Source organism: Brevibacterium oceani (assembly GCF_017948325.1).
GTDB classification, from domain to species: Bacteria; Actinomycetota; Actinomycetes; order Actinomycetales; family Brevibacteriaceae; genus Brevibacterium; species Brevibacterium oceani.
This window is the reverse complement of the sequence record NZ_CP072846.1, coordinates 690390-1151762: the sequence shown is the minus strand read 5'-3', so window position 1 is coordinate 1151762 and position 461373 is coordinate 690390. Positions and strand designations below refer to the sequence as shown.

The 461373-nt window shown below is 64.9% G+C and carries 358 protein-coding genes, 4 tRNA genes, 6 rRNA genes, 5 pseudogenes and 1 other annotated feature (2 of these 374 running past the window's edge); of the genes and pseudogenes, 158 read left to right on the top strand and 215 right to left on the bottom strand.

Annotated elements, in window-relative coordinates; all coding sequences use genetic code 11:
- A protein-coding gene (locus tag J9314_RS04900) for a YidC/Oxa1 family membrane protein insertase (RefSeq protein WP_210604803.1) crosses the window boundary here: on the top strand, positions 1 to 707 show its 3' portion. The gene continues 112 nt to the left of window position 1, outside the view; the window shows 707 of its 819 coding nt (coding positions 113-819); its start codon lies beyond the left edge, outside the window; it ends in the stop codon at positions 705 to 707.
- Positions 708 to 828: 121 nt separating this feature from the next.
- Here J9314_RS04900 and J9314_RS04895 read toward each other — a convergent pair whose 3' ends face one another.
- Positions 829 to 3378, bottom strand: a complete 2550-nt coding sequence (locus tag J9314_RS04895; protein ID WP_210604802.1) for an ATP-dependent Clp protease ATP-binding subunit — start codon at positions 3376 to 3378, stop codon at positions 829 to 831.
- 95 nt (positions 3379 to 3473) lie between these two features.
- Here J9314_RS04895 and J9314_RS04890 point away from each other — a divergent pair, with 95 nt between their 5' ends.
- Positions 3474 to 4205, top strand: a complete 732-nt coding sequence (locus J9314_RS04890) for a TetR/AcrR family transcriptional regulator (protein WP_210604801.1) — start codon at positions 3474 to 3476, stop codon at positions 4203 to 4205.
- The gene (locus tag J9314_RS04885; protein WP_181274605.1) at positions 4202 to 5950 is read left to right on the top strand and encodes a DHA2 family efflux MFS transporter permease subunit; all 1749 of its coding nucleotides are present in this window, start codon (positions 4202 to 4204) and stop codon (positions 5948 to 5950) included. Before J9314_RS04890 ends, J9314_RS04885 begins: the two co-directional genes overlap by 4 nt.
- A gap of 106 nt (positions 5951 to 6056) precedes the next feature.
- Here the strand turns inward: J9314_RS04885 and J9314_RS04880 are convergent, their stop codons facing one another.
- Genes J9314_RS04880 through J9314_RS04870 form a run of 3 tightly spaced genes read right to left on the bottom strand, consistent with a single transcriptional unit; the run spans position 6057 to position 8021 of the window.
- The gene (locus J9314_RS04880; RefSeq protein WP_246490617.1) at positions 6057 to 6827 is read right to left on the bottom strand and encodes a DUF3152 domain-containing protein; all 771 of its coding nucleotides are present in this window, start codon (positions 6825 to 6827) and stop codon (positions 6057 to 6059) included.
- A gap of 22 nt (positions 6828 to 6849) precedes the next feature.
- Positions 6850 to 7515: a VOC family protein gene (locus J9314_RS04875; RefSeq protein WP_210604800.1), complete on the bottom strand. Its 666-nt coding sequence runs from the start codon at positions 7513 to 7515 to the stop codon at positions 6850 to 6852.
- Entirely contained in the window at positions 7503 to 8021 is a 519-nt protein-coding gene (locus J9314_RS04870; RefSeq protein ID WP_210604799.1) for a VOC family protein, read from the bottom strand. The genes J9314_RS04875 and J9314_RS04870 overlap by 13 nt, the downstream gene beginning before the upstream one ends.
- Positions 8022 to 8130: 109 nt before the next feature.
- Here J9314_RS04870 and J9314_RS04865 point away from each other — a divergent pair, with 109 nt between their 5' ends.
- From J9314_RS04865 to J9314_RS04840, 6 genes are read left to right on the top strand one after another with little or no spacing between them, the layout of a single operon-like run.
- Positions 8131 to 9777, top strand: a complete 1647-nt coding sequence (locus tag J9314_RS04865) for a TIGR04028 family ABC transporter substrate-binding protein (protein ID WP_210605531.1) — start codon at positions 8131 to 8133, stop codon at positions 9775 to 9777.
- Entirely contained in the window at positions 9774 to 10868 is a 1095-nt protein-coding gene (locus tag J9314_RS04860; RefSeq protein ID WP_210604798.1) for an ABC transporter permease, read from the top strand. Before J9314_RS04865 ends, J9314_RS04860 begins: the two co-directional genes overlap by 4 nt.
- Positions 10865 to 11731 carry an ABC transporter permease gene (locus J9314_RS04855; protein ID WP_210604797.1) on the top strand — a complete coding sequence of 289 codons (867 nt, stop codon included), beginning with the start codon at positions 10865 to 10867 and terminating at the stop codon, positions 11729 to 11731. The genes J9314_RS04860 and J9314_RS04855 overlap by 4 nt, the downstream gene beginning before the upstream one ends.
- Entirely contained in the window at positions 11728 to 13425 is a 1698-nt protein-coding gene (locus J9314_RS04850) for a dipeptide ABC transporter ATP-binding protein (protein ID WP_210604796.1), read from the top strand. The genes J9314_RS04855 and J9314_RS04850 overlap by 4 nt, the downstream gene beginning before the upstream one ends.
- Positions 13426 to 13430: 5 nt before the next feature.
- Entirely contained in the window at positions 13431 to 14504 is a 1074-nt protein-coding gene (locus tag J9314_RS04845) for a putative FMN-dependent luciferase-like monooxygenase (RefSeq protein WP_210604795.1), read from the top strand.
- 1 nt (position 14505) lies between these two features.
- Entirely contained in the window at positions 14506 to 15831 is a 1326-nt protein-coding gene (locus J9314_RS04840) for an alkylhydroperoxidase domain protein (RefSeq protein ID WP_210604794.1), read from the top strand.
- Positions 15832 to 15869: 38 nt separating this feature from the next.
- Here J9314_RS04840 and J9314_RS04835 read toward each other — a convergent pair whose 3' ends face one another.
- The 4 genes from J9314_RS04835 to J9314_RS04820 form a co-directional block, all read right to left on the bottom strand.
- Positions 15870 to 16289 carry a DUF779 domain-containing protein gene (locus J9314_RS04835; protein ID WP_210604793.1) on the bottom strand — a complete coding sequence of 140 codons (420 nt, stop codon included), beginning with the start codon at positions 16287 to 16289 and terminating at the stop codon, positions 15870 to 15872.
- Positions 16289 to 17812, bottom strand: a complete 1524-nt coding sequence (gene exaC, locus J9314_RS04830) for an acetaldehyde dehydrogenase ExaC (protein ID WP_210604792.1) — start codon at positions 17810 to 17812, stop codon at positions 16289 to 16291. Before exaC ends, J9314_RS04835 begins: the two co-directional genes overlap by 1 nt.
- Positions 17813 to 17992: 180 nt before the next feature.
- On the bottom strand, positions 17993 to 18448 hold the full coding sequence (locus J9314_RS04825; RefSeq protein WP_210604791.1) for an SRPBCC family protein: 456 nt from the start codon (positions 18446 to 18448) through the stop codon (positions 17993 to 17995).
- A 54-nt stretch (positions 18449 to 18502) separates the two neighbouring features.
- A complete protein-coding gene (locus J9314_RS04820) occupies positions 18503 to 18973 on the bottom strand; it encodes a GNAT family N-acetyltransferase (RefSeq protein WP_210604790.1) in 471 nt (156 codons plus the stop codon).
- A 58-nt stretch (positions 18974 to 19031) separates the two neighbouring features.
- Here J9314_RS04820 and J9314_RS04815 point away from each other — a divergent pair, with 58 nt between their 5' ends.
- Positions 19032 to 19250, top strand: coding sequence for a hypothetical protein (locus J9314_RS04815; RefSeq protein ID WP_210604789.1), 219 nt, complete (start codon positions 19032 to 19034; stop codon positions 19248 to 19250).
- Positions 19251 to 19257: 7 nt separating this feature from the next.
- Here the strand turns inward: J9314_RS04815 and J9314_RS04810 are convergent, their stop codons facing one another.
- Positions 19258 to 20328: an AI-2E family transporter gene (locus J9314_RS04810; RefSeq protein WP_210604788.1), complete on the bottom strand. Its 1071-nt coding sequence runs from the start codon at positions 20326 to 20328 to the stop codon at positions 19258 to 19260.
- A 94-nt stretch (positions 20329 to 20422) separates the two neighbouring features.
- Here J9314_RS04810 and J9314_RS04805 point away from each other — a divergent pair, with 94 nt between their 5' ends.
- Positions 20423 to 23038 carry a M3 family metallopeptidase gene (locus J9314_RS04805; RefSeq protein WP_210604787.1) on the top strand — a complete coding sequence of 872 codons (2616 nt, stop codon included), beginning with the start codon at positions 20423 to 20425 and terminating at the stop codon, positions 23036 to 23038.
- Positions 23019 to 23768 (top strand): queuosine precursor transporter, encoded by a 750-nt coding sequence (locus J9314_RS04800; RefSeq protein WP_425514174.1) that lies wholly within the window; start codon positions 23019 to 23021, stop codon positions 23766 to 23768. The genes J9314_RS04805 and J9314_RS04800 overlap by 20 nt, the downstream gene beginning before the upstream one ends.
- A 107-nt stretch (positions 23769 to 23875) precedes the next feature.
- On the opposite strand, the gene tgt is transcribed toward J9314_RS04800, so the two are convergent.
- Positions 23876 to 25156, bottom strand: coding sequence for a tRNA guanosine(34) transglycosylase Tgt (tgt, locus tag J9314_RS04795; protein ID WP_210604786.1), 1281 nt, complete (start codon positions 25154 to 25156; stop codon positions 23876 to 23878).
- Between the two features lie 21 nt (positions 25157 to 25177).
- Here tgt and mmuM point away from each other — a divergent pair, with 21 nt between their 5' ends.
- The gene (gene mmuM / locus J9314_RS04790; protein ID WP_210604785.1) at positions 25178 to 26134 is read left to right on the top strand and encodes a homocysteine S-methyltransferase; all 957 of its coding nucleotides are present in this window, start codon (positions 25178 to 25180) and stop codon (positions 26132 to 26134) included.
- An 8-nt stretch (positions 26135 to 26142) separates the two neighbouring features.
- Here the strand turns inward: mmuM and J9314_RS04785 are convergent, their stop codons facing one another.
- Positions 26143 to 27150 (bottom strand): isopenicillin N synthase family dioxygenase, encoded by a 1008-nt coding sequence (locus J9314_RS04785; protein WP_210604784.1) that lies wholly within the window; start codon positions 27148 to 27150, stop codon positions 26143 to 26145.
- A 145-nt stretch (positions 27151 to 27295) separates the two neighbouring features.
- On the opposite strand from J9314_RS04785, the gene J9314_RS04780 reads away from it, so the two are divergent.
- Entirely contained in the window at positions 27296 to 27901 is a 606-nt protein-coding gene (locus tag J9314_RS04780) for a flavin reductase family protein (RefSeq protein WP_246490615.1), read from the top strand.
- Positions 27902 to 27919: 18 nt separating this feature from the next.
- Here J9314_RS04780 and J9314_RS04775 read toward each other — a convergent pair whose 3' ends face one another.
- Positions 27920 to 29344, bottom strand: coding sequence for an FAD-binding oxidoreductase (locus J9314_RS04775; protein WP_210604783.1), 1425 nt, complete (start codon positions 29342 to 29344; stop codon positions 27920 to 27922).
- On the bottom strand, positions 29341 to 30408 hold the full coding sequence (locus J9314_RS04770) for an aminotransferase class I/II-fold pyridoxal phosphate-dependent enzyme (protein ID WP_210604782.1): 1068 nt from the start codon (positions 30406 to 30408) through the stop codon (positions 29341 to 29343). Before J9314_RS04770 ends, J9314_RS04775 begins: the two co-directional genes overlap by 4 nt.
- 214 nt (positions 30409 to 30622) lie before the next feature.
- On the opposite strand from J9314_RS04770, the gene J9314_RS04765 reads away from it, so the two are divergent.
- Positions 30623 to 32098 carry a malate:quinone oxidoreductase gene (locus tag J9314_RS04765; RefSeq protein ID WP_181274577.1) on the top strand — a complete coding sequence of 492 codons (1476 nt, stop codon included), beginning with the start codon at positions 30623 to 30625 and terminating at the stop codon, positions 32096 to 32098.
- A gap of 140 nt (positions 32099 to 32238) precedes the next feature.
- Here the strand turns inward: J9314_RS04765 and J9314_RS04760 are convergent, their stop codons facing one another.
- The 3 genes from J9314_RS04760 to J9314_RS04750 all read right to left on the bottom strand — a co-directional run bounded on the left by J9314_RS04760 (position 32239) and on the right by J9314_RS04750 (position 35900).
- Positions 32239 to 33063 (bottom strand): bifunctional allantoicase/(S)-ureidoglycine aminohydrolase, encoded by an 825-nt coding sequence (locus tag J9314_RS04760; protein ID WP_210604781.1) that lies wholly within the window; start codon positions 33061 to 33063, stop codon positions 32239 to 32241.
- Positions 33064 to 33088: 25 nt separating this feature from the next.
- Positions 33089 to 34381, bottom strand: a complete 1293-nt coding sequence (locus tag J9314_RS04755; RefSeq protein ID WP_246490614.1) for a DUF6986 family protein — start codon at positions 34379 to 34381, stop codon at positions 33089 to 33091.
- 139 nt (positions 34382 to 34520) lie between these two features.
- Positions 34521 to 35900: an NAD-dependent malic enzyme gene (locus J9314_RS04750; RefSeq protein ID WP_210604780.1), complete on the bottom strand. Its 1380-nt coding sequence runs from the start codon at positions 35898 to 35900 to the stop codon at positions 34521 to 34523.
- 160 nt (positions 35901 to 36060) lie between these two features.
- Between J9314_RS04750 and J9314_RS04745 the strand changes: the two genes are divergently transcribed.
- Positions 36061 to 36840, top strand: coding sequence for an IclR family transcriptional regulator (locus J9314_RS04745; protein ID WP_210604779.1), 780 nt, complete (start codon positions 36061 to 36063; stop codon positions 36838 to 36840).
- A gap of 6 nt (positions 36841 to 36846) precedes the next feature.
- On the opposite strand, the gene aceE is transcribed toward J9314_RS04745, so the two are convergent.
- From aceE to uraD, 4 genes are all read right to left on the bottom strand, one after another.
- Positions 36847 to 39603 carry a pyruvate dehydrogenase (acetyl-transferring), homodimeric type gene (gene aceE / locus J9314_RS04740; RefSeq protein ID WP_210604778.1) on the bottom strand — a complete coding sequence of 919 codons (2757 nt, stop codon included), beginning with the start codon at positions 39601 to 39603 and terminating at the stop codon, positions 36847 to 36849.
- A gap of 96 nt (positions 39604 to 39699) precedes the next feature.
- Positions 39700 to 40584 (bottom strand): factor-independent urate hydroxylase, encoded by an 885-nt coding sequence (gene pucL, locus J9314_RS04735; protein WP_210604777.1) that lies wholly within the window; start codon positions 40582 to 40584, stop codon positions 39700 to 39702.
- A gap of 161 nt (positions 40585 to 40745) precedes the next feature.
- On the bottom strand, positions 40746 to 41069 hold the full coding sequence (uraH, locus tag J9314_RS04730; protein ID WP_210604776.1) for a hydroxyisourate hydrolase: 324 nt from the start codon (positions 41067 to 41069) through the stop codon (positions 40746 to 40748).
- Positions 41066 to 41560, bottom strand: a complete 495-nt coding sequence (gene uraD, locus J9314_RS04725) for a 2-oxo-4-hydroxy-4-carboxy-5-ureidoimidazoline decarboxylase (protein WP_210604775.1) — start codon at positions 41558 to 41560, stop codon at positions 41066 to 41068. Before uraD ends, uraH begins: the two co-directional genes overlap by 4 nt.
- Positions 41561 to 41762: 202 nt before the next feature.
- On the opposite strand from uraD, the gene J9314_RS04720 reads away from it, so the two are divergent.
- Both J9314_RS04720 and bcp read left to right on the top strand, forming a co-directional pair.
- Positions 41763 to 42974, top strand: coding sequence for a glycerate kinase (locus tag J9314_RS04720; RefSeq protein WP_210604774.1), 1212 nt, complete (start codon positions 41763 to 41765; stop codon positions 42972 to 42974).
- A gap of 11 nt (positions 42975 to 42985) precedes the next feature.
- Positions 42986 to 43465 carry a thioredoxin-dependent thiol peroxidase gene (bcp, locus tag J9314_RS04715; protein ID WP_181274567.1) on the top strand — a complete coding sequence of 160 codons (480 nt, stop codon included), beginning with the start codon at positions 42986 to 42988 and terminating at the stop codon, positions 43463 to 43465.
- A 70-nt stretch (positions 43466 to 43535) separates the two neighbouring features.
- Here the strand turns inward: bcp and J9314_RS04710 are convergent, their stop codons facing one another.
- The 14 genes and pseudogenes from J9314_RS04710 to J9314_RS04645 form a co-directional block, all read right to left on the bottom strand.
- Entirely contained in the window at positions 43536 to 44525 is a 990-nt protein-coding gene (locus J9314_RS04710) for a DUF559 domain-containing protein (RefSeq protein WP_210604773.1), read from the bottom strand.
- Positions 44526 to 44669: 144 nt separating this feature from the next.
- A complete protein-coding gene (allB, locus tag J9314_RS04705; RefSeq protein WP_210604772.1) occupies positions 44670 to 46025 on the bottom strand; it encodes an allantoinase AllB in 1356 nt (451 codons plus the stop codon).
- A 101-nt stretch (positions 46026 to 46126) separates the two neighbouring features.
- Complete coding sequence (gcl, locus tag J9314_RS04700) at positions 46127 to 47920, bottom strand: glyoxylate carboligase (protein WP_210604771.1); 1794 nt, start codon at positions 47918 to 47920, stop codon at positions 46127 to 46129.
- A 115-nt stretch (positions 47921 to 48035) separates the two neighbouring features.
- A pseudogene (locus J9314_RS04695) lies at positions 48036 to 48929 on the bottom strand (2-hydroxy-3-oxopropionate reductase); the annotation flags it as partial.
- A gap of 22 nt (positions 48930 to 48951) precedes the next feature.
- Entirely contained in the window at positions 48952 to 49782 is an 831-nt protein-coding gene (locus J9314_RS04690; protein WP_210604769.1) for a hydroxypyruvate isomerase family protein, read from the bottom strand.
- 167 nt (positions 49783 to 49949) lie between these two features.
- Positions 49950 to 51236 carry a guanine deaminase gene (gene guaD / locus J9314_RS04685; RefSeq protein WP_210604768.1) on the bottom strand — a complete coding sequence of 429 codons (1287 nt, stop codon included), beginning with the start codon at positions 51234 to 51236 and terminating at the stop codon, positions 49950 to 49952.
- A 60-nt stretch (positions 51237 to 51296) separates the two neighbouring features.
- A complete protein-coding gene (gene xdhC, locus J9314_RS04680; protein ID WP_181274560.1) occupies positions 51297 to 52082 on the bottom strand; it encodes a xanthine dehydrogenase accessory protein XdhC in 786 nt (261 codons plus the stop codon).
- Positions 52079 to 54457: a xanthine dehydrogenase molybdopterin binding subunit gene (gene xdhB, locus J9314_RS04675; protein WP_210604767.1), complete on the bottom strand. Its 2379-nt coding sequence runs from the start codon at positions 54455 to 54457 to the stop codon at positions 52079 to 52081. Before xdhB ends, xdhC begins: the two co-directional genes overlap by 4 nt.
- On the bottom strand, positions 54457 to 55962 hold the full coding sequence (locus J9314_RS04670; protein WP_210604766.1) for a xanthine dehydrogenase small subunit: 1506 nt from the start codon (positions 55960 to 55962) through the stop codon (positions 54457 to 54459). The genes xdhB and J9314_RS04670 overlap by 1 nt, the downstream gene beginning before the upstream one ends.
- A 194-nt stretch (positions 55963 to 56156) precedes the next feature.
- Positions 56157 to 57617: an NCS2 family permease gene (locus tag J9314_RS04665; RefSeq protein ID WP_210604765.1), complete on the bottom strand. Its 1461-nt coding sequence runs from the start codon at positions 57615 to 57617 to the stop codon at positions 56157 to 56159.
- Entirely contained in the window at positions 57604 to 57798 is a 195-nt protein-coding gene (locus J9314_RS04660; RefSeq protein ID WP_210604764.1) for a hypothetical protein, read from the bottom strand. The genes J9314_RS04665 and J9314_RS04660 overlap by 14 nt, the downstream gene beginning before the upstream one ends.
- Before the next feature lie 127 nt (positions 57799 to 57925).
- A tRNA-Ser gene (locus tag J9314_RS04655) sits at positions 57926 to 58016 on the bottom strand.
- A 63-nt stretch (positions 58017 to 58079) separates the two neighbouring features.
- Positions 58080 to 58511, bottom strand: coding sequence for a nucleoside deaminase (locus J9314_RS04650; RefSeq protein ID WP_210604763.1), 432 nt, complete (start codon positions 58509 to 58511; stop codon positions 58080 to 58082).
- 53 nt (positions 58512 to 58564) lie between these two features.
- Entirely contained in the window at positions 58565 to 59116 is a 552-nt protein-coding gene (locus J9314_RS04645) for a tRNA adenosine deaminase-associated protein (RefSeq protein WP_210604762.1), read from the bottom strand.
- Positions 59117 to 59188: 72 nt separating this feature from the next.
- On the opposite strand from J9314_RS04645, the gene upp reads away from it, so the two are divergent.
- From upp to J9314_RS04630, 3 genes are all read left to right on the top strand, one after another.
- Complete coding sequence (upp, locus tag J9314_RS04640; protein WP_181274554.1) at positions 59189 to 59827, top strand: uracil phosphoribosyltransferase; 639 nt, start codon at positions 59189 to 59191, stop codon at positions 59825 to 59827.
- 342 nt (positions 59828 to 60169) lie between these two features.
- Complete coding sequence (locus tag J9314_RS04635; protein WP_210604761.1) at positions 60170 to 60991, top strand: winged helix-turn-helix domain-containing protein; 822 nt, start codon at positions 60170 to 60172, stop codon at positions 60989 to 60991.
- Positions 60992 to 61123: 132 nt separating this feature from the next.
- The gene (locus J9314_RS04630; protein ID WP_210604760.1) at positions 61124 to 62065 is read left to right on the top strand and encodes an endonuclease/exonuclease/phosphatase family protein; all 942 of its coding nucleotides are present in this window, start codon (positions 61124 to 61126) and stop codon (positions 62063 to 62065) included.
- A 55-nt stretch (positions 62066 to 62120) separates the two neighbouring features.
- Here J9314_RS04630 and J9314_RS04625 read toward each other — a convergent pair whose 3' ends face one another.
- Both J9314_RS04625 and J9314_RS04620 read right to left on the bottom strand, forming a co-directional pair.
- Entirely contained in the window at positions 62121 to 63311 is a 1191-nt protein-coding gene (locus tag J9314_RS04625) for a MarP family serine protease (RefSeq protein ID WP_210604759.1), read from the bottom strand.
- Positions 63312 to 63320: 9 nt separating this feature from the next.
- Positions 63321 to 64994 (bottom strand): PrsW family intramembrane metalloprotease, encoded by a 1674-nt coding sequence (locus J9314_RS04620; RefSeq protein WP_246490613.1) that lies wholly within the window; start codon positions 64992 to 64994, stop codon positions 63321 to 63323.
- A gap of 404 nt (positions 64995 to 65398) precedes the next feature.
- On the opposite strand from J9314_RS04620, the gene J9314_RS04615 reads away from it, so the two are divergent.
- Positions 65399 to 67414: an Ig-like domain-containing protein gene (locus tag J9314_RS04615; protein ID WP_210604758.1), complete on the top strand. Its 2016-nt coding sequence runs from the start codon at positions 65399 to 65401 to the stop codon at positions 67412 to 67414.
- A 60-nt stretch (positions 67415 to 67474) separates the two neighbouring features.
- Here the strand turns inward: J9314_RS04615 and J9314_RS04610 are convergent, their stop codons facing one another.
- From J9314_RS04610 to J9314_RS04585, 6 genes are read right to left on the bottom strand one after another with little or no spacing between them, the layout of a single operon-like run.
- Positions 67475 to 68263 (bottom strand): HpcH/HpaI aldolase family protein, encoded by a 789-nt coding sequence (locus J9314_RS04610; protein ID WP_210604757.1) that lies wholly within the window; start codon positions 68261 to 68263, stop codon positions 67475 to 67477.
- A complete protein-coding gene (locus tag J9314_RS04605; protein ID WP_210604756.1) occupies positions 68248 to 69033 on the bottom strand; it encodes a fumarylacetoacetate hydrolase family protein in 786 nt (261 codons plus the stop codon). The genes J9314_RS04610 and J9314_RS04605 overlap by 16 nt, the downstream gene beginning before the upstream one ends.
- Positions 69034 to 69067: 34 nt before the next feature.
- Entirely contained in the window at positions 69068 to 70204 is a 1137-nt protein-coding gene (gene hpaD / locus J9314_RS04600; protein WP_210604755.1) for a 3,4-dihydroxyphenylacetate 2,3-dioxygenase, read from the bottom strand.
- A gap of 11 nt (positions 70205 to 70215) precedes the next feature.
- Positions 70216 to 71718 carry an aldehyde dehydrogenase gene (locus J9314_RS04595; protein ID WP_210604754.1) on the bottom strand — a complete coding sequence of 501 codons (1503 nt, stop codon included), beginning with the start codon at positions 71716 to 71718 and terminating at the stop codon, positions 70216 to 70218.
- Positions 71715 to 72446, bottom strand: coding sequence for a GntR family transcriptional regulator (locus J9314_RS04590; protein WP_246490612.1), 732 nt, complete (start codon positions 72444 to 72446; stop codon positions 71715 to 71717). Before J9314_RS04590 ends, J9314_RS04595 begins: the two co-directional genes overlap by 4 nt.
- Complete coding sequence (locus J9314_RS04585; protein ID WP_210604752.1) at positions 72443 to 73933, bottom strand: fumarylacetoacetate hydrolase family protein; 1491 nt, start codon at positions 73931 to 73933, stop codon at positions 72443 to 72445. The genes J9314_RS04590 and J9314_RS04585 overlap by 4 nt, the downstream gene beginning before the upstream one ends.
- A 139-nt stretch (positions 73934 to 74072) precedes the next feature.
- Between J9314_RS04585 and J9314_RS04580 the strand changes: the two genes are divergently transcribed.
- Positions 74073 to 75464 carry an MFS transporter gene (locus tag J9314_RS04580; RefSeq protein WP_210604751.1) on the top strand — a complete coding sequence of 464 codons (1392 nt, stop codon included), beginning with the start codon at positions 74073 to 74075 and terminating at the stop codon, positions 75462 to 75464.
- Positions 75465 to 75565: 101 nt separating this feature from the next.
- Complete coding sequence (locus tag J9314_RS04575; protein ID WP_210604750.1) at positions 75566 to 77488, top strand: FAD-dependent monooxygenase; 1923 nt, start codon at positions 75566 to 75568, stop codon at positions 77486 to 77488.
- 9 nt (positions 77489 to 77497) lie between these two features.
- Here J9314_RS04575 and J9314_RS04570 read toward each other — a convergent pair whose 3' ends face one another.
- The 4 genes from J9314_RS04570 to J9314_RS04555 all read right to left on the bottom strand — a co-directional run bounded on the left by J9314_RS04570 (position 77498) and on the right by J9314_RS04555 (position 82188).
- On the bottom strand, positions 77498 to 78067 hold the full coding sequence (locus J9314_RS04570; RefSeq protein ID WP_210604749.1) for a hypothetical protein: 570 nt from the start codon (positions 78065 to 78067) through the stop codon (positions 77498 to 77500).
- A 94-nt stretch (positions 78068 to 78161) separates the two neighbouring features.
- A complete protein-coding gene (locus J9314_RS04565; protein WP_210604748.1) occupies positions 78162 to 79856 on the bottom strand; it encodes an HNH endonuclease in 1695 nt (564 codons plus the stop codon).
- A gap of 127 nt (positions 79857 to 79983) precedes the next feature.
- The gene (gene udk, locus J9314_RS04560) at positions 79984 to 80595 is read right to left on the bottom strand and encodes a uridine kinase (RefSeq protein WP_246490611.1); all 612 of its coding nucleotides are present in this window, start codon (positions 80593 to 80595) and stop codon (positions 79984 to 79986) included.
- 51 nt (positions 80596 to 80646) lie between these two features.
- Positions 80647 to 82188, bottom strand: a complete 1542-nt coding sequence (locus J9314_RS04555; protein ID WP_210604747.1) for an FCD domain-containing protein — start codon at positions 82186 to 82188, stop codon at positions 80647 to 80649.
- A gap of 113 nt (positions 82189 to 82301) precedes the next feature.
- On the opposite strand from J9314_RS04555, the gene J9314_RS04550 reads away from it, so the two are divergent.
- Together J9314_RS04550 and J9314_RS04545 are read left to right on the top strand one after the other, a co-directional pair.
- On the top strand, positions 82302 to 85811 hold the full coding sequence (locus J9314_RS04550) for a bifunctional proline dehydrogenase/L-glutamate gamma-semialdehyde dehydrogenase (RefSeq protein WP_210604746.1): 3510 nt from the start codon (positions 82302 to 82304) through the stop codon (positions 85809 to 85811).
- Between the two features lie 257 nt (positions 85812 to 86068).
- On the top strand, positions 86069 to 88978 hold the full coding sequence (locus J9314_RS04545; protein WP_210604745.1) for an ExeM/NucH family extracellular endonuclease: 2910 nt from the start codon (positions 86069 to 86071) through the stop codon (positions 88976 to 88978).
- 21 nt (positions 88979 to 88999) lie between these two features.
- Here J9314_RS04545 and J9314_RS04540 read toward each other — a convergent pair whose 3' ends face one another.
- From J9314_RS04540 to mdlC, 4 genes are read right to left on the bottom strand one after another with little or no spacing between them, the layout of a single operon-like run.
- The gene (locus J9314_RS04540) at positions 89000 to 90154 is read right to left on the bottom strand and encodes a PrpF domain-containing protein (protein ID WP_210604744.1); all 1155 of its coding nucleotides are present in this window, start codon (positions 90152 to 90154) and stop codon (positions 89000 to 89002) included.
- Positions 90155 to 90193: 39 nt separating this feature from the next.
- The gene (locus tag J9314_RS04535) at positions 90194 to 91480 is read right to left on the bottom strand and encodes an MFS transporter (protein WP_210604743.1); all 1287 of its coding nucleotides are present in this window, start codon (positions 91478 to 91480) and stop codon (positions 90194 to 90196) included.
- Between the two features lie 32 nt (positions 91481 to 91512).
- Positions 91513 to 92976 carry a benzaldehyde dehydrogenase gene (locus J9314_RS04530; RefSeq protein ID WP_210604742.1) on the bottom strand — a complete coding sequence of 488 codons (1464 nt, stop codon included), beginning with the start codon at positions 92974 to 92976 and terminating at the stop codon, positions 91513 to 91515.
- A gap of 8 nt (positions 92977 to 92984) precedes the next feature.
- On the bottom strand, positions 92985 to 94601 hold the full coding sequence (mdlC, locus tag J9314_RS04525) for a benzoylformate decarboxylase (RefSeq protein WP_210604741.1): 1617 nt from the start codon (positions 94599 to 94601) through the stop codon (positions 92985 to 92987).
- Positions 94602 to 94752: 151 nt separating this feature from the next.
- Here mdlC and J9314_RS04520 point away from each other — a divergent pair, with 151 nt between their 5' ends.
- Positions 94753 to 95526 carry an IclR family transcriptional regulator gene (locus J9314_RS04520; RefSeq protein ID WP_210604740.1) on the top strand — a complete coding sequence of 258 codons (774 nt, stop codon included), beginning with the start codon at positions 94753 to 94755 and terminating at the stop codon, positions 95524 to 95526.
- Between the two features lie 31 nt (positions 95527 to 95557).
- On the opposite strand, the gene J9314_RS04515 is transcribed toward J9314_RS04520, so the two are convergent.
- Together J9314_RS04515 and J9314_RS04510 are read right to left on the bottom strand one after the other, a co-directional pair.
- Positions 95558 to 95944 carry a DUF1304 domain-containing protein gene (locus tag J9314_RS04515; protein ID WP_210604739.1) on the bottom strand — a complete coding sequence of 129 codons (387 nt, stop codon included), beginning with the start codon at positions 95942 to 95944 and terminating at the stop codon, positions 95558 to 95560.
- Complete coding sequence (locus J9314_RS04510; protein WP_210604738.1) at positions 95941 to 96204, bottom strand: DUF2277 domain-containing protein; 264 nt, start codon at positions 96202 to 96204, stop codon at positions 95941 to 95943. Before J9314_RS04510 ends, J9314_RS04515 begins: the two co-directional genes overlap by 4 nt.
- Positions 96205 to 96304: 100 nt before the next feature.
- Here J9314_RS04510 and J9314_RS04505 point away from each other — a divergent pair, with 100 nt between their 5' ends.
- Positions 96305 to 97036, top strand: a complete 732-nt coding sequence (locus tag J9314_RS04505) for a GTP pyrophosphokinase (RefSeq protein ID WP_246490610.1) — start codon at positions 96305 to 96307, stop codon at positions 97034 to 97036.
- A gap of 4 nt (positions 97037 to 97040) precedes the next feature.
- Here J9314_RS04505 and J9314_RS04500 read toward each other — a convergent pair whose 3' ends face one another.
- A complete protein-coding gene (locus J9314_RS04500) occupies positions 97041 to 97604 on the bottom strand; it encodes a dihydrofolate reductase family protein (RefSeq protein WP_210604737.1) in 564 nt (187 codons plus the stop codon).
- 209 nt (positions 97605 to 97813) lie between these two features.
- On the opposite strand from J9314_RS04500, the gene J9314_RS04495 reads away from it, so the two are divergent.
- The gene (locus tag J9314_RS04495) at positions 97814 to 98572 is read left to right on the top strand and encodes an SDR family NAD(P)-dependent oxidoreductase (protein WP_210604736.1); all 759 of its coding nucleotides are present in this window, start codon (positions 97814 to 97816) and stop codon (positions 98570 to 98572) included.
- 59 nt (positions 98573 to 98631) lie between these two features.
- On the opposite strand, the gene J9314_RS04490 is transcribed toward J9314_RS04495, so the two are convergent.
- Both J9314_RS04490 and J9314_RS04485 read right to left on the bottom strand, forming a co-directional pair.
- Positions 98632 to 99369: a nucleotidyl transferase AbiEii/AbiGii toxin family protein gene (locus J9314_RS04490; RefSeq protein WP_210604735.1), complete on the bottom strand. Its 738-nt coding sequence runs from the start codon at positions 99367 to 99369 to the stop codon at positions 98632 to 98634.
- 43 nt (positions 99370 to 99412) lie between these two features.
- On the bottom strand, positions 99413 to 100054 hold the full coding sequence (locus tag J9314_RS04485) for a type IV toxin-antitoxin system AbiEi family antitoxin domain-containing protein (protein ID WP_210604734.1): 642 nt from the start codon (positions 100052 to 100054) through the stop codon (positions 99413 to 99415).
- 235 nt (positions 100055 to 100289) lie between these two features.
- On the opposite strand from J9314_RS04485, the gene J9314_RS04480 reads away from it, so the two are divergent.
- Positions 100290 to 100541, top strand: a complete 252-nt coding sequence (locus tag J9314_RS04480) for a hypothetical protein (RefSeq protein ID WP_181274524.1) — start codon at positions 100290 to 100292, stop codon at positions 100539 to 100541.
- A gap of 12 nt (positions 100542 to 100553) precedes the next feature.
- On the opposite strand, the gene J9314_RS04475 is transcribed toward J9314_RS04480, so the two are convergent.
- Complete coding sequence (locus J9314_RS04475) at positions 100554 to 101087, bottom strand: O-acetyl-ADP-ribose deacetylase (RefSeq protein ID WP_210604733.1); 534 nt, start codon at positions 101085 to 101087, stop codon at positions 100554 to 100556.
- A 74-nt stretch (positions 101088 to 101161) separates the two neighbouring features.
- Between J9314_RS04475 and J9314_RS04470 the strand changes: the two genes are divergently transcribed.
- Positions 101162 to 101932 (top strand): class II glutamine amidotransferase, encoded by a 771-nt coding sequence (locus J9314_RS04470; RefSeq protein WP_210604732.1) that lies wholly within the window; start codon positions 101162 to 101164, stop codon positions 101930 to 101932.
- Between the two features lie 19 nt (positions 101933 to 101951).
- Here J9314_RS04470 and J9314_RS04465 read toward each other — a convergent pair whose 3' ends face one another.
- Positions 101952 to 102176 (bottom strand): sulfurtransferase TusA family protein, encoded by a 225-nt coding sequence (locus J9314_RS04465; RefSeq protein WP_210604731.1) that lies wholly within the window; start codon positions 102174 to 102176, stop codon positions 101952 to 101954.
- Positions 102173 to 103228: a YeeE/YedE family protein gene (locus J9314_RS04460; RefSeq protein WP_210605523.1), complete on the bottom strand. Its 1056-nt coding sequence runs from the start codon at positions 103226 to 103228 to the stop codon at positions 102173 to 102175. Before J9314_RS04460 ends, J9314_RS04465 begins: the two co-directional genes overlap by 4 nt.
- A 205-nt stretch (positions 103229 to 103433) precedes the next feature.
- Here J9314_RS04460 and J9314_RS04455 point away from each other — a divergent pair, with 205 nt between their 5' ends.
- Both J9314_RS04455 and J9314_RS04450 read left to right on the top strand, forming a co-directional pair.
- Complete coding sequence (locus J9314_RS04455; RefSeq protein WP_210604730.1) at positions 103434 to 104858, top strand: MmgE/PrpD family protein; 1425 nt, start codon at positions 103434 to 103436, stop codon at positions 104856 to 104858.
- A 49-nt stretch (positions 104859 to 104907) separates the two neighbouring features.
- Complete coding sequence (locus J9314_RS04450; RefSeq protein WP_210604729.1) at positions 104908 to 105744, top strand: phosphosulfolactate synthase; 837 nt, start codon at positions 104908 to 104910, stop codon at positions 105742 to 105744.
- Between the two features lie 77 nt (positions 105745 to 105821).
- Here J9314_RS04450 and J9314_RS04445 read toward each other — a convergent pair whose 3' ends face one another.
- The 5 genes and pseudogenes from J9314_RS04445 to J9314_RS04430 all read right to left on the bottom strand — a co-directional run bounded on the left by J9314_RS04445 (position 105822) and on the right by J9314_RS04430 (position 109067).
- The gene (locus J9314_RS04445) at positions 105822 to 106253 is read right to left on the bottom strand and encodes a hypothetical protein (protein ID WP_210604728.1); all 432 of its coding nucleotides are present in this window, start codon (positions 106251 to 106253) and stop codon (positions 105822 to 105824) included.
- Between the two features lie 53 nt (positions 106254 to 106306).
- Positions 106307 to 107728, bottom strand: coding sequence for a signal peptidase I (locus J9314_RS04440; RefSeq protein WP_210604727.1), 1422 nt, complete (start codon positions 107726 to 107728; stop codon positions 106307 to 106309).
- A gap of 2 nt (positions 107729 to 107730) precedes the next feature.
- Entirely contained in the window at positions 107731 to 108165 is a 435-nt protein-coding gene (locus J9314_RS04435) for a hypothetical protein (protein ID WP_246490609.1), read from the bottom strand.
- Between the two features lie 96 nt (positions 108166 to 108261).
- A pseudogene (locus J9314_RS19440) lies at positions 108262 to 108441 on the bottom strand (hypothetical protein); the annotation flags it as partial.
- Positions 108442 to 108455: 14 nt separating this feature from the next.
- Positions 108456 to 109067, bottom strand: a complete 612-nt coding sequence (locus tag J9314_RS04430) for a SipW-dependent-type signal peptide-containing protein (protein ID WP_210604725.1) — start codon at positions 109065 to 109067, stop codon at positions 108456 to 108458.
- Positions 109068 to 109321: 254 nt separating this feature from the next.
- On the opposite strand from J9314_RS04430, the gene J9314_RS04425 reads away from it, so the two are divergent.
- From J9314_RS04425 to J9314_RS04375, 11 genes are all read left to right on the top strand, one after another.
- A complete protein-coding gene (locus J9314_RS04425) occupies positions 109322 to 110506 on the top strand; it encodes a 4-hydroxybenzoate 3-monooxygenase (protein WP_210604724.1) in 1185 nt (394 codons plus the stop codon).
- 70 nt (positions 110507 to 110576) lie between these two features.
- Positions 110577 to 111437, top strand: coding sequence for a protocatechuate 3,4-dioxygenase subunit beta (gene pcaH / locus J9314_RS04420; RefSeq protein ID WP_210604723.1), 861 nt, complete (start codon positions 110577 to 110579; stop codon positions 111435 to 111437).
- Positions 111430 to 112014 (top strand): protocatechuate 3,4-dioxygenase subunit alpha, encoded by a 585-nt coding sequence (gene pcaG / locus J9314_RS04415; RefSeq protein WP_210604722.1) that lies wholly within the window; start codon positions 111430 to 111432, stop codon positions 112012 to 112014. The genes pcaH and pcaG overlap by 8 nt, the downstream gene beginning before the upstream one ends.
- A gap of 4 nt (positions 112015 to 112018) precedes the next feature.
- The gene (locus tag J9314_RS04410; protein ID WP_210604721.1) at positions 112019 to 113389 is read left to right on the top strand and encodes a lyase family protein; all 1371 of its coding nucleotides are present in this window, start codon (positions 112019 to 112021) and stop codon (positions 113387 to 113389) included.
- Between the two features lie 41 nt (positions 113390 to 113430).
- A complete protein-coding gene (pcaDC, locus tag J9314_RS19505) occupies positions 113431 to 114762 on the top strand; it encodes a bifunctional 3-oxoadipate enol-lactonase/4-carboxymuconolactone decarboxylase PcaDC (RefSeq protein WP_210604720.1) in 1332 nt (443 codons plus the stop codon).
- Positions 114763 to 114903: 141 nt separating this feature from the next.
- Positions 114904 to 116121 (top strand): MFS transporter, encoded by a 1218-nt coding sequence (locus J9314_RS04400; RefSeq protein ID WP_210604719.1) that lies wholly within the window; start codon positions 114904 to 114906, stop codon positions 116119 to 116121.
- Positions 116122 to 116212: 91 nt separating this feature from the next.
- Positions 116213 to 116962: a peptidylprolyl isomerase gene (locus tag J9314_RS04395; protein ID WP_210604718.1), complete on the top strand. Its 750-nt coding sequence runs from the start codon at positions 116213 to 116215 to the stop codon at positions 116960 to 116962.
- A gap of 252 nt (positions 116963 to 117214) precedes the next feature.
- Positions 117215 to 118657 carry an MFS transporter gene (locus tag J9314_RS04390; RefSeq protein WP_210604717.1) on the top strand — a complete coding sequence of 481 codons (1443 nt, stop codon included), beginning with the start codon at positions 117215 to 117217 and terminating at the stop codon, positions 118655 to 118657.
- A 276-nt stretch (positions 118658 to 118933) separates the two neighbouring features.
- Positions 118934 to 119728, top strand: coding sequence for a transporter substrate-binding domain-containing protein (locus tag J9314_RS04385; protein ID WP_246490608.1), 795 nt, complete (start codon positions 118934 to 118936; stop codon positions 119726 to 119728).
- A 227-nt stretch (positions 119729 to 119955) separates the two neighbouring features.
- Positions 119956 to 120750, top strand: coding sequence for an amino acid ABC transporter permease (locus J9314_RS04380; RefSeq protein WP_210605521.1), 795 nt, complete (start codon positions 119956 to 119958; stop codon positions 120748 to 120750).
- The gene (locus J9314_RS04375) at positions 120747 to 121535 is read left to right on the top strand and encodes an amino acid ABC transporter ATP-binding protein (protein ID WP_281412367.1); all 789 of its coding nucleotides are present in this window, start codon (positions 120747 to 120749) and stop codon (positions 121533 to 121535) included. The genes J9314_RS04380 and J9314_RS04375 overlap by 4 nt, the downstream gene beginning before the upstream one ends.
- Before the next feature lie 104 nt (positions 121536 to 121639).
- On the opposite strand, the gene J9314_RS04370 is transcribed toward J9314_RS04375, so the two are convergent.
- Together J9314_RS04370 and J9314_RS04365 are read right to left on the bottom strand one after the other, a co-directional pair.
- Entirely contained in the window at positions 121640 to 122668 is a 1029-nt protein-coding gene (locus tag J9314_RS04370; protein WP_210604716.1) for a proline racemase family protein, read from the bottom strand.
- Positions 122669 to 122692: 24 nt separating this feature from the next.
- A complete protein-coding gene (locus J9314_RS04365; protein WP_210604715.1) occupies positions 122693 to 125515 on the bottom strand; it encodes an aminotransferase class I/II-fold pyridoxal phosphate-dependent enzyme in 2823 nt (940 codons plus the stop codon).
- A 174-nt stretch (positions 125516 to 125689) separates the two neighbouring features.
- Here J9314_RS04365 and J9314_RS04360 point away from each other — a divergent pair, with 174 nt between their 5' ends.
- Together J9314_RS04360 and J9314_RS04355 are read left to right on the top strand one after the other, a co-directional pair.
- The gene (locus J9314_RS04360; protein WP_210604714.1) at positions 125690 to 127417 is read left to right on the top strand and encodes a thiamine pyrophosphate-dependent enzyme; all 1728 of its coding nucleotides are present in this window, start codon (positions 125690 to 125692) and stop codon (positions 127415 to 127417) included.
- 76 nt (positions 127418 to 127493) lie between these two features.
- A complete protein-coding gene (locus J9314_RS04355) occupies positions 127494 to 129125 on the top strand; it encodes an amidohydrolase (protein WP_210604713.1) in 1632 nt (543 codons plus the stop codon).
- Between the two features lie 62 nt (positions 129126 to 129187).
- Here J9314_RS04355 and J9314_RS04350 read toward each other — a convergent pair whose 3' ends face one another.
- Entirely contained in the window at positions 129188 to 130552 is a 1365-nt protein-coding gene (locus J9314_RS04350; protein WP_210604712.1) for an aspartate aminotransferase family protein, read from the bottom strand.
- Positions 130553 to 130655: 103 nt separating this feature from the next.
- Here J9314_RS04350 and J9314_RS04345 point away from each other — a divergent pair, with 103 nt between their 5' ends.
- Positions 130656 to 131267, top strand: a complete 612-nt coding sequence (locus J9314_RS04345; protein WP_210604711.1) for a YigZ family protein — start codon at positions 130656 to 130658, stop codon at positions 131265 to 131267.
- Between the two features lie 6 nt (positions 131268 to 131273).
- Here J9314_RS04345 and ybaK read toward each other — a convergent pair whose 3' ends face one another.
- Positions 131274 to 131774, bottom strand: coding sequence for a Cys-tRNA(Pro) deacylase (ybaK, locus tag J9314_RS04340; RefSeq protein WP_210604710.1), 501 nt, complete (start codon positions 131772 to 131774; stop codon positions 131274 to 131276).
- Between the two features lie 208 nt (positions 131775 to 131982).
- Entirely contained in the window at positions 131983 to 132330 is a 348-nt protein-coding gene (locus J9314_RS04335) for a metallopeptidase family protein (protein ID WP_210604709.1), read from the bottom strand.
- Between the two features lie 178 nt (positions 132331 to 132508).
- On the opposite strand from J9314_RS04335, the gene J9314_RS04330 reads away from it, so the two are divergent.
- The 11 genes from J9314_RS04330 to J9314_RS04280 all read left to right on the top strand — a co-directional run bounded on the left by J9314_RS04330 (position 132509) and on the right by J9314_RS04280 (position 140325).
- Positions 132509 to 132581 (top strand) — tRNA-Glu (locus J9314_RS04330).
- Between the two features lie 55 nt (positions 132582 to 132636).
- Positions 132637 to 132710 (top strand) — tRNA-Asp (locus J9314_RS04325).
- Between the two features lie 68 nt (positions 132711 to 132778).
- A tRNA-Phe gene (locus J9314_RS04320) sits at positions 132779 to 132851 on the top strand.
- A gap of 177 nt (positions 132852 to 133028) precedes the next feature.
- Positions 133029 to 133802 carry a class I SAM-dependent methyltransferase gene (locus tag J9314_RS04315; protein ID WP_210604708.1) on the top strand — a complete coding sequence of 258 codons (774 nt, stop codon included), beginning with the start codon at positions 133029 to 133031 and terminating at the stop codon, positions 133800 to 133802.
- A 57-nt stretch (positions 133803 to 133859) separates the two neighbouring features.
- Positions 133860 to 134168 (top strand): ArsR/SmtB family transcription factor, encoded by a 309-nt coding sequence (locus J9314_RS04310; RefSeq protein ID WP_210604707.1) that lies wholly within the window; start codon positions 133860 to 133862, stop codon positions 134166 to 134168.
- A 20-nt stretch (positions 134169 to 134188) separates the two neighbouring features.
- Positions 134189 to 134344 (top strand): zinc transporter permease, encoded by a 156-nt coding sequence (locus J9314_RS04305; protein WP_210604706.1) that lies wholly within the window; start codon positions 134189 to 134191, stop codon positions 134342 to 134344.
- Between the two features lie 176 nt (positions 134345 to 134520).
- The gene (locus tag J9314_RS04300) at positions 134521 to 135612 is read left to right on the top strand and encodes a DUF418 domain-containing protein (RefSeq protein WP_210604705.1); all 1092 of its coding nucleotides are present in this window, start codon (positions 134521 to 134523) and stop codon (positions 135610 to 135612) included.
- 108 nt (positions 135613 to 135720) lie between these two features.
- Positions 135721 to 137670, top strand: coding sequence for an acetate--CoA ligase (gene acs / locus J9314_RS04295; protein WP_210604704.1), 1950 nt, complete (start codon positions 135721 to 135723; stop codon positions 137668 to 137670).
- A gap of 153 nt (positions 137671 to 137823) precedes the next feature.
- On the top strand, positions 137824 to 138699 hold the full coding sequence (locus J9314_RS04290) for an SDR family oxidoreductase (RefSeq protein WP_210604703.1): 876 nt from the start codon (positions 137824 to 137826) through the stop codon (positions 138697 to 138699).
- 75 nt (positions 138700 to 138774) lie between these two features.
- A complete protein-coding gene (locus tag J9314_RS04285; RefSeq protein ID WP_210604702.1) occupies positions 138775 to 139758 on the top strand; it encodes a patatin-like phospholipase family protein in 984 nt (327 codons plus the stop codon).
- A gap of 81 nt (positions 139759 to 139839) precedes the next feature.
- Positions 139840 to 140325 (top strand): hypothetical protein, encoded by a 486-nt coding sequence (locus J9314_RS04280; protein WP_210604701.1) that lies wholly within the window; start codon positions 139840 to 139842, stop codon positions 140323 to 140325.
- Between the two features lie 97 nt (positions 140326 to 140422).
- On the opposite strand, the gene J9314_RS04275 is transcribed toward J9314_RS04280, so the two are convergent.
- Positions 140423 to 140956, bottom strand: a complete 534-nt coding sequence (locus J9314_RS04275) for an isocitrate lyase/phosphoenolpyruvate mutase family protein (protein ID WP_281412363.1) — start codon at positions 140954 to 140956, stop codon at positions 140423 to 140425.
- Between the two features lie 42 nt (positions 140957 to 140998).
- On the opposite strand from J9314_RS04275, the gene J9314_RS04270 reads away from it, so the two are divergent.
- The 3 genes from J9314_RS04270 to mgtE all read left to right on the top strand — a co-directional run bounded on the left by J9314_RS04270 (position 140999) and on the right by mgtE (position 144254).
- Positions 140999 to 142444, top strand: a complete 1446-nt coding sequence (locus J9314_RS04270) for a sugar porter family MFS transporter (RefSeq protein ID WP_210604699.1) — start codon at positions 140999 to 141001, stop codon at positions 142442 to 142444.
- 9 nt (positions 142445 to 142453) lie between these two features.
- A complete protein-coding gene (locus tag J9314_RS04265) occupies positions 142454 to 142822 on the top strand; it encodes a universal stress protein (RefSeq protein WP_210604698.1) in 369 nt (122 codons plus the stop codon).
- Between the two features lie 73 nt (positions 142823 to 142895).
- Positions 142896 to 144254: a magnesium transporter gene (gene mgtE, locus J9314_RS04260; protein ID WP_210604697.1), complete on the top strand. Its 1359-nt coding sequence runs from the start codon at positions 142896 to 142898 to the stop codon at positions 144252 to 144254.
- A 36-nt stretch (positions 144255 to 144290) separates the two neighbouring features.
- On the opposite strand, the gene J9314_RS04255 is transcribed toward mgtE, so the two are convergent.
- Complete coding sequence (locus tag J9314_RS04255; RefSeq protein WP_210604696.1) at positions 144291 to 146081, bottom strand: ABC transporter ATP-binding protein; 1791 nt, start codon at positions 146079 to 146081, stop codon at positions 144291 to 144293.
- Positions 146078 to 147814: an ABC transporter transmembrane domain-containing protein gene (locus J9314_RS04250; protein ID WP_246490607.1), complete on the bottom strand. Its 1737-nt coding sequence runs from the start codon at positions 147812 to 147814 to the stop codon at positions 146078 to 146080. The genes J9314_RS04255 and J9314_RS04250 overlap by 4 nt, the downstream gene beginning before the upstream one ends.
- 49 nt (positions 147815 to 147863) lie before the next feature.
- Between J9314_RS04250 and J9314_RS04245 the strand changes: the two genes are divergently transcribed.
- Positions 147864 to 148763, top strand: a complete 900-nt coding sequence (locus tag J9314_RS04245) for an oxidoreductase (protein WP_210604694.1) — start codon at positions 147864 to 147866, stop codon at positions 148761 to 148763.
- Between the two features lie 40 nt (positions 148764 to 148803).
- Entirely contained in the window at positions 148804 to 149877 is a 1074-nt protein-coding gene (locus J9314_RS04240; protein WP_210604693.1) for an amidohydrolase family protein, read from the top strand.
- A gap of 37 nt (positions 149878 to 149914) precedes the next feature.
- Here J9314_RS04240 and J9314_RS04235 read toward each other — a convergent pair whose 3' ends face one another.
- From J9314_RS04235 to J9314_RS04220, 4 genes are all read right to left on the bottom strand, one after another.
- Positions 149915 to 151114, bottom strand: a complete 1200-nt coding sequence (locus tag J9314_RS04235; protein ID WP_210604692.1) for an acyl-CoA dehydrogenase family protein — start codon at positions 151112 to 151114, stop codon at positions 149915 to 149917.
- Between the two features lies 1 nt (position 151115).
- Positions 151116 to 152342 (bottom strand): CaiB/BaiF CoA transferase family protein, encoded by a 1227-nt coding sequence (locus J9314_RS04230; protein WP_210604691.1) that lies wholly within the window; start codon positions 152340 to 152342, stop codon positions 151116 to 151118.
- A gap of 41 nt (positions 152343 to 152383) precedes the next feature.
- Positions 152384 to 154084 (bottom strand): acyl-CoA dehydrogenase family protein, encoded by a 1701-nt coding sequence (locus J9314_RS04225; RefSeq protein WP_210604690.1) that lies wholly within the window; start codon positions 154082 to 154084, stop codon positions 152384 to 152386.
- An 83-nt stretch (positions 154085 to 154167) separates the two neighbouring features.
- Positions 154168 to 155613, bottom strand: coding sequence for an MFS transporter (locus J9314_RS04220; protein ID WP_210604689.1), 1446 nt, complete (start codon positions 155611 to 155613; stop codon positions 154168 to 154170).
- Positions 155614 to 155744: 131 nt separating this feature from the next.
- On the opposite strand from J9314_RS04220, the gene J9314_RS04215 reads away from it, so the two are divergent.
- A complete protein-coding gene (locus J9314_RS04215) occupies positions 155745 to 156638 on the top strand; it encodes a LysR family transcriptional regulator (RefSeq protein WP_210604688.1) in 894 nt (297 codons plus the stop codon).
- 119 nt (positions 156639 to 156757) lie between these two features.
- Positions 156758 to 157273, top strand: a pseudogene (locus J9314_RS19120) (class I SAM-dependent methyltransferase); the annotation flags it as partial.
- 188 nt (positions 157274 to 157461) lie between these two features.
- Here J9314_RS19120 and J9314_RS04205 read toward each other — a convergent pair.
- From J9314_RS04205 to J9314_RS04195, 3 genes are all read right to left on the bottom strand, one after another.
- Positions 157462 to 158529, bottom strand: coding sequence for an IS110 family RNA-guided transposase (locus tag J9314_RS04205; protein ID WP_210604687.1), 1068 nt, complete (start codon positions 158527 to 158529; stop codon positions 157462 to 157464).
- A gap of 308 nt (positions 158530 to 158837) precedes the next feature.
- Positions 158838 to 160061, bottom strand: coding sequence for an aldo/keto reductase (locus J9314_RS04200; protein ID WP_246490606.1), 1224 nt, complete (start codon positions 160059 to 160061; stop codon positions 158838 to 158840).
- A gap of 55 nt (positions 160062 to 160116) precedes the next feature.
- Positions 160117 to 161853 carry a CocE/NonD family hydrolase gene (locus J9314_RS04195; protein ID WP_210604686.1) on the bottom strand — a complete coding sequence of 579 codons (1737 nt, stop codon included), beginning with the start codon at positions 161851 to 161853 and terminating at the stop codon, positions 160117 to 160119.
- Between the two features lie 123 nt (positions 161854 to 161976).
- On the opposite strand from J9314_RS04195, the gene J9314_RS04190 reads away from it, so the two are divergent.
- The gene (locus J9314_RS04190; RefSeq protein WP_210604685.1) at positions 161977 to 162603 is read left to right on the top strand and encodes a TetR/AcrR family transcriptional regulator; all 627 of its coding nucleotides are present in this window, start codon (positions 161977 to 161979) and stop codon (positions 162601 to 162603) included.
- 56 nt (positions 162604 to 162659) lie between these two features.
- Here the strand turns inward: J9314_RS04190 and J9314_RS04185 are convergent, their stop codons facing one another.
- From J9314_RS04185 to J9314_RS04170, 4 genes are all read right to left on the bottom strand, one after another.
- Positions 162660 to 164090, bottom strand: a complete 1431-nt coding sequence (locus J9314_RS04185) for an aldehyde dehydrogenase family protein (protein WP_210604684.1) — start codon at positions 164088 to 164090, stop codon at positions 162660 to 162662.
- 63 nt (positions 164091 to 164153) lie between these two features.
- Positions 164154 to 165686 carry an APC family permease gene (locus tag J9314_RS04180; protein ID WP_210604683.1) on the bottom strand — a complete coding sequence of 511 codons (1533 nt, stop codon included), beginning with the start codon at positions 165684 to 165686 and terminating at the stop codon, positions 164154 to 164156.
- 156 nt (positions 165687 to 165842) lie between these two features.
- Positions 165843 to 166790, bottom strand: a complete 948-nt coding sequence (locus J9314_RS04175) for an AraC-like ligand-binding domain-containing protein (RefSeq protein ID WP_210604682.1) — start codon at positions 166788 to 166790, stop codon at positions 165843 to 165845.
- Positions 166791 to 166941: 151 nt separating this feature from the next.
- Positions 166942 to 167547: a TetR/AcrR family transcriptional regulator gene (locus tag J9314_RS04170; RefSeq protein WP_210604681.1), complete on the bottom strand. Its 606-nt coding sequence runs from the start codon at positions 167545 to 167547 to the stop codon at positions 166942 to 166944.
- Between the two features lie 184 nt (positions 167548 to 167731).
- Between J9314_RS04170 and J9314_RS04165 the strand changes: the two genes are divergently transcribed.
- From J9314_RS04165 to J9314_RS04150, 4 genes are all read left to right on the top strand, one after another.
- Complete coding sequence (locus J9314_RS04165; protein WP_210604680.1) at positions 167732 to 169675, top strand: primary-amine oxidase; 1944 nt, start codon at positions 167732 to 167734, stop codon at positions 169673 to 169675.
- Between the two features lie 7 nt (positions 169676 to 169682).
- A complete protein-coding gene (locus J9314_RS04160) occupies positions 169683 to 171338 on the top strand; it encodes an amidohydrolase (RefSeq protein ID WP_210604679.1) in 1656 nt (551 codons plus the stop codon).
- Positions 171339 to 171504: 166 nt separating this feature from the next.
- The gene (locus J9314_RS04155) at positions 171505 to 173142 is read left to right on the top strand and encodes a GMC family oxidoreductase (protein WP_210604678.1); all 1638 of its coding nucleotides are present in this window, start codon (positions 171505 to 171507) and stop codon (positions 173140 to 173142) included.
- A gap of 122 nt (positions 173143 to 173264) precedes the next feature.
- Positions 173265 to 174500: a threonine/serine exporter family protein gene (locus tag J9314_RS04150; protein ID WP_210604677.1), complete on the top strand. Its 1236-nt coding sequence runs from the start codon at positions 173265 to 173267 to the stop codon at positions 174498 to 174500.
- A 90-nt stretch (positions 174501 to 174590) separates the two neighbouring features.
- Here the strand turns inward: J9314_RS04150 and J9314_RS04145 are convergent, their stop codons facing one another.
- The 3 genes from J9314_RS04145 to J9314_RS04135 form a co-directional block, all read right to left on the bottom strand.
- On the bottom strand, positions 174591 to 175556 hold the full coding sequence (locus tag J9314_RS04145; protein WP_210604676.1) for an aldo/keto reductase: 966 nt from the start codon (positions 175554 to 175556) through the stop codon (positions 174591 to 174593).
- 71 nt (positions 175557 to 175627) lie between these two features.
- Positions 175628 to 176491: an SDR family oxidoreductase gene (locus J9314_RS04140; protein WP_210604675.1), complete on the bottom strand. Its 864-nt coding sequence runs from the start codon at positions 176489 to 176491 to the stop codon at positions 175628 to 175630.
- Positions 176488 to 177852 (bottom strand): flavin-containing monooxygenase, encoded by a 1365-nt coding sequence (locus J9314_RS04135; RefSeq protein ID WP_210604674.1) that lies wholly within the window; start codon positions 177850 to 177852, stop codon positions 176488 to 176490. The genes J9314_RS04140 and J9314_RS04135 overlap by 4 nt, the downstream gene beginning before the upstream one ends.
- A 48-nt stretch (positions 177853 to 177900) precedes the next feature.
- Between J9314_RS04135 and J9314_RS04130 the strand changes: the two genes are divergently transcribed.
- Entirely contained in the window at positions 177901 to 178581 is a 681-nt protein-coding gene (locus J9314_RS04130) for a TetR/AcrR family transcriptional regulator (protein ID WP_210604673.1), read from the top strand.
- A gap of 60 nt (positions 178582 to 178641) precedes the next feature.
- Here the strand turns inward: J9314_RS04130 and J9314_RS04125 are convergent, their stop codons facing one another.
- Positions 178642 to 179487, bottom strand: coding sequence for a DNA-formamidopyrimidine glycosylase family protein (locus J9314_RS04125; RefSeq protein WP_210604672.1), 846 nt, complete (start codon positions 179485 to 179487; stop codon positions 178642 to 178644).
- 231 nt (positions 179488 to 179718) lie between these two features.
- Between J9314_RS04125 and J9314_RS04120 the strand changes: the two genes are divergently transcribed.
- Positions 179719 to 181653: an aconitate hydratase gene (locus tag J9314_RS04120; protein WP_210605518.1), complete on the top strand. Its 1935-nt coding sequence runs from the start codon at positions 179719 to 179721 to the stop codon at positions 181651 to 181653.
- A 75-nt stretch (positions 181654 to 181728) separates the two neighbouring features.
- Here the strand turns inward: J9314_RS04120 and J9314_RS04115 are convergent, their stop codons facing one another.
- The 3 genes from J9314_RS04115 to J9314_RS04105 form a co-directional block, all read right to left on the bottom strand.
- On the bottom strand, positions 181729 to 183207 hold the full coding sequence (locus J9314_RS04115; protein WP_210604671.1) for a catalase: 1479 nt from the start codon (positions 183205 to 183207) through the stop codon (positions 181729 to 181731).
- Positions 183208 to 183443: 236 nt separating this feature from the next.
- A complete protein-coding gene (locus tag J9314_RS04110) occupies positions 183444 to 184892 on the bottom strand; it encodes a hypothetical protein (protein ID WP_210604670.1) in 1449 nt (482 codons plus the stop codon).
- 213 nt (positions 184893 to 185105) lie between these two features.
- Positions 185106 to 185696 carry a HutD family protein gene (locus tag J9314_RS04105; protein WP_210604669.1) on the bottom strand — a complete coding sequence of 197 codons (591 nt, stop codon included), beginning with the start codon at positions 185694 to 185696 and terminating at the stop codon, positions 185106 to 185108.
- A gap of 236 nt (positions 185697 to 185932) precedes the next feature.
- On the opposite strand from J9314_RS04105, the gene J9314_RS04100 reads away from it, so the two are divergent.
- Entirely contained in the window at positions 185933 to 187369 is a 1437-nt protein-coding gene (locus J9314_RS04100) for an MFS transporter (RefSeq protein WP_210604668.1), read from the top strand.
- 74 nt (positions 187370 to 187443) lie between these two features.
- Here J9314_RS04100 and J9314_RS04095 read toward each other — a convergent pair whose 3' ends face one another.
- Positions 187444 to 187806 (bottom strand): VOC family protein, encoded by a 363-nt coding sequence (locus J9314_RS04095; RefSeq protein ID WP_210604667.1) that lies wholly within the window; start codon positions 187804 to 187806, stop codon positions 187444 to 187446.
- 158 nt (positions 187807 to 187964) lie between these two features.
- On the opposite strand from J9314_RS04095, the gene J9314_RS04090 reads away from it, so the two are divergent.
- The 4 genes from J9314_RS04090 to J9314_RS04075 are packed head-to-tail and all read left to right on the top strand — an operon-like array spanning position 187965 to position 191435.
- Positions 187965 to 189020: an ATP-grasp domain-containing protein gene (locus J9314_RS04090; RefSeq protein ID WP_210604666.1), complete on the top strand. Its 1056-nt coding sequence runs from the start codon at positions 187965 to 187967 to the stop codon at positions 189018 to 189020.
- Between the two features lie 52 nt (positions 189021 to 189072).
- The gene (locus J9314_RS04085; RefSeq protein WP_210604665.1) at positions 189073 to 189726 is read left to right on the top strand and encodes a nucleoside/nucleotide kinase family protein; all 654 of its coding nucleotides are present in this window, start codon (positions 189073 to 189075) and stop codon (positions 189724 to 189726) included.
- A 27-nt stretch (positions 189727 to 189753) separates the two neighbouring features.
- Positions 189754 to 189963 carry a hypothetical protein gene (locus J9314_RS04080; protein ID WP_210604664.1) on the top strand — a complete coding sequence of 70 codons (210 nt, stop codon included), beginning with the start codon at positions 189754 to 189756 and terminating at the stop codon, positions 189961 to 189963.
- Positions 189960 to 191435 (top strand): phytoene desaturase family protein, encoded by a 1476-nt coding sequence (locus J9314_RS04075; protein WP_210604663.1) that lies wholly within the window; start codon positions 189960 to 189962, stop codon positions 191433 to 191435. Before J9314_RS04080 ends, J9314_RS04075 begins: the two co-directional genes overlap by 4 nt.
- Before the next feature lie 46 nt (positions 191436 to 191481).
- Here the strand turns inward: J9314_RS04075 and J9314_RS04070 are convergent, their stop codons facing one another.
- Together J9314_RS04070 and J9314_RS04065 are read right to left on the bottom strand one after the other, a co-directional pair.
- Positions 191482 to 192792 (bottom strand): hypothetical protein, encoded by a 1311-nt coding sequence (locus J9314_RS04070; protein ID WP_210604662.1) that lies wholly within the window; start codon positions 192790 to 192792, stop codon positions 191482 to 191484.
- 58 nt (positions 192793 to 192850) lie between these two features.
- Positions 192851 to 193816, bottom strand: a complete 966-nt coding sequence (locus tag J9314_RS04065; protein ID WP_210604661.1) for an EamA family transporter — start codon at positions 193814 to 193816, stop codon at positions 192851 to 192853.
- Between the two features lie 72 nt (positions 193817 to 193888).
- Between J9314_RS04065 and J9314_RS04060 the strand changes: the two genes are divergently transcribed.
- Positions 193889 to 194830 carry a LysR family transcriptional regulator gene (locus J9314_RS04060; protein WP_246490605.1) on the top strand — a complete coding sequence of 314 codons (942 nt, stop codon included), beginning with the start codon at positions 193889 to 193891 and terminating at the stop codon, positions 194828 to 194830.
- On the opposite strand, the gene J9314_RS04055 is transcribed toward J9314_RS04060, so the two are convergent.
- The 3 genes from J9314_RS04055 to J9314_RS04045 all read right to left on the bottom strand — a co-directional run bounded on the left by J9314_RS04055 (position 194827) and on the right by J9314_RS04045 (position 197307).
- A complete protein-coding gene (locus J9314_RS04055; RefSeq protein WP_246490604.1) occupies positions 194827 to 195711 on the bottom strand; it encodes a hypothetical protein in 885 nt (294 codons plus the stop codon). The two genes, J9314_RS04060 and J9314_RS04055, sit on opposite strands and share 4 nt — an antisense overlap.
- Positions 195708 to 196361 carry a hypothetical protein gene (locus tag J9314_RS04050; protein ID WP_210604660.1) on the bottom strand — a complete coding sequence of 218 codons (654 nt, stop codon included), beginning with the start codon at positions 196359 to 196361 and terminating at the stop codon, positions 195708 to 195710. Before J9314_RS04050 ends, J9314_RS04055 begins: the two co-directional genes overlap by 4 nt.
- Before the next feature lie 130 nt (positions 196362 to 196491).
- Positions 196492 to 197307 (bottom strand): DUF8083 family protein, encoded by an 816-nt coding sequence (locus tag J9314_RS04045; protein WP_210604659.1) that lies wholly within the window; start codon positions 197305 to 197307, stop codon positions 196492 to 196494.
- 128 nt (positions 197308 to 197435) lie between these two features.
- Between J9314_RS04045 and J9314_RS04040 the strand changes: the two genes are divergently transcribed.
- Positions 197436 to 197648: a DUF3073 domain-containing protein gene (locus J9314_RS04040; RefSeq protein WP_181274451.1), complete on the top strand. Its 213-nt coding sequence runs from the start codon at positions 197436 to 197438 to the stop codon at positions 197646 to 197648.
- Between the two features lie 186 nt (positions 197649 to 197834).
- Here J9314_RS04040 and purM read toward each other — a convergent pair whose 3' ends face one another.
- The 3 genes from purM to J9314_RS04025 are packed head-to-tail and all read right to left on the bottom strand — an operon-like array spanning position 197835 to position 200952.
- Positions 197835 to 198932, bottom strand: a complete 1098-nt coding sequence (gene purM / locus J9314_RS04035; protein ID WP_210604658.1) for a phosphoribosylformylglycinamidine cyclo-ligase — start codon at positions 198930 to 198932, stop codon at positions 197835 to 197837.
- A gap of 1 nt (position 198933) precedes the next feature.
- Positions 198934 to 200418 (bottom strand): amidophosphoribosyltransferase, encoded by a 1485-nt coding sequence (gene purF / locus J9314_RS04030; RefSeq protein WP_246490728.1) that lies wholly within the window; start codon positions 200416 to 200418, stop codon positions 198934 to 198936.
- Positions 200419 to 200478: 60 nt separating this feature from the next.
- Positions 200479 to 200952 carry a hypothetical protein gene (locus J9314_RS04025; protein WP_210604657.1) on the bottom strand — a complete coding sequence of 158 codons (474 nt, stop codon included), beginning with the start codon at positions 200950 to 200952 and terminating at the stop codon, positions 200479 to 200481.
- A 175-nt stretch (positions 200953 to 201127) separates the two neighbouring features.
- Between J9314_RS04025 and J9314_RS04020 the strand changes: the two genes are divergently transcribed.
- Complete coding sequence (locus J9314_RS04020) at positions 201128 to 202105, top strand: universal stress protein (RefSeq protein WP_210604656.1); 978 nt, start codon at positions 201128 to 201130, stop codon at positions 202103 to 202105.
- An 87-nt stretch (positions 202106 to 202192) separates the two neighbouring features.
- Here J9314_RS04020 and J9314_RS04015 read toward each other — a convergent pair whose 3' ends face one another.
- The 4 genes from J9314_RS04015 to J9314_RS03995 form a co-directional block, all read right to left on the bottom strand.
- Positions 202193 to 203089, bottom strand: a complete 897-nt coding sequence (locus tag J9314_RS04015) for an EamA family transporter (RefSeq protein ID WP_210604655.1) — start codon at positions 203087 to 203089, stop codon at positions 202193 to 202195.
- A 323-nt stretch (positions 203090 to 203412) separates the two neighbouring features.
- A complete protein-coding gene (locus J9314_RS19115) occupies positions 203413 to 204993 on the bottom strand; it encodes an aldehyde dehydrogenase family protein (protein WP_246490603.1) in 1581 nt (526 codons plus the stop codon).
- The gene (locus J9314_RS04000; protein WP_166969885.1) at positions 204990 to 205391 is read right to left on the bottom strand and encodes a sterol carrier family protein; all 402 of its coding nucleotides are present in this window, start codon (positions 205389 to 205391) and stop codon (positions 204990 to 204992) included. Before J9314_RS04000 ends, J9314_RS19115 begins: the two co-directional genes overlap by 4 nt.
- The gene (locus J9314_RS03995) at positions 205391 to 206521 is read right to left on the bottom strand and encodes an asparaginase (RefSeq protein ID WP_210604654.1); all 1131 of its coding nucleotides are present in this window, start codon (positions 206519 to 206521) and stop codon (positions 205391 to 205393) included. The genes J9314_RS04000 and J9314_RS03995 overlap by 1 nt, the downstream gene beginning before the upstream one ends.
- A 33-nt stretch (positions 206522 to 206554) precedes the next feature.
- Here J9314_RS03995 and purD point away from each other — a divergent pair, with 33 nt between their 5' ends.
- The 9 genes from purD to purQ all read left to right on the top strand — a co-directional run bounded on the left by purD (position 206555) and on the right by purQ (position 218079).
- Positions 206555 to 208885 (top strand): phosphoribosylamine--glycine ligase, encoded by a 2331-nt coding sequence (gene purD / locus J9314_RS03990; RefSeq protein ID WP_210604653.1) that lies wholly within the window; start codon positions 206555 to 206557, stop codon positions 208883 to 208885.
- A 513-nt stretch (positions 208886 to 209398) separates the two neighbouring features.
- Positions 209399 to 211198 carry an amidohydrolase gene (locus J9314_RS03985; RefSeq protein ID WP_210604652.1) on the top strand — a complete coding sequence of 600 codons (1800 nt, stop codon included), beginning with the start codon at positions 209399 to 209401 and terminating at the stop codon, positions 211196 to 211198.
- Complete coding sequence (locus J9314_RS03980) at positions 211195 to 212382, top strand: ABC transporter ATP-binding protein (protein WP_210604651.1); 1188 nt, start codon at positions 211195 to 211197, stop codon at positions 212380 to 212382. The genes J9314_RS03985 and J9314_RS03980 overlap by 4 nt, the downstream gene beginning before the upstream one ends.
- Before the next feature lies 1 nt (position 212383).
- Positions 212384 to 213547: a polyamine ABC transporter substrate-binding protein gene (locus J9314_RS03975; protein WP_210604650.1), complete on the top strand. Its 1164-nt coding sequence runs from the start codon at positions 212384 to 212386 to the stop codon at positions 213545 to 213547.
- Positions 213544 to 214503 carry an ABC transporter permease gene (locus J9314_RS03970; RefSeq protein WP_246490602.1) on the top strand — a complete coding sequence of 320 codons (960 nt, stop codon included), beginning with the start codon at positions 213544 to 213546 and terminating at the stop codon, positions 214501 to 214503. The genes J9314_RS03975 and J9314_RS03970 overlap by 4 nt, the downstream gene beginning before the upstream one ends.
- Before the next feature lies 1 nt (position 214504).
- A complete protein-coding gene (locus J9314_RS03965; protein WP_210604649.1) occupies positions 214505 to 215368 on the top strand; it encodes an ABC transporter permease in 864 nt (287 codons plus the stop codon).
- A 140-nt stretch (positions 215369 to 215508) separates the two neighbouring features.
- Positions 215509 to 216909: an NAD(P)/FAD-dependent oxidoreductase gene (locus J9314_RS03960; protein WP_210604648.1), complete on the top strand. Its 1401-nt coding sequence runs from the start codon at positions 215509 to 215511 to the stop codon at positions 216907 to 216909.
- Between the two features lie 175 nt (positions 216910 to 217084).
- Positions 217085 to 217342, top strand: coding sequence for a phosphoribosylformylglycinamidine synthase subunit PurS (gene purS, locus J9314_RS03955; RefSeq protein WP_181274437.1), 258 nt, complete (start codon positions 217085 to 217087; stop codon positions 217340 to 217342).
- On the top strand, positions 217339 to 218079 hold the full coding sequence (purQ, locus tag J9314_RS03950; RefSeq protein ID WP_210604647.1) for a phosphoribosylformylglycinamidine synthase subunit PurQ: 741 nt from the start codon (positions 217339 to 217341) through the stop codon (positions 218077 to 218079). The genes purS and purQ overlap by 4 nt, the downstream gene beginning before the upstream one ends.
- A gap of 97 nt (positions 218080 to 218176) precedes the next feature.
- Here purQ and J9314_RS03945 read toward each other — a convergent pair whose 3' ends face one another.
- The 4 genes from J9314_RS03945 to J9314_RS03930 all read right to left on the bottom strand — a co-directional run bounded on the left by J9314_RS03945 (position 218177) and on the right by J9314_RS03930 (position 224981).
- Complete coding sequence (locus tag J9314_RS03945) at positions 218177 to 218896, bottom strand: hypothetical protein (RefSeq protein WP_210604646.1); 720 nt, start codon at positions 218894 to 218896, stop codon at positions 218177 to 218179.
- Between the two features lie 174 nt (positions 218897 to 219070).
- Positions 219071 to 220765 carry an LPXTG cell wall anchor domain-containing protein gene (locus J9314_RS03940; protein WP_210604645.1) on the bottom strand — a complete coding sequence of 565 codons (1695 nt, stop codon included), beginning with the start codon at positions 220763 to 220765 and terminating at the stop codon, positions 219071 to 219073.
- A gap of 399 nt (positions 220766 to 221164) precedes the next feature.
- Positions 221165 to 223246, bottom strand: a complete 2082-nt coding sequence (locus tag J9314_RS03935; RefSeq protein WP_210604644.1) for an ABC transporter ATP-binding protein — start codon at positions 223244 to 223246, stop codon at positions 221165 to 221167.
- Position 223247: 1 nt separating this feature from the next.
- Positions 223248 to 224981, bottom strand: a complete 1734-nt coding sequence (locus tag J9314_RS03930) for an ABC transporter ATP-binding protein (protein ID WP_210604643.1) — start codon at positions 224979 to 224981, stop codon at positions 223248 to 223250.
- Between the two features lie 246 nt (positions 224982 to 225227).
- Between J9314_RS03930 and J9314_RS03925 the strand changes: the two genes are divergently transcribed.
- Positions 225228 to 226427: a DUF6882 domain-containing protein gene (locus J9314_RS03925; RefSeq protein ID WP_210604642.1), complete on the top strand. Its 1200-nt coding sequence runs from the start codon at positions 225228 to 225230 to the stop codon at positions 226425 to 226427.
- A gap of 16 nt (positions 226428 to 226443) precedes the next feature.
- Here the strand turns inward: J9314_RS03925 and J9314_RS03920 are convergent, their stop codons facing one another.
- From J9314_RS03920 to J9314_RS03880, 9 genes are all read right to left on the bottom strand, one after another.
- Positions 226444 to 227403, bottom strand: a complete 960-nt coding sequence (locus tag J9314_RS03920) for a DoxX family protein (RefSeq protein WP_210604641.1) — start codon at positions 227401 to 227403, stop codon at positions 226444 to 226446.
- Positions 227404 to 227994: 591 nt separating this feature from the next.
- Positions 227995 to 228113 (bottom strand): 5S ribosomal RNA (rrf, locus tag J9314_RS03915).
- Positions 228114 to 228298: 185 nt separating this feature from the next.
- A 23S ribosomal RNA gene (locus J9314_RS03910) occupies positions 228299 to 231420 on the bottom strand.
- 423 nt (positions 231421 to 231843) lie between these two features.
- Positions 231844 to 233368 (bottom strand): 16S ribosomal RNA (locus J9314_RS03905).
- Together the 16S, 23S and 5S rRNA genes form the textbook arrangement of a ribosomal RNA operon.
- A gap of 543 nt (positions 233369 to 233911) precedes the next feature.
- Positions 233912 to 235153 (bottom strand): type II toxin-antitoxin system HipA family toxin, encoded by a 1242-nt coding sequence (locus tag J9314_RS03900; protein WP_210604640.1) that lies wholly within the window; start codon positions 235151 to 235153, stop codon positions 233912 to 233914.
- Positions 235150 to 235443, bottom strand: a complete 294-nt coding sequence (locus J9314_RS03895) for a helix-turn-helix domain-containing protein (RefSeq protein WP_246490601.1) — start codon at positions 235441 to 235443, stop codon at positions 235150 to 235152. Before J9314_RS03895 ends, J9314_RS03900 begins: the two co-directional genes overlap by 4 nt.
- Before the next feature lie 240 nt (positions 235444 to 235683).
- Positions 235684 to 235802 (bottom strand): 5S ribosomal RNA (gene rrf, locus J9314_RS03890).
- A 186-nt stretch (positions 235803 to 235988) separates the two neighbouring features.
- Positions 235989 to 239106, bottom strand: a 23S ribosomal RNA gene (locus J9314_RS03885).
- A 420-nt stretch (positions 239107 to 239526) separates the two neighbouring features.
- Positions 239527 to 241051 (bottom strand): 16S ribosomal RNA (locus J9314_RS03880).
- A gap of 597 nt (positions 241052 to 241648) precedes the next feature.
- On the opposite strand from J9314_RS03880, the gene J9314_RS03875 reads away from it, so the two are divergent.
- The gene (locus J9314_RS03875) at positions 241649 to 242680 is read left to right on the top strand and encodes an epimerase (protein WP_210604639.1); all 1032 of its coding nucleotides are present in this window, start codon (positions 241649 to 241651) and stop codon (positions 242678 to 242680) included.
- A 183-nt stretch (positions 242681 to 242863) separates the two neighbouring features.
- Here the strand turns inward: J9314_RS03875 and trhO are convergent, their stop codons facing one another.
- Positions 242864 to 243775, bottom strand: a complete 912-nt coding sequence (gene trhO / locus J9314_RS03870; protein WP_210604638.1) for an oxygen-dependent tRNA uridine(34) hydroxylase TrhO — start codon at positions 243773 to 243775, stop codon at positions 242864 to 242866.
- A gap of 137 nt (positions 243776 to 243912) precedes the next feature.
- On the opposite strand from trhO, the gene purL reads away from it, so the two are divergent.
- Positions 243913 to 246297 (top strand): phosphoribosylformylglycinamidine synthase subunit PurL, encoded by a 2385-nt coding sequence (gene purL / locus J9314_RS03865; protein ID WP_210604637.1) that lies wholly within the window; start codon positions 243913 to 243915, stop codon positions 246295 to 246297.
- A 98-nt stretch (positions 246298 to 246395) separates the two neighbouring features.
- Here the strand turns inward: purL and J9314_RS03860 are convergent, their stop codons facing one another.
- Complete coding sequence (locus J9314_RS03860) at positions 246396 to 247139, bottom strand: hypothetical protein (RefSeq protein WP_210604636.1); 744 nt, start codon at positions 247137 to 247139, stop codon at positions 246396 to 246398.
- A 147-nt stretch (positions 247140 to 247286) separates the two neighbouring features.
- Here J9314_RS03860 and J9314_RS03855 point away from each other — a divergent pair, with 147 nt between their 5' ends.
- A complete protein-coding gene (locus J9314_RS03855; RefSeq protein ID WP_210604635.1) occupies positions 247287 to 248516 on the top strand; it encodes a cobalamin-independent methionine synthase II family protein in 1230 nt (409 codons plus the stop codon).
- A gap of 171 nt (positions 248517 to 248687) precedes the next feature.
- Here the strand turns inward: J9314_RS03855 and J9314_RS03850 are convergent, their stop codons facing one another.
- From J9314_RS03850 to J9314_RS03805, 10 genes are all read right to left on the bottom strand, one after another.
- Positions 248688 to 250088, bottom strand: a complete 1401-nt coding sequence (locus J9314_RS03850; RefSeq protein WP_210604634.1) for a TIGR01777 family oxidoreductase — start codon at positions 250086 to 250088, stop codon at positions 248688 to 248690.
- Between the two features lie 334 nt (positions 250089 to 250422).
- Positions 250423 to 252018 carry a choline-sulfatase gene (gene betC / locus J9314_RS03845; protein WP_210604633.1) on the bottom strand — a complete coding sequence of 532 codons (1596 nt, stop codon included), beginning with the start codon at positions 252016 to 252018 and terminating at the stop codon, positions 250423 to 250425.
- 17 nt (positions 252019 to 252035) lie between these two features.
- Positions 252036 to 254375, bottom strand: a complete 2340-nt coding sequence (locus J9314_RS03840; RefSeq protein ID WP_246490600.1) for a BCCT family transporter — start codon at positions 254373 to 254375, stop codon at positions 252036 to 252038.
- A gap of 410 nt (positions 254376 to 254785) precedes the next feature.
- Positions 254786 to 255100 carry a DMT family transporter gene (locus J9314_RS03835; protein ID WP_210604632.1) on the bottom strand — a complete coding sequence of 105 codons (315 nt, stop codon included), beginning with the start codon at positions 255098 to 255100 and terminating at the stop codon, positions 254786 to 254788.
- A complete protein-coding gene (locus J9314_RS03830) occupies positions 255097 to 255501 on the bottom strand; it encodes an SMR family transporter (RefSeq protein WP_210604631.1) in 405 nt (134 codons plus the stop codon). The genes J9314_RS03835 and J9314_RS03830 overlap by 4 nt, the downstream gene beginning before the upstream one ends.
- Complete coding sequence (locus J9314_RS03825; RefSeq protein WP_210604630.1) at positions 255498 to 256055, bottom strand: TetR/AcrR family transcriptional regulator; 558 nt, start codon at positions 256053 to 256055, stop codon at positions 255498 to 255500. The genes J9314_RS03830 and J9314_RS03825 overlap by 4 nt, the downstream gene beginning before the upstream one ends.
- A 101-nt stretch (positions 256056 to 256156) precedes the next feature.
- A complete protein-coding gene (locus J9314_RS03820) occupies positions 256157 to 256948 on the bottom strand; it encodes an ABC transporter ATP-binding protein (protein WP_210604629.1) in 792 nt (263 codons plus the stop codon).
- Between the two features lie 5 nt (positions 256949 to 256953).
- Positions 256954 to 257934 carry an ABC transporter permease gene (locus J9314_RS03815; protein WP_246490599.1) on the bottom strand — a complete coding sequence of 327 codons (981 nt, stop codon included), beginning with the start codon at positions 257932 to 257934 and terminating at the stop codon, positions 256954 to 256956.
- A 96-nt stretch (positions 257935 to 258030) separates the two neighbouring features.
- Positions 258031 to 259008: an ABC transporter substrate-binding protein gene (locus J9314_RS03810; protein ID WP_210604628.1), complete on the bottom strand. Its 978-nt coding sequence runs from the start codon at positions 259006 to 259008 to the stop codon at positions 258031 to 258033.
- Positions 259009 to 259336: 328 nt separating this feature from the next.
- A complete protein-coding gene (locus J9314_RS03805; RefSeq protein WP_210604627.1) occupies positions 259337 to 261622 on the bottom strand; it encodes a S9 family peptidase in 2286 nt (761 codons plus the stop codon).
- Positions 261623 to 261810: 188 nt separating this feature from the next.
- Between J9314_RS03805 and J9314_RS03800 the strand changes: the two genes are divergently transcribed.
- Genes J9314_RS03800 through J9314_RS03790 form a run of 3 tightly spaced genes read left to right on the top strand, consistent with a single transcriptional unit; the run spans position 261811 to position 265092 of the window.
- Positions 261811 to 262872 carry a Bug family tripartite tricarboxylate transporter substrate binding protein gene (locus J9314_RS03800; protein WP_246490598.1) on the top strand — a complete coding sequence of 354 codons (1062 nt, stop codon included), beginning with the start codon at positions 261811 to 261813 and terminating at the stop codon, positions 262870 to 262872.
- Positions 262869 to 263543: a tripartite tricarboxylate transporter TctB family protein gene (locus J9314_RS03795; protein ID WP_246490597.1), complete on the top strand. Its 675-nt coding sequence runs from the start codon at positions 262869 to 262871 to the stop codon at positions 263541 to 263543. The genes J9314_RS03800 and J9314_RS03795 overlap by 4 nt, the downstream gene beginning before the upstream one ends.
- Before the next feature lies 1 nt (position 263544).
- Positions 263545 to 265092, top strand: coding sequence for a tripartite tricarboxylate transporter permease (locus tag J9314_RS03790; RefSeq protein ID WP_210604625.1), 1548 nt, complete (start codon positions 263545 to 263547; stop codon positions 265090 to 265092).
- Positions 265093 to 265298: 206 nt separating this feature from the next.
- Here J9314_RS03790 and J9314_RS03785 read toward each other — a convergent pair whose 3' ends face one another.
- The 4 genes from J9314_RS03785 to J9314_RS03770 form a co-directional block, all read right to left on the bottom strand.
- Positions 265299 to 266876 (bottom strand): MFS transporter, encoded by a 1578-nt coding sequence (locus J9314_RS03785; RefSeq protein WP_210604624.1) that lies wholly within the window; start codon positions 266874 to 266876, stop codon positions 265299 to 265301.
- A gap of 108 nt (positions 266877 to 266984) precedes the next feature.
- Positions 266985 to 270317 (bottom strand): acetyl-CoA carboxylase family protein, encoded by a 3333-nt coding sequence (locus J9314_RS03780; protein ID WP_210604623.1) that lies wholly within the window; start codon positions 270315 to 270317, stop codon positions 266985 to 266987.
- A complete protein-coding gene (locus tag J9314_RS03775) occupies positions 270314 to 272092 on the bottom strand; it encodes an AMP-binding protein (RefSeq protein ID WP_210604622.1) in 1779 nt (592 codons plus the stop codon). The genes J9314_RS03780 and J9314_RS03775 overlap by 4 nt, the downstream gene beginning before the upstream one ends.
- 162 nt (positions 272093 to 272254) lie before the next feature.
- Positions 272255 to 272932 carry a TetR/AcrR family transcriptional regulator gene (locus tag J9314_RS03770; RefSeq protein WP_210604621.1) on the bottom strand — a complete coding sequence of 226 codons (678 nt, stop codon included), beginning with the start codon at positions 272930 to 272932 and terminating at the stop codon, positions 272255 to 272257.
- Between the two features lie 116 nt (positions 272933 to 273048).
- Here J9314_RS03770 and J9314_RS03765 point away from each other — a divergent pair, with 116 nt between their 5' ends.
- From J9314_RS03765 to J9314_RS03735, 9 genes and pseudogenes are all read left to right on the top strand, one after another.
- Positions 273049 to 273570 carry a TetR/AcrR family transcriptional regulator gene (locus tag J9314_RS03765; RefSeq protein ID WP_210604620.1) on the top strand — a complete coding sequence of 174 codons (522 nt, stop codon included), beginning with the start codon at positions 273049 to 273051 and terminating at the stop codon, positions 273568 to 273570.
- Between the two features lie 122 nt (positions 273571 to 273692).
- A complete protein-coding gene (locus J9314_RS03760) occupies positions 273693 to 274463 on the top strand; it encodes an SDR family NAD(P)-dependent oxidoreductase (protein ID WP_246490596.1) in 771 nt (256 codons plus the stop codon).
- Between the two features lie 86 nt (positions 274464 to 274549).
- Positions 274550 to 275260 carry a FadR/GntR family transcriptional regulator gene (locus J9314_RS03755; protein ID WP_210604619.1) on the top strand — a complete coding sequence of 237 codons (711 nt, stop codon included), beginning with the start codon at positions 274550 to 274552 and terminating at the stop codon, positions 275258 to 275260.
- Positions 275261 to 275484: 224 nt separating this feature from the next.
- Positions 275485 to 275718: a hypothetical protein gene (locus J9314_RS19435; RefSeq protein WP_425514182.1), complete on the top strand. Its 234-nt coding sequence runs from the start codon at positions 275485 to 275487 to the stop codon at positions 275716 to 275718.
- Positions 275613 to 275849, top strand: a pseudogene (locus tag J9314_RS19430) (NAD(P)-binding domain-containing protein); the annotation flags it as partial. The gene J9314_RS19435 and the pseudogene J9314_RS19430, both read left to right, overlap by 106 nt.
- Before the next feature lie 33 nt (positions 275850 to 275882).
- Positions 275883 to 276308, top strand: coding sequence for an NAD-binding protein (locus J9314_RS19425; protein WP_425514181.1), 426 nt, complete (start codon positions 275883 to 275885; stop codon positions 276306 to 276308).
- Between the two features lie 3 nt (positions 276309 to 276311).
- A complete protein-coding gene (locus tag J9314_RS03745; RefSeq protein ID WP_210604618.1) occupies positions 276312 to 277730 on the top strand; it encodes a GntT/GntP/DsdX family permease in 1419 nt (472 codons plus the stop codon).
- Positions 277731 to 277773: 43 nt separating this feature from the next.
- Positions 277774 to 278637 carry a transketolase gene (locus J9314_RS03740; RefSeq protein WP_210604617.1) on the top strand — a complete coding sequence of 288 codons (864 nt, stop codon included), beginning with the start codon at positions 277774 to 277776 and terminating at the stop codon, positions 278635 to 278637.
- On the top strand, positions 278634 to 279617 hold the full coding sequence (locus J9314_RS03735) for a transketolase family protein (protein ID WP_210604616.1): 984 nt from the start codon (positions 278634 to 278636) through the stop codon (positions 279615 to 279617). Before J9314_RS03740 ends, J9314_RS03735 begins: the two co-directional genes overlap by 4 nt.
- A gap of 94 nt (positions 279618 to 279711) precedes the next feature.
- Here J9314_RS03735 and J9314_RS03730 read toward each other — a convergent pair whose 3' ends face one another.
- Complete coding sequence (locus J9314_RS03730) at positions 279712 to 281532, bottom strand: flavin-containing monooxygenase (protein WP_210604615.1); 1821 nt, start codon at positions 281530 to 281532, stop codon at positions 279712 to 279714.
- Positions 281533 to 281695: 163 nt separating this feature from the next.
- On the opposite strand from J9314_RS03730, the gene J9314_RS03725 reads away from it, so the two are divergent.
- Positions 281696 to 282856 carry a GAF domain-containing protein gene (locus J9314_RS03725; RefSeq protein ID WP_246490595.1) on the top strand — a complete coding sequence of 387 codons (1161 nt, stop codon included), beginning with the start codon at positions 281696 to 281698 and terminating at the stop codon, positions 282854 to 282856.
- A gap of 3 nt (positions 282857 to 282859) precedes the next feature.
- Here J9314_RS03725 and J9314_RS03720 read toward each other — a convergent pair whose 3' ends face one another.
- The 6 genes from J9314_RS03720 to J9314_RS03695 all read right to left on the bottom strand — a co-directional run bounded on the left by J9314_RS03720 (position 282860) and on the right by J9314_RS03695 (position 291611).
- Entirely contained in the window at positions 282860 to 286189 is a 3330-nt protein-coding gene (locus J9314_RS03720) for a DEAD/DEAH box helicase (RefSeq protein ID WP_210604613.1), read from the bottom strand.
- Positions 286186 to 288111, bottom strand: a complete 1926-nt coding sequence (locus J9314_RS03715; RefSeq protein ID WP_210604612.1) for a phospholipase D family protein — start codon at positions 288109 to 288111, stop codon at positions 286186 to 286188. The genes J9314_RS03720 and J9314_RS03715 overlap by 4 nt, the downstream gene beginning before the upstream one ends.
- Positions 288098 to 289348, bottom strand: a complete 1251-nt coding sequence (locus tag J9314_RS03710; protein WP_210604611.1) for a DUF6361 family protein — start codon at positions 289346 to 289348, stop codon at positions 288098 to 288100. The genes J9314_RS03715 and J9314_RS03710 overlap by 14 nt, the downstream gene beginning before the upstream one ends.
- 113 nt (positions 289349 to 289461) lie before the next feature.
- Positions 289462 to 289875, bottom strand: coding sequence for a VOC family protein (locus tag J9314_RS03705; RefSeq protein ID WP_210604610.1), 414 nt, complete (start codon positions 289873 to 289875; stop codon positions 289462 to 289464).
- 127 nt (positions 289876 to 290002) lie between these two features.
- Entirely contained in the window at positions 290003 to 290863 is an 861-nt protein-coding gene (locus J9314_RS03700; protein ID WP_210604609.1) for a helix-turn-helix transcriptional regulator, read from the bottom strand.
- A 142-nt stretch (positions 290864 to 291005) separates the two neighbouring features.
- Positions 291006 to 291611: a TetR family transcriptional regulator gene (locus tag J9314_RS03695; RefSeq protein ID WP_210604608.1), complete on the bottom strand. Its 606-nt coding sequence runs from the start codon at positions 291609 to 291611 to the stop codon at positions 291006 to 291008.
- A gap of 230 nt (positions 291612 to 291841) precedes the next feature.
- Between J9314_RS03695 and J9314_RS03690 the strand changes: the two genes are divergently transcribed.
- The 3 genes from J9314_RS03690 to J9314_RS03680 all read left to right on the top strand — a co-directional run bounded on the left by J9314_RS03690 (position 291842) and on the right by J9314_RS03680 (position 294725).
- On the top strand, positions 291842 to 292717 hold the full coding sequence (locus J9314_RS03690) for a CPBP family intramembrane glutamic endopeptidase (protein WP_246490594.1): 876 nt from the start codon (positions 291842 to 291844) through the stop codon (positions 292715 to 292717).
- Positions 292714 to 293391 (top strand): hypothetical protein, encoded by a 678-nt coding sequence (locus J9314_RS03685; protein WP_246490593.1) that lies wholly within the window; start codon positions 292714 to 292716, stop codon positions 293389 to 293391. The genes J9314_RS03690 and J9314_RS03685 overlap by 4 nt, the downstream gene beginning before the upstream one ends.
- A 701-nt stretch (positions 293392 to 294092) precedes the next feature.
- Entirely contained in the window at positions 294093 to 294725 is a 633-nt protein-coding gene (locus J9314_RS03680) for a GntR family transcriptional regulator (protein ID WP_210604606.1), read from the top strand.
- 137 nt (positions 294726 to 294862) lie between these two features.
- Here the strand turns inward: J9314_RS03680 and J9314_RS03675 are convergent, their stop codons facing one another.
- The 3 genes from J9314_RS03675 to J9314_RS03665 all read right to left on the bottom strand — a co-directional run bounded on the left by J9314_RS03675 (position 294863) and on the right by J9314_RS03665 (position 298610).
- A complete protein-coding gene (locus J9314_RS03675; RefSeq protein ID WP_210604605.1) occupies positions 294863 to 295519 on the bottom strand; it encodes a flavin reductase family protein in 657 nt (218 codons plus the stop codon).
- Positions 295520 to 295614: 95 nt separating this feature from the next.
- Positions 295615 to 297012: a purine-cytosine permease family protein gene (locus tag J9314_RS03670; protein WP_210604604.1), complete on the bottom strand. Its 1398-nt coding sequence runs from the start codon at positions 297010 to 297012 to the stop codon at positions 295615 to 295617.
- Between the two features lie 311 nt (positions 297013 to 297323).
- Positions 297324 to 298610 (bottom strand): adenylosuccinate synthase, encoded by a 1287-nt coding sequence (locus J9314_RS03665; protein WP_210604603.1) that lies wholly within the window; start codon positions 298608 to 298610, stop codon positions 297324 to 297326.
- A 293-nt stretch (positions 298611 to 298903) separates the two neighbouring features.
- Between J9314_RS03665 and J9314_RS03660 the strand changes: the two genes are divergently transcribed.
- Positions 298904 to 300154 (top strand): aminotransferase-like domain-containing protein, encoded by a 1251-nt coding sequence (locus J9314_RS03660; protein ID WP_210604602.1) that lies wholly within the window; start codon positions 298904 to 298906, stop codon positions 300152 to 300154.
- A gap of 213 nt (positions 300155 to 300367) precedes the next feature.
- On the opposite strand, the gene J9314_RS03655 is transcribed toward J9314_RS03660, so the two are convergent.
- The 4 genes from J9314_RS03655 to J9314_RS03640 all read right to left on the bottom strand — a co-directional run bounded on the left by J9314_RS03655 (position 300368) and on the right by J9314_RS03640 (position 306347).
- Positions 300368 to 302950, bottom strand: coding sequence for an ABC transporter permease (locus tag J9314_RS03655; protein WP_210604601.1), 2583 nt, complete (start codon positions 302948 to 302950; stop codon positions 300368 to 300370).
- On the bottom strand, positions 302947 to 303786 hold the full coding sequence (locus J9314_RS03650; protein ID WP_425514173.1) for an ABC transporter ATP-binding protein: 840 nt from the start codon (positions 303784 to 303786) through the stop codon (positions 302947 to 302949). Before J9314_RS03650 ends, J9314_RS03655 begins: the two co-directional genes overlap by 4 nt.
- 156 nt (positions 303787 to 303942) lie before the next feature.
- On the bottom strand, positions 303943 to 304773 hold the full coding sequence (locus J9314_RS03645) for a response regulator transcription factor (RefSeq protein ID WP_210604600.1): 831 nt from the start codon (positions 304771 to 304773) through the stop codon (positions 303943 to 303945).
- Positions 304773 to 306347, bottom strand: a complete 1575-nt coding sequence (locus J9314_RS03640) for a sensor histidine kinase (RefSeq protein ID WP_210604599.1) — start codon at positions 306345 to 306347, stop codon at positions 304773 to 304775. The genes J9314_RS03645 and J9314_RS03640 overlap by 1 nt, the downstream gene beginning before the upstream one ends.
- A 302-nt stretch (positions 306348 to 306649) precedes the next feature.
- Between J9314_RS03640 and J9314_RS03635 the strand changes: the two genes are divergently transcribed.
- The 3 genes from J9314_RS03635 to crcB are packed head-to-tail and all read left to right on the top strand — an operon-like array spanning position 306650 to position 308084.
- Complete coding sequence (locus J9314_RS03635) at positions 306650 to 307243, top strand: universal stress protein (protein ID WP_210604598.1); 594 nt, start codon at positions 306650 to 306652, stop codon at positions 307241 to 307243.
- Entirely contained in the window at positions 307240 to 307707 is a 468-nt protein-coding gene (locus J9314_RS03630; RefSeq protein WP_210604597.1) for a fluoride efflux transporter FluC, read from the top strand. Before J9314_RS03635 ends, J9314_RS03630 begins: the two co-directional genes overlap by 4 nt.
- Positions 307704 to 308084, top strand: coding sequence for a fluoride efflux transporter CrcB (gene crcB / locus J9314_RS03625; RefSeq protein ID WP_210604596.1), 381 nt, complete (start codon positions 307704 to 307706; stop codon positions 308082 to 308084). The genes J9314_RS03630 and crcB overlap by 4 nt, the downstream gene beginning before the upstream one ends.
- Positions 308085 to 308150: 66 nt before the next feature.
- On the opposite strand, the gene J9314_RS03620 is transcribed toward crcB, so the two are convergent.
- Together J9314_RS03620 and J9314_RS03615 are read right to left on the bottom strand one after the other, a co-directional pair.
- The gene (locus J9314_RS03620; RefSeq protein ID WP_246490592.1) at positions 308151 to 309281 is read right to left on the bottom strand and encodes an aromatic acid exporter family protein; all 1131 of its coding nucleotides are present in this window, start codon (positions 309279 to 309281) and stop codon (positions 308151 to 308153) included.
- Positions 309282 to 309310: 29 nt separating this feature from the next.
- Positions 309311 to 310771: an alpha,alpha-trehalose-phosphate synthase (UDP-forming) gene (locus tag J9314_RS03615; RefSeq protein WP_246490726.1), complete on the bottom strand. Its 1461-nt coding sequence runs from the start codon at positions 310769 to 310771 to the stop codon at positions 309311 to 309313.
- Positions 310772 to 310976: 205 nt separating this feature from the next.
- Here J9314_RS03615 and J9314_RS03610 point away from each other — a divergent pair, with 205 nt between their 5' ends.
- Both J9314_RS03610 and J9314_RS03605 read left to right on the top strand, forming a co-directional pair.
- A complete protein-coding gene (locus J9314_RS03610) occupies positions 310977 to 311249 on the top strand; it encodes a GlsB/YeaQ/YmgE family stress response membrane protein (protein WP_210604594.1) in 273 nt (90 codons plus the stop codon).
- A 240-nt stretch (positions 311250 to 311489) separates the two neighbouring features.
- On the top strand, positions 311490 to 312146 hold the full coding sequence (locus tag J9314_RS03605; RefSeq protein WP_210604593.1) for a TetR/AcrR family transcriptional regulator: 657 nt from the start codon (positions 311490 to 311492) through the stop codon (positions 312144 to 312146).
- A 21-nt stretch (positions 312147 to 312167) separates the two neighbouring features.
- Here J9314_RS03605 and J9314_RS03600 read toward each other — a convergent pair whose 3' ends face one another.
- Positions 312168 to 313730, bottom strand: coding sequence for an MFS transporter (locus tag J9314_RS03600; RefSeq protein ID WP_210604592.1), 1563 nt, complete (start codon positions 313728 to 313730; stop codon positions 312168 to 312170).
- A gap of 110 nt (positions 313731 to 313840) precedes the next feature.
- A complete protein-coding gene (locus J9314_RS03595) occupies positions 313841 to 314917 on the bottom strand; it encodes an NADH:flavin oxidoreductase/NADH oxidase (protein WP_210604591.1) in 1077 nt (358 codons plus the stop codon).
- A 236-nt stretch (positions 314918 to 315153) separates the two neighbouring features.
- On the opposite strand from J9314_RS03595, the gene J9314_RS03590 reads away from it, so the two are divergent.
- On the top strand, positions 315154 to 315477 hold the full coding sequence (locus J9314_RS03590; protein WP_181276436.1) for an ArsR/SmtB family transcription factor: 324 nt from the start codon (positions 315154 to 315156) through the stop codon (positions 315475 to 315477).
- Between the two features lie 154 nt (positions 315478 to 315631).
- Here J9314_RS03590 and J9314_RS03585 read toward each other — a convergent pair whose 3' ends face one another.
- From J9314_RS03585 to J9314_RS03565, 5 genes are all read right to left on the bottom strand, one after another.
- A complete protein-coding gene (locus J9314_RS03585) occupies positions 315632 to 316093 on the bottom strand; it encodes a DUF3151 domain-containing protein (protein ID WP_210604590.1) in 462 nt (153 codons plus the stop codon).
- Between the two features lie 81 nt (positions 316094 to 316174).
- On the bottom strand, positions 316175 to 317089 hold the full coding sequence (locus tag J9314_RS03580; protein ID WP_210604589.1) for a hypothetical protein: 915 nt from the start codon (positions 317087 to 317089) through the stop codon (positions 316175 to 316177).
- A complete protein-coding gene (locus J9314_RS03575) occupies positions 317086 to 318165 on the bottom strand; it encodes a glycosyltransferase family 2 protein (protein WP_210604588.1) in 1080 nt (359 codons plus the stop codon). Before J9314_RS03575 ends, J9314_RS03580 begins: the two co-directional genes overlap by 4 nt.
- A gap of 119 nt (positions 318166 to 318284) precedes the next feature.
- Entirely contained in the window at positions 318285 to 319214 is a 930-nt protein-coding gene (locus J9314_RS03570) for a CoA transferase (protein WP_210604587.1), read from the bottom strand.
- Entirely contained in the window at positions 319211 to 320224 is a 1014-nt protein-coding gene (locus J9314_RS03565; RefSeq protein WP_210604586.1) for an alpha/beta fold hydrolase, read from the bottom strand. Before J9314_RS03565 ends, J9314_RS03570 begins: the two co-directional genes overlap by 4 nt.
- 372 nt (positions 320225 to 320596) lie before the next feature.
- Here J9314_RS03565 and J9314_RS03560 point away from each other — a divergent pair, with 372 nt between their 5' ends.
- From J9314_RS03560 to J9314_RS03545, 4 genes are read left to right on the top strand one after another with little or no spacing between them, the layout of a single operon-like run.
- Positions 320597 to 322228, top strand: a complete 1632-nt coding sequence (locus J9314_RS03560; RefSeq protein ID WP_210604585.1) for a sodium:solute symporter family protein — start codon at positions 320597 to 320599, stop codon at positions 322226 to 322228.
- A complete protein-coding gene (locus tag J9314_RS03555) occupies positions 322221 to 323138 on the top strand; it encodes a dihydrodipicolinate synthase family protein (RefSeq protein ID WP_210604584.1) in 918 nt (305 codons plus the stop codon). The genes J9314_RS03560 and J9314_RS03555 overlap by 8 nt, the downstream gene beginning before the upstream one ends.
- Positions 323135 to 324187: an ROK family protein gene (locus J9314_RS03550; RefSeq protein WP_246490591.1), complete on the top strand. Its 1053-nt coding sequence runs from the start codon at positions 323135 to 323137 to the stop codon at positions 324185 to 324187. Before J9314_RS03555 ends, J9314_RS03550 begins: the two co-directional genes overlap by 4 nt.
- On the top strand, positions 324187 to 324873 hold the full coding sequence (locus J9314_RS03545) for an N-acetylmannosamine-6-phosphate 2-epimerase (RefSeq protein ID WP_210604583.1): 687 nt from the start codon (positions 324187 to 324189) through the stop codon (positions 324871 to 324873). Before J9314_RS03550 ends, J9314_RS03545 begins: the two co-directional genes overlap by 1 nt.
- An 11-nt stretch (positions 324874 to 324884) precedes the next feature.
- On the opposite strand, the gene nagB is transcribed toward J9314_RS03545, so the two are convergent.
- Both nagB and J9314_RS03535 read right to left on the bottom strand, forming a co-directional pair.
- A complete protein-coding gene (nagB, locus tag J9314_RS03540; protein ID WP_210604582.1) occupies positions 324885 to 325667 on the bottom strand; it encodes a glucosamine-6-phosphate deaminase in 783 nt (260 codons plus the stop codon).
- Positions 325667 to 326401 (bottom strand): FadR/GntR family transcriptional regulator, encoded by a 735-nt coding sequence (locus tag J9314_RS03535; protein ID WP_210604581.1) that lies wholly within the window; start codon positions 326399 to 326401, stop codon positions 325667 to 325669. Before J9314_RS03535 ends, nagB begins: the two co-directional genes overlap by 1 nt.
- Positions 326402 to 326647: 246 nt before the next feature.
- Between J9314_RS03535 and J9314_RS03530 the strand changes: the two genes are divergently transcribed.
- From J9314_RS03530 to J9314_RS03520, 3 genes are all read left to right on the top strand, one after another.
- Positions 326648 to 327850: an SPFH domain-containing protein gene (locus J9314_RS03530; RefSeq protein ID WP_246490590.1), complete on the top strand. Its 1203-nt coding sequence runs from the start codon at positions 326648 to 326650 to the stop codon at positions 327848 to 327850.
- 212 nt (positions 327851 to 328062) lie between these two features.
- The gene (locus J9314_RS03525; protein ID WP_210604580.1) at positions 328063 to 328539 is read left to right on the top strand and encodes a MarR family winged helix-turn-helix transcriptional regulator; all 477 of its coding nucleotides are present in this window, start codon (positions 328063 to 328065) and stop codon (positions 328537 to 328539) included.
- 11 nt (positions 328540 to 328550) lie between these two features.
- The gene (locus tag J9314_RS03520) at positions 328551 to 328973 is read left to right on the top strand and encodes an organic hydroperoxide resistance protein (RefSeq protein WP_210604579.1); all 423 of its coding nucleotides are present in this window, start codon (positions 328551 to 328553) and stop codon (positions 328971 to 328973) included.
- 354 nt (positions 328974 to 329327) lie between these two features.
- Here J9314_RS03520 and J9314_RS03515 read toward each other — a convergent pair whose 3' ends face one another.
- Positions 329328 to 330533, bottom strand: coding sequence for an NAD(P)-dependent malic enzyme (locus J9314_RS03515; RefSeq protein ID WP_210604578.1), 1206 nt, complete (start codon positions 330531 to 330533; stop codon positions 329328 to 329330).
- A gap of 855 nt (positions 330534 to 331388) precedes the next feature.
- On the opposite strand from J9314_RS03515, the gene J9314_RS03510 reads away from it, so the two are divergent.
- Entirely contained in the window at positions 331389 to 333872 is a 2484-nt protein-coding gene (locus tag J9314_RS03510) for an HNH endonuclease signature motif containing protein (RefSeq protein ID WP_210604577.1), read from the top strand.
- Positions 333873 to 333955: 83 nt separating this feature from the next.
- Here J9314_RS03510 and J9314_RS03505 read toward each other — a convergent pair whose 3' ends face one another.
- The 3 genes from J9314_RS03505 to J9314_RS03495 all read right to left on the bottom strand — a co-directional run bounded on the left by J9314_RS03505 (position 333956) and on the right by J9314_RS03495 (position 337225).
- On the bottom strand, positions 333956 to 335359 hold the full coding sequence (locus tag J9314_RS03505) for an MFS transporter (RefSeq protein WP_246490589.1): 1404 nt from the start codon (positions 335357 to 335359) through the stop codon (positions 333956 to 333958).
- A gap of 94 nt (positions 335360 to 335453) precedes the next feature.
- Positions 335454 to 336314, bottom strand: coding sequence for a CoA-transferase subunit beta (locus J9314_RS03500; RefSeq protein WP_210604576.1), 861 nt, complete (start codon positions 336312 to 336314; stop codon positions 335454 to 335456).
- Positions 336311 to 337225, bottom strand: coding sequence for a CoA transferase subunit A (locus tag J9314_RS03495; protein WP_210604575.1), 915 nt, complete (start codon positions 337223 to 337225; stop codon positions 336311 to 336313). The genes J9314_RS03500 and J9314_RS03495 overlap by 4 nt, the downstream gene beginning before the upstream one ends.
- 214 nt (positions 337226 to 337439) lie before the next feature.
- On the opposite strand from J9314_RS03495, the gene J9314_RS03490 reads away from it, so the two are divergent.
- Positions 337440 to 338345, top strand: a complete 906-nt coding sequence (locus tag J9314_RS03490; RefSeq protein ID WP_210604574.1) for a LysR family transcriptional regulator — start codon at positions 337440 to 337442, stop codon at positions 338343 to 338345.
- Between the two features lie 165 nt (positions 338346 to 338510).
- Complete coding sequence (locus J9314_RS03485) at positions 338511 to 339176, top strand: histidine phosphatase family protein (RefSeq protein WP_210604573.1); 666 nt, start codon at positions 338511 to 338513, stop codon at positions 339174 to 339176.
- 468 nt (positions 339177 to 339644) lie between these two features.
- Here J9314_RS03485 and J9314_RS03480 read toward each other — a convergent pair whose 3' ends face one another.
- From J9314_RS03480 to J9314_RS03420, 13 genes are all read right to left on the bottom strand, one after another.
- Entirely contained in the window at positions 339645 to 341771 is a 2127-nt protein-coding gene (locus J9314_RS03480; protein ID WP_210604572.1) for a helix-turn-helix transcriptional regulator, read from the bottom strand.
- A 446-nt stretch (positions 341772 to 342217) separates the two neighbouring features.
- Positions 342218 to 343789, bottom strand: a complete 1572-nt coding sequence (locus J9314_RS03475; RefSeq protein ID WP_210604571.1) for a hypothetical protein — start codon at positions 343787 to 343789, stop codon at positions 342218 to 342220.
- A 535-nt stretch (positions 343790 to 344324) separates the two neighbouring features.
- A complete protein-coding gene (locus J9314_RS03470) occupies positions 344325 to 345707 on the bottom strand; it encodes a copper amine oxidase (RefSeq protein ID WP_246490588.1) in 1383 nt (460 codons plus the stop codon).
- 92 nt (positions 345708 to 345799) lie between these two features.
- Positions 345800 to 349342 carry a choice-of-anchor G family protein gene (locus J9314_RS19300; protein WP_210604570.1) on the bottom strand — a complete coding sequence of 1181 codons (3543 nt, stop codon included), beginning with the start codon at positions 349340 to 349342 and terminating at the stop codon, positions 345800 to 345802.
- A gap of 552 nt (positions 349343 to 349894) precedes the next feature.
- Positions 349895 to 351127 carry an HTTM domain-containing protein gene (locus J9314_RS03460; RefSeq protein ID WP_210604569.1) on the bottom strand — a complete coding sequence of 411 codons (1233 nt, stop codon included), beginning with the start codon at positions 351125 to 351127 and terminating at the stop codon, positions 349895 to 349897.
- Positions 351117 to 351905 carry a DUF5819 family protein gene (locus J9314_RS03455; protein ID WP_210604568.1) on the bottom strand — a complete coding sequence of 263 codons (789 nt, stop codon included), beginning with the start codon at positions 351903 to 351905 and terminating at the stop codon, positions 351117 to 351119. Before J9314_RS03455 ends, J9314_RS03460 begins: the two co-directional genes overlap by 11 nt.
- A gap of 141 nt (positions 351906 to 352046) precedes the next feature.
- Positions 352047 to 354539 (bottom strand): choice-of-anchor G family protein, encoded by a 2493-nt coding sequence (locus tag J9314_RS03450; RefSeq protein WP_210604567.1) that lies wholly within the window; start codon positions 354537 to 354539, stop codon positions 352047 to 352049.
- A gap of 520 nt (positions 354540 to 355059) precedes the next feature.
- Entirely contained in the window at positions 355060 to 355767 is a 708-nt protein-coding gene (locus J9314_RS03445; RefSeq protein ID WP_281412361.1) for a response regulator, read from the bottom strand.
- A complete protein-coding gene (locus J9314_RS03440; RefSeq protein ID WP_246490587.1) occupies positions 355751 to 357577 on the bottom strand; it encodes an ATP-binding protein in 1827 nt (608 codons plus the stop codon). Before J9314_RS03440 ends, J9314_RS03445 begins: the two co-directional genes overlap by 17 nt.
- A gap of 10 nt (positions 357578 to 357587) precedes the next feature.
- Complete coding sequence (locus tag J9314_RS03435; RefSeq protein WP_210604565.1) at positions 357588 to 358271, bottom strand: hypothetical protein; 684 nt, start codon at positions 358269 to 358271, stop codon at positions 357588 to 357590.
- 6 nt (positions 358272 to 358277) lie between these two features.
- Positions 358278 to 358793 (bottom strand): helix-turn-helix domain-containing protein, encoded by a 516-nt coding sequence (locus tag J9314_RS03430; protein ID WP_210604564.1) that lies wholly within the window; start codon positions 358791 to 358793, stop codon positions 358278 to 358280.
- Positions 358790 to 359575 (bottom strand): TIGR04255 family protein, encoded by a 786-nt coding sequence (locus J9314_RS03425; protein ID WP_210604563.1) that lies wholly within the window; start codon positions 359573 to 359575, stop codon positions 358790 to 358792. The genes J9314_RS03430 and J9314_RS03425 overlap by 4 nt, the downstream gene beginning before the upstream one ends.
- Before the next feature lie 100 nt (positions 359576 to 359675).
- Positions 359676 to 360083 carry a hypothetical protein gene (locus J9314_RS03420; RefSeq protein WP_210604562.1) on the bottom strand — a complete coding sequence of 136 codons (408 nt, stop codon included), beginning with the start codon at positions 360081 to 360083 and terminating at the stop codon, positions 359676 to 359678.
- A 322-nt stretch (positions 360084 to 360405) separates the two neighbouring features.
- On the opposite strand from J9314_RS03420, the gene J9314_RS03415 reads away from it, so the two are divergent.
- From J9314_RS03415 to J9314_RS03385, 7 genes are all read left to right on the top strand, one after another.
- Entirely contained in the window at positions 360406 to 361677 is a 1272-nt protein-coding gene (locus J9314_RS03415) for a cation:dicarboxylate symporter family transporter (RefSeq protein WP_246490725.1), read from the top strand.
- 250 nt (positions 361678 to 361927) lie between these two features.
- Positions 361928 to 362143, top strand: coding sequence for a hypothetical protein (locus tag J9314_RS03410; protein WP_181276372.1), 216 nt, complete (start codon positions 361928 to 361930; stop codon positions 362141 to 362143).
- A 121-nt stretch (positions 362144 to 362264) separates the two neighbouring features.
- Complete coding sequence (locus tag J9314_RS03405) at positions 362265 to 372866, top strand: non-ribosomal peptide synthetase (RefSeq protein ID WP_210604560.1); 10602 nt, start codon at positions 362265 to 362267, stop codon at positions 372864 to 372866.
- Between the two features lie 6 nt (positions 372867 to 372872).
- Positions 372873 to 373079, top strand: coding sequence for an MbtH family protein (locus J9314_RS03400; RefSeq protein ID WP_210604559.1), 207 nt, complete (start codon positions 372873 to 372875; stop codon positions 373077 to 373079).
- Positions 373079 to 374062, top strand: a complete 984-nt coding sequence (locus J9314_RS03395) for an ATP-binding cassette domain-containing protein (RefSeq protein ID WP_210604558.1) — start codon at positions 373079 to 373081, stop codon at positions 374060 to 374062. The genes J9314_RS03400 and J9314_RS03395 overlap by 1 nt, the downstream gene beginning before the upstream one ends.
- Complete coding sequence (locus tag J9314_RS03390; RefSeq protein ID WP_210604557.1) at positions 374059 to 374859, top strand: ABC transporter permease; 801 nt, start codon at positions 374059 to 374061, stop codon at positions 374857 to 374859. The genes J9314_RS03395 and J9314_RS03390 overlap by 4 nt, the downstream gene beginning before the upstream one ends.
- Entirely contained in the window at positions 374856 to 375596 is a 741-nt protein-coding gene (locus J9314_RS03385; protein ID WP_210604556.1) for a 4'-phosphopantetheinyl transferase family protein, read from the top strand. Before J9314_RS03390 ends, J9314_RS03385 begins: the two co-directional genes overlap by 4 nt.
- Positions 375597 to 375648: 52 nt before the next feature.
- Here J9314_RS03385 and J9314_RS03380 read toward each other — a convergent pair whose 3' ends face one another.
- From J9314_RS03380 to J9314_RS03370, 3 genes are all read right to left on the bottom strand, one after another.
- Positions 375649 to 377349, bottom strand: coding sequence for an FAD-binding oxidoreductase (locus tag J9314_RS03380; RefSeq protein WP_425514180.1), 1701 nt, complete (start codon positions 377347 to 377349; stop codon positions 375649 to 375651).
- A 14-nt stretch (positions 377350 to 377363) separates the two neighbouring features.
- A complete protein-coding gene (locus J9314_RS03375; protein ID WP_210604554.1) occupies positions 377364 to 378098 on the bottom strand; it encodes a lysophospholipid acyltransferase family protein in 735 nt (244 codons plus the stop codon).
- Between the two features lie 77 nt (positions 378099 to 378175).
- Entirely contained in the window at positions 378176 to 378958 is a 783-nt protein-coding gene (locus tag J9314_RS03370; protein WP_210604553.1) for an SDR family NAD(P)-dependent oxidoreductase, read from the bottom strand.
- A 104-nt stretch (positions 378959 to 379062) separates the two neighbouring features.
- On the opposite strand from J9314_RS03370, the gene J9314_RS03365 reads away from it, so the two are divergent.
- The 7 genes from J9314_RS03365 (at position 379063) to J9314_RS03335 (ending at position 386678) form a co-directional block, all read left to right on the top strand.
- Complete coding sequence (locus J9314_RS03365; protein ID WP_210604552.1) at positions 379063 to 381309, top strand: HAD-IB family hydrolase; 2247 nt, start codon at positions 379063 to 379065, stop codon at positions 381307 to 381309.
- Positions 381303 to 382226: a hypothetical protein gene (locus J9314_RS03360; protein WP_210604544.1), complete on the top strand. Its 924-nt coding sequence runs from the start codon at positions 381303 to 381305 to the stop codon at positions 382224 to 382226. The genes J9314_RS03365 and J9314_RS03360 overlap by 7 nt, the downstream gene beginning before the upstream one ends.
- Positions 382216 to 383001, top strand: a complete 786-nt coding sequence (locus J9314_RS03355) for a ferritin-like domain-containing protein (protein WP_210604543.1) — start codon at positions 382216 to 382218, stop codon at positions 382999 to 383001. The genes J9314_RS03360 and J9314_RS03355 overlap by 11 nt, the downstream gene beginning before the upstream one ends.
- Before the next feature lie 153 nt (positions 383002 to 383154).
- The gene (locus J9314_RS03350) at positions 383155 to 383847 is read left to right on the top strand and encodes a fasciclin domain-containing protein (RefSeq protein WP_246490586.1); all 693 of its coding nucleotides are present in this window, start codon (positions 383155 to 383157) and stop codon (positions 383845 to 383847) included.
- Positions 383848 to 383969: 122 nt separating this feature from the next.
- Positions 383970 to 384620 carry a sigma-70 family RNA polymerase sigma factor gene (locus tag J9314_RS03345; RefSeq protein ID WP_210604541.1) on the top strand — a complete coding sequence of 217 codons (651 nt, stop codon included), beginning with the start codon at positions 383970 to 383972 and terminating at the stop codon, positions 384618 to 384620.
- Positions 384617 to 385423, top strand: coding sequence for an anti-sigma factor (locus J9314_RS03340; protein WP_210604539.1), 807 nt, complete (start codon positions 384617 to 384619; stop codon positions 385421 to 385423). Before J9314_RS03345 ends, J9314_RS03340 begins: the two co-directional genes overlap by 4 nt.
- A gap of 505 nt (positions 385424 to 385928) precedes the next feature.
- Positions 385929 to 386678, top strand: coding sequence for an alpha/beta hydrolase (locus J9314_RS03335; protein WP_281412380.1), 750 nt, complete (start codon positions 385929 to 385931; stop codon positions 386676 to 386678).
- A gap of 58 nt (positions 386679 to 386736) precedes the next feature.
- On the opposite strand, the gene J9314_RS03330 is transcribed toward J9314_RS03335, so the two are convergent.
- The 3 genes from J9314_RS03330 to J9314_RS03320 form a co-directional block, all read right to left on the bottom strand.
- Entirely contained in the window at positions 386737 to 387612 is an 876-nt protein-coding gene (locus J9314_RS03330; protein WP_210604532.1) for an SDR family NAD(P)-dependent oxidoreductase, read from the bottom strand.
- A 131-nt stretch (positions 387613 to 387743) separates the two neighbouring features.
- Positions 387744 to 388736 (bottom strand): hypothetical protein, encoded by a 993-nt coding sequence (locus J9314_RS03325; protein ID WP_210604529.1) that lies wholly within the window; start codon positions 388734 to 388736, stop codon positions 387744 to 387746.
- 54 nt (positions 388737 to 388790) lie between these two features.
- Positions 388791 to 389750 carry an alpha/beta hydrolase gene (locus J9314_RS03320; RefSeq protein ID WP_210604527.1) on the bottom strand — a complete coding sequence of 320 codons (960 nt, stop codon included), beginning with the start codon at positions 389748 to 389750 and terminating at the stop codon, positions 388791 to 388793.
- Between the two features lie 329 nt (positions 389751 to 390079).
- Here J9314_RS03320 and J9314_RS03315 point away from each other — a divergent pair, with 329 nt between their 5' ends.
- Positions 390080 to 391138, top strand: a complete 1059-nt coding sequence (locus tag J9314_RS03315) for an alcohol dehydrogenase catalytic domain-containing protein (protein ID WP_210604526.1) — start codon at positions 390080 to 390082, stop codon at positions 391136 to 391138.
- Positions 391139 to 391243: 105 nt separating this feature from the next.
- Here J9314_RS03315 and purU read toward each other — a convergent pair whose 3' ends face one another.
- Genes purU through J9314_RS03300 form a run of 3 tightly spaced genes read right to left on the bottom strand, consistent with a single transcriptional unit; the run spans position 391244 to position 394428 of the window.
- Positions 391244 to 392176, bottom strand: a complete 933-nt coding sequence (gene purU / locus J9314_RS03310; protein WP_246490585.1) for a formyltetrahydrofolate deformylase — start codon at positions 392174 to 392176, stop codon at positions 391244 to 391246.
- Positions 392160 to 393068, bottom strand: coding sequence for a methylenetetrahydrofolate reductase (locus J9314_RS03305; protein ID WP_210604525.1), 909 nt, complete (start codon positions 393066 to 393068; stop codon positions 392160 to 392162). The genes purU and J9314_RS03305 overlap by 17 nt, the downstream gene beginning before the upstream one ends.
- 4 nt (positions 393069 to 393072) lie before the next feature.
- Complete coding sequence (locus J9314_RS03300; RefSeq protein ID WP_210604524.1) at positions 393073 to 394428, bottom strand: aminomethyltransferase family protein; 1356 nt, start codon at positions 394426 to 394428, stop codon at positions 393073 to 393075.
- Positions 394429 to 394542: 114 nt separating this feature from the next.
- Between J9314_RS03300 and J9314_RS03295 the strand changes: the two genes are divergently transcribed.
- A complete protein-coding gene (locus J9314_RS03295) occupies positions 394543 to 395475 on the top strand; it encodes a LysR family transcriptional regulator (protein ID WP_210604523.1) in 933 nt (310 codons plus the stop codon).
- Positions 395476 to 395515: 40 nt separating this feature from the next.
- Here J9314_RS03295 and J9314_RS03290 read toward each other — a convergent pair whose 3' ends face one another.
- From J9314_RS03290 to J9314_RS03275, 4 genes are all read right to left on the bottom strand, one after another.
- Positions 395516 to 396526: a VOC family protein gene (locus tag J9314_RS03290; RefSeq protein ID WP_210604522.1), complete on the bottom strand. Its 1011-nt coding sequence runs from the start codon at positions 396524 to 396526 to the stop codon at positions 395516 to 395518.
- An 18-nt stretch (positions 396527 to 396544) separates the two neighbouring features.
- Positions 396545 to 397228 (bottom strand): 4-carboxy-4-hydroxy-2-oxoadipate aldolase/oxaloacetate decarboxylase, encoded by a 684-nt coding sequence (gene ligK / locus J9314_RS03285; protein WP_210604521.1) that lies wholly within the window; start codon positions 397226 to 397228, stop codon positions 396545 to 396547.
- A gap of 72 nt (positions 397229 to 397300) precedes the next feature.
- The gene (locus tag J9314_RS03280; RefSeq protein ID WP_210604520.1) at positions 397301 to 398323 is read right to left on the bottom strand and encodes an amidohydrolase family protein; all 1023 of its coding nucleotides are present in this window, start codon (positions 398321 to 398323) and stop codon (positions 397301 to 397303) included.
- A complete protein-coding gene (locus J9314_RS03275) occupies positions 398320 to 399495 on the bottom strand; it encodes a 4-oxalomesaconate tautomerase (RefSeq protein WP_246490584.1) in 1176 nt (391 codons plus the stop codon). The genes J9314_RS03280 and J9314_RS03275 overlap by 4 nt, the downstream gene beginning before the upstream one ends.
- A 193-nt stretch (positions 399496 to 399688) precedes the next feature.
- On the opposite strand from J9314_RS03275, the gene J9314_RS03270 reads away from it, so the two are divergent.
- The 3 genes from J9314_RS03270 to J9314_RS03260 all read left to right on the top strand — a co-directional run bounded on the left by J9314_RS03270 (position 399689) and on the right by J9314_RS03260 (position 403265).
- Positions 399689 to 400396: a GntR family transcriptional regulator gene (locus J9314_RS03270; RefSeq protein ID WP_343207044.1), complete on the top strand. Its 708-nt coding sequence runs from the start codon at positions 399689 to 399691 to the stop codon at positions 400394 to 400396.
- A gap of 180 nt (positions 400397 to 400576) precedes the next feature.
- The gene (locus J9314_RS03265) at positions 400577 to 401926 is read left to right on the top strand and encodes an MFS transporter (protein ID WP_210604515.1); all 1350 of its coding nucleotides are present in this window, start codon (positions 400577 to 400579) and stop codon (positions 401924 to 401926) included.
- A 97-nt stretch (positions 401927 to 402023) separates the two neighbouring features.
- Positions 402024 to 403265 carry an MFS transporter gene (locus tag J9314_RS03260; protein ID WP_246490583.1) on the top strand — a complete coding sequence of 414 codons (1242 nt, stop codon included), beginning with the start codon at positions 402024 to 402026 and terminating at the stop codon, positions 403263 to 403265.
- Here the strand turns inward: J9314_RS03260 and J9314_RS03255 are convergent.
- The 9 genes from J9314_RS03255 to J9314_RS03215 all read right to left on the bottom strand — a co-directional run bounded on the left by J9314_RS03255 (position 403262) and on the right by J9314_RS03215 (position 416506).
- The gene (locus J9314_RS03255) at positions 403262 to 404884 is read right to left on the bottom strand and encodes a beta/alpha barrel domain-containing protein (protein ID WP_246490582.1); all 1623 of its coding nucleotides are present in this window, start codon (positions 404882 to 404884) and stop codon (positions 403262 to 403264) included. The two genes, J9314_RS03260 and J9314_RS03255, sit on opposite strands and share 4 nt — an antisense overlap.
- Positions 404885 to 404982: 98 nt before the next feature.
- Complete coding sequence (locus tag J9314_RS03250; protein ID WP_210604513.1) at positions 404983 to 406236, bottom strand: glycoside hydrolase family 1 protein; 1254 nt, start codon at positions 406234 to 406236, stop codon at positions 404983 to 404985.
- 59 nt (positions 406237 to 406295) lie between these two features.
- Positions 406296 to 407591 carry an MFS transporter gene (locus J9314_RS03245; RefSeq protein ID WP_210604512.1) on the bottom strand — a complete coding sequence of 432 codons (1296 nt, stop codon included), beginning with the start codon at positions 407589 to 407591 and terminating at the stop codon, positions 406296 to 406298.
- Between the two features lie 33 nt (positions 407592 to 407624).
- Positions 407625 to 410348 (bottom strand): alpha-L-rhamnosidase, encoded by a 2724-nt coding sequence (locus J9314_RS03240; protein WP_210604511.1) that lies wholly within the window; start codon positions 410346 to 410348, stop codon positions 407625 to 407627.
- A gap of 82 nt (positions 410349 to 410430) precedes the next feature.
- Positions 410431 to 411528, bottom strand: a complete 1098-nt coding sequence (locus J9314_RS03235; RefSeq protein WP_210604510.1) for a cupin domain-containing protein — start codon at positions 411526 to 411528, stop codon at positions 410431 to 410433.
- Positions 411529 to 411576: 48 nt separating this feature from the next.
- Positions 411577 to 412569, bottom strand: a complete 993-nt coding sequence (locus tag J9314_RS03230) for an alpha/beta hydrolase (RefSeq protein ID WP_210604509.1) — start codon at positions 412567 to 412569, stop codon at positions 411577 to 411579.
- Positions 412566 to 414350, bottom strand: a complete 1785-nt coding sequence (locus J9314_RS03225) for an FAD-dependent monooxygenase (protein ID WP_210604508.1) — start codon at positions 414348 to 414350, stop codon at positions 412566 to 412568. Before J9314_RS03225 ends, J9314_RS03230 begins: the two co-directional genes overlap by 4 nt.
- Positions 414347 to 415594 (bottom strand): MFS transporter, encoded by a 1248-nt coding sequence (locus tag J9314_RS03220; protein ID WP_210604507.1) that lies wholly within the window; start codon positions 415592 to 415594, stop codon positions 414347 to 414349. The genes J9314_RS03225 and J9314_RS03220 overlap by 4 nt, the downstream gene beginning before the upstream one ends.
- 57 nt (positions 415595 to 415651) lie before the next feature.
- Positions 415652 to 416506, bottom strand: coding sequence for a fumarylacetoacetate hydrolase family protein (locus J9314_RS03215; RefSeq protein WP_210604505.1), 855 nt, complete (start codon positions 416504 to 416506; stop codon positions 415652 to 415654).
- 62 nt (positions 416507 to 416568) lie between these two features.
- Here J9314_RS03215 and J9314_RS03210 point away from each other — a divergent pair, with 62 nt between their 5' ends.
- The gene (locus J9314_RS03210) at positions 416569 to 417300 is read left to right on the top strand and encodes a FadR/GntR family transcriptional regulator (RefSeq protein ID WP_210604502.1); all 732 of its coding nucleotides are present in this window, start codon (positions 416569 to 416571) and stop codon (positions 417298 to 417300) included.
- A 20-nt stretch (positions 417301 to 417320) separates the two neighbouring features.
- Complete coding sequence (locus J9314_RS03205) at positions 417321 to 418577, top strand: DUF3500 domain-containing protein (protein ID WP_210604501.1); 1257 nt, start codon at positions 417321 to 417323, stop codon at positions 418575 to 418577.
- A gap of 223 nt (positions 418578 to 418800) precedes the next feature.
- Here J9314_RS03205 and J9314_RS03200 read toward each other — a convergent pair whose 3' ends face one another.
- The 7 genes from J9314_RS03200 to J9314_RS03170 all read right to left on the bottom strand — a co-directional run bounded on the left by J9314_RS03200 (position 418801) and on the right by J9314_RS03170 (position 426320).
- Positions 418801 to 419502, bottom strand: coding sequence for an IclR family transcriptional regulator (locus J9314_RS03200; RefSeq protein ID WP_181276308.1), 702 nt, complete (start codon positions 419500 to 419502; stop codon positions 418801 to 418803).
- A 73-nt stretch (positions 419503 to 419575) separates the two neighbouring features.
- Positions 419576 to 420430: a substrate-binding periplasmic protein gene (locus tag J9314_RS03195; RefSeq protein ID WP_210604500.1), complete on the bottom strand. Its 855-nt coding sequence runs from the start codon at positions 420428 to 420430 to the stop codon at positions 419576 to 419578.
- A 48-nt stretch (positions 420431 to 420478) separates the two neighbouring features.
- Positions 420479 to 421207 carry an amino acid ABC transporter permease gene (locus J9314_RS03190; RefSeq protein ID WP_210604498.1) on the bottom strand — a complete coding sequence of 243 codons (729 nt, stop codon included), beginning with the start codon at positions 421205 to 421207 and terminating at the stop codon, positions 420479 to 420481.
- Positions 421204 to 421821, bottom strand: coding sequence for an amino acid ABC transporter permease (locus J9314_RS03185; protein WP_210604496.1), 618 nt, complete (start codon positions 421819 to 421821; stop codon positions 421204 to 421206). Before J9314_RS03185 ends, J9314_RS03190 begins: the two co-directional genes overlap by 4 nt.
- A 28-nt stretch (positions 421822 to 421849) precedes the next feature.
- Positions 421850 to 422662 carry an amino acid ABC transporter ATP-binding protein gene (locus J9314_RS03180; protein WP_281412358.1) on the bottom strand — a complete coding sequence of 271 codons (813 nt, stop codon included), beginning with the start codon at positions 422660 to 422662 and terminating at the stop codon, positions 421850 to 421852.
- A gap of 12 nt (positions 422663 to 422674) precedes the next feature.
- Entirely contained in the window at positions 422675 to 423706 is a 1032-nt protein-coding gene (locus J9314_RS03175; protein ID WP_210604494.1) for a dipeptidase, read from the bottom strand.
- A 4-nt stretch (positions 423707 to 423710) separates the two neighbouring features.
- Entirely contained in the window at positions 423711 to 426320 is a 2610-nt protein-coding gene (locus J9314_RS03170) for a hypothetical protein (protein WP_210604492.1), read from the bottom strand.
- A 989-nt stretch (positions 426321 to 427309) separates the two neighbouring features.
- On the opposite strand from J9314_RS03170, the gene J9314_RS03165 reads away from it, so the two are divergent.
- Positions 427310 to 427882, top strand: coding sequence for a hypothetical protein (locus J9314_RS03165; RefSeq protein WP_210604491.1), 573 nt, complete (start codon positions 427310 to 427312; stop codon positions 427880 to 427882).
- A 6-nt stretch (positions 427883 to 427888) separates the two neighbouring features.
- Here J9314_RS03165 and J9314_RS03160 read toward each other — a convergent pair whose 3' ends face one another.
- The 4 genes from J9314_RS03160 to J9314_RS03145 are packed head-to-tail and all read right to left on the bottom strand — an operon-like array spanning position 427889 to position 432526.
- Positions 427889 to 428545, bottom strand: coding sequence for an aspartate/glutamate racemase family protein (locus tag J9314_RS03160; RefSeq protein ID WP_210604489.1), 657 nt, complete (start codon positions 428543 to 428545; stop codon positions 427889 to 427891).
- Positions 428546 to 428592: 47 nt separating this feature from the next.
- Positions 428593 to 429909, bottom strand: a complete 1317-nt coding sequence (locus J9314_RS03155; protein ID WP_210604487.1) for a four-carbon acid sugar kinase family protein — start codon at positions 429907 to 429909, stop codon at positions 428593 to 428595.
- Positions 429906 to 431168 carry a RuBisCO large subunit C-terminal-like domain-containing protein gene (locus tag J9314_RS03150; protein WP_210604485.1) on the bottom strand — a complete coding sequence of 421 codons (1263 nt, stop codon included), beginning with the start codon at positions 431166 to 431168 and terminating at the stop codon, positions 429906 to 429908. The genes J9314_RS03155 and J9314_RS03150 overlap by 4 nt, the downstream gene beginning before the upstream one ends.
- A complete protein-coding gene (locus J9314_RS03145; protein WP_210604481.1) occupies positions 431165 to 432526 on the bottom strand; it encodes an MFS transporter in 1362 nt (453 codons plus the stop codon). The genes J9314_RS03150 and J9314_RS03145 overlap by 4 nt, the downstream gene beginning before the upstream one ends.
- 283 nt (positions 432527 to 432809) lie before the next feature.
- Between J9314_RS03145 and J9314_RS03140 the strand changes: the two genes are divergently transcribed.
- The 10 genes and pseudogenes from J9314_RS03140 (at position 432810) to J9314_RS19420 (ending at position 446795) form a co-directional block, all read left to right on the top strand.
- On the top strand, positions 432810 to 433697 hold the full coding sequence (locus tag J9314_RS03140; protein WP_210605499.1) for a sugar-binding transcriptional regulator: 888 nt from the start codon (positions 432810 to 432812) through the stop codon (positions 433695 to 433697).
- A gap of 479 nt (positions 433698 to 434176) precedes the next feature.
- Positions 434177 to 435379, top strand: coding sequence for a YbfB/YjiJ family MFS transporter (locus J9314_RS03135; RefSeq protein ID WP_246490581.1), 1203 nt, complete (start codon positions 434177 to 434179; stop codon positions 435377 to 435379).
- 102 nt (positions 435380 to 435481) lie between these two features.
- Positions 435482 to 437470: an oxidoreductase gene (locus J9314_RS03130; protein ID WP_210604480.1), complete on the top strand. Its 1989-nt coding sequence runs from the start codon at positions 435482 to 435484 to the stop codon at positions 437468 to 437470.
- Complete coding sequence (locus J9314_RS03125; RefSeq protein WP_210604478.1) at positions 437470 to 438120, top strand: TetR/AcrR family transcriptional regulator; 651 nt, start codon at positions 437470 to 437472, stop codon at positions 438118 to 438120. Before J9314_RS03130 ends, J9314_RS03125 begins: the two co-directional genes overlap by 1 nt.
- A gap of 265 nt (positions 438121 to 438385) precedes the next feature.
- On the top strand, positions 438386 to 440143 hold the full coding sequence (locus tag J9314_RS03120; protein WP_210604477.1) for a sodium:solute symporter family protein: 1758 nt from the start codon (positions 438386 to 438388) through the stop codon (positions 440141 to 440143).
- Positions 440144 to 440343: 200 nt separating this feature from the next.
- Entirely contained in the window at positions 440344 to 441297 is a 954-nt protein-coding gene (locus tag J9314_RS19370; RefSeq protein ID WP_343207042.1) for a YceI family protein, read from the top strand.
- A gap of 113 nt (positions 441298 to 441410) precedes the next feature.
- The gene (locus J9314_RS03110; protein ID WP_210604475.1) at positions 441411 to 442340 is read left to right on the top strand and encodes an LCP family protein; all 930 of its coding nucleotides are present in this window, start codon (positions 441411 to 441413) and stop codon (positions 442338 to 442340) included.
- A gap of 565 nt (positions 442341 to 442905) precedes the next feature.
- Positions 442906 to 443985 carry a hypothetical protein gene (locus J9314_RS03105; protein WP_210604473.1) on the top strand — a complete coding sequence of 360 codons (1080 nt, stop codon included), beginning with the start codon at positions 442906 to 442908 and terminating at the stop codon, positions 443983 to 443985.
- 141 nt (positions 443986 to 444126) lie between these two features.
- On the top strand, positions 444127 to 445407 hold the full coding sequence (locus tag J9314_RS03100; protein WP_210604470.1) for a polysaccharide pyruvyl transferase family protein: 1281 nt from the start codon (positions 444127 to 444129) through the stop codon (positions 445405 to 445407).
- A gap of 151 nt (positions 445408 to 445558) precedes the next feature.
- Positions 445559 to 446795, top strand: a pseudogene (locus tag J9314_RS19420) (IS3 family transposase).
- Positions 445837 to 445965 (top strand) — a sequence feature (AL1L pseudoknot). It overlaps the preceding pseudogene by 129 nt.
- Positions 446796 to 447639: 844 nt before the next feature.
- Here J9314_RS19420 and J9314_RS03085 read toward each other — a convergent pair.
- The 9 genes from J9314_RS03085 to J9314_RS03045 form a co-directional block, all read right to left on the bottom strand.
- On the bottom strand, positions 447640 to 449499 hold the full coding sequence (locus J9314_RS03085; protein WP_210604467.1) for a glycosyltransferase: 1860 nt from the start codon (positions 449497 to 449499) through the stop codon (positions 447640 to 447642).
- A gap of 66 nt (positions 449500 to 449565) precedes the next feature.
- Complete coding sequence (locus J9314_RS03080) at positions 449566 to 452937, bottom strand: CDP-glycerol glycerophosphotransferase family protein (protein ID WP_210604466.1); 3372 nt, start codon at positions 452935 to 452937, stop codon at positions 449566 to 449568.
- Positions 452938 to 453594: 657 nt separating this feature from the next.
- A complete protein-coding gene (locus tag J9314_RS03075; protein WP_210604464.1) occupies positions 453595 to 454464 on the bottom strand; it encodes a DUF6270 domain-containing protein in 870 nt (289 codons plus the stop codon).
- A complete protein-coding gene (locus tag J9314_RS03070; protein WP_210604462.1) occupies positions 454461 to 455768 on the bottom strand; it encodes an ABC transporter ATP-binding protein in 1308 nt (435 codons plus the stop codon). Before J9314_RS03070 ends, J9314_RS03075 begins: the two co-directional genes overlap by 4 nt.
- Positions 455755 to 456654 carry an ABC transporter permease gene (locus J9314_RS03065; protein WP_210604461.1) on the bottom strand — a complete coding sequence of 300 codons (900 nt, stop codon included), beginning with the start codon at positions 456652 to 456654 and terminating at the stop codon, positions 455755 to 455757. Before J9314_RS03065 ends, J9314_RS03070 begins: the two co-directional genes overlap by 14 nt.
- Positions 456651 to 458387 carry a glycosyltransferase family 4 protein gene (locus tag J9314_RS03060; protein ID WP_210604460.1) on the bottom strand — a complete coding sequence of 579 codons (1737 nt, stop codon included), beginning with the start codon at positions 458385 to 458387 and terminating at the stop codon, positions 456651 to 456653. The genes J9314_RS03065 and J9314_RS03060 overlap by 4 nt, the downstream gene beginning before the upstream one ends.
- Positions 458384 to 459742: a glycosyltransferase family 4 protein gene (locus J9314_RS03055; protein ID WP_210604459.1), complete on the bottom strand. Its 1359-nt coding sequence runs from the start codon at positions 459740 to 459742 to the stop codon at positions 458384 to 458386. The genes J9314_RS03060 and J9314_RS03055 overlap by 4 nt, the downstream gene beginning before the upstream one ends.
- On the bottom strand, positions 459739 to 460776 hold the full coding sequence (locus tag J9314_RS03050; protein ID WP_210604458.1) for an MraY family glycosyltransferase: 1038 nt from the start codon (positions 460774 to 460776) through the stop codon (positions 459739 to 459741). Before J9314_RS03050 ends, J9314_RS03055 begins: the two co-directional genes overlap by 4 nt.
- Positions 460776 to 461373, bottom strand: partial view of a nucleoside-diphosphate sugar epimerase/dehydratase gene (locus tag J9314_RS03045; protein WP_210604457.1) — the final stretch only. Its footprint extends 1280 nt past the window's final position; the window shows 598 of its 1878 coding nt (coding positions 1281-1878); its start codon lies beyond the right edge, outside the window; the stop codon is at positions 460776 to 460778. The genes J9314_RS03050 and J9314_RS03045 overlap by 1 nt, the downstream gene beginning before the upstream one ends.

The window sequence follows — 461373 nt, the reverse complement described above, 5'->3', positions numbered from 1 at the left end:
TGGCCGTCATCGTGCTCACGATCCTCGTCCGGGCCGTTCTCATCCCCGTCGGAGTCTCCCAAGTCAAGGCCGGAATCACCCGCAAACGACTGGCCCCGAAGATCAGCGCGCTGCAGACGAAGTACAAGAAGCAGCCCGAACTCATGCAGCAGAAGCTCATGGAGCTGTACAAGGAGGAGAACGCCTCCCCCTTCGCCGGATGCCTGCCGGTGCTCGCTCAGACACCCGTGCTCATGGCCGTCTACGGTCTGTTCATCCACTCGACGATCAGCGGTCACGCCAACGAGCTTCTCGGACACACGCTCTTCGGACTGCCCCTGAACACGAGCTTTTTCAAACTGCTCGGCGCCGGGGACCTGACCGGGACCGCGATCACGGTCTACCTCGCCCTCGTCGTGTTCATCGCCGTCGTCGCCGGATTCTCCCGCCGCCTGCTCACCCCGGCCGCGCCGGAGACGCCAGCCGCGACTCCGTCTGCCACACGGTCAGGGTCGGACGCACCGACCATGCCCGATCTCTCGGGAGTGATGAAGACTCTGAGCTTCATGCCCTTCCTCACTGCGATCTTCGCTCTCTTCGTGCCCTTGGCCGCCGCGCTCTACCTGGCGACGACGACCACGTGGACACTCTGCGAACGACTTGCCCTCAACCGGGTTCTGGGCGCGAACGAGCCGCAGCCGGCGACGAACACCCGCGTCGCCGGCTGAGCCAGGCGAAAGACGTCTGAGTCATGAATATGAACGAGCCCGGGGCGAAGGATCGGAATCCTTCACCCCCGGGCTCTGATTCAGTGACCGATGCGTGACCGGTGCACGACCGCCTCGGCGATCAGGCGATGACGACCTCCGGTCGGGCCACGGCCTCGACCGAGAGTTCCCCGTCGACGACGGCGGCGCGGATGCGTCCGCCTTCATCGACCGCCTCGGTGACGAGGAGATCGGCGATCCGGTCATCGAGCTCACGCTGGATCACCCGACGCAGCGGACGGGCACCGAACTCGGGTTCGTAGCCCTTCTCGGCGAGCCAGTCGAGGGCATCGGAGTCGACGTCGAGGGAGATCCCCTGCGCCTCGACCCGGGCCCGGCTGGCGGCCAGCTGCTGCTCCACGATGGACCGCAGCTGCTCACGGTCGAGCCGGGAGAACATCACGGTGTCATCGATGCGGTTGATGAATTCGGGGCGCATGAACTCCTTGAGTCGGCCCATGACCTTCGCCTTGAGGTCCTTCTCCGCATCCACAGCGGCACCGGAGCTGAAGCCCAGCGGGTTGCCGGACATGAACTCCGAACCGAGGTTCGACGTCATGATGATGACGGTGTTGCGGAAATCGACCGTGTGGCCCTGACCATCGGTCAGGCGTCCGTCGTCGAGGACCTGCAGCAGCAGGTTGAACGCATCCGGGTGGGCCTTCTCGACCTCGTCGAGGAGGATGACCGAATACGGGCGCCGACGGACCTGCTCGGTCAGCTGCCCGGCCTCGTCATAGCCGACGTAGCCGGGAGGAGCACCGACGAGGCGCGAGACCGTGTGGCGTTCGCCGAATTCGCTCATATCGAAGCGGATCATGGCGGACTCGTCGTCGAACAGGGTCTGTGCCAGCGCCTTGGCCAGTTCGGTCTTGCCGACGCCGGTCGGTCCGAGGAAGAGGAAGCTTCCGATCGGCCGGTCGGGGTCGGCCATTCCGGTCTGGCTGCGGCGGATGGCACGCGAGACCGCTGTCACGGCCTCGTCCTGGCCGACTACCCGGTCGTGGAGGACGTCTTCCATCGTCGCCAGACGAGCCTTCTGGCTCTGCGTCATCCGCGCCGCCGGGATTCCGGTGGCCCGGGAGACGACCTGAGCGATCTCCTGTTCGCCGATGACCGCCTCCGCGGCGGTTGTCGCCGACGCGACCGTCTCCGGGTTCTCGGCGGATTCGATCCGGGTGCTCAGCTCGGTGATCTCGTCGCGCAGACCGCCCGCACGCTCGTAGTCCTCGACCTCGATGGCCGACTTCTTCTCGGCTTCGAGCTCGGAGAGCTTGAGCTTGAGGGCCTCGACGTCGACGCCGGGTCCGCGCGAGAGCGACATCCGAGCACCGGCCTGGTCGACGAGGTCGATGGCCTTGTCCGGCAGGAACCGGTCGGTGATGTAGCGGTTCGACAGTTCCACCGCGGCCCGGATCGCCTCGGGCGTGTAGGTGACCCCGTGGAATTCGGCGTAGCGGTCCGACAGCCCTTCGAGGATCGTCACGGCATCCTCGACGCCGGGCTCACCGACGGTCACCGGCTGGAACCGACGTTCGAGGGCGGAGTCCTTCTCGATCGTCCGGTACTCCTTGAGGGTGGTCGCGCCGATCATGTGCAGATCGCCGCGCGCGAGCCTCGGCTTGAGGATGTTGCCGGCATCCATCGAGTTCGACTCGCCGTTGCCTCCCGCGCCGACGAGGGTGTGGAGTTCGTCGACGAAGACGATCATGTTCCCGTCCTCGGCGATCTCATTGAGCGCCCCGGTCAGCCTCTCCTCGAAGTCACCGCGGTAGCGGGTTCCTGCGAGCATGCCCGGCATGTCGAGGGAGACGATGCGCTTGCCCTGCAGCTGCTTGGGCACCTCGCCGGTGTCGATGGCCTGGGCCAGACCTTCGGCGATCGCGGTCTTGCCGACACCGGCCTCGCCGAGGAGGACGGGATTGTTCTTCGTGCGGCGGGCGAGGATCTCGATGGTCTGTTCGATCTCGTCTGCGCGTCCGATGACGGGGTCGAGGCGCCCCTCGGCAGCGAGCGCGGTGAGATCGGTGCCGTATTTCTGCAGCACCGTTTCCTGGCCCTCGTCACCGTCGGCGCCCTGCCCGGGCTGCACGCCCTGGGCTTCGGCGGCTTCGGCTCCCGCCTGCAGGGCGGCCTGGGTGACACCGGCCTGGGCGAGGATGCGCCCGGCAGGCATCTCCTGGTTGAGCACGAAGGCGAAGAAGATGTGCTCGGGGTCGATGTAGGTCGAGCCGAAGGCACGCGCGACCTGGTAGGAATCGAGCAGCGCCCGCTGGGCCGAACCGGTCAGCGACGGAGAGGACTCCGCCTCGGCGTCGGTGGTCGCCGGCAGGCGCTCCTCGATGCTGTGAGCGATCACCTCGGGATCGGCACTCGCCTGACGCACGGCCGAGATACCAGGTTCGGATTCGACCATGACGCGCAGGATGTGGAGGGCATCGACCTCGGACTGACCGTGCCGACCGGCGAACTCCGCGGCGGCCTCGATGACCTCGTGGCTGCGCTTGCTCAGCAGCCGATTGATGTCGACGGAGCGTCCTCGACGGGCTCCGTGCTGACCCTGGAGGAAGCGCGCGAGGAACTCGTCGAACGAGTCGCCGCCCGACCCTGCGGGTCCATAGAACGTGGCCAAAGCTGACCTCCTCTTTCAAAGTTGAGCGTATACGACTCAATCAACAGGGGGTGGGGCACGGATATTCCCGCGCACTTCCCGCCATCCAGTGACGTGTGAACAACATCACGGCCGATAAATGCATCGAATGCACTTCTGCACTTGATGCAATTTTGCAAGAGGTGCATAATCTTCAGGTGACTTCCGAACCGACCGAATCCCTGCGTGAGCGTCAGACTCGTGAACGCCGTGCGTCCATCCACGCCGCGGCCGTCGAGCTCGTCTTCGAGCATGGGCTCGACGAGGTGACCGTGGCTCGGATCGCAGAAGCCGCGGAGGTCTCCGCCCGCACGTTCTTCAACTATTTCCCCACCAAGGAGATGGCGATCGTCGGACTGACGATCTCCGACGACGTCGCCGCCGATCTGCAGCGGTTCATCGAGGAATTCGAGCCCAGGCGCGAGCGTCTGGTGGAGGATCTCTCCTTCACCATCCGCGCCGCCTTCGAGTTCCTGTTGCCGCGCTCGGCGAACAAGCAGAAGCTGCGTGCGATCCAGGCTCGGCATCCGCAGCTCGGCATGCTCAGCATGGAGACGAAGCGGCATTACTCCGAGCAGATCATCACCGGCATCCGCCGGCGGGTCGAGCGTCGCGGAGTCGCCTTTCCCGACGACGAGACTGCGGCTCGAGGCACGCGGATGCTCGCGCAGCTGTGCAGCATCCCGCTCGAGCATGCTTTCGCTTCCGCGAGATTCGACTCCGAACACGAATTGGACGACGAGCGTGTGGACCAGGCGTTCACCTCCTCGGTCGAGCTGTTCCTGACCCTCTTAGAAAGGTTGAAATGACCACCACCACCGAATCCGCTGCCGCGAAGCAGCACGGCGCTGAGGAGGAGGCCGAGATCGAGACCCCCTCGGTGATCCTGCTGTTCGTCGGCCTGATGCTGGCAATGTTCATGTTCTCGCTCAACCAGACCATGCTGGCCACCGCCCTGCCGACCATCGTCGGCGACCTCGACGGCGTCGACCAGATGCTCTGGGTCTCGACGGCCTTCATGCTGGCGTCGACGATCATGATGCCGATCTACGGCAAACTGGGAGACTCGTTCAACCGCAAGAAGATCTTCATCTTCGCCATCTGCATGTTCATCCTCGGATCGATCGTCGGATTCCTCGCCCACAACATGGCCGTCCTCATCACCGCACGCGTCATTCAGGGGCTCGGCGGCGGCGGCCTCATCATCCTCGCTCAATCCCTCATCGCAGCGGTCGTCCCTGCCCGCAAGCGCGGCCCGTACATGGGCATCATGGGGGCGAACTTCGCGGTCACCTCGGTGGCGGGACCACTGATCGGCGGCTGGATCACCGAGGGTCCCGGCTGGCGCTGGACGTTCGCGCTCAACCTGCCCTTCGGCGTGCTCGCACTCATCGCCGCGGCACTCTTCCTCAAGGTCCCGAAGTCGGACCGGTCGGTCAAGCGCCATGTCGATGTCGCCGGCATGATCCTCATCGCCGAATTCACCTCGGCGCTCATCCTCACCACCTCGTGGGGCGGACATCAGTACGACTGGGACGATCCGATCATCATCGGCCTCATCGCCATCGCGTTCATCAGTGCCGTCGTCTTCGTCTTCGTCGAGAAGGCCGTGGCCGAACCCGTCATCCCGATGTTCGTCTTCCAGGACAAGAACTTCGTCCTCTGTACGATCGCGGGCATGTGCATCGCCATCGGCATGTTCGGCGTCCTGTCCTACATGCCCACGTTCCTGCAGATGGCCCACGGCATCGAGGCGACGAAGGCCGGACTGCTCATGGTGCCCATGATGGCCGTGATGCTCCCGAGCTCCGTCATCGTCGGCTTCATCGTCTCGAAGACGGGACGTTACAAGTGGTACCCGGTGCTCGGCAGCGCGATCGTCGGCGTCGCCCTCTTCCTCATGGGCACCTTCGTCACAGCCGATCAGAACGTGCTCGTCGTCATCGGCTGCCTGTGTGTGCTCGGACTCGGTCTGGGGCTGTCGATGCAGATGCTCGTGCTCATCGTCCAGAACTCGTTCCCGGTGGCGATGGTCGGCACGGCGACGGCGTCGAACAACTTCTTCCGCCAGATCGGCGGCACGCTGGGTATGTCACTGATCGGTTCGCTCTTCACCTCGCGGCTGGCGTCCAACCTCGAGGACGGCATCAAGTCGCTGGGCCCCCAGGGTGCCCAGGCGATGAAGGGCACGGGGTCGAATTCGCTCACCCCCGAGGTGGTCAAGTCACTGCCGGACCCGATCCACTCGATCATCGTCAATGCCTACAGCGATGCGCTGGTGCCGATCTTCCTGTGGGTCTGCCCGCTGGGAATCATCGCCGCCGTCATCCTCATGTTCGTGCGTGAGAAGGCTCTGGCGACGAAGGTCGATGCCGGCGCCCCGGCCGACCACAACCGTGAGGTCGTGGCCACCGACAGCATCGCGATCGTCGAGCAGCCGGGTTCGCTGACTCCCTCGGGCACGAGCTCGGTCACCGATGAGGTCGAGTACGAGCATGCGACGCAGGGGGCCGGAGAATACTCCTTGAAGCCCTCTCGCTCACCCAAGCACTGATCGGCATATCTCAACGCTGATCCGCACATCCCAGTAGAGACAGCGCAGGCCCCGCAACCGCGGGGCCTGCGCTGTCTCTGCGGAGAACTGTCCACGACCGCCGAAACTAGCCCTTCGAGGGCCAGCCGTTGGGCTTGCAGCCCTGCAGACCCTTCGTCTGCTGCTGCATGAGCGGAGCGGTCTTGCCCTGACCGGGGCAGGATTCGTGGCCGTGGCCGAGCGCGTGGCCGACCTCGTGGTTGATCAGATACTGCCGGTACTGGACGATGTCGTCGAACTCATCGGTCGCCGAGACCCAGCGTTTGGCATTGAGGATGACGTTGTTCCCGTTGCGGCAGGACAATTTGCCCAGGGTCCGCAGGGGCAGGCACATCTCGTCGACGGTGTCGGGACTGGCGATCGAGATCATCGCATCCTGGCCCTCGTCGACGAGTTCGATGGACACATCGTCGAGGTCCTGCCAGCCGCGTTCGTCCTGCAGGGTGCTGATGATGAAGTCCCCCGCCTCGTCGACGTCGATGGGCAGATTGCCTTCGACGCGCAGGGCGACCTTGAATGTCTTACCCTCATCGCGATTGGGGCCCGTCTCCTCCTTCGGGCGGTCCCACTTGCCGCTGCCGTGCATGTCGATGTCGTCTTCGCTGACCCCGGCGGCTCCCGCATCGTCGATGTTCGCAGTCTCCGTCGGCGAGGGCGATTCCGTCGGTTCGTCCGACGAGGCGGGGGCGGTGGAAGCGTCGCCGATCGTCTCCGCCGCATGCGGCGTCGGCCGGGTCTCCTCATCGCCGGCGGGTGCGCAGGCGCTCAGCCCGAGAAGCAGGGTCGCCGCAGCGATCGTGGGGACGAGACGGGAGCGAAGACGGAGATGAGTGACCACGTCTGCGAGTCTAGCCGCATTGTCAGAACTCGAGGAGACCTCCGGGTCCGCGCAGCTTCGCGCGCAGCCGGCATTCGCTGCCTTCGACGACCTCAGTGTCGCCCGCACCGAGCACCTCGAGGACTTCCCTCGCCGCGTCGGGCTGCGGGGTTTCCACGCGGAATTCGAGCAGTTCGAGGGTGGGCAGGGCCGCCTCGGCGGGGTGCGTCGATTCTCCCCAGTCGATGAGGAACGGCTGCGCTCCCTCGTGCGGCAGCGGGGAGCGGGAGGTCAGCCGCCATTCGAGCAGCTCCCCCTCGGCGGTTTCCCGGGACATGTCCCTGACCTCGCCGAAGTCGATGCCGGCGGTGTTCGCGGCCGCGATCTTCGCGAGGAACGCCGCCGGATGGATGGCCCAGGTCTGCAGTGTCAGACCCTCGGCGAGGTGGGCGTCGAGCGGCAGCGTCCCGTCGGCCGGCACTTCCTGCTGCGGATCAGGGCCGAGGATCTCGAGGTAGGTGTGCGCGCCGTCGGCCCAACCGGTCGGTGCCAGCCCGAGCAGCGCATTCGCGGTCCCCAGGCCGGGGTGGCGACCGCCGGGGACGGCGCGGACGCCGGTGACGGCTTCGACGGCGGCGATGCCCTCCTCGAGGTCGGGCACGGTGATGATGAGATGGTCGAGTTCGGCGGGAATGTTCAGAGCGTCCATGATCCACCCGGACCTTTCAGTATGGCGTGCAGGGAATCGGTGGCCCCTGCCTCGACTTCGAGGGTAGCGTCCAAGAATCGCAGAACACTGCGAGTCCTGTCGACCTCCGGGGTTTCGGACCCGCCGTCGCGCTCGCCCCTGGTGTCACCCTCGGGCCCGCCTGCGCACTCGGGCCCGAGCGTCCGTGCGGCGTGCGCGACGAGCCCGTCGAAATCGCGGGGACGGATCGCCCACCGCTGCACTGTCGGTGTGGTGGTGCCGCTCAGCCGCGCGGCGGCGAGCGCTGGGTCCTGATCCGGATCGGGGCCGAGGATCTCGAGATAGGTGAGAGCATCGCGGCCGAGCTCCGAGACCCTAAGTCCGAGCAGCGCATTGGCCGTCCCGAGCCTGGGATGTGCTCCACCGGGAATGGGTCGCGCTCCAAGAGCGTTGTGGCATTGCTCAACAGAATCGGCAAGATTCGGTACGGCGACGACCAGATGATCGAAATCGGCAGATGGCGACATGTCTCAATATTAAGCCGAAATTGACGCTCACCGCACCGATCGGCTTAACTCGACTCATGCGCACGAACGGAGCAGATTGTTGAACCATACGACCACGACTCGCCGTGGCATGCTCGGCCTCGGACTCGGGATCGGATCGATCGCTCTCTTCAGTGCCTGCACTCCCACGGACACCGCTCCCCTGGCCGACGGCAGCCCGGAACAGGGTGGAGTGCTCACGTACTTCGAACCGCAGACCTGGACTCTGCTCTACCCGCCGTCGGTCGGCTTCTACCCCAACGGCGGGATCATGAACAACATCTCCGCCCGTCTGCTGTGGCAGGACCCGAAGACCCTGGAGCTTCATCCATGGCTGGCGACCGAGCTGCCCGAGACCAACGCCGATGCCACGAGCTACACGTTCACCCTCCGTCACGGAGTCACCTACTCCGACGGGACCCCGTTGACGCCTGCGAACGTGGCGAAGAACTTCGACCTATACGGCAAGGGCGACGAAGCCCGCACCCTGCCGGTGTCCGAGCAGATCTCGAACTACGAGCGCAGCGAAGTCCTCGATGACCGCCGTGTGCGCTTTCACTTCTCCGCACCCTCCCCCGGGTTCGCGCAGGCGACCTCGACGATGAACGCCGGTCTCCTCTCCGATTCGACCCTCGACCTCGATGCCGAGGGCTTCGGTCCCGGCGGAGCAAAGCAGATCCACACCTGCGGGCCCTTCCACATCACGGACGAGACCATCGGCACGAAGCTCTCGGTCCGCGCCCGCGAGGACTACGACTGGGCTCCCCCGCACCTGAAGCATCAGGGCCGGGCCCACCTCGACGGCATCGACTATCTGACGAACAACGAATACTCGGTGCGCATCGGAGCCGTGCTCTCAGGCCAGGCCGACGGTGTCCGCGACGTCCAGGCCCCCGACGAATCCCGCGTGACCGAACAGGGTCTGCGCCTCTACGCGAAGGCGACGAACGGGATCAACAACAGCATCAACTTCCGGTTCCGCCACGATCTGCTGGCCGACCTCGACGTCCGCCGGGCGCTCATCGCCGCCGTCGACCGGCAGGAGATCGTCGACAAGCTCTTTACCCCGAACTATCCGCTGGCCACGGGCCTGCTCGCCAAGGGGGCGATGGGGTACAAGGATCAGTCGGGTTCGTGGGTCTATGATCCGGCGACCGCGAACCGACTCCTCGACAAGGCGGGCTGGTCGGAACGCAACTCGGCGGGCTATCGCGTCAAGGACGGGCAGCAGCTCTCCCTGACCGTCAACATCGCCCTCCCCCAGCCCCGCTCGAACGAGGTCCAGACCCTCATCCAGCAGCAGCTGCGCCGCGTCGGCGTGCGCCTGTCGATCAACCCCGGCGACCAGTCGAAGCAGACGCTCGACGCCCTCGAACTCGACACCGTGCAGATCTACCATTCGATGGTCGCCCGCGCCGATTTCGACAATCTGCGCTCGAACTACTCCTCGGTCAACCGCGACGTCTTCCTCAACGGCCCCGACCGCACCGATGCCGACGACGACTCCGTCGATCCGAAGGTCGACGAACTCCTCGACACCCTCGCGGCCGAACCCGATGCGAAGAAGCGCCAGACAGCCGCGGAGAGAGTCCAGGACTACCTCGTCGACCAGGCCTACGTGCTGCCGTTCTTCGAAGAGCCGCAGGTCTTCGCCTTCCGCCGCCGCGTCCACGGCTTCACCACCGAACCCGTCGGTCGTCCCGACTTCTACAGCACCTGGCTGGCAGGAGAGAAATGATCCTCGACATCCGCTACCTCGCCCTCCGCCTCGGCCAGGCGATCCTCGTGCTGCTCCTGGCTTTCACTGCGGCGTTCATCCTGCTCAGCCTCATTCCCGGAGACGGCGTCACCGCCCGCTTCGCCGATCCCGCGCTGGGCCTCTCCCCCGACCAGATCGCGCAGATCCGGGAGGCGACCGGCGCCGACGACTCGTGGATCACCCGCTACCTCCTCAGCCTCTCAGGCTTCCTCACCGGAGACTTCGGGTACTCGGTGCAGACCGGTGCCGCCGTGTCGACGATCATCGCCGCGGCCCTGCCCTCAACCGCGGTGCTCGCGGCCTCGGGATTCGTCACCGCCGTCGTGCTCGCCGTCATCATCGCCGTCCTCGCCACCTCCGGCCCGGCCGCCGGTCCGCTGTCATGGATCCGCCGGATCCTCGATTCGGTGCCGAGCCTGTTCATCTCGATCCCCGTGTTCTGGCTCGGGATCCTCCTCATCCAGGTCTTCTCCTTCCAGCTCGGATTCGTCTCCGTCGTCGATCCCGGCCCCGCCGAGGCGCTCGTCCTGCCGACACTGACCGTGGCGGTGCCGCTCTCGGCCCCGATCGCGCAGGTCCTCATCCGCTCGATCACCGAGGTGCAGGCGTCCGGGTTCGTCAAGGTCACCGCCGCGAAGGGCGCCTCCCAGGCGTGGCTGCTCGTCCACACCGTCGCCCGCAACGCGGTGCTGCCGGGACTGACGATCATCGGATTGGTGTTCGGCGAACTCGTCGCCGGCGCCGTGGTCACCGAGACCGTATTCGGCCGCAACGGCATCGGCCTCATCACCGCTCAGGCCGTGACGCACCGGGACAATCCGACCCTGCTCGCCGTCGTCGTGATCGCGACCTTCGGCTACGTCATCATCAACCTCGTCGTCGACCTCCTCTACCCCGTCATCGACGTCCGTCTGCGGACGAAACGCAGCGCCGCCTCGGCGAACAAGGCCCTGCGCACCCACGACGAGGCCACCCGGCGGGCGCTGACGGCATCCGCGGCCAGCGTCGGGGTCGACCTCGACTGGGCCCAGACGCCTGGGGACACCGAAGCGAAGGGCCGCGAATCATGAGACTGACCGACGTCTTCTCCCGCTCCCGGAGCCCACGCCCACAGGGCCGGCGACCCAGGCTGAGCGACTCCGCGATCACCCCGGCCACCGTCGTCTCCGCCCTGATCCTGCTCATCGCCGTCGCATGGGCCCTGTTCCCCGGCCTCTTCACACATTTCGATCCGAACGACGGCGGGGACACCCCGGCCCTGCTGTCGCCGAGCCTCGAGCACTGGTTCGGCACCGATCAGACCGGCCGTGATGCGTTCACCCGAGTCGTCTACGGCGCCTCCCAATCACTGTTGGCTGCGCTCGTGGCCGTCGGGGTCGGGCTCGTCGTCGGCACCGCGATCGGGCTCATCGCCGGCACCCGGAAGGGGTGGCTCGACGATGTGCTCATGCGGCTCATCGATGTGCTCCTCTCGATCCCCGCGATCCTGCTCAGCCTCTCGATCGTCGTCGTCCTCGGCTTCGGCACGATCAACGCGGCCATCGCCGTCGGCGTCACAGCCATCGCCCAGTTCGCCCGCCTCGCCCGCTCGCAGGCCGTACAGATCAACACGAGCGACTTCGTGGCCGCGGCCTACGGTTCCGGAGGCACGTTCGGCTCCGTGCTCGTCCGCCACATCCTCCCGAACTCGATCTCGCCCGTGCTCTCACTGGCGGTGCTGCAGATCGGGTCCGCGATCCTCCAGATCTCCACGCTCGGGTTCCTCGGCTACGGCACCCCGCCGCCGACCCCCGAATGGGGCCTCATCATCGCCGAGGGCCGCAACTTCGTCGCCACCGCATGGTGGCTGACCGTGTTCCCCGGCATCGTGGTCATGGCGATCGTGCTCGCCACCCACCAGATCGGCAACACCCTGCGAAAGGTGACATCATGACCGAGTCCCCGCTGCTGCGCATCGACGGGCTCACCGTCGACTACTCCCGCCGAGGCGGCCCCTCGACTCCGGCCGTGAGCGAGCTCGATCTCGTGGTCCGTCCCGGTTCGATGACCGCCGTGGTCGGCGAATCCGGGTCGGGGAAGTCGACGACGGCCAACGCCGTCATCGGCCTCCTCCCCTCCTCCGCGCAGGTCACGGCCGGGCGGATCCACCTCGGCGATGTCGACCTCTCGCGCCTCGGCGTCGCCGGCTGGCGCGGGGTCCGCGGAGCCCAGATCGGGTACGCCCCGCAGGACCCGGGAGCCTCGCTCAATCCGCTGCAGACCGTCGGGAAGTCCGTGGCCGAAGCGCTGCGCATCCACCGCCGGGCCGGGCGGGCCGAGGCGCGCAGGCAGGTCATCGAACTGCTCGAACGGGTCGGCATCGACCAGGCGGAGAAGCGGGCCGACCAGTTCCCGCACGAACTCGCCGGAGGCATGCGCCAACGTGTGCTCATCGCCGCCGCCATCGCGCTGCGCCCGCGCCTGCTCATCGCCGACGAACCGACCTCGGCCCTCGATGTGACCGTGCAGAAGCAGGTGCTCGACCTCCTCGACGAACTGCGCGCGGAGACCGGGATGGGCATCCTCTTCATCACCCACGATCTCGCCGTCGCCGGCGAACGCGCCGACGAACTGCTGGTCATGCAGGCAGGCCGCGTCGTCGAATCGGGACGGGCCGACCGCATCTTCTCCCACCCGGAGACCGAGTACACCTCGCGGCTGCTCGCCGACGCTCCGGCGCTGCGGACGAAGGTGCGCAGGCAGACCCTCGCCGAGGCGGCCGACACTTCCGTGCGCCCGTTCGTGTCCGTCGACTCGCTCACCCAGGTCTTCGACCGCACCGGCGACCAGGTCATCGGCGTCGAGGACGTCTCCTTCACCGTCGACCGCGGCACCACGCACGGCATCGTCGGCGAATCGGGGTCGGGCAAGACGACGACGGGGAAGGCGCTGGCCGGTTTCCTCAGCCCCCAGTCGGGTCAGCTGCGCATCGGCGACGTCGATGCCGCCGACTTCGGTCGCTCGGGACGGGAGCGGGCGCGGCTGCGTCAGTTCCGCCGCACCGTCCAGCTCGTGCACCAGAACCCGTTCTCGGCGCTCGACCCGAAGCATTCGATCCGCTCGACCCTGACCGAACCGCTGCGCAACTTCCGCATCGGCGACCGCTCGAGCAGGCCCCGCCTCGTCGCCGAGATCATGGACCGGGTGGCGCTGCCGCAGGACTTCCTCGAGCGGCGACCGGCCGAACTCTCCGGCGGACAGCTGCAGCGGGTGGCGATCGCCCGTGCCCTCATCGTCGAACCCGAACTCGTCGTCTTCGACGAGGCGGTGTCGGCCCTCGACGTCACGGTGCAGGCACAGATCCTCACCCTCCTGGACCAGCTCCAGCGGGAGTCCGACCTGACGTATGTGTTCATCACCCACGATCTCGCCGTGGTCCGGCAGATCGCTGATACGGTGTCCGTGATGTCGCGCGGACACCTCGTCGAGTCCGGTGGGACCGAGCAGATCTTCGCTCACCCCGCCACCGAGTACACGCGTGCCCTCCTCGATGCGATACCGACCCCGGTCGCGCTCTCGGCCGGCGCACAAGAGACCGGTTCGCGACCCTCATCCCCGACACTGCTGACCACAGCAGCAGAAAGCTGAGACACATGACAGGCTCCACCAGCGACCAGAGAACGACCGGACCGAAGCTCGGGTTCTTCACCCGCCTGCTCGAGGACGCATCGGCTGCCCAGCGCTACCGCTTCGCCCTCGAACAGATCGAGGCGGCCGAACGCGTCGGCTTCCATTCCGCGTGGATCGCCCAGCACCACTTCTCTGCGGCCGAGGGCGGCCTGCCCTCACCCTTGGTCTTCCTCTCCCATGCCGCTGCCCGCACCTCCCGGATCCGATTGGGCACGGCGATCATCACCCTGCCGATGGAGAACGCGGTGCGCGTGGCCGAGGATGCCGCGGTCACCGATATCCTCTCCGATGGTCGCCTCGAGATCGGTCTCGGTTCGGGCGGGAACCCGAAGTCGTTCCCCGCGTTCGGCACGGCCTTCGAGGACCGCCGCGAGGTCTTCGCCGACAATCTCGACACTCTGCGCACCCTCCTGTCAGGTCAGGAGCTGCCGACCGAGCATCTCCTCTACCCCGGACCGGACTCCGCCCCCGGCGATGGCACCGCCGCGGCGACGGGCCTGGCCGACCGGCTGTGGCAGGCGACGTTCTCCTCACGTGGGGCCGGAGCGGCCGGCGCCGCAGGCGACGGGCTCATGCTCTCGCGCACCCAGCCCAGGCCGGAAGAGAACACGGGTGCCAGCCTCGACGAGGTGCAGCTGCCCGTCATCGACACCTACCTCTCCCAGCTGCCCGCGGGCACCACACCGCGGATCCTCGCCTCCCGCACCGCGGTGGTCGCCGATGCTGAGGATCTGCCCAGACTGCGTGAGATCACCGAACCAGCTCTGCGTGCCGAGGCCGACCGTCTCGTCGGCTATGACACCTCGGGGCTGAGCCTCGACGAACTCCTCATCGCCACCGACACATATCTCGGCACCCCCGAACAGGTCATCGACCGACTGTCAGGTGATCGCGTCCTCGACCGCGTCACCGATGTCAGCTTCCAGGTCCATTCGGTGCCCGCGACGAACGAGACCGCCCTGCGTTCGATCGAACTGCTGGCCACCGAGGTCGCCCCCGCACTCGGTCTGAGTGTGGACGCGGAGCGGGTGGTCTGAGATGCCTGACATCATCAATGCCCTGGCCGGGATCACGGCGGGAGATCCCCTCGATCAGCTCCGCGATCACCGCGCGCAGGCCAAGGAGAATGCCCAGCTGAGCTTCGAAGCTCTTCTCGAACCCGAGGATCCGCGGGGTGTGTCCTACCGGGAGCGTTATGCGGTGGCCGCGTTCACCGCCGGGCTGCTCGGTTCGGACAGCGCCGAGGAGTTCTACCGTGATCTGCTCCGGGATGAGGATGAGGCCGCCTCTTGGTCGGTCGCGGAACTCCTCGACGAGGCGGTGCTCGCGCTCGATTCGCGTGCCGAGGTGCGCGGACCCTATGGGATCTTCGAATCCGCGGCGCTGTCGGCGGAGAATGTGCCCGGTCCGTGGTTCACCGCCGACGCACAGTCACAAGAGACGTTGGGGGCCCGGCTCATCGCGGGACTCGAGTTCGCTCATCTCCTCGCGCTCCATCCGCGGGATTCGCGGCCGGCGCACCTCGCCCTGCTGCTCGAGGCCGGATGGGACGAGGACGGCATCGTCACCCTCGCCCAGCTCGTGTCCTTCCTCAACTTCCAGATCCGCATCAGCACCGGACTGGCGGCACTCGCCCACGCGCCGACGGCGACCGGTGCCCCGGTCCCGGACTCCCCGCCACGGGAACCCGACGATGGGGGCACGGACGGTGCGGCCGCCTCGGCGCGGGAAGCCGACGCCCTGACCGCTGTCGGGGATCGGGTGAACACATACCCCGAACTCAAGCGCCCCGAACTCTTCCAGCAGTCCGGGCTCGGGTGGGTGCCGTGGATCGCCCCGGACGCCGAGGCGGATCTCACGGAAGTTCAGCGGGAGGCGTTCATCGAGGCGGGGCGGGCGAAGAACCCGTACTTCCGGCTGCTGGCCCGGGATCCGGCGGCCCTGCGGGCGCGGACGCTGACGGATCTCGACATCTTCTTCAACACCACCGACGGTCTCGGACGGGCCGAACGCGAACTCGCGGCGACGGCGGCCTCACGGCTCAACGGGTGCCTGTTCTGCGCCTCGATCCACTCGGATCGGGCCACGGAAGAATCGGGTCGGCGCGACACCGTGCAGGTCCTCCTCGATGAGGGAGTCGCCGGTCGCCTCGGCGATCCTGTGTGGGATGCCGTCGTCGAGGCCTCGGTCGCGCTGACGCTGACTCCGCACGCGTTCGGACCCGCGCATGTGAGCTCACTGCGGGAGGCCGGTCTCGAGGACGGCGATATCGTCGATGCTCTCAACTGTGCGGCGTTCTTCAACTGGGCGAACCGGCTGATGCTCTCGCTCGGGGAACCGGAACAGCTGGCGCCGGGGAAGTGACTTCCCCGGCGCCGGCGGTCCCACGGACGTGCCTCGTTTCAGGCGACGTCCATGAGTGCTGAGCGGATGATGAAGCGGTTGCCCGTCGGCGATTCGACGCTGAAGCCGCTGCCGCGTCCGGGCACCACATCGATGGTCAGATGCGTGTGCTTCCAGTACTCGAACTGCTCGGTCGACATCCAGAAGTCCAGACCGGCCTTCTCGGTGTCGTCGATGGGCAGTTCGAAGTGGCCCAGCAGAACATCGGCCTCCGAGGTGAGGAAGTCGCCCTCGGGGAAGCACATCGGCGACGACCCGTCACAGCAGCCGCCGGACTGGTGGAACATCAGCTGTCCGTGCTTGTCGACGAGGTTGGTCAGCAGGTCGACGGTGGCCTGAGTCATCGCCACCCGCGATTTCTCTTCGCCCTCGATCGTCGGGGTCGACTCGAGTGCGGCTGTTTCGGTGGTATCGCTCATCAGAAGAATCCTTGTGCATTTTCGGAGTAGCTGACCAGCAGGTTCTTCGTCTGCTGGTAGTGGTCGAGCATCATCAGGTGGTTCTCCCGTCCGATGCCCGAGGACTTGTAGCCGCCGAACGCCGCGTGTGCGGGGTAGGCGTGGTAGTTGTTCACCCAGACGCGACCGGCTTGGATGTCGCGGCCGGCGCGGTAGGCGGTGTTGCCGTTGCGGGCCCAGACTCCGGCGCCGAGGCCGTAGAGGGTGTCGTTGGCCGTGGAGATCGCATCGTCGTAGTCGGTGAACGAGGTGAGTGCGACGACGGGTCCGAAGATCTCCTCTTGGAAGATGCGCATCGTGTTCGTGCCCTTGAAGATCGTGGGCTGGATGTAATATCCGCCGGCGAGGTCGCCGTCGAGTTCGGCTTTGTCGCCGCCGATGAGCACTTCGGCGCCTTCGTCCTTGCCGATCTTGAGGTAGGACATGATCTTCTCGTACTGGTCGTTCGAGGCCTGCGCACCGACCTGGGTGTCGGTGTCGAGCGGGTTGCCCTGTTTGACGGCGCGGACGCGTTCGATGCCGGCGGCGACGAAGTCATCGAAGATCGATTCCTGGACGAGTGCACGGGACGGGCAGGTGCAGACCTCACCCTGGTTGAGGGCGAACATCGCGAAGCCTTCGAGTGCTTTGTCGCGGTAGCTGTCGTCGGCGGCGAGGACGTCGTCGAAGAAGATGTTCGGTGACTTGCCGCCGAGTTCGAGGGTCACGGGGATGATGTTCTGCGAGGCGTACTGCATGATCAGGCGCCCGGTCGTGGTCTCACCGGTGAACGCGATCTTGCGGATGCGCTTGTTCGAGGCCAGCGGTTTGCCCGCTTCGACGCCGAAGCCGTTGATGATGTTGAGGACTCCGGGCGGCAGCAGGTCGCCGATGAGTTCGGCGAGGACGAGGATCGATGCCGGGGTCTGTTCGGCGGGTTTGAGGACGACGCAGTTGCCGGCGGCGAGCGCCGGGGCGAGTTTCCACGTGGCCATGAGCAGGGGGAAGTTCCAGGGAATGATCTGTCCGACGACGCCGAGGGGTTCGTGGAAGTGGTAGGCGACGGTGTCGTCGTCGATCTGCGAGATGCCGCCTTCCTGCGCCCGGATCGCGGAGGCGAAGTAGCGGAAGTGATCGACGGCCAGCGGCAGGTCGGCAGCCAGGGGTTCGCGGATGCCCTTGCCGTTGTCCCAGGTCTCGGCGACGGCGAGCATCTCGAGGTTGGATTCGATGCGGTCGGCGATCTTGAGCAGAATGTTCGCGCGTTCCGTTGCCGACGTCTTCCCCCAAGTCGGCGCGGCGGCCCAGGCGGCGTCGAGGGCGGTTTCGACATCGTCGGCTGTAGAGCTGGGGATCTCGGTGAAGACCTGCCCGGTCACGGGAGTGATGTTCTCGAAGTAGTTGCCGTCTTTCGGAGGCACCCACTCCCCGCCGATAAAGTTCTCGTAGCGGGGCTTGAACGTGACGAGCGAACCGTCGGTACCGGGTGCTGAGTAGACTGCCATGACACTCCTTCGTGTGAGTCCATCCACTCCGTCTCACGTGCGGTTTCGCACGCTGCGCCGGGTCTCTGACATCGGCGCGAAGCGGATGAGTCCGTGTCCTCTCACCATAGGCCGGAGTGTCGTTGCGGACAATAGTTGTCATCGCTTCGTCACCAAGTTCGCCGGTCCCGTTCGGGTCGGTCATTGGTTTCGAAGCGAGCGTGTTACCTCGGCGCTGAGCAGGCTGAGGCTGAAGTCCCATCCATCGGCGTAGAAGTCATAGGCTTCGCCTCGCCGACGAGCAGGGAGATCCGGGAACGAATGGCGCAGACGGATGAGGGTCCGTGAGTCTCGTTCGCCGAGGTTGATGCTGACCTGGTCGCTGTCACCGAACCGACCGTTTGTCGTCCGCCGGATCGTCAATCGCCGAGGAGGGTCGAACTCGAGAATGTCACCGTCGATCGCATACGAGTGAGTTCCATCGTCGTACCGCTCCGAGTAGACGGCACCGGGATGGGGATCGAAGGTGATCTGGACAGTCGGCGGCGGACACCACCACCGGCTCAGCAGTCTCGCTTCCCGGATATGAGGCCACACCTCGGCGACCGGTGCATTGATCAGCACCGATCGCTCAATCGCCCAGCTACCGTCGATCATGGACTCAGCCTGCGATGTCGACTCGCGGCCCACAACCCCCACATGGCGGAAGTTTCATGTCAAAGGTTTGGCCATGATGAGGCAGGGGGTATCGGCACCCCACAGGTCGGTCTCCTCGAGCGGAATGAATCCCATCGTCTCGTAGAAGTTCCGAGTGCGCGCGTAATTCGGATCAGGGCTCGAGGCTCCGAGAGTCTTCACCATCAGCATGTCGACTCCGCGACGGCGCAGATCATCGACGATCGCGCGGATCATCTCCGAACCGACGCCCTGACCGTGCGCGCTGCAGTCGACGACCGTGAAGTGGATTTCGCTCGTCTGTGGGAAATGATGAACCACAAGAGTGACTCCGACGACGCGACCGTCATCGTCACGCACCGTCCACGTCTCCACGGTCCGAGCGTCGTCAATGTACTCGGCATTGGATTCGGGACGACCGAACCATTCGGGCACGGTGGCGAGCAGCCGTTCCACATCCTCGGGTACCGCCTCGTCGCGGTTGGCCACCCAGTCAGCCTCGGTCATGATCTCCACCATAGACTCCGTACCAGTCCGCCGATACCCCATTGCTAGACTCGCCACCATGAGCGAGACCGACACACCCGTACTGCGGTTGATCCCTTATCTTGCGGCGATCTCTGCGGCGATCTTCGCGGGGCTGGCGATGGCCGGAACCGGGGAGAGCAACCTGCTCGTCACTGTGGTCGCAGCAGGGGTCGGGTATTTCGGCGCCTACTACCTCGCGAAGCTCATCATCCACGTCATCGTCACCCGCATCGACGACGACCCCGACCGGAGCTGAACGACCCCTACCTCTTCGCCTGCGCGGGCACGACGACCTTGCGGATGATGATCATCACCGAGGCGGCCACCGGCACCGCGACCACGGCACCAAGCACCCCACCCAAGGTGCCGCCGGCGATCGCGGCGATGATCACCAGGGCACCGGGCACATCGACCGCGGCCTTCATGATGCGCGGGCTGAGCAGGTACGCCTCGACCTGCATGTACACGAGGTAGTAGATGCCGGCGGCGATGCCCAGGCCCGGGGAGACCATGAGGCACGAAGCGGTGATGATGACCGCGCCGGTGATCGGGCCGATGAGCGGGATGAGCGAGGCGAGAAAGGCGATGAACGCCAGCAGCGCCGGCAGGGGTGCACCGATGATGCTGAGGAAGATCGCCGAGCACACGCCGTTGACGATGCCCAAGGACAGCTGACCGAGGACGTAGCGTCCGATGGATCGGGTGACCTCCTCGGTGACGGATTCGACCGTCGGCCGCGACGAGGCCGCGACCAGGGAGAACATCGCGGATTTGATCGTCGGCATGGTCACGGCGAAGTAGATGGTGAGGATGACGACGATGATGACGCCGGTGAGGAAGCTCAGGATCCCCGCCCCGATGGACACGACTCCCCCGCCGAGCGAGAGCACGTTCTTCGGATCCGAGACCCATTCGCCGATGTTCGCGAAGATCTCATCGACGTCGATGGCGCCGGTGAACTGGCGTTCGAGCTCCATCACCCATCCGGTCGTCGCCAGGTTCGCCACGATCTCGGGCAGGTCGCCGATGAACGTCTGGATCTGGATGATCACCGCCGGCGCGATGAGCAGCCCGGCACCCGCGACGATGAGGATGAACGCGAGGACCACGAGGATCACCGCCACCGACCGCGGGATCCTCCGTGCGACCAGCCACCGCACGATCGGGTCGAGACCGAGAGCGAGGAACAGTGCCAACCCGATGTAGATGAGCACCGTCGCCACGGACTGCAGCGCCGTCATCAGTGCGATCGCCAGCCCCACACCCAGCGTGCCGGTGAACCCGACCCTGAATGCGCTGTTGAGTGTGAGGGACTTGCCCTGCCCAGTGCCCATGCACTCCAGTGTAATCAGCGATCATGCGCGGGTCGGCCGACTCACGTTAGGATCGGTGGGAGATCCCAATCATGAAGAAAGTGGTACGTCGAGAATGAACGCAGAACCGAACGACATCGATGTCTGGGAGGCGTTCCTCGACCCGCAGGGCGACTATTCCCTGCCCGACTTCTCCGCGGTGACCCCCGAATCCCTGCTGACCGCGGTGCGCACGGCCACCGATTACGCCCGCGCCGAGGTGGCCGGAATCGTCGCCGACGACGCTGAGTCGACGTTCTTCACCACCACCGTCAGGTTCGAATCGGCGTCCGTGCCGATGACCCGCATCGCCTCCGTGGCCGCAGCCATCGAGTCGAACCATCTGCGCCCGGAACTCACCGACGCCATCGCCGAGGTGTGGGAGGTCCTGTCCGCGACCCGCACCGAGATCCTCCTCGACGTCGACCTCTTCCACCGCATCGAGCAGGTCTCCGTCACCGACCTCAACCCCGAGGACAAGCGCCAGCAGGAGCTCACGATCGAACTCTTCGTCCGCGCGGGAGCCCGCCTCGGCGAGGAGGAGCGGGAGCAGATGGCCACGATCGCGGCCGAGCTGACGACGCTGGAGAACTCCTTCTCCCGCGCCCTGCAGCTCGATACCCGGGAACTGGCCGTCCACCTCGGCGATGCCGAGTCCCTGGCCGGAATGAACGACGATCAGATCGCCGCCGCGCAGAACCGGGCGAGCGAACGCGGCATCGACGGGTACCTGCTGTCGCTGAACAACTTCACCCAGCAGCTCGTGCTCGAGTCCCTCGACACCGCGCAGACCCGCCGACATGTGCTGAATAATTCGATGGCCCGCGGATCCCGCGGCGGCGACGGCGACACCCGCACCCAGGTCGCCGACACCACGGCGCTGCGGGCCCTGCAGGCGAACCTGCTCGGTTATCCCTCCTTCTCCTCCTACGCCATCGACAACCAGACCGCCGGCAACCCCGACGCCGCCGCCGACATCGTGTCCTCCCTGATCAACCCCGCCAAGGCTCAGCTCGACGAAGAACTCGGCCTGGTCCGGGACCGCTACGGGCTCGACGATGTCGCTGCCGAGGACGTCAAGCACTATCTCGCGAAGTACCGGGCCGACGAATTCGGGATCGACCCCGACGAGGTGGCCCAGTACTTCGAGTTCGACACCGTCCTGACCGAGGGCGTCTTCCGCGCAGCCACCGGACTCTACGGCATCACCTTCGCCCCCTATGACGGCGTCACCGCCTGGCATGAGGACGTGCGCGCATTTGAGGTCACCGACGTCACCGAACGCCCCCTGGGCCTCGTCCTCATCGACCCCTACGCCCGGGATACGAAACGCGGCGGGGCCTGGATGGACCAGCTCGTCCCGGCCTCACGACTGACCGGCCTGCACCCGGTCGTCACGCTCTCACTCAACCTCGCCAAGCCCGGATCCGGACGGCCGACTCTGCTCAACCCGACCGAACTGACGACCCTGTTCCACGAATTCGGACACGTGCTGCACGGCCTGTTCGCGAACTCGACGTACCCGTCGACCGCGGGCACAGCGGTTCCCCGCGACTACGTCGAATTCCCCTCCCAGCTCAACGAGATGTGGCGCTTCCACCCGCAGGTCCTCCCCCACTTCGCCAAACACGTCGACACGGGTGAGCCGATGCCGACCGAACTCGTCGACGCCCTCATCGCCAGCGAGAAGTTCGGGCAGGGCTTCGACACCATCGAATACCTCGCCGCGGCAATGCTCGACCTGTCCTGGCATTCGCTCGAGGCCGGGGAGCACATCACCGACGTGCTGTCCTTCGAATCCGAGGTCCTCGCCGCCGCCGGCTTCTCACCGCTCGTCCCGCCGCGCTACCGGTCGACCTACTTCGGGCACATCTTCGCCTCCGGCTATGCCGCCGGCTACTATTCCTACCTCTACTCCGAGGTCATCGCCGCCTGGGTGAGCGAATGGTTCGACGCCCAGGGCGGACTCAACCGGGAGGCCGGAGACGCCTTCCGCGAAGCCATCCTCGCCCCCGGCTACTCGCTCGACCCGATGTCGGCGATCGAACGCTTCTTCGGCACCAGCCCCGATGTCGCACCCCTGCTGCGTCGCCGCGGACTCGCCGAACCGGTGACCGAGGATCCCGGCATCGACGATGAGCCCACCGCCGACGACGAAAAGTCCGCAGTCGAGGCGGACCCGACGGCCGCCTCGGCGAGCGATGAGGCACCCGCTCAGCACCCCAACCATGCGAAGGTCGAAGAGCAGCTGCGGGAGCACGGAATCGACCCGGAGGTCCGCGTGTTCGCCGAGGCCACCCCGACCGCGGCCGCAGCGGCGGAGAAGATCGGAGTCGACGTCGGCGCCATCGCCAACAGCCTCATCTTCTCCTCCGGCGGCGACCCCGTGCTCATCATGACCTCGGGAGCCCACCGCGTCGACACCGACTATGTCGCCGACCAGCTGGGCATCGACGGCCTCGACCGGGCCGACAAAGACCTCGTCCGCGAGGCCACCGGCCAGGTCATCGGCGGAGTCGCCCCGTGCGGGCACCCGGTGCCGATCCCCACCTACGTCGATGTCGCGCTGAAGAGCCACCCGGTCATGTGGGCCGCGGCCGGCACCCCGAACTCGATGATGCCGCTGAGCTACGAGCAGCTGCTGACGATCACAAACGGCAAGGAGATCACCGTTGCCCGCGACGACACCTGACAGCGATCCCGGACGACCGGAAAGCGAGTCTGGACAGCCGGATCGCACCAGCGATTCGGCGCCCTCGAACACCGCAACCCGACTGGCTGCCTTCGCGTCCTCGCGAGGCCGTTACTATGCGGTCTTCCTCGCCGTGTTCTGCGCGGTGCTCATCATCTCGAACATCTCGGCCACGAAGGTCATCGGCTTCGGACCCGTCGTCACCGACGGCGGTGCGTTCCTCTTCCCCATCGCCTACATCCTCGGCGACGTGATCAGCGAGGTGTACGGCTTCAAGGCCGCCCGCAAGGCCGTGATCACCGGGTTCGGCCTGCAGATACTCGCGACCTTCGTCTTCTGGCTCGTGCTCATCTCCCCTCCGGGACCCGGGTATGAGAACCAGGACGCCTTCGCCGCGGTCCTCGGCTTCTATCCGCGCATCGTCGCGGCCTCACTGGCCGGGTACTTCGTCGGCCAGCTGCTCAACTCGTGGGTGCTCGTGGCCGTGAAGAAGCGGATGGGCGAATCGAAGCTGTGGGTCCGGCTGCTCACCTCGACCGGCGTCGGCGAATTCGTCGACACCCTGCTCTTCTGCATCATCGCCTTCGCCGGGGTCATTCCGGGACTCGACTTCCTCAACTACATCGTCGTCGGCTTCGTCTACAAGGTCGCCGTCGAGGTCATCCTCATGCCCGTGACCTACCGGGTGATCACGATCGTCAAACGCCACGAACCGAGCTACGCTCGCTGAGCCCGCCACTCAGGTCACGCGAATGTCGAAAAAGTCGTCGCCGGCGGCGGGTCTTTCGAGTTTCGCGTGACCTGAAGCGCTGGCTGCGGCGGCACACCGCAGCTGGGCTAGCGCTGTTTGGCGTAGTAGCGGCCGAGCACCTCGACCTCGAGTTCGGAGAAGCGACCGTCGATCATGGCCTGCCGGATCTCGGCGACCATTGAAACGACGAAGTGTTCGTTGTGGATCGTGCACAGGGTCGAGAAGAGCATCTCCTTGGCCTTGTACAGGTGCCGCAGGTAGGCCCGTGAGTAGTTCTGGCACGTGTAGCAGTCGCAGTCCGGGTCGAGTGGGCCGAAGTCGCGGCGGTACTTCGCTCCCGTGAGGTTGTACCGGCCGTCGCGGGTGTAGATCGCGGCGTTGCGGGCCACGCGGGAGGGTGAGACGCAGTCGAAGGTGTCGGCACCGGTCTTGATCGCCTCGAAGAGGTCGTCGGGTTCGGAGATGCCGAGGAGGTGCCGCGGCTTGTCCTCGGGCAGCTCTTCGCACACCCAGCGGATGATGATGCCGAGGTTCTCCTTCTCCAGCGCGCCGCCGATGCCGTACCCGTCGAAGTCCATGGCGCCGAGGTCACGGGCGGCCGTGCGCCTCAGGTCCTCGTACTGCGCACCCTGGAGGACACCGAAGAGCGCCTGATAGGGCCGGTGGGAGCGGGCCTCGGTGAGGCGGAAGTGCTCTTCGATGCAGCGGATCGCCCACAGTCGAGTCCGCTCAACCGATTCCTCCTGGTAGCCGCGGGTGTTGACCAGCGTGGTGAGCTCGTCGAAGGCGAACATGATGTCGGCGCCGAGTTCGTGCTGGACGCGCATCGAGATCTCCGGGGTGAACCGGTGCATCGATCCGTCGAGGTGGGACTTGAACGTCACCCCGTCGTCGTCGACGTTCGACAGCCGTTCCTTGCCGACGGCGACGAGTTCGTCGTTCTGCTCGCCCGTCGACTCCATCGAGATGACCTTCTTGAACCCGGAGCCGAGGCTCATCACCTGGAAGCCGCCCGAGTCGGTGAACGTGGGGCCGGGCCAGTTCATGAAGGCACCGAGTCCGCCGGCCTCGTCGATGAGGTCCGATCCGGGCTGCAGGTAGAGGTGGTAGGCGTTGGCGAGCACGGCCTGTCCGCCGAGTGCGGCGACCTCGTCGGGGCGGACGGCCTTGACCGTGGCTTTCGTGCCGACAGGAATGAACGCAGGGGTCTGGATGTCCCCGTGCGGGGTGTGGATGACGCCGGTGCGTCCGCCCGTGTCCAGGCGGGTGCCGACCTCGAAGCCGAACTGTGTTCGGTCGTTGATGGCGTCGCCCGTCGGCGCAGGGGTCGACGTCTCAGATGATGCGGGGGATTCGGTTGAGCTCACCGGTCAAGCTTAACTGGGACTATGACGTTCACGCAGATGCTCGCCTCCGCCGAGGCGGCCCATCCCCTCGTCCTCGACGGCGGGCTGGGCACAGCGCTCGAGACCCGCGGCGTCGACCTCGACCACGGGCTGTGGTCGGCCGACCTCATCCGCGAAGACGCAGAGACGCTGGCCGAAGTCCACGCGGAGTTCATCACCGCCGGTGCCCGGATCCTGACGACCGCGAGCTATCAGGCGACCCCGCTCGGGTTCGCACGAGCCGGCCTGTCCCCCGCCGAGGGACGCGAGGTCATCACCCGCAGCGTGGAGATCGCCCGCTCCGCCGCGGCGACTGCCCCGTCGTCCGGCACCGGTCCTGGCGCCGGCGATGGTCGCGTCCTCGTCGCGGGCTCCGTCGGCCCGTACGGTGCCGCCCTGGGCGGAGGCGAGGAGTACACCGGTGACTATCGATTGACGTCCGAGGAGTACACCGCCTTCCAGCGACCCCGCATCGCCGCCCTCGCCGAGGCGGGAGCGGATCTGCTCGCCGTCGAGACCCAGCCGCGTCTCGACGAGATCCACGCGGTCCTCCTCCTCGCCGAGGAGGTCGGTCTGCCTGCGTGGATAAGTGTGACCCTACGCGAGGGCACTGACACGACGGTCACTCTGCCCGACTGCAGCTCCCTGGCCGAACTCGCCGAGGTGGCGTCCACCTCGGCGACGGTGCAGGCGGTCGGGGTCAACTGTGTCCGGCCCTCCCTCGTCACCCCGGCCCTCGAGGAGCTGTCCAGGCACACCGACCTGCCGCTCATCGCCTACCCGAACTCGGGTGAGACCTACGACGCGGACACCATGGAATGGCGGGACACCGGTGCGGAAGCCGGGGTCGGGTCGTGGCCGGTGGAGACGTGGACCCGCCTCGGTGCGCGGATCATCGGCGGCTGCTGCCGGGTGCGCCCCGACGATATCGCGGTGCTGTCGGAGCGGACTCGTCGCTGACGTGTGGCTCAGACCTCGGCGCCGATGAGGTCCGGATAGTACTTCTCGGCGACGTTCGGGTGCGAGCGCAGCCGGGAGGCGAACGCGTTCTCACCGTAGACGGCGTGGAGGGCGTCGCGTTCGTCCTGAGTGACCCCGCGGGCTTCGGCGGCGAGCTCGGCGGGCAGTAAGACCTCGGGCAGGCGGGCGTCGAGGGCAGGATTGTAGAAGAACGGGATCGAGATGCGGTCCTCGCCGGGGCCCGTCGGCAGGACGCGGTGGACGGTGGCCTTGAGGTAGCCGTTCGTGGCGACCTCGAGGAGTTTGCCGATGTTGACGACGAAGGCGTTCTCGATCGGGGCGGCGTCGATCCAGCCGTCATCGGTGCGCACCTGCAGGCCGGTCGTCCCCGGCTGCGGGTAGAGCAGGGTGAGGGTGCCGCCGTCGCGGTGCTCGCCCACACCCTGAGTGACGGATTCGGATTCGGCTTCGGGATAGCGGACGATCTTGATGAACGAGGCGGGGTCCTCGGCGAACGCGGACGCGAAGTGGTCGCCGGACTGCCCGAGGCTGAGTGCCCATTCGCTCAGCAGCCGGTCGCCGACCTCGCTCAGTCGTGCGTGCCAGGATTCTGTGGCCTCCCGCAGTTCGGGCAGACCTTCCGGGTACTGGTTGGGGCCGGTGAGGTGGTCGAAGTCGTGGACGGGTTCGGCCACGGGTGCGCGTTCGGGGCCGATGTCGATCTGCTCCCGCCAATCCACTCGGCCCTGCGTGCGTTCGCCGCCGGTGCGGGTGTAGCCGCGGAAGTGCGGGGAGTTCGTGTTCTCGATCGCGAGTTTGTCGGCCTCGGGCAGGGCGAAGAAGCGCTGGGCGACGTCGATGATGCGGGAGAACTCGCTGTCGGGGATGCCGTGTCCGACGAGGTAGAAGAAGCCGATCTCGTGCGTGACGCGACGCAGTTCGGCACGGAAGTCTTCGGCAGTCGCAGGATCGTCGGCCCGGCCGAGGTCGAGGATGGGCAGCTGGGTGAGAGTCATGTCCTCACGGTAGGCCGCATCGGACGATCACCGTGTGAGCGATGTCACGGAATGCCACACTCCGTCATCGTCCTGTCACGAACGCAACCCGCCAGACACTGTCCTGCACAGTGCACTCTCCCGGCACACCTGCTTGAATGACCGGGTGACCCATTTCTATCGCCCGTCCGAGGGCCACCGCCTGCCGCATGACCCCTTCAACGCCATCGTCGCGCCGCGGCCCATCGGCTGGATCGGCACAGTCGATTCCGAGGGCCGCCGCAATCTCGCCCCCTACTCGTTCTTCAATGCGCTGAACTACTCTCCACCGCTCGTGGGCTTCTCCAGCAACTCCTGGAAGGACACCGTCGCCAACTGCCGGGAGACCGGAGAGTTCACCTGGAACCTCGTCACTCGCACCCTCGCCGAGGCGATGAACGCCTCCTCGACCACCGCGGAAGTCGACGAGTTCTCCGCCGCAGAGTTAGAGGCGGCCGAGTCCGTGGAGATCTCTGCGCCCCGCGTGGCAGCATCACCGGCGACCTTCGAATGCCGAGTCACCCAGATCATCGACCTCCGCACCTCGGAGGGTGAGAACTCCGGCTCGTGGTTCACCGTGGGCGAAGTGGTCGGTGTCCATCTCGACGAATCCCTCCTCGTCGACGGGATCGTCGACACAGTCGCCGCCGAGCCGGTGCTGCGCGGCGGAGGACCGACCGCATACTTCGGGATCAGCTCGGATCAGCGCTTCGACATGCGCCGACCGGGCTGATTTCGGTCGCCCGAGATCTCAGCCGAGCATCTTGCCGGGGTTGAGGATCCCCAAGGGATCGACCGCTGATTTGATCGACGCCTGCAGCGCCTGAGCCCCGGCATCGAGCTCACGGCCCAGCCAGTCCTTCTTCAGATACCCGACCCCGTGCTCACCGGTGATCGTCCCGCCCAGGTCGAGACCCAACTGCATGATCTCCGCGAACGTCACCTTCGCCTCGGCGACACTCGCCTCATCCGAAGCGTCGAAGAGCACACTCGGATGCATGTTCCCATCCCCGGCATGACCGGCAGTGGCCACTTCCACGGTGTGCGCGGCGGCGATGTCGGCCAATCGAGCGAAGAACTCGCCGAGGCGGGAGCGCGGAACGCACACATCATCGATGAGCTCTCCCCCACCGAGACCGGCGACGTACTGCTCCATCGCCGGTGACACCGCCCGTCGGGCGGCAACGAACATCTCCGAATCCGCCGGATCGTCGGAGAAGAACACCTCGGCCGCGCCCTGAGCTTCGGCGATCGCCTGGAACGACTCGAGTTCGGCAACACCGGCCTGACCGGGCCCGTCCGATTGCACCAGCAACAGCGCCCCGACCTCGTCGGGCAGACCGAAGTCCCCATACGCGTTGATCATTCCCACCGTCGCCCCATCCATGAGCTCCAACAACGAGGGCGCCGCCCCCGAGGACATGAACTCCGTGACCGTGCGCCCGGCCGATTCCATGTCCGAAAACACCGCGACACCGGTCACCGGGGCCGCCAGCAGCGACTTCAGCCCCAACGTGACCTCCACGATGACACCCAGAGTTCCCTCGGACCCGACGAACAGACCTGCCAGATCGAGTCCGGCCACACCCTTGGCCGTCTGCCGGCCGAGCTTCGTCACTGTCCCGTCGGGAAGGACGACGGTCATGCCCCGCACATAGTCCTTCGTCACCCCGTACTTCACACAGCACATGCCCCCGGCATTCGTTGCGACGTTGCCGCCGATCGTCGAGATCGCCACTGACCCCGGATCCGGCGGATACGACAGGCCGTGCCCGGCCAGTGCCGTCTTGAGGTCCTGGTTGATGACTCCGGGCTGGACCCGGCACGTCTGATTCACCTCATCGATGTCGATGATCGCGTTGAGCTTGGCGACATTGAGCAGGATCGCCCCGTCCACGGCGTTCGCCGCCCCTGACAGCCCGGTCCGTGCACCTTGGGTGACCACAGGGATCCGATGCTTCGTGGCAAACCGCATCACCGCGGCCACATCATCGACACTGCCGGCCCGAACCAGAGCCGCGGCCTGCCCGGCGGGGCAGAACAGGGCCTTGTCCGACGAGAACGCGTCGATGACGTCGCGGTCGGTGACCAGCGCCTCTGCGCTGAGCTCGGCAGCGAGCTCGCCGAGCAGAGAGTCCGTCACAGCCGCATCCGTCTCAGGCGCGTCCACACTCATGGTCGGGCAGCAGCCGCGACCTTGAGCACGCGGTCGAGAGCCTCGTCAGGTCCGATGCTCACACGCACACCGCCCTGCAGCCGGCGCACCGCCACGGCCTGCTGGGTGCAGGCACCCTCGAAGGCGACAGCCGCTTCGGGGTCAAGCGCGATCCAGACATAGTTGCCCTGCGCATCGGGCACGTCGAATCCGAGCTCCCGCAGATCATGAGCGAACCGGTCGCGCACGGCGGCGACCTCCTTGGCCCGCACGGCCACCTCGTCGATCCGGGCCAGGGACTCCCGAGCCGCGGCCTGCGCGGGCGCGGTCACGGAGAAGGGGGCGATGACCTGACGCAGGGCCGTGGCGATCTCGACATCGGCGACGCCGTAACCCACCCGCAGACCTGCTAGCCCGTAGGCCTTGGAGAAGGTGCGGGCGAGCACGAGGTTCGCATGCTTCTTCCGCGCGGCCAGACCGTCGGCGGCCTCGGAGGCGAATTCGAGGTAGGCCTCGTCGAGGACGACGATGACGTTGCCGGGCACCTCGGCGAGGAACCCCTCGAGCTCGGCATCGGCGATCGTCGGACCGGTCGGATTGTTCGGCGAGCACAGCAGCACCAGCCGGGTCGTGTCATCGATCGCGGCGGCCAGCCCGGCGAAATCGTGACGGCCGTCGGGCAGGAGATCGACGGGTCGCTTCTCCGCCCCGCGGGCGGAAGCGAGGATCGGATACATCTCGAACGACGGCCACGGATAGACCACGGAGGTGCCGGATTCGAGAGTGATGTTCGTCAGTGCGGACAGGATCTCCGAGGCACCCGCACCGGGGACCACCTCGGCGGCATCGACATCGAGACGATCGGCGATGTCGGCCACGAGGGCGGCAGCGGTCGGATCGGGATAGTTCGCGGGAACCGCCGCGGCGGCGGTGAGCGCGTCGAGGACACCCGGCAGCGGCGGCAGGTGATTCTCGTTCGAGGACAGCTTGTACGGGGTCAGGCCGGGGGAACTGACGGGAGGCTTGCCGGGAACGTAGGGAGGGAACTCGGCCAGTGCGTCACGGAGGAGGAAACGATTGGACATGTGCCCATGTTTGCACACCTTGTGGCAGGCGACACAGAGTGTCCGCGGAAAGTGACCGAACGGTCGGAAACGGGCGGGCGGGGCGGACGCCCATCCGCTGTGAGAATGCTCCCACGCACGGGTGTTCACCCTGCCCGGGTTACAGGTGAGCCGATGCCGAAGAGTAGTCTGAGTAGCGAATAGAAGCAGTCAGTGACGAGGAATGAGAGTCCAAATGCCCTCACCGCAGGAAAAGGTCGACGTCGTCTTGATCGGCGGCGGCATCATGAGCGCCACCCTCGGTGCCATGTTGACCGAACTTCAGCCCGACTGGGACATCCGTGTCTACGAGAAGCTCGACTATGTGGCCTCCGAGAGTTCGGACCCCTGGAACAATGCGGGCACCGGCCACGCCGCACTCTGCGAACTCAACTACACTCCCGAGGACTCCAACGGTGACATCGACCTGAAGAAGGCCTCGACGATCAACCAGCAGTTCCACCACTCGCGCCAGTACTGGTCGCACCTCGTCGACACCGGCGTGCTCACCGATCCGAAGTCGTTCATCAACCCGATCCCCCACGTCAGCTACGGCCGTGGCGAGAAGGGCCGCGACTACATCAAGCGCCGCTACGAGACGATGGTGCGCAACCCGCTGTTCTCGCAGATGGAGTACTCCGACGACCCGGCGACACAGGCCGAATGGCTGCCGCTGATGTTCGAAGGCCGCGGACCCGGACAGGTCAACGGCATCTCGCGGACCGAGCTGGGCACCGACGTCGACTTCGGTTCCCTGTCTCACCAGCTGCTCAGCTACATCGCCGACAAGGGCGCGACCGTGCGCACCAGCCACCAGGTCAGCGACCTCGAACGCGCCTCCGACGGATGGACGCTGACGGTCAAGGACCTGCTCTCGCACGAGACCCACCGGATCGGCGCGAAGTTCGTCTTCGTCGGCGCCGGCGGCGGGGCCCTGCCCCTGCTCCAGAAGTCCGGGATCCCCGAAGGCCGCGGCTACGGCGGCTTCCCCGTGTCCGGAATCTTCCTGCGCACCTCGAACCCCGATGTCGTCGCCGGCCACCAGGCCAAGGTCTACGGCCAGGCCGCCCAGGGCGCCCCTCCGATGTCGGTGCCGCACCTCGACACGCGTGTCGTCGACGGCAAGGACTACCTGATGTTCGGCCCCTACGCCGGCTTCTCGCCGAAGTTCCTCAAGAAGGGCCGCTTCACCGACCTGCCGTTCTCCGTGCGCGGGAACAACCTCGCCACGATGCTCAACGTCGCCAAGGACAACACCGACCTCGTCACCTACCTGCTCGGTGAGCTGGCGGCGACGAAGAAGGCCCGCTTCGAGGCGATGCACCAGTTCATCCCGAACATCGACCCCTCCGACTGGGAGTTCATCCAGGCCGGTCAGCGTGTGCAGGTGATGAAGAAGGATCCGAAGAAGGGCGGCGTCCTCCAGTTCGGCACAGAACTCATCTCCTCGGCCGACGGGTCGATCGCGGCTCTGCTCGGCGCCTCACCGGGTGCGTCGACGGCCGTGCCGATCATGGTCAACCTGCTCAAGACCTGCTTCCCCCGCCAGTACGCGTCCTGGGAGTCCGACGTCAAGGACATGATCCCCTCGCTCGGCCGCGACCTCGTCGAGGACGAGACGCTGCTCAAGGAACTCTCCGAGTACACCGCGCGGACCCTGCAGCTCATCTGAGCCCGCCACGCTCGAGCGCAGAGACAACCGCGCCGCGAGCGTGACAACAAAGAACGGCGGACCGAATGGTCCGCCGTTCTTGTCATGTCGCCCCAGAGTCCGAGAAGGTCAGAGCCCGAGCGTCTCAGAGCCCGAGCGTCTCAGAGCTCGACCTGACGGTTGACGTCCTTGTACAGCAGGTAGCGGAAGCGTCCGGGGCCACCCGCATAGCAGGCCTGCGGGCAGAAGGCGCGCATCGAGATGAAGTCGCCCTCCTGCACCTCGACCCAGTCGCCGTTGAGCCGGTAGACGGCCTTGCCTTCGAGCACGTAGAGCCCGTGCTCCATCTCATGCGTCTCCGCGAACGGGATGACCGCACCGGCTTCGAAGGTGACGATATTGACGTGCATGTCATACGCCAGGTTCTCCGGATCGAGCGGCCGAGTGGTCCGCCAGCGTCCGTCGGTGCCGGGCATCGGCGAGGGGTCGACGTCGGTCTCGTTGCCGAACTTCGCCTCGGGCGTCAGCCCCGCCACCGGCTGGTAGCGCTTGCGCACCCAATGGAATCGGGCCGCCTCGGTGCCGGTGGATTTCGCACTCCACGCCTCACCGGCAGGAAGGAACGCGAACCCGCCGGGGGTGAGTTCGTGCGCGGTGCCCTCATGGGTGACCTCGAGGGTGCCGGCCATGACGAAGAGGAATCCCTCGACCTCGGGCTGCGGCTCGGGCTTGTCCGACCCGCCGCCGGGGGCGACCTCGAGGATGGTCTGGGAGAACGTCACCGCTCCCCCGGCCACGGGCTTGCTGAGCACCCAGGACCGGGTTCCTGTCCATTCGGGCAGGTTCGAGGTGACGATGTCGCGCAGCACCCCGCGCGGGATGACCGTGTAGGCCTCGGTCACCAGCGCCCGGTCGGTGAGCAGGTCCGACTGCGGCGGATGCCCGCCGGTCGGGGCCCAGTAGGTGTAGGGATCGGTCGTCGTCATGGGTGGGATCTCCTTCGTCAGGTGTTCAGTTGAGGTGTCCGGTGCGGGCCAGCTGTGCCAGCTCGCCGAGGCTGAGCTTCGTATGCGTGGTGACGAACTCTTCCGTATGGGCCCCGCACACGAGTCCGCGCTGCAGGTACCGGGCGAGTGCCTTCGCCGTGGCCGGTTCGTCGAGGACCGTCGAGTCCGCCTTGTAGACGTAGCTGCGCAGACGATGGGCCGCCGGGGCCCCGCCCTCACGGAAGAACGCGAAGGTCGCTAAGAACCGCGTCGGCAGCTGGTGCGGATGGAGGTCCCAGCCCTGGTAGATGCCGCGTTTGAGGTGACGGCGGATGAGTCCGGCGTGCAGGGCCCACGCGTGGTGGACCTCCTCGGGTTCGCCGAGCGGGAGGATGTTCGTCGATCCGTCGGAGAGGTGGACGCCGGTGCCGGCGACGGCGAGCATCATCTGGTTCTTCGCGAAGTCCGCGACCGGATGGTCCATCGCCTGGTAGGCCGCGGCCACGCCCATCGACGCCGAGTAGTCGTAGGTGCCGTAGTGCAGGGAGGTCACGCGTCCTTCGCCGGCGTGGATCGCCGGAGCCAGGGGCATCGTCCCGTCGGCGCCGAGGACGAGCTGCGGAGTCTCGACCTGGATCTCGAAGGTCAGGGTCCCCTCGCCGAGGTTGTGCTCCCTCTCCAGCGCCCGGCACGCGAGCACCATCGCCCTCACCTGGTCCACGGTGCTCACCTTGGGCAGGGTGAGCACGAGGTTGTCCGGGACCTCACCGCCTGCGGCGATGAGCTCGGCGAGGAACAGATCGAGGGTGCGCAGTCCCCGTTCCCGGGTGGCCGCCTCGAGGCACTTGAATCGGATGCCTGCGAAGGCCGGTGCCCCGGTCTCCGAGCGTCCGGTCACCACATCGCGGGCGGCCTTGATCGCCCATTCGTCCTCGACTTCGTCGCCGCGGTCGCCGAAGCCGTCCTCGAAGTCCAGGCGCAGGTCCTCGATGGGCTCGGTCTCGAGCTTCGTCGTGACCGCCTCGGCGAGGAGTTCGGCCTCGCGGGCGACCTGGTGGAGGCTGGGCATCTGCGAAGTCGGAAGGGGGCCGGCCTCCTTGCGGGTGGCCGTGATGACCTTCCCGGCGAGCTGGAGCATACCTCCGTGCTCGTCGACGAAATCGAGGGCCTGCCGACCCCAGCGGCGCGGCAGATCCGGTGTCGTCCGGTCACCGGGCACATAGACGGTGTGGACCGGCTGGCGGACGTCACGCTCGCCGGGGTAGCTTCCTGCCAGGAGCTCATCAGTGTCCCCCAGCAGTGAATCGATGTCGGCCAACGTTGCTTTCTCCACTTTCACATTCACTTTCTCTGCACGGGATTCGACGGCGAGGCGACTGTGCCGAGCCTGGCCTCATTGTCTCTCATTGCACTGCCCTGGGCACGGTGACTCACAGGGCACACGACGATTGCGTCGCCTACGACGAGACGGCGGTGACCGCCTCGGCGACCTTCTTCGCGACCTCGGGATCGAAGACCGAGGGGATGACGTAGCCGGGATGGAGTTCGTCCTCGGGGATGCACGAGGCGATGGCGTCGGCGGCGGCGACCATGATGTTCTCGTCGACGTCGCGGGCCTCGGCGTCGAGCAGGCCGCGGAAGATGCCGGGGAAGGCGAGCACATTGTTGATCTGGTTCGGGTAGTCGCTGCGTCCGGTGGCGACCACGGCCGCGTACTTGATCGCCTCGGCGGGGTCCACCTCGGGGTCGGGATTGGCCATCGCGAAGACGAGTGCGTCGTCGTTCATCGCCTTGATGTCGTCACCGTCGAGGACATTGGGAGCCGAGACGCCGATGAACACGTCGGCCCCGACGACGGCCTCCTTGAGGGTGCCCTCGAAGCCGTCGGGGTTCGTGTTCGCCTGCAGCCAGCGCTTGTGCTCGGTATCGACGGTCGAGTTCGGTCCGATGGCACCGGACCGCCCGCACGCGATGATGTTCGTCGCGCCCGCGACCTGGAGGAGGCGGATGATCGCATTGCCCGCGGCACCGACGCCGGAGACGACGATGCGCAGGTCCTCGATCCGCTTGCCCACGACCTTGAGCGAGTTCTTCAGCGCGGCCAGGGTGACGACGCCGGTGCCGTGCTGATCGTCGTGGAAGACGGGGATATCGAGTTCGGCGCGCAGGCGGGCCTCGATCTCGAAGCAGCGCGGGGCGGCGATGTCCTCGAGGTTGATGCCGCCGTAGGCCGGAGCGATGGCCTTGCAGATCGCGATGATCTCCTCGGTGTCCTTCGTGTCCAGGGCCACCGGCCAGGCGTCGACGCCTGCGAACTGCTTGAACAGCACCGCCTTGCCCTCCATCACAGGCATGGCCGCTTCGGGGCCGATGTCGCCGAGGCCGAGGACCGCGGTGCCGTCGGTGACCACGGCGACGGTGTTGCGCTTGATCGTCAGCCGCCTGGCGTCTTCCTTGTTCTCCGCGATCGCCATGCACACTCGGGCGACACCGGGGGTGTAGGCGCGGGAGAGGTCGTCGCGGTTGCGCAGGGGCACCTTCGGAGCGGATTCGAGCTTGCCGCCGAGGTGGAGGAGGAAGGTCCGGTCGGAGACCTTGCGGACGTCGACGCCGGGCAGCGCCTCGAGTGCGTCGGAGACCTCCTGAGCGTGGGCGGTGTCGCGGGTGTCGGCGCTGACGTCGATGGTCACCGAGTTCGGAGTGGATTCGACGACGTCGAGGGCGGTCACTCCCGCACCGGTGGACGCGGCGGCGGCGACGAGATCGGACGTCGACGCCTCACCGACGGTGGTGTCGACGCGCAGGGTGATGGAGTATCCGGGGCTTGTTGCGGCCATGGCAATATCCTCTCTGATATTGGGTTTCCGTATTGCGGATATTTAATTCTGCTTTATGGAAATTATAGTGCCTATTGCCGGATTCGGAAAGTTTCTTCCATTTCGGTCTAGACTGAGCTGAGTTTCACTGCCGAAGCTCCCCACTGAAGAAGGATGATCGATGAGCAGCAAGGACACACCTGCGATCCGCCAGACGAAGGGCGGCGTGCAGTCCGTCGAGCGCGCCTTCGGCCTGCTCGAATGCATCGCGAACTCCTCGGGGTCGGCGACGCTGAGCCACATCGCCGCCGACGTCAGCCTGCCCCTGCCGACGATCCACCGGCTGTTGAATACGCTGGTCAACCTCGGCGTGGTCCGGCAGCTGCCCGACCGCGGCTATGCCCTCGGACCGGGGCTCGTCCGGCTGGGCAACCTCGCCGGCTCCCAGCTCGGCCAGTTCGCTCGCCCGTATCTGCGGGATCTCGTCAGCGAACTCGGTGAGTCGGCGAATGTGGCGACGATGGACGGCGACATGGTCGTCTATGTCGATCAGGTCGCCTCTCAGCGTCAGATGCGCATGTTCACCGAGGTGGGGCGGCGTGCGCACATGCACGACACCGGCGTCGGCAAGGCGATGCTCGCCGGGCTCGACGCCGAGCAGGTGCGCCACATTGTCACGACCGCGGGCATGCCGACGCCCACGGAGTTCAGCATCGGGTCGATCTCCGCACTCGAGGCGGAGCTCGAGCGCATCCGTGAGCGCGGCTATGCCATCGACGAACAGGAGCAGGAGCTCGGTGTGCGCTGCTTCGCCATGGCGATCCCCGATGCCCCCGCTCCCCTGGCGATCTCGGTGTCCGGGCCGGTCAGCCGCGTCGATCAGGCCTTCGCCGACCGTGCGATCCCGCTGCTGCGCTCGGCCGCCGCGCAGATCTCGGTCGATATGCGCGGCGGTGCCTGAGCGACCTCAGGAATCGCCGCCGGCCATTCCCGAGGTCCCCGCGTTGACGTCGTTGAGTTCGTAACGGCGGGCCGCCTCGGCGGGGGTGCCGGGGTCGATCTCACCGCGTCGGGCCAACAGCTGCAGGGTCCGCACGACCATCGAGTGGGCATCGATCTTGAAGTGCCTGCGGGCTGCGGCACGGGTGTCGGAGAACCCGAACCCGTCGGCGCCGAGGGTCGCGAACGTCTGGTCGAGGAACGGCCGGACGAGGTCGGGCTGGGTCGAGTCGAAGTCGCTCGTGGCCACGATCGGCCCCGGCTCCTCGCCGAGTCGCTGCCGGACGTAGGGCACACGCGGTTCGGCCTCGACGTCGCTCAGCAGCTCCGCCTCGCACTCGAGGGCATCCCGGCGCAGCTCCGCCCAGGAGGTCACCGACCACACGGCCGCTTCGACCCCCCAGTCCGCGGCGAGCAGCTCGCGGGCCTCCAGCGCCCAGGGCACGGCGACGCCGGAGGCGAGCAGCTGGGCCTGCGGACGCGAGCCCTGCCCAGCCTCGGCGGGGGTCCCCGCCTCGGCGACGCGATGGATGCCTTTGAGGATCCCCTCGACGTCGACGTTGTCGGGTTCGGCCGGCTGGACCATCGGCTCGTTGTAGACGGTGAGGTAGTACATGACGTTGCGCTCGTCCTCGCCGAGGTCGTGCTCGCCGTACATGCGGTGCAGGCCGTCGCGGACGATGTGGCCGATCTCGTAGCCGTAGGCCGGATCGTACACGCGCACGGCCGGGTTCGTAGCCGCGAGCACCGGGGAATGACCGTCGGCATGCTGCAGGCCCTCACCCGTCAGCGTCGTCCGCCCGGCGGTCGCGCCGATGATGAACCCGCGGGTCATCTGGTCACCGGCGGCCCAGAAGGCATCGCCTGTGCGCTGGAAGCCGAACATCGAGTAGAAGACGTAGATAGGGATCATCGGCTCGCCGTGCGTGGAGTACGCGGTGCCGGCGGCGGTGAACCCGGCCGCGGCTCCGGCCTCGTTGATGCCGACATGGAGCAGCTGACCGGACACAGCCTCCTTGTAGGAGAGGAAGAGCTCGCGGTCGACGGCGAGGTAGTTCTGCCCGTTCGGGTTGTAGATCTTCGCGGTCGGGAAGAACGCGTCGATGCCGAAGGTGCGAGCCTCATCGGGGATGATGGGCACGATCCGCTCCCCCAGCCCCTTCTCACGCATGAGGTCCTTGAGCAGGCGGACGAAGGCCATGGTGGTGGCGGCGAGCTGCTTGCCCGAGCCCTTCTTCGACTGCGAGAAGGCCTTGTCGCTGGGTGCCGGCAGAGTCTTCTGATTGTTCTCCGGCTTGCGAGCAGGCAGGAATCCGCCGAGCTGGCGGCGACGATCGAGCATGTACTGGATCGCGTCGTCGTCGGCGCCCGGATGATAGTAGGGCACCGCGTAGGGATCGTCGTCGATGACCTTGTCCGAGATCGGGATGTCCATCCGATCGCGGAAGGCCTTGACGTCGTCGGCGGTGAACTTCTTCATCTGGTGGGTGGCGTTGCGCGATTCGAAGCTCGTGCCCAACCCGTAGCCCTTGACCGTCTGGACGAGGATGACGGTGGGCTTGCCCTTGGTGTTCACGGCCTTCTGATAGGCGGCGAAGACCTTGTGGTAATCGTGGCCGCCGCGCTTGAGGTTCCAGATGTCGTCATCGGACAGATGCTCGACGAGGCCCTTGGTCGTCGGTGATCGACCGAAGAAGTTGTCGCGGATGAATCCGCCGGATTCGGCCTTGAACGTCTGATAGTCCCCGTCGAGGGTCTCGTTCATGATCCGCACGAGCTCGCCGGTGTGGTCGGCCTCGAGCAGGGAGTCCCATTCGCGGCCCCACAGCACCTTGATGACGTCCCAGCCGGCGCCGGTGAAGGTCGCCTCGAGTTCCTGGACGATCTTTCCGTTGCCGCGGACCGGTCCGTCGAGGCGCTGGAGGTTGCAGTTGATGACGAACGTCAGGTTGTCGAGTCCCTCGTTCGCGGCCAGCTGCAGGGCGCCGCGCGATTCGGGTTCGTCCATCTCGCCGTCGCCGAGGAACGCCCATACCCGCTGGTCGCTCGTGTCCTTGACGCCGCGGTTGTGCAGATAGCGGTTCATCTGCGCCTGATAGATCGCGTTGATCGGGCCGAGCCCCATCGACACGGTCGGGAACTGCCAGAACTCGGGCATCAGCCGCGGGTGCGGATAGGAGCTCAGACCGTGCGGTGCCTTCGAGGCTTCCTGCCGGAATCCGTCGAGGTCGGCCTCGGACAGGCGACCTTCGAGGAACGCGCGGGCGTACATTCCCGGTGAGGCGTGGCCCTGGAAGAACACCTGGTCGCCGCCGCCGGGATGGTCCTGGCCGCGGAAGAAGTTGTTGAAGCCGATCTCATAGAGAGTGGCGGCTCCGGCGTAGGTGGAGATGTGTCCGCCCACGGAGATCTCGGGGCGCTGCGCTCGGTGGACGAGCATGGCCGCGTTCCAGCGCAGCCACCTGCGGTAGCGGCGCTCGACGTTCTCCTCGCCCGGATAGATCGGCTCCTGATCGGCGGGGATCGTGTTGACGTAGTCGGTGGTGGTGACCTTGGGCTGGGCGATGGAGTTCGTGGCCGCGCGGCGGCGCAGCGCCTCCATGATCTCGCCGGCGCGCTGGGTGCCGCGCGCGCCTACGAGTCCCTCCCAGGACTCGAGCCATTCATCGACCTCTTCGTCGGTGGTGGTGCTCCTCAGGTTCGCCGAGGTGGTGTCCTGTGTCATTGCGGGGTTTCCTTCTCACGGGGTCCGGACTCCCGGAATCGTATCGCGACCGGGAGTCCGGTGTCGGAACTGTCCGAACTCAGCAGCTGTGCCGGCTCAGCAGAAACCGGCGATCTGTGCCCAGGCGTCCTTGTTCTCGGCGACGCCGTCGCGGGTGAAGGTGGCCTCGATGAGGCCGTAGGGGCGGTCGGCGACGATGAAGACCTCGTTCGGGTTCTCGAGCCCGAAGCGCTCGATGTCGTAGAGGAAGTGGTGCTTGTTCGGGCAGGAGAAGCGGATCTCGTCGATCTGCGGCACGGCCTCGATGACCTTCTCCCCCATCTGGTAGAGCGTGTGCTGCAGCGCGTGGGAGAAGTGGTCGGTGAAGGAATCGAGGATGATCTCCTTGACCTGGGCGTACACGGCCTCGAAGTCGAGGTCGGTGGTGTTGTAGATCCACCGGGTGGCGATGTCGGTGGCGAGGATGCGGTCCTCGGTCTCCGGCAGCGTCGTGTACTTGTCCTTCGGGTAGCCGACGAAGCCCGATTCGGTGGTCTTGAGCACGGTGAGGCCGTTGAAGCCGGAGATCAGCGTGTCCTTGTCTCCGTCGCGGGTGAACACGACGGTGCGGACCTCGGGTGCGGACTTGAAGAACGAGTGGTTGTGGTCGTTGATCCGGTCCCAGCCGTATTCCTCGGCCTCCCACCGGCCGCCGGTGACCCAGTCGAAGCTCGAGGTGAAGTGATCGGCAAGGCCGATGAGGAACTGTTCGGGCGAGCTCACGCCGAGTTCCTTGGCCTTCGCGAAGACCGTGTTCTTCTGCGTATCGGTGGCGACGACGTGGGCGTTGTCGCCTTCGGTGTGGGCGGTCTCGAAGTCGCCCCACAGCTGCGAGGTGACGTTGAGGTCGCGGATCTCGTGACGTTCGGCGTCACGGTAGACCCGCATGAGTCGGTTCTCTGCCTTGCCGTACTGGTTCGATGTCAGTCGGACTGTGCTCATTGCGGTATTCCTCCAGTTCGTCGGCGTGCGCACCTGCGCGCGCCGTGTCCATTCGATTGGCGAGGCCCGCCGGTGGTGAGCACCGGTCGGCTTCGGCGGTTTGTTGAGGACCTGGATCCTGCAGGGGGCCTGCTTCCCCTGATGGTGATTGAGGGTGCGGCTCAGCTGCCGCGGTAGGTGCTGTAGGCGAAGGGGCTGAGCAGCAGTGGGATGTGATAGTGCGCCTGCCCGGCCTGGACGCTGAAGTCGATCGTGACCACCGGGTGGAAATGATCCATGTTCCGGGCGGCGAAGTAGTCGCCGGTGCCGAACACGATCCGGTAGTCGCCGGGTTCGAGGTGGTCGGGTCCGAAGTCCGAGACCCTCCCGTTGTCGTCGGTGCGGGCGGAGATGATGACCTCGGCGCCGTCATAGAGAGTGACCTCGAGGCCTGCGGCCGGTGTGCCGACGGTCGAGTCGAGTGCGTGGGCGGTGATGAAGCTCATGCGAGGATTCCTTCGAGTCGGAGGGCGGCGATCTGAATCAGCTGGTCTCCGACTTCGGCTTCCTCGTCGGCGGCGGAGTTGTCCATGCGACGGTCGAGTTCGGAGAGGATCTCTTCGGGGCTGCGACCGGCGGCGCGGATGAGGAAGACGCGGTCGAAGCGCTCTTCGTAGGCGGCGTTGCCGGCGGCCAGCCGCGACTGCACATCGGCCTCAAGGGTGCCGAGCCCGGCCTGTTCGCGGCTCGAGTGGGCAGCCTCGGCGCTCTCACCCTTCGCCTTCTCACCGATCCTCGGATGGTGGGACATTGCGGCTGCGATCTCGTCGCTGCTCAGCGGGGCGGCATCCTCGCGCGCCGAGTTGAGGGCGGAGTCGAGGTCGGTGAACGGCCGTGCGGCGACGACGGCATCGATCCAGCGGTCGACGTCGAGGCAGGGGCGCAGCAGCGTGCGTGCGTCGTCGGCTGGGAGTCGGTTGAACTCGGCCAGGTCCACGATGACCTCCTTGGCTGGCTGTTAAGGCCGTCTCTGATCAGACTGTCACGGTTCGGGATACCATTTCCGAACGATTGGTTCGAGTCTGCTGGCCGCCCCCACCGATGTCAAATTGCTCACACATTTTTGTGGAAACTTTCTTCCGGATCGTGGATAATGGACCACAGACCACCCCGGACAGACGATGAGGTTGAATGAGGCCATGAGTCACGACACAGTGCCACAGTCCACCCCAGTGCCCCAGAGCGCCCCGACGATCGTCTGCGCCCCCGACTCCTTCAAGGGTTCGGCCTCCGCACCCGCCGCCGCGGCCGCCATGGCCCGCGGCGCACGTACCGCCTTCCCCGCAGCCGACGTGATCGAGCTGCCCTTCGCCGACGGCGGAGAGGGCACGCTCGAGACCCTGCTCGCCGTCTGGGGCACCCAGCCGCGCACCGTGGACACGGTCGATGCGCTCGGTCGGGCCACCTCGGCGGCCTTCGGGATCTCCCCCGCCGGCACCACCGCCGTCATCGAGGCGGCCCAGGCCAACGGACTGCCGCAGGTCTCGGACGTGCCGCTGCGCCCCGAGCGAGCCGACACCTTCGGGGTCGGACTGATCGCCCGCGCCGTGCTCGAGACCGGCGTCGAGGAGATCCTGCTGTGCATCGGCGGTTCGGCGAGCACCGACGGCGGCGTCGGCATCGCCACGGCCCTCGGCGCGCGATTCACCGATGCCGAGGGCGAACCGATCGCCCCCGGCGGCGGTGGGCTGGTCTCTGTCGCTGCCGTCGATGTCTCAGAGCTCGATCCGCGGGCACGGGAAGTGCGCTGGCGCATCGCCGTCGATGTCGACAATCCGCTCACCGGCCCCCGCGGGGCGGCGGCGGTCTTCGGTCCGCAGAAGGGTGCGGACGGGGACTCCGTGACCGTGCTCGACACCGGTCTGGGCCACCTCGCCGAGGTGCTCACCTCCTCAGCGGAGGAGGCCGAGGCGCTGTCCGCGACCCCCGGCTTCGGTGCCGCCGGCGGGATTCCGCTGGCATTGACGACGCTGCTCGGCGCCGAGGTGGTGCCGGGATCGCAGATGGTCGCCGAGGCCGTCGGGCTGAGCGCGGCACTCGCCGGGGCCGATCTCGTGCTCACCGGCGAGGGTTCCTTCGACTCGCAGTCCCTGGGCGGGAAGGTCGTCGCGGCCGTGCGGCACCACGCCCCCGCCTCGGCGCGGGTGATCGTCATCGCCGGACGGGTCGGGCTGAGCCCGGCCGAGTGTCGGGAGGCGGGAATCACCGCGGCTCTGTCGATCGCGCCGGGCCCCGCGGACCTGGGCACGCTGTCCGAGCGCGCCGCAGCGCTCATCGAGGACTCGGCCGCGCATGCGTGTGCACTCGTGGCCGCTGGAAGCACCATTCCTGGAAGCACCATTCAACGATGAAAGGACCCACCATGACCGTGACAACGACTCAGCTCCGAGCCGGAGACATCGCACCGGACTTCACGCTCACCGACTCAGAGGAACGGACCGTCTCGAAGTCCGACTTCGCCGGCCGGAAGGTCATCCTCTACTTCTACCCCAAGGCGTCGACGCCCGGCTGCACCACCGAGGCCTGCGACTTCCGCGACAACCTCTCCGCGCTGGCGGCAGCCGGCTTCGAGGTCCTCGGCGTCTCGCCCGATGATCCGGAGTCGCTGCGGGCCTTCGCCGCTGACGAGGGCCTGACGTTCTCGCTCCTGTCCGACTACGGCGGAGTCGTCGCCCGGGCCTACGGCAGCTACGGGCAGAAGACGGACGGGGAGCACACCTTCCAGGGCACCCTGCGCTCGACGTTCGTCATCGCCGAGGACGGCACGCTCACCCACGCGGAATACAACGTCGATGCCCAGGGCCACGTAGCCCGCCTGAGAACCCACCTCCTCCACCCCTAATTTCTACCCGACGGCGGCCCAGCAACCTGGCGCGAGGTTGCTGGGCCGCCGTCAGGTTCTTTGGGGGCGTTCATCCGGTGCGCAGCCGCGTGGCGAGCACACCGAGGATCCGCTCGAACGGTGCGGCGCGGAAGAGCTCCCCGAAGGTCAAGCGGATGACCTTGTAGCCTCGGGCTTCGAGAGCCGCTTCGCGTGCCTTCTCTGCCGCGATGCTCTCACGAGGAGTCCGCCCGTTCATCGTGTACTTCTCGAGCCCGTCGATCTCGATGATCAGCCGGGCGTCGCGGTGGCAGAAGTCGACGCGGGCGATCACCTCGCCGTGGTCGCCGAAGAATTCGACCTGCGGTTCGAACCCTGCGATCCCGTGCTCGAAGAAGCGGACCGCGGCGATCGACTCCGATGGCGCTTCTCGCCTCCCATCGGTCAGGTGCAGCGCACGGAGCACGGCTGCGTCGCCGCGGGATTCGGGACATTCCTCGAGGACCGCCTCGAGCCGGAGCCGACTCGTCCGGCCGCGGCCGATCGCCTCGTCGAGCATCGGCACGGCGATGTCCGGGCTGTAGTCGCGGGCGACGTCGATGAGGGTGCGCTCGAGCGTGGTCACCGCGTAGATGCCGACCATCTTCCGGTGCGCCGAGGGGATCTCCCGGTTGCGGACGTAGAGGTGTCGGTACCTGCGGCTGACGTTGGGACGGAACACCTCGACTCGAGTCTGCGCCGAATAGGCGATCGGCAGTCCGTGGACGAGGGCGGCCGAGAGGTGCGAGAAGACCTCTCGTCCCTTCGTCACCCGCCAGCGCCCCGAGGCGGTGTGGATGCGTTCGGCGCGAGTGCGGATGAGCACGCGCAGAGGTTCGATCTCGTCGCGCATGTCCCCGCGGTGAGCGAACTCCTCGAAGTCCTGCTCGCTCAGCGCCGCCCAGATGGCTTCATGGCGGGCGTCCTCGCAGGATCCGGTCGCGACGTACCGGCCGCGGGCGATGCGCGAGAGGCAGCACTTCTCGCCGCGCCGGACCTCGTCCTTGGAAAAACCCAGCCGGTAGAGCTTCTCGGTCGTCATACACAGATACATGACACCAAAGTGCACTACTCACTATAAAACGGCAATCGAAAACAGCAATCTGTGGATAACTTCTTCCTCAAACAACCTGACGGCGGCCCAGCAACCCAGCGCAAGGTTGCTGGGCCGCCGTCAGGTAGTAATTCAGCGGGCGGTGAGGAGGCGACCGGTCGGGGTCTCGAAGTCCACTGAGGCGCCGCGCAGCACTGTGCGGGACACGCGGCCGCGGACGGTGCGTGCATCGTACGCGCTGATCTGATTGCGGTGATAGAGGTCCGTGGCGCGCACGGTCCACTCCTCATCGGGGGCGAACACGGCGAAGTCCGCGTCGTTGCCCACCGCGATCGCACCCTTGTTCTCCACCCGCGCCACCGCCGCCGGTGCCGCGGACATCCAGCGGACGACCTCGGCGAGTTCGATGCCGCGCTTGGCCGCCTCGGTCCAGACGAGCGACAGTCCCAGCTGCAGCGATGAGATCCCGCCCCATGCGGCACCGAAGTCCCCGGTGTCGAGCAGCTTGAGTTCGGCCGTCGACGGCGAATGGTCGGAGACGATGCAGTCGATGGTGCCGTCGATGAGTCCCTGCCACAGTGCCTCGCGGTTGGACTCCTCACGGATCGGCGGGCAGCACTTGTGTGTCGTCGCCCCGTCCGGGATCTCCTCGGCGGTGAAGACGAGATAGTGCGGGCAGGTCTCGACGGTGAGCTTGACGCCCTCCGCCTTGGCCGCGCCGATCTGTTCGAGCGAATCGGCCGAGGACAGATGCAGGATGTGGGCACGGGCACCGGTGGCGCGGGCGGCGTCGATGACCCGCGCGATGGCGACGTTCTCGGCCTCACGGGGGCGTGTGGCGAGGAAGTCGGCGAATTTCGGACCCGAGCTCTTCGGCGCCCCGGTCATCACCTCGTGATCCTCGGCATGGACGATGAGCATCGAGTCGAAGGACGCGATCTCGGCCATGTCGGTCTGCATCTCGGCCGGTTCCAGGGGTGGGAACTCGTCGACCCCTGAGTCCTCGAGGAAGCACTTGAACCCAAAGACTCCGGCCTCGTGCAGGGGGCGCAGCTCGGCGGTATTGCCGGGGATCGCTCCGCCCCAGAAGCCGACGTCGACGAATGCCTTCGGTGCGGCCACCTCGCGTTTGGTCTCGAGCGCGGCGACGTCGACGGTCGGCGGCAGGGAGTTCAGCGGCATGTCGACGATCGTCGTCACTCCCCCGGCCGCGGCCGCGCGGGTGGCGCTGGCGAAGCCCTCCCACTCGGCCCGGCCGGGGTCGTTGACGTGGACATGGGAGTCGACGAGTCCGGGCAGCAGCACCTGATCGGCGCCGACCTCGACGACCTCCGCCCCCGCCGAGGCGGCCGGATCCAGGCCGTTGTCACCGCGGGCGATCTCGGCGATCCTTCCGTCCCTGACGCCGACCGTTGCCGGCTCGATTCCCTCGGGCAGCAGGGCCGCCTCGGCGCGGATGATCAGATCGAAGTTGGCGTCATTGCTCAATGTTCCTCCTCAGTCGTCCGGCCCGGCAGGCCGGCGGCACGTTTTCGGTATACCGTTCTAGCCTACTCGGCCCGGACGATTCGGCACAGGCCTTACCCGGCCTATTTCGCGGCGGCCAGCTCACTCATCGGCGTCAGTGCCGTCGGGGCGTCCGCCGGGGTCTGGGCGAGGGTCTCGAACTCGTTGATCGCATCGAGTGCGGTGCCCATCGAGATGTTCGTGACACGCTCGAGGATGACCTCGACGACCACGGGCACCTGGTGTTCGTCCATGAGCTCCTTGGCCACGCGCAGTCCCTCGCCGATGAGTTCGGGGTCCTCGACTCGCAGGGCCTTGCAGCCGAGCCCCTGGGCCACGGCCACATGGTCGACCCCGTATCCCGACGATGCGGATCCGGCCGAGTTGATGTTCTCGAACGCCAGCGACACCTCGTAGTCCATCTCGAATCCGCGCTGTGACTGCCGGATGAGCCCCAGGTAGGAGTTGTTGACGACGACATGGACGTAGGGGATCTTGTGCTGCGCGCCGACGGCGAGCTCTTCGATCATGAACTGGAAGTCGTAGTCGCCGGAGAGCGCGACGACGGTCTCGCCCGGCTTGCCCTTGGCCACGCCGAGCGCTGCGGGTCCGGTCCAGCCCAGCGGTCCGGCCTGCCCGGCGTTGATCCAGTGCCGGGGCCGGTAGACGTGGAGCATCTGGGCACCCGCGATCTGGCTCAGACCGATCGTCGAGACGTAGGTGACGTCCTGCCCGAAGGCCTGGTTCATCTCCTGATAGACGCGCTGCGGCTTGATCGGCATCTCGGTGAAGTTCGTCTTCCGATGCTCGGTCGACTTCCGTGCCGTGCACTCATCGGCCCAGGCGGTGAAGTCCGGGAGGGCGCCCGACCGCGATCGCGCGGCGGCGAGCAGTGCGTCGAGGGCTGCGCCGGCATCCGAGGCGACCCCGAAGTCGGGGGCGAAGACGCGGCCGATCTGCGTGGGTTCGATGTCGATGTGGACGAACTTCCGTCCCTTGCGATACACGTCGAGGTTGCCGGTGTGGCGGTTGGCCCAGCGGTTGCCGATGCCGATGACGAGGTCGGATTCGAGGAAGGAGGCGTTGCCGTAGCGCACGTGGGTCTGGATGCCGACCATGCCGGCGGCCAGCGGGTGGTCGTCGGGGATCGCACCCCACCCCATCAGCGTCGGTGAGACCGGGATCGAGGTGAGTTCGGCGAATTCGACGAGGCGGTCGGCGGCATCGGCGTTGATGATTCCCCCGCCGGCGATGATGATCGGATGGGCCGCCTCGGCGATGAGGTCGAGGATCTTCTCCGCCTGCGCCGAGGTGGCCGCGGGCTTCGCGGGGACGAGCGGTTCGTAGGCGTCGATGTCGAAGTCGATCTCAGTCTGCTGCACGTCGATGGGCAGGTCGATGAGCACGGGGCCGGGGCGGGCCGAGCGCATGAGTTGGAAGGCGGTCTGGAAGACTCCGGGCACCTGCCCGGCCTCGAGGACGGTCTTGGCCATCTTCGTCACCGGCGCCGCGATCGAGGCGATGTCCACGGCCTGGAAGTCTTCCTTGTCGAGCACGGCGACGGGTGCTTGGCCGGTGATGCACAGGATCGGCTGGGAGTCGGCGGCGGCGGCGTAGAGACCGGTGATCATGTCGGTGCCAGCCGGGCCCGAGGTGCCCAGGCACACTCCGATGTTGCCCGGGGCCGAACGAGTGTAGCCGTCGGCCATGTGCGAGGCCCCCTCGACGTGGCGGGCCAGCGTGTGGCGGATTCCGCCGTGGGCCCTCATCGCCGAGTACAGCGGGTTGATCGCCGCCCCGGGCAGGCCGAAGGTCTCGGTGGCGCCTTCCTTTTCGAGGATGAGCACTGCGGCGTCGACTGCGCGCATACGTGTCATGGTTCGTCCTTTGTTCGTGAGCCGGCGACGACGCTGTCGCCGGCTCGGTTCGTGGTGGGCGGGGCCGTCGGTGTCGTTGGGCCGACGGCCCCGCCCGGCTGGTGGGGCGGTCGTGTCAGTTCTCGTTCTTACCGGAGAGGGCTTCGATGACGGTGAAGAGACCCGAATGGTCGAGTCCTCCGTTGCCCTGCTGCACTGTTGCAGCGACGAGCTGGGCGACGGTGGCCCCGAGCGGGATGGCCACTCCTGCTTCGCGTGCGGCGGCGGCGACGATGCCCATGTCCTTGTGGTGGAGTTCGAGCCGGAATCCGGGGCCGAACTCACGGTCGAGCATCTTCTGCCCCTTCTGGTCGAGCACCTTGGATCCGGCCAGTCCTCCGCCGAGGACCTGCAGCGCCGCACCTGTTTCGACTCCGTAGGCTTCGAGGAAGACGACGGCCTCGGCGAGCAGTCCGATATTGCCGGCGACCATGAGCTGGTTCGCGGCCTTGACGGTCTGGCCGGCTCCTGAGGGGCCGACGAGGACGATGGTCTTGCCGACGGCGTCGAAGACGTCGGCCACGGCATCGAAGTCGGCCTTATTGCCGCCGACCATGATCGACAGGACACCGTCGATGGCGCCGGGCTCTCCGCCGGAGACGGGTGCGTCGAGGGGTTTGAGTCCGGCCTCGGCGGCCTTGCCGGCCAGCTCCTTGGCCACATCGGGACGGATCGTGGAGAAGTCGATCCAGGTGGCGCCGGCCGAGGCGGAGGCGAGGATGCCGTCGTCGCCGGTGAGCACGGCCTCGACGTCGGGCGAGTCCGGGACCATGGTGATGATGACGTCGGCCCCGGTCACCGCCTCGGCGATGGTGGCGGCGGCACTTCCTCCCGCCTCGGCGAGCGTGTCGGCCTTGGCCGGTGTGCGGTTGAATCCGCGGACGTCGAATCCGGCATTGACGAGGTTTGTGGCCATGGGCAGGCCCATGATTCCGAGTCCGATGAATGCGATTGTCTTGCTCATGGGGTTTCCTCCGTGAAGGTGAGGGTGGTCAGGCGGTCTGGGTGACGTGGCTCAGCCAGTCGAAAGCGGTGGCGCGGTCCTGTTTGTATTCGAGGGCGACCTGCCCGGTGTAGCCGAGCGCGTAGGCGCTGTCGATCCAGTCGCGCAGCGGCAGCGAGCCGGTGCCCGGTGCTCCGCGGCCCTCGGCGTCGGCGATCTGGATGTGGCCGAAGTTCGCGGCGTCGGCCTCGATGACGGCGGCGACGTCGTCGCCGTTGACGGACATATGGAAGAAGTCGGCGAGGACGGCGATGTTCGCGGGGCCTTCCGATCGGACCTTCGCGACCACCTCGGCGGCGTCGGCGTAGCGCTTGAGCGGGTAGCCCTCGGCACCGGAGACGGGTTCGACGAGGACGGTTCCGTCGATCTCGGCGACGGCGCGGGCAGCGAAGTCGAGGTTCGCCGCGGCCGTCGAATCCTGACCGGAGGGGTCCTGGCCTTCGGTGCGCAGGCCGTAGAGGGCGTTGAAGGCGCGGCAGCCGGTGCGGCGGCCGATCTCGACGACGATGGCGACGTTCGCGGCGAAGTCGTCCTCGGCGCCGATGACGGAGACCATTCCGCGGTCGCCGGCGGCCATGTTCCCGGCCCAGAAGTTCAGTCCTTTGAGTTCGACTCCGGCGTTTTCGAGTGAGGTGATGAACTCATCGACCTCCGCCGAGGTGGGGGTCGGGTTGCCGTCGAAGGGCCACCAGAACTCGACCTGGTCGAAGCCGGCGTCCTTCGCGGCCTGGGCACGTTCGAGGACGGGCAGTTCGGTGAGCAGCGTCGAGCAGTTGAGGATATAGCTGTCGGGAGCGGTGAAATCGAATGCGTGGACCATGGGCTCTCCTTTGAGTTTCTCGCTGTTTTCGTATCGTGGAAGTTTATTTCCGTTTCACGAAATAAGCATAGACAGCCCGCGACCCGAGAGTCAAGACCCTCCCAATTGCTACATGACGGCGGCCCAGCAACCTGGCGCGAGGTTGCTGGGCCGCCGTCGGGTAGTAATTAGGGTTTGACGGGGGTGCCGTCGATCCAGACTTGTGTGATGTCGGCGGGGGTTCCGAGGGCGAAGATCTTCGCCAGCGCGGCCTCGTCGTCTTCGGCATGCCTGATGCCCACGTCCAGCGGCTGCCCCGCGGTGGGAGAGACGTATGCGGCGTCGAAGCGCTTGCCCACGGACAGGTCCCCGACCTCCTCGGCCAGTCCGAGCGCATCGGCACCCGCGGCGGTCGCAAGGTGGAGCAGGTGGGCCGCGGACAGGGGCAGTCCCCCGGCCGGGTCCAGCTGCTGCATGAAGTACGCCTGCACGCCCTCCTTGAGCAGCGAGAATCCGTTGCCCGCACCGACGTCCGAGCCCAACGCCACCCGGACACCGTTCTCGAGGTGTCGGCGCAGCGGGAAGAATCCGCTGGCCAGCGCCGAATTCGAGGTCGGGCAGTGCGCCGAGGCGGCCCCGACCTCGGCCATCCGCGCCAGCTCCCGATCGCTCGGGTGGACGTTGTGCGCGAGGATCGTCCGCCGCCCGAGCAGTCCCGCCCGGTCGTAGGTGTCGAGGTAGTCGATCGCCTCGGGAAACATCTCCGCGACCCCGGCGATCTCGTCGCGGTTCTCGTTCAGATGCGAGGTCACCCACACGTCCGGGTTGGCCTCGAGGAGTTCCCCGCCGGCGGCCATGAGCTCCTGCGAGGCCGAGAACGAGAACCGCGGGGTGACGGCGAACCGCAGTCGACCGTGCCCGTGCCACCGGTCGATGAGCTCCTGGCTCTCGGCGTTCGCCCGCTCGGCGGTCGTGAGCAGCGGTTCGGGCAGGTTCCGATCGCTCGTGACGAGGCCCGTGGTCATCCGCAGCCCCACCTCGGCGGCCCTGGCGAAGAGGATGTCCACCGCGCTCGCGAAATGCGAACCGAAGACCATCGCCGAGGTTGTCCCCGCCGAGGTCAGGCCGGTGAGGAATTCCCCGGCCACCGCCCCGGCGTAGGCCTCGTCGTGAAGCTTCGCCTCTTCGGGCAGGGCACAGTCGTCGAGCCATTCGAGCAGCGGTTTGCCGAGGTAGCCGATGGCGCGCACCTGCGGAAAGTGGACGTGGGTGTCGACGAGGCCGGGGATGAGCACGCCGGCCCGCAGGTCGACCACCTCGGCGTCGGGGTGCGATGCGCGGGCGGAGGCGAAGTCGGTGCGGGCGGTGATGAGCCCGTCCTCGACGACGAGGGCTGTGTCGGAGTCGGCGCGCAGCCGCCCTCCGTCGAAGGGGTTGGCCGGCGTATCGAAGACGCGGGCACGATAGATGACCACAGTGGTTCTCCTTGAGTCAGTGGTGAAAGCAGTAGTGAAAGGCAGTGGTGCGAAAAAGCTTCAGGCGAAGCGGGAGAGCAGGTCCGCGGCGACGCTGACGGCGATCGTCGCCGGCGCCTTTCCCGGCAGGTCGGGCAGTCCGATCGGGCAGCGGATGGTGTCGACGACCTCGGGTTCGAAGCCTTCGGCGGTGAGGTTCTTGCGGAAGCGCTGCCATTTGGCGCTCGAGCCGATGAGCCCGATGGACCCGAGGTCGCCGCGGGTCAGCGCCGCGGAGCACAGGTGCAGGTCCTCGGCATGATCGTGGGTCATGATGAGCACGTGGCTGCCGGCCGGAAGTGCGGTGAGCACTTCCTCCCCCACGACGGCGAATTCGCGGCTGATCTGCGCCACGGGGGCGCCGATTCCGTCGATGGCCTCGAGCTGTTCGGGCCGCGAATCGGAGACGACGAGGTCGATGTCGTGCCGGGACAGGATCCGGGTGAGTTCGAGTCCGATGTTGCCGATGCCGAAGATCGCCACCGAGGCGGGCACGGGCAGGGGTTCGAGCAGCACCGCGACCTCCCCGCCGCAGCACTGCCTGCCGTACTTCGCCGGCGCCTTGTCGTTGAGTCGCAGGGTGAGCATCTCCGGGGCGCGCACGCCCTCGGCGAGCAGCTCCCGGGCACGGGTGACGGCCGTCATCTCGAGATTGCCCCCGCCGATGGTCCCGAACAGGTCATCGACGGTGGCGATCATCTTCGCTCCGGCTTCGCGCGGGGCGTGCCCGCGCACCGAGGCGAGAGTGACGAGGACGGCCGGCACCCGAGCCCTGCGGAGCTCGGATGCGGTGTCCATCCAGGTCATGACGGAACTCGTTGTCCTTCTGTCGCCGAGGTGGCCGCTCCCGGCTCTGCCCGGCGGACGTCCTCGATCGCCCAGAACACCGCCTCGGGGGTGGCCGGTGAGGCGAGTTCGACCGAGGTTCCGGCCGGCCCGAAGGCGCTCACGGCCTCCCGCAGGGCCTCTCGGACGGAGAAGGCGAGCATGAGCGGGGGTTCGCCCACGGCCTTCGACCCGTACACGGCCCCTTCCTCGTGTGCCTTGTCCAGCAGGGAGACGTTGAAGACGTCCGGGGTCTCGGAGAAGCTCGGGATCTTGTACGTGCTCGCCGCCTGGGTGGCCAGGCGGCCCCGGCTGGGTCGATCGGATTCGTCCCAGCGCAGGTCCTCCAGGGTCAGCCAGCCGGCGCCTTGGACGAAGCCGCCTTCGATCTGGCCGACGTCGATGAGCGGGGACAGGGAGTCCCCGACGTCGTGGACGATGTCGACCCGGCGCAGCCGGTAGGAGCCGTCGAAGCGGTTGACCTCGACCTCGGCGGCGGCTGTTCCGTACGCGAAGTACTTGAATGGTTCGCCGCGCATCTGCGCGAGGTTCCAGTGCAGCCCTTCGGTCCGGTAGAACCCGGAGGCCGAGAGTTGGATGCGCTGGAAGTACGCGGTGTTGATCAGCTCCTCCCAGGTCACGGTCTTCGGCGAGGACAGGGCGGAGACGATGCCGCGGCTGATGCTCACCTCGTGCGCCGGGGCTCCGAGCAGACCGGCGGCGACCTGCCGCAGCCGGTCGAGGATCTGATCGCAGGCGTTCTTCACCGCCCCGCCGTTGAGGTCGGAGCCGGAGCTCGCCGCCGTCGCCGAGGTGTTCGGGACCTTGTCCGTGCGCGTGGGCGCCAGGCGCACCGTCGACAGCGGCACCCCGAGGGTCGTGGCCGCGACCTGCAGCATCTTCTGGTGCAGGCCCTGCCCCATCTCGGTGCCGCCGTGGGTGACGAGGACGGATCCGTCCTTGTACACGAGCACGAGTGCCCCGCCCTGGTTGAAGGCGGTGAGGTTGAACGAGATCCCGAACTTCACCGGGGTGATCGCCAGGCCGCGTTTGATGTGCTCGTGACCGGCGTTGAAGGCCTCGATCTCGAGTTCGCGTGCCTCGAGGTCGGATTCGGAGATGAGCTGGTCCCAGCAGGCATCGATCCGATCGGGGTGGCGCACCGGCTGGTAGTAGGGAGTGTCCTGGCCTTCGGTGTAGAAGTTCAGACGTCGCAGCTCTCGGGCGCTCAGGCCCAGCTGAGGTGCGACGCGGCCGAGGATGTCCTCCATCACGAGCATGCCCTGGGGCCCGCCGAAGCCGCGGAAGGCCGTCTGCGAGGTCTTGTTGCACTTCGCGATGCGACCGGTGACGCGGATGTTCGGCACCCAGTACGCGTTGTCGATGTGGCACATGGCTCGGGTGAGCACCGGTTCGGACAGGTCGAGGCTCCACCCTCCGTCGGCGGTGAGCGTCGCGTCGAGGGCGAGGATCCTCCCGTCCTCGGTGAAGCCGATCTTCCATGACGAATGGAAGCCGTGGCGCTTACCGGTCATCGTGATGTCGAGGGTGCGGCTCAGCCGCAGGCGCACGGGTCGGCCGGTCAGCTTGGCTCCGAGGGCGGCGAGCGCGGCATAGCCGTGGGGCTGCATCTCCTTGCCGCCGAAGCCGCCGCCCATGCGCAGGCACTGCACGGTGACCTCGTGGGCGGGGACCCCGAGGACGTGGGAGACGATGTCCTGCGTCTCGGTCGGATGCTGGGTGGAGGACTGGATGAAGATCTGCTCGTTCTCGTCGACGTGGGCCAGGCAGGCCTGCGTCTCGAGGTAGAAGTGCTCCTGGCCGGCGAACTCGAATTCGCCTTCGAAGACGTGGGCGGCATCGGCGAACGCGGCGTCCGCTTCGCCCTTGTCGATCGTCAGCTCCTGACCGTGGTAGCTGTTCGCGGCGATCGCGTCGCGCACGCTCACGAGCGAGGGCAGCTCGTCGACGTCGGCGACCACGGCGGCGGCGCCTTCCTTCGCGGCCTCGAGGTCCTCGGCGAGCACCCAGGCCAGGGGCTGGCCGAAGAACATGATCTCGTCGGTCGGCAGCATCGGTTCGTCGTGTTTGACGCCCTGGTCGTTGACCCCGGGGATGTCGGAGGCGGTGATGACGCGCACGACACCGGGCACTTCGTAGGCCGGAGCCACATCGAGGGAGTTCAGCCGCGCGTGCGCCGTCGTCGACTGCACGGGGTGGGCGTGGAGGACTCCGGTGAGACGTCCGACGAGGTCGTCGGTGTAGAGCGCGGACCCGGTGACGTGGCCGAAGGCGCTTTCGTGGTGGTGGCGTTCACCGACGATCGGGTCGGCGGGGCGCTGGGAGAGAGTGCTCATCACTTGACCTCCTGTCCGGTCACGGCCGGCTGGCCGAGCTGTTCGGCGAAGAAGCGTTCGAGGGAGGAGCGCAGCATCGCGGTGCGGTACTTCGCGCTCGCGCGGTGATCATCCATCGGGGTGCCTTCGCCTGCGAGCGTCTCGGCAGCGGCGTGCACGGTCTCGAGACTCCACGGCCGGCCCTCGAGAAGGGCCTCGGTGGCGGTGGCCCGCAGCGGGGTGGCGGCCACACCGCCGAGGCCGATCCGGGCCTTCCTCACCACGCCGTCGGTGACGTCGACGGCGTAGCCGATGGCCACCGATGAGATGTCGTCGAAGCGTCGCTTCGCGATCTTCTGGAACGAGGTCAGCGGCGACAGGGGCAGCGGAATCCGGATGGCGGTGATGAGCTCATCGGTCTCCCGCACGGTCTGCCGGTAGCCGGTGAAGTAGTCGGCGAGTGCGACGACGCGATCTCCGCGCACCGAGCTGAGCACGAGTTCGGCCTCGAGCGCGAGCAGCGCCGGCGGGGTGTCGCCGATGGGTGAGCCGGTGCCGAGGTTGCCGCCGATCGTGGCTCCGTTGCGGATCAGCCGGGAGGCGAACTGCGGGAAGAGCTTGCCCAGCAGCGGGATGTCGCCGGCGAGTTCGCGTTCGAGTTCCGACAGCGTGTGTGCGGCGCCGAGTTCGATGTGGTCTGCGGTGCGGCGGATGCCGCGCATCTCGGGCAGGCGGTCGACGGCGAGGAGGTTCTTCGCGCGTGCGCCCTTGATGTTGACCTCGACTCCCCAGTCGGTGGCCCCGGCCACGACGGTGACGTCGGGGTCGGCGGCGAGGATCTCGACCGCCTCGGCGAGTGTGGCGGGCCGGCGATAGTGGCCGACCTTGCCCGTTGCGGTATCGGCGCGGCGGTAGTCGGTGGCGACGGGGGCAGGGGCCGAGCGGTCGCGGCGGGCGGCCAGAGCATCCTCGGCGCTCGGCTGTCCGAGGGCGAAGGCGGCATCGCGGATGGGGCGGTAGCCGGTGCAGCGGCAGAGGTTGCCGGACAGGGAGTGGAGGTCGAAGCCGTTGGGTCCGCAGTGGTGGTCACCGTCATCGCCCGGCTCGCAGGCGGCGTCGGCCGCGCGTTCGGGACGGTAGTATTCGGCGGCCATCGAGGAGATGAAGCCGGGGGTGCAGTATCCGCACTGGGATCCGCCGCGCACGGCCATCTCTTCCTGGACTGGATGGGCGGTTCCGCCGTCGGCGAGTCCTTCGGCGGTGACGATCTCTCCGCCGTCGAGGGCTGCGGCCGGCAGCAGGCAGGAGTTGATCGAGGTCCAGCGGGTTCCGCCGGACGCATCGGGGCGGGCGACGAGAATCGCACAGGCCCCGCACTCACCTTCGGCGCAGCCTTCCTTCGCTGCGGTCAGTCCCTGACCGCGCAGGAAGTCCAGCGCATTCGTATGGGGCGGACCGTCGAATCGAGTGACGGTCCCGTTGATCGTCACTTCGGCAGTGGCGAGATCCGTTGCTGCGGTCGACATTGCACTTCATACCTCCCACGTCTCATCACTGAGACGCACAGTGCATGGTTGGAACAGTGGCATCGTTCTTCGGAACTTCTGGTTATCCATGCGAACAGCAGCGAAGAACGTCAGGTGATGAGGTCGTCACCTCGAGGTTCATACCCCGTGCGCGATCTGGCCCTTCTGCCAGGCTGTGCTTCCGATCACAACTGTCATCCTCCCAAGATAGCCGAAATCGGTCCGCGAACGAAGTACAGGAGGAATCCGGCCGAAACGACCCACAGGAGCCAGTGGACCTGGCGTGCGCGGCTGCTCATGGCGTGGATGAGCGCCCAGGAGATGAAGCCGACGCCGATGCCGTTGGCGATCGAGTAGGTCAGCGGCATCGTGACCATGGTGAGGAAGACGGGCAGCGAGACGCGGAAGTCGCTCATCTCGATCTCGCGGATCTGCGTGACCATCATCGCGCCGACGACGACGAGCGCGGCGGCACCGGCCTCCATCGGAATGACGGCGATGAGTGGGGAGAAGAAGATCGAGAGCAGGAACAGCACACCGGTGATGCAGGCGGCCAGACCGGTCCTCGCACCTTCGGCGATGCCGGCGGCGGAGTCGACGAAGACGGTGTTCGACGACGCCGAGGCGCCTCCGCCGACGACAGCTCCGAGACCCTCGACGACGAAGGCTCCGCGGATGCGCGGGAACATGCCGTCAGAGGTCTGGACACCGGCCTGGCGGGCCAGTCCTGTCATCGATCCCATCGCGTCGAAGAAGTTCGTGAACACGAGGGTGAACACGAGCATCGTGGCCGCGAGGACCCCGATCTGCTGGAAGGCGGCGACGGGGTCGAATGCTCCGATGAGCGAGAAGTCCGGCAGCGCCAGGATCTGCTTGGGGATCTCCGGTGCGGAGAGGTTCCAGCCCTTCGGATCCGGGCTGACCGGGTCGCCGACGGTGCCGAGCTTGGCGAAGGCCTGGATGATGATGGCCGCGATGGTGGCCACGATCATCCCGATGAGGATGCCGCCGGGAACCTTCCTGGCCACGAGGATGCCGATGAGCACGAGCGCGAAGACGAACACGAGCGTCGGCAGGGAAGAGATCGATCCGTCCTGGCCCAGCTGCACCGGCGGGCCCGAGGGGGTGCGGGTGACGAAGCCGGAGTTGACGAAGCCGATGAAGGCGATGAAGAGTCCGATGCCCACGGTGATCGCGATCTTCAGCGCGTGCGGGACGGCGTTGAAGATCGCCGTCCGGATGCCCGTGGCACCGAGGAGGACGATGATGATGCCGTTGATGACCACCAGGCCCATCGCCGCGGCCCAGGTGACCTCCTGCACGACGGACACGGCGAGGAAGCTGTTCATGCCCAGACCCGCGGCGAGTCCGAACGGGAGCCGGGCGACGACGCCGAAGAGGATCGTGATGAGCCCGGCGGTGAGCCCGGTGACCGCGGTCAGCTGGGCGAAGTCGAGGGCGCCTCCGGCGATGTCCTCGCTGCCGCCGAGGATGAGCGGGTTGAGCACGACGATATAGGCCATCGCGACGAAGGCGACGATGCCGCCGCGGATCTCCTGCTTGACCGTCGAGCCGCGATGGGTGATTTCGAAGAATCTGTCGAGAAGCCCCGGTCTCTCGGTTGCGGTCTGCACCGCTTGATCATTGTCTGCCATTTTCATGGACCACCTCAGGTTGTTCGATTTGGTCAGCCGCCGACATCATCGTCGCCGGCCCTGCGCCTTGAACGTGCGCAATGAAACAGACAAGCCATCGGTGCGACACCGACACCAGAACTTTCACATCCCGGAAAACTTTTTCTATTTCACCGGCCCAGTCTCGCCGCTCGACCAACATGTGTCAATCATCACACTTCTTCACGCGCGCACGCGAACCGCAGTCGAACCCGGACTCAGACCGCCACCGAACCCGGAGTCAGACAGAGAGAACCCCTGGCCGGACGGAGCCGGTCAGGGGTTTTCCTTGGCGGTGGCGGTGGGATTTGAACCCACGGTACGGGGTTACCGTACACAACATTTCGAGTGTTGCACCTTCGGCCGCTCGGACACGCCACCGCCGACAACTGTACAGCGGCGTGGATTCGACCGCCAAATCGGAATCGAGTGAGCTGAGCCACGTCACCGCCGGCTCGCGAAGAACTCGCGCAGCAGCGCCTTCCCCTCGTCAGCCCGAACCCCCGAGACCACCTCGGGGTGATGCAGCGCAGCACGGTCGCGCAGCAGATCCCACATCGACCCCACTGCCCCGGCCTTGTCGTCGAAGGCCCCGTACACGACGCGGGCGATGCGGGAGCCCACCAGCGCCCCGGCGCACATCGCGCAGGGTTCGAGGGTGACCACAAGGGTGCAGTCGTCCAACCGCCACCGGCCGACAGCCTCCGCGGCGGCCGACAGCGCCATCAGCTCGGCGTGGCCGAGCGGATCGGCATCGACTTCCCGACGATTGTGACCGCGGCCGACCACGGCACCTCCGGAATCGATGACGACGGCCCCGACGGGAACGTCGTCATGACCGGGGGCCAGGGCAGCCTCGGCGAGGGCGAGACCCATCCAGTCATCGAACCGCGCCGCCTCCGCAGAGGAACGGGTGCCGGCACCAGCGCTCAGCGGGCGGCCTCGAGCTGGTCGGCGAATCCGACGGTCTCCCCGATGTGGGCGACGACGCGGGCCGGGTCGGAGCGGTGCGCCTCGACCTGCTCGATGAGCGTGGCGGCGGGCACTCCCCGGTCGGCATAGATGTCGGCGTCCCCGCCCCATTCGGCGTCGGGGTCGAATTCGAGCATCTCGACCTCCTCGTCATCCTCATCGTCGGTGTCATCGGCCTCGACCTCCTCGGCTCCGAAGTCCTCCTCGGGCTCGGCCTCGTAGGCGTCGGGACGGGCGTCGAGGAAGTCGGCGAAGATCTCCGCGAAAGGGCTCGCCTCGACCGCGGCGAGATCGGAGAGGAAGACCTTGACCTCGTTGTTCTCGGACAGGCGCACGAGGCCGAACCATTCGTCCTCGTGTTCGATGACGGCGATCGCCTCGCCGTCCTCCCCCGCGGCCGAACGCATCGTATCGACCAGATCGTCGAGGTCGGATGCGTCGCGGACGTCGACGTCGAGGGCGCGGAAGCCGTCGCCGGAATCGGCCAGGATCTCAGTGAAGTACGACATGCCTCCATTGTGTACGCTCGGACCCGCGTTGACCACTGCCGGATCGGGGAAGTTCTCCCGTACCATTTGGGTATGGATCTTCACGTCGCCGATCACCCGCTCATCGACCACAAACTCACTGCTCTGCGCGATCGGACCACGGATTCCGCTCGATTCCGACAGCTCACGGAAGAGCTCGTCATGCTGCTGGCCTACGAGGCCACACGGTCGGTCGCCGTCGAAGCCAAGGAGATCGAGACCCCGGTCTCGACGTTCACCGGCACCCGCATCGCCGAACCCCGCCCGATCGTCGTCCCGATCCTCCGCGCGGGGCTGGGCATGCTCGACGGGATGCTGCGCATCCTTCCCACCGCCGAGGTGGGCTTCCTCGGCATGGTCCGCGACGAGACGACGTTCGAGCCCAGCGCGTACGCCGACCGTCTGCCCGATGACCTCACCGGCCGGCAGATCTTCATCGTCGATCCGATGCTCGCGACCGGCGGCACCCTGGCGATGGCGATCGACTTCCTGCTCGCCCGCGGAGCCCGCGACGTCACTGCGATCTGCCTCGTCTCCGCACCCGAGGGAGTCAAGCGCATCGAGCGCGACTACAGCGAATCCGCCGAGGTGAAGATCTGCACTGCGGCCCTTGACGAGCGGCTCAACGAGAAGGGCTACATCGTCCCGGGCCTCGGCGACGCCGGGGATCGGATGTACGGAATCGTCGACTGACGGAGCGCGACCGGCGCGGGCGGCGCGGTAATCGGCTCCAGCCGAGAATCGAAGCCCGCAGATGACGAAATCGGTCGGCCGCCTCGGCGAGGATGTCGTCATATTTCGTCACAGTCGTCTCATTTTCGGCTTTTCCTTTGCACCGCCGAAGTTTTGTGACAAATAATGAAGCCATGACTTCAGCCACTCACCTGATGCGAATGCCCGCAGCAGCCATGTGTATGCGCTGCGTTCGCGGTCGGTGATCGCCCTTCCGCTGTCCGGCCTCGAACGAGAACACGCACACTCAAGCAGCGGACTCATTCAGTCATATCGACCCGATGGTCGGAGCAAAGGACAGTCATGTCGAACCCAGAACCCGCCTACGTCCACCCACGCAGTGCCGTGGCCACCCGACGCGCAGGAGCCAGGTTGAGCGCAGTGGACCCGCAGAACGCCCCGCACACCTTCGGTCCCGCCGGAGTCGTGCCCTCACCGAAGGCCGCTCGCGGCATCATCGTCTACATCGGACTCGACGAGTCCAAGGCCGCCGCCGACGGCACGAACCTCTCCGCCATCGCCGGCGAGCTTCAGGCCTACGCGAAGGAACTGGCCAGCCAGGCCGAGACCCAAGCCGTCATCGCCCTGGCCCCCGAGGGCCGCGGCAGCGACATCGACGCCGTCAGAGCCGTGGCCACCGGCTCCCCCGCTGCGACCGGAGCACCGGCGGCGACGCATGGACCGGTGCGCTCGAGGATCCCCAACCGCATCCACCCGCCGACACTGCGCGACGAGGACCAGGCGCCTGCCGCACCGGCACCGCGCGGATTCGGCGGTCGCGCCGGCAGCACCTACACCGATGCCGCCGCCGAGCGGCTGCGCATCGACATTCCGCGCCGCGAGGTCCGCATCGACGGTGAGCTCGTCGACGTCACGACCAAGGAGTTCGATCTCCTCGCCACGCTCGTCACCCACGCCGATGAGACCCTGCCCCGCGAAGACCTCATCAGCGCCGTATGGTCCGGCGGCGAGGTTCCCGATGAGCGCACCGTCGACGTGCACATCCGCCGACTGCGCCGCCGTCTCGGCGAATACTCCTCCGTGGTGCGCACGATGAGGGGTTCGGGCTACCGCTACGACACGCATCCCGACGTCACCGTCTGGAGCGCGACAGCGCGTCGCTGACCTGAACGCGACAGCCCAGACCCGAGCACACGACTTCGTACAGGACGCCTTGTCCTGCACCCGGAGGCTGTGAGCCGCATCGCATCGCCCACCCAGCGTGGAGCCAGACTTCGCGGTTAAGATTCTTAATCGATGAACCAGGCATATTCTCCAGCGCGCAGACGGCACAGCCCCGCGAAGGGCATCACCGCATTGATCTTCGGGATCCTCTATGCGGCGTTCCTGCTTCTCCACGAACTGCTTCCGACGAGGATGGGCTTCGCGCTCGTCGTCGAGACGATCCTGCCGTGGACGGGGATCGTCCTCGCCCTCGTGCTGCTGATGACCCTCATCCGCTTCTCGTGGCTCTCGGCCATCGGGTTCCTCGTTCCTGCTCTCGTGTGGGCGGGCATGTTCGGGCCCGCACTGCTGCCGAACGACGACTCCGGAGAACCCGACATCACGGTGGCCACCCACAACGTCGGTGCGCGGATGCCGCAGCCCACGGCCGCGGCGCAGAACCTCATCGACCGCGACCCCGACATCGTCACGATCCAGGAGCTCGAGTCGCTGTCGGGCAAGATCATCCACAAGGAGCTCGACTCCTCGTTCGCCCATTCCCGGGTCCTCGACACCGTCGGGGTATGGTCGAAGTGGCCGATGACCGAGCCCGAAGAGGTCGACCTCGGCCTGCAGTGGCCGCGCGCCTTCGCCACGACGGTTTCGACCGACCACGGCGACATCCGGTTCTATGCCGTGCACATGCCCTCGGTCCGTCCGGGGCATGAGTCCATGCGCAACGCCGCACTGCGTCGACTGGCCACGACAGTGGAGACCGATGGGGCCGACCACGTCATCGTCGCCGGCGACTTCAACACCGCATCGACCGACAACAATATGTCCACGCTGGTTCCCCCGCTCACCGATTCGCGCGAGCAGGCCCGAGGCGGCTTCGGCTTCACCTGGCCCGCACAGTTCCCCGTGACCCGGCTCGACCACATCCTCTACCGCGGCTTCGACGCCACCAGCGACGAGGTGCTCGACAAGGGATCGAGCGACCACCGTGCCGTGCTCGCAGGGCTGGACCTCAAGTAGGCCTTCAGCTGGTGCACCGGTTCAGCTGGTGCGCCGGTTCAGCTGGTGCACTGCTTCAATTCGTGCACTGTCCCGTCGGCTGCGGGGTGCGGTTGTTCGCCCCGGCCTCGAGTTCATCGGCGATCTCGGCGCGGGTGAGGGCGTAGCCGGTCTCGTCGTCGGTGGCCGAGCGTGCGAACACCATGCCGACGACCCTGCCCTGAGCTTCGATGAGCGGGCCGCCCGAGTTGCCTTCGCGGACGATGCCGCGCACCGAATACACCTCACGGACGACCGAGCTCTCGTCGTAGATGTCGAGGCCGCGGGCGTTGATCTTCTCACGCACCCGCGTCGGTGAGATCGTGTAGGGGCCGTTGGCGGGGAACCCGACGACCACGGAGTCATCCCCCGGTCCGAGCCCGTTGCCGAAGTCGAGCGCGGGAGCCTCGAGTTCGGGAACCCGGAGGACGGCCACGTCGGCTTCGGCGTCGAATTCGACCACCTCGGCGGGATAGGGCCGCCCCTTGCCGCCGACCTGGACCGCCAGGTCCGAAGAGCCGGCCACGACGTGGGCGTTGGTGGCGACGAGGCCGTCGCGGTAGACGAAGCCCGAGCCTTCGGAGCCGGTCGGGCAGGTGGTGGCCGTGGTCGTGATCTTGACGACGGAGTCTTCGACGCTGCGGCCGACGTCGACCATGGCTTCGTCGGGTTCGCCGACACCGCGGATCTGTTCGGGCTGGCCCGAGAAGACCTGCGGGAATCCGGTGGCGCTGAGTCCCTTCGCCAGACCGCCGAGGGCCATCTGGGAGGAGTAGGGGATCGTACGGTCGATGGAGGCGATGACGGCGGAGTCCGCGACCCACCGGTTCGGTTCGACCAGCGGGGTGGTGCGGACGAAACCGGCGGCGAGCCACACGACCAGGACGTAGACGATGCCCGCGGTGATGGTGCCCCCGACGGCATCGATGCCCTGCCCGAGATCGGAGTCCATCGAGCGTTTGATCCACGCGCCCACGCCGCTGCCCGCGAAGGCGAAGAGGACGCTGAGGACCAGCGGCATCGAGGCGAGCAGCATGAGGATGCCGGGGTTCTCCATCGCGGTCGTGCCCTCGCTCAGCGTTTCGACCAGCGGCGAGAGCAGGCGTCCGAGGATCCATCCGACGACGAATCCTGCGGCGGTGCCGAGCCCGGTGATGAAGCCCTGGCGGAAACCGGCGAAGAGCGCACCGATCCCGAGGACGATGAGGAGGATGTCGAGGACGGTCACTGCTGGTGCTTACCCGGCCGTTCTTCTCGAAGCCGCCAGCAGACGCTCGCGGGCATCGGAGAACTGCTTGAGTTCGGCACGTTCGATCTTGCGCTCCTGGTCACCGCCGATGCCGGCGAGGACGCGCATCCGTGTCGTCGAGAGTTTCCCGGAGGTGCGGATCATGGTGCGCATCTCCTCTTTTCCGCCGGGGAACGATTTGGCCCAGTCGCGGCCGTTCTTCCGTCCCTTCCAGGTGCCGAGCATGTCGACCTCGGCGTGGGTGAGCCATCCCGAGTTCGCATAATCGCCGAGCATGTTCTGCGTGTGCATCCGTTCGCTGCGGCGCAGCATGAGTCCGAGTGTCACCCACGCTCCGGAGAGGATGATGCTGAGGAGGATGAGGCCGATGATCTGTGGGAGCATACCGCCCATGACGTCACGGGTCAGCTGTCCCAAGACCCCGAGGAGCGTCATCGATCCGTTCCAGAAACCGTGGAGGAGGATGCCGACGATGAGGCCCGGCAGCCACATGAGGGCCGTCGCCCACCAGGGCCATTTGCGAGCCGCGAAGCCGATGGACACACCGGCGCAGGTCGAGAAGGCGATGTGCAGCAGCGGCGAGCCCAGGCAGCGCATGGCGAACGTCACGGCCAATCCCCCGAGCTCACCGTCGTTCCATGACTGGCCGAGATAGAGGATGTTCTCTGTGAAGGCGAAGCCCGCACCGATGAGTGAACCGTAGACGAGTCCGTCGAGAGGTCCCTCGAAGTAGCGACGGGCGGCGAGGACGATGACGACGAGGAGGACGGTCTTCGTCGACTCCTCGACGGGTGGAGCTTGGAAGATGGCGCCGAGAACGTTGGGCACCCCATTGATGCCGACCATGTAGAGCGCGAGATCGGTGAAGAAGGAGAACACAAGGGTGAGGATGACCGCGGCGACAGCACCCCAGAGCAGGCAGATGCCGAGGAGGAGCTTCGGCTGAGGTTTCCACCGATCCAGCCAGAGCACATAGGCGACGATGCCGACGAGCGGAATGGCCGAGAGACCGATGAGCGCGAAGAGGCGGACGCCGAAGCTGAGTCCTCCGGCGATGGCGAGGAGGATCAGCCCGACGACGAGTACAAAGAGCACAAGGATGGCGGCGACGAGCCGGACGATGTTGCCGGTCGAGTCAGGCTCGGTCGGCGGCTGGTTCTGTCGGACCGCACCGGTCCATGGGGTCTCGGTGACCACCTGTTGGGGTGCCTGCATCCCCGCGCGGATCCGCATCTCCTGGGTCACGGTCGGGGCGAACCTGGGCTGGGCGTAGACGCGCGCCTGTGCCGGCGGCGGTTGCATCGGCGGCTGCATCTGCATCGGGGGCTGGGTCGGCATCGGCTGGCCCGGCATGGGTTGCTGAACGTACGCCTGCGGCTGGCCCTGCATCGGTGGCTGCTGGAACGGCGGCTGTCCCGGTGCTGGCTGCGGCTGCCGCGCCTGCTGGGTGCCCTGAGGCTGCGGCTGCTGGGTACCCTGCGGGCGCGGACGAAACCGATCATTGTTCTGCTGTGGCGGCACCTGCTGCGGCGGCGCCTGCTGCGGCACCCCGTGGGCCGGCGGAGCGCCCTGAGTCCCGGGGCCCTGTACCTGGGGCGGCTGCGGGCGCCGCGGCCCTGGCTGGTTCGGGTCCTGAGGACCGGGACCGTTCTGTGCCGACATAGATCGTCCTTCTCACGTTGGGGGAATGCACCGCTCTCTTCCAAGTTTAGAGTCGAACACCGACATCACGTTGCCGAAGTTGTATCCGTCCAGTAACACTTCAGCGGACTGTCACCGCACGCGAATGCGCGCAGTGGGCCTGATCAGCCCCGCTCCGCGATCACCATCAGCTCCCACTCCGACGTACTCGACTGTGGATGGAAGGGAACCGGAGCGGCCGCCTCGGCGGGGTCCGGCGTCGTCGAAATCATCAGATCCCCCGTTTCCCGCGGGTGACTCGCCACCTCGGGCCACGCCCACATCGGCGCCACTCGAGCGTGAAATCCTGTGGATGCAGAATCGTGTTTCCACAGGCTCACATTCGACCCTGGTCACCGTCTGTGTCCGCCGTGTCGAATCAGGTCATGACTACTTTCAGACTCGCATCGCTGCGCACCTTCCTGCTTCTCACCATCCTCACCGTGGCCTCCCTCATCGGGCTGGTACCGGCCATGGCCGCGGGTCCGCCGGTCAACCTCGGCGAGGTGCCCGTGCAGACCGCTCCGAACGCATACGGTCCCGGAATCTGGCATCACGCGAAACAGGGGAAGACCTGGTACGGCTCGTATCGGACCTTCCCCGACACTTCGTCTTACTGCATCGACGCCGGGAAGAAGTCCCCGCTGCCGAAGTACTTCGACGATGCGAAGTCCGAGCAGGTCACCACCGCGCAGACCGCGTGGGCACTGCACGAATACGCCGGCTCGACATCGAAGGATGTGCAGGCCGCGCTCAGCGCCATCGCCCGACTCGACACGGCGCTCCCCCACGACCACAAGGTGCCGCCGCAGAAGCCTGCCGACTTGGGCAAGAAGTTCGCCGGTGCCGCGAAGAAGCACTCGTCGATCCTCGCGAAGGCGAAGAAGTACGCCGGTCCGTACACCCTCGAAGTCAGCCTCGAACCGGTCCTGCGAATGCCTGTGCTCGAACCCCACACCGCCCCGGAGTCCGCCTCTTCTCCTGACTCCTGGGCATCGGATTCGACCGACTCGGATTCGAATGGCACAGATGCGAAGGAGCTCGGTTCCGAGGAAAACGGCCCCGGCGACGACAAGGACGACCAGGGCGACGACACAGGCAGGATCCTCGGCACTCCCACCGACGAGGCGACCCTGACGCTCTCCCTGCTCAGCGCCTCCGGGGCACACGTCCCCGACGTCCCAGTCACCCTCAAGGCGAGCGGCGCGAAGAACGCCCCGACGACCCTGACCACGGGGGATGAGGCAGTGACCGCGACGCTGCAGGCGAGCGCACCCGGCACACTCGCCGTGACTGCGAAGGCGAAGGTCGCCCCGCAGACCGTGCGGGTGTTCGAACCGACGTCGGGCACCCGGGTCCAGCGAGTCGTCACCCCGGACACGCCCGCCTCGGTCGCTGGAAAGGCTTCCGTGGACCTGAGCTCTCAGCCGAAGGTGACCACGGAGATCTCGGACCAGACGCCGACGCCCGGTCAGACCGTCACCGACGAGTTCACCGTCTCCGGACTCATCGGCGACCACACCGTCACCGTCGAACACACCCTGTGGCAGACGGCGACGGAGCCGAAGCAGGGCACGAAGAACGACGACGCCCGCGAAATCGGGTCGGTGACCTCGAAGGACATCGGCAACGGCACTCATACCTCCGGTGAGGTCACGGTGCCCGAGGACTTCCGCGGCTGGCTGTACTTCACCGAGACGATCGCCGGGGACAAGGCGACGAAGGAATGGAAGGGCATCCACGGCCAACCTCGAGAGACGGGGTTCGTCCCGTGGACGCCGACCGCCGACACCGAGGCGGTGCTCGAAGGAAAGCAGACCCACGCCGAGGTGGCCGTGGCCGGGCTGCGGCCCGATTCCGAGGCTGTGGTCACCGTCACCGCCTACCACGTGGAGAGCGAACCCGAGCAGTCGGAGGAGCCCGAGGGCAAGGAGATCTCCACTCAGGACTTCACTGTCGTCGCCGATGCCGACGGTCGGGCCGAGATCAGCACCGAGGCCATCGACATGCCCGTCGGCTGGGTCACCTACGTCACGGCGATCGAGGGCAGCGACGTCAATGCGGAATGGACGAGCGACTGGGGCGTTCCCGCCGAGACAGTGCACCGACCACCCGAGGAGAAGCCGAGCACTCCCCCGGCACCACCAGAGGAACCGAGCAGTCCGCCGGAGGAACCGAGCACGCCGTCGGCGCCGCCCGAGCAGCCAACCTCGCCACCCGAGCAGCCGGAGACCCCGCCGGTCGCACCGGTCGCCGAGACTCCCGCGGCCCCGGCCCCACCGGCCGAGCTGCCTCGCACCGGCACCACGGGCAACGGCATGCTCATCGGATTGGGCATCGTCCTCGTCGGCCTCGGGTCCACAATCCTGCTGATCTCCGGCAGCCGCCGCGGAAAGGGCTGAGCCCGGAATGAACACACTTCACCCCCGATCGCACTCAGGCGGACCGGGGGTGAAGCGTTGTCAGTCCTGCACCCATTCCTTCGCCCAGGCGCGAGCACCATTCATCATCAGGCCGACGTCGGCGCCGACGAGGACGAACGAGGCACCGGCCTCCAGATACTTACGAGCCTGCTCGGGGTCGAAGGCATTGACGCCGACCGGTTTGCCGGCCGCGCGCACCGCCTCGAACGTCCGAGTCACCGCTGCGGTGACGTCCGGATGCGTCTGCTGACCGAGCAGGCCCATCGACGCCGCGAGGTCCGAGGGTCCGACGAAGACGCCGTCGATGCCGTCGACCGCGGCGATCTCGCCGGCATTGGCGACCGCGGTCGCCGATTCGATCTGCACGGTCAGCGACACGAGTTCCTCGGCTCGGCCGAGATACCCGTCCACGGCGTTCCACCGGGAGGCCCTGGCCAGGGCGGATCCGACTCCGCGCACACCTTTCGGCGGGTAGCGGACGGCGGCCACGGCCGCCTCGGCGTCGGTCTTCGTGTCGACCATCGGCACGAGCAGATTCTGAGCACCGAGGTCGAGGAACTGCTTGATGAGCACCCGATCGTTCACCGGCACGCGCACCACGGGAGTGGTCGGATAGCCATTCATCGCGCGCAGCAGACTCGTCGTCGTCTCGAGACCGATCGGGGAATGCTCGGCGTCGATGAGCACCCACTGCATCCCGGAGGCCGCGGCGATCTCGGCGGCCACGGGCGAACCCGAGCACACCCACATCCCGGCAAGGTACTCTCCCTTGCCGAGGCCGGCCACCCGGTCGGCGAAGGTCTGCGGAAGTTCTAGGCGAAACGGCATGTGATGGCTCCCAGCTCTCCGTAGTCGGCGTGGACGGTGTCACCCGGATGGACCCACATGGGGCGGGTGAACGAACCGGCCAGTACGGTCTCTCCGGCACGGAGCACATCACCGTGTTCGGCGAGTTTGTTCGCCAACCACACGATGCCGCGGGCCGGATGGTCGAGCACGGCGGCCGCGACTCCCGAGTCCTCGATCGTCTCGTTGCGGTAGAGCAGCGCGCTCACCCGGCGCAGGTCCACGGCGTCGACGGTGATCGGACGACCGCCGAGGACCATCGCACCCAGCGCCGCGTTGTCGGAGATGGTGTCGACGATCGTGCGGCCCTCCATCTCGATGCGCGAGGACAGCACCTCGAGCGCGGGGACGACGTATTCGGTGGCGCGGAGGACGTCGATGAGGCTGACGTCGGGTCCGGCCAGCTCCTCGCGCAGCACGAAGGCGAGTTCGACCTCGATGCGCACGCCCGAATACTGCGCATGATCGATCACGGACCCGGTGTCGTAGACCTGGTCGGCGAAGATCGCCCCGTAGTCGGGTTCGGTGATGCCCGTGGCCTGCTGCATCGGCTTCGAGGTCAGGCCGATCTTGTGGCCGAACAGCCGACGGCCGGCAGCCTCACCGCGACGGCGCCATTCGTTCTGCACCGCATAGGAGTCCTCGACGGTCATATCCGGGAACTGCGAGGTCAGCCGCGGGACCTTCGTGCGGGTCCGCTCCGCCTCGGCGAGGTCGTCAGCGATCCTGGCGATCGTTTCCTCATCGAGCATATGGATTCCTTTCAGAGGTCAGTGCCTTCGAAGGTCAGAGCTGGTTGCCCAGCTTGCCCTCGTTCTCATCCGCGCGGGTGTAGGAGAAGCCGTCCGCACCGATCGTCACTGCCATCTCCGAATCGTCCGTGCGTGCATGCACCGGCTGTGGGTTGCCGTCGAGATCGAGGACGAGGGAGGCATCCGTGTACCAGGAGGGCACGACGGGGTTGCCCCACCAGTCGCGGCGCTGATTGTCATGCACGTCCCAGGTGACGACCGGATTGTCCGGGTCGCCGGTGTAGTAGTCCTGCGTGTACACCTCGACGCGGTGACCGTCGGGGTCACGCAGGTAGAGGTAGAACGCGTTCGAGACGCCGTGGCGGCCGGGACCGCGCTCGATCGAATCGGATCGGCGCAGCGCACCGAGCTTGTCGCAGATGGCGAGGATGTTGTGCTTCTCGTGGGTGGCGAAGCAGACATGGTGCATGCGCGGTCCGTAGCCGCCGGTCATCGCCGTGTCATGGACGGAGGGTTTGCGGCGCATCCACGCGGCGTAGACCGTGCCTTCCTCGTCCTGGATGTCCTCCGTGACGCGGAAGCCGAGGTCCTGCATGTACTTCACCGCCCGCGGCACATCCGGGGTGACCTGGTTGAAGTGGTCGAGGCGGACGAGTTCTCCGGGGATGTGCAGGTCATAGCGCCACGACATGCGCTCGACGTGGTCGGACTGGTAGAAGAACTCGTACGGGAAGCCGAGCGGATCGACCACCCGCACGGAGTCGCCCACACCCTTGACGAAGCCGTCCGGGTTGCGGCGGACATCGCAGCCGAGTTCGGTGTAGAAGGCCACGGCCTTGTCGAGCTCTTCCGGGCTGCGGACCCGGTAGGAGAACGCGGCCACAGCTGCGACCTCGCCCTTGCGCAGGACGAGATTGTGGTGGATGAACTCCTCCGTCGAACGCAGGTAGAGCGTGTTCTCGTCCTCCTCGGTGACATAGAGTCCGAGCACGTCGACATAGAACTCCCGCGAGGCGGCGAGGTCGGTGACGACGAGTTCCATATAGGCGCAGCGGAGGATATCGGGCGGACTCGCCTGGGGTGTGGCGATGGGATTGTCCGTGACGATCGGCGCCTCCTGGCTGACGAAGTAGCCGGCCGAGGTCAGTGTCATATCTTCGCGATTGGTCATCTCCGCCTCCCTTACTTCCCGAAGACCGGGTTGTGGACCTCGCCGAGGTTGATGTGCACGGACTGCTGTTCAGTGTAGAAGTCGATCGACCGGTACCCGCCCTCGTGGCCGAGGCCCGAGGCCTTGACCCCGCCGAAGGGGGTGCGCAGGTCGCGGACGTTGTTCGAGTTCAGCCACACCATGCCCGACTCGACGGCCTGCGAGAAGTTATGCGCCCGCTTGAGGTCCGAGGTCCAGATGTAGGCGGCGAGACCGTACTTCGTGTTGTTCGCCAGCTCCAGGGCCTCCTCGTCGGAGGAGAACGGGGTGATCGCGACGACGGGGCCGAAGATCTCCTCCTGGAAGATCCGGGCGTCGGGGGCGACGTCGGCGAAGACGGTGGGCTGGACGAAGTTGCCGGTCTCGAATCCCTCGGGACGTCCGCCGCCGGCGACGAGGCGGGCCTCGGTCTTGCCGATCTCGACGTAGGACATGACCTTCTCGAAGTGTTCGGGGTGGACGAGGGCGGCCACCTCGGTGTCGGGATCCGAGGGCAGACCGACCTTCACGCGCTCGGCCTGGGCGGCGTAGCGTTCGACGAACTCGTCGTAGACCGAGTCCTCGACGAGGATGCGCGAACCGGCGGTGCAGCGTTCCCCGTTGAGGGAGAAGACGCCGAAGATCGTGGCGTTGACGGCGGCTTCGAGGTCTGCGTCGGCGAAGACGACGGCCGGGGACTTGCCGCCGAGCTCCATCGACAGGCCCTTGAGCCAGGGTGCGGCGTTGGCGAAGATCGTCTGTCCCGTGCTCGATTCGCCGGTGAAGGAGATGAGCGGAACGTCCGGGTGCTTGACGAGCGAGTCGCCGGCGAAGCCCTCCTCACCGAAGCCGTTGACCATGTTGAACACGCCCTTCGGCAGTCCCGCCTCTTCGAAGATGCCCGGCCACAGGGAGGCCGAGAGTGGGGTGAACTCGGCGGGTTTGAGCACGACGGTGTTGCCGGTCGCGATCGCCGGTCCGAGCTTCCACGACTCGAGCATGAACGGGGTGTTCCACGGGGTGATGAGTCCGGCCACACCGATGGGCTTGCGGTTGACGTAGTTCGCCTGGCGGCCCGGAACCTTGAAGGCATCGTCGACCTGGGCGACGATGAGGTCGGCGAAGAAGCGGAAGTTCTCCGCGGCACGGGACGCCTGGCCCTTGGCCTGGGTGATCGGCAGACCCGAGTCGAAGGACTCCATCGCGGCGAGTTCGTCCTTGCGGGATTCGACGATGTCGGCGATGCGGTAGAGGATCCGGGCGCGCTCGCGTGGCAGCATCGTCGGCCACGGGCCCTCGTCGAAGGCCGTCTTCGCCGCGGTCACAGCCGCTTCGATATCGGCTTTCTTCCCCGAGGCGGCGGTGATGTAGGGCTCGTTCGTCACGGGGTTGAGGACGTCGAACTCCTCCCCGTCGATCGAGTCGACGAACTGCCCGCCGATGTAGTGGCGGATCTTCTCCGGCAGTCCGGCCGGGGGTGTGATGGACTCTGTCATGGCTTGTCCTTTCGTGAGTCAGTGTGCAGATCCGTGGCTGATTCTGCGGTCGTCTGGGAGTTCTGGAAGCTGTGCAGTGTGGCCGAGCGGTGCTCGCGCACGGCCCGTTCGACCTCCTGCGCCGAGGCACGGGCACGGATGAGGGCGACGATGCGAGAGTGCTCCTCCACCGACTCCAGTGCCCGTTCGGGGACGAAGGAGAACGTCGAATCCCGCAGGTGGTTGAGTCGGTCCCATTCGAGTTCGACGAGGGTGCACAGCCGCTCGTTCGGGCAGCGCCGGTAGAGCATTTCGTGGAACTCGTGATTGAGCCGGGTGAACTCGGCCGGTTCGAAATCGTCGAGCAGTGCGCGCATCCGATCGTTGATCTGCTCCGCGGCATCGAGATCACCGGCACCGAGGTGGCCCTGCGCTTGGGCGACGGCCGCGGCTTCGAGGATCGCGACCGTTTCCATCGACTGGGTGTAGGACCCCTGGTCGACCATGGCCACGCGGGCTCCGACATTGCGCTCGAAGGTCACAAGACCGTCGGCTTCCAACCGGCGGATGGCCTCCCGCACCGGCACGACCGAGGTGTCGAGTTCGAGCGCGATCTGCGCGAGCACGAGCTTGTGACCGGGCTGGTAGGTCTGATCGGCGACGCGTTCGCGGATCCACCGGTAGGCGGTTTCGGCCTTGCTCAGTGACGGCGGACCGGCCCCGGCAGCGGCTGCTGGTTCGGTCTTCACCGGGAGGCCTTCCAGTCTTCGAATTTCGTCTTCCATTCGCCCTTGGGCGGGAAGAGTCCTTCGATCGGGTTGCCGGCGGCGACCTGTTCGGCCACCCAGCCGTCCTCGGCCTCCTTCGCCAGGGCCGCGTCGAGGACTTCCTCGACGAGATCACGGGGGATGACGATGGCTCCGTCATCATCGGCGACGATGACGTCGCCGGGCAGGACTGTGGCGTTTCCGCAGGCCACGGCCACGTCGGACTCCCACGGCACGTGGCGGCGGCCGAGCACGGCGGGGTTCCTCGCGGTCGCGAACACGGGCAGGAATCCGGCCACCTCGGCGGAGTCACGGACTCCTCCGTCGGTGATGACTCCGGCGGCGCCGAGGGACTTCGCGCGCAGTGCGAGGATGTCGCCGAGTGTGCCGGAGCCCGATTCGCCCCTGGCCTCGATGACGATGACCTCGCCGGGTCGGATCGAATCGAAGGCTTGCTTCTGCGCGTTGTATCCGCCGCCGTGGGACTTGAACAGGTCCTCGCGGTTGGGTACGAAGCGCAGTGTCTTCGCGGTGCCGACGATCTTCGTTCCCGGCTGCAGCGGGGCGACCCCTTCGATGACGACGTTGTTCAGTCCCCGAGCGCGCAGCTGTGCCGACAGGCCCGCGGTCGGGGCGTCGGTGAGCTTGGCGACGAGGTCGGCATCGAGTCCCGACGCCGCGACGGCATCGGCGTCGCCCTCCGGTGCGAGCCCGGCGGCCTCGCGCGATCCCCAGGCGTCGACGGTCAGGGCCTCATTTACGGCGGGTGTGCTGCCGAGTGACGCGTCGAAATCACCGGGGCCTTCGACCACGGTCGTGGTCAGTCGCCCGGAGCTCAGTTCCTCCCCGTTCGCCGAGGTAGCTGTGACCTCGACCTCGACCGTGTCCCCGGGGGCGACGACGGAGGAACCGGCGGGGGTGCCGGTGAGGATGACGTCTCCGGGTTCGAGGGTGAGGTGCTGACTGAGGTCGGCGACGATGCGCGGCAGGCTGAAGATCAGCTGCGCGGCACTCGTTCCGTCGTCCTGGACGATCTCGCCGTTGACCCAGGTGCGCATGCGCAGGGACTCAGGGTCCGCCTCGGCGGCGGGGATGAGTTCGGGACCGAGCGGGGTGTAGCCGTCACGGGACTTCGAGCGCAGGTTCGACCCCTTATCGGGGGTCTTGATGTCGTAGAGGCCGAAGTCATTGGCTGCGGTCACTCCGGCCACGTGGGACCAGGCGTCGGCCTCGGTGACGTTGCGGGCGGCAGTGCCGATGACGACGGCGATCTCGCCTTCGAAGGCCAAAAGCGAGGTGCCGGCCGGGCGGGCGATCGTCTCCCCTGATCCGGCCACGGAGCTCGCGGCCTTGAGGAAGTAGGACGGCTGGGCGGGCCGCTTTCCGCGCTGCGCGGCCCGGGACTCATACGCCACATGAACGGCGATGATCTTGCCCGGTCGGGCGGGAACACCGGCTGGAGTCGACATCGATCTCACACCTCTTTTCGATTGGCTTCATCACAGATCGTATATGATACGGTTCCTGCAGACAAGTAATCCGGGACACAGCTTCACCGCTGAAACAGCTGTCCCGGATGCAGCATTCGCACGTGAGGACACCGGAGTCATGACAGCACAGCACACCCAGACGAGGGTGGCGTTCGCGACGATCGTCGGCACGAGCATCGAGTGGTACGACTACTTCCTCTATGCGGCGGCCTCGGGACTGATCTTCAATCAGCTCTTCTTCGGCCCGCTCGGTTCGACCATGTCGACCATGGTCGCCTTCGCGACGGTCGGCATCAGCTTCCTCTTCCGCCCCCTGGGAGCCTTCCTCGCCGGTCACTACGGCGACAGGCTCGGCCGGCGGGTCGTCCTCATCATCACCCTCATCGCGATGGGTGCGGCCACAGCCCTCATCGGCTTCCTGCCGACCTATGAGTCCGCAGGCGCACTGGCCCCGATCCTGCTCATCGCCCTGCGCATCGTCCAGGGCGTCTCCGCCGGCGGCGAATGGGGCGGGGCGGTGCTGCTGGCCGTCGAGCACGCGGACGAGAAGTCCCGCGGCCTCCGCGGCTCCTTCCCGCAGATCGGCGTCTCGATCGGCCTGCTGCTCTCCTCCGGAGTGCTCGCGCTGATGACGTCGATCGCCCCGGGTGACGCCTTCCTCGAATGGGGCTGGAGGGTGCCCTTCTACCTCTCCGTCGTCCTCGTGGTCGTCGGGTACTGGATCCGCCGCGGCGTCGAGGAGTCCCCGGTCTTCCACGAGATCGCCGAACGCAAGGAGCGGGTGTCGAATCCCCTGGGCCGCCTGTTCAAGAGCCACTGGCTGCTCGTCATCCTCGCCTCCCTGGTGTTCATGGGCAACAATGCCGCCGGGTACATGACCACGGGCGGATACATCCAGAACTTCGCCACGGACCCGGCGGGGCCCATCGGCCTCGAGCGCGGTCCGGTACTGTGGGCGGTGGCCGCCTCGGCGGTGTCCTGGCTGGTGTTCACGATCATCGCCGGTGCGGTCTCGGACCGGATCGGGCGGCGGACCACCTACATCCTCGGCTGGATCCTGCTGCTGGTCGGCATCGCCTCGCTGTTCCCCCTCGTCAGCACCGGCAGCATCCGGATGCTGCTGCTCGGCCTCGTCATCCTCACCGTCGGCCTGGGCTTCACCTACGGTCAGCAGCCGGCGATGTATGCCGAACTCTTCCCCTCCAGCGTCCGCTTCTCCGGGGTCTCGGTCTCCTATGCGATCGGGTCGATCCTCGGCGGGGCCTTCGCCCCGACGATCGCAAAGGCCCTCGTCTCCGCGACGGGCACGACCACCTCGGTGGCGGTGTATCTGGGCGTCGTCGCCCTGCTCGCGCTCATCGCCACGCTCTTGCTCCGCGATCGCACCGGGATCCCGCTGGGCCCCGACCACGAGGCCGAGCAGTCCGTGAGTCCGATCATCGGATTCGGGCGGTCCTCGACGTCGATATCCACAGAGGCCCCCGACGCCGCGGAGAACTCACGCGGATGACCAGCGACGACGGTGACCGGCACCACCCTGCCGACACCAGATCGTATATGAACTGATAGCATCCAAGTATCACGACGACGTGTCACGAACCGGAGGTTGACATGCATTTCCATCAGAACGGCTACGTCTCTGCTGACCCGCGGATCGAGCAGGCCGCAGGCTTCGGAGTCGATCGCAGCGAGGACCTGCCCGATGAGGTCGATGTCCTCATCGTCGGCAGCGGACCTGCGGGCATGATTGCGGCTGCGCAGCTCTCGCAGTACCCCGACGTCAACGCTCGGATGATCGAGAAGCGTGATTCGCGTCTGGTCATCGGTCAGGCCGACGGCATCCAGGCGCGCTCGGTCGAGACGTTCCAGGCGTTCGGATTCGCCGAGGAGATCATGCGCGAGGGCTACCACATCACGGAGATGTCGTTCTGGAACCCGGATCCGGAGAATCCCGAGCACATCATCCGCACCGGCCGCCCCAAGGACGATGAGCACGGTATCAGCGAGTTCCCGCACCTCATCGTCAACCAGGCGCGCGTGCTCGACTACTTCGCCCAGTTCGCCGCTCAGTCGCCGGGTCGGATCACACCCGACTACGGCATCGAGTTCGTCGATCTCAGCGTCGACACCGGCGTCGACGGGGAAGCCGCGTCGTCGGCGAAAGAACATTCGGTCTCCGTCACCGTCCGCTACACCGCCGGCGAGCGCGCGGGTCAAGAGCGGACCATCCGCGCCGGCTACGTCGTCGGCTGCGATGGGGCCAGGTCGAAGGTGCGGTCGGCAATCGGCCGGACCATGACCGGCGACCAGGCCAATCACGCATGGGGAGTGATGGACGTCCTCGCGAACTCCGACTTCCCCGACATCCGCACCAAATGCGCGATCTCGTCGAAGCACGGCAACATCCTCCACATCCCCCGCGAGGGCGGTCATCTCTTCCGCATGTACGTCGACCTCGGCGAGGTGCCGGAGGACGATGCGCGCAAGGTGCGGTCGACGAGCATCGACGAGATCATCCGTCGGGCGAACGCGATCATCGCCCCGTACAGCATCGATGTGAAGAACGTGGCGTGGCACAGCGTCTACGAGGTCGGGCACCGTCTCACGGATGCCTTCGACGATTCCGATGCGTCGGATCCCGGCTCGCCCTGCCCGCGCGTGTTCATCACCGGCGATGCCTGCCATACGCACTCGGCGAAGGCCGGTCAGGGCATGAACGTATCGATGCAGGACGGGTTCAACATCGCGTGGAAGCTCGGGCAGGTCATTTCGGGTCGGTCGTCGACGGAGCTGCTGCGGACCTATTCGGCGGAGCGTCAGGTGGCGGCGAAGAACCTCATCGACTTCGACAAGGAGTGGTCGACGCTCATGGCGACGCCGCAGGAGGAGCTGCCCGACAAGACCTACCTCGAGGAGTTCTACGTCAAGACCGCAGAGTTCCCGGCCGGATTCATGACCGAGTACACCGAGTCGATGATCACGACGCCGACGAGGCATCAGGAGCTGGCGGCCGGCTTCCCGATCGGCAAGCGGTTCAAGTCGGCGAGGGTCAAGCGCAGCTGTGATGCGAACTTCGTCCACCTCGGCCACGAGGCCCGCGCCGACGGTCGCTGGCGCGTCTACGTCTTCGCCGATCGTGCCGCCCCGACGGTGAGTGACGGGTCGACGGTGAACGGATTGGCCTCCTGGCTGGAGTCTGATCCGGCCTCTCCCCTGGTCGCTTATCGGCGGAAAGGTGAGGACATCGATGCCCTGGTCGAGCTCAGTGTGATCTACCAGCAGGAGCACAAGGAGTTCGCGTTCCCCGATGTGCCGCAGGTCTTCCGTCCGCATGTGGGCGCCTTCGACCTCGAATACGTCGAGAGGATCTATGCGACGCTGCCCGACGAGGACATCTTCGACATCCGCGAGATCAGTCGCGACGGTGCCGTCGTCGTGGTCCGCCCCGACCAGTACGTCTCAGGAATCTTCCCCATCGACGCTCATGAGGAGATCGGCGAGTTCTTCGCGGGGGTCTTTGCCCCGGTGCAGTGAGGTCGCCGCTCACACGGCCGAGCCATGGTTCTTCTTCATGCAGCGTCTGATCCGATCGCGGCGTTCGCGTGTCCGTCGCGCCTGCGCGATGAGTCCGCAGATTCCGGCTGCGAGGAAGCACAGGCTGCCGGCGATCCAGAAGACGAAGCCCGCTGCCGGGTAAGCGATCTCCATGCCGCCGGTGGGCATGCCGTTCGCGGTCTGTCCGTCCCAGAGCAGGTAGGGCGGATCGACGACCATCTGCAGCATGCGCAGGCCCAGCCCTGTCCCGAGGACGATCGCGGCCACCGACCACCACTTCGAGGCCCGCATGAGCCACGCTGTGACGGCACCGACGATAATGACGACCCACAGCAGAAGATAGACCTCGTCGAGGTCGTTCATGTCGATCGGTGAGAACCCGAGGGACGTGACCCGGATCCGCAGGGAATCGGGTTCACCGCTGTCGAGCACGGGCACGAAGATCGTGATCACCCAGCAGGCGACAGCACCCCACGGCAGTGCCTGGGCCACGAGACCGAGACCCCGCCCGATGCCGTCACTCGATCCTGCGTCCGTGGTGCTGTGCTCCCTGCCCATAGGAACGATCCTCGTCTGCGGGGGTGTTCCAGGTGTTCCCGTGATGTTGCAGATCCGCCACGGTCGGGCTGACAGACCGGTCGCGTCCGTCGGATCAGCCGCGGTCGATGATCTGCGCGACCAGCTGCCGCTCGATCTGGCTGTCGCTGCGCACCGGCTCCGACCGCATCTGTCTGATGACGGTGCGCCTCCGGGCGTCCCTCTCGGCGCGGGTGCAGTGCCTGCGGGGAAGGCGCTCGGCGAATTCGGCAGGCGGGTCGATGCTCCACCACTCGCCCGAGACCCCGGCGAGCTTCTCGGCCTCTGCCGAGGTGATCGGCAGGAAGGGAAGACCCACATCGACCTCGCGCGGGTCCGCATCGTCGGCAGGCTCGGGCGGATCTGTCCCGTCCGCAGGCACGGGCTCGCCTTCCGCGCCATTCCCACCGGGCTTCTCCGGTTCGAGGAATCGGGAGAAGGCGAGGCGCCAATCGGCTTCGTCCGGTGGGGAGTTCCCCGACCGGGGCACCGCCTCGGCGCGGGGGAACCTCATTCGGCGCACCAACGCCGGGGTCGTCACCTCGTAGGTGCGGCCGCTCGGGGTGGTGACCTTGAGTCCCTCAGCGGTGGCTTCGTGGAGCCAACCCGGATGCTCCTTGGCGTAATTGCAGGCCGCGCACAGTCCCGAGCCGTTCTCCCAGCTCGTCTGCCCGCCGTCGGCGTAGGACTCGGCATGGTCGGCGTGCCGGATGGGCGCATCGCACCACGGAGTCCGGCACACGTCGTCGCGGAAGACGAGCATCTGGCGCAGGCGACCGGTGAATTCGCGGCCCCGCGCCTCCATACCCACCAGTTGCCCGTCCTCTGGGCGGGTGAAGATCCGGTTGATGAACATCTGAGCCTCGTTCGCGGACACGAACTCGCGCGCCGTCTTCGCCGGCAGCGGGCCGAAGCCCGGCAGCCAGGCCGGCACCATTCCGTCCGAGAACAGCGATTCGGCCTCGACCAGCAGATGGATCTCCGCCGGAACCGCGGCCGCCTCCGCCTGTCCGCTCAGTCGTTCGACGAACAGGTCGGCCATCACCTGCTGACGGCCCCGGCCGTCCGCGCCGCCTCCGGCGGTGATCGTCTCGGCCCCGTCACGGAGGCTCTCGAAGGCGGCGACCGCCTGAGGCAGCGGCAGGATCGCCGAGATCCTGCCCATGCCGTCCTCGATCGGGGTCAGGCTCACCCGACGGTTCGCCGCCGCCTTCGCCGCACGCATCGCGGCCGCTTCGGCGTCCATCTCCGCGCTCAGCGCTCGCGCTTCGGCGCGCAGGCTGCGCACTCCCGCCGGCCCCAGACTGCGCTTCATGCGTGTATCGACTCGGCGACGGTCGGCATCGCCGAGCACGGCAGTCTCCTCGACCATGATCCGCGCCTTGTCCTCGGAGATCTCCCCTGCCGCCAGGGCCTTGAAGGTATTGGGCATGCCGGTCACGACGGTGCGGGAGGTGCTGAGGAACTTCCGTCCCGAACCGGGCGAAACCTTCTTCGCCAGCCCCACCTCGTCGCCGGCCCGGACTCCGCAGTCACGGGCGGGCACACGATTGGCCCGGTCGCGCTCGACGCGCAGTGTCTCGAACGCCACGGCCTCTTCTGCCTGCACGGAGACGACGGTGGCCTTGAGCTCCTCGAGCGCGGTGATCCGCGCGAGCGTCTCCGCCTCGGTGTCGCCGACGTCGAAACCGCGCAGGAGGGCACCGAACCGAGCGATCTCGGTCAGGGCTGCGGAATCCTCCATCGGATCCCGGGCGGGGCCGGTGTCCATAGAACTACGGTACGACGCGGCACTGACACGACTTTCGCGATCACCTCGTCAGCGACCATCATTCCCGGTCAGTATGGGCGTTGCGCCTCAGTCGGCCAGTGGGCAGGCGGCCGGGAAAGGCTCTGCCTCAGCCGACCCCGCGCTGGATCCGGTTGAGGATCATGTCCATCGCGACGATGTTGTGACCGCCCTCGGGGATGATGAGGTCGGCATTGCGCTTCGAGGGCTCGACGTAGAGCTCGTGCATCGGCTTGACCGTGCCCAGATACTGATCCTCCACCGACTGCAGGGTCCGACCGCGATCGACGACGTCGCGTTTGATCCGCCGCAGCAGCCTCACATCGGCGTCGGTGTCGACGAAGAGTTTGATGTCGAGCAGACCGCAGATGCGCGGTTCGGCGAAAATGAGGATGCCCTCGACGATGATCACCGGGGCGGGTTCGACCAGGGTCGTGTCATCGCTGCGGTTGTGGTTCGAGAAGTCATAGACGGGGCTGTCGACCGCCTGCGAGGCCCGCAGCGCGGTGAGGTGGTCGACGAAGAGGTCGTTGTCGAAGGCGTCGAGGTCGTCGTAGTTGACCTGCTCCCGCTCCTCGTACGTCAGCTCGTCGCGCCGCTTGTAGTAGTTGTCGTGGTAGAGCACGGAGGGCGGTCCCGCGCACTTGTCCAACAGCGCCTGAGTCAGCGTCGTCTTTCCGCTGCCGGTGCCGCCGGCCACGCCTACAACCAAAGTCTCCACGCCCCAAATCTATACCACCACCCCCGCCGAGGCGGCTCCCGCCTCCCGTACTCACGCGAGGCTGCGGGTCAGCTGAGTCCACAGCTCCTGGTCGAAGCGGCGCCGCCCGAGCAGGCCCGCCATGTGCCTGACCGCATTGTCGACCTTTCCCCTCCAGACCTCGATCGCGGTCTTCGCGTCCCCGCGGCTCAGGCCCGCGAACATCGCCCGGTCGTCGCTGACGATGCGGTCACTGGCCGGCGAATAGTCGAGCTGGAGCACGGAGATGAACAGCCTCAGCCGCAGCGTCAGGGCCTCGAACGCCCGGGCCGACTCGCGCAGCCCCGAGGCCCTGGCCAACTCCTGCTGGAAGTGCAGATCGGCGTCCTCGACGTCGATCCCGCTGCGTGTCGGCGCCGACGCTTCGACCTGCCGCAGAGCCAGCTGCACGGGCACGAGGTAGCGCTGCGGGCGCAGGGCGAGGGATCTGAGCACCACCTCGCCGATGGCCATCCGGGCCGCATAGAGATCGAGCACATCGACGGTCGTGATCAGCGGGATCCGCGCACCGCCGCGAGATCCGTCGAGCAGCTTGTCATCGACCATCCTCCGCAGGGCCGCGTCGACCGAAGCCCGGGGCACGCGCATGCGTCGGGAGAGCAGGCGAGGATTGATCCGATCCCCGGGCTCATACGCGGAGTCGATGATCTCCTCCCGCAGGGCGATCGCGAGGTGTTCGGTGATCGACCGCGTCTCCTTCGGCAGCCACGAGGAGATCTCCATTGAGTCAGAACTATTGAAACTTCTCGCAGGCTCGGCGCTGCCCGAATCGCTCCAGAACACACCTTCGAGTCCGTTCCTCACCCGGCCGGAGAGCAGGTCGAGCAGCGAGCCGGGTATGTCCTGACATCCGGCGAGGCCGCTCTTGAGGACCTCGAGGAACTCAGCGAAGTCCCGATGCACCTCCACCCGGGAGCCGGGTCCCGCAGGAACGCCGCCGGCGACCTCACCCAGGGGGTCGAAGACGAGGACGTGATCGCTGCCGGCAGAGTCGATGAGTTCGAGCAGTTCCTTCGTCGGCACCTGCCGATGCTCGCTGTCGAAGCGCTGCGCCCATCGCCCCACTCCCGCCGAACGCAGCGCGGCCGCGACCCCTGCGATGCGCCGCTGAATCCGCCGAGGCGGCACCGCAGGTCCACCGGCACCGGCCTCGCCACCGTGGTCGACGGTGCGCACACCGAGGATGAGAAGGGGGAAACCGGCGGCGAAGAGGGTGAGTTCGCGTCCTCCTCCGACCTCGGCGAGGGGGACGGTGAGTCCGCGCACGGAGCGCGAGACGATGCTCTGGCTCAGCCCCGTCGCCTCGGCCAGCGCCCGTGTGGAATAGTCCCTCCCCGAGATCCGAGCCCCGGCAGTGGCGACGAGCGCCTCGACGACCTGATCGGCCGTCTCCTGAATCGGCGGGCGCCCGCTGCGGGGACGATCGGAGAGATCGGAGCGACCGACCCAGCGACGCAGACTCGACGGTGACACACCCGTGCGCGCGGCCACCTCGGCGAGGGTGGAAGTCCTCAGCGCCGCCACGGCTTCACGGCGGAAATCCGGGGAATACATGCCTCAATACTACGACTTCTGACTCAACCACTTCTCATGGTGTATCCAACCTCTTCACCGCCGGATTTCCGCGGCGCATACTGAAGCCGACGACAGCTCCACGGTCAGCGCCGATGCGTGAGAGCACCGCGAAAGACAGAACACCAGGAAAGACAGAGAGGGAAGCACCGTTGCTGCACACCGACACCGATCTCGAAGCGCTCACCGCCCGATCCATCGACACCGTCCGCCGATGGCTGCGGGTGGCGACGTCGAAGACCGCCGCGAAGAACCCTGCGGCCGAACGGCTCTCCGCGGTCCTCTCCGATCCCAACGGCCTCGACTTCACGGTCGGATTCGTCGACCGCGTGGTGCGCACCGATGACGTCCACGCGGCCGCCGATGCGCTGACCGAAGTCGGCAAGCTCGCCCCCGAGACCATGTCCGCACTCGACCGCGCACAGATCAAGGCCGGCGCCGCGCTCGGCCGGATCGCCCCGCAGGTCGTCGTGCCCGCCGCCCGCACCCGCCTGCGCCAGATGGTCGGTCACATGGTCGTCGACGCCCGCGACAAGCAGTTCGGCAAGACCGTGGCCACGCTCACCGGAGACGGGCACCGGCTCAACATCAACCTCCTCGGCGAGGCCGTGCTCGGCGACGGCGAGGCCGACCACCATCTCGAGGAGACCCACCGACTGCTCGCCCGTGAGGACGTCGACTACGTCTCGGTCAAGGTCTCCTCGGTGGCCTCGCAGATCTCGATGTGGGCCTTCGACGAGACCGTCGACTACGTCGTCGACCGCCTCCGCCCCCTCTACCAACAGGCCGCGAAGGCCCCGACGGGGGCGAAGTTCGTCAACCTCGACATGGAGGAGTACCAGGACCTCGAGCTGACGATCGCCGTGTTCACCCGACTGCTCTCCGAACCGGAGTTCAAGGAGCTCGAGGCCGGCATCGTCATCCAGGCCTACCAGCCCGACGCCCTCGGCGCGGTGCAGCGGCTGAGCGAATTCGCCGCGAACCGCGTCGAGAACGGCGGGGTCGGGGTCAAGGTCCGCCTCGTCAAGGGCGCGAACCTCGCAATGGAGACCGTGCACGCCGAGATCGCCGGCTGGCCGGCGACGACGTGCGATTCGAAGCAGTCCACGGACGCGAACTACAAGCGGGTCCTGCACTGGCTGTTCACGCCTGAGCGGATGAAGGGTCTGCGCATCGGCGTGGCCGGGCACAACCTCTTCGACATCGCCTTCGCCCACCACCTCGCCGATGACCGCGAGGTCACCCACCGGGTGGAATTCGAGATGCTCCAGGGCATGGCCAGCGAACAGGCCGCGGCCGTGACCGAGGACGTCGGCGACCTCCTCCTCTACGTTCCGGCCGTGCACCCGAAGGAGTTCGACGTCGCGATCTCCTACCTCGTGCGCCGCCTCGAGGAGAACTCCGCATCGGAGAACTTCATGTCCGGCATCTTCGACCTCGCCAACGGCAACGAGGTGTTCAAGCGCGAGGCCGACCGATTCACCGCCGCCGTCAACCAGCTCGAGGGCATCCTCGAGACCGAGGGAGAGACCGCACCGAAGCCGAACCGGACCCAGGATCGCGCCGCCGAGGCGGATTCCACGGCCGCCGCGGCCACCTCGGTGGTCCCCGGGCAGTTCGTCAACGAACCCGACACCGATCCGTCCCTCCCGGCGAACCAGGCCTGGGTGCGAAAGATCATCGCCGAGGCGACCGCACCGGGCTACCTCGACGACCGTCCTCATGCGCCGAGCGTCGAATCGACGGACGAGCTCGACGAGATGATCGCCCGCGGTCGCGCCGCGGCGAAGGAATGGCGCGGACTCGGGGCTGCCGGTCGCGCGGAGATCCTCCACAAGGCGGCGGATATCTTCGCTGCCCGACGCGGTGAGTTCATCGCCGTCGAGGCCGCCGAGGTCGGCAAGATGCCCTCCCAGTCGGACCCCGAGGTCTCCGAAGCCATCGACTTCATCCGCTACTACGCGCTGAATTCCCTCGAACTCGAGAACCTCGAGGGTGCGACGTTCACCCCGGATGAGATGGTCGTCATCACTCCCCCGTGGAACTTCCCCATCGCGATCCCCACCGGCGGCACGGTCGCTGCCCTGGCGGCCGGGTCCGCGGTGATCCACAAACCGTCGAAGCCGACGCCGCACTGCTCGGCGCTCATCATCGACTGTCTGTGGGAGGCCGGCGTGCCGAAGGACGTCCTCCAGCTGTGCGCCCCCGTCGAACGCGAGCTCGGCCAGCACCTCGTCTCGCACCCCGATGTCGACCGGGTCATCCTCACCGGTGCCTCGGAGACCGCGGCCCTGTTCAAGTCCTTCCGCCCCGAACTCCACGTCAATGCGGAGACCTCGGGCAAGAATGCCCTGGTCATCACACCGGCGGCGGACCGGGACCTGGCGATGGCCGATCTCATGTATTCGGCGTTCGGCCACGCCGGGCAGAAGTGCTCGGCCGCCTCGTTGGGCATCATGGTCGGTTCGACCTACGATTCCGAGCGCTACCGTCGCCAGCTCGTCGATGCCGCCTCGTCGATGGTCGTCGACTGGCCGGCGAACCTCTCGGCCACGATGGGCCCGCTGACCGAGGATCCCTCCGACAAGCTGCGCCGGGCGCTGACCTCGCTCGAGCCGGGCGAGTCCTGGCTGCTCGAGCCCAAACAGCTCGACGACACCGGTCGGCTGTGGAGCCCCGGCATCAAGGACGGGGTCAAGCCGGGGTCGTTCTTCCACCTCACCGAGGTCTTCGGGCCGGTGCTCGGACTCATGCATGCCCGTGATCTCGACGAGGCGATCGAGTTCCAGAACGCCGTGGACTTCGGGCTCACCGGCGGCATCCACTCCCTCGATCCCGAAGAGGTCGCCACCTGGCTCGACCGCGTCGAGGTCGGCAACGCCTACGTCAATCGCGGCATCACCGGGGCCATCGTGCGCCGGCAGTCCTTCGGCGGCTGGAAGCAGTCCTCCGTGGGGCTGGGGTCGAAGGCCGGCGGACCGAACTACCTCATGCTCTTCGGACACTTCGCCAATGACCCGGCCTCGCTGCCCGGCGCCGGCGAGGACGACAGCCAGCGCCTCGAAGCGGCGAAGGCCGACGATCGCCGCTGGTTCGACCGCGAATTCGGGGCGGCCAAGGACCTCACGGGGCTCAACGCCGAGGCGAACATCTTCCGCTACCGTCCTCGCCCGGTGACCCTGCGTGTGACCGCCGAGGCCAGTCTGTTCGACTTCGAGCGGTCGCTGCATGCGGCCGAGACCGTGAGGTCGACGGTGCAGGTCTCCGTCGCCGAGGATGTGTCCGCCGAGGTGAAGCTGGCCATCACGAACGCCAAGATCGCGGCCCGCTCGGAGTCGGCGGCAACCTTCGCCGAGATGGTGGGCGAAGGCAAGTACGACGACACGGTGGGTGCGCGCATCCGCGTCCTCGGCCGTTTCGAGGACGAGCTGCTGGCTGCTGCCGCAGTCCGTCCGGAGGTCGCGGTCATCGATGAGCCGGTGACCACCTCGGGGCGGGTGGAGCTGAGGTACTACGTGCAGGAGCAGGCGGTGTCGATGACGCTGCACCGCTTCGGCAACCCCAGCCGCGACTTTCACACCCTCGCCACCACCCTGAAATCCTGAATTACTACCCGACGGCGGCCCAGCAACCTTGCGCGAGGTTGCTGGGCCGCCGTCACGTAGTTTTGGGGAGGGAAGGTGGGTTGGCAGTCAGCGTGTAGGATCGGTCACATCCGTGACGTTCAGTGGACTGCCCGAGTGTTCACAAGCTGTTCACATCTTCGTCGTCGTCGTCGAAGTGTGGGCCGGTAGGGTGCAAGAGTCTGCGCGCGTGGAGCGTCACGTTGTGCACCGCTTCTCAGCCTTGACGAAAGGGCCCCATGAAAGTCACGACCACCTTCTCCACCGCCGCAGCGATCAGTCTCGTCGCGGGACTGACGCTCCCGCCTGCTTCCGCCGGAGCTGCCACCGTCGCGGACGCCGATGCTTCGGTCGGCGACACCCACATCTCCGAGATCGCCTACACCCTCGACACGGACTTCATCGAGATCGCCGCCGACCCCGGCACCGACGTCTCTGGCTGGACCGTCGGTTCGGTCACTCGCGGCGGCAGCGTGCAGGCGCAGGAGAACACGACCACGGTGCCGGAGGACACGACGGTCGGCGACTCCGGTGCGCTGGCGCTCGAGGTGCCGATCACGAACTCCGTCAAGGCCGGCTCGGTCGCTGACGGCGAATACGGTTCGAGCGCGTACGTCATCGACGAATCCGGCGCGCTCCTCGACTTCCAGCAGATCGGCGGCACCGTCGGCGGCAAGGGAGTCACCGGCACGAAGAACACCTACACCCCCGCCCCCGTCATCGGCCAGGAGGCCGAACCGACCGGCGCGACCGCCTCGGGCGGAGACTCGATCCAACTCGTCGGCGACACCTGGACCTCCGCCGCCCCGACCCCCAACGCCCTGCCCGACGGCGACGACGGCGATGACACCACTCCCGGTGAGGTCACTCCGATCGCCGACATTCAAGGCACGGGCGAGGCCAGTCCCCTTCAGGGCAAGACGGTGACCACCCGCGGCCTCGTCACCGCCGCGTATTCCGACGGCGGCCTCGACGGCTACTACATTCAGACGCCGGGCTCCGGCGGCTCCGACGATGCGACCCCGGGAGCCTCCGACGGCGTCTTCGTCTACTCCCCCGACACCGTCGCGGACGTGAACATCGACGACCACGTCGAGGTCACCGGCAAAGTGTCCGAACGCTACGGCCAGACCCAGATCTCCGTGTCCACCAGCGGGCTGACCACGCTCGATGAGCCCGCCGAGGCGGTCAAGCCGGTCGAGGACGCCTTCCCCTCCGACGATGCCGAGCGCGAAGCCCTCGAAGGTATGCTCCTCCAGCCCGACGAGGAGCTGACCGTGGCCGACAACTACAACACGAACACCTACGGTGAGGTCGTGCTGGCCACCGGCGAGGGCACGCTGCCGCAGGCCACCGACGTCGAACGCCCCGGCACCCCGGAGGCGACGGCACTCGAGGAGGAGAATCTCGACCGCGAGGTGGTCCTCGACGACGGTGCCACCGTGAACTTCCTCAAGTCCGACACGGACGTGCCGCTGCCTTACCTGAGCAAGGACGCCCCGGTCCGCGTCGGCGCGAAGGCGTCGTTCACCTCGCCGGTGGTGCTCGGTTTTGATCACGAGAAGTGGCGGTTCCAGCCGACCACCCGCCTGACCGGGGACAACGCCGAGGCGGTGCAGCCGACCACGTTCACCGACACTCGCAGCGACGCACCCGAATCCGTGGGCGGGCAGGTCAGCCTCGCAAGCTTCAACGTCCTCAACTACTTCACCACGACCGGCGATCAGCTCGACGGGTGCGAATACTACGACGACCGCGAGGGCAATCACATCACCGTTCGCGGCGGCTGCGATGCCCGCGGCGCTGCGAATGCCGAGAGTCTCAAACGGCAGGAGACGAAGATCGTCACCGCGATCAACAAGCTCGACGCTTCGGTGGTCTCGCTCATGGAGATCGAGAACTCCGCTGCGTTCGGCGATGACCGCGACGATGCCCTGCAGACTCTCGTCGATCGCCTCAACGAGGCGGCCGGGTCCGAGAAGTGGGCGTTCGTCCCCTCCCCCGCCGAGGTTCCCGCCGATGAGGACGTCATCCGGACCGCGCTGATCTATCAGCCCGCCGAGGTGGCTCCGCAGAGCGAATCGACGATCCTTGAGGACGAAGATGCGTTCTCCAACGCCCGCGAACCCTTGTCCCAGGCGTTCGCCCCGAAGGATTCGTCCGGCGCAGTCGAGAAGGACAAGACCTTCGTGACGATCTCGAATCACTTCAAGTCCAAGGGCTCGGGCTCCGGCCCGGGCAATGAGGACAGCGGTGACGGTCAGGGAGCGTCGAACGCCGACCGCGTCAAGCAGGCGAAGTCGCTCGTCGACTTCGCCGGAGACCGGCAGAAGGCCGCGGGCAGCGATTACGTCTACCTCCTCGGCGACTTCAACTCGTACACGCAGGAGGATCCGATGCAGGTCTTCTACGAGGCCGGCTTCAAGGACGTCGCCTCCGAGAAGACTGCCAAGTCGACCTACGTCTACGGTTCGCGCACCGGCAGCCTCGACCATGTGCTCGCCCTCGATTCCTCGAGTGCGAACGGACAGAGCACCGGCACCGAGGCGGCCCTGCCTTCCAGCGGATTCGACGCGATCACCGGGGCCGATGTCTGGAACATCAACTCGGTTGAGGCGCTGGCGCTGGAATACAGTCGCTTCAACTACAACGCGGCCGATCTGTTCGCACCCGACCAGTTCCGCGCCTCTGACCACGATCCGGTGGTCGTCGGACTCTTCGACGAGGACTCGGATGACGGGGATGACTCGGATGGTGGCTCGGATAGCGGGGATTCCGCTGATTCGGACGGTGCCGACGAAGGTTCCGAAGACACAGACGGTTCGAATGAAGCCGATGGCGGAAGCTCTTCTGCCGAAGGTAGCGACTCCGCCGGCGGCGACTCGGACGGAACCGACGCCGCAGGTGCGACCGCTGGCTCCGACGGCGCCAGCAACGGCGGCTCGTCCGCTGGCTCCGACGGCGCGAGCGGTACCGCGTCAGCCTCGAGCAACGCCAACGAGAGCGATAGCGGCAGCACTGGCAGCGACGCGGGTGGCCATCTGCCCCGGACGGGTACCGATCCGACGGTGATGATGGCGATCGCGGCGGGCCTCATCGTGATCGGCGCGAGCGTCGTCCTCCTTGTCCGCCGACGCCGCCTGAGCTGAGACGAGCAGCCGGGGTACGGCTCAATCGCTGACGGCGACCTTCCCGATCATGAGCACCCGTGCGGTGCGGAAGAGGGAGGTCGCCGTCACCGTCTGCGCGTCGTCGTCCCACACCGCCGAGGCGGTTACCACTCCCGAGGGTGTGCCCAGTCGCACCTCGGGCCCGGTCCAGTCGGGATTGTTGCGATCGATGATTCCGCGGACGAACGAATCACGTTCGGGCAGCAGCGCGGCCGCAGCCAAGCACATCGCAGCGGTTCCTGGGACAGCCTTGTGCGCCTGTCCCATTGATATGACACGGACGAGGATGTCGACATCGGCGGCGGGAAGCTCGGTGCCGTCGAGGAGTGTTGTCGACTGCGGATTGCTGACGATCGCGACCTTCGGCACGACCTCCGGTGCGGACTCCGGCGTCGAACATAGGCCCATGCGCACGGCTGCCGTCCGCCTCAGTTCGCCGATCAGCCGCATCGTCGGAGCGCTGGCGTCGATGGCTCCCGGAGCCTCCGTGCCGCGCAGCATCACCAGCGATGACGGCACGACGACCAAAGGCAGAGTGGCGTCGACGAGAGTCGCCTCGAACCGGCGCCCGTCCACGTCGAACTCCTCGCGCGCGACTCCGGTCGGCAGCAGCTCACCGGTCCGGCTGCCGGCAGGGTCGGGGTAGATGAGTTCGATCGGGGCGCCCGTGCCGCTGACACCCGGCAGAACGAGCTCTCCGTCGACAGCAGCCTGCCCGTCGACCACGCCCAGCCCGACGTCGACGAACTTCTGCGTGTTCGTATTGAACAGGCGGAAGACGTGCCACCCGTCGGAGGCCGTGACCAACCCGGCCGACAGGGCGAAGGGCACGACCCCGGACGACAGATTTCCGCAGTTGCCGGAGTAGTCGACGGCCGCCTCGGCGATGGCGACCTGCCCGAACGTGTAGTCGAGGTCGACGCCCTCCCGCGCCGAGGCGGACACGACCATCACCTTCGACAGGGAGGAGATGCCTCCGCCCATCCCGTCGAGCTGGCGACCGAAGGAATCCGGAGATCCCATCGCCGAGGTGAACACGGCGTCCCACGCAGAAGTGTCACCGCCGTCCCCCAGCACGGGCAGCGCATCTTCGCGGAAGAACAGGCCCTTGCTCGTGCCGCCGCGCACAAAGGCGGCCTCGATCCATCGCGTCATGGAGCTAGGCTAGCCGACGGCACCGACGTCACCACCCGCTCACTTCACCGACTTCGGCACAATGGCCATCGCGGCGAATCCGAACACGGCGACGACGGCGAAGAGGTAGAAGCCCCACGGATAGGCGATGCCCGCGGTGACCAGGGCACCGGTGATGAAGGGTCCGACGATCGCGCCGATGCGCCCGATGCCCGACGCCATGCCGAGCGCCGTGCCCCGCGCCTGCGCGGGATAGATCGCGGAGACGAACGCATAGACGAGCACCTGGGCGGAGAAGACGAAGACTCCGGTGATGAACACGGCGATGTTGAGCAGCACCTGGCTGGTCATCGGGATCGACAGGGCAGCGAGGAAGATCGCGGCGAGGATGAACCACATCAGCACGATCTTCTTCGTCCCGTGCTTATCGGCCAGCCAGCCGGCCAGGACGAGTCCGACGACGGCGCCGATGTTCATCACGAAGAGCATGACGAGCGAGTCCGAGACCTCGTAGCCGGCGTCGGCCATGATCTTCGGCAGCCACGTGTTGAGTCCGTAGACGAGGAGGAGACCCATGAAGCTCGCCGCCCACACGCCGATCGTCACGAGCGCCAGCTTGCCTTCGAAGAGTCCGGCCAGGCCCGTCTTCGCGTTCGCATCGACGGCGCCGGTCGGGTCGTTCGTTTCCGCTTCGCGCACCGTCGCCGAGGCGGCCGCCGGGTCCCGTTTCGCCTGCGCGGCGATGAGGAACGCCTGGGATTCGGGCAGCTTCCACCACAGCAGGGGAACCATGAGCAGTCCCGCGATGCCGCCGGCAAGGAAGAGCAGGTGCCAGTTGTGCGAGTAGGCCACGGCGAGCAGGGAGATCGCGACGGCGCCGGCGTGGTAGCCGGTCATCGTCAGCGTCGTGGCCTTGCCGGTGTTGCCGGCCTTCGTGTATTCGCCGATGTAGGCCAGGCAGCTGGGCATCACGGCGCCGAGGAAGAGTCCGGCGATGAAGCGGAACGTCGTGAACAGGGCGACGTTCGGGGCGAAGGCGACGAAGAGGGTGAAGACGCTGAAGCCGATGACGCAGGCGATGATCGCCCACCGGCGTCCGATCCGGTCGACGACCGGCCCGACGGCCACGGCGCCGAGGCCGACTCCCACCAGGCTGAGCGTGGCCACGACGGTGGCCGCCTCGGGGGTGAAGCCGAGCGCCCCGGTGGCGAGCAGCTCGGGGATGACCGCGCCGAGGACGACGAGGTCGAAGCCCTCGAGGGCGACGGCGAGCCAGCAGAGGACGGCAGGCCAGCGCCCGGCCGAGGCGGCAGGGGCGGTAGGCAGAGAAGGAGCAGGTGAGGACATCGGTGTCTCCGGAAGGTCAGATATTCGGCTGGTCAGAACGGGTAGGGTGCGATGGATGAGCGCATCGTCACCCATTGGGTTTCGGTGAAGGCTTCGATATTGGCCTCGGCGCCGCCGAAGCGGGAGCCGTTGCCGGAGTCCTTCATTCCGCCGAAGGGGACATTGGCCTCATCGGAGACGGTCTGTTCGTTGATGTGGACCTTGCCCGTGTCGACGAGGTCGGCCAGCTCCATGGCCATGCCCACATCCCCGAGGATGCCCAGCGACAGGCCGTATTCGCTGGCGTTGACCATCTCAGCGGCCTCCTCGAGGGTCGAGAACGTGGCCACGGGAGCGACGGGTCCGAAGATTTCCTGCGTCCACGCCGGGTTCGACGGGCTGAGATCCGTGAGCACCGTGGGCGGGACGAACGCCCCTTCGCCGGGTCCCCCGGCGACGAGGCGGGCACCGTCGGCGGTGGCCTTGTCGAGGATGTCGCGGACGTGGGTGCGCTGCTTGTCGTCGATGATCGGCCCGATCGCGACCTCCTCGGTGGCGGGATCGCCCACCGGCAGGTTCCGGGCACGCTCGGCCAGCTGCTCGACATAGTCGTCGACGATCGATTCGTGGACGAGGTGGCGACCGGTGGTCATGCAGATCTGCCCCTGATGCATCCACGACCCGAAGGCCCCCGCCGAGGTGGCCGGACCGACCTCGGCGCCGGGCAGGACGACGAGCGCATTGTTGCCCCCGAGCTCGAGGTGGCAGCGCTTGAGGAGGCGACCGGCGGCTTCGCCGACCTTCCGTCCCGCCGCGGTCGAGCCGGTGAAGGAGATGACCGAGACCTCGGGGGCTGCGACGACGGCTTCCCCGGCGTCTAGCCCGCCGGGCAGGACCTGCAGGAGCCCCTCGGGCAGTCCCGCCTCGGCGAAGATCCGCGCAATCGACACTCCTGCGCACACGGCGGTGCGCGGGTCGGGTTTGAGCAGAACCGCGTTGCCCAGGGCGAGCGCGGGGGCGACCGAACGGATGCCGAGGATGAGCGGGAAGTTGAACGGGGCGATGACGGACACGACCCCGGCAGGCACGCGGCGGGCGAAGGACCAGCGGGGTTCGTTCGAGGTCAGCACCTGCCCCTTCGGGTGGCTGGGCAGGGCGGAGGATTCAAAGCAGATCTGCTCGGCGGAGCTGAGCTCGAGCGCGGCCTTGGCCGGGATCGAGCCGGCCTCGCGGACGATCCACCCGGAGATCTCCTCGGCGTGTTCGGCCCACAGTGCGCCGGCTCGGCGGAGCACGGCGGCGCGTTCGGCCGGGGTCGTGCGCGCCCATTCCTTCTGTGCAGCCGCGGCACGGGTGGCCGCAGCGCTGACGTCATCGGCGCTGGCGGCGCCGAGGCGGCCCAACGTCTGCCCCGTCGCGGGTTCGACGACGTCGTAGGTCTGACCCGCACCCTCGGTCCAGGTGCCGGTGAAGATCTTTTCGTGCCAGTCGGTTCCTAGGAACGTGGTCTCACTCATCGTCTGCCTCACTTCTTCTCGGGACGGGTCTTCTCGGTGGAAACTTCGATGAGGGTGGGCACTCCGCGGCCGGCACGGTCGGCCGCCTCGGCGAGCAGTCGGTCGAGGTCAGCGGCAGTGTCCGCGTGTTCGGCGCTCATACCGTAGCCGCGCGCGATGGACACGAAGTCGACCTCGCCGAGGTCGATCCCGGGTGCTTTATCGACGCCGAGCATGTCCGCGAACCAGTCGAGTGCCCCGTAGGTGCCGTTGCGCAGCAGGACGATGATGACGCCGATGTTCTCTTCCACGGCGGTGCGCAGCGCGGAGATCGAGTAGTGCGCGGAGCCGTCGCCGATGATCGCGACGACCGGGCGATCCGGGTCGGCCAGGGCGACACCCATGGACGCGGGCAGTCCCCACCCGAGGCCGCCCGAGGCGGGAAAGAAGTAGGAGCCGGGCAGATTGAGGTCCATCTGCGTCCAGAAGGCGGCGTTCGTCGACGTCGATTCGACGACGAAGCGGGTCTCAACCGGCATCGATTCGCGCAGGCTCGCGAAGACCTCCTCCGGGTGGAGGACCCCATCGATCGCCGAGGTGGCCGGACCGGGAATGGCCCGTGCGGGTTTCGTGCGGGTTGAGTCTGTCTCCGAGGTCGGGGTGACGTCGAGGGCCTCCCCCAATGCGAGGATCGTGTCGACGGGGTCGGCGATGAGGGCATCGCCGAAGGGGGCGCGGGCGGCGGCCGCGGAGTCGTCGTCGATCTGGATGAGTTCGGTGGTCTCGGGCAGATACCGTCCCGGCTGCCACTGGTGGTAGCGGAAGACGGGGGCGCCGATGACGAGTGCGAGGTCGTGGGCGCCGAGAATCTCACCGATCGGGGCGATGCCGGCGGGCAGGACTCCGCGGAAGTTCGGATGCTGGTTGGGAAACGGCAGGCGCGGCAGCGAGGGCGCGGCCCAGACGGGGAGGTCGAGGGCCTCGGCCAGCGCGATGCTGGTGTCCCAGGCACGGTCGTCGTCGACGTCCGGGCCGAGCACGAGCACCGGTGAGGATGCGTCGCGCAGCTTGTCGGCAAGGGTGGTGATGGCGGCAGGGTCGACGGTGCGGGCGGAGGACACGTTCCGGCTCAGTTGGGCGACGACCTCGGCGGGCACCTCGGCGTCCCAGTCGTCGTAGGGCACGGAGAGGTAGACGGGACCGTCTTCGGCGGCGAAGACGGATTGGGAGAAGGCGCGGGGAACATCGGCTGCGCTCAGCGGTTCGAGCGATTGGTGGACGAGGGGTTCGGCGAGTTTCGTCGCCTGGACGTTGGCGAGCATGACCTCGGGCCCGACCATGTCACGGACCTGCTGGCCGGCGGTGATGACGAGCTTCGACTTCGAGATCGCCGAGTTCGTCAGGGCCCCGAGCCCGTTGCCGGTGCCCGACGCGGCATGGAGGTTGACCAGGGTGGGCCGATTCGTGATCTGGGAGTAGCCGTCGGCCATCGCCACGACTGTGGCTTCGTGGAGGCCGAGGATGTAGCGAGCGGGCAGATCCTTGAGGAAGGGCAGCTCATTGGAGCCGGGATTGCCGAACATCGTGGTCATCCCGTGGAAGGCCATGAGTTCGTGGACGGCTTGGCGAACCGTGACTGTCGTCATCGACGTGATGCTCCTTGTGATGGTGGATCTGCGGGCACAGTCGATTGCGGACTGTGGTGCACATCTCGCCACATTAGTGACACGGACCACGGGGAGCCATAGTGGTCCCATTGATCGAGAATTCTGGGCGAGAACCGCTAGACTCCGGGGTATGGCGAACTCCCCGTCCGGCGACTCGATGATCGATCGACTCGTCCGCGTGCTTGCGTCCTTCGACCCGGATCATCAGAGCCTGGGCGCCGAGGAGATCGCCGATCGCGCCGACCTGCCGAAGTCGACGGCCTACCGGCTGATCACCGACATGATGCGCCATGATCTGCTGCAGCGCGACCCGACCGGGCGAATTCGCATCGGCGTGGGCATGTGGGAGCTGTCGAATCGGGCCTCGGATGCCGTCGATCTCGCATCGGTGGCCCGCCCGCACATGATGGCCGTGCACGAGTTCGTCGGTGAGAACACCCAGCTGGGCATTCTGCGGGAGCGTGAGGTGCTCATCATCGAGCGGATGTCGGCGCCGAACGCTGTCATCCACCGGTCGAAGACGGCCGGGCGCCTGCCGGCGCATGCCTCTTCGTGCGGGCTGGTGCTGCTGGCCTATGCACCGAAGCATGTGCGGGAGGCGTATCTGCGCGGACCGTTGGCGGCGATCACGGAGAAGACGACGACGGATCCCGCAGAGCTGCGCAGGATGTTCGCGTCGATCCGTTCGCACCATTTCGCTGAGCTCTCCGGTCATATCGACGAGGGCACGACGGGCATCACGGTCCCGGTCTTCGACGCCGGCGGCCTGGCCATCGCCGGGCTCGGCGTCGTCATCGATTCGGAGCACCGCAAAGGAGTGCCCGCGATCATGCGGGCCTTGCGGACAGCCTCGGCGAGGATCACTCAGGACCTGGCGGCCGAGGATAAGGTCTCCACGGGCTGAACCGTCATCGACCGCAGGTGCATCTCATCGATCAGATGGCGAGTCCCAGGACGAGCATCACCACCGCAAGGAAGGGAAAGATGCCCTGTTTGATCGCCGAGGCGACGAGATCGGCGTTCGAGAACAGCAGTACGAAGGCGGCCGCGAGCATCGATCCGACTCCGGTGAGGACGAGGGTATAGCCGACCTCGGCGGCACCGCCGGAGACGCAGAGGATTCCGATGATCACGGCCACTGCGAGGAAGAGGTTGTAGAAGCCCTGGTTGTAGGCCAGGGACTTCGTCGCCTCGGCCTCGTCGGGGGTGGTGCCGAAGGTCGCGCGAGCGCGCGGACTCGTCCAGGCGATGGATTCCATATAGAAGATGAAGACGTGCAGGGCCGCGGCGAGGCCGGCGAGCACGAGGCCGATGATGGTCATGCGCGGGCTTCGTATCTGGCTCGGCGCTTCTCGGCTTCGACTTCACGATTCTTCGGCGGCGCCTTCGTCACGAGCGCATCGAGAAGATGCTGGGTGATGTGGGCGATCTGCTCGACCGCCTCGTCGAAGGCTTCGGCATTGGCTTGGGAGGGCTTCGTCGTGCCGGCGATCTTGCGCACATACTGCAGCGCCGCTGCATGGACCTCTTCCGAGGTCGCCTCCGGTTCGAAGTTATGGAGTGTCCTGATGTTCCTGCACATGATCCAACGGTACGCGGTGGCACTGACGCAGACCAGAGGTCAGGGGCGGGACATCGCATCGGCTCGATAGACTGAGCCCACGATGGAGACAGGAAGAGAGATGAAGACAGTGGTTTCGGCGCTTTCGCCGCAGCAGATCGAAAGCCTCCGCACGCTGCGCCAGGACTTCTCCCAGATGATCATGCAGCACCGATTCGTCGTCGAAGAGCTCCTCACGAAGATCTCGATCCTGCGCGAGGAATCCGCGTCTACGCACAGCTACAACCCGATCGAGCACATCTCCTCACGCGTGAAGTCTCCGCGCAGCCTGCTGGAGAAGGTCCACCGCCGCGGCCTGCCGCTCGACATCGAGACCATCCGAGAGAAGATCACGGACATCGCGGGCATCCGCATCACCTGCAGCTTCGTCGCCGACACCTATCATGTGCTCGAGCTGCTGACGGCGCAGGACGATATCCGGGTTGTGGAGATCAAGGACTACATCGCGAGCCCGAAGCCGAACGGATACCGCAGCCTCCACGCGATCCTCGAGGTGCCCGTGTTCCTCAGCGGCGGTCCGGTGCCGGTCATCTGCGAGGTGCAGATCCGCACGATCGCGATGGACTTCTGGGCCAGCCTCGAACACAAGATCCACTACAAGTTCGCCGGAGATGTCCCCGACCGACTCATCGATGAGCTCACCGAGGCGGCCGCCGCGTCCGATCAGCTCGACCGACAGATGGAACAACTCCACTCCGAGGTCCGCAACGGTGATCCCGATGTCGACTCCGGGGAGGACTTCGACGAGGAGGCTCTGCGGATCCTGTGGGAGCTGAGTCGGCGCGAGGGCTGAGCTCTCAACGGCGCTTCGGACGATAGGTGCGGCCGAAGCTGCGCCGGTTGGCCTCGTCGATCTCGACGAGCTCCCAGTCGACTCGTCTGCCGCCGGGAACGTCGAAGATCCGGGTTCCGTCGCCGAGGAAGACCGAGGCGACGTAGACCTGGAGTTCGTCGATGAGGTCGGCCTCGAGAGCCTGCCGGGCGATATCGGCGCTGATGATCTGGATGTCGCGATCGCCGGCGATGGCCTGGGCCCGGTCGACCGCCTCGGCGATGGGGCAGTTGAGCGCCGTCACCGAGGCATCCCCCGCGAGCTCCTCGGGACGATGGGTGAGGATGAACTCCGTCCCCGACCACGCTCCTCCGTACGCTTCCGAAGTCAGCTCGTCCCGTTCGTCGGCCTGCGCCGCAGCAGCGTCATAGCCGCGACGTCCGGAGATGATGACGGCGACCTTTCCGGCCATGTCTTCGGTGGACCCCTCCACCATCGGCTCCGAGGCCGAGAGCCACGACATGTCGTGGTCGGGTCCGGCGATGAACCCGTCGATCGAGCAGGTGAAACCCCATGCCACTGTTCCCATTGCTCCCCCTCGAGCATCAGTGATTGCAGAATGCAACTGCGGACAGTCAATCACGCCGGCCCCGCTGGATCAATGGCTACGAGCTCGATCATTGCCTGGGTGAGCGACGAGACTCACGCACAAGGAATGTCACCTGCGCATCCCTGGTTGCACTGAATACGGGCCGGATGATCCCGCCCTGTCACAGCAGATGAAAGAAGGCAATGACAATGGCAGACTTCACAGGCAAGGTCGCACTCGTCACCGGTGGAGGCTCCGGACTCGGCGAAGCTATCAGCAAGGACCTCGCGTCCAAGGGCGCGAAGGTCGTCATCACCGACATCAACCTCGACGCCGCACAACGAGTCGCTGGTGAGATCGCCGAAGCCGGCGGAACCGCCTCGGCGATCCAGCAGGACACGAGCGTTCGCGAGGACTCCGAGAAGGTCGTCAGGTTCGCCGTCGACACCTACGGCGGCCTCAACTATGCGGTGAACAACGCCGGCATCGGCGGTGTCCAGGCTCCTGCAGGAGAGACCGACCTCGACTCGTGGGACAAGGTCATCAACGTCAACCTCAACGGCGTGCTCTACGGAATGCGCCACCAGATTCCGGCCATGCTCAAGGCGGGCGCGAAGGACTCTGCGATCGTCAATATGGCTTCGATCCACGGAACGGTCGCGGCGATCAACAACGGCGCCTACACGGCCGCCAAGCACGGCGTTGTCGGCATCACGAAGAACGCCGCCGCAGAATACGGCGCCGAGGGTCTGCGCATCAACGCGGTCGGACCGGGCTACATCACGACGCCCCTGCTGGAGAACAGCCTCGACGCCGAGACTCTCGAAGGCCTCAAAGCCAAGCACCCGCTCGGACGTCTGGGCACCGCCGAGGAGGTCGCCAAGGTCGTGAGCTTCCTGCTCTCCGACGACGCTTCCTTCGTCACCGGCGCCTACTACCTCATCGACGGCGGCTACACCGCGGTGTGAGCCGTTGCGGCGGCAAGTCCGGGACCTCCGATTCGGCGACGTCACTTCATGGCAATATGTCAGGTCGTCGACCATGCTTGCTGGACTATTGCCGCCGCCTCTGAGGCGCTGACCTTCGGTCGGCATTGGTGAGCCAGCGCGCTTGCCCATTGCTTCTCGGAGGGAACGTCGTCGAACGAAACTGCCTCAGGACTCGTAAATGGGCCATGCCGTGAGAACAGCCTGACAGCGTCAGCATCGATCATGTCGTGAGTCGCCATCGCCCACATATCGTAGAGATCTCGAGCGGCTCTCCGGTCGTTCCAGGCCGAGAGCTTCGCAGCAGCGAAAGCCGGAGGGGTGAGGACTCTGAGCTGAGCTGGAGGAGCATCGCTGTACCGCTGTTCGATGCGCCGCGTCTCCGATGGCCAGGCCGGGTATCCAGTCTGTGACAGAAGCTGTATCTGGATGCGCGTCTCGTCGATTGCCATCACCGAGGGTGCTGGATGACGCGTTTTTACCAGCGCCGGGGTGAACTCGGGGACGCCCACTGTTCGACGCAGGTTCCTGACGATGGCCCGCTCAACGGCAGCTGCCGTCGCACCGCGGTCACCTTTCGCGATCAGATCGATGTCTTCGGACAATCTCAGGTCAGGAAGGTACGTCCGAGTCAACGCCGTACCTCCGAAGAAGACAACGTCGTCCGCTACGGATGCCGCGAGTGCGGCCGAGCACATGTGAGATGACATAGTCACGACGGACTTGCGATTCAGCGACCCCGAACTTGTTCGCGAAAAGAACTGCTTCGTCCTCGTCAAGCATGACCATGAGGTCCTTCCTGCGATGTGTATTCCACAGGGTTCATGAGACTCCCCGCCTCGAATCCAAGATACTCCGTACTCGGTCATTCAATCGCGGAGCGGTCGCGACAAGATCTCTGAACTCGGTGACATCTATCTGCGGAAGCAGGTTTCGAGCACCTTCTGCCGCAGCCTCGGTGTCGCCGCCCTGTGCCGGACGCATCAGGAGATCGTAGAGGGTCTGTTCTCGTGTTGCGATCAGTCCAGAACCGAGCTCAGTCCGCTCCAGCACTGCCTCAACCCGCTCCAACTCCCGATGAGCGAAATGCACTGTGCCAGTACCGACTTCCAATGGGCGCCTTCCAGCGACCGGGACCGCCACTACTGTGGCCCCCACAGCGCGTGGAATCGCACCCCAGAATCTCGCAGCCCCAAGCCCCATGAGGATGGCATTGCGGCTGCCGTGACGCGCCGTTGCTACGGCGAGTCCGGCGATCTCCAGACTCGGCGACCAGGTCCTGGCGTCTCGGCCATCGGGAGGTGCTGTGTAGATTCCGCGAGCTAAGCGCTTGAGTGCGCCCTGGTCGACGAGTTCATCGAGCACCCGCCATGAGTTGGAGCCGAGGCCGCGAGCATCCTGATAGCGCATCGTGCGCATAGGTGAGCGCGCGACGGCTCTCAAGAAGCTGATTGCTTCAGCCATGACATCACCTCCAACTATGCACGAATATACTCTATCGGTATATATGTGCATAGTTCGCTGGCCTCGATCGCACTGCAACGTTCAACCCCACGCCATTCCGATTTATTGTCAGTCAACCTCCGCCTAATCCCACCCAGCATCCTCCCGATTCCCAGGACCCCCTCTGCTTTGAGGAGTAGCGTCGAGGCAGAGCCCAAACGGTTTGGACCATGATCGAGATCGAAGGTGATCGGTGATGAGCCGGTACAACGTCAATGGCACTCTGAAGAGTCTGCCGGTCCGCCTCGGGAAGTCAGCAGCGTTCTTCTTCCTCCTCGGAGTCCTCGGCTTCCTCCTCGTCAAGATCGTCGGGCCGATCCTGCAGACCGGGCCCGAGTACGTCGTGGAATCCGTCATCTCCGGCGTCCCGCTGCTCCTCGCGGCCGGCTGCGCGATCGCCGCGCTCAGCGTGAAGGCAGTCGCCGGTCTTCGCCACCGACCGGCGTGAGCGGTCGTCCCCTCACCACTGATCGTGGTCGAAGACCTGGCAGAACACACTCGTCATCTGCTCGCTGAAGAGGACGAACTGGATCTCACCGATCGATTTCCAACGCCCACGCGACCGTCCCTCGACGATGACCGAATGAGCCGCCTCGGCGACCTCCCTGGGCGACCATCCATAGACGCCGCCACCGATGGCGGGGAACGCGATCGAGGTGGCACCGACCTCCTCGGCGAGGTTGAGGCTCGACTCGAAGCACGACTCGAGCACCTCGGGATCGGCCTCACCGGCGTTCCGATTCGGCCCGACCGTGTGGATCACCCAGCGGGCGGGCAGGTCACCGGCAACCGTGGCCACCGCCTGCCCCGGCGGCAGACCGCGCACATGAGACGTCCGCCTGACCTCGCGGCAGGCCTCGAGCAGCGCGGGCCCGGCCGCACGATGGATGGCCCCGTCGACCCCGCCGCCTCCGAGCAGGCCCGAATTCGCCGCGTTGACGATCGCATCGACGGCCACCTCGGTGATATCGCCTTCGAGAACCGTGATCTTCATGCCTCGAGTCTAGACAGCCCTCCGGACGTTGCCCACCGTTGGGCGTAGCCTGGAATCACTGTGAAGGAGGCTTCATGTGCAGGCTGCTCGGTTTCATCTCCCCTACCCCGACGACCGCCGCGGATCTCATCGGTGCCGATGAGTGCCGCCAGTGGCAGTCCATGGGCAACCTCCACGACGACGGGTGGGGCACGGCGTGGATCGACACCGGCACCGAGGCGGTCGCGCGGTTCCGCACGCCCACCGAGGGTGCCGACGATCCGCGACTGACCCGTGTACTGGACACGGAGGCCACAGACGGTCGTATCTGCCATCTGCGGATGGCGACGACGGGGCTGGCCGATCTCGAGGAGAACACGCACCCGTTCCTCGCCGATGGCGTGGCGATGGCGCACAACGGTTCGGTCCACCCGATCGAGAGGCTGCGTGAATATGTCAGCCTTGACGAGATCGACGAGGTCGGAGGCACGACGGATTCGGCGATCGTCTTCGCCCTCGTCCTTCGTCGCCTGCGCCAGGGAGAGTCACTGCTCGACGCGGTGACCGGGACCGTGCGGATGCTGCGGGCCGACTTCGATCATCCGGGCATCAATCTTCTCCTGCTCACTCGTGAAGAGATGATCGTCGTCCACGCCACCGCCGGCACCGAGGTGCCCTATCTGCAGGGGCCGCTGCCGCCGGACCATCACGACCACTACTACCGGATGAGCTGGCGACGCTCGGCCGAAAACGCAATGATCGTGTCCTCCTCGGGACTCGAACATCACGGTTGGAGCCTCATCGAGCAGAACACGATCATGCGGCTGACCGTCGTCGACGGCGCAGAGACGATCGTTCGGCTGTAGCTGGGCTACGGGACCTGGGTCAGGCCTTCTGGACGGTGATGGTCCAGCTGGCGTCGGTGACGCGGTCGAAGTGAGTGACGGGGTAGCCGTTCTCGGCTGCCCATTGCGGGATCGCCTCGGTGGCCTGCGTGCAGTCGAAATTGATGACGAGTTCGTCACCCGCGTCGAGACCGGTCATGGCTTCCTTCGCTTCGACGAGGGGGAAGGGGCAGACCTGGCCATCTGTTTCGAGTACTTGCTTCATACCGTCCTGCTTTCCGCCGCGGGCGCTGCGGCCTGCGACTGCTTGGGTTTGATGGTGGCTTTGGCCGCGATTCCGGCTCCCACGATCATGAAGACCACGGACGCCCAGCCCTGGTACTGGAACTGTGCGGTCGAGACCATCGCGTTGCCGACGGTGCAGCCGCCGGCGATGGCCGCGCCGACACCCATGCCCATGCCGCCGATGATCGACTTGATGATTGTGGCCTGATCGGGGACGCGGATCCGGAACTCTCCGGAGGCCTTGGCGGCGATGAACGACCCGATGAGGATGCCGATGACGAGCATGACACCCCAGTCGATGAGTTCGGAGTCGCCGGTGCTGAGGTAGCCGACGAGGTTCGCCGAGGGGGTCGTGATGCCCAGCCCGGAGTTGCGTCCCGTCGCTGCCGAGAGCGGCCAGGCGATCGTGGCGATGATGCCGATGACCACGGCGGTGGCGAAGGGATTCCAGCGCTTCTCCGTGAGCAGGTGGGCCAGGCCGGTCTTGCGCGGAGGCAGGGTGGCCATCGGCGCCTTGAGCTTGCGCGCGTGGCGAACGGTCAGCCAGATCGCGATCGCCGAGACGACGATGACGAAGACCCAGGGACTCAGTCCGGTGCTCGCCTGCAGGCTTCCGTTGTCCAGAGTGATCGCGCGGATGCCGTCGGTGAATCCGGCGGCGGGTCCGAGCTTCATGATCGCGGAGAACAGCGCATAGAAGATCAGCGCGAACCAGCTGCCGATGAGCCCTTCACCGGCTCGGTAGTAGGTGCCTGTCGCACAGCCGCCGGCGAAGACCATCGAGAAGCCGAAGATGAGGCCGCCGACGATCGAAGCGAGCCACGGGAACGGTTCCGCTTCGAGGGTGATGACACCGAAGGTGTTGAGCAGGAACAGTCCGAGGGAGTGGACGGCGATGAGCACGATGAGCGCCGAGAACCAGCGCGTGTTACCCGTCAGGGTGAGGTCGCGGAACGCCCCGGTGACACAGAAGCGTCCGCGCTGGAAGACGAAGCCGAGAACCAGCCCGACGACGAGTCCGGTGATGATCATAGAACCGCTTTCTCTGTGAGACATGGCCGCAGGCGACCACAACAACGCCCCATTTTGCTCAACAATCCAGATTTCGTCAACCGCAACCGCAAGTACCTCCACGCAGTGGTCTCGGTGTGACATGGATCTTACCAAAAGTATCTTGACGTCAAGATACTTTTGAGCGCATGCTTAGGGATACCTAACCTAACTAGGAGAGGTCACAATGACAACGACATTCACGCCCCGCACAGCTCAGACAGCGACAGCGGAGGCAACACAGACAGAAGTCCAGTCACTCGCAGAATTCGTCGACCGGGCCTCGCTGGACATGCTCAGCGAGCAGGCTCTCGGACAGCTGAAGATCCGCGTCCTCGATACGATCGGCGTCGCCATCGGCGCCCTCGACGCTCCCCCGCTGCAGGAGATCAGAGCCCTCATCGAGGACCTCGATGCCGGGCACGGAGCCACACTCATCGGCGGCGGCCACGCCAGTCCGGACCATGCCGCGTTCTTCAACTCGGCTCTGAGCAGGTATCTCGATTTCATGGATGCCTACCTCGCGAAGGGCGAGACGAATCACCCCTCGGACAATATGGGCGCGGTCCTCGCCGCTGCCGAGCACGCCGATGCCAGCGGTGAGGACTTCCTCACGGCCTTCGCGGTGGCCTACCAGATCCACGCGCGTCTCTCGGATGTCGCTCCGGTCCGTGACCTGGGCTTCGACCATACGACGCAGGGCGCGTTCGCCGCCGGCGCCGCCTCGGCGAAGGCCCTGGGTCTGAACGCGGAGCAGATCGCGAACGCCGCAGCTATGGCCGGCACCGCCAATGTTGCGCTGCGCGTGACCCGGACCGGGGACCTCAGCCACTGGAAGGGGCTGGCGTATCCGCACGTGTCGAAGGAGGGCGTCTTCGACGCTCTGCTCGCCGCACACGGGATCACCGGCCCGGCTGAGGTCTTCGAGGGCAACAAGGGCTTCAAGGCCCTGGCCGGGGACTTCGACCTCGACTGGTCGAGAGAGGACCTCGAGAAGGTCACGGGCACGATCATCAAGAAGCACAATGCGGAGATCCACTCGCAGTCGGCCCTCGACGCCGCGCAGGAGATCCGACGCCAGGAGGGATTCCGCGCCGATGCCATCGCCAGCGTGGAGCTGAAGACCTTCGACGTCGCCTATTCGATCATCGGCGGAGGTGAGGAGGGCGACAAGCGCACGATCCGGACGAAGGAGGAGGCGGATCATTCGCTGCCGTGGATGGTCGCGGTCGTCCTCCTCGACGGGGAGCTCAACCCTGCTCAGTACGAGCCGGAGCGCATCGTCGACGACGATGTGCAAGACCTCATGCACAAGGTGACGATCACACCCTCGCAGGAGTTCAGCGACCGCTTCCCCGAGCACATGTGTGCCGACCTCGTCGTCACCCTCGGCGACGGGACGACGTTCCGGGCGAGCACCGATGACTACGAGGGCTTCACCACGAATCCCCTCGACTGGGAAGGCGCGCGTCGGAAGTTCGACGCCCTGACCTCCCCCTTCGCCGAGGCGGCGCTGCGTGATGAGATCGCGGACCTCGTCCATGACCTCGAGAATCATCCGATCCGTGAACTGACCCGGCTCCTCGCCCAGGTTCCCCAGACTCGCAGCTGAGACTGCGTCACCCGCCGGAGATCCCGGCACCCCGAAGAAAGGAATCACCATGTCGAACGCCATCGATTTCGATGTGTCCATGAACTTCGTTCCCCGCGCCTACCGCCCGGCCAAGCCCCGCACCATCGGGATGACCGAGATCCGCGCACCTTACTATTCGACCTTCGGCACCCGGCATCTGCAGGACGTCTTCGACGTCGCTGGTCAGTGGGTCGACGGCATCAAGTGGGCGGGCGGATCGTTCTCGCTCGTCCCGGCCGACCAGGTCAAGGCCTTCAGCGACATCGCCCATGAGAACGGCGCGTATGTGTCCTCGGGCGGCTGGATCGAAACGGTCCTGCGCTATGGCGACGACGCGGTCGACCAGTACCTCAAGGAGGCCAAGGAGGTCGGCTTCGACGTCATCGAGATCTCGACCGGCTTCATCATGCTGCCGACCTCAGGACTCGAGCGCTTGGTGGAGAAGGTCGTCAAGGCAGGGCTGAAGGCGAAGCCGGAGCTGGGCATCCAGATCGGCTCCGGCGGAGACTCCGGCGAGGCCGAGCTGGCAGCTGAGTCCGCAAAGGACATCGGCGACCTCGTCGACCGCGGCAAGCGGGCCCTGGATGCCGGAGCCTCGATCATCATGATCGAGTCGGAAGGCATTACCGAGAACGTCGACGAGTGGAACACCGCCGCGGCCGCCTCGATCATCAACGGGCTGGGACTCGAGAACGTCATGTTCGAAGCCGCCGACGGCCCGGTCTTCGAGTGGTACATCAAGAACTACGGAAACGAATGCAACCTGTTCGTCGACCACTCGCAGATCCTCCAGCTCGAGGGCCTGCGCCAGAACATCTGGGGCAACAAGTCCACCTGGGGACGGGTGATCAGCCCGGCTCCGTGATCGCCTCTTTCTGAGTCACAACGAAGGCACCGACGAAATTCGTCGGTGCCTTCAAGGTGGAGATCGGGCTTCTGTTGTCAGTTGCCCGACCCACAAACCATCGTCAGGCCGAGTACAACCGAAATTCCGGTAGCCGTGGCCGTACGGGCGGGCCCCGCCCATTCGCCGGTAGTGGTCACCTGCTGCACGGTCAGTTCGTAGCTCGATATTTTGACTAGTCGACTGTCCGTATACAGATAGTTGAGCTGGCTGGTGGTGTTGACGGTATCTACCGAGCCGTTCTTCTTCACAGTGATCCGGTAGATGTGCGCTACAGGGGGCTGTGAGGCAGGTGGAGCCCATTCGAGTCTGACGGAGCTCGTCAGGAGACCGCCTACACCCTGATTGATGCATTTGAGATTCTGTACCGCTTCCACCGATCCTGCGGTGAACTCCCCGGCACCCTTCTCAGTGTCTTTCCACCCCGCGACGGTTCCATTGACCACAGAGGGCACGAGGACGATCGCCAACAGTGCGACTACAGCGAGAACGACTCGGAGTCGGTTCCAAGAGAACGTTCGAGTCATGACTGCTTCGCCCTCCGCGTCCGCGAGACGACAGCCGATCCCACGACAATGAGCACGAACGCGGTTAGCAGGAACCACTGCCATCCGTCGATGCCGGTCCACGGCAGGTCTCCCGACCCGCCGGGCCCTTCCGCACTAGGATCGTCCGTGCCTGACCCGTCGGAATCGGCGTCGGCTTCGCCCGGATCGTCTGGCCCAGGGTCGCCTGGGCCCACGGAGAGTTCCTCCCCCTGACCCAGCGCGGTGATCCGGACGCTGCTCGTCTCTCCTGCGACCTCTTGCGCATCGGCACCGGGCAGCAGCGAGACAGTCACATCGATACGTCGTTCGTCCTCACTCGGCATTTCGTCGAGCACTCGGTTACCGTCTGGCGCACGTCCCAAATCGGTCAGTGGCACCCCGCTCAGCAAGCTGCGTGAGCCCTCCGGGCATCCTTCGTCGGCCGAGGTCCGATCGCAGCTGTGCACATCGACGACCAGCGCTGAGGCGAGCGGCTCCGTCACCTGTCCTGCACCGATCTCGAGGTCGACCGTACCGGGATCGGCATCCTCGACCCACACGTCGACGATCCAATTCGCTGATGAACCCGGGCTGAGACCGAGCATCTTCTCGTCGTCGCCGAACGCCTTCAATCGCAGATACTGACCGTGAACCTCCGACGAGGACTGGGCTGAGACAGCGCCTGTGCTTCCGCTTGCAGTCGCGTCGACTCCGAAGCCGTCCGCTGCGGCTCCTCCGCCGAAGAGCATCGCAACGATGATCGGAGCTGCCACGGCGTGCTTGGGCGAGCGAGCGGGGGCTCGCAACTCGTCGACCTTGCCCCGTACAGCGCTTGCCGATGGCTCTCCGCCATCGGCGGATCCGTCACTCTCGCCCGGATTGTCGGTCTCGTCCGGTTCGTCGCCACGCCGCGGCCAGAAAGCCCAGACGACGAGGAGGCTCGCTGCGATCGTGATACCGCCGAGCAGGAACGGGTTGCGCCACTGTTGGAGAATCGGAGCGACCCCGGGAATCGAGAACATCACCGTGCGCACAGTCGTCGCTGTGTAGGGCTCCGGGTCCTTCTCTTCGTTGGCGTCACCGCGCAGTTCGAACGTGACACGTCCTGACTGGGCGTCCTTGTCGAGGATGGAGACCACTCGGTGTGTGACCGGCAGGATCTTCTCCCCACGGTCGACGGTGACCACATCGCCGATCTCCATCTGCGCGGCTGGGGTCTCCCGGACGAGGGCGATCGAACCGGCCGGAATCGTCGGGCTCATCGAACCGGTCTTGAACATCATGATCGAGATGTTGAAGACGACGCTGAGGATGACGAGGACGATGCACACCACTCCGAGAACGGCGAGGATGTTGAGCAGGGCCGCGCCGAACCACGCGCCCACCCTGCCTCGCTTGACCTCACGATGCTCCGACATCGTCATCCCGCCACTGATTCGGCGCTCCACGTCCAAGTGTGGGTCGCCGAGGTGTTCTGCGCCGCATTGGGAGTCGTGTCCGGAAGAACGACCTCGAAGCAATAAGCCTGAACCGACGTCGCCTGCTTACTCAGGGACTGGGTACTGCCTGAGGTGATTGCGGTCTTCAGCGGAATTCGGCTCGCGGTTCCGAGGGCGTATGTGGGACTTCCCGTGAATGAGTTCTCGGTACAGGTCACGCTTCCCATGCCACTGGTCGTCGTCGATTGAGTGACAGCCCGATATGCGAGGCTGGCACCGATCGTGGTTCCCGGATTGGTGATTCCACCCCCGGAGACCTTCACGGTCCCGTTCATCGTCGTCGTCGAGCTTGTTCGGACGAATACTTTCGCATACGACTTTGCCCCGGGAAACATATTGCCTGCGTCGAAGGTCATGGTCGGATTGCTCGTCCAGTTCTTCCCATCGACCGAGACCTCGATGTCGAATCGGCCTGCCGTGAACGAGCCCTCAGCGTTTTCGCTGTCCGTCCACGCGGCCACCGTCGCCGTCGCGCCCACACCGAAGACGAGCCCACCGGCGAGAATCGCTTTGATGCGTCGGTTGCGCAGCCGGCGCCGCTGTCGAACTTGCCGTCGACTCAGCAGGAGGGCACTTGACGGTGCCCTCCTGCCAGAGAAGAGATGGCGCAATCGCGACAATGAAAAGCGCATCGATCAGATCAGCGTCATTCGGCCGAGGTCGCGGTGAACTGCCATTGGGCGGTCGCTTTATCGCCCTCAGAGAGATCGTCACCCGCGGTGACGGTGAAGCACAGTGTCACCTGTGCTCCGGCTTCACCGTCGGCACCGGCAGTGAGGTTGAAGCCCTGTTTACCCGTCGTTGAGCTCAGTGCGGTGTCGGAGGGAACGATCTGTGTGCCTGTCGCGCCGACGGTGCAGGCACCGGCATTGGCGACCTGAACGATCCCGTAGGTCAGGTTGGCAGCGTTGGCTCCCGTTCCGGCCGCGCTGGTGAGGTCGACTGTCGCGTCGTATGTGGTGGCTTCATCGAGACGAAGCACGAACGGAGCAGCCACAGCGTCTCCGGGAGACAGATTGTCACTGGCGGGGAGCTCAAAGTCCAGTGATGCCGCGCCGTCCGCGCTCTCGTGATCGGTGAAGCTGTCGGCCGCTCCCGTCGTGCTGCCCTCAACGTTGAACGAACCGGCACCAAAGACACCTTCGGCCCATTCGTCGTCGGTCCAGGCGGCCAGGGTTACGGCTGCGCCGACGCCGAGGACGATACCTCCGGCGAGGATGGCTTTGAACTTGCGGGAGCGGGTCTTGGAAGCGGTCACGGAGACTCCTTGTCCAGGGGTGCATGAGCACCGATCACAGTGAAGAGTGGTGGGGAATGATTTCATGATGACTGATGAATTACTTTCAAAGCGCCTTTTTCCATCACTTTTGTGATCTGTTATAGAAAAGAGACTTTCAACAGAATCCGTCCCGAACTCCCCCAAGCCTCCTCTCCCATTCATTGAGAACGGCGTCGCCTTGTGTCAGTGACCGGGCGCACACTGAATGGACGAGAGAAGGCAAGGAGGCCACGGTGCCAGAACTTCAGACAGACGTCGCAATCGTCGGCGCAGGTCCCGCGGGACTCATGCTCGCGCACCTGCTGCACAACGCAGGCATCGAATCCGTCGTCATCGACAACCGCAGCCACGACGACATCGCGCACACCCACCGCGCCGGAATCCTCGAAGCAGGATCCGTGCGCATGCTCGAATCCGCCGGCGTCGAATCCCGCGTCCACACCTCAGGCCACCGCCACGACGGCATCGACATCCGCGTCAACGGCGTCTCCCACTCCTTCGACTTCCCCGAACTCGTCGGCGAATCCGTCTGGCTCTACCCGCAGAACGAGATCTTCGTCGACCTCGCCGCCGCCCGCGAACGCACCGGCGAACCGATCTTCTACTCGGTTACGGACACCCGCCTCGGCGATATCGAAACCGAGACCCCCTGGGTCACGGCCACCACCGCCGACGGCGAAGAGCTGCGCATCACCGCCCGCTACATCGTCGGCTCCGACGGCTCCCGCGGCCCCTGCCGCGCGATGATCCCCGAGGGCACCCGACAGCGGTTCTTCCACGAATACCCCTTCGCCTGGTTCGGCATCCTCTGCGAAGCCCCACCCAGCCACGAAGTCCTCATCTACTCCCGCTCCGATCGCGGGTTCGCCCTCATCTCCCAGCGCAGCGACGCCGTCCAGCGCATGTACTTCCAGACCTCCCCGGACACCGATGTCACAGACTGGTCCGATGACCGCATCTGGGCCGAACTCCAAGCCCGCGTCGACGGCCCTGACGGCTTCGAACTCAAGACCGGGACGATCATCGACAAGACTGTCCTCCCGTTCCGCTCGGCCGTGACCGAGCCGATGCAGCACGGTTCGATGTTTCTTGCCGGCGACAGCGCCCACACGGTCCCTCCGACCGGGGCGAAAGGTCTCAACCTCGCCTTCGCCGACGTCTCCGTGCTCGCTCCGGCCCTGATCACAGCCTTCAGAGAATCCGACGCCGAGGCGCTTGCCGCCTACTCGCAGACCGCGACCAAGCGGGTCTGGAAGGCACAGAACTTCTCGTACCAGATGACCCGGATGCTCCACACCGACCCCAGTCAGGACGCGTTCGAAACGAAGCGCAGCCTCGGCGAGCTCCATTCCATCCTCGAGTCCGAACACGGTCGCCGCTACCTCGCCGAGTGCTACACCGGCTGGCCCCACGGCTGACCCGCTCCCCCACTCCTCCCCACACGCACTCCGCACAGATATCAGCACCACAAGAGAGAAAGGTTCGACGATGAGTCAGCATCAGACCTCGGACACCGATGAGGCCTCCGAGGCCTTCGATTCCCCGACCGTCATCAACGAGGCCGTGAAGGGCCCCGATGACGCCGCAGAATCCCAGGCGACCCTGTCGGCGGAGATCGCCGACATCGAATCGCAGTACAAGCAGAACCTCGCCGCCGGGCAGAAGCCCGAGACTCAGCCGCGCCTGGACTACCGGCCCTACCGGTCCTCGATCCTGCGCCACCCGACGAAGGATCCCCGCCACACCGACCCGGAGACGATCGAGCTCTTCTCCCCCGCCTTCGGCCACCGCGACATCGGCACCCTCGAATCGGACCTGACGATCCAGGCCGACGGCGAACCCATCGGCGAGCGCATCCGCGTCACCGGGCGCGTCCTCGACGGTGACGGCCGACCCGTACGCAACCAGCTCGTCGAGATCTGGCAGGCGAACTCGGCCGGCCGCTACATCCACAAACGCGACCAGCACCCGGCCCCGATCGACCCGAACTTCACCGGTGTCGGGCGCACCCTGACCGGGCCGAACGGCGAGTATTCGTTCACCACGATCAAGCCGGGCCCCTACCCGTGGAAGAACCACCACAACGCGTGGCGGCCCGCCCACATCCACTTCTCGCTGTTCGGATCCGAATTCACCCAGCGCATGATCACCCAGATGTACTTCCCCGGCGACCCGCTCTTCGCCCTCGACCCGATCTACCAGTCGATCACCGACCAGAAGGCCCGCGACCGCCTGGTCGCAACCTACGACCACAACATCACCGAGCACGAATTCCTCATGGGCTACAACTGGGACATCGTGCTCACCGGAGCCAACCGGACCTGGATGGAAGAAGAGGACGATGACTGATCTCACCGCAACCCCGGACCTCACCCCCACCCCGGGCCAGACCGTCGGACCGTTCTACGGCTACGCTCTGCCGTACGAGTACGACAACGAACTCGTGCCCCCCGGCTCCGCACGCGCCGTGCAGCTGACCGGCGCCGTCTACGACGGGGCGGGCGAACGCGTCCCGGACGCCATCCTCGAGATCTGGCAGCCCGACGAGAACGGCGACGTGCCCCGCGCGACCGGATCGCTGCGCCGCAACGGCTTCTCCTTCACCGGCTTCGGCCGCGTCGCCGTCGACCCCGAGGGCGAGTTCAGCTTCTCGACCGTCAACCCCGGCCCCACCGAGGTGGGCAAGGCCCCGTTCATCAGCGTCGTCATCTTCGCCCGCGGTCTGCTCAACCGCCTCTTCACCAGGATCTACCTGCCCGAGGACACCGAGGCGCTGGCTGCCGACCCTCTCCTGTCCTCCCTCGACGAGGCCGACCGCCGACGCCTCATCGCCACCCGAGGGGCTGACGGATCGCTGCGGTTCGACATACGGTTGCAGGGTGAGGAGGAAACCCCCTTCCTCCGATTCCCCGGCCACGAGGACTGACGCAATGACCGACACCGCCCACACCCGCTTCCTCTTCGCCCCCGGCGATCTGAGGGGCGCCGAAGCCATCGACGACGCCGCGCTCATCTCCGCGATCGGGCAGGTCGAAACCGCGTGGATCGTCGCCCAGGGACGGGTGGGGCTGGTGTCGTCGGAGACCCGCGCCGAGGTGGCCGCCGCCATCGATGCCACCGTCCGGACGCTGACCGACGATCACACCGAGCTCGAGTCCTTGGGTGAGGCCGCCGAATCCGGCGGCAATCCCGTCATCCCGTTCCTCGGCCTCGTCCGCGCGAGGCTGAGCCCGGAGGCCTCACGGTGTCTGCACCGGGGGCTGACCAGCCAGGACGTAATCGACACGGCCATCGGTCTGCTCGTCTCCCGCGTGGTGCGCCAGCTCCAGGCCCGACTCGAAGTCATCGGCGCCTCCCTGGTCGAGCTCTCGAACACTCATACCGAGACGCTGTGTCTGGCACGGACGCTGACCCAACCGGCACTGCCGACGACATTCGGCCTCAAGGCAGCCACGTGGGCCGCCGAGGTCAACGAAGTCCAAGCTCAGGCCCCCTACGTCGACTACGTGCAGGTCGGCGGCGCCGCGGGCACACGCGCCGCCATACGCTGGTTCGCCGAGGAGTCCACCGACTCGTTGCTGCGCGAATTCCACGTCCAGATGGTCGGCCCCGATGCGGCACTCACCCAGACCCCCGTCCCCTGGCACACGGACCGAGTGCGCATCCTCTCGTGGGGATCCCACCTTGCCCAATGCGTGACCGTGGGTGCCTCGATCGCCCGCGACGTCCTCATCGGCGTCCGCCCGGAGATCGGCGAGCTGTCGCTGTCAGCCACCGGCGGATCATCGGCGATGCCGCACAAATCGAACCCCACCTCGGCGGTGCTCCTCCACCGCAACGGCATACGCGTGCCCGGCGCGCTGTCCACCCTGACCACGGCCGCCGCCGAAGCGGTCGAAGAACGCTCCGACGGTGCCTGGCATGCCGAATGGCCGGCCCTGTCCGAGCTCATGACCTTGGCGATCTCATCCCTGACCATCCTCGATGACATGATCGCGGGCCTGCACGTCCGCCCCGAGGCCATGCGGGCGAACCTCGATGCCGCCAGTCCCGGGATCTTCGGGGAGAAACTCACCATCGTCTTCGGCGACCGCCTGGCCAAGGACCAGGTCGCTGACATCATCGCCCCCGGCTCGGACCCCGTGGCCGCGCTGCGCGAAGCGGTCGGCGATGAGGACGGAATCTCCGAGTTCTTCACCCCCGAGTCCTACCTCGGAGAGGCCGAGGACATCCGCCGGACCATCCTTGCCACCATCGACGAATCCGGACCGCAGGAGATCGACCTGCCGTCCTTCGACTGAGACACCCCGACTGAGAAAACACACTCGAGAAAGTGACATCCATGGAGCTCACCGCATCCGTTCTCACCGCCCCCACGACCCCGGCCGACGAGGCTCGGGTCCTCGTCGTCCTCCCCTCGCTGGGCACCTCGGTGGCCGCGCTGTGGCAGCAGGCGGCGACCGCATTCGCGGCGGTGAGTCCGGAGACGACGGTCATCGGCATCGATCTGCCCGGGCACGGCCGTTCGACCCCGATCACCGTTCCCCCGGAGACATCGGTGGCTCCGCGGATCACGATGTCCGACCTCGCCGAGGCGGTCCTGTCCACTCTCGATCGCGTCCTTCCCGATGTGGTCGCCCCCGGCACGCCCGTCGATCTCGCCGGCGATTCGATCGGCGGGGCCACCGCCCTGCAGCTGGCCCTGGACCACGCCGACCGCTTCGGTCGCATCGCGGTGTTCTGCACCGGCGCGAAGATCGGTGAGGCCACTGCCTGGGAGGAGCGCGCCCAGACCGTGGCCACCTCGGGCACACCGACTCAGATCATCGGTTCGGCACAGCGCTGGTTCGGTGAGGGCTTCATGGACCGCGAGCCGGAAGCCTCGGCCGCGCTGCTGCACTCACTTCAGGATGCCGACCGATTCTCCTACGCCTCCCTCTGCTATGCACTGGCCGACTTCGATGTCCGCGAACGCCTGCCCGAGATCACCCGCCCGGTTCTCGCCGTCGCCGGCTCCGAGGACCAGCCGACCCCGGCGAGGAAGCTCGCCGAGATCGCGAACGCCGTCCCTGGTGCCCTCCTCGAGGTCATCGAAGGGGCCGCCCATCTGGTGCCCGCCGAGGCGCCCGCCGTGACCGCAGGACTGCTCCATGACTTCTTCGGCGGCAAGGGCCTCGGCGCCGGGGCGGGAGGAACCGCCGCGGCTGGAGGATCCGCCGGCGCCGATGGTGGTGCTGGCGCGGCCGCTCTGCCCACCGCCTCGGGACCGCGCGAAGCCAGCCGCGACGAGGTCCGCGAGGCCGGGATGACCGTGCGCCGCGAAGTACTGTCCGACGCCCACGTCGATCGGGCGAATGCGAAGGTCGACGACTTCACGAGCGACTTCCAGGACCTCATCACCCGCTATGCGTGGGGTGAGATCTGGACCCGGCCCGGTCTGGACCGTCGCATGCGCTCGGCAATCACACTCACGGCCATGATCGCCGGCGGCCACGAGGCCGAACTCGCGATGCACGTCAAGGCGGCGCTGCGCAACGGCCTGACCCGGGACGAGATCAAGGAAGTCCTCCTCCAGTCGGCCATCTACTGCTCGGTGCCGAGCGCGAACACGGCCTTCTCCGTCGCCTCACAGGCCCTGGCCGAGGTCGATGCGGAGGAATCCTCCGACTTCTGAGCCACCTCGGCGGGGGTGTCCGAAGTCGGGCCGAGGCCTGTTCGAATCGTCACATTGCGTCGTTCTGCACTTCCGAGGATCCGCGATGGGCAATAGGCTGGTGCGGTCGTCCCCCACACCCCACGTCTCCGAAGGAGTCCCATGAGCGATGCCCCGGTCTCTCGCGGAGTCTACAAATTCGCCGTCTTCGCCCTGGCGATCGGCGCCTTCGCCATCGGCGTGACCGAATTCGCGACGATGGGTCTGCTGCCGATGATCGCCGACGAACTCGGCATCACGGTCCCCCAGGCCGGCCACGCGGTGTCGTTCTACGCGATCGGCGTCGTCGTCGGCGCACCCCTGATCACGACCATCGCGGCGCACATGGACCGCAAGATCCTGCTCCTGTGCATGATGGGACTCTTCGCCCTGGGCAATCTCGCCTCGATGCTCGCACCGACAGCGGCCCTGTTCAACCTCGCCCGCTTCGTCTCGGGCCTGCCCCACGGCGCGTACCTCGGCATCGGAGCGGTCGTCGCCGCCTCCCTCGTCCCCGTCAACCGCCGCGGACGCGCCATGTCGCGGGTGATGCTGGGACTGACCATCGCGAACATCTTCGGCGTCCCCTTCGCCGCGGCCCTGGGCAATATGCTCGGCTGGCGCAGCGCCTACGCCCTCGTCGCCGCCCTCGGCGTCCTCACCGTCATCATGGTCGCCATCGCCGTCCCGCGTGTGAGCGTCGGCGCCGGTGAGGTGCCATCGGCGCGCGGGGAGATCAAGGCGCTCGGTCGCGTGCAGATCATCCTCACGCTCGTGGCCGGGTCCGTCGGCTTCGGCGGCATGTTCGCCGTCTACACCTACATCACCCCGACCATGACCGACGTCGCCGGCGTCCCCGAGGTCGCGATCCCGTGGGTGCTCGCCGTCTACGGACTCGGCATGACCGCGGGCTCCCTCATCGCCGGGCCGCTGGTCGACAAGTCCATCGAACGTTCGGCCACCGGCGGCATGATCCTCTCCGCCCTCGTGCTCGCCGCCTTCGGCGCCTTCACCCACATCCCGGCGATCGCGATCATCGCGCTCTTCCTCATCGGCATCTCCGGATCGATGATCACCACGGCCCTGCAGATGCGCCTGTTCCGCGAATCCCATGACGCCCCGAGCCTGTCCGCGGCCATGAATCATGCCGCGTTCAACCTCGCCAATGCACTGGGCGCGTGGCTCGGCGGCATCGTCATCACCGCAGGACTCGGCTACCGTGCACCCGCCTGGGTGGGCGTCGGCCTGTGCCTGGCTGGACTCATCGTCATCTCCGTCGCGATCTTCCTCCGCCGAGGCGGCTCTCCCGACAAGAGCACCCGCACCCCGGTCGAAACCTGAGTTCCGAGCAGATCTAGGTCGCTATCGGATACTTTCCAGCGCTGAAAGTATCCGATGGTGACCTATATTTGAGTGCCGCTACGATGAAGGCATGGATCACCCCGCGCCCAGTCGCTCTCATGCCCTGACCCGCCGACCGAAGCCAGCCGTTCTGTTGGCCCTGGCCGCGTTCGCGGTCCTCGCGCTTCTGCTCCTGACCGGGTGCGGATCGTCCGATTCCGAGGGCGACTCCGGCGGCTCCGCTGACAGTTCGACCAGCGCGGAGACCTCGACCGAAGCCGCGCCCGGCACCTGCTCGTACCCGAAGGATTCGCAGTCCGGTGCCAAGGACGTCGACACCCCTGATGAGAAGCCGCAGGCGAAGGGCAAGGTCAAAGCCGCCATCGCCACGAGCGCCGGCGATCTGGCCGTGACCCTCGACGCCGACGGTGCCCCCTGCACCGTCAACAGCTTCCTGTCCCTGGCGAAGCAGAAATACTTCGCCGACACCGACTGCCACCGCCTGACCACCGAGGGCATCTTCGTCCTCCAGTGCGGCGACCCCACCGGCACCGGTTCGGGCGGACCCGGCTACTCGTTCGCCGATGAGGTCGACGGCTCCGAGACCTACCCGGCAGGCACCCTCGCCATGGCCAACGCCGGGCCCGACACCAACGGCTCCCAGTTCTTCGTCGTCTACGACGACAGCTCGCTGCCTCCGGACTACACCGTCTTCGGCTCCCTCGACAAGGACAGCACGAAGACCGTGTCCGACATCGCAGCCAAGGGCACGGACTCCGGTGCCGGCGACGGCGCGCCGAAGGAGAAGGTCACCATCACCGGAGTCTCCGTCGACGCCTGAGTCGTGACCGCAGGAGCCGTGCCCGCCGGCGGGCTGCGACCACATCTCTGCTGGTCACCAGCCCGCGAAAATACTCGGATGACCGAGCAATCTCGTCTTCCGAGACGCGGAAAACGCATTTCGTGAGACGGGCGTAGTGTCTATCCGTCGCCGTCGACGCTGTGCTCGCACAGTATCGGCGGCCCTTTTCCATTGACACGAGCACCACCCGCCCGTGCCTGCACTCACGAAACAGCGGAGCACAACGACACCATGTCCACCGAAACACAACCGGGGAATCCGAACCCCTCACCCGACGCCGACGTCGAGTCCGACGCCATCGCAGCGACTCGGAAGAACAACACCCGCGGCAAGGTCCTGACCGCCTCGATGGTCGGCACCACGATCGAGTTCTTCGACTTCTACGCCTACGCGACCGCCTCGTCGCTGGTCTTCCCGGCGCTCTTCTTCCCCAATCAGACCTCGACGACGCAGCTGCTGAGCTCGTTCGCGATCTTCGGCGTCGCCTTCGTCGCGCGCCCCCTGGGCTCGATCATCTTCGGTCATTTCGGTGACCGGATCGGCCGGAAGAAGACACTCATCGCCTCCCTGCTCATCATGGGCATCGGCACCTTCCTCATCGGACTGCTCCCGACCGCCTCGGCGCCGGGCTGGGCCGTCCTCGCCCCCGCGATGCTCGTCCTCCTGCGCTTCTGCCAGGGCGTCGGCCTCGGCGGCGAATGGTCGGGTGCTGCCCTGCTGGCGACCGAGAACGCCCCGAAGGGCAAGCGCGCCATCTGGGGCACCTTCCCACAGCTCGGCGCCCCGGTCGGCTTCATCATCGCCAACCTGCTCTTCGTCGGCCTGAACTCGTGGACCTCCCCCGAGGCATTCCTTGCGTGGGGCTGGCGCATCCCGTTCCTGCTCTCGGCGATCCTCGTCGCCGTCGGCCTGTGGGTCCGCCTCTCCCTCATGGAGACCCCGGCCTTCCAGCTCGTCGCGCAGAAGCAGCAGATCTCGAAGGCCCCGATCGGCCGCGTCTTCGCCACGAGCTGGAAGCCGCTCATCCTCGGCACCTTCATCATGCTCGCGACCTACGTGATCTTCTACTTCATGACCGCGTTCACCCTGACCTACGGCACCTCACCGGCCACCGTGGAACAGGCACGGACCGTCGCCGAGGCGGCCGGAACGTCCTTCGATCCCGCCGGGTTCGTCGCGGGGCTCGGTTATACGAAGAGCGAGTTCCTCACCTACCTCATCATCGGCGTCGTCTTCTTCGGCATCTTCACCGTCGTCTCCGGACCCCTTGCCGAGAAGCTGGGGCGACGGAAGATGCTGCTCGGCGTGACGGTGGCCATCGCCGCCTACGGCCTCGTCGTCAATGCGCTGTTCAACGCGGGCACGGCTGGCGTCGTCATCGCCCTCATCGTCGGGTTCATCCTCATGGGGCTGACGTTCGGGCCGATGGCCGCCTATCTGCCGGAGCTCTTCCCGGCCAATGTCCGCTACACCGGTTCGGCCGTGTCCTACAACATGGCCAGCGTCATCGGCGCCGGCCCGGCTCCCTTCGCGATGGTCGCGCTGTGGCAGGCCGAGAGTGGCACGATCTTCTACTGCGGCCTCTACATCATCGGCGCCGCGATCCTCACCTTCGCAGCCCTGTGGCTGGCCAAGGACACCAGCGACCTCGACATGGAGGATCAGCTGAGCTGAGCGGCTTCGGCCGAACCGAGCTCAGGCAGGGCCCGATCATCGTTCGCGATGGTCGGGCCCTGCGCCGTGCCCGCACGGCTCCCGCTCGCGAAGCTCGGCCGGCCGCCCTCACAAGGGGGCAAAACTACGATTTCGTCACAACCGCCTCGGCGGTCATCGGTTGCACCGAAGTGTGACCCAGTTCACGGTAGGATTCCTCTCAGACGTTGCTCAGGTACGACCACCTGGCAATCCGCGATTGCGTGACACACCCGTCACCGACTCACTGGAGGAACCATGAAACGACGCTTGACCCTGGCCACTGTCGCCGTCGGCGCCATGCTCGCCCTGTCCGCCTGCGGCGGAGGCGATTCGGAACCCGCGGCGACGGCAGAAGGCGGTGTCCCCCTCGTCAAGGAGGGCAAGCTGACGACCTGCACGCACCTGTCCTACCAGCCGTTCCAGTTCGAGAAGGACGGTGAGGTCGTCGGATTCGACGTCGACATCGTCGATGCCGTGGCGAAGAAGCTCGGCGTCGAACAGGAGATCATCAACACCTCCTTCGAGACGATCACCTCGGGCGCGGAATTCAACCAGAACAAGTGCGACGTGGCCGCTGCGGCCACGACGATCCAGCCGAAGCGCGAAGAGGCTGCGGACTTCTCCGAGCCGTACTTCGACGCGAACCAGGCGATCCTCACGAAGGCCGACAAGACCGCGAAGGACGAAGCCGCTCTCAAGGGCTTCAAGGTCGCCGCACAGGCGGGCACCACCGGACTCGACTACGCCAACGAACACTTCAAGGATTCCGAGGTCGTCACCTATGAGGACCTGCCGCTCTCGCTCGAAGCGCTCAAGACCGGCCAGGTCGACGCCGTCATCAACGACAACGGAGTCCTCTATAACTACAACACCGAGAACAAGGGCTTCGCGATCGGCTTCGACATCAAGACCGATGAGCATTACGGCATCTCGATGAAGAAGGGCAATTCGGAGATGAAGAAGGCCGTGGACGACACTCTCGCCGAGATCAAGGACAACGGCGAGTACGACAAGATCTACGAAAAGTGGTTCGGCGACGCTCCCAAGTGATCGCACCTGTTTGGGCGGTCGCCCGCGACGACGAGGTCGCGGGCGACCGTCCGTTCGGCTGAGATCGACCGACCTGCCTGAGTCCCATCCGATCTTCACGGCACGTACCCGGCGGGCACCCCCGCCACAGTTTTCGAAGGACAACCATGTCAGTTCCCACAGCGAGAGAGGACGGCCGCCAGACCGGCCCGGCCGTCCCCACCGCCACCGCCACTCCAAAGGCCACGATGAGCAAACGCCAGAAGGCGAAGCTCTCCCGCGGCATCCAGTACGCGATCCTCATCGTCATCGCGGCCCTCATCGCGATCTTCGCCGACTGGCCGACGCTCATCGACACGTTCGGCCGCGTCGACATCGCCGCGGGCATGTTTCCCGAAGTTGTCACGGGTGCGCTGAAGAACACCATCGTGTTCACCGTCCTCGGCTTCGCTCTCGGCCTGGCGATCGCGCTCGTCGTCGCCCTCATGCGACTGTCCTCCGTCGGCGTCTATCGGTGGCTCGCGACGATCTACATCGAGTTCTTCCGCGGACTGCCCGCGCTCGTCGTCTTCCTTGTCATGGGGTTCGGCCTGCCCGTCGCCTTTCCCGGGTTCATTCTCCCGCAGCTGGTCATCATCATGATCGCCCTCGGACTCGTCTCCTCGGCGTATATGGCCGAGACGATCCGCGCCGGCATCCAGGCGGTGCCGAAGGGTCAGATCGAGGCCGCCCGATCGCTGGGCATGTCTTCCTCGCGCGCGATGTTCACAATCGTCCTGCCGCAGGCGATGCGGATTATCCTGCCGCCGCTGACGAACGAGCTCATCCTGCTGACGAAGGACTCGTCGCTGGCCTACATCCTCGGATCCTCGGTCGACGGCCGTGAGCTCGCGGCGCTCGGCCGTGCCGAGATCGTCAACACCGCGAACCTCACGCCCTTCATCGTCATCGCGCTGTGCTACCTCATCATCACAATCCCGCTGTCCTATCTCTCACGGGTCCTCGAGCGCAAGTACGGTTCCGCAGATTCTGGAGTGAAATGATGAACGTTCCCACCACCTCGCACGCGGCGAGAACTGCGACCCCGATCATCGCGATTCGGAACCTGCAGAAGAGCTTCGGGACGAACAAGGTCCTCACCGATATCAGCCTCGATGTCGACAAGGGTGAGGTCGTCTGCGTCATCGGTCCCTCGGGCTCGGGCAAGTCGACGATGCTGCGTTGCATCAACACTCTCGAGACGCCGAGCGGCGGCTCGATCGTCGTCGACGGCATGGACATGACCGATCTGGATCTCGATATCGACGCTGCCCGCACCCGCATCGGCATGGTCTTCCAGTCCTTCAACCTCTTCGGCCACCTCACGGTCCGCGAGAACCTCACGATCGCCCAGACCAAGGTGCTGAAGCGGTCGAAGGCCGAGGCGAACAAGATCGCCGAGGCGAACCTCGCGAAGGTCGGCCTGTCCGAGAAGATGGAGGCCAAGCCGGGATCGCTCTCGGGAGGTCAGCAGCAGAGGGTGGCGATCGCCCGGGCGCTGAGCATGGACCCCGATGTCATGCTCTTCGACGAACCCACCTCGGCGCTCGATCCCGAGACCGTTGGCGACGTCCTCCAGGTCATGCGCAACCTCGCCGAGGCGGGGATGACGATGGTCGTGGTCACCCACGAGATGGAGTTCGCCCGCCAGGTCGCCGACCGTGTGGTCTTCATGGACGGCGGAGTCGTCGTCGAAGCAGGACCGGCGAAGGACGTCATCGGCAATCCGCAGGAGCAGCGGACGAAGGACTTCCTCTCCCGCGTCCTCCACCCCGGGCAGCTGGGGTAGGGCGCCGTCCGCCGACCGCTCACGTTACCGACACTGTATTGCGCTATGCGGCGAGCGGTGGGCGGTAAGTCGCGCGGTCGGCGAGGCGCGCCGCCCAAGTTGTGTCAGAGGGTGAACCCGGTGGGGAACGGGTCACTCGGGTCGAGCATGAATTGCGAGGTCGCCGTCAGCCACGCGCTCCCGGTGATCGTCGGCACCACGGCCACGTGATCGCCGACTGTGGTCTCCTCGGTCAGCCGGCCGGTGAACGAGGTGCCGATGAAGGACTCATTGACGAAGTCCGTGTCGAGCGCCAGCTGCCCGCGGGCATGCCGGACGGCCATGAGCGCGCTCGTGCCGGTGCCTCCGGGCGAACGGTCGAGCCATCCGGGATGGTTGATGAGCACATGGCGGGTGTCCGGTGCGGGCTCGTCTACATTCACACCCGTCTCCACGCCCGACTCGGGCGCCAGGAACACGACATGTTCGCACCCGCGATAGCCGGTCTCCGGGTGCACCGGTGACAGCTGCTCGTTCACCGCTGCCATGATCTCACGACCGGCGGCGATGAACTCTTCGGAACGGTCCCTCTCGAACGGAATCCCCACCTCGGCGGCGGAGACGAAGGCGTAGAAGTTCCCACCGAAGCCGATGTCACACGTCAGCCTCCCGCGCCCCGGCACCTCGACGACCTGGTCAAGGGCGTGCGCATAGGAGGCGACGTTTGTGATGGTGACCGCCTCGGCGCGACCATCACGGACAGCCACCTCGGCGGTGATGAGCCCGATCGGGGCCTCCAACCGCACCGTCGTCACGGGTTCGACGACCGGCACTATTCCGGTCTCCACGAGCACCGTGGCCACGGCGATGGTTCCGGCACCGCACATCGGCAGCACCCCGGTGACCTCGATGAAGAGCACTCCCCAGTCGGCATCGGGCCGGGTCGGCAGCTGCAGGATCGCTCCCGAGAGCCAGCCGTGGCCGCGCGGTTCGCACATGAGGAAGGTGCGCAGATCATCGGAATGTTCGATGAACCACTCCCGCCGCTCGGCCATCGACGAACCGGGGAACGCACCCACTCCCCCGGTGACGACGCGGACGGGCAGCCCCTCGGTGTGGGCCTCGACGGTCTGGATAAGTCGATTCGTGCGCATGTGTGATCAGCCCTGCCGTCTCGCTCAGCTCTCGATGGCTTCCGGCAGGATCACCCGGTAGCCCAACCTGGCCTCGTAGCCGTGGATCTCACGGGTGTCGAGCGCGGACATGAAGTCGAGCACCTCGGCGGTGATGACCTGCCCGGGTACGAGCACTGGGAACCCCGGCGGATAGGGGGTGACGAACCCGGCCGAGACCGGCTTCTCCCCTCCATCGATGCGGCGGCGCAGCTCGTGCGGGAGCACATGCTCGATGTTCTGTCGGCGCAGACCCGCATAGTAGGCGGTGCGCAGGTCACCGTCGGGCAGCTGCTTCGACGGATCCTCGGCCGGCACCTCGGCGGCGTAGTCGGGAGCGAAGGCGGAGAAGTCCGGCAGCGGAGGCATCACCGCGGCCGGCTCGGTCAACGCGTCCTGGGCCTGCAGCTCATGCGGGTCAGTGAACTTCCCGGCGAGCTTGACGAGGACCTCGATGAGGTAGGCCACGGCCGACCGAGAGGTGCCGATATTCGTCATGAACAGCACCGTGTTCCGGCTCGTCTTGTTCACCTGGATGCCGTAGCGGTCCATGAGGTGTTCGTGCTTGAACGTGTCCCCGTCGACGCCGGTGCCCGAGATCTCGACGGTGATGCGGCTGGGATCGACGACGAATTCGTCCTTCACCCACGCGTCCCACATCGTCGCCAGACCGTCGCGCAGCGGCATCGTCCGCTCGGTGACCCGGTACTCGGCCGGGATGAGGTCGGCGGCGGTGAGGACCTTGAACGTCTTCTTCAGCAGCGGGTGCCGCGCGATCGCCGAGGACAGGCTCATCGCCAGGTCGAGCTGCTTCTGCACGAGTGCGAAGCCCTCCATCTCCACCTGCCGACGACCCAGGTCGAGGGAGGCGAGGATCTGATAGTTCGGCGAGGTCGAGGTGTGCGTCATGTACGCCTCGTGGAAGGCCTCCTCGGCGCCGGTGGCGAACTCCTGATCGTAGACGTGGATCATCGATCCCTGGCGCAGCGCGGTCAGCGTCTTGTGCGTCGACTGCGTCGCATACACGCGGATCGTCGCATCCGGAGGCGGCAGCAGATCCTCCTCCAGCCACACCTCGTCCGAGGCCGGCTGCCCGGTCTCGGGATCGAACAGGCGCTCGCGCTGCTCCCGATACGCCGCGGCGTGGGCATCGGTGGACAGGGTCTCCTCGAGGCGTTCGGCCGCGACCATCGCGGTGCGCTTGCGGGTGACCGGGTGGAATCGGGCGAAGGCGAACCAGGCCTCGTCCCAGAGGAAGACGAGGTCGGGCTTGATCGCCAGACATTCGGACATCACCTTGTACGGGTCGTAGACGATGCCGTCGAAGGTGCAGTTGGTCAGGGTGATCATCCGCACCTCGTCGAGGCGGCCGGCTGCGCGGTAGTCGAGCAGCAGCTGCTTGATCCGGCTCAGCGGCACCGCCCCGTAGAACGCGAAGTCGTTGAGCGGGTAGGCCTCGAGGTACGCGGTCCTGGCACCCGTGAGCATGAGCGCATGGTGGTGGGACTTGTGACAGTTGCGGTCGACCATGACGACCTCGTCGGGTGAGACCACGGCCTGGTGGACGATCTTGTTCGCCGTCGACGTCCCGTTCGTCACGAAGTAGGTGCGCTTGGCTCCGAAGGCGCGGGCAGCCAGCAGCTGCGCCTTCTTCAGCGTGTTCACCGGAGCCAGCAGCGAGTCCAATTCCCCCGAGGTGGCGCTGGACTCCGCGAGCAGCAGGTTGAGTCCGTAGAAGTCGACGAAGTCCCCGATCCACTTCGAACCGACGACCGATCCGCCGCGGGAGACGGGCAGTGCGTGGAAGACTCCGGCCGGTCGGCGCGCGTGTTCACGGATCGCGGTGAAGAAGGGAGTGTCGTAGAGATGCTGCAGCCGACGCAGCAGCGAGAGGTGGAGCTCGAACTGGTCCTCCCGGCGGAAGACCCGGCGGAACCGGTGGGTCAGGGCCCCGGCGAGGCTTTCGATGTGCGCACCGGCCATGAGGTAGAGATCGAGTTCGGGGCGCAGGTTCGCCAGCGTATCGGCCAGCCGCAGCACCCGTCGCACCGAGTTCAGCGGACTCATCGGGCCGGTGGGCAGGGCCTTGGTCGTCTGGTGGGCGAAGGCCACTGCGTCGCGGAGGTCGCGGCTGAGGACCTCACGGGTCTCATCGGTGAAGCCGGGGCGGATGACGCAGGCGAGCAGGTTCGGGTTCGTCAGGGCCGCGGCGACGGCATCGTCGGCGGTCGGGACGATGACGTAGTCGTAGATGAACTGGTCGGTGGGGTTGCGCAGCTTGAGCAGATCGGAGTGGAGCTCATCGCGTCCGCCCTCGGTCGTCTCGTCGACGATGAGGACTTCGAATCGGGGGCGGGAGTCCTGCCGGTCCTTGAGTTCGGCACGTTCCTCCTCGGTGAGGTCGTCTTCGCCGACATCGGGCACGGTGGTGCCGCGCAGCCGGTTGACCGCACGGGTGATCATGTCGTGGGCCCGATCGAATTCGCCGTCCGAGAGCAGGTCCGTGATGTCCTCGACGTAGCGCTGCCCGAATCCGCCCCAGTAGAGTTCGATGGTCTTGAGCGAGCGCAGCGATCGCCAGACCTCCCCGTCCTCGGCGATCATCGAGAAGTCCCCGCCGCTGGCGGCCAGACGCTTGATCGCGAACTTCAGGTACTCCCAGGCGTCCGAGCGCAGGCGCCAGGTGCTCGCCGGCATCCCCGGGTCCCGTTCGAGCTTGGCCTTGCGCGGCTTCGACTGGAATCCTGTCCGCCCGCGCCGACCTGCCGCACCGTCGCCGGTGGTGGAGATCGCCGAAGCCGATGGATGGTCGGAGTCGATGCCGGTCATGCGTGAGCCTCCTGGCTGTCAATCGTCAGTCGCCGCCTGATCGGCGACGATTCCCTGCCCACGGGCTCAGGCGGCGGGCCGCACTGATTCCGTTGTTGCCCGATCTTACGGCCTTGCACGAGCGAATGCGCCGGGTGGGGACCACATGAGACAAAAGAATGATAAGCATGGAGTATGGACACCTCAGCGTCGCCTTCCGCCGGCCACCTCATCGTCGAGGAGCTCGAAGCGCACGGGGTCCGCCGTGCCTATCTCGTTCCCGGCGAATCCTATCTCGACGTCATCGACGGCCTCCACGACTCCTCCATCGTGCCCGTCGTCTGCCGCCAGGAGGGCGGGGCGTCCTATATGGCCGTGGCCGAGGGGCGGATGACCGGGATCCCCGGCATCGCCATGGTCACCCGCGGACCCGGTGCCGCCAATGTCAAGGTCGGCATCCACACCGCCCATCAGGACGCGACCCCGCTCGTCGTCTTCGTCGGGCTCATCCCCACCGATCATCGCGACCGGGAGGCCTTCCAGGAGTTCGACCTCCACGGCTGGTTCGCCACCACCGCGAAGAAGGTGCTCACCCTCGATGATCCCGACAAGGCCGCCGAGGTGGTCGCCGACGCCATGCACACCGCCGTGACCGGCCGGCCGGGTCCCGTCGTCATCGGCCTGCCCGAGGACGTGCTGGTGCGTCCCAGTGCAGGGACCGTGCTGCCGCCCCGGGTGCACGGTTCGGCCTCCCCATACGCCGGGGACGTCACCGAGCTGCGGGCCCGCATCACCGCCGCCGACCGTCCCGTGCTCATCATCGGCGGCGAGGACTGGTCGGCCGCGACCTCCCGGCGCATCGCCCAGTGGTCCCGCGACCGTGGGCTCGGCGTGCTCGGGACCTTCCGCGCCTACGACGGCATCGACCACGACTGCCCGAACTTCCTCGGCATCCTCGGCTTCGGTGCCGCACCGGTGGCCAAGCAGACCCTCGCCGAGGCGGACCTGCACATCTTCTTAGGCTGTGTGCGCACCGATGTGGCCACGAACGGATTCAGCATCGGCACCGATCAGCGCACCGTCGTCATCGGCCCCGACCCCGATGCGCATGGCCACTTCGGGCGCCTCGACCAGCACATCGTCACCTCGGTGTCCCGCTTCGCCCAGGCCCTGTTCACCGAGGACGGGACCCGGACCTATTCGGTGTCCTCGGACGGTTCGATCGACGAACCGCCGCTCGGCGACGCATTGTCCGAGGCGGCACCGGATGCGGTGCCCCTGCCGGACTGGGTCGTCAAGGCCCGAGCTGAACTCGATGACTGGCGGCAGCCGCAGGTCGACGCGCCCACGGACTGGTCGGCCGCCTCGGCGGGGTATGTCGACATGGACGAAGCATTCGTCCATGTCAGGGACCTGCTGCCGGATGATGCGATCGTCACCTACGGGGCGGGGAACTTCTCCGGCTGGGCGACGCGGTTCCTGCCCACGCACGCATTCCCCTCGGCGTTGGGACCGCGGAACGGATCGATGGGTTTCGGGCTGCCGGCCGCGGTCGCCGCTGGGCTCGTCCACCCCGAGCGGGCCGTGTTCTGCATCGCCGGGGACGGGGACTTCCTCATGAACGGCCAGGAGATGGCCACCGCCGTCCAATACGGCGCGAACATCACCATCGTGGTCAACGACAATGCGGTCTACGGCACCATCCGCGGCCACCAGGACCGCGAGTATCCGGGCCGGGCCACGGCCACGGCACTGGTCAACCCGGACTTCGCCGCCATGGCCACCGCTTTCGGCGGGTTGGGGATCCGGGTCGAGCGGACCGAGGACTTCCGCGACGCGTTCGCTCGCGCTGTTGAGCACGAGGGGCTCTCGCTCGTCCACTGCCTGACCGATCCAGACGTCCGCGGCGCCCGCCTGCCGTGAGCGTGGACGCTCCGGTGGTGAACGCCGGCGGTGGACGCCGGGCCTGCACGCGAGCGTTCCTGACTATGGTAGAGCCATGAGAATCGACGCGATCTTCACCGACCTCGACGCCCACACCCTCGACCCGGCCAGGCCGCGGGCGAGGAAGATCGGGGTGCTGAACTCCCGGATCGTCGGCTTCGACGAGGAACTCGACGGCATCAGTGCCGACCGGGTCGAATCACTCGGCGGGGCGAGCGTGCTTCCGGGCTTCCACGACGCCCACTGCCACACCGCATGGTTCGGACTCACGCTCGCATCGGTCGACGTCACGGCGCTGCCGGGCGGACTGGCCGACGTCTACGCCGCACTCGAGCAGGCTGCAGCGACGACGCCGGCCGGGGAATGGATCAACGCGACAGGGTATGCCCACCGCGACTACGACGGTCAGTACCCGGACCTGGCCCGGCTCGACGAGATCACCGGGGACCGGCCGCTGTTCATGCGGCAGACCTCGGGGCATGCCGCCATCGTCAACACCGAGGCGATGCGCCGGGCGGGCATCCTCGCCGAAGGATTCGCCGAGCCCGTCGGCGGCAAGGTCGTCCGTGATGCGGCCGGGCATCCCACCGGGCTGCTCGAGGAGACGGCGCAGGCGCTGGTGCAGGATCTCATCCGCCCGTATTCGCTCGACACCCTCGTCGAGGCGATCGATCTGGCCACCGCGTACTACGCGAAGGAAGGCATCACCTCGTTCGGTGAGTGCGGCATCGCCTATGGCTGGATCGGGCACTCCCCCATCGAGATCTCCGCATACCTGCGGGCGCGGGAAGAGGGGAAGCTGCGGGCCCGTGCCCAGCTGATGCCGCAGGCCGACGGTCTCCATCCGATCGCGGCGAACTCGGCCGACGGATTCGGCATCGGTCTCGATGCGGGACTGCGCACCGGCCTCGGCGACGATCTGCTCTCGATCGGACCGGTCAAGTTCTTCATGGACGGGGCGATGTCCGGGGAGACCGCGGCGATGCGGGAGAACTATGCGGGCAAGGATCATCCCGGGTACCTGCAGGACGATCCCGAGGTGCTGCGTCAGCAGATTCTTCACACCTACGCCTCCGGCTGGTCGGTCGCGGTACATGCGATCGGCGATGCCGCCGTGGATGCGGCGATTGAGAACATCGTCGACGCGCAGAACCGGTACGGTCGGCGGGCCGTGCCCAACCGGATCGAACATGCCGCGATGGTCCACGATGAGCATCTGGCCACCCTGGCCGAGCACGGGATCGTCGTCACCCCGCAGGCCGCGTTCGCCGACGGCATCGGAGACGGAATGAACAGGTCGCTCGGGCCGCAGCGTCGGCGGCTGCTCTATCGCGCGAAGTCGTTCGTCGATGCCGGTGTGCTGCTGGCCGGCAGCTCGGACCGGCCGTGCGCGGACGGGAACGTGCTGCGCGGGATCGAAGCCTTCGTCACCCGCGCCACTCGTGAGGGCGATGTCATGGGATCGGCCGCGGAGTCCTTGAGCGTCGACGAGGCGATCGCAGCCTACACGGTGAACGCCGCTGCCGGTTCGGGCCAGGGTGCGGACAAGGGAACGCTGAGCCGCGGCAAGCTCGCTGACTTCGTCGCCTTGGAGACACACCCAGGCAACGTCGCCCCGGAGGAGATCTCAAAGATCCCGATCCGGGCCACGGTCCTAGGCGGCACCTACACCCACCAACTCCCCTAATTGCTACCCGACGGCGGCCCAGATACCTCGCGCGAGGGTGCTGGGCCGCCGTCAGGTAGTAACTAGCGGGAGAAGTCGAGGTCGGTGAGGACCTTCTCGAAGACGCCGAGGCCGCGTTCGAGGTCCTCTTCGCTGATGTTGATCGGCGGCACCACGTGCAGCCGGTGGTAGTTGTTGAACGGCACGACTCCGTGCTCCTTGAGTGCGCCCACCACCGAGGCGACCTCAGGTGACCCGCCGCCATAGGGGGCCAGCGGTTCCTTGGACTCCTTGTCCCAGACGAGTTCGATCGCCCAGAACGCGCCGGTTCCGCGAACCTCGCCGACGTGTTTCGAGTTCTCCGCGATCTGGGCCAGACGCGGTCCGATGATGGTCTCGCCGATATGCGCGGCATGCTCGATCATTCCTTCATCGGCCATCGCATTCATGGTCGCCACGGCCGCCGCGCAGGCCAGCGGATGGCCCGAATAGGTCAGCCCGCCGGGGTAGACGCGTTCGGCGAAGGTCTCGAAGATGTCGTCGCTGATGACGACCCCGCCCAGCGGCACATACCCGGAGTTCACACCCTTGGCGAAGGTGATGAGGTCGGGGACGATGTCGAAGTGTTCGAAGGCGAACCACTTGCCCGAGCGACCGAACCCGGCCATCACCTCGTCGGCAATGAGCACGATCCCGAACTCATCGCACAGCGCCCGGACTCCCTGCATGTACTCGGGGCTGGGAATCATGATGCCCGCGGTGCCGGGAATGGATTCGAGGATGATCGCGGCAACGGTTGACGGACCTTCCAGTTCGATGGTCCGCCGCAGGTGGTGCAGCGCCCGCTCGGTCTCCTCCGCCTCGGTGGTCGCGTGGAATTCCGAGCGGTAGAGGAAGGGGCCGAAGAAGTGGACGATTCCCGATTCGCCGGTCTCGTTCTCCCAGCGGCGCGGGTCGCCGGTGACGTTGACCGCGGTCTGCGTGCCACCGTGGTAGGACCGGTACCGGGAGAGGACCTTGCGCCGCCCGGTGTGCAGGCGGGCCATGCGGATGGCGTGTTCGTTCGCATCGGCTCCGCCGTTGGTGAAGAACACGCGGTCGAGTCCGGCCGGGGTGCGCTCGGTGATCAGCCGTGCGGCCTCCGACCGGGCGGCGTTGACGGCGGCCGGGCTGATCGTGCACAGCAGGTCCGCCTGCTCCTTGATCGCGGCGACGACCTTCGGGTGCTGGTGGCCGATGTTCGTGTTCACCAGCTGCGAGGAGAAGTCGAGGAGTTCGTTGCCCTCACCGTCGACGATCGTCGACCCGTATGCGCGGGACACGACAGGTGGGTCGATGAGACGCTGCGCCGACCACGAATGGAAGACGTGCGCACGGTCGAGCTCGCGGGCTCGGGCGGATTCGTTCCTGATCGCTGCGAGTTCGTCGTCGCCTGCCTGGTGCACCATTGTCACCCTTTCGCCGGGGAGGGGATTGAGCGCATGATCCGCGCCCGTGGGCACATCGTAGAACACATTCGACTGCGGTGAACATTCGACTACAGTGACGACCATGTCGTATCGGACGATCGCCCGCAGCGCCGAGGCCGAGATCGAGATCAAGAAGTCCCGATTCCTGGCTTACCTCTCCCCCGCAGCCGATGAATCAGAGGCCCGGGAAACCATCGCCGAGGTGCGCGCCGCCCATCCGAAGGCCCGCCACCACTGCACGGCGTTCGTCCTCGACCCGGACTCGCGGACGCAGCGCTTCAGCGACGACGGGGAGCCGGCCGGGACCGCGGGGGCGCCGATCCTCGATGTCCTCACCGGGCACGATCTCACGTATGTCGTCGCGATCGTCACCCGGTATTTCGGTGGGACCTTACTCGGTGCGGGCGGGCTCGTGCGCGCGTACGGTCAGGCCACCTCGGAGGCGGTGGGTGATGCATCGATCATCACCCGACATGAGCTGGTCCCGGTGCGCGCGGTTGTCGACTATGCCCAGGCAAATGCCCTCGACCGTGCGGCCGGGAACCGGGGGTGGACGACGCGGGCTGATTACGGCGGTCAGGTGGGGCTCGATATTCTCGTCCCCGTCGCCGAGGTGGAGCTGGCGTTGGCGATGTACGCCGACCTCACCGCCGGTCGGGCAGAGCCGTCCGTCGGTGAGGTCGAATGGGTGTGAAGGGCCTCAGTCGAGAGCGGCGATCTTCGCGACCTGCGCATTGGTGAGCATGACGAGATCCTCAGGGCGGATCTCGATCTCGAGGCCGCGGCGGCCGGCGGAGACGAACACGGCGGAGTGGTCGAGTGCGGTGCGATCGATGACGACCGGCACGGCGTGGCGCTGCCCGAACGGGGAGACGCCTCCGACGGGGTAGCCGGTGCGACGTTCGGTCTCGGCGACGCCGGCGAGCTGGGCCTTCTTCGCTCCCCGGGCCGAGGCGAGGCCCTTGAGGTCGAGCTGCCCGGAGACCGGGACGAGCGCGGTCACGGGGGTGCCGTCGACCTGGATCATCAGGGTCTTGAACACCTGGTCGGAGCTGACACCGAGCTTATCGGCGGCTTCCGAACCGTACCGGCGAGTGGCGGGATCGTGATCGAAGCTGCGCAGGCTGTAGTCGATGCCTGCCAGGTTGAGCACTCGTACGGCCGGGGTAGCCGCGCCTGTCGATTTTGATGCAACTGTCATAAGGGGGTAGTGCCTCCTGCCCGCAGAAACGCGGAACACTCGGGCGCTGCCCCGGGTCGGTTCGACCCTGCGTCCACGCGTCGATACGGACGGAAATCGTTGTATCTGTGCTGATGGGTTACCCGCCCACAATAGGCGAAGTGGAGTCGCGAGCGCCAATTCCCGTCATCGGTTGTAACCGATCGGTAGTGTTGTCGCAGGCGGAGCCTCAGCCCCAGCCGAGCTCGTGGAGCCGGTCGTCGTCGATGCCGTAGAAGTGGGCGATCTCGTGGACGATGGTGATGACGATCTCCTCGCGCAGGTGATCGATGTCCTCGGCGAAGTCGATGAGGTTGTCGCGATAGATGAAGATGGTGTCCGGCATCTCCAGCCCCTGGATCCCGCGCTCGCCGATCGGCGTTCCGTCATAGAGGCCGAGCAGGTGCCGGTCCCCGTTCTCCGGCCGGTCCTCGACGAAGAGGGCGACATTGTCGAGCTGTTCAGTCACCCCGGCCGGCAGCAGGCCGAGGGCCTCGTCGAGGGTCGTCTCGAATTCATCGTCGGTCAGGGGCTCCATACCCTCCACTCTAGTCGTCGGGAGGAGGTCGAATCCCCTCGCCGAGGCGGCCCTCCCAAAGGCTGGAAAACACCGCCTCGATTCTGTGACCGAGGACACTCGATTTCGTTTTGCATTCCGCGAATCGGGTGGGATAAGCTTAACGTCGTTGCCCACGGGGAATCCGAGAGCAAACTAGGCCCCCATCGTCTAGAGGCCTAGGACACCGCCCTTTCACGGCGGCGACACGGGTTCGAATCCCGTTGGGGGTACGGTGTAGGATTGGAAAGTCCGACACCACAACGGATACACTAGTTACACCAGTTAGGCCCTGTAGCGCAGTTGGTTAGCGCGCCGCCCTGTCACGGCGGAGGTCGCCGGTTCGAGTCCGGTCAGGGTCGCGGAGCACAAGGTTCTTCTTCGGAAGGACCTTTGTTTCTCTCAGTGCACTTCGGTTCACTGACGGCTTGGCTCTGTAGCTCAGTTGGTAGAGCGTTCGACTGAAAATCGAAAGGTCACCGGATCGACGCCGGTCGGAGCCACAAAACCCCCGGGAAACCGGGGGTTTTCTTTTTCTCACAGGCGGCCTCGCCGCCCCAACCCCGCCAACCCCAGCCGGCCTCGCCCACGCACTCCGCAGAAACGACGCCACAGGCACACCACAGACACAAACACCTGGTATTACTGATAACGATTGTCATTCCGTATAAAATGCCGCTATGGACATCAACGACGACCAACCGAAGAGCCCGGCACACTCCTTCCACGCCGGCGATCCCTACGCCGCAACCGCCGGCGCCTACGACCTTTACATGGCGGAGTACAGAGACAGCCAGATTGCAGCCCTGCAGGAACTTCGCCCACGACTGAGGCCCTCGGCCGGCCCGATCCTCGATGTGGGCGCCGGCTCCGGACTGAATTGCGCCTGGGTGCTCTCTCAAATCCCGGACTCGAAAGTCATCGCAATCGAGCCGAGCCCGGCCATGCGCGCCCTCACGCTCCAGCGGATCGCGGCACACCCCAACTGGTTTCATCGGATCACCGTCCGGCCAGAGGACTTCTTCTCGGCACCCTTGCCGACAACCCTGGGCGGTGGAATCCTCCTCGGGGTTCTGGGTCACTTCGATGCCGGTGAGCGGGCGGCTGTCTTTGCGGAACTTGCGGCACGAATGACGGCCGGGGCCGCAGCACTCATCGACCTGCAGGAACCGGAGGCACCGACGCGGGTGGAGCCGTTCGAATTCACGGCCGCCCGAATCGGGCAGCTGCACTACAAGGGCATCGCCGAAGGATGGACGGCCGGAGGCGAGACGATGCGATGGCGCATGACCCACCTCGCCCTCGAAGGCGAGCGAACCCTCACCAAGGAGACCGTCGACCACCTGTACCACCACCCCTCCGCCTCCACTGTCGCCAACGAGGCGGCCCGGGTCGGCCTCGAGCTCGAGCGCCTCGGCCAGACGACCTATTGGCTTCTGCGCAGCAGGCAGTAGACCAATCCTTCGCTTAATCATATTGCAATTTGTTTATATGTATGATTTGCTGAGGTTGTGCACGCAAAGGAGAGCGGACTGAGCCGAGCCGCTGAACTATTCAAGGTCCTCGGCAATGAGTCACGACTGTGGCTGGTCCGGCTCCTCGGCGGCGAACCGATGACCGTGAGCACCCTCACCGAGGCAACCGGCATGTCTCAGCCCTTGGTGTCCCAGCACCTGAGATCGTTGCGCCAAGCCGGCCTGGTGACCGCTGACCGACGCGGCAAGGAGATGACTTACTCCCTTGCGGATGAGCACGTTGCTCATGTTGTCGCTGACGCTCTCGTGCACGTACAGGAACCGGTCTCGGACGACGAGACCTGACCAGCGAAGAAGGAAACACCATGACTGACACTCACACATCTGCCGAGCACACAGCGACCGAGCACGAACACGGCGAGGGCTGCGGACACGAAGCCGTCTCCCACGGCGATCACGTCGACTACCTCCACGACGGTCACCGCCACGCGGTCCACGGAGATCACTACGACGAACACTGAGTGTCGATCAGACTGAACGCCGAGTACCCGCACCGATTCCTTTCGGCGCGGGTACTCGGCGCTTGAGGCTCAACAGGCAGACGAGGCTCTCCGCCCGAGGACCACTCCCTCACGCGGAATTCCGAAATGAGCTCACCGTATACGACAAGCAACCTGGCCTGATAGCGTGGCGCGGCGTGACCCATGAACAGACGCCCCAGTCCCCAGATGCTCCTACCGATCGGACACAGCCGTCGAACCCGGCCGACCGCATCGTCTCGATCGACGTCATCCGCGGCATCGCCATCGCCGGCATTCTGCTCATCAACATCAGCTATTTTCTCCACCAGGCCGGGCAGACAGAGGATCCAGTCGGCACGGACGCGGTGATCTGGCAGATCGTCGACGATGTCGCCCTGGGAAAGTTCCACTTCGTCTTCGCCTTCCTCTTCGGCACCGGCGTCCACATCTTCCTCACGCGACTGCGCGCGAAGGGCAGATCGACGTGGGTCTACGTCCGCCGCATGATCATCCTTATCATCGCTGGCCTCATCAACTCGGCCCTCGGCGGCATCGACGTACTCGCCTCCTACGGGGTCCTCGCTCTCCTGCTTCTGCCCCTGAGCCTGCTGCCGAGGTGGTCATTCGTCAGTCTCGGTGTCCTGGCCGCGGTCGTCCCGGACGTGCTGCAGCTGCTCACCAGCGTCGGCGGCGTCGACCTCCACCTTCCGTCCCTGCTGTTCCCACTGCTGTCGTTCGCCAGGACCCTCGGCCACATGGTGCTCGGATTCTGGCTGGCGGGCCTCGGCCTGTATTCCGCGACGACGCGTGTGCCCGTCATCGGCCTGTTCATCCTCAGCCTCGTCGGCTCGATTCCCCTCTGGATCTGGACCGGCGCTGCCGGGATCGGGACGACCGATGCACACGAAATCGCCTTCCGCACCGCACTCGTTCCTGGTTTCATGTACGTCGCCGGCCTGATCCTCCTGCTGCGCACCGCAGTCGGGAGCGCCTGCCTGTCATTCCTGCGCCTCTACGGGCGGATGGCGTTCTCGAACTATCTGGGCCAGACCGTCATCTGTGTGCTCGTCCTCCCGCTGCTGACCGCCCTCGGATACATCTCTGCCCCGCTGGGACTCGGCATCTGGGCCGTCATCGTCGTCGTCCAATGTGCCTTCTCGACGTTCTGGCTGCGGCACTTCCGCTACGGCCCACTCGAATGGGTGTGGCGCTGCGGCACCTATTGGCAGCTCACCCCGCTGCGCATCGCCGAGACCTCTCGGTCGTGACCCTCCTTCCAGGCTGCCCCCTTGATTTCACCGACAACTGGAGTACGTTGAAATCACGTTCGCATCCGCGGATCACAATGCAGTGAGGCTTCGCGAAAGGAGCAGCCGATGGCCACCAATCCGAGCATCGAAGAGCTGAGCTACGAGGAGCGGACCTTCGATCCGCCTGCCGAATTCGCAGCACAGGCCAATGCCAAGGCCGACGAATACGACAAGGCAGCCGCTGACCGCCTCGGCTACTGGGAGGAACAGGCGAAGCGGATCACCTGGGACACTCCCTTCGACACGGTCCTCGACTGGTCGAACGAGCCCGTGGCCCAGTGGTTCGTCGGCGGCAAGCTCAATGCCGCCTACAACTGCGTCGACCGCCATGTCGAAAACGGTCTTGGCGACCGTGTGGCCTACTACTTCGAAGGCGAACCCGGCGACACCCGCACCATCACCTACTCCGATCTGCTCCGCGAGGTCTCCAAGGCGGCCAACGCACTGACCGAACTGGGAGTCAAGACCGGCGATCGGGTCGCCATCTACATGCCGATGATCCCCGAGACGGTGTTCGCGATGCTCGCCTGCGCCCGCCTCGGAGCCCCGCACACCGTCATCTTCGGCGGCTTCTCGGCCTCGGCGATCGCCGACCGCGTCAAGGACTGCGGCGTCGAATTCGTCATCACCGCCGACGGCGGCTATCGCAAGGGCAAGCCATCAGGCCTGAAATCCGTCGTCGATGAGGCCATGGCCGACTGCCCCGAGGTGCGCAACGTCCTCGTCGTCCGCCGCACCGGCCAGGACGTCGACTGGAACGACGAACGCGATCTGTGGTGGCACGAGGTCGTCGATCGGCAGTCGGAGACCCACACGCCGGAGGCCTTCGACTCCGAGCATCCGCTCTACATCATGTACTCCTCGGGAACGACGGGAAAACCCAAGGGCATCATGCACACCACCGGCGGCTACCTCGTCGGCACCTCGTTCACGCATTGGGCGGTCTTCGACATCAAACCCGACACCGACGTCTATTGGACCGCCGCGGACATCGGCTGGGTGACCGGGCATTCGTACATCGTCTACGGTCCGCTGGCCAACGGGGCCACCTCGGTGCTCTACGAAGGCACTCCCGACACTCCGCATCGCGGCCGCTGGTGGGAGATCGTCGAGAAGTACAAGGTCTCCATCCTCTACTGCGCACCGACGGCGATCCGCTCGTTCATGAAGTGGGGCCGGGACATTCCAGCCGAGCACGACCTGAGCAGTCTGCGGCTGCTCGGCAGCGTGGGCGAACCGATCAACCCCGAGGCCTGGATGTGGTACCGCGAGCACATCGGCGGCGACAGGTGCCCCGTGGTCGACACCTGGTGGCAGACGGAGAACGGCAGCATCCTCATCAGCCCGCTGCCGGGCGTGACCGCGACGAAACCGGGCTCTGCCATGCGGCCCCTGCCGGGGATCGTCGCCGACGTCTTCGACGACGAGGGCAACTCGGTCGAACCGGGCACCGGCGGTTACCTCGTCATCAAGGAACCGTGGCCGTCGATGCTGCGGACCCTGTGGGGAGACGAGGAGCGGTTCAAAAAGACCTATTGGTCGCAGTACCCCGGGGTCTACTTCGCCGGGGACGGAGCGAAGATCGACCGCGACGGGGACTTCTGGGTCCTCGGTCGCGTCGACGACGTCCTCAACGTCTCCGGCCACCGGATGTCGACCGCGGAGATCGAATCCGCGCTCGTCGCGCATCCGAAGGTCGCCGAGGCGGCTGTGGTCGGGGCGCGCGATGAGCTGACCGGGCAGGCGATCGAGGCCTTCGTCATCCTCCGGGAGAGCGCCGCAGACGGCGGTGACGACATCGTGGCCGAACTGCGGGGCCATGTGCGGTCCTCGATCGGTGCGATCGCCACCCCGAGATCGATCATGCTCGTGCCCGATCTGCCGAAGACCCGGTCGGGCAAGATCATGCGCCGACTCCTCAAGGATGTGGCGGAGAACCGCGAGGTCGGCGACGTCACGACGCTCGCGGACTCCTCGGTGATGGACCTCATCCAGAAGGGCATCTCCGAGAGCTGACCACCCCTGGTGGGATGCCGGAACGAGCGCCCACCCCCTTGCGGTGACCCACGTCATACTGATGTACTGTTGAGTAACTTCTGAGTGGGTCACCGTTTCGGTGTCCGCGTCCGGAAGCCTCTGAACCGACATCGACTGCAAGGATGCACAAGAATGAAGCGTGGAACCGATATCTCCGGCGCACGGGTGCTCATCACCGGAGCCGGCAGCGGAATCGGCCGACTCATGGCCCTCGATGCTGCAGCCCGCGGAGCCGCCGAGATCATCATCTGGGATCTCTCAGCAGACAGCGAAGAGGCCGTGCAGGCCGAGCTCACCGCTCGCGGCACGGCCGCTCGGGCCTTCGCCCTCAACGTCGGCGACGCCGACCAGGTCGAAGCCGCAGCTGCCCAGGTGGGTCCGATCGACGTCCTCATCAACTGCGCAGGGATCGTCACCGGCAAGAAGCTCCTTGAGAACGACGAAGAGGCGATCAGGCGCGTCTTCGAGGTGAACACCTTCGCCCTCTACTGGACGACGAAGGCTTTTCTGCCGGGCATGATCGAACGCGACCGCGGCTCCGTGGTCACCATCGCCAGCGCCGCGGGCCTGACCGGAGTGGCTCGGCAGACCGACTACTCGGCAAGCAAGTGGGCGGCTGTCGGCTTCACCGAATCGCTGCGCGGAGAACTCCGCGCCGATGGCAGCCACGTCAACACTCTCGCCGTATGTCCCTTCTACATCAACACCGGCATGTTCGCGGGCGTGCAGACGAAGTTCCCGCGACTGCTGCCGATCCTCGAAGAGACCGATGTGAGCACACGCGTCCTCGACGCCGTCGAATCCGGACGTGAACAGCTCGTCATGCCTTCGCTCGTCCGCTGGGTTCCCGGCGCACGACTGCTGCCGACCCGAGCATTTGACAAGGTCATGGACTTCCTCGGCGTCAATCAGACCATGGATCACTTCACCGGCAGGACCGGTCGCGGGCAGCAGAGGCGTGCGCGCGGATCGGCGGCACGGGCCCGGCAGGTGGCCGGAACTCGCTGACCTGTCCCCGGCTCCCCGCAGCTGCGTCGTCCCGGGTCCACAATGGGTTCAGGGACGATGCACGAGGAGGGGGACATGGCCACGACCGATCTTGTCTTGGAAGGCGGAGGGGCGAAGCTGCCCGGCCTCGTCGGGGCAGTCGATGCCCTGGCCGAGGTCGGCTATGCCTTCCATCGCATCGCCGGAACCTCGGCCGGAGCGATCGTCGGCTCGCTCACCGCGGCGGGGATCGCACCGGCGGAGCTGCGGCAGACGGTGCTCGAGAAGGACTTCTCCGACTTCGAGGACCTCTCCCCCGCGCTCCGTCTCGTTCCGTGGCTCGGCAGGGTCCAAGGGCTGCTCTTCCACAAAGGCATGTACCTCGGTGACGCCCTCCACGACTTCCTCGCCGAGGCTCTGGCGAAACAAGGGGTGCGCACGTGGGGTGACCTGCGACTCCACGATCCCGAGGGAGATCTGCCGCCGGAGCGCAGCTTTCGGCTCGTCGTCATCGTCTCCGATGTCTCCCGCGGTCGCATGCTCCGCCTGCCCTGGGACTATGAGGAGGCCCTCGGCGTCGATGCGGACAGTCAGTCCGTCGCCGAGGCGGTGTGCGCCTCGGCCGCGAGTCCGTTCTTCTTCCGTCCCCGCAGTCTGACTGCGCGGGCGAGCGTGGCGGGCGGATCGTCGGTGCTCGGTGCCGACGGCGGTCTGCTCTCGAACTTCCCCGTCGACGTCTTCGACCGCAAGGATGCGCGCCCGGCCCGCTGGCCGACCTTCGGCGTCATGCTCTCGGCACGGCGCACCGCCGCGACCGAGTGGCGGCCCAACGCCACCACCTTCCAATTCGCCCGCTCGCTCGTCTCGACGATGCTCAACGCCCACGACCGTCGGCACATCGACGAGCCTTCGGTGACCGAGCGGACGATCTTCGTCGACACCGCCGATCACAGCAGCACGGACTTCGCTCTGACGACTGCCGACAAGCTCGACCTCATCGACTCCGGCACCGAGGCGGCTCTGAATTTCCTCGAAACCTGGGACTGGCAGGAGTGGAAGGACCGCTTCGATCGGCAGTGACCCATGGCCGGGGCAGCGGACTCCGTGTAAGAATGAGGGCCCGAGAAGTTCTCTCAGCCGATGTCGTCGCAAGGAGTGACCATGAGCGAATTCGATACTGACCCGACACAGTGGCAGGATGACGACCTCCCCCTCCATGAGCCGACCGCCGACGAACTGGACGACCCGGAGCTCGACGCGGTCGAGGCCGACGCCGAGGATCTCGACTCCGACCTCGAGACCGATCCCGACGGACAGGATGGGCCCTTCGTCGAGCCCGGTGCCGACGGCCCCGAAGGAACCGGTGTCGAAGGTGCCGACGATGTGCTCGTCGACGACGCAGGCTGGGAGGACGAGAACGAGGCGCCCGACCTCTCGGACGAGTTCAACACCGATCAGTCTCCGGCAGCGGAGCAGGGAAATCGCGTCGGCGACGAGATGGTCTCCGAAGGCGATGACGACTTCGAGGTCGCCGAACTCGACGGCGATGACCTCGACGTCGACGCGCTGGCCGATGACGGAACCGAAGAGGTCTCGGTCATCGACGGGATGCCCGAAGTCATTGACGATTCCTATGAGGAGGACTGAGCTCGCTTCGGGTTCGCGACGTCCTGATAGCTCAGCACGCGCTGTGTCTCCGCGGGTCGCCCACTGTCCAAAACAGCCAGCGACCGCAGTCCTGCACTCAGGGCCGTGCGGTAGAGGAGTGAGCCGGTGCTGATCCGCGCCACGCCCGCCTCGGCGAGCGCGGACAACGGGAGATCAGGACTCGCCAGAACGTGAGCACATCGCCGAGGTCGTCGCCGCCGAGCCAGAACGTGTCGATCCTGGCGTTGACGAACAGGTCCGAGAAGGCCGCTTTGATCGCGGCGATGGTCGCGGCCAGCGTTGCTGGTTCGGTCAGGCGGCCGAAGGCGGAGTCCTCGATGTTGATTCCTTCGACGGCCAGGCCCGGCGGCGCCCCCTCCGGTATGGCAAGGCTGTTGCCGAGCGTTTCGACCACGGATTCCGGTCCGTCACCGTACCCGTCTTCGAAATCGCATGTCAGCAGCCCCTCCGGCAGCACTTCCCGCATCGCCCTGATCAGTCCGGACATCGCTGTGAGCGTCTCGCGATCCTCGTCGGCGGCGCCGATTCCGGGAATGTCCTCGTCATGGCTCCATCGTAGGTCGCTGTCACTTCGGACGGTGCCGAAGCGACTCCACCCCTCTCCCAGCACCAGGTCGCCGTGTGCTAGGACTGGAGAGGAGAGGAGTTGTCCATGTCAACGGGATATCCGCGTCGCCAGTCGACATCCGCTGCAAGCACGAAGTTCGACCTGCCGCACATGGGATCGGGCCGCCCGGTCCACCGCCTCGGCGTCATCGCCACCGTCGCGACCTTCGGCGGTCTGCTCTTCGGCTATGACACCGGGGTCGTCAACGGGGCTCTCGAACCGCTCAGTGAGGACTTCGGACTGACGTCGTTCTCCGAAGGCCTCGTCGTCGCCTCACTCATGGTCGGGGCGGCCTTCGGCGCCGTCTTCGGCGGTCGCGTCGCCGATGCCCAGGGCCGGAAGAAGACGATCCTGCTGCTGGCCTGCGTCTTCATCGCCGGCACTCTCGGCTGCGTCCTCGCCCCCGGCGCCGCGTTCCTCATCGGGGCCCGCTTCGTCCTCGGGATCGCCGTCGGAGGCGCCTCGGCGACGGTGCCCGTCTACCTCGGCGAGGTCGCTCCGTCGGAGAAGCGCGGCAGCTTCGTCACCCGCAACGAGCTGATGATCGTCGGCGGTCAGCTCGCGGCCTTCATCATCAACGCGGTGATCTTCAACTTCTTCGGCCACGTCGATTCGATCTGGCGGTGGATGCTGGTCGTCGCTCTGGCTCCGGCGATCGCCCTGCTCGTGGGCATGCTCTTCCAACCCGAGAGCCCTCGCTGGCTGATCTCGCAGGGCCGCACCGAGGAGGCTCTCGCCGTTCTCAAACAGGTCCGCTCCCCCGAACGCGCCGAGGCAGAAGTCGCCGAGGTCACCCACCTGGCCGCCGAGGATGCGAAGGAATCCACCGGCGGTCTGTCCGACCTCGGCACCCGGTGGGTGATGCGTTTGGTCATCATCGGCGTCGGCATCGGCTTCTTCCAACAGCTCACCGGCATCAACTCCGTGATGTACTACGGCACTCAGCTGCTGATGAACGCCGGCCTCGACTCCGGTGTGGCGATCATCGGCAACATCGCCAACGGTGTGTTCTCCTTAGCCGGGATCTCGCTGGGCATGTACCTGCTCAACAAGCTGCCTCGGCGGGTCATGTTCCTCACCGGATACGCACTCATCGCACTCTTCCACACCCTCGTCGCGCTCACCGCGGTCTTCGTCCCGGCCGGTCCCGGCCAGGCCTGGACGGTGCTCGCCGTCCTCGTCCTCTTCGTCTTCTCCATGCAGGGCACCGTCGGCCCACTGACCTGGCTGATGCTCTCGGAGATCTTTCCGATGAAGATCCGCAGCTTCGCGATGGGCATCTGCGTGTTCGTCCTGTGGATGATGAACGCCGTCGTCGCCCAGTTCTTCCCGCCCCTCATCCAGGGCATGGGCATGACTGCGACCTTCGGCATGTTCGCCGGCATCGCCGTGATCGCCTTCGTCTTCCTCGCCTGCCTGCTGCCGGAGACGAAGGACAAGGACCTCGCGCAGTTCGAACGGGATTTCAAAGCGAAGTACGGCAGGAAGTAAGGAGTCTCCATGTCAGTCGCCGTCGCCGTCACCGACAGTCCCGAGGGCAGGTTGGCCCTCGAGTCCGCCGTCGCCGAAGCGCAGTCACGCAGCACCGGACTGCTGCTCATCAACCTCACCCTGCACGACTTCGACACCGAGGAGGTTCCTCCCGGCCTCGAGGTCACCGTCATCAACCGGTCCGGTCGCGGCGACCGTGACCCCGTGACCGCGGTCATCGACGAGATCGACGAGCACCCCGAGGTGGATCGGCTCGTCCTCGGCGTCCGCGGACGCTCCCGGGTGGGCAAGGCCGTCCTCGGCTCCGTCGCCCAGCGGCTCATCCTCCGCTCCCCCGTCCCGGTGCTGGCCGTGCGCACCGACCGCACCAGGCGCTGAGAGCCGAGCACCCATGGCATAGGGTGGGTCTCGACCAGCGGACTATCGAGGTGGAGGAGCGCCCGTGGAGGAGATGACGACTGATCCGGCGGCGGCCGATCGACTCGAATCCGCTCTCACCGGCAGGATCGATCCGACCGCCCTCGACGAGATCGCCAACCTGGCCCGGCAGGTGCCGCAGGCGGAGATCGCCCGCCTCGTCCACACGTCGACGCCGCTGCAGTCGGCGATGCTCTTTAAGGTGCTGACGAAGGCCGAAGCCCTCGACGTCTTCGAGGACCTTCCGCCGGCCTATCAGGCCGAACTCATCGGCAACCTCCGCGAACCCGAGGTCGCCGACATCGTCGAGGGCCTCGACCCCGACGACCGTGCCGAACTCTTCGGCGAACTGCCCGCGAGCGTGGCCAGCCGCCTGATGAAGGGGCTCACCGCCGAGGAGCGGGAGATGACCTCGGCGGTCCTCGGCTATCCGAAGTCCGCGATCGGTCGCTACATGTCCCCCGAGGTGCTCGGCCTGCACGAGGACTGGACCGCCGCCGAGGCGATGGACGTCGTCCACGCCCGCATCGACGGACCCGAGACCGTCTACCTTCTGCCCGTCGTCGGCCCCGGTCGGGTGCTCCGCGGGGTGGTGTCCCTGCGCAACCTCCTCGCCGCCGACGGCGACATGGTCATCGGGGACATGGTCCGCGATTCCATCAGCACGCATGCGCTGACCGACCGTGAGCAGGCTGCCCGTGAGTTCCTCTCCCACCGGCTCATCGCGATGCCGGTGACCGACCAGGAGGACCGCCTCGTCGGGATCCTCACCATGGACGACGTCCTCGACATCATCGACGAGGAGGACGCGGAGGACTTCGCCCGCGGTTCCGGCACCGAGCCGCTCGACCGGTCCTACCTGTCCTCGACGATCCTGCGCCTCGTTCGCAGCCGCATCGTCTGGCTGCTCGTCCTCGCCGTCTCCGCGATCCTCACCGTCCAGGTCCTCGAGGTCTACGAGGACCGGCTGGATCAGGTCGTCGTCCTCGCGCTCTTCATCCCGCTCCTCACCGGCACCGGCGGCAACACCGGCAACCAGGCGGCGACCACGGTCACCCGGGCCCTGGCCGTCGGGGAAGTGCGCATCCGCGACCTCGGCAAGGTGATCTGGCGGGAGCTGCGTGTCGGCGCGGTGCTCGGTGCCGTGCTCGGGACCTTGGGCTTCATCATCGCCGGTCTCGTCTACGGATGGTCGATCGGCTTGGTCATCGGGCTGACGCTGCTGTCGGTGTGCATGATGGCCGCGACGGTGGGCGGGCTGATGCCGATCATCGCGAAGAAGGTCGGCGCGGATCCGGCCGTGTTCTCCAACCCGTTCATCTCCACATTCTGCGACGCGACCGGGCTGATCCTCTACTTCACGATCGCGACCACGGTGCTCAGCCTGCGGTGAGGACTGTCGGCCTGCGGTGAGGGTCAGCCTGCCGGCTCAGGCCGACCAGGCCTCCCACAGCTCGGCGTAGCGTCCGCCGGCGGCGACGAGTTCGGCATGGGTGCCGGCTTCGACGACGCGGCCGTGATCCATGACGAGCACCCGATCGGCGGTCTCGGCCTGACTGAGACGGTGGGCGACGACGAGCGCACCGCGTCCGGCCAGGGCAGCACGCGCGGAGCCTTCGAGGACATGCGCTCCGGCCGATCCCGCCTCGGCGGTGGCCTCGTCGAGGATCGCGAAATCAGGATCGGCGAGCACCAACCGGGCCAGGGCGATCGTCTGCTCCTGCACCGGACTCAGCCGCTGTCCGCCGTCCCCGACCGCCGTGTCGAGACCCTGTGGAAGGGTCCGGGCCCAGTCTGCGCCGACCGTGTCGAGGGCCGCGAGAATCGCCTCATCGGATGCCTCGTCGACGGGCAGGGCGATGTTCTCCCGCAGGGTTCCGACGAAGGTGTGGACCTCCTGCGCGACCATGGCGACGTGTCCGCGGAGCACGGATTCCGGAAGCGCGGTCAGCTCCTCCCCCGCCGAGGCGGTCCCACCGTCCGCCAGCATCGCGCGGCCTCGGCTGGGTGCGGAGAGTCCCGCGGCGATCCGGGCCAGCGTCGACTTGCCCGCGCCCGTAGTGCCGACGACGGCGACGACCTCACCCGGTTTGATGCGCAGATCGACGCCGGTGAGCACATGATTGTCCGAGTTCGGATCCTCGTCGTAGGTGAACCAGACGTCGTCGATCACGAGGGCCGGCGCCGCGGTCACAGCACGGTCGACGGAAGCCTGCGACCGCCTCGGCGAGGTCGTGGCTTCGTCGATGACGCCGACCATGCGGGTCAGCGAGGCACCAGCGGATTGGACCTGGTCGAAGAGTCCGACGAGCGCGCCGATGGGGTTGAACAGGCGGTGGAAGACCAGCGCTGCAGTGGTCACGGCTCCGGCCGTGGATTCGCCGAACCAGACGAGCGCGAACCCGGCGATGAGCAGCAGGGACAGCACGACCGCCTCGGCGCGGTTGTTGCGGCCGAAGGCGCGGGTGAGGAACCGGAACACGTGGATCGAGAGGTCTCGTGCCTCGCCTGAGGCCGCGTCGATGCGGGTCATCTCCCCGCCCTCGGCGCGGTAGGCGCGCAGGGTCTGCGCCCCTGTCAGTCCGCCGAGGAGGCGGCCGGCACGACGGCCGAACGCGGCGCGCTCTTCCTTGTAGATGGGTTCCGACCTGGGCAGATACCAGCGCAGGGTGAACCAGTACATCGGCAGGGCGACGAGGCCGACGAGGCCCAGTCGCCAGTCGATCGCCACCAGCCCGGCTGCGGAGACGAGGACGACGAGGAGGGATTCGACGACGAGCGGCAGCACCTGGGCTGCGGCCTCGCTGATCTTCCGGGAGTCATCGGCGACGCGGGAGACGAGGTCGCCGGTCCCCGTCGATTCGATCCGCTGGGACTCCAGCGACATCGCGGCGTCGACGACCTCGGTGCGCAGTTCGGCGACGACCGGCATGGCGATGTGGGCGAGCGCCCACGCCCCGATCCACGTGCCCAGGGCCATGACGATTCCGGCCACGGCCACGGCGATCGCGCAGAACCAGACGACGTCATCACCGGCCCTGGCGGGAAGCTCGTCGACGAGGCGGCCGATCGCCCAGGGTCCGACGAGTCCGGCTCCCGCGTTGGCGAGTCCGGCGATGACGAGGAGGACGACCCATCCGGCCCTCGCGCGCAGGAGCGGGGCGAGGTGAGAGAAGGATCGACGGCGTGAGGCGATCGTCAGAGTGGTGTGTGCGCTCACCGGGTCACCGCCTGTCGGTAGGCCTCGGCGGTGCCGTCCGCGGCGGCGAGCAGCTCATGGTGGGTGCCGATGAGCGCGGGCCCGGTGGAGGGCACGAAGACGACGGTGTCGGCGGCGGCGAGGAAGGCCGGTGAGCTCGTGAGGATGAGGGTGGCGGTCGCCTCGGCGCCGCGTCGCAGCCGGGTCACGCCCTCGGCGATGCGGGCCTCGGTGACGGCGTCGACGGCGGTCGTGGGTTCGTGGAGGACGAGGACGGACGGGTCGGCGTCGAGCGCGCGGGCGAGCGCGACGCGCTGGCGCTGCCCGCCGGAGAGGTTGCCGCCGAGTTCCTGGATCCGGTGATCGAGTCCGCCGTCGACGAGGCCGAGGAGCTCATCGGTGCCCGACGCGGTGAGCACGTCCTCGGTGACGGGGTGGTCGGTGGTGCCGACGATCATCGTGATGTTCGACCGGATCGTGCCTTCGAAGAGGTCGACGGTGTGCGGGGAGACGATCATCCGGTCCGGTCCCGTCCCGCGGGCGTGGCCGCCCAGGGCACCGAGGAGGTTCGCCGCGGGATCGGCCCCCTCCGTGACGATGCAGGTGAGCTCCCCGAAGGCGGTGGTGAAGTCGATGCGGCGATCGTCGCCGACGTCCCAGCTTCTGACGGAGAGGCCTGAGTCGTCGAGGGTGATGGTCGGCGGTGCCGCGCGGCCCGGGCGTTCTGGACGGTCCGTCGCCGAGGTGGTGCCTGCACTGTCAGCGGCATCGGCAGTGTCAGCGGCATCGGCTGTGTCGATGTCGTGAAGGAGGGTGGCGATCCGGGAGGCGGCACCGTGGGATTGGGCGAACTGTCCGACGATGTCGGCCAGTGCCCGCATGGGTTCGGTGAGGAACGCGGTCATTCCGAGGATGCCGATGAGCGCGCCGACACTCATCTCGCCTTCGATGAGGCGCAGGCCGGCGACGATGAGGACCGCGGCGAGGACGATCGACATGACGAGGGCGCCGAGGCCGGCGAGGCGACCCGTGCGCTCACCGGTGGCGATGCCGGCGACGGCCGCCTCGTCGGAGGTGGTCCGGTATCTCCGGACGGCCCAGGGTTCGCCGCCCATCGCCTTGATCACCCGCAGACCGTGCATGAGGTCGGAGGCCGATCGTCCGGCACGGGCGACGGCCTCGAGCTGGGCGCCGGCCTTGGCCGAGACCGAGCGGCCGGGCAGGGCGACGATGATCAGTCCGATGGGCACAGCGATGAGGACGACGAGTCCGGTGACCGGGTCGGCGATGAGGAGGAAGACGGCGGCGGTGAGCATGCCGAGCACCGACGCGATGCCGCGTCCGGCCTGCTGGAAGGACATGGCTGCGGTGTCGGCATCGGCCGAGGCGATCGAGAGGACCTCGCCCGAGGCGCGGTCGGCGGGCAGGTTCGCCGAGGTGAGCGCGGCGTGGGTGATCTCGACGCGCAGTGCGTGTGCTTCGTGTTCGCGGGCGGCGTTGCAGAAGCGGGAGCCAAAGCGGTAGCCGAGGCTGAGCACGGTGAATAGGAGGCCGACGCCGATGATCGAGACGATGAGCATCGGCCACGACAGCGGGATGATCGCCTGGTCGACGACGATGCCGATGGCCACGGGCACGAGCGCTTCACAGACCTGCCACAACGAGAGTGTGACGGCACCCGGGATGAGGAGGGGCAGGCGCCGACGGGCGGCTCTGGACAGAAGGGTCGAACCTGACGAAGGAATGGTCGGCACGAAGGATACCCTAACATCACCAGCATCTTCGAGGACTACACTGCCCACTATGCTGCCCATCACTGCCGACCTCGAGCACGGTTTTCCCTCCCTCGACGGTCAGACCTTCGTCGTCACCGGCGCCAACAGCGGCCTCGGGCGGGTGAGCGCAAGCGCTCTCGCCGCACATGGGGCCCACGTGATCCTCGCGGTGCGCAACTCGGAGAAGGGAGAAGCGGCCGCAAAGGCGATGCGCGGGTCGGCCGAGGTCCGCGAACTCGACCTCGCGGACCTCGCCTCGGTCCGAGCGTTCGCCGCAGACCTCGACGGCCCGATCGACGTGCTCATCAACAACGCCGGCATCATGATCCCGCCCCTGGGGTATACCGTCGACGGTTTCGAGTCCCAGTTCGGAACCAACCACCTCGGGCACTTCGCGCTGACCAACCTGCTTCTGCCGCAGATCCGGTCTCGAGTGGTCACCGTCTCCTCGCTCGCCCATAAGCAGGGTGCCATCGATTTCTCCGATCTCAATTGGCAACGCCGTCGGTACCGGGCGATGAGCGCCTATGCCCAGTCGAAGCTTGCGAACCTGCTCTTCACCACCGAGCTCGACCGTCGGCTGGCCGAGGCGGGCACCGAGGTGATGGCGACAGCAGCCCATCCCGGACTGGCGGCGACGAACCTCTTCCACTCCAGCGAAGGTTCGCCGCTGCGGCGGGGACTGGGCAGGGCGTTCACGCGACTGGTCGCGCAGCGAGACACCGCTGGTGCCGCACCGACGCTCAACGCAGCGGTGGCCGACGTGCCGGGCAACTCCTACCTCGGTCCGGGCAGAGCATTCGAGACCCGCGGCGAACCCGTCTTCGCCAGCCGGACGCCGGCCTCGCTCGATCAGGACGTCGCGCGGCGGCTGTGGGAGACATCGGAGGAGCTGACGGGAGTCAGGTTCCCCGAATCGCTTCGCTGATGCTCGACCCATTCGCAGTCGCGGTGAGTATCGTGACGCTATGACAGTTCTGCACAATGTCCGCATCCTCGACCTCAAGTCCTCTGCATCTGCTGGCGAGCTGGTCGATATCGAATTCTCCGACACGATCACCGCGATCCGGCCGTCCGCGGAGCCGGATCCGTCCTCGGCGGCGACCGTGCTTCCGGGTCTCATCGACACTCACGTGCACCTCAAGTCTCGGAATGCTCTGCTGGCCGCCGTGCGGTCGGGGCTGACGACCGTGATCGACCTGGGCACCCACCCCGACTCCGTCGTCGACGGGTACCGGGCCGACGCCGAAGTCCCGGCGATTCTCAGTGCCGGATCGGCCGCCTCGGCGCCGGGGAGCACACAGATTGCGGTGATGGGATTCCCCTCCGAATCCGGTGTCACCGGCCCCGAAGATGCCGAGCGGTTCCTCGACTGGCGCGTCGCGAACGGCGTCGATCTCATCAAGATCATCATCGAGGACCCGGATGCGACGGAGACGCCCGCGCTCGACATCCCGACCCTGCAGGCGATCGTCGGCGGGGCGCGGAAGCGGGGCCTGCTCACCGTCGCACACGCGGTGACGGCCGCGTCCTTCGACCGCGGGCTCGACGCCGGGGTCGACGTCCTCACTCACATCCCCTTCGATCGGCCGCTGTCGAAGGCGACGTTCTCAAGGATCGTCGAGTCCGGAACCCTCGTCTCCCCCACCCTGGTGATGGTGCGCGCGATCACTGATGCCCGCCTCGGCGAGCACGCCGATGCCGCGATGGAGCTGGCCATCGGCAATGTCTCGGCTCTGCTCGATGGAGGGGCGACCGTCATCGCGGGCACCGACGCGAACGAGACTCCGTTCGCGCCGGTGCCGCACGGTCCCTCGCTGCACTCCGAACTCGGATACCTTGTGCAGGCGGGCATGACCGGCGCCGAGGCGATCCGCGCGGCGACCTCGGCAGCGGCGGACGCGTTCGGGCTGAGCGATCGCGGTCGCATCGTCGAAGGGGCCCGCGCGGACCTCATCGTCGTCGACGGTGATCCGCTCACCGAACTTTCAGTGCTGAGCTCACCCGCCGAGGTGGTCGTCGGCGGACGTCGGCTCGTCTGAGACCGCAGATCACCGCCGTCGGAGCACGATTGTCAGATCACCGGAACGCCTGCTGTCCGGTGATGTGCCGGCCGAGGATGAGGGTGTGGACCTCGTCGGTGCCTTCGTAGGTGCGCACGGATTCGAGGTTGTTGGCATGCCGCAGCGGTGAGTATTCGAGCGTGATGCCGTTGCCGCCGAGCATCGCGCGGGCGTCGCGGCATATCTGGATCGCCTCCCGGCAGTTGTTGAGCTTGCCGACGGAGATCTGCACGGGATCGAGCGTGCCGGCGTCCTTCAGCCGCCCGGTCTGGATGGCAAGCAGGGTGCCCTTCTGGATCTCGAGGGCCATGTTCACCAGCTTCTCCTGGGTGATCTGGTACGCGGTGAGGGGCTTGTCGAACTGCAGACGGTTCTGGGCGTAGTTCAGCGCCACTTCGAAGGAGTCGCGGGCTGCACCCATCGCGCCCCACATGATTCCGTAGCGTGCCTCGTTGAGGCAGGAGAACGGCCCCTTCAGTCCCGTGACCTCGGGCAGGACCGCCTCGGAGGGGAGATGGACATCATCGAGGGTGATGTCGCACTGGATGGAGGCGCGCATCGAAAGCTTCTGCGCGATCGGGGTGGCGGTGAATCCCTCGGTGTCGGTGGGGACGAGGAATCCGCGGATGCCGTCCTCGGTGGCGGCCCAGATGACGGCGATCTGTGCGATCGAGGCGAGCCCGATCCAGCGCTTGGCTCCGTTGAGGGTCCAGCTCCCATCGGCATTGCGGCTCGCTGTCGTCGCCATCGAGCCGGGGTCGGAACCGGCAGTGGGTTCGGTCAGTCCGAAGCAGCCGATGATCTCGCCGGCGGCCATTCCGGGCAGGTATCGGTTCTTCTGCTCCTCGGAGCCGAACTTGTGGATCGCCGACATCGCCAGTGACCCCTGCACGGAGACGAACGTGCGCAGGCCGGAGTCACCGGCTTCGAGTTCGAGGGCGGCGAGGCCGTATTCGACGGCGGAGCGTCCGGGGCAGCCGTAGCCCTTCAGGTGCATGCCGAGCAGACCCTGGGCGCCCATCTCGGGCACGATTTCGGTCGGGAAGACCGCATTCTCATACCAGTCGGCGATGTTCGGGCGAATCCGGTCATCGACGAAGGACCTGACCCGGTCGCGAAGTTCGAGTTCGGTGTCGGTGAAGAGTCCCGCGAGGTCGAGGAGGTCGGAGGGGTCGGCGGTGGTCGTGGGGGTCGTGGGTTTGCCGGTGGTGGTCATGTCAGGCTCCAGTCGTGGTTGCGGTCAGAGGGGCTGAGTCGCCGAGGATGTCGTGCGTATCGGCACCGAGTTCCGGTGGCGCCGAGCGCACCGGTGGGCGGGTACCGTTGAAGTTGACGGGGAAGGCGACCTGGCGCATCGGCCCGGCGCTGGGGTGGTCGACGGTCTGGACCATCCCGAGCGCCTCGGTCTGCGGGTCGGCGTAGACCTCGTCGAGGTGCTTGATCGGCGCTGCCGGGACCCCGGCCGCCGAGAAAAGAGTGCACCAGTGGTCGACGGTCTGCATGCGCAGGCTCCGGCTGAGTTCGGCGTTGACGTACTCGCGATGCTCGAGCCGTCCGGCATTGGCGGAGATGCGTTCGTCTCCCCCGAGGTCGGGCCGGTCGAGGACGGTGCAGAGCTTCTGCCACAGGGAGTCGTTGCCGATGGCGATGACGAAGTAATCGTCGGCCGCCGGGTATGCCTGGTAGGGCACGAGGTTGGGGTGCCCGGAGCCGAGCGCTTGCGGGCGCTTGCCGTCGGCGAAGTAGTTCGTCGCCCAGTTCACGTGCAGCGCGAGCTGGCCCTCGTAGAGCGAGGTCGTCAGGTACTGCCCCTTGCCGGTGCGGCTGCGTTCGAAGAGCGCGGAGACGATGCCGATGATCCCGAACAGGCCGGCGCCTAGGTCGCCCATCGCGAATCCGGCCTTCATCGGCGGTCCGCCTGGCTCACCGGTCAGGGACATCAGGCCCCCGCGCGCCTGGGCGACCATGTCATATCCGGGTTCGTCGCGCATCGGGCCGTGATCCCCATAGGCGGAGATGTGGAGGATGACGAGGTGCGGGAATTTCGCCGACAGCTCCTGATAGTCGAAGATCGTCTGCAGCGAGCTGCCGGGACGGAAGTTCTCGACGAGCACATCGGCGTCGGCGAGGAGGTCGAAGACCTGGGCCTGACCGCGATCGGACTTGAGGTCGATGGTCACGGACTTCTTGCCGTGATTGGCGGCGTGGAAGTACGTGGCATCGGCCCCGACCATCGGTGGGCCCCAAGCCCGTGTCGGGTCGCCCCCATCGGGATGTTCGACCTTGATGACCTCGGCGCCGAGGTCGCCCAGCGACATGGTCGCGTAGGGTCCGGCGAGGATCTTCGACAGGTCGATCACTCGCACCCCCTCGAGCGGACCGTGGAAGGCTGCCGCAGCCGTGCCGTACGTTTCGGTTGTGGGTTCGGGGTCTATGGTTCTCACTGCATGCTCCGGTGTCTCAGCGGTCTTAAGTGTCAGTGGTCTCAGGCCACGGGTGCAGGGGTCGAGGCGAGTGCGTCGCGGGGCACGGTCTTGCCATCGACGATGTCTTCGAAGTGGGCGAGCGCCGCCACCACGGCGGCCTCGTCGTTAAGGATGTTTCCCCCGATGAAGGTACGGGCGACGAGCAGTTTGCGCCAGTTTCCGTCACGGGAGGCTTCGACATCGGCCTGCTCGAGCAGGAGGGTGGCCATGATGATCTGGGCCAGGCTGTCGGCGTAGCCGCCGATGAGCGCCTCGGCTGCATCAGGATCAGCGGCGAGGATCGCGTCTCCGCGGTCGACGATGGCCTCCCATCGGCTCAGCAGCTCACGGATCTCAGCCCCCGCCTCGGCGCCGGTGATGTCATTGAGCTTGCCGGTCATCGACTGCGCCAGAAGGTGGTGGGTGTTCTGTTTGCGCATGCAGCGCAGAACGTCGAGGGCGATGACATTGCTCGAACCCTCCCAGATGGACCCGAGGTGGGAGTCGCGGACGAGGCGGGCGTCGGGCCATTCCTCGATGTATCCGCGGCCGCCGCGCACCTCCATCGCCTCACCGGTGACGAAGCGGGCGCGTTTGCAGATGTAATGCTTGGCCAGCGGGGTGAGGACGCGGATCTGAGCGGCTGCGGACTCGTCGCCGGCATCGGCGCGTTGGAGCGTGTCGCCTGCGTGGAAGACCAGACTCAGTGCCGCTTCTGCCTCGGCCTGCAGCGGCAGCAAGGTCATGCGCATCAGTGGTGCGTCGACGAGCGGCTTACCGAAGACGACGCGTTTCCGGGCATGGGCGAGCGCTTCGTTGATCGATCGGCGCATGAGCGCGGTGGAGCGCATGGCGTTGGACAGGCGGGAGGTGTTGACCATCTCCGCCATCTGCCGGAATCCGCGGTCGAGGTCGCCGATCTGGATGGCGTGGGCGCGGTTGAGCGTGATCTCGCCACTGGGCATCGACCGGGTACCGAGCTTGTCCTTGAGCCGGTCGATGACATAAGAGTTCTTCGATCCGTCGGCGAGCTGCTTGGGCAGCATGAACAGGCCGACGCCGCGAGTCGTGTCGTCCCCGCCCGGGTAGCGGGCGAGGGTGAGGATGATGTCGGCGTCGGGGTTCGAGGCGAACCATTTGCGGCCCGAGAGCACCCAGTCCTCTCCCTCGCGTTCGGCAACGGTCTCGGTCCGGGCGATGTCGGTGCCGGCCTGGATCTCGGTCATGAACATCGCACCGGTCCACCGCGAATCGGGATCGGTCGAGATGAGACGGTCGACCGCCTCGGCGACCTGCGGACCCTCACCGAACTTGCGCAGGGTCCGGGCGGCGGCATCTGTCATGGATACGGGGCAGGCGAGCCCGAACTCGGCCTGGACGAAGACGTAGGAGAGGATGTACTTGATCAGGTGCGGGGGCACATCCTCCCAGCCGTGCAGTCTGCGATGAGACAGCGCCGAGAGTCCGTACTCTTCGTAGGCGGCCTTCTGCAGCTCCTGGTAGCTCGCGTGGTAGTCGATGGTGTCGACGCGGTCGCCTTCCCGGTCGTACTGTGCCAGGGTCGGCGGATTCTTGTCCGCGACATCGGCCAAGGGCGCCAGCCGCGCGGCGGCATCGGTGCCGAGAGCGCTGAGCACTGGGTTGAGCAGCTCACGATCGGCCGGGTCGAGGTAGGACTCGATGAGGGGACGCAGTGCCGGGTCGAGGTCGACGAAATTCATTGTTCCTTCTTCTCTCTCAGGTGGCGGGGCCAGGTGGTCGGTTGAGGCGGTCGGGGCGGTTCTCGGCCCCGAACGGCCCCAGGTCAGGTGGTCGTGGTGGGGGTCGCCGAGGTGGCTGTCGCCTCGGTGGGGAGCCCCACCTCGGCGGTGTGGCCGGGTTCGCCCTCCCTGTTCGTCCAGGAGGTCCCGCGCAGCAGGAGGGACATGCACACCGCGGAGATGAGGACGTAGCCGAGGCCGAGGGCGACGACGATCCAGATCGATCCGGTGGCGCTGAGCAGGGCCTGGCTGAGCAACGGTGCGGTGCCGGCGAACAGTGCCGTAGAGACCTGGTAGGCCACGGAGATCCCGGTGTAGCGGATGGTGGTCGGGAACAGTTGGGCGAGCACCCCGGCCAGCGCGGCATAGTACATGGCGTGCGGGGCGGTGGCGAGGACCATGCCGAGCATCGCGAGCCCGTAGCTGCCGGTCTGGATGAGGACGAACATCAGCGGTAACAGCACGAGTTCGGGCAGCAGCATGATGAGGATGGCCTTGCGGGCGTCGATCTTCGAGGCCAGGATCGCGCCGAAGGGTTGGACGATCACCTGGGCGATGAGTGCGACGGTGACGATTTGGAGGAATTCAGTGCGGCCGAAGTCGAGGTCGGTCGTGGCCCAGGACAGGGCGAAGGTGGTCTTGACGTAGGTGATCGCGACACCGGTGACGACGGCGCCGATGGCCAGGCAGACGACCTTCCAGTGGTCGCGGAGCAGCTCGACCAGAGGCGTGCGCTTCTGGGGTTCCTTCTGGGTCGCGGCCACCATCTCCGGGGATTCGGTGATCTTCAGGCGGATGTAGAGGCCGACGATGATGAGCAGCGCCGAGGCGAGGAACGGGATCCGCCAGCCCCAGGTTCCGAAGTTCTCTGCGCTGAGATAGGTCAGGCCGAGGAAGGCGACCGTGGCAAGGAGGTTTCCGACCGGGGAGCCTTGCTGGGCGAAGGCCCCGAAGAGGATCTTCTTGCCCGGGGGTGCGAACTCGGTGGCGATGAGCACCGCGCCGCCCCATTCGCCGCCCATGGCCACGCCTTGGATGACACGCAGCGCCACGAGCAGGATCGGGGCCATGAAGCCGATCTGTTCATAGGTCGGCAGCAGGCCGACGCCGACTGTGGCCAGGCCCATGAGCATGAGGGTGGTGATGACGGTGTTCTTGCGGCCGAATTTGTCCCCGAAGTGACCGAAGATGACGCCGCCGAGAGGGCGGGCGATAAAGCCGACGGCGAAGGTCGCGAAGGCCGCCAGCGTGCCCATCGCCGGGCTGACGTCGGGGAAGAAGAGATGTCCGAGGACGAGCGCCGAGGCGGTGCCGTAGATGTAGAAGTCGAACCATTCGATGGTGGTGCCGATGAAGGCGGCGACTCCGGCTCGGCGGCCCTGCTTGGGATCGATGGCCGTAGTCGGCGAGGCGGGGTTCGGGGAGGAGGTCGCGGCGGTCGTCGAAGTGGTCGTCGGCGATTGGATCGACGCTGATCCGTTCGTGCTCATGTCTGTTCTCCTGCGAAAGACGGTCTGTGTCAGCAGTCACTTTTCCACCTGGATTCAAGCAAGTCCAATAGGTAATCTTTAGTGCATTGAGAACGAATCATTATCAATTGAGTTTCAGGAGGGGAACGCTCATGGAGCTGCGGCATTTCACGGCATTCCTCGCCGTGGCCGAGGAGTTGCACTTCGGGCGTGCGGCGGAGGGGCTGCACATCGCCCAGCCGGCGCTGAGTCAGATGATCCGGTCGCTGGAGCGCGAACTCGGGGTCCCGCTGTTCGAACGTACGACGAGACGAGTGAGACTCACCGCTTCCGGGGAGGCCCTGCTCGAACCCGCGCGGTCGATCATCAATCAGGTCGAGGGAGCCAAGCGGATCGCGCGAGCCGCACAGGAGGGCATCGTCGGCCGCGTCCAGGTCGGCTTCGGCGGGACCAGCGGCTATTCGATCCTCTCTCTGCTCGCCCGCGAGGTCGCGGAGAGACAGCCGGGCATCGAACTCGCGCTGCGACCCCAGACCTATTCGGGCGAGGCCGCGCTGGCCATCCGTGACGGGCACCTGGATCTGGCGATCATCAGTCCGCCCGCACCGGCCGGCATCGACGTCCATGTCATCCGACAGGAGCGGGTTATGGTCGCGGTCCCCACCGACCACGAGCTCGCGGGCAGGGACGAGATCAGCATGGGCGAACTCCGCGACCAGCCGTTCATCTCCTATGCCCCGTCCCACGGCTCGCAGGTGAGGGAAGCGATGATGCGCCTGTCCGACGAGGCCGGGTTCCTTCCCCGCATCGTCCAGGAGGCCCCCGATCCGTACAGTCTCTTGGCTCTCGTCGGCGCGCAGGTGGGGATCTCGATCGTCGTCGAGTCCTCCGAACACATCCGCATCGACGGGGTCAGCTATGTGCGACTGGCCGAGGGCGCGGATGCCTTCACCCTCGCGCTCGGCTGGCGGCGGAACAACCCGTCGGAGGCTCTGGCCCGGGTCATCGACATCGTCCGCGACATCCTCCCCTCCCCTGCTACCTGACGGTGGCCCAGATACCTCGCGCCAGGGTGCTGGACCGCCGTCAGGTAGTAATTAGGGGCAACCACCGAACGATTCGCTCCACATGCGGACGCGGAATCGAACTATGCCAGACTGATTCCATGGTTGAGGCAGAGAGCCTTCGCGAATATGCCCAGAAGATGCGCAGCCATCACGATTCCGGGACCGACCTCGGTGTCGATGCTCGCTTCGTCGATATGCTCGTCCCACGACGATCACGGATTCTCGATATCGGCTGCGGCATCGGCAGTGCGGTGAACCATCTGCGCAGGAGCGGTCACGAGGCATTCGGAATCGATCCGACTCCAGCGGTCCTCGACATCGCTGCCGACCTCTTCGAGTCACAGTGGTTCCGTCTCATGAGCGCTGGTGACCTGTCGACCGAGGCCCTGCGTGCCCGAGGTCTTCCAGAGAATTACGATGCCGCCCTCATGTCAGGGAACACTCCTGCATTCCTCGACAAGTCGGAGCTGAAGGGGACCTTCTCAGCGGTCGAACGCCTTCTCGACCCTGGTGGGCTGCTCATCGTGGGGACGACGACCCGAGCCCGAGGGGGACCTCAGGATCAAGGCTCCTGCGCGACCTCCTCGGCGCTGTCGTTGCAGCACCGGTTCGGCGATTGGCACCTCGGTGAATATGCGCCGGACTCCCCCTGGTCGGTGAGCGTCTTCCGCGCTCCCGGACATAGAAATGAGCCGGACGGTCCGAACGGCATCTTCGTTCTGCGCTCTCCCAAAGCACCTGACGGCGGCCCTGATACCTCGCGCCAGGGTGCTGGGCCGCCGTCGGGATCCTTCTATGCTTGTCAAGCGGCCTGCCCAACCACGTTCGTCGCCTCGAGAAGCCGATACACTCTCCGAGCCACAAACCGCTTGATACACCGGATAGCTTCCTTCTTCGACAGCCCTTCCCTGAGCCGTTTGGCCATGTACGCTCGAGTCTCCTCATCGAAGGACAACTTAGTGATGGCCACCATGTACAACGCGGAGTTCAACCGGCGATCCCCACTGCGGTTGAGCCGGAACCTCACCACATTGCCCGACGACGCTGGAATCGGACTCACCCCCGCCAGCTTCGCGAAAGCAGCCTCAGAACACACCCGCCCCGGATGCGACCACGCCAGATAGAACACGGCGGCAGTGATCGGCCCGATCCCCGGCTGAGCCAGCAACACAGCAGCCGGACTGTCCTTGACCAGAGCCAGAATCCGTGTGGCGTAATCCTTGATGTCCGCATCGAGTTCGATGACACGTTTGGCCAACCGGATCGCTTCCCGACGTGCCTCCAAACGTGCCACAGGCTCGTTCCTGACCCGCCACTTCGACACCGTTCGGATCTTGGCGACTGACAGTTTCCGTCGCGCATCGAGACCGAGATCGTTCGCGCGCAACAACGCGGTCAGCGCGTTGATGGTGCGGGTCTTCTCCCGCGTCATGGACTCACGGGCACCCACCAGGATCCGCAGTCCCTGGCGCGGCCCATCGGCCTGCCTGGGCACACGCAGTTGTGACTGCTCCAAGGGCAGAACGGTGGCCGCGATTCTGCGGGCATCGATCTGGTCATCCTTGCCCGTGCTGTGACGGTCGCGAACATTCATGCTCGCTGCTTCGGCGACCATGTACCCAGCCTCAGCGACGTTCTCGGCCAGGACTGCTCCGTAGGTGCCGATACCCTCGACCACCCACAAGGTGTCCAAGTGCCCGCCGGTGCGACGACCGACCCAGGCCAACGCTCGTGCCAGTCCAGCATTCGTCGTTGGGAATTCGCGGGTATCGATGTGCTCGCCGGTGTTGGTGAGCACGGCGTAGACGTGGTTCTTCGCATGCGTGTCGACGCCTACGACAAACGCATATAAATGCGAGATGATAGTCACGACGGTTCGTGATTCTCCCGTGTTAGAGCGGATGATGTCCGACCGTCGAACGGTCGGCTCCGGTCCGGGAGATAGTCACGTCGGAACACTACTGTGATGAGTCACGTTCGGTCAGGAACGGACAACCTTCTGATCAAGTTACCGATATGGGCCGAGCCGGGGCCGGCCGCCCACCGATCACCAGACAGATCCTGACGATGACATCGTCTGAGTCAGTAGCAATTTGAGTCATGATGATCGATGGGACGGTCGGTTCCTACTCTGCCAGCCAGTCCCAGACCAGCCACTATCAATCCTCACAGTAGCAATTAGGGGCGGATTGTGCCGGGGTCTCGGGTCGGGATCGCGTTGAGTGCGGCCAGCTGATCCTGGCTGAACTCGATGTCGCCGACAGCCGAGTTCTCCTCGAGGTGGCTGATCGTCGCCGTGCCCGGGATGAGCAGCGTGCCCGGATCGTGGTGGAGCAGCCAAGCGAGACCGACCTGGGAGGCCGTGACGTCGAGCTCGTCGGCGATCCGGGTGACGACCTCCTCGTCGGTGACCTTCGGCATCCCCTCGAACCCGCTGCCCAGCGGGAAGAACGGAACCCAGGCAACACCCTCGGACACACACAGCTCGAGCATGTCTTCGTCGCCGCGGGCGATGAGGCTGTAGGAGTTCTGCACACAGTCGATCCCGGCCGGCAGCGCCGTCTTCAGCCCATCGATGGTCGTGTTGCTCATCCCGATCCCGCCGATGAGGCCCTCGTCGCGCATTGCGATCATCTCTGCGAGCTGATCCTCGATGCTGACCACCTGGTCATCGGGCAGGGGAATCGTCACGCCTGTGTCCATGCGACGCAGATTGACCACGGCCAGCTGTTCGACGCCGAGGGTGCGCAGGTTCGCCTCGACCTCGGCGCGCAGCTCGTCGGGCCGCTGAGCTGCACGCATCGGAAACGGTCCGCCTGGATCCGGGGCCGCGCCGACCTTGCTGACGATTGCGACATCGTCGCCCGGTGTGAGCGTTTCGCGGATGAGTTCATTGGACAGACCGTTGCCGTAGAACTGGGCTGTGTCGATGTGGTCGATGCCGAGCTCGATGGCCCGGCGCAGCAGCGCGATACCTGTGGACCGGTCGTCTCGCAGTCGTTCGAGCTGCATCGCGCCGTAGCCGATGCGGGCCACGCTACGCGCTCCCAACCGCGCTTCACCGCCGGGCCGCGGGGCGACGGCGGGAGACCGGCGAGTGCCGAAGTCATGACGCGGGGCCTCCCGCAGAGTGAACCATCCTTGAGCTTTGCGGCGGTTGTCCTCGGTGAGGATGGTGAACGGCATGGGTTCTCCCCCGGCATCGGTGACGGCCTGTTCGAGGTAATCGCGCAGCTGCCACACTGCGGCAGGATCGACACCGTCGGCGGTGAGCAGAGCCCGCAGCTCAACCTCGGTGATGGCAAGGTCAGCGGCCGCCTCGGCGAGGGTCAGGGTCGAACGGTCGAAGTTCTCCTGCAGTTCGGCGGCTGTGCGGGCGATTTCGGCGTTATTCAGTGACATGCGAATCTCCTGGATCGGTGGAGGTGTGTTCTCGGAGGGCAATTGGGACAGCTGGTCAGCCGAGCACCGGCAGCTGGAGGTAGGAAGCATACTCGCCGCCGGTGTGGATGACGTGCGCGCCTGAGTTGTCGCCGACGTATTCGCGGATGCCCGGCATCATCGTACCGAGCAGATTGCGCGAGCTGACGACGAAGCGCAGCTGCTCGCCCGGGTGGAAGGTCAACCCGACCGGCAGCAGGTCGAGGTCGACCTCGACGATCTCACCGGGGCTGAGCTTCTCCACCCGGTCGAAGGTGTGTGCGGGCACCTCCTCGGTGCTCAATGCCTCGTCGAGGTGGCGCATCGACACACGGAGCCGGCCGTCGGAGCCCTTGTAGCGCAGGATCGTCGCACCATGGTCGGTGACGTCGTGGATGCGCGCGTTGTGATTGGGCACGGTGAAGGCCTGCAGGGGTGTGCCGTGGGCGTCGAGCTTCTGGACGAGGACGAAGAGATCCATGTCCGCCGCCCCTCTGGCTTCGACCCACAGGTGCGCCTTCGGGTACCCGACGAGGGTGGTCTCGCTATCGAAAGAGGCGATGAAGGACACCGCATCGGGGTTGGCGTCAACGTCGTAGACCGCCTCGGCACCGGATTCGGGAGCCTGCGTCGTCAGGGTCCGGGAGTGCGCCTCGAGGTAGTACTTCGTGTTCACCGAGGCGGCCGGAGGGAATTCGGCGGCGGGGATCTGTGTGCGGTCGCCTCCTGCAAGGTCGAGCGTCGAATACCGCACGCGCGGGGTTTCGAGCCAGTCGTTGTCGACGCCGTGGAGGTAGTGGTCGAAGAAGCGGCGCAGGTCCTCGACGTTGGCCTCGTCGTAGTAGTCGGGCCATTCCTGGCTGTTGTGGATGCGCAGCCATTTCTCTTCCGAGGCGATGCGTCGCCAGCCGCGGAAGGTCCCGGCCGTGTGGAGGGTGTTCGAGTAGCTGGCCACGATGTATGCGGGCACGGTGATCGCATCGAAGTCGGGGATCTTGTCCTCCCACAGTGCGTCCATGAGTGGGCGGGCGGCCGCCTCGGCGAGGATGTCTTCCTTCTGATTGCGACCGAAGAAGCTGCCTTCCTGCAGGTGCCGGGCGAAGCCGGTGTCGGGCATTCCGCCGCGCCTCACGAGGTCGCGGTAGACGTCTGAGACGCCCTCCCACGGGTTGATCGCGGCCAGATGGGCGGGCGCCTCGGCGGCGGTGAACCACTGCGAGACGGCGAGGTACGAGGTCCCGGACATCCCGATCCTGCCGGTGCACCATTCCTGGTCGGCCAGCGATTCGATGACGTCGGCGCAGTCGCGGCCTTCCTGCCGGTCCCAGAGGACGCTGTCGCCCTCGGAGTCGACGACGCCGCGGATATCGGGGTTGACGATGGCGTAGCCGTGGGCGCACCAGTAGGCGGGATCGGGTCCTTCGAACTTCTCGAGTCCGGAGACGATGCCGTTGTCGAGTCCGACGAGCCCGAATACGCCCATCACGCTCGCCGAGGTGCCCTGCGCCTTCCCGTAGGGACTCCACGCAACAATGGCGGGGACTTTGTCCGCGTCCGCGGGGCGGAAGATGTCGACGTGGACGGTGGTCCCATCGCGCAGCGTCACGGGAGTGTCCTTTTCGAAGACGATGTCGACGGGCAGCTCACGGAACTGCGGTGCGATGCGGAATCCGGCCTCGAGGACACGAGTACCGGGATCATACGGGGTGAGCATTCCGGTGCGGGCCTCTGGCAGCGGGGTGGAGGGGATGTAGGTCTTCCGGTCATCGGTCATGACGGGCTCCTCGGGGATCGGCGAATCCACGGTGTGTTCCGTGCTTCGTCGTCAGCCTACGCTCGGCACGACCGAAACTCAACAGGTGTTGAGTTGTGTTCTTCGGCACGCTAGATTGGGGTCATGAGTGATTCTGATCCATCTGCTGCGAAGACCAAGCGAGGTCGCCGCCCCGGTCGCCCGTCTGGGAGCGGGAGTACCCGTGAGACCGTGCTTTCTGCTGCTCGTGCGCAGTTCGCGGTCAAGGGCTTCACGGCCACGACCATCCGCAGCGTCGCAGCGGACGCCGGGGTCGATCCCTCGCAGGTGATGCAGTTCTTCCGGAACAAGGAGGAGCTCTTCGCCGCTGTGATGGCGGTTCCGGCTCCGGCTCTTGAGCGGTTCGACACGGCTTTTCGGGGGCCCCGGGAGCACCTCGGCGAGCGTGTGGTCAGGGCCTTCCTAGCGGCGTGGGAGTCCGAACCGGAAGAGGCCCAGCCGTTGCTGGCGATGCTGCGCGGGGCGATCGTCAACGAGGGTGCGCGCGCTCAGCTCGCCGACTTCATCGAGTCCCGGCTTCTCGTCGGAGCACGCGAACGCACCGAGGCTGATGCCCCGGTCCGGGCGGCTCTGGCATCATCGATGCTCGTCGGGCTCATCACCGGCCGCGACGTCATCGGCGTGCCCACGTTGGCCGGGGCCGATGCCGAGGAGATCGTGGCCATCGCGGCCCCGGCGATCCAGGCGATCCTCGCCCCTATTGCTACGTGACGGCGGCCCAGCAACCTCGCGCGAGGTTGCTGGGCCGCCGTCGGGTAGTAAATGGGTTACCAGCTGATGACGTGGGGGACGCTCACGTGCTTGAGTCCTTCGACTCCGAATTCGAGGCCGAAGCCGGACTTCTTCACTCCGCCGAAGGGCACTCGCGGATCGACGGCTCCGTGCTTGTTGATCCATGTCGACCCGGCCTGCAGCCTGGCCGCGACCTTCTTGCACTCCTCGATATCCGTTCCCCACACCGAGGATCCGAGCCCCACCTCGAGCTCGTTGGCCCATTCGACGGCCTGGTCGAGGTCGGTGTACTTGATGATCGGCAGGGCCGGACCGAACTGCTCCTCGGCGACGAGCGGGTTGTCGTTGTCGATGTCGGCCACGAGCGTCGTGGGGTAGAAGTAGCCGGGCTGATCAGCGGCGGGGTCGCCGCCCATGAGCACGCGGGCGCCCCCATTCTTTGCGGCGTCGACGAGACGAGCGACGATATCGTACTGCTGCTTGTTCTGCAGCGGGCCGAGGACGTTCTCCTCCTCGAGCCCGACGCCCATCGGGGACTGCCCGGCCACCTCGACGAGGGCGTCGCAGACCTGGTCGTAGAGGGATTCCGGGACGTAGAGGCGCTTCATTGCGGCACAGGTCTGGCCGGTGTTGATGAACGCGCCCCAGAACAGGTCACCGGCGATCGCCTTGGGATCGGCGTCCTCGAGGACGATGCCCGCATCGTTGCCGCCGAGCTCGAGGGTGATCCGGGCGAGCTTGTCGGCGGCGGTGCGCATGATCGCCTGACCGGTCTTCGTCGAACCGGTGAACATGATCTTGTCCACACCATCGTGACTGGTCAGCGCGGCACCGACCGCACCGTCGCCGGGGACGACGGAGAGCACATCGGCTGGCAGCGCCTGGTTGACGACGGCGACGAGTGCCTGCACGGACAGCGGCGTGTACTCGGAGGGCTTGAGCACGACGGTGTTGCCCATCTTCAGGGAGGGGGCGAACTGCCACACGGAGATCATCATCGGCCAGTTCCAGGGACCGACGGCCCCGACGACGCCGACGGGATCGTAGCGGAGCTCGGCATGGGTCTCCCCGTCGTCGACGAGGATCTCGGGCTCGAGTTCGAAGGCGGCGTTCGCACGCAGCCACGCCGAGCAGGCACCGACCTCGAATCGGGCGTTCGGCCCGTTGAGCGGCTTGCCCTGCTCACGGGAGAGCAGTTCGGCCAGCGCTTCGGCCGAGGCTTCGACGGCGTCGGCGGCCTTGTTGAGCAGGTCGCTGCGTTCGGCGATCGGGCGGGCGGCCCACGCGGTCTGTGCTTCCCGCGCCGAGGCGACCACTGAGTCGATGTCGGCAGCGCTGCCTTCACGGGTGCGGCCGACGACCTCGCCGGTGGCGGGGTCGAGGATCTCGCGTCCGACGGGATCCTCAATGGCGGACAGGAGGCCTGCCGTGGTCGTGAGGTCGGTGGTAGTGGCGTCGGTGGTCATGATGCTCCTTCTTTCGTGGTGACTGAACGGTGTGGTCGGTGGGTTCTCATCCCAGGCGGGTTCTCATCCCAGGGAACCACCGGATCCGATTCCTGCATAGAGCTGCGGTCTCGACGAGCGCAGCATGATCGCCCAGACCGTGCCGATGAGTCCTGGGACGAGCACGATCGCGGGCAGCAGCCAAGACAGCACGGAGGTTCCCTCCAGGCCGATGAGGACGTTGAAGTTGATGACGATGGAGACAAACAGCGTGAACAGTCCGATCGCCGAGAGGCCGGGGGCGATCGCCCTTGTCCACAGCGAGTACTCACCCGCCTTGGCGCGGAGGAAACCGATGACGGCGAGGGCGGTGAGCGCCATGAGGAGGACGAGCCCGAAGGCACCCATGTTCGTCAGCCAGGTGAAGAGTGTGACGACGGGGAACAGCGGGTCATCGCTGCCGGAGCCGACCGCGGCGAAGACAAGGATGACGATGAGCGCGAGCCCCGACTGGGCGAGCGATCCGGCGACCGGCGCACCGGTCCGCTTCGAGGTCCGCGCCAGCACAGAGGGCAGGACCCGGTCGCGGCCGAGCGCGAAGAAGTAGCGAGCGACGATGTTGTGGAAGGCCACGAGGGCGGCGATGAGTGAGGTGAGGAAGAGGAGGTTGGCGAGGTCGACGAACCACACGGGCGCATGCTCGCCGAGGAAGACGAACATGAGGTCGGGACCGAACTGCTGGGACCGCCCGATGACCTGCGAAGCCCCTTCGCCGACGACCATCGCCCAGGCGGAGATGGCGTAGAAGACGGCGATGATGCTCACCGCGATGACGGTGGCCCGGCCGGCTGTGCGCCTGGGATCCTTGACCTCCTCGTTGTAGATCGCACCCGATTCGAAGCCCATGAACGCGGCGATCGAGAACGCCAGCGCGGCTCCCACACCGGGAGCGAAGAGCTGATCGACCATGAGCCCATCGGCCGTGACGCCTTCGGGGCTGTGGATGAGGCCGATGAGGTCGAAGACGATGACGACGAGGAATTCGGCACCGACGACGATGCCGAGCACCTTCGCGGAGAAGTCGACGCGGAGGACACCCATGACGCCGACGATGACCCAGCCGATGAGGGCGCAGAGCCACCAGGAGACCTGCAGTCCGAACAGGGTGTCGAGGAACGAGGAGAAGACGAACCCGAACATTCCGGCGATGCCGATCTGCATCGCGTTGTAGGCGACCAACGCGGTCAGAGCCGCACCCATGCCGACCGGCTTGCCCAGCCCCTTGGAGATGTAGGCGAAGAAGGCGCCGGCGTTGTGCACGTGCCTGCTCATCGCGGCATAGCCGATGGCGAAGAGGATGAGGACGATGCCGAGGACGACGAAGGAGAGCGGAATCCCCGTCAGCGAGGTGACGGCGAAGTTGCTCGGCACTCCGCCGGCGACGACCGTCAACGGCGCCGAGGCGGCGATGATCATGAAGACGAGCGCGGGCACCCCGATGCGCCGCGAATCGAGACCGGCAGTGACCGGGTGCGTGGAGGGTTCCGTCGGCGTCGGGGCCGCTGTGCCCCGGGGACCCAGACCGCCGTTGGTCGAATCCGAATTGAGAATGCTCATGTGATCCACCTCATAGTGATGACTGTTGCCAGTCTGGATCACCGAGGGGTGCGGAGTCTTGGCTTTGCAGGCGGAGTTCTTGACGATCGGCGCAGGCGACCCGACACACCCGCCTCCACACAGCTTGCCGCGCTCACGCGCCCGGCTGGGCCACTCTCATTCGCGCAGGGCGCTCCGCCGGAATCCGGCAGGCGGCTGCCCGACGACGCTGCGGAAGAGGCGTGAGAAGTGGGCCGGATCGCCGAGCCCCCAGCGGGCGCCGATGGCGGCCACGGGCACCTGCCGCTGCAGGGGGTCGGCGAGGTCCTGGCGGCATCTCTCGATCCGACGGCGGCGGATCTCCCCGGACACCGACTCCCCCGAGCCCTCGAAGATCTGGTGAAGGGTGCGCACCGACATGAAGTGGGCCGCCGCGATCGTCGAGGGTGAGAGCTGCGGATCGGCGAGGTTGGACTCGATGTGGTCGATGACCTCGGCGCGCAGGATCTGCTTCTCCTCCGGCGCTCCCGAGCCGGAGAGTTCGTCGGCCATGACGGTGGTGAGCAGGTCGACGACGTTGCCGGCCAACCGCACTCCGACCGATCGGCTGAGCGTCGGCAGCATCGCCCCCGCCTGCGAGATGACCTGGGCGGCCACAGCACCGAGGCGGTGGTCGGCACCGATGGGCGTGGCGGTGAGCTGACTGACGATGTCGACGGGCATCGTCACCCGCGAGCGCGGGAACATCATCACATAGGAGGAGAAGTCGGAGTCGAAGCTGAGCGTGTACGGCCGTGATGTGTCGTAGATGGCCAGCGAGCCCGGGGCGAGCGCCATCTCGCGGCCGTCCTGGATGAGCAGCCCGTGGCCTTCGAGCTGGAGGGAGACCTTGAAGTAGTCGTCGCCGGCATGCACGGCATCACTGCGGGAGATGAGTCCCGGCGTGCGCAGCACCGCGTGCGGATCGGCTCTGATGTGCGACATCACGACCGCGTCGTAGTCGCGGGCGCTGATGCGTCCGGTGAAGCCGCCTCGGCGCTGGGGTTCGGTATCGAGCGGCACGAAGGAGTCCGAGACCAGGCTCTGCCAGCCGTCGAAGTCCGAGGCGGTCCCTTCAAGCAACATGAATGTCCTTAGCGATTCCCTTGATCGCCGGCCCCTGCGTCGGCGATCACCGTGCGGCCACTCTATCCCCAACCGGGCGGTCAGTCACGACCATCCGACGATTTACCGACCATTTGGTCGCTTTGTCGTGGCATGGCGCGTTGTCTGGTGCTCAGGCGCCCGGCGCCCTGGTCTCCAGGCGCCCGAGCCCGTAGTCGAGCTGGGCACGGAATCCGGCGAAGTCGAAACGGCCACCGCCGACGATCGCCATCGTCTGCGCGCCGAGCAGGTAGGTGAGCAGAACGTCGGCCTCCCGAGCCACATCGACCTCGGCGCGGAGAGAGCCGTCCTCACGCGCCTCGCTCAGCCACGCGACGATCCAGCCCTCCCAGAGTTCCATGGTCACCGCGGTCGTGCGCGCATGATCGGGATTCTGGGCCACCTCGGCGAGGTAGGACAGCACCACCCTCGCCTCCTCATGGGTCTCCTCGGTGACAGGCAGGACCTCGCCGACGAAGGCCCGCAGAGCCGCCATCCCACGCAGACCCGCGGTGGATTCCTCCACCCGGCGATTCGTCGCCTCGAACACGTCGAGGTAGGTCGCGGCGAGCAGATCGGACTTCGCACCGAAGTAGGTCTTGATGACTCCGTTGGCAAACCCCGCCTCGGCGGCGATGTCGCGCATCGTCGCTCCCGAGAGCCCCTGTCGCACGATGATCCGGCGGGTCGCGAGCACGAGGTCGCGACGACGCTGGTCGTGATCGACGATCTTGGGCATGGCTCCTCCGGTTCGGTCGGTGTCGATGTTTTTGTTGGTGTCAGTGTCACTGTCAGCGTCGGTGTCAGTGTCGCAAATCGCGCCCTCGCGGGCTGCGATGCCCAAAGACGACTCTTGACTTTATTTTCTACGAGTGTAGCTTTTAAAGTGAAACGAATCACAGACTCCGTTGCAAAGGTGCACCATGTCCTGTCACACCACCCCTCATGCCGCCACGGTCGACACCCTCACGACGACGCCTTTCTCGCTGGCCTCCGAAGCCGAGATCACGGCCGTCACCGCGACCCTGCGCGAAGCCGGTCACTTCCCCGACACCGCCCGGATGGCCTACCTCGGCCTGCTCGATCCGGTCCGCGGGACCGAGCGTTCCCCGGAGGCCGTCGACCGTCGGTTCCGGGCTCTCGTTCTCGACAAGACCGCCGGAACGGCGCTCGACATCGTCGTCTCGGTCACCCGCGGCACCGTCGATTCCGTCACCGAGGTGGACTCCACCGTCGACGGCGAGTTCCCGGTCATGGAGGAGGAGTTCGAGGTCGTCGAGGCCGTGCTCGCCGCCGATCCGACCTGGCAGGAGATCCTCAAGCGCCGCGGGCTGCCCCTCGAGGAGGTTCGCGTCGCACCGCTGTCGGCCGGGGTCTTCGAATATCCCGAGGAATCGGGACGACGGATCCTCCGGGGGCTGGCCTTCCACCAGCAGCATGAGACCGATTCGGCGTGGGCGCATCCGATCGACGGCCTCGTCGCCTATGTCGATGTCACCAACCGCACGGTCGATCAGATCCTCGACCTCGAGAACGTGCCCGTGCCCGTCGAGCACGGCAACTACACCGACCCCGAGCTCACGGGACCGGTGCGCACTACGCAGAAGCCGATTGAGATCACCCAGCCCGAGGGCCCGAGCTTCACCCTCACCGACGGCAATCACATCGAGTGGGAGAAGTGGTCGCTCGATGTCGGCTTCGACATGCGCGAGGGACTCGTGCTGCACAACATCGCCTTCGATGACGGCGAGCGCCGTCGCAAAATCCTCGACCGGGCGGCGATCGCGGAGATGGTCGTGCCCTACGGTGATCCCTCGCCGGTGCGGTCGTGGCAGAACTACTTCGACACTGGCGAATACCTCGTCGGGCAGTGGGCGAACTCGCTCGAACTCGGGTGTGACTGCCTCGGCGACATCACGTATCTGTCCCCCTGGGTGGTCAACAACCTCGGCGAGCCCCGGCAGATCAAGAACGGCATCTGCATGCACGAGGAGGACGCTTCGATCCTCGCCAAGCACTCCGACCTGTGGTCGGGGGTGGCGTACACGAGGCGCAACCGTCGTTTCGTCGTCTCGTTCTTCACCACGGTCGGCAACTACGACTACGGCTTCTACTGGTATCTCTACCTCGACGGCACGATCGAGTTCGAGGCGAAGGCGACCGGTGTGGTCTTCACCTCGGCGCTGCCGAACGGGTCGAGCGACTTCGCGTCGGAGATCGCTCCGGGACTCGGTGCCCCGTTCCACCAGCACCTCTTCGGAGCCCGTCTCGACTTCGCCCTCGACGGCGGTCGGTGCCGGGTCGAGGAGGAGGACGCCGTGCGGCTGCCGGTCTCGGAGGACAACCCGCGCGGCAATGCGTTCTCCCGGTCGCGGACGGTGCTGGGCACCGAGCTGGCCGCTCAGCGGGACGCGGATCAGTCGAAGGCACGGACCTGGGTGGTGACGAATCCGAAGTCGGCCAACCGCCTCGGCGAACCGGTGGGCTACAAGCTCCACCCGACGGGCCTGCCGACGCTGCTCGCGGCCGAGGATTCGTCGATCCATCGGCGGGCGACGTTCGCGTCGAAGGCGCTGTGGGTGTCGCAGTATCACGAGGACGAGCGCTATCCGACCGGGGACTTCCCGAACCAGCACTCCGGCGGGGCCGGCCTGCCCGCGTGGACGGCGGCCGATCGAAGCGTCGACGGTGAGGACATCGTGCTCTGGCACAGCTTCGGCCTCACGCATTTCCCGCGGGTCGAGGACTGGCCGATCATGCCCGTCGACACCGTCGGCTTCAAACTCCGACCCGATGGCTTCTTCGACCGCTCCCCCGTGCTCGACGTCCCGGCACCGGAATCCGGCGGCCACTGCTGCGAGGAGTGAGCCTCTGATGCCAGAAATCCTCGTCATCAACGGCCGGATCTTCACCGGCGACCCCGAGTGCCCTTTCGTCGAGGCCTTCGCCGTCAGCGGCGGCAGGATCAGTGCCCTCGGCTCCGATGTCGAAGTGCGGGCGATGTCGACGGCAGAGACCCAGGTGATCGACCTCGATGGCAACTTCGCGATGCCGGGACTCGTCGATGTGCATGCCCACCTCGGCCTCGGCGGTCGACAGCTGGCATTCGAAATGCCTGTCCTGCCCAGCGATGGGGTGGCCGAGATCGCAGGCAAGGTCCGCGCGTGGCGCGAGCGCCTGGAGCCGGGCGAATGGATCGTCGGCGGGATCGTCGGATCGACGGTCATGGACGACCTCACCCACCACGATCTCGCCGCGCTAGATGACGCGGCAGGCGGCCATCCGGTGCTGCTGCGCGATGACACTATGCACAACCGGTGGGTGAACTCGGCGGCGTTTGAGATCCTCGGGATCGATGAGAGCTCCCCACCACCCGAGGGCGGGTCCTATGTCAGGGATCAGGAGGGCAGGCTCAACGGCGTGCTCACCGAACTCGCATGCGGGCCGGCGGAGGCGGCCGTCATGGACACGATCGGCGATGTCGAGGGATTTCACGCGGAGGCATTCACCACTGCGGTGAGAACACTGAATTCCTACGGGATCACCGCGGTGCAGGAATCGGCGACGATGGACTACGCCCTGCGGACCCTGCACGACATCGATGAGGCGGGAGACCTCACTGCCCATGTGGTGGCCTCGATGCCCTCACGCCCCTTCCTCGAGGAGGGGATCAACGGCGAGGAGCTCTACCGCGTCGGGGACGAGAGTCATTCGCGGCACGTGCATCCGACGTTTGCGAAGTACGTGCTCGATGGAGTCCCGATGACCCGGACCGCGGCCCTCATCCACCCGTACCGGTGCAATCATGCCGATGATGACCCGAATTTCACGGGCGAGACGCTGTGGGATGCCGACGAACTCACGACCTCGCTGCTCGCGCTTGTCGATCGAGGGTTGAACGCGAAGCTCCATGCCACCGGCGATGGCGCGGTGCGGTTGATCCTCGACGCGGTCGAAGAGGTGCGCAGAATGCGCGGATGGGACGCGAAGTTCCACATCGCGCACGTCGAATTCGTCCATGACGACGACTTGCCTCGCTTCGCCGAACTCGACGTAGTGCCCGATGCCTCGCCCTACCTGTGGTTCCCGTCCGTGATGCAGGAATCGATGAAGAAGCAGGTGCCTGCGGAGACCTTCGACCGGTCGTGGCCGCTGCGTCGCCTGGTCGAGTCCGGTGCTCGTGTCTCCTGTGGTTCCGACTGGCCGTGTGCGGCACCGACACCGGACCCATGGACGGGTCTGGCCACGCTCATCACTCGCGCGAACCCGGACCCGGAGGTGCCCGGCCGACTCAATCCCGGCGAGGCCCTCACGGTGGAGCAGGCGATCGCCGCCTTCACTCGAAATCCGGCCGAGGCAATGGGACTGGGCGACGAGACTGGCATGCTGCGTCCCGGACTGGCTGCGGATTTCATCGTGCTCGACCGTGATCTCTTTGCCGCTGACCCCGCCACGATTCACGAGACTTCAGTCCAACAGACCTACTACTCAGGACGACTCGTGCATCCGACTCCCCCTCAGCCTGACTGATCCAACAGCAGACAACAGGACCTCCCGACAGCGGACTGCTGAGCGCCCGAAGGGCCAGGCCCGGAATTGACGATCCGTGCGCGGCTGACCATCTCCACTTGGCGACGCGCGCGGATTCTCCGCCGACCACTTCCGCCTCGGTGACCTGCCTCACTAGCCTGACGGCATGACTTCCACAGCCGAGAACGCGAGCACCGCCGCCGCAGCCATCAGCGACCACCCCGAGAACTTCCCCACCGCGCTGCCGACCGAGCACTTCGACTACATCGTCGTCGGCGCCGGTTCCGCCGGCTGCGTGATCACCCGCCGCCTCCTCGACGCCGGCAAGAAGGTGTGCCTGATCGAGGCAGGCGGCGATGAGACGAACCCGAACATCGATCACCTCAACAACCTCGGCCTCATCTGGCACTCCGCCCAGGACTGGGACTACTACACGACCCCGCAGCCCGGCGCGATGAACCGAAAGATCCACCTCCCCCGCGGCAAGGTCCTCGGCGGATCCAACGCGCTCAACGCCGTCATCTGGGTCCGCGGCGACGCATGGGACTACGAACAGTGGGTCGCTGCCGGCTGCCCCGGCTGGTCCTGGGACGAGGTCTCGCCCGTCTTCCAGGCCATCGAGAACTTCGACGGCGAGATCACCGAGACCCGCGGCACCGACGGCCCCATGGACGTGCGCATCGACTACGAGCGCAACCCGCTGCAGAACGACATGCTCGAAGCCGCCCAGCAGACGGGACTGCCGCTCAACCCCGACTACAACTCCGGCAGCGTCGAGGGCGTGGCGAAGATCCAGCTCAACGTCCGCGACGGCAAACGGCTGAACACGTGGCGGGCCTACCTCAAGCCCCGCCTCGGCGATGGGAATCTCACGATCCTCACCTCCACCCACGCCCGCCGCCTCCTGATCGACGAGTCCAAACAGGTGACCGGCCTCGAGGTCGACTTCCGCGGTCGGGTGGGCACGCTCACCGGCGCCGAGGTGGTCCTCACCTCGGGTGCGCTGGCCTCCCCCGAGCTCCTGCTCCGTTCCGGGATCGGCCCCGCCGAGGAGCTGCGCGACGTCGAGGTCGAGCCCGTCCACGATCTGCCCGGGGTCGGCAAGAACCTCCAGGACCATTGGCTCTCTCCCGTCGTCTTCGCCACCGGAGACACCGAGGTGCCGATGGGTGAGGTCGCGCCCGCCGAGGTGCATCTGTTCTGGAAGTCGAAGCCCGAGCTGCCCGTGCCCGACACTCAGCCGCTGTTCTTCTCCGTGCCGATGTACGCGCAGGATTCGGCGCCGGCGGCGCAGATCGGACCCGGGCCGGGTGGCGCGTTCACCCTGCAGGGAGGGCTGGTGCGTCCCGAGAGTCGCGGCGAGGTGCGACTGAGCGGACCGAATCCGCAGGATCCGCCGATCGTCGATCCGCAGGTACTCTCCGAACAGGCCGACGTCGACGCACTCGTCGCCTCGGTCAAGCAGTGTCGTGAGATCGGCCGCGCCGAGGCCCTGGCACCGTGGGCGCCGACCGAGATCTTCCCTGGTCCCGAGGTCGCCGATGAGGACCTCGAGGACTACGTCCGCGGGTCCGTCGTCACCTATCACCACCAGGTCGGCACGTGCCGGATGGGCCAAGACGAGTCCGCCGTCGTCGATCCTTCCACCTTCGCCGTCCATGGGCTGTCGGGGCTGCGCATCGCCGATGCCTCGATCATGCCGCTTGTGCCCACGGGCAATACGAACGCCCCGACGATCATGATCGCCGAGCGCGCCGCGGCAGCCCTCGTCGGCTCACCCACCGAGGGAATCACCGCCCCCTGACTCCCCCTTTTGCTACCCGACGGCGGCCCAGATACCTCGCGCGAGGGTGCTGGGCCGCCGTCGGGTAGCAGGGGCTGGTAGGTTCGTGTTCGTCGGTGGGCTGCGAACGAGGGAGGGACCGAGTGGACGAGGGAAGCGATGCGAGCGTTCCCGCTCAGGACCTTCTCGTCACCATCGGGGCCGGTCTGCTCGCCGGAGGGATCTCCTCGGTCGACGTCGAAGACGCCCTGACCGGGCTCGCCCCTGCTGTCGGCCTCAAGTCCATCAACGTCGCGGCCCTGCCCAAGGGGCTCTTCCTCACGATCGGGTCCGACAGCGCGACTCGGTTCGAACGCATCGGCCCGGACCTGCGCTTCGACCAGACCGCGAAGCTGCTCGACATCGTCGATGCTCTGAGATCCCGCCGACTCGGCATCGATGCCGTGCGGAGAATGATCGACACGGAGGTCTACGGCACCGCCCCGTGGTGGCCGGTCTGGCTCTCCCACCTCGGCGCGGTCCCGATCGGCATCGGGCTGTGCCTGCTGCTCGAACCCGGACTCGTCAATCTCGCCTTCGCCGCGATCGGCTCACTCATCGTCGCCGGGGTGCTCGCCATCAACAGCCGCCATGCCAGCCTCGGCCCGCTGCTGCCCGTGGCCTCGGCGTTCATCGTCGGCGTCCTCATGCTCATCGGCTACAGACTCGACTGGCTGGAGAGCCCCCTGCGCACGATCGTCGCCACCCTGGCGCTGCTGCTGCCCGGCAGCGCCGTGGTCACCGGGCTGACCGAGATCTCCGCCGGTGCACTGTCCGCCGGCAGCTCTCGGCTCGTATCCTCCACGGTGCAGCTGGCCATGTTCATCGCCGGTGTCGCCGGGGCAGCCGTCGTCACGGGCACCGGCGCCGAGGCGCTCGCGAACTCCCAGCTGACCGACTCCACCTGGTGGCTCTCCGCCCTTGGGGTGGCCGCGGCGACCCTGGGGCTCATCCTCTACCTGCACACCCCGCTCGAACACACCGTGCCGATCGTGCTCACGATCGCCGCCGCGGCCCTTGCCCAGCTGGGTCTCGGTGCCGAGTTCGGTGCGGCCATCGGCGGTCTCGCCGGGGCTCTGACTGCTTCGCTCGTGGCCGTTGTGCTCTCACGGGTGCCGACAGGACCGATCTGGCGGATCAGCTTCGTGCCGGCCTTCCTCATCGTGGCACCCGGGTCGTTCGGCCTGCTCAACGCCTCGCAGATCGAATTCGGCGACGGATCCGGAGTCGCCGGCAGCCTGCTTGCCGCCGCGACGACGTTCTTCACGATCGCCATCGGCACCGTCATCGGCTCGGCGCTGGCCCACGCCGCCGAACCCAAGGACGAAATCGTCGCCTGAAACCATTCCCGTGCTACCTGACGGCGGCCCAGCAACCTTGCGAGGGTGCTGGGCCGCCGTCAGGTAGTTCTGGGGGTGCGGAAGGAATCCTCAGGAAGGTTCTTCCTCGGCAAACGGTGCCGAGACCAGGTCGAGTCGTTCGATCTCATCCGCGCTGAGCTCGAGTGCGGGTGCGGCCATGAGCGACTCGAGCTGCTCAGGTCTACGAGCCGAGGCGATCGGTGCGGTCACACCCTTGGCCAGAAGCCAGGACAGCGCCACCGTCGTCGGCTCCACCTCATGGGACTTCGCGATCGCCACGAGGTCGTCGACGACCTTGAGCCCCGCGGAGTTGAAGTAACCCTGCACCATTCCACCGCGATCGACCCCCTCGAGATCGGCCTCCGTGCGGTACTTGCCGGTGAGGAAGCCCGCAGCGAGACTGAAGTAGGAGAACACCGCAAGATCACGCCGCTCGACCACCGGGCGCAGATCGGTCTCGTATTCGTGACGGTAGACGAGACTGTACTGAGGCTGGATGGCCACCGGCTTGACGAGCCCTTCGTCCTCGCAGGCGGCGAACCACGCGGCCAGGCGCGCCGGCGAATAGTTCGACACGGCGATGTGCGTGGCCTTTCCGGCACGCACGATCTCGTCGAAGACCCGGGCCACCTCGGCGATGGGAGTCACCTCATCGTCACGGTGGGCATAGTAGAGGTCGACGTGGTCGGTCTGCAGACGTTCGAGCGAGGCGTCGATGGCGGTCCGGATGTAGTCGGGGTCCTGGGTCTGATGATCGGGATGATCGCCGACCTTCGTGGCGATGACGACGTCATCGCGGTTGCCCCGGGCAGCCAACCAGGTGCCGATGATGGTCTCGGATTCGCGGCCGGTGTTGCCGGGCACCCACGCAGGGTAGGACTCGGCGGTGTCGAGGAAATTGCCGCCGCCGGCCACGAAGGCGTCGAGGACGGCATGGGACTGCGCCTCATCGGCCGTCCACCCGAAGGTGTTCGTGCCGAGGTTGATCGGGAAGATGGACAGGTCAGTGCCGGGAATCTGTTTTCGGGACGTCAAGAGTTCCTCCATTCATCGAGTGATCGGCCGCGTGTGGACCACGCCCCCGCACAACGGATCGGTGTGGAGGACTATTCCGCCGAGGCGGCCCGCCGTGACCTCTGCCGCGCGCGGGAGGTCGTGAACGTCGCCGTCTCATAGCCGGCGCGGGCCCCGGCCCGCACCTGCGCCACCTGGTCGGGGACCATGGCGACGAACGCGCGGTCCTTGAGCCGCTGCGGCAGCAGGCTGACCCACCGAGTGGCCGAACCGATGAAACCGGGGACGGTGATCTCGAAGCGGGGCCGGACGACGACCTCGACGACGGCGCGGGCGACATCGTCGGGACGCAGCAGTCGGACCACCCCCGTGCCGGTGCCGGTAGCGAGGGCAGTGTCGACCACGGCGGGCATGATGACGCTCGTGTCCACTCCCTTCCCCCGCATCTCCGCACGCACCGCGCGGAAGTAGCCGAGCACCCCGGCCTTGGTCGCGGCATACGTCGCCTCCCCCGGGATCGGCAGGATCGACGCCGCCGAGGCGACCGCGATGAGGTGACCCCGCCCGGCCTCGCGCATCGCGGGTGCCGCGGCCTTGACGCCGTTGATGACACCGAGGAGGTTGACCTCGAGCTGAGCGCGAGCCGCGGAATCCGGTTCCTCCTCGAAGGATCCGACCCACATGATGCCCGCGTTGTTGATGAGCACATCGATGGGGCCGAGGTCGCGGCGGACAGCACCGAGGTAGTCGTCGAAGGAGTCTCTGTCGGCGACGTCGAGCGAGTATGCTCGCACACCCAGCTCTGCGGCCGTCTCCTGCGCCGCTTCGAGGTCGCGATCGCCGATGGCCACTCTAGCCCCGGCGGCGGTGAGACGCTCGGCAATCGCACGTCCGATTCCGCGGGCACCGCCCGTGACTGCGATGACCTTTCCTGTGACTTCTCTCGATCTGCTCATGCTGCGACCGCTCCCTTCTTCATCTCGCGTTCGATCTCCCAGAGGTAGTGGTCGAAGTCGACCTCCATCGTGTGCCGGGGCGAATCGTAGAACTGCCTTTTGTTCCGTGCGTCATCGCGGGCCATCTGTCGGACCATGTCCCGACGGCTCGGCAGCTCGCAGGTGCCGGTGAGGATCTTCGCCACCAGCTTCGACTGGGCTTCGGACAGCGGCATGACCGCACCCACCGGCTGGAGCAGGCCGATGAAGAACAGACCCGGCCGGTCGGGGTGGACAATCCGCTTCCACAGCGGCAGGTCGTTGTTCTCGACATCGACGACATCGGAGGACAGGAACGGAAACGACACTCGGTACCCGGTGGCCCAGACGATGAGGTCGGCCGGTGCCGAGGTCCCATCGGCGAAGACGACGCGGTCGTGCTCGAGGCGTTCGATCCCGGGACTCACCGTCACGGCACCGGCCTTGAGCCGATCCCGGATGGCATCCGACTGCACGGGGTGGGACTGGCCCGGCGTGTGGCCGGGCACCGGCAGCCCATACCTCGTCAACCCGCCGGAGAGGATCGCGCCGAGGCGCAGCCGGGCCGCAGTCATCCACCACGGTGCCCACCCGGGCAGGACGATCTGGTCCGCGGCCATGCCCATGATCGTCTTCTTCATCACCCATTGGCCGCGTCTGATCGAGAGGTTGACGCTGCGGGCGCGGTGCGAGCCTTCGACGGCGATGTCCATGGCTGAGTTTCCGGCACCGACGACGACCACATCGCGGCCCTCGAGCTGGTCACCGCTGCGATAGTCGTGGGCGTGGATCTGTTCGCCGTCGAACTCACCCGGGTAGGCAGGTTCGGGCCAGCGGGCGTCCCAGTGGTGGCCGTTGGCGACCAGCACGGCGTCGTAGTGGCGGGTCTCGGAACCGGATTCGGTTGTGATGTCGACATCCCAACCGCCGCGGCCGCCTTCGCGAACATCGGTGACCTCGGTGTTGAACGTGATCGTATGACCGAATCCGAAGTGGTCGACGTAGTCGCGGAAATAGTCGAAGACCTGGTCGTGGCGAGCATAGTGCGGGTAGTGCTCGGGCATCGGGAAGTCGGAGAAGGCCATGCGCGGGCACGACGTGTTGATCTGCAGGGTCTCGTAGCACGCGCTTGTGCCGTTGGGGTTGTCGAAGAGCCATGTGCCCCCGATTTCGCTGCCCTTCTCGAAGCAGTCGAACGGGATGGCCGAGGTGTAGAGGGTCTTCGCGGCGGCGATCCCCGAGGATCCCGCCCCGATGATGCAGACCTTCGGCAGTGAGGGGTCCGGGGTGATCGGAGAGGTGAGGGCCGGAGCGCGACGACCTTGTCGAATCATGTAAGCCATATCACAGAGTATGCCAGTGAAAATCTAAATTTTCACTATAATGGGAGCATGGATTCTTCTCCGGCCCAGCCTTCTCCCCCTCGTCGCTGGCACGGCACCCTCAGGTCGGAGCGGGATTCGGCGCGCCGCACACGCCTGCTCGACGCGGCCCTTGAACTGTACGGAACGATCGGATTCCGCAAGACCTCGGTGCAGGCTCTGTGCCAGGAGTCGGGAGTCTCCAGCCGTTCGTTCTATGAGCTCTTCCCGACTCAGGAAAGCCTTCTCGAGAACCTCTACATCGAACTCAACTATGAGATCGCCTCGGTCCTCGACGAGGCACGGATCCCCTCGACTGCGACACTGGCCGAGGCCGCCCGGCAGATCGTGGGTGCTGCGCTGTCCCCGATGCTCGATGACGAGCGCAAGGCTCGCGTCCTCGAGGTCGAAGCCGTCGGCATCTGCGACTCACTCGAGGAGCGGCGCCATCAGACGATGCGACTGCTGGCCGCCTCGGTGCAGGGAGCCGTCGACGAACTCGACCACGCCTACGGACTCCCTGCGCCGGCGGCTTCGCACGATCTCACGAGCATCGTCCTCGTCGGCGGAATCACCGAGGCCCTCGTTCAGCGCATCCACACCCCGGCTGATGAACGGTCATCACGGGATGAGTTCCTCACTGCCATCGCCGAGGTGGCCCTGCGCGCCCATGGAATCGCCGACAGCCAGTTCCGCCTCCGCCCGGTGTGAGAGTACGGCGAACGCGGTGCAGATCTGGTCGATCGCGCCGTCCGGGCCGGCGGTCAGGCCCTACTTGAGGAGGCGGTCCATGCGACGGTCGGAGAGCTTCTTTCCTCCGGCCTGACAGCCAGGACAGTACTGGAGGGACTTGTCGGCAAACGACACCTCGGCGATGGTCTCCCCGCAGACATGACAGGTCTCACCTGTGCGGCCGTGAACGGAGAATCCGCGTTTCTTCGCGGATTTGACCTTGCCCGGCGGCAAGCCGATGAGGGCCTTGCGGGCGGCATCGAGCACCTCGGCGATGGCGTTGTACAGCGCCTGCGGGTCGACGGTCTTCGCGGTCGCGAACGGAGAGAGCCGGGCGGCGTGGAGGATCTCATCGGTATAGGCGTTGCCGAGGCCCGAGATGGTTCTCTGATCCTCGAGGACCGTTTTGATCCGGGAGGTCGACTCCGACAGTGCCGCGGCCAGCCCGTCGACGGTGAGGCTCAGGGCGTCGGGGCCCAGCGATGCAAGGGCGGGCACCTCGGAGGGGTCGCGGACGAGGGACACGGCGGCGTTCTTCTTCGACCCGGGTTCGATGAGGTCGAAGGCGGCCCCCGACGCCAGTCTCACGCGCATTCCCAACGGCCCTTTCCCCATCCGGATGGGACCACTCGGTGCGGTGTCATGCCAGTTCAGCCAGCCCATTCGGGCGAACCGACAGACGAGGGCGAGACCGTCGAAACCGATGACGAGGGCTCGCCCGCGGCGGGCCGCCTCGGTGATTTCAAGTCCGGCGAGCGCATCGATGGTCGGGTCGACGGTCTTGAGCAGGCTGAGCTCGGCGATATCGACCCGGGTGACGAAATCCCCGACCAGCCGCGGACGCAGGAAGTCGACCAGCGCATCGACCTCGGGCAGCTCCGGCATAGTCCCAGTATCCTCCACACCTCCCAATCCCAACACCCCCCCAGTTGCTACCTGACGGCGGCGCAGCAACCTCGCGCGAGGTTGCTGCGCCGCCGTCAGGTAGTTCTGAGACCCGCAATGCCGGTCGGCCTATGCAACGGACCTTGAGAACGCTCGTGTGGAGGACTAGCGTGGATTGACCACCGGAAGCCGAGTGGTTCCGATGGACCGCACACCGCCGAAGGAGGCATGATGCCCGAAAATGTCGCGCAGAAGCTCATTCGATCGCACCTGGAGTCCGGAGACCTCTCTGACGGAGACGAACTCGGGATCCGGATCGACCAGACACTGACCCAGGATGCGACGGGCACGCTGGTCATGCTCGAGCTCGAGGCACTGGGACTCGACCGGATCCGCACGGACCTGTCAGTGCAGTACGTCGACCACAATCTGCTCCAGACCGATGAGAAGAACCCGGAGGACCATGAGTTCCTCCGCTCGGCCGCGCAGCGTTTCGGGCTGTGGTTCTCCCCGGCCGGCAACGGCGTTTCCCACCCTGTCCACCAGTCGCGGTTCGGCAGACCGGGGGCTACACTCATCGGCTCGGACTCCCACACCTGCGCGGCGGGGGCGCTGGGGATGCTGGCCATCGGCGTCGGCGGCCTCGAGATCGCCATGGCCATGGCAGGCGAACCCCTCTACATCAACGCCCCACAGATCATGGGTGTCGAACTGACCGGTCAGCTGCCCGACTGGGTCTCTGCCAAGGACGTGATCCTCGAAATGCTCCGTCGGCACGGGGTCAAGGGCGGAGTCGGCAGAATCATCGAATACCACGGCGAGGGGCTGAAGGATCTCACGGCCATGGACCGTCACGTGATCGCGAACATGGGCGCCGAACTCGGTGCCACCGCCACGGTCTTTCCCGCCGACGATGCCGTCCGCGACTACCTCGCGGCCAGCGACCGGGGTGAGGACTTCACTCGCATCGAAGCCGACGAGGATGCCGAATACGATCTCACCGACTCCATCGACCTCTCACAACTCGAGCCGCTCATCGCCGCACCCTCGTCCCCCGGCAATGTCACTCCGGTGCGCGAGGTCTCCGGTGACGACGTCTTCCAGGTCGTCGTCGGCTCCTCGGCGAACCCGGGGCTGCGGGATTTCGCGGTCGTCGCCGAGACGCTGGCCGATAGGCAGATCCATCGGCAGGTCTCCCTCGATATCAACCCCACCTCCCGCGAGGTCTTGGCCGACCTGATCTCCGGCGGATGGCTGACCTCGCTGGTGGGATCCGGGGCGCGGATCCACCAATCCGGCTGCATGGGCTGCATCGGTATGGGCCAGGCGCCGGCAGTCGGGCGCAACAGTCTGCGGACCATGCCGCGGAACTTCCCCGGTCGCTCCGGCACCGACGAGGACTCTGTGTGGCTGTGTTCGCCGGAGACTGCGGCCGCCGCCGCGCTGACCGGGAAGATCACCGATCCTCGCGACCTCGACATGGACTATCCCGAGGTGCGGCTGCCGGAGAAGTTCTCCGCGAACCCGAAGATGCTCGTCCCGCCGCTCGAACTCGAAAAGGCACGGGAGGTCGAACTCGTCAAGGGGTCGAACATCTCGACCCTGCCCGACTTCGAACCCCTGCCCGATGACATCGACCTCGAGATCCTGCTCAGAGTCGGCGACAACGTCTCCACCGACGAGATCATGCCGGCCGGCTCGCGAGTGCTGCCGTATCGGTCGAACATCCCGAAGATCTCCGAGTTCGTCTACATCCAGGTCGACGACACGTACGCCTCCCGGGCCGCCGATCACGAGGGCGGTCACGCGATCATCGGTGGTGAGAACTATGGTCAGGGTTCGTCCCGCGAGCACGCGGTCATCGCTCCTCGCTACCTCGGGCTGCGCGTGGTCGTGGCGAAGTCACTGGCGCGGATCCATTGGCAGAATCTCGCGAACTTCGGCGTCCTCGCCCTCGAGTTCACCGACGATGCCGACTATGAGGCCCTGTCGCAGGGGGATGTCCTCCAGTTCCGCGGCCTGCGCGATGAGCTGTCCGAGGGCAAGACCATCACCGCCGAGGCGGCCGGGCGGAAGTTCGAATTCCGCCATGGCCTTTCGCCTCGTCAGGTCGAGATGGTCCTCGCCGGCGGTCGCATCGCCCAGCGAGCCGCCGCAGAATCCTAACTCCATACAACCTGACGGCGGCCCAGCAACCTCGCGCGAGGTTGCTGGGCCGCCGTCAGGTAGCAATGGGGAGGGTCAGCCCTTGACGCGGGCCTCGATAGCCGCACCCACCTCGGCGTCGATGTTCTTCCAGTACTGGATGGCGTTCGACAGCACGGGCTCCTCGACTCCGTCGGAGAGTGCTCCCACGACGGTCTCGATGAGACCCTGGCGCTCCTCTTCGGAGTAGACCTCACGGACGAGCGTGTGTGCCTGACCGAAGTCATCGTCCTCGGCGTGCAGGCTGTACGCGCTGCGCACCAATTCGCCGTCGGACTCCCAGCCGTTGTCGACCGGGCCCTGCTCCTCCTGGTAGGCCCGTCCGTACGAGTTCGGGGCGTAGACCGGCGCGTTGCCCGAGTGCTGGTACTCCATCTGCCCCTCCTTGTCGTACGAGTTCGTCTTCGTCACCGGAGCGTTGACCGGCAGCTGGTTGAAGTTCGTGCCGATCCGGTTGCGCTGCGCATCCGGGTAGGAGAACACACGGCCCATGAGCATCTTGTCCGGCGAAATGCCGGTTCCGGGCACCGTGTTCGACGGGCTGAAGGCGGCCTGCTCGATCTGTGCGAAGTGGTTCGACGGGTTCTTGTTGAGCGTGAACCGACCGACCTTGATGAGCGGGTAGTCCTTCTTCGACCAGGTCTTCGTGAGGTCGAAGGGGTTGAACCGGTAGGTCTTCGCCTCTTCGTAGGGCATGATCTGGACGTGGACGGTCCACGACGGGTAGTCGCCGCGTTCGATGGCGTCGAACAGGTCCCGGCGGTGCATGTCCGCATCCTCGCCGGCCATCCGACCGGCCTCCTCGTTGCTCATGTTCTCCACGCCCTGGTCGGTGTGGAAGTGGTACTGAACCCAGAACTTCTCGCCCTCGGCATTGATCCACATGTAGGTGTGCGAGGAGTAACCGTTCATGTTCCGCCACGTCTTGGGCAGACCGCGCGGCCCCATCAGGTACGACACCTGGTGAGCAGATTCGGGGGAGAGCGACCAGAAGTCCCACTGCATGTTGTTGCTGCGCAGGCCCGAATCGGGCAGACGCTTCTGCGAGTGGATGAAGTCGGGGAACTTCATCGGATCACGGACGAAGAAGACGGGCGTGTTGTTGCCCACCATGTCGAAGTTGCCCTCTTCGGTGTAGAACTTCAGCGCGAATCCGCGCACGTCACGCCAGGAGTCGGGCGAACCGAGCTCACCGGCGACGGTGGAGAAGCGTGCGAGCATCGGGGTCTTCTTCCCCGGCTGGAGGAAATCCGCCTTCGTATAGGCGGAGACATCCTCGGTGATCTCGAGCTCACCGAAGGCGCCGGAGCCCTTTGCGTGCGGGCTGCGCTCGGGGACGCGCTCACGGTCGAAGCGAGCGAGCTTCTCGACCAGGGCCACATCGTGGAGCATCAGCGGACCGTCGGCGCCCACACTCAGCGAGTGGGCATCGGATTCCCTGCGCGCACCGGATTCAGTCGTCGACGGCTTCGTGGTGTCGTCTCCGGGGTACTCATGATCGGTATGTTGCGTCATCACATCTCCTTCACCGTTGGAGAACAGGCACGCTCGCGCCGCCCGCCATCGATCACCCACCGGTCAGATACAATCCCACCGGTGCGGCGGGAGGGAGGGCTCCACGCGCCTCGCCTGATCTCGTTTTCCCGACTTCGGCAGATCACTGTCGGAGTTACTGTCAACCTAACGAGGTTGCTCACTGGGTACAACATAGGCAACCCTGCCTAAGATTCCCGGTCGTGGTGTCGAACCGATCACCCCTGCGCCGAGGCGGCTTCCCCTCCGCCGCTGCCCGACCCCGAAGACCCGGAGCCGGATGAGCCCGAGTCCGACGATCCGGATCCCGAAGACCCGGACCCGGACGAACCGGAGTTCGATCCGCTCGACCCGCCGCTTGCGCTGCCGCTGCTGTTCGACCCGCCGGATGAGCCCGCGCTCGATGAGCCGCCGCTGCTCGTGCTCGTCCCGCTCGCCGTGTCGGAGCCGTCCGCGGTGGTCGAGCCGCTGGTGTCGCTGCCGGTCGTCGAATCCGTGCCCTGGTCGGTGCCGTCGGTGTTCGTGCTCTGCGTACCGGTGTCATCCCCCGCCGAGGTGGACTGACCGTTCTGCGTGTCCGATCCGCCGCTCGTCGAGCCCTGATTTCCGTCGGTGCCCGATTGGGAGCCGCTGCCGGATCCGTCACCCGAGCTCCCGGAGTCGGAGGTTCCGGAATCGGTGCCCGATTCGTCGGCGGTCGAGGACTGCCCCGAAACCGATCGCGAGATCTGCGAGGTGCCCGGCGAGAGGTCGGCGTCGGTGAAGGATTCGGCCATGACGACTCCGCCGAGGCCGATACCGAACGCCGCGACCCCGATCGCCGCGGGGTAGAGGACGCGTTTGCGCCGCAGCTTCTGCCACCAGCTGCTCTGGTCCTCTTCGGTCTCGCCTGCAGCGTCGACGCCGGCCGAGCCGTCACCTGCACCGCCGGTGCCGCCCACGGCGTCACCGTCCTCCCACGCCGAGGCGGCCGCCCGGCCCGCATCCCCATCGGCGGCATCCGTCGCGGCGCGAGTCGCGGCAGGGGCCGGGAGGGCTTCGGTGGTGCCCGTCAGCGCGGTGCGTTCGGTGACCGGGTTCTTCGCGATCTGTGCCTTGACGGCCGGGGCCAGTTTGGAGCCGACTTCTTTGATCTTCTCCTTGCCCTTGTCGAGGCTGCGGCTGTAGAGGGTGACGGCGAGTCCGGTGACGATGCTGGCGATACCGGCGCCGATGACGGTTCCGGCGACGCCGAGCTGACCGCCGATGACCGAGGAGGTCGCGGCGGCACCGGCGCCGGCGATGAGCTGGGTCGCGGAGATCCGTCCCTCCGACTTCTTCTCTTCGCCGTCGCCGGCTTTCGCCTCCGCAGCCTCAGCGCCGACCGAGGTGGCGGGGGCACCGACGGCGGTCGCCTGCGAGTGCGATGGCGATTCCGGGAGTCGAGCCGTGCCGCCAATGGCCGACTGCGCAGACTCCGCCTGCTCCTCGCGGCGGATCGGGTTCGGCGGCATCACCGGAGTGGTCACGTGTTGACTGTGGGTGGCGTCGGTGCGTGCTGTGGCGTGGTTCGCGGCGATCTCCTCGGTGATGAGCGGCAGCGTCTGAGAGTGGTGCTGTGCGTTCGTCGGGGACTCGCCTGCGGGAGTCGTCCGCTGCTGCTCGGGGTCGCGGGAATTCGATGCCAATGGTCCTCCAAAAACACGTGCTTCGCACCAGTATCGGACTCGAATGTCAGGGCATGCTGACCCACCCCCTCCGAGTCTGGGAGATCGCTGACCCACCGGTCCGCGAGCAGGCGCAATGACCTGCGATGACGCTCATCCGTGTGATGCGGGAGACAGGCGTTTCCCACCATTTCCCCAGCCATCGATTCCCTGGCTGAAGGGGGTCGGTCCACCTCAGTGCAGGAGCACCCCGCCGAGGTGGTCGGAAGCAGCATCGGAATCGGTGAGTTCGAACAGAGTGAAGCGCGGGTGTTCCGGGCCTGCTTCGAGGGTGAGGAGGAAGACCGGGCGGGCCCCGACCTCGGTCGGACAATCGGTCAAACCATCGGCCGGAGCCGTCGCCTGCCCCACATCCGCCTCCTCGAGTGTCCGTCGCGGACCGGCGTCACCGGGGCCGCGCATCTGCAGCGCCTCGCCCGCCCCAGCCTCGGCGACCATGAGATTGACCGCGAAGCACGGTTCGCTCAATTCGACGAGGACGACCTCCTCATCACCGCGGAAGTCCAGCGGAGTCAGCCGGGGTATCCGGCGGGCACGGCCATCGAGGGTGAGGATCACCTCGGCGGTGGGAAGGAAGGTCCGAGCCATGCCCGGCAGGGCGGAGAACGGACCGGTGTGATCGAGTCGTGCGATGCTCAGCCGCCACGGTCTGAGATGCGCGGTCAGATGCTCGGATTCGGCGAGTGAGACGAGCTCGGTCGTCTCCCCCGCACCATTGGCCCATGGGACGGGATCATGATCATCGAAGCTGGTGAGCACGCGCATGGGACCACTCTAGACGGATGCGCGGTCAGGGTCACCGCCCAACTGGGCTTGCCACGAGAGCTGAGAGGACTAGCCTTGAGTGGTGTTTTGCGTCGGGGCGACCCGGCAGGGAGCACCGACATCAACCAGAACGATGAGGGACTCGCGGAGGCGACTGCGCGTGATTCTCACACTCTGTGAGTTCGCGCCGAGGGCGCGTCCTTGCGGGCCTCTCACCGGCAATCAGAGGGAGGGACATGTTCGGACCGGACAATGTCCGCCGGCGGTGGCGCCCGGAAGAGATCACAGTGACCAAGCCCGATGTGACGAAGCGGGCCATCGGCGCCGCGGCCATCGGCAACATCACCGAATGGTACGACTTCGGTGTCTACGGCTACCTGGCAGTCGTCATCGAGGGGATCTTCCTGCCGAAGGACTCGGGTCCGATCGGAACCGTCATCGTCGCCGGGCTCTTCGCCGTCGCCTTCCTCGTCCGTCCCCTCGGCGGTCTGGTCTTCGGCCCGTTGGCCGACAGGATCGGACGCAACAAGGTCCTGGCGATGACGATGATCATGATGGCTGCCGGCACCTTCCTCATCGGCGTCATCCCCGACTACGCCACGGTCGGACTGTGGGCGCCGTTCCTGCTGCTCGCCTGCCGACTCCTCCAGGGATTCTCGACCGGCGGAGAGTACTCGAATGCGATGACGTTCATCGCTGAATACGCTCCCGACCGCCGTCGCGGCTTCCTCGGCAGCCTGCTCGAGGTCGGAACGTTCACCGGCTACGTGCTCGGCGCCTCGGTCGCCACGATCATGCAGGCTGTGTCGACTCCCGAGTTCCTCGAGTCGTGGGGCTGGAGGATCCCGTTCTTCGTCGCTCTGCCGCTCGGTTTCATCGGCGTCTACCTGCGGACGAAGCTCGCCGACACTCCTGCCTATAAGGAGATGGAGAAGCTCTCCGAACAGGAGGAGCAGAAGAACCATGCCAAGGGCGAGTTCAGGAAGATCTTCAAGCTGTGGCCGAACCTGCTCGCCTGCACCGGCCTGGTGCTCGCGTGGAACGTCACGAACTACATGCTCACCTCGTTCATTCCCGTGTACTTCCCGATGGTCGAGGACATCCAGGGCAGTGGTGGAGTCTCCGAACTGACCTCGCAGATCCTGCAGATCATCGTCATGGCCTGCTGCCTGGCCCTCATCCCGGTCATCGGCAAGCTCTCGGACCGTGTCGGCCGCAAGGCCGTCGTGCGCACGGGTTCGATCTCACTCATCGTGCTCTCATTCCCCTCGTTGTGGCTCATCCGCGGGCACAGCGACTTCGTGGTCTTCCTCGGTCTGCTCATCATGGGGCTCAGCCTCATCTGCTTCAGCGCGACGATGCCCTCGACCCTGCCGTCGCTGTTCCCGACGATGGTCCGAGCCGGAGCCCTGGCGATCGCGTTCAACGTCTCGATCTCGCTGTTCGGCGGCACGACCTCGTTCGTCATGTCGTCGCTCATCGGCGCCACCGGCAATCTGATGTGGCCGGCCATCTACCTCGTGGCCGCGGGTGTCATCGGGCTCATCACCATCCACTTCGTGCCCGAGAGCAATCGTCGTCCGCTGTGGGGTTCGACTCCGTCGGCGGCCTCGCAGGAAGAGGCGAAGGACCTCGCCCAGGAACTCAACGAGGAGGCCGCCTCCGCACGCTGAACCCGCAGTGGCGCACGCTCACGCTGACAGACCGCGCACTTGGGCATCGGCGCCGCTCCCAGAGCCTCAGTACCTCAGTTCTGACACAGGCAGAAGGGGTGGCCGGCCGGGTCGAGAAAGACGCGGAAGGTCACCCCTGGCTGCTGTTCGGCCTTACCGGCACCGATCTCGAGCACTGCCTTCTCTGCGTCGTCGAGGTCGTCGACGATCACGTCGATGTGCATCTGCTGCGGATGAGCCTGACCGGGCCAGCTGGGCGCGTGGTAGTCCTCGACCTGCTGGACACAGATCGGCGGCCACGAGTCGGAGACGACCTCGGCCCAGGTGCCGTCGTCGTCGACGGTGACCTTCCAGTCGAGGAGCTTTCCGTAGAACTCCGCGAGCTCTGCGGCATCGGGAGCATCGAGCACGACAACGGGCTGCTTTGCGATAGCCATGGGACCAGTCTACTCCGCGGCACGGACACGGCGAGAGGTCCAACGGCCGAAGACGAGAAGACGAGTGACCCTCCAGCCGCACAGACGATCAGGCGTAGGATTGTTGAGCAGATCCGCCGCGCGAATGATCGCGTCGGCACCCCAAGCGAAGGTTCGCGATGAGTTCCCATACTCTGCCCGTCGGCGATGCTCCGACGGTGTACATCATCCACGACAATCCGGAATGGATCCCGCCCTTCACCGAGGCGCTCGACCGCCTCGGCGTTCCGCATATCGAATGGCTGCTGCCGCAGACGTCGATCGATCTCACGGCCGCCCCGCCGCCGGGACTGTTCTGGTCGAGGCTGTCCGCCTCGGCGCACACACGCACGGATCCGCACGTCAAGGAGTACGGCCGTGCCGTCCTCGAGTGGCTGTCCGGGGCGGGACGCCCCGTGATCAACGGCCGCAATGTCTACGAACTCGAGGTGAGCAAGGTCCGCCAGCACAGAGCGCTGACCGAGCACGGCTTCGATGCGCCCCGCACCTCGGCGGTGTTCGGGGCCGATGCCCTGCCCGCGGCCGCACGTGCCTTCACGCCCCCATTCATCACGAAGCACAATCAGGGCGGCAAGGGACTCGGAGTGCGCCGCTTCGACTCCCATGCCGAACTCGACGCCGCTGCCGCCGACTTCGCCCCTGAGGGCGCGAACGCTCCGATCGATGGGATCACTCTCGTCCAGGAGTACGTGCAGCCGGCCGAGCCGTTCGTCACTCGCGCCGAGTTCATCGGCGGTCGGTTCCACTACGCCGTGCGCGTCGACGTCTCCGACGGCTCGTTCGAACTCTGCCCGGCCGAGGCCTGCGAGATCCCCGGCCCCGGCGGTGCGGGTGCCACCACCGAGGCGGGCGCCGCCCCGACGAGCGCCGATGCGCCACCGATCGCACCCTTCGCCCTGCGCCCCGAGATCACCCGCGACACTCCGCTCATCGGCAGGCTCGAGGCGCTGCTGGCGGACCTGGGCATCGACATCGCCGGGATCGAGTTCATCGAGACACTCGACAACCGGCAGGTCGTCTACGACATCAACACGAACACGAACTACAACCCCGCCGTCGAGGCGGCCGAACGGGAAGCCGGGCGCACGGCTGCCGCCGACCGGATCGCCTCGGTGCTGGCGGCACGACTCGACGCCGCTATCGCGTCGGTCCCCGCAGCGGCACCGGTCGGCTGACCCGGCCCTCTGATCTGGACCGATCGCCAATTTCCTGCGTTAGTCTCGGGACATGACGAAGACACGGCAGGCGGTGCTGAGCGAGATCCTCGACCGTACGCGCTCCGTTCGCCGAGGCGGTCGCGCCCTCATCGCGGTCGACGGCCTTGACGGAGCCGGCAAGTCCGTGCTCGTCTCCGAACTCATCGACCTCGCATCCCGGGACGACGGCCGCCCGCTGGCAGGGGTGAGCATCGACGGCTTCCATCACCCCAGGTCGGTGCGCTACGCCGAGGGCCGCGGCCCCGAGTCCTTCTATCGGGACTCCTACGACTACCCGGCGTTCGTCGAATCGGTCGTCGAACCCTTCCGCAAAGGTGACCCGATCGTGCCCACGGTGTGGGACGTCGACGCGGATGAACCTGTCCCGCCCGATCCCCTCGACCTGCCGGATGACTGCGTCTTCCTCGTCGACGGGATCTTCCTCCATCGCCCCGAACTCTGCGATCTCTGGGATGCGAGCGTGTGGGTCGAGGTGCCGTTCACGGTCTCCGTGCCTCGCGGGAACGCGCGGTTCCCACATCTGAACGATGCCGATCCCGAGTCCGCGTCCAACCGTCGTTACGTCGGTGGGCAGAGGCTCTACTTCGCCGAGGCGGCCCCGTGGGACCGTGCCACCTGGATTCTCGACAACACCGACCTTGACCGACCGAACCTGATCCGGTGAGCACCGGCGGAAGGCTTCCGGGATCTCATGGATGAGGCCGTGGCCTCGGCGGAGTATCCGCAGCTGCTCGTCGTGCTCGTCATCGCCGAATGGCTCTACCTCGATGGGTCGAGTCCCGGGACGCGTCCCCAACACGTCCGGTGCACCGAGGATGGATCGACCTGCACCGAGGCGACGCCTACCAGGGCGACTCTCACTGACGCGAGACAGCCCCGCTCCTCTAGACTGGCCGTATGAGCTCTGAGGTGGATGCAGTCATCGTCGGATCGGGACCGAACGGCCTGGCGGCCGCGGTCACCCTGGCTCGCGCCGGACTCTCGGTCGAGGTGTTCGAAGCGCAGCCGACGATCGGCGGCGGCGCCCGCACCCTCGACCTCGGACTCGCTCCAGGCGTCACTCATGACATCTGCTCGGCCGTGCATCCGCTGGCGATCGCCAGTCCCTTCTTCGCGGAATTCGACCTGCGTGCCCGCGGAATGGAACTGACGACCCCGGAGATCTCCTACGCCCAGCCGCTCGACGGCAAGCCGGCGGCGCTGGCCTTCCACGATCTCGAGACGACGGTCGACCACCTCGGCGAGGCGGGGCCGGAATGGCGACGCTTCTTCGCACCGCTGCTCGAGCGTCTGGACGACTCCGTGTGGCTCTCGCTCGGTGACAAACGGTCGGTCCCGCCGACCCTGCGCGACCTGCCCGGACTCGCGAACGTCGTGAAGTTCGGACTGCGTCTGCTCGGTCAGGCCAGCCCCGCTTGGAATATTCCGCTCTCCCACGAGTCCACTCAGGCCCTGTTCACCGGCGTCGCTTCGCATGCGATCGGCGGGCTGCCGGCGATGGGCACGGCCGCGACGGCGACGATGCTCTCGATGCTCGCCCACGACGTCGGCTGGCCCTCCCCCGTCGGCGGGTCCCAGGCGATCGTCGATGAACTCGTCGCCGATCTCGAGGCTCACGGTGGGACGGTCACCGCCGACAGTCGCATCGATCATGTCTCGGATCTGCCAGCGGCCCGCGCGTACCTGCTCGACACCTCAGCGCTGGGAGCCGCGCAGATCTTCTCAGGTCTCCTGCCCGCCCACGTCGACAAGGCGCTGCGCGGGTTCAAGAACGGCAATGCCGCTGCGAAGGTCGACTTCGTCCTCGACGGCCCCGTCCCTTGGGCGGATCCCGCCGTCGGCCGTGCGGGGACCGTGCACGTCGGCGGGTCACGGGCGCAGATGGCCGCCGCCGAGTCGACGGTGATGTCCGGACGCATGCCTGCTGATCCCGTGTGCCTCGTCTCCGACCCGACCGTCTTCGACCCGTCGCGCGAGGTGAACGGGCTGCGGCCGCTGTGGACGTACGCTCATGTTCCCTTCGACTGCCCGCTCGACCCGACCGAATACATCACCCGCCAGCTCGAACGCTTCGCGCCCGGTTTCCGGGATCGGATCGTCGCGCACAATGCGATCCCCGCCTCCGAGATGGCCGGGCACAACCAGAACTACATCGGCGGGGACATCGCCACCGGTGTCGTGTCCTTCTACCGGATGATGGCGCGGCCGCGCACGAGTTGGGACAACTACAGTCTCGGAGTCCCCGGAGCCTTCCTGTGCTCGGCGGCGACCCCGCCGGCACCGGGCGTGCACGGGATGAACGGCTGGTTCGCCGCTCGCCGAGCACTCAAGTCCCGCTTCGGGATCGACGGGGCCCCGAGTCTGGCGCCGTGACGCTGGGGTCGACCGGCCGCGACGTCCCCGCGGGGACGCGGGTCACTCACCGAGGCGGCACCTGGCGCCACGCATCCGCGTCGTCGTCATAGGCCCATTCGGCCACCTCGGCGATGCCGGTGACGACGTCGCCCAGCCAATACGTCGTGTCCGGGTTCCAGCCGGCCATGAGGCTCGCTGTCCGCTCGTCCGTATCGCCTGCCGTCGGACGTGACGGTGAGTCCTCGATGAAGTTCGCATCGCCGAGGTCGATGACGGCGCCGGCCGTACGAAGGTATCCGGCGAGGCTGACGTGCACGCCGTCGAACTCCTCGGTCACCCGTGACCAGTCCGGGATCACCCAACGGCCCTTCCGGCCGGTCGCTTCGGACCATACGTACCGCCGTTGTGCACTGACGTCGAGCGGATAGCGACGGCAGAGTTCGGCCCAGTCATCCGGGGCGTGGATTTCGCAGATACGGGCCTCGGTCCGGATCTCCAGCCGACAGGCACGGGCTCGCTCGAGTCCGCAATCGTCCTCGACGAGGTCGACACCGATGGGCGTGCCCTTCGGCCAGCAGTCTGTCGAGGTCCACAGGCCGAACGGTGGAATCGACCACCATTCGCCGCTGACTTCCTCAAACGGGTCCTGTGCGAAGTCGTGGCGATAGTCCGTTTCGGCGGTCAGCATCCACGCCAGCCAGCCCTTCAGATTCTGCGGCATCACGACACCCGAGCTGGGATCGAAGGGCGCGACCATATCGTCACGACTGACTTCGGCAAGAGCTGCAGGGTTCTCCGGATCTGCGGAGTACACGGCGGGCAGCACGCCCTTGTCCTCCGAGTCGTCCCACGCCAGTGCCCATTGGTTATCCCGATCGAGCGGACGCGACCAACCGTCAAGGAGACCGGTGGCGAGAATCGTCTCGGCGAAGGGAATGAGCGCCTGCCGCACTTCGGGTGCACCTGCCACGAGGTCGCCTCCGTGCGGGGGCTGCCAGTACATTGCCCCGGAGATCACCTCGGCCAAGGCATCTTCGAGGTCCTCCTGGGTGGGAGAAACAGGTGAGATGTGCCCGAGCTTCTCAGCGACGTCGGCCGGGAGCGCATCATCATCTTCCAGCTCTGTTGTGTCCGGCCCCTGGTACATCACCACGGCTGCGCCATGGGCCCGATCCTGGAGGTAGGCGGCGATGAAGGTGGTTTCGTTGAACTCGGCGTAGGCGCGCGCAGCGTCCGTCTGCGGTCCGTCGTCCGCGCTCAGCTCGCGTTCGATCCTTTCGGGCATCTGGCTCGCGATCGTGAACACCAGCGAACGTCCCCGCGGGGACGCGAGGAGTTCCTCGGCGGTGAGCTGACGATTCTCCGATGCGGTCATAGGCACCACCCTAAATCGGTGCGCGCTCCTACCTCCTCATTGCGTCCCCGCGGGGAGGTCACACGTGGCCGGGCCTAACCGCGGAGACGTCGGGGTGGGTGCCCTCGATGTCCGATTCGTCGACCGGCACCGCCTCGGCGAGGATTCTCGCACCCTTCGCCGCCTTGAGCCCGGCACCGAGGACGCCGATGATGACGAGCGCGGCCCCGCACAGCTCCCCTGCCGTCACGGTCTCGCCGAGGACGAGCCAGGCCGCGCTCATCCCGACCACGGGCACAAGCATCGAGAACGGTGCGACGACCCCGGCAGGATTGCGTGACATCAGCCACGACCAGATGCCGGAGCCGAGGATCGTCGCGATGACCACGGTGTAGATCAGTCCCGCCACGCCGAGCAGGCCGGTCGTCGTGCCGAGCGTCGTCATCGAACCGCCGATCGCAGCCGGCCCTTCGACCGCGAGTGAGATGAGCAGCATCGGCAGCGGTGGGACGATCGACATCCACATCGTGAACTTCACGGGCTCGACCGAATGCGCCTGCCGATTGCAGACATTGCCGATCGCCCACCCGAATGCCCCGGCCAGAGTGAGGAGGAAGGGCAGGAAGCTCGCCGAAGAGTCGAGGCGCTGCCAGCCGACGACCCCGAGTCCGGCCATCGCGACGAGCAGGAACACCATCTGCGAGGCACGCACTCTCTCGCGCAGGAAGGTCATTCCCAGCAGCACGGTGAAGGGCCCCGAGGCCTGGAGGACCAGCGAGGCCAGTCCGGTGGGCATGCCGGTGGCCATCGCCCAGTAGAGGAACGCAAACTGGAGTACCCCGAAGCCGAACCCGTATCCGAGGATCCACCGGAATTTCACGTCGGGCTTCGGCACGAACAGCAGCGCCGGCAGCGCGAGGACGGCGAAGCGCAGGGCGACGAGGAAGAACGGTGGGAACTGGTCGAGCGAGAGATCGATCGCGAGGAAGTTCAGTCCCCACATCACCGCCACCGAGGCGGCGAGCAGACAGTGTTTGAATGACATGACCTCATTCTCGAACCCGCGCACACTGAAGCACAATCGCAGGGTGCTTCACTGACTCTGTAGCATGGCTTCATGGTCATCGATCCGAGGCATCTCGAGCTGCTGCGCCTGTTCGACGAATACGGCAGCGTCACCGCCGTCGCCGACGTGACCCACCGCTCCCCGTCCGCCGTCTCACAACAGCTGAGGCACGCCGGCCGCGAGATCGGCCATCCCCTCGTCGAACCTGCCGGTCGCGGACTCACGCTCACTGCAGCGGGACGACTGCTCGCCGACGGCGGGCGGGACGTGGCCCGCACGCTCGCCCGGGTGCAGGCGCAGTGGGAGGGCCACCTCGGCGAGGCCATCGGAGAGATCACCCTGGCAGGGCTGCCCAGCGCGCTCACCCACCTCCTGCCCGATGCGCTGCGTCGGCTGCGGGAGAACCACCCTCACATCGACCTGCGGATGGACGACGTCGACCTCGCCGAGCACGAATTCGCGGGGCTGACCAGGGATGTCGATATCGTCGTCGCGCACAGCCTCGTCGCCGAACGCCCGCTCGGCACCGACGGACTCACTGTCGTTCCGCTCGCCCGCGAACCCATCGACGTCGCACTCGCGAGCGACCATCCGCTCGCCGATCGCACCTCGCTGAGCCCGGAGGATGTCGTCGACTGTCGCTGGGTGGGGGTGCCCCGCGGATACCCCTTCGACACGATCCTCACCTCGATCGAGCACGTCACCGGGCGCACCCTCGACGTCGTCCAACGCATCCGGGACAATCGGCTCATCGAGGCGATCGTCGCCTCCTCGGACCAGATCGCGCTCCTCCCCCGGTACACGACGCCGCGCGATGCGGGGCTTTCACTCGTGCCGCTGACGGGGGTGAGCACGACCCGCTGGATCGTTGCGGTGATGCGCCCGGACACTGCCGAACGTGTCGCGGTGCGCGCGGTGATCGGCGCACTCCGGGTCGATGACGCCGAGACTCACCCGACCATCGATGCCCCAGACGACACCGACGACGACTAGGCAGCGCCCGTGCCGGTGAACCGCTTCGGCACGAGCTTCTCAAGCGGCAGGAACGCCGCCCAGCAGATGACGGTCGGCAGGAAGTGGATGCCCAGCGCCAGGTAGGTCATGAGGTGGAAGAGGCAGAAGAACGCGACGACCCCGTAGAGCCACCTGCCCTTGGCGAGCAGGGCGAGAGGTGAGAGGAACTCGAAGGCGAGCGTCGCCCACTGCCCGGCGATGAGGAATCCGGGCATCTCGAGGAACGGCTTCGACCATTCGGCTCCGCGGCGCATGAGCGCCCAGATGATCACGGCCCCGTTGCCCCAATCGGCGATGTTGCCCGAGGCGATCCACTTCATCACCGCCGAGTAGAAGTAGGTGAGGACGACCGCGATCTGCACCACCCGCAGCGCCCACCCTGCCTTCGCCGAGGTGGTGCCGACGTCCCGAAACCGCGCGACGCCGACCGTCGGCAGGACGAGGGCGGCGATGACGAGGGCCATATGGTCGTGGGCGACGTAGCCGTAGCCCTGCGTGTAGAACATCCACAGGCCGAAGGCGATCGCCACCGCCCAGCCGCTGATGCGTTGGAGGAGGCCGGCGGCCGCGAGCAGGGAGAAGACGATGATCGCTGCGAGCAGGAGCTGCGCGCCGAGGACGCTGACGGCGGGGATGTGGAGGAACCGGGCCAGCCACAGCGGTTGGTAGAACTCCGGCGTCCAGCCGTGGGCGATGACGTCACCGGAGATGGTGAGCACGTCGATGATGATGAAGAGGTAGACGAAGACGCGGAACACGGCCACCCGGGCCAAAGGGAGCTCGGGGAGGAACCAGCGCAGGAATGCGTTGGTGGGGGCCGCCTCGGCGGGGGTCGTCGTCAGTGTCGGGGTGCGGCTCATCGCACCTCCCAGGTCGCCAGGGTCGATTCTTCGGGTTCGCCGACGCTGATGCCGTTCTTGAGCTGGGTGGTGGTGCGGCAGAGGATCATCGTCTCGGGCTTCGGTTCGTTCGGGTGCAGCCGCACGTACGAGTCGGCCATGGACTGCATGAGTTCGGGGTGGGCGATGACGCGGTCGAGCTGGGATTCGACGTCTCCGCGTTCGATGCCGACGGTGGCCGCGTTGAACCCGAGTCGGCGCGGTTCGTCCTCGCCGGGGAACTGGGCGGCGATGCATGTCGAACCGACCGTGCCGTTGAGGTCCTTGGCGGTCGCGTACTGGGTCAGCGAGCCGAGCGGGAAGAAGTCGTTGGTGTTGAGGAACTGCCCACAGGTGAGGATGACGAAGGCCAGCGCCGTGATCGCAAGGCGCCACCCGATGCCGACCTTCGACAGCGGTCGCACCCGAGTACGGGACTTCGGCCGGGTGCGGGGCTTCGGTCCTGCGGTCGGCTCTGCGGTCGGTTCCGTGGTCGGCTCTGCGGTCGTCCCGATGGAGGACTCGGCCGACGTGGACTCGCCGGAGGCGGCGGTGCCGGACGAGCCGGCGTGATCCGGGCCTTCGGCGGCGGGATCCTGGCTCGTCAGGAGACGGCGCTTGTGTTCATCCATACGCTTACGCAGCTCGTCCTCTCGGGTGCGGATCGTTCGCAGACAATCCTATCCGCCCTTATTGCTACCCGACGGCGGCCCAGCAACCTGGCGTGGAGGTTGCTGGGCCGCCGTCAGGTAGCAAGAGGGGTCAGGAGCTGCGGGCGTAGAGGTTGAGCTGCTCCCAGGCGGCCGCGTACTTCTGGAAAGCGGCGACCGCGGACTCATGGTCGTCATTGCTCAGCGCAGTCACCCACGAATCGACGAGTTCGGGGGCTTCGTTCGGCCACAGCACATCTGACATTCCGCCGAGGTCGAGTTCGAGGATCGAGTTCATGTCGAACGTGTCGATCCATTCGGCCAGGGCCGATGTCTGCTCGACCATGTCGACGACCTTCGAATTGTCCGCGACTGTCTCCGCCGCCCACTCCATCCGCGCCGAGGCGGCGAGGATGTCCGTGCGGATGATCACACGCAGACCGGCATCGGTCTCCTCGGTGATGATCTGGTCTTCCGACAGGGAGAAGAACAGCCACCACGCCGGCGGCACGTCCCAGGCCGAGACGCGGGTGAAGATCCGGGTGTCCTTCGCGTCCTGCAGCCATTCGGCGCGGCGGCTGGCCGCACGCCGGCGGGCGGACTTCGGGGCGATGATGTCCAGGGTCGCCTTGGAGGTGTGCTCGGTCAGCGATTCGAGCGCCTCCCAGCCGCGGATGTCCTCCTGAGCAGGGCAGAAACGGTCGACTCCGTCCGCTGTCTGAGACGCTGGAAGGAAGATCGGAGTCCGCCGAAAGGAATCGGCCACAGGGCTCGGCGGCAGGGAGATCAAGCGCTTGTCTGCGTCCTGAGAGATCTGCCGCTCGACCCGCGAACGGTTGTCCTCCACCTGCCTGTCTTGCAATTCGGAATGCACCACAAGAGGTTCGAAGATCCGCAGGGTGACGACATAATCGCGACGGTAGGCCATGGGTTCAGCCTATCCAAGGTCCGCCCTCAAAATGGAACTTCACAGTACGAACAGGTAGGATTTAAGCGCATAGCAGAGATCTAGTCCGGGGCCATCTGCCCCACATGACGACGGAGGGGGTCACGCCAGTGGGTCGCGGCCGCGCAAAGGCAAAGCAGATCAAGGTAGCTCGGAAGCTGAAATACTACAGCCCGGATACCGACCTTAATCGACTCCAGGAGGAGCTGGGCGCCGACTCTCGTCAGTCCGGTCCGTCGGATCCGTATGACGATGAACCCGACTACTCCGACTACGCCGATAAGTACAACGTCGACGATGATGACGAGTACGACGAGAAGTGAGCGCGTAGCAGCCGCACACGGCTGAACAGACTTATGTGAGGGCGGGGGCTTCGGTCCCCGCCCTCAGTCGTGCCCGCGCACTGTCGTCGACCGCGGTATTCCCCCGGGATTCCATCGCCGAGGCGGCGCCCACCCCAGGTGCGTCCGTGCGGAAGCATTCCGCACCGTTGCCGGGGGCAGGGCTCCCTATTGCAGGATCGCGGCGCCGCCGTCGACGCCCTTGGCGCCCTGCACATAGGAGGGCTCGGAGACCAGGGCACCGTCGTCAGCGGCGACGTCGCCGAGCACCCAGGCTCCGGGGCTCGCGGCCAGCACACCGTCGACCGCGGACGGGTCGACGACGAGGACCATGCCGACACCGAGGTTCCAGGTGCGTTCACGGTCGGCCCGCGGCACTCCGCCGAGGTCCCCGAGCACGGAGAACACTGCCGGGACCTCCCACGTCGACCGCGACATCTGCGCGACCAGACCCTGCGGGAGCACGCGGGCCACATTGGCCGAGAGTCCCCCGCCGGTGACGTGGGAGACCGAATGCACGGCCTCGGGCAGGGCGTCGAAGAGTGCGGCGAGCTCACCGGTGTAGACGTGGGTGGGAACGAGCAGCTCCTCGCCGAGGGTGCGGCCGAATTCCTCGACCTGCCGATCCAGGCCCCATCCCGCCTCGGCGATGATGTGACGGACGAGGGAGTAGCCGTTGGAGTGGATGCCCGACGCCGGCAGACCGATGAGGACGTCACCGGCCCGCACCTTCTCCGGCCCGAGGAGATCCGCAGCCTCGACGACACCGGTGGCGGCACCGGCGACATCGTATTCGTCGACACCGAGCAGACCCGGATGCTCCGCGGTCTCGCCGCCGACCAGCGCCACACCGGCGGAGGCACAGGCGTCGGCGATGCCGCGCACGATGTCGGCGATGCGTTCGGCCACGACCTTGCCGCAGGCGATGTAGTCGGTCATGAACAGCGGACGGGCGCCGCAGACGATGATGTCGTCGACGACCATGCCCACGAGGTCATAGCCGATGGTGTCGTGCTTGTCGAGGGCCTGCGCGATGGCGACCTTCGTGCCCACCCCGTCGGTCGACGACGCCAGCAGCGGACGGTCGTAGTCCTTGAGCACGGAGACGTCGAAGAGTCCGGCGAATCCGCCCATCCCACCGATCACCGAGGAGTTGTGGGTCGCGGAGACGGCGGCCTTCATGAGTTCGACGGCGCGATCACCGGCCTCGACGTCGACGCCGGCGGCGGCATAGGTGGTGGACTTCGGGTTCGCGTCGGAACTCAACTCAGCATCCTTTGTCGGCGGGGGTGTTGTTGACGGGAATCGGGTACTCGCCCGAGAAGCACGCGGTGCACAGCTGACTGCGCTCCTGCTGGGTGGCGGCGATCATGCCGTCCAAAGAGATGTAACCGAGGGAATCCGCGCCGAGGTTGTCGCAGATCTCGTTCGTGGTCAGTCCGTTGGCGATGAGCTCGGCCCGGGTGGCGAAGTCGATCCCGTAGAAGCACGGCCACTTCACCGGCGGGGAGGAGATGCGGACATGGATCTCCTTCGCCCCGGCCTCCCGCAGCATCCGCACGAGCGCCCGCTGGGTGTTGCCGCGCACGATCGAATCATCGACGACGACGAGACGTTTGCCTTCGATGTTCTCTCGCAGCGGGTTGAGCTTGAGCCGGATGCCCAGCTGCCGCAGAGTCTGCGAGGGCTGGATGAAGGTGCGGCCGACGTAGGCGTTCTTCATCAGCCCCTGACCGAAGGGGATGCCCGAGGCCTCGGCGTAGCCGACGGCCGCCGGTGTTCCCGATTCGGGTGTGGCGATGACGAGATCGGCATCGACCGGATACTCCTCGGCCAGCTGTCGGCCCATCTGGGTGCGGGCGGCGTGGACGTTCTTGCCGGCGAGCATGCTGTCCGGGCGGGCGAGATAGACGTATTCGAAGACGCAGCGGGCCTGGCTCGGTTCGGCGAAGCGGTGGGAGCGAAGTCCGTCCTCGTCGATGGCGATGAGCTCTCCGGGTTCGACGTCGCGGACGAACTTCGCCCCGACGATGTCGAGTGCCGCGGTCTCCGAGGCCACGACCCAGCCGTTCTCCAACCGACCCAGCGACAGGGGGCGGACCCCATGTCGGTCACGGGCCGCGTAGAGGGTGTTCTCGTCCATGTACACCAGCGAGAACGCTCCGTCGACGTGGGGCAGCAGGCTCAACGCCGCCTCGGTGAGGTTCTCCCCCTGCTCGGTCGCGAAGAGTTCGGTGACCAGCGAAGTGTCGTTCGAGGAGTCGCGGAAGGGTCGGGTGCGGGAGGTCTTCTTCGTGGCCTCCTCGACGACCTTCGTCGCGTGGTCGCGGCGGCCGTCGGCCATGGCCTCGAGCTCGTCGAAGTTCGTGAGGTTGCCGTTGTGGGCCAAGGCGACGGTGCCGAACGGGGTCGGTCCGAGCGTGGGCTGAGCATTTTCGAACGAGGGCGAACCCGTCGTCGAGTACCGCGTGTGGCCGACGGCGATGTGCCCTTGGAGGAGTTCGAGGTCGCGTTCGTGGAACACCTGAGAGACCAGGCCCATGTCGCGGTAGATCAGGATCTGACGCCCGTTGCTGGCGGCGATTCCGGCGGATTCCTGCCCTCGATGCTGCAGGGCGTAGAGCCCGAAGTAGGTGAGTTTGGCGGTTTCTTCGCCGGGTGCCCAGACTCCGAACACACCGCATTCATCCTGCGGTCCGCGGTCCTGGGGGTCGATTTCGTGCGTCAGCTGCCCGTCTCCTCTTGCCACGATGGAAATTGTCTCATACCCGATGAGCCGCTTCGCCACCGCGCTCAGACTGTGGAACTCCGGTCAGTGGGAGGTTCCCGGAGCTGAGCCGGGCTCGGCATCGCGCTTCGTGACTCGGGACTCGGAGGTGTCCTCGGCGGCGGCTTCGTCGGCAGCTTCGTCGACGGCCTCGGCGTCGGCCCCATCGGCACTCGCGTCCGGGTCCTCCCCGCGCGCTTCGGCCAGCCGCCTGCGGGCGATCTCCTTCGGGTCGTCGACCATGTCGATCTGCGCGTCCACCTGGTACTCCTTGGCCCGTCTCCGGCCCGCCCAGTCGAGGATGAGGGCGACGAGCCCGCCGAGGAACAGTCCCGCCGTGCCGAGGACGAGCAGCATCAGACCCAGACCCTTGGACACTGTGTACCCCATCGGCATCGCAGCCGGGTCGACGAAGAGTGCGAGGACGCCGGAGGCGATGACGCCGAGCACCGCGCCGATGCCCATGAACACCGAGTACTTGGGGCTGCGACGGACGGCGACGTCGATCTGGTCCTTCATGATCTCCTTGGGCACGGGGCCGCTCACGGCCGATGGGACACCGGGCGGATACCCCGGCAGAACAGGTCGCGAACAGTCTAGTCGAGTCAGCCTGAGCCTCCTCCCAGGCAGTCTCACGCCCGTTCCCATAAACTGGACTCACCAGTTGACCGGTCCAGCAGACAGAGGTTCTGACATGTCCCACACGATCATCGTCGGCATCGACGGCTCCGACAACGCCCAGTGCGCCCTGAAGTGGGCGATCTCCCACGCGCAGAAGACCGACTCCCAGATCCGCCTCATCTCCGCGTACACCGTTCCCGGGGTCAATATGAGCCAGGCCGATATCGTCTACCCCGCCGATTTCGACGCCGCCGTGAAGAAGACGATCGAAGACACCGCCGAGGCGGCCGCCGCCTCGGTGACGGAAGCCGGGGTTCCCGTGTCGACCACGATCGTTCCCGGGGATGCCTCGGGGGTGATGGTCGAACATTCGAAGACCGCCGATCTCGCCGTCGTCGGAGCCCGCGGGCGCGGCGGATTCGCCGGTCGCCTGCTCGGTTCCGTGGCCCTGGCCATGCCCGCCCACTCCCACTGCCCGACCGTCGTCATCCCGAGCACCTGGCCGACCCGGGTGATGCCCGATGCTCCGCTGCCGATCGATCTGCCCGTACGTGCGAGCGGAGCCCGAACCGCCGAGGCGGACGGCAGGGATCGTCCCGACTTCTCCGGTGAGATCGTCGCCGCCGTCGACCCGTTCGAGACCGACACTCCGGTGCTGCGTGCGGCCGCCGCGCAGGCGGCGATCTACGGCACCCCGCTGCGCCTCGTCGGGGTCACCGCCACGCATATCCTCTCCCCGGAATGGATGCCGAGCGAAGATCACCTGGTGAAGATGTACGACGAGGCGGCGAAGTCCTTCGACGCCGCCGTCGAATCGCTGCGCGCGGACTTTCCCGACCTCGAGGTGCGGTACTCGATCTTCGATGCCCCCGCCACCGAGGTGCTCGTCTCCGCGACCTACACCGCCGACCTCGTGGTCATCGGCTCCCGCGGCCGCGGCGGCTTCGTGTCGACGATCCTCGGGTCGACCTCGCAGGGCGTGCTCTCGCATGCCGTATGCCCGGTCCGGGTGGTGCGCGTGACCAGGCGCCAGCCCGGCCGCCGCCGCTGAGCGCCGAGCACACCGACGGGCGGACGCGGACCCTTCCGGGCCTTCCTCGAGGGCGCCGGCCCCTCTCCTTCGAGACGGCCGGTCCCCTCACCCGAGGGCGATGAGTCCGATCCCCACGACGACGACGCAGGCCCCGACGATCTTGAGCCCGATGTTCTTCTCCCCGAAGAACCACCAGGCCAACAGGGTGCCGATGATGATCGAGGTCTCCCGCACCGGGGCGACGAGGGCCACCGGTGCCCGCTGCATCGCATACAGGACGAGCACATAGGCCACGGGTGACAGGATCGCCACGGTCACGAGTGCCCGCTTGTGGTCGGCCAGCACCGCCCGGAAGTCAGCGCGCCGGGCACTGCCTCCCGGCAGCGCCACGATGCCGGCGGCCATGAGCAGGCCGACGCAGGCCTCGGACACGGCGAAGTAGAGCAGCGGGGAATCGCTGACGTGATTGACCGCGAAGTCGTCCCACAGTGTGTAGCAGGCGATGAACGCCCCGATCAGTCCGCCCCAGGCGAGTCCTCGGCGCAGCCCGGAACCGCTGGTGGGGTTCTCCCCGATTGCTCGGGGTCGGACGGTGACCACCGCGATGCCGGCGATGACGACGAAGGCACCGGCCACCTCGGCGAGGGTGGGACGTTCACCGAGGAAGGTCACTGCGATGATGATCGTCACGACCGGCCCGGTGCCGCGGGCGGTCGGGTAGACGACGCCCAGCGGGGCGTGGTCGTAGCCGGACTGCAGGGAGACCGAATAGGCGATGTGGAACAGGGCGCTGAGCACGGCGGCACCGACGAGAGTCCAGTTCAGCGGCTGGTCCCCGGTGGCGATGAGGACGATCGCGACCGGAGCGAGCAGGACCGCCGAGAGTCCGTGATAGGCCAGGACGAACGCGTAGCCCTTGCCGGACACGGACTTCGCAGCGAGGTTCCACACGGCGTGCGCGACGGAGGCGATGAGAACGAGGCCGAGCACCGAAAACGTCATCGTCGCACCCCGTTCCGAACCGTCCGCACGGTTCCGCGGCCTGCGCAGTACGCCCGGGACACCGACCGCGCGTTTCGGTCACGACCCGACTGCCGGGGACACCTCACTGTCATCTGAAAGTGCATACGCACTGCACAAATGTTGGCCGCATACACCTCAGCTATACAGTCGCGTTTGCAGCCGTGACCCCAGCGCCCGCAGCTCCCACATCCGCGCCAGTGCCCGCAACCGCAGCGCTCCCGCCGCAGCCGCCGTGCCAGCGTCCGCAGCCGCAGTGCCAACCGCGCAGTCACAGCTTGAGCACCGTCACAGCTTGAGCACCGTCACAGTTTGACGGCGACGGTCTTCGTCTGGGTGTACTCATCGAGGGCTTCGATGGACTTCTCACGCCCGTACCCGGATTTCTTGAACCCGCCGAAGGGCAGCTCGACTCCCCCGCCGGCACCGTAGGTGTTGACGAAGATCTGCCCGGCCTCGACCTCGGCGGCGAGGCGGTGAGCACGAGAGATGTCCTTGGTCCACAGCGCAGTGACCAGGCCGTAGTCGGTGCCGTTGGCCAGCGCCACGGCCTCGTCCTCGTCGCCGAAGGGCATCGTCACGACGACGGGACCGAAGACCTCCTCCTGTGCGATCCGCGAGCGCGGGTCGACCGAATCGACGAGGGTGGGAGTGATGAAGGCACCCGCGGCGAGGTCGTCGGCCAGTCCCTCGGGACGCGTACCCCCGGTGACGATCTGCCCGGCCCCGGACCCGGCCCCGGTGACGATCTGCCCGGCCCCGGACCCGGCCCCGGTGACGATCTGCCCGGCCCCGGACCCGGCCCCGGCACCGGCACCGACCCCAGCGGATCCCACAGCCCCGGCAGCCCCAGGCGAACCGGCCCCGGCCTCGGCGAGGAATCCGGCGACCCGGTCGTGCTGCTTGGCCGAGATCAAGGGCCCGAGCATCAGGTCGTCGAGGCCGTAGCCGATGGTCACCTGGCCCATCGCCGCAGCCATCTTCTCGACGACCTCGGCGTGGACGTCGCGGTGGACGAGCAGCCGGGATCCGGCCGAGCAGGTCTGCCCGGCGTTCTGGATGATCGACCGCAGCAGGGACGGCATGGCCGCATCGATGTCGGCATCAGGAAAGACGATGTTCGCGGACTTCCCGCCGAGCTCGAGCACTGTGGGAATGACCCGGTCGGCGGCGGCATGGGCGATGGACGAACCGGTCTGCGTCGACCCGACGAAGCCGAGGTGCGCGATTCCGGGGTGTGCCGCCAGCGCCGCCCCCGCCTCGGCGCCGAGACCGGTGACGACGTTGAACGCACCGGTCGGGAACCCGACCGAGTGGATGAGCTCGGCCAGGCGGACGGTCGAGCGCGGCGTCTCGTCGGCGGGTTTCGCCACGGCGCAGTTGCCCGTGGCCAAGGAGGTCGCGGCGGCGCGGCCGATGAGCTGCAGCGGGTAGTTCCAGGCGACGATGTGCCCGGTCACACCGTAGGGTTCGCGTCGGGTGTAGACGTGCATGTCGTCGGCCATCGGGATCGCGTGGCCGTAGTAGGACTCGATGGTGTGGCCGTAGAACTCGAAGTAGCGGGCGCAGACATCGACGTCCGCATAGGCCTGGGTGAGCGGTTTGCCGGTGTCCTCGGATTCGAGCCGTGCGAGGTCGTCGCGGTGTTCGGTGATGACGGCCGCGGTGGCCACGAGCATCCGCGAACGCTGCTCCGGGCTCGACTTCCGCCATTCCCGCTGCGCCCGCGCCGCTGCCTTGACCGCACGATCGACCTCGTCGGCGCCGCCGCGAGAGACGTCGCCGAGGATGCCGCCGGTCGCCGGGTCGACGTTGGGGTAGGTGATGAGCGAGGGCACGTGCCGCCCGCCGATGAAGGACGTGGTCTGGGTGATCTGAGCGCTCATCGCCGGTCCTCGAGTTCTGCCGTGGTGAAGAGAGGGAGGTGGTCGCCGAGGTCGGCCCGAGTTCCCGAGGCATCGATCCGGCCCGCCGCGAGCGCCGCGGCGAAGTCGGTGCGTCCGGTGACGAGTTCGAGCCACACCTCGGCGGAGGTCTCGACGACGTTCGGCGGGGTGCCGCGCGTGTGCCGCGGACCCGCAATGCACTGCGTGACCCCGAACGGCGGGACCCGGACCTCCACGCTGTTGCCTTCGGCGCGAGCGGCGAGCTCCTCGAGGGTGAATCGGACGGCCGTGGCGGTCGTCGACCGGTCGGCCGGGGCGGCGTCGAGCGCGCCGTGCGCCACCCACATCTCCAGTGCGCTGCGCCCCTGATCGGGGTCGATCCTTCTGCGAATCGCCATCAGTCCCTCTTCCTCTCACTGATCTCGGCAACATCTTCCCCGAGCGCCAGCCGCCCGACAACGCTCGTCCGCCCCTCGGAATCCGTGCCGCCGGTGACCGGGTCCGTGATCGCGGCGATCGTCGCCGCGGGTTCTTCCGCCGAGGCGGCCCCGCCGTCACGCTCGACACCGTCGAAAGCGCCGTCGACGGCGCTGTCGAAGGCGCCGGCCCGGTCGAGCAGAGTGAGTGCGACGAGCCCGGTGGCCCGGGAGGATCCGTCGAGGCACTTGAGCGCCACCGAGTACCCGGACTTCGTTGCCATGACGATGACTCCCTCGGCCCCGCCCTTGGCGAAGACGCCGAGGCGCTCGATAACCGTGGTGTTCGGTCGTCCGTGCCCTTCGATGGCCCACGGGTCCGCGAAGACCGCGTCCATGAGCGTCCGCGCTTCGGACTCGTACCCAGACCACTCCTGCCCGTCTGCACTGCCCATGCGCACCACGCGCCCGATCGCGCGGGCCAAACCCACCAGGCTGAGCGCGAACACGGGCGCCCCGCAGCCGTCGACCCCGACCGCGGCCGGGGTCTCGGACGCGAAGGATTCGACCACCTCGGCGACCTGAGTCTGCACGGGATGGTCGGGCGAAAGATAGGTCTCGGTGTCCGCACCGATCGCGCGGGCAGCCATGAGGAAAGCAGTGTGTTTGCCCGAGCAGTTGAAGTACAGCGGCGAGCGCGGGTCCGTCTCGGCGTCGCCCGCAGCGCGCAGCCGGTCCTGGAGCTGACGCCGGAAGGCTCCGTCGGCGGGATGAGCGGACGGGCACTGCAGGTCACCGACGCGTAAGTCCGCGGAATCGAGCATGGACGACACCACCTCGACGTGCCCGGCTTCGGACTTGTGCGAGGCCGTGGCCAGAGCCGCGGCCGGACCGGTCAGCTGCGCACCGAGGCTCATCGCCGCGATCGCCTGCAGCGGCTTGAGACTCGACCGGGTGAATACGGGAACCTCGGGGGCGCCCAGCCGCATCACCGGTGCACCGTTGGGGTCGAGGACCACAGCGGATCCGATGTGCCGGGATTCGACGACACCGGAACGGATGACGACGGCGAGCTCGGCGGCCTGCGTGGGAGTGAAAGTCGAGAGGGTCACGCGTTCAAGCCTACGACCCTTTAGGCTGGTGGCGTGAAGGTTCTTGCCATCGGTTCGGGCTCCCGTGAACACGCCCTCGTCCTTGCTCTCTCGCGCGACCCGCAGGTCGACGCCGTCATCGCCGCTCCCGGCAATCCCGGAATCGCGCAGATCGCCCACACCGAGGCCGTCGATGCCTCCGATGCGGCCGCCGTGACCGCGCTGGCCGAGTCCCTCGACGTCGACCTCGTCGTCATCGGCCCCGAGGCACCGCTCGTCGCCGGCGTCGCCGATGCCCTGCGCGAGGCGTCGTTCCCCGTCTTCGGGCCCAGCGCCGAGGCGGCCCACCTCGAAGGGTCGAAGGCGTTTGCGAAGGAGGTCATGGAGTCCGCGAATGTGCCGACCGCGCGCGCCCAGGTGGCCTACTCCCCCGACGAGGCGGCCGCCGCTCTGCGCGAATTCGGCGCCCCGCACGTGGTCAAGGCCGATGGTCTGGCTGCGGGCAAGGGCGTCGTCGTCACCGACGACTTCGATGCGGCGCTGGAGCATGCGAGCTCGTGCCTCGAGGTCTCCGACCGGGTCGTCATCGAGGACTATCTCGACGGCCCCGAAGTCTCCCTGTTCGTCCTCTGCGACGGTGCGCACACGGTCCCCCTGGCGCCCGCTCAGGACTTCAAACGCATCGGCGACGGCGACACCGGCCCGAACACCGGCGGCATGGGCGCCTATTCGCCGCTGCCGTGGCTGCCCGCCGGCACCGTCGACGAGATCGTATCGAAAGTCGCCCAGCCCGTCGTCGACGAGATGGCCCGCCGCGGCACCCCGTTCACCGGGCTGCTCTACTGCGGACTCGCACTGACGTCGAAGGGGCTGCGCGTCGTCGAGTTCAATGTCCGCTTCGGCGACCCTGAGACCCAGTCCGTGCTCGCCAGGCTGAACAGCCCCCTGGGGCAGACGATGCTCGCCGCGGCCGAGGGCCGACTCGACGAGGTGGGTTCGCTCGAGTGGGATCCGCGCACCTCGGTGACGGTCGTCATGGCCGCGGAGAACTACCCCGGCACGCCGAGCACCGGGGACATCATCCGCGGCCTCGACACCGTGGCGAACCTGCCCGACATCAGCGTTCTGCATGCGGGCACGAAGCTCGCGACCGGCCCCAGCGGAGGGTTCGCCCCCGAGGATGCCGTGATCACGAAGGACATCGCCGAGACCGGTGACATCGTCACCTCCGGCGGTCGTGTGCTCTCCGTCGTCTCACTGGGCAGCGATCTGCATGAGGCACGCGCGAAGGCCTACGCCGCCGTCGACGAGATCAAATGGGACGGTGAGCAGCACCGCACCGACATCGCCGAGGCGGCCGCGCGCGGTGCCATCGAACTCGCCGACATCTACCCCGCCCCCGAGGCGAGCGCACCCGCACCGGCCACGGCGTCGAATGCACCGGCCACGGCCGCCTCGGCGGACTCTTCGGCTCCATCTGCGGCCGGTCTCAAGACCGTCGCCCCACAATTGCCCGGCTGGACGCACGTCTACTCAGGCAAGGTCCGCGATCTCTACATTCCCGCGGATGCCGCCGACACCGCCTCGGCGGACCGTCTGCTCATGGTCGCCTCCGACCGCATCTCGGCCTATGACTGGGTCCTCGACTCGGAGATCCCGGACAAGGGCAAGGTGCTCACGGGCCTGAGCCTGTGGTGGTTCGACCAGCTCGCCGAGGTCATCGGCAACCACGTCATCAGCTCCGATGTCCCCGAGGCCGTGCGCGGTCGCGGACTCATTGTCGAGAACCTGGCCATGCTGCCCGTCGAGTGCGTCGCCCGCGGGTACCTCACCGGTTCGGGCATGGCCGACTACAAGGCCACCGGGTCGGTGTGCGGCATTCGGCTGCCGGCGGGCCTCGTCGAGGCCGACCGGCTCGAACCGCCGATCTTCACTCCGGCGACGAAGGCCGAGCTCGGCGATCATGACGAGAACGTCAGCTTCGAACAGATCGCGGAGACCATCGGGGACGGGACCGCCTCGGTGATCCGCGATCTCACGATCGAGATCTATCAGCGCGCCGAGCAGATCGCCCGCGAACGCGGCATCATCCTCGCGGATACGAAGTTCGAGTTCGGCACCCTGGCCGACGGGACGGTCGTGCTCGGCGACGAGGTGCTCACACCGGATTCGTCCCGGTTCTGGGATGCCGCCGGGTACGAGGCGGGACAGGCGCAGTCGAGCTTCGACAAGCAGTTCGTCCGCGACTGGCTGACCACCGAGTCCGGCTGGGACAAGTCCTCGGACACTCCGCCTCCGGCCCTGCCCGCCGAGGTGGTCGAGAAGACGCGCGCCCGCTACATCGAGGCCTTCGAGAAGCTCACCGGTCAGACCTTCCCCGACTGAGCCGCCCCTTCGCAGGCTGACCGCCCCCCTCCCCGCGGCGCTCCCCGGCCGCAACACCCTTCTGCGACGCCCACCGACGAACCGGCCCACTCTACGCCGAACAGCCCACGGAAAATCCTGGGCGGCCCAGCGTAGAGTGGGCCGCTTTGCTGTCGGAGCCGACCTCGGCCCGCAGCAAGCTCGCCCTCAAACCCGAGATTCAGCGCCTGCGAATATCGCAGTATGAGACACCGATTCAGCGTCACCAGCAACAGGCATTGCGCTTTTCAGTAAACGTAGTTGAACTTTGCGACGGAATCGGTGGAATCGCGTCACGACTTCCGTTAAGGTGGTATACCGGTGACGCAGGACACATTCAGCTCCTGGTCACCCGCAGCGACACGAACCGGTAACGGCTGAGGACGGGATCTTGCGGTCCCGACTCTCCGAGCCGACAATGACATCCTGCAGGGCGCGGACGCCGTGAGTCCGTCCTTGTCACGACAACGCAGTCGGGAGGCAGCAGTGGAGCCAGTGAACCTCGATATCCTCGGTGTCATCATCTTCGACGGGCACGCGATACTGCCGGAGAATCGTGTGAGCATTCGCAAGGGCCTCATCGCCGAGATCGGCACCGGACCCGCAGCCTCCCCGGCCGCCCGCACCATCACCGCCACCGGATGCCTGCTCACCCCCGGATTCGTCGACGCCCACGTGCACACGACCTTCGGCGGTCAGGAGTCCCTGGCCTGTGACATCAGTGGTGCCGACGGACTCGCCGAAGCTCTGGACATGATCCGCCGGTTCGCCGAAGACGCCCCAGACAGCGCTCCTAACACAGCCGACTCACCGGGTGGCACCTCGGACACCTCACCGGCCTGGATCACCGGCGGCGGGTGGTCGATGGCCGACTTCCCCGGCGGCAACCCGACTGCGCAGATCCTCGAAGCCGTCACACTCGGACACCCGACCATCCTGCTCAGCGCCGACCACCATTCGGCCTGGGTGAACACGGCCGCCCTGAAGATCGCCGGCATCGACTCCGGCACTCCGGACCCCGAAGGCGGAATCATCGTCCGGGACGACTCAGGCGCACCCACCGGATGCCTGCACGAAGCGGCCATCGATCTCATCTCCGCCCACATCCCACCCGCCGATGAGGAGGCTGTACGGGCCGGCCTGCTCGCCGGCCAGGGCTATCTCAGCGCCCTCGGCGTCACGGCCTGGATGGACGCCATCGTCGGCGACTACGGCGGCCACTGCGATCCCTTCGACACCTACGTCCGCGCGGACGAGGCCCACGACCTGCGTTCCGAAGTCGTCGGCAGCCTGTGGTGGCCGCGCGGGGTCGAGGACATCGACGCCGAGGTGGCTCGTCTGAGCGATCGATGCCGCACCGAGGGACGCTTCCGCACCACCTCGGTGAAGTTCATGCTCGATGGCATCGTCGAGTCACAGACGGCCGCGATGAGCGCCGAATACACGTGCACCTGCGGCGGATACGGCACGAACTACTTCACCCGTGACCACCTCGAGGCCTCCTTCGCCGCCCTCGATGCGGCCGGCTTCGACATCCACTGCCACGCGATCGGCGACGCCGCGGTGAAAGCCGCCCTCGACGCGTTCGAGGCGATCGGCGCGCACCCGGACGACGGGCGTCGCCATCACATCGCCCACGTCCAGGTCGTCGACCCCGCCGATGTTCCCCGTTTCGCCGAACTCGGGATCACCGCGAACCTGCAGGCGCTGTGGGCCTGCTTCGATCAGCAGATGATCGACCTCAACATCCCCGTCCTCGGGCCCGAGCGCTCCGGCTGGCTGTATCCCTTCGGCTCCTTCGCCCGCACCGGCGCACACCTGGCGATGGGGTCGGACTGGCCGGTGTCGACGGCGAACCCCTGGGAGGCCCTCCACGTCGCCGTCAACCGCTCACACCCGGCCGCCGCGGACACCGCACCGCTGCTGCCCGACGAAGCCCTCGAACTGACCACCGCGCTGCGCGCGTACACGGCGGGATCGGCGCACCTGCTGCGGTCTGGCGCGAACGGGCACATCCGCCTCGGCGAGCGGGCGAACCTCGCTTTGGCGAGCGCGAATCCCTTCGCCCTCGAGCCCGACCGGATCGCCGAGATCACGAACACGCTGACCATCGTCGACGGCCACATCGCCTTCGAGGCTGCGCCCCCACCCGACACCACCGCGCCACCGACACCGACACCGACACCGTCCCCGCCCGACGCCACGTCCCAGCCCGACACCGCCGCGCCACCGCCGAACACCCCGCCTGCTGCCCCGCACGTCGTACCGCCTGCCTCGACCGAAAGGCCATCATGACCACCACAGCCGCCACCGAGACGACACCGTCCACCGGCCTCGATCACCTCGAGATCCGAGGGGTGAAGAAGGTCTTCGGCGAGAACACCGCCATCGAACGCCTCGACCTCACCGTGCACAAGGGCGAGTTCCTCTCCCTGCTCGGCCCCTCCGGCTGCGGCAAGACCACCCTACTGCGGATGATCGCCGGCTTCGAGGCCCCCACCGACGGGGAGATTCTGCTCGCCGGCAAGGACATCGTCTCTCTCCCGCCGCACCGCAGACCGGTCAACACGGTCTTCCAGTCCTACCTCCTCTTCCCCCACATGAACATCGCCGACAACATCGCCTACGGGCTCAAGCAGGCGAAGGTGCCCAAACCCGAGATCGCCCAACGCGTCCGCGAGGTCCTCGCGCTCGTCCAGATGGAGGACTTCGCCGGCCGCAGACCCGAGCAGCTCTCCGGAGGTCAGCAGCAGCGCATCGCCCTCGCTCGCGCTCTGGTCAATCGCCCGCAGGTCCTGCTCCTCGACGAACCGATGTCAGCACTTGACCGGAAGCTGCGCGAGGAGATGCAGCTCGAACTCAAACGGCTGCACACGAAGCTCGATACGACCTTCGTCTTCGTCACCCATGATCAGGACGAGGCGCTGGCGATGAGCGACCGCATCGTCGTCATGTACGACGGCGTGATCCAGCAGATCGGCGGCGGCGAGGACATCTACGCGAATCCGCACAACGGGTTCGTCGCCGGCTTCATCGGCAAGCAGAACTTCATCACCGCCGAGGTGACCTCCACCGACTCCGGCATCGCGCGGATGCGCACCGCCAACAGCACCGTTCTCGAGGCCCCGAGCCTCGACCTCAGACCGGCGACCGCAGCCGGTCAGCCTCGGCAGCTTCAGGTCGGCGACCGAGTGCGCGCGGCCATCCGTCCCGAACGGATGCGGGTGGCCCGGGCCACCGCCGATACGACGGCAGCGAACTCCGCCCGGGGCACGGTGATGTCGTACTCGTTCCTCGGCGACGTCATCCAGTACATGATCGTCGTCGGCGACAACGATGAGATCCTCGCCCGCGTCCCCGCCGCCGGAACGCAGCCCCTCGCCGCCGGCACCGAGGTGGAGTTGAGTTGGGAGGCCGACGCCGTGGACGTCTTCGGATCCGAGACCGGTGACGTCGGGCCCCGCGAAGGCGGTGCCTGAGATGGCACCGACGAGACCCGATGTGACGTTTCTGGCGCCACGGGCCGCCTCGGCGAGGTTAAGCCGGCGAGCGCTCCTGGCCGGGTTCGGGGTTGTCGGGCTGGGCGCCCTGAGTGCGTGCGGGAAGACCACGAAGATGGCCGTCTCCCCACCGACGGACGGGGAGCTCGAGTCGAAGCTCAACCTCTATTCGTGGGGTGACTACGACGCGCCGGAGATCCTCGAGGCCTTCAAATCGAAGTACGACCTCCTCGTCCAGGTCGACTCGTACGGGTCGAACGAGGAACTCGTGGCGAAGCTCTCGACCTCTCGGGGAACGTCCGGCTATGACGTCGTCGTGCCCACGGGGTCGAACATCCCGCAGATGCTCAAGCACGACCTGCTGCAGGAACTCGACCTCGACCTCATCCCGAACTTCGCACACATGGATCCGAACTTCACGCACCAGTACTTCGACCCCGACAACACGTACTCGATCTGCAAGGCCTGGGGCACCACCGGATTCGTCTACAACACGAAGACGATCGATCGGGAACTGACCAGCTGGCAGGACTTCATCGACGCCGCGCAGAAGGAGGCCAAGGGCACGACCGCGCTGCTCGAGGACCCGTGGGAGGTCTCGGCGATCGCCTTGGGAGCTCTCGGCCACAGCCTCAACACCGAGGATGAGGGTGAGCTCGACAAGGCCCGCGACGTGATCGTCGACCAGTTGGCGCCGAACGTCAAGGCCTACGTCGGCAATGCCGCGACCAGCATGATCCAAGGCAGCTTCACCCTCCTGCACGCCTACAACGGCGATGCGCGGCAGGGGCTGACCGAGGTCAAGGATCCGGAGAACTGGAAGTTCGTGTTCCCGACGCCCTCGGCGAACCTGTGGATGGACTGCTGGGCGATCGCCACCGGCGCACCTCACCCGGATTCGGCCCATGCCTTCATCAATCACATGATCTCCCCGGACACTGCGGTCGAGCAGCTCGACTACATCGGCTACCCCATCGGCACGAAGGGACTGGCCGAGCAGGCGAAGAAGGCCGACCTCGACCAGCAGGACCTCATCTTCCCCGCCCAGACGGTCCTCGACCGACTCGAACCGAGCAAACAGACACCGGCCGACCAGATCCGCACGAAGATCCTCACCGATGCGCAGGCAAGGAGTGGAGCATGAGCACCCGAACACCGACCTCGACAGCGTCGGCGAAGAAGAAGCCTGCCAAACCCGGCGGAATGTCCACGAAGCTCTTCGGAGCCGCCGCCATGTCGTTTCCGACCTGGGCTTATGCGGTGTTCTTCTTCATCATCCCGGTGGCCCTGGTCATCTTCTACAGCTTCGGCTACAAACCGGACGAATTCACCGCCATCGCCACCGACCAGCTGTCGCTCGAACGGTACCCGGAGGCGATGAGCGCAAGCTTCGTGTCGACGTTCTTCGCGACCCTGCGGATCTCGATCCTCGGCACCATCCTGTGCCTGGTCATCGCCCTGCCGTTCGCCTACTGGCTGGCGATCAAGGTCTCGCCCGCCAGACGGTCCTTGGCGCTGGCGCTGGTGATGGTGCCGTTCTGGACGAACTTCCTCGTCCGCACCCTCGGCTGGCAGATCATGCTCTCCCCCGACGGGTTCCTCTCGAACTGGATGCAGAGCCTCGGGCTGCTCGACGGCCCCCTCGACATCCTCTACACCCGAACGGCCGTGCAGATCGGGGTCGTCTACAACTATCTGCCGCTGATGATCCTGCCGCTGTTCGTCGCCATCGATGCTTCGGGCAAGAAGCTGCGGGAAGCCAGCTACGACCTCGGCGCCGGGAAGGTGAAGACGTTCCTGCGGGTGACGCTGCCGATGGCGATGCCCGGGGTCGTCTCCGGATGTCTGCTCGTGTTCATCCCGCTCAACGGCGACTACGTCACGGCCACCGTCCTCGGCGGGGCGAGCGGCTCGATGGTCGGCCAGCTCATCGCCAACCAATTCAACACCGCTCAGAACTGGGCGGTCGGGGCGGCGATGGCGATGATCCTCATCATCTCCACCCTGGTCGTCGTCGGGATCGGCTTCGCGTTGCTCAAGCTCGGGCAGACGATCACGGCCAGACTCAACAGTGTTCCGCTGCATGACGGGAGGGCCTGAGATGCCGAAGAAGAACACGTTCGCACGTCGGACACCGACCGATATCGCCCTGCATGTCTGGGGCATCCTCGTCTTCGTCTACCTGTTCGTGCCGATCGCGGTGATCATCGCCTACTCGTTCAACAACGGCAAGGTGCTCGCGAACTTCCGCGGCTTCGGGCTGCACGCCTATGTCAGCGGAATCAACAACGACATCATCATCTCCTCGATCGTCACGAGCCTCCAGGCCGCGGTCGGCGCGGCGATTGTGTCGACGATCTTCGGCACCCTCGGCGGTGTCGCCCTGGCCCGGGCGCCTCGGGGAGCATGGTGGGCCCTCGGACTCACGGGGATCCTCGGACTGACCCTGGTCACCCCCGAGATCGTCGACGGCATCTCGTTCCTGCCGTGGTTCGTCACGGTCGGCGTCGACTGGGGCCTCACCCCACTCAACAACGGCCTGGTCAGGCTGATCATCTCGCATGCCATGTTCTCCATGGCGATCGTGACGTTCATCGTCCGCGCCCGGCTGGCCGGGATGGACACCCAGCTCGAGGATGCCGCGGCCGACCTCGGGGCCACCCCGTGGAACCGGTTCAAGGACATCACCCTGCCGATCGCGGCACCGGGAATCCTCGCCGGGGCGCTGATGTCGTTCACCGTCAGCCTCGACAACACGATCCTCTCGAGCTTCGTCCAGCAGCCCGGCTACACCCCCTGGCCGGTCTACATCTTCTCCGCCGTGCGCGTGGCCCTGCGCCCCGAAGTCGCGGCGATGTCGACGGTGATGTTCGTCCTCACCCTGGCCGCACTCGGCTTCGTCGGGTTCGTCCTGCGCAAGGCCGGCGGCAACGCCACCGAGATCATCAAGACCATGGCCGGATGATGGACTGCCATCCCCCGCCGAGGCGGGGTTTGAGTTCCGTACCCATCCCCTCGCCGAGGCGGGACTCGAATTCCGCTCCACCCCGGACCTGCCGACCGGCAGGGTCCACACCGACCACATCCACACGAAAGTGAAGTGACATGGACGCGCACGCCGCTTTGGCCGACGCTTCGACCGTTCCGTTCTGGCTCGACTCCCCCGACCGCCCCGAACCGCTGCCTCCGCTGACTCGGGACAGCAGGGCCGAACTCCTCGTCGTCGGCGGCGGGTTCACCGGGCTGTGGACCGCGCTCCAGGCGAAGGAGCGCGACCCTGACCGGCACGTCGTCCTCGTCGAGGCGAACTCGATCGGGTGGGCCGCTTCGGGGCGCAACGGCGGCTTCTGCGCGGCCAGCCTCACGCACGGCTTTGACAACGGGGAAGCCCACCTGCCCGAGGAGAACGACCGTCTCGCGCAGCTGGGGCGGGAGAACCTCGACGCGATCGAGGCCGCCGTGGACCGGTATGGGATGGACTGCGAGTTCGAACGCACCGGCGAGCTCGACGTCGCGACCGAGGACTACCAGGTCGCCGACCTGCGGGAGGCCCACGACCCGGACGCCGGGTTCATCTTCTACGACCAGCGGGAGCTGGCCGAGCTGGTGAAGTCCCCGACGTACAAGGCCGCTCTGTGGGATTCCCGGGAGGTCGCCCTGGTCAACCCGGCGAAGTTGTGCTGGGAGCTGCTGCGCGTCGTCCGCGAACTCGGCGTCGAGGTGTTCGAGGGCACCAAGGTCACCGACATCAGCGATCAGAAGTCACATGTGCAGGTGCGCATCCAAACCACCGGCGGCGCCGCCTCGGCGACGATCACGGCCGAGAGCGTCGCACTGGCGACGAACGTCTTCCCCTCCCTGCTCAAACGCGTCAGCCTCCACACGGTCCCGGTCTACGACTATGCGCTGATGACCGAACCGCTGACCGACGAACAGCTCACCGCGATCGGGTGGGAGGGTCGGCAGGGCATCGGCGACTGCGCGAACCGGTTCCACTACTACCGGCTGAGCGCGGACAACCGGATCCTCTTCGGCGGCTGGGACGCCGTCTATCATTTCGGGCGGCAGATCTCGTGGAAGTACGACCAGCGACCCGAGACCTTCGAGACCCTGGCCGAGCACTTCTTCGCCACCTTCCCGCAGCTCGAGGGGCTGCGGTTCACGCACAAGTGGGGTGGGCCGATCGACACCTGCTCGCGGTTCTTCTCGTTCTTCACCAGCGCGTATGGGAAGAAGGTGGCGATGGCGGCGGGCTTCACCGGACTCGGCGTCGGCGCCTCCCGCTTCGCCGGCACCGTCATGCTCGATCTGCTCTCCGGGGAGTCGACGGAGCTCACCGAGCTCGAGATGGTGCGCCGACTGCCCCTGCCGTTCCCACCCGAACCCGCCGCGTGGTTGGGGATCAGGATGACGACGCAGGCGCTGATCAAGGCCGATGAGAACGAGGGCAGGCGCGGCCCGCTGCTCAAGGTCCTCGACGCCGTGGGCATGGGCTTCGACTCCTGACCGGTGCCGCGTTCCTGTGCCGCATCCCTGCCCGTCCGCGCCGCTCACCATCGTGCGCCCGCCACCGCCGGTCCCGGCGAGCGGACGGCGGGCCTGGACGCCGCCGCCCGCTTGGTAGACTGTGGGCGAGCGCGGGAGGAATTCCCGAACACTTTCACAAAGGAGCAGTACACGCATGGCACGTGTCGTCGTTGAGGTGATGCCCAAACCCGAGATCCTTGACCCACAGGGCAAGGCGATCTCCGGCGGACTGACTCGCCTCGGCTTCACCGGGTTCGGTGAGGTCCGTCAGGGCAAGCGGTTCGAACTCGAAGTGGAAGGCGACGCCACCGAGGAAGTCCTCGCCCAGGCGCGCGAAGCCGCCGAGAAGCTCCTGTCCAACCCGGTCATCGAGAACGTCGTCGCCGTGCGTGTGGCCGAGGACGCATCGTGACCGCTGTGGCCACCGATCCCACCATCGCCGAGGCGGGGGCTGAGACCGGAGTCTCGATCGGTGTCGTCACCTTCCCGGGAACGCTTGATGACCGTGACGCCGCCCGCGCGGTGCGCCTGGCAGGAGCGAAACCGGTCAACCTGTGGCATGCGGATTCGACACTGAGCGGTGTCGACGCGGTCATTCTGCCCGGTGGGTTCTCCTACGGTGACTATCTGCGGTGCGGAGCGATCGCCGGCTTCGCCCCGATCATGGAGTCCGTCGTGGCTGCGGCGAACGTCGGACTGCCGGTGCTCGGCATCTGCAACGGCTTCCAGATCCTCTGCGAGTCCCATCTGCTGCCCGGTGCGCTCATCCGCAACGACCACCAGCACTTCATCTGCCGCGACCAGGATCTCCTCGTCGAGAACGCGGACACCGCCTGGACCGGCGACTATGAGCAGGGCCAGACGATCCGAATTCCGCTGAAGAACGGTGAGGGCGGTTACGTCGCCACCGACGAGGTGCTCGACGAGCTCGACTCCACCGGTCGAGTGGTCTTCCGCTATCAGGGCGGCAATCCCAACGGCTCGCTGCGCGACATCGCCGGAATCACGAACGAAGCCGGCAATGTCGTCGGGCTGATGCCGCACCCGGAACACGCTGTCGAGGCTGGATTCGGCCCCGAGGACGGCGGCGGCATCGACGGCCAGGGGTTCTTCTCCTCTGCCGTGCGCACACTCGTCGCCAAGGGCTGAACTCAGCCGCTGACTTCAGTGAGGGTCCCGAGCCTCGACACCATGTCGAGCCTCGGGACCCTCACTCATTGCGGCACCCCTGTCCAGAGGAGCGCGCTCATTCCTCGGGAGGTTCGGTCGGGTCGACCGTCACTTTCGCACTGTCGGAGAGATCTCCGCACTTCGCGACGGCCTCATATTCACCTGTCTTCGGCATGCTCTCCCTGGGCATATACCTCACCGATGCAGACTCGTCCTCACCGGCGAGTTGGCTCTTCTCCCAGACCTTCTCCTTGCCGTCTGCGTCCTTCCTGGACACGGTGAAGTGAACCTGGTCGTCGGCCGAGCAATTGACCATTGTCAGGTTGAGCCCCTCCTGGTAGAGCCCCTCGTCGAGCATCGTCGAATCCGGATCCATCACGAGGGTGCCGTCATCGTAGTCGCCCCGATCGCCTTCGATGATGTGAACTCGCGCGGGGAAGACTCGGTCGGGCTCATCACCGCGTTTGAGCGTGACCGTGAACTCGACATTCGAATCGGTCTTCGGCTTCTCATCCATGGCGGCTGCTCCGTCGAACGGACCGTCCTCTTCGACTGTCGTCAGCTCATTGTCCAGGCTCGTCAACACGACGTCGCCCTTCTTGAGCCCGTCGATGGTGTATTCGATGCCCTTGCCCTGAGTGACCTCGAGAGGGGTCATCGTCCGAAATTTCAACGCCAGATCCGCTTCTCTGATCGTCGAGTCTTCCTCCGAGGCGGCCCCTGCGGCGGATGCTGGTCCTGCGGCGAGAGCTGTGAGGCTGAGGCCGATTGTGGCTGCGAGTGCGATCTTCTTCATTGTGATCATCCTTCTTTCGTCCTTGGTCAGAACGGGTTCTGAGGGCGTTGTCGGGTCGATCTGCCGTATTCGGTTGTCGTGTTCGGGGCCGGTCCGTGCGGATGGACCGGCACTGCCGGTGGGTACACCGTCGGGCCGGGAGGCTTCACCGCCCCGACGGGTCACCGGTTTCGCTCAGCTCCTGTTCTTCCGACGTGCCACGGCGATTGCTGCGGCACCGCCGAGGATGAGCAGGGCTCCCGCGGTCAGTCCGGTGAGTTCGGCACCGGTGCGCGGCATCGACCCGGCATCGCCGGCTTTGCCGGATTCGTCCGAGCCGCCGCCCGAGCCTCCGGATCCGTCGCCGGTGACGACGAACTTCCCGTTCATGGCCTGCTCCATGCACATCGCGGTCACCTGATAAGTGCCGACGTAAGCGCCTGGGTCACTGTCGAGTCCGTAGACCTGAACAGCGGCGGCACCGTTGTCGTCGGCTTCGGCCGTCTGATCGTAGAGCTTCTCGCTGGAGTCATGGCCCCAGACCTGGAAGTTCACATCAGCGCCCGGTTCGCACTCGGTCACGGTGAGGTTGACGCCCTTGTCTCGGTCGATGAAGTCCTCACCGGGCAGCTTCTCCGGATCAACCGAGAGCTTCGGGTCGACGACGCTGCCGTCATCGGTCACGGTGAAGGTCGTCTCTGCGCTCTTGTCACCGCAGGAGGCCATGACGAGGAATTCGTCGGCCCAGCCGACTCCGCCTTCTTCCGGGGTGAACCGGACGGATCCGGCCGCATCCTCGCCGGCCTTCTGGGTCTCTTTCCAGACCTCGGTGTCGGGATCGCGTTTGGTGCTCACCCGGAACGTCACCTCGGAATCGACGTGGCAGTTGACCAGAGTGATGTTGACACCGTTCTTGAGGAAGTCACTGAGGGCCTGACTCTTCGGGGTGACGCTGAGATCGGCGTCAGCCCCTTCGCCGTCCTCGGTCACTGAGAAGGGTGCGTCGGCACTCTGGTCACCACAGGTGGCGGTGGCGACGAAGTCACCGATCCAAGCATCGCCCCCGGTCCCCGGGAGGAAGGTCATGAAGGACGTGCCCTCCTCATCGGCCTTCTGTGTGTCCTCCCAGTAGAACTGGTCCGGGTCGTCGGTGCTGTGGATCTCGAACTTCACATCCTGTCCGGGTTCGCAGTTCGACATGGTCATGCCGACACCGTTATAGAGGAAATCGTCGATGCCGGACGACTTCGGTGAAACGCTCAGCGCTGCGGCCTCGTCATCATTCGCGGTGATCTTCACACTGCCGGTGAAGGTCTTCGACTCCTGTCCCTCGCGGGCGACGGTCACAGTGACGTCGAGTGTGCCGCCTTCCTTCAGTTCGGTGTTGCCGCGCAGCTCTCCCTTGAACGTTCCGTCGCTGTCGACGGTGTGCGCACCGCCCTCGCCGGGCGAGGCGGTCACGGTGTCCCCGGCCTTGAGACCTGTGACGGTGTACGGAATTGCCTTGGCCGCCTCGTCGACGGTCATCTCCGTCTTGTCGAGGGAGAACGAGGCATCGATCGGCGTCGAGTCGTCCGTCGGCTCGTCGGTGTTCTCGTCCGGATCGGTCGACTCTTCGCCGTCACCGGGGTCCGAAGCGTTCTCGTCCCCGCCCGGGTCGGTGCTGTCTTCGCCTTGTCCTGGATCCGAGGCATCTTCATCGTCAGCGGGGTCTGAAGGTGACGGAGATTCGCTGTCCGAAGAGTCCGTTTCGTCGTTCCCTGCTTCGCCTGCGGCTTGGACGTCTCCCGCTTGCGGGGCCGTGCTGTCATCTGCCTGGGCGGCCGCTTGGCCCCACCCTCCGATGGAGAGTGCGAGAGCGAACGTTGCCGCCATTGCCAACCGTTTCATGATGCTCCTTCCAGAGTACTGGCCGGTGTCCGTTTTCAGTTGTGGCAAGGACCCTACGCAGATGATCGGGGCGGGACGACTTCTGGTCGTTTAGGTCATGACAGAAGTGATAACCGCGTATTGTCGAATGTTTATCGCATCGCAACATTCGATTCCGGACAGTCACCGCGGCGCCTTTCAGCTGATTCGGATGAACGGTCTCTGACCAGCGCAGCTGCCCGCCCGTGCCGCGTCGCCGCACAATCCGACACGTGTGACAGAAACATCGATTTCGGCATCCTCGGCTGAAAAAGTGTTATCCGCAATTTCTGCCTGAGGCGCGATTTTCGGGGGTGAATACACCGCGGGCCCCCGTGCCTGAGCTCGGGGACCCGCGGTCGAAGCGTCGGCCTGCGCTGACTATGCCGGTCGCGTCGGGTCGTCTTCCGACGATTCTGCAGATGCTGTGTCGGCTGAGTCCGCTTCGTCGACGCCTGCCTCGGTCTCTGCGAGCACCTCGGCGGTGAACTGCTCCTCGGCGTCCTCTCCGCGGAACTGCGACATGTACAGCCGGTGGTAGGCACCCTCGGCGGCGAGCAGATCCTCATGGCTGCCGTGTTCGACGATGGCGCCGTCCTCCATCACAAGGATGGTGTCGGCGTCGCGGATCGTCGACAGCCGGTGGGCGATGACGAACGACGTCCGATCCGTCCGCAGCGCCGCCATCGCCTGCTGCACGAGCACCTCGGTGCGGGTGTCGACCGAGGATGTCGCCTCGTCGAGGATGAGCAGGGAGGGATCCGCGAGGAATGCCCTCGCAATGGTGATCAGCTGACGTTCGCCTGCCGAGACGCTGCCTCCATCGGAGTCGATGACGGTGTCGTAGCCGTCGGGCAGCTGCCTGACGAATCGGTCGACCATCGTCGCCTTGGCCGCGGCGACGACCTCCTCATCGGTGGCGCTCAGTCGGCCGTAGCGGATGTTGTCGGCGATCGAGCCTTCGAACAGCCACGCATCCTGGAGCACCATGCCCACGTGAGAGCGCAGGTCGGCGCGGCTGAGGTCACGGGTGTCGATGCCGTCGAGGAAGATCGCACCGCCGGTGATCTCGTAGAAGCGCATGACGAGGTTGACCAGGGTGGTCTTGCCGGCCCCGGTCGGTCCGACGATCGCCACGGTGTGGCCGGGTTCGGCGGTGAAGGACACCTTCTCGATGAGCGGCGTCTCCGGGGTGTAGCGGAAGCTGACCTCGGAGAATTCGACCTTGCCCGGGGTCCGCGGAGGAAGCGTCTGGCTCACCTCGTCGGGATCCTCCTCTTCGGCGTCGAGGAGTTCGAACGTCCGCTCGGCCGAGGCGACGCCGGACTGGAGCATGTTGGCGACTCCCGCCATCTCGGAGATCGGCTGGGAGAACTCACGCGAGTACTGGATGAACGCGGTCGCATCGCCGAGTGTCATCTGCCCCGTGGCGACCTTGAGCCCGCCGGCGACAGCGATGAGGACGTAGCTCAAGTACGACACGAACTGCATCGAGGGCATGATCATGCCGGAGACGAACTGCGCCCCGGCCGAGGCCTTGTACAGCGATTCGTTGCGGCGGTCGAACTCCTCGAGCATCACTTCGCCGCGACCGAAGGCGCGGACGATGTCGAGACCGGAGAACGACTCCTCGACGTGGCCGTTGACCTCTCCGGTGTGCTTCCACTGTGCCTTGAACAGCTTCTGCGACCGGGTGCCGATGACTCCGGCGATGATCGCCGACAGCGGCAGGGCGATGAGCGCGAGCAGCGCGAGCTGCCACGACACGACGAACATCATCACGCCGATGCCGATGATCGTCAGCGCCGACTGCACGAGCTGCGAGAACGCCTGCTGCAGGGCCTGCTGGATGTTGTCGACGTCGTTGGTCACCCGCGACATCACGTCGCCGCGCTGCCGGGTGTCGAAATACCGCAGCGGCAGGCGGTTGATCTTGCGTTCGATGTCCTCACGCAGTCGGTAGACCACGCGCATGACCAGTGCGTTGAGGATGTAGCCCTGCGCCCACATGAGCATCGAGGCCACGAGGTACATGAGGAGGACGATGATGATGATCTGCCCGAGCGCAGTGAAGTCGATGCCCTGTCCGGGCACCACGTCGGCGGTGGCGAGCATATCGGCGAAGTCGTCACGCCCCTGCGCACGAGCACCGGCGATGATGTCGTCGATGTTCGCACCCGCTGGAAGCTGGGCGCCGATGACTCCGGAGTAGACGACGTCCATGGCCTTGCCGAGGACCTTCGGAGCGATGACGGTGAGGACCACGGAGCCGACGACGAGTGCGACGACGTTGAACAGTCCCAGCTTCTCGCGGGACATGAGCCCGAACAGCCGTTTCACCGACGGCCAGAAGTGCTTGGCCTTGCGCGGCGGCGTGCCGCCTGCGGCTTCGAGATCGTCTCCGGTGGGGATGTATTCGTCGTCGGCAGTCACGACGGCTTCGGTCGAGGTGTCGTTCGCCATGTCAGTTCACCTCTTCCGTCGTCAGCTGGGATTCGACGATCTCCCGATACGTCGGGTTGGTCTCGGCGAGTTCCTCATGGGTGCCGCGCCCGACAATCTTTCCGGCTTCGAGGACGATGATCTGGTCAGCGCTGCGGATCGTCGAGACGCGCTGGGCGACGACGATGACGGTGGCATCGCCGGTGGATTCGTCGAGCGCTGCGCGCAGCCGTGAGTCCGTGGCGACGTCGAGGGCGGAGAACGAGTCGTCGAAGACGTAGATCTGCGGTCTCACGGTCAGTGCCCGGGCGATGCACAGTCGCTGCCGCTGTCCGCCCGAATAGTTCGTGCCGCCCTGGGCGACCCGCTCGTCGAGCCGGTGTTCCTTCTCGGCGACGAAGTCATCGGCCTGGGCGATGCGCAGCGCCTCCCACAGCTCCGCCTCGGTGGCATCCTCATTGCCGAAGCGCAGGTTGGACGCGATCGTGCCGGAGAACAGGTAGGGCTTCTGCGGGACCAGCCCGATCAGCTGCGAGAGCTGCCGACGGTTGAACTCGCTGACGGGGATGCCGTCGATGAGCACCTGACCGTCCTGCGGGTCGATGAGTCGGGGGATGAGGTTGACGATCGTCGACTTGCCGGCGCCGGTGGAACCGATGATCGCGGTCGTCGTGCCCGGACGGGCGGTGAAGTCCAGTCCCTCGAGGACGGGCACCTCGGCGCCCGGATAGCCGAAGGTGACATTGCGGAACTCGAGCTCGCCTCGGCGCGGGATCTCGTCGACCCCGGCGGGAATGGTCATGGTCGAACGGGCGTCGAGGATCTCCGCGATGCGCTCGGCGCACACGACGGCACGCGGAATCATCATCATCATGAACACGCCCATCATCACGGCCACGAGGATCTGCAGAAGGTACTGCAGGAACGCCGTCAGGGAGCCGACCTCCATCTGTCCGGCATCCACGCGGTGACCGCCGAACCACAGCACGGCCGCGGTCGCGAGGTGGAGGATCATCATGATCGCGGGGAACATGAGGACGAAGAGGTTGCCGACCTTGACCGAGGTCTCGGTCAGGGCACGGTTGGCGTCGGCGTAGCGGTCGGTTTCGAAGGGTTCCCGGACGAAGGCGCGGATGACGCGGATGCCGGTGATCTGCTCGCGGAGGACTCCGTTGATGTCGTCGACCTGGCCCTGCATGCGCCGGAACAGCGGCATGAGGAGGTAGACGAGGATGGCGACGACGACGAAGAGGACAGGCACGGAGACCCATACGAGCCACGACAGGCCGACGTCTTCGCGCAGGGCCATGATGATGCCGCCGATGCACATGATCGGGGTCGAGACCATGAAGTTCAGGGTCATGAGCACGAGCATCTGCACCTGCTGCACGTCGTTGGTGTTGCGGGTGATGAGGGTGGCGGAGCCGAACTTTCCGACCTCGAGCATCGACAGATCGTCGACCTGACGATAGATGGCCCTGCGGAGGTCGCGCCCGACTCCCATGCCGGTCTTGGCGCCGAAGTAGATCGCGGTGATGGCGGTGATGACCTGGACGAAGCAGACGAGCAGCATCCGCATTCCCGTCGACCAGATGAAGTCGGTGTCGCCCTCGGCGACGCCTTCGTCGATGATTCGGGCGTTGAGGCTCGGCAGGTAGAGCGCCGCGATCGTCGAGGCCAGCTGCAGAATGACGACGAGGACGATGAACGGCCAGTAGGCTTTGGCGTATTTCAGGGACAGGCGGAGTAGGGCCACGATGTGAGTCCTGTGTGATGAGTGACTGATGATGGAGCCGTGAGAGGCGCAAAGCGCAACAGACTACTCTACATGCGTGCTCCCTTCTTTGAAAGACGTCCGATGTCTCCACTCCACCACGCGGCACTGACACAGCCCTGCGTCCCTGATTCTCCGCACCGCCAACGTGCCCCGTCAGAACGCCGACGTACGCGTCCCACCGCGTGCCTCCTCGATTCTCGCCCGCGCCCGCCTAGGCTTGAGACCATGAGCACAACTCTGCAGGACCTGGTCAACCGCGCCGTCTTCTACTCCACGGAGGTGCAGACGCACTTCGGTGGGCTCATCGCCGACGCCGAATGGGAAGTCGACTTCACCGCGGACCCGCACCTGACGTTCACCGCGGACGGAGACGTCGTCCTGCGCGGGCGCCCGCACCTGCTCGGGTCCGAGTCGAGCCGGGACACGACCTGGCTGTGGGGTTGGGAGAATGTCAACGACTTCCCCGATTCCGTGGTCGGCCTCTCCCACGACGTCCGCAAGTTCGGCGCCGCCGAGGAGGTCCCGGAGCTCACGACCGCCGAGCTCGACCTCGACGAGGAGTTGGCGCTGCGCCTGACCCTGGCGGCGAAGGAGGCCACCGGCAAGTGGGCCCACTATCCGGCCGAGGCGGGTGCCGGCACGACGGTGTGGCTCCTCGTCGATGCCCCCGAGATCGCCCTGCCCGAACCTCAGGTCAAGGTCTCGGTGCGCGCGCTCATGCAGGGCCTGACGCAGACGACGGTGAGCGACCACCGTGCGGCCATCGAATCCTATGTGGGCAAGCGCGGAATCCCCGTGCATCAGCTGTCCGACGGTGGGCTGCGGATGCTCTTCGCCGACGGGTCCGCGGACCTGTCCTTCGACGATGAGCGTCGCATCTCCAATTGCGATATGAACACGCCCCTCGAGGGCGAGGCCGCTGAACAGTTCGCCGCCGCATCGTCTGGCACCCCCGCCGAGGCTGCTTCCGCTCCCGGCGCAACGACCGCAGGTGCGCCGATCCCCCGGACGGCAGCCGCCGCGACTTCGGAGCCGTCCGCAACCGAGACACCGACCACCCCCGCCGAGGCGACCTCCCCGACCCGAGCGGGCGCACCGACTGGGGACAGTGCTCAGACCGGTGCGGGCGCTGCCTCCGGAACCGATACGACGAGAACCGATGCCGCGGCCGCCGGCACACCTGCAGACGAAGCTGCCGACGAGGAGACAGCGGCCGCCTCGGCGCAGGCGACACCCACAGGGAAGGCGTCTGCGGACGTCGATGTCCCGGGTGCAGATGAACCCGAGCCGGCTGCCGACAACGAAGCACCGGTTGCGTCCCGGTCCGAATCCGGTACCGCAGATCAGCAGGAGCCGACGGATGATTCGGCCAAGGAGGACAAGCCGAAGAAGAAGGGACTGTTCTCCAAGCTCTTCGGACGCTGAGTCCGTCTCACGTCGGTCAGCGGTTGATCGGCGTTTCCGGGCCCCAGCGGAATCCTCGGTCGAAGAGGAATCGGCGTTCGGCATCGCTGCTGAGGGTCAGTTCCGTGTCTCCGGTGCGCAGTGAGAATTGCCCTTCGCCGATCTTATCGGCGGTGAATTCGAGCGATCCGGAGTAGTCGCGCATCAGGCCCTGAGCTCCTTTCCGGATCGGGAAGAGCTTGACGGCGATCCTGTTTTTATCGACCGTGTAGGTACCGTCCTGGTAGTCGCCGTCGTCGTAGCGGATGCTCATGCGTTTCGTGTCTTCACCGATCTGCCCGAAGGCGATCTGGGTGATGTCGTCGGTCGTGTGGTCGGTGCCCTTGATCGCGCTTGCCTGGCCGGCCGTTTCGGCGGCATAGACCCCGGAGATCTCGGCGGGGTCTCCGGGGCGGCCCCAGTTGAGACCGATGCCGACAGCGCACCCGCTGCCGACGATGATGATGACGGCGAGGATCGGTGAGGCCCACCGGGTGATTCCAGCGAAGATGCGGTTGTGGGAGATGACCCCGCTGACGGCAGGACCCATCGCCCGCCCGAGGACGAACCGAACGACACGCGGAACATTGGGGATGAGCAGGACGAGGCCGGCCAGCGCCATCGCTCCCGAGAGCTGTTTGACGGGGACGTCGAAGGTGAGATTGAGGAGAAAGACGATGCTCATGTCCATGGCAGCGATGAGTGCGCCGAGCCAGGCTGTGCGGCGGAACAGCAGGAGGACCACCGCGATGAGCTCCGCTGCACCAGCCAGTGCCTGCACGGTCGGCGAGAAAGCCATGAACCGCCAGAGCAGTCCCATCGGACTCATCTCGCCGTATTGCACGAGGGCGTCGGCGTAGTCGGCGTATCCCATCTGGGTGTGGAAGACCTTCGTCCACGCATAGGGCAGGAGCGCGATGGCCAGGGCCAGGCGCAGAAGCCAGTGAAGAGCCCACACAGCACCAACCCAGCGGGGTCGCGCTGACGGTGCGCTCGAAGAGGATCTGGAGGCGGAGGCTGGCTGAGCGCCGGTAGAGTTCTGGCCGTCGGAACTGTTGTGGGCTCCGGAAGAATTCCGGGCGGCCTCCCCGGGCACTCCCGGAACGTTCTGCCGGCTGTCTTTGGTGTTTGTCGAATCTGATGAAGACATGGTTCATACGCTACCGACAAGATGCCCTGCCCGTAGTGTGGTTTTCCCGCCACTCGAGGTCGAGAAGCCCTGTCGTTCAGACTGCATTCTCGTCGTTCAAGGCGCACCGCTTCTATCGACCCACAACCCGCCCAGCAGACCGCCACTCAAGCCGTCACCCAACTGCAGACCCGTCCACCACTCGACAAACGCGCCCCGCCTTCAACGACGACCACCAGCCAGCCACACACCACACCACCCACCGGCAGCAGCAGCACCCACACCCGCACCAGCAGCACCCACACATGGTCGACGAACCCGGTGAATACAGGAAAGGCCCCGCCCAACACCACAGTCAGACAGGACCACACAAAGAAGAAGAGGGAGCCTGCCGAAACAGACTCCCTCCACCAAAAAATATTGCGGCAGTCACCTACTCTCCCACAACCACCAAGTTGCAGTACCATCAGCGCGAATGGGCTTAGCTACCGGGATCGGAACGGTTAACCGGGCGTTTCCCCACCACTATCACCACCGCAAAACCACACAGACCCTACACACCCCACACAAAAAAAGGGGCGGTAGTGGTCCAAGAACCGCACAGCGAACGCGAACACCCATCGACACAACACACGCACACCCCACAAGGGCGAACGCGGATTCTCAAGCAATCAAACTCAGAACAACAAAACTCGCACACACACCAACCCCATCAAAAGAAGAGTTGAGTGAGTGATCGGTGTATTAGTACCAGTCAACTCCACACCTCACAGTGCTTCCATACCCGGCCTATCAACCCCATCATCTATAGGACACCTCCCCCCACACAAAGTGGGTTGGAAATCTCATCTCGGAGCAGGCTTCCCGCTTAGATGCTTTCAGCGGTTATCCATCCCGAACGTAGCCAACCAGCCATGCTCCTGGCGGAACAACTGGCACACCAGAGGTTCGTCCGTCCCGGTCCTCTCGTACTAAGGACAGACCTCCACAAATTTCCTACGCACGCAGCGGATAGGGACCGAACTGTCTCACGACGTTCTAAACCCAGCTCGCGTACCGCTTTAATGGGCGAACAGCCCAACCCTTGGGACCGACTCCAGCCCCAGGATGCGACGAGCCGACATCGAGGTGCCAAACCATGCCGTCGATATGGACTCTTGGGCAAGATCAGCCTGTTATCCCCGAGGTACCTTTTATCCGTTGAGCGACCACGCTTCCACAAGCCATGGCCGGGTCACTAGTCCCAGCTTTCGCTCCTGCTCGACACGTCCGTCTCACAGTCAAGCTCCCTTGTGCACTTACACTCGACACCTGATTGCCAACCAGGCTGAGGGAACCTTTGGGCGCCTCCGTTACTCTTTAGGAGGCAACCGCCCCAGTTAAACTACCCATCAGGCACTGTCCCTGAACCCGATCAGGTCCGAAGTTCAGGAATCCACTATGGTCAGAGTGGTATTTCACCGATCGACTCCACCCACACTAGCGTGCAAGTATCCTAGTCTCCCACCTATCCTACACAAACCACACCGAATCCCATCCCATACCAAACTATAGTGAAGGTCTCGGGGTCTTTCCGTCCTGCTGCGCGTAACGAGCATCTTTACTCGTAATGCAATTTCGCCGAGTTCGTGGTTGAGACAGCAGAGAAGTCGTTACGCCATTCGTGCAGGTCGGAACTTACCCGACAAGGAATTTCGCTACCTTAGGATGGTTATAGTTACCACCGCCGTTTACTGGGGCTTAAATTCTCCGCTTCACCCATACAGGGTTAACAGGTCCTCTTAACCTTCCAGCACCGGGCAGGCGTCAGTCCGTATACATCGACTTACATCTTCGCACGGACCTGTGTTTTTAATAAACAGTCGCTTCTCTCTGGCCTCTGCGACCACCACCAGCACATCACCAAGCACGTTGGCTTCACCGGGATGGTCCCCCTTCTCCCGAAGTTACGGGGGCATTTTGCCGAGTTCCTTAACCACGATTCTCTCGATCACCTTAGTATTCTCTACTCGACCACCTGTGTCGGTTATAGGGTACGGGCAACACACACACCCTCACGTCGATGCTTTTCTCGGCAGCAGAGGATCACCAGATCACCCCACCAATGTGGGGCGCCCATCAGCTCTCACACACTATGTGGGGACGGATTTGCCTACCCCCACGTGCTACAACCTTAGACCGTGACTACCATCGCACGGCCTGGCTACCTTTCTGCGTCACACCTCACGCTTACCGACTCCACACTCAGGTCCCACAAACGCGCCCAACCACAGATCCGAAGACCTGACGGGACACGCTCATGGTTAGTCTCATGTGTTTTGGTACTGTCGGTTGTGTGTCGGTACCAGAATATCAACTGGTTGTCCATCGACTACGCCTGTCGGCCTCGCCTTAGGTCCCGACTTACCCAGGGCGGATTAGCCTAGCCCTGGAACCCTTGGTCATCCGGTGGACGGGTTTCTCACCCGTCTTTCGCTACTCATGCCTGCATTCTCACTCGAACCGCCTCCACCACTAGTTCACACTGCAGCTTCACCGGCGACTCGACGCTCCCCTACCCAACACCACACCATTACGGAATCACGTGGTGCTGCCACAACTTCGGCGGTGTACTTAGCCCCGCTACATTATCGGCGCTCAATCACTTGACCAGTGAGCTATTACGCACTCTTTCAAGGATGGCTGCTTCTAAGCCAACCTCCTGGTTGTCTTCGCAACTGAACATCCTTTCCCACTGAGCACACGCTTAGGGGCCTTAGTTGATGGTCTGGGCTGTTTCCCTCTCGACAATGAAGCTTATCCCCCACTGTCTCACTGCCACGCTGAACCTTGACTGGCATTCGGAGTTTAGTTGACGTCAGTAACCCGGTGGGGCCCATCAGCCATCCAGTAGCTCTACCTCCAGCAAGAACCACGCAACGCTGCACCTAAATGCATTTCGGGGAGAACCAGCTATCACAGAGTTTGATTGGCCTTTCACCCCTAACCACAGGTCATCCCCTCCATTTTCAACTGAAGTGGGTGCGGGCCTCCACGCGCTCTTACACACGCTTCACCCTGCCCATGGCTAGATCACTCCGCTTCGGGTCTAGGACACGCGACTGAAACGCCCTCTTCGGACTCGCTTTCGCTACGGCTACCCCACACGGGTTAACCTCGCCACGCACCGCTAACTCGCAGGCTCATTCTTCAAAAGGCACGCCATCACAGCCATCACGATGCTGCTCTGACGGATTGTAAGCACATGGTTTCAGGTACTCTTTCACTCCCCTCCCGGGGTACTTTTCACCATTCCCTCACGGTACTATTCCGCTATCGGTCATCAGGAAGTATTTAGCCTTACCAGGTGGTCCTGGCAGATTCACACGAAATTCCACGAGTTCCGTGCTACTCGGGCATCTGCACACCATGCGCAACCACTGTTTCGTCTACGGGACTCTCACCCACTCCGGTCCTGTTTCCCACCAGGTTCGACTACACCAATCACACACAGCCCGGTCATGCTGAACCAGAACATGCACACCCCACAACACCCACGCAGCAACACCAGCACGCTCTCACGCTACGAAGGTTTAGGCTCATCCAGTTTCGCTCGCCACTACTCCCGGAATCATTATTATTTTCTCTTCCTGCGGGTACTGAGATGTTTCACTTCCCCGCGTTCCCCCCACATGCCCTATATATTCAGACACGGGTCACCACCCTCACAGATGGCGGGGTTTCCCCATTCGGACACCCTCGGATCAACGCCCGTTTATCGGCTCCCCGAGGCTTATCGCAGATTTCCACGTCCTTCATCGGCTCCTGATGCCAAGGCATCCACCATGCGCTCTCACACACTCACCCAACCCCCAAAAGGGAGTCGGCATCATGTGTGCGCGAAAAAAATTTTCATCACTCTAAGATGATCACAAGAAAATCACATTACATCACACCACACACAAACATGTGTGCAGTATGGATGCTCGCGTCCACTATACGATTCTCAAACCACTACCAAACACCACCCACAACCAACCAGGTCTCCTGGCTGCTTGTGGTGCGGGTCGGTCCTGTTGGTTGAAACCACACCCAACACCAAAGTGTCAGGGCTTGTGATTCCAGGACCCAATAACGTGTCCGTTCTAGCAAGCCCATATCCCAACGACGTCGAGGCACAAACCTCAACCCGGCTGGGTGGACGAGCGGGAGTTGTGATGTTCCACCCTTGAGCTCTCATGATGACCACATGCGGGTCATGCCACGAGGATCTTAATGTGTGCTCCTTAGAAAGGAGGTGATCCAGCCGCACCTTCCGGTACGGCTACCTTGTTACGACTTAGTCCCAATCACCAGTCCCACCTTAGACGGCCCCCTCCACAAGGGTTGGGCCACCGGCTTCGGGTGTTACCGACTTTCGTGACTTGACGGGCGGTGTGTACAAGGCCCGGGAACGTATTCACCGCAGCGTTGCTGATCTGCGATTACTAGCGACTCCGACTTCACGTAGTCGAATTGCAGACTACGATCCGAACTGAGACTGGCTTTAAGGGATTCGCTCACCCTCACGGGTTCGCCTCTCTCTGTACCAGCCATTGTAGCATGCGTGAAGCCCAAGACATAAAGGGCATGATGATTTGACGTCATCCCCACCTTCCTCCGAGTTGACCCCGGCAGTCTCCTATGAGTTCCCACCATCACGTGCTGGCAACATAGAACGAGGGTTGCGCTCGTTGCGGGACTTAACCCAACATCTCACGACACGAGCTGACGACAACCATGCACCACCTGTACACCAGCTCCAAAGAGAAGAACTGTTTCCAGAACGGTCCAGTGTATGTCAAGCCTTGGTAAGGTTCTTCGCGTTGCATCGAATTAATCCGCATGCTCCGCCGCTTGTGCGGGCCCCCGTCAATTCCTTTGAGTTTTAGCCTTGCGACCGTACTCCCCAGGCGGGGCACTTAATGCGTTAGCTACGGCGCGGAGAACGTGGAATGCCCCCCACACCTAGTGCCCAACGTTTACGGCATGGACTACCAGGGTATCTAATCCTGTTCGCTCCCCATGCTTTCGCTCCTCAGTGTCAGTTACAGCCCAGAGTCCCGCCTTCGCCACCGGTGTTCCTCCTGATATCTGCGCATTTCACCGCTACACCAGGAATTCCAGACTCCCCTACTGCACTCTAGTCAGCCCGTACCCACTGCCCGCGCAACGTTAAGCGTTGCGTTTCCACAGCAGACGTGACCAACCACCTACGAGCTCTTTACGCCCAATAATTCCGGACAACGCTCGTACCCTACGTATTACCGCGGCTGCTGGCACGTAGTTAGCCGGTACTTCTTCTGCAGGTACCGTCACTTTCGCTTCTTCCCTGCTGAAAGCGGTTTACAACCCGAAGGCCGTCATCCCGCACGCTGCGTCGCTGCATCAGGGTTTCCCCCATTGTGCAATATTCCCCACTGCTGCCTCCCGTAGGAGTCTGGGCCGTGTCTCAGTCCCAGTGTGGCCGGTCGCCCTCTCAGGCCGGCTACCCGTCGTCGCCTTGGTAGGCCATTACCCCACCAACAAGCTGATAGGCCGCGAGCCCATCCCCAATCGAAAAACTTTCCACCACCAACCATGCGGTCAGTGGTCATATCCGGTATTAGACCCAGTTTCCCAGGCTTATCCCGAAATCAGGGGCAGGTTACTCACGTGTTACTCACCCGTTCGCCACTCATCCACCCGAAGCAAGCTTCGGGCTTCAGCGTTCGACTTGCATGTGTTAAGCACGCAGCCAGCGTTCGTCCTGAGCCAGGATCAAACTCTCCATAAAAAAATTATGTTACGAATGAATCCCAGCAAGACAGCCAACCCCTCACGGGGTGAGAAGGTTGACCACTAAAAAACGACCAAACACCCACAACGCCCACCCCGATGATCGCGGGAGGTTCGGCGAAGAACCACCCACACGAGGTGAACACAGATGCTCGATCGTGTGATTGTCTCACCAGAAAATAAATGTTCTGGCATCACAACTTGTTCAAACAAACACGCTATTGGATTCTCAAACCACAAACACACACCCATCACCACACACAACAGTGCGCGTTCACTGGGGGTATCAGTTTCTGTTGGCCACCCCATCCGTCCAACCACCTGACAAACCCTGTTTGTCCTGGTCAGGCCCGGTGGAAACTCTGTTCTGAGAACCTCGTTTCCGGCGGGGCAACGAGATATAACTCTAGACCAGGCAAACCCGACCACGCAAATCCAAACCCCACCCCAACCACGTGACACCCACCACACACCACCCGCACCCCAGACTCAGACCCGACCACTACCCGGCATGAGCCCCGCCAATTCGCGGAACGACCGCCTAGAGGGCGGCAGGCAACACCGCTCGGAGACGCTCCAGTTGCGTGTTGATCGCATCCCCGACGGAGGTGAGTTCTCTCGACGGGACCGACAGCGCGTTTGCACACTCCTCCCAGTGACCGACCGCCTCGGCGACCTCGGCGAGGATTGTGCGCGCTTCCGTGGTCGTCAGGTGGCAGAGTGGAGCGAACTCGAGCAACGCCTCCGCTTCATGCTCAGCTTCGGTCACGCCATTGATCGCAGTCTGTCGTTCGACCGCGAGGTCTGGTTCGGGGTTGATGTCGAAGGCCGGGCTGAGTTCCCAACCGGCCTCGTGGCGGAGGAAGCCATGGTTGCGAAGGTGGTCGTCCGTATTGTGAAGTGCGGAGGACAACGCCATGCGGCGGAAGAGCTCACTGCAGTCACGCCGCCACCGGCTGCTCGTGTCCTCGATCGCTTCGACGATATCGACGTAGTCAGCGTGTTCGCCGTCGCGGCGGTCCGCAGCCGTCATCGAGCTCATGTATCCGATACGTCGACCGTGCTGCCGGTCGAACCGGTCAAGGAGCAGCACTGGACGTTCGTCGATCCGCACCAGCTGTGCGTGGGGTACTGCAACCCCCGACGATCTCGCAACCTCCAGCGCTAAACGTTCCCAGAGGATGACGTTCCAGTCATCGCCTGGCCTAGTGAACTTCGCAATCAGCAGAGCTCCGGAGCCTCCTGCTACCGACGCCTTGGGGCGGGCCCCGCCGAGAGAGCCGGTACCTGCTTCGAGGAGTCGTTTGATGGCAGCTCCGGTTCCCTCCGCAGCCTCGTCTGCCGCATGTTGGAGTTCGGGCAGCGATACAGTCTTCGGCACAGAGGCCCCGGCACTCAGATACTCGGCCGTCGAGGACCTCCTGAATCTCAGTGCGCCCTGGCGGGTGAGGTCACTGACACCGAGCAGATAGTCCACCTCAGTCAGCCGGCGGTCACGAGCATCGCCCTGTGCAACCTGACGACGGTGCTGTTTCGCGACAAGGTTGCGGCCCCACCGGTCGGGAGCCGAGTCGCTGAACGCCCCGGGCAGCCCAGGGACGGAGATCGGAGCGACCGAGAGTGGGAATTGAGGATCGATGGGATAGGCCTGGCGAGATCCGAGGAACTCGTCGGCATATTTGAACGTGGTCGAGATCTGGCTCCGGGCGACATGAAAGTACGCTTCTCCGACGAGGGCGTCCCGCCCAACCACGTCCATCTCGACACGCACCTGCTCGCTCATCGTCGGACTCTCGACGGCAGCTTCTCTGTGGAGCGCAGACGTCCGATATCGGTGCTCAACGGGTCGAAAGCGTCAACGATGTGGTCGAGCTGCCCGAGCGCCTGCATCACGGAGAGGACAGCTCCTACAGAGACGCCGGGTTCTCCCCGCTCGATCTTCTGAAGGGTTGACCTGGAGATGCCGGCTCGCTCGGCGACCTCCTCAGCTTTGAGGGACTGCATCAGCCGCCATTGACGCACAGAGGTCCCGATCTCACCGAGGCGGCGTGCAACGGTCCTGGTTATGTCCACCTTCGATCCTTACGAGTCGTATATCGGTCACTACAGCACTTACTGAACAGGATACGACCCATAGCAAACGTAGGCAATGACATCGCCATCAACAGCAGCAGCACCCACACCAGCAGCACGCACACATGGTCGACGAACCCGGTGAATACAGGAAAGGCCCCGCCCAACACCACAGTCAGACAGGACCACACAAAGAAGAAGAGGGAGCCTGCCGAAACAGACTCCCTCCACCAAAAAATATTGCGGCAGTCACCTACTCTCCCACAACCACCAAGTTGCAGTACCATCAGCGCGAATGGGCTTAGCTACCGGGATCGGAACGGTTAACCGGGCGTTTCCCCACCACTATCACCACCGCAAAACCACACAGACCCTACACACCCCACACAAAAAGAAGGGGCGGTAGTGGTCCAAGAACCGCACAGCGAACGCGAACACCCATCGACACAACACACGCACACCCCACAAGGGCGAACGCGGATTCTCAAGCAATCAAACTCAGAACAACAAAACTCGCACACACACCAACCCCATCAAAAGAAGAGTTGAGTGAGTGATCGGTGTATTAGTACCAGTCAACTCCACACCTCACAGTGCTTCCATACCCGGCCTATCAACCCCATCATCTATAGGACACCTCCCCCCACACAAAGTGGGTTGGAAATCTCATCTCGGAGCAGGCTTCCCGCTTAGATGCTTTCAGCGGTTATCCATCCCGAACGTAGCCAACCAGCCATGCTCCTGGCGGAACAACTGGCACACCAGAGGTTCGTCCGTCCCGGTCCTCTCGTACTAAGGACAGACCTCCACAAATTTCCTACGCACGCAGCGGATAGGGACCGAACTGTCTCACGACGTTCTAAACCCAGCTCGCGTACCGCTTTAATGGGCGAACAGCCCAACCCTTGGGACCGACTCCAGCCCCAGGATGCGACGAGCCGACATCGAGGTGCCAAACCATGCCGTCGATATGGACTCTTGGGCAAGATCAGCCTGTTATCCCCGAGGTACCTTTTATCCGTTGAGCGACCACGCTTCCACAAGCCATGGCCGGGTCACTAGTCCCAGCTTTCGCTCCTGCTCGACACGTCCGTCTCACAGTCAAGCTCCCTTGTGCACTTACACTCGACACCTGATTGCCAACCAGGCTGAGGGAACCTTTGGGCGCCTCCGTTACTCTTTAGGAGGCAACCGCCCCAGTTAAACTACCCATCAGGCACTGTCCCTGAACCCGATCAGGGTCCGAAGTTCAGGAATCCACTATGGTCAGAGTGGTATTTCACCGATCGACTCCACCCACACTAGCGTGCAAGTATCCTAGTCTCCCACCTATCCTACACAAACCACACCGAATCCCAATACCAAACTATAGTGAAGGTCTCGGGGTCTTTCCGTCCTGCTGCGCGTAACGAGCATCTTTACTCGTAATGCAATTTCGCCGAGTTCGTGGTTGAGACAGCAGAGAAGTCGTTACGCCATTCGTGCAGGTCGGAACTTACCCGACAAGGAATTTCGCTACCTTAGGATGGTTATAGTTACCACCGCCGTTTACTGGGGCTTAAATTCTCCGCTTCACCCCATACAGGGTTAACAGGTCCTCTTAACCTTCCAGCACCGGGCAGGCGTCAGTCCGTATACATCGACTTACATCTTCGCACGGACCTGTGTTTTTAATAAACAGTCGCTTCTCTCTGGCCTCTGCGACCACCACCAGCACATCACCAAGCACGTTGGCTTCACCGGGATGGTCCCCCTTCTCCCGAAGTTACGGGGGCATTTTGCCGAGTTCCTTAACCACGATTCTCTCGATCACCTTAGTATTCTCTACTCGACCACCTGTGTCGGTTATAGGGTACGGGCAACACACACCCTCACGTCGATGCTTTTCTCGGCAGCAGAGGATCACCAGATCACCCCACCAATGTGGGGCGCCCATCAGCTCTCACACACTATGTGGGGACGGATTTGCCTACCCCCACGTGCTACAACCTTAGACCGTGACTACCATCGCACGGCCTGGCTACCTTTCTGCGTCACACCTCACGCTTACCGACTCCACACTCAGGTCCCACAAACGCGCCCAACCACAGATCCGAAGACCTGACGGGACACGCTCATGGTTAGTCTCATGTGTTTTGGTACTGTCGGTTGTGTGTCGGTACCAGAATATCAACTGGTTGTCCATCGACTACGCCTGTCGGCCTCGCCTTAGGTCCCGACTTACCCAGGGCGGATTAGCCTAGCCCTGGAACCCTTGGTCATCCGGTGGACGGGTTTCTCACCCGTCTTTCGCTACTCATGCCTGCATTCTCACTCGAACCGCCTCCACCACTAGTTCACACTGCAGCTTCACCGGCGACTCGACGCTCCCCTACCCAACACCACACCATTACGGAATCACGTGGTGCTGCCACAACTTCGGCGGTGTACTTAGCCCCGCTACATTATCGGCGCTCAATCACTTGACCAGTGAGCTATTACGCACTCTTTCAAGGATGGCTGCTTCTAAGCCAACCTCCTGGTTGTCTTCGCAACTGAACATCCTTTCCCACTGAGCACACGCTTAGGGGCCTTAGTTGATGGTCTGGGCTGTTTCCCTCTCGACAATGAAGCTTATCCCCCACTGTCTCACTGCCACGCTGAACCTTGACTGGCATTCGGAGTTTAGTTGACGTCAGTAACCCGGTGGGGCCCATCAGCCATCCAGTAGCTCTACCTCCAGCAAGAACCACGCAACGCTGCACCTAAATGCATTTCGGGGAGAACCAGCTATCACAGAGTTTGATTGGCCTTTCACCCCTAACCACAGGTCATCCCCTCCATTTTCAACTGAAGTGGGTGCGGGCCTCCACGCGCTCTTACACACGCTTCACCCTGCCCATGGCTAGATCACTCCGCTTCGGGTCTAGGACACGCGACTGAAACGCCCTCTTCGGACTCGCTTTCGCTACGGCTACCCCACACGGGTTAACCTCGCCACGCACCGCTAACTCGCAGGCTCATTCTTCAAAAGGCACGCCATCACAGCCATCACGATGCTGCTCTGACGGATTGTAAGCACATGGTTTCAGGTACTCTTTCACTCCCCTCCCGGGGTACTTTTCACCATTCCCTCACGGTACTATTCCGCTATCGGTCATCAGGAAGTATTTAGCCTTACCAGGTGGTCCTGGCAGATTCACACGAAATTCCACGAGTTCCGTGCTACTCGGGCATCTGCACACCATGCGCAACCACTGTTTCGTCTACGGGACTCTCACCCACTCCGGTCCTGTTTCCCACCAGGTTCGACTACACCAATCACACACAGCCCGGTCATGCTGAACCAGAACATGCACACCCCACAACACCCACGCAGCAACACCAGCACGCTCTCACGCTACGAAGGTTTAGGCTCATCCAGTTTCGCTCGCCACTACTCCCGGAATCATTATTATTTTCTCTTCCTGCGGGTACTGAGATGTTTCACTTCCCCGCGTTCCCCCCACATGCCCTATATATTCAGACACGGGTCACCACCCTCACAGATGGCGGGGTTTCCCCATTCGGACACCCTCGGATCAACGCCCGTTTATCGGCTCCCCGAGGCTTATCGCAGATTTCCACGTCCTTCATCGGCTCCTGATGCCAAGGCATCCACCATGCGCTCTCACACACTCACCCAACCCCCAAAAGGGAGTCGGCATCATGTGTGCGCGAAAAAAATTTTCATCACTCTAAGATGATCACAAGAAAATCACATTACATCACACCACACACAAACATGTGTGCAGTATGGATGCTCGCGTCCACTATACGATTCTCAAACCACTACCAAAACACCCCCACAACCAACCAGGTCTCCTGGCTGCTTGTGGTGCGGGTCGGTCCTGTTGGTTGAAACCACACCCAACACCAAAGTGTCAGGGCTTGTGATTCCAGGACCCAATAACGTGTCCGTTCTAGCAAGCCCATATCCCGACGTCGAGGCACAAACCTCAACCCGGCTGGGTGGACGAGCGGGAGTTGTGATGTTCCACCCTTGAGCTCTCATGATGACCACATGCGGGTCATGCCACGAGGATCTTAATGTGTGCTCCTTAGAAAGGAGGTGATCCAGCCGCACCTTCCGGTACGGCTACCTTGTTACGACTTAGTCCCAATCACCAGTCCCACCTTAGACGGCCCCCTCCACAAGGGTTGGGCCACCGGCTTCGGGTGTTACCGACTTTCGTGACTTGACGGGCGGTGTGTACAAGGCCCGGGAACGTATTCACCGCAGCGTTGCTGATCTGCGATTACTAGCGACTCCGACTTCACGTAGTCGAATTGCAGACTACGATCCGAACTGAGACTGGCTTTAAGGGATTCGCTCACCCTCACGGGTTCGCCTCTCTCTGTACCAGCCATTGTAGCATGCGTGAAGCCCAAGACATAAAGGGCATGATGATTTGACGTCATCCCCACCTTCCTCCGAGTTGACCCCGGCAGTCTCCTATGAGTTCCCACCATCACGTGCTGGCAACATAGAACGAGGGTTGCGCTCGTTGCGGGACTTAACCCAACATCTCACGACACGAGCTGACGACAACCATGCACCACCTGTACACCAGCTCCAAAGAGAAGAACTGTTTCCAGAACGGTCCAGTGTATGTCAAGCCTTGGTAAGGTTCTTCGCGTTGCATCGAATTAATCCGCATGCTCCGCCGCTTGTGCGGGCCCCCGTCAATTCCTTTGAGTTTTAGCCTTGCGACCGTACTCCCCAGGCGGGGCACTTAATGCGTTAGCTACGGCGCGGAGAACGTGGAATGCCCCCCACACCTAGTGCCCAACGTTTACGGCATGGACTACCAGGGTATCTAATCCTGTTCGCTCCCCATGCTTTCGCTCCTCAGTGTCAGTTACAGCCCAGAGTCCCGCCTTCGCCACCGGTGTTCCTCCTGATATCTGCGCATTTCACCGCTACACCAGGAATTCCAGACTCCCCTACTGCACTCTAGTCAGCCCGTACCCACTGCCCGCGCAACGTTAAGCGTTGCGTTTCCACAGCAGACGTGACCAACCACCTACGAGCTCTTTACGCCCAATAATTCCGGACAACGCTCGTACCCTACGTATTACCGCGGCTGCTGGCACGTAGTTAGCCGGTACTTCTTCTGCAGGTACCGTCACTTTCGCTTCTTCCCTGCTGAAAGCGGTTTACAACCCGAAGGCCGTCATCCCGCACGCTGCGTCGCTGCATCAGGGTTTCCCCCATTGTGCAATATTCCCCACTGCTGCCTCCCGTAGGAGTCTGGGCCGTGTCTCAGTCCCAGTGTGGCCGGTCGCCCTCTCAGGCCGGCTACCCGTCGTCGCCTTGGTAGGCCATTACCCCACCAACAAGCTGATAGGCCGCGAGCCCATCCCCAATCGAAAAACTTTCCACCACCAACCATGCGGTCAGTGGTCATATCCGGTATTAGACCCAGTTTCCCAGGCTTATCCCGAAATCAGGGGCAGGTTACTCACGTGTTACTCACCCGTTCGCCACTCATCCACCCGAAGCAAGCTTCGGGCTTCAGCGTTCGACTTGCATGTGTTAAGCACGCAGCCAGCGTTCGTCCTGAGCCAGGATCAAACTCTCCATAAAAAAATTATGTTACGAATGAATCCCAGCAAGACAGCCAACCCCTCACGGGGTGAGAAGGTTGACCACTAAAAAACGACCAAACACCCACAACGCCCACCCCGATGATCGCGGGAGGTTCGGCGAAGAACCACCCACACGAGGTGAACACAGATGCTCGATCGTGTGATTGTCTCACCAGAAAATAAATGTTCTGGCATCACAACTTGTTCAAACAAACACGCTATTGGATTCTCAAACCACAAACACACACCCATCACCACACACAACAGTGCGCGTTCACTGGGGGTATCAGTTTCTGTTGGCCACCCCATCCGTCCAACCACCTGACAAACCCTGTTTGTCCTGGTCAGGCCCGGTGGAAACTCTGTTCTGAGAACCTCGTTTCCGGCGGGGCAACGAGATATAACTCTAGACCAGGCAAACCCGACCACGCAAATCCAAACCCCACCCCAACCACGTGACACCCACCACACCTCGCTCGGGCCCATGCCAGAGCCCTTGACAGAGGTCTGGCCGTCACCCGGCACAGGCCCTCCCTGCGATTGTGAAACTTGCCGAGATGCCTCTCCCCCTGTCCCCCGGTGTTAGCGTCCCACTATGAGCATCCGCCCAGATGACCAAGTGTCCGAGGGTTCCGGTCCTCCTGTCCCTCGCGCTCCTATCGCGGTGATCGCCGGTGCTTCCGGTTTCATCGGCGGACAGCTGCTGACCGCGTTGCGGACGTGGGGCTACGAGACCCGCACGATCGGTCGCGCCGGCTCTCATTGTGATGCCACCTGGCAGGAACCCTCACGTATCCGCGAGCTCGTCGACGGCACCGACCTGCTCATCAATCTCGCCGGGCGAAGCGTCGGGTGCCGGTACACGGACGCCAATCGACAGGAGATCTGGGACTCCCGGATTCTTACGACCTCAGCGCTCAAAGATGCGGTCGGAGCCGCCTCGGCGCCTCCCCGTCTGTGGATCAACTCGAGCACGGCGACAATCTATCGCCACGCCACCGATCGTCCGCAGACCGAGGACGACGGGGAAATCGGCGAGGGATTCTCCGTGGACATCGCGAAGGCCTGGGAGAAGGAGTTCTTCGCGGGCAGCTTGCCGGCAACCCGACGCGTGGCCCTGCGGATGGCGATCGTGCTCGGAGACGGCGCCGCGCTGAACATGCTCGCCACGGCGGCGAGGTTCGGCGCCGGTGGCCCCCAGCACGAGGGCCGCTGGTTCCCGCATCGGCGTTATCGCGGAATCGGCCCGGAAGCCTCGGGGCCGACCGTGTGGCACCAGCACCCACCAACGCACGGGCGGCAGCGATTCAGTTGGGTGCACATCGACGATGTGCTCCGCGCCGTCCGCTTCATCATCTCCCACGAGGAGCTCTCCGGACCGATCAACGTTTCGAACCCGCAGGTCACGGACAATGCCACTCTCATGGCTGCCCTGCGTCGGGCAGTGCGCATGCCCATCGGCATCCCCGCACCGAGGTGGCTTCTCGAACTCGGGATGATCGTCCTGCGGCAGGAATCGGAGCTCGTTCTCAAGAGCCGTTGGGTTCTGCCGGAACGCCTCGAAGCCGCCGGTTTCGACTTCCGGTGGACCGATATCGAGGCGGCGACGAAGCATCTGCTGCGCTGATCTCGCCCTCAGGCCGATGAACTCTCTGCACCAGCTCGGTGCACCGACACCAGCCTGGTGCATGGACCAAGCCGGTGTCGGTTCACCAAGCTGTCGTGTCGGCGCGGGCCGGAAGTACGGTCGGGACTGCTGGTCAGAATCGACTGTCGGACGCGAGCAGGGCTGGAACCGCGCGGGACCGCGTCAGCCGGCGGCCGCCTCGGCGGGGATTCCCTGCTCCACACACTCGGCGCAGTAGGGCTGCCGTCCCTGCTCCGTGCATTCGGTGCAGCGCAGGTACTGCTTGCGGCAGGCGAGGTTCGCGCAATTGACGAACTCCGGAGTGTTCGTGCCGCAGCTCACGCAGTGGCCGATCGATTCGACGTCGTCGCCGAATTCGACGTGCATCCGCTTGTCGAAGACGTAGAGCGAGCCGTCCCAGTAGCCGGAGCTGCCGAAGGTCTCGCCGTAGCGGACGATTCCGCCGTCGAGCTGGTAGACCTCTTCGAAGCCGCGGTTCTTCATCAGCACGGACAGGACCTCGCAGCGGATTCCGCCGGTGCAGTAGGTGACGACCGGTTTGTCCTTGAGGTCGTCGTACTTGCCGGATTCGATCTCGGCGATGAAGTCCCTGGTGGTGTCGGTGTCGGGGACGACGGCGTCGCGGAATTTCCCGATCTGCGCCTCCATTGCGTTGCGGCCGTCGAAGAAGACGACGTCGTCACCGCGTTCGTCCATGAGTCTGTGCAGGGCTCCGGGTTTGAGGTGCCGGCCGCCGCCTTGGACGCCGTCTTCGGTGACCGTGATCTCGTCGGGGGTGCCGAAGGTGACGAGCTCGTCGCGGACCTTCACGCTCAGTCGCGGGAAGTCATCGCCCTGCCCGTTCGACCATTTGATGTCGGCCTTCTTGAACGGTGCATAGGATTTCGTCGCCCGCACGTATTGCTTGACGTCGAAGATGTCTCCGCCGACAGTGGCGTTGATGCCGTCCTTGGACACGATGATGCGACCCTTGAGCCCGAGGCTCTCGGTCAGGGTGTGCTGCCACAGCTTGACCGCTTCCGGGTCGGGCAGCGGAGTGAAGACGTAGAACAGGACGATCTTGGGAGTTGCCATGGCCCCCATTCTAAGTGGGTGCGCCCGCTCGACCGTCGCCGAGGTAGCCCGTTGTGGACGCACTTCGCCCCGTCGGTGCGACCCCGGCTAAGATTGGCCCCGAGTGCCGTGTCGTATGAAAGGGCCCCGAAGAGGACATGACGTCAAACCTCAACTCCGCGGAATCCGCGGAGGTCGATTCCGTGCAGAACGCTTCGAAGAAGGTCAAGGAGACGGTCGAGTTCGCTGCGGCGAACCCCGACGTCGAACAGCCCTTCGCCGACCTCGGCCTCAAGGCCGACGAATACGAGCAGATCAGGACGATCCTCGGGCGCCGCCCCACCTCGGCGGAATTGGCCATGTATTCGGTGATGTGGTCCGAGCACTGCTCGTACAAGTCCTCGAAGGTCCACCTGTCGAAGTTCGGCGACAAGGTCACCGAGGACATGAAGAAGCACCTGCTCGTGGGCATCGGCGAGAACGCCGGCGTCGTCGACATCGGCGACGGCTGGGCTGTGACCTTCAAGGTCGAGAGCCACAACCACCCAAGCTACGTCGAACCCCATCAGGGTGCCGCCACGGGTGTGGGCGGCATCGTACGCGACATCATCTCGATGGGCGCCCGCCCGGTCGCGGTGATGGATCAGCTGCGCTTCGGCGACATCGACCACCCGGACACCGCCCGCGTCGTCCACGGCGTCGTCGCCGGCATCAGCAACTACGGCAACTCCCTGGGCCTGCCGAACATCGGCGGCGAAACCGTCTTCGACTCCGTCTACCAGGGAAACCCGCTGGTCAACGCCCTGGCCGTGGGAGTCATGCGGCATGAGGACATCCGCCTGGCCAACGCCTCGGGACTCGGCAACAAGGTCGTGCTCTTCGGTGCCCGCACCGGCGGCGACGGCATCGGCGGGGCCTCGATCCTCGCCTCGGAGTCCTTCGACGACACGAAGCCCTCGAAGCGCCCGGCCGTGCAGGTCGGCGACCCCTTCGCGGAGAAGGTGCTCATCGAATGCTGCCTCGAACTCTTCCACGCCGGTGTCGTCGAAGGCATCCAGGACCTCGGCGCGGCCGGCATCTCGTGCGCGACTTCGGAGTTGGCCTCGAACGGCGACGGCGGAATGCACATCGCCCTCGACGACGTGCTGCTGCGCGATGAGACGCTGACCCCTGAGGAGATCCTCATGTCGGAGTCGCAGGAGCGGATGATGGCCGTCGTCCGTCCCGACCGCCTCGAGGAGTTCCTCGAAATCGTCGGCAAGTGGGAGGTCGAGACCTCCGTGCTCGGCGAGGTCACCGACACCGATCGCCTCGTCATCGAGTGGCACGGCGACGTCATCGTCGATGTGCCGCCGCGCTCGGTCGCTCACGACGGCCCCGTGTACAACCGTCCGATGGCGGAGCCCTCATGGACCGCCGAGGTGGCTGCGAACACCGTCGAATCCGCCGGTTTGGCGCGTCCGACGACCGACGATGAACTGCGTTCGACCGTGCTTGAGCTCGCGAGCTCTCCGAACCTCGCGTCGAAGTCGTGGATCACCTCGCAATACGACAAGTACGTGCAGGGCAACACCGCTCAGGCCTACCCGGATGATGCCGGCGTCGTCCGCGTGGATGAGGAGTCCGGCCTCGGCGTGGCCATCGCCACCGATGCCAACGGCCGCTACGGCTACCTCGATCCGGCCCGCGGTGCCCAGCTCGCACTGGCCGAGGCGTACCGCAACGTCACCACCGCCGGGGCCATCCCCCGCGCGGTCACCGACTGCCTCAACTTCGGGTCCCCCGAGGACCCGGAGATCATGTGGCAGTTCGCCCGATCCGTCGAGGCGCTGGCCGAGGCCTGCCAGGACATGGGCATCCCCGTCACCGGCGGCAACGTCTCCCTGTACAACCAGACCGGCGGGGTGGCCATCCACCCGACACCGGTCGTCGGTGTGCTCGGCGTCTTCGACGACGTCACCCGCGCCACCCCGAGCGGCTGGAAGGACCCGGGCCAGACCATCTACCTGCTCGGCACCACCGATGCCGAGCTCGACGGATCGGCGTGGGCGGACGTCACTGCCGGCCACCTCGGCGGGATTCCTCCGCAGTACAAGCCGGAGACGGAGAAGGAACTCGGCGAGATCCTCATCAACGCCTCGCGCGACGGCATGATCGACGCCGCGCACGACCTCTCCGAGGGCGGGCTGTCCCAGGCGCTCGTCGAATCCTGCCTGCGCTACGGCACGGGCGCGCGCATCTGGCTCGACGAGGTGTGCGAACGCGACGGCATCGACGTGTTCACCGCGCTGTTCTCCGAGTCGACGGCACGGGCGATCGTCGCCGTTCCGCGATCCGAAGAAGTCCGGTTCAAGGACATGTGCACCGCTCGGCGATTCCCGTTCGTGCGCATCGGCATGACCGATGCCGGCGACCCGGATCCCTCCCTCGACATCGTCGACCACTTCTCCATCGGACTGACCGAACTCGGCCGGGCGCACGAAGGCACGCTGGCAGAGCGCTTCGGCTCGGCCGCTGCCGCCGCGGTCGAAGGGGCCGTGTGAGGGCAGTCGCCGACTGAGCGTCCAGATCGGACGAAGGGCCACCTCGTGGAGTTCCCCGGCATCGCCGGATGATCTTCGCCGAGGTGGCCCTGAGTCATTCACGGGGCGATTCGTGGGGCCGGCGGCACCGTCGCCCCACGGTTGCGGCCGAGCAGATGGAAGAGCCCGAGGCACGCGAAGACGAGCACCAACCACACGCTTTGGACGAGCACCCCGGCCATCACACCGGTCGTGACGTTCTCGGCCAAGGGTTCGGCGACGGTCATATTGAGCACGGCGAGCACTGAGCCGAGCGCGACCGCAATGACGAGGATCCACCACCGTCGATTGCGGGCGATGTTCCATCCGGAGAACACCGCCGTCAGGAAGAACGCATTGAGCACCCCTTGGATGATGTTGAGGGTGAGCATTGAGCCTCCGGCTTCCGTCCCAGCCGAAAGGATGATCCCCGACAACGGCGTAAGGACCAGCAGAGCACCGCAGCCGAAGAAGAAGACTCCGCCGCCGATGAGTCTCCTGGCCCAGCTGGTGTTCTTCACCAACAGGATGGCTGCCGTGCCGAGGATCAGCCGCAGACATGCGCAGATGATCGCTCCGAGACTGAAGAGAACAACTGCGCTCGTGCCACCTGTCGTCGCCAGCGGCGTCAGCACCAGGGCGGGCAGCATGCCGATGATGAGGGCCGCCCAGAACAGCGAGCGCGCGAGCCATCCGGGATACTGCGATTCCTGCGCTTCGCGGGGTGCCGGTGCATGCGGTGGTGGCGACGGGTAAGTCGGCGATCCTGCCGCCGGCTGACTCTGCCAAGGGCCGTTGCGGTGACTGCCCTGTCCATAGCTCATGGTCCTACCTTACGATTCGACCGCCGACACACGTGACCCAAGATGACAGCGAACACACATGCGCAATCACGAATGTGATTGCCTGAAGGGGACTGCTGCGGCACAACCGTCGCGGCCACACCGCACGATCGACCAGAGGAGTCAGACATGGCGACGATTCGCACATCCCACGCGGGATCCTTACCCCGCACCCCCGAACTCATCGAGGCGAACAAGGTCAAGCAGGCGCAGAACACTGCTCGCCTCGCCGGCCAGGAGGTCTCCGACGAGCAGGCCCAGGAATTCGACGAGCTTCTCGCCGCCAGTGTTGTCGACCTCGTCAAGCGCCAGAAGGACCTGGGCATTTCGCTTCCCAATGACGGCGAATACGGCCACGCGATGGCCTCGGATCTCGACTACGGCGCCTGGTGGCACTATTCGTTCCACCGCACGGGTGGGCTCGAACTCGCCGATCACAACCTCTGGGACACTCCTGCGAACCGTTCGACCGACGGCTCGATCGTCCTGACGAGCTTCCCTGACCGTCGCGACCGCCACCTCTTTCCGAACGTGTACGCCGACCCCGAAGCAGGCACGTCCACCGGCGAGCAGGTCCAGTTCCCGAAGGCCACCGGTCCGATCAGCTACATCGGTCAGCAGGCCGTGGCCCAGGACATCGCCAATCTCAAGGCGGGTCTGGCCGCCGCCGGATACGACGAGCGCGCCGGCTACATCAACGCCCTATCCCCTGGTTCCGCCTCCCGCGTGGCCAACGAATACTACTCCTCAGACGAGGAGTTCATCTGGGCCTGGGCCGATGTGCTGCGCGAGGAATACCTCGCCATCACCGAGGCGGGGCTGACCGTCCAGATCGACGATCCGTCGCTGGCCGAGAACTTCGACCAGATAAACCCCGAGCCGTCCTTCGACGACTACCGGGCCTTCACGCAGATCCGCATCGATGCGCTCAACCATGCACTGCGCGGCATCGACCCGGCCCAGGTTCGCATCCACACCTGCTGGGGTTCCTGGCATGGACCGCACGTCACCGACCTGCCGTTCGCCGAGATCGTCGACCAGGTCCTCTCGATCAACGCCGCCGGCATCACCTTCGAGGCTGCGAACGTCCGTCACGAGCACGAATGGCGCATCTGGGAAGAGACAAAGCTGCCTGAGGGCAAGTACATCATCCCCGGTATCGTCTCCCATGCGACCAACGTCGTTGAGCACCCGGAACTCGTCGCCGAACGCATCGGACGCTTCGCCAAGCTCGTCGGACCCGAGAACGTCGTCGCCTCGACCGACTGCGGTCTGGGTGGCCGCATTCATCCGGAGATCGCGATCGCCAAGCTGCAGTCGCTGACCGAAGGTGCGGAGATCGCCTCGAAGCGCTTCTGACCCGGCTCTGCCGTCAGAACTCTGCTGATCGAACTCTGCGGTCGGAGTTCGATCAGCGGAATCTCCAGAACCAGAAGTCCCCTCCGTTCGGCTCACCAGCCGAACGGAGGGGACTTCTGCAGTTCTCGGGCCACCACCCACCCTTAGGGCCAGGCAGAGGAGATGGCTGTTTCACGCCCCGTGGCCGAGCTCCTCGTCGAAGCAGTCGGACAGCGTCGGCTGGGCGAAGCGGTATCCGGTCTCCTGCAGCTTCTCCGGCACCACACGCTGATCGGCCAGAGCGAGTTCCTTCGCCCCGTCACGGCCGAGCATGAGCTCGGTGATGAAACCGGGCGTCGGGATCCACGCGGGCCTGCGCAGGTGGGCGGCGAGCGCCTCGGCGAATTCCGCCTGCGAAACGAGTTCGGGAGCGACGGCATTGACCGGACCCCGCACATAGTCATAGAGCACCGCATGCACATAGGCACGGGCCACGTCGTCGAGGGAGATCCAGGCCAGGGCCTGCTCACCGCTGCCCAAACGACCGCCGGCACCGGCGAGGAACAGCGGCGCCTGCAGTTTGAGCAGCCCGCCCAATGAGCTGAGCACGACCCCGGTGCGGATCGACACTCGCCGGATCCCGGCATCCTCGACTCCGGCCGCGGTCTCTTCCCACTTCTGGCACACCTCGGCGAGGAATCCCTCGCCGACCGGCCCTGATTCGTCGACCGGCTCATCCGCCTTCGACCCGTAGTAGCCGACGGCCGAGGCGCAGACGAAGACCGAGGGACGTTTGGCCTCGGGCAGGCTGCGCATCGTTTCGACGAGCAGCCTCGTCGAGTCGATGCGGGAGGACCAGATCTCGTCCTTCGCGTGCTTGGTGAACCGGGTGGCGATCGATCGCCCGCCGAGGTGGACCACCGCATCCGCCCACGCGAGGTCCCGCGGGTTGAGGATTCCCAGGTCAGGATTCCAGTGCACCTCATACGGGAACTTCGGGGTCTCACGCACGAGGAGGCGGACGAAGTGTCCGGCGGTGGAGAACAGTGCGGCCACCTGCCGACCGATCAGACCGCTGCCGCCGGCGATGAGGATGTGCTTGCCCTTCTTCCTGGTCAGCAGGGGCGCGTTCGTGGATTCGAGGAAGTCGATATCCATGAGCATGCGCCGGTGCCGGGCTTCGAAGGTGGCCTCGAGGTAACGGATGAGGCTGCGATCGATGACGTCGAAGCCCTGCGGTGCCATGGAGAACTCGACGTGGTCGTCGATCTTCGTTCCGCCCGCCACCGAGGTGAATTCGTGCGTATGCTTCCACTGGCTCAGCGGGCCCTTCTTCAGCTCGTCGACGAAGGAGAACCGCGACGGTCCCTCCGAATGCACCGAGCTGAAGGGACGCCGCACGAGGCCGTACGTGCCGGGCACGCTCGTGCGCACCTGCGCCACCGAACCAGGGGCGATCGGAGGGTAGCTCTCCTCGACGATCTCCTGCGCCCAATGCGGTGAGAGCCTGGTCAGAGCACCTGGCTGAGCGTGCCAGTCGTATGTGGTCTCCGCGCCGAGCGGAACTTCAGATGTTGACTCAAAGATGGTCATGGCATCCCTCCTACCTCGAATGATGCCACCGGATTCTGAGAGTGTGACCGACAACGCGCCCAAGCGCAGATGAATTGTCCGCCGTCACGGTCGTCGCTCCGCGCAACTGTCCGCACCGCGCCACGGTCGGAGGCGCGCTGAGCCACAGTCGGAGCCGCGCCGCAGTCCGCACCGGGCCATAGTCGGAGCCGCGCTACTGTCTAGTGAATGTGCAGGAGACCAGCATTAAATCAGGTCGCTGGCACATCCACTAGACAGTTGCGGACCGACCCTCACTCAGCCGACAGTTGCGGACCGAACTCCAGTCAGCTGACAGCAACGGAGCGGCGACCGTTCACCCCTCGGCTGCGGGGATCTTCCCGAAGCGGAAGGCCGACCAGAAGTCACCGCGCACATAGCCGTGCTCCGGTTCCGGATCGAAATCCCAATGACGGGCCGTGCCCACCTTGAGCGCATCGGCGACGAGCTGTCGGCTGCGCTGCGAGCCGAGTACATGATCCTCGAGGTGGTCGAGGTCGTAGCGTGATTCGAGCTCTGACCGCATCGCCGCCAGCGTCTGCGCATACGCAGGGTCGTCGGCACGATTGTCCAGCTCGTCCGGATCCGCGGCGAGGTCGAAGAGCAGCTCAGGATCACCCGGGCACAGGGTCAGCTTGCAGTCCCCGCGTACGAGTGTGACCTGCGGGCGGTAAGTGCCCTCGGCGAAGTACTCGATGATGACGTCTCGGTCCTCAGGGCCGAATTCCCCGATGGCTTCCCGCCGAGCCGATTCGAGCAGTGACGTTCCGACGAGGCCGTCGTCCACCGCGGAGGCGGCCGAGCCCACCGCCGAGGTGGCCGTGCCCTCTGCCCCGCCCGCACCGCTCGCGGCACCGCGGGCGATCTCGACCAGGGTGGGCGCAAGGTCGACGAGGCTGACCGGGTTCTGGTAGCGACCGGGGGTGACCACCTCGGCGGGGCCGTTGACGATGATCGGCACCCGCGAGGACTGCTCGTAGGGCGACATTTTGAACCACAGGCCCTTCTCCCCCAGCATGTCGCCGTGGTCGCTGGTGACGATGACGACGGTGTTCTTGAGCAGGTCGAGCTCCTCGAGCCGCTGCCTGATCGCCCCGACGTGGTCGTCGATGTAGTTCACCGCCGCATAGTAGGCGCGGCGGGCCCTGCGCACGTCCTCGATGCCGGGTTCCCGCTGATCGAAGCCGCACATCGTGCGCAGCCGATGGCTGTGCGGATCCACGGCGGCGTCAGGGACCTCGGGATGGGCAGGGTCCGGGATGTCCACCTCGGCGAACCGGTCCCAGTTGGCCTTCGGCGGCTCGTACGGGTCATGCGGGTGGATGAACGAGGTGACCATGAGGAACGGCTGGTCGGCCCCGGCCGCCTGGTTCGCGCGCTTGCGGTCGTTGAGGTGGCGCAAGGTCTTGAAGATCACCTCGTCGTCGAAGTCCTGCTGCACGTTCGCCGTCGCAGCACCCGCGGTGAACACGGGGTCGGCCTCGTGGTACCACTGCAGCTTCTCCTCCAACGGGCGATTCCAGTCGGGGACCATGTCGAGATCGGCCGGGTAGACGTCGGTGGTCAGACGCTGTTCGAAACCGTGGTGCTGGTCAGGGCCGATGAAGTGCATACGGCCGATGAGCGCCGTGTGGTAGCCGAGCGTGCGCAGACGGTGGGCGAAGGTCGGCACCGAGGCGGCGAAGTCGTCACCGTTGTCGAGGCAGTCGACATCGGCGGGCATCCGCCCGGTCATCATCGATGCCCGCGACGGCGCGCACAGCGGGGTGTTGCAGTAGGCGCGGTCGAAGACCGCACCATCGGCGGCCAGGGCGTCCATGTTCGGGGTCAGTGCTGCGCCGTTGCCGTAGGCGCCGAGTGCCTGCGCCGCCATCTGATCGGCTTGGATGACGACGATGTTCGGGGTGGTCATGGTGGTTCTCTTTTCGTTCAGGAGCGGGATTCTGAGGCGGAGTCGGCGTCCATCGCCGAGGTGGCCTGAAGGTCGGTGTCATCCGCCGAGGTGGCGTCCGGGGCGGCGGGGTCCGCCTCCGTGGTGGGGCCGTCCGCCTCGGCGGTGGGGTTCGCGTCGGATTCGGGTGTCCACCCGTCGTCCCAGGTCCCGGTCTCGTAGTCGTAGCCGACGGGATCGCCGTTCTCGTCGGTGCGCTGGTACCAGTCGGTGTAGTCCTCGTGCTCGGAGTCGATGCTGCCGTTCGCGCCGTCGCCGGGCTCGGTGGGCACGACCTGGAGGGCGAAGTCGTCGCCGTAGCGATCGGCGCCGTCGACGACGGCGTTGTCGACGGCATTGAGCGCGTACTGGCGGCGCAGCGCGAGCGGATCCGTCCGCAGCTCCTTGTACCACGCGAAGATGATGAAGAGCATGACGATCGCGAACGGCACCGCCGTGACGATGACGAGCTGTTGGAGGCCTTCGAGCGCGTTCGCGTTGCCCAGCAGCAGCATGACGACAGCGATGCCCGACATCACGAGACCCCAGAACACGACGACCCACTTCTTCGGCTCCTGATCACCGCGGCTGGTGAGCATGCCCATGACCACCGAGGCGGAATCGGCCGAGGTGATGAAGAAGATCGCGAGGACGATGATCGCCACGAACGGCAGCCATTCGACGTAGGGCAGGTTGTCGATGAGGGTGAAGAACACCTCGGGGGCTTCCATGCTGTCGGTGAAGCCGGCCGCACCGTCCCGGTACATCGAGATCGAGGTCCCGCCCATGATGCCGTAGGCGACGAAGAGCAGGGTCGAGGGGATGAAGATCGTGCCGAGGATGAACTGGCGAATCGAACGACCGCGGGAGATGCGGGCGATGAAGGTGCCGACGAACGGCGACCAGGAGATCCACCAGGCCCAGTAGTACACGGTCCACACCGATTGGAACTCTTGTGTCTCCGAACCCCACGACAGGGACCGACCCATGAGGTCGAAGAGGGAGCCGAAGTACTCCATGAGCGCCGAGGGCAGCAGGTTGAGCAGGAAGAGCGTCGGGCCGAGGAAGAGCACGAGTGCGACGATGCCGACGGTGAGGACGATGTTGATCGACGACAGGTAGCGGATGCCCTTCGAGACGCCCGAGACCGCGGAGATGATGAAGCCGATGGTGAGCACGAGGATGATGATGACGAGCATGTTGTTCGTCATCGGGCCCGCTCCGGAGACGATGCTCACGCCCGTGCCGATCTGCATCGCCGCGATGCCCAGCGCTGCCGCCGTGCCGAAGAGCGTGGCCACGATGGCGAAGATGTCGACGAGCTTGCCGGCGAAGCCCTCGGTCTGTCTTTTGCCGAAGAGCGAGACGAAGATCGAGGACAGCAGCAGGGACCGGCCGCGACGGTAGGCGGCGTAGGCGATCGCGCCGCCGACCAGGGCATACATCGCCCAGGCGTGGAAGCCCCAGTGGAAGTAGGTCTGTGCCATCGCACCATGGAGGGCCTCGGTGGTCTCCGGATCGTTCGTCAACGGCGGCGGGCTGATGAAGTACGTGAGCGGTTCGGAAGGCCCGAAGAAGAGCACGCCGATGCCGATGCCGGCCGCGAAGAGCATCGCGACCCAAGAGAAGGTGCTGAACTCGGCCTTCTCACTGTCCTTGCCCAACGGGATCTTCCCGTAGGGCGAGAACGCGAGGATGAGGAGGGCGACGAGGACGACGATCGCGACGAGGTTGAAGAACCAGCCGACGTTCATCGTCGACCAGTCATACGCGGCCTTCGCCACCGAGGCGACGCTGCCGGAGTCCGTGATCCCCCAGATGACGAACGCCACCGTCAGCGAGCCGGCGATCGCGAAGATCACCTTGTCGAGGGAGTACCGACGGCGCTGCTCGTCGATCGCGATCCCGGGCACGAGGATCGGGTGGGTGTTGTGCGGGTACTGCGTGTTCGTCTCGGTCGAGGAACCGTCCTGGGGGCTCTCGCCGTACGGGTAACGTGGACGGGCATAGTCGAGCTTGCCGAGGCGCTTGCCGGTCTCGCGGCTGACACGCTTGGCGTCGGCGCCGACTCGACGGGCGTCGGCCTTGATCCGCTCGCGGGAGACGCGACGGTCGTTCGGGTGCGTCTCGGCGCTGCCGTTCGCCTCGGCGGCCTTGTCGTTCGCCGCTGCGGCGGAGTCCGCCTTGTCGGCGGCGTCCGCCTGGTCGGCGGCATTCGTCGCGGTGGCGTTGTCGTGCGCGGAGGCTGCGTTCGCCTGGTCGGCGGTATCGCGTGCGGTGGCGCGTGGTCTGACATCCGAGGAGTGTTCCTCGGATCCGGGGGTGGAGTCATCGGACATGGGCGATGGCCCTTTCTCATTCGCAGGAGTGTCTGGAACTCAGACGTGACGGATGATCGAAAGCAACCGGATCGCTCAGGGTTCGCTGCCGCACCACCCGATCGCCGCGCCTTCCCACGAATCGTTGGCATAGCCCTGTGTCGGGCGCGGTGCGACGGTGGCCGGGCGGGTTCGACCGCGGTCAGCTGCCGCAGTGAAACCTCTGTATGCCATAGTTTCGGACCATAACAGTTTGCTGAGAGCTTCTCAAAGGTTCGCTTCACACAAGAGGCGGGGTCGGCTGCACGATGACGGTCGGTTACGCCTCGGCGGGTGGGGTCATCCGGCCCAGGCGAGGTAGGTCATCCGGCCCAGGCGAGGTAGGTCATCCAGCCTCGGCGAGGTGTGTCATCCAGCCTCGGCAAGGTGTGTCATCCGGCTTCGACGAGGATGACGCCGACGACGATGCAGCCGATGCCGATGAGCGCGCGACGCGTCAGTGGGTCCTTCCAGATGACGCGTGAGAGCAGGCAGACCAGGGCCACCCCGCAGGCGGCCCACAGACCGTAGGCGACGCCGAGCGGCATGCCGGCAGCGAGCGTGCGGCTGAGAAACAGGAAGGCCGCGGTGTAGCTGATGACCACCGGGATGAACCAGACCCTGCGCTGCAGTCCGGCGCTGGCGCGCAGACACAGGGTGCCGGCCACCTCGCTGAGGATCGACAGGGCGAGCCAGACCCAGCTCATTCGGTCACCTCCGTGTATCCGCTGCCAGGGGCGACAGGACCGTCGGGAGTGCCGGCATCGTCAGGAGTGCCGGAATCGTCCGAGCTGCCGGATTCGACGAGGATGACGCCGATGATGATGACGGCGATGCCGATGATCGCTCCGATGCTCAGCAATTCCCCGAAGAACACCACGCCGAGCACGGCGACGAGGGCGACTCCGCTGGCCGACCAGGTGGCGTAGACCGCCCCGAGCGGCATCCCGAGTCGCTGCGTGAGGCCGAGGATGAAGAACGCGGCGGCGTAGAGGACGACGACCCCGGGGATCCAGATCGGATCGGCGACGGAGGCGCGCAGCATCAGGGTGGCGGCCACCTCGGCGACGATCGCCCCCATGAGGAGCAGGATTCGACGGGGGCTCATGCGGCCTCCTCCGCCTCAGCGGTGTCGATGAGACCGAGCGCGTGCTCGCGCACAGCGGCCAGATCAGCGGCGGGGAAGACCCCGGTGGCCTCGGACATCCAGGCGCCGTCGGCGCAGAAGCGCGCCGCCGTGAGCATCGAGACGACGGGAGGGTTGAGGCCGTCGACGTCGAACCATGGGCCGAGGTGGTCTCTCCACGCCTGGCCCAGCTTCGGGTGGTAGAGCGCGTCGGAGAAGATCCAATAGTCTGCGCGGGAGACCTCGGCGGTGGTGGCGACGGCGACGTAGGCGCGATGCCGCTCGAAGCTCGAGAGCTCCTCGGCCGACTTCCCGGCGTGCTCGCCCAGCATCTGCGCCCAGTGCGCGGCGGCATGGTCGACGAGGCCGACCATGAGCGCTTCCTTCGACGGGAAGTGGTACATCAGTCCCGGCTTGGTCAGTCCCGCTTCCTGCGCAACCGTCTCGAGCGAGATCGTCACGCCCTGGACCGAATCGTTCGATTCGGCCAGGGCCTTCGCCGCTTCGAGGATCCGAGTCTTCGCATCTGCAACCATGCCCGGAACTTTACCATCCGGTTGGTAAAGTCGGCCAGGTCGCCAAGCTCGCCGAGGTCAACCGGGTCCCCAGGTCGCCTAGGTCAGCCGTGCCACCAAGGTCAGTTCAGCAGTGCCCGGTCCCCCAGGCTCGCACCCTTGAGCTTCGAGAACTCCCCGAGCAGGGTCTCGACGGTCAGGTCCTTCTTCTCCTCGGCCGTGGCTTGGTAGATGATCCGCCCCTCGTGCATCATGATCAGCCGATTGCCCAGCGCGATCGCCTGCTCCATGTTGTGGGTGACCATGAGCGTGGTCAGCCCGTCGGCTTCGACGATCTTCTTCGTCAGCGTCGTCACCAGCGCCGCCCGCTGCGGGTCGAGGGCTGCGGTGTGCTCGTCGAGCAGCAGGATCCGGGGCTGGGTGAATCCGGCCATGAGCAGGCTCAGCGCCTGCCGCTGACCGCCGGAGAGCAGTCCGACCTTCGTCTTCAGTCGGTTCTCGAGGCCGAGTTCGAGTGTGGCCAGCTCGTCCGTGAAGTGCTCCCGCCGCGCCGAGGTGGTTCCCCGCCCCAGACCGCGTGCTTGTCCGCGCCTGAGAGCCAGGGACAGGTTCTGTTCGATCGTGAGATCCGGTGCGGTGCCGGCCATCGGGTCCTGGAAGACCCGGCCGAGGTATTTCGCCCGTTTGTATTCGGGCATCCGGGACACCTCGGCGCCGTCGATCGTGATCGATCCGGAGTCGATGGGCAGCCGCCCGGAGATGGTGTTGAGCAGGGTCGATTTGCCGGCGCCGTTCGAACCGATGACGGTGACGAAATCGGATTCCTCGAGTCTGAGCTCGAGCCCTTGGAGGGCTTTGCGTTCGTTGACCGTTCCGGGGAAGAAGGTCTTGGAGACGTTGTCGATCGTGAGCATGATCCTCAGCCTTCCTTCCCAGCGCCTGCGCCGGAGGTCGTCGAGACGTCGGCGATCTCGGCGGGGCCCTTCATGTCTGTCGTGCCTGCCGGCACCGAGGCGGGAGCGCGGTTGCCGCGTCCCTTGAGCGAAGGGATCCGCTTGAGGGAACCCCATCTGGGCAGGAGGAGGGCGATGACGACGAGCAGGGCTGTGGTCAGCTTCATGTCGTTCGTGTCCAGGCCCGCGCGCAGAGCGAGGAAGATGATGAGCCGGTAGATGACCGATCCGAGCAGCGCACCGAGGCTGGCCATGAAGATGTTGCGACTGCCGAACACGGCCTGGCCGAGAATGACCGAGGCGAGTCCGACGAGGATGAGGCCGATGCCCATGCTGATGTCGGAGAAGCCCTGGTACTGGGCGATGAGCGCGCCGCAGAGGGCGACGAATCCGTTCGACAGCGCCAGGGTGAGCATCGTCGTGTTGTCGGTGTTGACGCCGAGGCTGCGGATCATCTCCCGGTTGTTGCCGGTGGCCTGAATGGCCAGACCCAGATCGGTGGTGAGGAACCAGTCGATGGCGAACTTGAGGATGAGGGCGAAGATGAGCAGGATCGCGATCGAGATCCACGAGCCCAGCCACATGTTCTCCCGCAGCGGGGTGAACACGGTGTCCTCGCGCAGCAGCGGCAGATTCGCTTTGCCCATGATCCGCAGGTTGATCGACCACAGACCGATCATCGTCAGGATTCCGGCGAGCAGTCCGTCGATGCCGCCCTTGGTGTGCAGCAGCCCGGTGATGTAGCCGGCGACGAGTCCCGCGCCGATGGCTGCGGCGGTCGCCAGGAAGGGGTTGACCCCGGCGATGATGAGGGAGGCCGCGGTGGCGCCTCCCGTGGTGAAGCTTCCGTCGACGGTGAGGTCGGGGAAGTTGAGGACCTTGAAGGTCAGATAGACCCCGAGCGCCATCGCGCCGTAGATGAGCCCGAGCTCCAATGCTCCGAACATGGGTTTCCGTTCATAGGGTGGTGAGGTGGTTCAGGGTGGCCCGAGGTTGCCGATCTGACGGTCGGCAACCTCGGTGCCGGTGGCTTCAACGGCCGATCACTCGATGACGTTGTCGGCTTCGTCGATGAGGTCCTGCGGGATCTCGACTCCCTGGGCCTTCGCGGCCTTGGGGTTGACGACGAGTTCGAGGTCCGAGCTGGTCTCGACCGGCATCTCCGCAGGCTTCTTCCCGTCCTGGAGGATCTTCAGAGCCATCTGTCCGGTCTGCTCGCCAAGCTTCGTGTAGTCGATTCCGCGCGTGATCGCCGCACCCGATTCGACCTGCCCGGCCTCGGAGCCGACGAGCAGAGCCTTGTTCTTCTCGGCGGCCTGGACCATGGTGGACACGGCCGAGACGACGTTGTTGTCGGTGGGCACGTAGTAGGCGTCGACCTTGCCGAGCGAGTCCACGGCCTGCGCGAGTTCGCCCGAGTTCGCGATCGTCGCTTCTTTGATCTTCACGCCGAGTCCCTCGGCGGCCTTCTTCGCGAGGTCGACCTGCACCTGCGAGTTGACCTCACCCGAGCTGTAGACGATGCCGACGGTCTTCGCATCGGGCTTGACGTCCTTGACGAGCTTGAGCTGCTCCTCGACCGGGTTGAGGTCCGAGGTGCCGGTGACGTTGGCGCCGGGCTTGTCATTGCTGTCGACGAGTCCTGCCTCCTTCGCGTCGGTGACGGCGGTGAAGAGCACGGGCTGGTTCGTGATTGCCTGCGCCGCGGCCTGAGCGGCCGGGGTCGCGACCGCGAGGACGAGGTCGAGGTCCTCGTTCGCGAAGTTCTGCGCGATCGACGTCGCATTGGCCTGTTCACCCTGAGCATTCTGCTCGTCCCACTCGACCTCGACGCCGGCATCGTCGAAGGACTTCTTGAAGCCTTTGCTGGCGGCATCGAGAGCCGGGTGCTGCACCAGCTGCGAGATGCCGATCTTGAACGAGTCCCCCTCGCCGCTGCCGCCGTCACCGCCGGAGCAGGCCGAAACCGCAAGAATCGAACCGACCGCCACCATCGCTGTGGCCATTTTCCTCAGACGCATGCTTCTCCCCTTTGAAAGCGCGGTCCGCCCGTGCGGAACCGTCACGAAATCTGCGTGCGGCTCCACCGCCACCGGCAGAGCCTCCGAAGACAGGAGTGCTCTGCGCGAAGACGCGGTCGACGCAGATGAGCGATGCGTCGATTCTTCAGATCATTCTGAACTGCCCACGAAGGCTCCGAGCCTTTGTAGAGCCTTCGCGCGGCAAACCGACGCGCATCACTTCGACTGTGATGATATCCACTCTATGATGCGGCACTGACACCGGGCGCCGATTCCGGCTTTTGGAGACAATCGTCCCAGTATCGTTATCTCAAGCGACAGACGTCCCTCACGGCTCGATCTCGACATCCGATCGTCCGAGCACGTCGAGCATCCACGCGAAGTCGAACGCCGTCTCCTTCCAGGTGTCGTAGCGGCCCGAGGCACCACCGTGACCGGCGACCATCTCGGTCTTGAGCAGCACATCGGCACCGACCTCACGCAGACGCGCGACCCATTTCGCCGGCTCCACATAGAGGACCCGAGTGTCATTGAGGGAGGTCACGGCCAAGATCTTCGGGTGGGCCACCTCGGCGACGTTCTCATACGGCGAATACGAGCGCATGTAGTCGTACACCTCCGCGTCGTGCAGGGGGTCACCCCACTCCTCCCATTCGATGACCGTCAGCGGCAGTTCGGGCATGAGTATCGAGGTGAGAGCGTCGACGAAGGGGACGTGCGCGCTGATTCCGGCGAAGAGCTCGGGCGCCATGTTCGCCACGGCCCCCATCAGCAGGCCACCGGCCGAACCTCCGGTGGCGACGAGTCTCTCCGGTGCGGTCCACCCGGTGTCGACGAGGTGGCGGGCGACGTCGATGAAGTCCGTGAACGTGTTCCGCTTCGTCGTGGTCTTGCCCTGGTCGTACCAGTGCCGACCCATCTCCCCACCGCCGCGCACGTGCGCGATCGCGAAGACGACCCCGCGGTCGAGCAGCGAGAGTCGCCCGACGGAGAAGTACGGGTCCATGCTCGCCTCGTACGAGCCGTACCCGTAGAGCACGAGCGGTGCCGGCCCACCGGGTGCCGGGTCGTTCGCCGAGGCGGTCCTGCCCTGACCGGTGCCCGTGCCGGTGTCGTCGGATCCGTCCCCCGCCGAGGCGGTCGCTCCCGCGTCTGGCGCGGCGGGGCTGAGTGGGACGAGATCCTTGCGATAGACGAGGGAGATCGGAATCTGCGTCCCGTCCTCGGCCGTGGCCCACAGCAGGGCCTCGTCGTAGGCGCTGAGATCGACGGAGCCGAGCACGGGCTGTCGCTTGAGAACCGTGTCAGTGCCGTCTGCGACGCTGTGCTGATAGATCACAGTCGGCGTGGACATGGAGGTGAAGAGAAGTCGGATGTTCCTCTGTGAGAACTCCGGGTTGCCGGCGAGTCCGAGGGTGCCGGTCTCCCGGTCGAAGGGAAGCTCGCGCAGCGGATCGAATGGGGAGGAGGTGTCGGTCGACGCTGTGTCACCGCTAGCGGGTGCGGTCAGGCGCACGGTGCCGACGCGGGCGAAGCCGCCACGACGGTAACTGACCGCGATGAAGTCGGCGAAGGCGTCGACGTCTTCGATGCGCATACCGTCGATGTCGTCGATGACGGGTCGACCTGGTGCGGCGGGTTCGGCGACAGGGACGTCGATGAGTTCGAAGTCGGCCCGGTCCCGGTTGTGGGTGATGAGGAATCGGTCCTCGCCGCCGATGACGGCGTGCTCGACGGAGTACTCGACCCCGTCGACGCGGGGCCAGACGACTCGCGGTTCGGCTTCGAGGTCGTCGGCCTCGAGATTCCAGTAGCCTGTGGTGGTCTTCGACCCGGTGACGACGAAGAGATACTTGCCCGATCGGGTGAAGCCCGCTCCGACGAAGTAGCGTTCATCGGGCTCGTCGAAGATGCACACGTCGTCGCTGCTGTCGGTGCCGACGAGGTGGCGCCAGACTTTTTCGGGCCGCCAGGCATCGTCGACGGTGGTGTAGAAGACGTAGCGCCCGGTCGGGTCGAGGGAGGCTCCCGCGAAGGTGCCCTCGATCGTGTCGGCGAGGTCCTCACCGGTTGCGAGGTCGCGCAGCCGCAGGGTGTAGCGTTCATCGCCGCTGGTGTCGACGCCGTAGAGCAGCCGGGTGCCGTCGTCGGAGAGCGAGAATGATCCGAGCGAGAAGAATTCCTGGCCCTCGGCTGCGACGTTCGAGTCGAAGACGACCTCCTCGCCGGGCAGTGCATCGTCGCCGACCTCCGGCGGGGTCCAGTCGTCGGGCCCGGAGACAGGCACGCGAACGCTGATGCCGTAGTCGAGTCCGGCCTGCGTGCGGGAGAAATACCAGTAGTCTCCGCGCCGGGTCGGCACGGACATGTCGGTCTCCTTGATCCGGGTCTTGATCTCGGTGAAGATCGACTCCTGCAGTCCCTCGAGATGGGCGGTCTGTGTCTTCGTCCACGCATTCTCGGCCTCGAGGTGGGCAATGACCTCCGGGGACTCCTTCTCCCGCATCCACTCGTAGTCGTCGACGAAGGTGTGCCCGTGATGCGTGCGCTCGAAGGGGACCTTCTTGGCCACCGGCGCCGAAGGAACAGTGTTCGAAGCATCGGTATCAGTCATGGCCCCAGCCTAACCACCCCATCGTGGAGGTACGCACTCGCCTTTCCCCTCACCCTCGCCGACATCGAGCACAATGCACACAACGCACTCAATGAGCAGAATGCGCTGAGTGAGCACAAGCGAGCAGTTCATGCCCAGGAACCTTTAAGGTGAGTCTCACATCACACTTGTCTTCAAAGGAGAAGTACGTGCCAAAGGCGCCACCTCCCGGGGATGTTTCCGCGGGAACTCCCGCAGATCCCCCTGCCGGATCCTCACATCCGTCCCGACGCATGTTCGGCCGCATCGCCTACGGGGTGATCGCGGCAGCCGCGATCGGCACCGCCACGACCTATTCGGTCAGGGCCGCCTCGGCGAAAGGCGATCTGTCCTCGAACCTCACCCTCATCGCACCGGCCGGTGCCGGCGGCGGGTGGGACGGCTTCGCCCGCGAGACCCAACAGTCGATGCGCGTCGAAGCGCTGGCCAACAACGCTCAAGTCGTCAACATTCCAGGCGCCGGAGGCACGATCGGCTTGGGCAGCTTCTCGACGATGCACGGCCAAGCCGACACCATTCTGGCCACAGGCACCGCCATGGTCGGCGGCATCGCGCTGAACAAGTCGCCCGTCGGATTCGATGACACCACGCTGCTGGCCCGTGTGGCCGAGGACTACGACGTGCTCATCGCCCCTGCAGATGCTCCGTACGACACCGTCGACGACGTCATCGCGGCGTGGAAGAAGAAGCCGAAGGACTTCGTATGGACCGGCGGATCGGCCGGTTCCGTCGACCACCTCACCATCGCCCAGCTCGCACTGCTCGGCAAGATCCCCGCCTCGGACATCACCTACATTCCGAAGTCCGGCGGCGGCGAAGCGATTCAGACGCTGCTCTCGGGTACGACCGACTTCGCCTCCTGCGGCTTCAACGAGGTCTCCGACCAGATCGAAGCCGGCAGGGTCAAAGCCATCGGAGTCGCCGCTCCCGAACGCGTCCAAGGCTTCGACGATGTCGCCACGATGTCCGAACAGGGCTACAAGGTCACTCTGACCAACTGGCGCGGGTGGCTCGGTGCGCCAGGCATCACCGGCGACGAATCGAGCCAGCTGCTCGACATCCTCCAGGCCACCCGCGACAGCGCAGCCTGGAAGGATGCCCTCGAACGCAACAAATGGACAGATGTGTGGCAGACCGGCGAGGAATTCGCCGAGTTCGTCAAGGAAGACACCTCACGGGTGGAGAAGCTTCTCAAGGAGTTGGGACTGTGAGCACGCAGACGCACACGAACACGGCCAGGACGGGCCACCTCGGCGAGGGCACCTGGTGGCAGGGTCGATCGGGACTCCTCGTTCCGCTCATCATGGGGGCATTCTCGACGTATCTGCTCGTGGGGATCCTCACCATGGAGGTCGCCGAGGATGCCGACAAGCCGGGTCCGCAGTTCTTCCCGATGATCATCATGATCGTCGGCTACGCGCTGACGATCCTGCTCACCATCGCCTATATCCGCAATCCCGAACCGGTCGACGTCGACGACGAGCAGCCCGCCGAGGCACAGGAGGACAGGGCGTTCTCGACGCCGGTCACATCGGCAGTGGCCGCCTCCCGACTCGAACCGCACGAAGAGGATGAGCCGGCCGCGGACCGCAGGGCACTCGCCGATGCGAAGGCCGCCGATGCGAAGCACCGGACTCACAGCGACTTCGTGTCCTTGGCCTGGGGCGCCGGCGGTTTCGCCGCGTTTGCCCTGATCCTCGAATTCGCCGGGTGGATCATCGCCGCGGCCCTCCTGTTCTGGTGCGTGGCGCGATCGATGGGGTCGAAGAAGCCTCTGTTCGACCTCACCGTGGCACTGACGTTTTCGTCCCTGGTCTATATCGCTTTCGCGGTGATGCTGGGGCTCAATCTTCCTTCGGGAATCCTGGGAGGTGGGTTCTGAGATGGACGCACTCATGTCCCTCTTCGAGGGCTTCGCTCACGCACTGACGCCGATGAACCTGCTGTGGGTCGTCGTCGGCTGCTTCCTCGGCACCGCCGTCGGCGTGCTGCCGGGTCTGGGTTCGTCGATGGCAGTGGCCCTGCTGCTGCCGATGACCTTCGCACTCGACCCCACCGGCGCGTTCATCATGTTCGCCGGCGTCTATTTCGGTGGTCTCTTCGGCGACTCGACGATGGCGATCCTCATGAACACCCCGGGCCAGGCCTCGGCGATCGCCTCGACGTTCGAAGGCCACAAGATGGCACGGACCGGCCGGGCGCCGCAGGCTCTGGCCACGGCTGCGATCGGCGCGTTCATCGGCGGATTCATCTCCTGCTTCCTCGTCGTCTTCGTCGCTCCCGCTCTGGCGGACCTGTCGACGAGCTTCGGCCCGGCCGAGTACTTCGCGCTGGCGCTGTTCGCCTTCGTCGCCACCTCCTCGGTGGTTGCCGATTCGGTGCTCAAAGGGCTCATGGCCCTGGTTCTGGGCATCGGGATCTCGGTCATCGGCATCGATTCGGTCTCGGGCACCGAGCGCTTCACCTTCGGAGTCCCCGAGCTCTTCGACGGAGTCTCCCTGGTCACGGTGACGGTCGGCATCCTGGCGCTCGGCGAGGTGTTCTTCATCGCCTCCCGGATCCGCCGGAAGGTCAACGACAACACGATCAACGCTTCGGGACGCCCGTACCTGTCCCGCAAGGAGTTCGGCGAGGCCCTCCCGGCGTGGCTGCGCGGCACGGCGATCGGTCTGCCCTTCGGAGTCATCCCCGTCGGCGGCGCCGATGTGCCGACGTTCATGGCCTACGGCCTCGAGCGCAAGCTCGATTCCCGACGGAAGGACCCGCAGTTCGGCAAGGGTGCGATCCGCGGACTCGCCGGCCCCGAGGCGGCTGGTTCGGCGACGACGGGCATCGCCATGGGTGCGCTGCTGTCGTTGGGTCTGCCGATCTCGGCGACCGCGGCGATCATGTTGGCGGCGTTCCGTCAGTACGGTCTGCAGCCGGGGCCGCTGCTCTTCGACCGCTCCCCCGAGCTCGTCTGGGGTCTGCTGGCGAGCTTCTTCATCGCGATGATCGTGCTGCTCATCATCAATCTGCCCTTCGCTCCCCTGTGGGCGAAGCTGCTGAAGATCCCGGATCCCTACCTCTACGGCGGCATCGCGGTCTTCTGCGGGTTGGGCATCTACGCGACGTCGGCCTCGACGTTCGAGCTGCTCATCCTGCTGGGCATCGGCATCATCAGCTTCGTACTCAAACGCTATGGTGTGCCCTTGGCGCCGCTGATGATCGGCATGGTGCTCGGGCCTCTGGCCGAATCGAACCTGCGCGATGCGCTTCTGGCCGCCGGCGGTGATGCCGCGACCCTCGTGTCCTCGCCGATCACGATCGTGCTCTACCTCGTCCTCATCGGAGCCCTCGTCTACACCGGCGTCGGACGGGTGCTGGCGCGGAAGCGGCAGAAGCAGACGACGCAGGAGGTCCTCGCCCCGGCGAATTCGTCACAGAGCTGATTCCCGCCGTCGTTCAAGGCCAAGCGCGGTGCCGGGCCGCCGTTCAAGGCCAAGCGCGGATGTCGAGTCGCACACGACTCGACATCCGCGCTTCGTCTTGATTGAGGAAGTCTGGGCCGCCCGAACGGTGCCCCCAGAAGACCTCGTGGACCGTACCTCGCGGACCGGACCTCGTGGACCAGACCTCGTGGACAGTCTCCCGCGGCTCACGTCCGCGAGCGTTGAGCACCTGCCTCCTCGGCGGCCTCCTCGCCCGCCTCGGCGTTCGCACCGGGCATGAGGCGACCCGCCCCCTTGAGCCCGAAGCTCGTGAGCACCGCGGCGATGAGGACGAGGACGACGGCAGCGCCGGCCGCCCACTGCACGCCGAGGTCGAAGGCGGAGACGGCCGCCTCGGTGATCCGGTCCCCCGCAGCAGCGCTCATCCTCTCGGCCTGCTCGAGGGCAGAGCCGAGGGTGTCGAACTCCGAGCGGCCCGCGCGGTCACCGATCGCCGACTGCAGTGCGGATCCGTAGACGAAGGTCGACAGTCCCCCGAGGACGGTGGTGCCGAGCACCGACCCGAATTCGTAGGCGGTCTCCGATATCGCCGAGGCGGCCCCCGCCTTGCGCGCCGGCACCGCGGCGAGGATGAGGTCGTTCGTGATGACCTCGGCTGTACCGAGTCCGATGCCGAGGATGAGGAAGGCCAGCATCATGCCCGCCACCGAATGATCGGGCGTGAAGGCGACGATGCCCATTCCGGTCGCGTTGAGCACCAGCGCGCACGGCACGACGACCCGCGGTTCGAAGCGGGCGACGATCGGCACCGCGAGGTAGCCGGCCGCGATCGAGGTCGCCAGCCCTGGAGTGAGGACGAGGGCCGCCTCGACCGGGGAGAGGCCGAGCACGAGTTGGAGCAGCTGAGTACCGAAGTAGAGGAATCCGGCCAGGCCCATGACGCTGAGCAGGTTCGAGGCCACCGCCGAGGTGAAGACTCGGTTGGCAAAGAGCCTGACGTCGAGCATGGGGTTCGGTGTGGCGAGCTGGCGCAGCACGAAGCTCGCGCCGGCGACGACCGCCACGGACAGGCTGGCCCAGAAGAGGATGTCGATGCCTTCGGACATGCTGTGTTTGATCGCGTAGACCAGCGGGGCGAGGGCGAGCATCGACAGGACGATGGAGAACGGGTCGAAGCGGCCGGGGTTCGGGTCGCGGGATTCGGGCAGCAACACGGCAGCCGCAGGAATGAACAGGGCGATCAGCGGCAGGTTGATGAAGAACACCGAGCTCCAGTGGAAGTGCTCGAGCAGGATGCCCCCGAGGATCGGCCCGAGCGCGGCCCCGCCGGAGAACATCGCAGCCCAGGTGGCGATCGCGATCCGGCGATCCTTGTCATGGTCGAAGATATTGCGGATGAGCGACAGCGTCGAGGGCATGAGCGTAGCGCCGAAGAGGCCGAGCAGGGCACGGGCGATGATGAGCATCTCGGCCGAGGTCGAGAACGCGGCAAGCAGCGAGGCTGCGCCGAATCCGCTCGCGCCGACGATGAGCAGCTTCCGACGGCCGACACGATCGCCGAGGCTGCCCATCGCCACCAGCAGACCGGCGAGCATGAGCGGGTAGATGTCGACGATCCACAGCAGCTGCACTCCGGTCGAGTGCAGCCCGGTGCTGATGGCCGGGATGGCGAAGCCGAGCACCGTGTTGTCGATCGAGATCAACAGCACGGGGATCATGAGCACAGCCAGGCCGACCCATTCGCGCCGGCCGGCGCGCAGCTGAGGAGTCAGTGTCGTCGTCATACGCTCAACTGTACCGTCTGGACGGTACAGTTTAAAGGCCAGGTGCAGTTTGCCCAGCGAAGGGTCAGGGATCTTACCGTTGGTCAGGGACGCACCGTGACTGTGAGTTCAGTGTCGAGTCAAGGTCCGTACCCACTGTCTCGTCAATGCAGGGTCGATGACGTCGTCGATGTCGAAGATCATCGCAGCGCTCATCGCCTTGCCCTGTTCGTATTCGGCCGCGATGAGCTCCGCTTCTCGAGCCGCTCTTTCTCCGGCGTCCTCGATGGCCGCGAGTTCCTTCGCATAGCCCAGACGCACCGAGCCTTCGAGCCCCATCGGTCCGATCTCTCCGCTGGGCCAGGCGATCGTGAAGACGGTGGCGTCGAACCCTCCGGTCGCCATCGCCATCGCTCCCAGACCGTAGCCTTTGCGGATGACCACGGTTCCCACCGGCACTCTCAGCGCTGCGCCTGCGACGAAGAGGTCGCCGAATGCTCGTACCCCGGGTTCGCGCTCGGCTTCCGGGCCGACCATGAAGCCGGGAGTGTCGATGAGTGAGAGCACCGGAATCCTGTGGTCCTCGGCTAGCCGCAGATGTTGGGCGAATGATCGCGCGGCGTCGACATCGATTGCCCCGCCGAGGTGATGGTTGTCGTTGGCGATGATCGCGAGGGGAACGCCGTCGACGCGGATGAAACCGGTGACAGCTCCGGGAGCGAACCTTTCCCGCACCTCGGTGAATGATCCTTCATCGCCGATCGCGTCGATGACTTCGCGGATGGCGAAGGTTCGCAACCTGTTGGCGGGGACGATGGTCCGAGCGCGCTCCGCCTGGTAGTCACTGTCGTCGGCGGCGCCCCCGTCCGTCGGATCGGGTATCGCGCTCATAGTGGTGAGAGTTGTTCCCGACAGGATGCTGAGCATCTCTTTCGCGTGGATCACGGCGTCGGCTTCATCGGCAGCGGCGATGTCGATGACTCCGTTGGCCGTGTGCACCTCGACCGGACCGATCTCCTCCGGCCGGAACGTCCCGAGTCCTCCGCCTTCGATCATGGCGGGGCCACCCATGCCGATATTCGCCTCGGGTGTGGCGATGATGACGTCGCAGACCCCCGCTAGTGCCGCGTTGCCGGCGAAGCTGCGTCCGGACACAATGGCGATCAGCGGCTGCTTCCCCCGCAGTCTGGCCAAGGAGGCGAACGTCGGCACCTGCAGACCGGAGGTCGGTCCTCGGTCGGTGTCGCCGGGCCGGCCTCCCCCGCCTTCGGCGAAGAGGATGATCGGCACCTGCTTGGTCTCGGCCAGTTGGATCAGCCGATCGGTCTTTGCATGGTTGCGGGTGCCTTGCGTTCCGGCGAGCACCGAGTAGTCGTAGCTGATGACGACGACCCCGTGGCCGTCGACCCGGGCGGGTCCGCCGATGAGACCGTCGCCTGAGGTCTTGGCGATGAGATCCTCGAGGCTGCGCCGGCGGGTCTGAGCGGCAATCGCCAACGGTCCGTATTCGACGAAGCTGCCTTCATCGACGAGGTCAGTGATGTTCTCCCGGGCAGTTCGTCGTCCGCGTGCGCGGATCTTCGCCACCTCGGCTTCGCGCGCCGCATCGCTCAGAGCAGCATGTCGAGACTGGACTTCAGCGACGCCAGGGTGCGCTTCGACGCTGTCTGCCGCGTGGGAGTCGGCATCACCGGACCCGCTGAGGACGGCGATCGGCTGTCCGGCCACGACCTGTTGTCCGCGATTGACGAGGTGCGTGATCCCTGTGGAGGCCGGACCGGCGACAGGATGGTGCATCTTCATCGCCTCGATGATCACATACTCTTGTGGATCGGTACCGATTTCCACGACAGCACCCGCCACGGTGGCGCGCAGCAGCGTCTGTCCCGGCTCGAGATCGGCCTCGTCGAAGCCAGCGCGACCGTCAGAGTCCGTGGACTCTCCAAGATCGCGCCGGCTGCCCGAAACTTCGTGAGCGTTCGGATCCGACTGGTCGCCGACGACCTCGTCGGTCTGGACTCGGTCTGCCAGGATCTCTTCTGCCCGACGCGTGATCTCCTCGGCATGGTCATCGAACGATGCTGTAGTCGCAGCGCCAGGTTCGAGGATCTCGATGATGGCCGACAGCAGCGCGGCATTGGTCTGGACCCCGACCACTGAGGTCTCCGCAAGTGCCTGTGAGGCGGCGGAGACCGCCGCCTCGAGTGTCGGCGCGGCGAGGGTGATCTTGCCCAGCAGCGGGTCAAAGGTTCCCGTCACCTCGATGCCGCTGGCCACCCAGGTGTCGATGCGCACACCGGGTCCCGTCGGCCAGGTGAGCGAGTCGATCCGGCCGGCGCTCGGGGAGGGATCGCCGGAGGCGAGGATCGATTCGGCCGATAGACGCAGTTCGATCGCCGTACCTGCCGACGGCACCGTGCTGCTCGGCATCACGGTGCCGATTCCTGCGGGCACCCGATGGGTGGCGACGTCCAACTGAGCGGCGACGAGGTCGAGTCCGGTGACCGCCTCGGTGACGGTGTGCTCGACCTGGATCCGAGGATTGACCTCGAGGAGGTGATAGTCGTCGTGCCCGACGAGGAATTCGACGGTAGCCAGGGAGGAATATCCCACCGACTCGGTCAGTCGCGCGGCATCGGCATGCAGGCGGGCACGCATCTCGTCCGGCAGATTGGGGGCAGGTGCGATTTCGATCAGCTTCTGCCTGCGTCGCTGGATCGAACAGTCGCGATCGCCGAGGACAGCGATGCCTTCGGCGGTTCCGATGATCTGGACCTCGATGTGCCTGGCTCCGGTTACGAGCGCTTCGGCGAAGATGCGATCATCGCCGAATCCCGCAGTCGCCTCGGCCGAGCATGCCCGCAGCGCAGGTGCGACCTCGGCGGCATCGGTGACGATGCGGATCCCGCGCCCGCCGCCACCGGCCAGGGCCTTGACGGCGATGCCCGCGGGATTGGCCTTGAGGAGTGCTTGAGCGCTCTGGAGTGCGGCAGCCGACGCGATCTCATCGGTGAGGTCGAGGAGCTCGGTCGCTGGAGGAGTCGGAATGCCGAGTTCGTCAGCGCGCAGCCGTGTCGTCCGTTTGTCGCCGAAGAGTTCGAGTGCTTCGGGATCGGGACCGATCCAGATCAGTCCCGCCTCAGCGCAAGCTCGCGCGAGGCGCGGGGATTCGGAGAGGAACCCATATCCTGGGTGGACGAATGCTGCACGCAAGGACACAGCCGCCGCGACGATCGCATCGGGATCGAGGTAGGCGGAAGTTCCTGCGCCGGGAAGCGTGACGACCTCGTCGGCGAGTCGCAGGTGCAGACCTGCGGCCGCACAAAGGTTCTCTTCGCTCGTCGACCTCGCAGCGATAGTACGCAGACCACGGGCTTTGGCCGTGCGAATGATCCGGCAGGCAATCTCACCTCTGTTGGCGATGAGGATCGCGGGTGGCTCCGATAGGGACTGATCGCTCACTGATCCCCCTCCATCAACTCCTCGAGGAGCACTGTTTTGCGGATCTTGCCCGTCGCGGTCATCGGCATTCCGTCGACCAGGACGAACTCGGGAATTTTGTAGACAGCCATGTTCTCCTTCGCCCATGAGGTGAGCGAGTCGGCGTCGACGGCGGCGCCCGCGACAGTCACGACGAAGGCCACTGGGACTTGACCTCGGTCGGCGTCATCGCGCGGGGCCACGGCGACAGTATCGATGCCGGGGTGGGCCCGCAGCAGCGATTCCACCTCCGCGGGGAAGACGCTCATGCCGTTGACCTTGATCATCTCCTTGGTGCGGGCAAGGTAGGTCAGAGCCCCCTGATCGTCGAAGCGGCCGGTGTCTCCGGTGCGCAGCCAACCGTCGATGAGCGTGTCAGAGGTGGCTTTCGGGTTCTTCCAGTAACCGGTGGTCACTGATGGCGAGCGCACGAGGATCTCTCCGATCTCGCCCACGGGGACCGGGTCGAGGTCGGCATCGACGATGACGATGTCGGTGCCGGGGACCGGGAAGCCGCAGTAGACGGGTTCGGCCTGAAGGTCCCGATCGCCTTCCTGCAGGCCGAGGGTGAACGAGTCCGAGGTGTGCGTTTCGGTCATCCCGTACGAGGCTTCCCGCAGAACGGTGCCGGTCAGTTCTCGCCATTCGCTTCGCAGGTCGGCGTCGAGTTTGCGCACGAACGACACAGCCTGGCAGATCTCGAGGGAGGACAGGTCGACGTCCGAGAATTCGGTGGTCCTGAGCAAGTCGATGAGTTCGACGTATCCATCAGCCGGGGACACGATCTGGGTGACACCGCGTTCGGCGATGCTGCGCAGAGCTGTCTGCGGGTGCCACCTGGCCATGATGGCGACTTCGCCGCCTGCAAAGATAGGCAAGAGCAGGCCGAAGTTCTCGCCTGCGACCCAGAACATCGGCAGAAATCCCAAACACACTGTCCGGTCCCGGCCCGGGGCGGTTGCGAGTCCGGCCATCGCCGAGACCGCCGTGTAGGCGAGGTGGCCGAGAGTGTGTTCGCAGCCTTTCGGCAGCCCGGTGGTCCCGCCGGTGTAATTGAGCGAGGCGAGCCGGTCGGGATCGGCGGGAATCGGGGCCACCTGCGCCGAGGCGAGCACGCGATCCCAGTCCCCCGCTTCCTCAGCCGCGGGGATCGGATGAGGCAGGTCCGCAGACGGCACAGCGGCGGGTTCAGCCCCAGCATCAGGGCCGACCGCATGGGCTGTGGTGGAAATGAAGACTGCGGCCGGGTCGGTCCAGGTGACATCGATGGTGTCAGCGATCTGAGCGAGGGCTGCTTCGACGAGGCTGCGCGATTGGGGATGGGCGATGAGGTGGGAGGCACCGGAGTCGGTGAGCTGATGTCGCAGTTCTTCGGTGCGGTACATCGGGTTGACGGGAACGTAGACGGCGCCGAGCCACGCGATCGCCAGGAACGCGTGCACGAACTGCGGACAGTTGCCCATGAAGACTCCGACCCGAGCCCCCTCACGGACTCCGCGGCCGGCCAGCCATCCGGCAGTCGCCGCGACATCACGTTCGAGCTGTCCCCATGTCGAGGTCCACCCGTAATAGCTCATGGCGATGGAGTCGGGCCGGGTCGCCGCCCAGTGGGAGAGAGTCTCGGCCAGTCCGGGCCCGGCAACTGGCTCCGGCGCCCGGTGCGGGACTTCTTTCGGCCAGAGTGTGCGCAGGCCGGCGAGTTCTGCTGCAGCATCGGCCCATAAGACATGTGCGGAGTCTGTGGCTGTACCGGACATGAATGCTCCTTCTCAGCGGTCTTCGATGACCACCGACTGATTGACAACTGTGTCAATCACAGTTCTATTCGACTTGAGCTCTGTGCGCAAGTAGCGGTCCCAGTATTGTCAGAGCGATTGTGCGCGAGTCTCGAGGTGCTGCCACCGACGCCCGGACACCGGTCAGAGGTCGCCTGTCACGGGTCGCTGGTCAGCGAGAACACCGAGCGATCCCTGAAACCCAATGATGGCGAAGTAGACGCGGGTGGCCTGTTCGACGTAGAAGTTCAGGCGCCCCGGTTTCCTCCGGATCTGAGTGGCGGCATCGACGATCACCGTATCCATGAGTCGTGCGGCATACTCTTCGTCCACCAGTGGAACGGCCTGACCCGATTCGCGCACCTCGGTGATCTGTCGCAGGATTCGCCGTCGGGGTTTGCCGACTATCACGGCGTGGACCTCAGCCACATGCGCATCGACCGCGGCCCGCTGTTCGATGACTTCGAGCAGCTCGAGGCTGTCGACGTATATGCCGATGAATGCTTCGATCGATGCCCGCGCCACCAGCACCGGGTCGTCGGCAAGAGGTTTCTGGTAGTGATGCGCTTCGAGGATCTCGTCTTTCAGCTCAGTCGCAACGGCGAGAAACACCTCGGCCTTGGTCGCGAAATAGACGTAGAAGGTGGGACGCGACACCCGCGCCGCCGAGGCGATGTCGCCGATGGTCGCGGAATCGAATCCCTTGGTCGAAAAGACCTTTCGGGCAGCGGCGATGAGGGCGTCTTTGGTGTCCGAGTCAAGTTCGCGTCTGACGTCTCGAGCCTGCGTCCATTCCATATCGCGAATCGGCTGCTGTTCCATCAACACTTTCCTCGACGATCGGACTCGTGGCGTTCTGCCCGAGCATTGCGTTCATCTTATCGGCGAGTCACGTCCGATACGCCGACCCGTCAGCGACGTCGACTAGGCTCGTGAGTATGGCACGCAATCCGACCGAGACCCGAGAGAAGCTTCTCGATGCCTTCGACACCCTCCTCGACGAGCACGGCACGTCGGGGACCACACTCGATGCGGTGGCCGCGAAGGCCGGAGTCTCGAAGGGCGGCCTGCTCTATCACTTCGGCTCGAAGGCCGAGCTCATCAAGGGCAGTCTCGAGCGGCTCGACCGCCTCGTCGCCGAGGATGTCGAGGAGATGAAGGCCGCCGGCGATCGCCTCCACTACTACTATCTCGAGACCTCGGCCGAGGTCGGCACGCCTCTCGACCGCAGCCTCATCGCCGCAGGCTGCCTGGCCCTGGAGAACGACGACGCGAGGGCGGCGCTGCGCAAGACCCGGGAAGCGTGGTTCGACACACTCAATGAGCACCTCGGCGATGCGGATCTGGCGATGACGATCCAGCTCATCGGCGACGGCATGTACTTCAATCAGAACTTCGGGCTCTCACAGGATGAGGCCCTCGAGCACGTCAAGCGCATCCTCACGCGTCTGGGCCTTTGACCCGAGTCCGGTTCCAAGCGAAGTCAGTACGCAACCATGACATCTGATTTCACTATGCTGTATACGCCACCGCAGCCACGCCTATTGCTAACCCATCCATCAACGCCCCGACGGAGGACCTCTTGCCTGCGCCATACCCTTCAAAAAAGACAGCGATCATCACCGGGGTCGGATCACACCGAGGAATCGGCCGCAGACTCACCAGCGTCCTCGCCGCCGACGGCTGGAATCTCGGGCTGATCGCGAGAAACCAAGACCAGGCAGACGAACTCGCCGCAGAGACCGCAGAAACCTACGGCGTAACCGCAGTGGGTGCAGGAGCAGACCTGATCGACCACGATCAAGCGGCGCGAGCGGTTGAGTACATCACCGGGCGCACGCCACAGCTCGTCGCACTGATCAACTCAGCTGGAGTCTCATCTCCAACCGGCTACCTGGACGTAGAACCCAACGAATGGAGACGGGTGCTGACTTCGAATCTCGACGCAGTCCACTGGATCACCCAGCAAGCCGCTCGAATTCTGGCGAAAAACGGCGTCGGCCGGATCATCTCACTTTCTTCAGTCTCTGCACATCGAGGCGGGGGAACCTATTCGAAGACTCCGTACTCTGCGTCCAAAGCAGGTGTCGAAGGTCTGATGCGGGGGATCGCCCGTGAACTGGGCCGAAGTGGAGTGACCGCCAACAGTGTTGCACCTGGCCCCGTGGACACCGACATGATGGGAGGCACTCTGACGCCCGAACGCAAGGCTGGCATGGCATCTGATTCGGTCCTCGATGAAATCGCGTCCCCTTCGGATGTCGCGAAACTCATCCGCTTCCTTGTCAGCGAACATTCCGCACTCATCACTGGGCAGACTATTCACATCAACGGTGGACTGCAGATGACCTGACGACACGAGTATCCAAGCAAACCACGACGGGGCTCGGCACCCGCAGACGCTGCGCTCGAATTCTATTGCGTAATCGGAGACCCTCAATGGAGAACAACCAAATCGAATCGCCCGCAGACTTCGTGGAGATGCTTGCTGCCACCGGGCGGACTATTGACGACGGGATCAAAGTCGCCACCGAACGTGAGATTGCGGCGATGACCAACCTCAGCCGATCACGCGTTCGGGAGTATCTGGCGGGGCTGGAAACAGTGGGATTGCTGACTCGCATCCAAGGTTCAGGGACCGTCATGCGGATTCCTGGGGCTGGCGGCTCTTCCAACCTGTTCACCCTCATGGAACGGTCCGGCCAGCTTCCGTTTGAAGACATTGAACAGTTCCGCGAGATTCTCGAAATCGGGACTCTCCCCCAGCTGGCAGGAAAGCTCGATGAGCACCTTGTGGCCAAACTGCAGAATACGATCGAGGAGATGCATCAAGCCTCACAGGATGATGACCCCGAGGCCGGTTGCGACGCAGACCTCGCCTTCCACCGACTGATACTCCGCCAAACAGGCAACTCCCTGCTCAGCTTCGTCATCGAAAGCCTCGACAGCGCATTGCGTTCGCACATCCTTGACCGACGGAAGCGCGCCCTCACCGCAGAGACAGCGAGCAATGGCGGCAAGAAGCCATCAGCATTTCTCACAGACAGCGTGCACGATGACATTCTCGAAGCACTGATATCCGGCAACGGCGCCCGCGTTGCAGACGCCGTACGACTGCACTTCGACGCCCACCGCGGACTGACCACTTAGGCTGCGCCACTCTGGGCTGACAACAGAACCCCGCCCGCAGGTATGACCCGAACTCAGTTCGGGAAATTCATTGCGCATTTTTCCCTGGATACTGTAGTGTTCCTGATTGGTCCTACCAATATGGTAGGACCAATCAGCACCAGCTATCTCACATAGGAGAAACAGTGTCGTTTGACTCCCCCGAAAAGGTCACTTTCGTCGGCGTCGGAGCAATCGGACTGCCGATGGCGGTCCAACTCCACAAAGCGGGATTCTCGGTCACGGCCGTCGACCCGTCCACGGACATCGCCAACGCGCAATTGATGCCGGCCTTTCTGCCGAAGCCGCACCGAAGTCGGCGGAATCTGCCGACGTTGTCATCGCAATGGTCGCGACTCCGGACCAACTTGACGCCGCGGCACATACTGAAGGCGGCTTGCTTGAACGCATGCCAACCGGCTCGACCCTCATCGTCATGAGCACAGTGGGGCCTGAATGCGTCTCTCAGCTGGAGCCGCGGGCAGCGCAACACGGGATCCGCATTCTCGATGTACCTGTCACGGGCGGAGTCGCTGGGGCCAAGCGAGGAGCCCTCACCCTGTTCTGCTCAGGAGAGAGGACCGTCGCAGCTGACGCCGCTCCGGTGCTGTCGACACTTGGCAAGGTCATTGATGCTGGCGAAAAGATCGGAGACGGCCAAAGTTTCAAGGCAGTCAATCAGCTGCTGTGTTCCGTTCATCTGGCAGCCGCTGGCGAGGCTCTCGCCTTCGCCGGAAAGCTCGGACTCGACCAATCAAAGGTCTTTGAATCCGTCGCAGGTGGCGCCGGAGGCTCCTGGATGCTCAGCGATCGCGGCCCACGAATGCTCGAAGGACTAGACGCAGAAATAACCAGCGCTATCAGCATTTTCGTCAAGGACTCAGGGCTTGTCGCCCAGATTGCTGATGCGAATGGTTTCGACGCACCCTTGGTCAACGCCGCACGCGCTCGATTCGAGAAGGCCGCAGCCGCCGGTCTCACTTCGAAAGACGACTCCCAAGTCATCCAGACTTACAAGACAGAGGCCTGAGTCATGGCTCCAGGACTCTTGATTCTCACTGCAGTATTCGCGGTCGCGCTGCTCCTCGCGATGGTCATCTGGGTCAAAATCCCAGCATTCATCGCATTGCTCATTGTGTCGATCCTGACTGCTCTCGTCGCTGGCATCGGACCGGCCGATGTCATACCTCTTGTGATGGAAGGTCTTGGTTCGACACTGGGAAACGTGGCCTTGCTTGTCGGTCTTGGCGCCATGCTCGGCGCGATAGTTGAGAAGACCGGTGGGGCAGAAGTGCTTGCAACCACATTCACCCGGATTCTGGGCCCCAAGCGAGTTGCGCCAGCACTCGTCATCGCCAGTTCGATTATCGCAATTCCGATCTTCTTCGACGTTGCGTTCATCATCCTTGTGCCTATTGTCTATAGTTTCGCAAAAGCAGCCGGGATGAAGTCTCCCCTTATATTCGGCCTTCCGCTTGCGATTATGCTCTTCGTCCACGTCACCGTGCCACCCCACCCCGGGATCGTCGGAAGCGCTCAGGTGACCAACGGCGACACCGGACTGATCACGATTCTCGGCATCATCCTCTGTGTTCCCGTCGGAATCATCGGCTACCTGGTCTCTCGCAAGCTGACTGCCCGCCCCTTCGATATTCTCCCGGAGACACAAGAGAACTTCGAACATTTCGGAACGTCCCCGGAATCTTCCTCTGAGATTTCAGCAGAATGCCCTGATGGCGACGGTGGCTCTCTCATCGTCCAGTCCAAGACTGGGCTGAAAGCACCGTCGACAACTGCAGTACTCGTGGTCATCATCCTTCCGGTCCTGTTGATCGGCGTTGGAACTGTGGGAAAGTCGCTGACTGCGGAAGGCGGATTCACTTTCAATCTCTTGTCTCTGGTCGGCACTCCCGCGTTCGCCCTGATCTTTTCGACGATCGTCGGCCTGTTGGCTCTGGCGATCCCCAGTGGTTACACGATTTCTCGCATGGGTGAACTGATGGACGCGGCGCTTGCACCAGCTGCCGTCGTGGTCTTCGTCACCGGTGCAGGCGGGGTGTTCGCTGCAGTCCTCAGGGAGACGGGTATCGGAGAAGGCATCTCCGACCTCTTCGCATCGCTGGGGTTCCCGCTCATACTTCTGGCGTTCGTCCTCGCAGCCGTCCTGCGCGCGGCACAGGGATCGGCGACTGTCTCCGCCATTACTACCGCCGGCCTTCTGGCCGCACCCATCACCTCGGGTGACTATTCGACCTATCAAGTGGCACTTCTCAACCTTGCCATTGGCTGTGGTGCCATCACTTTGTCTCATATCAACGACTCAGGATTCTGGATCGTCACCCGGTACCTGGGCCTGTCGGTGCTCGATGGCCTTCGCACATGGAGCGTCCTCGTCACTGCGCTCGGGGTCGCGGGCGGAGTCTTCGTGTTCACCGCTTGGGCTTTCGCCTGACCTGAGATTTCAGTCCTACGACATGTCAATCGAATCGAGGAATATGCGAACTCAAACATCTCTTTCGCCAATCACATCCGAAAGAATCTCCACAATCCGCGAGGCGGCTTACCGCATCCGGCTCAACTCACTCACCCAAGCCGAAGTGCAGGGCCAAGGCTATATCGGACAGGCTTTGGACATATCAGACGTACTTGCTGTTCTCTACACTGATCAGCTGAAATTCGATCCCGCGAATCCCCAGTGGGAAGGGCGCGATCGGTTCCTGCTCTCGATCGGGCACTATGCGCTTGCCCTCTACGCGGCGCTCGCAGAAGCCGGGTATTTCCCTGTCGAGGCGCTCTCGACCTACGCTACTGACGATTCTCGACTGCCGATGTCAGCGATGATGACCTATACCCCTGGCGTTGAGATCTCAGGCGGATCTCTCGGCCATGGCTTAGTAATTGCCAACGGTGTGGCAATGGGGCTCAAACGGAAGAAGTCTGAAGCATTCGTCTACAACCTGCTTTCAGACGGCGAACTAGGCGAAGGCTCGACTTGGGAGGCCGCAGCGGTCGCCGCGCACAATTCTTTGGACAACCTCATTGCCATCGTCGACTTCAATGACCAGCAGGCGGATGGCAAGAGCACAGAAATGCTGTCTATGGAATCCGTCTCCGCCAAGTTCGAATCATTCGGCTGGGAAGCACTGCGCTGCGATGGCAATTCGGTGGAAGCTGTATTGGAGGCACTCGACGCTCTGCGCCGTTCGGAAAACGCCGCCCCGCGTGTGCTAATTGCTGATACCAAGCTTGGGAAGGGCGTCAGGTTCTTGGAGGAGCGGGAAAAGCTCCACTTCATGAAGGTTGCCGAATCCGAGTGGGACCTTGCCCGCCAGCAGCTGAAGGAGTCATTCACATCATGAAAACGACAGCGAAACTGACCTCGGGCGCAATGGACGTCTCTATTGCGAAAGAGGGACAGAGAACAGTCAACGCTCCATTGGGACACGCGCTCGTTGAGCTTGCACAAGCCGATCCTCGGGTGGTCGGCCTGTCGGCTGACTTGGCGAAATACACTGATCTCCACATCCTGCGCGACGCTATGCCAGAGCGGTTCTTCCAGATCGGTATGGCCGAACAGGCTCTGCTCGGCGCGGCCGCCGGGCTCGCTATGGAGGGAGCAGTGCCGTTCGCATCCACCTACTCGGTCTTCGCGACACGGCGAGCATACGATTTTCTGCTCCTCGACATTGCCGAGCCGCGTCTCAACGTCAACATGGTCTGCGCGCTTCCAGGCTTGACCACGGGTTACGGCCCTTCCCATCAGGCGACGGAAGACATCGCAATTCTTCGTGCCATTCCGGGTCTCGTGATCGTCGACCCCTGCGATGCAACGGATATTCAGCAGGCGGTGCCTCAACTCGCCACGCACGATGGGCCGACCTACACTCGCATCCTTCGCGGGAAAGTCCCCGCAGTGCTCGACGAATACGACTATGAGTTCGAACTCGGGCGAGCCAAACTGCTTCGTGACGGATCCGACGTTCTCATAGTGTCATCAGGCCTCATGACAGAAAACGCGCTCGAGGCGGCGAAACTGCTGGCAGACGATCATGTTGATGTCGCAGTCCTGCACAGTCCAACGCTGAAACCATTCGACTCGGAGACTGTGCTCAAAGAGATCGGCAAGGACCGGCTGGTCGTGACCGCCGAGAATCATTCGATCATTGGGGGCCTCTTCGACAGCGTTGCCCATGAACTCGCGTTGTCAGGTGTCGGCAAGAAGGTCACCCCGGTTTCGCTGCCGGACGAATTCCTCGACGCAGGAGCTCTTCCGACGCTCTATGACAGATACGGTCTCAGCACTGCGAAGATCGTCAGTCAGATCAAGGGACTGCTCTAGCTGGACGGTCTTCGTCGGCAAGACCACCCGTCGAATTATCCATGGTGATCTGTTCGACGGGCGGTCTCTCCGATTCAAGACGCTTCATTCCGTGTCAGCTCAGGTGGTGGACCTCCTGCAGGCCGTAGACGGGAGTGTCGATCCCTTCGTAGCGGGCCTTGAGCTGCAGCGCCAGATAGAGCGAGTAGTGCCTGGCCTGGTGGAGGTTGCCACCCATGAACCACAGGTTCTCCTGCTGCGTGGGCTTCCACATGTTGCGCTGCTCGCCCTCCCACGGACCCGGGTCCTTTGTCGTCTCCGAGCCGAGCCCCCAGCATTTGCCGACCTTGTCCGCGGTCTCCTGGTCGACGAGGTCGGCGACCCAGCCGTTCATCGAACCGTAGCCGGTTGCGTAGACGACGAGGTCGGCCGACAGTTCCGTCCCGTCGGAAAGCGCCACGGCATCCTCGGTGAGGTGGTCGACCTGCCCCTTGACGAGCTTGACCCTGCCGTCGGCGACGAGTTCGGCCGAGCCGACGTCGATATAGTAGCCGGAACCGCGGCGCAGGTATTTGAGGAACAGACCGGAGTCGTCGTCGCCGAAGTCGAGGTCGAATCCGGCCGCTTCCATCCGCTCGTAGAAGTCGCGATCACGTTCCCGGATCTGGTCGTAGAGCGGGATCTGGAATTCGTGCATGATCCGATACGGCAGCGACGCGAAGATGAGATCGGCCTTCTCCGTCGTCACTCCGTTCTCCAATGCACGTTCTGAGTAGAGGTCGCCCATCGCGATGTCCACGAGCGAATCGCTCTTGACGATGTGCGTGCTCGAGCGCTGCACCATCGTGACATCGGCTCCGTGCTCGTACAGCGCTCCGCAGATATCGAAGGCGGAGTTGTTGCTGCCGATGACGACGACCTTCTTGTCCGCGTAGGCATCCGGTCCCGGGTGTTGGGAGGAGTGCTGCTGCTCGCCCTTGAAGACGTCCGCGCCGGGGAAGGTGGGAATGTTCGGTTTGCCCGACATCCCCGTCGCCATCACCAGATGCGTCGGGTGCAGCGTGAGCTTCTCCCCGCCGCGGTCGATCTCGACCGTCCACCGGCCGGCCTCCTCGTCATAGCTCGCCGAGGTGGCTTTCGTGGCCGACCAATACGGAATCTCCATCACCTTCGTGTAGGACTCCAACCAGTCCGCGATCTTGTCCTTCGGCGCGAACACCGGCCAGTTGTCCGGGAACTTCATATACGGCAGGTGGTCGTACCAGACGGGATCGTGCAGGCACAGGGACTTGTACCGTGAGCGCCATTGGTCGCCGGGCCGATCCCACCGGTCGATGACGAGGGAGGAGACCCCGAGCTGCCGGAGGCGAGCGCCGAGGGCGATTCCACCCTGTCCCCCACCGACGACGAGGATGTACGGGTCGGCGGTGTGACCCCAGGCGGCATCCTCCTCGGCGAGCTTTTCCGACCAGCTCTTCCGGTCGGGATCCACGCCGTGCTCGGCTCCTTTGATCCTCCGGGGCCCTCGCGGCTCTTCGTGGCCGGTCAGCTCCTGCAGGGAGGTGAGCAGGGTCCAGGCCTTGGTGCCGTCCTCATCGATGAGGCGGACGAGCCCCTTGCCCCGCCCCACCGAGGTGGCGAACGTGAACCAGGCTTCGGTGACCCCATCGTCGGTGGCCGCCGGTTCGGCGAGTTCGAATTCGGACGGTGAGACGCGGTCGAGGTTGTGGGTGAGCAGATCGGTGACGCCGTCGGGATTCTCCACCGTCTTGAGGTTCCAGGTGAAGGATATGAGGTCCCTCCAGTAGCTAGCGGTGGCGAACAGGCCGGCCGCGGCGGGGATGTCGCGGGTGGCCAGAGCGGATTCGAAGTCCTCCAGCCACCTCGTGGCGATGTCATCGGCCGTCTGCTGCGGGCGTTCGATCGTCGTGGTCATCTCTCATTCCTCCTCGTTGAGTTCAGTGAGTCCACGCTATGCCGCGTTTGATGAGACCGGAAGAGTTGCACCGAGTTGCACGGCGGATGGGTTGTCCTACCTCCCCGCGCCGAGGAAAACGAACCCCATGGCCAGGTGGACGTACCGCACCTATACTCAAGGCATGCTTCAGCCGGATCTGGCGCATCTCGCCAGGGATCTGACACGCATTCACGATGCTGTGATCACCGGGGCCCCGCCGCCGGTGCAGCCGCGCGCGCTCGTCAAACGCTCGTGGGACCGAATGCTGCGCTTGGGCCTCGACCCGGCCGGTGCCAACCGTCGAGTCGTCGACGACGAGGCGGGGGTCGAATCGCGTCGGCAGCGGTCGAGGCTGCGGCTCGTCGTCGAGGAGATGCGCTCGGTGCTGCTTCGCGCCCCTGACGCCGCACCCTTCATCCTCGTCGTCACCGATGCCGATGGGGTCATTCTGTGGCGCGACGGGGCCGCCTCGGCGAGGCATCAGGCCGATGGGCTCGGCTTCGTCGAAGGAGCGCATTGGTCGGAGTCCGTCGTCGGCACGAATGCCATCGGCACGGCCCTAGCCGAGGAGACCGAGGTCCAGCTCTTCTCCGCAGAGCACTTCGAATCCACCCAGCACCCCTGGTACTGCAGTGCGGTGCCCGTGCACGACCCGCACACCGGCGCACTCTTGGGAATCGTCGACATCAGCGGGCCCGCCATGACTCTCCATCCTGCGGTGCAGTCCCTGGTGACGACGGCGGTCCGACTCGCTGAGGCGCGGCTGATGATCGCCCAGCAGGAGCAGCTGAACAGCCTGCGCGACCGGATGTCGGCGATGCTCGCGGGCTCACCGGGCCCGGCGCTCGTCGTCGACGATGAGGGCTGGGTGGCCTATCAGCAGGGAGTGCGCAGCCGGGACCGCATCGAAGCGCCTGCGGCCGACCGCTCGATCCTCATCCCCGGGGCGGGCCTGTGCCTGCCCGAACGGATCACCGGCGGTTGGCTGCTGCGGCCCACCGGCGACCGTCGCGCCTCGGTGATCCTGCGGACCGCCGCCGATCCTCCCGTGCTCGACATCGATTCGGGAGCGGATCCGTTCGTGGTTCCGCTCACGCCGCGGCGGGCGCAGATTCTGGCGGCGGTCACCTCGGCGGGGGCGGCCGGAATCAGCGCCGCCGAGCTGAGCCGGCATCTCTACGGCGACTGTGACCATGTGGTCACCGTCCGCGCCGAGGTGTCCCGCCTCCGCCGCTCGATCGGCGCCTTGCTCGCCACCCAGCCTTACCGGTGGGCCGACGGCGTGAGCGCACGGGTGGAGTGAGGGTCAGTCCGCGTCAGGTGGGCTTGATTCTGGGCGACTTAGTTTTGGTCTCGATGGTGGCCGCAGATCCAGCCGCATCTGGTCGATGCTGTAGGAGTCGCCGGTGATTCCGTTCTTCCGCATGACCGTGAGCATGTCTTCCTGCCGGGGTTGGCCGAAGGTCAGCCGGTAGAGAGCGACGTCCCGCTTGATCCGCCGGTATTCGGACTCATCGGTGCTCAATGAGATCGGGGCAACGTGACTTTCGATCAGCGACTCTCCCGGATATACCCAGCCGGGAGTGAAGTCTCCGAACTCGTCCTTGAAGTCGGTTGCCATCGCATACAGGCGGTCCCAGGGATGTGCCTGCGGATCCGACAGCACAGACCTGCCGTGCCTTCGGGCGATATTTTTGCGCACGGCATGCCCTCGATACCGGTCTATGCGCCCTTCCCGCTGTTCGAAGTCAACCGGGTTGGCCGGGACATTCCAGTGGAATATGGCGTGGCACCAGCGATGGAAGTCGATACCTTCCTGACCCACTGAGGTGGAGACGAGGACGAAGGGCCAAAACGGACTGTTGAACGCGTCGCGGATCTCCGGAAGTCGCGCATCTTCCTTGGTCGCGGCCGTCCTGCCGTAGCGAAGTGCGAAGCGCGGGGTGAAGGTAATGGTGTCCCCGGGACTGTCGAGAGCTGAGGCCAGGAGACGAGCACCCTTGATGGTCAGCGCTTGAGCCGCGCTGACGGCGATGTTGGCCAGACGCGTCTCCTCATCGTCCTGCGGGTTCTCCTCTGCGGCCAGACCGTGCAGATATTCGTCGAGAACCGCTTCGAGGTTTCCGTTCGCGCAGTAGGTCAGCACCTTCTGTTGAAAGGTCTTCTTCGCACCCTCCATCCGTTCGATGAGCTTGGTGACGTCTGGCCGGTTGAACAGCGACCTCAGTCCGTTGGCGAGAATGAACGCTGCTCGCGCCAGTCCCGGGGACCCCTCCGTGGGGTTCTCACACAAGCGGGCCAGCGCCCGGTAGGCAATGTTCGCCGGCGAGAACAGAGCCAATTGGGCGAGGCTCTTATTCAACCGTTTGGTCATGGCGATCCGCGTCCCGCGCTGAGCTTCTGCCAAGTCGACATGCATTGCGAAGTTCCGCGAACTGTCCCTGCCCGCGGTACCGTCATCGTCGTGGTCGGCGTCCATCTCGGCAGCGCCGCCGGTCGCCACTGAGTCGAGCAGAGTCCGCGGATCGAACAGACTCTCGGGGTCGGTTCCTGCTGCGGGCCAGCTGCTGTCAAGCGAGAACGCCAGGTTCCAGAGTTGGGGCCGAGTCGAGGCGTTGGCACCGTCGTCGCTGAAAGCCGACTGTTGTTCCTCCACGTGGGCGCGAATCCGATTGGTCATGATCGTGGTAGCCCGGCTCTTGCTCAGCGGACGGCCGTCATTGTCAGCGGCGAGACTTCGTGGGTCGGCGATCTGCGCAATGCCGGGCATCGGCAAGAACATCGCCAGAGTCGGCATACCCGCAGGGCTCCCGCCCTGGGTCCGATACTGGAAATGTGTGCTGACCTTCGCTCGTACCTCGGCCGTGTTCTCGCTGTATTCCGTTCCTGCAACCATGCGTCTCTCGGCCTCGTAGCTGAGCAGGCTCGACACTGCGGCGGGGGTTGAGTTCCACGAGGAGAAGACGACGCGTTTTGTCATGCCGCCATCCGTGTGGCGGTAGGCGCCCGCCGGTGTGAAATAGGGCAGGGACGGCGGCATCCACAACATCTTCCACCAGCCCTTTTCCAAGGTCTGCTGCGAGAGGATCCGCAATCGGGCGTTGCCGAGCTCGGCCGGAGCGAACTTCTCAATTCTTGTCCGGTCGAGAGTGTTTGCGGCTTTCAGCAGCTTCCGGACGTCCGGATCAAGAGCATGATCGCTGAGCCGATCGCCTAGGCGATACCCGCCGCTGAAGTTGAGGAAGTACGGGGTCGATTTCCAGTACGTGGTGTTGAAGAGGTTCCGATCACCGGTTTCGCTGACAGCCTGTTCGATGGACTTGATCGTGACGTATTCGACGATGTCGTCGGCGAGGACGTCCTTCGCGTCGGTCATCTTCTCGGTTCTCATCTGCCCGTCTTTGATTTCGGGACGTTCGTTTCGGGTCATCAGTCGCGTCAGTTGCTCGCTGAGTTCACGAGTGATCGACAGATCAACCGAACCGGCCTGCACTGTCATCCGATACTGTGCCAGGAGTTCCCTGATCCGGCTCAGGTCGGCATCTGAGCAGCCGTCGGCAAGGAACTCGAGAGTCGAAAACAGGCCGGCTTCGTGGCTTTCGGTCTCTTCTGCAAGGCTGAACGGCTTGTATGGAGTGGCGGACAGAAGCAGAACCTTAGCTGTGCCGTCTTTGTAGTCGAACAGATTGTGTGCGAGTACTCCCTCTTCTGTCGTCGGGTCGAGCAGTGTCTTGAACCGCTGGAATTCGTCGAGGATGACCAGGTCGGGTTCCAAGGATTCGACGCTGGCGGAGGCGAGAGCTCGGCGCAGCTGACCGATCAGCCGGTAGACCTCCTCTTTGAAGTCAGCCAGGTCCTCGCCACTGTTCAGTCGGTCGAGGCAGTCGATGAACGCACTGCGCAAAGAGTCAGCGTCTCCATCTGAGCCGATCGCGGCGGCGAATGCGTCTAAGATCTCCGAGCCGATGCCATCGCCCAGTCTCTCCAAGCGAGTCTCGACGAGTCGTTCGAAGGTGCTCCGCTTTTCGATCGTGACTTGGAAGAAGTCCACGGCGGCTTCGGCCTGGTCCTCGGTGAAGTCGATGAGTTGGTCGAGTGCGACATAGAGCATGGCTCGTTCTGCACCGCTGCCGGTGCGAAGCCCCGGGTCGAAGGATGTTCCGGGGGTGAAGGAGACGAAATTGACGGCCTTGCCGTTGATTCGGCTCTCCGCCGAGTCGAATCGTTTCGAATGCTCGGCCAGCATCGTCAGTCGGCTGCTGAAGGTCGCGCCGGTTCCACCCATGACGTTGAGCCGTTTGAGATTCTGGTGGGCAAGGTCGGCGTTGGAGCAGACGTAGACGATGTCGATGCGGCCGACACTGTCGTCTTCGCTCAGCTCTTCGATCGCCTGCGCGATCACTCCTCGGGCTACCCGAGTCTTGCCGAGTCCGGTTTCGTCGGCGATGAGGAAGCGCTGAGCGTTCGCTGCCCCGTAGAACCGGTCGATGACGTGGTTCGCCGAGGCCCGCTGAAATTCGGTCAGGTCATCGACGAAGGAGCTGAGAACGCCGCGGTGCTCGCTGGTTTCATGGACAGTCGCTGCTTCATTGGCAGCATGTGCTTCGTGGGCCGTGGATGGGTTATCGGATTTCATACGAGGCGGCTCCAGGTATCGGTGTCTTTCTTGAAGTCGACTCCGAGCTTCACTGCCGCTTTCCTCACCTCTGTCCAAAGACCAGCAAATCCTGTCGGCACAATCGAGGTCTCGGTGTCGGCGTCGAGTTCACGGAACCTGCGCATTTGGCGGTCGACGTCGATGAGCGATTCGGGCGAGACGGCGACGACTCGTAGGAGCGCTTCCAAAGTCCCCGGTGCGCCCCATGCCACCTTGCCCGGGCCCGTCGATGAGTCGAACCGGAGGCTCTCCATTCCGTTGCCGGCGCTCGAATCCCCGAGCTGGAGCATGAGCATGATGAGTCTCATGAACTTCTCTGGGGTGTCGATCTGTCGTTCCATGATCCTGTCCAAACGGTCGGATGGAGGATTCACAAGAGTGGTCCTGATGATCGTCGAGGCGGCTGCCCCACCGTCATTGGTCACGGTCAGGATGAAGAATGCGGTGATGTCCGCAGAGGCGAATGGACCGAACTCCACGTCGACTTCGTGATCGTCTTCCGTCGTGGTCCGGGAGTCTTGGGCCACAGTCCGCGAATCCTGTGGAGCGCTGATGGGTGCGAGGTCGACGCTCCAGCCGGCGGGGACAGAATACGGTCTGTCTGCCGTCACCCGCACACGATATTCGTCGGCGGCGTCACCTCGGCGAGTCTGCGCAGTCACTGTCGCCGTGTGAGCAATGGCCGCGATGGCTCTCAGGTTACGGTCGAGGTCCCACTGCTCGTCATCATCGTCGGCGGTTTCCGCCTCGTTGGGGTCATATTCCTTGAGCAGTTTTCGGAATGGGGCGTTCTCGTCCATGAAGGCATCGACGCCGAGGTGCTTCTTCGCTCCCTCTAATTCGATGAGGAATTCGACGTTGCGGAGAAAGGCCGCGTCGGTGGCGTTGGCAGATCCGAGCAGGAGTCGGGCGCGTTGTCGGTGACCGTGGGGTTCGATGACGTAGAACTTGGCGTGGAGTCGGCCCAGTTGGCTGGAGTCCTCATCGGTGGTGTCGAGGGCGGACATGGTGTCGATGAAGTAGCTGTCCACCCTGCCAGCTGTTTTTTCACTGAGTTTGTCCAGCTCTTCGACGCGAGACAGGACCGTGATGTTCCTGTTCTTGCCGATGGAGCCGAGTCGCTCGCTGGTGAAGAAGGCGTCGTTGATGAAGGGAGACACGATGAGATGGCGTCGTCCGTCGAAATCAAGGCGTTTCCTGCGCGCCGGACGTAGATGGTGGAAGCTGAGACCGTCCACTTGTTCGGGTGGCTCCCATTCGATGTATCGTGCTTGGTCGGCCAGCTCGGCGATTCTCTGAGATCGTGTGGTCTCCAGTGGTGTCTTGCAGAGTTCGGGCAGTTCGGCAATGAAGGAGCTCAGGTCATTGTTGGCAGAAATTCCTCGGCCCCGCAGCCGGACGGAGTCGAGCCGGACGATGGTGTCCCAGGAATTGTCGAAGGTGAGGTTCCGTGACTGCACCAACAGCCGGAAAACATAGTCGCCGTCTTCCCTTCCCTCGTCGTCTCTGCCGTCCTTCCTGCCCGCGTCTGCGTCGATAAAACGGACGAACCACACCTTCGGGTGAAACAGTCCCACCTTCGGAAGAGCCACCTCGTGGATGATCGGCTCGAGGAACGCGAAGATCTCATGTCCCCCTCCTTTGGGGACATGGATCGCTCCCGCCTGGCAGAAGATGTCGAGTGTGGCACCGACTCTGCGCAGCGCTTCCAGCACGGACACGGGATCGGGCTGGTGCGATGTCGAGCCGTCTTCGTCCTGAAGTCCGCTGAAGGGCAGAGTGGGAAGCAGTGCGGCGCCGAAGTCCACTGTGAAAGTGGTGCCGACCGCGGCATCGAAACGGTATCCGGGTGGCGGAGCCAGCTGATCGGTGAGCAGTGCTCGACTGTTAGGCGCGAGCATGCTCGACCTCCCGCACATCGGCGCTGTCGAGTCCCGGAGCATCGTTGAGTTCCTGAGCACCGTCGAGCCCCTGAACGATGTCGTTGACGAGTGTGCGCACCGTCGTCCACCTGAACGTGAGCTGTCCGGCACCGGAGGCTCCCGACCAGTTCTTGCGCAAGGCGCTGTTGCGCAGGCGGGACTGCTTGCCCTTGCGTGCTTCCCGCGTCCTCACCAGCTGGCGGAGTCTCTCGTCGTCGGCTACGCCCGAGGTCCGCAGCACACCGTCTGTCCATGCGTTGACGAAGTTCCATGTTGCCGCGGCAACTGCGGGGTTGACCGACCGGATGCTCATTGTGAAGTCGCTTCGGTTCCAGTCCGCAATGCCATCTTGGTTGGGAAAGAGGAAGTCTTCCTGCCACTCCTCGAGTCGCTGCCGGTAGTCCTCCACGTAGTTCTGATCCGATTCCGGATACTCCTGTTCGAACATCTCGGCAATCGCGAGGTTGTAGACGAGAGCCGCCCCGTACATGACATTGCTGAACCAATAGGCATGCCCCAGTTCGGGGAACTCATCGCGAGGTGCCGCCTCCCAGGGGAACCTGGTCTCGGTGGAAATCTCGGATCCTTCCTCCAGCAGTGCAGCCAGCAGTGAATGCGGATTCGAGGTGATGATCCGGTCACGCAGCCAGCTGGCTTCTTCAGCGGTGAGGTCCATGCCGCCGGCAATCTCGTGGGGAAAGCCCGGCGGCACCTCTGGCATTCCCGCGTCCCATTCGGTCGGCAGTCGAGCGGCGAGTTCATCCATCTGGTCGAAAGAATCGGCCGACAGAGTTCCGATGCCTCCGCTGAACGTCCGGATGCCGTATGCGCGCATGGCGTTCCAGTAGACGGTCGAGGGCAGAGTCTTGATGCTCGGCCCGACCCGCCCGCCGATGATGCCCCAGTCGATGGTCGTCTCACTGGTGCGAAGCGATTCGATGAGCTTCCGCTCGTTCTTGCGGCCGACCTCGCGGTGTTTGCCGCCATGCTGTCGTTGTGCGTTTCGGGCCAGGTAGCACCATGGAATGAAGAGGAAATATCGGGCCCGAGTGTGCAGCGTCGACGTCCCGGGAAAGAGCAGATCGCCCAGAGCGTCCCTGATCTGACCGATGCCGAGTTCGTCTCGGCTTTCACGTTCGGAGAAGTAAGCGATGATCTCTCGCGCGGCCTTCTGCTCCGTTGGAGACGTGTCCAACCAGGCCAAGAGTGAACTCATAGTCCGATGATGCCATAGGACAATGGCTGTTGTTCGGCAGGCGGAGCGCTGAATTCTCCGAGTGCCGACCGGTCAGAGTTCTCTCGTCCCGCCCCTCAAGCTGTCCCGCCGGCTCACTCCGAGTCCGCCCCGCGGTAGGTGCCCACCGACCACAGCACGCCTTCCGGATCCTGGATGGCGAAGTCGAGGGATCCGTAGTCCTGTTCGGTCAGTCCCATGACCTCGGTGGCACCGGCGGCGAGCGCTCGGGCGTGGAGTTCGCGGACGTTGTCCGCGGCCAGGTAGACCGACCCCGAGGCGACTCCTGCCTTCGTCATCACTCCCTCGTCGCGGGCGGAGCCGAGCATCACTCCCCCACCGGCCGGCCACCGCAGCTCGGCGTGCTCGACTCGGCCCGGGTCATCCGGATTCGTGTATTCGGCTGCGACCTCGAAACCGAGCGCCTCCTGTAGGAATGCGATCGCCGCCTTGGCGTCGCGGTAGCGGAAGGTGGGCCAGACATTGGCTCCCTGGTTGGTCTCCGACATGGCGATTCCTTTCCCTCTGTTCATCGGGCCGAGGCTGTGCGCCCGGCCGCTGTCACCATCGTCGGCGACGTTCGTGCGCCGCGTATTGGAGAAATGGGAACTCGCCGAGGCGGCTCCCGAGTTCCGCTCAATCGTGAACTGAGTGAGCGGCATGGTCATCGACAACCGAGTCATCGACTGCGGACAATCGTGCTACATCGTCTCCGCGCAGCCATCCCTGCGGGCTGGTTCCGGTCAGCGCTCTGAAGTCCCGGTTGAGATGAGATTGGTCGGCGTAGCCGCAGGTCGCAGCGATTTCGGCCAACGGGACCCTGCCCACAGCGATGAGCCGGCGGGCGCGGTCGAAGCGCAGCACCCGGGAGGCGTCCTTCGGGCCGATCCCGAGCTCGGATCGGAACTGAGAGGCGAGGTGACGCCTGCTCCACCCGATCCGGTCGGCGATGAGAGAGACGGGGAGTCCGCCACGGCCGACGGCGATCTGTCGCCACGATTCGACCACCTCGGCGCGGGGATTCCTCCGGTCACCGAGGCACCGGATGAGCACATCATCGATGGCGTCGAACCGACTCGGCCAGCTCTGCGACGCATTGACCCTGTCGTGGAGCTCGGCCGCGAGAGGCCGGGAAACCACGTCGAGGTCATAGGTGCGATGGGCGAAGTCAGCGGCCGGGATGCCGAAGAGTGCACGCGGGGCGAATGGACCGAAGTTGATCTGAATGCCTGCCATCGTGCCGCTGTGCCGGATGAGCGTCGAACGCAGGTGGAGGCCGGCGAGGAGCACGTCGAAGTTCTCGCTCTCCCCCGTCCCTGGATCGACCTGGCACAGAGGCTCGTCGATCGCAACGATGAATGTCAGCGCTCCCGAGGGCAGACCGAGGTGCGTCCCCGCGGGGACGCCTGAGATGTCGTAGCCGACGTAATCGCCGACGAAGGGTCGCAGGCGCGGGTGCGGGGCACGAACAAGGTCATCGGATCGCACCGCGGACATGTCGCCATTCTAGGCCCCGAGTCGGGGCACCGCCGCCCCTTGTTGCCTCTGCCCTGCGAATGTCTGCCCGCTGCCTGCGCAGCCGCCCAGCAGGCCGGGCACGATCCCGCGCCGCTGCACGGTCAGCGTGGGCGGGTGGGGCTCAGCTCTCCGGCCAGAGGACCGCATCGACCGCGGCGTACAGGGTCTCCGTCTCCGCTTGGGCGATCGTGTCCTCGCTCGGCAGCGCCCGCTTCAGTGCCAATCCTTCGAGCACGGTGTTGAGGAAGCGGGCCCGGCGGGGGATGTCGTCTGCGGCCACAGCGTCCTCGTCGGCAAGCACGCGCAGCCAATCCTCTACACGGCGCTGGCCGTCGCGCTCCATCGTCAGATAGGCCTCGCGCACCGTGGCGGTCTGCTCGACGGCGATGAAATCCCGGGTCAGGGCGGTCATGGCGTCGCGTGCCTGCCGACCGATGTTAGCCGACCCCAGCACCTCGCGCAGGCACTCGACCAGCCGCTCCCGGGCAGGAAGCGAGGTGTCACGGATGCGCTCTGCGGGGACCACCCAGTCGTAGATGCGCCCCATCAGCTCATCGCGCAGCGCCTGCTGGGTGGGGAAATGGTGACGAAGCGACCCTGCGCTCACCCCGGCTCGCGCGGCGACCCTGCGAACACTCAGCCTCGCCGCCATGCCCTCCTCGCCGAGGATCGCCGCGGCCGCCGCGAGAATCCGCTCGCGAGTGCTGATCTCCTGCTGGTCGGTCATTCGGCCTCACACCTCCTTTCAACCCACTCTAGCAACACACCGTATTAACACACTGTGTTAGTGTTTCCGTGTCTGACCAACACAGTGTGTTGGTCGGTCGTTGAGTGTCGAGGAGGCACCGTGATCCAGCCATCGTCTCGCCGGCGCACCGAGATGCGCCTTCAACCAGTCCGCGAGCGCGCGCAACACCCGCGCCGCCATCGCTGCGACAAGACCGCAGGAGGATGACCATGCCGACCGCACCGCACACCACGCGCCCTTTCGGCGCTCATCTGAGCATGGCCTGGTGGAAGCCGTTGCTGCTCGTGCCCGGGCTGTTGGTCCTGTTCTTCGGGATGCAGGTCGCCTTCTACGCAGCCTCCGCACTGATCGACGGCCGCGACCAGGTGCTCACCCCGGACATGACTCCGACGATCCAGCTCGCGAACAACCTCAGCGTCGCGGTGACGGCATTGACCGCGCTCACCGTTACCGCGCGTCTGGCGAAGGTCCCGTGGCGACAACTGCTCAGCTACCCGCGCGCTTTCGACATGCGTCGCCTGTGGGTCTATGGCGCTCTCTCTATGGTTTTGGTCGCGGCCGGGGCCGGGGTAACGGCGTTGATAGCGCCCGAGACGACCGGCTGGGTGGGGTTCGGCCTCAGCTCGACGACCTGGACCCTGTTGGCGGTCTCAGTGCTCACTTCGCCGTTGCAGTCTGCCGGCGAGGAGCTGATCTTCCGCAGCGCCATGATGCCCGCGATCGCGTCGTGGGTTCGGGCGGTGCGCCCGGCCATCGCCATCGGCATCGTGATCTCCAGCATCCTGTTCGCCCTCCTCCACGGCTCCGCGGACCCGTGGCTGTTCACCTACTTCGTGGTTGTGGGCCTCGGCACCGCGGTGATGGCCGTGATCAGCAGGGGCATCGAGGCACCGGTCGCCTTCCACGTCGCCAACAACCTCGTCACCTCGATCCTGAACACTACGCTCGCCTCGGGAGAGGCCCCCGTCTTCGAACGCTCCGCCGGTGCCGGCGGCCCCTCCTACCTCATCCTCATCGCCGTCAACGTGGCCGTCGTGGGCGCGGTCTGGTGGCGTGAGCATTCCCGGAAGGCGGATCCCCGGTGATCAGCAACTTCAAGCGCCGGTGGCAGATGGGCAAAGTCAGGCCCGGCGATGGAAGCCCTCTCAAGCCCTTCCGTTGGTGGCACATGCTCAGCAGGTGCCTGTTCTACATCCGATTAGTCGACCGCACCGGCCCACCGCACGTCTATGCGGTGGACGTGCACCACATGACCGATGCGAAGTCCAAGTCCGACCATGAAGCGGGTAAGGGCACAGCTCCCGCCGCGCTTTACCGAGACGGGGTGCAGATCGCCCGATCAAATGTGCCCACCATCTTCACCGTGCCCGGCGGGACCATCCAGGTCGCCACCAGCGGGTTCGGTGTCAAACGCATGCACTACATCCCCGACGACGGTGCAGAGCACATGCTGCACCCTGACCCCCGATCACAGGAAGGACGCCGCGCGAAGTTCGCCGACCGGCATCCTGCGCTGAGCAGAGGTGTGGGGCTGGTCTCGCTGGTGGTTCTGCTCTTCGCGCTGAGCCTGAGCATCCTGCAGGGTGTCGAGTCGATCACCGCGATACCTCCGGTTGCCGAGCACATCGGAACGTTCAACTCACCCGTGAGGCTTCCCGCCTGGGCAAACATCGCAATGGTCCTGGCCGGACTGCTGGCAGGGTACGAACGAGCCACACGGCTGCGCCACCACTGGCTGATCGACTCAGCCGCAACATGATGAGAATGCTTCGCCAGCCGCCTCATCATCTGCGACCCCGGCCTTCGGGGTGATCACACTCCGATCATGCTGATTCCGTCGAGACCCGATAGCACCTGGCCACCGCCACCGCAGCCAACCCGCGAACCGCGAGGGCTGTTGCGCGGGTGGATGACGTGGATCAGAGCGGTGGGCTCCGCGCCGAAAAGCCGGAGGCCAGCCTCTCGGTCACCTGCCCCAGCTCGTGTCAGTTCCCCGCCGCATCGAGCCACCAGCGATAGCGCATTCGCACCGCCCGTTCGGTACTCACCGACGCCGTCACGGCACCGATGGCGATCGTGCCCCACAGAGGCATCGTGAACAGAGGTTCGAACGGACCCGTCCTCTCGGCTATCGGAGGAATGCGCAGAACCGGCACGGCGATCTCTCGCAAAAGAGCGCGACCCCGACCAACAGGACCACGACCGAGAGCACACCCTTCACGCGACTGAGGCGGGGCCGATGCTCATCCAGCCGTGCCCGCCGATCATCGGCGGATCGGTCGAGTCGGCACCTGCATATTTCCGCGGAATTGCGACAACAAGAAAGTATGAGAGAAACCGAATTCACAGTCGCCATAGTCAGCCGGGGAGCGAAACCACCCTGAGCGCCCCGCCTCGGCGACCGTCGTGAAGTAAAATCGCACCAACGGATCTCAGACTTCGACGAACGGTTCCCCTGCATTGACACTCTCCGAACAGGCCTACGGTGCGATCGAGGACATGATCATCCACGGCAGACTCGAAGCCGGGTCCTATGTCACGGAGAATCAGATCATCGAGAAGGTCGGCCTGGGGCGCACCCCGATTCGCGAAGCGCTGCAGCGACTCTCGCACGAACACATGGTGACGATCCGTCCGCGCAAGGGCATCTACATCCCCATCCTCAACTTCGAGACCGAGCTACGGATCCTCGAGGTGAGACGCGAACTCGACGTCGTCGCCGTCCGTTTGGCAGCGAAGCGCGCCACCGAGGACCAGCGGAGCCAGATGCGGGCCATGGCCGAACGGCTCGATCACCTCGACGCCGACCTCGCCAGTTACGCCGAGACCATCCGCGAGACACACCAGCTGCTCGCAGATGCGACGAAGAACCCCTACCTCGTTGAGTCCATGCTGCCGCTGCAGAATCTCTCCCGGCGCTATTGGGTCTCGAACATCATCGACCCCGCCCCGGAGATCACCACAAGTTCTGCCTGCCACGCTAGGATGCTACGCGGAGCGGCAGACCGTGACCCTGAGTCCGCCGAGGCGGCCGCCTACGAACTCAACGACTACCTCGTCGATTTCGCGACCCGTTCGGCAAGGGATTCCTGACCATGGCATAACCCTGCCAAGTTTGAGTCCCGACAGCCCAGAACTGTGGCGCGGGCGCGACTTTCAACGCAGTGGGGCCCGGAGCCAGGCCTTGCGCCTGACTCCGGGCCCCACTCACGAGACGAACGCGAGCTGACTCAGGTCGGATTCCCCGACAGCCCCGCCTGTGCGTCCCCATCGGCACCCGGCACACGCATCTCGAAGGTCTCCGTGACCACGGTGTAGTCGAAGTACCCCATCCGCGCGATCGGCTTGGCTTTGAGGATGTCGATCTTTCCGTCCTCGGTGACGTAGTCATCGTTGAGGTGGATGCGTTCGACCGAGGCGTAGACGATGTCGATCGACCCGACCTTCGAGTTCCCGGGCAGCCGGTGGGTGGAGATGTACTTGCACTCGTACTGGAACGGGCTCTCGGCGATCATCGGCGTCGCGGACAGGTCAGCGGAGCGGCGGGTGACGTCCATCTGGTCGAACTCCGACTCATGCGCGCCCATCACCTGGGCACTGATGTTGACCTGCTCACGCAGATCCCAGGTCGCCATGTTCCACACGAACCAGCCGGTCTCCTCGGCGTTGAGCACCGTGTCTTTGCGACGACCGTCGGGGTACTGGTTGGCAGCGAACATCACCATCGGCGGGTCGAACGTGAGGTTCTGCCACTGACTGTAGGGGGCGATGTTCTCGACACCGTCGGCGCTCACACTCGAGAGCCAACCGATGGGCCGCGGCACCGTCAGCGCCTTGAACGGGGAGTGCTCGAGGGGACGGTTCGTCGACGAGGGATCGTATTTCATCTGGACTTTCCTTTATTGGGGTTCGAAGTGGACGAGGTGGTGCCGGGTTCGAAGACCGGAGTCCGGGGGCCGGGTGACGCGCTGACTGCGGCCGCTCAGGCTGCGGCCGCGGCCGCCCGGACGCGACGACGCAGGTTCCCGGTCATGAGGTAGTAGAGGACGGCGGAGACGACGACACCGAGGATCCAGGCGATCTCCGCGCCGTTGAGCAGGTAGGCGATCGGGCCGACGTAGATCGCGCTGTTCATGAACGGGATCTGGACGATGACACCGGCAAGGTAGGCGACATAGGCGATCCAGTTGACCTTCCCGTAGATGCCGTTCGGATCGAACAGCCCCTTGATGTCGTACTTCTTGTTGCGCACCAGGTAGAAGTCGACGAGGTTGACCGCCGACCACGGTGTCATGAAGTACAGGAGGAAGAGCAGGAAGTTCTGGAACACGGTGAGGAAGTTCTCCGAGGCGGCCAGGGCGATGGCGAGGGCCGCGGCGGTCACACCGAGGATGAACAGCGTGCGCGTGTACGACTTCAGACGGTCCTGCTTGGTGAAGGCGGAGACGATCGTCGTGATCGACATGAATCCGCCGTAGGCGCTGAGCGTGTTCCCGGCGAGCTTGCCGAGGATGACGGCGAGGAGGACGATGACTCCGAGCTTTCCGGCAAGGTCGGTGATGTAGCCGACCTCGCTGCCGCTGAACGCGTCACCGCCGAGGAATGCGGCGAAGGCGCCGACAGTCATCGCGAGGCTCGCGCCGAGGACGCTTCCGAGGAAGGTCCATCCCACGGTGGCGTTCTGCGAGGTGGTCTCGGGCAGATAGCGACTGTAATCGGCGATGTACGGGCCGAAGGTCAGCTGCCACGAGGCGGACAGCGAGACGCCGAGGACGAACGGAGCCATTGCGAATCCGTTGCTCGCCGCGATGGTCTCACCCATGTCACCGGTGACCATGACGACGATGAGCCAGACGAAGACGATGGCGCTGAGGAACGCCGGCAGATGTGAGAAGCGATGGATCCAGCGATAGCCGACGATGGCCGAGACCGCACAGAACACGGCGAAGAGGATCGCCCCGATCTGCGGCGAGACGTGGAAGAGGAGACCGAGCGCCTGGCCGCCGAGCACGAGCCCGGTGGCGTAGAAGCCGACATAGATGAAGAGCGCGAGGACCAGCGGCAGGATCGCACCGTAGAACCCGAACTGCGCCCGGCTCTGAATCATCTGCGGCACCCCGAGTTGCGGACCCTGTGCAGAATGCAGAGCGGTGATGTACCCGCCGAGGATGTTGCCGAGCAGGATCGCCGGGATCGACCACAGTGCCGAGTTCCCGAGGATCGTCATGAGCGCACCCGTAACGAGAGCGGTGATGGAGCTGTTCGCGGCGAACCACACGAAGAGCAGGGAGATCGGGCGTCCGTGGCGTTCGGACGGCGGGATGTAGTCGATGGATCGCTTCTCGACGAATTTCGGTTGAGGCTCGGGTGTAGCAGTCATCATGACCTCCATTGCACGGCTGCGTTGAGTGCAGTGTTGTGGAATATATCACCAATATATCCTAGGTCACAAGACCGGTCACAAGACTGTCCGGCTCAGCAATCCGCAATTGACGTTCAGGACCGGCGGCCGCCAGCCACCCACCGAGCGAGGACAGCGCTGACTACGAGCACCGACAGCGACGGCGACTACGACATCTGGGTCCGCACCATCGAGAGCCGATCGTCGAGAGATGTCGAAGGGCGGAACAGACGCACTGTCTGTTCCGCCCTTCGACGATTGGTCCGGTCTGGGACGCGCCCGGCGACCCCTCAGTCCAGCAGGTCGTGGCGCACGATCGACTGTTCGCGGTCGGGGCCGACGCCGATGACCGACATCCGGCAGCCCGAGAGCTCCTCGAGGGCGAGCACGTACTTCTGCGCGTTCTCCGGCAGGTCCTCAAAGGTCCGGGCCGTGGTGATGTCGTCGGTCCAGCCGTCGAAGTACTCGAAGATCGGCTTCGCGTGGTGGAATTCGGTCTGGGACACCGGCATCTCGTCGACGCGCTGCCCGTCGACGTCGTAGGCGACGCAGACGGGGATCCGGTCGATGCCGGTGAGCACGTCGAGCTTGGTCAGCACATAGTCGGTGAAGCCGTTGGTCCGTGCCGCGTAGCGGGCGATGACCGCGTCGTACCAACCGCACCGGCGCGGACGTCCGGTGTTGACGCCGAACTCTCCGCCGGCCTTCTGCAGGTATTCGCCCATCTCGTCGAAGAGCTCGGTCGGGAACGGGCCGGCACCCACCCGCGTGGTGTAAGCCTTGACGATGCCGACGACGCGGTTGATCCGCGTCGGTCCGATGCCCGTACCCACACAGGAGCCGCCGGCTGTCGGGTTCGAGGAGGTGACGAACGGGTAGGTGCCGTGGTCGACGTCGAGCATCGTCGCCTGGCCGCCCTCCATGACGATGACCTCTCCGCGATCGAGCGCCTCATTGAGCATGAGCTCGGTCTCAGCAACGTAGGGGCGCAGTCGTTCGATGAAGGGTTCGAAGTAGTCGACGATCTCATCGACGGACACGGCGCGACGGTTGTAGACCTTGACCAGCAGTTCATTCTTCTGCCTCAGCGACCCCTCGATCTTCTGCCGCAGGATGGACTCGTCGAAGACGTCCTGCACGCGGATGCCCAGGCGTCCGATCTTGTCCATGTACGCCGGGCCGATGCCGCGGCCCGTGGTGCCGATGGCGCGCTTGCCGAGGAACCTCTCCGTCACCTTGTCCAACGTCTGGTGATAGGGCGCAACGAGGTGGGCGTTGGCCGAGATCCTCAGCTTCGAGGTGTCCGCGCCGCGGGATTCGAGTGCATCGATCTCTTCGAAGAGCGCCTCGAGGTTGACGACGACGCCGTTGCCGATGACCGGGGTGACGTTCGGTGAGAGGATGCCCGCGGGAAGGAGCTTGAGTTCGTACTTCTCTCCCCCGACGACGACTGTGTGGCCGGCATTGTTCCCGCCGTTGGGCTTGACCACGTAGTCGACGCTGGTGCCGAGGATGTCGGTGGTCTTACCTTTACCTTCGTCGCCCCACTGAGCGCCGACGACAACGATTGCTGGCATGAGAGTGCTTCACCTCGAAGTGAGAGTGGGATGTCATTACTCGCTAAGTCTACTGGGTCACACCGACACGGCCGTCAGTGGGAGCATCCCCTCGCCAGCCTGGAGCCACCTCGGCGAGGGAGGACGGACCCGATCGCCGACTCGCCCGCAGACTCCCGCGATCCACATCCTTGTTCGGCAGGTCACCCGGCCCTATGCTGAGGTCACCACGTAACCCGTCGTTCGGGCAGGAGCCTTCTGAACGTCGCCGGAGCAGTCGACTTCAGGGCATCACCGCTCAAAGGAGGTCGCTCATGTCCACCACCTCAGTGAATCCGGCCACGAATTCTTCGCAGCACCCGGACCTGCCCTACGCCACCCGTCGCGACAAGCTCGTCGGATCCGTCATCGACGCCTCCACCACGCTGCTGGCCGCCTACGACCACGACATCGTCAAGTTCGGGATGGGCGCACCCGCCCCGGACATGCTGCCGGCCGATGACTTCGCGCGCATCGCCGCCGACGTCTTCTCCCCCGCGAACTTCACCTACGGGGAGACGAAGGGCGAACCGGTCCTGATCGACGCTCTTCACGAATACCTCGCCTCCACCGAGCAGATCCCCTCCGAACAGCAGGGCGACCTCGATCGCCTCCTCATCACCTCCGGCGGCATGCAGGGCCTCGACCTCGGGTTCAAGCTCTTCGTCAGCCCCGGCGACCTCGTCGCATGCGAGTCGCCCACCTACACCAACGGTTCGGCCACGGCCATGAGCTACGAGGCCGAGATCCTCGAGATCCCCGTCGACGAGGACGGCATGCAGGTCGAGGCCCTCGAGGAGCACACCGCCCGCACCGGTCGGGCCCCGAAGGTCATCTACACGGTTCCGACGTTCCAGAATCCGGCCGGGGTGACGATGTCCCTGCCCCGCCGCGAACGTCTGCTGGCCTTCGCCCACCGGCACGGCTCGGTCATCATCGAGGACAATCCTTACGGCATGCTCCGGTTCGACGGTGAGTCGATTCCCGCGCTGAGCGATCTCAGCCCGAACGACCCCTTCATCTTCGGAGTCCACACCTTCTCGAAGTTCGTCGCCCCGGGTCTGCGGGTCGGTTGGATCGACGTCGCCCCGTCCGTCCGCGACCTCGCGGTCAATGCGAAGCAGACGATGGACACGTGCGCACCCGTACCCAACCAGCACCTCATCGCCCGCTGGCTGTCCGAGGGCGGCGCGGACTCCCACGTGGCGACCCTGCGCGAGGCCTACCGGGAGCGCAAGATCACCATGGCCGACGGCCTGACCAGGCACTTTCCCGGCGAGGTCCGGGCCACCGATCCCGACGGCGGGTTCTTCCTGTGGGTGACCTTCGAGGACGAATCGATCAACACCGAAGCCCTCATGCCGACCGCCTTGGAGGAGGGTGTCGCCTACATTCCGGGCCCTGCGTTCTCCCCGGCCGGGCACTTCTCGAACGCCCTGCGGCTGTGCTTCGCCTCGAATACCCCCGACCGCATCGACGAGGGCCTGCAGCGTCTGCGTCGGGCGCTCGACCGCCACCGCGGCTGAGTCTCTGACCATCGCCGAGGCGGCCACCGAGGCTGAGACCCTGCCCATCCCCGAGGCGGCCGCACGGCCGAAGAACCGCACCGCCTCGCCCACGCGCGGACGTGCACGATCACGTGACGACGCCTGCCCGCACCGCCGCGGCGCGGCCCCGATTGCCTCGGTGCCGCGCCGCGTACCGCTCCCGGGGTCATTCCGGGATCGATTGCCTGTCGCTCACTCCATGCTCATACCCTTGGCCGGAGCGATCCGCGACATCGAGCGGGCCGGGATCGCCGAGGCGAGCACCGCAGCGAGGATCGCGGCCACCGCGATCAGTCCGACCTGACCCGGCGGTACGGACAGCACCGGCTCCGAGCCCGCCGGAGTGATCGAGGCCGTCCCGACCCAGCCGAAGAACGTTCCGACGCCGGCCCCGACGACGAGGGCGATGACCGTCATCAGCAGCGATTCGATGGTGATCATCCGTGACATCGCCCGCCGGGTGAATCCGAGTGCGCGCAGCAGCGCACCCTCCCGACGTCGGTCGATGACCGAGAGCGTGAGCGTATTGCTCACCCCGATCACCGCGATGACCACGGCGGCGGCCAGCAGTCCGAGCACCACGGCCAGCGCCACCTGGAACATCGACGCGAACTGCGCGCGGTTCAGTGCCGGTTCTGGGTCGGCCTTCACTCCGACGGCGTCGAGTTCGGAGTTCAGGGCCTCGATCTGCGACGTCGACGCATCGTCTGAGATCTTCGCCCAGGTCTGCTCGCCGAGGTCGCCCCCGGCGGCAGCATCGATGTGTTCGGCGTCCGCCCCGCTGACGAGGGCCGTCCCCGCGGGGACGTCGTACGAGGTGACGACCTTGAGCACGGTTTCCTTCCCACCGATGCTGATCGTCGCGGATCCGCCGTCGATGTCGTCTGCGGAGTCATCGATGCCGACCGACGTCGGGTCGAGCATCACCGTGCCCTGGTCGACGTCGTAGCCGTCGCTGCGGACGACATCGGAGTCGGCGGCCGCCTCGGCGCTGGTGATCGACAGATCATCGGAGCTTTCGTGTCCGTCGACCTCCACCGAGGCGGAGGCGGCAGGAACGTTCACCCGGTCCTCGACGATCGGCGAGTCATCGAGCACGGACTCGGCCTTCTTCCCGATCCCGGGCTCCGATCCCGACCCGGCACCAGATCCCGACCCTGCCGCACCGGTTTCGGAGACCACGAGGTCGACGGGGGTGTCCTTCGCAGTCGCGAGTTCGAGGGTGCGCTGCAGGCTCGCCGAACCGACGACGACCGCGGTGACGAGCGTGATGCCGATGAGCAGGGCTCCCGTCGTCGAGGCGGTCCGTCCGCCTGCTGTGCTCGCCGATCGTCCGGCCAGCTGCACGCTCGGCGAGCGCCGGGTGAAGACCCCGAGGATTCGGGCGAGGAGGGCCACGAGCGGCGGCACGAACACCCGCGTTCCGAGCAGCAGGGCCACGAAGAGGGCAAAGCAGCCGATGATGCCGAGCACCACGGACTGGGAGGAGGCGCCGAGAAGGCAGGTACCGATTCCGATCGCGCCGACGACGACCGCCAGCGTCAGGCGCACCCAGCGGATGCGCGGGGCCGCGGCGGGCACGTCGACCGGGCGCAGCGCCTCGATGGGTGAGACTCGTGAGGACCGGATCGCCGGGATGAGTCCCGCCGCGACAGTCACGAGGATGCCGACGACCGGACCGACGATGAGGGCCGCTGGGGTCACGGCCACCTCGCCGAATTCGGGCATCCAGAATGCTCGCGCGGCTGCCGAGAGACCCCACCCGAGGAGGAATCCGAGGCCGAGGCCGAGCACGGATCCGATGACGCCGAGGCCGAGGCTCTCGAGCACAGCGGCCCCACGCACCTGCGACCGGGAGGCCCCGACGGCACGGAAGAGCGCGAGCACGCGGGTGCGGGAGGCGACGAGCACGTTGAAAGTGTTCGAGATGACGAGCGCGGCGACTCCTGCCGCGAGCAGACCGAAGGCGATGCCGATCGTCGAGAGCATGTCGGTGGAGTCCGAGAGCGCTTCGAGTTGGTCCTCGACGACCTCGTCGACGGTCTGCACCGTCGCCGCATCACCGGCCCCGGCACCGGCCACGGCGCTCGTGACCGCCTCGGCGAGTGTGGTCCGATCGGTCCCATCGGCGGCCACGACCCGGATCGAATCCGGGACGAGTTCCCCGGGAGCCGATTTCAGTCCCGAGTCGGTGAGGTAGAGGCTCAGCCCCGAGGCAGAGGAGCCGGGCATGATGCCCGAGACCGTCAGCGTCGGGCCGTCGTCCGAGCTGCGCCCCGACCCGTCGAAGGTCCCGAGGGTCAGTGTGTCGCCGACGCCGACGCCGAGGGTCTTCGCATCGGCTTCCCGGAGCATGACCTCGTCATCGTCGGCAGGGGCGGAGCCCTCGAGGAGGTCGTGCTGACCTTCGGGGACGTTCGTCGCTGTCCCCGACACCGAGGTTCCCGACGAGGTGACCGAGACGAAGGAGGATTCGGTGAGCTGAGCACTCTTGACGCCGTCGGCCTCGGAGATCGTCGCCGCGAGGTCGTCGGTGAGCGGAGAGGATTCTCCCTCCGCGTCACCCGCGGCTCCCGGATCGTCGCTCTCGGTCGCGGTGACAGCAACATCGGCGCCGGCCCATTCGGCCTGCACCTGGTTGCGCAGGGTGTCGCCGAAGGCCTGGGAGAAGAGGAGGGCGGCGACGATGAAGGCCACCGACACGGCGATCGCGATGACCGCCGCGCCCAGCCGCCCGGAGGCGCCGCGCAGATTGGACCAGGCGATGCGGATCATCGGGCACCTCCCGCATTCGTCACGTTCATCAGCGCGGTGGCCACGGAATCGGGGTTCGGTTCGGTGAGTTCCCCGGCGAGGCGACCGTCGGCAAGCAGGACGACACGGTCGGCGCGGGCGGCGGCACGCGGATCGTGGGTGACCATGACGACGGTCTGGCCGAGTTCGTCGACCGAGGCCCGGAGGATGCCGAGCACCTCCTCACCGGCGTTCGAGTCGAGGTTGCCGGTGGGTTCGTCGGCGACGATGACATCGGGCCGGGCCACCAGTGCCCGGGCGACGGCGACACGCTGCTGCTGACCGCCGGAGAGTTCGTGCGGTCGGTGCTTGAGACGTTCCCCGAGACCGAGGAGGTCGACGATGCGCCGGAACATCTGCCGGTCAGGTTTCGCCCCGGTCAGCTGCGAGGGCAGGAGGATGTTCTCTTCGGCGTTCATCGCCGGCACGAGGTTGAAGGACTGGAAGACGAAGCCGATGCGGTCGCGACGGATCGCGGTGAGTCGGCGATCGTTGAGCTTCGACAGCGGGGTCTCGCCGATGAAGACCTCACCGGAATCGGGAGTGTCGAGTCCGGCGAGCATGTTGAGCAGCGTCGACTTCCCGGATCCGGAGGGTCCCATGATCGCGGTGAAGCGACCGGATTCGATGTCGAGGCTGAGGTTGTCCAGCGGGCGGACCGTCGCGTCGCCCTCGCCGTAGGTCTTGCGCAGGCCGATCGCCTGGATCGCGGTCGGCCGTGCCGGGGCGTTCATCGACATCGGGGGTGCTGCCGGGGCTGTGCCGGGGGCGGCGGTCGGTGACTGTCGGGGGTCGTGGTTCGTCGGTGATGTGTTCATGCCTCCAGCTTCGTCGCCGCCCCCACCTGGACGCATCGGACCGGAGGATGGTCTTCGAGGGACTCAGCGGCCGCCTCGGCGATGGGGTGTCATACCTGGGGATGACACGTGTGCGTGCGCGCGCCGGACAGGGTCACTGACCGGGGCCGGCGAGGGTCACTGTCCGGGGCCGACGAGCCCGGCTTCGTAGGCGAGCACAACGGCTTGGACCCGGTCGCGGGCCTCGAGCTTCATGAGGATGCGTCCGACGTGGGTCTTCACCGTCGGCTGGGCGAGGAAGAGTCGTTCGCCGATCTCCGTGTTCGACAGGCCGGTGGCGATGAGCACGAGCACCTCCCTCTCGCGCGGGGTCAGCGATGCGAGCCGGCGGGCGTCGGCATCGTCGAGCAGCGGCGTGTGCACCCGGTTCGACTCCGTCGGCATGGCCCCGCTATGCCCGGTCGGAGAGTTCCCGTCCGACGCCGGCCCGTGTCCCGCCGTCGGCCGAGATGCGTCAGGCTTCGTCGGCGCAGAACCACCGCCGCCGAGGTGGGGCAGCAGCTGATTGTCGAGCAGGCGTCTCGTCGTGGTGGGGGCGATGACCGCTCCCCCGTCGACGACGGTGCGGATCGAGTCGAGGAGCACCTCGGGCAGGGTGTCCTTGAGGAGGAATCCGGAGGCCCCGGCTCGCAGCGCTCGCAGTGCGTAGTCGTCATCGTCGAAGGTCGTGAGCACGATGATCTTCGGGGTCCGGATCCGTCCCGAGTCGGCGAGCGCGAGGATCTGTTCGGTGGCGTCGATCCCGTCCACGCGCGGCATCCGCACGTCCATGAGCACGATGTCGGGCTGTTCTGCCCGAACGGTCTCGACTCCGGCCGCGCCGTCGGCGGCCTGTCCGACCACTCTGAGGTCCGGCTGCGAGTCGATGACCATCGAGAAGCCGGCACGCACGAGGGACTGGTCGTCGACGAGGACGACGCGCAGCACCGCGTCAGTGTTCTCACTCATCATCGACCCTCCGTCTTGCTATCGTCGGGCGTCGCGACAGCGGCAAGGGCAGAGGCAGCGTCGTCGGAGGCCTGGGCAGTGCTCAGTCGGCGGGACAGCGGGAAGCGGGCTTCGACGAGGAAGCCGGTCGTCGATCCGAAGGCGTGACCAGGGACATTGCCTGAGGCGAACCCGGGCACGTCCCGACGCGAGTCATCCCGAGCGACTGTGCTCCGACGGGAGTCACCCCGACCGGTCGCGCCCGATCCCGACTCCTTCCCGTCCGGGCGGCCGACGCCGGTCGACCGGATCGGGCGTGCCGTCAGCGATCCTCCGTAGAGCGAGGCGCGTTCGCGCATGCCGACGATGCCGTGGCCTCGGCCGCTCTCGACTCCGCCATCGGCAGCACCTGCGCCGCCGACACCGTTCGCGCCGCCAGCGCCGCCTCCGTCATCGCTGATGCGAATGATGAGTTCGTCGCCGTCGAGCTGCAGCGACACGTGTGCGCGGGCGCCGCTGCCGGCGTGTTTGAGCACGTTCGTCAGCGCCTCCTGGACGATGCGGTAGACGGCGAGCGCCGCACCGTCGGGCAGCAGGTCGTTCTTCACTGTCTCGACTCCGACGAGTGAGACGGCGAGTCCCGCCGAACGCAGATCGCTGACCAGCGAATCGAGATCCGAGATGCCCGGCAGGGGTGCCGCCGACCGGCCGGAGTCCTCATCGGAGCGGAGGAAGCCGAGCAGGGATCGGGTCTGCGCGAGCGCGTCCCTGCCGGTCCCGGCGATCGTCTCGAGCACCTCGGCGGCCTTGGCAGGGTCCGCCTTCGCGGCGAACCGCCCGCCGTCGGCCTGCGCGATGATGACGGAGAGCGAATGGGCGATGACGTCGTGCATCTCGCGTGCGATGCGCATGCGTTCGGCGTCAGCGGCCAGGCGGGTCTCTGATTCGCGCTCCTGTTCGAGGAGACGATTGCGCTCCCAGATGCTCTCGAGCTCTCGACGCCGGCGGTAGCCGACCCCGCCGAGCAGCCAGGCGATGAGCACGATCGCCGCACTCAGCGCCACGACCGTGCCCAGCAGCAGGTACGATCCCGCTTCCAGAGGTCGGGACCCGGGTCCGATCGTCGACTGCAGAAGAACGAGGTACATCCACCCGCCCAGCATCACCGAGCCGGTCAGTCCGAGTCCGAGCACGATGCGTCCGTGCGTGCGGCTGCCCCATGCCGTCGTCGAGAAGATGGTGAGCGGGACCGCGATGATGCCGAGGTTGGGGCCCGTCATCGTGATCACGCCGAGCAGGAAGCCGGCGGCGATGAGAGACGAACTGAGCAGCGGGCGGGTGCGTCGCAGTGCCAGCGGTGCTGTTTCGAGCACGGCGATGGCGATCTGGACGAACGACGGCACCATCGACACGACGTTCGTCTGCGCGATGGACACGGCGGTGAGGACTCCGAAGAACGTGACGGGCAGCGCCCAGAACAGCGAGTCGAGGATCCACGGACGGGCGGTGAGGAACCTCCGCAGACGTTCAGAACCATCGAGACGTCCCGTGTCGTGCTCCGACGAGGCGGTGGCCGAGAGAGTGCGGGAGTCCATGGCCTTCATGCTAGTGGGGTCGGCTGATCCGCCGCATCATACTCAGGTCTGACCTCCGCCAGGCCGCACCTCCGCTTGGCCGAACCTCCACCTGATCTCTCCCATGTGCCACAGCCCGTGTGTCACAATGAAGAGGACTCGTGCGCGTCGTTGCCGGCGCAGACGCGTCGCGGCGGTGGGGCTCGCCGCACCCAACCTCGGCTCTCTGAGCACTCCGACCCCGGAGAGACACTCCGAACCCGGAGAGTCGACAACAGTCCCTACCTCAACCGGCGTCAGCATGCCCGAAAGGTAGGAAACACATGACCCCGCAATCCGATACAGGCGCACAGGCGCAGTCAGAGGCCCAGGCACGGCCAGCGGCACAGACACCACCAGGGGCACGCGCCCGCATCGTCGTCGGCCTCGTGCCCGATCAGCCCGCCGAGGTGCTCGAGACGGCCGCGACCTTCGCCGAGCGCTTCGGTGCCGAGCTCATCCTCGCCCATGTCGATGACTCCCGGTACACCGTCGAGGTCCAGCCCGATGGTGAGCTCGTCACGATGCCCATCGATCCCGATCTCACCACCGAGGATGCCGACGAGCTCGACGCCGACCTCCTTGCCGACATCTCCCGCACCCTCGAGGGCCGGAATGTCGAGTGGACGACTCGGATGCTTGCCGGCGGACCGATGTGGGAGCTCGATCGCCTCGCCGAGGCGGTCGACGCCGCGATGATCATCATCGGCGTGCGCAAGTCCGGCATCAAGGGCTCCCTCCACGAGTTCTTCAACGGCTCCGTCGCGATCCAGCTCGCGCAGAATCAGCATCGCCCGCTCGTCGTCGTTCCGCTCCGTGACCGTGACCGACGCCGGAAGGCATATTCGGGGAAGGACGCCGAGGCGGACCGGGCATGAGCCGCCCGGTTCATCTGCGTGCCGCCTACCTCGGTCTCGCCGTGGCCGGCGGCACGGTCGGCACCGCCGTGCGTGAGGGCATCAGCCTCGCCGTGCCCGAGTTCGACGGGATACCCGTGGCGATCTTCGGCATCAACATCCTCGGCGCGTTCCTCCTCGGACTCCTGCTCGAATCGCTGGCCCGCCGCGGACCCGACGTCGGCGGGCGCAGGAGGCTGCGCATCCTCGTGGGCACCGGGTTCATGGGCGGGTTCACCACCTACAGTGCACTCGCGACGGATGCGGCGAGCCTCCTCGGCGAAGGTCGTGCCGGGATCGGGATCGGCTACGGTCTGGCCACGGTCGTCCTCGGCGGGCTGGCCACCTGGGCGGGGATCGCGCTCGGGACTCTCAGACGGAGCCGCCCGGATGCGAGCGAGGTTCCTGTGGATCCCGACCTCGCCGAGAACGGAGGCCCGCGATGAGCGTTCTCCTGTTCGCAGCGATCGCCGTGGCCGGCGGACTCGGGGCGGGCCTGCGGATGGTCCTCGACGGGGTCATCAAGTCCCGGACCACCGGTCCGACCCCGTGGGGCACGATCGTCATCAACGTCTCCGGATCGCTCGTCCTCGGATTCCTCACAGGCCTGGCCGCGCAGGCACTGCTGCCCGAATCATGGCATCTCGTCATCGGCACGGGCTTCCTCGGCGGGTACACGACGTTCTCGACGGCCAGCGTCGAAACGGTGCGCCTGCTCCAGGAGCGCAAGTGGGCGATCAGCCTCGTCAACGGCCTCGGCACGCTCATCGTCGCGACCGCGGCGGCAGGGCTGGGACTGTGGCTCGGCGGCATCGCCTGGTGAGTCCGGCCCTCGCGCGACGCAGCAGCGTCCGCCTTCTCCGCGGTTCGACCGCAGGCGACCCGCCCCTCAGCCCTCTTCCCGGGCCTCCCGTGCCGACGCGACATCGTCGACGATGATGACGATGTGACGCAGGCTGGTCAGCAGCGAACCGTAGAGCGGCCAGGATGCGGCCGGCAGGTTCCCATCGGATGACAGATCCGTGGCAAGAGCCTCGAGGCGGTCGAAGACAGGTTCGACCTCGGCGTCGGGATCGGCGATCGAGCGACCGGCGTCGGCGACGATCGCCGACCACTCCTCACGGAATCGTGTGTCCCAGTCACCGTCGGAATAGGAGGCTTCGCGCAGCGTGCGGGCGAGGTTGCGCAGGTGCGAGATGCCTTCGTCGACGCGCTGCAGGATGTTCTCGTAGCTCTCATTCGATGCCTGGTCGGCCTCGACCTGATGCCGCCGGGTGGGCCGGGGCACGGCGATGCGGGGGTTGCCGCGTCGGCTCTCCCGCGCGAAGCGCACCGAACCCCATGCGGAGTCGATCTCCCGGCTCATCGCCTCGGTGCGTTCGAACCAGTCCTCGGCCTGGTCGGTCTCCCACGACCGGCTGAACTCCCGTGACATGTCGATGAGCACCTCGCCCATCTGCTCGTTGATGCTGTCGATGTACCGAGCCGCCTGCTGGTCTCGCACCGGCGGGATGACGATGAGGTTGACGGCGAGTCCGATGCCGACGCCGAGGGCGATCTCGAGGATGCGGTCGAGCAGCAGCGGCTGCTGTGAGTCGAATCCGGAGCCGAGGATGAAGATCGCCGTCGTCGCGATCGCCACTCCTTCGTCGCGCAGCCAGCCCACGCGCGATCCGAGCATGCCGACGAAGAGCGCGAGCGCGAAGGTCCACAGACTCACCCCGAGGAAGTGCCCGATGACGAAGGAGATGCCGACTCCGATCGTCGACGCCACCGTCGACTGGATGCCCCGCGACAGCGACCTGTAGACGGTCGCATGCACGGTCAGCAGCGCGGTCCACGGTGCGAGGAAGGGCATCTGGGAATCGAGCACCGCGCCGGAGAGCCACCATGCCAGCGTGGCCGCGAGCACGGTCTTGAGGATCTGGAACAGGTCGGTGACGAATTCGGGACGCCGGACGTAGCCCGCCAACCGATGAGCGATTCCTGCGGAAGAATGATCGGAGGACAGGGTGGGCACAGCGGTCTCCTCTGCTCGACGACTGGGCATCATGACGAACGTCCGCGCAGGGTCGCAAGGAACGTCTCCGCCCATCTCTGGCTTTCATCCGAGGCTACCGTCTCGGCCATGGCGTCGATACGCCTTGCAGCGTCGCGGGGATCGAGCGTCATGGCGCTCATGATCGCGTCCGCCAACCCGGGACCGTCGTGCGGATTGACGACGACAGCACCGTCGAGCACATCGGCGACCCCGTCGAATTCCGAGACCACCAGCGCTCCCCCACGTCCCCGTCGGGCGGTCACGTACGCCTCGGCGCTCAGGCCCATTCCCTCCCGCAGTGGTGTGGAGAGGAAGACGTCGGCGGCGAGGCAGAGGCCGATGAGCTCGTCGACGGGAACGTCCCTGTGCCGGTACATCACGACCGGTCGGCCCAGCCCGGCGAAGCGTCCGTTGATATGGCCGATGCACCTCTCGATGTCCTCGCGCAGCCGATCCCCGGCAGCATCCGAGGCGCACGGTGGGAGGACGACCTGGAGGAAGCTGACCGCCTGCGGGTCGATCCTGCCGTCTTCGAGCAGGGAGCTGATCGCGTGGAGGCGGTGCATGATGCCGCAGGTGGGATCGAGCCGATCCACGGCGAGCAGCAGAATATCGGGATCGCCGAGGTGGCTGCGCAGGTGCCGATGCTCACCGCGGTCGACCACGGTGTCCGCGGCGGCCGCGATCGCTTCTGCGTCGATCGCAGTCGGGGCCACTGTCAGCGACGGCAGCGAGCTAACCTGCAGATCGGTCACCGGCGCCAGCGCCGCGGCGACATCGGCGAAGTTCGTGCGGTCGCCCTCGCGTTCGAAGCCGAGGACATCGGCCGCCAGCAGTCCGCCGAGCATCTCCTCTCGCCATGGCAGCTGGGAGAAGGTCGGCAGACCGGGGAAGGGCACGTGCAGCGAGAAGCCGATGAGCAGATCGGGCCGCAGGCGTCTGAGCATCCGCGGCACCAGTTGGAGCTGGAGGCCGTGGATCCACACGGTCGCCTGGGTATCGGCGACCTCGGCGGCCGCCTCGGCGAACCGGGTGTTGACCTCGCGGTAGGCCGTCCACCACGACTGGGAGAAGCGCAGCCCGGAAAGATCATCGTGGTAGAGCGGCCAGAGCGTTCCGCGCGTGAGGCCGAGACCGTCGGCCTCGATGAAGCCGGCCGATTCGTCGAGAGGCACGGACCGCATCGGCAGACCCGGGCTCTGCGAATTCGCAGGGGTGTCCGGGCTCTCCGGGTTCTCCGTACTCCCCGGAGCCTCCGAGCACTGCTGCTGTGTGCTCCCGCCGACCCAGATACCGTCCTCGGCGCGAGTCAGAGCCATGAGCGCGGGGATGATCGCCTCACCGGTCGCCCAGTCGTCACCGGTCGCCCGTTCTTCACCGGACGCCCGGTCCTCGCCTATCGCACAGTCGTCGCTGCCACGGCGAGGAAGCCATGGGGACACCATCACGAGGCGATGCCGTCCGGACATCTCGATCACCGTTCCTCCAGATCAATGACGTTTATCCTGTAATCTCACTTTTATAGCAACCAGATCGACGCTATCAGCACGGCGCACAATTATCGAGATTGTCATATGAAATTCTCGCTGTTAGTGTCGATTACTCTGTAAACACGCATTCGATACTCGTACACACTTCCGTCATTCGGAGGACCATAATCGAAAGGACCTCACCATGGGCTTCTTCGCCTATCTCATCCTCGGACTCCTCGCCGGAGCCATCGCCAAGCTCATCCTGCCGGGAAAGCAGGCGGGCGGGCTGATCGGCACGCTCATCATCGGAGTCATCGGCGCCCTCCTCGGCGGATGGCTCGGCAGCGCCCTCTTCGGCGTCGGAGTCGATTCGTTCTTCGAGATCTCGACCTGGCTGTGCGCGATCGGCGGCTCGATCATCGTCCTCATCGTGTGGGGACTCATCACCGGCCGCTCACGTCGCGCGGCACGCTGAGTCGACCCTGCTGAGTCGACCCTGCTGAGCCGACCCGACAGGGTCACGCTCACTGAAAGTACACCCCCTCGGACTCCACGACGGCAGCCTCGGCGATCGGCCCGAAGCACTCCCCACGCATCGGCCGCCTCCTCCCCCGAGGCGGCCGCCGGCGATCCTGCTGAGTGTAGGATCGCTGGGACGGGCCGCCGTCAGTCGAGACTCGCGGCCTTCCGCAGATCAGTGAAGTGAGGAGAGGTCATGGCCCGCCGACGCCTGAGCCGCAGCGATGTCGTTCAGGCCGCAGTCGCCTACATCGACGAGTACGGGGTCCGATCACTGACCATGCGCCGTCTGGGGGCAGCACTGGATGTGGAGGCCATGGCACTGTACCGCCACGTTCCCGGACGGGACGAGCTCATCTCCGCGGCGGTGAGCGAGCTCATCGACGCGCTCTTCGACGACGACCTCATGCAGCGGGAACCCGACTCGTGGGAGGAGTATCTGCAGTGCGTGGCCAACGCCACCCGCCGCATGGCTCTCACCCACCCGCGGATGTTCCCGCTGATGATCACTCAGCCGCCCGAAGCGCCATGGCTGCGCCCGCCCCTGCGGAGCATTCGCTGGGTCGAGCATTTCCTCTCTTCGCTCAAGGGCTTCGGATTCTCCGATGCCGCAGCAGTGGACGCCTACAAGGCCTTCACGAGCTTCCTCCTCGGCGACCTGTTCCTCCAGGTGTCCGCGATGGGCATCGACACCCCGACGGCCCCCGAGGCGGGTGACGCGGAGGAGGACCTCGAGGACTTCGCCACCGTCAGCCGGCTGCGGAATCTGCTCGCCGAGGACCACTCCGACCGCGAGTTCGACGACGGCCTCGACGACCTCATCGAACGCATCCGCGCCTCGCTCGACACCTGAGCACCGAGGCGGCAGTCCGCCTCAGCTCTTCGCGAGCTCCTCGGCGCGCGCGGCCTTCTTCCGCCCCCGGCCCAGGTCGATGGCTCCGATGATCCCGGCCGCGATGATGATGAGAGCGATGACCGTGAACCCGGCGATGATGGCCGCGGCATAGCCGGCCAGCGCCTGGAAGGCGAAGAACACGGCGGTGACGACGGCGATGCCGATCGCCGTGCCCACACGCTGCCCGGTCTGCATGATCCCACCCGAGGTGCCCGCGTACTCGACAGGCACCTCGGCGAGGGTGAGCGTCTGGTTGGGGCTGATCGTCATTCCCTGCCCGATGCCGAGCACACCGAGGGAGGCGAGCATCCACCAGATGCTGATCCCCCAGGTTTCGTGGGCGAGCACGATGAGCGCCGAGGCGACCACTCCGGTCAGGGCGATCCCCACCCCCAGGACGACCATCTTGCGCCCGAAAGTGAGCACGACCCGCCCGGCTGCCTGCGCGCCGGCCGCCGAGAGCAGGGCCGAGGGCAGTCCCATGAGACCGGCCTCGAGGGCGGGGAAGCCGAGTCCGTTCTGCAGGTAGAGGGCGACGATCACCCAGACTCCGGGCATGCCGACGAAGTACACCGACGACAATGATGCGCCATAGGCGAAGCTGCGGGTGCGGAAGAGCTGCATATCGACCATCGGTGAGCCGCCTCGGCGCGAGTAGCGGTTCTCCCAGCGGACCCAGACGATGACGACGACGGCGCCGATGGGCACGAGGACGTAGATCCAAGCGCCGAGGCTGCGCTCGAGGAACGGGAGCATGACGAGCAGGGTGCCGACGGCCAGGAGGAGGATGCCGATCGGATCGAAGTCAGCGCGCGTCCGGCCGTTGCCGTTCGGTGCGCGGTCAGGCGAGGCAGTGCCGTTCGAGGTGGCGTCGTTCGAGGTGGTATCGTTCGAGGCAGCATCGACAGACGCAGTATCGGAATCGGAGGCGTTGTCGCTGCCGACCCAGGCGCTGCGCGGCAGCCAGAGGCGGCCGAGGATGATCGCGATGAGTGCGATCGGGACGTTGATGAGGAAGGCCGAGCGCCAGCCCCATTCGTCGCCGAGGATGGCGATGAGTCCCCCGCCGAGCACGGGTCCGATGCCGACGGAGACGCCGACGATGGTGCCGAACATGCCGAAGGCGCGTCCGCGCAGCTTGCCGTGAAAATACTGCTGGATCATACCCACGCCCTGCGGGCTGAGCAGGCCGGAGCCGATGCCCATGACGATGCGGGCGAGGTTGAGCATGAGTGGATCGGGGGCGAGTCCGGCGATGAGGGAACCTGCGGCGAAGACGCCGACGCCGATGACGAAGAGTCGCCCGCGGCCGAACAGGTCGCCGGCGCGACCGGCGGCGACGAGGAAGACGCCGAAGGCCAGGGTGTAGCCCGAGAGCACCCATTGGATCGCGGAGTTCGAGGCGCCGATCGAGCGCTGCATGTCGGGGAGGATGACGTTGACGATCGACACACTCAGCAGCGACATGAACATCGGCACGAGCATGACCGCGAGGATCTTGCGCTGCTCGGCCGACATCACGGACTCAGAAACATTACCCATTCATATTGTTCTACTCCGCTTCGGGCCTGGGCACAATCGGTCCCCGTGGTGCGATTGCTCACCACCACGGGGATCGAAACGACGGCTCTGCCGCCGACTGAGTCAGAGGCTCAGCTATACGCGCGGTGGTACTGCGCCGGCCGGTAGTCGATGTCAAAGCGCAGGGCATCGGCGGCCCGGAGTGCGAAGTTCGGGTCGCGCAGGTATTCGCGTCCGACGAGGATCGCGTCGGCCTGACCGGTGGCCAGAATGTGCTCGCCCTGGAACGGCTCATTGATGAGCCCGACCGCGGCAGTCGGGATATCGGCTCGCTCGCGGATCCCGGCAGCCAGCGTCGTCTGATAGCCGGGGCCGACGGGGATCTGCGCCAGGACGTTGCCGCCGGAGGAGACGTCGATGAGGTCGACGCCGTGGCTCTTGAGCCAGCCGGCGAGTTCGATGGTGTCGTCGAGGCTCAGCCCGCCTTCGGTCCAGTCGGTGGCGGACAGGCGCACGAACACGGGCACCTCGTCACCCACCTCGGCGCGGGTGGCGTCGACGACCTCGAGGAGCAGCCGGGCACGGTTCTCAGGCGAGCCGCCGTACGAGTCGGTGCGGGTGTTGCTCAGCGGGGACAGGAATTCGTGGAGCAGGTATCCGTGGGCGGCGTGGATCTCGACGAAGTCGAAACCGGCTTCCATCGACCGGCGAGCCGACGCAGCGAAGGCCCGGACCACCTCGGCGATCTCGGATTCAGTGAGCGCGCGAGGTTCGGCGAGCCCCTCGAAGGCCAGCGCCGACGGGGCGACGGTCTGCCATCCGCCCTCACTCTCGGGAAGGCTGCCGGACCGGTCAGTGCCCCACTCCGGGAAGGTGGAGGCCTTGCGACCGGCGTGCGCGAGCTGGATGCCGGCGGCAGCACCCTGTGAGTGCAGGAAGTCGACGATGGGGACGAAGGCGTCGCGCTGTTCGTCGTTCCACAAACCGAGGTCACGGGCCGAGATTCGCCCTTCGGGGACGACTCCAGTGGCCTCGACAATGACGGCGCCTGCTCCGCCGCGGGCCATCGAACCGTAGTGGACGGTGTGCCAGGGGGCGGGAACGCCGTCTTCGCGGGTCACCGAGTACTGGCACATCGGCGGCACCCAGATCCGGTTGCGGAAAGTCAGGCCGCGCAGGGTGAGCGGTTCGAACAGCAGATGAGACATAAGACCTCGGAATCGTGTCGAGAAGTTCGTGCGGGAGTATTCGGTCGGGAGTATGCGGTTGGAAGTTTGAGAATCTTCGTACTTCGAACTGACACGATACTACGAGATAATTCGTACTACCAAATATCTCGTACAATGGAGGCAGAAGCAGACACGACTACGACCGCTTCCGAGACGATCGGAGTGTCCCCGACACGATGAGAACAGCGACCTCACGGGCGAAAGGAGGCCCTCGAATGCGCACACTGGCACACCCCAGTCGGGACGAGATGCGACTCGACACCGTCCTGGCCGCACTGGCCGACCCGGTTCGCCGCACCGTCGCCTGCAAGCTCAACGATGCCTTCGGCGATCACGCGTGTGCGACCTTCGAGCTTCCCGTGTCGAAGTCGACGGCGACTTACCACTTCCGCACCTTGCGTGAGGCCGGCGTGATCCGGCAGGAGTACGAGGGTACGAAGATCATGAACACTCTGCGCAAGGACGACCTCGATGCCCGGTTCCCCGGCCTCCTCGACGCGGTCTTCGCGGCCCAGGCCATCGAGCGCGCCGAAACCTGAGCGTCGTCACCGCGAGCCTGCGCGGCGGTGCCTCACAGGCTCCATCCCTCAAAGAAAAGCGGCACAGTCTGCGACAGATGGCCCGGTTCGCAACCAGGGCATTCTGTCGCAGAATGTGCCGAAATCTAGCCGTCCGCTCGAAGAAGGTCTCCGCTCACTCCCCGCGGCCGATGGCCTCGACGGCGGTCGGGTCGGATGAGTGCAGGAACTCTTCGATGCGGGCAGCTTCCTCGCGCTCGCCGATCGCGCCGGCGGCGCGACCGAGGGCGTAGAGCGCGCGGAGGAACCCGCGGTTGACCTCGTGCGAGTACGGGATCGGGCCGGCGCCGCGCCATCCGGCGGCACGCAGGGCGTCGAGTCCGCGGTGGTAGCCCACACGCGCATAGGCGTAGGCGTCGACGAGGCGGCCTTCCGTGTGTGCCTCATCGGCGAGTTCGGCCCATGCCAGGGATGAGGCGGGCAGGGCTGCCGCGACGTCGATGGGCTCCTCACCGGCGTCGATGCGCTTCTTCGCTTCAACATCCGGGTGGTCCTCGGGCAGGTAGGTCGGCTGCGGGCCGAGCTGGCTCGCGTCGAGGTTCCCGATGTGCGAGGGGTTTCCGATCGGCTGGGTCATAGCGTCTCCTTTTCGTCGAGGTTCGTCGTCAGGGTCGTGGTCATCATCGCGCCGAGGCGGCTCCCTGCCCCAGCACCGGTATCAGTCGGTCTTCATCTCAGAGGGCAGGACCTTGTACGGGTTCGTGCTCAGCGCACCGGTGGCGCCCTCGTCGGCGAGGCCGTCGAGCTGCTTCTTGCTCTTCGCGTCGGTGGCCCACACGTCGAGGTCCTCTTCAGACCAGGTCGATACGGCGTCCGAAGCGACGGCGACCGCGGTATAGCCGGCACCGCTGAGGTCATCGGGTGACGTCGAGGCGTAGTCCCCGGTGAACATCGCGTCAACGCCGGCGTCGGCTGCGGCACGGGCCACCTCGGCGTCATCGGTGCGCACGATGGTCGAGTCGGTCAGCTCCGCCTCGGTGATGGTCTTCAGCGCGGGGCCGGCCACCTCGGCGGTGTCGATCTCGGGCATGATGACGGTATCCCCGCCGACCTCGTCGACGAGGTCATCCCAGGTCATCGTCTCGCCGGACTCGGTGTCCTTGCGCGGGGGCGTGATCGTGGCGTCGGAGAATTCGGCGGCGGTGAGTTCGTCGAGGTTCTTCTTCAGCCCCATCGCCTCGGTCGCGGTCTCCGGGTTTGCGGCGACGATCGTGCCGTCGCTGAGCCGAGCCAGGGTCGGGGCTGGCAGGTAGCCGAACTTCACGTTCTCGGTGAAGGCGCGCTTCGAGTTCGCCGGGTACACCGCGGACCCGCCGTCGAGCGCGGCCACGGCCGGCGGGTTGAGAGAATCGACGGTCAGCCGATCCTTCGATCCGAAGACGTTGACCGCGACGACGCCGATGACGAGGAGGACGACGATCCCGCCGGCCCATAGGGGTGCGTTGAATTTCTTCGGCTCGGGGCGGTCGGGCACGGGGACTCGCTCGCGTGCTTCGGGGTCGACCGAGGGCAGCGGATCGGTGAAGCTGCGGCCGTAGCGGTCCTTGTCCAGCCTGCGCTTCTTCTTGCTCATCGGCTGCTGTCCTTCGTCGTTCCGGCGCCGGTGACCAGGCCTTTGAGGAATCCGGCACCCCAGCACAGGTGCATGGTGGGCAGAACGATGCCGAACCAGAATCGTTCGCGACGCCCGCAGTCCTTCGCCGCCGAGGCGGTAGCGAGGATTCCCGCGATGTAGCCGAAGCTGGGGACGTGGATGAGTGAGGTGAAGCGGCGGAGGAACTTCGGCCACTTCTTCGTCGTACCGCTCAGCTGGAGCAGGGTTTCGATGACGGCGGCACCCATGCCGAGCACGAGGATCGGCGGGGCGAAGTAGCGCAGGGAGTTCTTCCCTCCGTAGCGACGGATGAGTTCGGCGCGCCAGATGCCGGTGGCCCAGAACTGTTGGGCGATCTTCGACCAGGTTCCGCGCGGCCAATAGGTGACCCGCATGTCCGGGTTGAACCAGATGCGACCGCCGGCGGTGCGGATGCGCAGGTTGAGTTCCCAGTCCTGTCCGCGTTTGATGCCTTCGTCGAAACCGTCGAGGGCTTCGAAGACCTCGCGCCGGTAGACGCCGAGGTAGGCGGACTCGGCTTCCCCGGCTTCGTCGCCGGAGTGGTAGGCGGGACCACCCAGGCCGACCGGGGACATGTAGGCCCGGGCCACGGCTTTCTGGAAGGAGGTCTTGCCGCGGGCGAGCATCAGCCCGCCGCAGTTCGCGGCTTTCGTCTCACGCAGGGTGTCGATGGCCTGCTGCGTGTAGTCGGAGCTGAGTCCGGAGTGCGCGTCGACGCGGATGATCACCGGGTGGTGGGTCGCGCCGATCGCGAGGTTGAGTCCGATCGGGGTCGCTGCCTGCGGGTTGTCGACGGTCTGGATCCGGGAGTCGGTCGCGGCCATGGCTGCGATGATGGCGTTCGTGTCGTCGGTCGAGGGACCGAGGGCGAGGACGACTTCCTTGTCCCCGTCGTAGTCCTGGGCGAGGATCGTGGTGATCGCCTGCCGAATGTGCTCGGCCTCGTTGAGGACCGGCATGATGTAGGAGACGCCGGGCTTCTCGGCCAGCGGCGGCAGACCCTCCGGGGTCAGGATCTCAAGTACTTTCGACACGCCCTCAATCTTGTCACACGCGCGCGGGCGCGGTCTTGAGGGGGCGCTCAGGTGGGCGGGTGGGCGGGCACGCAGAGGCGGTCACCTTCCGTCGAGGAGCTGAGCCTTAGACGATCGGCTCACCTTTCGACGATCGGCTCGATCGGCAGGTCGTATTCTGCCGCGAAGGCCACCCAGTGGGCGGTGGGCTCTGCGGCGAAGGCGCGTTCGAGCGTTTCATGATCCGATCCGAGGGCCGCGGCGAGCGCCTTCGCGAAGTGCGGCTCCAGACAGGCGACCGCGACATGACCGTCGGCCGTGGCGTAGGTCCGATAGAAGGGAGTTCCCCCGCCGAGGTGGCCGCCCGGTGAGCTGAGACCATGCCGTGCAGCCCCTGCCGCCCATCCGGCGGCTTCGTCGAGGACGACCCGCCGAACGATCCCGCGCCGTGCAGTGCCGTCTCCCGCGCCACCCGCGCTCGCGTTGCCCGCGCCCGCGCCACCCGAGCCCGTACTGCCCGATCCGCCGGCACCAGCCTCAACATCGGCTCCCCTGCGCACGTCCCGCTCCCGCAGCCCGGCGAGCGCTTCGAGTGCGGCATGCTCACCGCCGAGTACGTCGGCGACGGGGATCGTCGGCATGTGCCCGGGCACCAGCGTGGCGTGCGCGGCCTGGTAGGTGAGGTCATGGCCGGGGACATCGGCGCGGTCACCGGCGAAGCCGACGATCTCGACATGGACGAGTTCATGCTCGTCGACGAGGTCGGGCAGACCGAGTGCGGCAGCAGCCTTCGGTCGCATGGCGGTGAGCAGCATGTCCGCCTCGGCGGCGAGGTCCCTCAACCGCCCGAAATCAGCATCATTTTTGAGGTCGAGCGTGAGGATCTCCTGCCCTGCAGTCAGTTCCGCATAGTACGCAGGCACGCCGGCCTCGAGGGCATCGCCGGCCGGCGGCTCGACCTTGATCACGTGTGCCCCGAGGGCGCTCAGACGCGCTGCTGCCAAGGGCCCGGGCAGGTTGCCCGCCAGCGAGATCACTGTGATTCCGTCCAAGGGCTGGGTTGTGCTCATCGTTCCTGATCTCCTTCGTCGGCGTACTCCCGCGCCCCTTCCACCACGACCGCGACGATGTCGTCCGGGTGCGATTCGGGCAGCCAGTGCGATGCGCCTTCGAGCGGAACGAACCGGTAGGGCCCCTCGACCCAGTGGGCACTGAGCTCCGCGGTGGTCCGCGTGAAGGCGACATCCTCGCTGCCCCAGATGAAACTCGTGGGCACGGTGATCGGCGTGCTCGGCATCCGCTCGTCCAGCGCCATCGCCTGGTAGTACTTGAGCACGGAGACGAACGTACCCGGCTCGGAGAAGCGCTCCACATACGAGGCGGCGAGGTCGCCAGGCACCGCGCCGCCATAGAGTCCGATGAGCCGCTCACCGTCATTGCGCAGCAGGGAGTTCGCCACCGCCTCGGGGTGGTCCTGGATCGAGCGCATATATTCCATCCGGGCATACTGCTCGTCATCGGTCTTCAGCTGCCGGCCCAGCGCCTTCGGGTGCGGGGTCGAGACGACGGTGCAGGTGTGCAGGCGCTGCGGATGGTTCGCGACGAACGGCCATGCGACCACGCCGCCCCAATCGTGGCCGACGAGGTGGAAACGCTCGATTCCGGCGGCACGGGTCACCTCGGCGAGGTCGCCGACCAGCTGCGAGACCGCGTAATCCTCGACGCCGTCGGGACGCGCGCCCGGCGAATATCCTCGCTGGTCATAGGCGAAGACACTCATCCCCTGCGCGAGGAGACCCGCGGCCGTCTCCTCCCAGCACGAGGCGTATTCCGGCCACCCGTGCACGAGAACCGCATCGCCGAGGCTGGGGTCAGGTTGCGCCGGCGTCGCACGGAAGGCGCTGAACTCCCCCTGCGACGTCGTCACCGTGAGCGCTTCGGCCGCAGCCGTAGCGGGCAGCTCCTGCAGGCGCCCTGCCACTGAGGCATTGTCGAACGGAAACCCGAGGCGGTGCTCGTCGCGGTTCCCACCGCCAGACGGCGCCCCGTCCTGGTTCCCATCGGTTGTCGATGACGTCATGCGTCACCCTCCTCGCTGAAGGTGTCTCGTCGCGAAGGTGCCTCATCCGAACCGAGGATCAGCGGTTCTGACAGGCCGGTCCTGAACGAACGTACATGAAGCCGGTGAGCAGTTCAATGATGCGCCTGACAGCACCCCGCCCTCACCCGGGCGAACGGCGCACCCGCCCTCACCCGGGCGAACAGTTCGCCACACCTGAATAAACGGTTCGCCGTCGCGATTCGAGGTTGTGCCGCACGGCACATTGAGGTTGTGCCGCACGGCACATTCCCGTAGATTCTAAACATAGGACATCATACGTCTTATGTATCGGTGTCTGCTGTATCAGTCGGGACCTCGCGCTTCGGTCCCCTACGAATTTGAGGAGGGAGCATGGACGCTCCGGGACTCGGCGGCCTCAATTGGGCCGTGATCATCATCTATCTGTTGGCCACCCTCGGCATCGGCGTCTGGTTCACCCGGCGAGCCAGCGGAGGAACAGAGGAGTTCTTCAAGGCCAGCGGGCGGATCCCGGCATGGGCGGCGGGCTTCTCGATCTACGCGACGACGCTGTCGGCGATCACCTACATGTCCACGCCGGAGCAGGCCTTCCTCAGCGACTGGTCATACGCGGCCGGCAACATCGCGATCTTCGCGATCGTCCCGCTGCTCGTCATCTTCTACATCCCTTTCTTCCGCAAACTCGAGGTCACCACGGCCTATGAGTACCTCGAAGAGCGCTTCGGGCCGAGCATCCGCGTGCTCGGCTCTGTCCTCTTCGTCCTCTTCCACATCGGCCGCGTCGCCATCGTCATCTATCTGCCGACCCTGGCCATCAGCTCGGTCACCGACATCAACCCAGCGCTCGTCGCCGGGGCCGTCGGCGTGCTCTCGGTCGTCTACACCTTCCTCGGCGGCATCGAGGGTGTCATCTGGTCCGATGTCGTCCAGGGCATCATCCTCCTCGTCGGTGCGGGAGTCATCCTCGTCTTCGGCATCATGGCCCTCGACGGCGGTCTGGCCACGGTCGTCTCCGATGCCGCAGCCGCTGACAAGTTCATCTCCGCGGACAATTGGAAGTTCGGCGGAGCGGCCGCGGCGATCCCGATCGTCTTCCTCGGCTCGGTGTTCAACAACCTGCACCAGTACACCGCGAGCCAGGACGTCGTCCAGCGCTACCAGACCACGGACTCCCCGAAGTCGACGGCCCGTTCGCTCATAGTCAACGGCTTCCTCGCGCTCCTGACGATTCCCCTCTTCTACGGAATCGGCACCGTCCTCTACAGCTTCTACCAGCATTCGGAGTCCCTGCCGGAAGGTTTCAACACCTCGGCGCTGGTGCCCTACTTCGCGGTCACCGCACTGCCGGCCGGCATCTCGGGTCTGCTCATCGCCGCGATCTTCGCCGCGGCACAGTCGACGATCCCCTCGAGCCTCAATTCGATCTCCGCATGCGTGACCGTCGACATCCGCGACCGCTTCTTCCCACCCAAGGACGGGGCGCCCCGCACCGGGGTCGGCTTCTCCCGCGCCGTCATCGTCATCGTCGGCGCCCTGTCCGTCGGGGTCGCGCTCTACCTCTCGGCGACCGACCAGGCTCAGACATGGGACCTGTTCCTCTCGATCACCGGGCTCTTCGGCGTCCCGCTGGCCGGAGTGTTCGCACTCGGCATCTTCACGAAGCGGGCGAACACCTCGGGCGTGCTCGGCGGGCTCGTCCTCGGTGCCGGCGTGGCATGGATCGTCCAGGAGCAGGCTGGGCTCACACCGTTCATGGTCTCGACCGTCGCGTTCATCGGCGCCCTGGTCTTCGGCTACCTCGTCTCGCTGCTCACCGGCGCGATGCGGCGCGGCCGGACCGGTCACGATGTGCTTCCGCTGACGATCTACGGCAAGCGCGCCGCCTACACCCGCCGAGTTCCGACTCGGCCCACCACCCCCGCCGAGGCGGTCACCGCCTCCCCGGCCACCGCCGCCTCGGCGACGGCACACACGAACGATACGCAAGGAAAGAACCATGACTGACTTCCACGGAATCATCCCCCCGCTGCTGACCCCGCGCACCGAGGACGGCGAGATCGACCGGGCCGGCATCGCCGCCCTCGTCGACCACCTCGTCGATGGCGGGGTGCACGGCATCTTCGCGCTCGGTTCCTCCGGTGAAGTCCCGTACCTGACGAACGCCGAACGCGACCTCGTGCTGTCGACGGCGATCGAAGCCGCGGACGGACGGGTGCCCGTCCTCGTGGGCATCAGCGAGCAGACGACGACCCGCACCCGCGATGAGGCCGACCGTCTGCTGGCCATCGGCGGTGACGCGGTCGTGGTCACCACTCCGTTCTATGCCCTGTCCGACGCCGCCGAGGTGGAGCGGCACCTGCGTGCGATCGCTGCCCATGTCAGCGTGCCCGTCTTCGCCTATGACGTGCCCGTGCGCACGCACATGAAGATGCCGCTCGATGTCCTCGTCCGCCTCGCGCAGGAGGGCGTCATCGCCGGGGTCAAGGACTCCTCCGGTGACGACGTCGGCTTCCGACGTCTGCTCCTGGCGACGCGGGATCTGCCGAACTTCGCCGTGTTCACCGGCCACGAGGTCGTCACCGACGGGGCGATGCTCGGCGGCGCGGCAGGAATCGTCCCCGGCCTCGGCAATGTCGACCCGGCCGGGTACGTGCGCGTCTACGATGCAGCGAAGGCCGGTGACTGGGCGAGCGCGGTGGCCGAACAGGATCGCTTGGCGCGCCTGTTCGACATCACCGGCGCCGCCACGCCGGGACGCGTGTCTGCGGGTGCGGCCGGTCTCGGCGGGTTCAAGACTGCGCTGCAGCTCATGGGCGTCATCGGCTCGAACCGGATGGCCGAACCGATGGAGGCGCTCGACGCCGCCGAAACCGACCGCGTCCGCGAGATCATCACCGCCGCAGGACTGCTGTGACCCTGCCCGCCACCGTCGCCGTCGATGTCGGAGGCACGAAGATCCGTGCCGGTTCCGTCATCGACGGACGTCTCGCGCACGTGCGCGGCGTGCCGACCCCGGCGACCGCGGGCGCCGATGCCGTCCTCGACACCATCGCCGAGGTGACCGCCGCCGTCATCGCGGATGCGTCGGGTTCGCGTGGCACCGCCTCAGACCTCATGTGGCGTATCGGCGTCGGTGCGGCCGGGGTCATCGATCCCGCGAGCGGCATCGTCATCTCCGCAACGGATTCACTGTCCGGTTGGGCCGGCACCGAACTGACCGCCGAACTCTCGGCCCGCACCGGGCTGCCGGTCCGCGCCGTCAACGATGTCCACGCTCATGCACTCGGTGAGGCTCGCGCCGGAGCCTCCCGCGACTCGAGCAGTTCGCTGCTCGTCGCGGTCGGCACCGGCATCGGCGGCGGCTTCATCACCGACGGACGCCTGCTCACCGGGCGAAATGCCGCTGCCGGGCACATCGGGCATGTCCCGGTCGCCGCTGCCGCCGGGCTGGCCTGTCCGTGTGGGGGCAACGGACACGTCGAGGCCATCGCCTCGGGCCCGGCCATCCTCGCCACCTACCAGCGGTTGGTGCGAGACGAAGACACCACCACCTCGGCGCAGCTTGGCGCATGCACCTCGGCGCCGGCCGACACCCGCGCATTGGCGGCGGCCGCCTCGGCGGGGGATGATCTCGCCGTTCGTGCCTTCGATATCGGGGCACGTGCCCTGGGGTCGGCACTCGGCGGCATTGCGAACGTCCTCTCTCCCGAGGTCATCGTCGTCGGCGGCGGCCTCACCGAGATGGACCAGACCTGGTGGGCACCCCTCCGCGATGCCTTCGCCGCCGAACTCATCCCCGCCACAGCCGGCCTGAGCCTGCGGAAGGCAGAATTGGGACAGGACGCCGCCCTCATCGGCGCGGCAGGACTGTGGGCAGACGGATTCGCCCCACGCACCGGCACGTACACGCAACGCACCGGCACGAGCACCCCACGCACGGATACGAAGAAGGAGTCTCACTGATGCTGTCGAAGACCGAGATACTCACGGCACTGCACGGACGGCTCATCGTCTCCGTGCAGGCCTATCCCGGCGAGCCCATGCGCGATCCGAAGACGATGGCGCAGATCGCTGCCTCGGCGGTCACCGGAGGTGCGGCAGCCGTGCGCGTACAGGGTCTCGGCGACATCCAGGCGACGCGATCGGCCGTCGAGGTTCCCGTCATCGGACTGTGGAAGGACGGCAGGGAAGGCGTCGTCATCACGCCGACGTTCCAGCACGCCTACGCCGTTGCTCTGGCCGGTTCCCACATCGTCGCCCTCGATGGAACCCGGCGCGAACGCCCCGACGGGTTGAGTCTGGCCGAGACGATCGGCCGCCTCCACGACCGGACGAATGCTCTGGTCATGGCCGATTGCGGCAGCCTCGATGACGCTCTGGCCGCGGCCGACGCCGGTGCCGACATCATCGGCACGACCCTGGCCGGCTACACCGGCGAGCGCGGGGCGACCGACGGACCAGACCTTGAGCTCATCAGCGATATCCGCGATGCCGGGCTGGGCCGGTTCCTCGTCGCCGAGGGCCGCATCCACTCCCCCGCGCAGGCGGCCGCCGCCCGTGAAGCCGGCGCCGAGGCGGTCGTCGTCGGCACCGCGATCACCCACCCGGCGACGATCTCGTCCTGGTTCGCCGAGGCCGTCGAAGGTTGAGGAGCCGTCTCTCAGAGGTGCTGCCAGTCCGGCTTGTTCGCGTAGGAATGGCGATAGTAGTCGGCCAGCTGCAGCCGTGAGGCCGCCGCATCGTCGATGAGCACGGTCACGTGCGGGTGCATCTGCAGCACCGTCGCCGGCCACATCGCCGAGATCGGCCCTTCGATCATCTGGTGCACCGCCTCGGCCTTGGTGCCTCCTGTGGCGATGAGGACGAGGTGCTTCGCCTCCATGATCGTGCCCAGACCCTGGGTCAGACACAGCGGGGGCACCTGGTCGACATCTCCGTCGAAGAACCGTGCATTGTCGAGGCGCGTCTGCTTCGTCAGCGTCTTCACTCGCGTCCGCGAGGCCAGCGACGATCCGGGTTCGTTGAACGCGATGTGACCGTCGGTGCCGATCCCGAGGATCTGCAGATCGATTCCACCCACCTCGGCGATCGCCTCCTCATACTCCGCCGAGGCGGCCGCGAGATCCGCAGCCGATCCCTCGGGTCCGTGGACGGCTCCCTGGGCGAAGTCGACTCGGGCGGCGATCTGGGCGTCGATGACGTTGCGGTAGCGCTGGGGATGGTCGTCGGCGATGCCGACATATTCGTCGAGCATGAAGGCCTGCGCATGAGCGAAGGACAGGCCGTCGTTCGTATGGCGACTGGTCAGTTCGTCGTAGATGCGCAGCGGACTGGAACCGGTGGCCAGTCCGAGGACCGGTGCCGCCTCGGTGTGCAGGAGCCTCTCGACAGCGTCGGCGGCAAGTTCGGCCAGGGTGCGCTCTTCGGCAATGACGACCTCCATCAGTTCTCAGCCCTTTCGTCCGACGCCGCTCCCCCGGTTTCGTTTTCCAGTGCCCGCACGATCGGTTCGTAGTGGGAGGTGATCGCGGCGCGGAAGGCGTCCGCATCGCCGGCTTCCGCAGCGTCGAGCATGAGCCCGTGCGCCCGGGCGGTCTGCTCGAGATCGGAGGCGACGGCGACGTTGAGTCGCGGCAGGACCGCGGTGTGCACGTCCCAGAACGCGGCGACGAGCTGGCCGACGAGGGAGTTGCCCAGCGTCGCCAGCAGCCCGGTGTGGAAGGCGCGGTCCTGCTGCGGGAAGCTCTTGCCTGCGGCGGCCATGGCGACCATCTCGTCGACCAGGGCGTGCAGATCGGGGTTCGAGGTGCCGGCCAGAGCCTCGACGATCTGGTCGGACATTCCGCGGTCGAGCGCAGTGCGGACGTCGACGACGTCGCGCAATGCGTCGAGGTCGTCGCCCGGGCTGAGCACTCCCCGGAAGACGAGCGCCTCGACGAGGGCGTCGAGGGAGCCCTGGCCGACGTAGGTGCCGTGACCGTGGCGGACGTCGACGATGTCGAGGGTCGTGAGCTTGCGGATGGCTTCGCGGACGTTGGATCGGGAGACGCCGAGGCGGGTGCACAGTTCGCCTTCGGTGGGCAGGAGGTCGCCGGGGCGCAGTCCGTCTGCGAGGATGAGATCCTTGATCCGATCGGAGGTCGTGACCTTCCGTCCGGTCGCTGTCGTCTCCGTCATGGGCACCCTCCGCCGATCGTTCTGGACTGAGTCTCCAGTATACGTCTGACATCAGATGTTCGCCTGCGTGAGGCCGAATCCACAGGCCCGATTCCCGGTCGCCGCCGGCCGATCCCCACGTCAATCTCGCCCTTGCCCGCAGTCCCGGCATACGGCCTTGTCATATACGGGAAGGCGTCGGACTACTAGGGTGGTAGACATCAGCGGTCGCCGCGCGGCCGACAAACACGACCCATGGGAGTAGTCATGACTGGACTCGCGGTCACCATCGCCATAGTCATCGTCATCCTCGTCGTCGCCGTTCTGCTCTTCGGCAAACTGCGCACGAGCATGTTCTTCACGGTGAAGACGCAGGAGAACGTCGTCGTCGAACGGTTCGGCAAGTTCAAGAAGGTCGCGAAGCCGGGGCTGAACACGAAGCTGCCGCTCATCGAGACGCTCAGCCGCCCGATCTCGCTGCGCGTCCAGCAGCTCGAGGTCAACATCGAGTCGAAGACGAAGGACAACGTCTTCGTCACCGTTCCCGTCGCCGTTCAGTACGTCGTCGAGGAAGACAATGTCGCCGATGCTTACTACCGGCTGGCGAACTCCGAGGAGCAGATCCGCTCCTATGTCTTCGACACCGTCCGTTCAGCTCTGTCGGGGCTGACCCTGGACACGGCGTTCGAATCGAAGGACGACATCGCTGAAAACGTCGAGCGCCGACTGTCCGAGTCGATGAAGCGCTACGGCTTCAAGATCGTCAGCACCCTGGTCACGGACATCACCCCGGATCCGAAGGTGCGCGATTCGATGAACTCGATCAACGCCGCCCAGCGCGACCGAGTCGCCGCGCAGTCGCTCGCCGAGGCGGACAAAATCAAGCGCGTCACGCAGGCTCAGGCCGAGTCCGAGGCGATGCGCCTGCACGGTGAGGGTGTGGCCGCTCAGCGCAAGGCGATCGCCACCGGCATCGCCGAGCAGTATGCGAAGCTGCAGGAGGTGGGAATCGACAAGACGGCCGAGCAGCTGCTGATGATGACCCAGTACTTCGACACCATGCAGAACGTCGCCCAGGAGGGGCGGTCGAACGTGCTGTTCATGCCCTCGAACCCGGGGGGCCTGGGTGAGATGGGGCAGGAGATCAGGAACGCCCTGTTCGCCGCCAATGCCGCCGAGGATGGGGCGGGCTTGGCCGCGCCAGAGAGCCGGTATGGTTCGAGCCACGGTTCAGAGCGCCGCAGCGTGCCGCCGCAGCCGTCGACCCCGCCGAGTTCGAGCGGGTCCGGGCAGGGCGCGGGCGAGGGGTACGGTCAGGGCTCCGGCCACGGATCGGGCGACAGGTACGGTCAAGGCTCCGGCCAGTCAGAGGCGCAGTCGCTGAAGTCGCGAGCGCAGTCGATCGCCCAGCAGTGGACGAACGGCCAGCAGCCGCCGAACGGTCAGCCGCCGCAGAATCCGCAGCAGTGACCGGCCACTGACCCCGCCTCACGGGCCGAGCGGACGATAGCCGCAGGAGCATCGCACGCCAGGCCACTGAGGGGCGGGCGAGGAGAGATCTTCGCCCGCCCCTCAGTCGTATTCAGCACGCCTCAGCGCCATCCACTCCCGCCCTTCAATGAATTCGAGGTCGTCCCGACATATTGGTTGTACACAATTGAATTGTGTGCAACTATTGTCATATGAACCCGCTCGATCTCGACAGGCAGCTCTGCTTCGCCCTGTATTCGGCGTCGCGTGCGATGACTGTGTCGTACAAGGATCTGCTCGCCGAACTCGGCATCACGTATCCGCAGTACCTGGTCATGCTCGTACTGTGGGAGAACGATGCTGAGCTGGAGGGCGTGACGGTCAAGCGCCTCGGCGAGCGCCTGCAGCTGGATTCGGGCACGCTCTCACCTCTCCTCTCCAGGCTCGAGAAGCTCGGGTTCATCACACGACACCGCTCAGCCGAAGACTCGCGCAGCGTCTTCGTCCGCCCGACTTCTGAGGGCGCGGCGGCCAAGGAGCTCGCCGAATGCGTGCCTGCTCGAATCGGAGCGCGCACGCAGCTCGATCCCGACGCATTGCCCGGGCTGCTGGAAACTCTGCGCACACTGACAAGCAACCTCCGCGGGAATCAAGCACCCACCCACAAACCCACACTGCACCACCGATGAAAGGAAGAATCATGAAGGCTCTCTACACCGCAGAAGCCCTGGCCACCGGCGAAGGCCGCGACGGCCACGGTCGCACGAACGATGGAAAGGTCGACGTCGATCTCGCGACGCCCACAGAGATGGGCGGCAGCGGCAACGGCACGAATCCTGAACAGCTCTTCGCCGTCGGCTACGCCGCCTGCTATCACTCGGCGCTGCGCCTCGTGGCCGGTCAGGCCAATGCGAACGTTGACGACTCGGCCGTCGGCTCACGCGTGAGCATCGGCAAGAACAATGAGGGCGGGTTCCAACTCGCCGTCGAACTCGAGGTCACCCTCCCGCACCTCGACAAGCCCGAGGCCCAGGCACTCGCCGACAAGGCCCACCTGGTCTGCCCGTACTCCAATGCCACCCGCGGCAACATCGACGTGACCATCACCGTCACCGACGACTGACCGTCGCCGAACAGAGCCGAGGGGCGGGCGAAGAGAAATCTTCACCCGCCCCTCGGCCGTGTTCAGGCTCGGTCCCGATCTGGCCCCCTCGACTGCGAGTCGAGCGCGCCGAGCTCCCGCCCACCGACACCATCCCTCACCATTAGCCTCACCCCGTCCCGTTTCTGCGGGAGGTTTTGACGCTCACGGTGAGTGATGCTCCATTACCGGGTGGAATTGGCGCCAACGGAGAGGGATGCCCAAAAGGGCGGGCGAGGAAGTCGAAACTTCCTCGCCCGCCCTTTTCACTGGAACGGCCCGGCTACCTCGGCGAAGATCAGGCCGACCCCACCGAAGGCTCACCCGATCGAACCGTCAGCGCTCGGCCATCGCCTCCAACGCGGACTTCTCGACCGCCTCGGCGACGGCCGGAGCCACACGCGAATCGAGCGCACCGGGCACGACGTAATCGGGACGCAGGTCATCGCCGACGAGATCGGCGATCGCACGGGCCGCGACGAGCTTCATATCGTCGGTGATCTCGCTGGCATCGGCGTCGAGCGCACCGCGGAAGATCCCGGGGAACGCGAGGACGTTGTTGATCTGGTTCGGGAAGTCGCTGCGCCCGGTAGCCACCACGGTCGCGTACTTCGCGGCGACGTCGGGGACCACCTCGGGGTTGGGGTTCGACAGGGCGAAGATGATCGCGTCGTCGGCCATGTTCTCCAGGTGCACCTCGTCGATGGTGCCGCCGGAGACGCCGATGAAGGCGTCGGCGCCGTCGAGGGCCTCGCCGATCCCGCCGGAGATTCCCCGCGGGTTCGTCGATTCGGCGAGGAACTGCTTGGTTTCGGTGAGGTCGGACCGACCGGATTCGACGACGCCCTTGGAGTCGAGAACGACGATATCCTTCACTCCTGCGTCGGCGAGGATCTTCACCACTGCAACGCCCGCGGCACCGGCCCCGGAGACGACGACGCGGATGGAATCGAAGGGCTTGTCGACCACGCGCAGCGCATTCGTCAGTGCGGCGAGGACGACGACAGCAGTACCGTGCTGGTCATCGTGCATGACCGGGATGTCGAGGGCTTCCTTGACTCGATCCTCGATCTCGAAGCAGCGCGGAGCTGAGATGTCCTCGAGGTTGATCGCGCCGAAGGTCGGGGCCATGCGGACGATGGTCTCGACGATCTCGTCGGTGTCGTTGGTGTCGAGCACGATCGGGATCGCGTTGAGCCCGGAGAAGGACTTGAACAGGGCGCACTTGCCCTCCATCACCGGCAGCGATGCGGCGGGGCCGATGTCTCCGAGGCCGAGCACGGCCGATCCGTCGGAGATGACCGCGACGAGCCGGCCGGTCCAGGTGTGCGTGCGAGCCAGCTGCGGCTCGTCCTTGATCGCGGTGCAGACCTTGGCCACGCCCGGAGTGTAGGCGATCGAGAGGTCGCGCTGGGTCCCGAGCGGACTCGTCAGCTCGGCGGAGAGCTTCCCGCCCTCGTGCGCAGCGAAGATCTCCTCATCGGTGATGGGCGACTGCGCGCTCTGGTCGGCGGAGGTGGAGTTGGAGGCAGTGGTCGTCATGATTGATCCTCGTGGTTGTTGCGGTGACAGTGCGGATGCTCTGCTGCCGGCAGTGATCGTCTGACCGCGGGCCATCGCTGGCACGACGTCGGACTCGCCCGATTGGGCGCGCCGAGGCGGTCGAAACGAAGAACTGGTCACCAGTGAAGGATGGTGCGGTGACGCCTGCGCGAGCCGTGGTCATCACCCTAGGTGAAGGGCGCCGCGGTTGCGCGCTGTGCGGATACGGCTCGCATGAAGGCGAGTACCGACCTCATGGGTCGCATCCGGCAACCCGATCAGCATAACCGATGAGGTGAGCTGTTTCACCCGAAAATCCCACCCTCGCCGAGGTTGCCCCTCGTTTCGGTGGCATGTTCTCCGAACCTTTGGCCGGGTTCCGATCTCTTTGCCTCCGGCCCGGCGTCGATCTCCCGACCGCGGGATCTAGCCAGGTGCATGCCGGGTCGGTCGCGCTGCGAGGCCTCGGGTTCCGGGGCTATTTAAAAGGTAACGGGTGCACCAGCGCAGCTGCGGCCCGGCCGGACCTATGGGCTCGTCGGCGCGACTTCGACGGCGCGGCCTCGCCGGCGCGGCTTCGACGGCGAGGCCCGGGGCTCCGGGCAGCCTCGGCGGGCGGCGAACACACGTCGAGTGATCGACGGGTTCGCGTCTGCCGGCCATCATTCTCGTGTCAGTGCCGGGTGCGAAGATGATCAGACAACAAACTCACTGGTCACAGGTCATCGAGACTTATTCGAAACTATTTCAGATTTTCTATTGTTATCGTCCATTTGATCGTCTATCATGGTGGTAACAGCTTTTCAAATCAGCTCCACTTCTCCGACAACGAGGTCCGAGGCAGGTGAAATCGCAATGAAGGGCACCAAGGCACGTTCGACCCGGTCGAACGCAGACGCAACAGAGACAACGGCGGCCTCGCCCCGCTTTGCCATCCGCTTCGAATCGAGCATGTCCCACTTCGCCGAGGCGGCCATGGCCTCCGACCGCGCCCGTTTCGAGGTCTTCGAATCGGCTTCCGCCGTGGTCCTCGAACAGATCCTCCTCGACTACGAGTTCGCCGTTCCCGAAGGAGCGGCACCATTCCGCTGCGAGACGATCGCCGGAACCCTGGATCGCCTCGCCCAGGAGGCGGAGACAGCGGCCGATCTCGAGCACAGCACGACCGCGGCCGACACCCACACGGCCGAGCGCAATGAAGCAGCCCACGGAGACGATGCCGGTTGCCCGACGATCGAGGCGCCCTCGACCGCGATCCTGCCTTTCGACGAGGCGTTCGCTCGCACTCAGAGCGAGATTGCCAGCGCAGAAGCCGAAGACGACAGCGCGTCGACGCTGCCGGACTTCCCCGCGTTCGACCGCCGCATGTGCTTCTCGCAGTGGGTCTACGAGAATGTGGACGCGGAAGATCTCGTCGAGATCTCGACGGTGCTCGGCACCAACGCCGCACGCACCAACCGCCAGATGGCGTGGGCGATGACGATCTTCTACGGCCTCCCCTGCTTCGCCGACCGCGTGCGCGGCGGCGAGTTCACTCAGGCGCACGTCGACGTCGCCGCCCAGCTGTGTGCGAACGTGGCGTTCGAGCACCTGCCCGAGCTCGACGCCTTCCTCGCCACCAAGCGAGCCGATATCACCTGCGAGACCCTGCGCAAGGCGCTGGCCAAGGCGATCAGCCTCCTCGTGCCCCCGGCCGATCTGACCGAGGTCGCTACGAAGCGCCGTCGCGTCGACGTCGAGGGTCACAAGGACGGCTCCGCCAGCCTCATTCTCAGCGGCCCCTCGGCCGAGATCTTCTCGAGCTACGACCGCATCACCGGCATGGCACTGGCCGTGCACGGAAAGAAGAACGCCGCATTCGACCTCCCGTCCGGGGTCACCGTCAGCGACGGACGGTCCATCGACCAGCTCAGGTACGACCTGTTCATCCGGCCCGTGCCGGAACTGAACGTCAAGGTCGTCTCCGTCGATCCGGTCACAGGGCTCCAGAACACCAGCGAGGCATCGCTGCTCGATGACAACGGCGAGCTCTCACCGGGTGTGGATACGGAAGACGGCCTCGCCGACTTCGCCAAAAAGGTCGCGGAGCGGACCGCCGGAGCGGACATCTCCCGAACTGCCGGTTCCGCATTCAGCGCCGACGAGCAGGACCGCGGACCCGTGGAGTACTGGGTGAAGCTGCGCATGCCCACGACCCAGCAGTGGCTGTCGCACCAGGCCGCCACTGTCGTGACCGTGCCGTTCCTCAGCCTCGCCGGCGACTCGGACTTGCCCGGAACGTTTGCCGACGGTTCGCCCGTACCCGCCGAGGTTGCCCGCACCATCGCGGGACGGTCGAAGTCCATCCAGCGGATCCTCACCGATCCCGCCACCGGGACACCGATCGATGCAAAGGCCACGAGCTACGTGGTTCCGCAGGATCTGCGGAAAACCCTCATCGAGCAGTGGACGGTCTGCACCGTCCCGGGCTGCTCACGCCGGGCGGAGCGAGCAGAGATGGACCACGTCGTCCCGTTCTTCCACCTCGCGCCCGCCAAGGGCGGTCTGACCCGGTTCGGCAACCTCCATCCGCTTTGCAAGAAGCATCACGCGCTCAAGACCGCCGACCGGTATGGCGTCGCAATGCCCAAATCCGGCGAGGTCGAGTACAGGTTCCGCCACGGAATCTCGACCACGGTGGTCGCGCCCGAACAGCCGATCAACATCGCCCACGCCCTCGAGATCGCTGCCCTGGCACAACTGCGCCTCAAGCGGTGGAGTCTGCCCACAGAGATGGTTCCGCCTGCACCGCAGGTGCTCGAACTCATGCCCGGCGAATCGACGATTCGCGAACGGGACGAGAAGAAGCGGCTCCAGGCCGCACGCGAAGAGCGGGAGCAGCGCCTGTCGAGGGCGTTCGCAGAGCAGCGCGCTGCCCGGAAACGGCTGCGGCTGCAGCGCTGCCTCGACTGGGAGAACTCTGTCTTCCAGCCCTGCCTCCCCGCCGGGATCAACCCGTTGGCGCAGAAGCAGCTGACCGGGAACGCCCGGTACCCGCAAGCGGTCAAGTGGCGCCGCCTCTCGGTGCTCGATATCGAGGACACCCCTTTCGACCCCAACGACCCCGACGGCCACGAGGATACGACCGACCCCACAGGGTCGGCCGGAAACTCTCGCGGGAACGGCACCAGCGGCACCGACGACGGCACCACCCGCACCGGTGCCGGAGCAACGGACACGCGGCCCGAGCGCACCGCGAGGACCGCGGCCCGCAGGGCTAACGACCCCTGGGACAGCCAGTTCGTTCCCAAGAAGGTGAACTGGGACCACGACCTCACGGTCGATCCCCCGCCGTTCTGACGAGCTTCCGCCCGGCCACGACGCTCCACACAGCCGCGCCGTTCCACCGTGGGGCGGCGCTCGTCGCCCACCGAGTGGATACGTCAGCTGTCAATCGGCTCGATACTCCCGTCGCGCACCGCCGCGGTCGGTCGAGCACTCTTTGCATCGATCCGATCGCCGTCCACCGCATCGTCGTCCACCGCATCGACTTCGACCGTGAGGTCACGACCGCGAGTCTCGGGCGCGAAAAGTCCGCCGAGCAGTCCGCAACCGGCGAAGAGGATGAGGACGATGGCGACAGGCCACCAGGAGTCGGTGATCACTGCGACGAGCGAGGCCGCGATCACCGGCGCGAGCCCGCCCGAGACGACCGATCCGACTTCCTTGATCGTGGTCATGAACGTGTAGCGGTGCTTCGATCCGAACATCTCGACCAACCAACTCGATTCGACGCCGTAGAGGTTCGGCAGAGGACCGCCGACGAAGACCGCGAAGACCGCGGCGATGACAATCGGATTGCCGGTGTCGATGAGCAGCATGGCAGGGATCGAGAAGAGGATCTGGAACAGGGTGAAGCCCAGGAACACCGGGCGCCTGCCCAGCTTGTCGCTGAGTTTGCCGAAGAAGGGCACGGTCGCGAAGCCGATGACGGTGCCGATCATGATGCCGGTCGTGACCACCGCGGAATCGATGCCCGTCGTGGTCACCACCCATCCGACCATGAACCCCTTGACCAGGTAGACTGCGGAATTCTCGCCCATGCGGATACCGAGCGCGAGCAGGAACGACTTCGTCGACCGGCGCGCTTCGACGAGAATGCTCGGCTGGGCATCCTTGTCCGCAGCCACCTCGGCGCGGCGTTCCTTGGCTTCCTCGAACACCGGGGATTCCTTGACCTTCGTGCGAATCGCCAGCGCCACGAATGTGGTGATGATGCTCAGCAGGAACGGAACCCGCCAACCCCAGCTGAGGAAAGCATCATCCGGCAACAGGGTGAGCAGAGTCCAGAGGACCGTGGCCAGGAAGATTCCGCTGTTCGTGCCCATTGCCACGATCGCTCCGAACAGTCCCCTGCGGCGCACCGGCGACGATTCGACCAAGAGCACCGAGGCACCCGCGAGTTCGGCACCGGCTCCGAACCCCTGCACGAGTCGGAGAACGACGAGCAGCAGAGGAGCCCAGACGCCGATCTGCGCGTAGGTCGGCAGAAGACCGATGCCCATCGTCGCCACACCCATCATCGACAAGGTGACGATGAGGACGATCCGCCGCCCGTGTCTGTCGCCGACCCGGCCGAAGACGTATCCGCCGATCGGCCTGACGACGAACCCGGACCCGTAGACGCCGAGGCTGGAGATCAGCGCGATCGCGGGAGTCTCGTTGGGGAAGAAGAGCGGTCCGAAGACCAGGGCTGAGGCGAGTGTGTAGAGCGTGAAGTCCATGTACTCCAGCGAGCTGCCGAGCCACGATGACCATGCGGCCCGGCGCAGCTCAGGACGAGTCACGTTCGGATCTGGAGGAGAGGCAGTTGAGCTGTGTGTCTTCATTGACATGGTTTCAACCTTCTTCGGTTCAACGGAGGTGGATGCGTTTGGGATTTCAGCGCAGGTAGATGCGTGTGGGATCGAGCTGTTCTCGCAGCAGCGACAGCTCGGCGGCGCTCGGCGGCTGCGTCGTTTCGAGGTCGGGCGAGACCAGGAGGTTCCAGCCGGTCTGCGCCACAACCTCGGCGGGGTCGATGCCGGGATGGACGGCCGTCAGGGTGAGTTCCTCGTCCCGGGCGGACCGCGTCATGATCCCCAGGTCGGTGATCACATGCGTCACCCCGGCTCCTGCCGGCATCGAACCGACCTCCGCCTCGGCGGCTTTCCGCGGTCCCGGCGACGTGACGAAGTCGAGGTTCTCGACGAAGGTACGCGGGGTGTGCCGACGCATGACGAGGAAGATCTCGGACGCACCGGCCATCGCCTCGATGGCCCCGCCCGACCCCGGCAGTCGGCTGTCGGGATGCTCCCAATCGTCACCGATGAGCGTGGAGTTGAGGTTTCCGTACTTGTCGACCTGCGCGGCACCGAGGAATCCGACGTCGATGCGCTGACCTTGCAGAACATAGTTGAACAGGTGGGTCATCGGCATCACCGAGGCGGCTCCCGGAACCAGAATCGAGTCCGAGATGCTGCGGGGCATGGCCGGCGGTCGAGCTCCGGTGACTCCCGATTCGTAGACGATCTCGACGTCCGGTGCCACTGTGTGCTGGGCGAGCGACACAGCCAGCGTCGGCAGCCCGTGCCCGGCGAACACAACATTGCGCCCTGCCAATGCCCGAGCCGAATGGACGGTGAGAAGTTCGCTGCTGGTGACCTCGTCGTGTGATGGCTGTACCCCGGTGCTGGCCTCCCGCGCCGCGGTGTCGACCGCCTGTACCCCGGTGTCGGCTTCTTCGTGTGTACGCAAGCTCATGCTCGGCCTCCATAGTTCACAGGTGTCGAATAGGCGTCGTGGATCGTGCTCGTCTCGAAGTGGTCCGATCCGAGACTCGCGAGGAATTCGTCATGGTCGCTCGTGCCGCGGACGTTGGTCTCGAGCCATTTCTGAACCGCCTCCGGATCCCGGGCGAGCGCCGACCACTGTCGGGAGAAATCATCATCGCGGTCGTAATACCCCTGGACGGAATGTGGATGGGAACCGCGGGGAACGGCGACCACGGCGTCGACGACGTGCGCGGGCACGATCGTCCGGTTCGGGTCGGAGCGGACGATGTCCTCGTCGACGATCTCCTCGACGGTGACGATGAGTCGACGACCGGCGAACGCGGCTTCGGTCTGAACGCCGAGCATGCCCCAGGCCTGAACGTTTCCGTGTTTGTCGGCTCGTTGGGCGTGGATGATCGTGAGGTCGGGGTTGAGGGCGGGCACGACGTAGATGTCCGGGCCCCCGTACGGATCGGGCACCGACGTGATACGCGGATTCTTCGCTGCCAGGTCGCTTCCCCGGTAGGAGGCGATGGGTTGGAAGGGAAGCTTCGAGGCACCGGCCTGGTAGCGGGCGACCATTCCCCCGTGGCTGTATTCGTCGAACCACAGCGGCTCCGGATCGGACTTCTCGACTCGTCGCCTGAGCTCATGGAGAGACCCGGCCGAGCTGTTGGCCACGAAAGAGGAGATGAGGCCGCGCAGACAGTTCGCGCCGAGGAGCTGATCGACGATGACGTCGCAGGACATCCTGGCCAGGATGAGGTCGGTGAACCCTTGGCGGATGATCTCGTGGGCGGCCGCGACCGGAACGATGTGTCCGAAGCCCTCGAGCGCGACTGTGTCCCCATCGCTGAGGTAGGTGCTGATCGCCTGCGGAAGGCTCAGCGTCTTGTCCATCGTGTTCCTCCTCGAACCTCTGACGTCTGTGACCTGAGTCATCATGTCAAATTGATTTATGCTGGTCCAATACTTTTCGTATCGCATATTAAGTCTCACTTGACATAAATCAATGAGACGCGGTCGGCACAGCAGAACAGCCCGCACGACAGAACAGCCGGCACGGCAGCGCAGCGAGCACAGCGGACAACACAGCAGAACGAAAGGCCCGAACATGGATGCCAAGCAGATCAGAGCGTTCCTCGTCCTCGCCGAGGAGCTGCACTTCGGTCGAGCCGCCGAGCGCCTGCAGATGACGCAGCCGCCGGTGAGTCGGCTCATCCGGAATCTGGAGACGTCCCTGTCGGCTCAGCTCTTCGACCGCAGCACCCGGTCGGTGCGGCTGACCGCAGCAGGCGAGGCGCTCGTTCAGCCTGCGCGAGACATACTCATGAGTCATCAGCTCGCCGAGGCGGCTGTCAAGGCCGCCGGCCAAGGCGAAGTCGGGCATGTGCGACTCGCCTTCACCGGGATCGCCACCCACACTCTGGTCGGGCGCTTGGCGAAGCTGGTCCGCAACACGCACCCGGGGATCCAGCTGAGCCTGCAGAGTGCGACGTTCGCGCTGCCGTCGATCGAGGGAGTCGTCGACGGCTCGTTCGACATCGCGTTCGGGCACTGGCCCTTCATTCCTCAGACCGTGGAGACGCGAATGATCGCCGAGGAGGCCCTCGTCGTCGCCGTCCACAACGGTCATCCGCTGGCGGGCCGAAGCTCGGTGTCCATGGCCGAGCTCGAGGGCGAGGACTTCATCACCCTGCCGTCGAATCCGGGATCGACGACCATCGAACGTTTGTACTCGCTTTCGCAGGCGGCGGGGTTCAACCCCAATGTCGTCCAAGTGGCACCGGACAGCTGGACGATCCTGTCGCTGGTGGGAGCCGAATTCGGATGCTCGGTCACAGTGTCCTCAGTGCCGCGCAACTTCACGTTCCCCAACGTCACGTTCATCCCGCTCGATGACGAACAGGGCCCCTTTCCCCTGCTCATGGCATGGCGGAGGCACGATGACAGTCCGGCACTGCGAGAGGTTCTGCGCCTGGCCGAGCAGCTGTTCCCCCACCCCGGCCAGACTGAGTGATGTCAGCCGGCCAGTAGCGGCATCCGGAATCAGACCATCGGGAGAGGCCCTTCCAGCCTCCCAGAAATGGTCCCTCCGACTTCCGACGATCGTCCAGTAGACTCAGGGTCAGTGAACGATCGATTGAACAGTAATTCGAGCATCACGACGAGGATGTGGTGATTCATGAGCGTGCTCTATCTGGTCCGGCACGGACAGGCCTCATTCGGCACCGACGATTATGACCGGCTGTCCGATCTCGGCAGGGAGCAGAGCCGCATCACCGGGCGATTCCTCGCAGCACAAGGCATCGAACCTGCACGAGTCGTCCATGGTGAGATGCTGCGGCAGCGACAGACGGCTGAGGGCATCCTCGAAGGCTTCGGACACGGAGCCGGCTCCCGCCCGACCCCTGACATCAATCCGGGCTGGAACGAATACAACGCGTGGGAACTCACCGCTGCTCTGACGGAGACCGATCCGCGGGCCAAGCACGATTCGAAGATCTTCCAGGCCGAGCTCGAACGCGGGTGCGCCCGCTGGGCATCGGGCGAGCATGACGAGGACTATTCGGAGTCCTACACACAGTTCACCTCTCGCGTCGACCGCGCCCTCGACGAGGTGGTCCAAGCAATGGGTTCGGGACAGTCGACGATCGTCGTCTCCAGCGCTGGAGCTATCGCATGGACAGCGGCGCGACTGCTCGGCGGCCGTTTCGATCAGTGGATTGCGTTCAACCGGGTGACCATCAACACCGGGATCACGAAGATCATCACCGGCCGCGGCGGCACGAGCCTCATCTCGTTCAACGACCACGGCCACCAGTCACCGAAGAACGCAACCTACCGCTGACGCCTCGACAAACCGGTCGAACCGGCCCCCGCCCCGACTACTGGGCCACGACACCCCAACGCAGTTTCCCGTGCTGATTCGGAACCGAACGCGCACCGTCAGGTCGTTCGCACCGCGCTTACCGTCCAGGCCACCCCATCGTCGACTGTTTCGACGGCGGCCGACGGCGGGCCTGAGTCGCGGACAGCATCAAAGACGGCAAAGGCTCCTGGCTCCGAGTAGAACGGAGCGCCGTCTCACCGACGAACCACACCGAGATCGACACCAGCAACCGCGGCCTCCGGGCCCGGCGCGGGATCACATAAGCAGATCAGGATCGAACAGAAGTTCTCGCCGGCTTCAGGCGGTTCCTTGGAGCTGAACGCGATGACGCGGGGCAGGTGCGCACTGCGTTCCTGGCCTCAGAAGGGCCACCCGTGTCAGCCGTCCCGGCCGTGGAGAAGAGGTCCCGTCACGCGTAAAGCGAACTCAGTCCGAAGACGCCGAGCCTCCCCCGGGCACTTCTGCCGATGAGAGGTACCCGTTCCGCTTCGCGTGTTCGAGCACTTCGGCCCGACTGCTCACACCGAACTTCTTATACAGCGCGGACAGGCGATTCTTCAACGTCCCGACGACCACTCCGAATTCGCGGGCGATCTGTGGAACCGGCTTCTGGGAGTCGATAGCGAAGAGCAGCGAAAGCTCTGCAGAAGACAGCTCGACATCACGTTCGACGGTGACGCGCAGAGCTTCCGGAAGGTCCAGCAGCCGTTGCTGCAGATCTGCGGCCGAATGGCTCGGATCGTCGAATGCCTCAGCCAGATCAGTCCAGGCCGAGTGAGAGGCCGTAGCCTCGATGAGAGCCGACCTCGAGGATTTCGACATCTGCGCAATCGGCATCAGTGTCGATCCGATGATGCAGTAGTCGAGAACGTGGCCAAAGCTGTCCACTGCCGCGCTCTCCTGACCCTCGTGATGCAGGAACGCGGAGCGAAGTGCCGCAGCACAGCCCTTGAGCCGGGGGCCATCGGCACCATTGAGGACACGAGCGGTGCTCGACCACAGTTGTTCCCGTTGCCCGAAGACGAAGCTCTGTCGCGCTTTGACCAAGTGATACGCGGGATGAGTCGGAGGCAACTGGGTCGCAAGGTCCTGGATCGGCTTCGTCTCTCCGGCGGCCAGATACACGAAACTGGCGATATTCACGATTCCGGAGTACCTGGTATTCGACGAACTCGTCATCGGAGAGTTCCGAGTGGCGGCGTTGTCGATCAGCTCTTTGGCTGCGATCGAGGCCCGACCGGTGTAGACGCGGTAGAGACTCTCGGCGATTGTGGGCAGCGAACCGAGCCCCTTCACGGTTCCCGCATTTCTCAATTTCGCAAGAGCCGTGCCGGCTGCAGACAGGTCGAGTCTGTCGAGGCTCCTCATCGCATCAAGGCATTGCCACTTATGCTCGCCTGGCAAGGTCTCCATCTCGAATGACTGCGCCTTGTCCCGAGCAAGAGTGAGATTGCGGCCCATCTCTTTGCCGTACCCGTGCCCGAGATTGGCCAACGCGGTCTCCACATAGCCGGCAAGCATCGGGTGCCATGAGTTCGGCGCGTAGGTTTCGGAGAACTGAACGACCCTTTGGAGAACCCGCAATGCCTCAGCGAACCGTCCTGCTGAAATCAAGTTCTTTCCATGCTCAAGGTTGAGTCCAGCTTGCATCATAGCCGTGGGGCCGGACCCCTCGAGATCGCGATTGCGAAGAAGTTCGCGTCCCGAGTCAATCGTCTGCAACGCTGCCTCGTAGTCACGGTTCGAGCGATGAAAGCGCGCCTCCGCCGTGGTGAGTGCAACGATCTCATCCACACTGCGGGCAGTGTCATGACCGGCCGACAGCATGCCGTGGAGGCTCGGTACGACTACGCTGTCGAAATCTGTGAACGGCACTAAGCGAGTACTGTCCTCGGTACCGAGACGACTGCGCATCGAATCGATCCTTCGTGCGGCACTCCTGGCCAACGCGAGGATCGGCCTTGCGGTGATGACAGAAGCGGGCACTGCGAGAAATGCGTCGACCGCGTTCACCACATCGTCGAACACATTGATCGACCGTCGGGTCCACATCTGCTCAAGAAGTTCCCATTCTTCGATTTCGACAACGAGGTCGAGGATCTCGTCGTACCCCGGCACGTCGCTCGCCTTCGCCCTTGCGTACGAGTTGTCGATGGCGATGCTGAATGCTTCGTGTGGACTTCTGTGGAATTCGCCTGCCCAGGGGCCCGTGATTCGTCGCATCAATGAGCGAATGAGACCGGGAACGGTCAGCGTTCCCTCTTCTCCTGATTCGACCACCAGCAGACCCGCGGCAACAAGTTCGGAGACCAGCTCCGTGGACGTCGTGGGAACTGCTGTCTTGGCCCCAGCTAGATCATAGGCGTCGTGAACGAGCCCAATCGTCGGTGCGGTGATCTTCGGGAGCCAGGAGAAGAGAGCCAGCAGAAACAAAGGTTGCGCTTGAGCTCCTCCGGTCGAGAGGCGCGGAGTCAGCGAGGGCTGAAGCAACGCGTCGATCTGGGTCTGGTCGACGTCAGTTACCCGAATTCCGGCACGATGCGCGGAGTCCACGAGAGACTGCGCAATGTCGATTCTACCGGCGCTGCAGCGAAAGATGTGCTCGATTCCGATAGAGCCGAGAGCGCCTCGGTGATTGAGCGCTTCCGCGAAGGAACGTTGGTCTGAGATTCGGGGGCCGAAATAGACTTCGAAAGCGTCTTGTCGGCGAGGAGGGGATGATTCCTCGCTGTTGCCGCGGTTGGGTTCACTGATAGGCAATGATGGGATCTTCTCTGTGCTGTCGGCGGGGGCCGTGGCAGTGGGGACTGCCAAGGTGAGGGGAAATGTGCGGTGCTACGTATTCATGTATAGCACAGCAAACTTACCGGGCTGTCGAGATAATGGCTCGGCAGCCCGTTCCTCATCGTATGTCGGTCCTGCTTCCGGGCGGGAAGCTGCCGGCGCTGCAATGCGACCGGTGTACCGCTGTCAGCTCAGCTGAGCCTCAATTGCCTCAATCAGCGACTGGAGCGACGGTCAGTCGTCTTCGACGAACTATCGCCTCCTTCATTCGCACCCGCTGACCCTTCACCGTCTGACTGGGCGGATGTCGAACTCGCGCTGTCAGCACCGTCGGGCTCCGACGGCTCGGGGTCGTTCGGCTCGTCGGGCTCCGATGGAGCGGGATCACTTGGTTCCTCGGGCCCTGACGGTGAGGGCGCATCCGGCTCGTCGGGATCCGATGGAGCGGGATCACTTGGTTCGTCGGGATCCGACGGAGCCGGATCATTCGGCTCGTCAGGTTCTGACGGTGAAGGAGCGTCCGGCTCGTCGGGTTCCGACGGTGTGGGCGAATCAGGCTTCGTCGGATTCGGCCGGTCAGGTACGCCCGGCTCTTCAGAACCGCTCTCGTCGGGCGTTCCTGGTCGGTCACCCGCCCCCTTGCCGCTGGAGGACTTTCCATCGGTGCGATCACCAGCGCCGCGCGACGCGGGAGGCCCAGATCGATCTCCGCCCACGTCTTGAGACGCCGCAGGATCATGTGGATTAGGCGAGTTGGGGGAATATGACCCTGCGTGCCCATCGTCGGATGAGTGCCCGGACGATGGACTGTGCTCGCCGGCACTGCCACCCTGGCTCCCTGCTTCCTTCCCCGCTGAGGCGGACGATGGCCCGACCTCCGTCCGATACCCCGAATTCTCGCTGGTTATGGGCGAGATGGATAGGCCGACCAACGATCCGAGCAGCCCGATACACGCCGCTGCCACTGGAATGAGAACAGGTTTAGGGAGGTGAAAGGGTGAGTCTCCTTTCTCGATTCCTGAGTCTTCTTCGGCGACCGAGTCTTCTGCAGCGCCCGAGTCTTCCGCAGCCTCCGCTGCTTCCGCTGCTGATTCAGAGCTTGCCTCCCCATCCGCCTCCGGCGTGGAGATGCTTTCCGCCGCGGTCGCTGCGGTGGGAGCCGATGATGCCATGCGTGCTTGTGATCGATCATTGAGCGTGTCAGCGAATCGCTCGATAAGAGTCGGCGAAATCAGCAGCGCAGGAATGAGCGCGGCGCGCAGCTCGGTCGCGCTCGGAGCAGATTCACCCTGCGTCTTCCGCCACTGTCGCTTCATCTCCTGCCGAGCGCGCAACGTCAGACGGGTCGCGGTGTGCACGGTGACGTTCAGCCTCTGGGCAACTGTGGTCGGCGTGAAGTCCTCGACTTCCCTCAGCCACAGAATCCGCTGCCAATTATCAGGAAGGCTCGAGAAGACGTTTGCCACATTGCTGTGCCGCTCCCAGGACGTCGAGACGTTCGACAACTCCTCCGTCACGTCGTGCCGGACGGTTTCCTCCTCAACAGCACTCTCGATGAGCGCCTCGAGCCCCTCCGAAGTCAGGGGCGGAGAATCAAGAACCTGCTTGAGGACTGCCAACAGCGCAGCGTCATGGATCGCCCGGGGTATCGACTTCTCATTCGCCACGTCGTCGATGCGGCGACGATAGATCTCGGAGAACGCGCCGACAGTTCCGGAGTCGATGAGCTGGAGGACTTCCTCATTGGTGAAATCGGCGAGATTCTCGTCAGGCTGATGTTCATGCACGTCTATTCGGTCCTCATCGGTCTCGACAGAAGTAGGTCGCAGGAGCCGCGCTGCTTGGAAGCGCCAGAGCCTCCGATCGAAGTCGTACTCTCATCGCAGCAGTTTATCGTAGGTTTTCAAGATCAGTTGCATCCCCATGACTTTTTTCTGCCGCTCAGATGACTAATCCATGATTGCTTTTCGCTCTTTGGCATTGGTCGAATGAGCCAGCGGGAGGAAGTTACTCAGACTCGCACAAAAGTAATGGCAACCGGTTCTGATTGAATCCGATGGCGACTCGCAGAAATTGAATGTCCCCTCCCAGGCGCGCGCTCACACACGCCCAGGAGAGGACACGCGACCGCACTGAGGATGCCGTCACGCAAGCGCCGATGTACTCATGAGATTTACCGACAAAGACATACTAACTTGCTTCTACCTATTATTCAAAAGGTATTCCATTGCGCTTGAACGCCTCATAGTATATATATCGTGACTTTTATATGATGCTTTGATGACTTCGGTGGCGCGGCGCACATCAGGTCGTGCCCAGTGATCAATTGATGGGCTCCTGGTTCCACTCGGAGTCCGGCACCCCGTTGACCCCCTCGTGACCCTTCGGCAGATCGAACCGCTGCGCGGTGAGATCCCGAGGCAGCAGGGTGAAACCTTGCCAATGCATCTCCATTGGTGACTGCTCCTCGTCTCTGGGCACATGATGGAATCCAACTGCCACCCACGAGACGACATCGTCGAGGTTTTGGTCCTTTCCGTCTTCGACGAACTCCTGCACTCCCCGTCCGCAGTCGCCTCGATTCTTCGTTGCATAGAGCTCGCAGTCGTTGTGATTCGTGAAACCTACGTCGTAGCCGATGTCATCTTCGTGCGTATGCGAATGCTCAGCATCGTCGACGAACTCGAATGAGTCAGTTTTGCCGACATCGATCTGATAGGAGATGGGGTGGCCGTCATCGTTGAGGCGGTTCGGGTTGAGCACTCGCCACCACCGGCGATCCTGCCACCGAGCCGTAGTTGGATGGTCGATGTCTTTCAGCTTGCCGGTGAGCTTGGGCGACTCGGCACCTCTGTCCCCTGTTTCATCGGCGTCGAACTGCTGTGCGCTCATGCCTCCAGTGCCACCGAGACCCCACCGAATTCTCCAGACGGCGTTATGTGAATGGCTGGCCGCGTGCTCGTGGTCACCGACATCCCATCCGTGATCCTCATCGGTGTAGTCGACTGGAGACAAGTCTCCCGTTGCTCCGAGCTGAACGCTGATCGATCCATCTGCACCGAATGTGTATTGCGAGACGTATTCGTACCAGCCGACCCGAGAGACTGTTGACAGTTGCCAACCGTTCTTGCGGGCACTCGCTGGAGCGACAAGATCGCTGGAGTGGTACGCAAGCCCTTCATCGACGACCTCGGAGCAGAGGACCTCCCTCGTCTCAGATTTGCCGTATGAACCATCGCCGATCTTCGGGATGCTTGCTGATTGAAGTCTTCCACCACACGCGTCGTCGCTGAGCGTCTTCATTTTGCGTCCGCCGAATCCGGATTCAGTGATATCGGAGGTGAGTCGTTCGCCGGTGTCATAGGGAACCTCAAGCTGAGAGATCGACATCGTGTCGATGACACGGATCGGGTCTTCACCCGGTGGAGTGATGTAGATGTCAGAGAGCGTCAGTCCGAAGTCCGGATGGACACCCCAACACATCGTCCATGTGGCTCCGCTGGACAGTGACTGCGAGACCTTCTGCTTGGGACTCTCGCAGGAGATGTCAGCAGTGATCTGTTCATTCTTGCCCTGTTGTCCAGAATGAGAGCTGTCACCCTGGGTGCAGGCCGTGACAATGAGCAAGAGAGACAAAGCTCCGGCAACGATCTGTGTCAGTCGTCTTTTCACTTCGGTATCGATCCTCAGAGGAAGCCGCCCCACACGGGCGGAAAGTCAAAAATAGTGGACGGGTGCGGTGATCATGTGAGCGAATGATCACCGCACCCGAGCTCATCTCATCTCGACGATGAGCGTCACACGGTCGTCTTGCTTCTGAACGTGTAACGTGCAGCTGCACCTACAGCGATAAGCGCAACGGCAGCCAGGAAGATCGGCACAATCTCGCCACCGGTTCGTGGCAGATCACTGCTCACCTCTTCGTCGCCACCAGCGTTCGACGAAGCGTTCGCGTCATCGCCACCAGCGTTTGACGAAGCGTTCGCGTCATCGCCACCGGCGTTCGACGAGGCATTCGCGTCATCGCCACCGGCATTCGACGAGGCATTCGCGTCATCGCCACCGGCATTCGACGAGGCATTCGCGTCATCGCCACCGGCATTCGACGAAGCGTTCGCGTCATCGCCACCAGCATTCGACGAAGCGTTCGCGTCATCGCCACCAGCGTTCGACGAAGCGTTCGCGTCATCGTCGGCCTCAGCGGAGGTCACCTCAATGGACGCCGCGGCTTCGGCGCCATTGTCATCGGTGCCGACCACGGCGAAGTCTCCGGCTGTGATCTCGGCGGGAACGGGCAGCTTCGTGCCCTCAGGGACGTCGCCTTCTCCATCGGTCGTCACAGTGACAGCCTCGCCGAGGTCGCTGGATGCGTCGTCGGACTTCGCTGACTGCGTCTCCAAGCGAATGCTGACCTCGGAATCAGGCAGCCAGCCGCTGCTCGTCACTGCGGTTTCATCACCGGCCGGAACCGGTGTTGTCGCCTCGATCGACGGAGCATACACCTCAAAGGTGCCTTCGGCAGTCGTCTCGTTCGACGCTGTTCCGGTCACGGTGAGTTCTCCGGCTTTGGTGTCATCAGGTACCTGAATCTTCGTGCCTTCGGGCAGAGCACCCTTCGCATCGGCCGTGGCGATCACTGGGCTGCCGACTTCGTCTCCATCAGCGTTCGCAAGCTTCAGTTCGACTGAGGTGTTCGCCTCCCAACCAACGCTCTTCAGCGATGCCTCACCGCCTGCTGGAACCGGCGAAGAAACATCGATCGAGGGCTCAGCAACGGTTACGGATGCATCGACCTCGGCCTTGTTGTCATCGGTCGCTCGCACCGCGAAGTCGCCTGGTTCGGCGTCTTTGGGAATCGTCAGGACAGTACCTTCCGGCAGGCTTCCCTTTTCGTCGGTGGTCACATTCACGGCGTCACCAGCGTCTTCTCCGTCGGGGTCGACGAGCTGCAGCTTGACATCACTCGTCGGAAGCCAGCCGGTGCCCTTCACTGCCGTGTCCTGTCCGGGAACCACTGGGGACGTTGTCTCGACCGCCGGAGTGTAGACGGTCACTGTCGCCTTCGCGGAGTTGTCGTCAGGATCGTTCGCCGTCAGCGTGTAGTCCCCGGCAGCCGCGTCGTCGGGAATCGGGAGTGTCGTTCCCTCCGGCACATTGCCTTCTCCGTCGGCTGTGACCGTCACCTTGTCGCCCACCGAATTCCCATCGGGATCTGTCAGCTCGAAGGTCACGTCGTTATCGGCAGACCATCCACGTGAAGTCACGTCGATGTCAGTACCTGCCGGGGCGGGAGAGGTGGCCGATACGATCGGGGTACCCGCCTCGGCGACGGTGAGAGGCGCATCGATGTTCGCTCCGTTGTCATCACTTCCGACGACGGTGAAATCACCGGGCTCGGTGCCTTCTGGCACCGTCACGCAGGTGTCATCAGGCAGAGCGCCGTCCTTGTCGGCAGTGGCCGTGACCGGGTCGCCGACCGGCTTTCCGTCCGCGTCGGTCAGCTGAACAGTGACCTCCGAATCAGGAGTCCATCCGTCCGAGGTGATTGCAGCGCAATCACCCGGGTAGACGGGGCCCGCGACGGTCAGATCAGGTGCGTAGACCGTCACTTCGCCTTTTCCGGTATTCCCGTCGGGGTCAGTGCCGACGATGGTGAAGTCACCGGGGGTGGCATCGCCAGGAATCGGAAGAACCGTGCCCTTCGGGAAGTTGCCGTCGCCATCGGTCGTCACCGTGATGGGTTCACCGACCGGTTTGCCGTCGGGACCGTTGAGCTCGACGGTGACATCAGTATCCGGTGCCCAACCAGTGGAGTCGAGCGTCGTCTCTCCACCCGCAGGGGCGGGCGACGAGGTGTCGATCGACGGTCCGTCAGCGGATTCATCGCATGAGTCGGTGCGAACGCCCGCGTTGCCGATGCCCAGACGTGCCGTGCCATCGCCGACGCCGAGGCTCAGTGCAGAGACTTCCACACCATTGACCGTGGTCGAACCGTCGGCCGCGGTGCATTCCGTCGTCTCCTGATGGTTGATCTGCAGCGAGACGAGGTTATCGGCTATCAGTTTGAGGAATGGGTCGAGTGCCGCACGGATGGGCACTGTCATCATGTCCGTCTTGATCGTGGTGAACGCTTTGTACAACAGGCCCGAAGGATCGGACAGCTCGTCGTAGATCGGGCCCATCACCGTATCCATGGTTTTCATGACGGTGTTGATCGTTCCGCAGGTGACGGTGCCGGTAGCACCCGCCGCGTCGCAGAAGTCGTTGCTGATCTTGCCCGTCAGGTCCATATCCCATCCGGCTTTCGTGCCGTCCGGAGCCGTGATGTCCACGTTCACGGTTGCGCTGCGCAGCGACTCGATGGCCGTGTCCACGGCAACGTCGATCACCTTCTCGATGACGTCGTGGACGCTGCTGGCGATGAACGGGTAGGTCTCGTCATCGATCAGTTCGGTGTTGGGATCCTGATTGTTCATCCCCACGGGCCGATCGATCACACCGTCGTCGTTGCCGCCGATCCGTCCGACGTCGACTTCGATCGACCCTTCCCCGAGGTCGATCGTCGCCAGACCGTCATCAGTGCTGATCGGTTCGAGCAGAATTGCATCAAGAACGTCATCTTTGATGCTGCTCTTGACACTGGTATCCACAGTCATGCCCGGAAGGAGATCGGTCAGTCCGAGCGCGTCGTTGAGCGCATCGTTGACTTCGCCCTCCATCTCTCCGGCCGCATCCGAGACACCGTCGCCGGCATCGTCGATCGCCGGGGAGTGCAGTTGCAGCTTGGCATCGCCGACTCTGTACTGCCCGTACTTTCCGACAGAGTCGGGATCTTGGAACTCGCCGTCGATCGCTTCGACCCAGGCACCGCCGAGGCCGAGACTCAGATCGGCCTGGTCGATCAGGCCATCGGTGACATCGGATGAACCGCTCGCCGCCACGATGGAGAGCAGGTCGACCTGCGCTGTTCCGAAATCGCTGTCTTTCCCATCAAGGCTGAGACCGCCATCGGCACCGACGATGCCGGACACGGCCTTGCCGTTCTTGGCATCGGCGGCAGTCGATTCGCTTTCGACAGCTCCGGCCTGGCCGAAGTCGATGAAGTCGTCGACTGGTATCTGATAGCCCGCGCCGAAGTCGATGACTTCGTCCCCGCCGATTGCACCGTTGAATGCTTCACGGTTCGGCCCCGGATCCGACTGCGAACCGGCTTTCGACTGTGCCGCAGCGATCAGATCCTTGGAATCAAGGCTCATGCCGGCGACACTCGCCTCGGCTTCAGTCGGATCGTCAGGATAGTTGTCGAGCCCCAGCGCCGAGGCGCTGGTCGTACCGACCATCGCTCCGACAACGCCAAGCGCCAACCCTGAAAGTGCCCATCGTGGAATTCTTCTTCGCCGAGTCTTCTTCATGGAATCTAAACGGCGTGAATGGACGTGTTGAGACACGTTTAACCTCCAAATTTACTCATTTGAAAGGTTCCGCTCCCTCAGATGTCGGATTTTGATCCAACGAACGTGACCCGGGGTCAATTCTGTCGAAACTTCCAGTCAGTGTCTAGAGTCTTTCAACCCCGGATGAAGCTCACGCACAGGTTCATCACCCCTCGGCACGCTCGGGGATCTCGCTCAGACATCACACAACTCCCCCTAGAATACGGGAAACAATCGACTCAAAGAGCGCTCTGGAACCGTCGCCTCTCGACGCTGAACACGTTCGATATGCAGCAAATATTCTTTGACTGCTGTCCGCATTGCGATACGTGCGCGAATTTGCCGGACGAGAACTTTTCATACAACCCAGGTTGAGTAGCTTTCCTGCGCACAGAAACGAGAGCTAAAAGTCAAGGAGAAATTCAAATAGACCAGCCCTATTTGTCAATTATTCAGGGCTCAAGCGACACCCGGCTTTGCCGGATGTTCGTCTCCTTTGGGCAGGGCGGCGCTCCTTGCCGCGGACCTCGGCATCGCCGAGGTGGAGTGGCGCCAAGTGTGCGGGCCTGCACCGAGACAAGTGTGCAGGCGTGCGCTGAGATGGGCGAAGGTGCGATCACGGATGAAGATCGCGTCGACAGCGATCATCGTCAGCGAAAACCACGGGAGTCCCATCAGCAGCGCGATCCCCAGATGAAACGACAGAATGCCGAGAAGCCCGGCGATTCTCGTCCATCGATTGAAGAGCATGAACGGGAACGCGCACTGGAACAGCACGGATGCCCAGGAGATCACCACGACCAGCGGTCCCCACGCTGTGACAAGCTCTGAGAGTACCGGCCATGTCCCGAACTGCTGGGTGTGCAGGGGGTTGTATACCGCGAAACCGTGCTGCCAGGCGGCACCACCGGCCTTGTAGAGGCCGCCGGACATGTAGATTGCACACACCTGAAACGTCAGCACGACTATGGCGAGATTGTGGGCCATGATCATCACCCACCGCCATCGGCTTCCGCCGGTCGTACTGTGTGCCTCGGGGTCGTTGCCGGCTCTATCGCTCGTCTCACCACCGTCATCGCGGTGTCGACGAGATCGCCGACGGGCGTCCAGCGACCACTGCCGAGTGGTATCGGCGAAGAGCAGAGCGATGAGGAACATCCGATACGCGTTGTCGCCCTGATCACCGGCGCCGTCGTTGAGTTCGATGAAGCTGACCCAGAGAATCAGGTAGAACGGCAGAACGATCCGTGTACGCCAGCCGAGTGTGACGACGATGGCAAGGATCGCCAAGCCGATCATCATGGCTGTGAACAGCGGCGGAACCGTCACCACCCGATGGAAGAGCGAGAAGAGCCAGATATTCGGGAAGTCGCTCTTCGGATCCGCGATCTCGCCGCTCCAGGCGCTGCCCACTCCGAACGCATAATGACGGGCATTGAAGTTCGTCAGAATCAGGCCGAGTCCGGTCAGCCCGATGAGAATCCTGGTCACTGCCAGCCCATAGGTCGCGTGGTATCGCCCGGTGAGCAGAACCTCGAGCCTATCCCAACCTCGCGCGATCACCGCGCGCACCTGAGCAGGGAACGCGACCACCTCCGGGTTCGCCGAGGTGGTGCGTGCTTGGTCCCGGTCCGCAGAGTCTGCTTTCGCCGAGGTGGCATCCACCTCGGTCGGTGTGGTCTCAGTGCTCATCGGCGCACCTCACCACGTCGGAGGCACAGAAGTACTTCGCGAACTCTTCATCGGACTGATCGTCCTCGATGACCAGGGCCCGCCACCCGACCGGCACCGGTTGAAGTTTCGGGCGCTTGGCGTCCTCGTCATTGCGCTGGGCGAACGGGACGACATTCTGGCGAGCCGCCTGAAACTGCACCCGCTGCACGTGTTCACCCCACACAGCTCTCGCGACCTGGGTCGCGTACGCCGCAGCCACATGCTCACTGTCGAGATACCCGCCGACCGCACCATCGGGGTCGTCGTACTCGCCGAGTTTCGCCCTCAGACGTTTCACGGAGTCGCCGCCCTTGAAGTAGCTGAGCTTCACAATCGCCTTCTGATCAGACGGCAGATCATCCCATGATCCCTTCAGATCCGAAGCCACGCCGATGCCCAGACCGGCCGATCGCGGCGGGAACGGCCTGTACGTCGAATGATCCGGCTCGACATCGGTGGCCCGCACCCACTCTGTGACCTCTTCTCCGCCCCCGGTGTCGATCACCGCACGCACGTCGAAGTAGTAGTCCCCGTTGATCGGTTCCGGCGCAAACACACTCCACGACTGACCCCACATCGGAATCATGTACTTGGAGAGCAGTTCCCCCGGGACCGCCTCCCGCAGGGCGGATGGAGGTGCGATCCACAGAAAGGTCGCGAACAGGTGGAATCCAGTGACCGCCACCGCGACGACCACCAGCGTTCGCCTGACCACCGGACGCGGCCGAGCCTCGGTCTCTGTCGTCGTCTCGTCCATGGCACATCCGGATTCTGGTCGATGATTTCGTCTGTGTGTCCCAGCTCGTCTGGGAGTCTCACGCACGAAGCCAGGTGGTGGACGCGAAGTGAAGACTTCTCCCCCACCACCTGGCCGGTGCGATCAGTGGTTCAACCTGGTTCAGAGACCACTGCGGTTGCGGTGACGGCGAGCGGCGTAGACCGCGGCCGCGCCACCTGTGATCAGCAGCGCTGCGAATCCGGCCATGGCCAGGGTGCCCTCGGCACCTGTCCTCGGCAGGTCTCCGCCGTCGCTGTCGTCCGAAGCGTCTGCGCTCGCGCCCGCTTCGACGTCCGCCGACGCATTTGCGGCGGCAGAGGCGTTTTCATCGGACGAAGCGTCTGCCTCGTCGCCGTCGGCCGAAGCGCTGGCTTCCGCACCATCGGCGTTGTCATCGGACGCCGCCGAGGCGTTTGCCACGTCGGTCGAGTCCGCTGCAGCCGAATCGTCGGCATTGGCCGCAGCCTCAACCGAAGCCTCGTTGGACGAGTCAGCAGTCGATGCCGCAGATGCGGCTGCGGCCGGATCGGCATCGGCAGCAGCCGAGGCCTCAGCGTTCGTCGAATCCGAATTGTCTGCATCGGCAGCGGCGTTCGACGCCTTCTGTGACGAGGCGTTCGGATCGGAAGCCGCATCAGCCGAGGTGTTCGAGGACGCGTCCTCGGCAGCTGCCGATTCGGCGGCCGCTTCGGCGTTTGCGTCAGCTTCTGCCGACGCCGCGTCGTTGGCATCGTCATCGGCAGCCGCCTCTGACGCCGCCTGAGCCGCAGGGTTCGAATCGTCGTCCGCGTCGGCGGACGCCGAGGCCGATGCCGCCGCGTTCACGTTGACGTTCGCGTCGGAATCATCAGATGCCGAGGCATCGGGGTCAGCCGAGGCGTCCGCGTCGGGGTCAGCCGAAGCGTCGGAATCCGCCGAATCGTCCTGATCGGCAGCAGCGCTGTCGTCGGCGTCCGCGTCGTCGTCACCCGGGGCATCGTCTGCGGTCGCACGGACCGATGACGAGGCGAGGTTGACGTCGATCGCATCGGATTCAGGGAGCAGTTCCAGGCTCACAGCGTTGACTGTGAATCCCGGACCGTTGTCTCCATCGACCCGGCTCGAATCCAATGAGGACTGAGCAGAGGCCTGTTCACCCGACGGGTTGGGCGACTGTTCGTTGATCGTGAGGTCGACGACCTGGTTGAGTCCGCCGAAGACGGGGTCGAGTCCGTCGAGGACGGGGTCGACGATGTCGGTGACAGAACCGGACACCTCTTCCGTCGTCGAGTCGAGAACTTCCCCGATGATCGGCTTCGTGACTCCGAGGACCGCCTTGACCACCGGACCGGTGATGGCGTTGACCACAGTCCCGACAGGAACGCCGGCCACTGAAAGATCGGTGTCGACGACCGGTTCGGAATCGTCCGTGCCGGCCAGCTGGCCCAGCGTGGCATCCACGGTGACCTTGCCGTCGGCTGCAGGGATTCCGGCGGCCGTGATGCTGGCGGGCAGCGCGATGTTGAGATGAACATCGTTGAGTGCATCGGTCAGAGTCTCATTGACCCGCCCCGACAGCGTGCCGAGGGCATCGGCAACGGCGTCGGTGATCTTCTTCGTTGTATCGGCAGTCAGCACCTGGGTGTTCGGATCCAGACCATTGAGGTCCTCACCGTCGGCACCCTTCACGACCTTGGCGAGGTCGATCTTGATGTCGCCGTTGGCCAGATCGATCGAGACGATGCCTGATTCGTCCTCGAGCTTTTTGTTGACGACGTTTTCGACGACGCTGTTGAGCGCGTCCCCGGTGTCCACCGAGACCTTCGTGTCCTCTCCGCCGACCTTGACAGAGGCGAGGCCTGCATCGACGTCGAGTCCGAGACCGGCCAGTTCGTTGACCAGGCCCTCGTCGCCGATGGCGTCGTCGAGGGAACCACCGACACCGTCAACGGCATCGGTGAGCGCACCGGAGAGGTCGTCCACTGCAGGGCTGGAGACGGTGAGGGTTCCGTCGGCGACGACGTACTCCGAGTCGGTCGTCTCGCCATCGCTTTCGGCAGTCGAACCGATGGCGCCCAGCTCGAGGCTGAGCTCGTCGACGATCTCATCGCTGACACCGTCGAGGTTCAGCTGGCCCAAGACCGATGTCAGATCGACCTTGGCGTTGCCGAAGTCGCCGTTGTTGATGTCGTCGAGGTTGAGGGCGCCGTCCTTGCCGACGGCGCCGGCACTGGCCTTTGCCGCATTGCTCGCAGAAGCGTGGCCGTAGGAATTGAGGGCACCGGCCTCGCCGAGCTCGAGAAGACCCTCGCCGCCCTCGTTGCTGATGAGCGGGAGATCGATTCCCGGAAGTTCGATCCCGAGAGACTGCAGAACTTCCGCGTTCAGCGGCGTGCTGTCCTCCGCATCGCTGGAAGGGGAGCTGCTGTAGGCCGAGAGCGCATCGACGGCGTCCGCGGACAGCAGATCCGCATCGATCAGCTGCCCGAAAGCCTCTGAATCCTCTTTCGGGTTCTTTTCATCGGCTGCACCTGGTGACGTCGTCAACAGGGTCAGCCCGACTGCGGTCGCGGCAGCCACCGTTCCCGCAGCGATCTTGCGGCCGGAAGTGGGCCGGCCTCCGAGCATCTTCATAGTCCTCCACATCGGTTCATGTTCTTGATCAATCGCAGACAGCAGCCTGGACGGAAACATGCAGTTTCCTGGCAGATCCCGCACAACATTACGGAATCATTCGCGAGTAATCATTCAGTCATCAGCAACGTTATAATTCCGTTATATTGCAAACCTGACGAGTTCACGATGCGGACTGATGCCACAAGGAAATATGCTTGATGCACAGACACTTCAAGGCCCTCACCGGTTCTGATCTGCGCCTATTCCTCGGGGATCGCCCGAATCCCGAGAGCGCTGCAACCCATCACCCTTATGTTCATTGAAAATTCAAGACAAGGACGCTGATGACAAAAATGTAATATTACGATCCATGACTTAATCGCGAAGAATCGATGCTTTCATTCAGCTCCGACGTGAGCTGCGACCTTCGGCCGAACACTGAGTTCCCTCTGACCGCAACCTCAACGCTGCCTCAGCCAGCGCGAGGGTCACACGCCTCTGCCAGCGCGCATCGGTACTGAACGGGCGCTGTGAGGACTCACACCCACCGATACTCGTACTCCGGCCGACCGGGAGTCCCATGCCTGGGCTGCTTGATCGCCTGTTTCGTCGACACGAGATGCTCGAGGTAGCGGCGGACGGTGACACGGGACAGATCCAGACGCTGACCCACCTCGGTGGCGGAGACCGGAACAGCAGAATCGCGAACCTCGACCGATACCGCCTCGAGGGTCTCGGCGATGAGCCCCTTGGGCAGCCGCGTCGAGGACACCGAGCGCAGGGCGGACAGGGCATTGTCGACCGATGCCTGCGTCGCCAACGACCCCGACCCGGTGAGCCCGCGCCGGAACTCCCGCTGATTCTCCAGCTTCTCCCGAAACATCGCGAACGTGAACGGTTTGATGAGGTACTGCGTGATCCCCGCCGAGATCGCCGACCGGATCACCTGCAGGTGCCGCACCGCGGTGATCGCGATGATGTCGACGTCCTTCCCGCGCGAGTTCAGACGCCCGGCCACCTCGAGCCCGTGCGAATCCGTGAGGTTCATATCGAGCAGAACGATGTCGACCGGCGTGCCGGCCGCGTCGAGCTCGTCGAATCGTTCGATCGCCTCGTGGCCGCTCAGGCAGGTCCCGGCCACCTCGAATCCGGGCACCCGCTCGACGAAGTCGGCATGCGCCTGCGCGGTCATCGGGTCGTCCTCGACGATGAGCACCCGCAGCGCGGCATCATCCACGTCGGTCACCTCCTTCGACGATCGTATCGCCCAGCGGCAGGGTCACCGTGAAGATCGCCCCACCGTCGGATTCGACCTCGATATCCCCGCCGAGGCGGCGCACCGCCTGCCTGACGAGCACCAATCCGAATCCACGGCCGCCAGGGCCCTCGACGTCCGATTTCGCGGAAGCGCCGAGGTGGAACAGCGCGTCGATCTCGTCGACGTCGACTCCCGGCCCGGAATCGGCGATCGTGATGATGAGCTCCGAATCCGCGGCGACGAAGTCCGCCCACACATGCTTCTCGACCGAATCGGCGGCGGCGTCGAGGGCGTTGTCGATGAGGTTGCCGGCCACGGTGACGAGGTCCTTGGCGTCGAGGCTCTCCGGCGGCAGCTCCCCGGTCGCGGTGACCTCGAGTTCGATCCCGCGTTCGTGCGCCTGCGCAGCCTTGCCGATCATCAGCGCCGTGATGAACGGTTCGTCGAGCGAGCCGACGAACGAATCGGTCAGCCGCTGTGCCTCCTGCTTGTCCTTGACCGCGAAGTCGAGCGCCTCCTGGCTGCGGCCGAGTTCGATGAGCGTGGACACCGTGTGCAGCCGGTTCGCGTGTTCGTGTGTCTGTGCGCGCAGCGCCTCGGACAGGGTCGTCATCGTCGCCAACTCCCCCGTGAGTTCCTGAATGTCGGTGCGATCGCGCAGGGTCGCGACCGTTCCCCCGCCGCCACGTCCTCCGAGGCGGCCACCACCACCGAGGCGGCCGTGCCCTCGTCCGCGGCCATGCGCTCGTCCGCGGCCGTGCCCTCGTTCGCGGCCGGCCTGGCCGGACCCACTATCACCCCTGATGCTGGGTCCGTCCCGGCTGGTTCCGTGACTGTTGGGCCCGTCGTGACCACGCGGCTGGCTCGCCTGCTTCTGGCTGATGACGAGGACACGGTCGTCGGTGAGGTGGATCTCGTCGACGGCGACCCGGCCGGAGGTGAGGAGGTCACGCACGGATTCGGGGAGGGCCACCTCGGCGAGGGTGATGGGGGTCGACTCATCGGACGGGGGCAGGCCGAGCAGGGCTGCGGCCTCGTCGTTGTAGAGGACGAGCCGGCCGGAGTCGTCGACGAGGATGAGCCCCTCGCGCAGGGAATGCAGGGCGGAGTCGTAGAACGCGAAGAGACGCTTGAGCTCCTCGGGCCCGTAGCCGAGCGTGACCCGCCGCAGATAGCGGGCCAGCAGCCAGGATCCGAGCCCGCCGAGGGCGAGCGCGGCGAGCGCGACGATGATGATCTGCGGCAGCGACGCCGCCTGCGCCACGGACAGGGTCTCGAGTGTCACGCCCACGGCGACCATCGCGGTGACCTCGCCGTCGGCATCTTCGATCGGCACGATCGCGCGCACTGACGGCCCGAGCGTGCCGACGTACTCTTCGGTCTCGGCCTGCCCGGCGCGGGCCTTCGCGGTGCTGCCGAGGTACTTCCCGCCCAGCTGTTCCGGGTCCGGGTGGGTGTAGCGGGTGCCGTCGCGGTCCATGATCGTGATGAAGTCGACGTCGGCGGTGTTGATCACGGTCAGCGCATAGGGCTGGAGACGTTTCGAGGGATCGTCCCCGGTCACCGCCTCGGTGACGAAGGGGTCGTGAGCGAGGGTCTCGGCGATGGAGAGCACGCGTTCGCCCGTGGCGTGGCGGATGTTGTTCAGCGTCGTCACGTAGCTGGTCACCGACAGGGCGGTGCAGACGATGACGATGAGGACGAGCTGGACGAGGAAGAGCCTGCGGGCCAGCGGGCCGCCTCGGGGGCGGAAGCGATCCCGACCCCGCCGAGGTGGGGCCGGGGAATGGCGGTTCACTGCAGGAATCTCAGGAGTCATCGCCGTAAGGAACGGGAGGAGAGAGGAAATCGATATCCAACTGTTCTGACCGTCTCATCTTCGACAGTGGAAATTCATCATCGGAATAGACCACTTCGTCGGGAAGAGAAGGCAGCCAGCCGGCTTCGACAATCACATGGATAGTCAGCAGCATGCCGGACGAGTTCCAATCATTGGATTCCACTCGAATTTCCGAGACATGGTTGAGCACTCGGCCGATCGGCGAGGCTGGTTTGTCGTACTTGCTTCTCACCAGCTTCTGGAGGGGCGCCAGCCAGAAGTGAACCTCATCAGGCACTGCAAACCGACCGAACCAACGACCGACCGCCAGCCCGAAGTCCCGCTCATCGGCATCTGTCGCGAATTCGTGCCCGGGGATCGCAGGCACATCCAGGACTTCGCCTTTGAGCACGCTGACGATCCAAGCAAGATCAGCGAATAAGCAGTCTTCACCTTGGCCTACTCGCGGATACCGTGGGTTCTCATGTTTAAGAGCTTGCCTGCGCTCGGACCCTTCCAGCGCGATCAGCGGAGCAAGCTGGAGGTACTCGCGCTTGGCAAGGACGACATCACAGGTCTGAGAAACAACCACGTGCGCGCCGTTGAGGCCGGCGTGCCCCGAATATTCGACGACGCTCCCTTGCCGCAGATCCTGAAAGTGGCCCTCGCTCATGACCCGCTAGGGCTCCGGAGAGTAGGCCGGAGCGGGTCTATTGACGTCCGCGGGGGTGGACGCGTGACGCGAGCGCTGTTGATCGAGCAGAGCGAGGAACCGCAGCCTGACGCCCGGACCCCCGACATCCTCAATCGTTTCGATCTGCTTCATCACCCGACCGAGTGCTTCCTCATTCGCTGCCGAGATCTTCCCGCCCGAAGCCCACAGGTGGACCGTGCGCCGGGAGACTCCGAAAAGCTTTGCAACCTGGTCCCAGGTGTACGAACCGCGGGTCTTGATCTGTTTGACGAGATCGGCAGTGGACTCAATCTCAGTACGAACAGGAACAGGCGACTCGACATTGGCGGCCGTGGCATCCGTGTTCTTCGACTGACTCAAATGGCTGTCGGAAGCCGACTGGAGTGATTCGTCTCCATGAACAAACATGACTGGAATCGACGTACCGGAGATGGACATCGTCGCCAAGCCCACTCCACGGGCGAGAAAGAGCTCTTCGCGCGAGAAATCAGTAGTAGTCATGAGTCGTACCTCTCGTAGAAACGATCAGTCACCACACCTCTGAAATGGTTTGAAGCGATTCCGGACAATCGGTTCAGCTCCACCTGAACCGTCCCTCGTGTGCTGTCCAGCCGCCCCTCTTCGTATGCATCCAGATCAAGAATCCAGCTCGGCTCCTCAACCAGAGGCAGCGTGGGGTCGATCGACTGCCCTGCACCCAGCCGAGCCGAACGCACCAGCAGAAAAGAGGTTTCCATCCGGTAGACGGACTCAGTCATGCTGTGGACCAAATCCGCGTTCGCAGGAGAGGCCAAGTGCCCACCAAGAACAGCGGGAACGAAATGATCTCCCAACAGACTCAAGTCTGCCGCACCGACAACACGATTCGTGTATCGATAACCGATCCGGCTGAAGCGAGGAATGGTCGCGCACTCGGTCACTACGTCGAGTCCGTCCAGCAGCCGATCCACAAAATCATTGTGATTCGTATAATCGGTCGACTCCAGGGCTATGAAGTTCAGGCCAACAGACAGACTCCACTTCTCGTCCCCAGAGAAGAAGCGCATGATTCTGCCTCGACGCTGCTCCTGAGCGCCTCCGGATTGATTCACCAGGACCTCGACTTCTGTCTCCTCGCGCTTGAACGGGTAGACAGTGCCGAGTTCTTCGACAATACGAGAAGCCACCTGGTCGAGGTCGAAAGTCGTCAGGTCTGGCCAGCGAATCTGCGCCAGAACGCGAGCGAGCGGCGGATTCTTCAACTCTGCTCGATCTGTTGTTGGGTGCGGCAGATTCTGGGTCACATTTCACACTCTACTTCACACCCAAATAGGTGTGAAGCGGTTTCCGGGTGATTCAAATAGAACCCACACCGACCCCGCCGAGGTGGGGCCGGGGTCGCCGTCACTTCTTCGAGCCGCCCGAAATGAGGAGGGCGAGGCCGATCGCGGCCAGCCACGTGTCCTTGGCGACCGCGGTGCCGTCCTCGGAGGGGCGGATGCCGTCGTCCTTGGTCATCGAGTCGATGGAGAAGTAGTTCGCGACGAGCCCGGCCGCGAACGTCGTCAGCGCGGCACCGGCGATGCGGGTGGGCACGAACGGCAGGAGCAGGGCGGAGCCGACGGCGATCTCACCATAGGAGAGGAACTTCCCGAACTGGTCGGCGGTGAGGTTCTCGACCATGGGCACACCGTTGGCGGCCATCTGCTGCAGGCCGGCGGCGGTGTCCTCGTCCATGCCGAGCTTGCCGATGCCGGAGTTGAGGATGAAAGCGCCCGGAACTGCGCGCAGGAGTGCGGTGCTGATCTTCACGAAAGTGCTCCTTCTGATCTGGTGTCCTGACACCTCCACAGTAGTCGCGAACTGTGTCTGTGAACACTATGAACGCAACCGAGACACCGGTCACATCTCCTGCCAGAGTTGTCGGGTACATCACCACCGCGGCCGGTCAGTCGCGGACGTCCGGGTCCATCGCAGGGCTCTGACGTGAACACGACATGGAGGAACCATGGCAACGTCGCCACCGAATGACAACAGTCCCGCACGCTCCGAAGAGAACTTCGGGAACGCCGCCGCGGATCACGCCACGACCTATGCGCGGCGGAAGAAGGACCGCACCCACTGGCTCTACATCATGGTCATCGTCGCCGTCATCGCCGGTGCCGCGATCGGTCTGCTCGCCCCCGATGCGGGCATCGCCCTCGAACCCCTGGGCAAAGCGTTCGTCGCTCTCATCAAGATGATCATCGCCCCGGTGATCTTCTGCACGATCGTCCTCGGCGTCGGCTCGGTCGCCCGTGCCGCCACCGTCGGCAAGGTCGGCGGTCTGGCGCTCATCTACTTCCTGGTCATGGCGACCTTCGCCCTGGTCATCGGCCTCATCGTCGGCAACTTCATCCACCCGGGCGAAGGCCTGCACCTCCAGCCGTACGAAGAAGCCTCGGGTGGCGAGGAAGGCGGCATGGTCGCCTTCCTCATGAGCCTCATCCCCGGCGACATCCCAGTCCTGCCGACCCTCGTGCTCGCGCTCCTCGTCGGCTTCGCACTGCAGTCGATGGGCAAGGCCGGCGAGCCCGTGCTCAACGGCATCAAGCACATCCAGGCCGTGGTCTTCAAGCTCATGATGATGATCATGTGGGCCGCTCCCGTCGGTGCCTTCGGTGCGATCGCCGCGGTCGTCGGCAAGACCGGCTGGGCCGCGATCGGTGCGATGGCGACCCTCATGGGCGCCTTCTACCTCACCTGCGCGCTGTTCATCGTCATCGTCCTCGGCGGTCTGCTCAAGATCGTCACGGGGCTCAACATCTTCCTGCTGCTGAAGTACCTGGCACGAGAGTTCCTGCTCATCTTCTCCACCTCGTCGTCGGAATCGGCCCTGCCACGCCTGATCGCGAAGATGGAGCATGCCGGTGTCTCGAAGCCGGTCGTGGGCATCACGGTGCCCACCGGCTACTCGTTCAACCTCGACGGCACCGCGATCTACCTGACCATGGCCTCGCTGTTCGTGTCCTCGGCGATGGGCATGCCGATGTCGATCCCCGAGCAGATCTCGCTGCTCGTATTCATGATCATCGCGTCGAAGGGTGCCGCAGGAGTCACCGGTGCCGGCCTGGCCACCCTGGCCGCGGGCCTGCAGTCGCACCGTCCCGAACTGCTCGACGGCATGGGCGTCATCGTCGGCATCGACAAGTTCATGTCCGAGTGCCGTGCCCTGACGAACTTCACCGGCAACGCCGTGGCCACCCTGCTCATCGGCAAGTGGACGAACGAGATCGACCTCGACCAGGCCCGCGCCACACTGTCCGGTCAGAGCCCGTTCGACGAGCTCTCGCTCGAGCCCGAGGCCCACGGCCCGGCACCGACTGACTCGGAAGAAAACGAGAAGGAGAAGGTCACAGTGCACTGACCTCCAGTCGCTTCCGCACCACAACCACCACGGGTGCCGTCGTCCTCATCGTGAGGATGCCGGCACCCGTGGTGTTTCGTCTCCCCTCGCCGAGGTGGCCCTGCCCTGACGCACTGCTGTGACGAGGGGTTCGAATCATCGGAGCAAGAAAAACTCCTGGCCGGCCAATCCACGTGCGTGAGCCTTCCGAATGGCACATGTCCGTCCCCATACGGACGATTGCAGCCGATGTCAGAAGAGGACAGGGACCATGAAGAATCTCAAGCTCATCAATGCCCGCGCCGTCTCCGGTGCCACACTCGCGACCATCGTCATCGCCGTCGGTCTTATGGCCGCACCCGGGAGCGCCTCCGCTGCCGAGACCTCTCCGGCTTCTTCGACCGAAGCCTCGGGGGCACTCATCAACGGCCCGATCATCGATCTGGGCGACCTCCTCGGCGATATCAACATCGGGCAGTTCCAGTAACGACCGATCCTCTGCCGCCGTGCTCACGTGATCCGGCCACCCGGTTGCGCTGAGCACCCGCGCGCCTCCTTGCCGACGGAGACCTCGCCCAAGGAAACCCCCACCCACTGCGAAAGACACGATGACTGACGAGAACACTCGAATCGACCTCACCTCAGCACAGCGCGGAATCTGGTACGCCCAGAAGATCGAACCCGACAACCCGACGTTCCAAATCGGGCTCTATGTCGACATTCGCGGGCCACTCGATGTCGACAGAATGCGTGAGGCGGTCGCCACGACCGTCGCCGAAGCCGACTCGCTCAACGTCGTCTTCGGTGAGGACGAAAAGGGACCCTTCCAACAGCTCGGACCGGCACGCAGCCACCTCCTGGTCCGTGACCTGCGGACGGAGTCGAGCGAGGATCCCGAAGACTCGGCCCATGCGCTGATGCAGGAGGATCTCGACACCGTCCACGATGTCGACGAGGGTGACCTGCTCCGGTCCCAGCTGTTCTGCCTCGGAGACGACCATTGGATCTTCTATCAGCGGGCCCACCACCTCCTCGTCGACGGCTATTCCGCCGTCCTCGTCCTCCGCCGCGAATCCCAGGTCTACCGGGAACTCGCCGATCAGGGCACCGCATCGGACTCACCCTTCGGCAGCCTCGACGATCTGGTGGCCGAGGAGGCTCAGTATCGTTCCTCGCAGCGCTTCGCCACCGACGCCGAGTTCTGGAAGCAGATGCGCTCCGAGTCGGAGACGGCCACCAGTCTGGCCGAACGTCCGGCATCACCGGCACGACGGCTTGTCACCTGCAACGCCGACATCCCCCAGGAGCTCTCATCACGCCTGGCCGGTTCGCGGTCGGCGCCGACGCTCATCCTCAGCGCCGCAGCGGCCTACCTGCACCGCATGACCGGACGAGAGTCCATCTCGGTGGGCCTTCCGGTCACTGCCCGTCGCAGCGCCCTGTCCAAATCGGTGCCGTCCATGATGTCGAAGATCCTGCCGGTGCAGCTGCAGGCAGCACCGGAGATGACGACGGCGGATCTCGTCGCCGGTGCCGGCGCGACGCTGCGCGAGGCGCTCATCCACCAGCGCTTCCAATATCAGGAGCTGAGCACCGACAGCGACTACATCGGACCTTCGGTCAACATCTTCCCGCACGTCGATGACATCGACTTCGGAATGTCGACCGCCTCGCTGCACCTCCTCTCGACCGGCCCGGTCGATGACCTCTCGATCATCATCCACGGCATCGGAGCCGATCCCAGCTCCGAAGGCGGCAGCAGGCCGGCCATCGTCCGGTTCGAGGCGAACGCCGAACTCTACGATCAGCACAGCCTCGCCGAGCACCTGCGGCAGTTCCTCTCCGTCCTGTGCCAGTTCGATCCGAGCGGAGATCAGCACCTGGCGGGACTCTCCCTCATCGCTGCCGACGAGTCCGACGAACTCATCGCAGGGGGCAAGGGACCCGAGCAGAGCCTTCCCCGCCACACCGTGGTGGAGGAATTCTCCCGCCACGCCCGCAGGTCCCCATTCGCCACCGCGGTCGTCGCCGAGGACGGGCACATCAGCTTCGGCGAACTCGACCGCCGCTCGACTCAGCTTGCCGACCGTCTTCGGGACTTAGGTGCAGGTCCCGGGGCTCGCATCGCGGCACGCTTGGGCCGGTCCACCACGCTGCCCGTCGCCGTGCTCGGAATCCTCAGAACAGGTGCCGCCTACGTGCCCCTCGACCCCGACTATCCGGCCGACCGCATCGAAGCGATGATCGCCGACGCAGCGCCGGTGCTCGTCATCAATTCCTCAACCGTGTCGGGTCCCGCCGGAGAGACGAATATGACCACCGACCGTCCCGTCATCGACATCGATGCGCAACCGCAGTCGGCAGCGCCCGCAGCCGAGTCGACCCAGGCAGGGTCAGCACAGGCAGGGTCAGCCCAGACCGGGTCAGCGCAGGCCGGATCACAGCAGACCGGGTCGACGCCTGCTCCCGACGACCTCGCCTACGTCATCTTCACCTCCGGGTCGACCGGTCGACCCAAGGGCATCGGGGTCGAGCACCGATCACTGCTCAATCTCTTCCACAGCCACAAGGAGACCATCTTCGATCCGGCAGCCCGTCGACTCGGACGAGGACTGCGCGTGGCACACACGGCCGGGATCTCCTTCGACGCCTCCTGGGATCCGCTGCTGTGGCTCTTCGCCGGGCACGAACTCCACCTCATCGACTCGGTCACCCGCCGCGACCCCGAAACCCTCACCGACTACTTCTCCGCCCACGGCATCGACTCGATCGAGACGACGCCCTCATTCGTCAAGGCACTTCTCGCCCACGGCACGTTCAGCGGCACCGAGCATCCCAGCGTCGTCGCCCTGGGCGGAGAAGCGGTCGAACGTGGGCTCTGGGACCAGCTCGCGGCTCTGCCCGAGGTGGATTCCTACAACCTGTACGGACCGGCGGAGACGACCGTCGACAGTCTCACCGCACCCATCGTCGCCGGCGCCTCGCCCGACCTCGGCGGCTCCGTGGCGAACACCAGGCACTATGTCCTCGACTCCCGGTTGGCCCCTGTCCCTGCGCAGGCGCGTGGGGAGCTCTACATTGCGGGGCTGAATCTGGCGCGCGGCTATGTGGGCCGGCCGGCCACCACATCGGAACGGTTCATCGCCGACCCCTTCGCCGACGACGGCTCCAGGATGTATCGCACCGGCGACATCGTCCGCAGACCTCTGGCCGGGGGAATCGAGTTCTTGGGCCGGGCCGATGAGCAGATCAAACTGCGCGGCTACCGCGTCGAACTCTCCGAGGTCGAGCTCGCCCTCCAGTCGGAGGACCGGATCCGGTCGGCCGCAGTCATCCTGGGACAGAACCGGGCCGGCTACAGTCAGCTGCTCGGCTACATCACCGCCGATGAGCAGATCGATGCCGCCGAGGTGCGCCGACACATGAAGACGCGCGTACCCGACTACATGGTCCCCTCATTCATCACGCAGATCGAGCGGATTCCCCTCACGGTCAACGGCAAGCTCGACCGGGCCGCGCTGCCGGAACCGGAGTCGACGCGATCGGAATCCGCGGCACCGAGGACAGTCCGGGAACAGGCCGTGGCCGAGGCCTTCGCCCAGGTGCTGGGAGTGGAGACCGTCGGCATCGACGATGACTTCTTCGAACTCGGTGGGCACTCCCTGCTCGCCACCCAGCTGGTGGCCTCACTGCGGAAGCGATTCGCTGCACCACCCGCCCTGAGCGAGGTCTTCCACCATCCCACCGTCCGCGAACTCAGTGCCGGGCTCGACCTCGGCGACACGGCGGAAGAGCCTGCACACGAACTCGTCGCCGCAGGCCGTCCCGCGACCATTCCCCTGTCCTACGCGCAGAGCCGTCTGTGGTTCCTCAACCAGTTCGACCCGACGTCCGCGGCCTACAACATTCCGCTGACCCTGCGCATCCGCGGAGACCTGGACACCGGTGCCCTGCGTGCTGCGATCAATGATGTCGTCTCTCGGCACGAGAGCCTGCGCACCGTGTTCCCGTGGACCGAGGGTCAGCCCCACCAGGTGATCCGCGCCGCCGACGATGCGCAGATCGCCCTGCCCATTGTGGAGATCAGCGAGGACCTCGTCGATCACACCGTCGATGCAGAGGCGACACACGGCTTCGACGTCTCCACGCAGCTGCCGATCCGGGCCCTGCTGGTCAGACTCGGCGCCGACGATCATCTCCTGCTGCTCACGCTGCACCACATCGCCGCCGACGGCTGGTCGCTGCGCCCCCTGGCCGGTGACCTCTCCGATGCCTACCGCGCTCGGGCTCGCGGCACCACCCCCACCATCCCCGAACTGCCGATCCAGTACGCCGACTACGCACTGTGGCAGCGGAGGACCCTCGGCTCCGAGGAAGACCCCGACAGCGAGATCGCCGACCAGCTGGCCCACTGGAAGGACGCGCTGAGCGGAGCTCCGGTCGAACTCAGGCTTCCCGTCGATCGACCCAGGAGCGCACAGAACACCGACCGCGTCTCCCGCAGGATTCCGATCGACATCGACGCCGAGACCCACGCCGGTCTGCGCCGGCTCTCCGGCGAGCGCAATGCCAGCCTATTCATGGTCCTGCAGGCCGCCTTCGCTGTGCTGCTGAGCAGACTCGGCGCCGGCACCGACATTCCCATCGGCACTCCCGTCGCCGGCAGGACGGAGACGAAACTCGACGACCTCATCGGATTCTTCGTCAACACCCTTGTCCTGCGCACCGACACCTCCGGCAACCCCAGCCTCGTCGATGTCGTCGATCGGGTCCGCGCGTCCAACCTCTCTGCCTATGCCAATCAGGATGCGCCGTTCGAACGAGTCGTCGACGAACTCGCACCCCCACGCTCGGACCAGCTCCATCCTCTGTTCCAGGTCATGCTGACCCTGCAGAACACTGCCCCGGCGGCCCTGGACATGGGTGACCTCGACGTCGAACCCGCACCCGGGCCACAGGTGTCGGAGGCGAAGTTCGACCTCCTCCTCGACCTGGCCGAACGCGAGAACGACGGCGCGACTCACACGGTCGGTGACATGCACACCGTCAGTGAGGCTGCCGGCATCACCGGCTCCCTCGAGTTCGACTCCGCGCTCTTCGACGAATCCACCGCCGAAGCCATCGCCGCACGATTCGTCCGTGTGATCGACCAGTTCGCCGCCGACCCGCACACACCGCTGCGCGAACTCGAGGTGCTGAGCCCGGACGAGATCGCAGAGATCCGCGCTCAGGGTCAGGGCCGCGACGCGGTCGCACCCGAATCGACGATCCTCGACGTCCTCGATTCGACGATCCGGAGCCATCCCGAACGTCGCGCGCTCATCGCCGACGACGGTGAGCTGACCTTCGCCCGCCTCGGTGCCCTCATCGACCAGATCGCTCATGTCCTGGCCGCCCGAGGGATCACAGCGGGAGACAGCGTCGCCATTGCCCTTCCCCGGTCCGCCGACGCCATCGCGGCACCCTTGGCCGTGCTCTCGATCGGCGCAGTCGCCGTGCCCATCGACCTCAGCTACCCCGGAGAGCGGATCCGGCTGATCCTCGACGCGAGCGCCCCCGCGGCCATCATCACCGACGAGGCTGAACTCCCGGTCCGCCCGGGCACAGCGATCGGCACTACCGAACTCCACACCGCCGAACTCGGTCGCCGCGGGGCCGACCGTCCGGTCCCGAGCGACCGCGCCTATGAGATGTACACCTCGGGTTCGACCGGCACCCCGAAGGGGGTGGCCGTCCCTCACAGTGCGCTGCTGAATCTGCTGGCCCATCATCGGGAGACCATCTTCGCCGAGGCGGGACTCGACGTCGGACCGGTCCAGGCGGCGCACACGGCGGGGTTGGGCTTCGACGCCGCCTGGGATCCGGTGCTCTGGCTCGTGGCCGGAGCGAGTCTGCACATCGTCGGCGACGAGATCCGCCGCGATGCCGAAGCACTCGTCCGATTCTGCCGCGAGCATGAGATCCGGGCCCTCGAGACCACCCCGTCGTTCGTCAGGCAGCTCATCATCTCAGGGCTGTTCGAGGACGACACCGGTGGGGACCGCGTCCCGCTGTCGCTCGCCCTCGGCGGAGAGGCCGTGCCCGAGGATCTCTGGCAGGAGCTTGCCGAGCACCCCGCGGTGCGTGCCCGCAACTTCTACGGTCCCACCGAATTCACCATCGATTCCGTCACCGCAGCAGTCGAGGGAGACAGGCCCACCATCGGTCATCCGATCAGGAATGTGCGAACCATGGTCCTCGATCAGCATCTGTGTGAGGTTCCCCGTGGAGTCGTCGGCGATCTCTATCTCGCAGGCGCCGGAATCGCCTCCGGCTACGTCAACAGGCCGAAGGAGACGGCAACACGATTCGTTGCCGATCCTCTCGAACCGGGCGCTCGGATGTACCGGACCGGCGACCTCGTGCGCCGAAACCCTGACGGCAGCCTCGACTTCGTCTCCCGCGATGACGACCAGATCAAACTGCGCGGATACAGAGTCGAGCTCGGAGACGTCGAGAACGCCCTGGCCTCGGGCGACGGCGTCGCCCAGGCGGCGGCCATCGTCGAGAATCCCACGGATCCCGGGTCGGCACGGCTCATCGGCTACTACACAGGGGACGCCGACGAGGCCGCCCTCCGCGACCATCTTGCCGCCCAGCTGCCGGCCCCGATGGTCCCCCACATCCTCGTCGGTCTCGATTCGATCCCGCTGACGTCACATGGCAAGCTCGACCGCTCCCGGCTGCCGGCTCCCGCCGCTTCGGGGGCCAAGGATTCCAGGGCCGCGCGCACCGCGGACGAACGCACCATGTGCCGACAGTTCTCGTCCGTGCTCGGCACTGAGGACATCGGACTCGACGACGACTTCTTCGACCTCGGCGGGCATTCGCTGCTGGCGGTCTCCCTCATCGGCCGCATCCGGGCTGCCTTCGACACCGAGCTGCCGCTGCGCGCAGTCTTCGACTCCCCCACCCCGGCTGCGCTGCTGCATCGACTCGATTCTCGCGGCCCCACCGAGCCGGCATCCACCGAGGAACCCACGATCACGGCGGAATCGGCCGGCGGTGCGCCGCACCTGAGCCTCACCGCGTGGAGTCGGTCGCACGGGCACACCCGACCGCAGCTGATCCCTCTGTCCTATGGGCAGGCGCGACTGCACTTCCTCAATCAGCTCGACACCGATGCCTCGGACTACACCATCTCCCTGGCTGTCCGATTCTCCGGAGACCTCGACCCGGAGTCCCTCGGGCAGGCGCTGACGAACGTGATCGCCAGGCACGAGATCCTGCGCACCGTCTACCCCAGCGTCGAGGGCAGCCCCGTCCAGCAGATCCTGCCCCCGGACGCCGGTGAGGGTCTCATGGAACACCGCACCACGACCTCCGGCGCAGAGACCGCGGAGCGGATGCGGGATGAGGCCGCTGTCGGATTCGACCTCAGTCGCGACCTGCCCATTCGTGCGAGCCTCTTCACCGAAGGCGACGAGTGGGTGCTCCACCTCGTGATGCACCACCTCGCCACCGACGGCGCCTCGCTGAGACCCCTGACGCAGGACCTCTCCACCGCCTATGCCGCACTGCGCGGCTCGGCCCATCCGATGCAGCGCACCCTCGAGGTCCAGTACGCCGAGTTCGCGCTCTGGCAGCGCCACGTCCTCGAGGGCGAGGAAGCCCCTGCAGCGGAGGCCCCGCTCCTGAAACGGAAGATCCGGGCCTGGCACGACCGGCTCGAGGGGATTCCCACCGACATCAGCCTGCCCGCCGATCGTCCCCGTCCCACGACCGCCAGGCAGTCGGGTCGTCACCATCACTTCAGCCTCGACGCCCGCACCTCTGCCCGTCTGGCAGCGGTGGCCGCGGAGAACGGGGCCAGCCTGTTCATGGCGCTGCACTCCGTGCTCGCGGGCTATCTCAGCAGGCTCGGTGCCGGTGAGGACATCGTCATCGGCTCCCCCAGCGCCGGACGGTCGGACCCGGCGCTGGAGGACATGGTCGGACTCTTCGTCAACACCATTCCGATCCGCACCGACACCTCGGCGGGCCCCGGCCTGCGCGCTCTCCTGGCTCGCACCCGCGCCGCAGTCATCGATGCTGTCGAACTCGACGACGTGCCGTTCGAGCGTCTCGTCGAAGCGGTCAATCCGCCTCGCGAACTGGGCCGCCATCCCCTGTTCCAGGTCATGCTGTCCCTCGAGGAGACATCTGCGCCGAGTCTCGACCTGCCCGGTGTCACCACGAGCGTCGAACCCGAAGTCGAGACCGGTGACGCGAAGTTCGACCTCTCGTTCACATTCCGCCGCAGCGACGCCGAGGCGGGGCTCGCGGTGGTCCTCGACTACAACTCATCGATGTTCGACGCGGAGACCATCGCGGGCATCTGCCGACGATTCTCCCGATTCGTCGACGAGGCCGTAAAGGATCCCGAACGTCCGCTGCGCGACATCGCCCTGCTCGACCCGGTCGATACGCGGACGGCGATCGAGTCCCTCACCGGTCCCGTGCCTGCGGACACGCCGCCACCGGTGCTCGACGTCTTCGCCGCGACGGCCGCCCGGATGCCCGATGCCGTGGCGGCCCGGTCCGACCGGACGTCGCTGTCCTACCGCGAACTCGACGCGGCCTCAACGCGGTTGGCGCACGAGCTCATCGACCAGGGAGCAGGCGCCGGCGACACGGTCTCCGTGCGACTGAGTCGCGGCCTCGGCGTCATCGTCGCCACACTGGCCGTGCTCAAGTCCGGTGCGGCCTTCAACCCGATCGACATCGACTATCCCCGCGGTCGCACCACTGCGATCCTCACCGACGCCGCACCCCTCATCGTCATCACACAGCCGGGCAGCACGCTCGCGCCCGTCCCCGCCGACGCCGGGATCACCCCGAGCATCATCGAGATCTCGCCCGCCGACGGTTCGGCTCGCCCCTCACCTGCTCCACAGGGGTCGACGGTCCCGAGGGCAACCGCTGCGACCACGACCGCGACGCTGCCCGCACCTCACCGTGATTCGGCGGCCTATGTGACCTTCACCTCCGGCTCGACCGGCCGGCCCAAGGGCGTCGAGGTCGGCCACGCGGCCCTGGCGAACCTCCTCGCCTCCCACCGCGCCCGGTTCCTGCCGACCCCGAGCGATGAGGCCGAGCGGATTCCGGTCGCCCACACCACCGGAATCGGCTTCGATGCCGCGTGGGATCCCCTGCTGTGGATGATGGTCGGGCACCCGCTGCACATCGTCTCGGAAACCGTCCAACGCGATCCACAGCGGCTGGCGGCCGATCTTCGCAGACTCGGCATCGGGTTCTGGGAGACAACACCGAGTTACCTTCGCCTGCTCTCCACCGAACCGGAATTCGAGCGCATGCTCGCCGATGCCGCTGAGCAAGGCGCTCCGATCGTCCTCGCCCTCGGCGGGGAAGCGATCGATCCCGACCTCTGGCAGTGGCTGCACGACCATCCCGGCATCATCGCCCACAACCTCTACGGACCCACCGAGACCACGGTCGACGCATTCGCCGCACCTGTGGGCGCCTCTCCGACGCCGATGCTCGGGACGCCGCTCGAGCGCATGCGCGGATACATCCTCGACGAACGTCTGAACCATGTCCCGTCCGGAACCATCGGGGAACTGTATCTGACGGGTGAGCAGCTGGCCCACGGGTACCGGGGCCGACCGGGGCTCAGCGCCGAACGCTTCGTCGCCGACCCCCACGGCGGCCCGGGCGAGCGCATGTACCGGACCGGTGACCTCGTCGTCCGGCACGCGGACGGAGAGCTCGTGTTCATCGGTCGCAGCGATGACCAGATCCAGCTGCGCGGATACCGGGTCGAGCTCGGGGAGGTCGAGCGGGCCCTGCGCCAGGCACCGGGCGTCAGGGACGCCGTCGTCCGACCGTTCGGCACGGACCCTGCCACCATCCAGCTCGTCGGCTATGTCGTCGCCGAGGCCGGCGCGAGAACGGGGACCGCCACCGAGCTCGCCGATGCGGCCCGCGACCATGTGCGCTCGATCGTTCCCTCATACATGGCGCCCTCGCACCTCGTGGTCATCGACGAGATCCCCCTCACCGCTCACGGCAAGATCGACGAGGCGGCCCTGCCGGATCCGTCGACCGCGACCGTCGGCTCGCGGCTGAGGCCCCGCACGCCGCAGGAGGAAGCCGTCGTCGCGATCTTCGCTCGCGTGCTGTCCCTGCCGCAGGTCGGCATCGACGAGTCGTTCTTCGAACTCGGCGGGCACTCGTTCCTCGCCCGGCCCCTCATCGCGGCCGTCAACGAGGCCCTCGGTGCCGAGCTGTCGGTCCAGGCCCTGTTCCGCTCACCGACCGTCGAGCAGCTCGTTCTCGAGGCCGGCCGCGGCGGCGCGGACTCCATCGCCGAGAGCCTCCACCGTCTGCTTCCTCTGCGCCGCGCGGGCACGAAGCCGCCGCTGTTCGCCGTTCACCCGGCCACGGGCATCAGTTGGGGATTCGCCGCGATGCTCGGCGGCCTCGATCCGGAACGCCCGCTGATCGGCCTGCAGATGCCCGGCCTCTCCCCGGACGATCCGGAGGAGATGACCGCGCAGACACTGACCGAGCTCGCCGACGACTACATCACCCACCTGCAGACGGTTCAGCCCGAGGGTCCCTACCACCTGATCGGGTGGTCTCTCGGCGGCATCCTCGCCCACCGTCTGGCCACCCGCCTCCAGGAGCGGGGCGAGTCCGTCGCGTTCCTCGGCATTCTCGATGCCTTCCCCGACGGGCAGGAGCGCAACGCCGATGTCGGCGAAGGATCCGAGCTGTGGGCGAACTACCTCGGCGCCAATCATCCGGCGATCACGGAGACGATGGAGGGTCTCGATGACGAACGGGCCCTGGAGATCCTGCGTGCACACGGGGATCCCCTCGGCAATGTGGCATCGGAGACCATTGCGGCGATGACCCGCGGGTTCTTCACCCTGGCCAGACTGATCCGCGAGGCCCCGGTGGAGGCCTTCGATGGTGAGCTGCTGCTCTTCACCGCGACCCGCGACGTTCCGAACGGCACTCCCGGACCCGAGTCATGGCGCCGATTCGTCACCGGCGACATCCACGTCACCGAGGTCGATGCCCGGCACTCGGACATGCTGGGCTCCGAGGCTGTCGGAGAGATTCTTCCCGTCCTGTCCATCCACATGGACGAGGCCGCCGAATCACAGATGAGTTCCATCCACTCCTGGAACCAAACCCCGCCAAGCAACACCACTAGGAGCTGAAACCCCGTGAATAACCCCTTCGACGACACAACAGGGACCTTCCGCGTGCTGGTCAACGACCTGCAGCAGCACTCGCTGTGGCCGTCGTTCGCCGATGTGCCCGCGGGATGGGTCCTCGTGTTCGGACCGGCCAGCCGCGACGACTGCCTCGAATTCGTCGAGGAGAACTGGAAGGACATCACTCCGCGCCGGCTCGCCGAGATCGCCTCATAGTGATTCGCCTGGAGAACCTGAGGAAGAACTACGGAGCCTTTCGAGCTCTCGACGGCATCAGCCTGGACATCGAGGAGGGACAGATCTTCGGGCTCCTCGGCCCCAACGGAGCCGGGAAGACGACGACCGTCAAGGTCCTGTCCACACTGATCCGCCCCGACTCCGGCACCGCCGTCGTCGCAGGACACTCGGTGACCGCCGATCCCACTGCCGTCCGCCGCAGCATCGGCCTCTCCGGCCAGTACGCGGCCGTCGATGAGAAGCTCACCGGGTACGAGAACCTCGTCATGGTCGCCCGCCTCTACGGAATGAGCCGCCGGGAATCGGCGGCCCGCGCCCGCGAGCTGCTGGCCGAATTCGGTCTCAGCGACGTCGCCGGCAAACGCGCAGGCGCCTATTCGGGAGGCATGCGACGACGACTCGACCTGGCCTCGGCCCTGGTCGTGCGTCCGCCGGTGGTCATTCTCGACGAACCGACCACCGGGCTCGATCCTCGTGCCCGGCTCGACACCTGGGAGGTCATCACCACCTTGGTCAGAGGCGGCACCACCGTGCTGCTGACGACCCAGTACCTGGAAGAGGCCGACCAGCTGGCCGATCGCATCGCCGTCATCGATTCCGGACACGTCATCGCCGAGGGAACCTCCACGGATCTCAAGGGCAGGCTCGGCGCCGAACGGGTCACACTGACGCTGACCCACCGCGACTCCCTCGACGGGGCCCTGCGGATCCTCGACCGCCTCATCGGCGACTCCGCCCGCCCGCAGGCGGACTCGTCGGGACTGCGCATCACCGCGTCCGCACCGCTGGGGCAGAGGAATCTGCTCCAGGTGCTTGCCGCCCTTGATGAGGAGGGGCATTCGGTCACCGAGGCGGCCCTGTGCCGTCCCACGCTGGACGACGTGTTCCTCGACCTCACCGGACAGCCCGCCTCGGCGAGACCCTCACGGACACCGGCAGACACCGCCGAGGTGGGAGCATGACCGCGCTCGTCTCCGCCGCCCGCGACAGCTCCGTCATCGCCTGGCGCAATCTGCTCACCGTCCGTCGGACCCCGGGCGCCCTGGTCACGGGAATCGTCCAGCCGGTGATCTTCGTCTTCCTCCTCGCGTTCGTCTTCGGCGGCAGCCTCGGCGGCGCACCGTACCGGGAGTTCCTCATCGGCGGGATCCTGGCTCAGACGCTGACCTTCAATTCCTCCTTCACCGCCGTCTACCTCGCCAAAGACCTCCAGCTCGGACTCATCGACCGTTTCCGTTCGCTGCCGATGTCACGAGTCGCCGTGATTCTGGGCAGAACATCCTCGGACCTGGTCACCAGCCTCATCTCCGTGGCCGTGACGATGATCTGCGGTCTGCTCATCGGGTGGCGCATCACCGAGGGATTCGGTTCGGCCCTGCTGGGCATCACGCTCCTGCTCCTCTTCAGCTTCGCGATGTCGTGGATCGGTGCGGTCATCGCACTGACGGCCAGGAGCGTCGAGGTGGCACAGAGCCTCGGCCTCATCTGGCTCTTCCCCGTCACCTTCATCTCCGGAGCCTTCGTCTCGATCGACACCCTTCCCGGCCCGCTGCAGACGATCGCCGCGTGGAATCCGATCACCGCGGTCGCCACCAGTGCCCGAGAGCTGTTCGGCAACGCACCGCCGGTCGGGTTCGTCACGAGCACGGGCTGGCCGGCCGACAACGCCGTCATCTATGCGATCCTCAGCTGCGTTGCGGTTATCGCCGTCTTCTCCCCCATCGCCGTCTCCCAGTACCGTCGGATCAGTCGGAGATGACGAGAACCGCGATCGAATACCTCATCAGCGACATCTCAGCGATCGAACGGGCGCTTGCCGAACACCCCTGGCTCAGTGCGATGCTGTCACCGGACGAGGCCGCTCGCGCGGACCGCTTTCGCAGACCCGCCGATCGGGCCGCGTTCCGAGGGGCGCATCTGATCTTTCGGCTCATGGCTGCTCGCCGCCTCGGTATCGATCTCGACGAGGCCGGCGAACTGGAGCTGACGCGCCGCTGTCGCACGTGCGGCGGCCCCCATGGCAAGCCGGCAGTCCCCGGGGCCGAGCTCAGCCTGTCGCGTTCGCACGATGCGGTGGTGGTCGGCTCGGCGCCTGGGTCCTCACCGGTCGGAGTCGACATCGAACAGGTTCCGGACGATGTCTTCACAGGCTTCGACGACTACGTGCTCGGCCCGACGGAGACTCTGCCCGAGGGCGATCCCGTTCGTCAGCGCATCGACCTCTGGGTGTGCAAGGAAGCCGCAGTGAAGACCACCGGGCACGGGCTGTCCGTGCCGCCCGGTGATCTCACAGTGACCGAGGTTGCCAACCGGCGATCAGGAATCAGCCCGCACGGACGATGGACGGCCGCGATCGCAGCCCCCGGATATTCCGAACTCGACGCACTCAACATCTCTCGGCTCACGTGCCCTCGACCCTACGTCGCGGCGTTGTGCAGTGCCGCTCGAATGCCCATCGAAGCTGTCGGTCTGCAGGAGGTCCTCACCGCACGGTGACGAAGATGCGTGCGATAGCTGTGGTGCAGCGACAGCAGTGAGGGGGAAGTCCTCAGGGCTCATCCCGATCGCCGAGGACTTTCCCCGGGTTGAGGTTCTGTCCGGGGTCGGTGGCCCGAAATACGGCATCGACCATGAATGCCCCCGGCTCGGTGATGTCGTCGACGAGCCACGGCTGGTGTTCGGTGCCGACTCCGTGATGGTGCGACAGGCCTCCGCCGGAGTCGATGAACTCCTGCTGAATGCTGGCCTTGACTTCCTGATACTCCGCCAGCGCCGTGTCCTCATTCGCATAGGGAATCGCGAAGGTGAAGTACAGGCAGGCACCGCCATGATAGCTGTGGGACAGATGGCAGAACATGAACCCCGGTCCGCCCTGCTCACTGCGGTTCTGTCGGAATCTCTCGTGCACCCGAGCATGGACGTTCTTGAGATCTCCCCATGTCACTCCCGTCTCGCAGACATCGCCGAAGACTCTGTAGTTGAGCAGGAAGTCGCGCAGGTACGGGGTGTCGAATTTCTTCTGATCATAGACTGCGCCGGGCCCGGAGCCGAGGCTGATTCCGCCTCGGCGACCGATGAGCTCCTTCACCTCGGCCTTCTCACGTGCCACCCGCTCCTTCGACCCTTCGAAGCAGACGTATGACAGGCACATGCCTTCCGTCGTGTCCCATCCTTTGGACCGCAGGTAGGCGAACAGTGCGTCCTGACCGCGAGCCGCGATCGTGGCCTTCACACCCCTCGGCTCAGAGACCATCGCGAGACTGAAGCGAGTCTCGGGCCCGTCTGAAAGACGGGTGAACGCTGGTGTGACCTCGGAACGGGCGATGTCGTGCATGGCCTCGACCCCACTCGCCCAATCAGGGAAGAGGTAGGCGATGACCTGCCGCACCTTCGGCAGCCGGTGCACCTGCACAGTGCATTCCGAGATCACACCGAGACGTCCTTCGCTGCCGAGGATCATCTCATGCACCGACGGGCCCGAATCGCGGCCCGGAATGGGCTTGCTCACCATCACGCCACGTGGGTGGACGACACGAAGACCACGCACGATGTCTTCGATGTCGCCGTACTTGTCCGACTGCATTCCCGACGACCGGGTCGCCGCCCACCCGCCGAGTGTCGAATAGCTGAACGAGTCGGGGAAATGGCCCATCGTCCATCCGCGAAGATTGAGCTGCTCCTCGAGGTCGGGCCCATAGGCTCCGGCTTGCACTCGGGCGAAGCCCGAGTACTCGTCGATGTCGATGACTCGTCGCATTCTCCCGAGATTCAGCGAGACGATGGGCCGCTCCTCATCCGGGCTCGGAGTCACTGAGCCGGAGATGCACGAGCCGCCGCCGTAGGGAATGAGCACCAGGTCGCGCTCAAGGACGAGGGCGAGGACGGCAGCGATCTCGTCCTCGCTTCCGGGGTAGACGACGGCGTCGACGAGGCGGGTGATCGGCTCGTGGCGCACCCGGTAGAGGTCCGGCAGCGAACGGCCGAACGAATGGACGACGCGCAGTTCGTCGTCGACGCTGACATTGTCCGGCTCCACCACGGTGCCGAGCTCGTCGAGAAGCGCCGATGACATGCGGGACCCGGGTAGGTCCAGGTCGCTGAGCACCGGAGTCTTCGGTCTTGGCGCGTTCCAGAGGTCGAGACCGACCTTGTCTTTCGCGATCGCAGCGAAGTCGGGTTTGGTCTCCCACTGGAAGTCGACCCCTTCGGCACCCCAGCCCCACCAGCGGTGCCGCTTGACGTCCTGCATTCTCATCGGTTCGCTCACTTCTTCGTCCTTTCCTCAACCGGTGTGTGTTCGCTGCGGGCCCCGATGTCTTCGGCTCCCGCTGCGAAGAGCTCTGCGACGAGACGCTGCACACGCGCAGTGAGTGCACCCAGCGATTCCCCTGGTCGAGCGCTGACCGGTTCACCGAAGACGACATGCACAGGTGGTTTGCCCGGCACCGGCCAGGCGGAGCCTTTGGGCATCGCTTCGAAGCCTCCGACGACGGCCGTCGGCACGATGGGGACAGAAGCATCGACTGCCAGCTTGATCGACCCGACCTTGAAATCGGCGATCGTGCCCGACTTCTGCCGACCTCCCTCGGGAAACAGCAGAACCGGCACACCCGAGCGCAGAAGAGCGCGGGGCAGATGCGAGCTGCCGTGTGAACCCTCGCGATGGATCGGAAACGCGTTGAAGAGCCAGCGGACGAAGAGCCGCTTGTGCCACACGGTGAAGAAGTAGTCGTAGGCGACTCCGGTCGCAAGGAACCGCGACTGCCTGCGCGGCAGACTCTGCGCGATGATGGGCGCGTCGAGGTGCGAGGTGTGGTTGGCGATGACGAGAAAGCCTCGGTCGAGCTTGCGCACTCCTGGAGCGATCCTGACCGTCGGAGTGATCGTCGAACGGATGAGGCCGCGGAAGAGGACACGTTGGAGGAGGAATCTCAGCGCGGCGCGCATGCGCGACCTGTACATCGGCGGCGCCGGCGGAGAGAGAGTGTGATCAGTCATCTCCACTGATTCGGAGCCGCTATCGCTTTCGGATGGGCATTCCCTCGAATTTCTTCGACCGGTCGAGCGTCGCCGCTCTATCCTTCCTGCTGCCGACGAGAAGTGAGCAGAGCGGAGAGACGATGGATTGCCGGACGCGGCAGCAGCCGCAGCGTCGACGAGATCACCTTCCATCGCAGCTGCGGCACCGAGATCCTCTTCCCACGGGCGACATCCCGCAAGCACCCCTCCACCAGCATGTCCGCATCCATCCACAGCAGGTCGGGAATCGACGTTCCGGCGATGCCTGCGCGGGAATGGAACTGCGTGCGCACCCATCCGGGCACCAGAGCGGTCACACTCACACCCGTGCCCGCGGTCTGGACCGACAGCGCCTCGGAGTAGTTCTGCGTCCACGCTTTGATGGCGGTGTAATTGTTCTGAGTGAGTCCCGCGCTGACGGAGCAGACATTGATGATCCAGCCTCGTCCTCGATGCTTCATCGCTCTGGCGGCGGCACCGCCGATGATCAGCACGGCGCGCTGCATCACTTCGAAGCCTCGATCATGTTCGGTGACATCCGGGCTGAGCAGGCTCGAGCGGACCGAGAATCCCGCATTGTTGACCACGATGTCGATATCGGGTTCCGAGCCGGGCTCTTCGATCCGGGCGGCCACGCGGGCCTGGGCATCCCGGTCCGCGAGGTCGGCGACGATCGTTGCGACGTCCACACCGAAATCACCGCGGATGCGCTCGGCAGACGATTCCAGTGCGTCGGGGTCCCGGGCGACGAGGACGAGACTGACACCGCGTCTGGCGAAAGCGCGGGCGAAAGCCGCGCCGATCCCCGCAGTGCCTCCAGTGATGAGGGCCACATGCATATTGCCACGATACAGGCATCCAAACACCGGTCCGCACCGAATCAGTTGTGTCAGCCACGTCCGCGCTTCCACGGAATCGCACTCTCTACCCGTTAGGTTTCCGCATGCACTCCAGCCGATACCTCTTGACCGGTGCCACAGGTTTCCTTGGTCAGGCGCTGCTGCAGGCGCTGCTCGAAAGCGACCCGCACGTCGCCGTCACCGCACTCGTCCGTCCCCGAGGGGACCGGTCGGGACATGATCGTCTGCGGCGAATCCTCGGCAAGCCGGTCTTCGCTTCGTGGATCGATCGGGTCGGTGAAGAGACGGTGCGCGAGGCCTTCGACTCACGGGTCACGGTCCTCGAAGGGGATCTCGCTGATCTGCCGCCCCTGACCGATCGCTTTGACGTCGTCATCCACTCCGCGTCGAGCGTGTCCTTCGACGCCGCGATCGACGAGGCGTTCGACACCAATGTCGGGGGCGTCGAGCGACTCTACGCCGCCTTGTCGGAATCGCAGCAGAGTCCTCACGTCATCCATGTCTCGACGGCCTATGTCGGAGGGATCGCGAAGGGCGTCGTGCAGGAGTCCCGGTTGCGCCACACCGTCGATCATGACGATGAGTTCCGGGCGGCGCGACGGGCCAGGAAGAGCGTCGAGGCCGAATCCAGACAACCGGAGAAGCTGCGCCGATTCATCCGCACAGCTCAAGCACAGAGCTCTCGGATGGGTCCGAAATCAGTGGCAGCGGGCGCCGAAGCCGCCCGGGAGAGCTACGTGAGGGATCGGCTCGTCGAGTTCGGACGCACCCGGGCCCAGTCCCTCGGTTGGACGGACATCTACACCTTCACCAAGGCTCTAGCCGAGCGAATCGGTGAGGAATGGGCCGCCGAAGGGCATCGGGTCTCATTCGTTCGCCCGTCCATCATCGAATCCGCGATCCGCCGGCCGAGCCCCGGGTGGATCGACGGTTTCAAAGTCGCTGATCCCCTGATCATGGCCTACGCCAAAGGGAGCCTCTCGGAGTTCCCCGGGCACGCTGATTCGGTGCTCGATATCATCCCCGTCGACTACGTGGTCAATGTCATCCTCGCGCTTGCCGCACACGGCTCGCCCGACCGGCAGTCTGCCGGGCATGAAAGCGGCTCCGTACAGCCTGCCGAAGGGCATTCGGACTACTACCAGGTCGTGTCGGGCACGAGCAATCCTCTGCCGTTCCATCAGATGGTCAGGACGGTTCGCGAGTTCTTCCTCGCCCACCCGCTCCCTGACAGTGAGGGCGTTCCCACAGCGGTGCCCGAATGGAGCTTTCCCAGCTCCGAACTCATCGAACAGCGCATCCGGTTGAAGGAACTGGCAACCGGGGTCGGCCGCGAGGTCGTCGACAGGCTGCCTGCCTCCGCGCATACACGTGCTCTGGCCTCTCGGCTCGGCAGGACCGACGCCAAACTGAAGTCCTTGCGTCAGTTCGCCGATCTGTACCGGCAGTACACGAAGACGGAGATGATCTTCGACGATGCGAACACGAGACGACTGCTGGAGCGGCTGCCGGATGACTACCCGTCCCACCGCAGCTTCGACGTGACCGAGATCGACTGGAAGAGATACTTCCAAGACATCCACATACCGGCCATCACAGAACTCACGCGCAGCTACTCGCGCGACCGCCGACGCGGCGAGAATCGGCTCACTGCGCAGCCCCTGCGGCCCACCGCCGATGCACTGGCAGTCTTCGACCTCGATGGGACAGTGATCTCGGCGAACATCGTGCAGCAGTTCGTGGCTGTCGTTCGCGCCACGCAGCCGATCTACAGGTGGCCGGCGATGATGGGAACGATGGCCGGAATCGTTCCCGGACTGCTGCGAGCCGAGTTCCGGGATCGCTCGGAACTCATTCGCATGGTCAACCGTCGGTATCAGGGCTTCCGCCTCGAAGAGCTCCGAGCGGCCGTGACCGGCAGCCTCGGGCAGGCGATCCGCGACTCCATCCGCCCACGGGCCCGGCAGCTCATCGACGAGCATCGCACGGCCGGGCACCGGACGGTGCTTCTGACAGGCGCGCTGGACGTCCTCGTCGAACCGATCGCAGATCTCTTCGACGAGGTGGCGGCGACCCGGATGGATGTCACCGATGACGGCGTTCTCTCGGGGTTTCTCGCGAGACCCCCTCTCGTCGATGAGGCCCGGGCGAACTGGCTGCGCAAATACGCCGACACAGTGGGCGCCGATCTGGCACGATCGACCGGCTATGGCGATTCTCTGGGGGATGCCGCGTGGCTCGAACTCGTCGGCGACCCCGTTGCCGTCACACCGGATCTCGGACTCTACGGACTGGCACTGAAGAAGCGATGGAAAGTGATGGAATGGTGACGAACGACAGAACACGCCATGACCGCAGCCCCCGCGTCGAACACCCGCCCGGACATGTCGGAGGCAGACTGTTCTCCGATGCGGAGCATCCCACCGTGCTGCGCACGGAATTCGATGTCAGCGATTATCTTGCTCACGCTCGGGGGCGCATCGAGTTCGACTCCGAGCGCATCGAGATGACCGAGGACGTGGCACGAGATCTCGGCTTCCTCTGGCGACTGGAGAACTCAGCGCTGGCCGAGACCCGAGCCATGTTCGCTTCCTGGACGGCCAACGAAGCGCGGATCACGGCCTTCGTCACGGGTTGGGGCTACGAACGGTACTGGTTGGCGCGGGCACTGCGTGACGTCCTCGAAGCCTCCCCGATCCCACAGGGCCCTCGCGAGGGCGGGTCACCGAGACTGCGAGGAGTGTGGGTCGAACGAGGTCTTCCGATCATCGCGCCCGTCGTCGGCGGGTTGGTCAAGGAACCTCTCACCGCCGGGCATATGGCCAGGCTCGCGATCCAGGAGGCGAGCCTCCAAGCAACTGGACGAGCGGTGCGTTCACGACTCGGCGGTGAAGCCGCTCGCGTCCTCACCGAGATCATCGATCGTCGCGAGGAGATCATCCGCTTCTTCCGCTCGGAGGCGGTGGCTCGGATCCGACGATCGCGGATCGAGGCAGTCACGGCTCGAGCCCACCTCATGCGGCCGTGGGCTCCCCTGCGGATCGTCGGCGTGCCCGAACCGGATGAGGCCCGTGCTCTGACGAGCATCTTCGCCTCAGCTTCCGACAGACGGCGACTCATCGACTCGGATGCGAAGATCGGGCAGTTCCTGCCCGGGAACCCGCAGCCTTCAGTGAATCAAGTGACGGCGGCGCTGCGCTCGACTCGCAGAGCCCATGCTCGAGCAGGGAGAAACCATGGCATTTGACTTTGACAAGTACGCCGAGACGTCCGAGGCGGTCAACTGGTCCGATCTGGACCTCGACGTGTTCGACGACCTGCCCTTGGACAGAGACACTCTGCGGTCGGTGCGCTACATGTGCGACGTCGAATACCACACCACATGTTTCGTCCGAGAGCTGCTCGTCACTCCTTCACACCGGGAGGACGCACCGGCGGCGTTCATGACCATGTGGAACCGCGAGGAGTTCTGGCACGGCGAGGCATTGGCCGCCGTGCTCGAGAAGCACGGGATCCACATCGACTACGACGAGGTCAAAGCCAAACGAATGAGCTTGGGGTGGAAACTCGCTCTCGGGCCCGCGAAGCAGTCGATGCTCTCGAACATGGTGGGCACGGACTTCATCGCCGTGCATATGGCTTGGGGTATGGCCAACGAACTCTCGGCCACTGCCGGATATCGGAGGATGGCGGCGATGCAGGACCACCCGGTGCTCTCTCCGCTGCTTGAGCGCATCGCCAAGCAGGAGACTCGGCACGTGGCCTTCTACACGACCCAGGCACGACAGAGGCTCGAGGGCAACCCACGAGCTCAGAAGATCGTCCGACTGGCTCTGGGAAAGCTGTGGAAGCCCGTCGGCTCAGGGATGATGGACGATGCCGAAGTCGAGCATGTGATGAGTCATCTCTTCCAGGAACACACCGACGAACTGGACAAACTCGATAAGAGCGTCCAGAAGCTGCCTGGTCTGGACACGCTGACCATCTTCCGCGATGCCTTCGCCCGCCTGGGGATCGACTGACCACCGGCCGCCTCGGCGAACGTTTCCTCAAGTCTCTTCCCGATTCACCCATCCGGATGCGCACTCGCTGCGAATACCCAGTACACAGCGAGCAATGGAGATCACTTCACAGCTGTGCGCGAATACGCATCACTGTTGATTAGGAGAAGAACAATGAAGACACTGCTTCGCACTCGCACCGCCACCATCGTCTCGGCCGGAGCCATCGGCCTGTTGGCTCTCAGCGGCTGCGGCATGGACTCCGGCTCCGGAGGAGAGGAATCCGGTTCGGATTCCGGCAGCTCCGAATCCCAACCGGCCGACTCAAACGAATCCGAGATGCCCGACGAATCCGGCGACGCCTCCATGGACGACGCCGATCTCGTCGGCAAGGGCTGCTCGACCTACGCCGAGGAGAACCCCGACGGGGCCGGATCCGTCGAGGGCATGGGCCAGGACCCCGTCGCCACGGCCGCCTCGAACAACCCGATGCTCACGACCCTGACCAAGGCGGTCTCGGGCAAGCTCAACCCCGATGTCGACCTCGTCGACACCCTCAACGGCGACGAATTCACCGTCATCGCCCCGGTCGACGATGCCTTCGCCGATGTGCCGAAGGACGACCTCGACGCGCTGGCCAAGGATTCGGACATGCTGACGAAGGTGCTGACCTACCATGTCATCCCCGGTCAGCTCTCACCCGATGAGATCGCCGGCGAACACGAGACCGTCGAAGGCTCGAAGGTCAAGATCTCCGGTAAAGGCGAGGACATGAAGTTCGACGATGCCGGCCTCGTCTGCGGCGGCGTCAAGACCGCCAACGCCACGGTCTACATGGTCGACGGTGTGATGATGCCCGACAAGTGACATCGAGGCGCACCGGCCAGGGGCCGATCGATGATATCGCGATCGGACCCTTGGCCGCCCCTTCTCGCCCACCCGATGGGTATTCTGCGAAACGAAGTCCGAGGGGATGAGAACATTGGTCAATGAGCTCAGACGATCCCCCGGAGTTTCAACCCCCGGGGCACCCGGCCCCACACGGAGAGTCGGCTCCCGCCTCGACCGACGACGGACCGGCCGACGACAGATCGGCCGACCACAGCGGTCAGCTGCTGGTCAGAGTCGCCGAAGGCGACTCGGCCGCCTTCGAGCAGCTGTTCACGGACCAGTCGGGCATCCTCAAGGCTGTCATCCTGCGAATCGTGACGAGCAGGTCCCTCGCCGAGGAGGTCCTCCGGGACTGCTTCACCGAGGTCTGGACTCGGTGTTCGGGATTCGACCCGAGCCGAGGAACGGGCAGGGCCTGGCTGGTCGCCCTGTGCCGCAGACAAGCCATCGACTGCGTGCGCAGCGTCCAGGCCCAGCAGGACCGTGATCCCGCCGATGGGCTGCGAACCTCCGCCGAGGCGGCGGAAGGGTCCGGTCAGACAGTGATCGACCGAGCGGAGTCGGACCGCACGGTCTCCGCCTTGACGATCCTCCCCGAGGAACAGAGCAGGCCGATCGTCATGGCCTTCTATCAGGGCATGTCCCACGCCCGGATCTCGGAGGACCTCAAGGTGCCGCTGGGCACCATCAAGTCACGGATCAGAGACGGAATGAAGAAGCTGCGAGACGAGTTGGAGGTGAGCCGATGAGCACCGATCGTGACTATCTGGCTGCCGGGCTGGCCCTCGGTGGGCTCAGCGACTCCGAGCTCTCCGGGGCTCGGGCGCTTGCCGAGTCCGATGCAGACTTCCGTGCCGAAGTCGCCGTCTATGCCGACGTCATGGCCGAGACGGTCGAATCCGATGAACCCGCCGAGGTCAGCACGGCGACTCGCGATGCGATCCTCGCCATCCCCTCGACACATGTGCAGCAGGGTTCGACGGACGGGCTGCAGAACCCGGCGACTCATACGCAGGCCGACCCGACCGGAGCGAACCCGGTCGGGTCGGCGTCTCCGACCTCGCTGGCCGACCACCGCGAGTCACGTCGTCGCTCATGGCTGCCCTATGCGACCGCCGCGGCCGCGCTCATCGTCGCGGCCGGCTCCGGGGTGACTGTCTGGCAGCAAACGCAGCGTCAGAACCAGCTCGAGGAGGATCTCACCACCGCGCAGCAGCAGCTCGACGACTCCACACGGCTGATGCAAGCCGATGATCTGCACACGAGCACGGCCGAGCTTCCGAAAGGAGGAACGGTCACGGTTCGATCTTCGGAGTCCGAACAGCTCATCCGGCTCAGTCCCGACGATATCGGGCAGCCCCCGGTCGGGAAGTCGATGCAGATGTGGGTGATCGGCGATGACGGCCCCGAAAGCGCCGGACTGATGACCGGTGAGCCGGTGACGATCGCCGGCCACGAGTTCTCCGCCGACAGCGTCTTCGGCATCACCGTCGAGCCGGAAGGCGGATCCGACCAGCCGACCACGGACCCGGTCGTGGCAATCGACCTGTAAGGCCCGAGATCGACCTCGATCAGGCTCGCGCCACGCTGTCCGGCCAGAGACCATTCGACGACAGTTCACGCCGCTGCCCGCGGCTCCGCCCAACCCGTGCCACCCGGCCCGTGCTGCGCGTCGACGGTTTCGCCACGATGCAGCGGGCTGACGATACGGATGGCGGAGCCCGTGCTGAGAATCTGCCGCGATTGGCGGGTCACACCTTGCCTCTCCTTTGTCACCGTTGATACATCACCGCGCAGGACGGTCGAACCAAGAGGAGATTTCAATGTCAGATCAGTCGACACATACCCATCGGACAGTGGAGTGTCCTCCACTCGATCCCGAACTCGCAGCACTGGTGGAGGCCATCGCAGCACAGGTCCCTCCGGTCACCGCCGAGACCCTGCCACAGCTCCGCTAATTCGGTGATTCGCTTCAGCCGAAGGATCTCACTCTCGGTGGCACCGTCGAAGTTAAAGAAGAGTCCGTACCAGGGCCCACCGGTGACCCGGATGTCCGGCTGACCGTCCTCTCCCCGAAGACAGCCGAGGGCGCCCTCCCCGTGCTGTTCTACATCCACGGCGGTGGCCTGGTCATGGGCAATCGCCACCAGTATCTCGATGACTTCGCGCAGTTCGCCTCCACTGGCGAAGCCGTCGTCGTGTCGGTCGAGTACCGTCTGGCTCCCGAGCATCCGGCACCCGCGCAGCTCGACGACTCCTATGCAGGTCTCGAATGGGTCGTCGAACACGCCGCGGACCTGGGCGCTGATCCTGGTCGCATCGTCGTCGCCGGCGTGAGCGCCGGAGGCGGAATCGCCTTGGGACTGGCCCTGGCGGCCCGTGATCGCGGCGGCCCCGCCATCGCCGGCCTGGTGCTCATCGCCCCGATGCTTGACGACCGATTCGAGCTGCCAAGCAGTCGCATGGTCAAGGACCTGCCGACGAACTGCGACGAGGTCCGGTTCATGTGGCGTTCGGCGCTGGGCGACTCCGCTGGTGGACCGGGCGTCTCGCCGTACGTCGTCCCCGCACGTGCCGATTCCTACGCGGGCCTGCCCCCGACCTACCTGGACGTGGGCGGGTCGGAAGGCTTCCGCGACGAGGTCATCGATGTGGCGAGGCGGATGACCCTCGACGGTGTCGCCGTCGATCTGCATCTGTGGGCCGGGGGCAGCCACGGCTTCTGCTTCATGGCACCCGACGCAGCGATCTCACAACCCGCATTGGCCGCGCGTGATGCCTTCATCGTCCGGGCTCTCCGCGGCTGAGAATACGGACACTGTCGGCAGGCCCACACCGTCACAGGGGTGGGCCTGCCGGCAGTTCTCACTCGATGGTGTGCTCCCCGGCCTTCATCGCTTCGGCCGTCGGATCAGGGCCGTGACGTCCGTCGAAGTCCGCGTACGCTGCTTCGAGCTCACGATTGGTCCGCGCCGCGAACTCGCCCCATTCCTTCTGCGTAACGACATAGAACAGGTCATCGACGACCGCTTCGACGACCTGTTCTCCGACCTTGTCGGGATCGGCACCCTGCTGAAGCAGAGACCCGTTGCGCTCGGCGAGGTCGAAGTCCGCTTCGGTGCCGAGCAGCTCGGCTTCGGCCGCTGCTGCATTGCGATTGATCGGAGTCGCCACCGAACCCGGGATGAGCAGGGAGATCCCGACGTCGGTTCCCTTGAGCTCTTCTCGTAGGACGAGCGAGAAGCCCATGCAGGCGTATTTCGATGACGAGTACGCCACCACCCCTGCCATCGGGACGATCCCGGCGATCGAAGCGGTGTTGACGATGTGTGCCCTCCTCCCACGGCTCTTGAACCGGGGGAGGAAGGCCGAGACAGCCGCGAACTGAGCGTCGACGTTGACTCCGTAGACCCAGCGCCAGACCTTCAGCGGAGTCGCTTCCGTCGTACCGCCGCCGTTGACGCCGGCGATATTGCACAGGATCGAGATCGGCCCCAGCGCCTCCTCGGCGCGGTCGGCGGCCGCTTCCCATTCGTCGACGTCGCTGATGTCGAACGGCAGGGCGAACACCTCTCCCCCAGCGGCGGTCAAGGTCTGTTCTGCCTTCTTCAGAGCATCCTCGTTGACGTCGACGAGGGCGACCTTCACCCCGGCGGCGACGAGCGCGCGAGCGACCCCGAGCCCGATCCCGGAAGCAGCGCCGGTGACGAGCGCCGCCTCTCCCTGTGGCCAAGCATTCATGGCTGTACTCCGTTTCCGTAGCGGTTTCTGTCTGCCTGCTACGTTACGGACGTGCAGGGGCGAGGAAACCCGCCGAACGAGGCTGTTTCATCTGCCCGATCCCGCCACATGGCCACATGTCCGCCGCCTGGTCAGGAACTGGGGAGGTACGTCGGGTCGGTGAAGCGATAGAGCAGCCCGGCCGCGATGTAGCGCATCCGTCCGAGGTTGGACCGCGGGTCATAGCCCAGTGCCCGCGTCAGTGATTCGTGTCGACCCTGCACCGTCGAGTGGTGCATTCCGAGCTCCGTCGCGGCCGACCGCAGGCTGTCGGCTTCGACCAGAGCCAGCAGCACCCGCCGGGCCCGATCGTCCAGGGACGCCAAGGCCACCACATCGGGGTGCGGATTGCCCGGGTCGAAGTTCTTGACGAGGTCGAGCATCGACCCGAGTTCGGTGACGTCGAATGAGCGGGTGACTTCCTCATCGGTCAGATGCAAGGCGATGATCGCCGAGTTCCACGACTCCGGCGCCTCATCGGGGCGCAGGCGAAGACCGAAACCGATGCGATGCGGGTAGTCCGCGGACCCGCCCGAGGATTCGATCGTGGCGCGCATCAGGCCGAATCTCGTGGGCAGGATCGAGCTCGGTCCCGGCGGAGCCGGAGAATCAGTCAGTGTGGCGATGACACGGACCGGTTCGGTTGTGTGAACGTGGTTGCGAGCCAACGCAGCCAACCGATCGGAGACCGTGCGTGCGGGATCGAGTGCGGCTTCGATCCCGTGCTCTCCGGTTCGCCGAGTATCCAGAAGAGCGACACCGAATCCCAACCGTTCCACGATCACTTCCGCGGTCGGATGGTCCTCCTCGTCGAGTTCGAGCCAGACCCGCCACGATTCGCCTCTGCGCTCGTACGTCGCGCCCGCCGCGGTCTGCCCGGCCAGAGTTCGACCGTTCGAGTCGCAGCGAACAGTGCGCCCGCGGAACTCAGCTCCGGCGACTCCACCCGACAGCATGGCCGCACCTCTGAGAAGCGAGTCCACTCCGGCGTCTTTCGAGATGAGAACGTCGAAATAGGCGACGATCTTCAGCGCTTCACTCGCCTCCGGTGCGAATGAGTCCAGCTGCCGAACCAAACGATGCATCTGACCCGCCTCCCCAGGATGCTTTCGAGTGTACCGGTCGGTCCCGGCCTCGTCTCAGGCGAAGATACGCTTCGCCCAGGCGTTGCGGGCCCGCGCCATCTCCTGCGCCAGGCCGGAATGCGGGGCGATGAGCTCGAAGCCGTGGAAGCCTCCCGGCCACACATGGAGTTCCGCCTGCACTCCGGCACGCCAGAGCTCCGAGGCATAGGCGACGTCCTCATCCCGGAACACTTCGGCCGAGCCGCAGTCGATGAATGCCGGCGGCAGGCCCGACAGGTCCGTCGCTCGCGCCGGAGCCGCATAGATCGAAACGTCGTCGGTTCCGCGTCGGTCGCCGAGCAGAGCCGTCCATCCCATCCGGTTGCTTCCCCGGTCCCACAATCCGACCCCATCGATCTGCGCGCTCGAGACCGTCTGATCTCGGTCGTCGAGCATCGGGTAGAACAGGGCCTGCGCTGCCAATGCCGGCCCGCCCCTGTCACGCGCCAGCAGAGCAACCCCGGCGGCGATTCCGCCACCGGCACTCTGACCTGCGATGACCAGGCGCTCCGGATCGATGTCCAGTTCGGCGGCATGTTCTGCCGTCCAGACGAGACCCGCATAGCAGTCCTCGACCGGATAGGGGTCCGGGTGCTCGGGCGCCAACCGGTAGTCCACGGTGACGAGCACGGCATCGTGCTCGAGCACCCAGGGAATCGTCTGGCTCAGAGCGGAGAAACGGTCACCGGAGACCATCCCGCCGCCGTGCGTGTGGAAGATCCCTGGGCCGATGCCGTCGTGGTCCTTGCGCTGAATCACCGACATCACCATGTCGTGGCCCTCGTAACCGGGCACGGTGACATCACGGCTGGTCAGCCCCTCTCGTTCGAGATCCTCAGAGCTCCATTCGGAGGAGGCCTGGCGCATCATCGGCACCATATCGATGGTCATCGTGACCGGCAGCTGCTCTCCGAGGACGGTGAGCGCAGCCTCGAGCTCGGGATCGAACGGCGGGCGAGGGGTATTCGTGGACATGATGTTCCTTTCTGCTGTCGCGAAGGTGCGGCACAGACACGATCCTGTCGGCCGATGGGGGACGTGGGTACCGCCAACCGCGGCGATTTGGATCGGTTCGACCCGCCACCCGGCCGAACCGTAGCTTTTCTCGACTGAAGCCGATCCCGCGTACAGCGCCACAGTTGGCGGACCTGCTCAGCCATAATCGCCGCGATTGGCGGTTGTCGGCCCAGGCCCTGCGGACCGACCATGAATCAAGGACGTTCCGGGGCCGGCACGTGGCCCTGCAGTGGGCAAGGCTTCTGCTGAGGCCCGAAGACACACCAATGACGACCGAGGAGTCGACCATGAAGGCAGCACGGTTCTACGGCAAAGAGGATCTTCGCCTCGAAGAGATTCCCGAACTCACCGAGGTGGGGCCGGGCCAGGTGAAGGTCAAGGTGGGGTTCGCGGGTATCTGCGGTTCCGACCTCCACGTCTACTACTACCCGGAACTGATTCCGTTCATCTCGGATGAGCCGCACCCGCTGACCGGAGCGAAGCTGCCGCAGATCCTCGGCCACGAGATCTCGGGCACCATCGTCGAAGCCGGTGACGATGTCGACGGACTCGCAGTCGGTGACCGCGGGGCGGTATTCCCCTTGGTCGCCACCTGCGGGAAGTGCTCGGCCTGTCGCAACGGTGTGCCGATGAGCTGCCGCCTCATGGCGGCATTGGGTTCGAATGCCGCGAGCGGCGGCCTCTCTGACTTCATCGTCATCGACGCCGACAAGTTCCACCGCCTGCCCGAGAACGTGGACCTGCGCATGGGCGCCCTCGTCGAACCGATGGCCGTCGGCTGGCACGCCGTCGTCCGCTCCGGAGCAGAGTCCGGCAGCACCGCTCTGCTCGTCGGCGCCGGACCCGTCGGCATCGGCGCCTGGTACGCATTCCGCGCCATGGGAATCGACAACGTGCTGGTCTCGGAGACGAACGTCGAACGCCGTCAGGGCATCGCCGCCCTCGGTGCCACCGTCATCGACCCCGTCAACGAGGACCTCGCCGGACGCATCGATGAGATGACCGCCGGTGAAGGTGTCTCGGCCGCCGTCGAGGCTTCCGGATCACAGTCCGGCTTCGACTCGGCAATGGCCAATCTCGCACCATCGGGACGCGTGTCGGTCGTCGCGATGTACGAAGAGCAGGTCAGATTCGACGCCGGCAACGTCATGCTCGGCCAGCGCGAGATCGTCGGCGCCGTGGGCTATGAGCCTCAGGATTTCGACGACATCATCGAAGCGATGAGCCGCGGCGTCTACAGCACCGAAGGCTGGGTCACCGAACGCGAATTCGACGCGGTCGAAACCGCGATCAGGGAACTCCGCGACGACGCCGGTTCGAAGATTCTCATCAAGGTCAACAGCTGACCATCAGCCATCGTTTGCCGACCAGGTGGCAGGGTTAACGAATGATGTGTCATCCGAAGCGAGCAGGCAGACCTCCACGGAAAGACAACCGCGGACACATCACCGTCATTTGAACACGATTGTGTGGTTGCCGTGTCTGATGACCCGGTCTTCCGCATGCGCCTGCACAGCCCGGGAGAGAACGGCGCGCTCGACATACGCCCCGCGCTTCTGCAGATCGATGTGGTCAAAGGTGTGATCGACCGACGCCACGTCCTGCTCGATGATCGGACCGGCGTCCAACTCCGGCGTGACATAGTGGGCAGTCGCGCCGATGAGTTTGACTCCGCGTTCCCACGCCTTCCGATATGGGGCTGCTCCGATGAAGGCCGGCAGGAACGAATGATGGATGTTGACGATCGGAACCTTCACGGCATCGAGGAACTCGGGCGACAGGATCTGCATATAGCGGGCGAGAACGAGGAAGTCCGCTTGCCCCTCGATGAGTTCGAGGATCGCCGCCTCGGCCTCGGACTTGTCCGCGCCCTTCGCCGGGACATGGTGGAATGGGATGCCGAAGAAGCCGACTTCCTCCTCCACTTCCCGATGATTCGAGATCACCGTGGGAATCTCAACGTTCAGCTCGCCCCGCTCGTGTCTCCACAACAGTTCGAGCAGGCAGTGATCGGACTTCGATGCGAAGACGATCATGCGCTTCGGGACAGACTGATCGATGAGTTCCCAGTCGAGCCCGAGTCCGGGAAGCGTCGATGCGAGATCCGCCTCGAGGTCGGGCAGTGCCCCGCCGAGGTCCTCGATTTCGAAGATGAGCCGCTGATAGAAGGTCGGCTCCTCCGCCCTGCTGGAGAACTGATCGCTCTTGACGATGTTTCCCTCATGGCGTGCGACAAGGGAGCCGACAGCGGAGACGATGCCTCGGCGCTCGGGTCCGGACACTATAAGGCACGCACGGTCGAGTTCGACCCCTCCGACACCCTGGCTGGAGCCGGCCCCATATCGCTGTTCAGTACCCTGCCAGGTCTCAGTGGACATCGGCATCAGACTCTCCTTGTCCCAGAATTCGGCTGTCTTCACGGCCGGCGTCGGCGAGGTAATCACGTGTCCAATCGGCCGTGGCGACAAGGCCACCGAAGGTGTAGAAATGGACCCGAACATCGCCGAGGTTGTCCTGAGCAAATTCCTCAGCAGCCTGTTCGATGAATGTCGCCGGGGTCGACTTCCCCAAGAGATTCGTCACCGATGCGCCGTATTTCTTGAGCAACGTCGCGTTGGCGGTGATTCCGAGCCTGCGGGCGAACCCGAGGAGACGTTTGATCCCGGCAGGACCGGGTGCCCCGACACGAATCGGAGTCCCGATCCCCCGCCCGCGCACCTGGGCGATCCATTGCGCGACCGCCGTTGCATCAAAGGCGACCTGTGTCGTTACCGATGACTGAATACCCGCACGATCAAGAGCGGCAAGCTTGCGCTCGAGCGCATCCCACAGAGTCGCCTCGGAGATATCCGGATGCCCTTCGGGATACCCCGTGATGCCGACCTCACGCACACCGAACTCTTCGAGCAGACCGGACTGGATCACCGAGAGAGCGTCGGGGTACGGCCCCACGGGTGTACTCGGGTCGCCGCCGACGAGGAACAGCCGATCGACAGCCCCGACAGCAGAGAGCCGCTCCAGGTAGTCACGCAGCTCGTCTGCGCCTGTAAGCCGTCGTGCCGAAATGTGCGGCACTGCACTGAGCCCGGCATCGACGATCGCCTGTGCCGCCTCGACGCGCATCTCAGTCGTCTCATTGCCCAGATACGTGAGGTTGACTGCGGTTCCCTCTGGGATCGACTTCGACGCAGCCTCCAAGGATTCAGTGTCCTTCGCCGTCATCTCGAGGGAGAAGTACTTCAGCAGCTCTTGCGAGCCGATGGTCTGCTGGGTCATCGTCTCAGTTCTTCCGGTAGTTCTCGCGGGCGAAGGACGAATACGGAGCCGGCTGGACCACGGCCTTCACTGAGACCTGACGGTGCTTCTCGACAGCAGGTTTCGACGACACCGGATCTTCGCCCCACAACAGCTCCACCTCGGTGCCGGGAGCCGCGAATTCCCTATCGATGCTGGCCAGCGAGATGAACGCCTGTTCGTTGGTGATGTAGCCGGCGTCGTGAGATACGCCGACCGTCGTGCCATTGACCTGCACTGCGTCGACTTGGAACAGTCCGTAGCGAGCCTTGGGGAATTCGACGTATTTGGCGGGGACGCCCTCTTCGTAGAGCGTCCGCTGGGTCGCGGCAAGGTCCTCGGGATCCCAGACCAAGGTCACCTTTTCGCGGTTGTCACCCTCGGCGATCTGTTCGAGAGCCTCGCGACCGATGAAATCGTGGTCGAACTTCACGGTGCGTCCGTACCCGATGTCATAGGGAGTGTTGTAGAAGTCCTCGATATTCTCCGAGGCGAAGCTGCCCGCCAGTGAGCCCATACGGGAGGCGGGAAGCCACTCGAGGTACTCTTCCATTCGATGACCGGTGAAGATCGCCGGTGTCGGCGAAGGAACCCATGCCGATTCCAGGTTGGCCGTCGAATAGGCCTTGGCGCCGGCCCGCACGAGGTCGAACTTCTCCCCATGCTCGAGAATCGCCGCACGCACATCCTCACCCTCGCTCCAGGGCCCGAAGAGCTCGAATCCCGGTTGCCCGGCCATTCCGTGGCGAAGTGAGCGGACAGTGTGCCCAGCGATCTCGAAGTCTGCCATGCCGAAGAACTTGGTCTCGGGCACCGAACCGCCGATGACGTCTTTGAGGAGTGCCAGGGCGTTCGGCCCCTGGATCTCATAGCGATAGAGGGTGGGGTCATCGGATTCGCGCATGATCGAATTGCTGTCGCGCTCGAACGTGACATCGTACCCCCCGGTCTCGGCAATGAACTGCACCCAGTCGATGACCATGTACCAACCGACTAAGTCGAACGAGTCCTCCTCGAGGTAGAAGAGCACGGCATCGCCGATGAGGTAGCCCTCGTAGTTGACGGCGACGAACTGCTTGGCCTTGCCTGGAGCGAACTTCGCGAAGCTGTTGACACCGGTGTCGGTGAGCAGCTTGAGGGCGTCGGGGCCCTTGATGAACAAGTCGGTCATGTGATGTGACTGGTCGAGGAAAGCCACGGATTCGCGCCAGGCTTTCTGCTCCGACCGCCAGTTCGTGAACTCCGGGGTGACGGGGAAGATCGCGGGCATCGCCTGAGCGTTGCGGAGGGCGGGGATGACGCCTCCTGCGGCAGAGATGGCATGGGCGGCTGAATATGACATTGATAGCTCCTTCACTACGGTTTCTCGCCAATTGCACTTAACGCTACTTACCCAACCGCGGCACTAGAATTAGCAGTACTTATACGTAGCTGAATCTTTCGGAAGTGGTGACTCATGGCGGCGATCGACCTCAACCTGATCAGGGTGTTCGTCATCGTTCACGAGACGCGCAGCCTCACTCTGGCTGCCGAAGAGCTGTACGTGACGCAGTCGGCGATCAGCCAATCGTTGGGGCGGCTGCGCAAGCATTTCGGTGATCCCCTGTTCGAGCGAGTAGGGCGGCGGATGGAACCCACTCCGGTGGCCCAGGATGCCTACCGTGATATGCGCGCCGCTCTCGACAGCATCGACACCGCCCTGGGTCGGATTCATCGCTTCGACCCGAGCACCTCGGACAAGGTCTTCCGCATCGCCCTCTCGGAGCTCGGGGAGATCGGGTGGATGGGCAACATTCTCAGCGAAGTGAGGAGGACGGCACCGAATGTGCGCATCGAGTCGGTCGCTCTCGATCAGAACCGGTTCGTCGAATGGCTCGAGCGCGGATTCGTCGATGTGGCGGTGGCGCCCGCGGATCTGTCCGGCGGTTTCGTCCGCACTCGGGTCAAGGACCAGTCGTATATCGCGGTGATGTCCCGCCAGTCCCCGGAAATAGAGGAACCGTTGACGCTTGAGCGTTTCTCTGCGCTTCCGCGAATCTCAGTCAGCGGGGATTCGGCAGCAGATCTGCTTGAAACGGCCGAACGTCAGGCCGGCGTCTCCCGTGATCCCGCCGCGACTGTCGAGAGATTCGCCGCTCTGCCGAGCCTGCTGCGTTCGAATCCCGGGCATATCGCTGTGATCCCGCGCCCGATAGCCGAAGGGTGGGCACACGTATGGAACCTCGAACTGCATGACCTGCCTTTCGAGGTTCCACCGGTGCGCCTGCATGTCTGCCGCCGCAGCACAGCGCAGAGCCAGGGCGCGCTCGACTGGTTCTACTCCACGGTCATCCGCGCAGTAGTGGCCACACCTGCCGACTTCGGGTCGATCCACGTCGACGGCAGGTAAGTGCACAACCGACGCTGTGCCCCTCGCCGAGGCTGGGCAACTATGCCTTCGGAGTGTAGGGACGGCCTTCCATGGCGGCCCGGTCGATCTCTTCCTGGTCTTCAACATACGGAGTGCCGTGAGTGTGGAATGTGGGTACGGTCTTCATTCCCCAAGCCTGGCCCTTCGCCCGTTCGGCCTCGCTCCATTCGACGACTGGCCAATCCGGGTCGAGGATGAGACGGGCGCCGGCGTTGGCGAATTCGATGCGATTGCCGCCGGGTTCCCAGACGTAGAGGAAGAAGGTCTGATTGATCGCGTGCTTGTAGGGACCGTATTCGATGAAGATTCCGTTTTCGAGGAAGATGTCGGCGGCCTTGAGAATGTCCTCGCGGGTATCAGGAGAAAAGGCAAGGTGATGGAAGCGGCCGCGTTCCTTGGTCCAATCATTGGAATAGACGACGTCGTAAGACTTCTGCTGGAAGCGATACCACCAGGCGCCGTAGCCTCCGTCGTCGAGGGCGACGCGTTCGGATTCGCGGGCCATCATCACATCCCGCCAGAACTCCCCGGAGGCGGTGACATCGGCGGCGAGGTAGTTGATGTGGTCGAGACGGCGGGCGTTGACCCCGCGGCCGGGGAACTTCGCGGCCTGGTTCTTCAGCGCCGGCCGGTCAGCGTCGTCGGGCACATAGCGTTCGGTGTCGTAGTAGATCGCCATCAGGTGACCGTCGGGGTCTTCGAACTCATAGGAAGCGCCGACACCGACTTCGGGGTCCTTCCACCCGTGCCCGAGTCCGGTGGCTTCGATCGCAGCGACACGACGGTCGAGGGCCTCCTGGCTCGAGGCCCGGTAGAGGGTGCGTCCGACACCGTTGGTGTGCGAAGCGGTGAGCTTGATGGTGTACAACTCGTATTCGTCCCAACAGCGCAGGTATGCGGAATCGCCGATCCGAGCGACCTCCCTCATCGCAAGCAGGTCGGTGAAGAAGCTCAGGCTCTCGTCGAATACCGGAGTGAAGAGCTCAACAGCACCGAGGTGGGAGACATCGAAGTTCTCGTAATTCGTCATGGTGGATTCCTTTCGCCCTCAGTCGAGGTAGGTCAGGCCGGCACCGGCCAGTGGTTCGCGCATGCCGTAGAGGTCGAGTCCGAGGACTCCTTCGTCGAACTCTTTTCGTTTCTGCGCTTCGTTGTCTTCGCGCTTCTGTGCAGCGTCGGCCACCGCGGAGACGCGGTCCCGGGGCACGACGACGACTCCGTCGTGGTCGGCGACGATGACGTCGCCGGGGTGGATGAGTGCGTTCGCGCAGACAACGGGGACATTCACTGACCCAAGGGTGGCTTTGACGGTGCCTTTGGCGTTGATGGCGCGGGAGAAGACGGGAAAGTCCATCTCTTCGAGTTCTGCGGTATCACGGCACCCTCCGTCGATGACAAGGCCTGTGGCCCCACGCGATCGCAACGAGCTGGCGAGGAGTTCTCCGAAGAACCCGTCCTCCGATTCGGTCGTGCAACCGGCGACGACGACGTCTCCGGGTTGAACCTGTTCGGCGGCGACGTGGAGCATCCAGTTGTCGCCCGGCTGCAGAAGCGCAGTCACGGCAGGTCCGCACAACTGTGCACTCGGGTAGATCGGTCGGATGTAGGGGCGCATGAGCCCCACCCGTCCGAGTGCTTCGTGGACGGTGGCCACGCCGAATGCCCGGAGCCGATCGACTTCGGCGGGATCTGGGCGGGTGATGGAGGTGTGGACGATTCCGAGATCGAACATGCTGTCTTCTTTCACTGGTGATGGGCTGGGAGTCAGAGGGGGTGGGCGATGAGGCATCCCAGAAGTGGCATCTCAGCGTCCTTGGGAACGCAGGAGCTCATCGAGTCGCGGGTAGGCCCGCCTGACATTGTTCTCGAAGATCGAGGCACGCTGCTCATCGGTGATGTCTGCGTCGTTGATGTAGCGGACGGTGTCGTCGAAGTAGTGGCCGGTCTCAGGATCGACGGTACGCACCGCACCGATCATCTCCGAAGCGAAGAGGATGTTCTTCGTCGGGATCGCGGTGAGGAGTTCGTCGATGCCCGGCTGATGATAGACGCAGGTATCGAAGTACAGGTTGTTCAACAGGTGCTCATGGAGATCGGGTTTGCCCTGCGCCGCCGCCAGGCCGCGAAAGCGCCCCCAGTGGTAGGGGGCTGCTCCACCGCCGTGGGGAACGACGAGTCCGAGTTCCGGGTAGCGCTCGAACAGGTCGCCCTCGACAAGCTGCATCACTGCGGTGGTATCGGCGTTGAGATAGTGGGCGCCCGTGGTGTGGAAGGCCGGGTTGATCGAGGTCGACACGTGAATCATGGCCGGCAGCTGGTGCTCGATCATCGCCTCGTAGATGGGAAACCACGCGGGGTCCGTCAGCGGTGGCGAGGACCAGTATCCGCCGGAGGGATCGGGGTTGATGTTGACCGCGACGACATTGTTCTCGACAGCGCTGCGTCGGATCTCCTCGACGCAGCCGGCCGGGTCGGCGCCTGGGGACTGCGGAAGCATCGCTGCCGGCGCGAAGCGTTGTGGGTAGAGTCGAGCGACGCGTGCACACAGATCGTTGCACACGCGGGCCCATTGCGCAGAAACTGCGGCATCGCCCAGGTGGTGAGCCATGAATGAGGCGCGCGGGGAGAAGATCGTGAGATCGATTCCACGTTCGTCCATGAGTCGCAGCTGGTTGGTTTCGAGCGACTCGCGGATTTCATCGTCACTGATTGCCGGTCCGGCCTCCGGCAGTACGCGGTCTGCGTCGAATGCGGCGAGCTGTTCGTCTCGCCACTCACCCAGCGGGCTCGGTGCGGTGGTGTAGTGGCCGTGACAGTCGATGATCATGCGTTGCTTCCTTGTGGCTGAGCGCGAATGGTGTCGATGGGGGAGACAGAGTCGATGGGTGAGACAGCGGAGTCTGACTCGTATCCGGCCCACACGCTGCGGGGCACGAAGACCGATCCGGCCATGAGAGTGCGAGCGGTGCGGGTCAGGCCCGAGCGGGTGACAGTGTCCCCATCGAGGCGCAGCTCGACGGGGAAGCTTCCGCTGGGGTGGTCGATGTGCAGGGTACGAGCACTCCCTGTCCCGGGTTGGGCCATCTCGGCGGCGACGGTGTCGTCCATGCAGGCAGCTGTGGCGACAGTGAGCGCGGCGAGGACGCCGATGGATCGGTGGACGGTGTGCGGGATGAAGCTGCGGGTCGTCAGGGCTGCACCGGGACTCGGCGCGGAGACGAGGGTCATCTTCGGGTAGCTCTTGTCGGTGACGTCGCCGAGTCCCATCAGTTCTCCCGCTTGCAGCCGGAGGTGCTCGACGGCCGCCGTGAGGCTGGTGTTCGCTTCGAGGGCTTCGGGAGTCTCGGTGCCCTCGATCCCGAGGTCGGAGGCACGAAGGAGCGCGACGGGCTGACCGTTGTCGATCAGAGTCGCCTCCACAGCGGTGCCGTCGGGCAGGGAGAGCTCGTCGCGTCGCTGACCTGTCGGCAGCAGCGAGGAGGCGATGGATCCTGCTGTGTCACGGAAGAGGATGGAGATCGGGCTGCCGGTGCCGTTGACTCCGTCGATCGGGGTGTCCCCTTCGAACTCCACGACTCGATGTCCGTGAGGACCGGACGGCGTATGCACCGCGATCTCTGCGACGAGACCGGTATTGAGCGTCCTCACCGTCACGGTCGTCAGATCCTCGACGGGGACGATGAGGCCGATTTCCACGGCGAAGGGGACAACGGCAGCGAGCATGTTTCCGCAGTTCGCACGGGTCTGGACCTCTGTGCTCTCCGGCTGGAGTTGAGCGAAGGTGAAATCGAGGTCGACGTCGTCGGCATCCGACGCAGAGACGATTCCGACCTTGCTCGTCAGCGGGTGTCCCCCACCGAGGCCGTCGATCTGCAGTGGATGGGGGCTGCCCATCACTGCCAGGAGGACTCGGTCGCGGAGGTCGATGTCATCAGGAAGGTCAGGACCGTAGAAGAAGGCGCCTCTGGACGTTCCCCCGCGCATGAACAACGCAGGCACAGCAGTCTGGGAACCTCGACGGCTCGTGCTGTGAGCGATGACCCGATCGTGCATCCTTGCAATCCCTTCGATGGCGGTGACTCAAGCATAAATGTTAACAATCGTGTTCTCAATCCGGAATGTCGTCGCCAAACTCGATGCTTGTCGATAGCCTGAACCAGACCGAGCCTGACCGACGACGGAGCAATTGAGAATGCCAGACTCCCCCGCAGCCGCCTCTTCCACCCCCGCCGAGGCGACTCCCCAGCCCGCCGCTCGGAAACGTTCGATGCCCGCCGATCGCCTGCGCGACAGGCTGAGGGAGAAGATCATGGCGGGAGACCTCGTACCCGATCAACGCCTGGTCGAGGCCGACCTCAGCGATGAGTACGGCTCCTCCCGAGGCAATGTCCGCATCGCACTGGCCGACCTGACCGCCGAAGGACTCGTCGAAAAGGTGGCCAATCGCGGTGCCCGTGTCCGCGCAGTCTCACTCGATGAGGCGATCGAGATCACCGAGGTTCGCGGAGCACTGGAGTCTCTGTGCGCCCGCCGCGCCGCCGAGAACGTCGACTCTGACCATGTCGCACGACTGCGAGACATCGGTCGACGCATGACCACAGCTGTCAGCGATGGTGATCGCGAAGCCTATTCGGGTTGCAATCGCGAGCTCCACGCACTCGTCATCGAGATCAGTGGACAGCGCACCGCCGCCGAAACCATCAGGCGGTTGCGCGGCCAGGCGGTGCGCTTCCAGTACCGCCTTGCGCAGCAGCCAGGTCGGCCGGCGGAGTCGCTTCCGCAGCACTTGGCCATCATCGAAAGTGTGTGCGCCCAGGATCCGGACGCGGCCGCCGCGGCAATGCAGGCGCACATCAGCAGCGTTGCCCGGTCGATCAAAACGATCGAAGCGGCACGATAGGGGCGCACCGAACCCCAGACAGAAGGCTCACATCGAACCCCGAGATGCCTCCGCATCCAGAGCTTCTCAGAAATATTGTTGATTATATTGTTGACAATTAGAGATCGTGACTGGTTCACTCAGTGTTGTCGGCTCGACCCGAGCCCACTCTCAACGACGAGTTCGAACTGAGGAAGCCACATGGTCTCTGCACCCTCCTCCCAACCCGCGACGAGCAGACGCGGTGTCACTATCGTTTTGTTCCTGTCATGGTTGGCCGTCTTCTTCGACGGCATCGACACCTTCATGTACGGCGCGACCATTCCATCCATGACCTCGGATGCGAACTTCGGAATGACCGACCTGCATGCGGGCAACATCGGTTCCTATGCGACCTTCGGCATGCTCATCGGTGCGCTGTGCGCCGGAATGATGACCGATGCGATCGGACGCCGTCGTGGCATCATGGTGTGCACGATCATCTTCTCCGTGGCATCTGCAGGCTGTGCTCTTGCTCCCTCGGCAGCCGCATTCGGCGTCTTCCGCACGATCGCCGGTGTCGGCCTCGGCGGGCTTCTGCCGACTGCGATTGCGATGGTCTCCGAATTTGCCACCGATAACCGGCGGAACCTGTCCATCGGCATCCTCATGACAGCGCATCAGGTCGGCGGCATCGTGGCCGGGCTGTTGGGAATCAGCCTGCTGGAATCGGCCGGATGGCGCTCGATGTATTGGGTCGGTGTCATTCCCTTCGTACTGCTCGTGCCGCTCATCTATGCGCTCCTCCCGGAGTCGCTGAGCTTCCTCGTCGCCAAGGGCAAGATGGACAAGGCCAGAGCCACGGCTGACAAACTCGGTATGGAATTGCCGGAGCTCAACGCCGACGGATCGGCACCGAAGGGGTCCTTCCTGCGGAACCTGGGCCGCCTCTTCCAGCGCCGGAACGCGGTCATCACACTGCTGTTCTGGGCGGCTTCGTTCGGCGGTCTCCTCCTGGTCTACGGAGTGAGCACCTGGTTGCCGAAGCTCATGGCGGCCGATGGCTATGCACTCGGGTCGTCTCTGTCGTTCCTCATCGTCATCAACCTCGGCGGAGTCTTCGGACTCCTGGTTGCAGGCCGGACCTCGGATTCGCTCGGACCGGTGAAGGTGGCCATGCTGTGGTTCCTGGTCACGGCTGTCGCTGTGTGCCTGCTCAGTGTCAAGATGCCGGTCATCATCACGTACCTGGTTGTGTTTGTCGCGGGCTTCTTCCTCTTCAGCGCGCAGACGATGGTGTACGCGGCGGTCGCCCACGTCTTCCCCACCCGAACACGAGCATCGGCCATCGGCTGGACGACAGGCATGGGCCGGTTCGGCGCGGTCTTCGGTCCCTGGATGGGTGGGCAGCTCATGGCACTCGGACTGCATGACTGGGGTTTTGCCGCTTTCGCAGCGTTCGCCGTGTCATCGATGATCATGTTGCTGCTCATCCTCTTCGTGACGAAGTCGAGCGCGGGCCGGGCCGTCGACTACTCGGCGCCGAGCCACGAAGCCCCTTTGTCAGTGTGAAGCCGCCGACTGGTCACCCGGTCGTTGGTACGGTGAGGTCGTCGCAGGACTCCAATGAGGGGGATTTTCCGGCGTCGAGAAAGTGAACGTGATATCCGTGCGCAAGTCGATCGTCTCGCCCCACGCTGAAGCCGGGGAGTCCGTTCGCAGTCGTGCATGGATTGTCCTCCTCGGGTGCGGGATCGTCGCCGCGATGCATGTGTGGAAGCTTCCCGGAGCGTTGTCCTTCATCCGCCAGGACCTCGGTATGAGTCTGGTCCAATCGGGTGTCCTTCTCGGCATCGTCCAGGTCGGGGCACTGCTTCTCGGGCTCTGCGGGTCGCTGGTCTCGGAGAAGGTCGGACTGCGCACCACCATCATCGTCGGTCTCACGATGTTGGCGATCGGCTCGCTGGTCGGAGCGCTGTCACAGGAAACCTGGCAGCTGATGGTCACGCGAGCCTTTGAGGGAATCGGTTTCCTTCTCGTGACCCTGGCCGCGCCACCGCTCATTCGCATGACCACTGATCAGAGCAGGGTGTCCCAGGCGATGGGCTGGTGGTCGGCGTTCCAGGGCATCGCGGTCTTCATCGCTGTCCTCGTCTCCACCGTACTGCTGAGTGGGCTCGACTGGGTAACTTGGCAGATCTGGTGGATGATCATGGGAGTCGCCTCGGCTCTCATGGTGGTCATCGTCATGCGAACCGTCCCGGTTGATCACGGGCATGCCGTGGACTTCAGGTCCGCGTGGAGCGCGATCGGTGCCACTCTGCAGACGTCGATGCCGTGGGTCATCTCAATCATCTTCGCCTGTTACACGCTGCAGTGGGGAGCGATCATCGGCTTTCTGCCCGATATCGTCGGGGACCAGGACGGGATCGCCGTCGGGATCGCCACCGCGGTCGTCGGCGGAGCCAATGGGGCCGGCAACGTCATCAGCGGACAGCTGCTCAAGCAGGGGTTCTCGCCGCGGCTGTTGGTGCTGATCGGAATGATCAGCATGATCGTCACGACCACGCTGATCTTCGCCCCTGACTGGAGCAGTGCCATCGGCGGAGAATGGATTCAGCTGACGATCGCCGTCCTCTTCTCGGGCATCGCGGCCCTGATCCCGTCGACGATCACGCGAATCGCCGTCGATGTCGCACCACCGGGTGGATCGGCCCCGGCGGTGATGGGACTGATGATTCAGGTGTACAACGCGGCGAACTTCGTCGGTCCGATCGTGCTGACTGCAATCGCAACGGCGGTCGGAGGGTGGCATCTGTCCTGGGTGATGACCTCGGCGGCGGCTCTTCTCGGTGCAGTTTTAGGGGCCATTTTCCTCAGCCCGCATCGGCTGCAGATATCGTTCTCCTAGCGTGTCTTCAACACGAATACCGTCACCGAGCTCCCTGCAAGGTCCATCCGCAGCGTTCCATCATCAGCGACTCCTCCCGCCCCGTCACTCGGAGAGGCCGATGAGCTCGCCCCGGCCGACACCGAAGCCCCAGCCCCGTCCCCATCCCCACTGAACGGCACCTCCGCCGACAGCGGATTCGCCGGCACCACCTGAGTCGCACTCTTCACATCGTTCGACGCTCCATACACCTGCGACGCCGAATCAACAGCAAACCCGGAAGGCATCGACAACGTCACCGGATTCCCACCCACCGAAGCCGCATCATTCGCGTTGATCACCGTCGTCACGAGCGTGCGCCCGTCGTTCTTCACCACCGTGTAGGCGCTTATATTCCCACCACCGGAAACAGAAGACCGTGTGAACTCCCCACCCACACTCGGCGCGAGCAGCCGCAGCCCGAGCATGTTCGGCCTCACCTGAAATGAGTTGGACCGATCCCCGTGGTCGGCCGGATCGCAGATGAGCGACATCGGGGCTCCCCCGTTGCAGGCCCCGAGCATCGAGTGCATGGCCATGCGTTCGACGCCAAGGGTCGCCGCATACAGCGTGTAATCCGCCGCCCACAGCGCCGAGGCGTTCGTCAGCGACGTGTCGTTCGTGCCCGGGCAGCTCGTCGGCCCGGTCTCCTCTAACCACAGCGGCAGATCCGCCGCGTCGGCCTTGGACTTCCCGATGCCGAGGTTCTTCTTCGCCGCCTCCTTCGCCACGGGGTCGATGAGGTTCGCCGCCTGCGGTCCCCGACCCGGAACCTGAGTCGAGTCACACTCGTAGAGCTGGTACCAGTGCTGCGAGATCGCGGCCTTCTTCTTCACTGACGAATCCGCAAACGCCGTCATCCACGCCCCGTCATAGACGTCCGGCCCGATGATCGGCGCCTCGGGCCGCTTCGCGTGAATGGCCTTGGCATACGCTTCGACCTGCTTGACGTATTCGGCCTCGTTCCACCCCTTGCCGCGCACCGCACCACCAGGCACATCGTCGACGGTGTACCCGTTCGGTTCGTTGCCGATCGCCAGCCCCACCAGAGAATCGCCGAGGATGTCGACCGCGTGCGCGGCCATGTCCGCCCCGCGCTTGGGGTCGTACGTACCCAGCGGGATGCCGATGGTCACCGTCGACCCGGTGGCTTCGACGAGCTTCTTCAACCGCTTGAGATCATCGGGGGTGACGGTGGTCTCTTCGTCGTGCGTCGGCTTCTCCCCTTTCGACGTCCAGAACGTTCTCCGGTCGAGGGCATTGCCGCCGAATCGCAGCGCCGGTGACCCGAGCGACTTCAGCTGCTCGTCGAGGTTGGACTTCGCGGGATCGAGTCGTGGATCGGCGAGGTCCGTGGCCTCGAACGAGACCCCGATGTTGTCCGCGGCAAAAGCAGCGCCGGTCCGCTTGGTACCGACAGTGACCGTGGCCGCCTCGCCGGAGACATCGCCGGCAAACGACTGCTCGAATTCGGTCGGAGTCGGACTCGGCTCCGGTGACTGGCTCGACGACGATGACCCGTCCGGATCGAACAGCGAACAGCCCGACAGCACGAAGGCGAGCGCCACCGCGCCACCCAGAACCCTCCTCCTGATCTTCACGCCAATAACTCTGCCGTGTTCCTCCCGAATCGCCAACTCCCCCGCACCCCATAGCCACCCTCGCCGAGGCCACGATCACAACTTCGGCGGCGCCGGCGTCAGCGCATACCCGAGCTCTGTTCCCGATGACGCGCCACGGTCCGCGCATAGGCCCCAGCACTGGGCTTCGGCTTGCGCTCCAGGCTGCTGCGGTCGACCTCGACGAGACCGAGCTTGGGCCGGTACCCGAAGATCCACTCGAAGTTGTCCATCAACGTCCAATGGCAGTACCCGAGAACGGGAACCCCGTCATTCATCAGCTCCGCGAGCAGGTCGAGCGAAGCCGGGATGAACTCCGCACGCACAGCATCATCGTCGGTCTGAATACCGTGTTCGGTGACAAGGACGGGTACGCCGGCGACCTGATGGGCATAGCGGACGGCCCCCGTCAGAGAAGCCGGTTCGACGACCGTGCCCATGCCATTGCGTGCGCCTTCTCCGATGACCTCACCGTCGGGACCGTGGACGATCCGCTCATAGTTCTGAACCCCGATGAAATCATCGTCCCTAGCCACGTGCAGCCAATGATCATAGACTGCCGATCGCTTACGGTCTCGACGAGGCTCTCCTCCCGGCAGGGCGACTTCGTCACAGATAGCGATGGAGACTCCGACCGGCAGATCACTGTGTTGAGCCTTGATCGCCGCACGGGCGACCTGATGCCCCCGCGTCATCGCCTCTTCGAACTCCGCCTGTTTGGCCGCAGGGATCACATTGGTCGCGAAGAACTGAGCGGTCCCGGCATCCCTGGCCGCCGACGCGAGCATCTGCACCTTGATCTCTTCTGCCTCCGGTGGAAGCTTCTCACCTGCCTGCAGCATCCGCTCGAGATTGGGTTCGTTGATCGTCACTGCGGCTGCGATCCGATCCCCGAACCGAGACGCAACTCGTTCGCAATGAGCCGCGAAGAGCTCGGCCGCATCAGGGTCCAGCCACGATCCCCCGGCGGCGAACCACTGGGGTGATGCGAAATGGTTGAGCGTGACGATAGGAGCCAGCCCCCGATCAAGACAGCCGTCGACGACGCGTTCGTAGTGGTCGAGCGCATCTGTGCGGATCTCGCCGCGCGACGGCTCGATTCGGGCCCATTCGACGGAGAAGCGAAAGGCGTTCAAGCCCAATCCGGCTGCCGTGTCAAGATCCTCCGGCCATCGGTTCCAACTGTCGTTTGCGCGTCCGCTGGGTTCTGCGAAGAGCGTCGGAACCGTGTGTTCGAGTGCCCAGATGTCGCTCGCGCTGTTGTCTCCTTCGTTTTGGTGACCAGCGGTGGCGACGCCCCAGAGGAACGGTTTCTGCGACTGTGTTGTGCTCATGGTTCTCCCTTTTGACGACAACGACGAAGATTTGGTGGTGCGGGACGGGCTCTCGAGGGTCAGCGGACCTGCCGGATGGGCACGATGAACACGGCGCCGAGAAATGCCGCGATCACACCCGCGACGAACAGCGCCGTGAAGTTCTGCGGATTCGCCGCGGTGGCGCCGATGGCCAGGAGCGCCGGCGCGATCGCAGGCACGAGCGTCGAGGGCAGAGACGTCGCGAGGTTCATCAGCCCGAGGTCTTTGGCAGGATTGTCCGGATCCGGCAGCACTTCGGTGACGAGAGCGAAATCGACGGCGAAGTAGACACCCTGGCCGGCTCCCATGACGGCCACAGCGACGAGGAACATCGAGTAGCTCGGGGCGATGGCCACCAGCCCGAGTCCGAGGCCGAAGACGATCGCGGCGACGATGACGAAGGGCTTGCGCCGGCCCACCCGATCCGAGATCTTGCCGATCACCGGGGCGAGGAGAAGGGAGACACCTGAGAGAATCGATGTGGCGATGAGGATGGATGTGCCCACAGTCGCCGGATCGACGCCGTGGACCATGATGAGATAGAAGGCCTGGTAGGCGTTGACGGTGGCGACTCCGAAGAAGATCATCAGGCGACTCGCCCAAGCCCACGCGAAGCTCGGGCTTCTGCGGGGGTCGACCCAGAACGTCATGAGCAGCTCTCGGAACGAGAATCTCGGCCTTTCGCTGCGCTCCAGCCGACGATCCTTGATCGTGAGCGCCAGAATCAATGCCGTCAGCGCGGAGACCGCCGCCGGGAGCAGGAACATCGCGGTCAGATTCGGCTGGACGAGCTGGGCGAGGAATAGGCCGATGACGGCACCGATGGGAGCGCCCAGCCCGATCATCGCCGATGGAGCTCCGCGCTTGTCCGGTGCGATCTGGTCCGGGACGATCGCCGCACACGCGACGGTGATCGACACCATGCCGGCTGTGGTGACCACATAAGAAGCCGCTAAGAGCGCGGTCGACGTCGCGGCCACCGCCAGGAACGCCCCCAGGACCGCGGCTGCGGCACCGAGGAGCAGATACGGACGCCGCCTGCCGATCCTGGACAGAGTGCGATCGCTGAGGCGGCCGAGCAGCGGATTGCCGATGAGCGCGGCGATGCTGCCGACGGCCACGACGATGGACAGCACCGTGGTGGCGTTCTCGGCATCGAGTTCGTTCGACTTCAACGAGAGTGTGAGCACAGCCTGTGCAAGCAAAGCGCCGTACGCGGTGGCCACTGTGAGACCGAGCAGGGGGATGAACCCTCGTCGCGGACGCGGCCACGTGGCAGCGCCGACCGGATGTTCTTCAACCGGGTCGGTGATCGGTTTGGGGGCAGTGGTCATGAGAGCTCCTTCGATCTCAATGCTGAGGTTGGCTCAGCTGGTGGGTGTGGCGATGGGAAATGAAACGGGAAAGGTGTGACTGGACCGTCCCGGCGGCACCGTGATGAGGCCATCAGGGGTGGCGAGAGCGACCTCGGTGCCGTGCGGTGCAGTCACGGATACCTGTGCTGTATCGCCGGCCTTCGTCCATTCGACGCCGAGGCGGCCCCACGGTGTGCTGACGTGAGCACGCGCCCATTCGAGGCCGCTTTCGAAGTCGGGATCGATCGTGGCCGTGCGGAACCCCGGAGACGTGGCACGGATGCCTGCCACACGTCGGTACAGCCAGTCATCGACGCAGCCGAAGGCATAGTGGTTGAGGGATTGGTGCCGCGGTGTCCCGTCCGGTGCGACAGCATCCCAGGACTCCCAAATCGTCGTTGCACCCCGATCGACCTCGTAGAGCCATGATGGGACCTGCGACTGGTTGAGCAGACGACGGGCGATCTCCGGGTACCCGGTCTCCCACAGCACATCGAGCAGATAGGGCACCGAGAGGAAGCCCGTGTCGAGGCGGTATCCGTTGTCCTCGACGAGGTCTGCGAGGTGAGCGGCGGTGTACAGTCTCTTCTCGGCCGGCACCATGTCGAAGGCGAGCGCGAGCACGTACAGTCCCTGCAGTTCGTGGGGCAGGTGGCCCTGGGGATCGAGATACTCGGCGGCGAATGCCTCCCGCACCGCTGCGGCCTGCGCAGCGAGCCTGTACACATCCTCGCTGCGGCCGAGGACGGCCGCAGCTCTCCCGGCGATCGTCAGCGTCTGAGCTTGGAACATGGGAGCCACGAACTCGGATGTCATTCGCGGCGCAACGAGTATGGCCTCGTGCAGCGGTCCGGTGCGCAGTGTGCTCGGGGCCAGCCAGTCTCCGAAATGGTCGCCTGTGTTGAACAGCAGCGACTGGCGGGCTCGGCGAACGGGGGAGATTTCGCGTTCATCGATCGATGTCGGCAGTTCGGCTGCCGCTGTTCGACGTTGGAATTCGATCCAGTCGAGCATGGCTGCGTAGTTCTCTTCGAGGATGCGTGTGTCCCCGCTGCGCTCGTAGACCGCCCAGGGCACGAAGGCGATCGCATCGCTCCACCCGCTGGCAGACACGATCGCGCCCAGACCCTGTGCTTGCGCAGCAGCTTCGATGTCGAAGGGCGAGCGCGGAGAGGTGATGGGGACTTCGCCGGTCGGCAGCTGGTCAGCACGCAAGTTCTCCAGCCACCGACTGAGAAAGGGCACGACGTTCGCGTTGTTCGTCGCCGCCGAAGCGAACACCTGAATGTCCCCGGTCCAGCCGATCTTCTCTCGCTGCGGGCAATCGGTCGGCACGGAGAGAAAATTCGCCCGTTGGCTCCATACGACGTTGTCGTGCAACCTGGTGAGACGAGTGTCCGAACACGCGAATTCACCGGTCTGCTCGAGGTCGCTGGAGATCACAACCCCGACGACATCGTCTGCGATCACCTCGGCGATTCCCGTGATGCGCGCGTACCGGAAGCCATGGAAGGTGAAACTGGGCTCGAAGGTCTCACCGTCCCCACCCGCGCTGACGTAGACATCCGTTTGGTCTTTGTTCGCGCCTTCGATGTTCTGGAACCATTCGCCGTCGGCATCGAGGGTCTCCGTGTGTTCGATCATCACTCGATGCCCTGGAGTCAGCCCCCGCATCCGAAGTCTGACTCGCCCTGCGATGTTCTGTCCGAAGTCGACCACCCAGGATGAGCCGCTTCGCTCCAGACCGACCGGGCGAAGCTCTGCTACCCGACGGATCGGCTCACCGGCAAAGGGAACCAGGAGGTTCGGTTCGACAGGTGCGGTCCGGACGGGATTCCAGTCGCTGGCATCGAATCCCGGTCGGTCCCAACCGGCCGGCAGCGCACGAGCGTCAAAGCATTCGCCGATCGAGAGGTCGGAGTAGAGCCAGGGGCCGGGGCGTGAAACGACGTCGTCCCCGGACGTGATGATCTGCCGTTCTCCTTCTGCCGACTCCAGGTGGAGCTGCCAGGTCGCTGAGGTCCGGTCGCCGAACTGAGCGCTGGAGCCTGAGATCCCGAACCGGCCCGCAAACCACCCATCAGCAAGGGCTAAGCCGATGACGTTCTCTCCCGGGCGAAGCAGCGCGGTGACATCGGCGCACTGCATGCTGATCCGATGCTCGTAACTGTCGTAGCCAGGTGCCAGTACCTGATCATCGCAGACGTGCCCATTGATCGTGGGGGTGTAGACCCCGCGGGCGCTGGAATACAGGCGGGCCCTCACCGGGGCCTCGTCCATATGGAGTGCCTGCCGCAGCAGCTGCACAGGTTGCAGCCTGCCCTCGGGGCCTGACTCGGGAACGCGGCCGGCGATCCAGTCGAAGAGGCTCCAGCGTTCGATGGCGGTGGGCTCCTGCTTCGGTTCGACCCACTGCGCAGTCCACTCGGACGCATCGAGCAGTGCCGTCGAAAAGGTGGACTCGGCGAACATCTCACCCGCCGGGCCGCGGCTGAGCACCGACCAGCGATAGTCGGCGTCTGCGACCAAAGGCACGCCGTCGTACTCGATGAAGGCGGTGTCAGCCGACCCGACGAGGCCGGAGTCCCACATCGTCTGCTGTCCTCTGAAGACTCGAACCCGGTAGTGCTCTTGGACATGGTCGGCGATCCAGCTGAATCGCGGGCGCTTCGTCGCGACCGCCTTCGGGGCGTGTTGGTACTCCACGCGAAGATCGCGGCAGTGTCTCCCACTCATGGGTGTTGATCTCCTTCTGGTGCAGTCATCTGGTGCGGTCATCGGTGCAGGCCCGCTCACTATGCAGGGCGCGGCGGAAGAGTCAGGACTCCGGCGGCGGCCCCACCACCACGAGGTCGAGCTCTGCCTGGGCCTTCGCGAATCCAGCAGCCGGGAAGTGCGGCTCACCGCCCTCGACGTGGACGTACTCGTCGGTGGGCTCGTTCATGTACTCGAAGAACGGCTCGAACACCGGGGGAGTGAGCAGGCCGAGCATGTGCGTGTTGTTCGCGGCCAGAGAGAAGCTGTGGATCGTTCCGGCCGGCGCATGGAGGAAATCACCGGGAGCGAGGACCACCTCTTCGCCGTTGGCGTGGAGCTTGACTCGACCGCCGAGGCAGAGGAAGTTCTCCGAATGCTCCCGGTGGAAGTGCAGCGGAATGTAGGGTGCCTTGGCGCCCCGCGTGTCCATGGCGAAGAACCTGCCTCCGGTGTTGCGGGCGCGCACCGGGTAGGCGTTCATCTGTTCGAAGGTCTCGAACCTGTCGCCGTGCCCGGCCGCGTTGACGAAGGGCACCTCACCCTCGGGCAGATGATTGCCAGGCCGCTTCGCTTCGGCGCCCCCGACCGAGGATTCGCCCCCGACAAGGGATTCGCCGTTCGAGGGTCCGTTTCCGTCGTGGATCGTGACCCCGAACCCATCACTGAGCTCGCTGCGCAGCAGTTCGGAGACCGCCGAGGCGGGACGCCTGGAGAAGATGTGCGATCCCGTCGCTTCCCCGGCCTCGGCGGCCAAACGGTGCAGCCACTCCTCGGTGGAATAGAGGAAGAACGAGTTGAGCGTCGCCCCACCGGAGATTGAGAACCCGGTCCCGGCAGGGATCGATGCCGAATCCCCTCCGATGAGTCGGTGGACTCGACCGTCGAAGGTCAGAGTCACCTCGCCTTCGATGACGTGGATGAACGAGTGCCCCGGAACTGACAGAGCCGGAGTGGCCGGCCCGCCGGGAAGGGCGATCCGGTACAGCGAGAACTCCCCACCGGTGTCCGCGTGTCTCGCCATCGTCGTCACGTGCCAGTCGCCGAGGTGGTGGCGCAGGCCTTCGCCCGAGGACAGTGCGAATGGGGCGAGTTCCCCGGGAAGTTCGTCACGCAGCAGAGCGGTCTTCTGGATGCTCTCCCAGTCGAATGCAGTGGTCATTGTCGGCCTTTCATCAGTGGTGGAACGTGGGGTCGGCGTGGTGGCCGATCAGCGCTCGGGCCCGCCGAGGTGGTGGGTGAAGAAGTCACGGACGAGCGTGAAGGACGGGTGACGTCCACCCGGGTCGAAGCTGCCGCGGTTATCCGCAGTGAAGGGCGTCTCGGGTTCGGCCTCGAGACGGCCGTTGTCGAGTCGGATGCCGGGACCGAGTTCGAGCACTTCTCCCGGATTGAAGAACCCATGACCGAAGCCCTCGATGAGGTAGAGCAGGGACTCACCGCCGCGTGCACTCAGATATTCGTGGAGGCTCCGTGACTGATCAGCGGGAACCGCGGTGTCCGCGGTCCCGTGCAGGATGAAGAAGGGCGGCGGGTCGCTGACGTCGAGGTGTACAGGGCTCGCCTTGCGAGCACGCTCACGCAGACCCTCGTATGCGGAAGCAGTGGGAGGAAGACCGCCGAGGAGGTCCTCCTCTGGCGTGGCCGCGCGTCGTTCGCCCGGTCTCGGCTCTGGCTCCTGTCCTGGTTCCTCCTGTCGTGGTGCGGGAGTGGGAAACCCGGGCAGCAGAGCCGCGATATCCGCCGGGCCGTAGCCGTCGACGACGCAAGCGACCTCGGTGCTCAGTTCCTCATCGTCGGCGGGAATCGTCTCGCCGGGCAGCCTCGGTGTGTGCGCGCTCAGGGCCGTGAACGCCGCGATGTGCGACCCTGCCGAGGAACCCCACAGGCCGATCGATTCACGGTCGAGGCCGAATTCGCCGGCATGTCTGCGCAGCCAGCGGAGCGCCTGCCTCAGGTCGAGGACTTGGGCCGGATGTGGGTGTTCGGGGGCGAGCCGATAGTCGATGGAGGCCATTGCGAAACCGGCCGCACAGAAGTGTCGGGAGAAATCGGGACGGGCGGTGCGATCCTGCAGGCGCCACCCGCCTCCGTGGACCCAGACGATGACCGGCCACCCGGACGCCGGTGGCAGGCCGGTGGGAACGTCGAGGTCGAGGAGCAGCTCGGGATGGTTCGGGTCGAATGCGATGGTGTGGGTCATGAGGCCTCCCTCTGATGGTTCGCGTCGCGCGGGGCCGAGTCGTCCGAGCGTTCGCTCGATCGGTCTCCTGTCGTCGGCATCCCGACCGCCGTCAGCAGCGCCGCTGCAAGGACTGCGTCCGGTGAAGCGTCGTCGGTGCCAGCACCGTCGGCAGCCACGTCGTCGCTCTCGGCAGCTGCCGACGCAGTGGCCGCGATGTGGAGGTCCGGCCGCACGAGCATGAGTTCGGCACCCCAGTGCTCACGCGCTGTCTCGGCATCGGTTCCCGACAATCGGATGACTCGAAGTGGGATCGAGTGCTCTCTGGCCGTGCGCTCAAGTGCTTCGGTAGCGAGGTAAGCCGAAGCGTCGTCGGTGACGAACACGGTGAAGCCGCGCGCATCGGGGTACACGCTCGCTCCGCTGGAGAGGCGAAAATGCGGGAGCAGGCATCCGGGCAGAGCCTGGGGCCGGTATTCGACGGCATCGACGAAGGGGATCGGACCAGGAGCGACGCGGGAGGTCCCGGCGTACTCGTATCCGAGCACGAGTCCTTCGGAGTGGAACTCGCTGGCCTTGACCGCCAAAGCTTCACGGACCCTCGTTCGCACCTCATCGCCCTCGGCACCGACCTCGTCGAGCAGCGGGTCGACGAAGTCATAGGCAAGGGCCTTGCCGTTCGCCGCGGCGTCGGCGATCATCCGAGCCGCCACAGGACGCCTTTCTTCCTCATAGCTGTCGAGCAGACTCTCCTCCGCCCACCCGTCGTGGACGGCGATGAGCTTCCATGCGAGATTCTCCGCATCGGAGATGCAGGTATTGAATCCGTGTCCGCCCCACGGCGGATTGAGATGCGCCGCATCTCCGACAAGGAAGACGCGACCGTTGCTCTCTCGACCTCCGTAGGAATCGGCGAGCAGCATCCGCGCGGTCCACGAATCGGTCGCGAGAACCTCGATGTCGACGTCGGGGCCGACGCCTGCCATCGTCCGGATCGTTGCGGCCACCTCGGCGGGGTCGTCGATCGGTTCACAGCCCTGCAGGATGGCCCACCATGTGCCGTCGCGGTCGAGTTCGCCGATCATCCCCGAGGTGGACTCGTTGATGATCCACCACTGCACGGCCGGGTCGATGCTCACGTGGTCGCGCAGCCTCGCCGAGGTGAAGACGACGTTGAAGTTCGGGCGCGGGGCGCTCGTTCCCTGAAAGGCGATGCCGAGGGATTTGCGCACTCGCGATGTCCCACCGTCGGCCCCGATGATCCACTTCGCCTCCAGTTCGACTGTGCCGTTGTCCGCATCGTCGGCCGAGGCAACGCTCACGGTCGCGGCCGACGGGTTCGCACCCGACGCTCGCACTCCGGTGATGTAAGTGAGGTGGTCGCTGCGTGCGGCCGCCTCCCGCAGCACCTGCTCGACCTGAGGTTGGGGAATCTGCTGACCGCATTCCGGGGAGAGATCGTAGTCTCCGTCGATGAGTTGGAACGCCTGGTGGAAGCGTCTGAGCTCGTGGCCCCTCAGGCTCGTGCAGAAGATGACGTCTTGGGAATAGGAGACAGGCAGAGCGGCCGTCTCACGGACTCTTTCAGCCAGTCCGATGCCGGCCAGCAGCGACATGGTTCGCGCATTCGTGGTCTTGGCACGCGGTCGGAGCCGGTCGATCTCGACTCGCGGTTCGAGGACGACCGAGTCGATGCCGGCCGCTGCCAGGCGCAGGGCCAGATAGGTTCCGCTCGGGCCGCCGCCGGCGATGGCGACGGTCGTGCGGGTAGGAACCCGGTCGAGTCCGTGGACGATGGTCACGCAGAGACTCCTTCAGCAGGCGTGGACGTGGTGGCGTTTGCGGTTCTGTCACGCAGGGGCATGGCGATGGCTGCGACCACGCCGAGCACGGCGGGGATGGCGAACCACAGAGCGGCGGCTCCCGGTGAACCGCCGACGGTGGCGGCGATCGCACCGTAGGTGGGTCCGGCGATGGCGCCGAGACGGCCGGCGGCGAGAGCCCAGCCGAGTCCGGTGGCGCGGACCTCGGGCGGATAGTACTGGGCGATGTGATCGTTGATCATGTTCTGAGTGCCCATTCCTCCAACGCCGGCGAAGAAGATCGCGGCGAACAGCAGGAGATGGTTCTCCGTCATCGACACAGCCAACAGTGATAGTGCCGCGATCGAGAAACCGAGGATGACCATGTACTTCGGTGCCGACTGCTGTGCGATCCATGCGATGACCACGGTACCGATGATGCAGCCCAGCGAGTAGATCGACAGGAACGCGATGGAGGACTGTGCGGCGAATCCGGCACCCTGCATGATGACGGGCAGCCAGGTCGTGATCCCGAACATTGTGAGCATACTGATTGCGCACACGATCCAGAACAGCAGCGTCGGGACGAGCTGACGGGCGGTGAACAGTCGCGAGACCCCCGAAGCGCGGACACGACCTGCTGTGACGGGAGCGGCCTTGGCCGCGAGGAAGACCTCGGATTCGGGCAGCCACCGCCACACGGCGAGCAGCAGGATGAGTGAGAGCCCGCCGAGGGCGTAGACCGGGCGCACGCCGTGGTCGACGACGAGGGCGGTGGCGCTCAAGGCTCCCACGAGCGAGCCTACTGGCGGCCCGGTGAGCACTGCTCCGACGGCGAGGGAGACCTTGCCCTTGGGCGCGGACTCGTTTGCGATGGCCACGGCGGTGGGCAGGACTCCGCCGACTCCGATGCAGGTGATGAACCGGAAGATTGCGAAGACCGTGAAGTTCGGGGCGAGGGAGCACAGGATCATGCCGAGACTGAAGATGCCGAGCGAGGTCATCAGCAGCCGTCGCCGGCCGAGCCTGTCGGTGAGGGTTCCGGCAGCAAGGGAGCCGAGCAGCATCCCGATGAGGGCGATGCTCCCGACGGTGCCGGCGAGACTCTTGGTCACGCCCCAGTCGGGATTGGCGAGGAAACCGGGCAGGGTGGCGCCGTAGACGTAGAGGTCGTATCCATCGCAGAGGAGAGCGATCCAGCAGATGAGGAGGATCGCCCAGGTGGGGGTTCGCAGCTGTGTCATTGTTCTTCGCCTTTGAAGTAGTGGATGCGGACAGGATGGGTGGAGAATGCCGCAGGCTCAGTTCGAGCGCGCGATGATGCGGTTGCGCAGGGTGCCGAGCTTGTCGACCTCGACTTCGACGGTGTCGCCGGGGTGGAGAAGCCATTCCGGTTCTCGCGTGTAGCCGACCCCTTCGGGTGTCCCCGTGGCCAGGAGGTCGCCGGGCCGCAGCGTGAAGGTGCGCGAGATGAGCGACAGCGTCGAGGCGGGAGAGTAGACGATATCGGAGGTGTTGCCGTCTTGGACGGTCTCGCCGTTGACTCGGGTTTGCACGCGCAGTCCATCGGCGAGGCTGCCGACTTCGGGGGCAGGCACAATCGGGCCGAGTGGTCCCGAATTGTCTCCGTTCTTCCCGAGGATCCACTGGGAGGTGAGCTTCTGCGCGATCCGGGAGGTGACGTCGTTGAAGGTCGAGTATCCGACGATCGCAGCCTGCGCTTCGTCCTCATCGGCGTCCGCGAGGGTGGCGCCGACGTACGCGACGATCTCGCCTTCCCAGTCGAGGCCGCGTTCGTTGGCGGGCACCGGGATTTCGGCACCGTCGACGCTGAGGCTGCGCGTCCAGCGTGCGAAGAGCGTCGGGTGCTCAGGGAAGGCCTCTTCTTTGAAGCTGCCTTCGGCGTGGTGGGCGCGATAATTCAGCCCGATGCAGATGACTCGTGCCTCGGGCAGCACCGGGGGCACGACACGGTGCTCGGCGATGGCGACGACCTCACCGGCTCCTCCGCGCTCGGACTCACCTGTCGCAGCGATGTGCGCATCGGCATCCGACCAGAACTCCCGGAGTTCCCCGATCACACGTGCCTCGGTCGCAGACACTCGGTCGGCCACGTAGGTGGTGTGGTCGGGAGCTTCCAGTCCGATGAGCTTCATTGCATCTCCTCGCAGAGTAAAGAACTTCAACATATGTATGTTTTGTATGGTTAAATAGAAATATGGCACAGATCACCGACGATGTCCAGAACTCCGCCGAGGCTCTCCTCCCCCGATCGGGCAGCCGTTCCCGTCCGCTGTCGCGCGGGGAGCACCTGGCCGAATCGATCCGCGACGCCATCCGTGAACGGGAACTGGGCGCCGGCGACTTCTTCGGCACACTCGAGACCATTCGCGAAGAGACCGGGCTGGCACGGACCACCGTGAGCGAGGCGGTCAAGCTCCTCCGTGATCGCGGAGTCCTCGTCGTCAGACCAGGTCGAGGCGGAGGTCTTTTCGTGGCGAAGACGACCCCGATCGTGCGCCTTCGACATACACTCATGCGCGTCGAGGGCGATCCAGCCTCGGCCGCGGACGCGATCGAACTGCGCGAGTCGCTTGAAGAGCTCATCGCGGTGAAGGCGGCCATTCACCGGTCAGCTGCCGATTGCCGGGAACTCGAGGCAGTCCTCGCCGAGATGCGTGAGGCCGTGAGCTGGGATGACTTCATGCAGAGCAACTGGAGGCTTCACGCGGCCATCGCGGCGATCTGCCCGAATTCGATGGCCCGCCCTGTCTACGAAAGCACCCTGGGATTCCTCTCAAGTGCTCACGCCGAACAGGACGGCGAAGTCGACGCGAGCTATTGGGGCACCCGACTGCAGGTGCACGAGGACCTCGTCGCCGCCATCACCGCCGGTGACCTCGAGGCAGTCCGGGCAGCCGTCGCCGACCACGCTTCCTCACGCAGCTGAGTGTCGAAGGAGAGACGCAGATGACCGATGAGAACACCACCCCGTTCCGGCAGTTCATGTACCCGCCGGGCCACCCCCGCATCGACGACCTCAAAGGACTCGATGCCTACGAATACCGTGAGGCCGCGAAGACCCCGGGCACGTTCACCGGAGGCCTGATCGCCGGTTGGGAACCGCTTTACCTCAACGACTTCACCGGAGTCACCTCGGACGGACAGACCGTCGAAGGACTCTACCCGCTCACTCCCGCGGAGCCGGGCGAGGAAGCGCCGGTCGCGGACATGCTCAAGGCGGCCGAAGCATTGTTCGCGGCCTGCTCCGCCGATGAGGAGGAGAAGCTGCGCTATCCGGTCGACGCGGTCGAATGGCAGACCTGGGCCAATCCCGAGTTCATGCAGTTCGACACCGGCCTGCGGCTCGAGTTCGTTTCGGAACAGGTACAGCAGGCCGCACTCGACCTCGTCAGGGCCAGCCTGAGCGACGAAGGGTTCGAACTCACCCATGCGATGATGCTCATCAACGGATTCCTCGGTGAGGTCCTGGGACTGGAGACCATCCTCGGCGAGTTCTCGTACAACTTCGCCGTCTACGGCACTCCGGATCTCACGGCTCCCTGGGGATGGCAGCTCTACGGTCATCATTGTGCGGTCAACTGCCTCGTCGTCGAGGGGCGAATGACCGTCTCACCCGTCTTCCACGGGGCCGAGCCGAACGAGATCGACGCGGGACCCCATGCAGGTCTGCGTTCGTTCGACGATCGTGTCGACGCCGGCACCGACCTCATGGCTCTGTTGAGTGACAGTCAACGTGCCGAGGCAGTCATATACGAGCAGATCGTCGATCCGGCGATGCCCGAGGGCCGCATTCATCCGGGTGACGAGCGCCATCTTGCCGGAGCGTTCCAGGACAACCGGGTCATCCCCTATGAGGGGGTACGGGTGGACACAATGGATGCGCGGACGCAGGAGGCCGTCATCGACCTCGTCGCGACCTTCCTCAACATCCTGCCCGAGGGGCCGCGGCGCGCGAAGGTGCGCGAAGTCAGGGAACACCTGAACGAGTCGTACTTCAGTTGGATCGGCGGGACCGAGCCGGGAGACGTGTTCTACTACCGGTTCCAATCACCGGTGCTCATCGTCGAACTCGACCACCACTGCGGAGTGTTCCTCGACTACGACGTCCCCCAACGTTTCCATGTGCATACGCTCATGCGCGTACCCAACGGCAACGACTACGGCCGTGCCTGGGTCCGTCAGTGGCAGCGCCGAAGGATCTGAGAGTGGGTCGGGCATACGAAGACCAGCTCGACCGAACAGCACTACCACCGGGCCGCCCACCATCGCAGTCGGAACCCAGAGACCGTAAATCCGACTCAACTGATCGTGGACTGCTGCGTCCCACTCACTTCACACGGTCCAAGGAGCCTGCGTAGGCGATGAAGAAGCACCATGACACCTGGTCTGATCCGTAGATCCATCACCTCCATGCTGAGTGACAGCGTCACACGGGTGACGTCTGAGTGGTATCGACCGCCTCTTCGATTCTCATTCGAGCCGCGAGTAGCTCCTTCCGTGCTCTGGGTATGTCCAAACGGCCGTCGGGCGCGATCACGCTCAGCGCGCCGAGGCACTCCCCTCGCGACATGATCGGTACGGCGACGACGTCGACGACGTCACCGAGCCATTCTGAATGGGATTGTGCGTATCCCTGTGCGCGAACCGTGTCGAACGTTTCGGTCATCTCAGCGAATCTATTCCTGTCCAAGTGCGCGTCGAATGCCAACAGCACCATCCCGGACGCCGAGGTTCTCAGCTCCAGATGGGGCTCAGCGGTCATTGAGAAGGGTCGTTTGGGTTCATGCCGTTCGATGATGATCGCTTCATTGCCATTGAGCACCGCGTAGGAGATCGGCTCATTGAGCGTGTCGACCAGTTCTGCCATCGCCTGACTGACCTGATGAGGAACCCCCGAGTACTCAATGGCGAACCGACCGAACAATGCAGCTCTGGGAGACAGCTGGTAGTCTCGCTTCTCATTCTGAACCAGCCAGCCGACCTCAGCCAGAGTGGAGACATACTGGTGGGTCGCTGCCCTCGACCAGTCGAGCTTTCTGGCGAGCTGTGACACGCTGGCCAAGCCGTCGGGGAAGGTCAGAAACGTTTCCAATACCAGTATCGTTTTGCTCACGGACTGCAGGCTCATACCACCTCATTATTCCTTTAGTTCGAGAGGCAAGCTCTAGAACGCACGTTTTCAGGGCACAGCGTGCTGGTAATCACAGCAGATTCGGTTCGCCTGGATGCATCACCTGAGGATCGAGATCATACTTCTTCGCAATCTCATCGAGCTCACCCGACTCACGCATCTCCTTGATCACACCGTCGAGAGCCTTACCAAGTTCTTCATTGTCTTTGTTGACTGGAAAGTTGGTCTGACCCGCTTCGCTGGTAGCTGGCACTCGCTCGTCCGGCTTCAGCGGCGTGACAGTGAAGCCTTCGATTTCGTGCTTCTTGAGATACTGTGTGCCTGCTATGTATCCCTGGACAGACCCGTCGATTCGGCCCGCGACGATGTCATCGAGTACCGCGTCGTCATTCTGATAGATCTTGAGTTGACCACCGAAGACCTTCTTCATATCGTCGACTCCGATCAAGCCTTGCCCCACGCCGATCTCCAGATTCTTGAGATCATCGAAGTTGTCGATCCCCTCTTCAGTGACCGACGAAAACGGCGAGGTGACTACTGGGGCGGAAAGTCGCACCTTCTCTGCGCGTTCCTGCGTCCGATACCACGAACCAAGCGTCGTGTCTGCCCGCCCCGTCGCTACTGAGGTGATCATCGCAGGAGAATCGCCCTTGTTGATTTCGAGAGTGAGGCACTCGAGTTCTGCGAACTTTGTGAGCACGTCCCCCTCGAGCCCGCTGAGACTACCGGGTGAATCCGACATCGAGAACGGCACATACTCGTACTGGGCGACTGTCAGAAAGCCCTCTTTGAGCGTCTTCAGTCCCTCATCCCGTGGGGTGCAGTCTTCAGCCACGGACTGTGGTGCACCGGGAGGCGTCCCGCCACATCCGCTCAGGGCGAGCAGCAAGGCGGTTGCCGTAGTTGCCAGTAGATTCTTGTTCATTGCGACTCCTTTGTCGATAGTGATTGTTGAGATAGTGGTTAGGACGCGTCAGGCGACGGTGGCAGATTGCGTCGGACTCCCTGAGAGCAGAGCTTTCACAGCCTTCCGCTTCGAACGCTTCTTCTGTCCCATCGTCTTCTCCAGATAGCCGCTGAGGACCGCCCCGGGAATGGTGATGCACAGGTACAGCACTGCTGCTGCGGTGTACACAGACATGTATTCGAACGTGGCCGCGCCGATCACTCCGGCACGCTGCATGATTTCAGGCACCGTGATGACAGTGGCCAAAGACGTGGCCTGGAAGATGATGATCGTCAGATTGACCAGCGGCGGAATCGAGATTCGAGCAGCTTGCGGGATGATGATGAAACGATAAGTGTCCGCCGATGACATTGATAGAGAATTCGCCGCCTCGGCCTGGCCGGCCGACACGGAGTTGAGGCCGGCACGAATCATCTCCGAGGAGTACCCAGCGGCTGAGAACATCAATGCCGCCAATGCTGCCGGATTGGGATCGAGCATCATTCCCAGCTGGGGCAGCCCCTGATATACGAGGAAGAGCAGCACCAGGATCGGAACCCCTCGACCGAGTTCGACGATGACCAGAGCGGCATAGTGCACGATTTTCAGATGCGACTCGACTCCGAGCGCAAGGAAGAACCCGAGAATGTAACCGCCGAGGCACGAGAACAATGTGAGCATGATGGCGACGCCGAGCCCCGGTAGGAGATCCGGAATGAACTGCGGCCAGTCGTAGAGCCAGGAGAAATCGCTCATGCGAGGGCATACCTCCTCGTGATGCGGGCGTGGATGGAACGTGAGAACGCTGCGATCGGAAGACTCAAAGCCAGGTAGATCAAACCCGCGATTCCGAACATGTAGAGACCATGCGCGTGGTACTGGGTCATGATGCCGGCCCGGAACACGAGATCAGCGACGCCGATCGTCGACACTAGAGCCGAATCCTTGAGAAGCCCGATGATTTGAGTAGCGACGGACGGACTGACTGCTCTGAAAAGCTGCGGCCCGATAATGAAGCGCAGAGTTGAGAGTCGATCGAGATTGAGCGCATTGGCGGCCTCCCATTGACCCGCCGGTACGGCTTGGATCCCTCCGCGATAGATCTCGGCCATGTATGCCGCAGCAATGATCGACAGCACCAGAAGGGAAGCCGCCACGGGCGAGAGGGTGAGGCCAAGCTGGCCGACCCCGAAGAAGGCGATGAAGAGCCAGACGATGGTCGGCACTCCGCGAACGACATGGACGATGGCGTGGTAGATTCCGCGGAGCACGCTGAACCTGCTCTGAGCCAGAGCAAGCATCGGCAGACCGAGGACGATTCCGATCGCCGCCGACCCAAAGGTCATGACAGCCGTCCACCCGGTGCCCATGGCGATATACGCGATGATCTCCCCCATATCAGCGCCCCAGGACGGCTGACAGGAATCGGTTCGTTCGCTCCTGTTCGGGGTCGGACATAATCTTCTCGGGGCTGCCCTGTTCGATAATTGCGCCATCGACCATCACAGCGATCCGGTTGGAGACCTGCCGCGCGAATTCCATTTCGTGAGTGACGATGAGCATCGTCATATCGTCGGCGGCCAGTTTCCTCATCACCTGAAGGATCTCTGCACCGATCTCGGGATCCAGGCCCGATGTCGGCTCGTCAAAGAGCATCAGCTCCGGATCCATGGCAAGGGATCGCGCGATGGCGATCCTCTGCTGCTGACCACCGGAGCACTGAGCCGGATATGCGTCCGCTTTGGCCGCGAGACCGACTCGGCGGAGTTCTTCCATTGCCCGCTCTTCGGCTTCCGCTCGAGACCGCCGATGCACGCGCATCTGTGGAAGCGCGACGTTCTTCAAAGCAGTGAAGTGAGGAAAGAGATTGAACGATTGGAAGACCATCCCGGTGAAGCGCCGCAATCGGGCGACCTGCGCCTTGCCTGGTCTGCCGCTGTCGAAATCGATGGTCGTATCACCGATTCTCAAACTTCCGGCGTCAGGAACCTCGAGGAGGTTGAGGCACCGGATCAGACTTGACTTTCCAGCGCCCGAGGGCCCGATGATCGAAATGACTTCACCTTTCGAAACGTCAAGAGAGACGTTGTCGACGGCTCGATGTTCGCCGAACTGCTTGCTCAGTGCCAATGCTGAGACGAATGGTCCAGCCATGGCAGACGACCCTTCGTGAGTATTCGTAATGTGAGCTGACGGCTGTGTGACGGTCATGCGTCGGTCCCCTCAGAGTGACTTGAATGTGCGGCGGTAGAAGTCCAGCCAGTTGCCGCCCATGATCTTCGCGACCTCGGCGTCAGTGAACCCGCGGTCGCGCAGGCACTTCTCCGCGTTGGGGAACTGGGAGGGGGCGTCAAACCACCCCAGACGTGGCTGCGGACCAGAGTTGGCTTTCGAACCCGCCCCGTATTGGATCTCCCTTGCCCACCGGCCCTGACGCATCCATTCGAGATAAGCCATCCCGCCCGTCTGGTCGAAATCGGTTCCGATGCCGACGTGGTCGATGCCGATCCGGTCGACCGTCCATGCCACGAGCTCCGACCACTTCTCCGGCGTCGTATGCTCGCCGACGATGTTGCGATACACGGAGAGCCCGATGACACCACCGTTGTCCTTGAGCGCATCGAGAACGTCGTTGGGCTTGTTCCGCGGGTGCGGCGCCAACTCAGCCGGATTCGAATGTGTGATGGCCACTGGCTCCGCAGAGTGTCGAATAGCGTCCATGGTCGTTATGTTGCCGACATGGGACAGATCCACGACCATTCCGCATCGGTTCATCTCTCGAACCACGTACTGTCCGTAGCGGGAGAGCCCCGAGTCGTGGGGCTCATAGCAGGATCCGCCGATATCGGACTGAATATTGTAGGTCAGCTGCCCAACCCGGGTCCCCATTCGGGCAAAGAGTTCGACATAGCCGAGGCGCCCCTGGAGGAAGGCCACATTCTGGAAACCGAGGAGAATTGCGCAGCGTCCTGATTCCGCGATTCGCTCGATGTCATCGGCTGTGTAGGCGATCTCGACGAGATCGGAATTGTCCTCGGCCATGTGCTGCCAGCGGACGATCTGATCCATCGATTCGGTCGCGTCCTCCCAGAAACCCACAGTGACTGTGACGCAGCCGACTCCTCCGGCCGCGATCTCTTCCAAAGCGGGGCGATGGTCAGGCTTCTCCTTCTCGAGTGGGGTGCAGAGCAGGCTGTCGACGTAGAGCATTCCGTGTCCTTTGTGAGTGGCGTTCGGTTGCAGCGGTGCAACCATTCGGTCAGTTGACAGCGATGAAGTGGACGAGGTTCTGATTGTCGAGTTCATCTGGGTCCGTGAGCAGGTGGAGCTCTTCGCTGGTGAATTGCTTGGTGATCCGTTCTCCAGGACGGATGACGTCGAGGACGGTCCCTCCGGTGTGCTGGCGTGAAATCGGCGTGTCAACATCGAGACCGGCGTTGCCCCGATAGTAGATCTTCCAGAAAGCTTCCGCTTCGATCGTCCGCCCGTTCGCGAAGTACTCGTCCATTGCAGTGTGATATTCCTGCCGAGCGATCTGCGGAGAGTCACCGAGACGGACAGTGCCGGCCGCCTCGCCGGCGGTTGCCTCGATATCGAGTTCGATCCCATAGCGGTGCAGCTCAAGTCGCAGACCCGGAAGTGCATGGTCGGTCTGTGCATTACGGATGGTGAAACGTCGACCTCGGCGATCTGCGTGTGCTCCGAGGAGGTTGACGAGCACGTGGCCGGTGACCAGCAGGCTCTGACCGTGGTTGTCGATGATGAGGCTGTCGTCGCCGTCCTCGCTGCTCGGAGCGCGCCATGGTCCGGCCTGCCCCCTGTCCGAATCAACGTCCCGCATCAGGAGCTCTCCGAAAGCGGTCGCTGTGCGAAGATCGGCGACCAGCGCCGTGTTGAAGAACTCTCGGGCGCCGTGCCATGCGCCCAAAGGTAGGTTGAGCGCCTGATAGGCACGTCCGACCATCAGTCGCATTTCGCGATATTTGAATCCGATCGTCTCTGTCGCATGCTCACATGGCGGCGAGATGGGCGACTGTGTCGGAGTGAGGACGACGGTCGCACCAGGTACCGTCTGTGCAGACGCATCAGCCCCATGCGCCGTGGTCGAGGTGTTGATCGCACTCGGCGATGGAGGCTGGGCAGCAGAGGAACGGCCAGAAGCAGCAGCGGGCTTCGAGTACGACCACCACCAAGTGGCTGGATCCGCATCAGCGATTTCGTCCCGATATGGTGCGCCTTCGAAGATCAGCCCGCGCACATCCCTGCCCATGTGGTCTTCGGTGCGGTCCAGACCGTGGATGAAGGAATTGATGAAGCGGATCACCCAGACCGGTACGAAGTCCGTGTCGTGAGGATCGGCGTGGGCCGTGGCATAGGGCTTGTCGGCCAGCGCCACGACCAGCCGGGCGATGTACTCGAGCTCCGGCCGGTCAGCGACGAGAGCACCGATCGTCGTAGTCGACGCATCGTCGGCTTCCTCGATGGCATCTCTGAGCGCTCTCACCTGGTCGGGATAGCTCTGGACGAGCTCATGCGCGTCCGGCACTTCCTCACGCGGTCCGGATCTCGGCTCTTCGGCGGCTCGAGACTGGTACCACACACGATCGCGGTTGCCCTCGTCATTGAGTGGTATCTCCAGCGCCCATCGAAACGGCCCTTCGATGACACTTCGCGCCTCCTCGAGTGTCATCTGCGGGTCCAAATCCAGGCGCTCGTCGAAAGTCAGGCGGGAACGGGCGATCTCGTCACAGTAGTCGGGGTCGAGTTCCATGAGCAGTGCATTGAATGAATGCAGGGCCTCGCTGCTCACTTGTATCGCAGTTTCCGAATGGATCGCACCAAGCACCGTCTTTCCATCCGCGACGTTGATATCGCCGCGTACACCAGCCCGAACCTTTGCGCGGATGCGTCGCAGATCAGCCACGATCTCCATATTGCTGGTGAAGAACCGATACGAAGTGGTGAGGAACGCCCTGTATCGGATTGTCCTATTGAGGTGGTCTTCGAGCAGGGAGAGCTTCTCCGGCGTGCTCGCGGCCGGGTCTTCGAGGATATGCGCCAGGATGTCGCTATAAGCGGAGATATAGGAATTGATGAGAATCGGTCGATTGTAGAACAACATGGCCAGACCGAGCGCCGAGCCATTGCCGACGCCCAGGATCCTCTTCACGTCCCTGTCCAGCCTCACTGCCGTGCTCGGTGAATCGATCCTTGCCAGCTCTTCCACAAGATCGACTGAGAGTTCGCGCATCAGGTACGCAGAGAGCATCTGCGCATGATACGACGCTGCCAATGGATGCCCATCGGGGATTGCGACGAACGGGATCGTCCCGAATGTCCCGTTACCATCCAAGCCGGTGTTGCGCATGAGATAACCGACCTTATGGAGTTCCTTGGCGTCCGGCTGCCTCCCCTCCGAAAGCGCGTTGCGTACTTCTCGGAATATCCGCAGGCTCTGATTCGACCGGAACCACACGAGGGTGTTCGGGGTCGCACGACCCTCGTATAGGCGAGGAATCTCTTCCCGAGTCGCACGCACCTGCTCTGCCGTCGCCACTCCGTCCAAGAGGGCTCCGATCATGTCCCAACTGGTTCCGATGATGCGACCGGTTCGGTTATTACCTTGTGGTTCCTGCAGGAAGGCGATGAATGTGAGCGGGCCTCCAGGCGTCGTCACGGCATAACGGATCTGCCCATTTCCCCGTGCATCGAGTTCGAAGAGCTCTCTCTCGATCGTCCACTTCTCGCGAATCATCTTCGCCATGAAGCTACGCGAGGCGGAGAGCCGGGTCGGCTGCATTGCGCCGAGATTTCGGGGGTCCATCACTGTGTGCGGGTCGAAAGGGATTGTCGAATCAGTCTGTGCCACGTTGCACTTGTCCTTTGCCGATGTCAATTATTAGTTGACATCTATATATTTCCTATTGACGTATCTTGAGATTAGCAAAGGAAGGCACTCGCTGACCAGAGTCTGATGCCAACTTTTTCGAGCTGTTCCAAACAACTCTCGTTCCGGTGCAATCGGCAGGAACGTCCACGCTCATGTCTCGTCGCCGAACAGACCGACACGCGGCCGTGTTGGCGGCCGGAGGAGTACACGATCACCATTGCGCTGCCCCCGGCCTCGTCCGCGGCCATACCCTGCGCGACGACTCCCCGCTCAGCGCCTCCGATTGAGCACCCACCCGGACCGACGAATGGTCTCGAACCTGGAACCGGGCTTGGGCTGCTTCATCGAGATAGTCGCCCGAGGCAGGAACGGAGTGCGACCGGTAGAGGCTCTCGAGAACGGCCGGCTCGAGCTCGACCGACAGCACTTGTCCCCCGGAGGTCAGGGAAGTCGAGTGGTTTTCACCGACCTGCGGCCCGATGCCTAGCCAGTCAGCGCCCGCGTGGCTGTCGAGGAACCGCGTGGTCGCGGCCACCTGCACCATAAGGCTGCAGGTCTGGTTGATGGTCTCAAAGAGCGCCCCAGTCAGGGACGGACGATGTGCCTCTCGAATGTCGACTTGTCCACTACGACGAAAGTCGCCCCCGCCGGTTTCCGAGCGCAGATGATGTCCTTGTGGTGCCGCGCGCCGGTTGCACTTTCAGGAATCAACGCCCAGCTCGTCCACCTGTGCGTGTCGGGGACGGTGGCTGGTCACTTCCTCGGCGCGGGCCTCGCGGTCAGCTCCCACAGGCGGCTTGATGATATTTGGTGGAGAATGGTCACGCCGCCGCATGATCGGGATCAAGTAGTCGCCTACTCCCGTACTGAGTCCAAAACAGATCTCAACCCGAGTCAACGACGCCAGAGCCCGGGCCGAAAGGAATAGCGCCAACCCCCACAAGCAAATCGTCGAGGATGTCGACCGCATGCGCGGCCATGTCCGCTCCGTGTTTCGGATCAAAAGTGCCCAGCGGGATGCCGATGGTGACCGTCGACCCCGTGGCATCGACGAGTTTCTCCAGCCGCTTGAGGTCATCAGGGGTGACGGCGCTCTCTTCGTCATGTCTCGGTTTCTCCCCTTTCGACGTCCAGAACGTCCGCCGGTCGAGGGCATTGCCGCCGAACCGCAGCGCCGGAGAACCGAGCGACTTCAGTTGCTCGTCGATGTTGGACTTCGCCGGATCGAGTCGGGGGTCGATACTGTCGGAGGTGAGCCCTTGCTGGTTTCATCTCTCGAGGCTTTGATCCGCGCGGCAGAGCCGATCGTGGATTTGGAGATGACCTGCTCGACAACAATGGGAGTCGGGCTCGGCGCGTTAGTTATGTCCGAGCCCGTGGTATCTCCGGTGCGGCATCCGCTGAGCAAAAGGACCGCGATGGCACCCATCGTCGTACAGGACCTCAACGTGCGCACTCGTCGTCTCCTCAAGCACGTGGTTGCAACGCATCATACTGTATTCGATATCCGAGTTCGCCGTCACCACGACCACCATTGTTGAGGTTGTTCAGATCTCCGCCGGCAACAGCGACTCTGCCAGTCGCTGTACTCCACGTTCAGGACTGGTCAGAACGGGAACGTCCACGGAGACGGCCGATGCGGCCGATGCCATTGACGCTTGTGCAAGAACAATCACATCGGCGTTGCTCGCCTGCTTGACGATCTCCTCGCCAACCAACCGATCGTGAGTCGTCTTGTCACCACTGGCTACCGCGTCGAACGCACCGTCGACCAGCGCCTCGACGATCTCCACCTCCCGCGCAGACGCGGAAGCTCTTTCGTTGAGCAGAGCTACTGTGGGAGCGAGCGTGGTGGGCAACGTCGCGACGACAACTGCTCGCGAGGCAGTTGCAACCGCATCATCCGCCATAGTCTCGTCGACGCGTAGCACCTCGATGGCGGCCTCTGCCGCTACCTCGGTGGCAAACCCGGAAATGGACGAGCATGTGAACATCACCGACTGTGCTCCGGCAGCCTTCGCCGTTGCCGCTAAGTGGGTGAGGCGCGTCCGGATATCTTCCGGTGCGGATCCACTGCGCAGGTCACTCACGATCGTGCTGTCCAGCAAGTGCTGAATTGAGGCCTCTGGGAGGTATTCGGCGGCGAGACGCTCGAACTCGGGAATGACTACTGCACCGGTGTGGATAAACGCTAAGCGGGTCATCGCACTGCTCTTTTCCGTTGATCGGTTTCAGCTTATTCGGAGGTTGCTTACCATGCTTCGTTGAGACCACCACCATGCTTGATGTCCTCAAACAGGCCCGTGTGCCCCATCTGTCCTCCTTTGAGGACGACCTCCACCCGCCCGCGCGGGCCTTCGCCCTCACAGAGGACCACGTTGCCCCAAGGCGCGGCTGTCAGCTTCAACATTCCGATGCGAAGTGACCGTAGAATTGCACCGCAAGTGTCTCCGCCACACAGAATGACACGCGTTTTCGGTCGTCGCTCAAGGCACATCCTGCCAGCTGTTGCGAGTCCCTCGACGATTTCGGTCTCCACTATGTTGGGCCCTTCAGGATCCGTCGTCTGCAAGATCGTATTATGGCCGGCTGTGTGCTGAGCCACCGCCTCGGCAATCGCGTGCCGACTACGCAGATCAAAGCAACGCCATCCTTGTGCCACTGCGGCTTCTATCTGCGCCCATGTTTGAGGCGAGCGACTTCCGCTGAGTACTAGACAGGGACCGTCAGCAGTTCCTGCGCTTCCCGGCAGCGATGAGGCTTCACCTTCCATCGCCCGTCCGATCCCAAAACTGATACCGCCCGCGCCAAGCACGAAGCGTGGATCAGTACTGCGGACTCCTGCAATGATCGATCGTCCAATAATCTCAAGATGCTCCTCGGTGAAGGCGTCGCAGATGACGATCCCCGCTTCATCATCAGATATAGCGCGATTCACCTGACTCGGATCCCCTGTCGACGCAGCCGAATCAAGTATTGGCCAGCTCAATGTCGAGATAGCCAGGTCTGTCTGTGCTCCCAGATGAACCGCCAGTTCGGATTCCGCCATCGGAGTGACGGGATGACTACTCATCGTCGGCTGGCGATCGAGCCTGAATACCTGCCCATTCTCGGCGGCGAAGTGGTGGCCGAAGAAAGTGAAACGACCAAAGGCGGGCTGTGCGAACACCGCAGCTATCGGTTGCGGTCCGAACTGCTCGATCGCCAACTCGCAGACCCGCCCCAGACTTCCGCGTTCGGGCGAAGAGTCAACCGTCGAGCACGCCTTATACTGAATAACTCGTGCACCTGTGGCTGCAAGCAGTGCAAAGGCTTTTCTCACTTCTCCGTCCAGTGCACTCGTCGTGAGGGATCTGGCTACTCCTGCGATCCCGATGACGTCAGGCATCTGCCGCGTGTCGCCGATGCCCAGGCAGCTTAGTGCGCCGCCGGGTTCCTGCGATCTGTCTGCCCGAGCGGACTCCTCGTGGAAACCCGTGCTCAATACTCCGGTCAGGCCCGCGCGACGGTACTGCAACATGCTGTCAACGGCTCCGGTGAAATCATCGGCGTAAAAGGCGATCGTCATGATGCCATCGTTGCCGTAGGACGAAATTTGGTCAGCGCTGCGGCGAGCTCGGGGACCTCAGCCGCTCTCACCTTAAGATCGACTCCCTCGAGCGCAGCATCCCAGGCAGCCCGCATTGCACGAACTCCGGCTGCGGACCCACCCGGGTGACCGTGGATTCCTCCTCCGGCAAGGACGAGCAGCTCGTCTGCACCCACCCGCGCATAGGTCTCGTGTGCCAGGTCGGGAGTCTGGCCCGAAGAGAGAACAGGCACCGCTCCATAACCGCCCAACAGCGGAGTACGCACCGCATTGATTGCGGCGAGGATTTCTTCATCGCTGCCGTAGAACTTATTACGAAGGCCGTTTGTGTGGATATGGTCAGCCCCACTTAGACGTGCCAGTTTTTGGAACACACAGAAGTCGATACCCACTTGTGGCGAGCGCGCATAAGCACCGATCATGGCCCTGTGCCCGTGTATCGGCAGGTCGCAGCGCTCACGCAGGTAGGACAGGCTCGAATAGCCGACTGCATTGACGGTCACCATGACGCAGGTGCCGCCGTGGGTACGTACTAGATCATGATTGGCGACCATCCGCTCAACGTCGTCGGTGATGTTGAATGCATACATCGGCCTGTGCCCAGTCTCATCAGCAACACGGTCAAGCGCCCCAGTGACGACTCGCACACGTTCTGCGAACGGAAAGTACTCCGGGTTGCCCTGCAGCTCGTCATCTTTGATGAAATCGATGCCGGCGCGGGCCAATTCGGTGACGAGTTCGCCGAGGGCATCGGGCCCGAGCCCGATACTCGGCTTCACAATGGTTCCGAGCAATGGTCCACTTTCCGTGGTCATCCTCTCGAGTGTGCCCTCCCACCCGAATTGCGGACCAGGATAGCGCCGCGCGAAATCACATGGCAGGTCGAGATCAACGAGGCGGATCGCTCCGGCTTTGGTGATTTCAAAGAGATTGCCTGCCACTGCCGCCATAAGATTCGGAATCGACGCACCGAAATTCTCGAGTGGGAAGTCAATGGCCACGCGGGCACGCTTCGCCTGTGCCCAGTCGCCCGTGGCGCCCGGCAACGGGCTATGTCCGCTCAGCTCAATCTCCTCGATTTTGACCACTTCAGCGGAGTGCCTGCTGCGCAATTCAGCAGTCTCTCGAGCCAAGGCGACGAAGGTTCCGCTGGATTGCTCGCCTGCAATCTCCGCAGCTAATTGGCCGATGTCTTCAGTAGTTTCAATCTCATAGACAGCTTGTACCACGCTTTTCATACTTGGGGACTCCTATTCCGATCCGAGTGGGCAGGTGTAGTTGACTCGGTCGCCGATGCGGCGGCCACGGGGATCTGTGAGTTCTTGGCGACAGGGTCGCGGTAGAGGACGATCATCACGGCCGCGACCACAAAGCAGGCAGCGAAGATGAGGAGACCCCCGTTGGAGCTTCCCGTAAGGTCAGAGAAGTATCCGAGGACGTAGGGCCCGACGAATCCACCGAGGTTGCCAACGGAGTTGATGAGGGCGAGCGCGCCCGCTGCACCCAGCCCGGTGACGAGTCCCGCCGGCAGATTCCAGAAGACCGGCGTGGCCGATCGCTGACCCGCTGCAGCAACCCCGATACCCAACAGCGCGATCCACGGATTCGAGACGAATACGGAGATGACCAGGGCCACTGCGGCAATCATCAGTGGAACAGCCGCATGCCAGCGACGCTCGTTGGCTCTGTCAGAACTCGTGGACACGAAGATGAGCGCGCCGATCGCCATCATCCAGGGCAGAGCCGACAAAGCTGAAGCACCGAAATCGCTGATTCCCTCGAATTTCGACTGAATGATCTGCGGCAGCCAGAACGTGATGCCCCAGAAGCCGACGACCATCATGAAGTAGAGGACGCATAGGTACCAAACTCTGGCATTACTCAGTGCCGACTTCAGCGTGCTGGCACCGAGCTTCTCCTTCTCTTGAGCTTCCGCGGCAAGCGTCGAAACCAACCAGGTCCTCTCCTGAGGGGTCAGCCACTTGGCTTTCTCAGGACGTTCGGGCAGAAGGAACAAGACAAGTAGACCGAGCACCACAGCGGGAATACCGGCGACGATGAAGATCCACCGCCAACCGGCGAGTCCAAGGAACTGGTCGAGGTTTAGTACGGCCCCCAGCCCCACAGCGCCAAAAGCCAAAGACAGCAACACGAGGATTTCAAGGCTGGCGATGGCCTTGCCACGCATCTTCGACGGGAACCAGTTGGTGAAGATCAAGAGGATTCCAGGGTAGGCACCGGCCTCGGCTACGCCCAGCAGGATACGCATGACGTAGAAACTCATCTCTCCCTGCACCAAACATGTGAGCACTGAGATGACGCCCCAGCTGGTCATGATCCTTGCCATCCATACCCGAGCGCCGACTTTATGGAGCAAGATGTTGCTCGGCAACTCGCAAACTGCGTACCCGATGAAGAACAGCCCCGCCCCGAGTCCGAAGGCGGCTGCGCTGATGTCCAGGTCTGCCCGCATCTGCAAAGCGGCAACGCTGACGGCGGTGCGATCGAGATAGTTGAAGAAATAGCCAATGATGAGCAGCAGGGCCACTCGATTGATGAGTTTGCCGGTGAGGCCCTTCGGCATCAGATCCGTCATGATGATCATCCTTGATCTCTCGGAACAATTGTCCAGAACCCAACCATCAGGCTGGGTAAATATTCACATGATCATATCTACCACTTCTTCAATATTGGGGTCAAGGCTCTTGAGGACACCGGTGCTAGTCTGAGGACACAGTCCCCCCTTTGATCACTCGTCGACTCCAGCAATCAGAGAGGATTCCGCCGTGCCCCGAGGATCTTCATCGTTCAAGCATCTCAATGGCAATGACCGAGTTCGCCTCTGGGTGAAGACTGCGCGCTTGTACTACGAAGAGCGAATGGGGCAGCCCGAGATTGCCGAACGTCTCAATCTCTCCCAGTCTCAGATTTCCCGACTGCTCAAGGAAGCACAAGAGAATGGAGTCGTCCGCACTCTCGTCGTGACCCCGGTCGGTCTCTATTCCGATCTTGAAGAGAAGGTCAGACGCCGGTTCGGCCTCAAAGACGTGGTGATCGCCGACTCCGCTGAGGACTCATTCCACGCTGCAACCTCAGCCATCGGGACTGCGGCTGCCACCTATCTCGAAGAGACACTCGGCCCGGACGAGCTCGTGGGCATATCTTCACGGTCGTCCGCACTGCAGGCAACTGTCGACGCGATGTCGCCGCTGAAGGCTGGAATGGTCCGAACGGTCGTGCAGTCGCTTGGTGCCATCGGCGATTCGACGATGAGAACACAGGCCAGCGGACTGACAGCGGCCCTTGCCCAGCTGGCCGGCGCCCGTCCTGTATTCCTGGCCACCCCGGGAGTGGTCACGGACCAAGTAGTGCGCGACGGCCTGCTGGCCGATGAGCAGATCGCCGCGGCCGCAGCCGAATGGAAGTCGCTGACGACCTTGCTCACCGGTATCGGCTCGATGCGTGGGCCCCGCCCTACAGGTGGGAGCGCGCTCATTGATTCCGACTTCGGGAATCTGGAATCCTCCGGCGCCATCGGCGACGTCTGCTTGAACTTCTTCACCGTCAGCGGCCAATCGGCGACCGGTCAGATGCGCGAGCGGATCATCGGCATCACTGAGGACGAGCTGCGGGGAGTCCCGCGCCGCATCGCAGTGGCCGGAGGACCAGACAAGAGCGACGCAATCGCGGCCGCATGTCGTGGAGAGTGGATCAACATCCTAATCACCGACAGGTACACCGCCGAGCGCTTACGGGCGAACGCATAGCTGTAGTGGATCGTCCGAGCAGGTAGTCGCTCAAACAACTGTGCAGCGTTTCTGCACTCGACGCTAGCCGCCCCTCTGGCCCTCCGATGACGCCGGATTGCAGGCTCTCTCGGGGCCTCGTTTGCAGATCACCATCGTCACGAAGGTGTGGCCATCGCTCGTCGGACTCGGCTCCGGACTCTGTTCCGCAATAGGCGATGAGCCGTCCGATTCGAACTATGAGCACCCTCGACAGAACGAGGGCAAGCGCCACGACACCGCCCTGGATACTCCTTCTGAGGTTCACTTCAATAGCTCTGCCCTGCCCCCGCAGAATCAACAACTTCCACAGCGGGCACAGAAATGCCCCGCAGACCACGCCACCTTCAGCCCCAACTCGAGGTCGCCTCCCGTCCGCACCCCGTCCCACCGAGGCGCCCGCCCCGGACTCATGACATTGTAGGGGTGGAGACGACGCCACCTGACAGAGAGGCAACACCGTGCCCGATCGCACCACCGGTTCCCCTGTCACCCCCATCCGCGGGGCCCTGGGCCTGTCGGTGGCGATGGGCATGGGCCGGTTCTTCTACACCCCGGCGCTGCCCCTCATGGTCGCGGCCCTCCACTGGGGCTCGACACCCGGGGCGTGGATCGCGACCCTGAACTATGTCGGCTACTTCATCGGCACCCTCGTCATCGCCCAGGGCTGGGTCGAACCCAACCGCTTCGTCTACCGCCTCAGCCTCATCGTCTCCACCCTCGGCCTGGCCGCGGTGGCACTGACCCCGAACCTCATCTGGCAGGGCAGCATCCGCACCATCGCCGGGATCGCCTCGGGGCTGATCTTCGTGTGCGTGACCCAACGGATCCCCGCGAACTCCTCCAAACCCCGCGACGGCGGCCTCTCCTACGGCGGGGTGGGCTTCGGCATCCTCGTCTCCGGAGCCATCGTGCTCATCGCCGGCAACATCGCCGACTGGCGTCAGCTGTGGCTCATCTGCGCGGCCGTGTCCGCCATCTTCTCCGTCATCGCCTGGACCTGGCCGATCCCGACTCGGATCCCACCACACACCACCACCGAGGCGGCCCACCCGACCGAATCAGCCGACCCGACCGACACCGACCGCTCCCCCGCCGAGGTGGCCACCCCCTTTGACGCCAACCGCCGCCGAGCCATGACCATCCTGTCGACCGGCTACTTCTTCCAAGGCGGCGGCTACATCATCATCGGCACCTACCTCGTCGTCCTCGCCGGTCCTGTCTTCGGGGCCACCGCGGCCGCCTCGACGTGGCTCATCGCCGGGATCGCCACGGCGGCCTCTCCCCTGACCTGGTCGGCGGTCGCTGCCCGCATCGGCACGGTCAAGGCACTCACCGCCTGTTACTGCCTGCAGGTCTTGGGTGCCCTGCTCGCCGTCTTCGGCTCCTCCCCGATCGTGCTGTTCATCGCCGCTGCGCTCTTCGGCTTCACCTTCATCGGGGCGGTGATGATGACGATCGGCGTCGGCACGCAGATGGGAGTGGCGAATGCCTCGGCGAAGCTGACGTCCTGGTACAGCATCGGTCAGATCGTCGGCCCCGCCCTCGTGGCCGCAGCGCTGAGTCACAACATCGCTGCGGCCTTCATCGCCTCGGCGATCGCTTTGGCCATCGCCATGGCCCTGACTCTCATCGGCGTCCTCACCGCGAACATCGACCGCTGACTGACGCCGAGGAGGCGCTCCCCCGGAACCATTGCAATCGCAGCCTGACAATATTATTATCGTCGTAATATTAAGCCGTCTCAATGATGAGGAGTGGTGTTGATGTCCTCGCTGTTCCCGAACCTTTTCAGCCCGATCGATCTGGGTCCGCTGCGTCTGCGGAACCGCATCGTGTCCTCCGGTCACGACACGATGCTCGCCGATGACGGTTTCATCGGATCCGAGCTCGTCGCTTATCACGAACGCCGGGCGGCCGGCGGGGCGGGACTGATCGTCCTGCAGGTCTCCGGGGTGCACGAAACCGCTCGCTACACCAGTCATGTGCTTATGGCGACAGACCCGGAATCCGCGAAGGGGTACCGAGCTGTGGCGGACGCAGTGCACGGGCACGGGTGCGGAATCGTCGCTCAGCTGTTCCATCCCGGCCGCGAGGTCATGGATGGGGAACAAGGAATGGCACCCCAGGCGGTAGCCCCCAGCGACCGACCCCAGGAACGCTTCCACGTGGTCCCCCAGACGCTGACGACACAGGTCATCGAAGAGATCGTCGACGGCTACGGTCATTCCGCCGAGCTCATCTGCGAAGCCGGCATCGACGGAGTAGAAGTCGTCGCCAGCCACGGCTATCTGCCGATCCAATTCATCAACCCGTCAGTGAATACGAGAACCGACAAGTACGGAGGTTCCCCGGAGAACCGGATGCGCTTCCTCCTCGAGTCGATCGCCAGTGCCCGCCGCGGTGCGGGAGACGGCAAGGTCGTCGGTCTGCGCATCTCGGGCGACGAACTCACCAGCAACGGCATGAATGACACCGAAGTCCTCGAGATCATCAAGGCCGTCGAGGACCAGGGAATGGTCGACTACATCTCGGTCACCGGCGGAGACTCATCGACACTGCAGGGAGCCCAGCACATCGTCCCCTCGATGCAGTACGAACCGGCCTACCTCGGACGACTGTCTGAGCAGGTGAAGAAGTTCACCGACCGCCCGGTGATGGTCGCCGGTCGCATCAATCAGCCGCATGAAGCGGAGAAGGCGATCGCCGAAGGCCAGACAGACCTCTGCATCATGACCCGCGCCATGATCTGCGACCCCGAGATCGCGAGCAAAGCCCAGCGAGATGCCGTCGACGAGATCCGTGCCTGCATCGGCTGCAATCAAGCCTGCATCGGCCATTTCCAACAGGGCGTGGGCATCAGCTGCATTCAGTACCCGGAATCGGGCAGAGAACTCACCTTCCTCCCCCGCCCGACTATCAGAGAGGCTTCACGCCTCCTCGTCGTCGGTGGCGGACCTGCCGGCCTGAAGGCTGCAGCAGTAGCGGCGGAGGCCGGCGCAGAGGTCACACTCCTCGAGCGCGACAAGGCACTCGGCGGGCAGGTTCTCCTGGCGGAGAAGCTGCCGCACCGGTCGGAGTTCGGGGGCGCGGCAACGAACCTGACTGCGGAAGCGGTGAGGGCAGGGGTCGACCTCCGCACGGGAACCGAATTCTCGTCGACGCATCTCGACGAGCTGCGCCCCGACCGCGTGGTCTTCGCGACGGGCTCGGCGGATCGTGACCCGGACTTTGAGATCGTCGACTCTCCCCTGGTCCTCACCTCGAGGCAGTATCTGGCCGACGAACCGGAACTTCCGCAAGGCGGTGTTCTCATCGCTGATTGGAGAGGTGACTGGGCAGGCTTGGGTGTGGCGATCATGCTCGCGCGCAAGCGACCTGTCACGCTGGCCACCTCGGCGAATTTCCCTGGTGCTGGGATCCAGCAGTACACGAGGACTGCGCTCATGCCCGAACTCATTCGGTCAAAGGTCACCTTCATCAATGACGTGCGCCTCGCGGGAGTCGATGAGGACACGGTCTACCTGCAGTCAACGCTGTGCGATGAAGTCATCCAAGTGGAGGACATCGCCACGACGATTGTCAACCACGCACCACGCGCAGAGACCCCGCGGGTCGACCTCGGCGGGATTCCCTCTGTGCGCATCGGCGACTGCAAAGCCCCGCGCACCGTCGAAGAGGCCGTCTACGAGGGCCTGACCGCTGCCAATGACTTCATCCTCGGCACCGGCCACCGAGCCCGGGCGAGCGCCTGATGAGTGCTCGCACAGGGCGCCCCTCCCTGTCACAGGAGGAGATCGCCGACCGCAGGGGAACAGTGATCACGGCGACGCTGAGGCTGATCAGCGAGCGCGGCACATCGGGGATCCGCCTCAAGGACGTCGCAAGGGCCGCGAGCATCTCGGTCGGGACCATCCAGTACTACTTCGACTCGCGCGAAGACCTCATTCTCAGCGCCTACCAACAGCATTCGCAGAACGTCATCGCTTTGGTCAGAGCATCGTTCCGCGAAGGGACAGACCCGTGGACCAGCCTGGCTCAGACCTTCCACGACTTCTTCCATGTCGCCGACTTCTCCGACCGGACGCGCCTGTGGATCGAGTTCGTGGCGGCGGCAACCAGAGACGACGAGCTGCGGGGCCTGCTCGATGAGGTCTTCCTCGCGTGGAAACAGGTCATCCGACGCATCGTCGAAGCAGGGATCGCCGATGGAAGCTTCGTCCCCCCGCTGGATGCGGAGATCGCCATCGATGCCCTGCTGGCACAGCTTGACGGCTTCGAAATCGCACACGCAACGGGGGCGACCGGCACGAACGTCGAACGCATCGAGTCGGTTCTGCAGCGAACCGCGCGCGTCCTCTTAGGTGCTCCACAAGACCCGATCGACCGCCTCGGCGACGGCTGACCAGCCCGCCACAAGCAGACGCGCACGCGCACACTCAAACGCACCACCACTTGCCACCTCAAACATCGACTGATTGATCCAAGGGAGGAACATCTGATGTGGGGATCTATAGCAGTTTCCGTCGTGTACGCCGTCGTACCGACCTGCTGTGTACTGATCGGGTTCGGTCTCATCCGTCGAGACTACAAACCCACTGAGCACACTGCGACGAACGACCAGCCGAATGGCCTGCTGTCTCGCCCAAACGAGAAGGGAGGCAACTGAAATGTTCGCAGCTGCCATCTTCGGAAGCTTCGTCCTCTACCTCGTCATCGGGGCCGTCGTCGGCCGTAAGGTGAAGGACAAGTCTGACTACTACGTCGCGGGCCGCGCGGCCCCGACCTTCCTCGTCGCCGGCACACTCGTCGCATCATTCCTCTCCACCGTCTCGTTCATGGGTGAGCTCGGCTTCTCCTACGACGGGTACCCCGTGGTCATGCTGCTGCTGACAGCATTCAACATCTCCGGCTACGTCTTGGGAGTCATGCTCTTCGGCCGCTATCTGCGGCGCTCCTCGGCTTTGACCGTGCCTGAGTACTTCGGCAAACGCTTCAACTCACCGGGCCTCCAAGCTCTGGCCGGAGTCATGGTCGTCGTCGGCATCGGCCTCTACCTCGTCGCGGTGACCCAGGGATTGGTCCTCGTCGTCGGACAGCTCATCGACATCCCGCAATGGCTGCTCTTGGTCATCGTCTGGGCCTCGTACACGATCTTCACGTTCATGTCGGGCTCCCAAGGAGTCCTCGTCAACGACACGATCATGTTCGTCGTCTTCAGTGTTGCGGCGATCTTGGGCATGGGGTGGATCATCGGCGCGGCCGGTGGACCGGTGACCGCGATGCAGAAGATGGCGGAGCTGACGAGCAAACCCGATGGCATCTCGTGGCACGGACTGACCGGCGCGGACAACTATCTCGGCACGCCGGCTCAGGCTGTCATCTACGCGGTGACCTTCGGCATCGTGTGGTGCACCGTGGTCGCTGTGAGCCCGTGGCAGTCGAGCCGATTCCTCATGGCGAAGAACGAACATGTCGCCATCCGGTCGGCGCTCTTCGCGACCGCAGCGCTGGCGGTGACCTACCTCTTCCTCACCTTCGGTGGGTTCTCCATTAACCTGTTCAACGACGGGATCGCTCCCAGCGAGATTGCCTTCATCTGGGCCGGGCAGAACATCCTGCCGTCGTTGTTGGGCGTCATCGCCGTCACCGGGATCGTGGCAGCGGGACTGTCATCGGCGGCGTCCTTCTTGTCTCTCATCGGATTCTCTGCAGCCAATGACGTCATGCCCTACTTGACCGGCAAGCGAGTCAGAGAACCCGAACTCGCAACGAGCAAGGCAACGACCGCGACCGCTTCAGCCGGCACAGCGGTCGCCTCAGCCGGACCGTCCACCCCGGAGACAGCCATCGCGACCGCGGCAGATGGGCCATCCAACGATTCAACCGACACCTCGGGTGACAATGACATCCACGGCCTCCGGGTCGCTCGGTGGACGATGGTGATCGCCGGTCTGATCGTGCTCGTGATCACCTGGGTCGCGCCACCGGCGGTCCTGACGATCGGCTATTTCGCGGCAACTCTGTTCGCCGCGTCGTGGGGTCCGATCGCGTTCTGGAGCGTACGGTCGACAAAGCTCTCTGCACGCGGTGCCGCGGTGGGCATGATCGCCGGATTCGCCGTCGTCGCGATCTTCGAGTCGCTGTCAGAGTTCGCCGGGATCGAACTTCCGGACCTGCTCAATCCCACGATTCTCGGATTCGTAGCGTCCATCGGCGGTACTCTGCTGGGCAACATCGGAACGCGGCCATCGGGCCTGGGCAATGCATTCCGAGAACGACTCATGGTGATTCCGGCCGAAGACCGCGATCCGGCCAAATATCGGCGCACCCGAACGTGGGTCATCGGAACGGTCATCGTTCTCATCCTCTGCGGACTCGCCATGCTGTTGCTCTATGCAGTTCCCTACGCCATGGCTATCAGCTGATCACCGCGACCATCGACCCCTGACCGCCCGCACCCCGAAACACCCCAACCCTCACCATCCCACACCCCGAAACACCCCTCGGTGAGGTGGCACACAGACGCCCGCGCGTGTAAGACTACGTAGGCGATTGCCGTTTCACCGATCACACGAGAACGACAGCCTCCCCATACGGAGTGCGGAGGAACCGAAGGAGCTACCCCATGTCAGCAGCACCCGGGATCACCGGTCATTGGGACATCGATCCCGCCCACTCCCGACTGGGCTTCTCCACTCGCCACGCGATGATCTCGCGTGTGCGCGGAGCATTCAACGACGTCACCGGTTCGGCTCAGATCGCCGATAACCTCTCGGACTCGACCGCCACGGTCGTCATCAAGACCGCGAGCGTCGACACCCGCAGCGAGGACCGGGACAATCACCTGCGTTCGGCGGACTTCTTCGATGTGGAGACCTACCCGGAGATCCGGTTCGTCTCCTCGGCCATCGACGAGGTGGACGAGAACTCCTTCATCGTCACCGGCGAGCTGACGATCCGTGACATGACGAAGACCGTCTCGGTTCCGCTGGAGCTCATCGGCATCGAGTCCGATCCCTTCGGCAACCTGCGCGCCGGCCTCGAGGGCAGCCGCCGCATCGACCGCAAGGACTGGGGCGTGACCTGGAATACGAAGCTCGACTCCGGCGGCGTGCTCGTCAGCGACAAGATCACGCTGGAGTTCGAACTCTCCCTGATCAAAGAACCCGCCGAGGCGGCCCCCGCCGATTCCGCGGACGACGCAGTCGCATCCCAGGAATCCGAAACCACCGAGGCTGAGGCCCCCGCCAGCGCATCGACGGCCGAGGATCAGAACCGCGCCGAGGCGCCGACCCCCGTCACGGAAGCACCGGAACCGGTCGAGGCTCCCGCTGCACCGTCGGAGCCCCGCACCGAGGCAACCCCGGCTCCTACATCGGAGCCCACCACCGAGCCTGCCCCTGCGCCGACCCCGGGACCCGTCACCGAGGCGGCTCCCGCCCGCGAAGAGTTCCCGCCGGCTCCCCCGGTGAAGCCCGTCGAGAAGCCGGTCGAACAGGCACAAGTTGCAGAGTCGGCCAAGGAAACGTGGCCACAGTCGTCCGGCAAGCCGCTGGGCAAACTCTTCGGCCTCCGCTGAGCTAAACAAGCCTCCACAGCAATCCTCACCGCGGGTGGGATCGGTATACGATCCCACCCGCGGTTAATATTGTGAACATCACCGTCTGACCAGACAGAGGAAGTGGAACTGCCATGGCCAAGCTGACAAAGATGGTCTCCGCCATCGGGTCTCTCAAAGACCTCAACTCCGCCCGGGCCGAGTTCGACGATGCCTCGAAGACGATTCCTGCCGAGGCGGCCTTCCCTCCCGAGGGCATCCGCCCTACCGCCAGCGACGCTCGCACCCTCCTGCTGCGGGTGAAGAACAACGGTCTCCTCGCCGAGGCGGCCCCGCAGTCCCGTACGAACAGTCAGGGCGACACCTTCGCCGTCCTGCATGTTCCCGCCACCGGTGACTTCGCTGCGGTTCTCGTATTCAACCCGTCGACTCTCATCGAGTCGGGTCAGACGTTCGGTGCAATTGCCGATGAAGGTGGTTGGCCGGTCATCGTCGCCATGGCCGAAGAGTTCCTCGGCATCCGCATCGACCACATCGCCGAACTCGAAGCAAAGGCACTGGGCCGGGTCATCGACCAGCTCGGCGGTCTCCCGGTCTACAGTCGCACAGCATTCAGCGCGACCGGAATCGACTTTGACGAAGGCACGAACAACCTCGACGGAGCAGCAACACAGGTCTTCACTGCCGCCGACCCTGTTGATGATGCCGGCCAAACCCGCACCCGCAACCAGCGCGCAGTCCTCCGAGCTCTCGTTCAGGCGCTCAAGACAGGCGGTCTAGTCAAGGACCCGAACAAGGGTGCGGCAGTGCTCGGACACTTCGCCGCGGGCATTCGGCACAATCCTGAGCTGACTACGCTCGAGCTCGGCAAGATCGGCAATGGTCTCCGCGCCCTGCAGTCGGATGACATCGCCGTGGTAACTGTGCCCACTAACTCGCGCCGCGAAGAAGACGGCGCCGTGAAGGTTGACTTCGATCCCGAGGCTGTACCTGCTCTGAAGAACGCCTTGCACAGCCAAGATTTACCGGCATTCTTCCGATACATAGTGTCATTGGGGTATTGATCATTCACAACATTGAACTCGTGCAACATCTATGCAATTGGCGTCAAGACAGAGCAAACCGCAGTCACTGTGCAGCCCACAGACAGCATCCAGGGGCTCAGCCTGCACCGGCGGTCTCAATCTCCCCAGTAGACATAAGCCAAGCTTTAGTCGCATGCCCACTCTCATCTGATGCATTCGGTGACATCGCGCAGAGAGCGGCGAAAAGACGCTCGCCCACAATTTGCACCAGCAAGCAGGCCGCTCATCCTCGTCGCCCCAACCTAGATCACCAGATTTCGCCATCCTCGGTCTACTCTCAAACCACGAACAGAGCCCGGGAAACCGCGAACGCAGAATTCTGAGTACCGCGATCGTACGATCGTGAGCACGACATTGAAAAACCGAGCGTATAGTACACCTCGCTAGCCCTTCAGGTGCACCGAGGCGATCAGCAACCAGAACTAAATCCCTGGTAACCGCCGGCATAAACGAACAGCCCACAGGAAAAGGCCAAATCCGAATCTTCCGATATAGCGCAAACTGGCGTAGTCCGACGCATCGCCCGAACAGGTATCATAAGGACATGGTTCACATTGCGACACCCAAACTAGAAGACCTTGGCGACGACGTACGCATCGTTGTAGATATCGCAGGCACCAAGCCGGCAGGGAAGCTGCGCTTCCGCCTGCCAAAGACGCACGAGCCCTCTGTGCAGGCCGTCAGCGACTCGTTATTTCCGATCGGGCTGTTACTAGCCATGTCGAGTGGAACTCCCCTAGTTATGGAGACGGCCGTATCTCCAAAATTGATGCAAAACAGTGAAACCATCCAAGATATATACTTATCCTGGTACCCAGAAACATTTAAACGAGCGGCGCTGTATGTAGAGCCCCGAAGTGCCGTACATTCACCGGAAGTCGCTAGCGGAACAGTCTCAACATTCACCGCAGGAGTCGACTCCCTGTACACGCTTCATACCAACTACGATGAAATAGACACCTTGCTATTCGTACACGGGTTCGACGTAAGCGTGAACAACAAAACGTTCAGAAGTCTAATGTCCAGCCATCTATCAGCCGCCAGCGTTACTGCACAAAAAGCTTTGGTCGAGGGGGTCACGACCGTTCGACGATTCTTAAACCCCTACCTTTCCTGGGGAAAACATTCGCACGCAGCGGCCGTAGCAAGCATGGCGATTCTACTCAGCAAAAGATGCGGACGATTGCGCCTGCCCGCAAGTTACTCATACGCTGACCTATTCCCCTGGGGAAGTCACCCACTTACAGACCCGCTTTGGTCAACAGAATACTTTTCAGTGATTCACGACGGTGCTGGAACCTCCCGCACCGAAAAAACAAGAGCCATCGCGCATGACACCATCGCACAAAAACACATGCGAGTATGCTATCAACGCACTGGGGACTACAATTGCGGGCGATGCAAGAAATGCACACGCACAATGATTGCACTCGAACTGGAAGGGGTTATTGATCAGTTCGAAACATTTCCAAATGGTCTCGACATCTCGCGTATTCACACATTCAAAGTTAAGTCGAAAGGCGACTACGCGTTTTCTATGGAGAATCTCGAACTCGCAAAGTCTGTCGGGCGAAGAGATATCGTTGACGAGCTCGAGAAAACCTTCGAAGGCTACACGCACTAGCGATTAGAGCAAAACTAGGCGAGAGCCAAATGCGAACACAATACGACCAAAAACCATAAAGAGGCGCGATAAATGAACCGCATACTAGTACGCTCGACCCCCTCTCCAGCGGAGCACATAACCCCGAGACAAGCTTGGGAAATGAACGCGTTCCACAACAATACAGGGAATGTAGCTTTCCCTTATGGGATTTTCCGAAACCTAAGCGGCGAGCAAACTCAGGTAGAATCCGATTGGTACGGTGCACGCCTTCCAGATGCCGACGCGGTCAACGAAAACTATTCCATGTACATACTCCCCATGGCTAACGACATGGGAGCGCATTTTGCTGGCGAAATGCGCAGGTTAACCTCATTCATTAAACAATTAGAAATACCGGTCGTGGTCATAGGTATCGGTGGAGCATTCTCGATAGACGAGAAATTTGATAGCTCATTTACGTTCGATCGGACAGTTAAAGACTTCATAAAAGCCGTACTCGACCGATCTGCTTCTGTAGGATTACGTGGTGAAATATCGGGACGCTACCTTAAGCATTTGGGATTTCAGGAAGGGAGACACTTTGAAGTGATCGGAGATCCAACTCTGTACGACTTAGGACCCGAATTGTCGATACGAGACGTACCGGATCTCACTGATGCGAAAATCACCTACAACATGACACCCAAGGCACCGCAGTCGGCCCTGCAGTTCCTCACAAAGATTGCAGCGACATACACAAGCTCAGTCTACATACCACAGGACATCGGTGAATTCTGCAAATACTACTATGGCACTATAGACCCAAATGCCAACATGGCACGCGAGACAGTTCCGAACTTCCCGAAGACATTAACCGACACGCCCTACGCGACCGGACGAATCAAGTTCTTCTTTGACTTCATATCCTGGGTCAACTACATGGCTGAACAGGACTTTTCCATTGGAACTAGAATTCATGGAAACATTATCCCCACCTATGCGGGAATCCCGAGCCTGACTCTTGCATACGGTTCGCGTCTAAAGGAACTCGCGGAATATCACAATCTTCCGCATCTCGATGCTTCAGCCATCAACCCGGACGCAGACCTCAGTGATCTGGTCTCGAAGTTCGATTTTAATAGCCCCAAAAATGTACATGAGAGCAATTTTGAGCATTTTACGTCGTTTCTCGATAAAAACGGATTAAAGCATCATTATAAAGACACGGAGCGCTCTCACCTACCCTTCGATAATGCTACTAATGGAATTAAGCAACAGAACCTCATCCCAATCACAGCCGTTACGGATCCCGATCAGATTCAAGCGAGGGTCGCTGAAGGCTTTGAAATCCTACAGCATAAAATCGTTAGCCAGAAGACTCGCCTAGATCGTCTTAAGAACGAAGTAATTGAACGCCGTGCTGAGATGAAGTCAGTTCAGTCTATCGTTAAAACGTGGTAGTCAGATGTATTAATCGCCATTGGCAGATCTTTTTCACGTTGTACGGAAGCGCTATTTGGTAGCACCTGTGTAACGAAGTCGTGTGTAACCTCGCTATGATTCGCCCCGGGAATAATGGAGACAGTGAAGCCACGGAAAGGACTTCCCTGTCATGCCCCAAAAGAAATACCCGCTCGAGCTTCGTGAGAGAGCAGTCCGCATGGTCCTCGACGCACTCGAAGCTGACCCGGGTGCCCGCCGCGGCATCTTCCGCCGTATCGGCGACCAGCTCGGTGTCAACCCCGAAACGCTGCGGTCGTGGGTCAACCAGGACCAGGTCGATGCCGGCGACCGGCCCGGCACCACCACCGCTGATGCCCAGCGGATCAAGGACCTCGAGAAAGAGAACCGGGAACTGCGCCGGGCTAACCAGATCCTGAAGTCGGCGTCGGCTTTCTTCGCGGCGGAGCTCGACCGCCCCTCGAAGTAATCGTCGCCTTCATCGACGAGCATAAGGACGAATTCGGAGTCGAGCCGATCTGTTCCACGCTGCGTGCTGCCGGCGTGAAGATCGCTCCGAGTACCTACTATGCCCGCAAACAGCGGCCAGCCTCGAATAGGCAGAAACGTGACGAGATCCTGAAAGAGGAGATCAGCAGGGTGCATACGAACAACTACGATGCGTTCGGAGCCCGGAAGATGCACATCGTCCTCAACCGCGAACCCGACCCGTTAGGGCGCGGGCATGTAGCCCGATGCACGATCGAACGCCTGATGAAAGACCTCGGATTACACGGGATCAAGAGGGCCAAAGCACCGAACACCACACGGTCAGCACCGCGGGAGAACTGTCCAGCCGATCTCGTCGATCGCCACTTCGCGGCTTTCGCCCCTGACCGGCTGTGGGTTGCCGACATAACTTATGTGCACACGTTCACCGGGTGGGTCTACGTCGCGTTCGTCACCGACGTGTTCAACCGCGAGATCGTCGGCTGGCAAGTCTCGAGATCGCTGCATACCGAGTTGGCTCTTGATGCTCTGCAGATGGGGATCTATCAGCGGAAACGTGCAGGTGGCGACCTATCCGGGCTGGTGCACCACTCAGATCGCGCGGGGTCCAGTATCGGGCGATTCGCTATGGCGAGGCCCTGGCCGAACAAGACGCCGTCGCCTCTGTCGGGTCGAAAGGCGACTCGTACGATAACGCCCTTGCCGAAGCCTTAAATTCACTCTATAAGGCCGAGCTGATCCGGAACAAGGGTCCGTGGAAAGGTATTGATGATGTCGAGATCTCCACGGCGGAGTGGGTGCACTGGTTCAACACGTACCGGCCTCACGGAGCACTCGGTGGTGCGACTCCCGCTGCGTTCCGAGCAGACTATTTCAACGCGCTGCCACGGGCTGCCTAGCTCGTGCACAAGCTGACGATTTCCAAGTAGAAAACTCTCCATCAAACCCGGGGCTTGACACTACATCGTGGACACTGAATCTCACCACTTCAGGGACAACCAGTCTCAGAGCTTTTTGTTCCACGTCCGCTACCGAATACCGCTTCCCTACACACGTTGCGGTTTACCACTTGCCTTCAACAAGGCGGTGCTAGACCCGTTAACTTGCACACGCCTTAGCTGCATACAAGCGAGGTGACTGTGATCGTTCAACACTTCCCTGTGCGCTTTGATTCTGAGTAGAGGGCAGTATCTTCGCCTGGCATTCAGCGTACCGAACGCCGCTTCCGAACAGCGCGTAGCGCTTGTTAGAACCGACAGTTCACAACGGAGGTTGTACCGGGCTCCTGCACCACTTCGTTCCACGCGTGCTACCGAGTACCGCTTCCCTGCATTCGCACAGTGATTCCGCAACCGGTGCGACTACATCATCCGCACCCTCCTCCACACTGTAGGCCCGGCACCTCTTTACCTGTAGGGAATCGGTATTCGGTAGCGGACGTGACAGGACGTACAAAGCTCTGAGACTGGTTGTCCCTGATGTGGTGAGATTCAGTGTCCACGATGTCGCGAGGTTACACACGACTTCGTTACACAGGTGCTACCAAATAGCGCTTCCGTACACTTTACCCGCCTATTTATGAAGAGCCGGTCGGGTCAAGGCCGTGGCGCCATACGCCCCTCACATGGTTAAAGACCGAGCTCTACAACTAAGGGTTGCAAGAACTTCGTCGATAACAAGAGTTGAGAGCCAGCCCGTGAATATCCTAGAACAGGAGGATTTCCCCCGGAGTGGGCGCCTAAGTCAAGCTCGTAAACTCAGGTTTCCGTGTATGGTTCCATAAACAGCTGGTAGACGCGATTTTTGCGCAAAGGGGAGACGTCGCCGCACCACACGGTCATCCTCGATCACCTCAAAATAGAAGTCAAGTATCGCCGGCGCGCTTTCGGGAAAGCATTCTGCTCCAAGATCTGCACTGACAACATATGCCCCACCCCCTAACATTCTAAATTCAGAGATATTCCGTCGTAGATACAATCCACCATCGCGAGCATACGCTGCTATGCAAACAGCGCTACTAGGCAATGAATCCGACGACATCGCGATTTTACATTGTATACGCATCCGGTCATCGCCGAAATATGTAACAGCAGCATTCTCAACTGTAAACTCCACCGATTTACCCGAATCGCTCCGGCGCTGCAGCCCGTTGAAAACAACTTTCCACAAGCCAACAACTGTCCGGTCAGAGAACTCTGCAGATTTCTTGATAGCAGCTTCGCGCATCCTGGTCCTCTCGTCATCCGATAGTCCAAGAAAGGAATCGATAGCTACTCGGAGGTCCACAGGATCCTGCCGTCGCACGAGATAGCCATTCACCTTATCGTCGATAATCTGCGAAGGACCGTAATTGACATCGTACGCAATGGGAACACATCCAGCAGCCATCATCTCCAAAAGAACAAGGGGGAATCCCTCGGCAGCGCTGGTCAACAGCGAGAAAGATGCCCTGCCGAATTCGGCATAAGGCTCGTTCGTGAATCCTTCCATCACAACCTTGCCAGAATCATCTGACTCTCCGATTAGACCTCGTAAACGTTGTTCCTCCTCGCCCACACCGAAGATGTGGAGACTCGCGCCTTCCGGTAGTTCTTTTCCGGGACCTAACAGCGCTTGTATAGCATGGTCGACTCGTTTGCGCTTCGACAAGATGGCGAGCATAGTACCCCGAGCTGCCTCGCGTTCTCCACCTTTATCTGGTGTTGGTGCAGTGTGCCCATTCGGGACGACGTGGAGATTGCCCAAGTCGCCAAACCGAGTGATGACGTGATCGCGTTGACGGCTGGTAAGTACACATACCGCGTCAAAACGATGAAGGTTCTGAAATGCAACGCCTCGACTTTTAGACAGCTCCGAAAAGGGCGTTTGGTCATTCGACTCTAAATGTGAACCGTGGACCATATAGATCGTGTAGACATGGGGCCGGCGGTACTTCACGAGAAGATTGGCCGCATATTTGCTATCAACAATCATGAAAGATTCGTTCTGAGAGCTCCAATAATCGAGCCACGAGAAATACAGCTCCCGTATAGCTCTACATTCCCCGGCAACAGATCCGTCACGGTGATAGATCCGCACCCGTCTCCGCAAAACATTACCGCCACTGTCTAGCTCTTGCACTCTCGCTAGAAAGAGCGACCCATCCGGCCGAAAGTACCCATCGACAGAGATCTGTTGCTCGGTGCCCGCCGTCCACTTTTTTGAGCCCATTCCCTGTAGTGACTCCGGATAGTGCATGGACTCAAAAAGCGGTTCGTAGGCTTCGGATGTATTCCGTGTCCCGACAAATTCCGCAAGGCAGGCATCGGGTATGTCTGCCACTGTTTCCCAAAAATTGAGCACCCGCATACCGTCGATAAGCGCCCCACTCTGACGAAGCCTTTCTCTTACCGGCTCGTACGACTCGCGCCAATCGAATGTCAGGATGTCCACGCTCACACCGGCGTGCCGAACGAACGACTCGCTTCGATGCAATAGTGCCTTCGTCATTCCGCCAAAGTTATCCGGAATCGCCCACGTAACGACAGCATGCTTCCCAGAGGGAAAGTTTTCCACTGACAACGATCGAATTGACTCACTGTTCGTCACAAAAGTGTTTGTCATCTTCTCACTCGATTCCGGCCTAGGGTAGGAAACAGATCAGGGCTGCACATCAGCCTTACCTTCCACTCAATCGAAAATCGATTCGAGCGGCAACCTCTCATAGAGGCGTTCAGTGGCATTCCCGTCATCTCTCGGGGCAAATCTTTGACTGAATTCTTTGCGTTTAACTATGTACCGCCACTGTGTCAAAGTCATGTGGCGCAATGCATCTATTACCCCCACGGTGGTTTTGACTATCGGTCCGGGCGCCGCGTCAGATAGATCGAAATAAAATCCCCGAGTGCTGTCACCATAGGCGTCGATATCTGGTGCCAGATAAACAATCTGCTTACCTGTTACAGCATAATCGAACATAACCGAAGAATAGTCAGTGACAAGAGCGTCAGCCACCAAGTACAGGTCGTTAACACTCGGATGGTCCGTGACATCAATAATGTCAACGGCAGAGACTCTGCGACTATTCGCGACATTGTGATGGCCCCGCAATAGAATAGTCCATTCTTGACCCAATGCCTTAGCAAAAGCATCAAAATCGAGGTACGTCACCATCGCATATTGCGAGGACGTTGCTTTGACGTTATCCCTCCAAGTGGGCGCATAGAGGAGGACTTTCTGACCTGGGTCTATGCCTAGCGAGGCTTTAACAAGCTGGCCTCTCTCCGCTGCATCGGTTGACTTCAGAACGTCGTTTCGTGGATATCCATCATAGAAGAGCTCGCCGTCATAATGGAATGCCTTCGCGAGGACCTGCGCTGCCGATTCGCTCTGCCCAATCAACAGATCCCAGTACCCAGCCTCGCGGGCCATCAACGCCCAGTAGGATAATGAAAAGTTGCTTCTCTCTACGTCAAAGACGAGCCGCTTCAATGGCGTGCCATGCCAAGTTTGAAGATAATACTGGCCCGCTCGCTTTCGAAAGTAGTGCGGAAAATTGTTGTTATTTATCAACAGGCGTGCGTCACTTAAACGCCGGTACCATTCTTCGGAATCTATAATGATTCCATGGACGCCAGGAGGTAGAGGCACCGAATGGTCCGATATTCCCCAATAGATGGGTGTATCCGGATAATCCAGCTGAATTCTATTCACCAGCTCCAGTACTGTATCGGTGGCACGACGACCGCCGAAGCACTCAACAACTACGTATCTTCCGCGAGCTGGGGCACTAAGATTAACTTCGTTACCAGTGAAATACTTTAGTTGCAGACTTCTCTGTCCCTGCCTGGTGAACTCGTAGTCGGTAAGATCGGGTCGAATGTGAACTTTGACAGCACCCTTTTTGCTTGTGCGGCTCACCTCTATCGAGGACTTATAAGCACTGAACCGTTTCGGCATCCGATTGCTCAACTGAGAAGATGCCAGCAGCCAGTGGCCTTTCGCAGCGTCAGCCCCTCTGGGAACGTAACGTAAGCTGTAGGCGCCAGCAGGTCTCGCGAGGCCTTCGTACCCCCAAGCCTCTGCCTTCAGTTGGAAACGTGTCTCAAAGACGTTCCCACCGGGCTTTGACGAGATAGTCACTTTCGTCTCTACCGCATCAATTGAGCTTCGGGAATTATGAAGCACAAATTGAGGAGCATTACGAGCGTCGACGTCACAGATCCCGCTGAAGACTATCTCCGTGCCGTCAGCGGTTATCTCGCAGTCAGTTACAACCATCCGCCACCGACGTTCAAGCATTCGCAGGTAGCCGTACCCTGTCAGACTGAGCGTCAATGCCTGTCCTGGATCAATCGAGGCTTCCAGATCCCGTTCAGAACCGGACCATGCAAGCGGCACCGGCGGTAGATCCCGGCTTTCAGCTACAAGCTTCCATTCCCACTCGGTCGATGATCTAGTTTCCGCCGAAGCCGAGGGCAAAGACAGCTCGTACTCTGCCGTCTCACCGTCGAAAGAGACCAAGCTCGCAAAGGAAGTCTGCCCGGTTTCAGCTGAAGTCGCCCTCAGACGCGAAGCGATACTGCCGAACGGCGACCATACGCGAACGTTGAACACTCTCCCCTGACGAACAATGGAGTCAACAATGTATCGAGGACGATCAAACGTGAGCTCAAGACCACGATCGGCGGTGAATGCGGGAACCAACCGCGATCCGTAGTTGATGGGCTGCACATCGAGTCGTGCTCCGGCTCCGGTCCTGTCTCGCCACTTGAAGTCTGAGGCAACTTCCAGGCCAGCGACACTGGTGGTGACTCTCACACGCCACACCGGTGAAGCCCCGACCGATGCGTCTTCGACTCCGGGAAGCACGCCAGTATCGATCTCAGTTATAAAGCCCGCCCGAGAGTACGAAAGGTTTCTGTCGTTGCTTATCAGATCAATCCTGGGGAATTCGACCTGTTTAGTTTCCAGGCGGTGCTGCTCACCAGTAGAGATATTGATCAACTCGATATGCGTTTCATGGTCGCAGCGAGAAAGGTCAATTCCACTGACCCAGGCACATCCAGTAATTGACAATACAGTCGACGACAACCAACTATAGTCGAGGATTCCGGTCTCGAGTACAATTTCTTCTGCACGGCATTCGAGCAGGTGGTCCGGTATCGGTTCGACCAAGTAAGTTAGGTAATTTGGCACTGCAACGGGTCGGCCATCTTTAAATTCAATACGATATTTAGATCCGAGATCGCTACGGCTATACGAAACCGCTTCGCAATCTTCACGATTCCCGCTCGAAATTAGATGCAGTAAGATACGATTATGCACATTTAGCTCACCTAATATTCCATCAGTCATATACTGTTTGAAGGAACGTATTTTAGACACGAAACTTTCCCAATAACAGTTATCGACACGCGGTATTAGCTGATAATAGGGGGAGAGAAGCGAATCAAATGCATGTATCTTCCATCGGTGAGCAACTTCTAAGCGATCATCTCCACTTAGGGCGTCTATTCCATTCTCCACTTTTGCAATTTCACGCTCTAAATCTAGTTGGTTCGATCGGTATCGACGCAACGCCGCGCTTTCCGAGGGGTACGGAACCTCAACCAAAACCTGATTTGATACCGCAAAAAGCTCGGACCTGCAGAATGCCTCGAGCACCACCGAGATCTCAGCAGAAAGATGCCGACCTATACTATTCTGAGCGACGCTCTTCAAGAACTTGGTGCGAAATAGTTTGTTGCTTAGGTCAGTATCGTTGAGGCCGACGTATCCATCATGGAAATCTATGACCCTGTCCTTATTGTGGGTTTCGGCCAAGCCTGGGGAGTTAACGTCCCCGACGTCAGAGATGTGCTTCACATTTGCCGATACAAAATCGACTCTTGGGTCGCTGAATTTTGCGAGCATTGCGAAGATCGTACCTGGCGCAAGACGTCCATGCTGAGGTGCGACAAGCACGTACTCAGTATCCACATGATCAAGGAGTCGGTTTATGCGCTCAGCAAAGTTCAGGTCGCTAGCAACTTCTACATCATGAATTTGAAGTTGCCCCATATGACTATTCGAATGGAAATGGTTAGGCGACTCTGTTGACCTATCGGCCTCGTTTCCTGGAACAAGCGCAGGTCCGTCACTCAGTGTTGCGCTCTTATCTGTATGACAGGGAATAAGGCATCTGGCTTTGACCTTCAGGTCACCAAACAGCTGATGGGACAGACGAAGGGAATTCGAGTTCTCCATGGTCGTGTCGCCAAGTATTGTGACAGATCCCACTAGGTCAAAGTCTGCGCTTTCGACCTCAACAGTATTGAGGAGCGCGCTCTCAGCAACTGATGGTTCCGATGTCGGCCCGCCCCTGGTTTCTGTCTCACTTGTAGACTTTTCCGGATAGTTAGTTTCCATCCATGCTGGGGAGTCACCCTGCTGATCTGTTGCGGAGTCCAGGCGCCTCGCCGTCGCACGGGACTTACCCACTGCTCTGCTGACGGACTTACGCATGAATCTTCGTATCCCAGAGTTTGGGCGATCCAGTGTCAATTTGAGCCTTCCAGAAACCTTAAGTTCATGTGTACTGATTGTAACGTTAATTAGCATGTGGTAGCAGGACGAACTCGACATGGAAGCACGATCGTGTCATCAGTTGCTTGTCGTACTGGTCTTGTGAGGCGACTACCTAATTGTCTTTCTGTCGACGACCGTCGGATTCGGCTCCTAGTCAGCCAGGGGCCGCTGGGCTAGAAGCTCGGTGACTATCGATCGGTAGTCGTTTTCCCGGTAGTGGAAAGGCTGAGGCCCCCATTTGTGGTTTCTATCGATCCGGAGTTCGTAGCTTGCTCTCACCACTGAGAAGGCAGCTAAGCGTCGCGCCGTTCGGCGGTACCGTATGTATTCGGTATTCGCGGACAGAGCACGATCGGCATATTCCTCTGCCTCAGTCGGTTTCACCGTTCGCAGGCTCCCCAAGGCTTCACCCACTCCGCGACCGGTCGAAAGGTCACGACCGGCCTCGCGCGCTCCGCGTTGGAGACGTCTCCATCCACGGCCGAGCCTCGCGAATCCGTCGTTCTTGGGATGCGGAGCTCCGTCAACCGCGCCGGCCCACTCGATGTCGAGAAGGATGGTTTTCTCCCACAGCCCAGCCTTTTTGAGCTCGGCGATGAGCTGTTCAAATCCGGCCTTCCAGGCTTCAAAGTGCTCATCAGTGCCGAACTCGACGAGACGTGCTCCAGAACGACGCGCATCGCGCGCCACTCCGCTCGACTCGACTTCAATCGAGTTCGTCATGGTGGAGTCATCGGGGAACTTCCAATATCCTCGTCGTTCGTCGACCAGGTCAAGGAGGATGACGTCGAGGTCCTTCGCGTTCTTGAGGATCCGGGTGATGCCTGTTCCTTTGAGATCGCTGGTGACCATGCGCTTCTGGAAAGCCGAGTTCAGATCACTGAGATCGATACCGGCTGTGCCGTGTGGCGACTCCAAACTCGTCACCGAGTGCCGGGCCACATAAGCAACGACCTCAGCTTCAGGCATGAACTCTGCCGTATCACGGCTCACGCAGGAACCGAAGATGGCGATCTTCATCGATTCGTATCCTGGTGGACGGCAGGCGCATCGTCTTCCTGTCGCAAACGCTGTCGCTCCTCATACCGTTCATCGGCAATCTTACGCGCGCGAGAAGCAAGCCTCCGCCCGGTGAAGTCATCGGCAGCGGCAACAGACGATGCCCGATCGCTCGGGTTCGCTGCCCGCAGGACCACTCGCTTCTTACTCGGGTTCAATCGCAGCGGCGGAGCATCCGAGATTCGCGGGGCGCTCACCGCCTGAGAGGCAGGTTTGGGCAGTGATGGGAACTTGGCCTTCGGTATCTCGGCATCGAAGTTCTCCGGCCAGACCTGCTCCTCGGCAGCCGCCAGCATCGGAATCGGAGTCTCTTCGACTACGTCGACCTCTTGATTCCGCTTGACATGGCGCGCAGCGACGATCTTCTGCTTCGCCGATCGTGCGGCGTGGCGCGGAATGGGATTGCTGATGAGTTCGGGCTCGAGGATGTTGATCTCCTCTTTGACCGCATTGCTCATCACATCGGCAAGGAGTTTGTCAGCGATGTCCTCTTTGCCCTTGGCAACGTTCCATGCCCACCAGCGGTATTTCTCCGCTACCGCTTCGGCAGGGCCATTCATGAGTATCTCGCCGCGATGCATCCACACGGCGCGAGTGCAGAGTTCCTGGATCACCTTGGCCGCGTGGTTGACGAGAAGCACCGTGCCGGCTTCGGCGAGGAGTTCGTCCATCGCCCGTTCGCTTCGTTCTGCGAACGTCGCATCACCCGTCGACAGCGCCTCATCGATGAGCAGAATCTTCGGTCGGGCCGCCAACGCGATCGCGAATCTCAGGCGGGCACCCATGCCCGACGAATACGTGCCCATGGGCCGGTGAATCGCAGACCCCAGCGCCGAGAGCTCGACGACATAGTCAAAGGCTTCAGCCGCTTCGTCGGGCGATAGTCCCATCGCCAGACATCCGAGCCGCACGTTCTCGCTGCCCGACAGCGCAGGTTGGAGTGCAGCGCTGACGCCGAGTAGCAACGGCTGATAGCGGACGAGTATGCGTCCCCGGTCCGGCTGTTCGACACCGGCGACGTTGCGCAGGAATGTCGACTTTCCGGATCCATTGGCTCCGACAATACCGACCATTTCGCCCTCGCGCGCGACGAAGTTCACTCCCCGCAGTGCGCGGACCGTCGTCTGGCCCGCACGTCCCGCAACGATGTTCGTCAAACGGCGCAGGCCCTTGGCCCGTTGACTCGGGTCGTTCGTGTTGACGGTGTAGCGAACTTGCACGTTCTCCGCGATGATGTTGGGTTCCTGGAGCTCAGATTCGACCATAGCTCTCCTCCCCTCTCCAGAAGTACAGGAAGCCGACGATGAGCAGCCCGAACGCCCAGAAGACTCCTACGAACCAGAGCCACGGGTCCGTGTCGACGCCGTAGAGCAGCGAATTGCGCACGATCGTGAGGTAGGCGTGCATCGGGTTGAACTGCATCGCTTCAAGGAGGGCCGGATGCTTTTGCAGCCGGTCTTCGATGGAGAAGAACACTCCCGAGCCGTAGAGCCAGAATCGGCTGACGATCGACATGAAGTTCGTGAGGTCAGGAATCTTGTGGCCGATTCGAGCCAAGAAGCAGGCGAGTCCGACGTTGAAGATCGTCTGCAGGATGATGACGGGAATGACGAGGACAACTCTCCATGTGATCACCTCCGCTTCAGGGAGGATCAGAATAAGCACGATCATCACGGCGAGAGTCGGAATGAAGTCAAGAAAATTCCGGACGACGACCGAGATCGGCAGCGCAGCACGCGGGAACTGGAAGCCTTTGATCATCGATGCTCCGGAGCGGATCGCTCCGGTTCCACCCGTCATCGACTTTCCGGTGAATTGGAAGAAGAACACTCCGATGACCAGGTACCCGAGGAAGTTGTCGATACCACGGGAGGACTGGAGGATGAATCCGAAGATGAACCAGAACGCGAGAACCGACAGGAGCGGGTTGAGGAAGAGCCACCCGTAGCCGAGTAGGTTCTTCCTCGTCGATCCACTCATCTTCGCCCGTGATTCGGCGAGGATGAAGTGCCGACGGTTCCACAGGGCCGCCAGGTAGCTTCGCAGGCTGGTCCGTCGGCCGACGGGAACAAGCCCTTCGCTCGAGACCGAAGGGATCGTGCTCAGGCCGAGAGGGTTCTTCGTCTCGACCGTTTGCGACTTCTCACTCACTGCGCGGCGACTCCTGTGAGCTGGGAATAGACCTGACCATAGCGGCGACCGATGTCTTTCCATCTCCGTGTCGCGAGAACATGTTCACGTCCATTCTGTCCGAATCTCTTTCTTGCACCCTCGTCGAAAGCCAGCTCCGACAGCACATCGGCCAATTCTCTCGGATTTTCCGGGCTCACGCACACTCCTGCAGAATCCGGAACCAATTCCCGCAGGGCTGGCAGGTCCGAGACGACGACCGGCCGGGCCAGCCCCATGGCTTCGATGGGTTTCATCGGGGTGACGAGTCGGCACACCGGTTCGTCCTTCCGAGGGACAACGATAGCGTCGAGGGCGAGCTGGTGCTCGACCGCTTCCGCTTGGGAGACGCGTCCGGTAAACACTGCATGCTCCCCCAGCGCACGGGCACGCTCGCGCAGAGAGGGAAGAGCCACACCGTCTCCGGCGATGAGCAGCCTGAGGTCGACCCCCTGGCCGCGCGCGACGATGACAGCGTCTACGAGGTCGTCGAGTCCCTCGTATCCGACGATCGAGGCTGCGGTGCCCACCCAGATGCCTGCCTCGGGCAAGCCCAGGCCGGTCCGTACCTCGGCGGGGGCCCGGACGACGTCGGCGTCGACGACGGCTTCGGAAACAGAATTCGGGATGAGGGTGATCGACTCTGCCGCGACTCCCCCGGCGATGAGGTGCTCACGCATCGTCTCTCCGAGGGTGATGACAGCATCGGCGGCCGAGGCGACCTCGATCTCCTTGGCCCGCATGAGTGCGAAGCGCTGACTGGCCCGACGAGCCTCCCGCTCAGCCGGGGTGCCTCCGGCAGCAGCCCAGGTTTCTTCGAGGACTCCGCGAACTTCGTAGACCCACGGCAATCCGGTCGCTTCTGCTGCGGCACCGGTGGCCAGTCCGTTGACATAGTGCGTGGTCGTGTGGAGGATCTCGGCTCCGCGATTCTGGGCCTGAGCCGCAAGCCAGTTCCCCTGGTCATCGAGGCGCGCGGTCGGGGTGGACAGCGGGCGGAGGGGAATCTGCCGGAGATAGTCGACACCGTCGACGGTCTCAACCGGTCCCGAGCTCACCCGCCCGATCGTCATCGGGTAGGAGGGCCGGGTCGCCGCCGCCACCTCGTGTCCGGCCTCCTTGAGCGTGGTGAGGATGGCGTGCGAACGGTAGGCATATCCGGAACGGGTATGGGGCAACGAGTTCGTCAGCACGTACAGTGCCGAGGGGGCCGGGCTCGGCTTCTTTTGCTCAGCCGGGCGTGCGGTGATGTGGCTGTTGACGTCGGGCCACCAGCCGGGCTGCAGACTCCGCCTCTCTTCGATGAGACGGGTTCGGCGTGCGCCCGCGGGCAGCACGGCGATGGCTCCGTCGATGTCTCCCTTGGTCCACCGGATGCGCGAGGACAGTGCGGCGGCTCGAGGAACCGCCCCGGCGATGGTCTCGGCCTCGTCGAGCAGACCGAGGTTGAGGGCGATCTCGCCGAGCAGTCGGGAGGGTGTTCGCGCCGCGGTGACGAGTTCTTTGGCGGTCGTCTCCTGACCGACCAACCACGCGGATGCGGCCTGTCCGGCTTCGCTGGGAAAACGGCCAAGCGCTCGGCCGACGAGTCTCGAGGCTGGTCCCGGCAGACGGCGGGCGAGCTGCATACCGAAGAAGACGCGGTCGTCGGTGATGTGCGCGGCCGTTGTCGTAACGACGTTGGTGATCTGGCGGGCGAGGAAGGAAAGGTTCACGCGATCGCCTGCCTGAGGATGCGTTCGTAGCCATGGCCCATCGCCGCGGCCGAGGCATGGCGGATGACCCATTCGCGCGGGTCCATGCCGCCGGGGGCGTTCCGGCCGAAGGCTTCACCAGATTCGATACGGTCGCGCATCACCGTCATGGCGGATGCGACGGCATCCACATCGCCGGGGCTGGCGACCTCGCCGGCCGCAGTGCCGATGATGATGTCGGCAGCTTCCCCTGCAACGACGCCGAGGACGGGGATCTGCCGGGCCATGAGCGAATAGAGCTTGGACGGGACCGTGTATTCGTAGGAATCGAGCGGACTGAGGCTGACGAGTCCGGCATCGGCCCACTCCCAGTGCGCGGCGAGCTCTGCACCCGCGTGCTGGGGGAAGAACTCGACGGGGACGCGATTGATCTCGGCATCGTCCTTGAGCGCTGCCGCGTCGACGCCGTCGCCGACGATGCGCAGGCGAACTCCTTCGGTCCTCGCCAGGGCACGGATCGCGGTGGACAGGTCCTGAGAGCGCCCGACGGTGCCGACGTAGAGCAGGTTGAGACCGCCGCCTCCTCTGCCTTTCTGCGTATCGGAAGAGGGCGCAGAGAGTTCCGCAGCTTCGGACGAGATGACGGGAATCGCGCCAGTCGCGGTCAGTCCCGAGGCACCGGCGAGTTCTGCCGGAGAGACTCCGCTGCGCACCACCTCGGCGGTGACGCCACGGGCCTCAAGCCTCTGTTTGAAGCCGTCGGTGGTGACGACGACGACAGCGGCCCGCCGTTGAGCACGGGTGAAGAGGTTCGGCAGGACGTCCCGCTCGAGACGCCCGGTGATCGAGCTCGGCAGATACCGACCGAGAGCACCGGTGACCAGGTTCATCTCCGAGATGAGATCGGGCCAGGCGTCGCGAACCTCGGCGACGTGCGGCACCCGCAGCAGTCGCGAGAGCGCGTCCCCGGCGAGCAGGAACGGCAGGGCCGGGGTCGTCGAGACGATGACATCGGGTTTCATACGACCGCGCAGCCGGTCGACGACGGCAGACCAGGCACCGGTGGCAGAGACTGTCTGATCGAGCAGCTGACGGGCCATCGACGAACCACTGTGCAAGTAGGGCACGCGCAGAATCCGCTCTCCATCGACCCCTGTGTCCCACGTGCCACCGAGGCGCATCTCGACACGCTTCCGCCCCCGACCGACCTTGGAGCCGAAGAACCCGTCCCGATCCGGGTACGGATAATGAGGATGCGGGGCGACGGTGATGACATCATGCCCGGCCGTGCGCAGGTGATCATTGAGGATCCGCCACCGACGCTGCGGGGCACCGACCTCCGGGTAGTAATAGTGACTGAGCAGGACGATTCTCATGTGGGCACCGCCTCGGCGGAATTGCGCTTGCGCAGCCACAGCGGCACGAGGGCATAGAGCCCGAGCAGGAAGACCCAGAACACATGAGAAGGATACGTCGAAGCCGTGTTGCCGCCCACCAGCGTCGGCACGGAGAGAATGCACGCCAGCACGCTCAGCGCAGCATGGAACAGGGAGACGGCGCCGTGCGGCCAGCCGGCCTGCTGGATGCGCTGGTAGATGTGTTCGCGGTGCGGCAGAAAGATGTTCTCGCCCCGAAAGAGTCGCAGCACGAGGGTGAGCCCGACGTCGAAGAACACGAAGATCATCGGAGCGACGATGACGACGATCGGCACGCCCTGGACGAACAGCCACACAGCAAGGACGAAGACGGCAGCACCGATTCCATAGCTTCCGGTGTCTCCGAGGAACGCCTTCGCCCGGCCCAGGTTGAAGGGCAGGAATCCGATGGCCGCACCGGCCACTGCCAGGGCCAGGAGCGTCAGGTCGTTCTCACTGATCCATGCGCCGACGAAGGCGAACCACCCGGTGGTGACGATTGTCCACTCGGAGACATAGCCGTTGAGACCGTCGACGAAGTTCACCGCATTGACGGTGGTGACTCCGATGACGGCGAAGGCAAGTGCATGGGCGAGGCCCTGAGTGGAGAACATCGCGATGGTCGCGCTGAAGATCAGTGCCAGAACCACCTGTCCGATGAGGCGTCCTGCCGGCCGCAGGGAGTCGAGGTCGTCGCTCATCCCGATCGCCGAATAGCACCAGGTGAGCACCAGGAATCCGATCGGCAGGAGGATGCTGCCGACTCCGAACATCCCGTGTTCGATGATGCTCCAGATCATCGCCACCACAGTGGCGACGGTGATGCCGCAACCGATGGCGATCCCACCGCCGCGCACCGTCGACTGGGTGTGAGAGGAACGGTGTGAGGGAACGTCGACGATGCCGGCCCTGCGCAGAAGCGGGAAGGTGATGAGCGCGCTGAGCGCCGTGGCCACCGCGGCTACGACGACGATCAGCAGCGATTGAAGGTCCATCAGTGGCCGGCTCCGGTGTCCGGGGCATCGGTTTCGAGTTCGGCCGAGGATGCATCGATGAGTCCGGTCAGGTGTGCTTCGAGCTCTGGCCGATTCGTGAAGACACGTGGATCGCGCGACTCGGCCACGAGGTCTCTCAGCGCAGCGAGATCGATCGGGGAGATCGGCACCTGAGTGATCAGAGGATGTTTCGGCCTGCTGTCGACCTCGCCAGGTGACAGAAGCGCCTCGGTGAGCTTCTCGCCCGGACGCAGACCCGTATAGACGATCTGCACATCGCTGCGGCCCGAGAGAGCGATGACTCGTCTGGCAAGGTCATCGATCCGGATCGGTTCACCCATATCGAGCACGAGTGTCTCGCCAGGTTCACCGATGGCAGCAGCCTGCAACACGAGTTCACATGCCTCGTCGGCAGTCATGAAATAGCGGGTCACCTCGGGATCGGTGACCGTGACAGGATCACCAGCAGCCACCTGTGCCACGAACGTCTCGAGGACCGAACCGCGCGAGCCGAGCACATTGCCGAACCGCACAGACATATACCGTCGTCCGGTCTCAGCGGCCACCGAGGCGACCGCCCGTTCGATGGAGAACTTC

What these genes read in the sequence shown, in the direction of transcription:
- J9314_RS04885 (WP_181274605.1), top strand. Translation starts at nt 4,202, where the DNA reads ATGACCACCACCACCGAATCCGCTGCCGCGAAGCAGCACGGCGCTGAG.
- J9314_RS04875 (WP_210604800.1), bottom strand. Translation starts at nt 7,515, where the DNA reads ATGGACGCTCTGAACATTCCCGCCGAACTCGACCATCTCATCATCACC.
- J9314_RS04870 (WP_210604799.1), bottom strand. Translation starts at nt 8,021, where the DNA reads ATGTCGCCATCTGCCGATTTCGATCATCTGGTCGTCGCCGTACCGAAT.
- J9314_RS04865 (WP_210605531.1), top strand. Translation starts at nt 8,131, where the DNA reads ATGCTCGGCCTCGGACTCGGGATCGGATCGATCGCTCTCTTCAGTGCC.
- J9314_RS04860 (WP_210604798.1), top strand. Translation starts at nt 9,774, where the DNA reads ATGATCCTCGACATCCGCTACCTCGCCCTCCGCCTCGGCCAGGCGATC.
- J9314_RS04855 (WP_210604797.1), top strand. Translation starts at nt 10,865, where the DNA reads ATGAGACTGACCGACGTCTTCTCCCGCTCCCGGAGCCCACGCCCACAG.
- J9314_RS04850 (WP_210604796.1), top strand. Translation starts at nt 11,728, where the DNA reads ATGACCGAGTCCCCGCTGCTGCGCATCGACGGGCTCACCGTCGACTAC.
- J9314_RS04845 (WP_210604795.1), top strand. Translation starts at nt 13,431, where the DNA reads ATGACAGGCTCCACCAGCGACCAGAGAACGACCGGACCGAAGCTCGGG.
- J9314_RS04840 (WP_210604794.1), top strand. Translation starts at nt 14,506, where the DNA reads ATGCCTGACATCATCAATGCCCTGGCCGGGATCACGGCGGGAGATCCC.
- J9314_RS04835 (WP_210604793.1), bottom strand. Translation starts at nt 16,289, where the DNA reads ATGAGCGATACCACCGAAACAGCCGCACTCGAGTCGACCCCGACGATC.
- exaC (WP_210604792.1), bottom strand. Translation starts at nt 17,812, where the DNA reads ATGGCAGTCTACTCAGCACCCGGTACCGACGGTTCGCTCGTCACGTTC.
- J9314_RS04825 (WP_210604791.1), bottom strand. Translation starts at nt 18,448, where the DNA reads ATGATCGACGGTAGCTGGGCGATTGAGCGATCGGTGCTGATCAATGCA.
- J9314_RS04820 (WP_210604790.1), bottom strand. Translation starts at nt 18,973, where the DNA reads ATGACCGAGGCTGACTGGGTGGCCAACCGCGACGAGGCGGTACCCGAG.
- J9314_RS04815 (WP_210604789.1), top strand. Translation starts at nt 19,032, where the DNA reads ATGAGCGAGACCGACACACCCGTACTGCGGTTGATCCCTTATCTTGCG.
- J9314_RS04810 (WP_210604788.1), bottom strand. Translation starts at nt 20,328, where the DNA reads ATGGGCACTGGGCAGGGCAAGTCCCTCACACTCAACAGCGCATTCAGG.
- J9314_RS04805 (WP_210604787.1), top strand. Translation starts at nt 20,423, where the DNA reads ATGAACGCAGAACCGAACGACATCGATGTCTGGGAGGCGTTCCTCGAC.
- mmuM (WP_210604785.1), top strand. Translation starts at nt 25,178, where the DNA reads ATGACGTTCACGCAGATGCTCGCCTCCGCCGAGGCGGCCCATCCCCTC.
- J9314_RS04785 (WP_210604784.1), bottom strand. Translation starts at nt 27,150, where the DNA reads ATGACTCTCACCCAGCTGCCCATCCTCGACCTCGGCCGGGCCGACGAT.
- J9314_RS04775 (WP_210604783.1), bottom strand. Translation starts at nt 29,344, where the DNA reads ATGAGTGTGGACGCGCCTGAGACGGATGCGGCTGTGACGGACTCTCTG.
- J9314_RS04770 (WP_210604782.1), bottom strand. Translation starts at nt 30,408, where the DNA reads ATGTCCAATCGTTTCCTCCTCCGTGACGCACTGGCCGAGTTCCCTCCC.
- J9314_RS04765 (WP_181274577.1), top strand. Translation starts at nt 30,623, where the DNA reads ATGCCCTCACCGCAGGAAAAGGTCGACGTCGTCTTGATCGGCGGCGGC.
- J9314_RS04760 (WP_210604781.1), bottom strand. Translation starts at nt 33,063, where the DNA reads ATGACGACGACCGATCCCTACACCTACTGGGCCCCGACCGGCGGGCAT.
- J9314_RS04750 (WP_210604780.1), bottom strand. Translation starts at nt 35,900, where the DNA reads ATGGCCGCAACAAGCCCCGGATACTCCATCACCCTGCGCGTCGACACC.
- J9314_RS04745 (WP_210604779.1), top strand. Translation starts at nt 36,061, where the DNA reads ATGAGCAGCAAGGACACACCTGCGATCCGCCAGACGAAGGGCGGCGTG.
- aceE (WP_210604778.1), bottom strand. Translation starts at nt 39,603, where the DNA reads ATGACACAGGACACCACCTCGGCGAACCTGAGGAGCACCACCACCGAC.
- pucL (WP_210604777.1), bottom strand. Translation starts at nt 40,584, where the DNA reads ATGAGCACAGTCCGACTGACATCGAACCAGTACGGCAAGGCAGAGAAC.
- uraH (WP_210604776.1), bottom strand. Translation starts at nt 41,069, where the DNA reads ATGAGCTTCATCACCGCCCACGCACTCGACTCGACCGTCGGCACACCG.
- J9314_RS04720 (WP_210604774.1), top strand. Translation starts at nt 41,763, where the DNA reads ATGAGTCACGACACAGTGCCACAGTCCACCCCAGTGCCCCAGAGCGCC.
- bcp (WP_181274567.1), top strand. Translation starts at nt 42,986, where the DNA reads ATGACCGTGACAACGACTCAGCTCCGAGCCGGAGACATCGCACCGGAC.
- J9314_RS04710 (WP_210604773.1), bottom strand. Translation starts at nt 44,525, where the DNA reads ATGACGACCGAGAAGCTCTACCGGCTGGGTTTTTCCAAGGACGAGGTC.
- gcl (WP_210604771.1), bottom strand. Translation starts at nt 47,920, where the DNA reads ATGACACGTATGCGCGCAGTCGACGCCGCAGTGCTCATCCTCGAAAAG.
- J9314_RS04690 (WP_210604769.1), bottom strand. Translation starts at nt 49,782, where the DNA reads ATGGTCCACGCATTCGATTTCACCGCTCCCGACAGCTATATCCTCAAC.
- xdhC (WP_181274560.1), bottom strand. Translation starts at nt 52,082, where the DNA reads ATGACCTGGATGGACACCGCATCCGAGCTCCGCAGGGCTCGGGTGCCG.
- xdhB (WP_210604767.1), bottom strand. Translation starts at nt 54,457, where the DNA reads ATGAGCACTCTCTCCCAGCGCCCCGCCGACCCGATCGTCGGTGAACGC.
- J9314_RS04670 (WP_210604766.1), bottom strand. Translation starts at nt 55,962, where the DNA reads ATGTCGACCGCAGCAACGGATCTCGCCACTGCCGAAGTGACGATCAAC.
- J9314_RS04665 (WP_210604765.1), bottom strand. Translation starts at nt 57,617, where the DNA reads ATGGCAGACAATGATCAAGCGGTGCAGACCGCAACCGAGAGACCGGGG.
- J9314_RS04660 (WP_210604764.1), bottom strand. Translation starts at nt 57,798, where the DNA reads ATGTTGGTCGAGCGGCGAGACTGGGCCGGTGAAATAGAAAAAGTTTTC.
- J9314_RS04650 (WP_210604763.1), bottom strand. Translation starts at nt 58,511, where the DNA reads ATGGGTCTCGCCCTCGCCGAGGCTGCCCTGGCCCCCGGTCATGACGAC.
- J9314_RS04645 (WP_210604762.1), bottom strand. Translation starts at nt 59,116, where the DNA reads ATGTCGTACTTCACTGAGATCCTGGCCGATTCCGGCGACGGCTTCCGC.
- upp (WP_181274554.1), top strand. Translation starts at nt 59,189, where the DNA reads ATGGATCTTCACGTCGCCGATCACCCGCTCATCGACCACAAACTCACT.
- J9314_RS04635 (WP_210604761.1), top strand. Translation starts at nt 60,170, where the DNA reads ATGTCGAACCCAGAACCCGCCTACGTCCACCCACGCAGTGCCGTGGCC.
- J9314_RS04630 (WP_210604760.1), top strand. Translation starts at nt 61,124, where the DNA reads ATGAACCAGGCATATTCTCCAGCGCGCAGACGGCACAGCCCCGCGAAG.
- J9314_RS04620 (WP_246490613.1), bottom strand. Translation starts at nt 64,994, where the DNA reads ATGTCGGCACAGAACGGTCCCGGTCCTCAGGACCCGAACCAGCCAGGG.
- J9314_RS04615 (WP_210604758.1), top strand. Translation starts at nt 65,399, where the DNA reads ATGACTACTTTCAGACTCGCATCGCTGCGCACCTTCCTGCTTCTCACC.
- J9314_RS04610 (WP_210604757.1), bottom strand. Translation starts at nt 68,263, where the DNA reads ATGCCGTTTCGCCTAGAACTTCCGCAGACCTTCGCCGACCGGGTGGCC.
- J9314_RS04605 (WP_210604756.1), bottom strand. Translation starts at nt 69,033, where the DNA reads ATGCTCGATGAGGAAACGATCGCCAGGATCGCTGACGACCTCGCCGAG.
- hpaD (WP_210604755.1), bottom strand. Translation starts at nt 70,204, where the DNA reads ATGACCAATCGCGAAGATATGACACTGACCTCGGCCGGCTACTTCGTC.
- J9314_RS04595 (WP_210604754.1), bottom strand. Translation starts at nt 71,718, where the DNA reads ATGACAGAGTCCATCACACCCCCGGCCGGACTGCCGGAGAAGATCCGC.
- J9314_RS04585 (WP_210604752.1), bottom strand. Translation starts at nt 73,933, where the DNA reads ATGTCGACTCCAGCCGGTGTTCCCGCCCGACCGGGCAAGATCATCGCC.
- J9314_RS04580 (WP_210604751.1), top strand. Translation starts at nt 74,073, where the DNA reads ATGACAGCACAGCACACCCAGACGAGGGTGGCGTTCGCGACGATCGTC.
- J9314_RS04575 (WP_210604750.1), top strand. Translation starts at nt 75,566, where the DNA reads ATGCATTTCCATCAGAACGGCTACGTCTCTGCTGACCCGCGGATCGAG.
- J9314_RS04570 (WP_210604749.1), bottom strand. Translation starts at nt 78,067, where the DNA reads ATGGGCAGGGAGCACAGCACCACGGACGCAGGATCGAGTGACGGCATC.
- J9314_RS04565 (WP_210604748.1), bottom strand. Translation starts at nt 79,856, where the DNA reads ATGGACACCGGCCCCGCCCGGGATCCGATGGAGGATTCCGCAGCCCTG.
- J9314_RS04555 (WP_210604747.1), bottom strand. Translation starts at nt 82,188, where the DNA reads ATGTATTCCCCGGATTTCCGCCGTGAAGCCGTGGCGGCGCTGAGGACT.
- J9314_RS04550 (WP_210604746.1), top strand. Translation starts at nt 82,302, where the DNA reads ATGCGTGAGAGCACCGCGAAAGACAGAACACCAGGAAAGACAGAGAGG.
- J9314_RS04545 (WP_210604745.1), top strand. Translation starts at nt 86,069, where the DNA reads ATGAAAGTCACGACCACCTTCTCCACCGCCGCAGCGATCAGTCTCGTC.
- J9314_RS04540 (WP_210604744.1), bottom strand. Translation starts at nt 90,154, where the DNA reads ATGACGCGATGGATCGAGGCCGCCTTTGTGCGCGGCGGCACGAGCAAG.
- J9314_RS04535 (WP_210604743.1), bottom strand. Translation starts at nt 91,480, where the DNA reads ATGTCCTCACCTGCTCCTTCTCTGCCTACCGCCCCTGCCGCCTCGGCC.
- J9314_RS04530 (WP_210604742.1), bottom strand. Translation starts at nt 92,976, where the DNA reads ATGAGTGAGACCACGTTCCTAGGAACCGACTGGCACGAAAAGATCTTC.
- mdlC (WP_210604741.1), bottom strand. Translation starts at nt 94,601, where the DNA reads ATGACGACAGTCACGGTTCGCCAAGCCGTCCACGAACTCATGGCCTTC.
- J9314_RS04520 (WP_210604740.1), top strand. Translation starts at nt 94,753, where the DNA reads ATGGCGAACTCCCCGTCCGGCGACTCGATGATCGATCGACTCGTCCGC.
- J9314_RS04515 (WP_210604739.1), bottom strand. Translation starts at nt 95,944, where the DNA reads ATGACCATCATCGGCCTCGTGCTCGCCGGCCTCGCCGCGGCCCTGCAC.
- J9314_RS04510 (WP_210604738.1), bottom strand. Translation starts at nt 96,204, where the DNA reads ATGTGCAGGAACATCAGGACACTCCATAACTTCGAACCGGAGGCGACC.
- J9314_RS04505 (WP_246490610.1), top strand. Translation starts at nt 96,305, where the DNA reads ATGAAGACAGTGGTTTCGGCGCTTTCGCCGCAGCAGATCGAAAGCCTC.
- J9314_RS04500 (WP_210604737.1), bottom strand. Translation starts at nt 97,604, where the DNA reads ATGGGAACAGTGGCATGGGGTTTCACCTGCTCGATCGACGGGTTCATC.
- J9314_RS04495 (WP_210604736.1), top strand. Translation starts at nt 97,814, where the DNA reads ATGGCAGACTTCACAGGCAAGGTCGCACTCGTCACCGGTGGAGGCTCC.
- J9314_RS04485 (WP_210604734.1), bottom strand. Translation starts at nt 100,054, where the DNA reads ATGGCTGAAGCAATCAGCTTCTTGAGAGCCGTCGCGCGCTCACCTATG.
- J9314_RS04480 (WP_181274524.1), top strand. Translation starts at nt 100,290, where the DNA reads ATGAGCCGGTACAACGTCAATGGCACTCTGAAGAGTCTGCCGGTCCGC.
- J9314_RS04475 (WP_210604733.1), bottom strand. Translation starts at nt 101,087, where the DNA reads ATGAAGATCACGGTTCTCGAAGGCGATATCACCGAGGTGGCCGTCGAT.
- J9314_RS04470 (WP_210604732.1), top strand. Translation starts at nt 101,162, where the DNA reads ATGTGCAGGCTGCTCGGTTTCATCTCCCCTACCCCGACGACCGCCGCG.
- J9314_RS04465 (WP_210604731.1), bottom strand. Translation starts at nt 102,176, where the DNA reads ATGAAGCAAGTACTCGAAACAGATGGCCAGGTCTGCCCCTTCCCCCTC.
- J9314_RS04460 (WP_210605523.1), bottom strand. Translation starts at nt 103,228, where the DNA reads ATGATCATCACCGGACTCGTCGTCGGGCTGGTTCTCGGCTTCGTCTTC.
- J9314_RS04455 (WP_210604730.1), top strand. Translation starts at nt 103,434, where the DNA reads ATGACAACGACATTCACGCCCCGCACAGCTCAGACAGCGACAGCGGAG.
- J9314_RS04450 (WP_210604729.1), top strand. Translation starts at nt 104,908, where the DNA reads ATGTCGAACGCCATCGATTTCGATGTGTCCATGAACTTCGTTCCCCGC.
- J9314_RS04440 (WP_210604727.1), bottom strand. Translation starts at nt 107,728, where the DNA reads ATGTCGGAGCATCGTGAGGTCAAGCGAGGCAGGGTGGGCGCGTGGTTC.
- J9314_RS04435 (WP_246490609.1), bottom strand. Translation starts at nt 108,165, where the DNA reads ATGACCTTCGACGCAGGCAATATGTTTCCCGGGGCAAAGTCGTATGCG.
- pcaH (WP_210604723.1), top strand. Translation starts at nt 110,577, where the DNA reads ATGAGTCAGCATCAGACCTCGGACACCGATGAGGCCTCCGAGGCCTTC.
- pcaG (WP_210604722.1), top strand. Translation starts at nt 111,430, where the DNA reads ATGACTGATCTCACCGCAACCCCGGACCTCACCCCCACCCCGGGCCAG.
- J9314_RS04410 (WP_210604721.1), top strand. Translation starts at nt 112,019, where the DNA reads ATGACCGACACCGCCCACACCCGCTTCCTCTTCGCCCCCGGCGATCTG.
- pcaDC (WP_210604720.1), top strand. Translation starts at nt 113,431, where the DNA reads ATGGAGCTCACCGCATCCGTTCTCACCGCCCCCACGACCCCGGCCGAC.
- J9314_RS04400 (WP_210604719.1), top strand. Translation starts at nt 114,904, where the DNA reads ATGAGCGATGCCCCGGTCTCTCGCGGAGTCTACAAATTCGCCGTCTTC.
- J9314_RS04395 (WP_210604718.1), top strand. Translation starts at nt 116,213, where the DNA reads ATGGATCACCCCGCGCCCAGTCGCTCTCATGCCCTGACCCGCCGACCG.
- J9314_RS04390 (WP_210604717.1), top strand. Translation starts at nt 117,215, where the DNA reads ATGTCCACCGAAACACAACCGGGGAATCCGAACCCCTCACCCGACGCC.
- J9314_RS04385 (WP_246490608.1), top strand. Translation starts at nt 118,934, where the DNA reads ATGAAACGACGCTTGACCCTGGCCACTGTCGCCGTCGGCGCCATGCTC.
- J9314_RS04380 (WP_210605521.1), top strand. Translation starts at nt 119,956, where the DNA reads ATGAGCAAACGCCAGAAGGCGAAGCTCTCCCGCGGCATCCAGTACGCG.
- J9314_RS04375 (WP_281412367.1), top strand. Translation starts at nt 120,747, where the DNA reads ATGATGAACGTTCCCACCACCTCGCACGCGGCGAGAACTGCGACCCCG.
- J9314_RS04370 (WP_210604716.1), bottom strand. Translation starts at nt 122,668, where the DNA reads ATGCGCACGAATCGACTTATCCAGACCGTCGAGGCCCACACCGAGGGG.
- J9314_RS04365 (WP_210604715.1), bottom strand. Translation starts at nt 125,515, where the DNA reads ATGACCGGCATCGACTCCGACCATCCATCGGCTTCGGCGATCTCCACC.
- J9314_RS04360 (WP_210604714.1), top strand. Translation starts at nt 125,690, where the DNA reads ATGGACACCTCAGCGTCGCCTTCCGCCGGCCACCTCATCGTCGAGGAG.
- J9314_RS04355 (WP_210604713.1), top strand. Translation starts at nt 127,494, where the DNA reads ATGAGAATCGACGCGATCTTCACCGACCTCGACGCCCACACCCTCGAC.
- J9314_RS04350 (WP_210604712.1), bottom strand. Translation starts at nt 130,552, where the DNA reads ATGGTGCACCAGGCAGGCGACGACGAACTCGCAGCGATCAGGAACGAA.
- J9314_RS04345 (WP_210604711.1), top strand. Translation starts at nt 130,656, where the DNA reads ATGTCGTATCGGACGATCGCCCGCAGCGCCGAGGCCGAGATCGAGATC.
- ybaK (WP_210604710.1), bottom strand. Translation starts at nt 131,774, where the DNA reads ATGACAGTTGCATCAAAATCGACAGGCGCGGCTACCCCGGCCGTACGA.
- J9314_RS04335 (WP_210604709.1), bottom strand. Translation starts at nt 132,330, where the DNA reads ATGGAGCCCCTGACCGACGATGAATTCGAGACGACCCTCGACGAGGCC.
- J9314_RS04315 (WP_210604708.1), top strand. Translation starts at nt 133,029, where the DNA reads ATGGACATCAACGACGACCAACCGAAGAGCCCGGCACACTCCTTCCAC.
- J9314_RS04305 (WP_210604706.1), top strand. Translation starts at nt 134,189, where the DNA reads ATGACTGACACTCACACATCTGCCGAGCACACAGCGACCGAGCACGAA.
- acs (WP_210604704.1), top strand. Translation starts at nt 135,721, where the DNA reads ATGGCCACCAATCCGAGCATCGAAGAGCTGAGCTACGAGGAGCGGACC.
- J9314_RS04290 (WP_210604703.1), top strand. Translation starts at nt 137,824, where the DNA reads ATGAAGCGTGGAACCGATATCTCCGGCGCACGGGTGCTCATCACCGGA.
- J9314_RS04285 (WP_210604702.1), top strand. Translation starts at nt 138,775, where the DNA reads ATGGCCACGACCGATCTTGTCTTGGAAGGCGGAGGGGCGAAGCTGCCC.
- J9314_RS04280 (WP_210604701.1), top strand. Translation starts at nt 139,840, where the DNA reads ATGAGCGAATTCGATACTGACCCGACACAGTGGCAGGATGACGACCTC.
- J9314_RS04270 (WP_210604699.1), top strand. Translation starts at nt 140,999, where the DNA reads ATGTCAACGGGATATCCGCGTCGCCAGTCGACATCCGCTGCAAGCACG.
- J9314_RS04265 (WP_210604698.1), top strand. Translation starts at nt 142,454, where the DNA reads ATGTCAGTCGCCGTCGCCGTCACCGACAGTCCCGAGGGCAGGTTGGCC.
- mgtE (WP_210604697.1), top strand. Translation starts at nt 142,896, where the DNA reads ATGACGACTGATCCGGCGGCGGCCGATCGACTCGAATCCGCTCTCACC.
- J9314_RS04245 (WP_210604694.1), top strand. Translation starts at nt 147,864, where the DNA reads ATGCTGCCCATCACTGCCGACCTCGAGCACGGTTTTCCCTCCCTCGAC.
- J9314_RS04240 (WP_210604693.1), top strand. Translation starts at nt 148,804, where the DNA reads ATGACAGTTCTGCACAATGTCCGCATCCTCGACCTCAAGTCCTCTGCA.
- J9314_RS04235 (WP_210604692.1), bottom strand. Translation starts at nt 151,114, where the DNA reads ATGACCACCACCGGCAAACCCACGACCCCCACGACCACCGCCGACCCC.
- J9314_RS04225 (WP_210604690.1), bottom strand. Translation starts at nt 154,084, where the DNA reads ATGAATTTCGTCGACCTCGACCCGGCACTGCGTCCCCTCATCGAGTCC.
- J9314_RS04220 (WP_210604689.1), bottom strand. Translation starts at nt 155,613, where the DNA reads ATGAGCACGAACGGATCAGCGTCGATCCAATCGCCGACGACCACTTCG.
- J9314_RS04215 (WP_210604688.1), top strand. Translation starts at nt 155,745, where the DNA reads ATGGAGCTGCGGCATTTCACGGCATTCCTCGCCGTGGCCGAGGAGTTG.
- J9314_RS04200 (WP_246490606.1), bottom strand. Translation starts at nt 160,061, where the DNA reads ATGTCACTGAATAACGCCGAAATCGCCCGCACAGCCGCCGAACTGCAG.
- J9314_RS04195 (WP_210604686.1), bottom strand. Translation starts at nt 161,853, where the DNA reads ATGACCGATGACCGGAAGACCTACATCCCCTCCACCCCGCTGCCAGAG.
- J9314_RS04190 (WP_210604685.1), top strand. Translation starts at nt 161,977, where the DNA reads ATGAGTGATTCTGATCCATCTGCTGCGAAGACCAAGCGAGGTCGCCGC.
- J9314_RS04185 (WP_210604684.1), bottom strand. Translation starts at nt 164,090, where the DNA reads ATGACCACCGACGCCACTACCACCGACCTCACGACCACGGCAGGCCTC.
- J9314_RS04180 (WP_210604683.1), bottom strand. Translation starts at nt 165,686, where the DNA reads ATGAGCATTCTCAATTCGGATTCGACCAACGGCGGTCTGGGTCCCCGG.
- J9314_RS04175 (WP_210604682.1), bottom strand. Translation starts at nt 166,790, where the DNA reads ATGTTGCTTGAAGGGACCGCCTCGGACTTCGACGGCTGGCAGAGCCTG.
- J9314_RS04170 (WP_210604681.1), bottom strand. Translation starts at nt 167,547, where the DNA reads ATGCCCAAGATCGTCGATCACGACCAGCGTCGTCGCGACCTCGTGCTC.
- J9314_RS04165 (WP_210604680.1), top strand. Translation starts at nt 167,732, where the DNA reads ATGTCCTGTCACACCACCCCTCATGCCGCCACGGTCGACACCCTCACG.
- J9314_RS04160 (WP_210604679.1), top strand. Translation starts at nt 169,683, where the DNA reads ATGCCAGAAATCCTCGTCATCAACGGCCGGATCTTCACCGGCGACCCC.
- J9314_RS04155 (WP_210604678.1), top strand. Translation starts at nt 171,505, where the DNA reads ATGACTTCCACAGCCGAGAACGCGAGCACCGCCGCCGCAGCCATCAGC.
- J9314_RS04140 (WP_210604675.1), bottom strand. Translation starts at nt 176,491, where the DNA reads ATGAGCAGATCGAGAGAAGTCACAGGAAAGGTCATCGCAGTCACGGGC.
- J9314_RS04135 (WP_210604674.1), bottom strand. Translation starts at nt 177,852, where the DNA reads ATGGCTTACATGATTCGACAAGGTCGTCGCGCTCCGGCCCTCACCTCT.
- J9314_RS04130 (WP_210604673.1), top strand. Translation starts at nt 177,901, where the DNA reads ATGGATTCTTCTCCGGCCCAGCCTTCTCCCCCTCGTCGCTGGCACGGC.
- J9314_RS04125 (WP_210604672.1), bottom strand. Translation starts at nt 179,487, where the DNA reads ATGCCGGAGCTGCCCGAGGTCGATGCGCTGGTCGACTTCCTGCGTCCG.
- J9314_RS04120 (WP_210605518.1), top strand. Translation starts at nt 179,719, where the DNA reads ATGCCCGAAAATGTCGCGCAGAAGCTCATTCGATCGCACCTGGAGTCC.
- J9314_RS04115 (WP_210604671.1), bottom strand. Translation starts at nt 183,207, where the DNA reads ATGACGCAACATACCGATCATGAGTACCCCGGAGACGACACCACGAAG.
- J9314_RS04105 (WP_210604669.1), bottom strand. Translation starts at nt 185,696, where the DNA reads ATGCGCGTGCTCACCAGCTTCGATGATCATGATCCCGTCCCATGGGCC.
- J9314_RS04100 (WP_210604668.1), top strand. Translation starts at nt 185,933, where the DNA reads ATGTTCGGACCGGACAATGTCCGCCGGCGGTGGCGCCCGGAAGAGATC.
- J9314_RS04095 (WP_210604667.1), bottom strand. Translation starts at nt 187,806, where the DNA reads ATGGCTATCGCAAAGCAGCCCGTTGTCGTGCTCGATGCTCCCGATGCC.
- J9314_RS04090 (WP_210604666.1), top strand. Translation starts at nt 187,965, where the DNA reads ATGAGTTCCCATACTCTGCCCGTCGGCGATGCTCCGACGGTGTACATC.
- J9314_RS04085 (WP_210604665.1), top strand. Translation starts at nt 189,073, where the DNA reads ATGACGAAGACACGGCAGGCGGTGCTGAGCGAGATCCTCGACCGTACG.
- J9314_RS04080 (WP_210604664.1), top strand. Translation starts at nt 189,754, where the DNA reads ATGGATGAGGCCGTGGCCTCGGCGGAGTATCCGCAGCTGCTCGTCGTG.
- J9314_RS04075 (WP_210604663.1), top strand. Translation starts at nt 189,960, where the DNA reads ATGAGCTCTGAGGTGGATGCAGTCATCGTCGGATCGGGACCGAACGGC.
- J9314_RS04070 (WP_210604662.1), bottom strand. Translation starts at nt 192,792, where the DNA reads ATGACCGCATCGGAGAATCGTCAGCTCACCGCCGAGGAACTCCTCGCG.
- J9314_RS04065 (WP_210604661.1), bottom strand. Translation starts at nt 193,816, where the DNA reads ATGTCATTCAAACACTGTCTGCTCGCCGCCTCGGTGGCGGTGATGTGG.
- J9314_RS04060 (WP_246490605.1), top strand. Translation starts at nt 193,889, where the DNA reads ATGGTCATCGATCCGAGGCATCTCGAGCTGCTGCGCCTGTTCGACGAA.
- J9314_RS04055 (WP_246490604.1), bottom strand. Translation starts at nt 195,711, where the DNA reads ATGAGCCGCACCCCGACACTGACGACGACCCCCGCCGAGGCGGCCCCC.
- J9314_RS04050 (WP_210604660.1), bottom strand. Translation starts at nt 196,361, where the DNA reads ATGGATGAACACAAGCGCCGTCTCCTGACGAGCCAGGATCCCGCCGCC.
- J9314_RS04045 (WP_210604659.1), bottom strand. Translation starts at nt 197,307, where the DNA reads ATGGCCTACCGTCGCGATTATGTCGTCACCCTGCGGATCTTCGAACCT.
- J9314_RS04025 (WP_210604657.1), bottom strand. Translation starts at nt 200,952, where the DNA reads ATGAAGGACCAGATCGACGTCGCCGTCCGTCGCAGCCCCAAGTACTCG.
- J9314_RS04020 (WP_210604656.1), top strand. Translation starts at nt 201,128, where the DNA reads ATGTCCCACACGATCATCGTCGGCATCGACGGCTCCGACAACGCCCAG.
- J9314_RS04015 (WP_210604655.1), bottom strand. Translation starts at nt 203,089, where the DNA reads ATGACGTTTTCGGTGCTCGGCCTCGTTCTCATCGCCTCCGTCGCGCAC.
- J9314_RS19115 (WP_246490603.1), bottom strand. Translation starts at nt 204,993, where the DNA reads ATGAGCGCTCAGATCACCCAGACCACGTCCTTCATCGGCGGGCGGCAC.
- J9314_RS04000 (WP_166969885.1), bottom strand. Translation starts at nt 205,391, where the DNA reads ATGGCGATTCGCAGAAGGATCGACCCCGATCAGGGGCGCAGCGCACTG.
- J9314_RS03980 (WP_210604651.1), top strand. Translation starts at nt 211,195, where the DNA reads ATGACCACCACAGCCGCCACCGAGACGACACCGTCCACCGGCCTCGAT.
- J9314_RS03975 (WP_210604650.1), top strand. Translation starts at nt 212,384, where the DNA reads ATGGCACCGACGAGACCCGATGTGACGTTTCTGGCGCCACGGGCCGCC.
- J9314_RS03970 (WP_246490602.1), top strand. Translation starts at nt 213,544, where the DNA reads ATGAGCACCCGAACACCGACCTCGACAGCGTCGGCGAAGAAGAAGCCT.
- J9314_RS03965 (WP_210604649.1), top strand. Translation starts at nt 214,505, where the DNA reads ATGCCGAAGAAGAACACGTTCGCACGTCGGACACCGACCGATATCGCC.
- J9314_RS03960 (WP_210604648.1), top strand. Translation starts at nt 215,509, where the DNA reads ATGGACGCGCACGCCGCTTTGGCCGACGCTTCGACCGTTCCGTTCTGG.
- purS (WP_181274437.1), top strand. Translation starts at nt 217,085, where the DNA reads ATGGCACGTGTCGTCGTTGAGGTGATGCCCAAACCCGAGATCCTTGAC.
- J9314_RS03945 (WP_210604646.1), bottom strand. Translation starts at nt 218,896, where the DNA reads ATGAAGAAGATCGCACTCGCAGCCACAATCGGCCTCAGCCTCACAGCT.
- J9314_RS03940 (WP_210604645.1), bottom strand. Translation starts at nt 220,765, where the DNA reads ATGAAACGGTTGGCAATGGCGGCAACGTTCGCTCTCGCACTCTCCATC.
- J9314_RS03935 (WP_210604644.1), bottom strand. Translation starts at nt 223,246, where the DNA reads ATGGCGAACGACACCTCGACCGAAGCCGTCGTGACTGCCGACGACGAA.
- J9314_RS03925 (WP_210604642.1), top strand. Translation starts at nt 225,228, where the DNA reads ATGAGCACAACTCTGCAGGACCTGGTCAACCGCGCCGTCTTCTACTCC.
- J9314_RS03900 (WP_210604640.1), bottom strand. Translation starts at nt 235,153, where the DNA reads ATGAGCGAGCAGGTGCGTGTCGAGATGGACGTGGTTGGGCGGGACGCC.
- J9314_RS03875 (WP_210604639.1), top strand. Translation starts at nt 241,649, where the DNA reads ATGAGCATCCGCCCAGATGACCAAGTGTCCGAGGGTTCCGGTCCTCCT.
- trhO (WP_210604638.1), bottom strand. Translation starts at nt 243,775, where the DNA reads ATGGCAACTCCCAAGATCGTCCTGTTCTACGTCTTCACTCCGCTGCCC.
- purL (WP_210604637.1), top strand. Translation starts at nt 243,913, where the DNA reads ATGACGTCAAACCTCAACTCCGCGGAATCCGCGGAGGTCGATTCCGTG.
- J9314_RS03860 (WP_210604636.1), bottom strand. Translation starts at nt 247,139, where the DNA reads ATGAGCTATGGACAGGGCAGTCACCGCAACGGCCCTTGGCAGAGTCAG.
- J9314_RS03855 (WP_210604635.1), top strand. Translation starts at nt 247,287, where the DNA reads ATGGCGACGATTCGCACATCCCACGCGGGATCCTTACCCCGCACCCCC.
- J9314_RS03850 (WP_210604634.1), bottom strand. Translation starts at nt 250,088, where the DNA reads ATGACCATCTTTGAGTCAACATCTGAAGTTCCGCTCGGCGCGGAGACC.
- betC (WP_210604633.1), bottom strand. Translation starts at nt 252,018, where the DNA reads ATGACCACCCCGAACATCGTCGTCATCCAAGCCGATCAGATGGCGGCG.
- J9314_RS03840 (WP_246490600.1), bottom strand. Translation starts at nt 254,375, where the DNA reads ATGTCCGATGACTCCACCCCCGGATCCGAGGAACACTCCTCGGATGTC.
- J9314_RS03835 (WP_210604632.1), bottom strand. Translation starts at nt 255,100, where the DNA reads ATGAGCTGGGTCTGGCTCGCCCTGTCGATCCTCAGCGAGGTGGCCGGC.
- J9314_RS03830 (WP_210604631.1), bottom strand. Translation starts at nt 255,501, where the DNA reads ATGAGCCCCCGTCGAATCCTGCTCCTCATGGGGGCGATCGTCGCCGAG.
- J9314_RS03825 (WP_210604630.1), bottom strand. Translation starts at nt 256,055, where the DNA reads ATGGTTGCAGATGCGAAGACTCGGATCCTCGAAGCGGCGAAGGCCCTG.
- J9314_RS03820 (WP_210604629.1), bottom strand. Translation starts at nt 256,948, where the DNA reads ATGCTCACGATCGACAACGTCTCCAAGACCTTCTTCCCCGGAACGGTC.
- J9314_RS03815 (WP_246490599.1), bottom strand. Translation starts at nt 257,934, where the DNA reads ATGTTCGGAGCATTGGAGCTCGGGCTCATCTACGGCGCGATGGCGCTC.
- J9314_RS03810 (WP_210604628.1), bottom strand. Translation starts at nt 259,008, where the DNA reads ATGCGTCTGAGGAAAATGGCCACAGCGATGGTGGCGGTCGGTTCGATT.
- J9314_RS03805 (WP_210604627.1), bottom strand. Translation starts at nt 261,622, where the DNA reads ATGACTGATACCGATGCTTCGAACACTGTTCCTTCGGCGCCGGTGGCC.
- J9314_RS03790 (WP_210604625.1), top strand. Translation starts at nt 263,545, where the DNA reads ATGGACGCACTCATGTCCCTCTTCGAGGGCTTCGCTCACGCACTGACG.
- J9314_RS03785 (WP_210604624.1), bottom strand. Translation starts at nt 266,876, where the DNA reads ATGACGACGACACTGACTCCTCAGCTGCGCGCCGGCCGGCGCGAATGG.
- J9314_RS03775 (WP_210604622.1), bottom strand. Translation starts at nt 272,092, where the DNA reads ATGTCCGGTACAGCCACAGACTCCGCACATGTCTTATGGGCCGATGCT.
- J9314_RS03770 (WP_210604621.1), bottom strand. Translation starts at nt 272,932, where the DNA reads ATGGAACAGCAGCCGATTCGCGATATGGAATGGACGCAGGCTCGAGAC.
- J9314_RS03765 (WP_210604620.1), top strand. Translation starts at nt 273,049, where the DNA reads ATGGCACGCAATCCGACCGAGACCCGAGAGAAGCTTCTCGATGCCTTC.
- J9314_RS03755 (WP_210604619.1), top strand. Translation starts at nt 274,550, where the DNA reads ATGGAGAACAACCAAATCGAATCGCCCGCAGACTTCGTGGAGATGCTT.
- J9314_RS19435 (WP_425514182.1), top strand. Translation starts at nt 275,485, where the DNA reads ATGGCGGTCCAACTCCACAAAGCGGGATTCTCGGTCACGGCCGTCGAC.
- J9314_RS03745 (WP_210604618.1), top strand. Translation starts at nt 276,312, where the DNA reads ATGGCTCCAGGACTCTTGATTCTCACTGCAGTATTCGCGGTCGCGCTG.
- J9314_RS03740 (WP_210604617.1), top strand. Translation starts at nt 277,774, where the DNA reads ATGCGAACTCAAACATCTCTTTCGCCAATCACATCCGAAAGAATCTCC.
- J9314_RS03735 (WP_210604616.1), top strand. Translation starts at nt 278,634, where the DNA reads ATGAAAACGACAGCGAAACTGACCTCGGGCGCAATGGACGTCTCTATT.
- J9314_RS03730 (WP_210604615.1), bottom strand. Translation starts at nt 281,532, where the DNA reads ATGACCACGACGATCGAACGCCCGCAGCAGACGGCCGATGACATCGCC.
- J9314_RS03725 (WP_246490595.1), top strand. Translation starts at nt 281,696, where the DNA reads ATGCTTCAGCCGGATCTGGCGCATCTCGCCAGGGATCTGACACGCATT.
- J9314_RS03720 (WP_210604613.1), bottom strand. Translation starts at nt 286,189, where the DNA reads ATGAAATCCGATAACCCATCCACGGCCCACGAAGCACATGCTGCCAAT.
- J9314_RS03715 (WP_210604612.1), bottom strand. Translation starts at nt 288,111, where the DNA reads ATGCTCGCGCCTAACAGTCGAGCACTGCTCACCGATCAGCTGGCTCCG.
- J9314_RS03710 (WP_210604611.1), bottom strand. Translation starts at nt 289,348, where the DNA reads ATGAGTTCACTCTTGGCCTGGTTGGACACGTCTCCAACGGAGCAGAAG.
- J9314_RS03705 (WP_210604610.1), bottom strand. Translation starts at nt 289,875, where the DNA reads ATGTCGGAGACCAACCAGGGAGCCAATGTCTGGCCCACCTTCCGCTAC.
- J9314_RS03700 (WP_210604609.1), bottom strand. Translation starts at nt 290,863, where the DNA reads ATGTCCGCGGTGCGATCCGATGACCTTGTTCGTGCCCCGCACCCGCGC.
- J9314_RS03695 (WP_210604608.1), bottom strand. Translation starts at nt 291,611, where the DNA reads ATGACCGACCAGCAGGAGATCAGCACTCGCGAGCGGATTCTCGCGGCG.
- J9314_RS03690 (WP_246490594.1), top strand. Translation starts at nt 291,842, where the DNA reads ATGCCGACCGCACCGCACACCACGCGCCCTTTCGGCGCTCATCTGAGC.
- J9314_RS03675 (WP_210604605.1), bottom strand. Translation starts at nt 295,519, where the DNA reads ATGAAATACGATCCCTCGTCGACGAACCGTCCCCTCGAGCACTCCCCG.
- J9314_RS03670 (WP_210604604.1), bottom strand. Translation starts at nt 297,012, where the DNA reads ATGACTGCTACACCCGAGCCTCAACCGAAATTCGTCGAGAAGCGATCC.
- J9314_RS03665 (WP_210604603.1), bottom strand. Translation starts at nt 298,610, where the DNA reads ATGCCAGCAATCGTTGTCGTCGGCGCTCAGTGGGGCGACGAAGGTAAA.
- J9314_RS03660 (WP_210604602.1), top strand. Translation starts at nt 298,904, where the DNA reads ATGTCCACCACCTCAGTGAATCCGGCCACGAATTCTTCGCAGCACCCG.
- J9314_RS03655 (WP_210604601.1), bottom strand. Translation starts at nt 302,950, where the DNA reads ATGATCCGCATCGCCTGGTCCAATCTGCGCGGCGCCTCCGGGCGGCTG.
- J9314_RS03650 (WP_425514173.1), bottom strand. Translation starts at nt 303,786, where the DNA reads ATGAACACATCACCGACGAACCACGACCCCCGACAGTCACCGACCGCC.
- J9314_RS03645 (WP_210604600.1), bottom strand. Translation starts at nt 304,773, where the DNA reads ATGAGTGAGAACACTGACGCGGTGCTGCGCGTCGTCCTCGTCGACGAC.
- J9314_RS03640 (WP_210604599.1), bottom strand. Translation starts at nt 306,347, where the DNA reads ATGGACTCCCGCACTCTCTCGGCCACCGCCTCGTCGGAGCACGACACG.
- J9314_RS03635 (WP_210604598.1), top strand. Translation starts at nt 306,650, where the DNA reads ATGACCCCGCAATCCGATACAGGCGCACAGGCGCAGTCAGAGGCCCAG.
- J9314_RS03630 (WP_210604597.1), top strand. Translation starts at nt 307,240, where the DNA reads ATGAGCCGCCCGGTTCATCTGCGTGCCGCCTACCTCGGTCTCGCCGTG.
- crcB (WP_210604596.1), top strand. Translation starts at nt 307,704, where the DNA reads ATGAGCGTTCTCCTGTTCGCAGCGATCGCCGTGGCCGGCGGACTCGGG.
- J9314_RS03615 (WP_246490726.1), bottom strand. Translation starts at nt 310,771, where the DNA reads ATGTCCGGACGGCATCGCCTCGTGATGGTGTCCCCATGGCTTCCTCGC.
- J9314_RS03610 (WP_210604594.1), top strand. Translation starts at nt 310,977, where the DNA reads ATGGGCTTCTTCGCCTATCTCATCCTCGGACTCCTCGCCGGAGCCATC.
- J9314_RS03605 (WP_210604593.1), top strand. Translation starts at nt 311,490, where the DNA reads ATGGCCCGCCGACGCCTGAGCCGCAGCGATGTCGTTCAGGCCGCAGTC.
- J9314_RS03600 (WP_210604592.1), bottom strand. Translation starts at nt 313,730, where the DNA reads ATGGGTAATGTTTCTGAGTCCGTGATGTCGGCCGAGCAGCGCAAGATC.
- J9314_RS03595 (WP_210604591.1), bottom strand. Translation starts at nt 314,917, where the DNA reads ATGTCTCATCTGCTGTTCGAACCGCTCACCCTGCGCGGCCTGACTTTC.
- J9314_RS03590 (WP_181276436.1), top strand. Translation starts at nt 315,154, where the DNA reads ATGCGCACACTGGCACACCCCAGTCGGGACGAGATGCGACTCGACACC.
- J9314_RS03585 (WP_210604590.1), bottom strand. Translation starts at nt 316,093, where the DNA reads ATGACCCAGCCGATCGGAAACCCCTCGCACATCGGGAACCTCGACGCG.
- J9314_RS03580 (WP_210604589.1), bottom strand. Translation starts at nt 317,089, where the DNA reads ATGAGCAAGAAGAAGCGCAGGCTGGACAAGGACCGCTACGGCCGCAGC.
- J9314_RS03570 (WP_210604587.1), bottom strand. Translation starts at nt 319,214, where the DNA reads ATGAGCACAACCCAGCCCTTGGACGGAATCACAGTGATCTCGCTGGCG.
- J9314_RS03565 (WP_210604586.1), bottom strand. Translation starts at nt 320,224, where the DNA reads ATGACGTCATCGACAACCGATGGGAACCAGGACGGGGCGCCGTCTGGC.
- J9314_RS03560 (WP_210604585.1), top strand. Translation starts at nt 320,597, where the DNA reads ATGGACGCTCCGGGACTCGGCGGCCTCAATTGGGCCGTGATCATCATC.
- J9314_RS03555 (WP_210604584.1), top strand. Translation starts at nt 322,221, where the DNA reads ATGACTGACTTCCACGGAATCATCCCCCCGCTGCTGACCCCGCGCACC.
- J9314_RS03545 (WP_210604583.1), top strand. Translation starts at nt 324,187, where the DNA reads ATGCTGTCGAAGACCGAGATACTCACGGCACTGCACGGACGGCTCATC.
- nagB (WP_210604582.1), bottom strand. Translation starts at nt 325,667, where the DNA reads ATGGAGGTCGTCATTGCCGAAGAGCGCACCCTGGCCGAACTTGCCGCC.
- J9314_RS03535 (WP_210604581.1), bottom strand. Translation starts at nt 326,401, where the DNA reads ATGACGGAGACGACAGCGACCGGACGGAAGGTCACGACCTCCGATCGG.
- J9314_RS03530 (WP_246490590.1), top strand. Translation starts at nt 326,648, where the DNA reads ATGACTGGACTCGCGGTCACCATCGCCATAGTCATCGTCATCCTCGTC.
- J9314_RS03525 (WP_210604580.1), top strand. Translation starts at nt 328,063, where the DNA reads ATGAACCCGCTCGATCTCGACAGGCAGCTCTGCTTCGCCCTGTATTCG.
- J9314_RS03520 (WP_210604579.1), top strand. Translation starts at nt 328,551, where the DNA reads ATGAAGGCTCTCTACACCGCAGAAGCCCTGGCCACCGGCGAAGGCCGC.
- J9314_RS03515 (WP_210604578.1), bottom strand. Translation starts at nt 330,533, where the DNA reads ATGACGACCACTGCCTCCAACTCCACCTCCGCCGACCAGAGCGCGCAG.
- J9314_RS03510 (WP_210604577.1), top strand. Translation starts at nt 331,389, where the DNA reads ATGAAGGGCACCAAGGCACGTTCGACCCGGTCGAACGCAGACGCAACA.
- J9314_RS03500 (WP_210604576.1), bottom strand. Translation starts at nt 336,314, where the DNA reads ATGAGCTTGCGTACACACGAAGAAGCCGACACCGGGGTACAGGCGGTC.
- J9314_RS03495 (WP_210604575.1), bottom strand. Translation starts at nt 337,225, where the DNA reads ATGGACAAGACGCTGAGCCTTCCGCAGGCGATCAGCACCTACCTCAGC.
- J9314_RS03490 (WP_210604574.1), top strand. Translation starts at nt 337,440, where the DNA reads ATGGATGCCAAGCAGATCAGAGCGTTCCTCGTCCTCGCCGAGGAGCTG.
- J9314_RS03485 (WP_210604573.1), top strand. Translation starts at nt 338,511, where the DNA reads ATGAGCGTGCTCTATCTGGTCCGGCACGGACAGGCCTCATTCGGCACC.
- J9314_RS19300 (WP_210604570.1), bottom strand. Translation starts at nt 349,342, where the DNA reads ATGGTCGGTACGACCAGCGCCTCGGCGCTGGGGCTCGACAACTATCCT.
- J9314_RS03460 (WP_210604569.1), bottom strand. Translation starts at nt 351,127, where the DNA reads ATGAGCACTGAGACCACACCGACCGAGGTGGATGCCACCTCGGCGAAA.
- J9314_RS03455 (WP_210604568.1), bottom strand. Translation starts at nt 351,905, where the DNA reads ATGGACGAGACGACGACAGAGACCGAGGCTCGGCCGCGTCCGGTGGTC.
- J9314_RS03450 (WP_210604567.1), bottom strand. Translation starts at nt 354,539, where the DNA reads ATGAAGATGCTCGGAGGCCGGCCCACTTCCGGCCGCAAGATCGCTGCG.
- J9314_RS03435 (WP_210604565.1), bottom strand. Translation starts at nt 358,271, where the DNA reads ATGAGCGAGGGCCACTTTCAGGATCTGCGGCAAGGGAGCGTCGTCGAA.
- J9314_RS03430 (WP_210604564.1), bottom strand. Translation starts at nt 358,793, where the DNA reads ATGACTACTACTGATTTCTCGCGCGAAGAGCTCTTTCTCGCCCGTGGA.
- J9314_RS03415 (WP_246490725.1), top strand. Translation starts at nt 360,406, where the DNA reads ATGGTCATCGTCGCCGTCATCGCCGGTGCCGCGATCGGTCTGCTCGCC.
- J9314_RS03410 (WP_181276372.1), top strand. Translation starts at nt 361,928, where the DNA reads ATGAAGAATCTCAAGCTCATCAATGCCCGCGCCGTCTCCGGTGCCACA.
- J9314_RS03405 (WP_210604560.1), top strand. Translation starts at nt 362,265, where the DNA reads ATGACTGACGAGAACACTCGAATCGACCTCACCTCAGCACAGCGCGGA.
- J9314_RS03390 (WP_210604557.1), top strand. Translation starts at nt 374,059, where the DNA reads ATGACCGCGCTCGTCTCCGCCGCCCGCGACAGCTCCGTCATCGCCTGG.
- J9314_RS03385 (WP_210604556.1), top strand. Translation starts at nt 374,856, where the DNA reads ATGACGAGAACCGCGATCGAATACCTCATCAGCGACATCTCAGCGATC.
- J9314_RS03380 (WP_425514180.1), bottom strand. Translation starts at nt 377,349, where the DNA reads ATGCAGGACGTCAAGCGGCACCGCTGGTGGGGCTGGGGTGCCGAAGGG.
- J9314_RS03375 (WP_210604554.1), bottom strand. Translation starts at nt 378,098, where the DNA reads ATGACTGATCACACTCTCTCTCCGCCGGCGCCGCCGATGTACAGGTCG.
- J9314_RS03370 (WP_210604553.1), bottom strand. Translation starts at nt 378,958, where the DNA reads ATGCATGTGGCCCTCATCACTGGAGGCACTGCGGGGATCGGCGCGGCT.
- J9314_RS03365 (WP_210604552.1), top strand. Translation starts at nt 379,063, where the DNA reads ATGCACTCCAGCCGATACCTCTTGACCGGTGCCACAGGTTTCCTTGGT.
- J9314_RS03360 (WP_210604544.1), top strand. Translation starts at nt 381,303, where the DNA reads ATGGTGACGAACGACAGAACACGCCATGACCGCAGCCCCCGCGTCGAA.
- J9314_RS03355 (WP_210604543.1), top strand. Translation starts at nt 382,216, where the DNA reads ATGGCATTTGACTTTGACAAGTACGCCGAGACGTCCGAGGCGGTCAAC.
- J9314_RS03350 (WP_246490586.1), top strand. Translation starts at nt 383,155, where the DNA reads ATGAAGACACTGCTTCGCACTCGCACCGCCACCATCGTCTCGGCCGGA.
- J9314_RS03345 (WP_210604541.1), top strand. Translation starts at nt 383,970, where the DNA reads ATGAGCTCAGACGATCCCCCGGAGTTTCAACCCCCGGGGCACCCGGCC.
- J9314_RS03340 (WP_210604539.1), top strand. Translation starts at nt 384,617, where the DNA reads ATGAGCACCGATCGTGACTATCTGGCTGCCGGGCTGGCCCTCGGTGGG.
- J9314_RS03330 (WP_210604532.1), bottom strand. Translation starts at nt 387,612, where the DNA reads ATGAATGCTTGGCCACAGGGAGAGGCGGCGCTCGTCACCGGCGCTGCT.
- J9314_RS03325 (WP_210604529.1), bottom strand. Translation starts at nt 388,736, where the DNA reads ATGCATCGTTTGGTTCGGCAGCTGGACTCATTCGCACCGGAGGCGAGT.
- J9314_RS03320 (WP_210604527.1), bottom strand. Translation starts at nt 389,750, where the DNA reads ATGTCCACGAATACCCCTCGCCCGCCGTTCGATCCCGAGCTCGAGGCT.
- J9314_RS03315 (WP_210604526.1), top strand. Translation starts at nt 390,080, where the DNA reads ATGAAGGCAGCACGGTTCTACGGCAAAGAGGATCTTCGCCTCGAAGAG.
- purU (WP_246490585.1), bottom strand. Translation starts at nt 392,176, where the DNA reads ATGCCGATGTCCACTGAGACCTGGCAGGGTACTGAACAGCGATATGGG.
- J9314_RS03305 (WP_210604525.1), bottom strand. Translation starts at nt 393,068, where the DNA reads ATGACCCAGCAGACCATCGGCTCGCAAGAGCTGCTGAAGTACTTCTCC.
- J9314_RS03300 (WP_210604524.1), bottom strand. Translation starts at nt 394,428, where the DNA reads ATGTCATATTCAGCCGCCCATGCCATCTCTGCCGCAGGAGGCGTCATC.
- J9314_RS03295 (WP_210604523.1), top strand. Translation starts at nt 394,543, where the DNA reads ATGGCGGCGATCGACCTCAACCTGATCAGGGTGTTCGTCATCGTTCAC.
- J9314_RS03290 (WP_210604522.1), bottom strand. Translation starts at nt 396,526, where the DNA reads ATGACGAATTACGAGAACTTCGATGTCTCCCACCTCGGTGCTGTTGAG.
- ligK (WP_210604521.1), bottom strand. Translation starts at nt 397,228, where the DNA reads ATGTTCGATCTCGGAATCGTCCACACCTCCATCACCCGCCCAGATCCC.
- J9314_RS03280 (WP_210604520.1), bottom strand. Translation starts at nt 398,323, where the DNA reads ATGATCATCGACTGTCACGGCCACTACACCACCGCACCGAGCCCGCTG.
- J9314_RS03270 (WP_343207044.1), top strand. Translation starts at nt 399,689, where the DNA reads ATGCCAGACTCCCCCGCAGCCGCCTCTTCCACCCCCGCCGAGGCGACT.
- J9314_RS03265 (WP_210604515.1), top strand. Translation starts at nt 400,577, where the DNA reads ATGGTCTCTGCACCCTCCTCCCAACCCGCGACGAGCAGACGCGGTGTC.
- J9314_RS03250 (WP_210604513.1), bottom strand. Translation starts at nt 406,236, where the DNA reads ATGAGCACAACACAGTCGCAGAAACCGTTCCTCTGGGGCGTCGCCACC.
- J9314_RS03245 (WP_210604512.1), bottom strand. Translation starts at nt 407,591, where the DNA reads ATGACCACTGCCCCCAAACCGATCACCGACCCGGTTGAAGAACATCCG.
- J9314_RS03240 (WP_210604511.1), bottom strand. Translation starts at nt 410,348, where the DNA reads ATGAGTGGGAGACACTGCCGCGATCTTCGCGTGGAGTACCAACACGCC.
- J9314_RS03235 (WP_210604510.1), bottom strand. Translation starts at nt 411,528, where the DNA reads ATGACCACTGCATTCGACTGGGAGAGCATCCAGAAGACCGCTCTGCTG.
- J9314_RS03230 (WP_210604509.1), bottom strand. Translation starts at nt 412,569, where the DNA reads ATGACCCACACCATCGCATTCGACCCGAACCATCCCGAGCTGCTCCTC.
- J9314_RS03220 (WP_210604507.1), bottom strand. Translation starts at nt 415,594, where the DNA reads ATGACACAGCTGCGAACCCCCACCTGGGCGATCCTCCTCATCTGCTGG.
- J9314_RS03215 (WP_210604505.1), bottom strand. Translation starts at nt 416,506, where the DNA reads ATGAAGCTCATCGGACTGGAAGCTCCCGACCACACCACCTACGTGGCC.
- J9314_RS03210 (WP_210604502.1), top strand. Translation starts at nt 416,569, where the DNA reads ATGGCACAGATCACCGACGATGTCCAGAACTCCGCCGAGGCTCTCCTC.
- J9314_RS03205 (WP_210604501.1), top strand. Translation starts at nt 417,321, where the DNA reads ATGACCGATGAGAACACCACCCCGTTCCGGCAGTTCATGTACCCGCCG.
- J9314_RS03200 (WP_181276308.1), bottom strand. Translation starts at nt 419,502, where the DNA reads ATGAGCCTGCAGTCCGTGAGCAAAACGATACTGGTATTGGAAACGTTT.
- J9314_RS03195 (WP_210604500.1), bottom strand. Translation starts at nt 420,430, where the DNA reads ATGAACAAGAATCTACTGGCAACTACGGCAACCGCCTTGCTGCTCGCC.
- J9314_RS03190 (WP_210604498.1), bottom strand. Translation starts at nt 421,207, where the DNA reads ATGAGCGATTTCTCCTGGCTCTACGACTGGCCGCAGTTCATTCCGGAT.
- J9314_RS03185 (WP_210604496.1), bottom strand. Translation starts at nt 421,821, where the DNA reads ATGGGCACCGGGTGGACGGCTGTCATGACCTTTGGGTCGGCGGCGATC.
- J9314_RS03180 (WP_281412358.1), bottom strand. Translation starts at nt 422,662, where the DNA reads ATGACCGTCACACAGCCGTCAGCTCACATTACGAATACTCACGAAGGG.
- J9314_RS03175 (WP_210604494.1), bottom strand. Translation starts at nt 423,706, where the DNA reads ATGGTTGCACCGCTGCAACCGAACGCCACTCACAAAGGACACGGAATG.
- J9314_RS03165 (WP_210604491.1), top strand. Translation starts at nt 427,310, where the DNA reads ATGCGCGGCCATGTCCGCTCCGTGTTTCGGATCAAAAGTGCCCAGCGG.
- J9314_RS03160 (WP_210604489.1), bottom strand. Translation starts at nt 428,545, where the DNA reads ATGACCCGCTTAGCGTTTATCCACACCGGTGCAGTAGTCATTCCCGAG.
- J9314_RS03155 (WP_210604487.1), bottom strand. Translation starts at nt 429,909, where the DNA reads ATGACGATCGCCTTTTACGCCGATGATTTCACCGGAGCCGTTGACAGC.
- J9314_RS03150 (WP_210604485.1), bottom strand. Translation starts at nt 431,168, where the DNA reads ATGAAAAGCGTGGTACAAGCTGTCTATGAGATTGAAACTACTGAAGAC.
- J9314_RS03145 (WP_210604481.1), bottom strand. Translation starts at nt 432,526, where the DNA reads ATGACGGATCTGATGCCGAAGGGCCTCACCGGCAAACTCATCAATCGA.
- J9314_RS03140 (WP_210605499.1), top strand. Translation starts at nt 432,810, where the DNA reads ATGGGGCAGCCCGAGATTGCCGAACGTCTCAATCTCTCCCAGTCTCAG.
- J9314_RS03130 (WP_210604480.1), top strand. Translation starts at nt 435,482, where the DNA reads ATGTCCTCGCTGTTCCCGAACCTTTTCAGCCCGATCGATCTGGGTCCG.
- J9314_RS03125 (WP_210604478.1), top strand. Translation starts at nt 437,470, where the DNA reads ATGAGTGCTCGCACAGGGCGCCCCTCCCTGTCACAGGAGGAGATCGCC.
- J9314_RS03120 (WP_210604477.1), top strand. Translation starts at nt 438,386, where the DNA reads ATGTTCGCAGCTGCCATCTTCGGAAGCTTCGTCCTCTACCTCGTCATC.
- J9314_RS19370 (WP_343207042.1), top strand. Translation starts at nt 440,344, where the DNA reads ATGTCAGCAGCACCCGGGATCACCGGTCATTGGGACATCGATCCCGCC.
- J9314_RS03110 (WP_210604475.1), top strand. Translation starts at nt 441,411, where the DNA reads ATGGCCAAGCTGACAAAGATGGTCTCCGCCATCGGGTCTCTCAAAGAC.
- J9314_RS03105 (WP_210604473.1), top strand. Translation starts at nt 442,906, where the DNA reads ATGGTTCACATTGCGACACCCAAACTAGAAGACCTTGGCGACGACGTA.
- J9314_RS03100 (WP_210604470.1), top strand. Translation starts at nt 444,127, where the DNA reads ATGAACGCGTTCCACAACAATACAGGGAATGTAGCTTTCCCTTATGGG.
- J9314_RS03085 (WP_210604467.1), bottom strand. Translation starts at nt 449,499, where the DNA reads ATGACAAACACTTTTGTGACGAACAGTGAGTCAATTCGATCGTTGTCA.
- J9314_RS03080 (WP_210604466.1), bottom strand. Translation starts at nt 452,937, where the DNA reads ATGGGGCAACTTCAAATTCATGATGTAGAAGTTGCTAGCGACCTGAAC.
- J9314_RS03075 (WP_210604464.1), bottom strand. Translation starts at nt 454,464, where the DNA reads ATGAAGATCGCCATCTTCGGTTCCTGCGTGAGCCGTGATACGGCAGAG.
- J9314_RS03070 (WP_210604462.1), bottom strand. Translation starts at nt 455,768, where the DNA reads ATGGTCGAATCTGAGCTCCAGGAACCCAACATCATCGCGGAGAACGTG.
- J9314_RS03055 (WP_210604459.1), bottom strand. Translation starts at nt 459,742, where the DNA reads ATGAGAATCGTCCTGCTCAGTCACTATTACTACCCGGAGGTCGGTGCC.
- J9314_RS03050 (WP_210604458.1), bottom strand. Translation starts at nt 460,776, where the DNA reads ATGGACCTTCAATCGCTGCTGATCGTCGTCGTAGCCGCGGTGGCCACG.